The sequence below is a fragment of the Anaerococcoides asporogena genome (assembly GCF_029590275.1).
Classification (GTDB): domain Bacteria; phylum Bacillota; class Clostridia; order Clostridiales; family Clostridiaceae; genus JG1575.
This window is the reverse complement of sequence record NZ_CP120965.1, coordinates 2819765-3281137: the sequence shown is the minus strand read 5'-3', so window position 1 is coordinate 3281137 and position 461373 is coordinate 2819765. Positions and strand designations below refer to the sequence as shown.

The 461373-nt window shown below is 51.9% G+C and carries 392 protein-coding genes, 7 tRNA genes, 3 rRNA genes, 8 pseudogenes, 5 riboswitches and 2 other annotated features (2 of these 417 only partly in view); of the genes and pseudogenes, 276 read left to right on the top strand and 134 right to left on the bottom strand.

Features of this window, described 5'->3' with window-relative positions:
* On the top strand, positions 1-381 hold the 3' portion of the coding sequence (locus P6M73_RS15000) for an Mrp/NBP35 family ATP-binding protein (protein WP_277853826.1). 513 nt of this gene lie to the left of the window's left edge; 381 of the gene's 894 nt are visible here — the last part of the coding sequence; its start codon lies beyond the left edge, outside the window; its stop codon occupies positions 379-381.
* 495 nt (positions 382-876) lie between these two features.
* Positions 877-2481 (top strand): Na/Pi cotransporter family protein, encoded by a 1605-nt coding sequence (locus tag P6M73_RS14995; RefSeq protein WP_277855793.1) that lies wholly within the window; start codon positions 877-879, stop codon positions 2479-2481.
* A 104-nt stretch (positions 2482-2585) separates the two neighbouring features.
* On the opposite strand, the gene P6M73_RS14990 is transcribed toward P6M73_RS14995, so the two are convergent.
* The 7 genes from P6M73_RS14990 to P6M73_RS14960 all read right to left on the bottom strand — a co-directional run bounded on the left by P6M73_RS14990 (position 2586) and on the right by P6M73_RS14960 (position 9495).
* Complete coding sequence (locus tag P6M73_RS14990; RefSeq protein ID WP_277853825.1) at positions 2586-3290, bottom strand: ABC transporter ATP-binding protein; 705 nt, start codon at positions 3288-3290, stop codon at positions 2586-2588.
* Positions 3274-4062: an ABC transporter ATP-binding protein gene (locus tag P6M73_RS14985; RefSeq protein ID WP_277853824.1), complete on the bottom strand. Its 789-nt coding sequence runs from the start codon at positions 4060-4062 to the stop codon at positions 3274-3276. Before P6M73_RS14985 ends, P6M73_RS14990 begins: the two co-directional genes overlap by 17 nt.
* A gap of 4 nt (positions 4063-4066) precedes the next feature.
* Positions 4067-4990 carry a branched-chain amino acid ABC transporter permease gene (locus tag P6M73_RS14980; RefSeq protein ID WP_277853823.1) on the bottom strand — a complete coding sequence of 308 codons (924 nt, stop codon included), beginning with the start codon at positions 4988-4990 and terminating at the stop codon, positions 4067-4069.
* A gap of 8 nt (positions 4991-4998) precedes the next feature.
* The gene (locus tag P6M73_RS14975) at positions 4999-5883 is read right to left on the bottom strand and encodes a branched-chain amino acid ABC transporter permease (RefSeq protein WP_277853822.1); all 885 of its coding nucleotides are present in this window, start codon (positions 5881-5883) and stop codon (positions 4999-5001) included.
* A 91-nt stretch (positions 5884-5974) separates the two neighbouring features.
* Positions 5975-7132 carry an ABC transporter substrate-binding protein gene (locus P6M73_RS14970; RefSeq protein WP_277853821.1) on the bottom strand — a complete coding sequence of 386 codons (1158 nt, stop codon included), beginning with the start codon at positions 7130-7132 and terminating at the stop codon, positions 5975-5977.
* Between the two features lie 1041 nt (positions 7133-8173).
* Positions 8174-8647 carry a PadR family transcriptional regulator gene (locus P6M73_RS14965; RefSeq protein WP_277853820.1) on the bottom strand — a complete coding sequence of 158 codons (474 nt, stop codon included), beginning with the start codon at positions 8645-8647 and terminating at the stop codon, positions 8174-8176.
* On the bottom strand, positions 8647-9495 hold the full coding sequence (locus tag P6M73_RS14960) for a DegV family protein (RefSeq protein WP_277853819.1): 849 nt from the start codon (positions 9493-9495) through the stop codon (positions 8647-8649). The genes P6M73_RS14965 and P6M73_RS14960 overlap by 1 nt, the downstream gene beginning before the upstream one ends.
* A 453-nt stretch (positions 9496-9948) precedes the next feature.
* Between P6M73_RS14960 and P6M73_RS14955 the strand changes: the two genes are divergently transcribed.
* Positions 9949-11403: a leucyl aminopeptidase gene (locus P6M73_RS14955; protein WP_277853818.1), complete on the top strand. Its 1455-nt coding sequence runs from the start codon at positions 9949-9951 to the stop codon at positions 11401-11403.
* Positions 11404-11774: 371 nt separating this feature from the next.
* Here P6M73_RS14955 and P6M73_RS14950 read toward each other — a convergent pair whose 3' ends face one another.
* Entirely contained in the window at positions 11775-12374 is a 600-nt protein-coding gene (locus tag P6M73_RS14950; RefSeq protein WP_277853817.1) for a TetR/AcrR family transcriptional regulator, read from the bottom strand.
* 162 nt (positions 12375-12536) lie between these two features.
* Here P6M73_RS14950 and P6M73_RS14945 point away from each other — a divergent pair, with 162 nt between their 5' ends.
* Positions 12537-13376 carry a DegV family protein gene (locus P6M73_RS14945; RefSeq protein ID WP_277853816.1) on the top strand — a complete coding sequence of 280 codons (840 nt, stop codon included), beginning with the start codon at positions 12537-12539 and terminating at the stop codon, positions 13374-13376.
* 378 nt (positions 13377-13754) lie between these two features.
* On the top strand, positions 13755-15284 hold the full coding sequence (locus tag P6M73_RS14940; protein ID WP_277853815.1) for an IS1182 family transposase: 1530 nt from the start codon (positions 13755-13757) through the stop codon (positions 15282-15284).
* A gap of 186 nt (positions 15285-15470) precedes the next feature.
* Here the strand turns inward: P6M73_RS14940 and asnS are convergent, their stop codons facing one another.
* Positions 15471-16856, bottom strand: a complete 1386-nt coding sequence (gene asnS, locus P6M73_RS14935) for an asparagine--tRNA ligase (protein WP_277853814.1) — start codon at positions 16854-16856, stop codon at positions 15471-15473.
* A gap of 94 nt (positions 16857-16950) precedes the next feature.
* Positions 16951-17165: a binding site (T-box leader), on the bottom strand.
* 265 nt (positions 17166-17430) lie between these two features.
* Positions 17431-17688 (bottom strand): hypothetical protein, encoded by a 258-nt coding sequence (locus P6M73_RS14930; protein ID WP_277853813.1) that lies wholly within the window; start codon positions 17686-17688, stop codon positions 17431-17433.
* A gap of 425 nt (positions 17689-18113) precedes the next feature.
* Here P6M73_RS14930 and P6M73_RS14925 point away from each other — a divergent pair, with 425 nt between their 5' ends.
* On the top strand, positions 18114-18872 hold the full coding sequence (locus P6M73_RS14925; protein WP_277853812.1) for a DUF975 family protein: 759 nt from the start codon (positions 18114-18116) through the stop codon (positions 18870-18872).
* Between the two features lie 229 nt (positions 18873-19101).
* Here the strand turns inward: P6M73_RS14925 and P6M73_RS14920 are convergent, their stop codons facing one another.
* The 3 genes from P6M73_RS14920 to murC all read right to left on the bottom strand — a co-directional run bounded on the left by P6M73_RS14920 (position 19102) and on the right by murC (position 24197).
* Positions 19102-20889, bottom strand: a complete 1788-nt coding sequence (locus P6M73_RS14920; RefSeq protein ID WP_277853811.1) for an ABC transporter ATP-binding protein — start codon at positions 20887-20889, stop codon at positions 19102-19104.
* On the bottom strand, positions 20890-22617 hold the full coding sequence (locus tag P6M73_RS14915) for an ABC transporter ATP-binding protein (protein WP_277853810.1): 1728 nt from the start codon (positions 22615-22617) through the stop codon (positions 20890-20892).
* A gap of 170 nt (positions 22618-22787) precedes the next feature.
* On the bottom strand, positions 22788-24197 hold the full coding sequence (gene murC, locus P6M73_RS14910) for a UDP-N-acetylmuramate--L-alanine ligase (RefSeq protein ID WP_277853809.1): 1410 nt from the start codon (positions 24195-24197) through the stop codon (positions 22788-22790).
* Positions 24198-24366: 169 nt separating this feature from the next.
* On the opposite strand from murC, the gene P6M73_RS14905 reads away from it, so the two are divergent.
* From P6M73_RS14905 to P6M73_RS14850, 12 genes and pseudogenes are all read left to right on the top strand, one after another.
* Entirely contained in the window at positions 24367-25410 is a 1044-nt protein-coding gene (locus P6M73_RS14905; RefSeq protein WP_277853808.1) for a branched-chain amino acid aminotransferase, read from the top strand.
* A gap of 236 nt (positions 25411-25646) precedes the next feature.
* The gene (purR, locus tag P6M73_RS14900) at positions 25647-26459 is read left to right on the top strand and encodes a pur operon repressor (protein WP_277853807.1); all 813 of its coding nucleotides are present in this window, start codon (positions 25647-25649) and stop codon (positions 26457-26459) included.
* Positions 26460-26633: 174 nt separating this feature from the next.
* Positions 26634-26975, top strand: a complete 342-nt coding sequence (spoVG, locus tag P6M73_RS14895) for a septation regulator SpoVG (RefSeq protein WP_277853806.1) — start codon at positions 26634-26636, stop codon at positions 26973-26975.
* Between the two features lie 258 nt (positions 26976-27233).
* Positions 27234-27833, top strand: coding sequence for a histidine phosphatase family protein (locus P6M73_RS14890; RefSeq protein ID WP_277853805.1), 600 nt, complete (start codon positions 27234-27236; stop codon positions 27831-27833).
* A 448-nt stretch (positions 27834-28281) separates the two neighbouring features.
* Positions 28282-28917: pseudogene (locus P6M73_RS14885) on the top strand (DapH/DapD/GlmU-related protein); the annotation flags it as partial.
* A gap of 30 nt (positions 28918-28947) precedes the next feature.
* On the top strand, positions 28948-29910 hold the full coding sequence (locus P6M73_RS14880; RefSeq protein ID WP_277853804.1) for a ribose-phosphate pyrophosphokinase: 963 nt from the start codon (positions 28948-28950) through the stop codon (positions 29908-29910).
* Between the two features lie 150 nt (positions 29911-30060).
* Entirely contained in the window at positions 30061-30747 is a 687-nt protein-coding gene (locus P6M73_RS14875; RefSeq protein ID WP_277853803.1) for a response regulator transcription factor, read from the top strand.
* A 9-nt stretch (positions 30748-30756) separates the two neighbouring features.
* Complete coding sequence (locus tag P6M73_RS14870) at positions 30757-32169, top strand: sensor histidine kinase (RefSeq protein ID WP_277853802.1); 1413 nt, start codon at positions 30757-30759, stop codon at positions 32167-32169.
* Between the two features lie 10 nt (positions 32170-32179).
* Entirely contained in the window at positions 32180-33337 is a 1158-nt protein-coding gene (locus P6M73_RS14865; protein WP_277853801.1) for a S1C family serine protease, read from the top strand.
* 88 nt (positions 33338-33425) lie between these two features.
* Positions 33426-33974 (top strand): annotated as a pseudogene (gene pth / locus P6M73_RS14860) (aminoacyl-tRNA hydrolase); the annotation flags it as partial.
* A gap of 311 nt (positions 33975-34285) precedes the next feature.
* The gene (gene mfd, locus P6M73_RS14855) at positions 34286-37834 is read left to right on the top strand and encodes a transcription-repair coupling factor (protein WP_277853800.1); all 3549 of its coding nucleotides are present in this window, start codon (positions 34286-34288) and stop codon (positions 37832-37834) included.
* A 164-nt stretch (positions 37835-37998) separates the two neighbouring features.
* A complete protein-coding gene (locus tag P6M73_RS14850) occupies positions 37999-39159 on the top strand; it encodes a peptidyl-prolyl cis-trans isomerase (RefSeq protein WP_277853799.1) in 1161 nt (386 codons plus the stop codon).
* Positions 39160-39674: 515 nt separating this feature from the next.
* Here P6M73_RS14850 and P6M73_RS14845 read toward each other — a convergent pair.
* The gene (locus P6M73_RS14845) at positions 39675-40217 is read right to left on the bottom strand and encodes a hypothetical protein (protein ID WP_277853798.1); all 543 of its coding nucleotides are present in this window, start codon (positions 40215-40217) and stop codon (positions 39675-39677) included.
* Between the two features lie 715 nt (positions 40218-40932).
* Here P6M73_RS14845 and P6M73_RS14840 point away from each other — a divergent pair.
* The 11 genes from P6M73_RS14840 to P6M73_RS14790 all read left to right on the top strand — a co-directional run bounded on the left by P6M73_RS14840 (position 40933) and on the right by P6M73_RS14790 (position 48586).
* Positions 40933-41460, top strand: a complete 528-nt coding sequence (locus P6M73_RS14840) for a transposase (RefSeq protein ID WP_277855792.1) — start codon at positions 40933-40935, stop codon at positions 41458-41460.
* Between the two features lie 423 nt (positions 41461-41883).
* Entirely contained in the window at positions 41884-43107 is a 1224-nt protein-coding gene (locus P6M73_RS14835; protein WP_277853797.1) for a peptidylprolyl isomerase, read from the top strand.
* Between the two features lie 169 nt (positions 43108-43276).
* Positions 43277-44614: a MazG family protein gene (locus P6M73_RS14830; RefSeq protein WP_277853796.1), complete on the top strand. Its 1338-nt coding sequence runs from the start codon at positions 43277-43279 to the stop codon at positions 44612-44614.
* 163 nt (positions 44615-44777) lie between these two features.
* Positions 44778-45083, top strand: a complete 306-nt coding sequence (locus P6M73_RS14825; RefSeq protein WP_277853795.1) for an HU family DNA-binding protein — start codon at positions 44778-44780, stop codon at positions 45081-45083.
* Between the two features lie 193 nt (positions 45084-45276).
* The gene (locus P6M73_RS14820) at positions 45277-45534 is read left to right on the top strand and encodes an RNA-binding S4 domain-containing protein (RefSeq protein WP_277853794.1); all 258 of its coding nucleotides are present in this window, start codon (positions 45277-45279) and stop codon (positions 45532-45534) included.
* A 111-nt stretch (positions 45535-45645) separates the two neighbouring features.
* On the top strand, positions 45646-45948 hold the full coding sequence (locus tag P6M73_RS14815) for an FtsB family cell division protein (RefSeq protein ID WP_277853793.1): 303 nt from the start codon (positions 45646-45648) through the stop codon (positions 45946-45948).
* Positions 45949-45983: 35 nt separating this feature from the next.
* A complete protein-coding gene (locus P6M73_RS17070) occupies positions 45984-46511 on the top strand; it encodes a S1 RNA-binding domain-containing protein (protein WP_489666456.1) in 528 nt (175 codons plus the stop codon).
* A gap of 179 nt (positions 46512-46690) precedes the next feature.
* A tRNA-Met gene (locus P6M73_RS14805) sits at positions 46691-46767 on the top strand.
* A gap of 5 nt (positions 46768-46772) precedes the next feature.
* Positions 46773-46861: transfer RNA gene (locus tag P6M73_RS14800), tRNA-Leu, on the top strand.
* Positions 46862-47110: 249 nt separating this feature from the next.
* Positions 47111-48331 carry an MFS transporter gene (locus P6M73_RS14795; protein ID WP_277853792.1) on the top strand — a complete coding sequence of 407 codons (1221 nt, stop codon included), beginning with the start codon at positions 47111-47113 and terminating at the stop codon, positions 48329-48331.
* A gap of 179 nt (positions 48332-48510) precedes the next feature.
* Positions 48511-48586, top strand: a tRNA-Met gene (locus tag P6M73_RS14790).
* Positions 48587-48693: 107 nt separating this feature from the next.
* Here the strand turns inward: P6M73_RS14790 and P6M73_RS14785 are convergent.
* Entirely contained in the window at positions 48694-49662 is a 969-nt protein-coding gene (locus P6M73_RS14785) for a hypothetical protein (protein ID WP_277853791.1), read from the bottom strand.
* A gap of 455 nt (positions 49663-50117) precedes the next feature.
* Here P6M73_RS14785 and P6M73_RS14780 point away from each other — a divergent pair, with 455 nt between their 5' ends.
* Both P6M73_RS14780 and ltrA read left to right on the top strand, forming a co-directional pair.
* Positions 50118-51392: a CapA family protein gene (locus tag P6M73_RS14780; RefSeq protein WP_277853790.1), complete on the top strand. Its 1275-nt coding sequence runs from the start codon at positions 50118-50120 to the stop codon at positions 51390-51392.
* Between the two features lie 507 nt (positions 51393-51899).
* Positions 51900-53285, top strand: a complete 1386-nt coding sequence (ltrA, locus tag P6M73_RS14775) for a group II intron reverse transcriptase/maturase (RefSeq protein ID WP_277853789.1) — start codon at positions 51900-51902, stop codon at positions 53283-53285.
* 461 nt (positions 53286-53746) lie between these two features.
* Here the strand turns inward: ltrA and galE are convergent, their stop codons facing one another.
* Entirely contained in the window at positions 53747-54733 is a 987-nt protein-coding gene (gene galE / locus P6M73_RS14770) for a UDP-glucose 4-epimerase GalE (protein ID WP_277853788.1), read from the bottom strand.
* A 483-nt stretch (positions 54734-55216) separates the two neighbouring features.
* Here galE and P6M73_RS14765 point away from each other — a divergent pair, with 483 nt between their 5' ends.
* The 10 genes from P6M73_RS14765 (at position 55217) to P6M73_RS14720 (ending at position 68859) form a co-directional block, all read left to right on the top strand.
* Positions 55217-56512: a DUF3798 domain-containing protein gene (locus P6M73_RS14765; protein WP_277853787.1), complete on the top strand. Its 1296-nt coding sequence runs from the start codon at positions 55217-55219 to the stop codon at positions 56510-56512.
* Between the two features lie 78 nt (positions 56513-56590).
* Positions 56591-58186 carry a sugar ABC transporter ATP-binding protein gene (locus tag P6M73_RS14760; protein WP_277853786.1) on the top strand — a complete coding sequence of 532 codons (1596 nt, stop codon included), beginning with the start codon at positions 56591-56593 and terminating at the stop codon, positions 58184-58186.
* The gene (locus P6M73_RS14755; protein WP_277853785.1) at positions 58186-59259 is read left to right on the top strand and encodes an ABC transporter permease subunit; all 1074 of its coding nucleotides are present in this window, start codon (positions 58186-58188) and stop codon (positions 59257-59259) included. The genes P6M73_RS14760 and P6M73_RS14755 overlap by 1 nt, the downstream gene beginning before the upstream one ends.
* Entirely contained in the window at positions 59259-60410 is a 1152-nt protein-coding gene (locus P6M73_RS14750) for an ABC transporter permease subunit (protein ID WP_277853784.1), read from the top strand. Before P6M73_RS14755 ends, P6M73_RS14750 begins: the two co-directional genes overlap by 1 nt.
* Positions 60411-60936: 526 nt before the next feature.
* Positions 60937-61371, top strand: coding sequence for a MarR family winged helix-turn-helix transcriptional regulator (locus P6M73_RS14745; RefSeq protein WP_277853783.1), 435 nt, complete (start codon positions 60937-60939; stop codon positions 61369-61371).
* Positions 61372-61375: 4 nt separating this feature from the next.
* The gene (locus P6M73_RS14740; RefSeq protein ID WP_277853782.1) at positions 61376-63100 is read left to right on the top strand and encodes an ABC transporter ATP-binding protein; all 1725 of its coding nucleotides are present in this window, start codon (positions 61376-61378) and stop codon (positions 63098-63100) included.
* Positions 63100-64917 (top strand): ABC transporter ATP-binding protein, encoded by a 1818-nt coding sequence (locus P6M73_RS14735; protein ID WP_277853781.1) that lies wholly within the window; start codon positions 63100-63102, stop codon positions 64915-64917. The genes P6M73_RS14740 and P6M73_RS14735 overlap by 1 nt, the downstream gene beginning before the upstream one ends.
* 311 nt (positions 64918-65228) lie before the next feature.
* Positions 65229-66593 (top strand): threonine synthase, encoded by a 1365-nt coding sequence (gene thrC, locus P6M73_RS14730; protein WP_277853780.1) that lies wholly within the window; start codon positions 65229-65231, stop codon positions 66591-66593.
* Positions 66590-67465 carry a homoserine kinase gene (locus tag P6M73_RS14725; RefSeq protein WP_277853779.1) on the top strand — a complete coding sequence of 292 codons (876 nt, stop codon included), beginning with the start codon at positions 66590-66592 and terminating at the stop codon, positions 67463-67465. The genes thrC and P6M73_RS14725 overlap by 4 nt, the downstream gene beginning before the upstream one ends.
* A gap of 170 nt (positions 67466-67635) precedes the next feature.
* On the top strand, positions 67636-68859 hold the full coding sequence (locus P6M73_RS14720; protein ID WP_277853778.1) for an MFS transporter: 1224 nt from the start codon (positions 67636-67638) through the stop codon (positions 68857-68859).
* A 418-nt stretch (positions 68860-69277) separates the two neighbouring features.
* Here the strand turns inward: P6M73_RS14720 and P6M73_RS14715 are convergent, their stop codons facing one another.
* From P6M73_RS14715 to P6M73_RS14705, 3 genes are read right to left on the bottom strand one after another with little or no spacing between them, the layout of a single operon-like run.
* Positions 69278-69961: a HesA/MoeB/ThiF family protein gene (locus tag P6M73_RS14715; RefSeq protein ID WP_277853777.1), complete on the bottom strand. Its 684-nt coding sequence runs from the start codon at positions 69959-69961 to the stop codon at positions 69278-69280.
* 1 nt (position 69962) lies between these two features.
* The gene (locus P6M73_RS14710) at positions 69963-70214 is read right to left on the bottom strand and encodes a MoaD/ThiS family protein (protein WP_277853776.1); all 252 of its coding nucleotides are present in this window, start codon (positions 70212-70214) and stop codon (positions 69963-69965) included.
* Positions 70215-72005 carry an aldehyde ferredoxin oxidoreductase family protein gene (locus tag P6M73_RS14705; protein WP_277853775.1) on the bottom strand — a complete coding sequence of 597 codons (1791 nt, stop codon included), beginning with the start codon at positions 72003-72005 and terminating at the stop codon, positions 70215-70217.
* A gap of 26 nt (positions 72006-72031) precedes the next feature.
* Positions 72032-72149, bottom strand: a riboswitch (molybdenum cofactor riboswitch).
* A gap of 508 nt (positions 72150-72657) precedes the next feature.
* On the opposite strand from P6M73_RS14705, the gene P6M73_RS14700 reads away from it, so the two are divergent.
* On the top strand, positions 72658-74160 hold the full coding sequence (locus P6M73_RS14700) for a DUF1846 domain-containing protein (protein WP_277853774.1): 1503 nt from the start codon (positions 72658-72660) through the stop codon (positions 74158-74160).
* Between the two features lie 314 nt (positions 74161-74474).
* On the opposite strand, the gene P6M73_RS14695 is transcribed toward P6M73_RS14700, so the two are convergent.
* Positions 74475-74993 (bottom strand): GNAT family N-acetyltransferase, encoded by a 519-nt coding sequence (locus tag P6M73_RS14695; protein ID WP_277853773.1) that lies wholly within the window; start codon positions 74991-74993, stop codon positions 74475-74477.
* A gap of 162 nt (positions 74994-75155) precedes the next feature.
* A complete protein-coding gene (locus tag P6M73_RS14690) occupies positions 75156-75962 on the bottom strand; it encodes a hypothetical protein (protein ID WP_277853772.1) in 807 nt (268 codons plus the stop codon).
* Between the two features lie 229 nt (positions 75963-76191).
* Between P6M73_RS14690 and P6M73_RS14685 the strand changes: the two genes are divergently transcribed.
* Positions 76192-76902, top strand: a complete 711-nt coding sequence (locus P6M73_RS14685; protein ID WP_277853771.1) for a B3/B4 domain-containing protein — start codon at positions 76192-76194, stop codon at positions 76900-76902.
* A 395-nt stretch (positions 76903-77297) separates the two neighbouring features.
* Here the strand turns inward: P6M73_RS14685 and P6M73_RS14680 are convergent, their stop codons facing one another.
* A complete protein-coding gene (locus tag P6M73_RS14680; RefSeq protein ID WP_277853770.1) occupies positions 77298-78482 on the bottom strand; it encodes a M20 family metallopeptidase in 1185 nt (394 codons plus the stop codon).
* Between the two features lie 128 nt (positions 78483-78610).
* Between P6M73_RS14680 and P6M73_RS14675 the strand changes: the two genes are divergently transcribed.
* From P6M73_RS14675 to P6M73_RS14650, 6 genes are all read left to right on the top strand, one after another.
* Positions 78611-79501 carry a DUF6612 family protein gene (locus P6M73_RS14675; RefSeq protein WP_277853769.1) on the top strand — a complete coding sequence of 297 codons (891 nt, stop codon included), beginning with the start codon at positions 78611-78613 and terminating at the stop codon, positions 79499-79501.
* A 191-nt stretch (positions 79502-79692) separates the two neighbouring features.
* Positions 79693-80289 carry a hypothetical protein gene (locus P6M73_RS14670; RefSeq protein WP_277853768.1) on the top strand — a complete coding sequence of 199 codons (597 nt, stop codon included), beginning with the start codon at positions 79693-79695 and terminating at the stop codon, positions 80287-80289.
* A 424-nt stretch (positions 80290-80713) separates the two neighbouring features.
* Positions 80714-81586, top strand: a complete 873-nt coding sequence (locus P6M73_RS14665; protein WP_277853767.1) for an aspartate carbamoyltransferase catalytic subunit — start codon at positions 80714-80716, stop codon at positions 81584-81586.
* The gene (locus P6M73_RS14660) at positions 81583-82863 is read left to right on the top strand and encodes a dihydroorotase (RefSeq protein WP_277853766.1); all 1281 of its coding nucleotides are present in this window, start codon (positions 81583-81585) and stop codon (positions 82861-82863) included. Before P6M73_RS14665 ends, P6M73_RS14660 begins: the two co-directional genes overlap by 4 nt.
* A 28-nt stretch (positions 82864-82891) precedes the next feature.
* Positions 82892-83659, top strand: a complete 768-nt coding sequence (locus P6M73_RS14655; RefSeq protein ID WP_277853765.1) for a dihydroorotate dehydrogenase electron transfer subunit — start codon at positions 82892-82894, stop codon at positions 83657-83659.
* Complete coding sequence (locus P6M73_RS14650; protein WP_277855791.1) at positions 83655-84563, top strand: dihydroorotate dehydrogenase; 909 nt, start codon at positions 83655-83657, stop codon at positions 84561-84563. The genes P6M73_RS14655 and P6M73_RS14650 overlap by 5 nt, the downstream gene beginning before the upstream one ends.
* A gap of 594 nt (positions 84564-85157) precedes the next feature.
* Here P6M73_RS14650 and P6M73_RS14645 read toward each other — a convergent pair.
* Together P6M73_RS14645 and P6M73_RS14640 are read right to left on the bottom strand one after the other, a co-directional pair.
* On the bottom strand, positions 85158-86207 hold the full coding sequence (locus P6M73_RS14645) for a fasciclin domain-containing protein (protein WP_277853764.1): 1050 nt from the start codon (positions 86205-86207) through the stop codon (positions 85158-85160).
* A 96-nt stretch (positions 86208-86303) separates the two neighbouring features.
* Positions 86304-86594, bottom strand: coding sequence for a hypothetical protein (locus tag P6M73_RS14640; protein WP_277853763.1), 291 nt, complete (start codon positions 86592-86594; stop codon positions 86304-86306).
* A 100-nt stretch (positions 86595-86694) separates the two neighbouring features.
* Between P6M73_RS14640 and srtB the strand changes: the two genes are divergently transcribed.
* On the top strand, positions 86695-87498 hold the full coding sequence (gene srtB / locus P6M73_RS14635) for a class B sortase (RefSeq protein WP_277853762.1): 804 nt from the start codon (positions 86695-86697) through the stop codon (positions 87496-87498).
* A gap of 209 nt (positions 87499-87707) precedes the next feature.
* On the opposite strand, the gene msrB is transcribed toward srtB, so the two are convergent.
* The gene (gene msrB / locus P6M73_RS14630; RefSeq protein WP_277853761.1) at positions 87708-88775 is read right to left on the bottom strand and encodes a peptide-methionine (R)-S-oxide reductase MsrB; all 1068 of its coding nucleotides are present in this window, start codon (positions 88773-88775) and stop codon (positions 87708-87710) included.
* A gap of 410 nt (positions 88776-89185) precedes the next feature.
* On the opposite strand from msrB, the gene P6M73_RS14625 reads away from it, so the two are divergent.
* Positions 89186-90922 carry an IS1634 family transposase gene (locus P6M73_RS14625; protein WP_277853760.1) on the top strand — a complete coding sequence of 579 codons (1737 nt, stop codon included), beginning with the start codon at positions 89186-89188 and terminating at the stop codon, positions 90920-90922.
* A 460-nt stretch (positions 90923-91382) separates the two neighbouring features.
* On the opposite strand, the gene P6M73_RS14620 is transcribed toward P6M73_RS14625, so the two are convergent.
* From P6M73_RS14620 to amrA, 4 genes are all read right to left on the bottom strand, one after another.
* The gene (locus tag P6M73_RS14620; RefSeq protein ID WP_277853759.1) at positions 91383-92420 is read right to left on the bottom strand and encodes an exonuclease domain-containing protein; all 1038 of its coding nucleotides are present in this window, start codon (positions 92418-92420) and stop codon (positions 91383-91385) included.
* A gap of 278 nt (positions 92421-92698) precedes the next feature.
* The gene (mutM, locus tag P6M73_RS14615; RefSeq protein ID WP_277853758.1) at positions 92699-93529 is read right to left on the bottom strand and encodes a DNA-formamidopyrimidine glycosylase; all 831 of its coding nucleotides are present in this window, start codon (positions 93527-93529) and stop codon (positions 92699-92701) included.
* 33 nt (positions 93530-93562) lie between these two features.
* Positions 93563-94381, bottom strand: coding sequence for an AmmeMemoRadiSam system radical SAM enzyme (gene amrS / locus P6M73_RS14610; RefSeq protein WP_277853757.1), 819 nt, complete (start codon positions 94379-94381; stop codon positions 93563-93565).
* Positions 94378-95772 carry an AmmeMemoRadiSam system protein A gene (gene amrA, locus P6M73_RS14605; RefSeq protein ID WP_277853756.1) on the bottom strand — a complete coding sequence of 465 codons (1395 nt, stop codon included), beginning with the start codon at positions 95770-95772 and terminating at the stop codon, positions 94378-94380. Before amrA ends, amrS begins: the two co-directional genes overlap by 4 nt.
* A 365-nt stretch (positions 95773-96137) precedes the next feature.
* On the opposite strand from amrA, the gene P6M73_RS14600 reads away from it, so the two are divergent.
* Together P6M73_RS14600 and P6M73_RS14595 are read left to right on the top strand one after the other, a co-directional pair.
* On the top strand, positions 96138-96647 hold the full coding sequence (locus P6M73_RS14600; RefSeq protein WP_277853755.1) for a hypothetical protein: 510 nt from the start codon (positions 96138-96140) through the stop codon (positions 96645-96647).
* Between the two features lie 391 nt (positions 96648-97038).
* A complete protein-coding gene (locus tag P6M73_RS14595; protein WP_277853754.1) occupies positions 97039-97425 on the top strand; it encodes a hypothetical protein in 387 nt (128 codons plus the stop codon).
* Between the two features lie 421 nt (positions 97426-97846).
* Here the strand turns inward: P6M73_RS14595 and P6M73_RS14590 are convergent, their stop codons facing one another.
* Positions 97847-98314, bottom strand: a complete 468-nt coding sequence (locus P6M73_RS14590) for a hypothetical protein (RefSeq protein WP_277853753.1) — start codon at positions 98312-98314, stop codon at positions 97847-97849.
* Positions 98315-99054: 740 nt separating this feature from the next.
* Positions 99055-100371 carry a pyridoxal phosphate-dependent aminotransferase gene (locus P6M73_RS14585; RefSeq protein WP_277853752.1) on the bottom strand — a complete coding sequence of 439 codons (1317 nt, stop codon included), beginning with the start codon at positions 100369-100371 and terminating at the stop codon, positions 99055-99057.
* A gap of 303 nt (positions 100372-100674) precedes the next feature.
* On the opposite strand from P6M73_RS14585, the gene P6M73_RS14580 reads away from it, so the two are divergent.
* The 7 genes from P6M73_RS14580 to P6M73_RS14550 all read left to right on the top strand — a co-directional run bounded on the left by P6M73_RS14580 (position 100675) and on the right by P6M73_RS14550 (position 109951).
* Positions 100675-101265, top strand: coding sequence for a CDP-archaeol synthase (locus P6M73_RS14580; protein ID WP_277853751.1), 591 nt, complete (start codon positions 100675-100677; stop codon positions 101263-101265).
* A 345-nt stretch (positions 101266-101610) separates the two neighbouring features.
* Positions 101611-104139: a PEP/pyruvate-binding domain-containing protein gene (locus tag P6M73_RS14575; protein WP_277853750.1), complete on the top strand. Its 2529-nt coding sequence runs from the start codon at positions 101611-101613 to the stop codon at positions 104137-104139.
* Complete coding sequence (locus tag P6M73_RS14570) at positions 104136-104753, top strand: CDP-alcohol phosphatidyltransferase family protein (protein WP_277853749.1); 618 nt, start codon at positions 104136-104138, stop codon at positions 104751-104753. Before P6M73_RS14575 ends, P6M73_RS14570 begins: the two co-directional genes overlap by 4 nt.
* Positions 104750-105613: a phosphatidylserine decarboxylase gene (locus P6M73_RS14565; RefSeq protein WP_277853748.1), complete on the top strand. Its 864-nt coding sequence runs from the start codon at positions 104750-104752 to the stop codon at positions 105611-105613. Before P6M73_RS14570 ends, P6M73_RS14565 begins: the two co-directional genes overlap by 4 nt.
* Complete coding sequence (locus P6M73_RS14560) at positions 105597-106496, top strand: UbiA prenyltransferase family protein (protein WP_277853747.1); 900 nt, start codon at positions 105597-105599, stop codon at positions 106494-106496. The genes P6M73_RS14565 and P6M73_RS14560 overlap by 17 nt, the downstream gene beginning before the upstream one ends.
* A 40-nt stretch (positions 106497-106536) precedes the next feature.
* Positions 106537-108897, top strand: coding sequence for a PEP/pyruvate-binding domain-containing protein (locus P6M73_RS14555; protein WP_277853746.1), 2361 nt, complete (start codon positions 106537-106539; stop codon positions 108895-108897).
* Positions 108884-109951 carry a hypothetical protein gene (locus P6M73_RS14550; RefSeq protein ID WP_277853745.1) on the top strand — a complete coding sequence of 356 codons (1068 nt, stop codon included), beginning with the start codon at positions 108884-108886 and terminating at the stop codon, positions 109949-109951. Before P6M73_RS14555 ends, P6M73_RS14550 begins: the two co-directional genes overlap by 14 nt.
* 352 nt (positions 109952-110303) lie before the next feature.
* On the opposite strand, the gene P6M73_RS14545 is transcribed toward P6M73_RS14550, so the two are convergent.
* The 6 genes from P6M73_RS14545 to P6M73_RS14520 are packed head-to-tail and all read right to left on the bottom strand — an operon-like array spanning position 110304 to position 113154.
* Positions 110304-110780, bottom strand: a complete 477-nt coding sequence (locus P6M73_RS14545; RefSeq protein ID WP_277853744.1) for an HD domain-containing protein — start codon at positions 110778-110780, stop codon at positions 110304-110306.
* Positions 110780-111253, bottom strand: coding sequence for a 2-amino-4-hydroxy-6-hydroxymethyldihydropteridine diphosphokinase (folK, locus tag P6M73_RS14540; RefSeq protein ID WP_277853743.1), 474 nt, complete (start codon positions 111251-111253; stop codon positions 110780-110782). Before folK ends, P6M73_RS14545 begins: the two co-directional genes overlap by 1 nt.
* Positions 111246-111617 carry a dihydroneopterin aldolase gene (folB, locus tag P6M73_RS14535; protein WP_277853742.1) on the bottom strand — a complete coding sequence of 124 codons (372 nt, stop codon included), beginning with the start codon at positions 111615-111617 and terminating at the stop codon, positions 111246-111248. The genes folK and folB overlap by 8 nt, the downstream gene beginning before the upstream one ends.
* Positions 111610-112458: a dihydropteroate synthase gene (gene folP, locus P6M73_RS14530; protein WP_277853741.1), complete on the bottom strand. Its 849-nt coding sequence runs from the start codon at positions 112456-112458 to the stop codon at positions 111610-111612. The genes folB and folP overlap by 8 nt, the downstream gene beginning before the upstream one ends.
* A 14-nt stretch (positions 112459-112472) precedes the next feature.
* Positions 112473-113033: a GTP cyclohydrolase I FolE gene (folE, locus tag P6M73_RS14525; RefSeq protein ID WP_277853740.1), complete on the bottom strand. Its 561-nt coding sequence runs from the start codon at positions 113031-113033 to the stop codon at positions 112473-112475.
* Positions 113026-113154 (bottom strand): hypothetical protein, encoded by a 129-nt coding sequence (locus P6M73_RS14520; RefSeq protein ID WP_277853739.1) that lies wholly within the window; start codon positions 113152-113154, stop codon positions 113026-113028. Before P6M73_RS14520 ends, folE begins: the two co-directional genes overlap by 8 nt.
* A 262-nt stretch (positions 113155-113416) precedes the next feature.
* Between P6M73_RS14520 and P6M73_RS14515 the strand changes: the two genes are divergently transcribed.
* Positions 113417-113644, top strand: a complete 228-nt coding sequence (locus P6M73_RS14515) for a hypothetical protein (RefSeq protein ID WP_277853738.1) — start codon at positions 113417-113419, stop codon at positions 113642-113644.
* 292 nt (positions 113645-113936) lie between these two features.
* Positions 113937-114128: a GlsB/YeaQ/YmgE family stress response membrane protein gene (locus P6M73_RS14510; RefSeq protein WP_277853737.1), complete on the top strand. Its 192-nt coding sequence runs from the start codon at positions 113937-113939 to the stop codon at positions 114126-114128.
* Positions 114129-114718: 590 nt separating this feature from the next.
* Here P6M73_RS14510 and P6M73_RS14505 read toward each other — a convergent pair.
* The 8 genes and pseudogenes from P6M73_RS14505 to P6M73_RS14470 form a co-directional block, all read right to left on the bottom strand.
* Entirely contained in the window at positions 114719-115174 is a 456-nt protein-coding gene (locus tag P6M73_RS14505; RefSeq protein WP_277853736.1) for a hypothetical protein, read from the bottom strand.
* A 507-nt stretch (positions 115175-115681) separates the two neighbouring features.
* Positions 115682-116656, bottom strand: a complete 975-nt coding sequence (locus P6M73_RS14500; RefSeq protein WP_277853735.1) for a hypothetical protein — start codon at positions 116654-116656, stop codon at positions 115682-115684.
* 318 nt (positions 116657-116974) lie between these two features.
* Positions 116975-117694 carry an IS21-like element helper ATPase IstB gene (istB, locus tag P6M73_RS14495; protein WP_277853734.1) on the bottom strand — a complete coding sequence of 240 codons (720 nt, stop codon included), beginning with the start codon at positions 117692-117694 and terminating at the stop codon, positions 116975-116977.
* On the bottom strand, positions 117682-117975 hold the full coding sequence (locus tag P6M73_RS14490) for a hypothetical protein (protein ID WP_277853733.1): 294 nt from the start codon (positions 117973-117975) through the stop codon (positions 117682-117684). The genes istB (P6M73_RS14495) and P6M73_RS14490 overlap by 13 nt, the downstream gene beginning before the upstream one ends.
* Before the next feature lie 16 nt (positions 117976-117991).
* On the bottom strand, positions 117992-118279 hold the full coding sequence (locus P6M73_RS17065) for a Mu transposase domain-containing protein (protein ID WP_489666508.1): 288 nt from the start codon (positions 118277-118279) through the stop codon (positions 117992-117994).
* Positions 118280-118282: 3 nt separating this feature from the next.
* Positions 118283-118777: pseudogene (locus P6M73_RS17060) on the bottom strand (IS21 family transposase); the annotation flags it as partial.
* A gap of 211 nt (positions 118778-118988) precedes the next feature.
* Positions 118989-120587, bottom strand: coding sequence for an IS1634 family transposase (locus P6M73_RS14480; RefSeq protein WP_277853731.1), 1599 nt, complete (start codon positions 120585-120587; stop codon positions 118989-118991).
* 346 nt (positions 120588-120933) lie between these two features.
* Positions 120934-122543, bottom strand: a pseudogene (locus P6M73_RS14470) (IS1634 family transposase).
* Positions 122544-122978: 435 nt separating this feature from the next.
* Here P6M73_RS14470 and P6M73_RS14465 point away from each other — a divergent pair.
* Positions 122979-123194: a hypothetical protein gene (locus tag P6M73_RS14465; RefSeq protein ID WP_277853728.1), complete on the top strand. Its 216-nt coding sequence runs from the start codon at positions 122979-122981 to the stop codon at positions 123192-123194.
* Positions 123194-123502 (top strand): hypothetical protein, encoded by a 309-nt coding sequence (locus P6M73_RS14460; RefSeq protein ID WP_277853727.1) that lies wholly within the window; start codon positions 123194-123196, stop codon positions 123500-123502. The genes P6M73_RS14465 and P6M73_RS14460 overlap by 1 nt, the downstream gene beginning before the upstream one ends.
* Positions 123503-123658: 156 nt before the next feature.
* Here the strand turns inward: P6M73_RS14460 and P6M73_RS14455 are convergent, their stop codons facing one another.
* Both P6M73_RS14455 and P6M73_RS14450 read right to left on the bottom strand, forming a co-directional pair.
* The gene (locus P6M73_RS14455) at positions 123659-124246 is read right to left on the bottom strand and encodes a Crp/Fnr family transcriptional regulator (RefSeq protein WP_277855790.1); all 588 of its coding nucleotides are present in this window, start codon (positions 124244-124246) and stop codon (positions 123659-123661) included.
* A 177-nt stretch (positions 124247-124423) separates the two neighbouring features.
* Positions 124424-125530 carry an IS30 family transposase gene (locus P6M73_RS14450; RefSeq protein ID WP_277853726.1) on the bottom strand — a complete coding sequence of 369 codons (1107 nt, stop codon included), beginning with the start codon at positions 125528-125530 and terminating at the stop codon, positions 124424-124426.
* 762 nt (positions 125531-126292) lie between these two features.
* Between P6M73_RS14450 and P6M73_RS14445 the strand changes: the two genes are divergently transcribed.
* The 6 genes from P6M73_RS14445 (at position 126293) to P6M73_RS14420 (ending at position 131991) form a co-directional block, all read left to right on the top strand.
* Positions 126293-126910 carry a TVP38/TMEM64 family protein gene (locus P6M73_RS14445; protein WP_277853725.1) on the top strand — a complete coding sequence of 206 codons (618 nt, stop codon included), beginning with the start codon at positions 126293-126295 and terminating at the stop codon, positions 126908-126910.
* A gap of 113 nt (positions 126911-127023) precedes the next feature.
* On the top strand, positions 127024-128283 hold the full coding sequence (locus P6M73_RS14440; RefSeq protein ID WP_277853724.1) for a glycosyltransferase family 4 protein: 1260 nt from the start codon (positions 127024-127026) through the stop codon (positions 128281-128283).
* Between the two features lie 258 nt (positions 128284-128541).
* A riboswitch (TPP riboswitch) is annotated at positions 128542-128647 on the top strand.
* A 102-nt stretch (positions 128648-128749) separates the two neighbouring features.
* Positions 128750-129046 (top strand): thiamine-binding protein, encoded by a 297-nt coding sequence (locus tag P6M73_RS14435; RefSeq protein WP_277855789.1) that lies wholly within the window; start codon positions 128750-128752, stop codon positions 129044-129046.
* Positions 129018-129797 carry an ABC transporter permease gene (locus tag P6M73_RS14430; RefSeq protein WP_489666455.1) on the top strand — a complete coding sequence of 260 codons (780 nt, stop codon included), beginning with the start codon at positions 129018-129020 and terminating at the stop codon, positions 129795-129797. The genes P6M73_RS14435 and P6M73_RS14430 overlap by 29 nt, the downstream gene beginning before the upstream one ends.
* A gap of 381 nt (positions 129798-130178) precedes the next feature.
* A complete protein-coding gene (locus P6M73_RS14425; protein WP_277853722.1) occupies positions 130179-131240 on the top strand; it encodes an ABC transporter substrate-binding protein in 1062 nt (353 codons plus the stop codon).
* Complete coding sequence (locus tag P6M73_RS14420; RefSeq protein ID WP_277853721.1) at positions 131218-131991, top strand: ABC transporter ATP-binding protein; 774 nt, start codon at positions 131218-131220, stop codon at positions 131989-131991. Before P6M73_RS14425 ends, P6M73_RS14420 begins: the two co-directional genes overlap by 23 nt.
* A 242-nt stretch (positions 131992-132233) precedes the next feature.
* Here the strand turns inward: P6M73_RS14420 and P6M73_RS14415 are convergent, their stop codons facing one another.
* The 5 genes from P6M73_RS14415 to P6M73_RS14395 form a co-directional block, all read right to left on the bottom strand.
* Complete coding sequence (locus P6M73_RS14415; protein ID WP_277853720.1) at positions 132234-133469, bottom strand: amidohydrolase; 1236 nt, start codon at positions 133467-133469, stop codon at positions 132234-132236.
* Positions 133470-133736: 267 nt separating this feature from the next.
* Entirely contained in the window at positions 133737-134948 is a 1212-nt protein-coding gene (locus P6M73_RS14410) for a DUF438 domain-containing protein (RefSeq protein ID WP_277853719.1), read from the bottom strand.
* A gap of 549 nt (positions 134949-135497) precedes the next feature.
* A complete protein-coding gene (locus tag P6M73_RS14405; protein ID WP_277853718.1) occupies positions 135498-136664 on the bottom strand; it encodes an ABC transporter permease in 1167 nt (388 codons plus the stop codon).
* Positions 136651-137700, bottom strand: a complete 1050-nt coding sequence (locus P6M73_RS14400) for an ABC transporter permease (protein WP_277853717.1) — start codon at positions 137698-137700, stop codon at positions 136651-136653. Before P6M73_RS14400 ends, P6M73_RS14405 begins: the two co-directional genes overlap by 14 nt.
* On the bottom strand, positions 137700-138632 hold the full coding sequence (locus tag P6M73_RS14395) for an ABC transporter ATP-binding protein (protein ID WP_277853716.1): 933 nt from the start codon (positions 138630-138632) through the stop codon (positions 137700-137702). Before P6M73_RS14395 ends, P6M73_RS14400 begins: the two co-directional genes overlap by 1 nt.
* Positions 138633-138768: 136 nt before the next feature.
* On the opposite strand from P6M73_RS14395, the gene P6M73_RS14390 reads away from it, so the two are divergent.
* The 6 genes from P6M73_RS14390 (at position 138769) to P6M73_RS14365 (ending at position 148369) form a co-directional block, all read left to right on the top strand.
* Positions 138769-139836: a sensor histidine kinase gene (locus P6M73_RS14390; protein ID WP_277853715.1), complete on the top strand. Its 1068-nt coding sequence runs from the start codon at positions 138769-138771 to the stop codon at positions 139834-139836.
* A gap of 129 nt (positions 139837-139965) precedes the next feature.
* Positions 139966-140568, top strand: a complete 603-nt coding sequence (locus tag P6M73_RS14385) for a response regulator (RefSeq protein WP_277853714.1) — start codon at positions 139966-139968, stop codon at positions 140566-140568.
* 96 nt (positions 140569-140664) lie between these two features.
* Positions 140665-140740, top strand: a tRNA-Pro gene (locus P6M73_RS14380).
* A 640-nt stretch (positions 140741-141380) separates the two neighbouring features.
* On the top strand, positions 141381-143966 hold the full coding sequence (locus P6M73_RS14375; RefSeq protein ID WP_277853713.1) for a type I restriction-modification system subunit M: 2586 nt from the start codon (positions 141381-141383) through the stop codon (positions 143964-143966).
* A 1-nt stretch (position 143967) separates the two neighbouring features.
* Positions 143968-145215 carry a restriction endonuclease subunit S gene (locus tag P6M73_RS14370; protein ID WP_277853712.1) on the top strand — a complete coding sequence of 416 codons (1248 nt, stop codon included), beginning with the start codon at positions 143968-143970 and terminating at the stop codon, positions 145213-145215.
* A gap of 16 nt (positions 145216-145231) precedes the next feature.
* Positions 145232-148369, top strand: a complete 3138-nt coding sequence (locus P6M73_RS14365; RefSeq protein ID WP_277853711.1) for a type I restriction endonuclease subunit R, EcoR124 family — start codon at positions 145232-145234, stop codon at positions 148367-148369.
* A 14-nt stretch (positions 148370-148383) separates the two neighbouring features.
* Here the strand turns inward: P6M73_RS14365 and P6M73_RS14360 are convergent, their stop codons facing one another.
* A complete protein-coding gene (locus P6M73_RS14360) occupies positions 148384-149028 on the bottom strand; it encodes a restriction endonuclease subunit S (protein WP_277853710.1) in 645 nt (214 codons plus the stop codon).
* Here P6M73_RS14360 and P6M73_RS14355 point away from each other — a divergent pair.
* Both P6M73_RS14355 and P6M73_RS14350 read left to right on the top strand, forming a co-directional pair.
* Positions 149004-149513, top strand: a pseudogene (locus tag P6M73_RS14355) (restriction endonuclease subunit S); the annotation flags it as partial. The gene P6M73_RS14360 and the pseudogene P6M73_RS14355 overlap by 25 nt on opposite strands.
* Positions 149513-150439 carry a site-specific integrase gene (locus tag P6M73_RS14350; RefSeq protein WP_277853709.1) on the top strand — a complete coding sequence of 309 codons (927 nt, stop codon included), beginning with the start codon at positions 149513-149515 and terminating at the stop codon, positions 150437-150439. The pseudogene P6M73_RS14355 and the gene P6M73_RS14350, both read left to right, overlap by 1 nt.
* A 96-nt stretch (positions 150440-150535) precedes the next feature.
* Here P6M73_RS14350 and P6M73_RS14345 read toward each other — a convergent pair whose 3' ends face one another.
* The 3 genes from P6M73_RS14345 to P6M73_RS14335 all read right to left on the bottom strand — a co-directional run bounded on the left by P6M73_RS14345 (position 150536) and on the right by P6M73_RS14335 (position 151581).
* Positions 150536-150997 (bottom strand): GyrI-like domain-containing protein, encoded by a 462-nt coding sequence (locus P6M73_RS14345; RefSeq protein WP_277853708.1) that lies wholly within the window; start codon positions 150995-150997, stop codon positions 150536-150538.
* Positions 150998-151158: 161 nt separating this feature from the next.
* On the bottom strand, positions 151159-151362 hold the full coding sequence (locus P6M73_RS14340) for a hypothetical protein (RefSeq protein ID WP_277853707.1): 204 nt from the start codon (positions 151360-151362) through the stop codon (positions 151159-151161).
* Positions 151363-151371: 9 nt separating this feature from the next.
* Positions 151372-151581 carry a hypothetical protein gene (locus P6M73_RS14335; protein ID WP_277853706.1) on the bottom strand — a complete coding sequence of 70 codons (210 nt, stop codon included), beginning with the start codon at positions 151579-151581 and terminating at the stop codon, positions 151372-151374.
* 222 nt (positions 151582-151803) lie between these two features.
* Here P6M73_RS14335 and P6M73_RS14330 point away from each other — a divergent pair, with 222 nt between their 5' ends.
* Entirely contained in the window at positions 151804-152679 is an 876-nt protein-coding gene (locus tag P6M73_RS14330) for a YitT family protein (RefSeq protein WP_277853705.1), read from the top strand.
* Between the two features lie 19 nt (positions 152680-152698).
* Here the strand turns inward: P6M73_RS14330 and P6M73_RS14325 are convergent, their stop codons facing one another.
* Positions 152699-153235 (bottom strand): PPC domain-containing DNA-binding protein, encoded by a 537-nt coding sequence (locus tag P6M73_RS14325; protein ID WP_277853704.1) that lies wholly within the window; start codon positions 153233-153235, stop codon positions 152699-152701.
* A gap of 240 nt (positions 153236-153475) precedes the next feature.
* On the opposite strand from P6M73_RS14325, the gene P6M73_RS14320 reads away from it, so the two are divergent.
* The 9 genes from P6M73_RS14320 to P6M73_RS14280 all read left to right on the top strand — a co-directional run bounded on the left by P6M73_RS14320 (position 153476) and on the right by P6M73_RS14280 (position 164976).
* A complete protein-coding gene (locus P6M73_RS14320; RefSeq protein WP_277853703.1) occupies positions 153476-154063 on the top strand; it encodes a xanthine phosphoribosyltransferase in 588 nt (195 codons plus the stop codon).
* A 226-nt stretch (positions 154064-154289) separates the two neighbouring features.
* Positions 154290-155198, top strand: coding sequence for an AEC family transporter (locus tag P6M73_RS14315; protein WP_277855788.1), 909 nt, complete (start codon positions 154290-154292; stop codon positions 155196-155198).
* A 311-nt stretch (positions 155199-155509) separates the two neighbouring features.
* Entirely contained in the window at positions 155510-157309 is a 1800-nt protein-coding gene (gene pepF, locus P6M73_RS14310; protein ID WP_277853702.1) for an oligoendopeptidase F, read from the top strand.
* A gap of 278 nt (positions 157310-157587) precedes the next feature.
* Positions 157588-158298, top strand: coding sequence for a hypothetical protein (locus P6M73_RS14305; RefSeq protein ID WP_277853701.1), 711 nt, complete (start codon positions 157588-157590; stop codon positions 158296-158298).
* A gap of 134 nt (positions 158299-158432) precedes the next feature.
* On the top strand, positions 158433-159407 hold the full coding sequence (locus tag P6M73_RS14300; RefSeq protein WP_277853700.1) for an NAD(P)/FAD-dependent oxidoreductase: 975 nt from the start codon (positions 158433-158435) through the stop codon (positions 159405-159407).
* A gap of 279 nt (positions 159408-159686) precedes the next feature.
* On the top strand, positions 159687-160952 hold the full coding sequence (locus P6M73_RS14295) for an AI-2E family transporter (RefSeq protein WP_277853699.1): 1266 nt from the start codon (positions 159687-159689) through the stop codon (positions 160950-160952).
* Between the two features lie 722 nt (positions 160953-161674).
* Complete coding sequence (locus P6M73_RS14290; RefSeq protein ID WP_277853698.1) at positions 161675-161842, top strand: hypothetical protein; 168 nt, start codon at positions 161675-161677, stop codon at positions 161840-161842.
* Positions 161843-161983: 141 nt separating this feature from the next.
* Positions 161984-163042: a Fic family protein gene (locus P6M73_RS14285; RefSeq protein ID WP_277853697.1), complete on the top strand. Its 1059-nt coding sequence runs from the start codon at positions 161984-161986 to the stop codon at positions 163040-163042.
* A gap of 296 nt (positions 163043-163338) precedes the next feature.
* Positions 163339-164976 (top strand): IS1634 family transposase, encoded by a 1638-nt coding sequence (locus P6M73_RS14280; RefSeq protein WP_277853696.1) that lies wholly within the window; start codon positions 163339-163341, stop codon positions 164974-164976.
* 201 nt (positions 164977-165177) lie between these two features.
* Here the strand turns inward: P6M73_RS14280 and gap are convergent, their stop codons facing one another.
* Both gap and P6M73_RS14270 read right to left on the bottom strand, forming a co-directional pair.
* Positions 165178-166197, bottom strand: coding sequence for a type I glyceraldehyde-3-phosphate dehydrogenase (gene gap / locus P6M73_RS14275; protein ID WP_277853695.1), 1020 nt, complete (start codon positions 166195-166197; stop codon positions 165178-165180).
* A gap of 353 nt (positions 166198-166550) precedes the next feature.
* Entirely contained in the window at positions 166551-167624 is a 1074-nt protein-coding gene (locus P6M73_RS14270; protein WP_277853694.1) for an SH3 domain-containing protein, read from the bottom strand.
* 141 nt (positions 167625-167765) lie between these two features.
* Between P6M73_RS14270 and P6M73_RS14265 the strand changes: the two genes are divergently transcribed.
* Both P6M73_RS14265 and rpiB read left to right on the top strand, forming a co-directional pair.
* On the top strand, positions 167766-169427 hold the full coding sequence (locus P6M73_RS14265) for a transposase (RefSeq protein ID WP_277853693.1): 1662 nt from the start codon (positions 167766-167768) through the stop codon (positions 169425-169427).
* 338 nt (positions 169428-169765) lie between these two features.
* Positions 169766-170242 carry a ribose 5-phosphate isomerase B gene (gene rpiB, locus P6M73_RS14260; RefSeq protein WP_277853692.1) on the top strand — a complete coding sequence of 159 codons (477 nt, stop codon included), beginning with the start codon at positions 169766-169768 and terminating at the stop codon, positions 170240-170242.
* 365 nt (positions 170243-170607) lie between these two features.
* Here rpiB and P6M73_RS14255 read toward each other — a convergent pair whose 3' ends face one another.
* Both P6M73_RS14255 and P6M73_RS14250 read right to left on the bottom strand, forming a co-directional pair.
* Positions 170608-171105: a hemerythrin domain-containing protein gene (locus P6M73_RS14255; RefSeq protein WP_277853691.1), complete on the bottom strand. Its 498-nt coding sequence runs from the start codon at positions 171103-171105 to the stop codon at positions 170608-170610.
* Positions 171106-171313: 208 nt separating this feature from the next.
* Positions 171314-171868 (bottom strand): HDIG domain-containing metalloprotein, encoded by a 555-nt coding sequence (locus tag P6M73_RS14250; RefSeq protein WP_277853690.1) that lies wholly within the window; start codon positions 171866-171868, stop codon positions 171314-171316.
* A gap of 491 nt (positions 171869-172359) precedes the next feature.
* On the opposite strand from P6M73_RS14250, the gene P6M73_RS14245 reads away from it, so the two are divergent.
* From P6M73_RS14245 to P6M73_RS14165, 17 genes are all read left to right on the top strand, one after another.
* On the top strand, positions 172360-173418 hold the full coding sequence (locus P6M73_RS14245; RefSeq protein WP_277853689.1) for a s-methyl-5-thioribose-1-phosphate isomerase: 1059 nt from the start codon (positions 172360-172362) through the stop codon (positions 173416-173418).
* Positions 173419-174261, top strand: coding sequence for a purine-nucleoside phosphorylase (locus P6M73_RS14240; RefSeq protein ID WP_277853688.1), 843 nt, complete (start codon positions 173419-173421; stop codon positions 174259-174261).
* 261 nt (positions 174262-174522) lie between these two features.
* Positions 174523-175830: an amidohydrolase gene (locus P6M73_RS14235; protein WP_277853687.1), complete on the top strand. Its 1308-nt coding sequence runs from the start codon at positions 174523-174525 to the stop codon at positions 175828-175830.
* Positions 175827-176474 (top strand): class II aldolase/adducin family protein, encoded by a 648-nt coding sequence (locus P6M73_RS14230; protein ID WP_277853686.1) that lies wholly within the window; start codon positions 175827-175829, stop codon positions 176472-176474. Before P6M73_RS14235 ends, P6M73_RS14230 begins: the two co-directional genes overlap by 4 nt.
* A gap of 722 nt (positions 176475-177196) precedes the next feature.
* On the top strand, positions 177197-177715 hold the full coding sequence (locus P6M73_RS14225) for a hypothetical protein (RefSeq protein ID WP_277853685.1): 519 nt from the start codon (positions 177197-177199) through the stop codon (positions 177713-177715).
* Between the two features lie 12 nt (positions 177716-177727).
* On the top strand, positions 177728-179146 hold the full coding sequence (locus tag P6M73_RS14220) for an alanine/glycine:cation symporter family protein (protein WP_277853684.1): 1419 nt from the start codon (positions 177728-177730) through the stop codon (positions 179144-179146).
* 285 nt (positions 179147-179431) lie between these two features.
* Positions 179432-180076 carry a SatD family protein gene (locus P6M73_RS14215; protein WP_277853683.1) on the top strand — a complete coding sequence of 215 codons (645 nt, stop codon included), beginning with the start codon at positions 179432-179434 and terminating at the stop codon, positions 180074-180076.
* 268 nt (positions 180077-180344) lie between these two features.
* Entirely contained in the window at positions 180345-180587 is a 243-nt protein-coding gene (locus tag P6M73_RS14210; RefSeq protein ID WP_277853682.1) for a hypothetical protein, read from the top strand.
* An 855-nt stretch (positions 180588-181442) separates the two neighbouring features.
* Positions 181443-183305 (top strand): N-acetylmuramoyl-L-alanine amidase, encoded by a 1863-nt coding sequence (locus P6M73_RS14205; protein WP_277853681.1) that lies wholly within the window; start codon positions 181443-181445, stop codon positions 183303-183305.
* A 357-nt stretch (positions 183306-183662) separates the two neighbouring features.
* Positions 183663-184355: a response regulator transcription factor gene (locus P6M73_RS14200; RefSeq protein WP_277853680.1), complete on the top strand. Its 693-nt coding sequence runs from the start codon at positions 183663-183665 to the stop codon at positions 184353-184355.
* Positions 184348-185877: a sensor histidine kinase gene (locus P6M73_RS14195; protein ID WP_277853679.1), complete on the top strand. Its 1530-nt coding sequence runs from the start codon at positions 184348-184350 to the stop codon at positions 185875-185877. Before P6M73_RS14200 ends, P6M73_RS14195 begins: the two co-directional genes overlap by 8 nt.
* A 147-nt stretch (positions 185878-186024) precedes the next feature.
* On the top strand, positions 186025-187419 hold the full coding sequence (tilS, locus tag P6M73_RS14190; RefSeq protein WP_277853678.1) for a tRNA lysidine(34) synthetase TilS: 1395 nt from the start codon (positions 186025-186027) through the stop codon (positions 187417-187419).
* Positions 187412-187957, top strand: coding sequence for a hypoxanthine phosphoribosyltransferase (gene hpt, locus P6M73_RS14185; RefSeq protein ID WP_277855787.1), 546 nt, complete (start codon positions 187412-187414; stop codon positions 187955-187957). The genes tilS and hpt overlap by 8 nt, the downstream gene beginning before the upstream one ends.
* On the top strand, positions 187957-189897 hold the full coding sequence (gene ftsH, locus P6M73_RS14180; protein ID WP_277853677.1) for an ATP-dependent zinc metalloprotease FtsH: 1941 nt from the start codon (positions 187957-187959) through the stop codon (positions 189895-189897). Before hpt ends, ftsH begins: the two co-directional genes overlap by 1 nt.
* A gap of 104 nt (positions 189898-190001) precedes the next feature.
* Positions 190002-190157 carry a hypothetical protein gene (locus P6M73_RS14175; protein ID WP_277853676.1) on the top strand — a complete coding sequence of 52 codons (156 nt, stop codon included), beginning with the start codon at positions 190002-190004 and terminating at the stop codon, positions 190155-190157.
* A gap of 63 nt (positions 190158-190220) precedes the next feature.
* Positions 190221-190601, top strand: a complete 381-nt coding sequence (locus P6M73_RS14170) for a thioesterase family protein (RefSeq protein ID WP_277853675.1) — start codon at positions 190221-190223, stop codon at positions 190599-190601.
* A 43-nt stretch (positions 190602-190644) separates the two neighbouring features.
* A complete protein-coding gene (locus tag P6M73_RS14165) occupies positions 190645-192315 on the top strand; it encodes a formate--tetrahydrofolate ligase (protein ID WP_277853674.1) in 1671 nt (556 codons plus the stop codon).
* Between the two features lie 468 nt (positions 192316-192783).
* Here the strand turns inward: P6M73_RS14165 and P6M73_RS14160 are convergent, their stop codons facing one another.
* Positions 192784-193203, bottom strand: a complete 420-nt coding sequence (locus tag P6M73_RS14160) for an SHOCT domain-containing protein (RefSeq protein ID WP_277853673.1) — start codon at positions 193201-193203, stop codon at positions 192784-192786.
* Positions 193204-193225: 22 nt separating this feature from the next.
* Positions 193226-194227, bottom strand: coding sequence for an NADPH:quinone reductase (locus P6M73_RS14155; RefSeq protein ID WP_277853672.1), 1002 nt, complete (start codon positions 194225-194227; stop codon positions 193226-193228).
* 249 nt (positions 194228-194476) lie between these two features.
* On the opposite strand from P6M73_RS14155, the gene dusB reads away from it, so the two are divergent.
* From dusB to P6M73_RS14125, 6 genes are all read left to right on the top strand, one after another.
* Positions 194477-195472, top strand: coding sequence for a tRNA dihydrouridine synthase DusB (gene dusB, locus P6M73_RS14150; RefSeq protein ID WP_347276287.1), 996 nt, complete (start codon positions 194477-194479; stop codon positions 195470-195472).
* 239 nt (positions 195473-195711) lie between these two features.
* Positions 195712-196194, top strand: a complete 483-nt coding sequence (greA, locus tag P6M73_RS14145; RefSeq protein WP_277853671.1) for a transcription elongation factor GreA — start codon at positions 195712-195714, stop codon at positions 196192-196194.
* Positions 196195-196280: 86 nt separating this feature from the next.
* The gene (lysS, locus tag P6M73_RS14140; RefSeq protein WP_277853670.1) at positions 196281-197801 is read left to right on the top strand and encodes a lysine--tRNA ligase; all 1521 of its coding nucleotides are present in this window, start codon (positions 196281-196283) and stop codon (positions 197799-197801) included.
* A 294-nt stretch (positions 197802-198095) separates the two neighbouring features.
* Complete coding sequence (locus P6M73_RS14135; RefSeq protein ID WP_277853669.1) at positions 198096-199112, top strand: amidohydrolase family protein; 1017 nt, start codon at positions 198096-198098, stop codon at positions 199110-199112.
* A gap of 71 nt (positions 199113-199183) precedes the next feature.
* Positions 199184-199672: a GNAT family N-acetyltransferase gene (locus P6M73_RS14130; protein WP_277853668.1), complete on the top strand. Its 489-nt coding sequence runs from the start codon at positions 199184-199186 to the stop codon at positions 199670-199672.
* 121 nt (positions 199673-199793) lie between these two features.
* Positions 199794-200624, top strand: a complete 831-nt coding sequence (locus P6M73_RS14125) for a hypothetical protein (protein WP_277853667.1) — start codon at positions 199794-199796, stop codon at positions 200622-200624.
* 93 nt (positions 200625-200717) lie between these two features.
* On the opposite strand, the gene P6M73_RS14120 is transcribed toward P6M73_RS14125, so the two are convergent.
* The 4 genes from P6M73_RS14120 to P6M73_RS14105 all read right to left on the bottom strand — a co-directional run bounded on the left by P6M73_RS14120 (position 200718) and on the right by P6M73_RS14105 (position 206223).
* On the bottom strand, positions 200718-202331 hold the full coding sequence (locus tag P6M73_RS14120) for a hypothetical protein (RefSeq protein WP_277853666.1): 1614 nt from the start codon (positions 202329-202331) through the stop codon (positions 200718-200720).
* A gap of 1 nt (position 202332) precedes the next feature.
* On the bottom strand, positions 202333-203145 hold the full coding sequence (locus tag P6M73_RS14115) for an ABC transporter ATP-binding protein (protein WP_277853665.1): 813 nt from the start codon (positions 203143-203145) through the stop codon (positions 202333-202335).
* A 543-nt stretch (positions 203146-203688) separates the two neighbouring features.
* Entirely contained in the window at positions 203689-205170 is a 1482-nt protein-coding gene (cysS, locus tag P6M73_RS14110) for a cysteine--tRNA ligase (RefSeq protein ID WP_277853664.1), read from the bottom strand.
* 318 nt (positions 205171-205488) lie between these two features.
* The gene (locus tag P6M73_RS14105; RefSeq protein ID WP_277853663.1) at positions 205489-206223 is read right to left on the bottom strand and encodes a helix-turn-helix domain-containing protein; all 735 of its coding nucleotides are present in this window, start codon (positions 206221-206223) and stop codon (positions 205489-205491) included.
* A gap of 176 nt (positions 206224-206399) precedes the next feature.
* Here P6M73_RS14105 and P6M73_RS14100 point away from each other — a divergent pair, with 176 nt between their 5' ends.
* The 6 genes from P6M73_RS14100 to P6M73_RS14075 all read left to right on the top strand — a co-directional run bounded on the left by P6M73_RS14100 (position 206400) and on the right by P6M73_RS14075 (position 212824).
* A complete protein-coding gene (locus tag P6M73_RS14100; RefSeq protein WP_277853662.1) occupies positions 206400-207350 on the top strand; it encodes an ABC transporter permease in 951 nt (316 codons plus the stop codon).
* Complete coding sequence (locus P6M73_RS14095) at positions 207347-208291, top strand: iron chelate uptake ABC transporter family permease subunit (RefSeq protein ID WP_277853661.1); 945 nt, start codon at positions 207347-207349, stop codon at positions 208289-208291. Before P6M73_RS14100 ends, P6M73_RS14095 begins: the two co-directional genes overlap by 4 nt.
* A gap of 1 nt (position 208292) precedes the next feature.
* Positions 208293-209087, top strand: a complete 795-nt coding sequence (locus P6M73_RS14090; protein WP_277853660.1) for an iron ABC transporter ATP-binding protein — start codon at positions 208293-208295, stop codon at positions 209085-209087.
* Between the two features lie 218 nt (positions 209088-209305).
* Positions 209306-210274, top strand: coding sequence for a siderophore ABC transporter substrate-binding protein (locus P6M73_RS14085; RefSeq protein ID WP_277853659.1), 969 nt, complete (start codon positions 209306-209308; stop codon positions 210272-210274).
* Between the two features lie 334 nt (positions 210275-210608).
* Entirely contained in the window at positions 210609-211832 is a 1224-nt protein-coding gene (locus P6M73_RS14080) for a carboxylate--amine ligase (protein ID WP_277853658.1), read from the top strand.
* A 20-nt stretch (positions 211833-211852) separates the two neighbouring features.
* On the top strand, positions 211853-212824 hold the full coding sequence (locus tag P6M73_RS14075) for a carbohydrate kinase family protein (protein WP_277853657.1): 972 nt from the start codon (positions 211853-211855) through the stop codon (positions 212822-212824).
* 292 nt (positions 212825-213116) lie between these two features.
* Here the strand turns inward: P6M73_RS14075 and P6M73_RS14070 are convergent, their stop codons facing one another.
* Positions 213117-213899 (bottom strand): type III pantothenate kinase, encoded by a 783-nt coding sequence (locus P6M73_RS14070; RefSeq protein ID WP_277853656.1) that lies wholly within the window; start codon positions 213897-213899, stop codon positions 213117-213119.
* Positions 213900-214059: 160 nt separating this feature from the next.
* On the opposite strand from P6M73_RS14070, the gene P6M73_RS14065 reads away from it, so the two are divergent.
* The 3 genes from P6M73_RS14065 to murD all read left to right on the top strand — a co-directional run bounded on the left by P6M73_RS14065 (position 214060) and on the right by murD (position 217140).
* A tRNA-Asn gene (locus tag P6M73_RS14065) sits at positions 214060-214134 on the top strand.
* Positions 214135-214370: 236 nt separating this feature from the next.
* Positions 214371-215765, top strand: coding sequence for a glycine--tRNA ligase (locus P6M73_RS14060; protein WP_277853655.1), 1395 nt, complete (start codon positions 214371-214373; stop codon positions 215763-215765).
* 1 nt (position 215766) lies between these two features.
* Positions 215767-217140, top strand: a complete 1374-nt coding sequence (murD, locus tag P6M73_RS14055) for a UDP-N-acetylmuramoyl-L-alanine--D-glutamate ligase (RefSeq protein WP_277853654.1) — start codon at positions 215767-215769, stop codon at positions 217138-217140.
* A 331-nt stretch (positions 217141-217471) separates the two neighbouring features.
* Here the strand turns inward: murD and P6M73_RS14050 are convergent, their stop codons facing one another.
* On the bottom strand, positions 217472-219127 hold the full coding sequence (locus P6M73_RS14050; RefSeq protein WP_277853653.1) for a M20/M25/M40 family metallo-hydrolase: 1656 nt from the start codon (positions 219125-219127) through the stop codon (positions 217472-217474).
* A gap of 504 nt (positions 219128-219631) precedes the next feature.
* Between P6M73_RS14050 and P6M73_RS14045 the strand changes: the two genes are divergently transcribed.
* The 9 genes from P6M73_RS14045 (at position 219632) to ribH (ending at position 229937) form a co-directional block, all read left to right on the top strand.
* A complete protein-coding gene (locus P6M73_RS14045) occupies positions 219632-220783 on the top strand; it encodes a 6-phosphofructokinase (protein WP_277855785.1) in 1152 nt (383 codons plus the stop codon).
* A 1039-nt stretch (positions 220784-221822) separates the two neighbouring features.
* Positions 221823-223613 (top strand): IS1634 family transposase, encoded by a 1791-nt coding sequence (locus P6M73_RS14040; RefSeq protein WP_277853652.1) that lies wholly within the window; start codon positions 221823-221825, stop codon positions 223611-223613.
* Positions 223614-223688: 75 nt separating this feature from the next.
* A complete protein-coding gene (locus P6M73_RS14035) occupies positions 223689-223928 on the top strand; it encodes a hypothetical protein (protein ID WP_277853651.1) in 240 nt (79 codons plus the stop codon).
* A 174-nt stretch (positions 223929-224102) separates the two neighbouring features.
* On the top strand, positions 224103-224525 hold the full coding sequence (locus P6M73_RS14030) for a hypothetical protein (RefSeq protein WP_277853650.1): 423 nt from the start codon (positions 224103-224105) through the stop codon (positions 224523-224525).
* Positions 224526-224786: 261 nt separating this feature from the next.
* Complete coding sequence (locus tag P6M73_RS14025) at positions 224787-225296, top strand: hypothetical protein (RefSeq protein ID WP_277853649.1); 510 nt, start codon at positions 224787-224789, stop codon at positions 225294-225296.
* A gap of 363 nt (positions 225297-225659) precedes the next feature.
* Positions 225660-225773: riboswitch (FMN riboswitch) on the top strand.
* A gap of 161 nt (positions 225774-225934) precedes the next feature.
* Complete coding sequence (ribD, locus tag P6M73_RS14020) at positions 225935-227077, top strand: bifunctional diaminohydroxyphosphoribosylaminopyrimidine deaminase/5-amino-6-(5-phosphoribosylamino)uracil reductase RibD (protein ID WP_277855784.1); 1143 nt, start codon at positions 225935-225937, stop codon at positions 227075-227077.
* Positions 227050-227730 (top strand): riboflavin synthase, encoded by a 681-nt coding sequence (locus tag P6M73_RS14015; RefSeq protein ID WP_277853648.1) that lies wholly within the window; start codon positions 227050-227052, stop codon positions 227728-227730. The genes ribD and P6M73_RS14015 overlap by 28 nt, the downstream gene beginning before the upstream one ends.
* A gap of 350 nt (positions 227731-228080) precedes the next feature.
* Positions 228081-229331, top strand: a complete 1251-nt coding sequence (locus P6M73_RS14010) for a bifunctional 3,4-dihydroxy-2-butanone-4-phosphate synthase/GTP cyclohydrolase II (protein WP_277853647.1) — start codon at positions 228081-228083, stop codon at positions 229329-229331.
* A 135-nt stretch (positions 229332-229466) separates the two neighbouring features.
* On the top strand, positions 229467-229937 hold the full coding sequence (gene ribH, locus P6M73_RS14005; RefSeq protein ID WP_277855783.1) for a 6,7-dimethyl-8-ribityllumazine synthase: 471 nt from the start codon (positions 229467-229469) through the stop codon (positions 229935-229937).
* A 187-nt stretch (positions 229938-230124) separates the two neighbouring features.
* Here the strand turns inward: ribH and P6M73_RS14000 are convergent, their stop codons facing one another.
* Both P6M73_RS14000 and P6M73_RS13995 read right to left on the bottom strand, forming a co-directional pair.
* Positions 230125-230811, bottom strand: a complete 687-nt coding sequence (locus tag P6M73_RS14000) for a HEAT repeat domain-containing protein (protein WP_277853646.1) — start codon at positions 230809-230811, stop codon at positions 230125-230127.
* A gap of 299 nt (positions 230812-231110) precedes the next feature.
* Positions 231111-231446, bottom strand: coding sequence for a hypothetical protein (locus P6M73_RS13995; protein WP_277853645.1), 336 nt, complete (start codon positions 231444-231446; stop codon positions 231111-231113).
* A gap of 562 nt (positions 231447-232008) precedes the next feature.
* On the opposite strand from P6M73_RS13995, the gene P6M73_RS13990 reads away from it, so the two are divergent.
* The 20 genes from P6M73_RS13990 to carB all read left to right on the top strand — a co-directional run bounded on the left by P6M73_RS13990 (position 232009) and on the right by carB (position 258343).
* A complete protein-coding gene (locus P6M73_RS13990; RefSeq protein WP_277853644.1) occupies positions 232009-232701 on the top strand; it encodes an ABC transporter ATP-binding protein in 693 nt (230 codons plus the stop codon).
* Complete coding sequence (locus P6M73_RS13985) at positions 232694-233893, top strand: hypothetical protein (protein WP_277853643.1); 1200 nt, start codon at positions 232694-232696, stop codon at positions 233891-233893. Before P6M73_RS13990 ends, P6M73_RS13985 begins: the two co-directional genes overlap by 8 nt.
* Positions 233890-237057 carry an ABC transporter permease gene (locus P6M73_RS13980; RefSeq protein ID WP_277853642.1) on the top strand — a complete coding sequence of 1056 codons (3168 nt, stop codon included), beginning with the start codon at positions 233890-233892 and terminating at the stop codon, positions 237055-237057. Before P6M73_RS13985 ends, P6M73_RS13980 begins: the two co-directional genes overlap by 4 nt.
* 23 nt (positions 237058-237080) lie before the next feature.
* Positions 237081-237626 (top strand): GNAT family N-acetyltransferase, encoded by a 546-nt coding sequence (locus P6M73_RS13975; RefSeq protein ID WP_277853641.1) that lies wholly within the window; start codon positions 237081-237083, stop codon positions 237624-237626.
* A gap of 473 nt (positions 237627-238099) precedes the next feature.
* Positions 238100-239601, top strand: a 16S ribosomal RNA gene (locus P6M73_RS13970).
* A 340-nt stretch (positions 239602-239941) separates the two neighbouring features.
* A 23S ribosomal RNA gene (locus P6M73_RS13965) occupies positions 239942-242824 on the top strand.
* Positions 242825-242899: 75 nt separating this feature from the next.
* Positions 242900-243017 (top strand): 5S ribosomal RNA (gene rrf, locus P6M73_RS13960).
* The 16S, 23S and 5S rRNA genes sit together here with 1 tRNA gene alongside, the layout of an rRNA operon.
* A 28-nt stretch (positions 243018-243045) precedes the next feature.
* A tRNA-Asn gene (locus tag P6M73_RS13955) sits at positions 243046-243120 on the top strand.
* A 116-nt stretch (positions 243121-243236) separates the two neighbouring features.
* Positions 243237-243404, top strand: coding sequence for a hypothetical protein (locus P6M73_RS13950; protein WP_277853640.1), 168 nt, complete (start codon positions 243237-243239; stop codon positions 243402-243404).
* Positions 243370-243475: riboswitch (TPP riboswitch) on the top strand. It overlaps the preceding gene by 35 nt.
* A 97-nt stretch (positions 243476-243572) precedes the next feature.
* Positions 243573-244370, top strand: coding sequence for a bifunctional hydroxymethylpyrimidine kinase/phosphomethylpyrimidine kinase (gene thiD / locus P6M73_RS13945; protein ID WP_277853639.1), 798 nt, complete (start codon positions 243573-243575; stop codon positions 244368-244370).
* Positions 244371-244396: 26 nt separating this feature from the next.
* Entirely contained in the window at positions 244397-245701 is a 1305-nt protein-coding gene (thiC, locus tag P6M73_RS13940; protein WP_277853638.1) for a phosphomethylpyrimidine synthase ThiC, read from the top strand.
* 225 nt (positions 245702-245926) lie between these two features.
* Positions 245927-247252 carry a D-serine ammonia-lyase gene (dsdA, locus tag P6M73_RS13935; protein WP_277853637.1) on the top strand — a complete coding sequence of 442 codons (1326 nt, stop codon included), beginning with the start codon at positions 245927-245929 and terminating at the stop codon, positions 247250-247252.
* 159 nt (positions 247253-247411) lie between these two features.
* Positions 247412-247810 (top strand): DUF1622 domain-containing protein, encoded by a 399-nt coding sequence (locus P6M73_RS13930; RefSeq protein ID WP_277853636.1) that lies wholly within the window; start codon positions 247412-247414, stop codon positions 247808-247810.
* Between the two features lie 345 nt (positions 247811-248155).
* Positions 248156-248866, top strand: coding sequence for an ABC transporter ATP-binding protein (locus tag P6M73_RS13925; RefSeq protein WP_277853635.1), 711 nt, complete (start codon positions 248156-248158; stop codon positions 248864-248866).
* A 35-nt stretch (positions 248867-248901) separates the two neighbouring features.
* A complete protein-coding gene (locus P6M73_RS13920) occupies positions 248902-250551 on the top strand; it encodes a hypothetical protein (RefSeq protein WP_277853634.1) in 1650 nt (549 codons plus the stop codon).
* Positions 250552-250597: 46 nt separating this feature from the next.
* Positions 250598-251809, top strand: coding sequence for an ABC transporter permease (locus P6M73_RS13915; protein ID WP_277853633.1), 1212 nt, complete (start codon positions 250598-250600; stop codon positions 251807-251809).
* Positions 251806-252963: a hypothetical protein gene (locus P6M73_RS13910; protein ID WP_277853632.1), complete on the top strand. Its 1158-nt coding sequence runs from the start codon at positions 251806-251808 to the stop codon at positions 252961-252963. The genes P6M73_RS13915 and P6M73_RS13910 overlap by 4 nt, the downstream gene beginning before the upstream one ends.
* Before the next feature lie 23 nt (positions 252964-252986).
* The gene (locus tag P6M73_RS13905) at positions 252987-253361 is read left to right on the top strand and encodes an MmcQ/YjbR family DNA-binding protein (RefSeq protein WP_277853631.1); all 375 of its coding nucleotides are present in this window, start codon (positions 252987-252989) and stop codon (positions 253359-253361) included.
* A 727-nt stretch (positions 253362-254088) separates the two neighbouring features.
* Complete coding sequence (gene carA, locus P6M73_RS13900; RefSeq protein WP_277853630.1) at positions 254089-255168, top strand: glutamine-hydrolyzing carbamoyl-phosphate synthase small subunit; 1080 nt, start codon at positions 254089-254091, stop codon at positions 255166-255168.
* On the top strand, positions 255155-258343 hold the full coding sequence (gene carB, locus P6M73_RS13895; protein WP_277853629.1) for a carbamoyl-phosphate synthase large subunit: 3189 nt from the start codon (positions 255155-255157) through the stop codon (positions 258341-258343). The genes carA and carB overlap by 14 nt, the downstream gene beginning before the upstream one ends.
* A gap of 246 nt (positions 258344-258589) precedes the next feature.
* Here the strand turns inward: carB and heR are convergent, their stop codons facing one another.
* The gene (gene heR, locus P6M73_RS13890; RefSeq protein WP_277853628.1) at positions 258590-259381 is read right to left on the bottom strand and encodes a heliorhodopsin HeR; all 792 of its coding nucleotides are present in this window, start codon (positions 259379-259381) and stop codon (positions 258590-258592) included.
* A gap of 437 nt (positions 259382-259818) precedes the next feature.
* On the opposite strand from heR, the gene P6M73_RS13885 reads away from it, so the two are divergent.
* Complete coding sequence (locus P6M73_RS13885; RefSeq protein ID WP_277853627.1) at positions 259819-260418, top strand: sugar O-acetyltransferase; 600 nt, start codon at positions 259819-259821, stop codon at positions 260416-260418.
* Positions 260419-260492: 74 nt separating this feature from the next.
* Here the strand turns inward: P6M73_RS13885 and P6M73_RS13880 are convergent, their stop codons facing one another.
* Both P6M73_RS13880 and map read right to left on the bottom strand, forming a co-directional pair.
* On the bottom strand, positions 260493-261182 hold the full coding sequence (locus P6M73_RS13880) for a GntR family transcriptional regulator (RefSeq protein WP_277853626.1): 690 nt from the start codon (positions 261180-261182) through the stop codon (positions 260493-260495).
* A 127-nt stretch (positions 261183-261309) separates the two neighbouring features.
* On the bottom strand, positions 261310-262068 hold the full coding sequence (gene map, locus P6M73_RS13875; RefSeq protein ID WP_277853625.1) for a type I methionyl aminopeptidase: 759 nt from the start codon (positions 262066-262068) through the stop codon (positions 261310-261312).
* Between the two features lie 230 nt (positions 262069-262298).
* Here map and fusA point away from each other — a divergent pair, with 230 nt between their 5' ends.
* A complete protein-coding gene (fusA, locus tag P6M73_RS13870; RefSeq protein WP_277853624.1) occupies positions 262299-264401 on the top strand; it encodes an elongation factor G in 2103 nt (700 codons plus the stop codon).
* A gap of 189 nt (positions 264402-264590) precedes the next feature.
* Positions 264591-265559, top strand: a complete 969-nt coding sequence (locus P6M73_RS13865; RefSeq protein WP_277853623.1) for an ROK family protein — start codon at positions 264591-264593, stop codon at positions 265557-265559.
* A 216-nt stretch (positions 265560-265775) separates the two neighbouring features.
* Here the strand turns inward: P6M73_RS13865 and P6M73_RS13860 are convergent, their stop codons facing one another.
* A complete protein-coding gene (locus tag P6M73_RS13860) occupies positions 265776-266633 on the bottom strand; it encodes a DMT family transporter (protein WP_277853622.1) in 858 nt (285 codons plus the stop codon).
* A gap of 340 nt (positions 266634-266973) precedes the next feature.
* On the opposite strand from P6M73_RS13860, the gene P6M73_RS13855 reads away from it, so the two are divergent.
* The 4 genes from P6M73_RS13855 (at position 266974) to P6M73_RS13840 (ending at position 271955) form a co-directional block, all read left to right on the top strand.
* A complete protein-coding gene (locus P6M73_RS13855) occupies positions 266974-268182 on the top strand; it encodes a nicotinamide-nucleotide amidohydrolase family protein (RefSeq protein ID WP_277853621.1) in 1209 nt (402 codons plus the stop codon).
* A 294-nt stretch (positions 268183-268476) separates the two neighbouring features.
* Positions 268477-270033: an ABC-F family ATP-binding cassette domain-containing protein gene (locus P6M73_RS13850; RefSeq protein WP_277853620.1), complete on the top strand. Its 1557-nt coding sequence runs from the start codon at positions 268477-268479 to the stop codon at positions 270031-270033.
* Between the two features lie 86 nt (positions 270034-270119).
* Entirely contained in the window at positions 270120-270566 is a 447-nt protein-coding gene (locus P6M73_RS13845; protein ID WP_277853619.1) for a hypothetical protein, read from the top strand.
* A 9-nt stretch (positions 270567-270575) separates the two neighbouring features.
* Positions 270576-271955 carry an MATE family efflux transporter gene (locus P6M73_RS13840; RefSeq protein WP_277853618.1) on the top strand — a complete coding sequence of 460 codons (1380 nt, stop codon included), beginning with the start codon at positions 270576-270578 and terminating at the stop codon, positions 271953-271955.
* Between the two features lie 327 nt (positions 271956-272282).
* Here the strand turns inward: P6M73_RS13840 and P6M73_RS13835 are convergent, their stop codons facing one another.
* Positions 272283-273134 (bottom strand): hypothetical protein, encoded by an 852-nt coding sequence (locus P6M73_RS13835; protein ID WP_277853617.1) that lies wholly within the window; start codon positions 273132-273134, stop codon positions 272283-272285.
* Positions 273135-273386: 252 nt separating this feature from the next.
* Here P6M73_RS13835 and P6M73_RS13830 point away from each other — a divergent pair, with 252 nt between their 5' ends.
* Positions 273387-273551: a hypothetical protein gene (locus tag P6M73_RS13830; protein WP_277853616.1), complete on the top strand. Its 165-nt coding sequence runs from the start codon at positions 273387-273389 to the stop codon at positions 273549-273551.
* 141 nt (positions 273552-273692) lie between these two features.
* Here the strand turns inward: P6M73_RS13830 and P6M73_RS13825 are convergent, their stop codons facing one another.
* Positions 273693-273920, bottom strand: a complete 228-nt coding sequence (locus P6M73_RS13825; RefSeq protein WP_277853615.1) for a hypothetical protein — start codon at positions 273918-273920, stop codon at positions 273693-273695.
* Positions 273921-274198: 278 nt separating this feature from the next.
* Here P6M73_RS13825 and P6M73_RS13820 point away from each other — a divergent pair, with 278 nt between their 5' ends.
* The 3 genes from P6M73_RS13820 (at position 274199) to P6M73_RS13810 (ending at position 276520) form a co-directional block, all read left to right on the top strand.
* On the top strand, positions 274199-275371 hold the full coding sequence (locus tag P6M73_RS13820; protein ID WP_277853614.1) for an NAD(P)-dependent malic enzyme: 1173 nt from the start codon (positions 274199-274201) through the stop codon (positions 275369-275371).
* 219 nt (positions 275372-275590) lie between these two features.
* Positions 275591-275666, top strand: a tRNA-Phe gene (locus P6M73_RS13815).
* Between the two features lie 110 nt (positions 275667-275776).
* The gene (locus P6M73_RS13810) at positions 275777-276520 is read left to right on the top strand and encodes a peptidylprolyl isomerase (RefSeq protein ID WP_277853613.1); all 744 of its coding nucleotides are present in this window, start codon (positions 275777-275779) and stop codon (positions 276518-276520) included.
* Positions 276521-276662: 142 nt separating this feature from the next.
* On the opposite strand, the gene P6M73_RS13805 is transcribed toward P6M73_RS13810, so the two are convergent.
* The 3 genes from P6M73_RS13805 to P6M73_RS13795 form a co-directional block, all read right to left on the bottom strand.
* Positions 276663-277862 (bottom strand): pyridoxal phosphate-dependent aminotransferase, encoded by a 1200-nt coding sequence (locus P6M73_RS13805; protein WP_277853612.1) that lies wholly within the window; start codon positions 277860-277862, stop codon positions 276663-276665.
* Positions 277863-277971: 109 nt separating this feature from the next.
* A complete protein-coding gene (locus tag P6M73_RS13800; RefSeq protein ID WP_277853611.1) occupies positions 277972-278646 on the bottom strand; it encodes an HAD family hydrolase in 675 nt (224 codons plus the stop codon).
* A 16-nt stretch (positions 278647-278662) separates the two neighbouring features.
* Positions 278663-279205 (bottom strand): phosphatase PAP2 family protein, encoded by a 543-nt coding sequence (locus tag P6M73_RS13795; RefSeq protein ID WP_277853610.1) that lies wholly within the window; start codon positions 279203-279205, stop codon positions 278663-278665.
* A gap of 87 nt (positions 279206-279292) precedes the next feature.
* Between P6M73_RS13795 and P6M73_RS13790 the strand changes: the two genes are divergently transcribed.
* The 4 genes from P6M73_RS13790 to P6M73_RS13775 all read left to right on the top strand — a co-directional run bounded on the left by P6M73_RS13790 (position 279293) and on the right by P6M73_RS13775 (position 282042).
* The gene (locus P6M73_RS13790) at positions 279293-280069 is read left to right on the top strand and encodes a tRNA1(Val) (adenine(37)-N6)-methyltransferase (RefSeq protein WP_489666454.1); all 777 of its coding nucleotides are present in this window, start codon (positions 279293-279295) and stop codon (positions 280067-280069) included.
* Positions 280056-280904 carry a 16S rRNA (cytidine(1402)-2'-O)-methyltransferase gene (gene rsmI / locus P6M73_RS13785; RefSeq protein WP_277853608.1) on the top strand — a complete coding sequence of 283 codons (849 nt, stop codon included), beginning with the start codon at positions 280056-280058 and terminating at the stop codon, positions 280902-280904. The genes P6M73_RS13790 and rsmI overlap by 14 nt, the downstream gene beginning before the upstream one ends.
* 64 nt (positions 280905-280968) lie before the next feature.
* Positions 280969-281550 (top strand): DUF1836 domain-containing protein, encoded by a 582-nt coding sequence (locus P6M73_RS13780; RefSeq protein ID WP_277853607.1) that lies wholly within the window; start codon positions 280969-280971, stop codon positions 281548-281550.
* Between the two features lie 345 nt (positions 281551-281895).
* Positions 281896-282042, top strand: coding sequence for a YvrJ family protein (locus tag P6M73_RS13775; protein ID WP_277853606.1), 147 nt, complete (start codon positions 281896-281898; stop codon positions 282040-282042).
* Positions 282043-282283: 241 nt separating this feature from the next.
* Here the strand turns inward: P6M73_RS13775 and P6M73_RS13770 are convergent, their stop codons facing one another.
* Positions 282284-282412, bottom strand: a complete 129-nt coding sequence (locus P6M73_RS13770; protein ID WP_277853605.1) for a hypothetical protein — start codon at positions 282410-282412, stop codon at positions 282284-282286.
* 193 nt (positions 282413-282605) lie between these two features.
* Positions 282606-282764, bottom strand: coding sequence for a hypothetical protein (locus P6M73_RS13765; RefSeq protein ID WP_277853604.1), 159 nt, complete (start codon positions 282762-282764; stop codon positions 282606-282608).
* A gap of 305 nt (positions 282765-283069) precedes the next feature.
* On the opposite strand from P6M73_RS13765, the gene P6M73_RS13760 reads away from it, so the two are divergent.
* The 3 genes from P6M73_RS13760 to P6M73_RS13750 all read left to right on the top strand — a co-directional run bounded on the left by P6M73_RS13760 (position 283070) and on the right by P6M73_RS13750 (position 287672).
* Positions 283070-285448 (top strand): ATP-dependent DNA helicase, encoded by a 2379-nt coding sequence (locus P6M73_RS13760; protein WP_277853603.1) that lies wholly within the window; start codon positions 283070-283072, stop codon positions 285446-285448.
* 490 nt (positions 285449-285938) lie between these two features.
* Complete coding sequence (locus tag P6M73_RS13755) at positions 285939-286892, top strand: YihY/virulence factor BrkB family protein (RefSeq protein WP_277853602.1); 954 nt, start codon at positions 285939-285941, stop codon at positions 286890-286892.
* Between the two features lie 360 nt (positions 286893-287252).
* Positions 287253-287672, top strand: coding sequence for a hypothetical protein (locus tag P6M73_RS13750; RefSeq protein WP_277853601.1), 420 nt, complete (start codon positions 287253-287255; stop codon positions 287670-287672).
* Between the two features lie 77 nt (positions 287673-287749).
* On the opposite strand, the gene P6M73_RS13745 is transcribed toward P6M73_RS13750, so the two are convergent.
* From P6M73_RS13745 to P6M73_RS13735, 3 genes are all read right to left on the bottom strand, one after another.
* Complete coding sequence (locus P6M73_RS13745) at positions 287750-288586, bottom strand: GNAT family N-acetyltransferase (protein WP_277853600.1); 837 nt, start codon at positions 288584-288586, stop codon at positions 287750-287752.
* Between the two features lie 38 nt (positions 288587-288624).
* Positions 288625-289884 (bottom strand): histidine--tRNA ligase, encoded by a 1260-nt coding sequence (gene hisS, locus P6M73_RS13740; RefSeq protein ID WP_277853599.1) that lies wholly within the window; start codon positions 289882-289884, stop codon positions 288625-288627.
* Between the two features lie 162 nt (positions 289885-290046).
* A complete protein-coding gene (locus P6M73_RS13735) occupies positions 290047-291273 on the bottom strand; it encodes an NAD(P)/FAD-dependent oxidoreductase (protein WP_277853598.1) in 1227 nt (408 codons plus the stop codon).
* 342 nt (positions 291274-291615) lie between these two features.
* Between P6M73_RS13735 and acpS the strand changes: the two genes are divergently transcribed.
* From acpS to P6M73_RS13690, 9 genes are all read left to right on the top strand, one after another.
* Complete coding sequence (gene acpS, locus P6M73_RS13730) at positions 291616-291990, top strand: holo-ACP synthase (RefSeq protein WP_277853597.1); 375 nt, start codon at positions 291616-291618, stop codon at positions 291988-291990.
* Between the two features lie 41 nt (positions 291991-292031).
* On the top strand, positions 292032-292424 hold the full coding sequence (locus tag P6M73_RS13725) for a hypothetical protein (protein ID WP_277853596.1): 393 nt from the start codon (positions 292032-292034) through the stop codon (positions 292422-292424).
* A complete protein-coding gene (locus tag P6M73_RS13720) occupies positions 292415-293941 on the top strand; it encodes an NAD(P)H-hydrate dehydratase (protein WP_277853595.1) in 1527 nt (508 codons plus the stop codon). Before P6M73_RS13725 ends, P6M73_RS13720 begins: the two co-directional genes overlap by 10 nt.
* Before the next feature lie 460 nt (positions 293942-294401).
* Positions 294402-295538, top strand: coding sequence for an alanine racemase (alr, locus tag P6M73_RS13715; protein WP_277853594.1), 1137 nt, complete (start codon positions 294402-294404; stop codon positions 295536-295538).
* A 247-nt stretch (positions 295539-295785) separates the two neighbouring features.
* Entirely contained in the window at positions 295786-296643 is an 858-nt protein-coding gene (locus P6M73_RS13710) for a YitT family protein (RefSeq protein WP_277853593.1), read from the top strand.
* A 251-nt stretch (positions 296644-296894) separates the two neighbouring features.
* Positions 296895-297578 (top strand): cell division ATP-binding protein FtsE, encoded by a 684-nt coding sequence (gene ftsE, locus P6M73_RS13705; RefSeq protein WP_277853592.1) that lies wholly within the window; start codon positions 296895-296897, stop codon positions 297576-297578.
* Positions 297571-298458: a permease-like cell division protein FtsX gene (ftsX, locus tag P6M73_RS13700; RefSeq protein ID WP_277853591.1), complete on the top strand. Its 888-nt coding sequence runs from the start codon at positions 297571-297573 to the stop codon at positions 298456-298458. Before ftsE ends, ftsX begins: the two co-directional genes overlap by 8 nt.
* Positions 298459-298481: 23 nt before the next feature.
* Positions 298482-299765, top strand: coding sequence for a S41 family peptidase (locus P6M73_RS13695; RefSeq protein WP_277853590.1), 1284 nt, complete (start codon positions 298482-298484; stop codon positions 299763-299765).
* A gap of 109 nt (positions 299766-299874) precedes the next feature.
* Positions 299875-300168: a DUF1294 domain-containing protein gene (locus P6M73_RS13690; protein WP_277853589.1), complete on the top strand. Its 294-nt coding sequence runs from the start codon at positions 299875-299877 to the stop codon at positions 300166-300168.
* Positions 300169-300414: 246 nt separating this feature from the next.
* Here the strand turns inward: P6M73_RS13690 and P6M73_RS13685 are convergent, their stop codons facing one another.
* The 3 genes from P6M73_RS13685 to P6M73_RS13675 form a co-directional block, all read right to left on the bottom strand.
* A complete protein-coding gene (locus P6M73_RS13685; protein WP_277853588.1) occupies positions 300415-300771 on the bottom strand; it encodes a hypothetical protein in 357 nt (118 codons plus the stop codon).
* Positions 300772-300963: 192 nt separating this feature from the next.
* Positions 300964-301452, bottom strand: a complete 489-nt coding sequence (gene ispF / locus P6M73_RS13680) for a 2-C-methyl-D-erythritol 2,4-cyclodiphosphate synthase (protein WP_277853587.1) — start codon at positions 301450-301452, stop codon at positions 300964-300966.
* A gap of 334 nt (positions 301453-301786) precedes the next feature.
* Complete coding sequence (locus tag P6M73_RS13675; RefSeq protein ID WP_277853586.1) at positions 301787-302530, bottom strand: pseudouridine synthase; 744 nt, start codon at positions 302528-302530, stop codon at positions 301787-301789.
* A 335-nt stretch (positions 302531-302865) separates the two neighbouring features.
* Here P6M73_RS13675 and P6M73_RS13670 point away from each other — a divergent pair.
* Together P6M73_RS13670 and rd are read left to right on the top strand one after the other, a co-directional pair.
* A pseudogene (locus tag P6M73_RS13670) lies at positions 302866-303039 on the top strand (glutaredoxin family protein); the annotation flags it as partial.
* A 207-nt stretch (positions 303040-303246) separates the two neighbouring features.
* Complete coding sequence (gene rd, locus P6M73_RS13665) at positions 303247-303405, top strand: rubredoxin (protein ID WP_277855782.1); 159 nt, start codon at positions 303247-303249, stop codon at positions 303403-303405.
* A gap of 77 nt (positions 303406-303482) precedes the next feature.
* On the opposite strand, the gene P6M73_RS13660 is transcribed toward rd, so the two are convergent.
* On the bottom strand, positions 303483-304478 hold the full coding sequence (locus tag P6M73_RS13660) for a hypothetical protein (protein ID WP_277853585.1): 996 nt from the start codon (positions 304476-304478) through the stop codon (positions 303483-303485).
* 302 nt (positions 304479-304780) lie between these two features.
* Here P6M73_RS13660 and P6M73_RS13655 point away from each other — a divergent pair, with 302 nt between their 5' ends.
* Complete coding sequence (locus P6M73_RS13655) at positions 304781-305512, top strand: alpha/beta hydrolase (protein ID WP_277853584.1); 732 nt, start codon at positions 304781-304783, stop codon at positions 305510-305512.
* Positions 305513-305720: 208 nt separating this feature from the next.
* Here P6M73_RS13655 and P6M73_RS13650 read toward each other — a convergent pair whose 3' ends face one another.
* Positions 305721-307124 (bottom strand): ISL3 family transposase, encoded by a 1404-nt coding sequence (locus P6M73_RS13650; protein WP_277853583.1) that lies wholly within the window; start codon positions 307122-307124, stop codon positions 305721-305723.
* Between the two features lie 231 nt (positions 307125-307355).
* On the opposite strand from P6M73_RS13650, the gene P6M73_RS13645 reads away from it, so the two are divergent.
* The 3 genes from P6M73_RS13645 to gltA all read left to right on the top strand — a co-directional run bounded on the left by P6M73_RS13645 (position 307356) and on the right by gltA (position 310661).
* Positions 307356-308021: a redox-sensing transcriptional repressor Rex gene (locus P6M73_RS13645; RefSeq protein ID WP_277853582.1), complete on the top strand. Its 666-nt coding sequence runs from the start codon at positions 307356-307358 to the stop codon at positions 308019-308021.
* Between the two features lie 352 nt (positions 308022-308373).
* Positions 308374-309264: a sulfide/dihydroorotate dehydrogenase-like FAD/NAD-binding protein gene (locus P6M73_RS13640; protein ID WP_277853581.1), complete on the top strand. Its 891-nt coding sequence runs from the start codon at positions 308374-308376 to the stop codon at positions 309262-309264.
* Positions 309264-310661 carry an NADPH-dependent glutamate synthase gene (gene gltA, locus P6M73_RS13635; protein ID WP_277853580.1) on the top strand — a complete coding sequence of 466 codons (1398 nt, stop codon included), beginning with the start codon at positions 309264-309266 and terminating at the stop codon, positions 310659-310661. Before P6M73_RS13640 ends, gltA begins: the two co-directional genes overlap by 1 nt.
* A 128-nt stretch (positions 310662-310789) precedes the next feature.
* Here gltA and P6M73_RS13630 read toward each other — a convergent pair whose 3' ends face one another.
* From P6M73_RS13630 to P6M73_RS13620, 3 genes are all read right to left on the bottom strand, one after another.
* A complete protein-coding gene (locus P6M73_RS13630; RefSeq protein ID WP_277853579.1) occupies positions 310790-311569 on the bottom strand; it encodes an Ltp family lipoprotein in 780 nt (259 codons plus the stop codon).
* 325 nt (positions 311570-311894) lie between these two features.
* Positions 311895-312473 (bottom strand): LysE family transporter, encoded by a 579-nt coding sequence (locus P6M73_RS13625; RefSeq protein ID WP_277853578.1) that lies wholly within the window; start codon positions 312471-312473, stop codon positions 311895-311897.
* Positions 312470-313108 carry a TIGR01906 family membrane protein gene (locus tag P6M73_RS13620; RefSeq protein WP_277853577.1) on the bottom strand — a complete coding sequence of 213 codons (639 nt, stop codon included), beginning with the start codon at positions 313106-313108 and terminating at the stop codon, positions 312470-312472. The genes P6M73_RS13625 and P6M73_RS13620 overlap by 4 nt, the downstream gene beginning before the upstream one ends.
* A gap of 315 nt (positions 313109-313423) precedes the next feature.
* Here P6M73_RS13620 and P6M73_RS13615 point away from each other — a divergent pair, with 315 nt between their 5' ends.
* The 8 genes from P6M73_RS13615 to guaA all read left to right on the top strand — a co-directional run bounded on the left by P6M73_RS13615 (position 313424) and on the right by guaA (position 321869).
* The gene (locus P6M73_RS13615) at positions 313424-313720 is read left to right on the top strand and encodes a co-chaperone GroES (RefSeq protein WP_277853576.1); all 297 of its coding nucleotides are present in this window, start codon (positions 313424-313426) and stop codon (positions 313718-313720) included.
* A gap of 2 nt (positions 313721-313722) precedes the next feature.
* The gene (gene groL / locus P6M73_RS13610) at positions 313723-315345 is read left to right on the top strand and encodes a chaperonin GroEL (protein WP_277853575.1); all 1623 of its coding nucleotides are present in this window, start codon (positions 313723-313725) and stop codon (positions 315343-315345) included.
* Positions 315346-315608: 263 nt separating this feature from the next.
* Positions 315609-316205 carry a hypothetical protein gene (locus P6M73_RS13605; RefSeq protein ID WP_277853574.1) on the top strand — a complete coding sequence of 199 codons (597 nt, stop codon included), beginning with the start codon at positions 315609-315611 and terminating at the stop codon, positions 316203-316205.
* 140 nt (positions 316206-316345) lie between these two features.
* Positions 316346-316726 (top strand): type II secretion system protein, encoded by a 381-nt coding sequence (locus P6M73_RS13600; protein ID WP_277853573.1) that lies wholly within the window; start codon positions 316346-316348, stop codon positions 316724-316726.
* Entirely contained in the window at positions 316726-317097 is a 372-nt protein-coding gene (locus tag P6M73_RS13595; RefSeq protein ID WP_277853572.1) for a hypothetical protein, read from the top strand. Before P6M73_RS13600 ends, P6M73_RS13595 begins: the two co-directional genes overlap by 1 nt.
* 390 nt (positions 317098-317487) lie before the next feature.
* Positions 317488-318549, top strand: a complete 1062-nt coding sequence (gene mutY / locus P6M73_RS13590; RefSeq protein ID WP_277853571.1) for an A/G-specific adenine glycosylase — start codon at positions 317488-317490, stop codon at positions 318547-318549.
* A 142-nt stretch (positions 318550-318691) separates the two neighbouring features.
* Positions 318692-318788, top strand: a riboswitch (purine riboswitch).
* A gap of 88 nt (positions 318789-318876) precedes the next feature.
* Complete coding sequence (gene guaB / locus P6M73_RS13585) at positions 318877-320334, top strand: IMP dehydrogenase (RefSeq protein WP_277853570.1); 1458 nt, start codon at positions 318877-318879, stop codon at positions 320332-320334.
* The gene (guaA, locus tag P6M73_RS13580) at positions 320334-321869 is read left to right on the top strand and encodes a glutamine-hydrolyzing GMP synthase (RefSeq protein WP_277853569.1); all 1536 of its coding nucleotides are present in this window, start codon (positions 320334-320336) and stop codon (positions 321867-321869) included. Before guaB ends, guaA begins: the two co-directional genes overlap by 1 nt.
* 176 nt (positions 321870-322045) lie before the next feature.
* Here the strand turns inward: guaA and P6M73_RS13575 are convergent, their stop codons facing one another.
* Positions 322046-322366 carry a hypothetical protein gene (locus P6M73_RS13575; RefSeq protein WP_277853568.1) on the bottom strand — a complete coding sequence of 107 codons (321 nt, stop codon included), beginning with the start codon at positions 322364-322366 and terminating at the stop codon, positions 322046-322048.
* A 685-nt stretch (positions 322367-323051) separates the two neighbouring features.
* Between P6M73_RS13575 and P6M73_RS13570 the strand changes: the two genes are divergently transcribed.
* Both P6M73_RS13570 and P6M73_RS13565 read left to right on the top strand, forming a co-directional pair.
* On the top strand, positions 323052-323528 hold the full coding sequence (locus tag P6M73_RS13570) for a PH domain-containing protein (protein WP_277853567.1): 477 nt from the start codon (positions 323052-323054) through the stop codon (positions 323526-323528).
* Positions 323529-323806: 278 nt separating this feature from the next.
* Complete coding sequence (locus tag P6M73_RS13565) at positions 323807-325210, top strand: ISL3 family transposase (RefSeq protein ID WP_277853566.1); 1404 nt, start codon at positions 323807-323809, stop codon at positions 325208-325210.
* Positions 325211-325360: 150 nt separating this feature from the next.
* Here P6M73_RS13565 and P6M73_RS13560 read toward each other — a convergent pair whose 3' ends face one another.
* A complete protein-coding gene (locus P6M73_RS13560) occupies positions 325361-326794 on the bottom strand; it encodes a bifunctional metallophosphatase/5'-nucleotidase (protein WP_277853565.1) in 1434 nt (477 codons plus the stop codon).
* A 398-nt stretch (positions 326795-327192) separates the two neighbouring features.
* On the opposite strand from P6M73_RS13560, the gene P6M73_RS13555 reads away from it, so the two are divergent.
* Positions 327193-328629 (top strand): multicopper oxidase family protein, encoded by a 1437-nt coding sequence (locus P6M73_RS13555; RefSeq protein ID WP_277853564.1) that lies wholly within the window; start codon positions 327193-327195, stop codon positions 328627-328629.
* A gap of 192 nt (positions 328630-328821) precedes the next feature.
* Here P6M73_RS13555 and P6M73_RS13550 read toward each other — a convergent pair whose 3' ends face one another.
* Positions 328822-329373, bottom strand: a complete 552-nt coding sequence (locus P6M73_RS13550; RefSeq protein ID WP_277853563.1) for a hypothetical protein — start codon at positions 329371-329373, stop codon at positions 328822-328824.
* Between the two features lie 558 nt (positions 329374-329931).
* On the opposite strand from P6M73_RS13550, the gene P6M73_RS13545 reads away from it, so the two are divergent.
* The gene (locus tag P6M73_RS13545) at positions 329932-330465 is read left to right on the top strand and encodes a hypothetical protein (protein WP_277853562.1); all 534 of its coding nucleotides are present in this window, start codon (positions 329932-329934) and stop codon (positions 330463-330465) included.
* A 114-nt stretch (positions 330466-330579) separates the two neighbouring features.
* Here the strand turns inward: P6M73_RS13545 and P6M73_RS13540 are convergent, their stop codons facing one another.
* From P6M73_RS13540 to P6M73_RS13525, 4 genes are all read right to left on the bottom strand, one after another.
* Positions 330580-331371, bottom strand: coding sequence for an ABC transporter ATP-binding protein (locus P6M73_RS13540; RefSeq protein WP_489666507.1), 792 nt, complete (start codon positions 331369-331371; stop codon positions 330580-330582).
* Positions 331337-332269, bottom strand: a complete 933-nt coding sequence (locus P6M73_RS13535) for an ABC transporter permease (protein WP_277853560.1) — start codon at positions 332267-332269, stop codon at positions 331337-331339. Before P6M73_RS13535 ends, P6M73_RS13540 begins: the two co-directional genes overlap by 35 nt.
* 359 nt (positions 332270-332628) lie before the next feature.
* On the bottom strand, positions 332629-333606 hold the full coding sequence (locus P6M73_RS13530) for an ABC transporter substrate-binding protein (protein ID WP_277853559.1): 978 nt from the start codon (positions 333604-333606) through the stop codon (positions 332629-332631).
* Positions 333607-333893: 287 nt separating this feature from the next.
* Entirely contained in the window at positions 333894-334313 is a 420-nt protein-coding gene (locus P6M73_RS13525; protein ID WP_277853558.1) for a HutP family protein, read from the bottom strand.
* 364 nt (positions 334314-334677) lie between these two features.
* On the opposite strand from P6M73_RS13525, the gene P6M73_RS13520 reads away from it, so the two are divergent.
* Positions 334678-335262 carry a uracil-DNA glycosylase family protein gene (locus P6M73_RS13520; protein WP_277853557.1) on the top strand — a complete coding sequence of 195 codons (585 nt, stop codon included), beginning with the start codon at positions 334678-334680 and terminating at the stop codon, positions 335260-335262.
* A 240-nt stretch (positions 335263-335502) separates the two neighbouring features.
* On the opposite strand, the gene P6M73_RS13515 is transcribed toward P6M73_RS13520, so the two are convergent.
* Complete coding sequence (locus tag P6M73_RS13515) at positions 335503-336189, bottom strand: Crp/Fnr family transcriptional regulator (RefSeq protein ID WP_277853556.1); 687 nt, start codon at positions 336187-336189, stop codon at positions 335503-335505.
* A gap of 175 nt (positions 336190-336364) precedes the next feature.
* Here P6M73_RS13515 and P6M73_RS13510 point away from each other — a divergent pair, with 175 nt between their 5' ends.
* The 4 genes from P6M73_RS13510 to P6M73_RS13495 are packed head-to-tail and all read left to right on the top strand — an operon-like array spanning position 336365 to position 340747.
* Entirely contained in the window at positions 336365-337594 is a 1230-nt protein-coding gene (locus P6M73_RS13510) for an HlyD family secretion protein (RefSeq protein WP_277853555.1), read from the top strand.
* A complete protein-coding gene (locus tag P6M73_RS13505; protein WP_277853554.1) occupies positions 337587-338591 on the top strand; it encodes an ABC transporter ATP-binding protein in 1005 nt (334 codons plus the stop codon). The genes P6M73_RS13510 and P6M73_RS13505 overlap by 8 nt, the downstream gene beginning before the upstream one ends.
* The gene (locus tag P6M73_RS13500) at positions 338592-339626 is read left to right on the top strand and encodes an ABC transporter ATP-binding protein (RefSeq protein WP_277853553.1); all 1035 of its coding nucleotides are present in this window, start codon (positions 338592-338594) and stop codon (positions 339624-339626) included.
* Positions 339623-340747, top strand: coding sequence for an ABC transporter permease (locus P6M73_RS13495; RefSeq protein WP_277853552.1), 1125 nt, complete (start codon positions 339623-339625; stop codon positions 340745-340747). Before P6M73_RS13500 ends, P6M73_RS13495 begins: the two co-directional genes overlap by 4 nt.
* Before the next feature lie 393 nt (positions 340748-341140).
* Here the strand turns inward: P6M73_RS13495 and P6M73_RS13490 are convergent, their stop codons facing one another.
* Positions 341141-341998, bottom strand: coding sequence for a proline iminopeptidase-family hydrolase (locus P6M73_RS13490; protein WP_277853551.1), 858 nt, complete (start codon positions 341996-341998; stop codon positions 341141-341143).
* Between the two features lie 1062 nt (positions 341999-343060).
* On the opposite strand from P6M73_RS13490, the gene P6M73_RS13485 reads away from it, so the two are divergent.
* Positions 343061-343462, top strand: a complete 402-nt coding sequence (locus tag P6M73_RS13485; protein ID WP_277855781.1) for a molybdopterin-dependent oxidoreductase — start codon at positions 343061-343063, stop codon at positions 343460-343462.
* Positions 343463-343522: 60 nt separating this feature from the next.
* On the top strand, positions 343523-343651 hold the full coding sequence (locus P6M73_RS13480; RefSeq protein ID WP_277853550.1) for a hypothetical protein: 129 nt from the start codon (positions 343523-343525) through the stop codon (positions 343649-343651).
* Between the two features lie 118 nt (positions 343652-343769).
* Here the strand turns inward: P6M73_RS13480 and P6M73_RS13475 are convergent, their stop codons facing one another.
* The gene (locus P6M73_RS13475) at positions 343770-344762 is read right to left on the bottom strand and encodes an IS5 family transposase (protein ID WP_277853549.1); all 993 of its coding nucleotides are present in this window, start codon (positions 344760-344762) and stop codon (positions 343770-343772) included.
* 100 nt (positions 344763-344862) lie between these two features.
* Between P6M73_RS13475 and P6M73_RS13470 the strand changes: the two genes are divergently transcribed.
* Positions 344863-346308, top strand: a complete 1446-nt coding sequence (locus P6M73_RS13470) for a molybdopterin oxidoreductase family protein (RefSeq protein WP_277853548.1) — start codon at positions 344863-344865, stop codon at positions 346306-346308.
* Entirely contained in the window at positions 346308-348242 is a 1935-nt protein-coding gene (locus tag P6M73_RS13465; protein ID WP_277853547.1) for a 4Fe-4S dicluster domain-containing protein, read from the top strand. The genes P6M73_RS13470 and P6M73_RS13465 overlap by 1 nt, the downstream gene beginning before the upstream one ends.
* 305 nt (positions 348243-348547) lie before the next feature.
* Here P6M73_RS13465 and P6M73_RS13460 read toward each other — a convergent pair whose 3' ends face one another.
* Positions 348548-349996 carry a tryptophanase gene (locus P6M73_RS13460; RefSeq protein ID WP_277853546.1) on the bottom strand — a complete coding sequence of 483 codons (1449 nt, stop codon included), beginning with the start codon at positions 349994-349996 and terminating at the stop codon, positions 348548-348550.
* A 163-nt stretch (positions 349997-350159) separates the two neighbouring features.
* Positions 350160-350442 (bottom strand) — a binding site (T-box leader).
* A gap of 952 nt (positions 350443-351394) precedes the next feature.
* Here P6M73_RS13460 and P6M73_RS13455 point away from each other — a divergent pair.
* From P6M73_RS13455 to P6M73_RS13420, 8 genes and pseudogenes are all read left to right on the top strand, one after another.
* The gene (locus P6M73_RS13455) at positions 351395-352549 is read left to right on the top strand and encodes a CHAT domain-containing protein (RefSeq protein WP_277853545.1); all 1155 of its coding nucleotides are present in this window, start codon (positions 351395-351397) and stop codon (positions 352547-352549) included.
* Between the two features lie 14 nt (positions 352550-352563).
* On the top strand, positions 352564-353931 hold the full coding sequence (locus P6M73_RS13450; RefSeq protein WP_277853544.1) for an amidohydrolase family protein: 1368 nt from the start codon (positions 352564-352566) through the stop codon (positions 353929-353931).
* Between the two features lie 357 nt (positions 353932-354288).
* A complete protein-coding gene (locus P6M73_RS13445; protein ID WP_277853543.1) occupies positions 354289-355353 on the top strand; it encodes a leucine-rich repeat protein in 1065 nt (354 codons plus the stop codon).
* Positions 355329-356051, top strand: a complete 723-nt coding sequence (locus P6M73_RS13440) for an Ig-like domain-containing protein (protein WP_277853542.1) — start codon at positions 355329-355331, stop codon at positions 356049-356051. The genes P6M73_RS13445 and P6M73_RS13440 overlap by 25 nt, the downstream gene beginning before the upstream one ends.
* Positions 356032-356886, top strand: coding sequence for a hypothetical protein (locus P6M73_RS13435; protein ID WP_277853541.1), 855 nt, complete (start codon positions 356032-356034; stop codon positions 356884-356886). The genes P6M73_RS13440 and P6M73_RS13435 overlap by 20 nt, the downstream gene beginning before the upstream one ends.
* Before the next feature lie 24 nt (positions 356887-356910).
* Positions 356911-357432: pseudogene (locus P6M73_RS13430) on the top strand (C25 family cysteine peptidase); the annotation flags it as partial.
* Positions 357433-357462: 30 nt separating this feature from the next.
* The gene (locus P6M73_RS13425) at positions 357463-357795 is read left to right on the top strand and encodes a hypothetical protein (RefSeq protein ID WP_277853540.1); all 333 of its coding nucleotides are present in this window, start codon (positions 357463-357465) and stop codon (positions 357793-357795) included.
* A gap of 603 nt (positions 357796-358398) precedes the next feature.
* On the top strand, positions 358399-358947 hold the full coding sequence (locus P6M73_RS13420) for a hypothetical protein (protein WP_277853539.1): 549 nt from the start codon (positions 358399-358401) through the stop codon (positions 358945-358947).
* A 534-nt stretch (positions 358948-359481) separates the two neighbouring features.
* Here P6M73_RS13420 and P6M73_RS13415 read toward each other — a convergent pair.
* Positions 359482-360576 carry an IS1634 family transposase gene (locus P6M73_RS13415; RefSeq protein WP_277853538.1) on the bottom strand — a complete coding sequence of 365 codons (1095 nt, stop codon included), beginning with the start codon at positions 360574-360576 and terminating at the stop codon, positions 359482-359484.
* On the opposite strand from P6M73_RS13415, the gene P6M73_RS13410 reads away from it, so the two are divergent.
* From P6M73_RS13410 to P6M73_RS13400, 3 genes are all read left to right on the top strand, one after another.
* A complete protein-coding gene (locus P6M73_RS13410; protein WP_277853537.1) occupies positions 360569-360871 on the top strand; it encodes a hypothetical protein in 303 nt (100 codons plus the stop codon). The two genes, P6M73_RS13415 and P6M73_RS13410, sit on opposite strands and share 8 nt — an antisense overlap.
* A 257-nt stretch (positions 360872-361128) precedes the next feature.
* Positions 361129-362688, top strand: coding sequence for a ClC family H(+)/Cl(-) exchange transporter (locus P6M73_RS13405; protein WP_277853536.1), 1560 nt, complete (start codon positions 361129-361131; stop codon positions 362686-362688).
* Between the two features lie 888 nt (positions 362689-363576).
* A complete protein-coding gene (locus P6M73_RS13400) occupies positions 363577-364188 on the top strand; it encodes a sensor histidine kinase (protein ID WP_277853535.1) in 612 nt (203 codons plus the stop codon).
* Positions 364189-364383: 195 nt separating this feature from the next.
* Here the strand turns inward: P6M73_RS13400 and P6M73_RS13395 are convergent, their stop codons facing one another.
* The 3 genes from P6M73_RS13395 to P6M73_RS13385 all read right to left on the bottom strand — a co-directional run bounded on the left by P6M73_RS13395 (position 364384) and on the right by P6M73_RS13385 (position 367044).
* Entirely contained in the window at positions 364384-365190 is an 807-nt protein-coding gene (locus P6M73_RS13395) for an ExeA family protein (protein ID WP_277853358.1), read from the bottom strand.
* Positions 365187-366434, bottom strand: coding sequence for a DDE-type integrase/transposase/recombinase (locus P6M73_RS13390; protein WP_277853359.1), 1248 nt, complete (start codon positions 366432-366434; stop codon positions 365187-365189). Before P6M73_RS13390 ends, P6M73_RS13395 begins: the two co-directional genes overlap by 4 nt.
* Before the next feature lie 82 nt (positions 366435-366516).
* Positions 366517-367044 (bottom strand): DUF6431 domain-containing protein, encoded by a 528-nt coding sequence (locus P6M73_RS13385; RefSeq protein ID WP_277853360.1) that lies wholly within the window; start codon positions 367042-367044, stop codon positions 366517-366519.
* Positions 367045-367271: 227 nt separating this feature from the next.
* On the opposite strand from P6M73_RS13385, the gene P6M73_RS13380 reads away from it, so the two are divergent.
* The 9 genes from P6M73_RS13380 to P6M73_RS13340 all read left to right on the top strand — a co-directional run bounded on the left by P6M73_RS13380 (position 367272) and on the right by P6M73_RS13340 (position 376051).
* Positions 367272-368333 (top strand): sensor histidine kinase, encoded by a 1062-nt coding sequence (locus tag P6M73_RS13380; protein WP_277853534.1) that lies wholly within the window; start codon positions 367272-367274, stop codon positions 368331-368333.
* Positions 368330-369025: a response regulator gene (locus tag P6M73_RS13375; RefSeq protein WP_277853533.1), complete on the top strand. Its 696-nt coding sequence runs from the start codon at positions 368330-368332 to the stop codon at positions 369023-369025. The genes P6M73_RS13380 and P6M73_RS13375 overlap by 4 nt, the downstream gene beginning before the upstream one ends.
* A 1245-nt stretch (positions 369026-370270) precedes the next feature.
* On the top strand, positions 370271-370999 hold the full coding sequence (locus tag P6M73_RS13370; protein WP_277853532.1) for a DUF5986 family protein: 729 nt from the start codon (positions 370271-370273) through the stop codon (positions 370997-370999).
* A 22-nt stretch (positions 371000-371021) separates the two neighbouring features.
* Positions 371022-372227, top strand: coding sequence for a helix-turn-helix domain-containing protein (locus P6M73_RS13365; RefSeq protein ID WP_277853531.1), 1206 nt, complete (start codon positions 371022-371024; stop codon positions 372225-372227).
* 12 nt (positions 372228-372239) lie between these two features.
* Positions 372240-374306 carry an RNA-directed DNA polymerase gene (locus tag P6M73_RS13360; protein WP_277853530.1) on the top strand — a complete coding sequence of 689 codons (2067 nt, stop codon included), beginning with the start codon at positions 372240-372242 and terminating at the stop codon, positions 374304-374306.
* Positions 374307-374804: 498 nt separating this feature from the next.
* Positions 374805-375029, top strand: a complete 225-nt coding sequence (locus P6M73_RS13355) for an aconitase family protein (RefSeq protein ID WP_277853529.1) — start codon at positions 374805-374807, stop codon at positions 375027-375029.
* Position 375030: 1 nt separating this feature from the next.
* Positions 375031-375279 (top strand): 3-isopropylmalate dehydratase small subunit, encoded by a 249-nt coding sequence (locus P6M73_RS13350; RefSeq protein ID WP_277853528.1) that lies wholly within the window; start codon positions 375031-375033, stop codon positions 375277-375279.
* Between the two features lie 47 nt (positions 375280-375326).
* The gene (locus P6M73_RS13345; RefSeq protein ID WP_277853527.1) at positions 375327-375830 is read left to right on the top strand and encodes a transposase; all 504 of its coding nucleotides are present in this window, start codon (positions 375327-375329) and stop codon (positions 375828-375830) included.
* Positions 375827-376051 (top strand): helix-turn-helix domain-containing protein, encoded by a 225-nt coding sequence (locus P6M73_RS13340; protein WP_277853526.1) that lies wholly within the window; start codon positions 375827-375829, stop codon positions 376049-376051. The genes P6M73_RS13345 and P6M73_RS13340 overlap by 4 nt, the downstream gene beginning before the upstream one ends.
* Before the next feature lie 69 nt (positions 376052-376120).
* On the opposite strand, the gene P6M73_RS13335 is transcribed toward P6M73_RS13340, so the two are convergent.
* The 4 genes from P6M73_RS13335 to P6M73_RS17050 all read right to left on the bottom strand — a co-directional run bounded on the left by P6M73_RS13335 (position 376121) and on the right by P6M73_RS17050 (position 378842).
* Entirely contained in the window at positions 376121-376921 is an 801-nt protein-coding gene (locus tag P6M73_RS13335) for an ExeA family protein (protein WP_277853525.1), read from the bottom strand.
* A gap of 49 nt (positions 376922-376970) precedes the next feature.
* Positions 376971-377270: a Mu transposase C-terminal domain-containing protein gene (locus tag P6M73_RS13330; protein WP_277853524.1), complete on the bottom strand. Its 300-nt coding sequence runs from the start codon at positions 377268-377270 to the stop codon at positions 376971-376973.
* A gap of 13 nt (positions 377271-377283) precedes the next feature.
* Positions 377284-378270 carry an IS3 family transposase gene (locus P6M73_RS17055; RefSeq protein WP_489666453.1) on the bottom strand — a complete coding sequence of 329 codons (987 nt, stop codon included), beginning with the start codon at positions 378268-378270 and terminating at the stop codon, positions 377284-377286.
* Between the two features lie 71 nt (positions 378271-378341).
* Positions 378342-378842, bottom strand: coding sequence for a transposase (locus P6M73_RS17050; RefSeq protein WP_489666452.1), 501 nt, complete (start codon positions 378840-378842; stop codon positions 378342-378344).
* Positions 378843-379265: 423 nt separating this feature from the next.
* Here P6M73_RS17050 and P6M73_RS13320 point away from each other — a divergent pair, with 423 nt between their 5' ends.
* Together P6M73_RS13320 and P6M73_RS13315 are read left to right on the top strand one after the other, a co-directional pair.
* Positions 379266-380126, top strand: a complete 861-nt coding sequence (locus P6M73_RS13320) for a tyrosine-type recombinase/integrase (protein ID WP_277853523.1) — start codon at positions 379266-379268, stop codon at positions 380124-380126.
* Positions 380126-381274 carry an IS91 family transposase gene (locus P6M73_RS13315; protein ID WP_277853522.1) on the top strand — a complete coding sequence of 383 codons (1149 nt, stop codon included), beginning with the start codon at positions 380126-380128 and terminating at the stop codon, positions 381272-381274. The genes P6M73_RS13320 and P6M73_RS13315 overlap by 1 nt, the downstream gene beginning before the upstream one ends.
* Positions 381275-381761: 487 nt before the next feature.
* Here P6M73_RS13315 and P6M73_RS13310 read toward each other — a convergent pair whose 3' ends face one another.
* Entirely contained in the window at positions 381762-381926 is a 165-nt protein-coding gene (locus P6M73_RS13310) for a hypothetical protein (RefSeq protein ID WP_277853521.1), read from the bottom strand.
* A 702-nt stretch (positions 381927-382628) separates the two neighbouring features.
* Between P6M73_RS13310 and thpR the strand changes: the two genes are divergently transcribed.
* The 4 genes from thpR to P6M73_RS13290 all read left to right on the top strand — a co-directional run bounded on the left by thpR (position 382629) and on the right by P6M73_RS13290 (position 385083).
* Positions 382629-383204 (top strand): RNA 2',3'-cyclic phosphodiesterase, encoded by a 576-nt coding sequence (gene thpR / locus P6M73_RS13305; protein ID WP_277853520.1) that lies wholly within the window; start codon positions 382629-382631, stop codon positions 383202-383204.
* Positions 383205-383234: 30 nt separating this feature from the next.
* The gene (locus P6M73_RS13300) at positions 383235-383531 is read left to right on the top strand and encodes a hypothetical protein (protein WP_277853519.1); all 297 of its coding nucleotides are present in this window, start codon (positions 383235-383237) and stop codon (positions 383529-383531) included.
* 155 nt (positions 383532-383686) lie between these two features.
* Complete coding sequence (locus P6M73_RS13295) at positions 383687-384478, top strand: CBS domain-containing protein (protein ID WP_277853518.1); 792 nt, start codon at positions 383687-383689, stop codon at positions 384476-384478.
* A gap of 146 nt (positions 384479-384624) precedes the next feature.
* A complete protein-coding gene (locus tag P6M73_RS13290; RefSeq protein WP_277853517.1) occupies positions 384625-385083 on the top strand; it encodes a hypothetical protein in 459 nt (152 codons plus the stop codon).
* A 298-nt stretch (positions 385084-385381) separates the two neighbouring features.
* Here the strand turns inward: P6M73_RS13290 and P6M73_RS13285 are convergent, their stop codons facing one another.
* The 4 genes from P6M73_RS13285 to P6M73_RS13270 all read right to left on the bottom strand — a co-directional run bounded on the left by P6M73_RS13285 (position 385382) and on the right by P6M73_RS13270 (position 390149).
* The gene (locus P6M73_RS13285) at positions 385382-386140 is read right to left on the bottom strand and encodes an SDR family NAD(P)-dependent oxidoreductase (protein WP_277853516.1); all 759 of its coding nucleotides are present in this window, start codon (positions 386138-386140) and stop codon (positions 385382-385384) included.
* Positions 386141-386600: 460 nt separating this feature from the next.
* On the bottom strand, positions 386601-388907 hold the full coding sequence (locus P6M73_RS13280; protein ID WP_277853515.1) for a xanthine dehydrogenase family protein molybdopterin-binding subunit: 2307 nt from the start codon (positions 388905-388907) through the stop codon (positions 386601-386603).
* Positions 388891-389367 carry a (2Fe-2S)-binding protein gene (locus P6M73_RS13275; protein ID WP_277853514.1) on the bottom strand — a complete coding sequence of 159 codons (477 nt, stop codon included), beginning with the start codon at positions 389365-389367 and terminating at the stop codon, positions 388891-388893. Before P6M73_RS13275 ends, P6M73_RS13280 begins: the two co-directional genes overlap by 17 nt.
* Complete coding sequence (locus P6M73_RS13270; RefSeq protein WP_277853513.1) at positions 389364-390149, bottom strand: FAD binding domain-containing protein; 786 nt, start codon at positions 390147-390149, stop codon at positions 389364-389366. The genes P6M73_RS13275 and P6M73_RS13270 overlap by 4 nt, the downstream gene beginning before the upstream one ends.
* Positions 390150-391069: 920 nt before the next feature.
* On the opposite strand from P6M73_RS13270, the gene P6M73_RS13265 reads away from it, so the two are divergent.
* From P6M73_RS13265 to P6M73_RS13210, 12 genes are all read left to right on the top strand, one after another.
* The gene (locus P6M73_RS13265; protein ID WP_277853512.1) at positions 391070-391441 is read left to right on the top strand and encodes a TAXI family TRAP transporter solute-binding subunit; all 372 of its coding nucleotides are present in this window, start codon (positions 391070-391072) and stop codon (positions 391439-391441) included.
* A 176-nt stretch (positions 391442-391617) separates the two neighbouring features.
* Positions 391618-393222: an IS1634 family transposase gene (locus tag P6M73_RS13260; protein WP_277853511.1), complete on the top strand. Its 1605-nt coding sequence runs from the start codon at positions 391618-391620 to the stop codon at positions 393220-393222.
* A 20-nt stretch (positions 393223-393242) separates the two neighbouring features.
* A complete protein-coding gene (locus tag P6M73_RS13255; RefSeq protein WP_277853510.1) occupies positions 393243-393866 on the top strand; it encodes a TAXI family TRAP transporter solute-binding subunit in 624 nt (207 codons plus the stop codon).
* Positions 393867-394331 (top strand): DUF1850 domain-containing protein, encoded by a 465-nt coding sequence (locus P6M73_RS13250; protein WP_277853509.1) that lies wholly within the window; start codon positions 393867-393869, stop codon positions 394329-394331.
* A gap of 11 nt (positions 394332-394342) precedes the next feature.
* The gene (locus P6M73_RS13245) at positions 394343-396295 is read left to right on the top strand and encodes a TRAP transporter permease (protein WP_277853508.1); all 1953 of its coding nucleotides are present in this window, start codon (positions 394343-394345) and stop codon (positions 396293-396295) included.
* 499 nt (positions 396296-396794) lie between these two features.
* Positions 396795-397367 carry a GNAT family N-acetyltransferase gene (locus P6M73_RS13240; protein WP_277853507.1) on the top strand — a complete coding sequence of 191 codons (573 nt, stop codon included), beginning with the start codon at positions 396795-396797 and terminating at the stop codon, positions 397365-397367.
* Between the two features lie 117 nt (positions 397368-397484).
* Positions 397485-397991, top strand: a complete 507-nt coding sequence (locus tag P6M73_RS13235) for a VOC family protein (RefSeq protein ID WP_277853506.1) — start codon at positions 397485-397487, stop codon at positions 397989-397991.
* A 173-nt stretch (positions 397992-398164) separates the two neighbouring features.
* Positions 398165-398575 carry a hypothetical protein gene (locus P6M73_RS13230; RefSeq protein ID WP_277853505.1) on the top strand — a complete coding sequence of 137 codons (411 nt, stop codon included), beginning with the start codon at positions 398165-398167 and terminating at the stop codon, positions 398573-398575.
* Between the two features lie 382 nt (positions 398576-398957).
* A complete protein-coding gene (locus tag P6M73_RS13225) occupies positions 398958-401351 on the top strand; it encodes an FAD-dependent oxidoreductase (protein ID WP_277853504.1) in 2394 nt (797 codons plus the stop codon).
* A gap of 313 nt (positions 401352-401664) precedes the next feature.
* Entirely contained in the window at positions 401665-402171 is a 507-nt protein-coding gene (locus tag P6M73_RS13220) for a GNAT family N-acetyltransferase (RefSeq protein ID WP_277853503.1), read from the top strand.
* A gap of 13 nt (positions 402172-402184) precedes the next feature.
* Positions 402185-403843 carry a potassium/proton antiporter gene (locus P6M73_RS13215; RefSeq protein ID WP_277853502.1) on the top strand — a complete coding sequence of 553 codons (1659 nt, stop codon included), beginning with the start codon at positions 402185-402187 and terminating at the stop codon, positions 403841-403843.
* Between the two features lie 102 nt (positions 403844-403945).
* The gene (locus P6M73_RS13210) at positions 403946-404869 is read left to right on the top strand and encodes a radical SAM protein (RefSeq protein ID WP_277853501.1); all 924 of its coding nucleotides are present in this window, start codon (positions 403946-403948) and stop codon (positions 404867-404869) included.
* Between the two features lie 364 nt (positions 404870-405233).
* Here P6M73_RS13210 and P6M73_RS13205 read toward each other — a convergent pair whose 3' ends face one another.
* Both P6M73_RS13205 and P6M73_RS13200 read right to left on the bottom strand, forming a co-directional pair.
* Entirely contained in the window at positions 405234-405977 is a 744-nt protein-coding gene (locus P6M73_RS13205; RefSeq protein WP_277853500.1) for an alpha/beta fold hydrolase, read from the bottom strand.
* A gap of 17 nt (positions 405978-405994) precedes the next feature.
* On the bottom strand, positions 405995-406429 hold the full coding sequence (locus P6M73_RS13200; RefSeq protein WP_277853499.1) for a helix-turn-helix domain-containing protein: 435 nt from the start codon (positions 406427-406429) through the stop codon (positions 405995-405997).
* 357 nt (positions 406430-406786) lie between these two features.
* Here P6M73_RS13200 and P6M73_RS13195 point away from each other — a divergent pair, with 357 nt between their 5' ends.
* From P6M73_RS13195 to P6M73_RS13175, 5 genes are all read left to right on the top strand, one after another.
* Positions 406787-407293: a P-loop nucleotide/nucleoside kinase family protein gene (locus P6M73_RS13195; protein WP_277853498.1), complete on the top strand. Its 507-nt coding sequence runs from the start codon at positions 406787-406789 to the stop codon at positions 407291-407293.
* Between the two features lie 286 nt (positions 407294-407579).
* Positions 407580-408932, top strand: a complete 1353-nt coding sequence (locus P6M73_RS13190; RefSeq protein ID WP_277853497.1) for a sigma-54 interaction domain-containing protein — start codon at positions 407580-407582, stop codon at positions 408930-408932.
* A 210-nt stretch (positions 408933-409142) separates the two neighbouring features.
* The gene (speB, locus tag P6M73_RS13185; protein ID WP_277853496.1) at positions 409143-410108 is read left to right on the top strand and encodes an agmatinase; all 966 of its coding nucleotides are present in this window, start codon (positions 409143-409145) and stop codon (positions 410106-410108) included.
* Between the two features lie 21 nt (positions 410109-410129).
* Positions 410130-411614 (top strand): YjiH family protein, encoded by a 1485-nt coding sequence (locus tag P6M73_RS13180; RefSeq protein ID WP_277855779.1) that lies wholly within the window; start codon positions 410130-410132, stop codon positions 411612-411614.
* 304 nt (positions 411615-411918) lie between these two features.
* Positions 411919-412617, top strand: a complete 699-nt coding sequence (locus tag P6M73_RS13175; RefSeq protein ID WP_277853495.1) for an alpha/beta fold hydrolase — start codon at positions 411919-411921, stop codon at positions 412615-412617.
* Between the two features lie 344 nt (positions 412618-412961).
* On the opposite strand, the gene P6M73_RS13170 is transcribed toward P6M73_RS13175, so the two are convergent.
* From P6M73_RS13170 to P6M73_RS13160, 3 genes are all read right to left on the bottom strand, one after another.
* Positions 412962-413354 carry an HIT family protein gene (locus P6M73_RS13170; protein WP_277853494.1) on the bottom strand — a complete coding sequence of 131 codons (393 nt, stop codon included), beginning with the start codon at positions 413352-413354 and terminating at the stop codon, positions 412962-412964.
* 77 nt (positions 413355-413431) lie between these two features.
* Entirely contained in the window at positions 413432-415936 is a 2505-nt protein-coding gene (locus tag P6M73_RS13165; RefSeq protein WP_277853493.1) for a DEAD/DEAH box helicase family protein, read from the bottom strand.
* A 433-nt stretch (positions 415937-416369) separates the two neighbouring features.
* Positions 416370-417383 (bottom strand): leucine-rich repeat domain-containing protein, encoded by a 1014-nt coding sequence (locus tag P6M73_RS13160; protein WP_277853492.1) that lies wholly within the window; start codon positions 417381-417383, stop codon positions 416370-416372.
* Positions 417384-417624: 241 nt separating this feature from the next.
* On the opposite strand from P6M73_RS13160, the pseudogene P6M73_RS17045 reads away from it, so the two are divergent.
* From P6M73_RS17045 to P6M73_RS13110, 11 genes and pseudogenes are all read left to right on the top strand, one after another.
* Positions 417625-417870 (top strand): annotated as a pseudogene (locus tag P6M73_RS17045) (SWIM zinc finger family protein); the annotation flags it as partial.
* A gap of 423 nt (positions 417871-418293) precedes the next feature.
* Positions 418294-419319: a hypothetical protein gene (locus tag P6M73_RS13155; protein WP_277853491.1), complete on the top strand. Its 1026-nt coding sequence runs from the start codon at positions 418294-418296 to the stop codon at positions 419317-419319.
* Positions 419320-419910: 591 nt separating this feature from the next.
* Positions 419911-420708 carry a tryptophan-rich sensory protein gene (locus P6M73_RS13150; RefSeq protein ID WP_277853490.1) on the top strand — a complete coding sequence of 266 codons (798 nt, stop codon included), beginning with the start codon at positions 419911-419913 and terminating at the stop codon, positions 420706-420708.
* A gap of 324 nt (positions 420709-421032) precedes the next feature.
* On the top strand, positions 421033-421794 hold the full coding sequence (locus tag P6M73_RS13145) for an SDR family NAD(P)-dependent oxidoreductase (protein ID WP_277853489.1): 762 nt from the start codon (positions 421033-421035) through the stop codon (positions 421792-421794).
* 471 nt (positions 421795-422265) lie between these two features.
* Positions 422266-422532 carry a thioredoxin domain-containing protein gene (locus P6M73_RS13140; RefSeq protein WP_277853488.1) on the top strand — a complete coding sequence of 89 codons (267 nt, stop codon included), beginning with the start codon at positions 422266-422268 and terminating at the stop codon, positions 422530-422532.
* 55 nt (positions 422533-422587) lie between these two features.
* Positions 422588-424084, top strand: a complete 1497-nt coding sequence (locus P6M73_RS13135) for a 4Fe-4S dicluster domain-containing protein (RefSeq protein WP_277853487.1) — start codon at positions 422588-422590, stop codon at positions 424082-424084.
* 5 nt (positions 424085-424089) lie between these two features.
* On the top strand, positions 424090-424650 hold the full coding sequence (locus P6M73_RS13130) for an ECF transporter S component (protein WP_277853486.1): 561 nt from the start codon (positions 424090-424092) through the stop codon (positions 424648-424650).
* 517 nt (positions 424651-425167) lie between these two features.
* Positions 425168-426382 (top strand): YgeY family selenium metabolism-linked hydrolase, encoded by a 1215-nt coding sequence (locus P6M73_RS13125; RefSeq protein WP_277853485.1) that lies wholly within the window; start codon positions 425168-425170, stop codon positions 426380-426382.
* Positions 426383-426603: 221 nt separating this feature from the next.
* A complete protein-coding gene (locus P6M73_RS13120) occupies positions 426604-428007 on the top strand; it encodes a YfcC family protein (protein ID WP_277853484.1) in 1404 nt (467 codons plus the stop codon).
* A 284-nt stretch (positions 428008-428291) separates the two neighbouring features.
* Positions 428292-428678: a RidA family protein gene (locus P6M73_RS13115; RefSeq protein WP_277853483.1), complete on the top strand. Its 387-nt coding sequence runs from the start codon at positions 428292-428294 to the stop codon at positions 428676-428678.
* Positions 428679-428681: 3 nt separating this feature from the next.
* Positions 428682-429794 carry an alanine racemase gene (locus P6M73_RS13110; protein WP_277853482.1) on the top strand — a complete coding sequence of 371 codons (1113 nt, stop codon included), beginning with the start codon at positions 428682-428684 and terminating at the stop codon, positions 429792-429794.
* A gap of 344 nt (positions 429795-430138) precedes the next feature.
* Here the strand turns inward: P6M73_RS13110 and P6M73_RS13105 are convergent, their stop codons facing one another.
* On the bottom strand, positions 430139-431320 hold the full coding sequence (locus P6M73_RS13105; protein ID WP_277853481.1) for an iron-containing alcohol dehydrogenase: 1182 nt from the start codon (positions 431318-431320) through the stop codon (positions 430139-430141).
* 788 nt (positions 431321-432108) lie between these two features.
* Between P6M73_RS13105 and P6M73_RS13100 the strand changes: the two genes are divergently transcribed.
* The 4 genes from P6M73_RS13100 to P6M73_RS13085 all read left to right on the top strand — a co-directional run bounded on the left by P6M73_RS13100 (position 432109) and on the right by P6M73_RS13085 (position 435737).
* Positions 432109-432780 (top strand): hypothetical protein, encoded by a 672-nt coding sequence (locus P6M73_RS13100; RefSeq protein WP_277853480.1) that lies wholly within the window; start codon positions 432109-432111, stop codon positions 432778-432780.
* Positions 432687-433640: a Mu transposase domain-containing protein gene (locus tag P6M73_RS13095; RefSeq protein ID WP_277853479.1), complete on the top strand. Its 954-nt coding sequence runs from the start codon at positions 432687-432689 to the stop codon at positions 433638-433640. Before P6M73_RS13100 ends, P6M73_RS13095 begins: the two co-directional genes overlap by 94 nt.
* The gene (gene istB, locus P6M73_RS13090; protein ID WP_277853478.1) at positions 433633-434361 is read left to right on the top strand and encodes an IS21-like element helper ATPase IstB; all 729 of its coding nucleotides are present in this window, start codon (positions 433633-433635) and stop codon (positions 434359-434361) included. The genes P6M73_RS13095 and istB (P6M73_RS13090) overlap by 8 nt, the downstream gene beginning before the upstream one ends.
* Before the next feature lie 137 nt (positions 434362-434498).
* Positions 434499-435737 carry a dicarboxylate/amino acid:cation symporter gene (locus tag P6M73_RS13085; protein ID WP_277853477.1) on the top strand — a complete coding sequence of 413 codons (1239 nt, stop codon included), beginning with the start codon at positions 434499-434501 and terminating at the stop codon, positions 435735-435737.
* A 154-nt stretch (positions 435738-435891) separates the two neighbouring features.
* On the opposite strand, the gene P6M73_RS13080 is transcribed toward P6M73_RS13085, so the two are convergent.
* The 3 genes from P6M73_RS13080 to P6M73_RS13070 form a co-directional block, all read right to left on the bottom strand.
* Complete coding sequence (locus tag P6M73_RS13080; RefSeq protein WP_277853476.1) at positions 435892-437496, bottom strand: IS1634 family transposase; 1605 nt, start codon at positions 437494-437496, stop codon at positions 435892-435894.
* Between the two features lie 268 nt (positions 437497-437764).
* On the bottom strand, positions 437765-438478 hold the full coding sequence (locus P6M73_RS13075; RefSeq protein WP_277853475.1) for a PucR family transcriptional regulator: 714 nt from the start codon (positions 438476-438478) through the stop codon (positions 437765-437767).
* 9 nt (positions 438479-438487) lie between these two features.
* Positions 438488-439597 (bottom strand): ABC transporter ATP-binding protein, encoded by a 1110-nt coding sequence (locus P6M73_RS13070; RefSeq protein ID WP_277853474.1) that lies wholly within the window; start codon positions 439595-439597, stop codon positions 438488-438490.
* 353 nt (positions 439598-439950) lie between these two features.
* Here P6M73_RS13070 and P6M73_RS13065 point away from each other — a divergent pair, with 353 nt between their 5' ends.
* The 9 genes from P6M73_RS13065 to P6M73_RS13025 all read left to right on the top strand — a co-directional run bounded on the left by P6M73_RS13065 (position 439951) and on the right by P6M73_RS13025 (position 450911).
* Positions 439951-440931 carry an SIS domain-containing protein gene (locus P6M73_RS13065; protein WP_277853473.1) on the top strand — a complete coding sequence of 327 codons (981 nt, stop codon included), beginning with the start codon at positions 439951-439953 and terminating at the stop codon, positions 440929-440931.
* A gap of 54 nt (positions 440932-440985) precedes the next feature.
* Positions 440986-442323, top strand: a complete 1338-nt coding sequence (locus tag P6M73_RS13060) for an ABC transporter substrate-binding protein (RefSeq protein WP_277853472.1) — start codon at positions 440986-440988, stop codon at positions 442321-442323.
* Between the two features lie 85 nt (positions 442324-442408).
* Positions 442409-443296 carry a carbohydrate ABC transporter permease gene (locus P6M73_RS13055; protein WP_277853471.1) on the top strand — a complete coding sequence of 296 codons (888 nt, stop codon included), beginning with the start codon at positions 442409-442411 and terminating at the stop codon, positions 443294-443296.
* Between the two features lies 1 nt (position 443297).
* A complete protein-coding gene (locus P6M73_RS13050; RefSeq protein ID WP_277853470.1) occupies positions 443298-444161 on the top strand; it encodes a carbohydrate ABC transporter permease in 864 nt (287 codons plus the stop codon).
* A 4-nt stretch (positions 444162-444165) separates the two neighbouring features.
* Positions 444166-444987, top strand: a complete 822-nt coding sequence (locus tag P6M73_RS13045; protein WP_277853469.1) for a PfkB family carbohydrate kinase — start codon at positions 444166-444168, stop codon at positions 444985-444987.
* Positions 444988-445030: 43 nt separating this feature from the next.
* Complete coding sequence (locus P6M73_RS13040; protein WP_277853468.1) at positions 445031-445774, top strand: GntR family transcriptional regulator; 744 nt, start codon at positions 445031-445033, stop codon at positions 445772-445774.
* A gap of 837 nt (positions 445775-446611) precedes the next feature.
* Positions 446612-448153, top strand: a complete 1542-nt coding sequence (locus tag P6M73_RS13035) for an AbgT family transporter (RefSeq protein ID WP_277853467.1) — start codon at positions 446612-446614, stop codon at positions 448151-448153.
* Positions 448154-448517: 364 nt separating this feature from the next.
* The gene (locus tag P6M73_RS13030) at positions 448518-449627 is read left to right on the top strand and encodes a M20/M25/M40 family metallo-hydrolase (protein ID WP_347276285.1); all 1110 of its coding nucleotides are present in this window, start codon (positions 448518-448520) and stop codon (positions 449625-449627) included.
* A gap of 270 nt (positions 449628-449897) precedes the next feature.
* Positions 449898-450911, top strand: a complete 1014-nt coding sequence (locus P6M73_RS13025) for a 2-thiouracil desulfurase family protein (protein ID WP_277853466.1) — start codon at positions 449898-449900, stop codon at positions 450909-450911.
* Positions 450912-451098: 187 nt separating this feature from the next.
* Here P6M73_RS13025 and P6M73_RS13020 read toward each other — a convergent pair whose 3' ends face one another.
* Positions 451099-451437 carry a hypothetical protein gene (locus tag P6M73_RS13020; RefSeq protein WP_277853465.1) on the bottom strand — a complete coding sequence of 113 codons (339 nt, stop codon included), beginning with the start codon at positions 451435-451437 and terminating at the stop codon, positions 451099-451101.
* Between the two features lie 322 nt (positions 451438-451759).
* Between P6M73_RS13020 and P6M73_RS13015 the strand changes: the two genes are divergently transcribed.
* The 4 genes from P6M73_RS13015 to P6M73_RS13000 all read left to right on the top strand — a co-directional run bounded on the left by P6M73_RS13015 (position 451760) and on the right by P6M73_RS13000 (position 454689).
* On the top strand, positions 451760-452434 hold the full coding sequence (locus P6M73_RS13015) for an HD domain-containing protein (protein ID WP_277853464.1): 675 nt from the start codon (positions 451760-451762) through the stop codon (positions 452432-452434).
* 25 nt (positions 452435-452459) lie between these two features.
* Positions 452460-453089 carry a class I SAM-dependent methyltransferase gene (locus tag P6M73_RS13010; protein WP_277853463.1) on the top strand — a complete coding sequence of 210 codons (630 nt, stop codon included), beginning with the start codon at positions 452460-452462 and terminating at the stop codon, positions 453087-453089.
* 161 nt (positions 453090-453250) lie between these two features.
* Positions 453251-453619, top strand: a complete 369-nt coding sequence (locus tag P6M73_RS13005; RefSeq protein WP_277853462.1) for a YccF domain-containing protein — start codon at positions 453251-453253, stop codon at positions 453617-453619.
* 53 nt (positions 453620-453672) lie between these two features.
* Positions 453673-454689 carry a GIY-YIG nuclease family protein gene (locus P6M73_RS13000; RefSeq protein ID WP_347276284.1) on the top strand — a complete coding sequence of 339 codons (1017 nt, stop codon included), beginning with the start codon at positions 453673-453675 and terminating at the stop codon, positions 454687-454689.
* A gap of 249 nt (positions 454690-454938) precedes the next feature.
* Here the strand turns inward: P6M73_RS13000 and P6M73_RS12995 are convergent, their stop codons facing one another.
* The 7 genes from P6M73_RS12995 to P6M73_RS12965 form a co-directional block, all read right to left on the bottom strand.
* Complete coding sequence (locus P6M73_RS12995) at positions 454939-456459, bottom strand: hypothetical protein (RefSeq protein WP_277853461.1); 1521 nt, start codon at positions 456457-456459, stop codon at positions 454939-454941.
* Positions 456460-457187: 728 nt separating this feature from the next.
* Positions 457188-457427, bottom strand: a complete 240-nt coding sequence (locus tag P6M73_RS12990) for a thioredoxin family protein (RefSeq protein WP_277853460.1) — start codon at positions 457425-457427, stop codon at positions 457188-457190.
* Positions 457428-457436: 9 nt separating this feature from the next.
* Positions 457437-458378, bottom strand: a complete 942-nt coding sequence (locus tag P6M73_RS12985; protein WP_277853459.1) for a CobW family GTP-binding protein — start codon at positions 458376-458378, stop codon at positions 457437-457439.
* A gap of 398 nt (positions 458379-458776) precedes the next feature.
* Positions 458777-459004: a putative Se/S carrier protein gene (locus tag P6M73_RS12980; protein WP_277853458.1), complete on the bottom strand. Its 228-nt coding sequence runs from the start codon at positions 459002-459004 to the stop codon at positions 458777-458779.
* Between the two features lies 1 nt (position 459005).
* Positions 459006-459206, bottom strand: coding sequence for a sulfurtransferase TusA family protein (locus P6M73_RS12975; RefSeq protein ID WP_277853457.1), 201 nt, complete (start codon positions 459204-459206; stop codon positions 459006-459008).
* A 32-nt stretch (positions 459207-459238) separates the two neighbouring features.
* Positions 459239-460333, bottom strand: coding sequence for a YedE family putative selenium transporter (gene yedE / locus P6M73_RS12970; protein WP_277853456.1), 1095 nt, complete (start codon positions 460331-460333; stop codon positions 459239-459241).
* A 14-nt stretch (positions 460334-460347) separates the two neighbouring features.
* Positions 460348-461373, bottom strand: the 3' portion of a protein-coding gene (locus P6M73_RS12965) for an aminotransferase class V-fold PLP-dependent enzyme (protein WP_277853455.1). It continues 141 nt past the right edge of the window; only the last 1026 of its 1167 coding nucleotides appear in the window; its start codon lies off the right edge, out of view — the gene reads right to left on this strand; the stop codon is at positions 460348-460350.

The window sequence follows — 461373 nt, the reverse complement described above, 5'->3', positions numbered from 1 at the left end:
TACTTTGTGGTCGTCTCCACGCCGCAGAACATGGTGACCATGATCGTCAACAAGATTGTCAACATGATCAAAACCCGGGAGATTCCGATCAAGGGAGTCATCCAGAACATGGCTTACTTCAAGTGCGACGAATGCTCAAAGAAGCACTATATCTTCAGTCAGAACCCCTCATCCCAGGTCGCGGAGGATATGGGCCTGGAGCTGCTGTGCGAACTGCCGCTGGATCCCGCCTTCACCAGATACCTGGAGGAGGGTCAGGCCGAGCAGTATGCTCACGGCAATCCGGAATATGATGTGCTGATGGAAGCCTTCCGCTCCGATGAGGAAGAGATCATGGCTCGCAACAAGGCCAATAAGAAGAAATCAATTCCGCTGTTCTAACAGCAGGCGCTCAGCGAAGAAGTGCCAGAGTCTCGGGAATCCGTAGTTCGGCATGACCCTGTGCCGGTACGTCCGGGAGGAGCCGCCGCCTCTGCAAAACCTTCGCTTCATGTTTCATGAAGAGATAGAGAAAGTTCAGACATCCCATGATTCAGGCCCGGAACGGGCGGTCGGCACCAATGAGTCGATGAACCGTTCCGGGCCTGAATGTTATTTAACGAATTTTTCCGTGTAAATATTTACAATGTGGCAATATGGCGGATTTATGCAAAATCAACAGCGAATCCGACTATTTGTGAAAACATATTCAATAATTAGACTGGCTTTTTTTGAATCCGAAGATTTAAATGCAGGTCATTTGCCATTGTGATATGATGAAATCGGGCATTGTTAAATCAAGGTTAAGTTTGGTGAATCAATGTTAACATTCAGTAATTTTTCTGTATGATAGAAAAGGGAAAAATTTCGTGGAGGAATACTACATTGGACATTAATATGATTATCTGGCTGCTCGGTGGTTTGGGGCTGTTCCTGTATGGCATGAAAATGATGGGCGACGGTCTGGAAAGCGCCGCCGGCAATAAATTGAAATTCATCCTGGAGAAAGTTACCAGCAATCCGATCAGCGCGGTCGCCGTCGGTGCTGCTGTTACGGCGATTATACAATCCAGCTCGGCTACTACCGTCATGGTGGTTGGCTTCGTCAACTCCGGCATCCTGAATCTGGTTCAGGCCACCGGCATCATCATGGGCGCGAACATCGGTACGACAGTCACGGCCTTCCTGGTTACCTTTGATGTTGATGCGATGGTACCCATTCTGCTGTTTGTCGGAACGGTCCTGGTGCTGTTCTCCCGGGCCAAGAAACGACGGGACCTGGCCATGATCCTTCTCGGTTTCGGAATCCTGCTGCTGGGCATGGAAACCATGAGCGGAGCCATGGCGCCCCTGAAAGATTCTCAGGCGTTCCGGACTCTCATCGTAGAAATTGGACATCGCTGGTACCTGGGAATTCTGATCGGTCTTGGCATTACGCTGCTGGTTCAGTCCAGCTCAGCCTCCACCGGAATACTGATTGCCCTGACCAAAACCGGGAGCATATCCATTGAGGTCGCATTCCCGATCATTCTGGGCGCGAACATCGGAACCTGCATTACAGCGCTGCTGTCCTCCATCACGGCCAATAAGACGGCCAAGCGGGCCGCTGTCATCCATCTGCTCTTCAACGTGATTGGAACGGTCGTGTTCCTGCCGCTGGGACCGCTTCTGATTCAGGCGGTGAAGATCATCTCGCCGGGCAGTGTGACACTGGAGATCTCCTTCATTCATCTGATTTTCAATACGCTTAATACCCTTCTGCTGCTGCCCTTTGCCAATGTCCTGATCCGTCTGTCCGCCGCCATCGTTGGACCGGAGGAGGAAAAACCGTCCGAGATCCTGGACCGCCGCCTGCTGCAGACGCCAAGTATTGCGGAAGGCCAGGTCATCAAGGAAACGGTGAAAATGGCCGAACTGGCCAAGAAGAACTTCCAGATGGCCATCGATGCCTTTGTCAGCAATGATCTGGCCAAAATGGATGAGATCTATCAGAATGAGCAGCGCATCAATACGCTGACCGAAATCATCACGGAGTTTATGGTCAAGCTCTCGGGCAGCGATCTGGACATCAATGAATTTGCCCGGATCGGCGATACCTATCATGTGATCAATGACATTGAGCGCATTGGCGACCATGCGGAAAATATCATTGAACTGGCCGAAGAGAAGCATCGGAAAAATGTCGCGATCTCCGAAACGGCCAAGGTCGAACTGGCCAATATCTACAACTACACCATCCTGGCGCTTGATACCGCCATTGAAAGCTACCGCACCAATGATCCGAAGAAAGCGCTGTCCATTGTCCAGGTGGAAAAACGCATCGATGATCTCCAGAAAGAATACCGCGACACCCACATCCGCCGGCTCAACGCCGGACAGTGCACTCCGCTGGCCAGTATCCTGTTCCTGGATCTGCTGTCCAACATGGAACGCGTCGGGGATCACTCCAAGAACATTGCCGATACCATTGCTCATATTCAGGATGAGGTGGTTTCAGCCTAAGCGAAGAGATCCATTATAAAAAAACGTAAAACGCGAAAAAGCGATCCGACCAAATGGTCGGATCGCTTTTTCATGTAAGTTGGCTGAGCTTGCCGGATAACCGGCTAGCCCCCCAGATAGGCTTTTTTCACTTCTTCGTTGTGGCGCAGTTCCTGGGACGGACCTTCCAGGTCAATCCGGCCGTTTTTCAGGATGTAGCTGCGATGGGAGAAGCTCAGCGCCAGGCTGGCATTCTGCTCCACCAGGAGGATCGTGGTGCCAGACTGGTTGATGTCGTGGAGGATCTGGAAGATTTCTTCCACAATCAGGGGAGCCAGCCCCATGGAGGGTTCATCCAGCAGCAGCAGCTTGGGCCGGGAGAGCAGGCCGCGGGCAATCGCCAGCATCTGCTGCTCGCCGCCGGACAGGGTGCCTGCCATCTGCTGGCGGCGTTCCCTCAGCCGGGGGAAGAGTTCGAAGCAGTGCTCAAAATCCTGTTCCACCGCGGTTTTGTCCGTGCGGGTGATGGCACCTAGTTCCATGTTCTCAAAGACACTCATGCGGGGGAATACCCGCCGTCCCTCCGGGACATGGGAGATGCCGGCCCGCACGATGTCACTGGCTGCCATCCGGGAGAGATCTTTGTCCAGGAACTCCAGGGTTCCGCCGCTTTTCTTTTCCAGGCCGGAGATGGTCCGCAGCGTGGTGGTCTTGCCGGATCCGTTGGCTCCGATCAGGGAGACGATTTCGCCTTCCCCGACGGTCAGGGTAATGCCCTTGAGGGCCTGGATCGCCCCGTAATGAACGGACAGATCAGTTAGCTTTAGCAATGTAATCACCTCCCAGATAAGCCTGAATGACTTTTTCATCCTGCTGGACCTGCTCCGGCGTGCCCTGCGCAATGAGGTGGCCGTAGTCGAACACGTAGAGGCGGTCGCACAGATTCATGACCAGGGACATGTCGTGCTCAATCAGGATGATGGTCAGCTGGAAGCGGTCCTTGATCCACTGGATCAGCCGGGTCAGCTCATGCGTCTCGCGGGGGTTCATGCCTGCCGCAGGTTCATCCAGGAGCAGAACCTTCGGATTCGAGGCCAGAGCCCGGGCGATTTCAACTTTGCGCTGGTCGCCGTAGGACAGATTGCGGGCTTTTTCATCACGCAGATCATACAGGTTAAAGATGGTCAGGAGTTCAGCCACTTTCTCGCGGGCCTCGTCCTCACCTTGAAAATACGGCGGCAGCCGCAGCAGGGAGGGGATCAGGCCGTAGTGGATGCCGCAGTGGCAGCCGAGCAGCACATTGTCGCTGACGGTCATGTCCTTGAACAGCCGGATGTTCTGGAAGGTCCGGGCCACGCCGTAGGCGGCCATTTTTTGCGGCTTGAGCTGGCGGGAACCGACGGTTTCCGCCAGGTGATAAGTGATTTCGCCGGATGAGGGAGCGTAAATGCCGGTCAGCAGGTTGAAGAAAGTGGTCTTGCCGGCCCCGTTGGGTCCGATGATGCCGGTGATCTGGTGCTGGGCGATGGTCAGGTCGATTCCCTGAACGGCCTTGACGCCGCCGAAAAATTTCGTAAGGTTCTTAACATGCAGTATATCCATGGAATCAGGCCTCCTTCTTAATCAGTGTGCGGAACCGTCCCAGGAGCCGCTGCGGCTTGTACACCATCATGATGAACAGGATGACCGCGTAGAGCACCATGCGCAGTTCGGGGATTCCCTGCAGTGACAGGGAGATCAGGGTGAGGGCTATGGCGCTGACGATGGAGCCGCGGATGCTGCCCAGTCCTCCCATGACCACAAACACCAGGATATCGATGGAACGCATGAAGCCGAAGGAGGAGGGTTTGATGAAATAGAAATAGTTGGCGTACAGCGCGCCGGCGACGCCGGCAAACAGGGCTCCCAGGGAAAAGACCAGAACTTTGTAGAAGCTGGTATTGACCCCCATGGAAGACGAGGCGATCTCATCCTCGCGGATGGAAATGACGGCACGGCCGTGGCGGGAATGAATGAAATTGGAGATGACGACAACCGTCAGCACCGTTAAGGCAAACAGCCAGGTCCAAGTGGTGTAGCGAGGAATGTCGTTGAGCCCCATGGCGCCTCCGGCATATTCCCAGTTCAGGCCGATGATCCGGACGATTTCGCCAAAGCCAAGGGTGGCAATGGCCAGATAATCGCCTTTCAGCCGAAGCGTCGGGGCGCCGATGAGAACACCGGCCAACGCCGCCATGACCGCCGCACCCAGAACTCCGACAATGAACGGAAGATCCAGGCGGGCGGTAAGGATGCCGGAGGTATATGCGCCGATGGCCATGAACGACGCGTGACCCAGGGAGAACTGTCCGGTATAACCCGTAATCAGGTTCAGGCTGACAGCCAGGATGATATTGATCCCGATCGTCACCAGATTCAGGAAAAGATAAGAGTCGATGATTCCGACCTGCATCAGGAGAAACACGGCGAGATAGATCGCCAGCACTCCGCCGGTCCGGATCAGGTTTGTTCGATTGATAAGCTGTTTCATGGAATCACCTATACCTTTTCACTGTGCTGGAAGCCCAGCAGGCCGTTGGGTTTAATGAGCAGCACCAGAATCAGGATCAGGAAGGCGACGGCATCCTTGAACAGGGAGAAGCCGGAAGCGCTGACCGTGGTCTCGACCAGGCCCAGGAAGAATCCGCCGAAGACGGCCCCGGGGATCACGCCGATGCCGCCGATGACGGCGGATACAAAGGCTTTGAGTCCGGGTGTCGCGCCCATGAGCGGATTCAGGGTGCTGTAATAAACGCCGATGAGAACGCCGGCTGCTCCCGCCAGAGCCGAACCGATGAAGAACGTGATGGAGATCGTCTGGCTGACATTGATGCCCATCAGTTCCGCGGCATCCTTGTCCTGAGCCAGAGCCCGCATGGACTTGCCGACCCTGGTCCGGTTCGTGATGTAGGTTAACAGCAGCATGAGCAGCAGCGTGATTCCAATGATATAGAGACTCTTGATGTCGATGACCGCTCCGCTGCCCAGAACATTGAGCTGGGCAGCGGGGAGGACATCCTGGTAGGTCCGGCTTTCGGGACCGACAAAGTACATCATGCCGTACTGCAGGAACAGGGAGACCGCGATGGCGGTGATCAGGGCTGATATCCGGGAGCCGCCGCGCAGCGGCTTATAGGCCACGCGTTCAATCAGAACGCCCAGGGTGCCGCATACGAGCATGGAGATCAAAAGAGCCGGCAGAAAGGGCAGGGAAAAGATTCCGGTCAGGGCAAACCCGATGTAGGCACCCACCATCAGAACTTCCCCGTGAGCGAAGTTGATCAGGTTGATGATCCCATAGACCATGGTGTAGCCCAGCGCGATCAGGGCATAGATGCTGCCCAGGGAAATCCCGTTGACCAGCTGCTGTATCAATTGTTCCATTTTGGTTTACCTCCGTCTTCGTCATGCGGGACTGTGTTTCTGTTATAAGCCGCATCGGTCATGTGTTTATTCTGTCAGGGCTGCGGCCGATTTAAGGCTGCTGTTTCAGGAAATAGGTGGGAACGCCGTTCTCTACTTTCAGGATGGTAACGGCTTTGATCGGGTTGTGGAAAGCATCCATGGTCAGATTGCCGGTGATGCCCTTGAAATCCTTGGTGGCAGCCAGAGCATCCTTAAGCTTGACGGGATCGGCTGCGCCGGCCCGCTTGATGGCGTCTGCGACCATGTAGGCCATGTCATAACCCAGCGCGTTGAAGGCATCGGGGTCCTTGCCGTTCTTTTTGTTGAAGGCTTCCTTGAACTTGACAACTTCCGGGGTGGTATCGCTGGAGGTGTAGTGGTTGGAGTAGTAGACGTTCTCCAGCGCCTGAGCTCCGGCGATTTCGAGCAGTTTGGGGGAATCGAATCCATCCGCGCCCAGGACCGGTACGTTCAGTCCCAGTTCTCTGGCCTGCTTGATGATCAGTCCGACTTCTTCATAGTAGCCCGGTACGAACAGGACTTCCGGATTTGCCGCCTTGATGGAGGTCAAAAGGGTTTTGAAATCGGAATCCTTGGCCTGGTAAGCCTGCTCGCCGACAATGGATCCGCCCAGCTTGGTGAAGGTCTCGGTGAAGCTTTTGGTCAGACCCTTGGAGTAATCCGAGGTATTGTCGCGCAGGATGGCGGCTTTGGTGAATTTCAGTTCATTGAACGCGAAGTTGGCCATGGTGACGCCCTGGAAGGAATCGCTGAAGCAGGTCTTGAAGACATATTCGCGAACCTTGCCGTTGGAATCCAGGGTTACGTCAGCAGCGGTTGCGGAAGCTGAGATCAGAGGAACTTTATTTTCCTGAGCAGCCGGCAGGGCAGCTTTGACGTTGCCGGAAGTGGCAGGGCCCAGGATGGCGACGACTTTGTCGCGGGTGGCAAGGCGGGCTGAGACATTGGCTGCTTCATCGGTCTGGGACTTGTTGTCCGCTTTGACCAGTTCGATTTGCTTGCCCAGCACGCCGCCGGCAGCGTTGATTTCAGCCACGGCCATTTCAATGCCCTGAACCAGGCCGGCGCCATAGGTTGAGACATCACCGGACAGTTCGTAGTTGAGTCCGAGCTTTACCGTGGAGCTTGCGGCGGTTCCGCTTGAGCAGGCGGCCAGGGTCATGGTGGAAAGGACTACGGCAACAAGAGTTTTCAGACTTTTTTTCATTGGTTGTTCCTCCGATTCATTTTTTTGACTTGGGTATAAAAAAACCTCTATCCGGAATTGCCGGCATAGAGGTGCTTTTAACACGGTACCACTCTAAGGCTGCAGCTGCGTCACCGCAACTGCCTTTACGGGTTCAGGCAAACCCAGCCCGGTAACGGGGGCGGACGGTTCGGCTTACTGAAAGGTTCAGCCGAACGGCTCGGAAAGGATCGATCAGCACGAACCACCTCCGGTTTTCAGCTTCTCCGGATCTCTGGGGATGGTTCTGTTGTGCAGTCGTTTTTCGTCAAGGCACTGTATGATATGCATTCACTTGATGTGATGAATGGATATTAACACTGTATTAACTGAACTGTCAATCAGAAATTAGATGTGTATTTCAAAAGAAGTCTTGATATCAAACAAATAATGAACTGCTGAAGTACCGATAATTTTAGCAAGTGACTGATGATACGTTTACAAAAAGAACACATTTATTGAATGATTAAAAAAAGGCGAAGAACCACTCTCGAATCATAAAAATCACTGGATTTAATAAAATATGTTCATTATGAGAGCCGCCAAAGCGAAAAATCGTTATTTCGATGAAAGATTTCCGCTTGCATAAACATACAACTTATTAAGTCATATCGGAATTGTATGATCCGGCTCGCAGGAAAGGACGATATTTGAAGATCCTCTACCTGCGAGCTGAAGTAACCCTGATGAAACGTGCCACGCCCTCGGAGAATCAGGGACCGATACAGCACCCGGTGGGTGCACTTAGACGTTCCGGGCAGAAGAAAGTAGTTGGACGTTCCGGCCAAAAGAAAGAAGTCAGGAGTCCCGGAAAGTGGGATGGGGGTCAGGAGTCCCGGGAAGTGCGATGGGGGTCAGGAGTCGCGATCCGCGCAAGAAAAGAAACTTTGTAATAACAAGCAGACGATCCGGGGGATCGTCTGCTTCATGGTATTTACTTGGATCTTCGGTGAATAACAAGTGGATCTTGTCTAGATCCTGCACGGAGCAATTCAATGAATCAGGACCTGACGGAAACTGGAATTACCGGTTCTCCGGTTCCAGACCCAGGGCATGGGCGTCATCCACGCCATAGATTTCCTTTGCGACGGAGCGGAAGACTTCCAGGGCGTCATGGATTTTATCGAAGAGCAGTTCTTTTTTTCGGTCGTATTCTTCCCAGCCCTGGGGGGTCAGCGTATAGATTTTCTGCAGCCGGCCCTCTTCGGATACGACGCCTTCAACGTAACCCTGCTTTTCCATCTTCTTGAGCAGGGGATAGATGCCTCCCGTGGAGGGAGCCCAGTGGCCCTTGGTATGGGCTGCGATCTGGTTGGCAATATCGTTTCCGTTGGCGGGGCCAAGGGTCAGGATGTAGAACACGTAGATGGGCAGAATGCCCTTGGTAAAGACCTGTCCTACGGCTTCCTTTTCGGCTTTGACTTTTTTCAGGAGATTGAGCTTTCGTTTGTATTCCTCATGGAGTTCCTTCTCCATTTCCTTGATTGACTTGTCCATCAGAGTTCCTCGATGATCAACCCGATGAGTCCTTTTCCGGTATGAACACTGAGGGAAGGGGTGAGCTGATCGGAATAGGATTCTTTGATCCCTGCAAGCTTCCGGACCTGGGCTAAGACTTCTTCGCCCTCTGCCGGGACGCCGCCATGCATGACATAGACATTGGCCCCGTTTTCCTTCAGGTGCTGGCTCTCCAGAATTCCCAGCATCTTCTGAAGTGCCTGCTTCTTGCCGCGGGCCTTATCCACCGTATGGTAGATGCCCTCTTCATTGACATGAATGACCGGCCGGATGTTGAGCAGCTGACCGATGGTTCCGGATACTTTTCCGATCCGGCCGCCCTTGATCAGATACTCCAGGGTATCCAGAACAAAATAGACTTCAATTTTTTCGCGTTTTGCCCGAACCTGCCGCACGATCTCGTCAAAGGAGGCTCCGTCCCGGATCATCTGTTCCGCCATGCGGATCATGATGCCTTCACCCATGGAGAGGGTCTTGGTGTCAATGCTTTCAATCACCAGACGATCCTTGAAATCTTCCTGGAACTGCTGAAAGGCATTGAAGGTTCCGGAGAGTCCGGAGGAGATGAAAATGCCGATGATGTGGGTAAAGCCGTTGTCAATAAAATAGTTCAGAGCGGTATCCATATCGGAGCCTTCGGGAAGGCTGGTTTTTGGAACTTCGGTGTCCATGCGCCGGTAAGTTTCTTCGGCGGAGATGGTGACTCCGTCCTTGTATTCTCCGTCTGAGAAGGCGATCTTCAGAGGAAGGATCCGGACGAGGGCCGGGTCGTACTGATGAGGCCTTAAGTCGCAGGCGCTGTCCGTAATAATACCAATCTTTTCCATAATCATACTCCGTTACGTTTATTTTCTTTTGTCAGCCGTTGGCCGGTTGTTAGCAGTAGTGCGAATAGACACTAGGACCATGTAATTGCTTATAATCCAATATTAGCGAAGGTTCGTGTCATAGTAAAGAAAATTTTACGCAAACAGAGTGTAACCGAGCGTATTCGCGGTTTTTACTCAGTCGGACTCGCCCAAGTGATCTTTCCTCTCTTTCCAAGGTGTGTCAGTCGATCTTCGAATGCTCGAATCGGTTCTGTCACGATTCACCTGCAATCTACAGCATAGTTTCGGTAACTGTATGCTGGCAAATCCAGGCGCCTTTAGTATACTGAGAGAGTAAGTCAAAATATTTGCAGGCTGTTTCGCGGACGGCGGGCCGAACCCCGGTTGAGGGAAGTTCGGAGCATCCTGCCGGGATCAGGCACCAGTCTGCAAAACACAGTGAGGTGTTGTATGAAGTTTTCAATTGGCCGGATCGGAGAAGCCCGGATTCTTCCGGTCCTGAAGGACACCGTGCCCCAGGGCATGGAAGAGCTGTTTGCTTATCTCAAGGAAAGAGAGCTGTTCAGCGGAGCCAAGGGAGAGATTTTCTTCGACCTGGGGCTTCACGGCAGCAACACGCTGCTGGTTGGACTGGGTGAAGCAGACAAGCTGGATGCCCAGGCATACCGTCAGTCCTTCTACAAGGCAGGCACGGAAGCTGCCAAAGCCAGACTGACCCAGGTGACGGTTGATCTGCCGAAATTTCCCCAGATCTGCTATCGCACGGCGGTAAAAGCAGCGGCCGAGGGACTCTATCATTCCGCTTATCGGTTTGACAAGTATCTGAGCCAGGAAAAGAAGAAGCCGGTTCTCGAAGAGGTTGCGTTCCAGATCGTGGCCGGAACCGAAGACAAGGTAACATCCGCCCTGGCGGAGATTTCCAACATTCTGGACGGCATTGATCTGACCCGGAGTCTGGTGAATGAACCGGCGGAAGCGATCTATCCCGAAACTCTGGCCAAGGCGGCTCAGGAAGCTCTGACCCCGCTGGGCGTTGAAGTTGAGGTCAAGGGACTGGAAGAGATCAAAGCACTGGGCATGACTGCATTCCTGGCGGTGGCCAGAGGCTCAGCCCGGGAACCAAAACTTATCATCATGCGCTACCGCGGAGCCTCCGAGGATCAGGAGACCATCGGACTGGTCGGCAAGGGACTGACCTATGATTCCGGCGGATATGCTCTGAAGCCGGCTGCCAGCATGGCCGCCATGCATACCGACATGGGCGGAGCCGGAGCCGTCATCGGCGCCATGAGCGCCATTGCCGCCAGCAAGCTGAACCGGAACGTGACCGCCGTTGTAGCGGCCTGCGAGAATATGATCTCCGGCGAAGCCTACAAGAACGGAGACATTATCCGGTCCATGTCCGGCAAATCCATTGAGATTGGCAACACCGATGCCGAGGGACGGGTAACATTGGCAGACGCCATTTACTACACGGCAACCAAAGAGAATGTATCCAGCATCATCGATGTGGCCACTCTGACCGGCGCCGTGATCGTCGCCCTGGGGTCCCATTACACCGGAGCGGTCACCAACGATCAGGCGATGATGGACGAATTCAAGCTGGCATCTGACCTGGGCGGCGAAAAGGTCTGGCAGCTGCCGGCCGATGACGACTATCGCGACATGGTTAAGGGCAAGCGGGCGGACCTGCTCAACTCCGTCAAGGGCGGAGCCGGTTCCATCACCGCGGGTCTGTTCCTGGAGAACTTCACCGAAGGCAAGAAATGGATCCATCTGGACATCGCCGGAACTTCAGCCTACGACGCGCCCCACGGCTACCGTCCGGCGGGTGCAACCGGCATTCCGGTTCAGTCCCTCTACTATTTCTGCAAGGGCGATAACGATCAGACCAGGTGCTGCTAGCTTCGGTCATTTCCTGAAACCTCTCCCTGAAACCTTTCCCTGCCCACTGCCAAAGGTGACGAAACAGAACAAGGCTTGAGAAAGCAGGGAGCATTCAGTCCTCTAAAAAATGATGCCGTTGAGCAATCACCACAAGACAGAAGACCGGTCAGTGTATTACCGCTGACCGGTCTTCTGCTGCGCCTGGGCAGCGGCAACGATTTGGCTTGATTGGACGGATGCCCTGGTTGTACTGCCCGGGCATATTCCGTGGACACACTGTTCTGATCGATGGTTGCACATTTACCCGGCCCAGCCGTTTCGAAGGACGATGTCGGATGATTTGCCCGGATAAACGGTTCGGATATGAGTTTCAGACGCATCCGTTCGATTTACTGATCGGCACGTCCGGTGCCGGACTGCTGCCGGGCTTTTTCCCTGCGTCGGGCGTGAACCTGGGCACGATAGTGATCAGTGACCACACGGATGGTGTTTGAGAGGGCCCGGAACACTTCGTCCGGATCCTCAAACTCTTCGTAGAGACTGATATCCATGACGCCGCGAAGCATGAAGGTCAGAATGATGTTCATTTCCGGGGTGAACTCCAGATGATTGTTCTCCGCCAGGATTTTTTCGCGCAGGCTGATCACCAGCTTGTTCTGGAACGAGTTGGTCCGGTCATTGTCATAAAGGATCACCATGAGCTTCTGATTGCGAATCAGAGCAACGGTGAACCGTTCGAAAAATTCATCGACCCGGCGGAAGAAGGAATCGGCCTGGCCAATTTCACTGAGAATATCATCAATGACTTCATTCTCCAGCTGGGAGATGAAATCCTCCAGATCCCGGTAATGCAGATAGAAGGTCGCCTTGTTGATCATGGCAGTTTCTGCCAGTTCCTTGATGGTCATCCGTTCGACTTTCTTTTTTTCAGCCAGGCTGATAAATGCTTCCCGGATATTCTTTTGCGTTCGCTTTACTCTCAGATCCATACTGCCTCCCATACACCACTATTTATCAACGAATTTCTATAATCGTCTGTTAAAATACCTTTCGAACAAATTGGTCATAGATAAACCGGTGGACAAATCCTATAATATGTATTATATCGCAAATTCGACATCAGTTGTTTTTAGCAGCAAGAGGAGAAAGGCATGTTTAAGATCATCACGGATTCCGGATCCGATTTCCGAGAGACCAGGGCGAAAGAACTTGGGATTGAGATCGCCCACCTAAAAATCACCTTTGCCGATGAAGTGATCATCCAGCACGAAGAGGAGGATGTCACCCGGTTCTTTGACAAGCTGGCCAAAGCGGAGCAATTGCCGGTGACCAGCCAGCCTTCCCCCCAGGACTTTTTGGATCTCTATCAGAAATACCCGGGGGAGCCGATCCTCGTTCTGGCCCTGTCCGGCGGACTCTCCGGCACCGTCAATTCCGCCGAACTGGCGAAGAAAATGCTGGAAGATCCGGAGCGGGTCACCATCATCGATACCCGTCAGGGAACCCTCAGCCAGAATGTCATCGTGGCGGAAGCCGTACGTCTGCGTGATGCCGGACTGACGCTGGAAGAAGCCGTCCGGGAGATCAATCGGCTACTGGATCGAACAACCATTGTGGGTCTGATTGATACGCTGAAATACCTCAAGAAGGGCGGGCGCATCCCCAAGAGTTTGGCAGCCATTGGCTCGGTGCTCAACATTAAGCCGCTGGTGGAACTCAAGGACGGAGTCCTGGTGACCGCCGGCAAAGCCCGCGGTCATAAGGCAGGGATTAAAATGCTGTTTGAACAGGTGGCAGCCTATGGGATCGATCCCGGTTACAAGGCGTTCCTGGGCTATACCGGAGACCGCAAAGATATTGAGGAAGTCGTCTTGAAATTTAAGCTGACGTATCCCGATGTCCCCTATGAGGTTTCCCGCATCGGCGGAATCATCGGAACCCACATCGGCGCAGGCAGTGTCGGCATCGGTTTTGTCAAGCAGAGACCCTGATGCGGCCGGTGAAAGAGCCTGATAGTTTCATTTCAGCCCATGAATCTTATGGAGTCCGGGGGTTGGATCGGCTCAGGGCCGTTCCGGCTCAGCGGTTCCTGCGAAAGGGGGCTGATCCTCTCAGGGAGCGTTGCTGCCGGGACTACCCCGGCAGAAATCCAAGCAGTCAGCCATCACATTGAAGGTGCTGTTGCAAAATTGCACCCAATAAAAAAGATCTATCGGAGATCCCAAGTGGATTTTCGATAGACCTTTTTCGTTTGTGAAAAAGCTTTGAACTGGCTCGTAGAGCCAGTTCAAGTGAGTTATAATTAAGTTACAATGCAAAATCTAACTCACTTTAATTTTAATCAAAAAGTCCCTGCATTTCAACTGAGAATGAACTTTAACGTGGAGACCTACATTCCTGAAGATAACAAGGTCCGCCTGGTGTGCAATGTTGTTGAAAAGATGAATCTGGAACCCATCTTAAGCACCTGCTCCCGTCGTGGCAGAAAGCCGGTTGTTGACCCTGTGACCATGTTAAAGATCCTGTTGTTTTGCTACAGCGAAGGAATTTTCACCGCCCGCAGCATTGAAGACTTTTGTATTTATGACGTTCGAGCGCATTATCTTCTCGAAGGTCATAAGGCACCGGATCATTCCACTATCAATCGATTCCGCAATTCGTTGGAAGATCACACCACAGAGCTTCTTACCCAGTTCGTTGAGATGCTAATCGAAGAAGGCCACATCGACCTTGAAAGCATCTTTATCGATGGCACAAAAATTGAGTCGATGGCAGGCCGGTACACGTTTGTCTGGCGTAAAAGTATCGAAAAGAATCAACAAAAGCTGGCGGAGCGAATGATCAAGGAACTTAGTTTACCCGAAAAAAGCAATCTCCAAGAGATCATACAGACGGTGCAGAGGGAATTCGACCACATCCGAAACACCTGCAAAAAAGAGCATATTGTCTTTGTTTATGGCATCGGCAAACGAAAAACGCAGCTTCAGCGCGATTACGAACACTACAAAGAAGTATTGGAAAGGTTTCATGCCTATCGTGAGCATCTGCGCATCCTGGGCGTTCGAAACAGCTATTCCAAAACAGATCATGATGCCACCTTCATGCGGATGAAAGAAGACCACATGCTGAACGGCCAACTCAAGCCTGCCTATAACATCCAGTTCGCCTCTAGCGGAGCATTCGTCATCGGCGTGATGGGCAGTCAAAAAAGCAATGACCTCCATACCATGATCCCCTTCTTCAATCAGATGATGCCACGGCTAGGAGCTTATCTGGATAAGGCCGTCCTGGATGCCGGTTATGAGAGTGTCGAAAACTATGCCTACATCGATGAGCATGGATTGAGAGCCTACATCAAGCCAGCAAATTATGAAAAATCAAAAACCAAAAAGGTTCGTGAAGATATCGGTCGCAAAGAAAACATGGAATATCTGGAGGGCGAAGACGCTTATCTGTGCAAAAATGGCAAGAAGTTGATTCGAATGAAAGACTCCGTGCGAAGGTATGATTCCGGTTATGAAGACACCATCCGAAATTACCGTTGTTCTGAATGCAGTGGTTGTCCGTTGAGTAAGCAATGCATCAAGAGCCGAAAAGAGACTGAACCGACCAGTAAATCCATCAAATTCTCCCCAGCCTTTGAGGCGTTCCGACGGCAGTCGCATGAAAATATCACGAGTGAAGATGGCGTCATTCAGAGGATGAACCGATCGATTCAAGCAGAAGGACAGTTCTCTAAGCTAAAAGATGGACTTCGCTATGAACGGTTCCGACACTGTAGCCTGAAAAAAATAGTTTCGGACATCACCCTGATGGCTATGGGGATTAACCTTAACAAGCTCCACAGCAAAATTTTAAAGCAGCAAAAGAGTGTAATCCTTTATAAAAAGACAGCATAAGTCAGGCGAGACCTAATTTTCTCGAAGGCTTGTTAAGTGCGCATAAAAATAGCACACTTAACAAGCTTTCTTAGAATTAAGCAAAAAGTTCATACGATTGTTAGTTCTGAATAACGAAAAAGGAGTTGTTGCTCATCTAGTTACCTAGTTTTGCAACAGCTCCATTGCCGGTTTGGATCCGATTGATTAGAATTCGCAGTTTCCGACGGTGCGGGGGAAGGGAATGACATCCCGGATGTTGGACATGCCGGTGACATACATGATGAGGCGCTCAAAGCCCAGGCCGTAGCCGGCGTGCTTGGCGCAGCCGTATTTGCGCAGGTCCATGTACCACCAGTAATCCTCCGGATTCAGACCCAGTTCCTTGATCCGGTCCATCAGGACATCGTAACGCTCTTCGCGCTGGGATCCGCCGATAATCTCACCGACACCGGGCACCAGGCAGTCCATGGCGGCCACGGTTTTGCCGTCTTCGTTCTGACGCATGTAGAAGGCTTTGATCTGTTTCGGGTAATTGGTGACAAAGATCGGACCCTTGAAGATCTCTTCCGTCAGATAGCGTTCATGCTCCGTCTGCAGATCCATGCCCCATTCCACCGGGAACTCGAATTCCTTGCCGCTCTTGAGCAGCAGTTCCACGGCTTCGGTATAGGTAACTTCCCGGAATGTGGAGTTAACCAGCGCAGTCAGCCGTTCCAGGAGCCCCTGATCGACGAACTGGTTGAAGAAGGCCATTTCTTCGGGGGCGTGCTCCAGCAGGTAGCTGATGATGTACTTGAGCATGTCTTCCGCCAGCTGCATGTTGTCTTTCAGGTCGGCGAAGGCAATCTCCGGCTCGATCATCCAGAATTCAGCCGCATGCCGGCTGGTGTTGGAGTTTTCCGCCCGGAAGGTGGGACCGAAGGTATAGATGTTGCGGAAGGCCAGGGCATAAGCTTCGCCCTGGAGCTGACCGGATACGGTCAGATTGGTTTCCTTGCCGAAAAAGTCCTGGGCGGCATCCAGGGAACCGTCTTCCCGTTGCGGCAGGTTGGCCAGGTCCAGCGTGGTGACCCGGAACATTTCTCCGGCACCTTCGGCATCGGATCCCGAGATGATCGGGGTGTGGACATAGACAAAGCCCCGCTCGTTGAAGAACTGGTGAATGGCAAAAGCAGCCAGGGAACGAACCCGGAACAGGGCGCTGAAGGTATTGCCGCGGGGCCGCAGGTGCGCGATGGAGCGCAGATACTCAAAGCTGTGGCGTTTCTTCTGCAGAGGGTAATCGGAGTTGGACGGACCTTCGAGGGTAATGCTTTCGGCTTTCAGCTCGAAGGGCTGCTTGGAATCCGGCGTCAGCACCAGCTGTCCCCGAACCGAAATGGCGGTGGCAATGGGGAAGCGGGATACTTCCTCGAAGTTATTCAGTCCTTCCTCGAATACAATCTGAAGATTCTTGAAAAACGTGCCGTCGTTGAGTTCGATGAACCCGAAATTCTTGGATACGCGCATGGTCCGGATCCAGCCGGACACTTCGATGACCTGGCCGCCAAATTCTTGCGGGCCGCGATACAGTTCTTTGACACTGATCATTAGTTTTACCTCCTGTTTGGGATTCTTCCCGAAATATCTGATTAAAATCATTAGCAGATGGACGGTCGGGACCAAATAAAAAAGCCCCGTCCGCTAAAGGGACGAAGCATTTGATCGTGGTACCACCCAATTGAAATGACAAAAAAGTCATTCCTCTCTGACTCGTAACGTGATGAACGTCCAGACCTACTGTTGGTTCGGAATGGCTGCTCCCGGTCGTTCTTTCGGTGATCCTTGCTGCCGGCATTCCACCATCGCCGGCTCTCTGGAGGCAGGACTTCACGTACTCGTTCCGTTCTTCGCATTTGCTATCTGGTTTCCTACCTATGATACACGAGGGAAAAGGTGAAATCAAGATGTCGGAGAACGATCCTGCCGCCTCAGGGAAATTTCTTTGTAAATAGAAAATGGATGGAAATTAATTGTAAAGACAGCCTGGAATTCTGTGCTGGAATTTCTGAGGTGTTGGGATCCACCGGTAAACCCGCCGGAATCGAAGGCGAGCCTTCCGTTCCGGCGGGTGTCAGGGTGAGTTCCGGAACGACCGGATTGATCTTGGTTAATACTTATAATGCTACAGGACTAACAGCACGGCCAGCACCAGAAAAACCACCAGATGAACGAGGGCCGAGAGGGAGAAGCCTTCCGTTCGAATTCTTTGATGGGTGGTCAAAGCCGCCATGCCGCCCAGAGACAGCACAATCAGAACCCGCTTCACCAGAAGGTCCAGCAGGCCCAATCGGGATCCGGCCACTGCTGCCAGAGTTATGGTGATCAGCATGATTTTCAGAAGATTTTCTTTTGTTGAATTGGTTTTTCTCACATCATCCATCTTCAATGCCCCCTTGTATTGCCGCCCGGGTCGCTATCATAGGATTTGGTCAGGCTCAACTTCGTACAGATCATGCCAGGGATCCATCAGCATCCGGCAAGCAGGCGTTTTTTTTTACCATACCACAGATCCAGAGGATTTTCATGAAAAAATGAAAAAAATCAGTTTATTCTCAGAATGATCATAGCGCAGATCGTTCTGGCCCTGTTTCACTCAGAGGCGCAACCAACGGTTTTTCAGACAGCCAGGGCAGACCAATGACAGGAAGGGGGATTTCCTGACGAATCGACGGCCTGGCAACGGGTGGATTCATGTGGAAATAATCTGCAGTTCATGTATTTTTAATTGATGATAGCTATAATTACTTTTGAACAGCAATCATCGCTGCTTAGATATAAAGTATCGATAATAAGGGGTGGAATAAAGTGATTGATCGGATCTTCTATAAGACCAGAGCCAAGATTAATTTAAAGGGGAAATGGCTCATCTCTGCCCTGGTGGCCGTCGTTCTCATGATCAGCACGGGCCAGGATGTCATTAATTTTCGGACAAACAACCGCAACTTTCAGGCTGATCCGGATATAGGCGACCGGATGATGAACCAGGCCGGGCAAATCATTCCCTATGGCGGAGCGGCTAACTTCCTGAGAGAAAACATTCTCCCGGCGGTCGGTATCATTCTCCCCCTATTCCTCATCGTGATGGCCCTTGGACTGGCATTCAACGCCTTTGTGCTGGCTCCGCTGTCCCTGGGTGCGATTCAGTATTTCAGAGCCAATGACCTGGGCCAGGAACCAGGTGACATCAAGGAACTGCTGTGGGCATTCCGCTCACCCCATTACCTGAACATCGTAAAAACCATGTTTACCATGACGCTGCGCATAATCCTGTGGTCGCTTCTCCTGATCATTCCGGGCATCATCAAGACCTACGAATACAGCATGATCCCGTACCTGCTTTGCCGCAATCCCGAGATTCCCACGGAAGAGGCCTTTGCCCAGAGCCGGCTCCTCACCAGCGGTAAGAAAGCCAGTCTGTTTGTTCTGGGGCTGTCCTTCATCGGCTGGTACATCCTGGGCTCGATCCCCTTCGGACTGGGCACGCCCTTCGTCAAGGCCTACGAATCCCAGACCACTGCCGGCATCTTCAATGACTGGATCAGGGATACCACACCGCAGTATTAGGAACCTCGAACCAATCGGTCACAACCCAGATTCAACGGAAGCAGGCATCTGGTGAATCAAGGGAACGAACCAATGATTCAGCCACCAGTGCAATAAAAAGGCAAGGTCCCGGAAACCAGGTTTCCGGGACCTTGCCTTTTAAATATGTCCTGATCAGGTTAAATATGCCCTGATCAGGTTGCCTGCTGCCCCAGGCTCAGTCTTTTCTCAGGGATGCCTGTCGAATGCATCAGGCACCTTCGTTGAGGAAACGGTATTGGGCGAGGTAGAGCTTGTAGTAGTAGCCTTTGGCCTGAAGCAGTTCTTCATGGCTGCCCTGTTCCACAATGGCTCCGTCGTGGATGACCAGGATGCGGTCACAGTCGCGGATGGTGGAGAGGCGATGGGCTATGACGAAGGAGGTGCGGCCCTTGAGCAGGAGCTGAATGCCCTGCTGGACCAGCCGCTCGGTCTGGGTATCGATGTTGCTGGTGGCTTCGTCCAGAATCAGGATTCTGGGATTGGCCAAAAGGGCCCGGGCGAAGGAGATGAGCTGACGCTGGCCAACGGACAGGCGGGAGCCGCGTTCGCGGATTTCAGTGTCGTAACCCTGTTCCAGCTTCATGATGAAATCATGGGCATTGACGGCTTTGGCGGCGCGCTCGATTTCCTCATTGGTGGCGTCCAGCCGGCCATAGCGGATATTTTCCCGGATGGTGGCGGAGAAGAGGAAGGTATCCTGCATCATAATGCCCATCTGGCTGCGCAGGGTTTCGATGCGGACCTGGGAGATGTCCTGACCGTCAATGAGGATCCGGCCGCCGGACAGGTCATAGAAGCGGGCCAGGAGATTGATGATGGTAGTCTTGCCGGCGCCGGTCTCGCCGACCAGGGCGATGCTCTCCCCGGGACGGACCGTGAACGATACGTCGTGCAGCACCGGCACCTGGGGATCGTATTCAAAGCTGACGTGGTCAAAGGTGACTTCGCCCTGGATCTGCGGCATCTCAGCGGCGCCTTCGCGGTCCGTGATGTCGGGCTTGGTGTCGAGGATTTCAAAGATCCGCTCCGCGGAGGCCAGGGAGGTGATGAGGGTGTTGTAGAAGTTGGAGATGAACATGACCGGGCGCCAGAACAGCCCGATGAACATGGTGAAGGCGAAGATATCGCCCAGGCTGACCAGATTTCTCCAGTAGAGGATCGCTCCGGTCAGGTAGACTACGATGGAGCCGACGCCCCATGAGATTTCCACCATGGGCCAGAACAGGTCATTGAGCTTGACGGCCCCCATGAATTTTTCGTTCATCTCGGTGACCATGTCCAGGTGTCGGGTGCTGGTGGCCGCTTCCTGACGGAAGCCCTGCACCACCCGGATTCCGGAAAAGTTCTCATGGGTAAAGGCATTGAGGTTGCTGCGCTTGCCGCGCCACTCACCCCAGCGGACTCTGGCCTTGATCTCAATGAAGAAGATCGCCGAGACCAGAAGGGGCATGACCACCATGGTGGCAAGGCCCAGCCAGACATTGGTAAAAAGCATCATGACGGCGACCAGCACCAGCTGGAGCACCTGAGGGATCAGCGAGGTCACCGAGTTGGTGAACAGCTGCTGCAGGGAGTTGATGTCGCCCACGACCCGCGCCAGGATTTTACCCACCGGTCGGGAGTCGAAAAAGGCGAAGGACAGCTGCTGGATGTGCCGATAGAGAGCTTCCCGCATGTCCAGAACAATCTTGTTCGAAACCCGGCCCATGGACAGGAGGCGCTGACGGCTGGCCAGGGCGGCCAGCAGATTAAGCACGGCCATGGCCAGAGCCAGCCGGATCAGGGTCTGGGTGTCGCCCTGGGCAATGGCCTGATCCACCGTGAATTTGACAAAGACCGGATTGATCAGGCCAACCAGCATGGTGAACACCATGAGCGCCATGATCACCAGAACGGCCTTCCAGTAAGGCCGGATGTAGGTATAGAGACGGCGGATGATATAGCTTTTTTCCGTCAGATTGATTTTTTCATCCTGGGATACGATGTTTTTCGCCATTTAGACCACCTCCCTGAGGCTGGCAAAATCCTGGAACTGTTCGCTGTACACTTCGTAGTAGCGTCCGCCCAGGGCCACCAGTTCATCGTGGGTTCCGGCTTCAACGACCCGGCCGTTCTCCATGTAGAGGATCTGGTCGGCGTTCTTAACGGCGGAGATCCGGTGGGCAATGATGAAGATCGTCCGGTTTTGACCCACTTCCTTGAGATTCTTCAGGAGCTGGTATTCTGTTTCCATGTCCAAGGCAGAGGTGGCATCATCCAGCACCAGCAGGGGAGCCTGCTTCAGTATCGCCCGGGCGATGGCCAGGCGCTGCTTCTGCCCGCCGGAGAGTCCGACGCCGCGTTCGCCGATGACTGTGTCCAGCCCGTCTTCGAGCTCAAACACAAACTCGGCGCAGGCGATGCGCAGGGCTTCCCGGACCGCTTCCGGCGTCGCGTCCTGATTGGCGAATTTCAGATTGTTCTCAATGGATTCCGAAAACAGGAAGGTATCCTGAGGTACGATGCTCATGGCTCCGCGCAGGTCATCCAGGCGGAGCCGGCGGCTGTCGATGCCGTCGATCAGGACGGAACCGGACTGATGGTTGTAGTAGCGTCCGATCAGCGCGGTCAGGGAGCTTTTGCCCGATCCGGTGGTTCCCATGATGGCGACGGTGTCGCCCGGCCGGGCCTGGAAGGACACATCGCGCAGAACCGGTTCCTCCTGATAGGAGAAGCTGACATGGTCAAAAGCCACCGCGCCGGTTACGGTATGGGGCGCCAGCCCGGGTTCATCCGTCACCTCGGACGGTGTGTCGAGAATGGCCAGAATTTTCTTAGCGGAGGCGTTGAACTGAGCCGCCATGTTCATCAGCCAGCCCAGCTCGCGCAGGGGCCAGATCAGATTCCAGATGAAGCCGGAAAAGACCGCCAGGGAACCCAGGGACATCTCGCCCCGGGTCACAAAGATGGCGCCGATGGCGATCATGGCAATGACTGCCAGATTGGTGAGCAGTTCGATCACCGGAAAGTTATCGGCGATAATTTTGGCCTGTTCATTGTTCAGGTCATAGTTCTGCTTGTTTTTCCCGAGGAATTTCTGGATTTCGTGGCGTTCGCGGGCAAAGGCCTTGACCAGGCGGACCCCTGCGATGTTTTCCTGAGCGGTGGTATTCAAGATGGCGGTCTGATCAGAAATCGCCTCGAAGTTCCGGTCGATCTTCTTTTCAAAGCTCATGGCCAAAAAGCCGATGGGTGCCATGATCAGAAGGATAATCAGGGTCAGCTTCCAGTTGATGCTGGCCAGAATGACAAAACCGATCAGGAAGTAGAGCACCTGTTCCACCAGCAGGCGGAAGCCAAAGGCCAGGCTGCGCCAGATGTTCTCCAGGTCTTCGCCCAGACGCGACATCAGTTCGCCAGTGTTGATCCGGTCAAAGTATTGGAAGTGGAGCTGCTGAATGTGGTCGAACAGGACCTTTTTCAAGTCCCGATACACCAGGATGCCCACCCGGTCGTAGATGTACTCCTTGAAGAAGCCAAGCACAGCCCGTCCGGCGGTAACGGCCAGAAGTCCGGCCAGGATCCAGAGCAGCAGGTTCAGATCACGCTGGGGCAGTGCCCGGTCAATGATCATCCGGTTTAAAAACGGGTTGGCGGAATCCAGGGCGATCGTAGCCAACAGGGCAGCGGTGGGGAAGATGAGCTGTTTCCAGTATTTAAACAGCATGTCAAAAATTCGCTTCAATCGTTTCCCTCCTTTTGGGTCTGATTGAGACACCACTATCATCTTATAGGCGCCGGAAAATCGTTGCAACAAAAAGCACCAGTACAGGATTACACAAAATCCTCTGTACTGGTGTTCTCGCCAGACGAACGGACAGGCGCACCCCTGCTGGGCAGGGAGCAGCAGACCGGTTAGCGCCGCGGACCTGCTTTTTTGAGCTCTTCGTTGATGGCCAGCAGGTCATAAACCTTGTAGCCCTCGCCGCCGCCGATGGACAGCACGATGTCGCCGGGGTTGGCGCGCTGCAGGATCAGGTTGGCGGCATCCTGATAATCCAGGGCATTGATGCACTCCACAGTGTGGCGGGCCCGAACGGCATCGCCCAGGACATTGCTCGAGGTCAGTCCGGTGTCGACTTCCCGCGAGGTATAGACCGGCAGCAGGATTAACAGGTCGGCCTTGTCATACAGGGGGACAAAATCAGCCATGAAGTGGTGCAGCCGGGAATAGGTCAGGGGCTGCATCAGTACGATGAGTCGCTCATAATCGTAGTGCAGGACGGTTTCGATGGTGACCCGGACTTCCGTCGGATGGTGGCCGTAGTCGTCGATGAAGCGGACGCCGTTGACGGTGCCCAGTTCCTGCAGCCGGCGGTCGACTCCCTGATAACTCAAAAGGCCACGGCGAATGTCCTCCGGTTCGATGCCCAGGGCCAGGGCGGCGCAGGTGGCGGCCAGGGTATTGTAGATATTGAAGGAGCCGGGAATGGGAAGGTGCAGGTTGAACAGCACCTCTTCGCCCCGGACCACATCAAAGGTTCCGCAGCCCTTGTTGTCCATGGTGATGCCGACGGCCCGGACATCCCCCTGTTCCAGACCGAAGGTCAACAGCGGGGCCTGGATGCCTTCAGCCGCTGCCATGCAGTTGGGGTCGTCCGCGTTGGCAATGACCAGCCCGTCGGCCGGAACCCTGGAGGCGTAGGTATGGAAGGCCTCCCTGATGGCGTCCAGATCCTTATAGGTATCCACATGATCTTCCTCAATGTTGAGCAGCACCGCGATGTGAGGCGGGAAGTCCAGGAAGGATCGCTGATATTCACAGGATTCCACGACCATGACTTCGGATTTTCCCACCCGGTAATTGGACTTCAGAAGCGGCACCGGCGCGCCGATGAGCACGGTGGGATCCTCGCCCGCTCCCATGGTGATGGAGGTCAGCAGGGCGGTGGTGGAGGTTTTGCCGTGGGTGCCGGCAATGCCGACGGAGTACCGGAAGTTCTTCATCAGATAGCCCAGAAACTGGGAGCGGGTCATAGTGGGGATGTTCAGTTCATGGGCCCGGATCAGTTCCGGATGGTCGGGCTTGACCGCGGCGGAATACACGACCAGATCCTGATCATAGACGTAATCGCGGTGATGGCCGGCTTTGACGGACGCGCCTTTTTTGCGGACCCAGTCCAGGGTTTTGGAATCCTCCTGGTCGGTTCCGGAAACCGAAACCCCGTTGTCCAGCAGAATTCCCGCGATTCCGCTCATCATGGAACCGCCGATTCCGACGATGTGCACTTTCTTACCTTTATATTCTTTCAAATCAAATGACAAAAAAATCATCTCCTTCGATATCAATATTTTAATGCAGAGCGAAAGCCATAGCAAGAAAGGTGACGCTGACATTCATTCCTTTCGGTTTTCTGATTTTTTGGCTTTGAACTGTAATCTGACAACGTTTTAAGTTAACATATATATAATACACCTGTTTAGGAGGGAAATCATGAAACATAAAATTGCGGACCTTGACTGGGCCAATCTCGGCTTTGGGTATATCAAGACACCCTGGCGCTTCATCGCGCACTGGAAGGACGGTGCCTGGAACGAGGGTGAGTTGACGGGGGACAACCGGGTTCACATTTCAGAAGCATCTACAGCGCTCCACTACGGGCAGCAGTGCTTCGAAGGCATGAAGGCCTATCGCACCAAGTCCGGAGAGATTCAGCTGTTCCGGCCGGACATGAATGCCAAGCGCATGATGGCCAGCTGCGACCGGCTGTTGATGCCGCATTTTCCGGAAGAACAGTTCATTGAAGCTTGCAAGAAGGTTGTAGCCGCCAATGCGGAATTTGTTCCGCCCTATGGCACCGGTGCCTCCCTGTATTTAAGACCGCTCATGTTCGGAGTCGGTGACCAGATCGGGGTGAAATCCGCTCCCGAATTTATCTTCACAGTATTCTGCACGCCGGTAGGAGCCTACTTCAAGGGCGGCATGAGTCCCGTAAACTTCATGGTCTCCGAAGACTATGACCGGGCTGCTCCGTTTGGAACCGGCGCAGCCAAAGTCGGCGGAAACTACGCAGCTTCCCTGCTGCCCCACGAACTGGCCAAGGACAAGGGCTATGCCGACTGCATCTACCTGGATCCGGCAACCCATACCAAGATCGAGGAAGTCGGTGCAGCCAACTTCTTTGCCATCACGAAGAACAATGAATTTGTAACACCGTATTCCCCGTCCATCCTGCCATCCATCACCAAGTATTCCCTGCTTCACCTGGCCAAGGAATACCTCGGGATGGACGCCATCGAACGGGACTGCCCCATCAACGGACTTGATGAGTTTGCCGAGGCCGGAGCCTGCGGTACCGCAGCTGTCATCACCCCCATCGGAGCCATCGACTACAAGGGAGAGCGCCATGTCTTCCATTCTGAGACAGAAGTTGGCCCTGTTACCAAAAAGCTCTATGATACGATGGTCGGCATTCAGTACGGCGACATCGAAGGACCGGCAGGCTGGGTCGTAAAAGTTCCGCTGGACGAAGAATAAAAAGGGCCGGATCAAAGGCTGTTTGGAAAGACTGACTTTGTATGTGAAAATTACGGATTTCCCTTCTGGCTCATCAGGGCCGATCCATCGCCCCTGGGATGTTCTGACTAAAAACAGGGAGTCTTATTGAAGTCCCGTTATAATGCACTCGAAAGGGTAACGAACATTCGTTATCCTTTCATTGCGTATCGTACGAATTTTAAGTACAATGGGGACAAAAGAGGAGGCGTTCCATCATGGATAAACATACCCGAACCGCCCGCGTGGCGATCATTACTAAAACGCTGGTTGAAAATCCGAACCGGATCTACAGCCTGAACTATTTCGCGGACCTGTTTCATGCGGCCAAATCGACGATCTCCGAAGATCTGCTGATTGTACGGGAAACCCTGGAGAAATTTGGCGAAGGCCGGGTGGAAACCCTGGTAGGCGCCAGCGGCGGAGTGAAATATCAGGTGACCGTTTCCGAGAAGGAACGTCAGAAATTCCGGACAGAGTTTCTGGAATACCTGAAAGATCCCAGCCGGATCGTGCCGGGTAATTTCCTCTATGTAACCGATCTGATGCAGAATCCCCGCATCGTGAGGATGGCCGGAGCCATTCTGGCTCAGCACTTCCTGGAGATCCGACCCGACTACATCATCACGGTGGAAACCAAGGGCATACCCCTGGCCTATGAGGTGGCGCGCTATCTTGGCATCCATCTGATCGTGGTGCGCCGCAACACGAAAATCACCGAAGGAACGGCGGTTTCCATCAACTATCTGACGGGTAATCAAGGTCTGCTCTCGGTGATGAGCCTGTCCAAGCGCAGCATCCGGGCCGGCTCCCGGTTGGTATTCATTGACGATTTTCTGAGAGGCGGCGGCACGGTTCGCGGCATCATTGACCTGCTCCATGAGTTTGAGTCCAGCCTGGTCGGCGTGGGCGTCATGGTGGATTCCAAGGACATGGAAAAGACCATCGGAGTCCCCTTCGTGAATTTCTGTGATTATTATGGTATCGATTCGAATGGTGAAATTAATATTAAAGATTCAAATTCATTATAGATTATGAACAAAATAAGCGTATATTGTTAATATTGTAAAAATGTGCCAACAGTCTTATATTTAATCGTTTACCATGCTATTCTTTAAATAAGAATCATTCCATCCGGAGCGAGGGATCCCCCCGGTGGAAGAATCGGGACATGACTTTTTATACCACAGCGAGGAGGAAACTCAATGAAGATCACCGACGTTCGGATACGGAAGATTGCCTCGGAGGGGAAAATGAAGGCAATCGTTTCAGTGACATTCGAGAATGAATTTGTGGTGCATGACATTAAGGTTATCGAGGGCCAGAACGGCCTTTTTATTGCCATGCCGTCGAGAAAGACACCGGATGGAGAGTTTAAAGATATAGCCCATCCGATCAATACCGAAACCAGGGAAAAATTACAGCACGCTATTCTGGATGAGTATGAAAAGATCATGAGTGAACCGTCAGACGACGAACCGGGATTCGACCGCCTGAACCTTCCCGAAGCGGAAGTCAGTGTCGGCGCCCCCAATCCATACCAGTAACCCGGAACGGGATCCACTGAGGCAATGTCATCGCGGCATTGCCTCAGCTTTCATTTGCAGTGGGAAAATAGCGGAAACCTCTATGAAAATAATTATTAAGCGTATAATATTATTATTTCATCGCCAGAACGATGCGAATCGATCCAGAAAATAAGCCTAAAGTTGGAATGGGATTTGGATGTACCGAAGAATGTTTGCAGCAGGCTCCGGATCCCAAAGACCTGGCGCAATGTATTCATCGAAAGGAAGTGAGTCTCTATGAAACTGATTGTCATACGCCATGGTGAATCGGAGGCGGATATCCGGCGGGTCTGTGAAGGCCGGGCGGATTTTCCGCTCACTGCCAAAGGACTGGGTCAGGCCAGACTGGCTGCCGCCTGGATCGCGCGGACCTATCCGGTGGATGCGGTGTACTCCTCGCCGCTGCTGCGAGCCCGCCAGACGGCCGAGGCCATTTCGGAAGCTGCGGGTCGATCGGTGACGGAGCTGGATGACCTGATGGAGTTCAACAACGGACAGCTGGCAGGTGTGCCGATTACTGAGGTGGGTCATCGCTATCCCGTGGTGCCCAATGTACCGGCCCATGATTCGGTGTACGGACAGGAAACTCGTCTGGAATTCCGCTTCCGGGCGGAGCGGGTGATCTCCCGAATCCTGTATGAGCATCCGACGGGCCATGTTGTGCTGGTGACCCACGGCGGGATGATCAATCAGCTCTTCCGGGCTTTTCTGAGGCTGCCGGCGGATTACAATGTCTGGGTGACTACCGGGGATACCGGCATCCATGAATGGGTGGCACTGGAAGAAGGCCGCGGCATCACCTGCCTGAACTCGCTGGCTCACCTGTCAGGGAAATAAGATTGAGCTGACTGGTTTTATGGGCCTGATCTCCGGCAGGACAGCACCACTCCCGACAAGTTTACACAACCGCCGCTTCCGTCTAAAATAGAAAGAGGAGGGGCGGCGGCTCTGTCTGATTCAGTTCAGATAACCATGTTCCCCTTGCTCAGAGAAGAAATCTTCGATCAGGAAAGGATCGGCAGTGAAGCAGAGTACCGGCATGGGAACAGAGTACCAGTATGGGAACAGAGTCCCAGCATGGGAACAGAGTCCCAGCATGGGAACAGAGTACCAGCATGGGAACAGAGTACCAGCATGGGAATAGAGAATCAGCATTGGAACAGAATGACATAAAATCTATCAGGAAACACAGGAGTATCATATGGCACAAGGATCAGAAAAGGCATTGGAAAAAATCCGCGAGCTGAAGACAGCTCTGGACGGGGCGAGAGCCCGGGTGGAGAAACATCAGAACAACGGGGTCTTTTTTGTGGATCCCGAGAACATCATATTGTCAAAGGAATCAGTCATCGGAGCGAACAGCGTCATCTATCCCGGGGTGATCCTCGAGGGCGCCTGTGTGATCGGCGAAGGGGTGATTCTGTATCCGGGCACCCGGATCCGCAATTCCAGAATCGGCAATTACTGCGAAATTCAGGAATCCGTGATTCTGGATTCCTCCATCGGTGAGGAGACCACAGTGGGGCCGTTTGCGTATATCCGGCCGGACTCTGTGATCGGCTCCCATGTGAAAATCGGTGATTTTGTGGAAATCAAGAAGACCTCCATCGGGGACGGCACCAAGGTATCCCATCTGACCTATCTGGGGGATGCGGAGATCGGTTCCCATGTCAATTTCGGCTGCGGTACGGTCATTGTCAACTATGACGGCAGAGTGAAAAGCAAGACCGTAGTGGAGGACAACGCCTTCATCGGCTGCAACACCAATCTGGTGGCACCGGTGCGGGTCGGCCGCAACGCCTATACGGCGGCGGGCTCTACCATCACCGAGGACGTTCCGGCAGACGCCCTGGCCATCGGCCGGGCTCGCCAGGAGATCAAGGAGCACTGGGTCGAGAAGAAGGGCCTGAAAAAGGACTGATGCCTGAATAAAGCAGGGGAGGCGGATCGTATGGTTCAGTCATGGACGTGTGAGAGTATGAAGATCTTTTCGGGGAATTCTCAGCCGGAGATGGCGCTGGGAATCGCTCGGAAGCTCGGGGTGCCTCTGGGGGTTGCCCAGGTGGAACGATTCAGTGACGGAGAAATCTCGGTGAGCATCGGTGAAACCGTTCGGGGCTGTGATGTCTTTGTGATCCAGTCCACCCGAACTCCGGTAAATGATCACCTGATGGAGCTGCTGATCATGATCGATGCCTTCCGCCGGGCTTCGGCCGGACGGATCAATGCGGTCATACCGTATTACGGCTATGCCCGGCAGGACCGCAAGGTCAAAGCCAGGGATCCCATTACCGCCAAGCTGGTGGCCAATCTCCTGACCCAGGCCGGAGCAGACCGGGTCATTACAATGGATGTTCATTCCGAACAGATTCAGGGCTATTTTGACATCCCCATGGACAATCTGATCGGCGGGCCGATCCTGTCCCGCTATTTTACCGACAAAGGCTTTTACCGCGCCGATGATGTGGTGCTGGTGGCACCGGACATTGGCTCGGTGACCCGGACCCGCAAATTTGCGGAACGGCTGGGCGCTCCGATTGCCATCATTGATAAACGGCGGCCCCGTCCCAATGTTTCGGAAATCATGAACATCATCGGCGATGTCAGCGGCAAGCGCTGCGTCATGGTGGATGACATGATCGACACGGGCGGCACGATTGCCAATGCAGCCTGCGCCCTCATGGCGCATGGCGCCCGTGAAGTCTATGCCGCGGCATCCCATGCAGTACTGTCCGGGAACGCCCCGGACCGCCTGCAGGACTCGCCTCTGACGGAGGTGGTGCTGCTGGATACCATCCGGATGGAGCCGGAAAAGATGCGGGACAAATTCCGGATTCTGTCCTGCGTAGATCTGTTCAGCGAAGCGATCCACCGGGTGCATGAGAATGAACCGGTGTCGACAATTTTCAGCTGATCCAAAGCTCTGTTTGACCGAAGCGAGGGCACCGCTGGTGAATGAACTGTAAATTTTGCGGAAAACATTCTGTTTTTTTGCATCGTTCATATAAGATATACTTAACTGGTTTCAACCATTATCCCCATTGTGGGACACAGGAGGATTTGAATGGAAGGGAAAATTGGAAAGATTCTGATCGTAGATGACGATGAAAATATCAGCGAAGTACTGAAAATGTATCTTCAGAACTCCGGTTACGATACGAAGGTCTGCGGGGACGGAAAATCTGCGCAGGAAGTGTTCGTGGACTACAAGCCGGACCTGGTTCTGCTGGACATCATGCTGCCCTTTGTGGACGGGATCGATGTCCTGAAATGGATCCGCCGGGACTACGAAACACCCGTCATCATGCTCACGGCCAAAGGCGAGACCTTTGACAAGGTGCTTGGACTGGAACTGGGTGCCGACGACTACATGGTCAAGCCCTTCGAACCGAAGGAAGTGGTGGCCAGAGTCAAGGCCGTCATGCGCCGCTTCAATGTCGAGGGCGGCGGCAAGGAAGTCCTCAATTTCCCGGAACTGACCGTGGACGTCAACTCCTACAGCGTGACCTATCGCGGCAACGACGTCAAAATGCCGCCCAAGGAATTTGAACTGCTCTATCACCTGGCTTCCAACAAGAACCGGGTCTTCACCCGGGAACAGCTGCTCTGCGAAGTCTGGGGATATGACTATCCCGGTGATTCCCGCACGGTGGATGTCCACATCAAGCGCCTGCGCGAAAAGCTGCACGGCGGCCCGAACTGGCAGCTGGAAACAGTCTGGGGAGTCGGTTACAAGTTCGAAGTCAAGTAAACCAAACCGATGAAAAGTAAAAGTATCGTATTCAAGCTGGTGGCCACGTTCTTTGTGATCCTGGCCATCAGCTACATGATTATCGCAACGATCCTTTCCGTCTGGGTGCAGCAGGGCTACATCTCGGAAAGACGAACCCGTCTGGAAGAATCCGCGGAGCTTATTAAGTACAATGTAGAGCGGTTCAAGGCGAGTGAAATCAAAAAGCCCATTCTGACCACCACGTTGCAGTATTTGGGCCGGGGCCTCAATGATTCAGAGGTACTGGTTCTGGATGAGCGCAATATGGTGTTTTTGGTGTCTAGGGAAGAGTTGTCTGACTGGATTTTCAAGGTGTTCCCCCAGGAGAACCTGGAGCGCCTGGCCAGCGGCGGCGCTCAGGAAATCTCCCGCCTGGCCGGCCCGGATGGCACGAAAGAGTATTTTGTCTATGTGTCGCCCATCCTGAAGGATGGCATCTACCATGGCGCCGCCGTCATCATGACGCCGGAGGAAGTCCTGCGCAAGCAGATTTCAGGGGTCTTCTTCATCATCTGGATCAGTTCCTTCCTGGCGCTGATTGCCTCGATCTTCATGATCTACTACTTTGCGCAGCAGATCCTGATTCGTCCCCTGTATGAACTGAACAGCGTGGCCGACAAGATGAGCAAGGGCGACTTCACCCAGCGGGCCCTGGTATCCTCCGAGGATGAAATCGGCAATCTGGCCAACTCCTTCAACCTTATGGCGGAATCCATTGAGAACACGGACCAGAACCGGCGGGATTTCATCAGCAACATTTCCCATGAACTGCGTTCGCCCATCACCTCGATCCGGGGCTTCGTCGCCGGAATCCTGGACGGCATCATTCCCAAGGACAAGGAGGATTACTATCTCAATGTCGTATATGAGGAAATCAACCGTCTGACCCGGCTCATCAATGATCTGTTGGATTTGTCCGCCATGGAGTCCGGCCGGTTCTCGATGAATGTGACGGAAGTGGACCTCAACGAGGTCATTCGGGCCTCCATCGTCAAGTTTGAAACCAAAATCAATGATAAGAAACTTCGGGTGGACATTTCGCTGGATTCCGAGCATCAGTACGTCGCGGCCGACCGCGACCGCCTGATTCAGGTCGTCACCAACCTCCTGGACAATGCCGTCAAGCACTCTCCGGCCGAGGGGCATGTTGAAGTGTCCACTAAAGTGAAGGGCAAGAAAGTGACGGTGGCCATCTACAACGACGGCATGCCGATTTCCGATGCTGATCTGAAGAACATCTGGTCCCGGTTCTATAAGGCGGACCGGTCGCGGACGCAGAAGGAATCCACGGGACTGGGACTTCCCATTGTGCGCAATATCCTGAGCCAGCTCGGGGAGAACGTCTGGGTGGAAAACCGGGAGACCGGTGTTGTCTTCCAGTTTACCCTGAGCAAAACATAAGAGGTGACCCTTGAAAAACAATCGGAATGCACCGGAAGTCCAGGAAGGGCATATCCGGATCTCCAACCGGGAGAAGCTGAGGTATCAGACCCACCGGAAAGGAATCCTGACGCTCCTGGCGGCAGGCTCAGTCCTGCTGTTTGCCATCGTCATCCTGCTGATGACCAAAAATTATACGGATCGCAAAATCGCGGAAACCAACAATTATCTGGAAAAAGAATCCAATCAGTACAATGAACTGGAAAAGCGCTTCTACGAGCGGGAGAACTTCCGGGCAGCGTATGATAAGTTCGCCAGCAATCTGGTCGGGGTTACGACCTCCCGGGCGGCCCTGCATGCCAATGAACCGGATAAGCTGTCCAGCGGCCTGATCTATGGAGTCCGGGGCTATATCCTGGTTCCTGCCGCCAGCGTCCGGGGACAGACGCAGGTTTATGTCCAGATTCAGGAAGCCGACCGGCTGAAGGTCCATAACGGGATTGTCATGGGTGTGGACGAAGCCACCGGACTGGGTCTGATCGATGTTCCGACGCTAAACCGGGAACAGCCGCTGGATCTGACTCCGGTCAAGCCGGCGCTGGCTCAGACCATTCTCCTGATCGCCCTGCCCCAGGGAGATCCGGACAGCGGAAATCTTACCATGGGCGAGATCCATTCCAGGGAAGCGCTCTACACCGTCCGTTCGGGCGGAGAGGATACCAAGGTGCCGATCTTTCTGACCTCCGCCCCGGTCTACCGGGGCAATGACGGCGGAGCGGCCGTCACCATGGAGGGACGGCTGGCGGGCATGGCATCCAGTGAGCTGACCCAGCGTCTGGGCGTGTCGCCCTACACCGCTGTGATTCCGGGCAGTGAGCTGCCCAGGGTGGTGGAGCGGATCCTGTCGCGGGATGAGGCCTCTGCCGTTAAATTGGGAGTCCAGGGGGATCTGGTGGAAGTACCGTCCCTGAAGCAGCCCGGCTTTTATGTCCTGGAAGTGGAAGAAGGCTCCACCGCCCAGCGCGGGGGAATTCAGCCCACGGATATCCTCCTGACCATCGACGGACAGCCCGTCACCAGGGAGCGGGCCATCGACAGCTATCTCAAGGGCAAGAAGGCAGGGGATTCCCTGCAGGTGACACTCTCGCGTCTGAATGAAATTCTTTCCCTTACCATGAAAATCTATTAGAATAAGACGGGCACCCAAACGGTGACCCGAACCGCGGAATACCCAAGGAATGATTTCCTTGGTTTTTCCCATGTCAGGAGGAATCAGCTTGTTTATCATTTTCGGCCTGGGCAATCCGGGGCCCCAATATGCCCGGACCCGGCACAATGCCGGGTTTGACCTGGTGGACCTCATTGCCGATGAGGCAAATATCGACATCAATAAGAGCAAATTCAAGAGCATGGTGGGGGAGGGATTCCTTGGCGGCCAAAAGGTCGTCCTCATCAAGCCCATGACCTATATGAACCTGTCGGGGGAAGCCGTGGTGGCCGCCCTGAACTTCTACAAGCCCCGTCCGGACGAGTGGATGGTAGTCTATGACGACATGGCGCTGAAACCCGGAGCCGTCCGGATCCGGGTCAAGGGATCCGCCGGCGGCCACAACGGCATGAAGAGCATCATCGGACTCACCGGATCCGATGACTTTACCCGATTGCGCATCGGTGTCGGCGGCCCCCGCGGCAATGTCATCTCCCATGTTCTGGGCAAGTTCTCGCCCACGGAGGAACCTCTGTATATCGAGGGCCTGCAGCTGGCCCGGGACGCGGTGAAAGTCATCGTCACCGGTGCCGTGGAAGATGCCATGAACCGCTATAATTCCTCCGGCAAACCGCCCAAGGCACCGAAGCTGCCCAGGGAGTCCGGGGAACCCGGCGCTGCGGGTGGCACATCTGCGGACAGAAAATCTGCGGAGAGTGCGGCTTCGGGCAGCACATCTGCGGACAGTGCGTCGCTGAACAGCGCATCGTTGAACAGCGCATCCGGAGAGGATATTCCGCCCCGAAAACCGCTGGCAGATTGTAACCCGGAAGAATTGCTGCATCAAAAACCGCTGCCGAAGAATCCATCCTCAGTCGATCCTGTGACCGAGAATCCGTCCGAACCGGATTCGGACTCCGAGGTGAGATCATGAGGCTGGATGCCATCAAAGCTCTGATTCAGACGAGTCAGGGCTTTGAGCAGGTTCGTGCGGGAATCCGGGAGAAGCGGTATCCGATCGGGGTGTACGGAATTTCCGATTCCGCCCGGGCCGCCTTTTTGTCTGCGCTCTACCAGTCGACCGAGAAGTCGCTGTTTATTTTTTCATGGTCGGAGCTGGAAGCCCGCGCCATCTATGATGACCTGCTGCTCTGGGAGCTGGAGGTCTATTTCCTGCCGGCCCGGGAGCTGGTGTTCTATGATGCCGACGCCGTGTCCGGCGATCTGCGCTGGGAACGGCTGAAGGTTCTGCGGGAGATTGCCTCAGGTCAGAAGAAGATCATCGTGGCCTCCGTGGAAGCGCTGCTTTCGGCCTGGATGCCGCTGGACTACTTCCAGCGCTATACCTTTCACCTTAAAACCGGAGACGTGCTGGACCTGGACCATCTGGCGAAGCGCCTGATCGAAGCCGGCTACGAGCGGGCGGAAGTGACGGAAGGGCGCGGTCAGTTCTCCCAGCGCGGTGGCATCATGGATATTTTTTCACCGGTGGCTCCGTTCCCGGTGCGGATTGAGCTGTTCGGCGACGAGATCGACACCATCCGGACCTTCAATCCGGAGACCCAGCGCTCCATCGAGCCGGTCACCGAAACCGAGATCTTTCCCAGCAAGGAAATCATCATCGACAAGCCGTCGCTGCTGCGCGGGCGCGATCAGATCCGGAAAGAAATGGAGGAACTGACCCAGAATAAAGCGGCGCGCAAAGCCCTGGGTCCGGAAGCCTTCGAGAAGCTGAAAGCCATCGTGCAGAAGAATCTGGAAGCCCTGGAGGAAACGTGGAGCTTTGAAACCATCGATTCCTGCCTGCCGTACTTTTTTGAGCAGCCGGCCAGCCTGTTGGACTATATCGGCGAGCACTTTGTCGTGCTGGATGATTCCATCCGCACCATGGGCAAACTGGGGTCGGCCGCGCTGGAATTCCGGGAACAGTACGAAACCTTTCTGAGCCGGGGAGAGATTCTGGCGGGGCAGTCCCGCATCATGCTGGATCCGGAGGTGATCCAGACCCAGCTGCTGAGCCGGCCGGTGCTGTCGCTCCATGACCTGATGAAGACGGATCGGGCGCTGCCACCCCGGCATCTGGCTCAGTTTGAAAGCAATACGGTCTATCACTTTCACGGTCAGCTGGATCTGCTGGTGGATGACATCGCCCACCGCAAAGCGGGCGGGTGGCGCACCGTGGTTCTGTCCGGCACCCGCCCCCGGGGCGAGCGGCTGGAAGAAACGCTGCGCGGCCGCGAAATCGAAGCGATCTACCGCGATGACGTCGGCGCCGTCGGCCCGGGCGGAGTCGTCATCACCTTCGGCAATCAGAAAAAAGGCTATGAATTCCGCGACATCCGCCTGGCGGTGATCTCCGATGCCGAGGTGTTCGGCGAATCTTCTCAGAAAAAGAAGCGCCGGGCCGTCAAGGGTAAAGGAATTGAAAAGATCCACTCCTACGATGACCTGAAGAAGGGCGACTATGTGGTTCATGTCAACCACGGCATCGGCGTCTATCAGGGCATGAAGCAGATCGAAACCCAGGGGGTTGTCAAGGATTACCTGGAGATCAGCTACGAGCGCAATGACCGGCTGTTCATTCCGGTCGACCAGCTGGATCTGATCCAGAAGTACATCGGAAATGAAGCGGCTGCCCCGAAGGTTTCCCGGCTGGGCGGCCAGGAGTGGGCCAAGGCGAAGGCCAAGGTCCGGGCCAATGTGGATCAGGTGGCGCAGGAGATTGTGGAGCTGTACGCTCAGCGCAGTCAGGTCCGGGGCTACGAGTTCAGCAAGGACACGCCCTGGCAGAGGGAGTTTGAGGATGAATTCCAGTATGATGAAACACCGGATCAGCTGACCAGTATCGAGGAGATCAAGAAGGACATGGAGTCTCCCCGGGTGATGGATCGCCTGCTGTGCGGCGACGTCGGCTACGGCAAAACGGAAGTGGCCATGCGCGCTGCCTTCAAGGCGGTCATGGACGGCAAGCAGGTGGCGGTGCTTGTACCCACCACGATTCTGGCCGAGCAGCATTACAATAATTTCCGGCGGCGCTTTGAAGGCTTCGCCATGAACATCGATATGGTGTCGCGCTTCCGCACGGCGGCTCAGGTTCGGGATTCTCTCATCCGGCTCAAGGAGGGCAATGTGGATATTCTCATTGGGACCCACAAGCTCCTGGGCAAGGCCGTCCAGTTCAAAGATCTTGGCCTGCTCATCATTGACGAGGAGCAGCGCTTTGGCGTGAAGCACAAGGAAAAGCTCAAGGAACTGAAAAAGGCGGTGGATGTGCTGACCCTGTCGGCCACACCGATCCCCCGAACCCTGAACATGAGCATGACCGGGATTCGGGACATCTCACTCATTGAAACGCCGCCGGATGACCGCTACCCGATTCAGACCTATGTGGTGGAATACAACGAGCAGCTGATCCGGGACGCCATCCTGCGCGAGAAGAGCCGCAACGGTCAGGTCTATTTCGTCTATAACCGCGTCCAGGACATCGAGCGCATGGCCAACTACCTCAAGCAGCTGGTTCCTGAAGTGGAATTCGGCATTGGCCACGGTCAGCTGTCGGAGCGGGAGCTGGAAGATGTCATGGTGGATTTCATGGAAGGGCGCTTCGACGTGCTGGTCAGTTCCACCATCATCGAAACGGGCCTGGATATTCCCAATGTCAATACCATCATCATTTATGACTCAGACAAGCTGGGTCTGTCCCAGCTGTATCAGCTGCGCGGCCGGGTGGGCCGGACCAACCGCATCGCCTATGCCTATCTGACCTACCGCCGGGACAAAGTGCTGACGGTGGTGGCGGAAAAGCGGCTGAAGGCGCTGAAGGACTTTACCGAGCTGGGTTCCGGCTTCCGCATCGCCATGCGCGATCTGGAGATCCGCGGAGCCGGCAATATGATGGGCAAGGCTCAGTCCGGACACATGGCAGCCGTTGGTTATGACCTGTACATCCGGATGCTGGATGAGGCGGTGAAGAAACTGACCGGCCAGAGCCGGGGCGACGCGCCGGACACGGTGGTGGACATCCGCCTGGATGCCTACATTCCGCGGGAATATATCGCCGATGAGATCCTCAAGATCCAGATGTACAAAAAGATCGCCGCCATTGAGACCAAGGAGGATTATTTCCAGGTCAAGGCTGAGCTGGAGGACCGGTTCTCGGATATACCCGATGCCACCTATAATCTCATGGATGTCGCGCTGCTGCGGTCCAAGGCAAAAGCCCTTGCCATCAGCGAGATTCGCGACCGCGGCAGCTATGTCACGATGACCTTCCAGAATGTCGATGCCTTCCGTTCGCCCTATGTCGGAGTCCTGGCTAACCCGCCCTACAGTGACCGCAGCACCATTATCGCCGGCGAAAAGCCCGTCATCGAGTTCCGATACCGGACCACCCGGGATGTGCTGCTCCGGGATTTGTCACGGCTGTTTGACGCACTGGGAGAAGAGCAGAAGAAGGAGCTGGAGCGGCGCAAAGCCTAGTCAGACAGCCCCTGCCGGGGTTGTCCGGCGAAACGGTCCAAAGTTGCCTCCTGTCAAAAAAACGATTATAATGAACCTTGAGTTAAAAAAATGTCCATCTGCCGGAGTGCCGGCGGAATGAAAATCAGCCTCGGTCAAGAGGCATGCTAGGAGTGTAAAGAATAGTGATCGGATTAAAGAAAATTGCGGCGGTCCTCGCCGTTGGCATGAGCCTGTCGGTATTTGCCGGCTGCGGCCTGGTCGTGAAGACCGAAGAAGCGATCGCCCGGGAAGAGGCGGAAAAGCGCGGGGTTGTTCTGGCGGAAGGGGACGGCATTAAAGTCACCCTGGGAGAAGTGCTGGATGATTATGAGAAGCTGATGGTGTCCTGGACGGCTCAGTACAGTGAAGAGACAATGAAGTCTCTGGCTGCTCAGTTTGAGCAGCAGAAGATTCAGATCATGGATACCAAGCTGCGCAATCAGCTGATGGTAAAGAAGGCGGATGAGCTCAAGATCCCGACGGACTCTCCCGAAATGATTCAGGAATACGAGAAAATCGTCAAGGATGCCGTTGCCGAACTGGGCAGCCAGGCAGAATATGACAAGACGCTGTCCAACGCCGGCTACACCGCGGATTCCTACAAGCAGGAAGTTCTAAAGGGCCTGCGCCTGGAAAAGCTCCTCGAAGAAGTCACCAAGGACATTACGGTGTCTGAGGCGGAAATCAACGAATACTACGAAAAGAACAAAGCAACGACCTATACCAAGCAGCCCGGTGCGACCATGTACCATATCTTCTTCGGCAAGCCCGATGACGCCGGCGCGGAAGCCAAGGCCAAGGAAGCCAAGGCCAAGCTGGACGGCGGAGCCAAGTTCGAGGATATTGCCAAAGAGTACGGCCAGGATGACTCCGCCAAGGAAGGCGGCCTTCTGGGAACCTTCCCCTGGGACACCCAGGAACTGGGTGCCGATTTTGTGGCGGAAGCCAAGAAGCTGACCGAAGGCCAGATTTCCGGTCCGGTTAAAACCTCTTTCGGCTGGCATCTGATCAAGGTAACCAATGTGCTCAGCGCAGCCAAGGTGCTGGTTCTGACGGATAAGGTAACCGGCGATGACGGCGTGGAGCGGACGGTAAAGGAAGAAATCGAAACGACGCTCAAGAGCAGCAAAAAGAACGAAAAAGTCGCGGCTCTGCTGGATGAATGGGAAGCTCAGTACAACGTCAAGCGTTATCCGGAGCGGATCCCCATGGAATACCAGACGGAACCAGAAACCACTCAGCCCGGAACAACGACGCCGGCTCCCACCAGCCAGGGTGTCACCACTCCCACGGAAACGAAGTAATTAAAACAGCAGGCCGATCCTGGCCTGCCAGACAGATAATCACAAAGGCGGCAGCTGCGAAGAGAATTCGCAGCTGCCGCCTTTGTTGACCTCAGAAGGCTCTCCAACCAGGGGGTCCATCAAAGGAAGTTAATGAAAGGAAGTTAATGAAAGGAAGTTAATGAAAGGTTAAGTCGTATCAAAACCATGAAAAGACCGGTCGGATCAGGATCCTCCGGTCCGTTCAAAGCAAAGGTTCCCCCAGGGATGAGTCATCGTTACTTCATCCCGGGGGGAACCGTCGCGTCAAATTTATAGCCAAAAATCAGCAGCGGCCAAAACAAGCAGTAACAAGCCGATTATCTGAACATGCAGTTCCTTTTTTGAATAACCCGTATAGATCGCGTACAAAGCGATGACGGTGTATGAGATCAGATGAAAGATGCTGCTGGTAAAGGCGTCAGGGTTCACAAACAATTTCATGAACAGGTACGTTCCTACGATTACCCACATGAGTGCATGAAAAATTTTTTTTATCATTTTATTTCTTCCGTCCGATTTGAATTAGCATAAAAATGCCAAACTATTTTTGTGCTTGGTCTGCTTCCTGTTAGAGTATCATCGTAGTAAGAAATTTTGGTGTAGTAGATATTATCTAACCCCCGAGCGATAACAACTCCTGCAATCGTAACAGCTGATGCCCATGAAACAGGACCTCCGGCCATTGCAATTATAGCACCAGCGATAACAGAGGCATCTCTGATATTAACCCCAAGTATGCCTTCGTATCGCTGATATTCTACCCATGAACACACGGCTGGCAAGGTTTGTTCGGTATTGACCTTTTCTCCGTTAATAGTTAGGTCACCGGTGGTAGTATCATAGATAATAATATAGTCTTGCCCGTTCGCTGAAGTGGTAACCATATTCTGTTTACTAGAGTTACTTAAATAGAAAGTAACGGGTTCATTATTTATATCAAGTGTAACAATTTGCTTGTTGTAGGCCGCGTAAACTGGTAAGGGGAAACTACACAAGAGGACCAATATAATTATAATTGATACCATTTTCTTATACATTATTTTATACCGCCTTTCATTTTAATCACAAACAGTGTAACCCTCTTTTACCTCTTCATTAGACTCACACCTTTCATTTGAGGAGCCATTAATGGCTGTGTTCCTCCCCTTTTTTATGTTGGATAAGAACTGTATTAACTGTAAAAGATATATTGGTAATATGAGTAATGTGCTATAAATTTAACGTATCACATGAAGTGATCAATTGCAATGGCTGATTTCAGAATAAATTCAAATAAAAAATAAAATTTTAGCGTTCAAAATTATATATGATATAAAAATATAAAAAATCGTACTAAGAAAACTCTGGTTAGTTCTGTTTTCTGTAACTCTAAGGCGAACTGTCACGATTTAACATTACGTTACCAGCGAGGACTTTCAGTGATTTTGAATACGCACATCGCCGCAAGACGACAAAGTGAGAAGAATTTCTTGATTCTATGGAAACTATCATTCCCTGAAAAGATTGGGTCGAGATGATTCGTCCCTACGATCCTCAGGGGAAAAGCGGCAGAAAGCTCATCGAAATTGAAGTGAAGCTTCGGATGTACCTGATGCAAAATTGAGTTGACCTCTCCGATGCTGCAGTGGAAGACGCCAACTATGACAGTTATGCCATGCGCAAATTCATGCGCCTGGTTACATATCGCAGCAAGTGCCTGAGGCAACCACGCTTCTTCACTTTCGCCATTTAATGGAAAGCCATCTCTTGAGAGTGAAGATCATTCATGATGTCACTAAGCGCCTGGAATCTGCCGGACTAATGATGCATGGCGGCACCATCGTGGATGCTACCATTATTGCAGCCCCTCGTTCTACCAAGAACCAGAAGGGAGAACGAGCCCCTGAGATGCATCAGACAAAGAAAGGCAATCAGTGGTACTTTGGGATGAAGGTTCATACCGGAGTTTGCGCCGGCAGTGGGTATGTCCCTACAGTCACAGGGACTGCGGTCGATGTCCATGACATCAATGAGACACACAAACTGATTCGTCCCGATGATGAAGCAGCGGATATTCCGGCTGCAATGGAGTCGAGTCAAGAAAAGAATTCACCGAGGATCCGCACTTATCTACGATTGAGTTTCGCGGCAATGTTCGCCCTTCCAAGATCAAGACCAATAAGAACTATCCCGGGAGCCAGTGGGATCGGGCAATTGAACAGCGCAAATCATCCGTTCGAAGCAAAGTGGCGCACCTATTTTGATCGTCAAACGGTTCTTTGGTTATGCCGAAGTATTTAAAATGCATGAGAGTAATCATTTGTAAGTCAGTCTTCGCGATCTTTGCTTTGCAGCATGCGCACCCTTTAGGGTGCCTACACAAACAGACAGGCCGATGTAATCACCGGTTTGGAAGAAGATGCGAGTTAAGATATCGATCGGCAGCACCTGTGGGAAAGATATTGTCATCCCGGAGGCTGAAAAACTGCCAATCTGAAACCGCCTGGTCAGTGGGATAGAATCCGGTCGGCTGTTTTTTCCTGAAATACATTCTGTTTTGTAACCCCTTGACCCCCTTCCTGGGGTATAATCATATTGTTTTGTAACTGATATGACGCAAGCTTTCGATTGACGTCCCCTTAAGACAGGGAGGTATCGGTTCAGCATTTACCAGGAAAAACCACGATAAGAAACTACGATAAGAAACCACGACAGGAGATTACAATGAAACGTATTAAACAATTGGTCAGCATGGCGCTTATTCTGGGTGCTCTCGCAGGCTGTGCCCCGTCACCGGCATCCCCGTCCAACACATCGGTCCCGGGCAGCAACGCCGGCCAAACGACCGCGGCTCAGAGTCAGGCGGCTTCCACCACAACCACCATGCCCGCCGTCATTACCAAGGCGATTGATCCTTCCATCATTCTGGCAGAAGGCGAGGGCATCAGCATCACCTCCGGTCAGGTTGAGGAGGAGTTCAACAAAATGCTGGATTCCCTGCGTGCCCAGTATACCAGCGAAATGGTGGACGGTGCTCTGGCAACGCTGCAGCAGCAGAAGCCATCCATTCTCGATCAGCTGGTGCGCAATGCTCTGCTGCTGAAAAAGGCGGATGAAATGAAGATCGCCTCCGACAGCGCGGAAGCCCTGGCCAAGTACGAGCAGATCATGAAGGACAACCTGGCCAGCTATGGCGGACAGGAACAGTTTGATCAGATCCTGAAAAATGCCGGGTTCACGGCGGAATCCTACAAGGCGGAAGTACTCAAGTCGCTGCGCTTTGAGAAAGTGGCGGAGGAACTGACCAAGGACATTCAGGTCACCGACGCCGAAATCAATGAAACCTACGAAGAGGAAAAGGCAACGAATTATACCCAGAGCGCCGGAGCGACGATCTACCACATCTTCTTTGGCGAGCCGGACTCAGCGGATGCAGAAGCCAAGGCCAAGGAAGCTAAGGCCAAGCTGGACAAGGGGGCAAAATTCGAGGATCTGGCTAAGGAATATGGCAAGGATGGAACAGCGACCCAGGGCGGCCTGCTGGGCAACTATCCCTATGAAAACCAGGAGCTCTCGCCGGATTTCATGGCTGAAGCCAAAAAATTAAAGGAAGGCGAAATCTCGGCACCGGTGAAAACCAGCTTCGGCTGGCACCTGATCAAAGTCACGAATGTTGTGGCTGAGCCCAAGGTGTTGGCTCTGACGGATATGCTCCCCCTGGAAAACGGCAAGGAAATCACCGTCAAGGAAAATGTGCGCATGAACATTCTCAATGAGAAGAAGCAAGCCCGGCTGGAAGAGCTTCTGAAGGAATGGGAAACTGCTTACGGCGTGAAGAAATATCCGGAGAAAATCCCGATGAATGTGGATGTACCGGCTGAACCGGATGCGGGCTCCACCACACCGGATGCCACGGGTTCCACGACACCGGCAGCGACAACCAAATAATGAATCGATGGCAGGGATCTCCGGGAAAAAGCGGAGGTCCTTCCCTGCTTTTTTGCCGCCGGCTCTGATATACTGAAACTGATCAAAATGGATGAAACGCTTGATAATGACCCTTCAGGGGATGCGGTTCATCGCAAGACTGAACGATGCATTGCACAGGAGATGACTTATGATACACATTGCGGGCCTGGGCCCGGGGGATCCCGGTTCCCTTACGATGGAAACTTTTGAATTGCTGAAACGGACCAGGGTTCTGCTACGAACCCGCATCCATCCCACGGTGGCGGCTCTGGACAGCTGGGGCATCCGCTATGCCAGCCTGGATCACCTCTACGAAAAGAACGCCAGCTTCCAGGAAGTCTACCGCTCCCTGGCGGAGGAGGTCATAGCCGCCTGGAGGCGGGAAGGAACGGAGCTTACTTACTGCGTCCCGGGAAATCCCATGATTGCCGAACAGTCGGTGGTCGAGCTGATCAGCCGGCTGGAACAGGAGGGCATTCCCTATGTCGTTCATCCGGCAGTCAGCTTTATTGACACCATCCTGGATGTGCTGCGGCGGGATCCGATTCGGGGACTGCTGATTCTGGATGCCACCGAGCTCAGGGACAAGGGACTGTCGGGAGACACGGACACCGTGGTGACCCAGGTCTATAATCGGCGGATTGCCTCCGAGGTCAAGCTGGCGCTGTCTGACTATCTGGATGATGAAGCGGAGATTATTTATGTTCGCAACGCGGGCATCAAGGGCGAGGAGACGGTGCGGCGCATCCCGCTGTGGGCGCTGGACCGGCAGGAGGATGTGGATCATCTGACGACGGTCTTTATCGAGCGCGAATCGGTCAAGCCGGGCTTCCAGGATTTCCGCCGCACCATCAACGCGCTGCGCGAGCCGGGAGGGTGCCCCTGGGACCGGGAGCAGACCCATGAATCGCTGCGGCGTTACCTCATTGAGGAAGCCTATGAAGCGGCGGATGCCATTACCCAGGGCAACCTGGAAGATATGAAGGAGGAGCTGGGGGATGTCCTGCTGCAGGTTGTGCTCCATGGGCGCATTGCCGAGGAACAAGGGGATTTTACCATCCTGGATATCATCCGCAGCGTGAACGACAAGATGATTTCGCGCCATCCCCATGTCTTTGGCACGCTGGATCTGAAAAACTCCCAGGAAGTGCTCAGCAACTGGGAAAAGATCAAGAAAACGGAAAAGGGAGAAGTCAGTCTGGATGACAAGCTGAAATCCCTGCCGAAATCCATCCCGGCCACCATGCGGGCGGCTGAGGTGGCCAAAAAGGCGGAAGCCTACGGTCGCCCCCGGCGGTCGCGCGACGAACTGCTGGCACAGATCCGGCGGATTCTGAACGAGAATCTGGAGGAGGAGCAGGACCTGGCGGAATTGCTTTATTACACGGTGCTGCTCCTCGATGGAGCCGGCTTCCAGCCCGAGGCGCTGCTCACCCATCGGGTGGAGCAGGAGATCAAACACCTGACGAAAAGCGACGAAATCTAGAAAATGTCGCAAAAAGGGGCTGAAATCGGCATGGTTGTGGGATTCATTTGTTAAATATCTGTGAAAAGTGAAGCGAATCATGGATTTTACGCCCTTTTTGATAGAGAATATGTATAGATAGCGGAGAATCTGCTATTTCCAATACTCAGAGGAGGGTTAATCAATGAACAAAGCGGAATTAATCACCAAAATCGCAGAATCCGGCAAGATGACCAAGAAAGAAGCTGAAGTTGCATTAAACGCTTTCAAGGAAGCCGTTATGGGTGCGCTTGAAGCTGGTGACAAAGTTCAACTCGTTGGCTTTGGAACTTTCGAAGTCAGAGAAAGAGCTGCCAGAGAAGGAAGAAACCCCAGAACCAAGGAAACCATTCAGATTCCGGCATCGAAAGTTCCCGTGTTCAAACCGGGCAAAGACTTCAAGGGCTTAGTCAACAAACCGGTCCCGAAGAAGAAATCCAAAAAGAAATAGACATCAGATAACGAGGCTCCCTGGTTGGAGCCTTATCTTTTTTTCAGCCGGCAATAATGATATAATCCGACTATACTGCCGGCCACAGCAGTCGAAGCCTGGGAAACCCGCCAGGTACAGGTATCCGGAATGCCTGCAGCCCTGGGAGGCCCGGCAGATTCCGTGCTGCGCACGCTAAGAAGAGAGGTTGCTCATGAGACTAGACAAATATTTGAAAGTATCCCGCCTGATCAAGCGGCGCCCGGTCGCCAAGGAAGCCTGCGATACCGGTCGGGTCAAGATCAATGGCAAAGTGTCCAAAGCCGGGGCGGAAGTCAAAGCCGATGACATCATCGAAATTGAATACGCCTCCAAGAAGGTGCGCGCCCGTATTCTGGACATCCGGGAAACCGTCCGGAAAGAGGAAGCGACGGCCCTGTACGAAATCCTGGAAGGTGCGGAGATCGACTAAACCAGGGTCGACCGTTGCAGCAGAAAAGATGGATTCTTCCTGTATAGATATATTTCTTCTTGAAATACCAGGGGTTTATATTAAAATGGAATAGAATGGAAGGGAGGAGCGATGAAAAAACTGCAATTAAAACATATTGCCCTGGTTCTGCTTGCTTTCCTTGCTCTGTTCCAATTTGCCAATCAACGGGTGACAATGGACCGGATCAACCGCACGCAGGAAGAGCAGCTGAATCTGCTCAAGGAGGTCCAGGGTGAAAACAAGCGGCTGCTCGAGCAGGTCGATCAGCTGAATTCAACAGAATATATCGAAAAGCAGGCCAGGGAACGGCTGCAGATGATCAAGCCGGATGAGATCCCGGTGATCAATATGCCGTCAACGACCACCCCGGCTGCCACAGACACCGCCCCCTAGCAAACGACAGGTTCAAGGAGGAATCTTTAAAAAACATGGCAATCGAAGCAGGAGCCATTCTGGAAGGTACGATTATCAACATTACCACCTTTGGAGCATTTGTGGACATCGAGGGCAAAACCGGCCTCGTGCACATATCCGAAGTGGCAGACAGCTATGTCAAGGATATCAAGGATTTTCTGAAGGAAGGGGAAAAGATGAAAGTCAAGGTTCTGAAGATCGAACCCAATGGCAAAATCAGCCTTTCCATCAAGCAGGCCAATCCCGATCTGAAGCCTAAGGAAGGAACGCCTTCCTCCGAAGCGGCCGCTCAGAGACCGTCTTTTGGTGCTGCCTCGGGCCGGCCCAGAACCTTTGATTCCCGGCCGCCTGCGGAGAAGAAGCCTTACAACCGGTCCGGTGATGACGACTGGGCTCGGGACCGTCGTCCAAGAGCCTTGGAAAAAGGACCCCAGTCCTTTGAGGATATGATGTCGCGCTTCCAGAAAGACTCTGAGGAGAAGCTTTCGGAATTCAAGCGCCGTCAGGAACCGGGCGGAAATGTCAAACGCAAGAAGAGCTGATGACCAGCAAGCGGATGAAGGAGTTCGTCCGCTTCGTTTCTGGATCCCCATCAAGGGTCAGCATCCGGATCCCCCAAAAACTTTATCGGATTTGGATGATTTTCCAATGAAATCTTGTTGACAAGGGGAAAGGGCTGCCTTATAATAAATCTTGTCGCTATCAAAGGCAGATCGAATATGGCGGAATAGCTCAGCTGGCTAGAGCATTCGGTTCATACCCGAAGGGTCGTAGGTTCAAGTCCTATTTCCGCTACCATAATTGCTGGAGTGGCGAAACTGGCAGACGCACAGGACTTAAAATCCTGCGGTGCTAACACACCGTACCGGTTCGATTCCGGTCTTCAGCACCATTCCATTTGATAAAAAAGAGATACCATTTTTGGTATCTCTTTTTTATTGCAGCATCGATTATCAGGTCTGACCGGTACCTGCTGAGGTGGTTTCGATGAATCAGGAGATCTTTGGGTCAGATACCCACAGAACAAGCTGCAGCTACCGGCTATCTGGATTTATTCGCTGGTATGAATCCAGATTCGTCAAATGGCGCAAAGTCGGTTAAACTAAAGATAGAACCAATCAAACGGCAAAGGATATCTTGTATGTTTAATAATTGGAAAAAGCAATTTGCGATCATTTACAGCGGGCAGGCGTTTTCCATATTGGGGTCGGCGGCTGTCCAGTTTGCTATCATCTGGTGGCTCACGATTCAGACTCAGTCCGCCCTGACGCTGTCCATCGCGGCGGTGGTCTCCATGCTGCCGTTCCTCATGTTCGGAGCATTTGCCGGAGTCTGGATCGACCGCTTCAACCGCCGTACCGTCATGATGCTGGCGGACGGGATGGTCGCGCTCTCCAGCGTGATTCTGGGCATTGCCTTTTGGTACTGGCCAATTCCGCCTGTCTGGTTCATGTACCTGATCCTGTTTCTGCGGGGCACCGGCAATACATTCCATGCTCCGGCCATGCAGGCGGCAATCCCGACGCTGGTGCCTGCTGATATGTTAACGAAAGCGGGCGGGTGGGCGAATCTGATCAATTCTCTGTCGAACATGCTGGGGCCTGTACTTGGAGCCGCGCTGATGGCGGTCCTGCCCATCTGGGCCATTATGCTGGTTGATATCGCGGGTGCCCTGTTCGCTGTGGGCTGTCTGATGTTCGTTCGAATTCCGGATGTACAGCGGACCCGGCCAGACATGGACATGCTCGCCGATGTGAAATCCGGGTTTGCGGCAGTCCGGGAAAACAAAGCGCTGATGGCGGTATTTCTGCCGATGCTTCTGCTGAACATTCTCTATATGCCGCTGGGATCCCTGTTCCCGCTGCTGGTTCGGACACATTTCCAGGGGAATGCCTGGCACAACAGCCTGGTTGAATTCTTTTTTGCCGGTGGTCTGCTGGTATCCTCACTCCTTCTCGGTGTGTGGGGCGGACTGAAAAAACGCTTCCTCATGGTATCGATGGCCATCACCGTAATGGGCCTGGGTGCCTGGACCAGCGGGGCGGTGAATCCTGATAAATTCTGGCTCTTTGTCGTGTGCTGCCTGGTCATGGGCTTCTCCGGTTCCTTCATCAACGTTCCCCTGATGGCCTATATTCAGGAAACCATCGCTCCGGATATGATGGGGAAAGTATTTTCCCTGATTATGATGCTGATGACCCTTTCCATGCCGGTAGGGCTGCTGATTGCCGGTCCGGTCAGCGAGGTGATCGGAATCGACCGCTGGTTCCTGCTGTCCGGGGTCGCTATGGTTGCCAACGGGATCTTGTTCTACGTGCGCACCCGCACCTTTGATGAAGTCCGGGAGCTGGAAGGGTCATAATTCCCAGTCATCGGATCTTCGCTGAACCCATCAAGCGGATCATTTGACGGGTCCTGTGTCCTTGCGGATGCAGGAGCTTCTGAGCTTTTCTGCGGTTTTTTTAGATTTCCTGAAATTAGTGGTTGACAACTTCTCATTCCTGACTTATTATATATAAGTAGACTGATTCAAGGCAATATCGCGGAGTGGAGCAGTTGGTAGCTCGTCGGGCTCATAACCCGAAGGTCGTAGGTTCAAGTCCTACCTCCGCAACCATAAAAGTGGCTGAAATCAAGAAATTTGATTTCAGCCACTTGTTTTTTTTATCGTTTCGTCAGATCAATATAAGCGTCAGTTTGCGATTCTCTATTCCGGCCGTCCGGTTAATCAAAGCTCAGTTCAAACTTCTTGGTGTCGGCAATGGTATCCCATTTTTCCATGTCAAAAATATGGAAAGCCAGCTCAACATCAGTGATCTTCTCGATGTCATTCTTTTCCAGGTCATCCTGGAAGAAGGTGAGGGCGGTGAGGGCCTTCTTCTTGGGGGAAACGTCCGTGGACATGGTATGGTTGATCATGAAGCCGTTAACCGAAACGTCTCTGGCCTGGACTGTGAAGCCTTTCTTCCCATTATTCTCGATGAAGAGGATCAGCCCGGGGCCAAAAATAGAGTCATCATTGGAAATGCCTTTGGCGATAATCCGAATGTTGTTCTTATCATATAATACTTTGCCTGTATCATCGAATTTGTACTCATAGGTGTCGGCGATGGAGGTTTTCAGCTGAATCGGCTTGCTGTCGAAGTATTCATCCCAGCCCTCGGACTTGAAGACGTGGAAGGTAATTTCCATATCGGCAATGTCACTGATGCCGGCGGCTTCCAGATCGGAGTTCATGAAGGTCACTTCGTCATTAGCCTTCTTGCCGGCGCTGACATCCGCCGACATCAGACTGTTGATCATGTAGCCGTTGATGGAGACGTTGCGTGTTTGAATCGTCAAATCAGTATCGGAATTATTCTCGATCAGGACTTTGAGGGTTGCTCCAAACAAACCGTCACGCTCCAGGCCGGTGGCAGTGATTTTGACGTCTTTCTGTTCCAGCAGAACCTGCTTTTCGATGGACACTTCTCCCGTTGTCGGCTGAGTTTCCGTCGGCTTGGTGTCAGCGGGTTTGGTTTCGGCAGAGGTGACTGTCGGTTTCGTTGTTCCGGCAGACGCGGTGGTCGTGGACTTACCTTTTTCTGCGGCGCTGCTGACAGGCTGGTCAATGGTGGACTTGCCTGAACTGCTGCAGGCTGTGGTGCCAAGAATCAGGACGATGGAAAGAATGGCTGCGATTTGTTTCTTCATAAATCTCCCTCTCATCTTATATTTTCCGAGACCCCAGGGATCACGGTATGGCAGGCTTTACTTCGTAGAATGAAGTAAACGTTAACACCATATCCTAATTATAGAGTATTATCCGGACATTTTTTAGTATTGACAAGAGAAAAAACGAAGGAATAACTAATTAAAGGATTAATTTTTCAGTTAATTTCTATAGGTTCCGGTATGGAAAAAAATATGGGGACGGCATCGTGTTCATGACATCCTGTGCATGGCATAAAGGCGAAGGCCCGGTTGACTTAATATAAAAAACTTCCGTGAGGCGGAGAGTCGATTGCATCAGGTGTGGAGCTCGCATTGTGATGTTTCATGTCGTACGTCACAATTGGTTCAAGGATTTTTTACCGGCAGGCGGTGGAAATGTTCACAGGTCTTCCCTATAATATGTTAATAAGCAAAATATATGACGGGAGAATCCTATGTTAAAAAAAATAGTTGCCATACTTCTGCCTGCCATCCTTCTGCTGAGTGGCTGTGAACTGAGTGCAGGTGCTGCCGCGGGCAGTACGTCCGCCGCAGAATCGGTCTCCGTCACAACGACGGCAAAGACAGCAGCGAGCAAGCCGGGAACGGATGCCGCCGGATCCCCCTTAACCGCTCCGGTGACCGGTGAAGCGGCTGAGACGGTTCCGAATCCTCCGCTTCCGGACACGGAGTTTACCATTGTCGCCTCGGGCGATGTGCTTAGTCATATCACCAATACCCGGGCTGCCCGTCAGAAGGACGGCAGTTACGATTTTTTGCCTCAGTTTGCTCCCATCGGAGACTTGCTGGCTGATGCCGACTATACGCTGGTTAATCTGGAATCAGCCACAGCCGGTGAAGACTTTGGCTATCGGGGATTTCCCCGATTCAACGCCCCGGTCAATCTCTCCCAGACACTGAAGAAACTTGGGGTTGATCTGGCGATTACTGCGAATAACCATGCCATGGACAATGGCATGGATGGGCTGAGAGCTACGCTGGACAACCTGGATCTGATTGGTCTGGACCATACAGGCACCTTCCGGACGAAAGCAGAAGCCGCCACGGCGCTGGTTCGTGACATTAACGGCATCAAAGTGGGGTTTGTCGCCTCAACCTTCGGGACGAACTATATTCCGGTGCCGGTCAGTTACGCGGTGAATTTCAATACTGCCAAGAAGATCCGTTCCGAAATAGCCGAAGCCCGCGCCCAGGGAGCAGAGCTGATTGTCTATCACATTCATTGGGGCAGGGAATATACCGGTTACCCCTCCCAGAAACAGATGGATACCTACCGGATCCTCACAGAGGAAGGGGTGGACGTCATCATCGGCAGTCACCCGCACCGGCTCCAGCCCATGGAATTGCGCGAAATCACCTACCAGGGAAAAACGAAGACTCAGGCCGTCATCTGGTCCACCGGCAATCTGTGGCAGGGACAGGTGAAAAACATGGATTACATTAACCTGGGAGCGATCTTCAAGATTTCGGTTGAACGCAGGAATGGCGAAATTCGAGTGAGTCGCCTGAATTCCACGCTGGTGTATAATCTGCGCTGGAAAGTCAATGGGAAAGAACAGTACAAAGTGATCCCTGAAGGGGATATCACGCAGTACGAAAAAGATTTTCCGACTCAGACAGCACGCATGAAGCGGGAACTGGAATGGGGTCGGAAAAACCTGAAGAAAAAAGTCAAAGTCGTCTACTCCGACGGCACGAAAGCAGAATAAGCTGCAAAGGACCCAAAGAGGCTTCTCTTTGGGTCCTTTGCCGTTCTTGTGCGCCCGGCATGGGCGATAACTTGGTGGTGAAAGTCCACTACGCGCTCGGTAGCAGGAAGCGTTAGCCGAAGGCAAGGGTGTCCATCGCGAGGTGGAATCTGAAGGCAGCCGGATGTCAGGGCGAGGAGTTCTGGCGGGCAAAGTTCTGGGCCGACGAACAGAAATCTCATATAAGGCCACAACCGGAGGACGACTCTGCAAGACAAGAAGAAGTCCAATGCTACCCGGATCCGGACATTATGTTTAAATTGTGGTAAATGGGACGGCTACATGGAATGAAGGTTATCGTTCTTACCCGGGGAGGTCTCACAGACATCCATCAGGAAATCCGAAGGATGGAGTAAAGCTTGCTGTGAGAAGTCAGCCGAGGCCATAGTACCAGGATTTTTTTTTTTTTTTCTGGGAAGGGCTGAACAATCGTAAGTCTTAAGTAACGACTCAGAAGGAGGTCGACGTGTGAAAGCAGAATACCGAAAGGGCTGCCCTCAAAGGGATAGTGCGGAACACAAAGAGTATGCAGGAGCGCAGAGCGTCGAGGCTCGGAAAAGGAGCGAACAAGGCGGTGCTAAGGACCTGTTGGAGGAAATTCTGGATAAGAGAAATCTGTTCGAAGCCTACAAAAGGGTCAAGGACAACCGCGGAGCACCTGGCATCGATGGAATGACCGTCGAGGCGGTACTGCCATGGTTGCAGGAGAATGTGGAAGAGCTCAGGCAGAAGATCCGGGAAGGGAAGTATAAACCCGACCCGGTTCGACGCGCAGTGATTCCCAAACCAGATGGAAGCGGCGAACGCATGCTGGGGATTCCCACGGTCATTGACCGAATACTCCAGCAAGCCATTGCCCTCAAACTGACCCCGATCTTCGAGCCGGTGTTCGCGGATGAAAGTTATGGTTACCGACCGGACCGGAATTGTCAGAAGGCCATGGCGAGAGTCAAGGAGTATGCAGACGAAGGCTACATCCATGTTGCAGAAGTAGACTTGTCCAAATACTTCGATACACTCAACCACGAACTGCTGATGAATCTTGTTCGTCAGCATATCCAGGACAAACGAGTGACACAGCTCATAAAGAGTTATTTGAAAAGCGGAGTCATGGAAAAAGGGGTGGTCACCGAAACGGAGGAAGGTTCACCGCAAGGCGGGCCGCTCTCCCCCCTGCTGGCTAATATCTACCTGAATCAATATGACTGGGAGATGAAGCGCAGAGGGGTGGCCATTGTTCGGTATGCCGATGACATCGTGGTACTGGCAAGGAGCCAGCGAGCCGCCGAGCGTCTGTTGGAATCCAGCAGAAAGTACCTGGAAGAGAAGCTGAAGCTAAAACTGAATCAGGAAAAGAGCCGGGCCATCAGTATCTATTCGAGGAAGTTCAAGTTTCTGGGCTACGCCATGGGCAAGAATAAGAATGGAAACTACATACGAGCCCATAAAAGCTCCCTGAAGAAAGCCAAGCAGAAGTTGAAGGAGAAAACCAGGCGCAACCGGGGAAAGAACGTACGAGAAGTCATGAAAGAGGTCAAAGCCTATATCACAGGCTGGCTGAACCACTACTACATCGCTTCAATCAAGAACACGCTGATTGAGTGGGATAAATGGCTTCGAAGACGACTGAGAATGTACATCTGGAAGCAGTGGAAGAAACCCAGAACAAGGGTGGATAACTTGCGGAAACTGGGAATCCCGGCATGGCAAGCCTACCAATGGGGAAATTCCAGGCTGGGATATTGGCGTATTGCCGGAAGTCCGGTCTTGTCACGCTCCATAACAAACGAAAAGCTCGTACAGGCAGGATACTTTGAAATCCTTAATCAGTACGAGCGAATGCGTAAGCACTAAAGCGATTGAACCGCCGTATACCGAACGGTACGTACGGTGGTGTGAGAGGTCGGTAGCTGAATTAATCAGCTACCTCCTACTCGATTGCTGTTCTTTGCTGTTCTTTGCTGTTCTTTGCTGTGTCATGCAATGTCCGACTGGACTGGATCCACCCGAAGCCTGGATCCAACTAAAGCCCGGATCCTGGATCCAACTAAAACCCGGATCCAACTAAAGCTCGGTTCCAACTGAAGCCTGGATCCATCCGAAGAAGGGATGGGATCCACTTTCATGCCAGGCAGTATTCCGTCAAAAACGAAACCCTCATTCGAAGGGACTGCCGGGTGACTGTGGATTGAAGCGCGTAGACGATCTGGATGGCCTGAGGCGGAATTACTGATGATTCTGAATTTTTATACGATTCCTGATTGAGCTCTATGCTTTATTGAAAGGGGAGCGGTATGAGTCGGAGCTCATTCCGGTCAGTCCCGGTATCCCTGGGGATGCTGCCGGTGCCATTGCACGGCGGTGCGAATGAGAGCGCCGATGTCATCGTAAGCTGGTTTCCAGCCCAGTTCCCGCCGGATCCGATCAGACACAGCTACCAGGCGGGCGGGATCGCCGGCTCGGCGGGGTCCGGACTGAACGGGAAATTCCCGGCCGGTCACCGCCTGGATTGCCCGGATGATCTCTCCATTGGAGAAACCGCTGCCTGAGCCAAGGTTGAAGACATCTGAAGGGTGACCGGCACGCAGCGCATTGAGAGCAAGAAGGTGGGCATCGGCCAGATCCTCAACGTGTATATAGTCCCGGATGCAGGTTCCGTCGGGGGTGGGGTAGTCCTGGCCGAACAGCGTGAAGGGCCGGTTCTCCAGGGCTGCTTTGACAGCCAGGGGAATGATGTGGGTTTCCGGCCGGTGATCCTCTCCGATGGTTCCTTCCATCGAGGCTCCGGCAACATTGAAGTAACGCATGGACAGATAACGCAGGCTGCCGGCCTGTGCCGTCCAGTGGATCATTCGTTCCATGGCCAGCTTGGATTCACCGTATGGATTGACCGGTCGGGTCGCAGTCTGTTCCGTGATGGGATCCGTGCCGGGATCGCCGTACACCGCAGCGCTGGAAGAAAATACCAGGAACCTGGTGGAGAATTCGTCCATGACTTCCAGCAGGCGCTGCGTATTGCAGACATTGTTGCGGTAATAAGCCAGGGGGTTCTTCATGGACTCTCCCACTTGGGAACTGGCAGCGAAATGAATGACAGCCTCAATGGGATAACGCCGAAAAATATCCCGTAAAAGGGCCTGATCGCCGATATCACCGACAATCATCCGGGCATGAGGATCCACGGCCTGGGCATGGCCAGTGGACAGGTCATCAAGCACCAGAACATCCTCGCCTTCCCGGACCAGCCGTCGGACAAAGTGAGAACCGATGTAGCCGGCTCCGCCGCAAACTAAAACAGACATAACTGAACCTCCTTCTCCCTGACTGCCGCCCCAAAGGGGCAGTCTATCCCCCTCATTCTATCAGGTTTCTTTGAATCGGATCGATCGGTCGGGTTATTTCGTCCCAGAGTTTCTCCCGAAGTTTGTGCCCTGGTGGTACAGGGGTCTGTGCTGCGGCACTGTTTATTCCGGGGTGATGGGGCGTGGTCAATGGGATGGTTTAGTTATGTATAAATATTCATTTTACAGTTTTTTCCTGATTCATTCGATGGATGTGAAACGAAGATGATGTCTTATGGTTATTATTGTTGAATTGTTAATTTACAAACGTATCTGTTTAATAAAAATACTTGTGATCTTTGCTACGCCTCTATTTTTTTATCAAGGTGTCAATAAATATAAACGTTTCTTGAATAATGTTACTTAAAGGTTTACAATTTAGCTATCACTGAGGCGGCTGTATCAATGGATTTCAGCGCTCAGACTAATTTAGGGGGGAATAACATGTTAAAACGTCTGTTATCATCCGCACTGGCACTGTCCATGGTCATCGGATTATCCGCTTGCACCAAGCCGGCAGAAAACGCCACCGCCGGAGGCACCAGCACAGGAACCAGCGCAGGAACCCAGCCGACCGCGTCAGGAACCGGCTATGAGTTCGCCAAGCTCGAGCCCGGCAGCTTCCACATCGGAATCGTCACCGGAACCGTATCCCAGGCGGAAGATGAGCAAAGAGGAGCGGAAGCTCTCATTGCCAAGTACAAGAAGGTAGAGGACGGCGGAATCATCAAGCACGTCAACTATCCGGACAACTTCGACCAGGAACAGGAAGCCGTGATCCAGTCCATCACTTCGCTGGCCAATGATCCCAAGATGAAGGCCATCATCGTCAACCAGGCAATCCCCGGAACCGTTGCGGCTTTCAAGAAAATCCGCGAAACCAGAAAGGATATCCTGCTTCTGGCCAACTCCTCACAGGAAGATCCCAAGATGATCGAATCAGCAGCTGACATCGTGGTTGACCCGGACAACGTTAACCGCGGCTACCTCATGATCTGGGTTGCCAAACAGCTGGGCGCCAAGAAATTTGTCCACATCTCCTTCCCGCGCCATATGTCCATTGAACTGCTCTCTCTGAGACGCAAGATCATGGAAGAAGCCTGCAAGGATCTCGGACTTGAATTCATCAGCGAAACCGCACCGGATCCGCTGTCCGACGTTAAGGTCGCCGGAGCCAAGAAGTACATCCAGGATCAGATGCCCGCATGGGTTGAAAAGTACGGCAAGGACACCGCGTTCTTCTGCACCAACGATGCTCAGACCGAGCCGCTGCTCAACCGGGTTGCTTCCCTGGGAGCAATCTTCGTAGAACCGGATCTCCCATCTCCGATCATGGGTTACCCCGCTGCTCTTAACATCGACCTGACCGCGGAAGCTGGCAACTGGCCGGCCATCCTGGCCAAAGTTGAAGCCGCTGTTGCCAAGACCGCCGGAAACGGCCGGATGGGCACCTGGGCTTACTCCTACGGATTCACCGGATCCGAAGGTATGGGCGAATTCGCCAAGGGCGTTCTCGAAGGCACCTACAAGTATGATTCCAAGGAAGACCTTCTGAAAGCCTTCGCTTCCGTTACTCCGGGAGCTGAATGGAACGGATCCAACTACATCGACCAGCAGACTGGCGAAACCAAGACCAACCACGTCATGGTTTACCAGGACACCTACGTCTTCGGAAAAGGCTACATGGGAGCTACCAAGCAGACCGTTCCGGAAAAATACCTCAAGATCAAGAACAACTAATCAATCCTGGTCTCAATTCAATGCATGGACGGCTCGGATGAGCCGTTCATGCAGTATTTATGTAAGAGAGGTGGAAGCATGTCCTCACAGAAAGAACTTCTTCGTCTGGAGGGAGTCGGCAAGGAATTTGACGGTAATCGAGTCCTGAGAGACGTCAATTTTACTCTCCATGAAGGGGAAATCCTTGGGCTGGTCGGTGAAAACGGAGCCGGCAAGTCCACCCTGATGAAGATCCTGTTCGGGATGAATGTCATCCATGAAACCGGAGGCTTCGAGGGGAAAGTATTTATCGAGGGAAACCAGGTGAAATTTAAAAGCCCCGACCAGGCACTGGCCGCCGGCATTGGAATGGTCCACCAGGAATTCTCCCTGATTCCGGGCTTTACGGCGACGGAAAACATTCAGCTGAACATGGAAAAGACCAAAAAGAACGTGGTCTCGTCGGTTGCCGGCAAAAAATTTGAAACCCTGGACCGCAAACGAATGGAAAATGAGTCCCAGTCTGCCATAGACAAACTGGGTGTCGATATCAGCGCAAAAACCTATATCGCGGAGATGCCCGTCGGACATAAGCAGTTCATTGAGATCGCCCGGGAAATCAACCGGGAAAACGTCAAGCTGCTCGTTCTGGATGAGCCCACCGCCGTCCTGACTGAATCAGAGGCCGTCTATCTGCAGGAAGCCATGCGCAAACTGGCGGATATGGGCATCGGCATTATCTTTATTTCTCACCGTCTCCACGAGATCATCACCAGCTGCGACAAGATTGTCGTGCTGCGGGACGGCATCGTGGTGAAGGAAACCCCGGTGGAAGGCGTCAGCGTCCGCGACATCGCCGAGTGGATGGTTGGACGCGGAGTGGACGAGTCAGCCCGTCACGTGGCTCGCCGGGAAACGGATGAGGATATCATCATGGAAATTAAGAATCTTTGGGTCGACATGCCCGGAGAAACGGTGAAAAACGTCAATCTGAACATTCGGCGGGGCGAAATCCTGGGCATCGGCGGTCTGGCCGGCCAGGGCAAGATTGGTCTGCCCAACGGCATCATGGGCCTGTATCCGGCCGGTGGCGACGTTCTGTTCAAAGGCAAGAAGCTAGACTTCACCGACCCCAAGGTTCCCCTGCTGGAAGGCATCGCCTTCGTCTCGGAGGACCGGCGCGGTGTCGGTCTGCTGCTGGATGAAGCGATTGACTGGAACATCGGATTCAATGCCATGCAGGTCCAGGACAAGTTCATCCGCCGACTGGGACCCATCCGGCTGCGGGATGACAAGGCACTGAAAGAAACGGCCCAGAAGTATATCGAACAGCTTGAGATCAAATGCACCGGACCTTCCCAGCACGCGCGCAGCCTGTCTGGCGGCAATCAGCAGAAAGTCTGCCTGGCCAAGGCCTTTGCCACCGATCCGGAGCTCCTGTTCGTATCTGAACCCACCCGAGGCATCGATGTCGGCGCCAAGCGCCTGGTGCTGGAATCCCTGGAACGCTATAACGCCGAAAACGGCACCACCATCGTTGTGGTTTCCTCGGAGCTGGAAGAACTGCGCTCCGTCGCCGACCGCATTGCCATCATCACAGAGGGCAAGGTCTTCGGCATTGTCCCGGCTGATACCCCGGCAGCCGATTTCGGACTCCTGATGTCGGGTCTTGAAGTGACAGGAGGAGAATCATAATGGAAAAACTGAATAAACTGAAGGAAAGCTTCGGCCTTCCCAACCTCATCATTTCCGGATTCCTCATCGTGCTGTTCCTTCTGACCGGACCGGCCGGAATCCGTATCGACAAATCCATCACGGACATCCTCTTCCGGTTCGGCATCAACTCGATTATGGTGCTGTCCATGGTTCCGATGATCCAGTCGGGCTGCGGACTTAACTTCGGCATCCCGGTGGGCTTCATCAGCGGACTGCTCGGCTCGGTCCTGTCGCTGGAACTTGGCATTGGGGGAATTGCCGGACTGTTTGTCGCCATGATCATCGGCGCGCTGTTCGGACTTCTGTTCGGCTTCTTCTACGGCGAACTGCTCAACCGCGTCAAGGGCGAAGAAATGGTCATCGCAACCTATGTCGGTTACGTCATCATCTTCTTCTTCAACATTCTCTGGGTTATCCTGCCCTTCAAGAATCCCCGGTCCATCCAAAGCTATGGAGGAAGCGGACTGCGCCAGACCATTTCCCTGGAAGGGGTCTGGAAGGCACTGTCGGATCCCGTTACGGTTGATCCGCTGTCTGCCCGGCCCGACGCCCTCCCGGTCATCCGGATCAACAATTATCTGCAGATCCCCATCGGCATGCTGCTGGTCTTCATTATCATGGCGGCGCTGGTCTGGTTCTTCTTCAAAACGAAAATGGGCACGGCCATGACGGCAGTGGGATCCAACCCGGACTATGCCCGGGCAGCTGGAATCAGCATCAATAAAATGCGTACAACCTCCGTCATGTTTTCCACAGCGATTGCCGCCGTCGGCCTCATCACGTATCAGCAGAGCTTCGGCTTCATTGAAATGTATGGCGCGCCCCTGGGCTTTGTATTCCCGACCGTCGCTGCCGTCCTGATGGGCGGAGCTTCCGTCAACAAGGCCACCATCACCAACGTGGTGGTGGGAACGCTCCTGTTCCAGGCACTGGTCACCATGACGCCGTCGGTCATCAACTCACTGATCAAGATCGACCTGTCTGAGATCATCCGTGTGGTCGTAACCAACGGACTGATTGTCTATGCGCTGACCAGAAGGAGGAAGAAATAATGAAATCAAACCGCTTTCAAAAAGGTCTGATGTCTGTGGCCGTTCCGGCCCTGTTCCTGATCATCAGCGCCCTGGCGATCAAGCCCTCCGGACTGCCGGTTGAGTACATCGCTGAGCAGGTCATGATCCGCATGGTGCGTAACTCCTTCCTGGTTCTGGCGCTGCTGCTTCCCATCATGGCCGGCATGGGCATCAACTTTGCCCTGTCACTGGGGGCCATGGCCGGACAGATCGGACTCATCACCGTGCAGGGCCTGGGCATGAAAGGCCCTGAGGCGCTCTTTGCCGCAATCCTGATCTCCGTTCCGGTAGCCCTGCTGCTCGGCATCTTTGCCGGCCAGGTTCTCAACCGGGCCAAAGGCCGGGAAATGATCACCTCCATGATGCTGGCCTTCCTGATCAACGGAGTCTACCAGTTTGTCATCCTCTACATTTTCGGATCCTCGATCCTGCCCTTCAACGCCAACCGCAGCATCATCCTGTCCAAGGGCGTCGGCGTGCGCAATACCCTGGAGCTCACCAGCTCCCAGGCGTTTGACAAGCTGGGTGACAGTTTCCTGACCAACCTGCTCGGTTCGCCGCTGTATATCGGGAACTTCAAGATCCCGTTCTTTACCATTCTCCTGATCGTCCTGCTCTGCCTGTTCACCCTCTGGATTACCCGGACCAAGCTCGGACAGGACATGCGGGCGGTCGGACAGGACATGGAAGTAGCCGCCAACTCCGGCATCAACGTGGACCGGACCCGGCTCTGGGCGATCTCCATCTCCACCATTTTGGCCGGAATCGGTCAGATCATCTACCTGCAGAACCTGGGTACCATGAACACCTATACGGGTCATGAGTCCAGCGCCCTGTACTCCGCAGCCTCCCTGCTCATCGGCGGTGCCTCCGTCGCCTCGGCCGGCATTCTCAATGCCATCCTCGGTACCGGACTGTTCCACACGCTGTTCGTCCTGATGCCGCCGGCTGCCACGACCCTGACCGGAAATTCCATGATCGGGGAATACTCCCGCATGGTCATTTCCTACGGCATTGTAGCCCTGGCCCTCGTTATGCATGCCCGACGCAAAATCCGGGAAAAGGAACTCGACCGTCAGGCCTTCCGCGGCCAGGGAACCCCTGTCGCTCCCAAGAAAGCCGAAGGGTAATTCCAAAGCCAACCGAAGGTTCCTGCCTTCTCCAAAGACCCATCCGCTCCGCTGCCTGCAGCGGAGCTTTTTCGTTCTTCGACGCAGCATCATGCTTTGAAGCGGCAATATGCTTTGAAGCGGCAATATGCTTTGAAGTAGCAACATACTCTGAAACAGCAACGTAGTCCGAACGGCAACCTACTCCGAAAACACTACTCTTCTTGGATTATTTTTCTGTATTCTGTTCGTCAGCATCTGTTCCCGTTTGCGCTGAAAAGGCATCACAGAGGGAAGTGCTCCGGAAGGTAGATCATTGACAACTCAAGGAAATATTGTCATAATCATTAAGTTGAGTTGTCAATGATTCGGCATTCATTCTATGAATAATCCTTGGTGCCGGTTTATAAATCGAGAGGACAAGGATATCCGGAGAACTGACAGCCGGTGAAGGAGCAAGGGGCGATGGATCGATAGCTGCGTTGGCAGCCTGGAATGATTCATTGACGAATGCTGCTGAACGAACAAGACAGGAGGGGACAGTCAATTGGTTAAGACAGAACTGTGCGGGCTGGTGTCTGTGATCCATCGCAAGACCCAGATCTATTTAAACAGTGAACTGAAAAAATACGGTTTGAACTCAGCGGAGTTCGTGTATCTGATCCATATCAGGGAACACGAACCGACGGAGCTGAAATCGCTGGGGGCTCATCTTCGGATGGACGACGCCCAGACGACCCGGGTGATTAAGAGTCTCGAGGAAAAGGGTCTGGTGCGCAAACTGCGCAGCCGGACGGACCGCCGCGCCTTTGATGTCGAGTTCACACAGGCGGGACGCGACGTCAAGCCGCTGATTCTGGAGGATCTGGATCGATGGGTCAGCGGGATCACCGAGGGTCTGCTGGAAGAAGAAGTGGAAGAAATGATCCGTCTGCTCCGGCAGACGGCGCAGCGGGCGGTCAGCCTGACGGAAGGGAAGTGACAGGATGCTAAAAAAATTATTGCCATTTATGAAGAAATACCGCAAATACGCCATTCTCAGTCCAATCATGATGATATTGGAAGTGGCCTCGGATATTCTGGTTCCGCTGCTCATGTCGCGCATTGTTGACGTGGGCATCAAAAACCAGGACATGGCCTATGTGATTCGGATGGGCCTGCTGATGATTCTCCTGGCTCTGTTTGGGCTGTTCATGGGCGTGGTCAGCTCCTTCTTTGGCGCCAGGGCCGGATTTGGCTTTGCCGCCGAACTTCGCAAGGAGGCCTTTGCCCGGATTCAGAACTACTCCTTTGCCAATCTGGATGTGTTGAATCCACCGACGCTGATTACCCGGCTGACCGCCGATGCCGACATGCTCGCCCAGGTGGCCATGATGAGCCTGCGCATGGCGATCCGGGCTCCCTTCATGATGATTCTGGCCCTGATCATGGCCATCTCCTTTAATCCCGGACTGTCCCTGGTATTTGCCGTGGCCATTCCGCTGGTTATCGTGATCCTGCTGGTTGTTCTCAAATACGCCAACCCCATGTTCCGGGCGATTCAGGAACGGGTGGACCATCTCAACGCGATTGTGCAGGAAAACCTGATCGGAATCCGCGTCGTCAAGTCCTTCAACCGCCAGAGCCATGAGGAGGAGCGTTTTGCCCAGCGCAATGACGGTTTGCGTGATATGGTCCTGAAAGCAGTCAATCTCATCATGGTGCTCATGCCCGTGCTGAATCTGGTGATCTATGCCTGCATCGGCGCGGTCCTGTGGTTCGGCGGTCAGCAGATCATGGCCGGCACCATGCTGCCCGGCGAACTCATCGCCTTTGTGACGTACATCACGCAGATCATGATGGCGCTGATGATGCTGTCCATGTATTTCATGATGCTGACCCGGGGCACCGCCTCCGCCGGCCGACTCATCGAAGTGCTGGAAACCGAGTCGGAAATCCGCTCCGCCGAGTCGCCTGTAGGCGAAGTCGCGGATGGTCAGATTGAATTCAAAGACGTGTCCTTCCGCTATCCCGGAAATTCCAACGATGTCCTCAAGCACATCGATCTGTCCATTGCCAGCGGCCAGCTCATCGGCATCATCGGCAGTACCGGCTCGGCCAAAACCAGCCTGGTCCAGCTCATTCCGCGGCTGTACGACGCCAGTGCCGGTCAGGTGCTGGTTGGAGGTCAGGATGTCCGGGACTATGACCTGGAGACACTGCGCCACAGCATCGGCATGGTGCTTCAGAAGAATACCCTGGTTACGGGTACCATTCGCAGCAATATGCAGTGGGGCGATGAAACCGCCGCCGATGAGGAGATCATCGAAGCACTGCGCCGGGCTCAGGCCTGGGAATTTGTCTCCCAGTACAGCGACGGGCTGGACCATCCGGTGGAGCAGGGCGGCTCCAACTTCTCCGGTGGTCAGAAACAGCGCCTTACCATTGCCCGGGCCCTGGTTAAGCAGCCCCGGATTCTGATTCTGGATGACTCCACCAGCGCGGTGGATATGACCACCGATGCCAAGCTGCGCCGCAGCTTCCGGGAGAATCTGGCGGATGTCACCACCATCATCATCGCCCAGCGCATTTCTTCCATCGAGGATGCCGACCGCATCATTGTCATGGAAAAGGGTGAAATCGAAAGCCAGGGAACTCATCAGGAGCTCCTGGAGACGTCTCCGATTTACCGCGAAATCAACGAGTCACAGGAAAGGGGGCTGGCCGTATAATGAAACAGAAAATGATGCCCGCCAACCCGCGGAAAACCATTCGCCGCCTGTTATCCTACTATGGCGACCATAAACTGCTCTTCGCCGCCGGCATTATCCTGGTCATCCTGGGCACAGTGTTCCAGGTGGCAGCCAACGGCATACTCAGCCCCATCATCGATGCCGTAACCATTGACCGCAGCCTGCCCCTTTTGACCTGGTATCTTCTGATCATGGTGGCCCTGGTGCTGGGCATCGCTGTGAGCCAGTATCTGGGAAGTCTGTTCATGGCCCGGCTGTCCCAGAAAATCATCCATACCATCCGCCGCCAGCTGTTCGCCAAGATCCAGCGGATGCCGGTCGCCTACCATGACTCCCAGGGCCATGGCCGCATCATGTCTTCCTTTACCAATGATGTGGACCTGCTGAGCCAGGCGCTGGAACAGAGTCTGGTACAGGTCATTACCTCCCTGATTACTGTGGTGGGTACATTTCTGATGATGGTGTTCCTCTCGCCGATGCTGACGCTGGTCATGGTGATCATGATGGCGCTCTCCCTATACCTCATCAAGATCGTGGCCGGCCGGTCGTCCCGCTATTTCCGGGACCGTCAGAGCGTGATGGCGGACATGAACAGCTATGTGGAGGAAATGGTTTCCGCTCAGAAAGTGGTCAAGGTGTTCGGCTATGAAGGCCGGGCCATGACCCAGTACAACGACATCAACGACCATCTGCGCGAATCCGCTTCCCGGGCGGCGGCCTACGGCGTCATGCTGATGCCGCTGATGGGAAACATCTCATTCATTCAGTATGCGGTGATTGCCATTCTGGGCGCCGGCCGGGTCATGGCCGGAACCATGACACTGGGCAATATCTCCGCGTTCCTGCAGTACACCCGCACCGTATCCCGGCCCATCACCATGGTATCCAATCAGATGAACTCCATACTCGCGGCCATCGCCGGAGCCGAACGAATCTTTGAAATGCTCGATGGCAGGGAAGAGGACGTGGCCGGCGAAGTCCGCCTGCAGAACGACTGCGGCGGCGGCCGGGGACTGTGCTGGACTGTTCCGGGCACCGACGGCAGCCTGGAGTATGTCCCCGTGGAAGGCCATCTGCGCCTGAACAACGTCGACTTCCAGTATGTCGAAGACAAACCGATTCTGAAGGATGTATCTCTTTACGCCAAGCCGGGACAGAAGATCGCTCTGGTGGGATCCACCGGCGCCGGCAAGACCACCATTACCAATCTGATCAACCGGTTCTATGAGATTCAGGACGGCGTCATTACCTTTGACGGCATCGACATCCGGCGAATCAACAAAATCGACCTGCGCAGCGTCATGAGCATGGTGCTCCAGGATGTCCATCTGTTCGAGGGTACGATCAAGGAAAATATCCGCTTCGGGCGGCTGGACGCCACGGATGAGGATGTCATCCAGGCAGCCCGGCTGGCCAATGCCGACGGCTTTATCCGCCAGCTTAAGAACGGCTATGATACGGTGATCGGCAATGACGGCACCAGCCTGTCCCAGGGCGAGCGTCAGCTCCTGTCCATTGCGCGGGCGGCCATTGCCGATCCGGTGGTTCTGATTCTGGACGAAGCCACATCCTCCGTCGATACCAGAACCGAGCAGCTCATTGAGCGCGGCATGGATCAGCTGATGAAGGGCCGGACCACCTTTGTCATCGCCCACCGGCTGTCCACCGTCCGGCACGCCAATGCCATCATCGTCCTGGAAAACGGCGAAATCGTCGAACGGGGCGATCATGACGAACTGATGCGCCAGAAGGGCCGCTACTACCGGCTGAACCAGGGAACGGAAGAACTCGGATAGACCGGGAGCAAGTTCCAGGTCGACCGGCCTTCACAATGTCAGAACAAAGCCACCCGGAATGCGGAGCGTTCCGGGTGGCTTTTCGAATCGCGGCGAAAGCTGCAGAATATGGCAAAGATCTTAGGAAAGCTGTTTCAGGTCAGATACACTTGTCCGCTGAGCGTGGGATTGAGGTATAATTCAATTCAAGGACAACATTCCGCCGATCCGGTCGAGGGAGTCATCAGATGACTGCCGGACTGAGACGGTCGGCGGAACGGATGAACCAAAAACCATGATTTGAACTGGAATTGATGACCGGGAGGGATTTTATGAAATTTATTTCAACCAGAGGATCAGGCCGGCCCGTTGACTTTGCCCAGGCGATGAAGCGAGCCATGGCGAGTGACGGGGGGCTGTTTGTGCCGGAAAAACTGCCGGTCCTGGATCCGAAGCCTGCGGCGGACAGTTACTGGGAGACAGCGCTGGGCGTACTCCGGGCTTTTGTGCCGGAGCTGGAGGAGGCCGGACTGGCCGGGGCGCTTCAGGAGAATTACCGGGCGTTCCCCATTCCGGTGGTCCAAACGGATGCCGGGACATTTCTGGAGCTGTTTCACGGACCGACCGGGGCCTTCAAGGATGTGGCCCTGACCATGCTGCCCCATCTGGAGGCACTGACCGGCGGCGGGGAAACAGTCTATGTTACCGCAACCTCCGGGGACACCGGAAAAGCCGCCCTGGAAGCCTTCCGGAATCAGCCGGGCACCAGAATCATGGTCTTTTACCCGGAGGAAGGCGTATCCCATCTGCAGAAACTGCAGATGCAGACGCAGCAGGGCGACAACGTCAGCGTGGTGGCCATCCGCGGCAATTTTGACGATGCCCAGCGGGGCGTCAAGGCGATTCTGCAGGAATTTTCCGGCCAGGGCGTCTCTTCCTGCAATTCCATCAACATCGCCCGGCTCCTGACCCAGATTCCGTATTATTTTGAAGCGTCCCGCCAGCTGGGTCAGCGCGAGCTGTCCTTCCTGGTTCCCACCGGAAACTTCGGCGACATTCTGGCCGGATGGTACGCCAAGGCCATGGGTCTGCCGGTGAAACGGCTGATTGCCGTCACCAATGACAACCGGGTACTGGAGGAATTCCTCCGGACCGGGCGGTATGACCGCCGGCGTCCCCTGGTGAAAACCTCATCTCCCTCCATGGACATACTGGTTTCCTCCAATGTGGAGCGCCTGCTGTTCCACTGCTTTGGCCCGCAGGAAACCCGCCGGTTCATGGACGAGCTGCGGGATCAGGGATTCTATCAGGCGGATCCTGCATCTTTTCGTGATTTCGACGCGCAGTCTGCCTCCGAAGAGGAGGTGCAGCGAGCGATCCGCACAGTGTATGAGGAAGCCGGTTACCTCATGGATCCCCATACGGCCTGCGCCTGGGCAGCCTGGGACCAACTGGGCCGACCGGCGGATCATGTCATTCTGGCGACAGCCAGTCCCTTCAAGTTCCCGGCGGTGATTCAGGAAGCTCTGACCGGTCAGCGGCAGGAGGAGCGGGAAGCCCTGGCGTATCTGTCGAGCCTTGCGCCGGTTCACCCGGCTCTGGCTGGAATCCTGGAGCGGCCCGTGCGGTTTGACCGGACGATTGATCCGCAAGAGATGCGGGAAGAGTTTCTCCGTTTTATGGGAGGTGTCAGATGAAGCTTCGAATTCCGGCCACATCGGCCAACCTGGGCTGCGGGTATGACACCCTGGGCCTGGCGCTGGACCTGTACAACGAATATGTCATCGAACCAGGTGCGCAGGATGCGCTGATCGGAGAAGACCGGGAACTGGCCACGCATATGGTGTTTGGCGCCAGAAATCTGGCCTGCGAAATCCTGGGGCTGGAGAAAGTGCCGTTCCGGCTGCAGGTTGCGGCCGCCATACCCGAATCCCGGGGACTCGGATCCTCCGCTGCCTGCATCCTGGCCGGAGTCTGCGCGGCTCTGGCCCTTAACGGCAGGCCCCTGGAGGACGCGGTGGTGCTGGAGACGGCATCCCGAATCGAGGGTCATCCTGACAACATCGTGCCGGCCTGGACCGGCGCTCTGACCGCTTCCCTGGATACCGGCACCCGGATTCTCCATCACCGGATCGAGCCGCATCCGGACCTGGTGTATCTGACGATCATACCGCCGTTTGAGTTTTCCACCGCCGGTGCCCGATCGGCCATCCCGGTCATGATCCGGCATCGGGATGCCGTGTCCAACCTGTCCCGGGTCATTCTGCTGACTGAGGCTCTGAGGCTTGGTCAAACCGATCAGCTGCCGGAACTCCTCCATGATGAACTCCATCAGAAATACCGGCTGCCGCTGATCCGGCAGCTGGATGAAGCCTACGGCAGGCTGTGGGATCACTGCCTGCAGCAGGGCGATCCGATCTTCCTGAGCGGAGCCGGCCCCACCTGCATCATCCCCGTCATGTCGGAACAGGCTCCGGCCCTTGCGGCCGAGCTGAACGGGCGGATCCCCAGCTGCCGGATTCTGACCCTGAGGGCGGCGTCTCAGGGGACAGAAGTCCTGGCGGAATAGAATATCGAGCGCAGCCAAGGAAAGGGCCAGAGCGGGACAGTCGTTCCGCCCTGGCCCTTTCCAGACATTCCGCGGAGGGAATGATATCAGATTCGGCGGCTGTACTGTCAGGGGAAGAGCAGGGATCGTGCTATACTGGATTTCGAGACTGGAATACAGGTGGTATTAGTATGAATTGGAAATTTTCACGCAGAATCTGGCTGTTTCTGACCGCATCCTTCAGCTTTGGGATGGGGCAGGCCTTCACGATGCTTTTCTTAAATTTTTATTTGCGGGCTCTGGGGCTCGACGGCGGCATGCAGGGACTGATCAATGCGCTCCCGGCCTTTGTGTCGGCGGTCATCGCCATTCCGGCGGTGCTGGTTGCCCGGCGGCTGCGCGAGGTGCTGACCCTCAAGCTGGGATCCCTCCTTGCCGTGGCGGGCATGCTGGTGCTGGCTCTGTCCAATGGCGCAGCCATGGCCCTGGCCGGTTCCTTCATCCAGGGGGTGGGCAGTGCACTGGTCATGGTGTCCAGTTCCCCCTTCATGGCGGCGGAAACGACGGAAGAAAACCGGGTTCCCTTATTCTCCCTGCAGATGGCGCTGATGACCGGCGCGGGCTTTCTGGGCAACCTGCTGGGCGGGCAGATCCCGACGCTCTATGCCCGCTACGCCGGCGTGCCGGCTGATTCGCTGGCGGCGGTCCGGGCGGCTATCCTGGTTGCGGTCGTGTTCCAGCTGGTGGGCACCCTGCCGATTTTCCTGATTCAGAACCAGCCCAACCAGCCGGCGGCCTCGCTGAACCGGCTTGACGCGTTCAAGGTGGAAGACAAGGTCCTCATGGCCAAGCTCATAATCCCCAACGTTCTGGTCGGACTGGGGGCGGGGGCCACGATTCCCTACCTGAATCTCTTCATCGAAGCCAAGTTCCGGATTGACTACGGCCAGCTGGGCAGCCTGTTTGGCTGGACCTCCCTGGCCACGGCAGCCACCGTCCTGATTCAGCCCTGGATCGTGCGCAAGCTGGGTCAGATCAAAGCGGTCGTAGCGGTGCAGTCCGCCAGCCTGCCATTCCTGGTCATGCTGGGATACTCCCCGGCATTCTTCCTGGTGGTGTTGTCCCTGTTCACCCGCGGTGCCCTGATGAATGCGGCCGGACCAGTGTTCAGCGCCTTCGCCATGAGCAAGCTCCCTCAGGGTGACCGCCCCATGTTCTCGGCACTCAATGCCATGAGCTGGAACATCGGCTGGGCTCTGGCTGCAACCTTCTCCGGTGTGTTCCGCAGCTTTTTCGGACCCGCCGGTCTGCTGACTGCCTTTGGCTGGCTCTTCGCCTGGACGATCCTTATGTACGCCATGTCCATGGTTCTGACCTATGTCTGGCTGGTTCCGAAGAAGCCCCGCAGGGCCTGAAGAATGTCCAATTGCATCACCGGATGGAGCAGAAAGCAGCTCGATCAGAGGTTCTTAGAGAAATAATCCAAGAAGCGATCCAGGAAGTAACCTAAGTTGGTCTTATGAAAACCGATGCCGCAGTCACATGATGTTCCCATGAATCAAGGGAGCTGAAGATATTCAACAGAACTGCAAAAAACAGAGACAGGCAAACCCATTGGGCTTGCCTGTCTCTGTTTTTTTGTCTTGGCCGGAGGACCGGCCTGTTTGGTAAGAGGACCGGACAGAGGAACGATCGGATCGATCGGATCACCTGAAAGCTCATTCGGCTGAAAGTTCCTGGCGGCTGATAGTTTCTGGCGGCTGAAAGCTTTGGCATCGGTCGGAGCTTTCTCCATGGGAGAGAAGGACCTCGCTGGTGCAGCCGCGCAGTGATTCATTCCGCCGCAGGAAGATCCAGAATGATGAATTCGGGGAGGGAGAAGTCCGCCACCAGGAGTTTGCGGTGCAGGGTATCATCGCGGTCAAGGAGGACTTTCACTGCTTCGCTGACCTGAATGGAGGCGATGGCGGACGCGGTGAATACCGGGTTGCCCCAGTAATCGGAAACCTTTGTCTGATTGCGGTACAAGTGGTGCAGGGTTTGATCGCCGGGCAGAATCACGCTGACTTGCCCGGTCCACCCGCCGATGGCCCCGTGAATCAGGGGGAGGTTCAGTGCTTCGGCCGCATCCTCCAGGATCAGCCGGGCTTGGATGCTGTCAAGGCAATCCATGATCAGGTCATGACCTGTCAGCAGGTCGGCGGCATTGGCCGCCGTCAGTTCGGTCTGATGCGCGATGACTTCGATGCCGGGGTTGACGCGGTTGATTCGTTCCCTGGCCGCTTCCGCCTTACTCTCACCCAGACGGTCGGGATAGGAATTGAGCTGCCGGTTCAGGTTGGTGGGGACAAAGACATCATGATCGATGAGTGTCAGGCGCCGGACGCCGAGTCTTGAAAAAAACTCCGCTGCGTAGCCGCCCAGTCCGCCCAGACCGACGATGACAACGGCTTTCTGGCGAAGAGCCCGGTTTTCAGCCGGGCTCAGTGCCTGTTCATTCTTTTGATAGCGTTCCATTCTATCCTCCTCCTACCGGGGGAAACAGGGAGATGTAGTCATCGGGCTGGAGGATCCGGTCAAATCCGGCGTCCCGGCCGTTCACGAGCAGAATGGCCACTTCTTCATGGGGGATAGCCAGCGCGTCGATGATCTCGCCTGCAGTCAGGCCGGGATGATAGGGGAATTGAAGGGTCTTCTGCCGGCCTTCCCGCAGGGTCGCGAACAGCTTGACCAGCAGGAAGGTCTGGTTGGCGGAGGATTCGGTGACCATTTATTCCAGTCCCAGCTCTCGGAGCTTTTCGGAGGTAGGCACGCCCTTGTCCCAGCCGCGCAGTTCATAGTATTCGGGCAGCATGACGTCAAGATGGGTGACTTCGCCCTTGGAGGGGCCTTCCGGAATGGGTTCTTCCAGAAGCCGTGGCGGAAGGGTATCCATTTCCGGGGTGATGCCGGCTTTCAGATTGAATACTTTTTCCAGATTCCAGATCCGCTCGCCTTTCTTCAGGAGTTCTTCGGCACTGGTTTCTACGCCGGTTGCAGCGGAGAACATCTGGGCATAATCCGGTGCGCCCAGCGGGAAGGATGTGAACAGACAAACTCCGAGGGAGTCGATGCAGGCGGTCAGGTCCTGGAAGACTTTCGTCATGGCCGCTTTGTCGGCGGTGGCAAACCGATCCATCTTAACCGGCATGGACAGGATTTCGGGTGAAATAAGGTAGCCGCGGACATGGCAGCCGCCGCGGTTGCTGGTGGCATAGGACAGGCCCTGGCCCTGGACGCCTCTCGGGTCGTAGGCGGGGAGTTCCTGTTTCTTGACGGTCATGGACAGCTCGGGCACACCGTAGGCTTCGCACAGGCGGTAGGAACCGTCTGCCATCCGGGCACCCAGCCCCTGACGCTCGCCCATCCGTTTGGTCCATTCCACGATGGCGTCGCCATCGCCGAAAGCCAGACCGACGCCGTCCAGTTCTTCGTCTTTAATGTAGCCTTTCTGGTACAGTTCCATGGCTGCTGCTACGGTGGCGCCGGCAGAGATGGTATCCAGGCCATACTCGTTGCACCACTTGTTGGCCAGGATGATTTTTTCAAAGTCCTTGACGCCGCAGTCGGAGCCATAGCACCAGACTGTTTCATATTCCGGTCCCCCGCCTTCCCAGCCGTCAAGTCGGACATACCGGCCGCAGCCGATGGGGCAGTGATGGCAGGGATCCCGCCGGACCAGATACTTCTCGGCCATCAGTTCGCCGGAAATCTGTTCGGCATCGTCAAAATGGGATTCCTGGAAGTTATTGGTCGGAAGAATTCCGTTCTCATTGATGATATTGACCAGAACAGCAGAGCCATAGGTGGGCAGGCCGGTGCTGGTAACGCCGTTGGCACGGATTTTCTCGAGAGCGGAGCGGTTGGCTTCCTTCAGTTTCGCGTCATCGGCAATGGGGGCTTTGTTTGTGCCCCGCACGGTGATGGCCTTCAGGTTCTTGGAACCCATGACGGCACCCACCCCGGAGCGACCCGCGGCGCGGTAGACATCATTGATGATGGCGGCCAGAAGGGACTGTTTCTCTCCCGCCGGGCCAATGCACAGGACTCTCGTACGGGGAGATGTTTCCTGGGCCATCAGATCCGTGGCTTCGGAAACGACTTTCCCCCAGAGGTGACTGGCGTCGCGAATTTCGACCTTATCATCCTCAATGGCCAGGTAGACCGGATGGGCCGATTTACCCTCCACCACCAGTCCGTCGTATCCGGCGTACTTGAGCTCAGCACCCCAGTGGCCGCCGGAGTTGGAGGATCCGATGGTGCCGGTGAGGGGAGCCTTGGTGATGACCATGTAGCGTCCGCCGGTAGGAACTGCCGCTCCGGTCAGAGGACCGGTCATGAAGAATAGCTTGTTTTCCTCGCTCAGCGGTTCCACCAGGGGACCCACCTCTTCATAAAACAGCTTTGTACCCAGTCCGCGTCCGCCGATGTAGTCCATGCAGGTGTTGGGATCCAGCGGATCCACCCTGACTTCACCCGTTGTGAGATTGACTCGCAAGAGTTTTCCAAAGTAACCGTTCATTTTTCCACACTCCTTCATCTGGTAAATTGCTTTACTCCAGATCCTTTCCAAACGCGGGAGGCACAAGGGTTTCCCCCGGTACCCTGACGGTCTGAGCGCATGGAAACAACTCGTTAGCGCGTCAGACTCGGAAGTGGAAATATTCATGGTGAATACATTACTATTTTAGCATGTATCAAGTGAAATGGTTATCTTGAAACCAATTTAGCTGAAAAAACTTCCTTTCACCTAACAGAAAGTCAATCATTGACTCCCGGTTGGAACGACAGTATCCCTCAGGCAAAGGAAAGTCCGCGGCCGAGGGACTGGCTTCAGTCGGGGGACTGTCCTCAGTCAAGGGAGTGCCCACAGCCGGGTGTCTGGTATTGGTCAAGGCAATGTCCACAGCTGCCGGAATTCCCTTCGCCGCGGGAATCTTCTCATTGGTAATGAGAAGATGATATTGTACAGATCTGCAGGGATGCTCCGGATTGAAAAACCACTGGAATCAGTGCGGAAAAAACACAAGCGAAAGACCTTAAAAAGACAGTGAGATTTTTTCATCTTGTCATTGAAAGGGAGCATGGATGGGGTTATCATATAGAATGAGTTTGTATTTTTAAAATTGCTGTCAGGTTTCACAACGACGAAGAAAAACAGGGGTAACAAAACGATGAAAGTAGGGTTTGATTCAAAGAAGTATCTGGAGGAACAGTCTAAATTCATTCTGGAACGGGTACACAATTACGACAAGCTGTACCTGGAGTTCGGCGGAAAGCTTTTCAACGACATGCACGCCAAGCGGGTGCTGCCGGGATTCGATGCTAATGCCAAGGTGGAGCTGCTCAGGCGGCTCAAGGACCAGATCGAGGTCATCATCTGCATGTACGCAGGCGATATTGAGCGGAACAAAATCAACGAAAATCTGGGCATCACCTATGACATGGAAGTCATGAAGCTCATTGACGATCTGAAGAGCCATGGCATTCCGGTGAACAGCGTTGTTCTCACCAGGTATGCTGACCAGCCGGCAGCCAAGATTTTTGTCAACAAGCTGGATCGGCGCGGCATCAAGGTGTTTATTCACCGGGCAATTGCCGGATATCCCTCGGACATTGATACCGTCGTTTCGGAAGCCGGATATGGGATCAATCCGTACATCGAAACAGAAAAGCCCATTGTCGTGGTCACGGCCCCGGGGCCCGGCAACGGAAAACTGGCGACCTGCCTGTCGCAGCTTTATCATGAGGCCCAGCGCGGGCTCATTGCGGGATACTCCAAGTTCGAAACCTTCCCGGTGTGGGACCTGCCCCTGAAGCACCCGGTCAATGTGGCCTATGAATCAGCCACCGTGGACCTGAAAGATCTGAACATGATCGATTTTTATCATATGGAAACCTACGGCAAGATGGCGGTGAACTACAACCGGGATATTGAAACATTCCCGATCCTCAAGCGGATCCTGGAAAAGATAACCGGCCGGGAAAGCGATTTCCAGTCCCCCACCGACATGGGCGTCAATTGCATCAGTACTGGAATCTTTGACGATGAAGCAGTCTCCTGGGCGGCGAATCAGGAAATCATCCGACGCTACTTCAAAGCGCTGGTTGACTACAAGAAAGGCCGGGTCGATCTGGAATCCTTCGAACGCAGCCGCATGCTGATGGAAAAAATGGGCCTGGCGGAAGCTGACCGGCTGGTTGTGCCGGCTGCCCGCAGCCTGGCCGCTACCATGACAGGCAGCGACGTGGAAAATGTTTCAGTCGTCGCCCTGGAGCTGGCGGACGGAACCATCATTACCGGAAAGCGCAAATCCATGATGCAGGCCACCGCTGCCTGCGTCCTGAATGCCCTGAAATACCTGGCTGGCATCACTGACAACATTTATCTGCTCTCGCCGGTCGTCTTAAAACCCATTGGCGAGCTCAAGCGCAAGACCTCCCACCTGCAGGAGCAGCTGCTGGACCTCAATGAAATCCTCATTGCGCTGTCGATGTCCGCCGCGACCAATCCTTCGGCTCAGGCGGCATTTGCCTGTATCGACCAGCTGGACGGAACCAACCTCCATTCCACGACCATTCTCAATACCAATGATGAGAAAACGCTGCGGGCCCTGGGCATCGACTATACTTCAGACGATGACTATGCCACCGATAAACTGTTCTACGGCAACTAAGCACAGCCGTTAACAGACCGAAGCGAACAACGGGAGCTGACCCCACACCGGATGACCGGAGGGCGTCAGCTCCCTTTTTTTGTGTATGTCTCGAATCGGTTGAATCAGTGGGTTCGTTTGATTCTCCTGATTCTCCTGATTCTCCTGATTCTCCTGATTCACTTGATTCTGAAAGGCTGCTCTGCTTTGAATCTGCCCGGGGAACTACGTATTGTCTTGAGAAAGCCCCGGAACCGGCTCAGGAAAGTCTAAGAACAGCCCAAGAACGGTCTTTAATAGTCTTAGAATAGTCTTGCCAAAGTCTGAGAGAAGCCTTAGGAAAGGCTCAGCTCATAGAGGTATTCCGGGAGCAGGCGGCCGGTGCCGTATTTTTTGCAGGAAGTTTCTCCGATGACGGTGAAGCCAAGCTTTTTCATCACGGCATTGGATGCGATATTCTCCTGGTGGACCGGCGCGGTGATTTTTTCGGCTCCGTTGGCTTGGGCATGATCGATCATCGCCTGAGCCATTTCGGTGGCATACCCTTGGTTCCAGTGATCGCTGTGAACGCTGTAGCCCAGATCATAGATCCGGCCGTCGGGGCTGGGCAGGAAGCTGCAGGCGCCGATCCGCTCACCGGTGTCGGAGCGTTCAGCGATCAGATAACGGCACTCCTCATCGTCCTGAAGTTCATTCAGGGCTTTGCGGTAGGACTCGTCGATATCGTCATAAGCTGGATCTGGCATATACTTGCCCATCTCGGGATCGTTCCACATACTCATGACAAAGTCTAAATCGGCGCTGGCGTAATTTCTCAGCCTCAGGCGGCTCGTGATCAGTTCAATCGGTTCCATTTCAATCTCCTTGACAGTGGGGCGGTTTGTTTTTGCATCGGTTTGCGTCCGAAAGACGCATCGAACGGACACCGCAAATCTGTCGAAGATTCTGCGATGTCCGTTCGGCTGCTGTCCGGCGACAGCTCTATGCTTACCTTCTTCTATCTGTATGAGTGTACCCTAGTTTTCGGTTGGCTTGGGAGCGGGTTGTTCGGAGTAGTAGCAGGAGCTGACGAATGCAGCCATGCGGGCAGCCTCTTCCTTGGTCGTATCGGCCGGGAAGGAGAAGCGAACCCATACACTTTCCGTGTCGTCATCTCCGGGACGGAGCAGGTAATTCTGGCTGACCAGACGGACGTTCTCGTTAAAGATCGCGTCAGCGGGATTAAACTGGGCAGCTGGCGGATTCTTCGCCTTTTCGGCCTCAAGCAGCGCTTTGCGGGCTTCGCTTTCTGCCTTGGTGGGGCGGCCGCGCTTCTTTTTCGGTTTCTGCGCTGTCAGGGTCGCAGTGTCAAAATCCGGTGATACCATCAATTCGAGCGTGCTCTCAACGTTCTTCATCTGATAGGTCGCTTTCTGACCGCGCAATGCCTGACGCAATTCATCCGGGATGTCGTTGCGGTCAATGTTCTTCAGAATCCACTGGACCTTGCGCTGATGGCCATAATCTTCTTTGGCGGCATCCTCATCAAAGTAGTACTCTGATTTGACTTCGCCCACGCTGATGTTGGGGCCATCGGCTGTCACCACCAGGTCTCCGGTCTGGATCCGGTCGCGCAGCGTCATCAGTGAAGTCAGATTGCCGGAAAGAGCCATCCCGGTATAATTGTATTCTGCTTCCATTTTATCGCGGACTTCGTCTTTGCTCATTTCCGCGATGTCACCTGTCTTGCTCCAGCCAAGAGCTATTTTATTATCTCTCAGGCATTCTTCGGTTCGATCGATTCCGCCGGGCTTCAATCGGACTAAAAAGTAGTTTCGGCTCATGTTTTGCACCTCCCATTTATATATCTATTCTATATAAGATAATTATTATACTTTTCATTAGACTATGCAATATAAAAACGTTAAAAAATGAATTATTTAATAAAAAAGATATTTCACCATCAATTTCGTTTCGAAAATTGGCGGTCTAATGCTTATGAGAGTGAATAATATACATTCTATCTGCATGGTGATACAATATGTTCATATTATTAATATCGGAGGATACCACATGAAGTATATCGTTGATCCAGCAATTTTTGACCTTGCACCCAACTTGGAATTCGGCATTATTCTGGCCACCGATCTGAAAGTCACCCCCTCCAATGAGGCGGATCAGGCCCGGTTCATAGAGGCCCAGGAGGCGTTGGAGACCCGGTGCAAAGCGGAGGAGATCCGCAGCCTGCCCACGGTTGCAGCCTATCGGGAAGTATTACAGAAGGCGGGCATTAATCCCAATAAATTCACGCCCTCGGTGGAAGCGATGCTCAAGCGCGTAGCCAAAGGCAATCGATTGCCCTTCATCAATGCTCTGGTGGATCTGGCCAATGCGGTCTCCATTGAACAGACTCTGTCTCTGGGCGGACACGACCTGAACGACATCAAGGAGAACCTGGAAGTGCGCTTCAGCCGCCCGGGAGATATGTTCCTGCCCTTTGGCGAGACGCAGTGGGAGGCTGTGGAAGCCGGTGAAATGGTGTTTGCATCAGGGCATGAGGTACAGACCCGCAAATGGGTCTGGCGTCAGTCAGAGCTGGGAAAAGTAACGACAGCCACCACCAGGGTCTTTTTCCAGCTGGCCGGCTTTGCCGGGGACCCTGCTCTGGATCGGGCCATGGCTGCCATTGAGCAGCTGGTGGTGGATCGGCTGGGCGGCAAAGTTCAGGTGTTCCGGGTCAACCGGCAGCAGCCGGAGATTGAGTTTATTCGGCCGGAGGCATAAAATTTCATTTCTCGGATCATTTCAATTGAGCGGTTTTCAATTGGGAAATATAAGAAATATTGCAATCAATTAAAGCGCATACAATCAAAATAGAAGATGGGTATGTCAAAAACAAGTTCACCCTGAAATTCTTCAGCTGAATTCCATATGAATCAGAATATCAGCAGAAAATCTCCCTGAAGTGCGCTTTTTCATGCATAATCTTTCAAAAAATCAACAACAGCCGCTGAGGAGTCCCTCAGGGGCGGACAATGGGATTTGACTGTATAACAGAGAGAGGCCCACTGAACAATAACCCGACCTGCATCGACCGGATGTTTGATTGGTTCCGGACGGATGGTTTCATCGATAAATAGCCGTGAGATACAAAGAAATAGAAATAATAGAAGGGGAACCTATCGGTTCCCCATAAAGTGCTCCATGAAATGCTGATACAGCAGAACGGCCTGTTCCACCTCCGCCAGGGCGACGGATTCATTTTCACGATGAGCCAAAGCCAGTTCACCGGGACCGACGATTAAACAGGGACAGCCGGACCGGCGGAGTTTTGTGCCATCGGTGGTCCCGGGAAAGGTCCGATGTTCAACGGGAAGTCCCAGTTCCCGGCAGGAATGCTCGAACTGAACCAGGAAGGGATCGGTTGGACTGGTGGTCCAGGGTTCCCGTTCATCCTCACGGATGATCTCACAGATCATGGCGGGATATCTGGATTTCAGCCGTTCCACAATCCGGTCTGCTTCCTCCCAGATCCCGGTGGGAGAGTATCCCAGGGCCAGTCGGGCATCAATCCCGAGCCGGCATTGATCGGGCACGACACTGGGTTCGACCCCGGCCTGAATGGACAGAGCCTGCCAGAAGGTGCGGTCGGATCCGTCGCCGGGTTCCTGGGGGAACCGGACTTCTTTCATTTCCCGGATGAACTCATAGGCCAGGTCAATGGCATTGAGACTGCTCCCCGGATCCGAGCCATGACCGGTCTGACCCTGAAACTGCAGGGTGCCGAAGGTTCGGCCCCGGCTGGAGGAGCAGATGGCCAGCCCGGTCGGTTCACAGACAATCACTCCGGCCGGGGTGCCGATCAGTCCGGCCTGAACCATAGCGGCGGAGCCCCGCATCCGGTCTTCCTCATCGATGGTGGCGCCCAGGAGAATATCGTGGGGCGGCCGGATGCCGGATGCCTTCAGAGCGGACAGGGCAGCCAGGGCTGCCGCCAGACCGGCTTTCATGTCGGTCGCGCCCCGCCCGTAGAGCCGGCCGTTTCGGATCATGGCCTGGTAGGGATCACTGTGCCAGCGGTGTCGTTCTGCCGGGCTGACCGGGACAACGTCCATGTGGCCGGTGAAAATCAGGGGGTGGGGATCATCGCCCTCCAGGCGGGCAACGAGATTGCATCGTCCGGGGAGCACTTCCTGGCGGATGAATGGAATGTCGCGGTCGGTCAGATACTGCTCCATCCAGTCACTGACTGCCGCTTCTTCACCCGGTGGGTTTTCGCTCCTTCGCTCGACCAGATCCTTCAGCATCCCTGAAACCTGACTCATGATTATTTCCTTTCGGTCCATGACCTTTTTATTGCTCATTCATAGATTCTTAATCATTATACAGGATAATAATATCATAAGCCGAGCACGAGAAATCATGACCTGTGACCAAGTTTCATGAATTCGCCGCGAACCCCGGCCATCGCATCCCCAGAGGAGGAATCAGTATGAAGAAAACGATTCGAATTCTGATCGCAACGGCGCTGACAGCGCTGACCTTCACGGCCTGTTCCGGAGGCACGACGGGCACCGCCGCAGCATCCGGCACCACAACACCATCGACCCTTCTGCCAGCCACATCCGCGCCTGCCACCATGCCCCCCGTCACCACGGCCATAGTCACCACCCCTGCGACTCAGCCGGCTACCGTTCCTTCCACCACCTCTGCCTCCGGTACAGGCAGCGGACCGGTTTCCACCGCCTTCCTGAAATCGGCAGCCTGGATGTCGTCCCTTGACAGTTACCGTATGACCACCACGTCCACCACCCAGGTCATGGGACAGACCACCAAATCGACATCCGTCATGGATTTCTTCCCGAAAGAGAGCAAATACAAGATGGTTTCCGAGGCCGCCGGTGTGAAGGTGGAATCGTACATGGTGGATCAGAAAGTCTATTCTAAGATGCCAGATGGTTCCTGGTCGTACATCAAGATTGACACCGAAGAGATTCCACCGGAAGAATCCCTTAAGCAGATCAGTGAAATTGAATTCCAGGATATGTTTGTCTTTGAATCCACGGCGGATGGCTACCGCCTCAAGACCCGGCGGCCGCTGACGATGGATGAACTGACCAAGCTGGGAACGCCCGGATCGGACAGTTCCGTGCCTGAGGGAATGGAAGACCTGGAGGATCTGGAGATCAGCTACGAGATGGAAATGCTTCTGGATCAGGAATACCGCAACACGGAAACCTACATGACAATGAAAATGAAGATGGCTGAAATGAGCATCGATGCCGACATCAAGATGGTTTATTCAGACTTTAACCAGGTACCGGATTTCGAACTGCCCAGCGCAGCAAAAGATGCCAAGGAAATGACGATCCCGGCACCTTAGCATCGAGGGCTCTTTGCCGGATGCAGAGAGCCTCTTTTGAACTGATTTCCCCCAAGAGGGAAGTCTGCCCAGCCGGATGCAGGGAGCAGGAATGAAAAAAGCCAAGGAAAGAAGGAAAGAAAAAGGTCGGAAAAGAAGCCAGGAAAGAAACTGAGAAAAAGACCGGAAAAAAACCCGGGAGCAGTCAGCCGTTGACATTCTACCGGACCTTTGATGATGAAATAGTCCGGCTGGATCCCGAACGGTCAGGACAGGAGCCGCCCACTTCCGGCGTCCGGCTGTCCTATGACCCGATCCCCGTGATTCCCGGGTTTTATACTCTGATCGATGCTTTTGAAAAAGCCCGGACCAGGCAGTCCCGGGCGACGACAGACCAGGACAGGATACAGTCCCGGTTGGGTTCACCCAAAGAACCGGCGGTGAAAGAGGCCGGAACCGATGAAGCACCGGGCGGAACACCCGGAGCAGGGGAACCCAAAGTGAAACGGAAGGCTCGTACATTGTCTGTCCGACCAAAGCCGGCCGAATCAAATCGGGACATTCTGACGATGGATCATCTGATGGAAGAAGTCGCTTCAACGGAGTCCAGTCTCCCGGTAAGCACCGCTCAGATGGAGGAGGAAAGGCTGCAGACCCTGGACCTGCTGGACCAGACGCTGGACTTTGTTCTCCCGGAATCCCCGGATCGAAAAAAGCCGAAGTCGAAGGATCGCAGGAAACCAAAGTCAAAGGATTCGATGAGGTCCAATTCAAAGGATCCGATGAAACCCCATTCAAAGGATCAGTAGAAACGAACGAAGTAACGTTTGCCTGATCCAATCCCGAATGGGCCGAAGCGATTTTCTTTGAGAGACCTCTGATCTGAGAAGATTTTTCTTCGGAACAAAGACGTGGCTGATCAAGGAATGCGCAGCCGATGTGAAAAAAGTTTCGGTTGAAATTTTCTGGCAATGAGCCGGGGTGGGCTGGTGTCACAGTTTCAGAGGAATCTCAGACTGTTTTCCGGAGATATTGGGAGTCCGGTCGCTATTGACACGGGTTCTTCCAGCGATTAAAATGACAGGGAAAGCTTTAAATCAGTCCCGTGAGGCTGAAAAGAGAACCCATTCGAATACCATTGGTGTGTCGTTATGACCTCTTTTTACCCGCGGGTAAAAAGAGGTCTTTTTGATTGCAAATCATGAATTTAAATTTCACAGGGAGGAAATAATCATGAAACACTTAACCACCTTAAAGGAACTGGAAATCTCGGAAATCATGCATCTTCTGGATCGCGCGGAGGATTTCAAAAAGGGGGAGACAAAGACCTATGCCAACATGGTGTTTGCCAACCTGTTCTTCGAACCGTCCACCAGAACCCAGAACTCATTCATTATGGCCGAAAAGAAGATGGGCATCCAGGATATCAATCTGAATCCGGAAGCCTCCTCGATCAAGAAAGGTGAAACCCTGTATGATACGGTGAAGACCTTTGAAGCCATCGGCGTCAATGGAGTCGTCATCCGCGCCACGGAAGAGAAATACTACGAACAGCTGGTCGGCAAGATCAATATCCCCATCATGAACGGGGGCGACGGTGCCGGTGACCATCCGACCCAGTCCCTGCTTGATCTGCTCACCATCCGCCAGGAATTCGGCAAGCTGGAAGGCTTGAAAGTTCTGATTCTCGGCGACATCCGCTTCTCGCGGGTTGCGAAAACCAATATTGAAATCATGCGCCGCCTCGGCATGGACGTGTTCATCTGTGCTCCGGAACCGCTGAAGGATCCGGCGTACGACTACATCGACTGTGATGACGCCTTCGGCAAGGTGGATGTGGTGATGCTGCTGCGGGTTCAGCATGAGCGCCATGAGCACCGCATGAATATGACTCAGGAAGAATATCTGGCAAACTATGGTCTGAGCAAGGCCCGCTACGCGGAAATGAAAGACCATGCCATCATCATGCATCCGGCTCCGTTCAACCGCGGCTGGGAAATCGATACGGATCTGGTGGAAAGCCCGAAATCCCGGATCTTCAAGCAAATGGATAATGGAGTTTACGCCCGGATGGCAGTCATCGAACGGGCGCTGGACCGGGCATGATTCTACTCACGAACGCAAAAATGATCCGCCGCGATAATGAACTTATTTCGGCGGACCTTTTCCTGCAGTCAGGGAAAATCAGCCGGATTGCCTCCCAGATCGGGCCGGAGGCAGGCTGGAAGGTGATTGACTGCAACGGCATGCTGGTCACCCCGGGCTTCATTGACCCTCACGTCCATCTGAGGGAGCCCGGTTTTCCCGATAAGGAAACGATCCGGACGGGCAGCCGGGCCGCTGTTAAGGGCGGGTATACCACCGTGTTTGCCATGCCTAATGTCTCGCCCTGTCCGGACACGCCCCAGCGCATGGCGGACATGGTGCTTCGGGCCCAGGATGCTCCGCTGGATGTCCGGTTCTACGCCCCCCTGTCGGCCGGCGAGAAGGGGGAGGAACTGACCGATTTTCAGGCATTGAAGGAAGCGGGCGCGGTGGCTCTGTCTGATGACGGCAAAGGGTTGCAGCATAACGGCCTGATGCGTCAGGCGATGCAGCTGGCCAGGGCACAGGATCTGGTGATCGCTGCCCACTGCGAGGATGAAAGTCTGCTCAATGGCGGATACATTCATGACGGCCTCTATGCCCGTCAGCACAAGCACCGCGGAATCAGCCGCTCCGTCGAAGACGTCCAGGCTGCGCGGGATCTGCTCCTGGCCCATGAAACCGGAGCGCGCTACCACATCTGCCATATGTCCACCCATCGCGTGGTGGATTTGCTGGAGCTGGCCCAGAGCTGGGGCGCCCGCGTTTCCGGGGAGGTCAGTCCGCATCATCTGCTGCTGACCGATTCGGACCTGCGCGAAGATGGTCGGTACAAAATGAACCCGCCCCTGCGGGAAGAGATCGACCGGCTGCGACTGATCGAAGGGTTGAACACCGGCGTGATTCAGGTCATCGCCACCGATCACGCACCCCATACCAGCGAAGAAAAGAGCCGCGGCCTGGCCGGATCGCCCTTTGGCATCACGGGTCTGGAGACCGCCTTCCCCCTGCTTTATACCTACCTGGTCAAGCCGGGGTACATCACGCTGCAAACCCTGGTTGATGCCATGACCAAAGGCCCCAGACAGGTCTTTGGCCTGGAGGCCGGGGAACTGGCTGAAGGAGCTCCGGCGGACCTGACGCTGACCGATCTGCGGGACGAGTACGTCATTCACGCCGCGGACCATGAAAGCAAGGGCCGCAATACACCCTTTGACGGCTGGCGGGTAAAAAGCCGCGTTGACACCGTCATCAAATCCGGACGGATTATTCTTCAGGGCGGAACGATCCTGGATTAGCATATCGAATACGAAAGGAAACCACTGCATGAAACAAATCCAATGGGATCTTGCGATCCTTTCCCACGAGGGCATTGCCCGGGATACCTTCCGGCTGAAGCTGGCCGCTCCGATGCTGGAGGAAATGCCGAAGCCCGGCACTTTTTTCAATCTGACAGTCCCCGATCAGCGCTTCCTGCTCAAACGGCCCATTTCGGTGTTTGCCGTCGACCATGCCCGTAAAGAGATCTCCTTTATCTACAAGATTATGGGAGAAGGCACCAAAGCCCTGTCCGACCTCCGCGCCGGAGATACCATCCGGGTCATCGGACCTCTGGGCAACGGGTTTCCGATTCAGGATGACGCGCACAAAGTCCTCCTGATTGGCGGCGGGGTTGGCGTTCCACCCCTGTATGAACTGGGCTGCCGGCTGAAGGAAGCGGGCAAGGAAGTCATCACCGTCCTGGGCTTCCGGGATCAGAGTTCTGTATTCTGCGAAGCGGAATTCAGGAGTCTGGGACAGACCGTGATCTGCACCGATGACGGGTCCTACGGCTTTCACGGACTGGTTACCCAGGCCATCGAGGAACACGGCATTGAGTTTGACGTGTTATATGCCTGCGGCCCCCGGCTCATGCTGAAAGCCGTGGATCTGAAATACCGGGACCATAAAACCGGGTATCTTTCCTTTGAGGAACGCATGGCCTGCGGGATTGGCGCCTGCTACGGCTGCATGACCGAGACCAGGGAGGGACTCAAACGGGTCTGCAAGGACGGGCCGGTTTTCCGGCTGGGGGAGGCAGTGTATCATGATTGATCTGAGTGTCAGTTTACCGGGACTCTCGCTGAAGAATCCCGTGATGCCCGCTTCCGGCTGCTTCGGCTTTGGCCGGGAATTCGCCGAACTGTATGACCTGAGCCTGCTGGGCTCCATCATGATCAAGGCAGTCACAAGGGAACCACGCCGGGGTAATGCCATGCCCCGGATCGCGGAGACGCCCCAGGGCATGCTCAATGCCATCGGTCTGATGAATCCGGGCATCGATCATGTCGAAGAAGAACTCGCCTGGCTGGCGCAGTATGATCTGCCGATCATCAGCAACGTCGCCGGCAATACCGAAGAGGATTATCTGTATGTGGCAGATCGCATCTCGAAGGCTCCCAACGTGGGGGCATTGGAGATCAATATTTCCTGCCCCAATGTCAAACACGGCGGCATAGCCTTCGGTCAGGATCCCGAAGTCGCCGCCCGGCTGACCCGGAGAATCAAGTCCGTCTCGGACAAGCCGATCTATATGAAATTATCACCCAATGTGGCGGATATCAAAGTCATGGCCAAAGCGGTGGAGGAGGGCGGTGCCGACGGCATCACCATGATCAACACCATCACCGGCATGCGCCTTGATCTGAAAACCGGCCGGCCGGTCCTGGCCAATGCCACCGGCGGATTATCCGGTCCCGCCATCCGACCCGTTGCCATCCGCATGATCCACGAAGTGTACCGCACCGTGAAAATTCCCATCATCGGCATGGGCGGCATTACCTGTGCCGAAGACGTCCTGGAATTCCTTTATGCGGGAGCCAGTGCCGTGGCCATCGGAACCCAGAACTTCATCGATCCCTATGTCTGTCCCAACATCATCAATGCTCTGGGGGCGACCCTGGAGCAGTATGGCTTCCGCTCCGTCCGCGAAGCAGTCGGCTACAGCCACCGCATTTAGGCAGGGAGAGCTATACCACCCTCAGAACTTGATTATCCAACACCCAAATCTTGGGGAATTTACCATACAGAGATCTGCAAAAGATCCAGACAGCCACAGAAACGAAGGGAAACCGGCCAAGCAAATGGCCGGTGGGAACACCTGGGCCTTTCACTCTTTCCGGAGTGAGAAGCCCAGGTGTTTTTCAGCTGAACCATCAGAACCGAAAGGATCGCCGGAATTACCACAAACCTCAGTACCGGCAGTGCCGGTAGAACCGCCACTATCATCAGAACCGACAAAACAGTCAGAAACGACTGAAACAAACAGAACCTTAAAACCATCAGAACTGACTGAAACAAACCAACCACCAGAACTGACTGAAACAAACCAACCGCCTCAACCGGCACATTCAGGCCATCACAAAGTCAATGATGATGTGTTATGGAGGAGGATGGAAGCAGCTGGTAGAAGTCAGTTTTCTCAGCGTAAAAAGTCTCCGGCCGAAAGCCGGAGACCTTTTAGGTCAGGCAGGAGTCGCAATGCTGTGTCCTTGCCCTTGTTGTTGTTGCAATGCAGATTCAGTGGTTCGGTATTTACTCTGGAGAGACTCGGTTAGGAAAATCTCTTTTTCAGGACTCCGGCTCCGATCAGGGAGACCAATCCGGCGATGGCCAGAGGAGCAAATCCAATGTCGCCCGTCTTCGGGATTTCGCCGTTGTCATCCACTTCCTGAAGCTTGAAGTTGGAGGGGACCAGAACCTTGTCGATGACATGGACTACGCCATTACCGGCCTTGAGGTCAGGAGTGGTTACCTTACTGTCATTGACCATGACGCCATCGGTCAGATCGATCTTGATCTTTTCGCCGTTGATGGTGGCAGCTTCCATTCCATTGGTCAGATCGGTGCTCAGTACCTGTCCGGACACTACGTGGTAGAGGAGAACTTTGGCCAGATCAGGCTGGGCCAGCAGGTCGGAACTTGAAATGTTCAGTGCTGCAAGCAGGTCTTCGAAGGCTTTGTTGGTGGGCGCGAAGACCGTGAAGGGTCCGTCGCCTTTGAGGGTATCGACCAGTTCGGCTTTCTGAAGAGCAGCCACCAGGATGCTGAAGTTTTCATTGGACAGCGCGATGTCTACCACAGTTTCCGGAGTCTGGGGTTCCTGCTCCAGCTTGAAGCTTTCGGGGACTAGAACCGTATCAATTACGTGGATTACGCCGTTGGATGCTTCCAGATCAGGGGTTGCGACTGTGGATTCATTAATCTTGACTCCATCCGAGAGATCGACGGAGATTTCTTCGCCCTGGAGAGTTGCCGCTTTCATTCCATTGGAGAGGTCGGTGCTCATGACCTTGCCGGATACTACATGGTAGAGCAGGACCTCTTTAAGCTGCGGATGGCCCAGGAGATCCTCAGCCGATATTTTCAGTTCGCCCAGCAGTTTCTCAAAGGCTGCGTCGGTCGGGGCAAACACCGTGAAAGGTCCATCGCCCTGCAGGTCATCCACCAGTTCGGCTTTCTGAAGTGCAGCCACCAGGGTTTTAAAACTGTCATTGCCGCTGGCAATTTCAACGATGTTCTGATCGGCCGCGTAGACCGGAATTCCTACAAACAGCGAGAGGCTGACTGCCACATTAAGGATTCTTTTCAATATGTTCTTCATGATTGTTCCTCCATTTTTTACTTTTGATTTTTACTTTTGATTTTTCTTTGTTATCAGGATTTGGTTCTTGATGTCTGGGTTCATTCCATTTTGTTTTCATTCTCTCAGTTTGGTTTTGATTCGGCTGGTTTGGTTAATGATTTCTTTCGGGTTCATCGGGCACCTGAGATCCAGCAGTTGAAAACCATCCGGTTTTCTCTTGGGGTTGCTTTCTTGTTGAGAATTACTTTCAACTAGAATATAATCCGAATCCATCAAGGGTGCAGTATTTCTTTTTGAAATATTACAAAACGTGATAAATTGTTTTTTGCGGGTTTTTATTTCATTTAGTGATAAAATGAAAGCAAGGAAGAACCAGGTTCGATCCCGTGTGATCATCCGTTCCATATGGTTTCTATATTCACTGCACCCAAGACTGAACGATCGGTTCTGGGCTCCTGGTTGTTCCGGTGAATGAAAAATCAAGCATCACCAAGGGGTGAATCAAATGAACAGAACAAATATCCGGCGACTGCTCAACGCGGTCATGGCAGTCGGCCTGGTACTGCTGGCCACGGCCGGACTGGGCGTCTGGAACAACAATCTGACGCAGGCAGCTTACGATGAACTGGCTGACCGGCGAAAATTTGAATCAGATCAGAAAATTCCTCAAACCGAAGAAGTACTTTTAACTCCACCGGTACGAAATGATCCGCTCATGGAGGAGTCCGAGGGCATCCCTGAGCTTCCCCTGATTCCCAATCCCAACGATAAGTGGCTGGAGATCAATCCCGATTATGCCGGCTGGCTGACCGTCCCCGGCACAGCCATTGACTACCCTTATGTACGAAGCCGCGACAATGCAGACTATCTGATCATGGACTTTTACAGAAAGCCTGCGAAAGCTGGAACGGTGTTCATGGATTACCGAAATCTGGGAAATTTCAAGGATCGGCATCTGGTACTGTATGGTCACAATATGAAGAACGGAACCATGTTCCATGATCTGGTGCGATACCATGACCGGAAGTTCTTCGAATCCCATCGTGAGATTAGTGTTTCAGGACTTTACGAGACCAGACGATTCCGAATTTTTTCAGTCTATGAAATCACCGCCACCGATACCGTGATCCCGCTTCATTTTGAATCGGACCGCTCTCTTGAAGAGGAAGTGAAGCTCTGGCAGAAGCAGTCCATGCATCCTGAGGAGCAACCGGTAGAAGGCGGTTCCATCCTTTCTCTGGTCACCTGCAGCTACGGCATCGACAACGGACGAACCATCGTCCATGCCGTGGAAATCACTCAACCATAAAATGCCAGGTAACCCATAAGGTTATGCGAATACCTCGCCAACATGAGATAAATCGACGCTGACCAGGTTCCTCCGGCGCTTGGCCAAGGATGCGCTTCAAATGAACACTAGAAAATGCCCCCTTCGTGCTCATCAGTGACTTTCTTTGTCACTGATGAGCACGAAGGGGGCGTGTTTGTTATTGGGAATGGCAGTTATTCTCTTTTGAATTACCGCTTCTGAACGAAGATTAGATATTCGCCGTAGCCGGCTGCTTCCATCTCCGCCAGCGGGATAAACCGAAGGGCGGCGCCGTTGATGCAGTAGCGCAGTCCGCCGGAACTTATCGGACCATCTTCAAAGACGTGGCCCAGGTGGGAATCGCCGGCCTCGGACCGGACTTCCACCCGGTTCATGCCGTAGCTGTTGTCTTCCTCTTCCTTGACGGTGTCAGCGGTGATCGGCTTGGTGAAGGAAGGCCAGCCGCAGCCGGCATCGTATTTGTCATCGGAGGAGAACAGCGGCTGACCGGTGACGATGTCCACATAGATCCCCGGGGAAAATTCCTTGTCCAGTTCACTGGTGAAAGGCCGCTCGGTCGCTGCGTTCTGAGTCACATCAAAGGCCAGCTGGGACAGCTGCTGCTTCAGGGTGGACTGATCGGGCTTAGTGTAGCGAGAGACATCTGTCAGGGGCTCATCCGCCAGGCTCAGATCGATGTGGCAGTAACCCAGGGGATTGTTGCGCAGGTAATCCTGGTGATAGGCTTCTGCTGGATAGAAGCCGCTCAGAGGTTTGAGTTCCACCGCCAGAGGCTTGTCATATTTTTTGGCTTCTTCCGCCAGGAACTGCCGGGCAATGGCTTCCACATCCGCTGTTTCATAGTAGATGCCGGTACGGTACTGGGTGCCGACGTCGTTGCCCTGCTTGTTTACGCTGACCGGGTCAATGATCCGGAAGTAATAGGCGAGAAGCTCACCGACGCTGACCTGAGCGGGATCAAACGTAATCTGCACCGTTTCCGCATGCCCGGTCTGACTGATTTTTTCGTAGACCGGCTGATCTGTGGTCCCGTTGGCATAGCCGGAAATGACATCCCGAACGCCGTTGATTCGCTGGAAGTATTCCTCCACGCCCCAGAAACAGCCTCCGGCCAGATAGAGCGTCCGGTCAGTCGCTTTCTTCTCCACGGTGGTGGAGGCAGTGGAGGTTGTGGAAGGACCTGAAGTGGAACATCCGCCCACCAGGGCACAGAGGAGAACAGATACAATTTGCTTTATTTTCTTGACAGGTTTCATGGGTCTCACCTTTCTGCACAGACAGAGAAATAGAGTTGGTCGAAGAACCCGCAGGTTCAATGCATGCTTGCGTTCCGAAATCGAATAAAGGTTCCAGTTTGTTTTTTCTTGTACTGTAGATTACAGCAAATCGGCGATGTTGTCCATGGTTTTGCTGCCTTATCACAGGGTGTCATACTCCACGGTCTGCGCTGCAGGAAGGGCAGAATCTGTCAGGGGATGGGACTGTCGGAGATAGCCTGCCAACTACCCCATCTCTGATTGCACACGGGAGTTTGACACTTGCTCCAACTGAATGAACTTCGAAATGCCCTGATATCAAGGGTTTTTTTATTTTTTTGAGTCAAATTCGACCGTCTTTTTATTGCGTAATGTTTCGTAATGCGTTATGATATAAGGGGTGAGAAATTATGAGATTAAGCATTTCCAAATCCAAGAATGCCCAGTCCCTCTATGTCATCGATGATGTCACTGTGGGCAATAAAAGAACCTCCGTCGTTGTCGAATCCTTAGGTACCATTTCAGAACTCCAGGAAAAATTACAGGGTCAGGATCCCATTGTATGGGCAAAGGAGTACGTTCAGTCTCTGCGGGAAGCCAAGAAACTGGGTGAAGAAACGATAATCCAGAAATTCTCCAGTGCTAGGCAAATTCCCAAAAATGAGGTCAACAGCTTCCAGGGGGGATACCTTTTTCTCGAACAGATCTACCATCTGCTCGGACTGCATAAGATCGCTCAGTCCATTGCTCTGGAACATAAAATCGAATATAATCTCGACGCGATTCTTTCTCGATTGCTCTATACCCGAATTCTTAACCCTTCCTCAAAGCACTCATCCTATGAGTGCTCGAAACAATACCTGGAAGGGCCGGATTTTGAACTCCACCAAGTGTATCGTGCCCTGAGTCTTCTAGCTGCTCACAGCAGCGACATCGAAACTCAGGTCTATCGAAACAGCCTCAAGGCGGTGGATCGCAATACCAAGGTTCTCTACTATGACTGCACGAACTATTTCTTTGAAATCGAGCAGGAGGATGATCTGAGAAAGTATGGCCAATCAAAACAACATCAGCCCTCGCCCCTTGTCCAGATGGGACTTTTTATGGACGGCAGTGGCCTGCCGCTGGCTTTCTCCATCAACCCGGGGAATCAGAACGAGCAACCTACGCTCAAACCCTTAGAAAAGCGAATCATCAAAGACTTTGAGCTCTCGAAATTTATTGTATGCACGGATGCCGGCTTGGGTAGTATCAGCAATCGTAAATTTAATGCCATTCAGGACAGAGCCTATGTGGTAACCCAGTCCATCAAGCAGCTTAGGGACCATCTGAAAAGCTGGGCGCTGGATCCGAGCGGCTGGAGCCTCTCGGGCATAGATGCCAAGATCGATATCCGAAAGATCCATGACAGCCCCAGAAACAACCGGATCTACTTCAAGGAGCGCTGGATCAAGGAAAATGGATTGGAACAGCATCTGGTCGTGACCTATTCCCCCAAATACAAGCACTACCAAAAGAACATTCGGGACCAGCAGGTCTTGCGGGCTGAGAAGCTGGCCACTTCTCCTTCTAAGATGAATCGCAAACGGTCGAATGATCCTAAACGCTTCATTGAATCGACCCACTGCACATCGGAAGGAGAAGTGGCTGAAAAAGAACTCCTCCAAATCAATGCAGATAAGATTGCCGAAGAAGCCCGGTACGATGGTTTCTATGCGGTCTGCACGAATGTGGATGGTGAGGTTGAACAAATTCTGGCCATCAACAAACAGCGCTGGAGGATTGAGGCATGCTTCCGGACTCTGAAAAGCGAGTTCAAAGCGCGACCGGTCTACTTGCGGAATAAGGATCGGATTCATGCGCATTTCCTAACCTGTTTCCTGTCACTGCTGATCTTTCGGATCCTGGAGCTAAACTTGGGTGAAGAATACACGGAAAGTGAGATCATAAGCACATTGAGAGGAATGAGCTTTCGAAAATTGGGAAACAAGGGATATATTCCGGCTTACACCAGAACGGATCTGACAGACCAACTCCATGAAGTCGCTGGTATTCACACAGATCGGGAAATCATCAGCTCGAAAATGATGAGAAATATTTTTAAGCAAGTCAAAGAAGGCAAGAAATTACGCAAAAAAGACAAATAGAAAAACTCTGTAGAATGGCTTCTAAAGCCACTCTACAGAGTTTTTTGCTCAATTAAGTGTCAAAGACGAGATTACAGCAAATCGGCGATGTTGTCCATGGTTTTGCTGCCTTATCACAGGGTGTCATACTCCACGGTCTGCGCTGCAGGAAGGGCAGAATCTGTCAGGGGATGGGACTGTCGGAGATAGCCTGCCAACTACCCCATCTCTGATTGCACACTTGATAGGGCCGTTGATTAGGCCGTTGATAGGGCCGTTGATTGAGGTGTGACTATGACTTTACCTGTGACGATAACATGTCCATGATTGGGTGGAAGCGCAGTCATGGATTAGCGAATGGTTCGGTCGTTGATTCTCCTGTCAAATTCCCTTCAGACGGGGTGGATTCGACTCTGAAAGAAAAGGACAGGGGAATGCTCCAGAGGGAGCATGTTCCTGTCTTCACTGAAGGGGGCAGAACTTACTTCCCGATTTGATCCAGGCAGGCGTCCTTTTCCGAGAGAATCTCGATGGGTTGTCCTTTTTCCTTCAGTTCCAGTGCTTTTTTCACCTTGGTGCCGTAATTGCCGAAGCTCCACCGCTCATCGCCCAACGCGCCGACCAGCAGGACGTCGGTTTTTCGGGTGACGCCCTTGGAGATCGAAGCGCCCAGGTGCAGCAGCAGCTGTTCAATCTCGGTCCGGCTGCCCCGGCTGAATTCTCCGGTCAGGCAGACGGAACGCCCGTTCAAATCATTGGCCTGATCCAGGCAGGGCTGTGAGCCGGCGAGGGGATTCAGGAAGGAATCGATCAATTCCAGCAGAATGGCCTCTTCCTCAGGGTCCATTCGTCCATCCTGCAGGATGGAATCAACGGTCAGATGCAGAGCATCGAAGGGATAGCTGCCGCTTAAGTCTTCATTGGTCTGAATCCATCGGTTCAGATGGGACAGCTCCCTGGCTGTGATCACCCGGTCTGATCCGATGTCTGCCACGAGCTGCTTCATTTCCAGAATTTTTCGGGTCATTTGGGACAGGCGGGCAGCCGGCCATTTTCCGGTGGCCGGGTTGCGGCACATTCCGCGGTCATACCCGATCATCTGATCCCCGGGTTCATAGCGGTGAATAAAGCGATTCAGGCCGGACAGATCCTGGGTGAGGATCCGGAACAGCTCCAAGGTGGCGCGGGTATCACTCAGGGCATCGTGGTGCTGTTCCAGGTTGATGCTGAAGTAGCGGCAGCACTCCTTTAAGCCCTGACGGCATTCCGGCACCAGATTTCGGAGAAGCTCCACGGTATCGATAAAATAAAATGAGGGCGGTGTGAGGTGGTAATGGTAGAGGTTTTTCGTCAGAACCGACAGATCAAACCGGACGTTATGCCCGACAATGATCTGCTCCTGGAACAAGGGATGGATCTGATCCCAGACTTCCGGAAATTTGGGCTTGCCCGCAACCTGGGCAGGTCGGATTCCGTGAATCGAAATATTGCGGGGGTGAAAGGTATCCTCCGGATCCACCAGGAAATCCAGTTCGGTCCATCCGTCGGGGGGGATTGATGAGATTCATGGACTGCGGATGGCTTTCGCTGCGGATCTCCCGGTGATGTCAACCATTCCGGAAACGAGCTGCGGGTGACTCTCCCGGAAGAAATCGGCGGGGCATGAATGACGGCAATCTGACAAATCGAATCGTGGTAGAGACTGGGCGTCTCCACATCAAAAAAGCTGTAGCTGTTCAACACATCATCTCCTGACAGTTAGGGGGAAGGAAAGCGAAACGGACGGAGCCCGGTCCATCAGCTCTGGCAGTGTGGGCAAAAGTGAGTGCCTCGCCCGGCCACTCGGTTTTTTCGGATGGGGGTTCCACAGGTCCGGCAGGGCTCGCCGTCACGGCCGTAGACAAAGGCCTGATCCAGATAGTGGCCCCGGACTCCTTCGGCGCTGAGGTAGTTGCGCCGGGTGGAGCCGCCCAGCTCAATGGAGATCCGCAGGACTTTGCGCAGGGAGCGGTGGAGGCGGCGGATCTCCTGGTCACTCAGAGATTTCACCTTGCGGTCGGGCAGGATGCCGGCCAGGAACAGGGCTTCGTCACAGTAGATGTTGCCGATGCCGGCCAGCACCGTCTGGTTGAGCAGTGCAGCCTTGACGGTGGTCTCCCGGTGGCGGAGCAGCCGCTCCCTGAAATGGTCACCGGTGAAGCGCCGGCTCAGGGGTTCGGGTCCCAGACTGGCCAGAAACGGCTGAGCGGCCAGTTCCTCCTTCGTCAGGATCTTCACCCAGCCGAACTTGCGCTGATCGTTGAAGTACAGGGTGGTGCCGTCGGTGAAACGGATGACGACCCGCGTACTGCGGTCGGGAAAGGGGCTCTCTTCATCCGGCGGCTGCACCACCAGCTGGCCCGTCATCTTCAGGTGGACCAGCAGGGTCCGGCCATTGTCCAGATCCAGCAGGACAGCCTTACCCCGGCGGCGGACTCCGGTGACCGACCGGTTCAGGGCGGAATGGACGGCTGCTTCTGAATTGAAGAAGGACTTAGCCCAGTTCCAGTCGAAGGATTGGATGGTTTTATGCAGGATGAGCCGGTTGAGTCCGGTGACAATCGTTTGAATTTCGGGTAGTTCAGGCATGGTTCACCTCGTGCGGAAAGGGGAGTGACTGGGTCAGACGTTGCCCAGATGGACATGGGTCAGATACTTGCAGGCGATGGCTTCCAGGGTTTTCAGGGTTGCGATCGGGGTGGGCGGCTTATCCATCATTAAGTAAGCCGGGAAAAAGCGGGACAGATGCAGTGGGATCTCCTTGGAAAGCGAGGCCAGCCACTGGCATTCCTCTTTCATTTTCTCGGGTGAGTCATTTTCACCGGGAATCACCAGCGTGGTGACCTCCACATGGGAACGCTTGAAGGCTGCCGCAATGGATTGCTTCACGGGCTCCAGGCCTCCGCCCATCCGGTGGTAGAAGTCCTCCCGGAAGGCTTTCAGGTCAATGTTGAAGGCATCTACTACTTCCAGCAGCGCTTCCATGGTTTCAGGGGAGGTAAAGCCGTTGGTGACGACAACGTTGAGCAGACCGGCTTCATGGACCAGCCGGCCCGTGTCAATGATGAACTCGGGACAGATGGTTGGTTCGTTGTAAGTAAAGGCGACCCCCAGATTGCCCGAAGGGATCAGGCGGATGGCCTCATCAGCCAGTTCGCGCGGTGTGATCGGCGTTCCCTCCGGCTGGCGCAGGGTAGAGATGGTATAGTTCTGGCAGAAGGTACACCGCATATTGCAGCCATAGCTGCCATAGGAAAGAATGGTTTTTCCCGGGTGGAAATGGAGCAGCGGTTTTTTTTCGATGGGATCCAGGTGCAGGGCCGTAGCCAGGCCGTAGTTCAGAGGGAAGGAGCGGCCTTCCCGTTCCGTGCGGGCACCGCAGCGCCCGAAGCTGGTTTCGGTCAGCTTGCATTGATGCGGACAGACCGGACAGGTAATCATTGATACCTCACCACCTTAAATCGTTCCAGAGTAAAGGGCTCGTCCTCGCCGATGCCGGCTTTGGCTTTGGCGATGCGAACTTGTTCATCGGCCGTATCAATCCCGGCCAGATTCGGCAGCAGCAGTCCGCGGCGCCGTCCGCTGGTTGCAATGACGCCGTACGTCAGGGGATCGAGCTCGGCGAGGCCGGAGATTGGCTCCGCCGGTTCCAGCACATCGACGCTGCAGACGAGATCCGGCAGTTCATCCGCCTCAAGCGGGGAAAAGCGGGGATCAAAAAACGCAGCTTCCACAGCATTGCGCTTCACTTCCTCGATGATGGATTCCGTGGTGGGAGCAATGGTGCCGATGCAGCCGCGGAGCCTGCCATGCTTTTTCAAGGAAACGAACACCCCGGCCCGCTCCTTGGCAAACGCCTCAGGCAGGGACCGATCTGCCGGCGGATTCCTGTGCGCGCGGTGTCCCTCCAGCCGATCGCGGATCACCGACAAAGCCAGCTGCACCAGCGGGTGCGCATTTGTCCGCGCTTTTTGCACCTCCTGCTGTGACTGCTGCCGGTAGATTTCCAGGAATGCCCTGGATTCGTCCGGCCCCTGGGGGTGGAATGATACGACGCCATAGCCTACTCCGAAAGGTCCTTCATAGCTTAGTTTCCTGGCTTCCACTCTGGTTCGGTCCAGCGCTCCGGCCATAATGGCAAAGGAGCGGTGGCCGCATTCCCCGGCTTCTTCGCACAGATCCGGATCCATTCCCAGGATTCCGCCGAAATCTGCCCTGGCCAGCAGCGACATGATCTGCTCATCGTAGCGCGGCCCGCTGGGATGGAATCCGTAGGGGCCATCCGGCATCAGGCGGTGCGACAGATCGCCCGAGGCGACAAAGACGCAGCGTCGGTTCAGCGTGTCAGCCACCGCTTTCAGGTGTTGTCCCAGTTCATAGTGACGGGTCAGATCCAGTCCGGAGAGACCGATTCGGACGAGCCGAAAATCCTGATAAAGCTCCAGAATGAAGGAGAGGGGGACAAAGCTGGCGTGATCCAGCTCCGGATCTCGTTCCCCTTCCGTACCGCCGGGAAAACTCACTTTGGCCAGTGCCAGCGACAGTTCCCGGACAAATGTCGTGTCATAGGGCACCTCCAGCTGAACTCCGGGTGCGCCGAACCGGGACATGTCGCCCTTGGCCGCTTTTCCCGGCGCAATGTGGAAGTAATCCTGGTACATGGGCAGATGGGGACTGGTCAGAAGAATGGTATCCGGTGCCAGCTGAGCGATTTCTTTCGCTACGGTCCGGTACGCTTCAATGGTGGCAGCGATCCTCTTTTCTTCACCGCGTCCAACCTGCGGCAAAATCAGGGGCGGATGGGGAACGCAATAAGCAGCAAGTATCGACATGGTTCAACCCTCCTTGGGGATCCGGAGCAGTTGCAGCAAAACCGCAGGCGCAAGGACAGTCATGAAATGTTGAATGCCTGGCTGGTTGATTCTACGGCGCTGCTTCCTGCACGGTCCCATCTGATACCCCTAGTATAAGAAACTTTTGTGAACAGATCGTGACACAAAGACGGATCGATTTCCGGTGGAAGTTCCTCGCAGCAGCGTCTGCATCCCCTGCTGTTCCTGCAGACAGTAAGCCTGTGAAAAGCGCTCCCTATGATTCCATCCTCGGAGTCAGTGTCGTTCAAACAAAATTCAGACACCGGACCGGGAAAATTTCCTATACTATCCCTATAACCATGCAGCAAAAGGAGGGGTAATCCTTGAACGATCATCGGAAGCTCAATCAGAACCTGAATGCAAATTCAGAAGAGGCACACAGCATCAGTCAGAACCGGGAAAATACTCAGGTACCGGTTCCCGACCGCGAAACCGACCAGGAAGCACTCCATCTGGATATTATCCCGGGAGAGGGCGAACTGAACGAACAGCTTAAAGACAAACAGATTTTCGGTGTCTACCGCGATGAAGAAGGCACTGACCGGGCGATCCGACAGTTGAACAAGCTGGGCTATCGGGGAGCCGATATCTATGTCTACACTCAGAATGAAGAGTTGTCCCGACGTATTACGGAGGACTCCCAGAAAGATGTCAACATTCTGTCCTGCAGTGACGGATCCGACTTCGCCGGCGAAAGTTACCAGAAAGGGGATGTGGTTCTGTGCGTGCGCAAGGACGCCGAACGATTCGGTTCAACCGGTTCTGATCGAGAGGAAGCCGATACCACGGTGGAGGTTGCGCAAAAAGTAGCGCAGGATAAGCAGCGCGGTTAACGCAGGAATTTTGAACCGGAATCTCCGTCAGGAATCTCAGAGGAAATCTCGGGTTGGAATCTCCGGTGGGAATCTCCGGCAGAAATGAAACAGTCAGACAGGGTCAGGTTGAGACTTCACGCAGCCTGGCCCTCTGTCAGTTCGACATTATCAGATATTTCCATGTGCCGTACCCCCTTTAGGCCAGAGCAGACCGGACCTCATGGGGGTTCGTTGCACTCATCCGTACCATAAGGGCAGGATGCTTTTGATGAACAAATCGCAAACATTGATAAAAAACAATCCAGGCAGGTTTCATTTGTTAAAAAAAACTGTTAGTATTTCCGTAACAAGCATTCGGGGAAGCTGCCTGGATCGAACGGGCTGCGGATCCTGGTTAATCGGAGGATTGATGATGCATAACAGGAATTTTTTTAGAACGGGGATCGTTGTGGTCGGACTGGTCATTCTCTTTGCCCCGGTTTTGTTCTATGTAAGCAATCGCCGGGAGAATGACGCAGTCAGCCGGATTCAGGTGGAACAGGTTTTGAAAAACACCTGGAGTCAGTTGGAGCCTGCGGAGCAAATCGAAGCAATTGCCGGTTGGAGCGACGGTACTGTTGAGCTGATCCAAGCGAATGGCATAACCTCTGACCGTTATTACGTACCGGAGGAGTACCAGGGGCAGCAGGTTTATCTGGTGACTTTTCGGTCGGAGAATTACCAAATCACCGGCAACGTGGAAAAATTAGTTGATGCAGTTACCGGACAAATTGTCGGGTACAACCTTCGGGATTAGGCCTTGACGATATTTTTTAGGAGGCAGTTACGGACTGGTTTGATTCATCCCCATCCGGATCCAGGGATGACGGCAGCAGGACAGCCGACAACAGGCCATGCTGTCGCTAAGCGGCAGCTGTTTGGGAACCCGCGTACAGGAAACCAATCGAGAATGGCAGGTTGAAGGATTCTTCAACCTGCCATTTAATCTTGATGAATTTTCATGAGATTCAAGAGGAATACTCGCTTCCACTAATATTCGGACTGTCTGATTGGGACTGTCTGATTTGGACTTCAGCCGGGAATTGATCCACAGCCGTCGCTTCCCAGTATGTATGTTGGCGGATCAAGATCAACTGGGGAAAACCTTAAGAAATAGCACGACTTTTTGTCAGGGCCCGTTCGGAGGATTTGGAACCCATTCGAGGAAGGGACAGAACCTAAGGATTTTTCATAATTACTTGGAGACTCTCCACCAAGGCGGCATAGTCAATTGGATGATCGGATGCAAGTTTGTACATCCCGCTTTTTATATCCGCATCATTGCCGAAGGTGTTCAGTTCCACATGGCCATCCTCATAGAATCGGGCATTGCGTTTCATCAGATTTCCGTTCTTGTCTTTGCCGGTTACTGATAAAACAATGCTGGTTTGAGTTTCTGGTTTGCTCAGGTAAGTTCTTCGGAATCTATTTGCCAGAAACGAAGACAGGAAGGAACCGCGTTGGATTTCCGGGTGGGCATCCAAATCGATGGGTGATTCTTTCCCCTGGGCATCGATCAGCGTAACGGCATCAAATCGGCTGCCCCAGATAGTGGCAGAGAAATAGGCGGGCCGATAGAACAGAATGTAGATGGCACTGATCAATAGAACGCATCCAATAATAATTTTCAGTTTTGGTTTTTTCATGCTAAGCTGTCTCCTTATTTACCTTCTATGCGGAAATCGGCAGGATTGGAAAGTGACCGGATAATTCCACTTGGACATTGTCATGCCTGTTTATAAATAATAGTAGCATTATTTTATTAGGAAAGTAAAATTTAATTTTATAAAATTAAATAATAAATAATTGGCTATTATGAACTGATATTTAAATTATATACCTGAAATATAAGGATAATACCGGAATGAGTAGTTCGGAATAATTCATAAAAAAAACAGATGTATTTTGATGAATCGATTGATAAATGGGTGAAAGGGCATCTTCCAGAGAATTGATGGCAGAATAATCCTTCCCATTCATACGAAATCATTTATTATGATATTTCGAGGTTTCAAGCATGGATCAGTATTCTGCCAAACGGCAATCAGCGAATGATCCGGATCCTGAGAGCTTTGGCTGCCACTCTGCCCAGGGAGCATAGGGCCACCCCTGGCAAGCTTGGACTTGGAGGGCTCATGTCTGCCGGCTGAGCAGCACCCACCCTCCGAGGACGGAGGGGGTGCTTCCTGCGAATGGACGAAGAGATCCGGTGGGGCATTCATTCCGGAACACGAATCCCAGCGCTGAGCAGGTTTCGTTTCTGTCTCATCATGGCAAGACCCGATGATGGGAAGACAAAGAAAAGGCGAAGGGACATCCGGGTGGGATGTTCCTTCGCCTCTTTGGCTGGATCGATTGCCCTTCAGGGGAATCCTGAGGGAGTGGATTAACGGTTGGCTTCGTACTGGCGGAGCAGTTCGACAAACAGCTCCGGAACCTTCATCATGCCTTCGGGAGATTCCACGTAGGAGATGCGGAACTGAGTGGATCCAGGATTGGCTTCGCCGGCGGGAATGTCGTAGAAGCCCTTCATGGGTGCGCAAAGGAGGGTCGTGCTGACCCCATCCATATCCACTACACCTTCTCCGGCACAGAACAGGGTGAAGTCGATGGAATCAAATCCTGGCTTGACCACGTCCCGGACATCGATGACGCTGTAGATCGACGCGTCGGGGCTGGAGATAATCAGGCGGGGTTCGAGTTCCTTAAACCGGGCGGATACTCTCTTGATGGTATCGCCGTAGTAGTTGCGCAGGTCTCTGCACCAGTTGTTCAGCTCTTCCTTGCTCTGGTGAGCCAGGGCACCGAAAATATACTGTCCGATGGCGTTGGCACAAAGGTTGGCGGTATATTCAGCCTGGCAGCGGTTGGCGAATTCCGGGGAGTCGGTTACAATCGCGCCAATGCGCAGACCGCAGGCGTTCCAAACCTTGGAAGCCGTTTCGATTCCGATGCGGCGGCCTTCAATGCCCGGAACTTCCTTATCGGTGATTCCCCAGATGGAGACCAGTTCCGGATTGTCGACATAGAACAGTTCACGGTATGCTTCATCGCTGACCATCCACAGGTTGTACTTGACGCACAGTTCAGCCAGCGCCTTCATGGTTGTCATGTCATAGAGCTGACCGGTGGGATTGTCGTAAGGAATGACGAGAAGAGCGGCGGGCTTGCTTTCTTTGATCACCGCTTCTATTGTGGAAAGTTCCGGCAGGTCGAATTTCCCATCTACACTCATTTTCCGCTTGACGGTGACCGTCTTGCGGCCCAGGCGTTCAGCAAAGGAGATGTAGTTGGTATAAGCCGGGTCAATCATCATGAGGGGCTTTTCGCTGGATCCGGCCGGTCCGCAGACTCCGACAATCAGCAGTTCCATGGCGGTTGATCCGCCATCGGTCACCAGAACCTGAAGCTTGGAGGTATCAAACCCCTGGGATTTCAGGATGTTGATGAAAGCATCTTTGGTCTCGTCGAATCCGCCGGTGGCGGTGTAGCGGACGACTCCCTTGTTGAAGGGGCTGCCCGGGGCATCCAGATGGAACATCCGGTCCATCATGGCCGGATTGGTGGGCAGGGATACATTTCCGATGCCGACATTAATGACGGCTTCCGGCTTGACTTTTCGCTCGGCGTATTTCATTTGGGCCAGGCGAACATCGGATGGGGTTCTGGATTCAAAATGGGCAGACAATACTGGTTTACTCAATTTCAAGACCTCCCGGAAAAATTAATAAAAAGATAATTTGTTTCGTCGCTTCCATTATAGCGCATTTTTAACCCTTTACTCCTTTCTGAAGCGTATAATTTCGGCTTTTTCTTACCGATTTCATAAGTTTTGCCGAACTGAAAACGACCTGTTTTGAAAAAACGGCAACGGAGAAGTCGTGCGGCGAAAAATCCATGCAGTCGTCCAATCATGACGTTTTGGTGAATTGTCACTGGAATGTCACGGCGATTGGCTTGCGGTGGGTTAAAATATAGAGGAATAGCAAGGGAAGGAGCGGACAACGTGCTGAATCGACTGGGCGAAATATATGTGACACTGGCACCGGCGATCCTGGCCGGGGTTCTGAATATGATCTGGGTCCGGCTGCCCTGGGCCCTGTCCCTGGCCATCCCCATGGATCGGGGGATCATCCGGTCAGATGGATATCGTCTGCTGGGTGACCACAAAACCTGGAAGGGTTTTCTCGGCATGATCGGCCTGGGAGCCCTGAGCGCGCTGTTTTGGGGCGGACTGCTGCCATCCCTCGGTCTGGAGCAGTCAAACCTGCTCTATCGGATCCGATCCAATACTCCGGAGTGGAACCTGATCACTGGCGCACTGCTGGGACTGGGGTACGCTTTGGCCGAACTGCCCAACTCCTGGTTGAAGCGTCGGCTTGGCATCACCCCGGGAAAAGCTCCGGCCGGATCCTGGAAATGGTTCTTCGTTTTCTGGGACCAGGCTGACTCCGTTCTGGGAATCCTGATTGTACTCCGGTTCTTTTGGCCCATCGCGGGCGGGATATTTGTCCTGGCCCTCCTGGCCGGAAGCCTGACCCACCTCCTGCTGAATATGCTGCTGTATCTGTTGAAACTTCGTAAAAATATGTTCTGAGGAATGATTCGATCAGTTTGCAGTACAGGGAGAGTGGTAGAGACAGTTGACAGAGTCGGAGCCTGCAGAGACAGTCAAAAGAGACAGCAGCTGCAGAGACAGTCGGCCGAAACAGAGATCACAGAGATGGCGGCCGAGACAGAGACGACAGCGAGGGGGCAGCCGTGAGAGAACCGCCAGCCGGGAGAACCGACAGCGAACGATCAGAGAAGAAAGTCCGATTTGAAGCAATAGCCGGCAAAGAGACCGTGATGAAATGATTCCTGGATTGACAGGGATCGGGTTCTTTCCCTGAATGAATTCATGAGATACAACAAATCACCCGCTATGGATGGGGAGACAGATATGGAACTGAAACTGATTGAACTGAAAAACGCCGTGGATCCGAAGAGCTGCGGCAATAAAGCGGCCGGCCTGGCTGCGCTGACGCGCGCCGGCTTCCGGGTGCCCCCGGGGTGGGTCATCCCCCGGGAGGCGGTGGAAGCGCTGCTTGACCAGCAGGGATTGCTGGAACCGATCCGGAACGCCCTGTCCGGGCTGACTCCGGATACGGTGGATGATGTGGCGAATCGCCTCGAGCAGCTGTCACGGAACCTGATGCTCAGTGAGCCGGAGCGCCAGAGCATCCGGGATGCCCTGGGCGGTGAAGGCAGCTGGGCCGTCCGATCTTCCGGCACGCTGGAAGATCTGGCCGAGGCGTCCTTTGCCGGACAATATCAGACCTGGCTGAACGTGTCGGTCTCAGCGGTTTCGGACCGCGTCCTGGACTGCATCCGCTCGCTGTGGCGGCGTCCGGTCCTGACTTACCTGCTCCACCAGGGACTGGATCCGGCCAAGGCGTCACTGGCCGTTCTGATTCAGGAGATGGTCCCGGCCGACCTGGCCGGTGTCATGTTCACGGTCAATCCCAATACCGGAGCAGATACGGAAGTGGTAATCGAAGCGGTCCGGGGACTGGGCGACGCCCTGGTATCGGGACAGGCTACCCCCCAGACCTTCACCTGCGACTGGTACCGGGACAAGATCAGTCTGCCGGCAGCGGAGTCGCTCCTGAGCCGCGGACAGGTCCGCGTTCTGGCCCGGGCAGCTCTGAAAATCCAGAGGCTCTTCGGACATCCGGTCGATGTCGAATTTGCCGTGGTCGGCGGGCGCAACTACGCTCTGCAGACCAGACCCGTCACGAAAATCAGCTATGCCGGACTGTCCGATCAGTGGACGACGGCGGACCTCAAGGACGGAGGCGTTTCGGCCACCGTCAGCAAGCCCCTGATGCTGAGCCTGTACCAGTATGTCTGGGACACCCAGCTGAAAGACTTCCTTCTGGAATCGCGCATTCTCCGTCCGAAGGAACTGCGTGGCCTGTCGCTGGTCCGGTTCGGCCGCATGTACTGGAATCTGTCCGTGGTCAAGGCCGCCATGGCCAAAGTCCCCGGCTACCGGGAACGGGCCTTTGACGAGGAACTGGGTATTGAACCAACCTATGCGGGGGAGGGTGCGGTGACGGACTGGAGTCCGGGCCGCGCGGCCAATCTTCTGTCCATGGCGCTGGCTCAGAAGCAGATTCTGAAGAAACGCCTGAGTCAGAACGAAACGCTGAAGCAGGAACTCCTGACCGGCTACGACAGCTTCCGCCGGGAACTGGCAGACTTGTCGGGCAATGACCTGAAGGCCGCCTGGATCCGTCTGGTGCGGGATCTGTATCTGAAAAGTGAAGGTATTTACTTTCGCCAGATTTTCATCAATACGATTCAGATCAGTCTTCAGCGGGATGCCATCTTAAAGCACACCGACCAGGCGGGCTACTATGACCTCATCGGCGGTCTGACCAACGTTTCCCATCTGCGGCCGTTCTATGACCTGTGGGATGTTTCACGGCAGATTCTGGGCAGCGAATCCGCGGTGCGGTACTGGCAGGACCACTCACCGGAGGAGCTGTCCGCTGCCCTGCGCAGCGGCGCTTCGGAAAACGGTCTGGATCAGCTGCGGACGGTCTGGGAGCGTTACGGCTACCACTCCGACCGGGAACTGGATATTTCCTGGCCGGATTTCGCGGAGGATCCCGCCTCGCTCATCGCATCGCTGCGGGATGCCCTGGCGCTCCCCGATGAATCGGGGCCGGAGGCAGCCAAACGCCGGGTGCATTTGCAGTATCTCGATGCGCTGGATGGCGTCGGCCGGACCAAAGGTTCCACCGTCCGGCAAAAGGTCAGTCAGAAGGTGGAGCGAATCCGGCAGCTGCTGTGGTGGCGCGAGGAGTTCCGGGACATTTCCACACGCTATTATCACCTGATCCGGCAAACCAGTCGGAAGCTGGCCGATCTCCTGGTTCAGGACGGAATCCTGGAGCAGGCGTCGGACCTGTGGTTCCTGACCATGACGCAGATCCTGGCCCTGCTGGAGGAGAAGCTTTCCCCCGAGCAGGTTCGTGACGCCGTTCGCCGGGGGCGCGACTATACGGAAAGCTTCCGCAGCTATGCTAGCGACAATGAAATCGGAGAGGGGGCTTCGGTCAGTCATCCGCTGCCCACCGGTGCCGGCTGGAACGAGGCCGTTCTGACCGGACTTCCCGCTTCCGGCGGACGGATCCGGGGCCGGGCCCGGGTCATCGCCGGTCTGGAGGACATCGACCGGATTGCCCCTGGCGATCTGCTGGTTACCCGCTTTACCGACACCGGCTGGACGAGCAAGTTCGCCCTGCTGAGCGGCGTCATTACCGAATACGGCGGAGCTCTCTGCCATGCCGCCATTGTCTCCCGCGAATACGGCATCCCCTGCATTGTAGGCGTCCGGGGAGCCATGGAGGCGATCCGGGACGGCGACTGGATCAGCATGGACGGAGCGACGGGAACGATTTACCGGGAGGAGAGTCTATGATCATAGGAAAATACAATGGGTCCGTTCTGCTGACCTACCTGGGTGTAATCCTGGCTGTCATCGGGCTGGGCTTTGCTCTGAACGGGCAGTACGCCCAGGCGATGATCTGCCTGATTCTGGCCGGCCTGTGCGATCTGTTCGACGGTACCGTGGCCGAGCGCTTTCAACGGGACGACGAGGAGAAAGCCTTTGGCCGGGAGATCGATTCCCTGGCCGACATGGTGTCCTTTGCTGCCCTGCCGGCGGTGCTGACCCTGAGACTTTGCGGAACCGGGCCTCTGGTACTGGGCTGCGCGGCCCTCTATGTCCTGGCGGCCATCATCCGCCTGGCCTATTTCAACCTCAAGGGCACGGAGTCGACCCGGGACGGCCGGTTTTATCACGGCCTGCCGGTAACCTATGCGGCGCTGATCTTTCCCCTGCTGTACCTGCCCCTGGCTTTCCTGCCGCCGGTGGTCACCGGGGTGGTCTGGCCGCTGGCCTTGGTGGCCGTTGCGGCCGCCTTTGTCATTGATCTGAAGGTCAGAAAGCCGGATCGGGCCATGAGCCTGCGGCTTCTCGGACTGGCGGTCCTGATGGTGCTGCTGTACGCGGCGGAGGTGATCCTGCGATGATTTATGACCGGAAAACCAATTCCTATGGGGAGGACCGGCCCTTTGGCGGCCCGCTGCTGCGTCTGCTTTATCAAAACTGGGCCCGACCGATTCGATCGATCTTTCTGGGCACCAATTTTTCCGACCAGGGGGCCTGGGTGCTGGAGAAGCTGTACCGGCGCAGGCGGATCGATGCTCTGATGGCAGCCCATGGAATTGATCCGGAGCTGTTCGAGGGCTATCCCTATGATCATTTCCGTGACTTTTTCCTGCGCGCCTACAAAAAGGATGCGCTGCCCGCCGCGGAGCCCGATGAGATCATCAGTCCCAGCGACGGCAAAGTCATGGTTCACCGCATCGGAGAAGACCTCAAAGTCCGGGTCAAGGGCCGGTTGTATACCCTGCGCGAACTGATGGGGGGCCATGAGGCCGCCGAGCTGTTTCGCGGCGGGCACCTGTTTCTGATCCGGCTGTCGCTGGATGACTGCCACCGCTTTCTCTATACGGAGAACGGCGCCTTCAGCGGACGCCCCATCCGCAAGATCCCTGGGCGGCTCCACACGGTGTCTGCTTTGTCCGACGGCGAACCGGTGCTGAAAGAAAATGAGCGACGCTACAGTATCCTGGAAACCCGACGCGGTCTGGTGGGGGTCATGGAAGTCGGAGCGCTCCTGGTGGGCCGGATCCGCTACCATGCGGCCCAGCGGCCGGTGAAGTACCAGGAACGGGGCTGGTTTGAGCCCGGCGGATCCACCATTATTCTGTTGTATCAGAAAGGCATGGTGCAGCCCGATCTGGATCTGATCCGCGAAACGGCGGCAGGTCATGAGGTCCGGGTGCGCCAGGGCGAAAGGATCGGAACGTATGTGGGGGCGACTTAGGATCTACCTGAAGGAGATGTATCCGGTTCTGCCCCGGCTGTTCGTCGCCGGCCTGGTTTTCTTCGAAATCTATTTTGTCCTGCTGCTGAACCAGAAGGTCACCCGGTTTGACCTGAATCATCAGGAACTCATCGGCGTCTTTACCGTTTTTGCCTTTCTTCTGTTTCTGCGCATTGCCGATGATTTCAAAGATTATGAGACCGACCGGCTGATGTTCCCGCAGCGTCCGCTGCCCTCCGGGCGGGTCCGGAAAAGCGACCTGAGGGGGCTGCTGGTTCTGGTCCTGGCACCGGCGCTGGTGCTCAACTTCCTCTGGATGAACAATCTGGTCTGGTTTTTGCTGCTGTTTGGCTACGGCCTGGCCATGTCGGTCTGGTTCTTTGCCCGGGAGCGGATCCGAAACAGTCTGCTGCTGGCGGTGGTGACCCACAATCCGGTGCTGATGATCCTGAATCTCTACATCATTTCCTTTACCGTCATCAAGTACGGTCTGCCGGCGGTCACGCTGCCGGCCGTGCTTCTGGCCTTTTCCCTGTACTTTCCGGGACTGATCTGGGAGGTGGCCCGCAAGATCCGCGCTCCCCGGGAGGAAACGGAGTATGTCACCTATTCAAGTCTGTGGGGGGTTCGCCGGGCCACCCGGTTTGTCCAGGTGCTGACGCTGGTGGATATTTTGACCAATCTGATTCTGATCTGGTCCATCAACCGGCCGCTGGCAGCGGCACTGGCCGCCAACGTGGCCGTCATGACCCGCGATTTTTCCCGGTTCATTGCGGATCCGGACCGATTCCGGCTGATTGACAAGGTGGAGCGCTACACCATCCTCACAGAATCCATCATGGTGGCGGCAGTAGCCATCCATCTGCTGCTGGGACCGGCCTGAGACATGTATGAACAAGCAACTGCCAGGAGGACTGAATGCCATGCATAACATCACTTCCCCCCGATCCATCGGATCCAAGGCCGAGTCGCTGAATCTGCTTCGCAAGGCCGGCTTTCGCGTGCCCGAATTTCTGCTGGTTCAACCGATGGTTCAGGGAGGCAATGCGGCGTCATTGAGCCAGGCCTCTTTGGATCCCGCGCCCTGGTCACTGGCGGAGTCCGATCAAAGAGCGCTGGAAGGCTTTCTGAAAGAGGGCAGGTACTACGCCGTGCGTTCCTCCTCCGAGCTGGAGGACCAGGCCGAGTCAGCCATGGCCGGTCTGTTTGAAACATTTTTGCGGGTGCCCGCCGGGGAAGTGACTGAGCGCATCGGCGACTGCCTGGCCTCCGCGAGAGCCGAGCGGGTCAGGGCCTTTGCCGCGGCCCGGGGGCTGCCGCTGGCCGGGGCAATGACGGTCATTGTGCAGGAGATGGTCGAGCCCGAGCTCTCCGGAGTTCTGTTCACGGTCAATCCTCAGGGACTGCTCAATGAACTGACGGTGGTGACAGGCTATGGCGTGGGCAGCGGCATTGTGACGGATCAGGTTCCGGTGACGACTCTGATTTACCATCGACAGGACAAGACGGAACTGATAATGCGCCAGCCCGCCTCGCCGGAGCTGTCTGCCCCGCAGCGCCGCACGCTGATCGAGGTCGGTCTGGCGCTGAGTCAGGCTTTTCCCTGGCCGGTGGATGCGGAATTCGCCCTGGCGCAGGGACAGCTCTGGCTGCTGCAGGCTCGTCCCATTACCGCGCTGTCAGAAGAGGTCACCGTTCTGGACAACAGCAACCTGTCCGAGAGCTATCCCGGGCTGACCCTGCCGCTGTCCATTGACTTTGCCCGGACCGCCTATGCCGGCATTTTCCGGGGACTGATGTCCCGGATGTTCGGACAAAGTCTGCCCCCGGCGCTGGAAACCCTGGCGGGGGAGATGGTCACGGCCTCCTCGGGCCGGATGTATTACCAGATCAACCACTGGTATCAGCTGATGAAGCTGCTGCCGCTGTCCTCCTGGTATATTCCGCTGTGGCAGGACATGATGGGGGTGAATCAGCGAGGGATTCCAAAGGCCGAGATCGCTCTGAGTCCGCTGCAGCGGGCCTGCGGTCTGATTCGGCTGGCTCGGGCACTGGCCTCAGTACCCCGGGAGATGGACCGGCTGGATCGGGATTTTCAGGCGTTTCGCCGGGAGCTGGAGCAGTCTCCGGTAACCGAGCTCTCCCGGGAAGAACTCAGGCAGCGGTACGATCGGATGAAGGCGGAGCTGCTGAGCCGCTGGGATGTTACCCTGCTCAATGACCTTCATGCCTTTGTGCTGACCGGTCTGCTCCGACGATTCAGGGGGCGGGACGCCTCTGCCTTTGCCGGGGAAATCACCCGGCTGGGGGAAGTGGCCAGTCTCAGGCCGGTACAGCTCCTGGGGCATATGGCGCGAATCGCCCCGACCCAGCTGCTGGAACTGACGGATGCGACTCAAATTCAGCAGAATCTGGCGAAGTCGGGACCCTTTCCGGATCTGCTGCGGGACTATCTGGCGGAATACGGGGATCGCTATCTGGAGGAACTGAAGCTGGAGTCCAGAACCTTCCGGACAAATCCGGTACTTTTGGCTGAGACCCTGCGGGCCTTGAAGACCCAGGGGAATCTGACCGATGACCGGGACGACCAACCGCCGGTCATGCCTCGCGGTCTGGGCGGATGGCTTTACCGCCGCGCCGCCCGGGCCATTCGCAACCGGGAAGTTTCCCGGCTGAACCGGACAAGGATTTTCGGCATGGCCCGGGGAATATTCCTGCGACTGGGCGAGCTCCTTGTTCAGGCCGGGGAACTGGACGATGCCAGGGATGTCTTCTGGCTGACTCAACAGGAAGCAATGACCGGAGGAAGTGATTTGAAACAGGCGGTGAGAGAACGGCGGCAGCGGTATGACCAGTTCGGACGGCTGCCGATGCTCTCGCGGCTGGAATTCGCCGGTCCGGCCTTTGACCGGATCCTGCCGGATGCCGTTCAGGCACCGGATTCTCAGTCGGGACCGATTATGGGCGTGGGGGTCTCCGCAGGCATGGCGCGGGGCCGAATCCGACGGGTTGAGGATTCATCCAGGGTGATGCCGGAGCCGGATGAGATCCTGGTGACGCGCCAGACCGATCCCGGCTGGGTGTTTCTGCTCACCCGCTCGGCGGGGATCATTTCGGAAAAGGGTTCCCTGCTGTCCCACACGGCCATCATTGCCCGGGAGCTGAGCAAGCCGATGGTGGTGGGAATTCCGGGGGCACTCCGGCGCTTCCGGGACGGGGAGCGGGTACAGATCAATGGTCAGACCGGGGAAATCAGGAGGCTGGAAGAACATGAACGTAATTGAAGTCCAAACCGAACAGGACAGGATCGACTTTCTAAACCTGCCGCGGGCGCTCTACGGCCGGCGACACCATCAGAATACGGCTGTGGTGCGGCAGTTTCTGGAGGGCAGCCATCCGCTGTCGGATACGGCCGAAATCCGTCATTTTCTGCTGCGCCGGGAGAACCAGGTGGTGGGACGGATGACCCTGACGGCCAGTCCGGGCCTGGATACGCTGTTTCTGGGGTATTTTGAGTGCATCGATGCCCCCGCCTGTGCCAATGCCCTGTTTCAGAGAGCCCGGGAAGAAGCGCTCCGCCTGGGCCGAACTTCGGTCACCGGCCCGGTGGATGTCAGCTTCTGGGTGGGTTACCGCCTGAAGCAGGATCAGCCGGACCGGGTGTTCATGGGTGAGCCGCAGAACCTGCCGTACTATCCCAGTCTGTTTGAGCAGGGCGGGTTCCGCCTGATCAGTCAGTATTCCTCCCATTACTACCGGGCGATTCCGCCGGATCATGCGCTGACCCGGTTTGAACAGCGCCGGCGTCTGATGCAGAGCCGCGGAATCCGGCTGATCCATCCGGATTTTCGCGAGTTTGACCGGTACCTGGAAGATATTCATGGCCTGCTGATGGAACTCTACCGGGATTTTCCGGCGTTTGTTCCCATATCGTCGAAAAATTTCATTGCCATGTTCCGGGACCTGAAATCCATCAGCGATCCCCGGCTGATTGTTCTGGCCTATGATGGGGAGCTTCCCGTCGGGTTCTTCATCTCCTTCCCGGACTATCAGAACGACCTGGTTCAAGGCAGCACCGTCGTCCGACTGATCCATCTGATCCGGACCCGGCTCTGGCCCCGGCACATCGTCCTGTCTTATTCCGGTGTCAGGCATGGCTATGAAGGGCTGAGCGGAGCCCTCTACTGCGAAACGCTGGAATTTCTCAAAGCCAAAGGCCTGCCCGCGGTATCCACCCTGATGCAGAAGGGCAAGGTCACCTCCGGGTTTGAAAAAGAGCTGATCGAAGCCACGACCCATTACGGGCTCTACCGTCTGGATCTGGACACCTCCCGGTGAGTTCAATCGAATGAAACACAGCGCCCCACCCTGAGATTCCGCCGGGTGGGGCGCTGTGTTTGAGCAAGGGTGATAAATAAGTAAGCAAGCAAGCAAGTAAGCAAGTAAGCAAGGGAACAAATAAGCAAGGGAGCAAATAAGCAAGGGAGCAAATAAGCAAGGGAGCAAATAGGCAAATAAGCAAATAAGCAAAATGTACGGCTTAAGGGTTACCCTAAGTTAGGCAGTTGGATCGGTTAACCAATTGATTCGTTGGTTCTCTGCTTATTTGGTTCATTGATTATTTGGTTCAGGATACCGTTTGCTGATCAGACGATGGGCTGCCGGCCTAAAATGCCGCTCAGGATCCGGATCAGTATTTCATGCGGAAGATTTCGCCATGGAGGAAATGCTTGCATTGGCTCCGGGCGGGGCAGGTGTGGCACATGCGGGAGGCTTTGTCGGCTTCGTACAATATTTTGCTGAGGGCTGTGGCATGGTCCCGGCTGCGGTGAGCCTGGATCGCCCCCAGAATCTGATCGGTCTGGTCTTCTGGGAAACCGCAGCGCCTAAGGATCGCTTCCGCCAGCTGGGCGCTGGCCAGGGCGTGATCCGTGCCGTTCTCGTATTCCATCCAGCGGCCGATGTCATGGAGCAGACCGGCTGCGTAAATGATTTCCTTTTCCAGGTTCAGTCCCCGCTCCAGATTAAGGATCATGGCGATGCGGCAGACGTCCAGAAAATGGGGAAGATCATGGTGGCAGAAGATTCGGGTCTGTTCCGCGGCCTCGTTCTTTTTCAGGTATTCCAGAAAAACCGGATCCTGCAGGATGCAGTCGACGCGTTCCATCAGTCGGTCACTTTCCGGATGGCTTCACCCTGGAGCTGTTGCAGAATGTCCCGGAGGGGTGTGCCGTAAATCACGAGATCCGGCTCAATTTCAGACAACGGAACCATAACGAAGGCTCGCTGCCGCATGCGGGGATGAGGGATTTCCAGGGTGTCTGTCTTAACCCGAATCTCATCGTAGATCAGGATGTCCACGTCGATGTTGCGCGGACCGTTCCGGATGGTTTTCACCCGTTTCATGCCCTGTTCGATGCTTTGGGTGAAGCGCAGGAGCTCAGCCGGTTCCAGATCGGTTTCGCCTTCGACGACGATATTGTAGAACCAGGGCTGGTCATCATAGCCAACGGGTTCCGTCTCATAGAAGGAGGAGCGTTTCGTCAAGCGCACCTGCTCGCTGAGCCGCTCCAGGGCACGTTCGATGTTTTCCCGGCGCTCGCCCAGATTGCTGCCCAGACCCAGGTATATCCTAGTCATAATCCGCTCGCCTCCGCACTACGGTGACGGCAAAGTAGTCATAGTGGCCGTTTACGGGGGCGCCCGGCTTTTTCACTGTTAAATGGACTTCTTCCACTTTGTCGAAGGCCGCCAGGATCTGACCGCAGATCCGGTGGGCCAGGGCTTCGAGCAGATCGAAGCGTTCTCCCGTGACAATGGCGTCAATTAGCCGATAGACCTGTGCGTAGCTGACCGTATCATTCACGTCATCGGTCCGTCCGGCCTGTCTCAGATCCAGCAGCAGCTGGGCGTCGACGAAGAATTTCTGTCCCAATACTTTCTCTTCGGCCAGCACACCGTGATAGCCATAAAAATGCATATTTTCCAATAAGATCTTATCCATGCCAGTTCCCTCGGATGATTGCATCCGTTACTTTCGCAGCTCGCAAATTTTCCTTTACATCGTGCACTCGAACCATATCTGCACCCTGGGCGATTCCAAGGACTGTCGTTGCCAGGGTGCCTTCCATCCGTTCCTTGGGCGGAAGATCCAGAATTTTTCCCAGGGTGCTTTTCCGGGAGGTTGCCAGAAGCACGGGGTAGCCCAGCTCGATGATCGGCTCGAGGTGCCCCATGACGTATACGTTCTGTTCCGGTGTTTTTCCAAAGCCAATGCCAGGATCCAGGATAATTTGGTCATCGGGGATTCCGGCCTGATGAGCGATGGCCAGTGATTTTTTGAAGAACCGGACCATGTCGGCCATGAGATCGTCATAATCGGTTCCATCCTGATTGTGCATAATGACGACCGGGGCCTGGTAGCGGGCGCATACCTGTGCCATGGCGGGATCCCCCTGGAGTCCCCAGATGTCATTGATCATGTGGATGCCATGCTGCAGGGCCTGTTCGGCTACCTCGGAGCGGATGGTGTCCAAAGACAGGATCGTGCCGGTTTCCGCCGTCAGGCGGTCGATGACCGGAAGAATCCGTCCCAGTTCTTCTTCGGCGGTGATCTGAACATGCCCCGGTCGGGAAGATTCTCCGCCCAGGTCGATGACATCCGCTCCTTCCTCGATCATGGCCAGGGCATGAGCCACGGCCCGGTCGACGTCGGTGAAGTCTCCGCCGTCCGAGAACGAGTCCGGGGTCACATTGAGAATGCCCATGATCAGTGTCTTCTCACCAAAGGCCAGCTGCCGGTTGCGGCAGTTCATGGTAATTACGGGCCGTTTGACTTGATTCATGACGTGCCTCCCTGCTACTTAATGATCATGGACAGAACTTCTGATCTGGATTTGGGATCAGAGGCCAGCGTGCCGCGGACACAGGAGGTAATGGTTTTGGATCCCGGCTTTTTGATGCCGCGCATGGTCATGCACATGTGTTCTGCTTCAATGACCACCATGACCCCATAGGGTTCCAGCTTCTCCATGATCAGATCGGCAATGGTTGAGGTCAGCCGTTCCTGCAGCTGCGGGCGCTTGGCGACGGTATCCACGACCCGGGCCAGTTTGCTCAGTCCTGTGAGTCGGCCGCCTTTTGGCAGATACCCAACGTGGGCTTTTCCGAAAAATGGAACCAGGTGATGCTCGCACACGGAGTAGAAGGGGATGTCCTTGATCAGAACAAGCTCTTCATATTTTTCTTCCTGGAAGTAGACGGCCAGATGATCACTGGGATCCTCGCTTAATCCTGAAAAAATCTCTTCATACATTTTCGCCATTCTCTTTGGCGTATCCACCAGACCTTCGCGATCGGGATCTTCGCCGATGGCGGAGAGGATCTCGCGGACGGCATTTTCAATTCGTTGTTTATCCATAATGGGTCTCCTTCTGATGCTTATTGGTTTTGTCCTGAAACAGCGAGCCGGAATACGAGCAGCGCACCGCTCCCACTGGGAGCCGCTGCCATCGGACGTAAGCGTTTCTGATTACTTCCATTTTACCACCAAACCATGGCGGATATAGCAATATTGGTGGAGTTCAGATGAATCACCAGGCTTATGCTTTTCATTCTGTTCAAAATTGCGGATAATATATGGTCGAATAGGCTATGAAATGAACGGATTATGACGAAATACAAACGTTCGATACAATATTTACGTATTAATAACTTCAATCAATTTTTGTTTTTATTTATATCCTAAATAATGGATTATAATAAAAACATCAAGAACAAACAATTTCTCCAGGAGGCCGCATCATGAATGAGAAGAAAAAAGATCTCAGAGAAACGTATGACTTTAACAAGGATGTTAAGCCGCAGAAAGATCATCTGACGAAGAATGACGTGATCGACCGCCCGGTCAATCAGGCCAGACGCTATGAAATAAAATCGACCGGCGTTCCCACGATCCCAGGTCAGACACCGGAGAACCAGACGGAAGAACTGACGATGGATCAATCGGAGACCGCACCGCCCGAAGAGTAAAATAAGGCATCCATCGGATAGAGCCGTTCCTTCAAATACCAAACCGGTGAAGAGAGCCGATCATCAGCTCGGGTGAACCGGATCGACACAAGGATGTGTTTCCTGCGGTCAAAATTAAGTGAACCATCCGATCATTAAAAATTTTCAGGAATGAAAAAATCGAACGCCTTTTGAAACGACCAATCGTCCGTACGGACTTTGGATAAATATTAAAACATTTTGGAGGTATATTATGGGTATTATATTATGGTTAGTCTTTGGTGCAATCGTAGGTTGGATCGCAGGGATTATCATGAATGATCAAAAATCCCTTGTTATGAACATCATTGTCGGTATCGTCGGTTCCTTCCTCGGTTCCTGGCTGGCCTCAACTTTCTTTAAAACGAGCTTTAACGACTTCAGCATGGAAGGTCTTCTGTTCTCGGTGATCGGAGCCGCGATTCTGATTTTCCTGAAGCGACTCGTTACCGGCAGAGGATTCTAGACTTAACGATAAAACACTTATCCTGCTACTCTGGGATGATTCGTACATCAGACTCACAGAACTTCGTCTGGATCCATAGTCAGCCGAACCATCCGGTCGACTCATGATCAAAAAATGGAAGGTGCTGCTGCAAGCCTCTCGAGGCTGCAGCAGCACCTTTTCACGTTCAGATACTCCATGCGTTATCATTGCAAAAAACTTTCTGGTCACTTATATAATGGAAAATATGATCGCAGCAACCAGAAAGCCCAGCTCAAACCCATTTGCAAATACTGGCACCCAAGGAGGGTACTTGGCTTTTAGTTTTCTCCCGAACAAGAGGTATAGAATAAAGCCGATTCCATAGATTGCAATTAATATGATGAAATTGTCAGTCATAGCCGCCACCCCTTAAAATGAGTATAATTTGTAGATCGCTACCCACGAAACATCCAGTGCCAGCCGGTTGTGATAATCCGCGTTTTTTCGTACATCTTCAGCCAGCGTTATCCTGTAAGCACTCCACAGGATTCCAGTTCCAGTAATGAGTGGTTCTCCAGGGCCGAACAAAGCGCTTTTTATGGCGGTCGCAGTCGCGCCGATCAGAGCTTTTAACTTACATTGTCTGCATACGCCCGAGCTTGATCGCTTGAATAAAAACGATAACCGTAGCCCCACCAATATTTAGTAGAATCGGGGAAATAGCTTAAAGAAAAGCTTATCGTGGAGTTAGTTTCAACAGGTTCTTCATTAAATTTTAGTATTTGGTTTGAAATGTCCTGATAGATTTCTTCCTTACTCATGGGTGAAAAGTATTCGATTGTCTGCAGCTGTTCGTATTTACTGTCGATAATATCGAGCAGTTGATCACTGTTTACTAATAAAGTACCATTGTTGCTCTTAACTAGAATCTGATCTACCGATTCAATCAGTTCATTCATCACAAGGTTGTTTGACATACGAGGTGATTCCTTAATCTCTGCACTGGCAACGGATTGTCCTGAGAAAGAAATGACCAGGATGCATGTCATTAACAACGGGATTTTCTTCCAGTTTTTTAGTAACATAACAGACTCCTTTGTTGGGTATATTTTATCAGGAGTCTATCATTAAATTATCATATAATAAACATATTAAAAATATAACTTGACTGTTACTGCTATTGTTCCTTGTCCAGAAGGGTAGCCAGCCTTGTCTATCCGTAAATAGACGGATATAGTGTCCCTAATAATATTGTGGTGGGCAAAAAGAGACCCTCCCTGACTCTATGGTTCGCGCCGAGTCGTCAGGGAGGATCCTTACTAAGTTATTAGCATGATCAGTATATCAAAATACATTTTAGAATGGAATCCCGATCAGCGTGTTTTTTGTTCGGAGTATGGAGAAAAGCATATGTCCCATCTGTCATCAGTCGCTTAAGGTCATCTAATGCTTTATCCTGATAGATCGAATACTCAGAAGTACAAAAATATAAAATATGACATCTGATAAACCTACTGGAGTTACTCCATTGGTAATACGAAACTCAATGAAGTAAGCAAAAACAACAAGAACAATACCTATAAATTCCATAGTTAATATGCCGAGGGTTGGTATACTCTAACAGCACCAACCTTTTCCACTCTATAATCGAAGTTAATGGAAATACCAGCACCTGCTGGATAGCCAATTGAAAAGCCAGGGACTATGCCGACTGCACCCGCGCCGTAACTAGCATATGCAATAGTATCTGTAATTCTCTTGTTTTTTGTTAACATCGTGACTATAGTTCCTGAATCAATGTCACACATGATCCCGTTTCTGGAAGACGCTGTCCAAAATGTAATGTAATTTGAGTTAGTAGACTCTGGTAATACTTTTTCACTAACAGTCATATTGGGGGCTCCAGTACGGAAACAATAAGTAATAACACTCCATGTATTTGAATCAATGGGGACCATATCATTGTTCCATGCGACTGCAAATATATCTTTGACACTAAGAAGTGCACCTCTTTTTCCTTCAGTCCAATCGAAACATACAATTAGGCGAACTTTTGTTGATGTAGAGGTTAATGTTTCATTGTCAAAATCACCATAGACAATTAGATTAGGTGATAGAGCTGTAGTTGAAATGTCAGAACGATCGTACGTTCTAAGGATTTCAATTTGCTCATCAGAATATCCGATATTTCGAAGTTCTTGTACAGGTTTATTTTTATCTTCTTCTATGCTATCTTTATATTTTTCAACTTCCTTATGAATTTGATCTAGTTGACTTAGAGCCATTGGATTATTGATGTTTTCAAAGATAAGTTCCTTTTGAGATTTTTGAAGAGACTTGAAATAATTCGTTTCCGATTTAAAGATATTATCTCCTCTTTTTTCTTTTATCTCAAAAGCTTTGATATGATCTCTAGGTTGTTTAGACTTGAACAGGTATTGTATTTCCTCTTCCTGCCTATCAACATTTTTCCCGAATGCTATTGAGGTCTGTGACAAATACAGAGAAAGTACCATAGATAAGCAGAGAATCACCTTTAGAAGTTTTTGACCAGAATCCCTTTTCAATATGCACCACACCCCCTAATTTGATATGTCTATCATATCATCCTGATTTGTGATTAAGTGACATTTTTATGACAATGTTGATGAATATCGCCGAAGGCATCATAGACGGGGAGCTCGTCCTGGGTGGCAGTAACATCGCTACCGGGTATTTTTGTAGGTCCCCTGAGTAATAGAATACCGCTCGCAAGTGTTCGTGTTTCCATTGAAACACTTGCGAGCGGTACTTTTCTGTCGTTCCATGGACTTTGTCGTGTGTTTGGCAAGACGTTTTTTTACCAGTGTGGAAGTTAAGAAATTTACCACCCCCAATGAGGTTGGTTAGTTCATCTCTGAATGCCGTACGCGGTAACTAGGTCCATCATGCATCAGGAGTAGTCCATGATGCACCAGCCGGTCCAGGATCGCCGTTGTCAGCCGTTGGTCGTAAAATATCGTGTTCCATTCGTCAAAGGGCAGATTGGTCGTTATGATCACACTCCGTTTCTCGTAGCACTCAGAGATCGCTTCAAACAGCAGCTGAGTGCCGGTTCTCTCGAAGGGGATGTAGCCCCATTCATCCAGGATCAAGACATCGGTCTGGCGCAGTTTTTTCCAGAATTTAACCTCTGTTTCATTTTTACGGGCGTTGCTCAGCAGATTGACCAAGCGGCTAGTTTTGAAATAAAGTACCTTGTAACCGGCCCTGCAGGCCTCCACGCCTAAGGCGGTGGCCAAATGCGTCTTGCCACTCCCCGGCTTGCCATAGTGGATCAGGTTTTGCTTGTTCTCAACAAATTTACAAGCCTTCAGAGACTGCGGTGACACCCCTCCTGGCAGTGTCATCTCCGAGAAATCAAAAGATTCAATTGACTTGATTAGATCAAACCCGGCTTGTTGAATATTCCGGTTCTTTCGTTCCACCTCGCGGGTGGCGACCGCCTCGGTAAGAACCTTTAACAGGAACTCCTCTTGTGAGGCTGCCTGGATCTGGCTGTAGCTCTCTGCAATGTGTGAGCCGATCCGAAGCTGCCTGCACAGGCTGCGAATCATCTCTTGCATTGCCCATCTCCCATCAGCTTGCCGTAAGCCTTGAAGTTCAGTTCATACTCGGTCAGAGACGGTAGATCTGCCGGCACGATGTTCTTGGGAACCTGGTGAGGCCCCTGCAAGGCAAACCCATATGCTGATACAAAGCTGTCGGCATCCTTGGGCGAGAATGAGAGGGCGTCTGAGAGCGCGCAGACGGATCTGTCGATGCCCTCAGCCTGAGCTGCCCTTGAAACGGCGCCTAAAATTTGCTTCTTGCCTGGCAGGTCGCATTCGGACAGGAAGTTCTTCACCTCGCCGGGGAGCCCCTCATAGAATCCACTGTACTTGAGTGCAGTGGGTCTGAGTGCCAGGACATCCAGGTAGGGCCCCCCAATACATCGATTCCTTATGTTTTCCATACAGACGAGGGTGGGTGACTACCTCGCCCTGCGCCGGATCCAATACCGTCACGGTATGAGCGCCGACTTTGAGTGTCACGTCGCGTCTGGCCAAATGTCCACCCGTCGAGTAGCTGTTGGTCGCGAATTTGGCCATTCCGTAGGCGTTGGTACGGCACAGGACATGCTTGCTGACTTCAAAGGGGTATTGTGGCAGCGGCTTTAGTTTGATCTTGTCCTCCTCAAAAAGATCTGAGACCAGTCGCTCGAGTTTGTAGTGCTCTCTCTTCAGGTCTTTATCACACTTTGGCAGTAGTTCCCGGTTAAACATAACCAGATCGGTCATCTCGGGCACCGGCACAAAGTAGTTGCGACGGCTGTAGCCGACGTAGTTTTCCACCGACCCCTTCTCATTCCCGGAGTTCGGGTTGCAGAAGTTGCTCTCAAATCCGAAATGGCACTGCAATCGCCGAAAATTATCAGTTACCTCTCGCTCGCCATAGGCCTTAATGGCCTTGACCGCCGTCGACATATTGTCAAATCGTATGACTCGCGGGACGCCGCCGATGTGATGGAAAATATCGATCAGTCCCTGAGCCAGGCACTCAAAGGTTTGCCCCTTAAAGAGTTGCACATACTTGGCATCGGAATGGGGTAATGTCAGTGCCAGATGGAACCCCTCGTGATAGGTGCCCCGCTCGTAGAAGGCAGTTTCACCAAAATCAACCTAGGCTTCGCCAGCGGGGTGCAGAAGCGGCAGTGAGGCGATGGTAGTCTGGCCTAATTCCGCCTTGAGCTCGATCACCAGATTGCGGATTGAACGCTCTGAGACGGTAATCTCGCGTCCCTGGCACTCTTCGATTTGCCTGAGGCGATGGAAGACCCTGCGGGCGGTATGGCGCTGTTTACCCTAAATTCCCGAAAAATTATAACGTGGATGGCGGGTCTACTCCCAAGTTCGTATACAAGCCTTCCTGCTTCTTGGTCACTTCGCCTACTTGGAGAGCCTTCCCTGGATTTTCAAATGCTTCTATGACATCAAGTTCGTCTAGTAGCTCCTGCATGGTGTAGTTTTGGAATAGACCCTTATCGGCCATCGTCTTTTTCAAATGGGACATAAAAATCAGGGCAATGAATTGGACAAACAGCTTTCCGTCCAGCGAGCTTTCAGATGAGACTGCAGTTCGCCTCAGATTGAGCCTTTCTTTAAGATTCCCAAACGCCTTCTCGACCAGATCTTTGTTACGGTAAATATCCAAGGCTATGATGGGATCCTTGATGTCGTTACTTAACAGCGCGAAAAAGCCATAGTCCTTTTCAGCTCGAGTGATGGCATCCTGTTTGGGAATGATCTTGATTCCACGTACCGGGGTATCTGACAGTTCAAAGTATTTGGCGTACTGCTTCTCGTTCTCTGGTTTTCGATTTCCGCTCGTAAGCTCAGCCTCCAACTGATCCAGCATCAGATTGAAGCGGCTCTCACGTTCCAACGCCTTCTCGCTACTGTAATAGATGTGCAGATACATGCGGCGAGTATCCTTGATGACATCGCCTTTGCGGGGTCTTGTTTGAGAGTAGTTCCATTCAATGGCGGTGGAATGGCTGTATAACTGATAGATTGAGTTGTAGTTGGTCCTTGTTTTTATGCTGTCTCTGACTTTGTCTAATTCTTTTCGCACAAACTTCAGGGATACTTTGGTGGCAATCAGGAATTTCAGGTTGTTCTGATAAAGGGCATTGATGTTGGCTTCACTGTAAAAGCCACGATCCATGACCAGTTTAACTTTGCCAAAATCAAGTTGCTTTAAGTCGGCCAGCAATTTCTTCAGGGTCGAGATATCGCTGATGTTGCCGGCCAGCTTTCTGTAGTAGAACGGCAAGCCTGAGTCTTCTCCAAAGAGCAGCGCCAGGTTAATCTGGGGAAGCGGATCATGATCCTTGTTCATCCCATATTTGACTTGTTTGAGAGACTCTGAATAGGACGAAATGCTGGTGGTATCATAGGCCCAATATTCATTTTCCATCCGGCGCTTGCCCTGCAAGCGAAAGAAACGTTCTTTTGCTTCTTCCGTAATCATCGAGAACAGATCACTGCTTAGTTGGGAAGAGATGCAGGCCCCATGTGGATGAAAATGGGTCCTATCCCATTTCGGGAAACGAAGAAGGGAGTTGCGGTCCTCCAAAATCAAATAGTAGGCCACGGAGAGGATCTTCTTATAAATCTGCGGAAAGCATGCCTTCAAGTCTTGTGTGATGCCCAGCTGCTCCCCGATCGCATCAAACAGATACGTAGCGCCAAAATAACCATGCCGAGTGGAAGTAGATGGAGTCGGCCCTGGTTTAATCACAGTGGAGACCGGAGGTTGAGTGAGTCGTTTGGAAGGGATCAGATTGCCCTGTTCATCACGTTTGCCAATACAAACACGCTTACTTCGAGACTGTTTCTTCTCTTTGTCCCAGTAGTCGATGGATTCGTAGACGTAGATAACTCCGTTTTTCTTGTTTTTGACATCGATGATATTCATGCGCCACCTCACGTTATAATTATAACGTGTTTATGAGGCAAAATCAAGAGAAATTATGCTGCTAATCCAGTGATATCAACGATTTCCAGCATTCCCCGTTATAATTCGCCGGGAATCCAGGGTTTACGGGGTGCGGTTTGGTCGGCGATGAGCCAGCGACGAACCCGATCTCGATAAGGGTCTGTTTTGCTACAGCGTGGTCGCTTAATGGGGTCTGGTTTGCTGAAGTTCTCCTGTTCTACGATCTTTTTGACGGTCTGCCGGGCGTGACCGGTTTCCCTTGCGATCTGTCGAATGCTTTTTCCTTTTTCATTGAACTGGTATCCTGGATTCCCGGAACACATAACTATGAAGGGGTCTCAACACCCATGAATTCATAGATCAACTTCTGTTTGTTGAGAATCTCACCAACCCTCAAGTCATGGCCTGGGTTTTCAAAGCACTCTATGACGTCCAGCTTGTCCAGCAGAGACTGCATTGTGTAATCTTTGAACATTCCTTTATCCTGCATCTGCTTTTTGAGGTAGGACAAATAGATGAGCGCGACGAAGGCCACAAAGAGTTTTCCATCCAGGCTTTTTTCTGAGGAAACCAAGAGTCGCCTCAGATTGAGCCGTTCCTTGATATTGCCGAAGGCCTTTTCCACCAGATCTTTATTCCGATACAGCGTCAAAGCCGTGATGGCATCCATCTTTTCATTGGTCATCAGCGCAAAGAATCCAAAATAGCGCTTCGTCTGTTTGACCACATCTTCTTTCACGGTAACTTTAATGCCCCTTACCGGGGTATCTGTCACTTCAAAGTATTTCTTGTAGAACGTCTCATGATCGGGATTACGTTTTCCGCTTAGGATTTCCCCTTCATCGACAGCAGTCGTCGATCAAAATGAGCTTCTTCATCCGCGTATTTTTCAATGTTGAAGTAAGCGTGCAGGTAGACCCGGCGTTTTTCTCGGATGACATCTTTCTTGTTGGGGCGTTCTTTTTGAAACTCCCAGTCAGTCAGAATGGTTGAGGAGTATAAGCCATATTGCTCATCCAGGTTTTCAAAGGATCGGATGCTGTCATAGATCCCGTCGATATGTCTTCGGATATAGGCCAGATGCGTGCCAGCGGCAATGATGAACTTCAGTCGCTCCCCAAGAAGCGCATTGATATTGGCTTCACTGTAAAATCCCCGGTCCATGACCAACTTGACTTTATCGAAGCCCAGCACTTTGAAATCAGCCAGCAAATTTTTGATCGTGCTGACATCTGGAATGTTGCCAGAGAGCTTTCTGTAATAAAACGGCAACCCTGAGTCTTGTCCAAAGACCAAGGCCAGGTTCAGCTGCGCCAGGGGGTCACTTTCTTTGTTTTTACCGTACTGGACCTGACGAAGGGTTTGGGAATAACTCGACACCGAGGTGGTGTCATAGGCCCAATACTCATCGGGCTGATGGCGCTTGGCAAGACAGCTGAAAAAACGTTGTTTGGACTCTTCCGAGATGCCCGCAAACAGCTCGCTGCTGCGCTGAGATGGGATATTGGCTCCATAGGGATGCCGGTGGAGCGTACTCCATTTTTCAAATCGAAACAAGGGGGAATCGCTCTCCAGGATCAGATAATAGGCGATGGATTGAATCTGCTTGTAGAGAGAGGGAAAGCAAGCCTTGAGGTCCTCTGTAAGCCCGAGAGAGTCTCCGATTTGATCCAACAGATACGTGGCACCGTAGAACTTACGATCAGCTACGGTAAAGGGCACAGGGCCAGGCTTGACTTCAGTTGTACCCGCCTCTGGGTTCCGACGTTTTTTACCCCGTCCATCCGTTGGGATGATTTCGCCGGTGACCGGATCTCGTTTGCCGATGAGCGACCGTTTGGACCGAGGCTGTTGTTTTTCCTTATCCCAATGGGAAACTGATTCATAAACATAGGTAATTCCGCTGCGCTTATCGAACTGATTAACAATGGCCATAATACGCCCTCCTAGTTATGTATAGTGTAACACATAACTAGGATATTCGCAAGGTTTAATAGATAGAAAGTAAGTGATATCAATAGTTTTAGAGGAATTAGAAAGGATTCCTCGTTAGGTAAACCGGGAATCCAGGTGGTATCTGATATGATAAACGTGCTCCATTGTTAACATCTCCTGTACCATCCTTAAAGTTATTGCCAACTAAAAGGATACATTATTCGGGGGTTAGCAGTGGAGTATTTGATTTCCACCTGGTAAGATTTTTAGCTTCCACAGTGGCTAGTTTCTATTTTGCCATACACAATTGGTAAAGGAAAAAGTGTCGGCTTAATCGATAGTCGCATTAATAGCATCAATCAGTCATTTGCATTCATACATCAGGCCACAATGCTTCGAGCTGGAATCTATTGCAATGAGGGTGAATTGGCGGCTATGTCAACTGTCCTCAACGAATATTCATATTTCATTGAAGGTACCGTAGCGAAGAACGCAGGCTTACTTGCACAATGCGATAAAACAGATACCGGAACTGAAAAGGGTGTATGGAAATCAAGGGCTAAATTGAAGCTCGATGTATCAGAGTTTAACAAGCGATTAAATGCACCTGATAAGACGATCTATCTTGGCGTTTCAAAGGAGAACGAGTGATGGGAAAAATAAAAGGTTGTGGCAATGAGTCGTGTGAGACTCATAAGAAGAAAATTACTTGCAAAGAATCAGAGGCATTCTGCTCAAAATGTGGAAGTCTGTTAGTTTATGTGTGCAAAGATTGTTATACACAGCTGTCTGATGATACTGAGAAATATTGTGTAAGATGCCTTGCAAAGCACGAAGATAGAAAAGATAAGGCTAAAAAAGTCGCTGCTGGAGCTGGTGGAGGGGCATTGGCAGTTGGTGGCATTATTCTTACCTACGGGAAAAAAGCACTTGATGTGGCGAAAAAAATCAAAGGTTGATAAATTTTCACGAACCTCAAAAAAGCTAAAATCCTGTTGATCTGTTTCCACATACGTTTAGGATTTAGTGCAAATTAGGCCACATAAGGTGAATTGTTTTGATGTCGGTGGGTGGTCAGATTGGAGATTTGTTACTGTAAAGCAATAAGGCATTTATTACTTCAAAAGAGTAATTGAATCTGTATCAAATAGAATCAACCCGTCTTCTCTCATTTTTGCTAACTCTCGAGATAAAGATGTACGCTGAACCCCGATTTTTTCTGCAAGAGCTTTTTTGGTCGTATTTAGTTTGATGTGGTTAGAATTTTGAATTTTGCTTTCATAATTGAGATAGTTCATAATGCTTTCGCGTATTGTTTTATTGATATAATGCTTTATCTTATTTCCGAGAATGAATGCACGGTCGGAAGTAAGTTCCAAGTATGTTCGTAAAAAGACAGGATTATTACAGAACAATTCAAACAACGCTTCTCTATCAATTTCCAATATATCCGTGGGCAATTTTGTTAATACAGTCATGGGATAATAAGGATTTTTTGAAAATAAGAGGTTTCCGCCTAAAATATCATTTTTGTAAAACTCTGAGATTGTAAGCAGATTTCCAGACTCGTCAATGCGATCTACTGCAACCCTGCCAGATAAGATTATCTCTAATTTACTACATGTTTCTCCATCAAAATGAACAACGCTACTTTTCTTATAAGACGTGACTTTAAACTTTCCACTTTTAAGGTTAGCAAGTATATCCTCACCTTATAAAGATTTTTCCGAATTGCAACTTAAAGTGAAAGACTTTTTTAGCTAAGCAAACATAAATGTAGTTTCATTCTGGATGGTGTCCTTCCCCTCGACGGGGCCCTTCGGTCAGGGTTGTTAACCCGATTGGGCCTGACCTTGACCGGTGGGCTCCGTCGAGGGATGCTACATCCTGCCAGAATGATACAGGGCCTTTGCCTCGTATGCTGTCAATCCGCCCAATACCCGTCTTGGGTAATTATTCAGCCACTCCTGAAGTTCCTGAATCTGAGCATGGCTATAATCTTTAATGGCAGCCCCCTTTGGGATGTGGTACCTGATCAATCCATTGTTCTGCTCATTGGTTCCTCTCTCCCAAGAACTGTACGGATGACAAAAGTAAACTCTTGTCCGAGGCTTCTTACTGCCTGTCACCGATCGGATCAGTGCCTTCCAGTCGAGAAACTCAGAGCCGTTATCCACGGTGATCGATTTAAACATCTCACTGAATTTGACTCGCCCCATCCTACGCTCCAGCCGGTTAAGTACCTTCAAAACTTCGTCCTGGGTTTGCCGTGCAATCTTAAAGACCAGGCTCTCCCTTGTCATCCGATCATTCAGCGTCAGAAGGGCTGCGAGCCCTTTGCCTTTGCCTGATACGATGCAATCCATCTCCCAATGCCCGGGTTCACTTCGTTCAGTGCTTTCCACTGGGCGCTCTGTGATGCCAGGGGCATCCAACACCTTATTGGCACGTTTAACCCGACGATACGTACGCCTGGTCTGGTTCCCTTCCCGGGGCAGATTTTGATTGGAAACATCCGTGATATACCCCTTGCTGATGTAGTTATACAGAGTACGGGTTGAAACAAGGGTCTTGGATGGCATGATTTCCTTTTTCTTCAAGTCCATGATAATAGCATCCGGAGACCAGCGCTCTTCAAGGATCTTATGAGCTACATAAGCAACAAACTCATGGTCATCGCCAATTTTGAGGGCAGGTCCCTTGTTGGTGGCGGCATAATCATATGCCTCCTGCGCGATATCCGCGGAGTAGGACACATAGAGGGTCAAATCGGAGTTCATGAGTTCAACTCGCCCTTTTTTCAACTCCCGGCTTACAGTAGCCTCACTGCATTGTAAGACCGTCGCCATGTGTTTTTGGGTCATTTGTTTATGCTTCGCAAGAAGATGGTTTGATCGAACCATCCCCTCGAGTTGTTGACGATCCTTGTAGGATAAATGAGAGTATTTCTTTCTGGAGACCGAGGTGTTAGAATAGAGGTGGCTCATAGCTTTGCTCCTTAATGTTTGTTTAGTCACCTACATTATACCGCATAGCTATGGGCCACTTTATTTCACTTTATTCTACAACTCGCCATAAATCGATTTGAATTGCGTTATTTATTAAAATAATCTGCAATTTTTGAATATAATACCAGAGCTTGTATCAAGGGGTACAAGTTATTAACGGATTATGAAAGAAAGATTTAAAGATACTTCCATTATGATATTTAAGTTCATTTCGGAAATGAGAGATTGGATAAAAATCCACATTCCACTGCGGATTATCTGTCGAGGTAAAATTATAATATAAAGACAGAAAAGTTGTTGAGAACCGGTACGATTTTCATTCTTTTCTCTTCTCTATACCGAAAGGTCTAGGGGTACCCAATGACATTCATTATTATGGCTTTACCTCCCATAGTAAAGAACAAACCTTCTGACGTCATATGAAGTGTGTGAGAGCTTCATATGACTCTTTTTTATGACCTTGAGGCCCGGTCTGGAAACGCTAAAGAAAAGAGTCTCATTGCGAGACTCTTAATTTTTCTGTTTTCGTCAGAAATTCGTCAGAAATTATAGATAGACATAGGTATATGCTGGTAAGCTGTTTTGCCATACACAGTTTTTATCGAGAACCGTTCAAAATAGCCATTTTCATAGCTTGAGGTTACTGCTGGTAGGTCCAATTCTTTAATTTCAGTTTAATTTTTATCTACCACAATGAAAGTAGATTTTGTAATTGATAAGAAAGGTGAGGGGATGGCTAGCATGGAAATTGAGATGACCCAGGTACAACGCAAAAAACGAATAATCCATGCCACTTCATTCCTGGCTTTCATCTTGGCAGGAGCTTTCTTTGTGTATGGAATCCGAACCGGAATTTTTAAATCACAGACAGCTATGGCAGCCTTCCTGGAACCATTTGGCCTGATGGCTCCGCTGGTGTTTATTGCCTTCACGGCGATTCAGTCCGTCTTCATGATTGTGCCGGGAGCTCTGGGAAACCTGGTCGGTGTCCTGCTCTTTGGACCTGTCTGGGGGATATTGTGCAATTATCTGGGAACTGTTATTGGTTCTTCCATAAATTTCTATCTTGCCCGGTTCTACGGACCGGATATCATCCGGATTTTCAGTTCGGAAAAAGGCTTGAATAAATATCAGAAATGGCTGGAAGGGGATGAGCGCAAATTCCACAAATGGTTTGCAATCGCAATCTTTCTTCCCCTGGCTCCCGATGATTTGCTGTGCTACATGGCCGGGCTGACCAATATGACCTTTAAAAAATTCATTATCATCATCCTTTTGGGCAAACCGTTGGCTGTTACGGCCTATTCGCTGCTCTTGAGCTGCAGCTTTACCAACCTGCTCAATGCCCTGGGCTGGTAGTCCGGAGCGACGGTCCTTAGCCGAAGGAACGACATTCCTGCTTCGGCTGATCAAACGCCTGCATATCCTCATGAAATGATTCATGAGAGGTTTTCGTTAAGTAGGAGAAGCTTATGAAAGTACTGATTGCCAGTGACTTCTTTGCTCCGACCATAAACGGAGTAGTCACATCGATCATAAATTTGCAAAATGAATTGGAAAAGCATGGACACGAAGTCAAGATCCTGACGCTGCGGCAGAAGGAATCCTTTGGCTATGAAGAATGTGTCTATGTCATTCCGTCTTTTTCTGCCGGGAAGTTCTATCCGGGAGCCCGGATCATGCGGACTCTGGCCACCGATGAACTCAATGAGATCAAGGACTGGGGACCGGATATCATTCATACCAACAATGAATTTTCCACCTTTCTGCTGGCCCAGATGATGGCCACCAAGCTGGACATACCCATCGTTCATACCTATCATACGGTCTATGAGGACTATATTCACTACTTCTCGCCCAATGAAACCATTGGACGCAGTCTGGTCCGGCGTCTGTCAAAGACGCTGCTGGAACGAACCGATGCAGTCATCGTTCCCACCGAGAAAGTTCGGGGGATCCTGAACCGCTACGATGTCAAGACTGCGATTTATACGGTGCCCTCCGGCATCGATCTGACCCGCTTCCAGCGAGTCGATCACACTCAGGTGCGTCAGGAACTGCGGTCGCGGTACGGAATCGGGGAAGAGGAATTTGTCCTGCTGTCCCTGGGCCGGCTGGCCAAGGAAAAGAACATCGAAGAAATTGTCAGATTCCTGCAGAACTTGGATCCCGCCATTCGGCTGATGATTGTCGGCGGGGGACCCTATCAGGAAATTCTGGAAACCTATGTGGAAGACCTTGGGCTCAAGGACCGGGTGATTTTCAGCGGCATGGTAACTCCGGAGCGGGTTCCTGACTATTACCATATGGCGGATGCCTTTGTTTCCGGTTCCACCTCTGAGACGCAGGGACTGACCTATGGGGAAGCCCTGGCCTGCGGTCTGCCGGCAGTCTGCCGGCGCGACGGCGCCATCGAGGACGTCATCATCAATGGAGTGAACGGCTGGCAGTATGAGACCGGTGAAGAGTTCTGCGACGCGGTCAAGGCGCTGGCTTCAGATCCCCAGCTGAGAAAGTCAATGGGACAGGCCGCCCTGGAATCCTCCCGGCAGTTCTCCACGGAAGTTTTTTATGAGCGGGTCATGAAGGTTTATGAAGCAACCCTGAAAGGGCCGCGCAATCACCGGGCGTCACTGCCGGTCAAGCTGCGGCGCAAGCTCTATCAGTCCGTTGATGAAAATCTGGACCTGAACATGGATGACTGGAATCATCTGGGCACGTCCCGCTTCTAGCTGGGCCGCTGCGCAGCTGTTGGCAATTAATGCAATGATCATCAAATAATCAAGCTGACTGACCTTGAAGGCCGTCCGAATGTCGGGCGGCCTTGGCTGCGCGTTCAGAAGGAATCAGGGCAGGGCAGCTCAATGCCGAGTGCCAAGGCCGACGCTGAAGGCATTTCGGCAGGAACAGTCGGAGGGAATCCGGTTAATGAATTGCATGCAATTGAATTACTGCGTTGACAGTGCCGGCGGCATTTGTTAGGATGAATGAGAAAGAACCGGGGGTGCTTAATTTTTAAGCTGAGACAGGAGAAATCCTGAACCCGTATCACCTGATCTGGGTTATGCCAGCGTAGGGAAGGTCGGCAAATGCAAAAAAATTTACCGTTCCCTCGGGGGACGGTTTTTTTGTTAAAGTAAACAAGGTCAGCCCATCGGGAATCAACATTCCCCTGGGCGTAACAACGAGGAGGATATGATGAATTCAAGCATTGCGATTCAGATTTTACCAGGCGTGTCAGAGACCAGCGAAGTAGTTCGCATCGTGGATGAGGTGATTGACTACATTCGCAGGACTGGTCTGACTTATTATGTGGGTCCCTTTGAAACGACGGTGGAAGGTGACTTTGAGGAACTGATGGAAATTGCGAAACAGGCCCAGCTGATTGCAATCCAGGCCGGAGCGCCCTCCGTGTCGATGTACCTGAAATCCGTCTATCGGCCTTCGGGCGATCTTCTGACCATTGATGAAAAAGTTACAAAGCATCACCGATAAACTTTACAGCATCACGGCGATCGGACTGCTGGTGATTTTGTGGCAGGCTGTCTCCCTGGCGCAACTGGTGCCCAGCTTCATGCTGCCTTCCCCGGTGGAGGTGGTGCGGGCCTTTCTCCGGGATCTGCCACTGCTGATGATGCATGCGCGGGTTACCCTGTTCGAGGCGTTCCTCGGATTGATGCTGGGCATTGTCCTGGGTTTTGTCATTGCCCTGCTGATGGACCTGCTCAGAGGTCTGCGCAAAGCGCTGTACCCCCTGCTGGTTGTAACCCAGACGGTTCCGACGGTGGCGATCGCGCCGCTCCTGGTGCTGTGGTTTGGCTACGGCATCTTCCCTAAGGTGGTGCTCATTGTGCTCACGACCTTCTTCCCGATTGCGATCGGTCTGTTTGACGGCTTCCAGTCGGTGGATCCGGATGCCGTCAACCTGATGCGCTCCATGGGAGCCAGCCGGATGCAGATCTTCCGTCACATCAAGCTCCCCGGAGCCACCAACTCCTTTTTTGCCGCTCTGAAAATTTCAGCATCCTATTCCATTGTCGGCGCAGTAATTTCTGAGTGGTTGGGCGGATTCACCGGGTTGGGTGTCTACATGACGCGAGTGATCAAATCCTATTCCTACGATAAAATGTTTGCCGTCATTTTCCTGATCTCCGGCATCAGCCTCGTGCTGATGGCGCTGGTGAAATTTCTGCACCGCCGCATGACTCCGTGGGATCAGCCGGAAGCAGACAGTAACGAAAGCTGAGGCTGGATCTATAAGCAGAGGCTGATCCGAAAGCAGAGGTTCGAAACAAGAGCATAGGTAGGATTATAAGGAAAGAAGAATTTAATGTGGCCGGATCTTTCGGGCGAAGCTTCCGGAGGCGGCAGCTCGACAGGCATAGAGCTTGGAATTCGTGAAGAGTGACCGGGGCGGTTTCACAAGGGACAGCTTTTCAAGGGCGGACTTCTCAGAGGAAGGAGCACTTGGGTCAGGCTTGGGGGCAGCAACTGGTTCATTTTGATCAGGAGTGGGAGCAGAAGCCGGAACTTGCAATCAAGATTGAACAGAACATATTGAAACACTGAAATTCAGATGGACGAAGAAATAGAAGCATTTTTTTCAAGAGTAAGGAGAAGAAACCAAATGAAACGAAAACTAATCTCAGGATTCCTGCTGAGCACTCTGCTGGTGAGCTGCGCGCCTCAGGCGCCGGCCGTGACATCGGCCCCCGGCGCGGGCACCGGCCAGACACCGGCTTCGACCAGTGCGCCAGCCAGCCCGTCCACAGCAGGGGATCTGAAGAAAGTGACGGTCCTGCTGGATTGGACACCGAATACGAATCATACCGGGCTGTTTGTCGCCAAGGAAAAAGGCTACTTTGCCGAAGCAGGCCTGGATGTGGATATTCAGACTCCGCCGCAGGGTGGCTCGCCGCAGCTGGTGGCTGCCGGCAAAGCCGACTTCGGCATCGATTTCCAGGATACTCTGGCACCGGCTCTGGCCGCGGATTCACCGCTGCCTGTAACCGCAGTGGCTGCCATTTTGCAGCACAACACCTCGGGGATCATCTCCCGCAAGGGCGAGGGACTGGGCCGGCCCAAAGGCATGGAAGGAAAGAAATACGCCACCTGGGATAACCCGGTGGAGCAGGCCATCATCCGGAATGTGGTGGAAAAAGATGGCGGCGATTACAGCAAGGTTCAGCTGATTCCCAACAACATTACCGACGAGGTCGCGGCCTTGAAGACCCGGCAGGTGGATTCGGTCTGGATCTTCTATGGCTGGTCCGGCATCAATGCTCAGGTTTCCGGCTTCGATTTTGACTACTTTGCTTTTAAGGACCTCAATCCGGTGTTTGACTATTATACGCCGGTGCTGATTGCATCCGACCGCATGATTGCTCAGGACCCGGAAACCGTACGGAAATTTGTCGGCGCCGCGTCCAAGGGCTATACCTTCAGCGCTCAGAATCCGCAGGCGGCGGCAGAGATCCTGCTCAAGCACGCACCGGAGCTGGAACCGACCCTGACGCAGGAAAGCCAGAAGTGGATGGCCAACCAGATCCTGGATCCGGGCAAGCCCTGGGGGCAGATGGACGCGCAGCGCTGGGATGGCTTTTATCGCTGGCTGTGGGAAAATCAGCTGATTCAGAAGGAAATTCCAGCCGGCCAGGGTTTTACCAATGATTTCATCCCCGGACAGTAAGCGGGAACAGCCCGTCCTTGAAACCCGGGGCATCCGCAAGGACTACGGCGGCCAGGTGCTGCTTGATGACATCAATATTACGGTTTACCCCGGAGAGCTGGTGAGCATTCTCGGTATGTCCGGTTCCGGAAAAACCACCCTGTTCAATATCATTTCAGGCTTGATCCAGCCGGAGGAAGGCCAGGTTCTCCTGCATGGCCGGGAAGTCACCGGAGAAACCGGGCACATTGCCTACATGCTGCAAAAAGACCTGCTCCTGCCCTATAAGACCATCCTGGATAATGTCGCCCTGCCCCTGGAAATTCGCGGAGTCAGTCGGGACGAAGCCAGGGCAAAAGCCGGCGAGGACTTTGACTTCTTCGGGCTGGCCGGAACAGAACACAAGTATCCGAGACAGCTATCAGGGGGCATGCGCCAGCGGGCCGCGCTGCTTCGAACCTATCTGTTTTCGAAGGATCTGGCACTGCTGGATGAGCCGTTCTCGGCCCTTGATACCATCACCCGGTCTTCCCTCCATCAGTGGTACCTTGAGGTCATGGACCGCATTCACCTGACCACGCTGTTCATTACCCATGACATTGATGAAGCCATTCTCCTGTCCGACCGGATTTGTCTTCTGACCGGCTCGCCCAGTCAGATCAGCCGGGAGATTCGGATTGAGGAACCCAGACCCCGCTCGCCGGAATTCCGGGTCAGCGAAGAATTCCTCCGGTACAAGCGGATGATTCTCAACGAACTGAAGAATCAGTGAGCCGAGTCATCCAGCCTCACTCTCAAGTGAGTTTCCCAAATGAACCATGCAAAAGGCAGCAGGATCGTCCCTCCCGGAAGGGACGATCCTGCTGCCTTGTATATTTGGCTTATGTAATTGCCTTGCCTATTCGCCTTGCGGGATGGCCGGGCAATGGGTCTTCGCGGGATGGGTCGAATGACCGGTCCTGCAATGGCAGTCGGGTAAAAGTCAGACGGACGGCCAGGATTCCCGAGAGGGGATCACCGACGGGGAGCTGACAGCAGCTCCCGTGTCAGGGCGGTATAGAAGCTGACCATCTTTTCCAGAATGGCTTCGTTAAAGTCAAACATCGGGTTATGATGAGGCGCCCGGATGGCGGTGCCAAAGATAAAATAGGCTCCCTGACCGCCTTCGCGGTGGACCCGGTCGATAAAGTAGAACGCATCCTCCGATCCCATCATAGGGTAGGGTTTCGGCTCCGATCGGAGTCCGGCAGCTTCGGCCTGTCCGGCGGCCAGCGCGCACAATTCGGGATGGGGCGGGGAATAAATGGCTTCTCCAGCCAGGGTCTGACTGATGCGCACACCATGGCGGCGCTCCATCTCCCGGCAGGTCTCCCCGAACGCCTGGTTCAGCCTGTCGTGGCTTTCCCGGCTGGATCCCCTGGTTTCTGCCCGAAGCTTTGCCTCGCCGGCCACGACATTGCGACCGGTTCCGGCAGTCAGGGTGCCGACGTTCAGCTGGGTCTGGTCATTGTCCGGCAGCCGGTACAGCTCTACCACCAGATCGGCGGCAGCCAGCAGGGCGTTGATTCCTTGTTCGGGATAGAGCGCGGCATGGACGGATTCCCCTTTGACGGTGAGATCCCATTTGGAGGTGTTCATGCTGTGGGATACGGTGGAATAGAGGGTATCTTCGGCATCGTTGGTGATTCCCAGATGACCGGACAGAAAGTAATCGGTGCCCTGAAGCAGGCTGGACTGAGAAAAAATCGATCCGCCGCGCACGCCTTCCTCCGCCGGCTGAAACACCAGGTTGACGCGGCCGGTCCAGGGAAGTTCACTCAGCCGGCGGGCGAGTTCAATGCCGACGGCGGTGTGCCCGTCATGACCGCAGGCATGCATCAGTCCGGGCGTCAGGGATTTCCAGGGAACATCCAGATCTTCCTGAACTTCGACGCAGTCCAGGTCAAAGCGAAGGGTCACGGTGGGGCCAGTCTCGCGCTGCATGGTCGCGATCAGGCCGGTGTAGCCACCTGCCATCCGCTCCAGGTGGACGGGATCCGCTCCAGCGGCCCGGGCTCGTTCCAGAGCGGCTTCCAGGACCGGCTGCTCCGGGACGCCCAGACGGGCTGTCTCATATAGCTCCTGTCCCAGGTGCAGGGTCCAGCCCTGCCTGGATAATTCCGTGGCCGCCAGGCTCGTACTGAAAAATTCGGTAAATCCGGCTTCGGGGTGACGGTGCAGCGCCCGGCGCAGATCAATGCAATGGCTCATCACAGGTTCTCCTTGATTTTGATTACAGACGTCCCCTGATCGACAGGCTGGACCCCTCCAGTCCATTATACCCCCTGAGGGCTGACCGCTTCAGGAACAGGCAGGAGAATTTGCGCAAACCGAAAAAACGGCAGAAAAAAAGCGCCTGAGACGGGGGGCGTCTCAGGCGGAAACTGTTCAGGGGGTTGGAATGAAAGGGGAGGGAGTTCAGAGGGGGATTTGAAGTAAGCGGGTAAGGGAAATGGGTAAGGATGAAAGGGATGCCGGCTATTCGCTCAGCAGCGTCTTGGATCCTTCCAGGGAACGCAGACCGGAGATTTCTTCGGTGACTTCGACGACGCCCAGGTAGGTGCCTTCTTTGTCGCGGACGGCGTAGTAACGGATCAGGATGAACATGCCGCCCTTCTGGATCCAAAAGCTCTCTTCTTCCTTTTTGCCTGATTTAAAATCTTCGATGAGCTTTTCCACTACATGGAGGCTCTTGGGCGGATGGCAGTTCTCCACATCCCGGCCGATGATGGAACGAGTGCGGGGGAACACCCGGGTCTTGCCTTCGGAGAAGTAATGGACTTTGCCGTCTGCCCCGACGAAGGTTACATCACTGGGCAGGGTATTGAGAACGGCTTCCAGTTCCCGGGTGCTGAAGAACCCGGAGGGGAGCTTGATCTCGCCGTCAGTGGCCACGTTCACGTTGGAGTCGTCTCCGGTCTGGGCCTGGTACCAGGTCACGGCGTCGGAGGGCGCAGCGCCTTCGGCATCGCCGGTGAACACATAGCCAATTTCGGAGGAATCCCGGCCAATCAGCTGCCAGTCCTCATTCGTAAATTTATCAAGCATCATTGGCATGAGAATGTTGTTCTCCTTGCTGATCATGCTGCGGACATCGGTTACTGCCTGGTTGGCCAGGGCGATGATGTCCTCGCGGCCGCCGTCTTCGACCATTCCATTCAGGTTCCGGATGGTGTCGCGGATTTCATCATCCACCCCCCACATGACTTTCGGGGGAGCGGTAACACCTTCGCGTTCCAGGAAGGGGAAGAAGAGGTTTTCCTTGCGCTTGTAGTGCTGGGAGATCTTGGCCAGACGCTGACCGGCATCGGTCAGAGCGGCGCGGTCTCCTGATTCAGCGAACTGATTCAGAGCCGGCAGGAACGTTTCAGCCAGGAATCGCTCAATGCCGTCATTTTCCTTGCGGAAGACAAAGGCCGGATGACCCGGGGTCTGATCCAGCGGCAGGGATCCCTTCTCGGGCTTTTTCAGAAACGTGATGCTGTCCTCAAAGACGGAGGCATGGACATCGCACAGACGCTGGATTTCCGTAATCGGCATGCCTTCCGCGACCAGCTGCTTTTCTGCCTGAGACAGATCATCGCCGCTGATCTGGCCGAATTCGCGCTTGAAAATGGCCCGGGCTTCGTTCTGCCCCATTCCGTCATGGAGACTCTGGATCAATTGCTTCAGTTTATCTTTCTTTTCCATGGTATCCTCCGTTTAATGAATCCTGTAGATTCAATGATTGCTTTGGTGAACCGGTGAGGGATGGTTTCGTCATCACCGATGGTCGATGGTTTAATGATAAGTGAAATGCTCTGATTTAAACGTAACATATGTTACAGAGGAAAGAAAGATCCGAAAATGTTTCCGCATCATCCGCCGGAATCCGCAGAGGAAGAATGCCTGTCCTTACATGAGGTACAGTCTGGCACACAAGACCCGGATGGGGTTCCTCCGATTCGAACTGGTTCTGGTTTACTGGCGGAATGAAATGACAGTTTTGTCACTGGGGCACGGAGCGGGCAGAGAACGGTACAGAGGATAATTTGAATTAAAAAAGCAAACACAAAGGACCGCCGTGGCAGAAAGGAACCAAAGAAGGCAAGGAAAGAAGAAAAAGAGGACGAATAGTAATTAAACAGGCAAGGGACAGGCGATGACTGGATTTGAAAAGGACAGGAACAGAAGCGGCGAAGGAATCGGATGGGCCGATGTCCTTCGCCGGAGTGAGTCTGGGACTCAGGCAGATTTTTGTTAAGAAGCGGTCGGTCGGAGCGGAGTCTGATTTTTTTTGAACAGGAGATCTTCGCCCTGACGGATGCGGATGGCGGTAAGGCCGAGAACCAGGAAGAAGAGGGCGAACAGGAGCTGAATGCCGATCTGAGGGAGGTAGGAGGCGTTCTGCAGGATCTGATCAGTGGCCCGGACATAGTAGTAGCTGGGGAAGAACTTGGACAGTGTGACCACTGAGGAGGAAAGGAACTCCTGAGGCACCATGACGCCGGAGATGAAGGACAGGGCCAGAGAGAGAACGGTGGCCAGTGCCGACTGGATGAAGCGGTTGCGGGTCAGGGCGTTGACCAGGAAGGCCATTGCCAGTGCCGCCAGTGTGAAGGCGGAGGCGTTGGCGATGTGACCGGGCCAGTTCAGGGATCCGGCTTCCTGCGGGCGGATGACGGCACCGATGATGAGGAACAGGGCTGTGATGCCAAAGGCAATGAGGAGCTGTCCCAGCACCATCGCACCCTGAAAGCGGGTGGAGCTGAACGGGACGATGGCATTGCGCCGCTTCAGGTTGTCTTCGTTGAATTCATTCATGATGTTGGAAAAGACCATGATGAAGATGGCGACGAGGATGTAGGTCATGAAATTGAAGTAGTAGCGGAACCAGCTGTCTCCATTGCCGGCTGTTTCCGGATGATCCAGAACCACATTGGCCCGCACGGCCAGGGCAGCTTCGACCCGCGCGGGGTCGGCTGTTCCGTGGAAGGTTTGATCGGCCTTGAGGAACATCAGATACTGCTGGATCTTCTGCCGCAGGAGTACGGCGCTCATCTGGGTATCGTCGGTATAGACCGTCAGGCTGGTTGTTCCCACGAGAAAATTCTTGGTAAAAGTTTCCGGGATAATGACGACGCTGGTAGCGGCTCCCTTGAAAATAGCCTCTTCGGCCTGATCTTCCGTTATGTGGCTGACATCCTCCCGTCCCTGGGTCTTCAGGTATTGCGCCAGGCGTTCTGCCAGCGGACCGGAATCCTTCTGAATAACCTTGATCGAGGGCCTGCTTTCGGAGAAAGCGCCGCTCTGGGGTCGGCAGGCTCCGGAGTTCAGGAGCGAGATCACTACGAACAGAAGCAGATAGAGCAGGATGACGTATTTCTGGCGCCAGGCCAGTTTCAGGAAATATTTAAAGAGTGTCATAGGTTTTCCTCCGGAGCAGGGCGATGGAACCAAGTGCCAGCGCCAGGGCCATGGCGGCCAGGATCGCAAGAGCGGCCGGCAGCGTATCAACGGCATCCAGGTAATTGATGCGGTAGAGCTGGGTGGTCACGATGGAAACGGGGTTCAGCGCGTTGAGCAGGGGCATCCGGTCCTCAATGAGGATCTTGATGTCCGGCGACATCATGCCGGCTGCAAAGGACATCAGCAGGGTCAGGCCGATGACCAGACCATTTTTAGCCCCGTAGCTGATCCGGGAAAAGCCGCCGATGAACAGTCCCAGCACGGTGCCCAGAATGTTGGCAAACAGAAGGACTGCCAGGGTCTTCAGGGGATCCCGGATCAGATCCAGCTGCAGCAGGTATTTCATGAACAGAAGCAGCAGAATGTTGCTGACCAGATTGATGATGAGAGCGATGAACCAGGTGCCTAAAAGGAAATCCTTCTTGCGCAGGGGCACCACGTTCAGGCGCAGCGCTTCCATGCTCTGGTCTGCCTGCAGGATGCGGGAGAGTTCCAGTCCCATGTAGACGCTGTAGAGCGACACCATGCCGATGAGGCTGTAAAAGGGGATGAGAAACGGATTGTATCGGGCCGGGGCGGCCTGGATGTAGCTGGCGGAGAAGTCGTAGCTGGAGTAGGGGACTTTCAGTGCTTCCATCTGCACCATCTGGCTCACGATGCTGGCCAGCACGGTTTCCTTGATGCCGGATTCCCGAACCCTGACCGTCAGGTCAGCGGCCACAAATCCGGTCACTTTCTGTTCGGAGAGCAGGCGCAGTCCTTCAACGGCATCGGTTTCCACCGGCTTCAGGATCTCGATCCCGCGGAATACCTGGGCAGCAGGGCTGCCCATTTCCACGGCCACCGGAATTTCCATCGGCTCCGGTTTGATCAGACCCTGGAAGGCGGTATAGAACATCAGAGCCATCAGCAGGGGATAGAAGATGGTCCAGAACATGAAGGAGGGTTCCCTCAGGTTGTTGATCAGCTGATATTTGGTGTGATTCAGGTTCATCAGTCACGCAGCTCCTTTCCGGTCAGTGCCAGGAAGACTTCGTTGAGGCTGGGCTTGCGGGAGTACAGATCCTGGTATTCCAGGCCGTTGTCATCCAGCCAGCGCACGAGGTTGGACAGATTGTTGGCGCCCCGTTCAAAGGATAGCTCCAGGGCTTCTCCGACGGTGCGGATCTCGGCCAGATGGGGCAAAGATTCCATGTCGGCCCGGGCGGCTTCGGAGAGGTTGGCGATCTCAATCCGGATAATCTCCCGGGTATCGATCATGTTCTTGAGGTCTTCATTGGTGCCCTGGGCAATGTTGCGCCCGCGATCCATAATGACAATGCGGGTGCAGAGATTCTCAGCCTCCTCCAGATAGTGTGTGGTATAGAGAATGGTTGCGCCTTCCCGGTTGAGCCGCCGGATGCCTTCCAGGATAAAGTTGCGGGACTGGGCATCCACGGCAACAGTGGGCTCATCCAGAAAGATCAGCTTGGGGCGGTGCGCGATGCCGCAGGCGATGTTCAGGCGACGCTTCAGACCGCCGGAGAGCTTCTTGGGGAAAAATTTGGTATATTCCTCCAGTCCGACAAAGGCGATGGCCTCTTCAACCAGTTCCCGCCGGCGGGTTTTGTCTTCCACATACATGGAGCAGAAGTAGTCGATGTTCTCTCTTACCGTCAGGTGTTCAAACACGGCCACTTCCTGCGGCACCAGTCCGATTTCCTGCTTCAATTCGTAGGCCGTTGGGCTCATGGGCTCACCGAACAGCCGGATTTCACCTTTGTCATACTTTAAAACACTCAAAATAGAGTGGATGGCCGTGGTTTTGCCGCAGCCGTTGGGGCCGAGCAGGCCCAGAATTTCACCTTGTGCCACTTCCAGATTAAAATGATCCAGTGCCAGAACTTCCTTGTAGCGCTTGACCAGATTCCTGACTTCTATTACCATGAGAAACCTCCTGTAGGCGTTAATCGCTTCCTATGCTTTCATGATAGGATGCTTTGGAGGCGGGCGGTAGTGAACCGGGTCATGACGTGAGGTGACAAATGTCATATAATGAGGGTGTAAAAAAGGAGGTGCGAGCTTGCGGCGATTCATTGAAACCATTCTGATCCTTGGGTTATGCCTGATCCCTTTGGGGTCGGCTCCGGCGGTGGCGGCGGCGCTGCCCCTGATCATGGCAGCGATCATCCTGACCAATCTGATTCTGTTCAGTCCGATCCCTTATCTGGACCTGGGGCTGGCCATCCTGTATGTCGTCCTCTGGCGATTGTGGCCCCCGCTGGCGCTCTTTTCGCCCATGCTGGCCTATGCCCTGCTCCAGCGCAGCCGAATTCTCAGTCTGGTGCCGCTGCTTGCCGCACTTATGCCGGTGCAGCTGATCCCGCTGCTCCTGGTTCTGCTCGCTCTGTGGATGTCCTGGCAGGAACAGGCTGCCCGAGAACGGGAGAAGGCCTATTACCTGATGCGGGATGACTTTGTCCAGAATGAGATCCTGCAGCATCGCATTCAGAAGGAGGAGGAGCTCAACCACGAGAAAAACCTGGAAATCGCAGTGCTTCAGGAACGAAACCGGATTTCCCGTGAGATCCATGATTCGGTGGGCCATACCATCTCTGCGGCTCTGCTGCAGATCGAGGCGATGAAGCTCTCCTGCGAGGAACCCGTTCGCAGCCGGCTGGACACCCTGTCCCAGGCCCTGGCTAAGGGCATGGAGGAGGTGCGCCGGAGTCTGCACAACCTCCATAATGAGTCCATATCCCTGCGCTCGGAACTGGACCGGCTCATCGAACCGATGCGCGCCAAGTACCAGATTCAGCAGTCGGTTCAGCTGGATGACACAGCACCGCTGCCGGTAAAGCGGGCCATCCTGACGCTGCTGCGGGAAGCACTTACCAACATTCGGCGCCACTCCGACGCCACCGCCATCCGGATTACCCTGCGGGAGCTCCCCCGCCACTACAGCATCACGGTCAAGGACAACGGCTCCAAGCAGCCGGTTAAGCTTGGCATCGGCCTGGTCAGCCTGGAAGAACTCAGCCGCAGCATGGACGGCGTTTTCAGCCACGGCTGGTCTGACGGCTTCTATGTTCATCTGGTGCTGCCCAAATCCGGCACGCCTCTCAGGGATGCTGCCGGACAAAATCACTGAAGCAGCATCCTGTTCCGCTCCGTCTTATGTCATCCATTCAAACCATCACGGGGTTAAAAATTCAAACTTATAATCATTCAATCATTCAATCATATAAATATTCATACATTCAGCGACCAGGAGGTAATCATGAAAGTCATTATTATCGACGACGATTTTTTAGTCGTGGATGCCCTGAAAACCATTGTGGAAGCCAGCGGCATCCAGGTGGCAGCCACCGGTCAGGACGGTCAGGATGCCATTCGTTTGGCCCGTGAGTTCCGACCCGATGTGATTCTGATGGATATCAGGATGCAGTCCATGAACGGGCTGGAAGCTACCCGGTCGATCCTGAGTGAGGATCCCGCCGCCCGCATCCTGCTGATCACGACCTTCCAGGATGAGGAATACATCGCCGGGGCACTGTCCCTGGGATGCAAGGGCTATATCCTGAAGTCCAATATCGCCGGCATTCTGCCGGCCATCCAGGCCGTCCACTCCGGACAGATGGTGTTTGATTCGAAAGTCGTGCAGTCCCTTCAGCACCCCGCCAGACATCATCAGTTCCCGCAGCTCTCCGAACGCGAAGAAGACATTCTGCGCCTGGTTGCCGAAGGTCTAAACAACCGCGAAATTGCCGACCGCCTGTTCCTCAGTGAAGGCACGGTGCGAAATTATATTTCAACTCTCCTGGACAAGCTGGAGCTTCGCGACCGCACGCAGCTGGCCATCTTCTTCTACCGAAAAAGCTGACAACGTTCCATGGAATCGCCTCAAAAAGATCTTATAAAGAAAGTGTAGAAATCCATTGAAAAACGACATTGGATGTACTATAATAAAACATGCTGTCGGGGTGTAGCGCAGGTGGTAGCGCGTTAGACTGGGGGTCTAAAGGTCGCAAGTTCAAGTCTTGTCACTCCGACCATAAGAAAAGGTTTCTGAGTTTCTCAGAAACCTTTTGTCATTTATTTCATAGTCTGCACCAGCCTGGAGAGTTGTTGTGGTTGTTCAGCAATACATAGCTAACATCGACGGTCGTCATTTCATGAGATGGCCTGCAATTTTTAAGCCCGGTCATTCCAATTCAGTCGAGAATTGATGATAAGTAGTTTTTTCCTTGACCCGATTCTTATGGGATGAGGTTTGTAGAAAACCAATGAACTAGGAGAGCTGTCATACCCAGCATGATTGCTGGCATATAAGAATGCACTTAATTACCCGCACAGATATAGTGAATGCAGGTAATTAAGTGCATTCCTATTTAGCGATGATCACCTGAGGATCACTATTAACGACAGTCAAAGTTCCATGCAAATTTTAAGGCAGCATCAATCGTTCATAATGTAAAAGTAAATCTGATGGATTTTTTTGGAAGACGTTTCTATGGAAAGAAAAATAATAATCAGCCAACTGGTCCTGGGAGATGGTGTACAATAATTATGATAAAATTGAAAACAATAGTCGAACTCGACCAGAAGTAATTAATGAAACGAAATAACTATATTATCTGTAAATAACATAAAACGGATTTTAAAAATAAATGTTCAGCAAAGTGAGGTTCAACAGTGAATAAGCAGCAACTGGCAAACAAAATATGGGAATCAGCTAATAAAATGCGCTCAAAAATAGAAGCAAATGAATATAAAGATTATATACTTGGCTTTATTTTCTATAAGTTTCTTTCTGATAAAGAAATACGTTTCATGTTGTCCAAAGGAGCTACATTTGAGGAAATCAAACAGCTAACTGAGGAGGACTCTGAAACTGTCAGATATATTCAGGGTAACATTGGTTATTTCATTGCTTATAAAGATTTATTCTCTTCCTGGCTCTCGATGGGACGGGATTTCGATGTATCGAATGTTAGAGATGCACTATCCGCGTTCAATCGACTTATTGACAGTAACTATAAAAAAGTGTTTGATGGGATCTTCGAAACACTTCAAACCGGTTTGTCTAAATTGGGGGATAGCTCAGGCGCTCAGACAAAAGCCATCAGTGACTTGATTCAACTTATTAAAGACATACCGATGGATGGGAAACAGGATTATGACGTTCTTGGGTTTATATATGAATACCTGATCTCCAATTTTGCGGCAAATGCTGGAAAAAAAGCTGGAGAGTTTTACACGCCACATGAAGTATCGCTATTGATGAGTGAGATTGTGGCAGAACACCTGAAAGATCGTAAAGAAATCCAAATTTATGATCCAACCAGTGGTTCGGGCAGCCTGCTCATTAACATTGGCCGCAGTCTTTCCAAGCATATGGATGACGAAGACAATATCAAATACTATGCGCAGGAACTGAAACAAAATACTTATAACCTGACCCGCATGAATCTTGTCATGAGGGGAATTTTACCATCCAATATTATGACTCGAAATGGAGATACATTAGAGGATGACTGGCCATATTTTGATGAGAATGATAAGGTAGGTACCTATAATCCGCTATATGCTGATGCGGTGGTGTCAAATCCACCCTACTCTCAACATTGGGATCCTGAGGGCAAAGAGAGTGATCCACGATATGCTCGTTTTGGGTTAGCACCAAAAGGAAAAGCTGACTATGCTTTCTTATTGCATGATCTTTTTCATGTAAAACCGGATGGTATAATGACCATCGTTCTTCCCCATGGCGTTTTATTCCGAGGTGGGGAGGAGGGCTCTATTCGTAAAAACCTGATTGAAAATAACCATATTGATGCGGTCATCGGATTGCCGGCCAATATTTTCTTTGGCACAGGGATCCCAACCATTATCATGGTTCTTAAGCAAAAACGAGAAATTACGGATGTGCTAATAGTTGATGCATCCAAAGGATTTCTTAAAGTTGGGAAAAATAACGTACTGCATGCCTCGGATATAAAAAGAATAGTCGATACCGTTTCAAAACGGACAGATAAACCGAAATTTGCCCGTGTAGTAAGCCGTGATGAGATCCGATCAAACGAATACAATCTTAATATACCGCGCTATGTTGATTCGTCAGAAGCTCCCGAAACTTGGGATATATACGCATCAATGTTTGGGGGGATCCCGCGAAAGGAAATTGAAGATCTTGATGAATACTGGAAAGCTCTCCCCGACTTGAAGGAAGCATTATTTCCCAATGGGACAGGTGATCATTTCAATATTGTTGAGGGGGATATTAAGGCGGTAATTGAAAACCATCCATCTGTCCAGCAATTTCACATAGCTTATCAAAATGTCTTTGCAGAATTTGATGAGGAATTATACCAGCATCTCATCGGCAATATGGAGACAATGAATATTTCAAAAGAAGAAAACATTCTTAGTGAGGAAATATTCAAACGGTTAGAGGGTATTCCACTGATCGATGAATATAATGCCTACCAGATCTTGAACAATCAATGGAATAAAATTACTTCTGATCTGGAGATGATCCAATCAGAAGGCTTTGAAGCAATCAAAAAAGTGGATCCTAATTTGATTATCAAAAAGAAGTCCGGTAAAGATGTTGAAGTTCAGGAGGGTTGGATTGGTCGAATCATTCCGTTTGAATTGATTCAGGAAACTCTACTCCAGGACGAATCAACAGAGTTAAAGGAGAACGAGGACCGCCTAGTCTATATTGCATCTCAGCAACAGGAAATTCTCGAATCTCTGACAGAAGAAGATAGGGATGATTTGGCAGAAGTACTAAACGAGGATAACACAGCATTTATTCCAGGTGCATTAACTAAACTAAGCAAAGAACTGCTTAGAGACAATGATGCTAAAGAGTACATGCAAGATAGCGTGGAGTGGAAGGCTCTTACAGTAACCCGATTGATTGATGAGGAAAAAGAACTAAAAAGAACCATCAAAGAAAGTTCTGTAAAATTACATTCAGCTACAAAAGAAGCAATTGAAAAATTAAGTGATGATCAAGTTTTCTCCTTGCTGAATCAAAAATGGATTATACCATTACTTAGAGAATTGAACCAGCTTCCGATTTCTATTCTTAATGATCTCAGTATGAAAGTACAAGCATTAGCAGATAAGTATTCTACAACATTCTCCGATGTAGAAAAAGAAATAGCTGAAACAGAACAAATTCTTACAGAAATGCTTGATCAACTTACTGGAAATGAAGCGGATATGAAAGGCTTGAACGAACTAAAGTCTCTGCTCGGTGGTGTTTAGTATGACGGATAAAGCAATCAAACCGACGATACGATTCAAGGGTTTCAATGAAGCTTGGGAACAGCGTAAGTTAGGAAACATAGTAGAGCGCATCGTAAGGAAGAATACAAACAACGAATCTACGTTACCTTTAACTATATCCGCACAATACGGTTTGGTGGATCAAATTACCTACTTCAATAACCGAGTCGCAAGTCGAGATGTGAGCAATTACTATTTGGTTTTGAATGGTGAATTTGCTTACAATAAAAGCACTTCTGATGGTTTCCCATTTGGTGCTGTAAAACGACTTGACCTAAACGAAAATGGCGTATTGTCAACGCTTTATATTGTTTTCAGCATTAGGGATTGTGAACGAACTAATTCCGACTTTTTGGCTGTTTTCTTTGATACAGATAGATGGCATAAGGGAGTTTCCGAGCGTGCTGCCGAGGGAGCAAGAAATCATGGATTGCTAAATATATCAGCTGATGATTTCTTGGATATTGGATTGTTAATTCCTAGAGAAACCGCTGAACAAAGGCAGATAGGCACTTATTTCAAGAATCTCGATAACCTTATCACCCTTCATCAGCGTAAGTTTTTGAAACTTCAAAACATTAAAAAAGCCATGCTCGAAAAAATGTTTCCGAAGAATGGAAGTAATGTTCCTGAATTAAGATTCGCCGGATTTACTGACGCTTGGGAACAGCGTAAGTTAAAAGAACTTGTCCAGTTTTCAAAGGGCTCGGGGTACTCAAAAACAGATCTAAAAGAGACTGGGACGCCAATCATATTGTACGGAAGACTTTATACGAAGTACGAGACAGTAATTTCAAATGTGGATACCTTCGCTAAACCCAAGCCTGGATCAGTATTAAGCTGTGGAGGAGAGGTCATTGTACCAGCTTCTGGAGAGACAGCAGAAGATATTTCAGTTGCCTCAGTTGTTGAGAAATCAGGCATTATACTTGGTGGAGACCTTAATGTAATCTCACCAAATAAGAATATTGATTCAGCATTTTTGGCTCTATGTATATCAACAGGTGAACCGCATAGAGAGATGGCAAAAATGGCTCAAGGGAAATCCATTGTACATCTTCATAACTCTGATCTCGAGAAGATAGACTTGCAGTACCCAAAGTTTGATGAGCAGAAAGAAATTAGTCGCTACTTTACAAATCTTGACAACCTTATCACCCTTCATCAGCGTAAGCTAGAAAAGCTAAATAACATTAAGAAAGCCTGTTTGGAGAAGATGTTCGTTTAAGAAAGGGAGTGATTTTTTGATATTCAAAACCGAAAGCGAATTTGAGTCAGCAATGATAACTGCTTTGCAAAATAAGGGTTGGGAAACTAAAGTTCTGAAAAATCCTACTGAAGAAACCTTATTAAAGAACTGGGCAGATATTTTATTCGAAAACAATCGCGGGATAGATCGACTAAATGATGCTCCTTTAACTGACACAGAAATGCAGCAGATACTTGAACAAGTTATTGAGTTACGCACTCCTTTAAAGTTAAACGGTTTTATTAATGGAAAAACAGTAGCGATTATTCGAGACAATCCCAATGATCCTTTACACTTAGGTAAGGAGGTCAGCTTAAAGATATATGACCGCCGGGAAATTGCGGCAGGACAAAGCAGATATCAGATCGCACAACAACCAAGATATAAGTCTAAGTCAAAGATTCTCAATGACCGTCGTGGCGACCTTATGTTGCTTATTAACGGTATGCCTGTAATTCATATAGAATTGAAAAAAAGTGGAATCCCCGTGAGCCAAGCCTACCACCAGATTGAAAAGTATTCAGTCGAAGGCATTTTTACCGGTTTATTTTCGTTAATTCAGATTTTCGTTGCTATGCAACCAGAGGAGACTGTTTACTTTGCTAATCCAGGTCCGGATGGTAATTTCAATCCAGACTTCTATTTTCATTGGGCAGATTTTAATAACGAACCCATAAATAATTGGAAGGACATAGCTACCTATCTTTTGTCAATCCCGATGGCTCATCAAATGATTGGCTTTTATACTGTTGCCGATGATTCCGATGGAGTACTAAAGGTGATGAGAAGTTACCAGTATTATGCAGCAAATGCTATTGCAGACCGAGTGTCGAAATTGGATTGGAGTAATAAACATCTGCTCGGAGGCTATATCTGGCATACTACAGGCTCTGGTAAAACGATGACTAGTTTTAAATCAGCTCAACTCATCGCAAACTCGAAAGATGCTGATAAGGTTATATTTTTGATGGATCGAATCGAACTTGGTACACAGTCACTTCGTGAGTATCGAGCATTTGCCGAGGATAACGAAGAGATACAGGCAACAGAGGACACATATGCACTCATTGCAAAGCTAAAGAGTAAGAAGCCAACGGATACACTAATTGTCACCTCCATTCAAAAACTGAGCAATATTAAGGATGAAGAGGGGGGGCTATATGCTTCCGACATCCAGCTGATGAATTCAAAACGAATCGTCTTTATTGTAGATGAAGCCCACAGATCAACATTTGGAGACATGTTAATTACAGTTAAACAAACTTTTCCGGATGCAGTATTCTTTGGATTTACAGGAACACCGATTCAAAAAGAAAATCAGAAAAAAATGAATACCACATCAACTGTGTTTGGGGATGAGTTGCATCGGTATAGTATTGCGGATGGAATTCGAGATAAAAATGTTCTTGGATTTGATCCCTATAAGGTATTAACCTATAGAGATATTGATTTGAGAAAATCAGTTGCTTTGATGATGACGAATGCACCCTCAGAGCATGAGGCAATACAAGATCCTCAGAAGGCGCAAAGATACTATTACTATATGGATTCAGCTAAGATTAAAATGGCTGGCTTTCATGATAAGGGCGGACAATATATCAAAGGAATTGAGGATTATTTGCCGAGAGAACAGTACGAAAGAATAGAGCATCAAACTATGGTTGTCCGAGACATCGTTGATAATTGGGAACGGTTAAGCCATACTTCGAAGTTTCACGCTATTTTTGCTACAAGCAGTATTCCTGAAGCCATTGATTACTACCGACTTTTTAAAAGTAAAAAGCCGGGATTGAAGGTTACCGCCCTATTCGATCCCAATATAGATAATAAAGGCGGAGTTAGGTATAAGGAAGAGGGCCTTGTTGAGATTATGGAAGACTACAATTCCAGGTACGGGCAGGAGTTCTCATTAGCGACCTATGGGAAATTCAAGAAAGATATCGCAGCTCGCTTAGCTCATAAAAAGCCTTACGAGAGAATCGAAGCGACACCAGATAAACAAATCGAATTATTGATTGTTGTTGATCAAATGCTAACGGGATTTGATTCCAAATGGGTAAACACTCTCTATTTAGACAAAGTACTCAGGTACGAGAATATTATTCAAGCTTTTTCCCGAACGAATCGTTTGTTTGGTCCTGATAAGCCTTTTGGGACAATTCGCTATTATCGCTTTCCAAACACCATGGAAAGAAATATCAATAACGCAGTCGCGCTATATTCAGGCAATCGCCCCCTTGGGTTATTTGTAGAACATTTAGACTATAACTTGGAAAAAATGAATCAAATTTTCAAGGATATTAGCTACCTATTTAAATTGGCTGATGTCGAAGATTTTTCAAAACTTCCTGTAAATGCAGATGAAAAAGGTAAGTTCGCCAAACTTTTTAGCAGTCTAAATGGACACCTTGAAGCGGCAAAAATACAAGGTTTTACTTGGGATCAATCGCTTTATGCGTTTAAAAATCCTGCGAAGGTTGTAGAGGTATGTTTCAATGAAAATGACTATCTTATATTAGTGTTACGATATAAGGAATTGTTCATAGAAAATGGAAGCGAAACCGAAGATGGCATCCCTTTTGATATTGAAGGTCACTTGGTAGCCATTGACACTGGCAGGATTGATACAGATTATATGAACTCTCGTTTTGAAAAGTATCTTAAAGTATTACATCAAGAAAATGTGGACCCACAACAGCTTCAAGGAACTTTGGATGAACTTCATAAATCATTTGCGACCCTAACTCAAGATGAACAGAAATATGCAAATATTTTTATTCATGATGTTCAAAGTGGAAATGCCGAGATTGAAAACGGTAAAACCTTCCGAGAGTATATAACTGATTATCAATTCCGTGCTAAAAGTGAGCAGGTCCGAAAATTATCTGACGCACTAGGATTAGACATTCCGAAGTTAGAGAATCTAATTAATGCAGGAATTACTGAGGCAACTATTAACGAATATGGCAGATTTGACGATTTAAAGAAAACCGTGGTCAGAGAGAGAGCGGAAAAGTATTTCGTATCCAATGAAGGTGAAAGAATTCCTGCTTTTAGGTTGAGTATTAAAATTGATAATCTGCTTAAAGAGTTTATATTAAGTGGTGGGTTCGATATTCAAGAGGATAAATAACCCAATAGACTGAGTTAATGACAGAGCCATGACAACGTGGCTCTTCTTGTGTTCGACTTACGCTGATGAAGGGTAATGAGGTTGTCGAGATTATCAAGAATGGCACCAATTTTCCGCTGTTCTTTCACGGATGGAGCTGGAATCTCTATTTTGATGAAGTCGGATTCGTGAATTCTCCATTGTCCATATATGACACCTTGACGCCATTTAACCATTGCGTTAATAAAGTCTTTACGCACCAGACGACGACCTAAGAAATCAGAGTCAGCAATTCCGGTTGGCTGAAAAACACTGTAAACAGGAGAAATCGAGGCCTTTCCATACTTATTTAAACCGATAGACCCTGTTTCCAGATTATTTGAACTGTAAATAAAGTCCCCGGATTCGGTTCGTTTATATAGTTTGGTTTCTGTATCAGAAACCAATGAACTTCGATCATATCGTTCTCCCTTTGGTGCAACACCTTCGTTTGCTATGAAAGCCATAAGGGGATATTCATCACTCATAGGTGCTTGTTCATTGCGTTCTATGAGCAACTCTCCAACCTTACGCTGTTCCCAATCGTAATAACAAACGATGGTAATAGTACAATCATGGAATGCATTAGTTAGATGCACATGCTTGGGAACAGCGTAAGCTCGGCGATGTGACAAGATCATATTCGGGAGGAACACCGTCTGTTGGGAAAAAGGAATACTACAATGGTCTGATTCCTTTCATTCGGTCCGCTGAAATTAATAGTAATACAACAGAATTGTTTTTATCTGAAAGTGGACTAACGAACTCATCCGCAAAGATGGTGTGCACAGGAGACATTCTTTATGCACTGTACGGAGCAACGAGCGGAGAGGTTGGAATAGCCCAAATACAAGGCGCAATCAATCAGGCAATCCTCGCAATCAAACCTGATGAAGGTTATGATTCTCAATTTCTTATGCAATGGCTCCGTGGCCAAAAGCAGAAGATTATAGATAAATATCTTCAAGGCGGACAGGGAAATCTCTCAGGTGCACTAGTAAAGGACTTGGTGATAGAGTTTCCTAATCATGAGGAGCAGCAGCAAATTGGCGCGTTCTTCCGAAACCTCGACAACATCATCACCCTTCATCAACGTAAGCCATGTTGCAAAGAAAGGAGCTTTTAATGTTGGAAAAAGGAAACAATACAGAGTTATTCTGTGATTATTATGCAATGTGGATCGAGATATACAAGAATCGTGCAGTCAGGAAAGTTACCATGGATAAATATCTGATGACCTACAAGTGGCTTGTCAGACTTGTTCCGGATTTAAAGACGGGCGATCTGAATAGGAATATGTATCAGTTACTGCTCAATCAATATGCTGAATTTCATGAGCGCCAAACGGTCATGGACTTTCATCATCAACTGAAAGGTGCAATTCTTGATGCGGTTGATGAAGGATTAATTGATCGAGATCCCACAAGAAAGGCTATTATAAAGGGCAAAACACCGAGGGCAAAGAAAATTAAATATCTAAATCAGTTTCAACTTCAGACTCTAATTGCTTCCCTTGAACTGAAAGAAAAAGTGAATTGGGATTATTTTATTTTGCTGTCAGCTAAGACAGGTATGCGGTTTTCTGAAACGCTTGCCTTAACACCAGAAGATTTCGATTTTAAGGGCCAAGCGGTTTCGATTTCTAAAACATGGGATTACAAAGGGAACGGAGGTTTTCTTCCTACTAAGAATCGATCATCAATTCGAAAAATCCAGATTGACTGGCAGACTGTAATTCAGTTCTCGGAGCTTGTTAAAGGCTTACCACCTAATCAGCCGATTTTTGTTTTTGGTAAAGTTTATAATTCAACCGTTAATGATAAACTTCGGCGGATCTGTGAAAGGTGTAAAATTCCTGTCGTGTCAATTCACGGGCTTAGACATACACACGCATCTCTTTTATTATTTACAGGTGTTTCTACTGCCAGTGTTGCATTGAGATTAGGTCACTCAAGTATAAACACAACGCAGAAGACATATTTGCATATCATTCAGGAGCTTGAAAATAAAGATGTGGATTTGGTTATGCGATTACTAGCCGGACTATCCTAAGTAAGATTTGAGGGAATGGTTTGCGTTGAGTTAAAAAAAGACTATCAGGGAGCAGGATTCAAAAAGCTTACCTGGTAGTCTGACTTAGGAATTTATTTACATAAGCTGGAACACAATCTTAGTCAGCAGTTCTTCCGGAGGAACGGTGGGACCGTTCAGATAGCATTCATATACTATGCCGGTAGGGCGCATCTGATGAGTATCGATCCAGTCATTGATTTCCTGATAGACAGGCGGCATGTCCTGATAGGGCCCGCGGTAAATGCAGAAGACATATTTCCCGGCTGGAATCATCACGCTGATCATGTCCTCGCGGTCCGGCAGGGATTTTGCGACGGGGAAGCCGATTTCCAGGTTCAGGTGTTCCATGTCCATGTTGCGGTAGCAGACGTAGGGAATATCGCTGGGGGAGGTGTCAAGTTCTCCCAGGTAGGCAGCCAGCTTGCCATAGGCTGATCCGATCAGCTGCGGCAGTTGGGTCATGGAAGACTGGGTTCGAATGCATAGAACCGGCTGGTCAGCAGTTTCAATCAGGGCAATATCTGTGACTCGTGGCATAATGAAGCTCCCTTCATAACAGATTAGGATGCGGAATCATTTTTCGATGTCATTATAAAGCAACTACATAAAGAAAAACGCTCCCTTTGATGAATCAATCATGAAGGAAGCGTAAATTTTATTTCAGGGATTGTCGGTGGCAGCCAGCCTGCCGGGGAGAGTTATTTGAGACGCTCCTCAATAAACTGAATGCTTTTTTCCTTAAGAGTGACGTCAACGGTGGAGGTCTCCGCATTATATTTGACCGACCCCTTATCCAGGTAACCGGCCATCGCGGCCATCATCAGAGCGCCCTGGACCTTCAGGCTGTTCAGGTTGATCTGAACCGGGCGGTCACTCGTAATTTCCAAACGTACTTTATTCATGGCATCCTCCTACTTCAAATACTTTTCGACATACTGCAGCAATGATTCGGTGGCTTTTAGCCGAACGACTCCGGTGGCGGCATCGATCTGGACACTGCCGGGAGTGACCAGGCCGTTGGCCTCCAGATATTGAATGAAGCCGGTGAGCTTGTCATTGTCGGTCAGATCAGCAGTCAGGGGACGCTCGAAGCTGACATTGACGTTCATTTTGTATTCCATGAAAATCCTCCTTGGGGTTGTTGCTGGATCAAAAGACAGCCTGTCTCTGGTCCGGGTGCATGAAGTGAATGAATTTTTGAGCATTCATGTCTTCAAAAGCCTTGGCAGTGAGTAAGGATCGGTTATGACGGCTCCGTTTACAGGGAAATCGTAGCTGCCCTATTCCTTTCCGGGCAATGGCAGTGTTAAGATAGTAATGGATTTATTTCTTGGGGGATTAATATGAAATTTACAGAAAAACAATGGTCCATGGTCAAGAGTTTTGCGTTGGCCTTCTTCGGGATGTTTCTTTTCGCCGCGGGCTTGAACCTGTTCATTCAGCCCTTGCACTTCTTCTCGGGCGGAATCGTCGGAGTTGCCCAGATTCTGCGTTCCCTGCTGGTGGCCTTGAACGTACCGCTGCCGGCCTTTGACCTGTCCGGTCTGCTGTACTATCTGATTAACATTCCGCTGCTGATCCTGGCTTACCGGAGCTTGGGACGGTTCTTCTTCATTCGCACCATCATCATGACCTCAGTTCTGACCCTGCTCATGACGCTGATTCCGATTCCGAAAGAACCCCTGATTCACGACTATCTGACCAGCGCCCTGGTGGGCGGCGTTCTGAATGGCGTCGGAACAGGTCTTACCCTGTTTGCGGGGTATTCTGCCGGTGGCATGGATATTATCGGACTGTACTTTACCAAAACCTATCCCGCGTTCAGTGTTGGCAAGATTACCATTATGGTGAATGTTCTGGTGTTCTCCGTCCTTGCGCTGACTCAGAACTTTGAGGTCATTGTGTATTCTTTCCTGTTCAACGCCGTCGCATCCGTTGCCGTGGACCGGGTACATGCCCAGAACATCAATGTCTGGGTGATGATATTCACCAAAAAAGATGGCGTCGACAAGGCGATCATGAAGGAACTGGGCCGGGGCGTTACCAATTGGGAAGGGGCCGGGGCGTATACCGCGGAGCATACTCATGTGCATACGACGATGATTAATAAAATGGAACGGCCGATGCTGCGGCGGGTCGTTATCCGGATTGATCCCAATGCCTTCATCATTTCTACCGAAGGCAGTCAAGTTTTTGGCAACTTCCAGAAACGGCTGTAAGATCCAAAGGAATTGAATACTACACTTCAGCGGATTGGTCATGCAACTGCAGCAGGCTCAGTCCGCTTGCTTCATCCCGAACGCGAATAACGGTCGCATCAAAGACGTGCAGAATAATCTCGCAGGTCGGCATGATCACGGCGCGATTCAGATGACCGCCGTACATCCGGAATGCTTCATCGCCGATGCCCAGGTGAACGTGCAGGTGGACGCTGTCATCCTTCAGCGTAATATTGCCGTGGAGGGATAGAATTTCCAGGGAACCTTGAAAGGTTTGAGTATCATATCTGCCTTCATCATGAAGAAAGACGCCCAGTTCGGCTTCCCGGACTGCCCCCAGACCTGTGAAGTATCCCAGTCGAATGTTCTGCCGGACGCAGAATGCACGCATTTCATGCATCAGCTCCTCGCCTTGGGCCAGGCGGATCATATAAGTTGATTCTCCGATTTTCGCTGCAAACAAGCGCTTCACCTCTTTCTGTGATTTCAAGTCCAGTCCGGTACTAAAAAAGTTCTGCTTTACCGCCCGGTTCAGAATTCCTTTTTTAAATGGCATATCCTGAACCGCCGCAATCTCCTGTCTGGCCGGTCTGTTTCTCTCAATGCGGGATGGTTCCCGTTGGTTTCTATTATACGGAAGGCTGCCCTCTATAGAGCGGGAGGCAACAGATTATTCACGCTGTGTTCACTGCATCGAAGAAATATGAACGGGATTGGTCATTGGAAAAACCAATGAATAAAAATGCATAGACCAGATGAATTTGCTATAATGGGAAAAGAACATGGGGGGATCAGCATGAAATTACTGGAAGAAAAGATTTTAAAAGAAGGGCGAATTTTGCCCGGTGAAATATTAAAAGTCGATCAGTTCATCAACCATATGATCGATACCGATCTGTTCATGGAAATGGGCCGAGAGTTTTATGAAGTGTTCAAGGATCAGGGAGTTACCAAGATTCTGACCCTGGAAGTATCCGGGATCGCCATGGCTTATGCCGCTGCCTGGCATTTCCATGTACCGGTGCTCTTTGCCAAGAAAATCCAGTCACTGACGCTTGGGCATGATGTATATACAAGTCAGGTGTACTCCTATACCAAACAGAAAAAGAATGACATCGTCGTCGACCGCAAATATCTGCTGCCGGAAGACCGGGTGCTGATCATCGATGATTTCCTGGCAAACGGGGAAGCTTTGAAAGGTCTGATTGACCTGGCGGATCAGGCGGGAAGCACGGTGGTGGGCATCGGCATCGGCATCGAAAAGGCATTTCAGCCGGGCGGCCGGACGTTCCGTGACAAGGGCTACCATATCCATTCGCTCGCTCGCATTGAACGGTTTGACGGGGACACCGTCACGTTCTGTGAGAACGACCCGCAGAAGTAATCAACGGACAGGCGAAATGCCTGTCCTTCCTTATGAATGAGACAACGGCGCGGCTTTTACTGCGCGGCTTTTTTCAGCAAGGCTTCGGGGCGTGCTGGCAACCAGCCGCTGTGACCGAAGCCGGATGTCTGCAAAATCACGACTTATTTAGGCGCGACTTATTTATGCACGATGTATTTAAGAATGAAAAAGGCCCTGGGGCCGCAAGGAGGACTCTTTGGATATTATGGTTGTCATCAATCAGATGATGATGCTGTTCATCATCATGATGATCGGCTATGCGGCCGTCAAGCTGCATCTGGTTGATATGGATTTTCAGAAAAAACTTTCCGGATTTATTCTTCAGGTTACCATGCCTTTTCTGATGATTTCATCGGTTTCGGGAACGGATCGTTCCGGAGCGGGAGAAACAGTACTGGTTACCTTCGTCGTGGCCGGCCTGAGCTATCTGATCACGCCTTTGCTGGGCTATCTGACCGCTCGGCTCCTGAGAGTCCCCAGGGATCAGGTTCGGATCTATATCTTCCTGACCATGTTTTCTAACATTGCGTTTATGGGCTTTCCCGTCATTCATGCGATTTTCGGCAAACAGGCGATGGTGATCGCAATCATATTCAACCTGTTTTTCAACGTACTTCAGTTCACCATCGGTACCAGTCTGTTCAGCGGCGAGAAGATGAAGCTGGATCTCAATACGTTCCGCTCGCCTGCGGTCATCGCCTCCATCCTGGCGATTATCATGTTCGTGTTCGGCATCGAACTGCCCCCCGCACTGCAAAGTGCGTTCCAGTCACTGGGCGGAACTACCACACCGCTGGCCATGCTGGTCATCGGCATCAGTCTGGCCGGCATTCCGCTTCGCGAGATCTTCACCGAGCTGCGACTCTATCCTTTCACGCTCATCAAGCAGATTATTATTCCGGCACTGACCTTCGTCCTCCTGAAGCCGTTTATCCAGGATCCTCTGATCCTTGGGGTGAGCGTGATCATTCTGGCCATGCCCTGTCCGACGATGGCCGTCATCATCGCCAACCGGTACAACCGGGAGGTGGGCCTGGCGACCCGGGCCGTGTTCCTGACGACCCTGGCCTCGGTGGCCACGATCCCGTTGATTGCCTCCCTGCTGGCTCGCTGATTCCCTGGCGATTGACTCACGGATCCCCTGACGGTTGGCTCACAGAACCGATTCACGGATGTAGGGAATGAGACCTGATCTCGGTGGATCAGGTGAGCGGTCCGCATTGAATCCTTGTTTCTTAGCGTTTTATGGCACCGGTCGGGACATGAATGAAAATACTGTATATTCAATTGAAGTTCTGTATACAAGGATCCACCCGCGGGTGGATCCTTTTTGCTAAGATGGTCATATGGAAATCAGCGGGCTGTACCTCCTGGCTTTGAAGGTCGGAAGCAGCGGCAGCCGGCGATACTGCATGGAGGATAATAATGAAGGAATTACAGAAAAGAAGCGATGTCAGAGCGCAGGATCAGTGGGACCTGACCCCGGTCTATGCCGATCTGGCAGCCTATGAGACGGATTTTGCCCGGGCCAAGAAACTGATTGGTGAGTTTGGCTCACTGAAGGGGACCATCCGGGACGCGGCAAGCTATCTGCGCTTCGCCCAAATTGAGGAAGAGACGGAACGCCTGATCAGCAAGCTGTTTGTGTACGGCAATCTGAAATATAACGAAGATATGACGAACCAGGCGATGCAGACCCTGAACCAGAAGGGCCGGGCGCTGTTTACTGAGTACGGTACGGTATCCGCTTTCGCGGAGCCGGAAATCCTGGCGCTGCCGGATGAGGTGTTTGAGGAGATCCTGGCCGCTCCGGAAGTGGAAGCCTATCGCTTTCACCTGGAGCGCAAGCGCAACCTGAAGAAGCACATCCTGTCCAATGAACAGGAAGAAGTCATGGCAGCCTTCGGGGACGTGCGCAGCGCATCGCAGAGTGCCGTGGGTATTTTCAGCAATGCCGAACTGTCCTTCCCGGACGTAGAGGATGAAACCGGCAAAAAACATCTGCTGACCAACGGATCCTACGGACAGCTGATCAAGTCCAAGGATCGCACCCTGCGCCGGAATGCCTTTGAAACCCTGCACCGCACCTACGGGGCCACGGAGAACACGCTGGCATTCCTTCTGACCACAAACATGAAGGACTGGATCATTGAAGCCAGGCTGCGCCATTATGAAAACAGCGTAGAAAAGGCCCTCAAGCCCAATAACATCCCGGTGGCAGTATTCTATCAGTCGATTGAAACCATCAATGATCATCTGGATCTGCTGCATCGCTACGTCGGCTTGAAAAAGCGGATTCTGGGATTGGACGAAATGCATCTGTACGACCTCTATGTGCCGCTGGCTGAAGCAGGTCAGGACCGTTATACCTTTGAGCAGGGGGTTGAAATGGCCATGCAGGGTCTGAAGCCCATGGGCGAGGAATACATGGCAGCCTTCCACGCCGGCGTAGAGAATGGCTGGATCGACAAGTATGAGAATGTGGGCAAGCGCTCCGGGGCGTATTCTTCCGGCGTATATGACACCATGCCCTATATTTCTCTGAATTTCGACGGAACCATGTCCGATGTCTCCACCTTCGTCCATGAGATGGGGCATTCCATGCACTCCTTCTACTCCAGAGGCAACCAGCCCTATATCTACGGCAACTACTCCATCTTCCTGGCGGAGGTCGCTTCCACCTGCAATGAAAAGCTGCTGATCCACCACCTGATTGGCAAGGAAACGGATCGTGACAAGCGGATCGCGCTCATTAACCAGGAACTGGAGCAGGTACGGACTACTGTGTACCGGCAGCTGATGTTCGCTGAATTTGAAAAAGTCACGCACGAACGGCTGGAAGCCGGCGAACAGCTCAATGCCGGCGATCTGGACCAGATCTGGCTGGATCTGAACCGCAAGTTCTTCGGCGAGGACATGGTCATCGATGAAGCCATCAAGTACGAATGGGCCCGCATTCCCCATTTCTACAATGATTTCTATGTCTATCAGTATGCCACCGGCTATGCCATGGCATCCTCCTTTGCCCGGACGATCCTCCACGAAGGAACCCAGGCGGCACAGCGCTATATCGACAAGTTCCTCAAAGCCGGTTCTTCCAAGTACCCGGTGGACGTCATGAAGGACGCCGGTGTCGACATTACAACGCCCCAACCCCTGCAAGACACTCTGAAAGACTTCTCAGAGCTGATGGATCAGCTGGAGCGCGAATACGGTTTGGCGTAATCCCTGACATCTGTCCGGCCGATTTGAGGACCGAACGGGCACTGTCGGCCGATTCGATGATCGATTGGGCTCTGCCCGGCCGGAACATTGAAACGCTCTGGTCCAAAGCAAATCGTCCAAAATCTTTGATAGGATGAAGCGATCCAGTGAAAGTCAGTGCCGGATCCCCATAAAAAATACCGTCCCTACGGACTCCGGTCCGAACGGGCGGTATTTTTTATGGGGACGGTACTTGAATTATTGGGATATTCTGATATCATTATGGTTGAGGTGAGACCATGGCAAGAAAATCCAGAATCAAAGATAACTATGGCACCTACCATATCCGGCAGCGGGGAAGCGGTCAGGTTCCACTATTCGTCCAGGAGGCGGATCGTCAGGAATTTCTCCGAATTGTTCAGCTGGCCGCCCGAAAGAATAATTTTCAGGTAAAAGCATTCTGCCTGGCAGATCCGGACCGGTATGATCTGATCCTGGATGCCAACGGGTGCGATGTCTCCAAAGTGATGAAGGAAATCAACATTCGGTATTCCCTCTATAAGAACTGTGACGGCTGCCTGTTTCGTGACCGGTTTCGAAGTGAACTGCTCTCAACGGCTGTCGACCCGACTCGAGGAAGCGTTGAGCCGGATGCGTCGTTGGAAACAGTCGGCTCAGTCCAATCCTGCCAGGACCTGGTTCAGCAGCTGAGTCAGATGACAGTTCTGGACACGACCAGTTTCGAGAGCCTGCCCGGAGACCTGGAGAGAACCTACCAGAGGGGCTGCCAGGAGCGCATCGAGACGGTGGCGGAAGCCCGGGCAAGACTGGACCGTCAGCTGACAGAGCTGGAGCTGACCCTGCCGCTCTTGAAGAAGGACAAAGCCCGGCGCAATGAGATGATTCGAAGCATGAAAGCCTGCTCGACCCTGTCGCTGCGGCAAATCGGCGAGGTGTTCGGCGGATTGTCGGAGTCCTCGGTGTCAAAGATCGTCAATGAGGAGTCCTGACGGGGTTTGGTCGCTCTTGGAGAGATCGGCTGGCGGCCGGCAATAACTGGTCAACGGAGCATCAAACTGCTCGCGCAGTCGAATGAACCGACGCAACAAGAAAACATATGCATTATCAGGAGAAGAGGTTAAACATGGAATTTAATTTAAGCAAGGCACCAATGACGAAAGAAGTGGAAATGGATCCGACGAAAACCTATGATACGCTGATTATCGGAACAGGACCGGCTGGATTGAACGCTGCGCTGTACCTGCGCCGCAAAGGACTGGAAGTCGGCATGATCGGCCGTCAGGCGGGAGGTCAGGTGGCGGACACCTCCTCGGTAGAGAACTACCTGGGGTTCACCGGGATCAGCGGATTGAGTCTGGTGGAAGAGTTTGAGCGTCATGTGGCGGAGCTGGAAGTTCCGATTCTGAAGTATTACGGTGTTACAGAGGTCAAAAAGACAGCGGAGGGTCAGTTTGAGGTCCTGGCTGAGGATGAGCAGACCTATCGGGCCAACTCCCTGATTCTGGCAACCGGCGCTTCCAAGCGCAAACTGGGAGTCCCCGGTGAGAAGGAACTGTATGGACGAGGCGTCACCTACTGCGCCATCTGCGACGGTCCTCTGTATCGCGGGAAAAAAGTCATGGTGGCCGGCGGCGGCAATTCGGCCGTAGAAGCAGCCATTGATTTGTCCAAAATCTGTTCGGAAGTGACCCTGGTTCATCGGAGCAGATTCCGGGCGGATCAGATTCTGCTGGATCAGATGGTGCGAATCCCTAATATCAAGGCTCACCTGGAAACTCAGATTCAATCCATCAATGGCGATATGGGCGTGGAATCGGTGACGGTCACGGATAAAGCCACCGGTGCAGTCAGCGAAATTCCAGTCGAGGGGATTTTTGTGGAAATCGGCAACATACCAAACACCGACCTGTTCCGCGGACTGGTGGAGCTGACCCCGGGCGGTGAGATCATCGTGGATGCCAATGGCGCCACCAGCCTGGCGGGTGTATACGCCGCCGGAGATGTCACCACGGTGAAGTACAAGCAGATCATCATAGCGGCGGCCCAGGGGGCCAGTGCTGCCCTGGCTCTCAATGACTGGTACATGACCCGTTCCTGATCGGGTCTGCCCCGGCCTGAGTCTAACGACAGGTGCCGCCAGACCAGGTGAAATATTCTTATGAGCAGGCATCCCGCGGGATGCCTGCTTTCATTGAGCTTAGTCTCTCACTAGCCAACCGGATGGAGGAACCTAGCCAACCGGATGGATGAACCTAGCCAGCCGGGTAGCGGAGCCTTGTCCGGCCGGCACTCGGTTACAGGCAATTTTAATCTCGCGTTCATGGGCAATTCGGAAAATTTTGGTACAATGGAACCTAAGAGATGAGAGGTGCATGCGATGGATCAATTCAAATCAACACATGAACAGAATGCGCCGGCGCGCGCGTTTGACTACCGCCAGGCTGCCCGCCTGATCATACTGGCCGGCGGAGTGTACTTTGTAGTCACTAACCTGTCTGGATTCCTGGTATTTTTACGGTACTTGTTTGGCATAATGGCACCGGTTCTGATTGGGTTATTTCTGGCTTTCACGCTGAATCTGCCCCTGACCTGGCTGGAAAAGCACGTGTTTGTGGGGGAGTCGCGCCTGATCCGAACTATCCGGCGTCCGGTCTCGATGCTGCTGTCGGTGCTGCTCCTGGTCGGAATTCTGGCATTGGTGGTGGTTCTGGTCATTCCCCAGTCGATCCAGGCGATTCAGGTTATTTCCAAACAGGCTCCACAGTACTATCAGTCTGCCGTTGACTGGATTAAGAGCCGGGATATCTCCTGGCTCACCGAATATATTGAACGGTTCAACCAGAATAACAGCAACTGGAGCGAGGGGCTTTTGTCCAATATGGGCAACCTGGCGGGCGGATTGTTTCGCAGCGTGACGGATGTCCTGGGCGGCGTCCTGACAGCCATTCTGGGATTATCCTTCGCCATCTTCATGCTGATTTCCAAGGAAACCCTGCTGGGTCAGATGGATCGGATTATGGAAGCTTATATGACACCGCAGCGCCGCACCAAAGTGAAGTATCTCATCGGCGTGGTCGGCTCGACCTTCCGAAGCTATATCGTGGGCCAGGTTACGGAAGCCATCGTCATCGGTATCCTGACCACCGTGCTCATGCTTCTCCTGGGCTTCCCCTATGCTACGGTGATCGGACCCCTGACGGGTCTTAGCAGCCTGATCCCCATGATCGGCGCCGTTGTGGGCGGAGTCGTGGGCTTCCTGCTGATTCTCACCGTAAACCCGGTTCAGGCGCTGTTCTACATCGTCTTTATCGTGGTCATGCAGCAGATTGACGGGATGTTCATCTATCCCCGCATCGTCGGTGCATCGGTGGAACTTCCGCCGCTGTGGGTCTTCTTCGCTGTCACCGTCGGCGGAGCGCTGTTCGGCTTTGTCGGAACCTTCCTGGGTGTTCCCACCCTGGCAGCGATCTACAAGCTGGTCCGCGAGCATGTCAACAAGCGCATCGAGCTCCAGAATCAGGGAGCCATTGCCAAATATCAGATTCTGAAGATCCCCAAGGGCAAGGATCCTGTTACGCTCAATGAACCGGAGCTCAAGGATCTGGCCGATCCTGAGGTCGATACCAGCGATTTCCTTGAATAGCTTACAGTCTTATCGCTGTTCAGACCAGCTTTGGTCAGACGATACCACCTCCGGTCAGACGAAATGAGCTTTGATCAGACGATAGCTTTATAGAAAATGGAACGAAAGTGTTTGAAGGATTAACAGACGATAATAGATTATTGACATTTGAAAAATTGCCTGATGGAAAATACTATTTTGAATCCCAAGCACCAAGAAAATGGTGAGATCGTGAAAGCGGACCTTCCAATCGAAGCGATTCCAGGAGATTTGCCCCCAATGGTGAACAAGGATCCAGTATCCCCTTAGCTGAAATGGGATTACTCGGTTTCATCTTAATGATCGGAATGGTCTTAAGAATGAGGATGTTTAAAATAGAGTAAATCAATGAAAGAGGAAGGCTATTTCAATCTTCCTCCTTTATGCTTGCCATTATTTTTTATGCAAACATCTATTTCACATGCTATGATAATTCTATAAAATCAGAATTTTCAATAAAGTACCGCACTCAATTGCAGGTGCTTTTTTTGTTGTCAAAAAAGCGCCGCAGCGAAAGGAGGAGTATCAATGGCGTTTGCTATCCATAAAATGAAAAAAGAAAGAAAAGAAGAAAAAGGAAAATAGGTGAACGGGATTTATTTTATATCAACGAATTGGGAGACAATCAGCCGAGTACTTGAGAAAACAGTGTTGATCCTGAATGCCTGGATGTGGAACAGGACTTCTCATTTTGTGAGGAGGACATGTTCCAGGCAATCTCCCAGGCATGTTATTCCGGACCTGTCCTCAAGTGCATTGAAACCGAAAGTGTGACCTTGAGTATGACCAGTAGTATTTCTCCCGGTGTGTTCCGTCTGGAGGACATGGATGAAGAAATATATCTCGTACTCCCGGTCCGGATTGCCTCGTAACAATATAGTATCGCAGTGATTTTTCCTGAGGCTCCTCTCTATTTGGGAGACGCCTTTCTGCACAATTATCTTGTAAACTGCATAATAATATTATAAAATAATGCAGAAAGAAAAATATTTGTGCAGAAAGAAGGTGTTATCATGCACACGTTTGTATACAATAAGCTACCTCAAGAACTACTTTGCAGTCAAATCATTAATCTAGTTTCAGCCATTCGCGAAAATAAGGGGAAACAAAAACTCTTTATCGAGGCGAAACCAGATATTTTAAATGCAATGCTCGAAATAGCAAAGGTTCAAAGTACCGGAGCATCAAACCGAATCGAAGGCATTTACACTTCAGATAACAGACTTAATGCCATTGTAAAAGAAAAAGCGGAACCTAAGAATCGTTCCGAATCTGAAATTGCGGGGTATCGTGAGGTTCTTCAGCTTATTCATGAAAATTACGATTACATAAGTCCAACAGTTAACGTCATTCTGCAATTACATCGAGATCTTTATCAATTCAGTCCAGCATCAATAGGTGGAAAGTTCAAAAATTCAGACAACGTCATAGTTGAAATAGAAGCCGGACAAGAGCGGATTAAGTTTCAGCCACCAACTGCTTTTGAAACGTATGATGCCATGGAAAGACTTTCAAGCGCATTTATTGAAGCGATCCAAAAAGAAGAACATGAGCCTCTGTTGTTAATTGCAATGTTTATTTTCGACTTTCTTTGCATTCACCCTTTTAACGATGGAAATGGCAGGATGAGTAGGCTTTTGACGCTTTTATTACTTTATCGCGCAGATTATACTGTTGGGAAATACATTAGCTTGGAAATGATCATTGAGAAAACTAAAGAAACCTATTATGAAAAACTTGAAGAAAGTTCACATGGGTGGCTTGAAAATAAACACAGCTATTTGCCCTTTGTAAAATATTACCTGGAAGTTATTCTGAATGCCTATAATGATTTTTCCTCCAGAGTAGGGCATTTGCAAAATAACACCATTTCGAAGCCGGAGCGGATAAAGCAATTGTTCGATAGCACACTACATAAGCTATCCAAAAAAGATATATTGAATAGATGTCCGGATATTAGTATGTCTACCGTCGAACTTTCCCTTTCTGACTTATTGAAGAGTGGATACATCATTAAAGTAGGTGCTGGCAGGAGTACTGCTTATATAAAAAATACAGATTATCAAAACTAACCTCTGAACCTTACCGAAACAGGTTTAAATAATGCGGGAGATTCTAGAACACCAAAGAAAAGGTGTTGGAAAGAAGTCCTCAAATTGGAAAAATAATTACGTTGCTAAGAGCTTTGATCAGACGATATCAGCTTACAACGTATCTTCCAGAGGGGAAATGGCTGTAATCATTGTGTGCCAATGATTACAGCCATATTGATTGTGAAAATGTAGCCATACATTTTAATCGAAATCCATTGATATGTAATCGATATAAGTGTATAATAATACTATACAGTTCAATGGTGAGGTGTCTTATGAAATCGTCGAGTGATAAAAAGTCTTCACGACTGCATTTAGAGATCCAAACCCATCGTTCAAATCCGTATGGTCTCATCCGCTCTTCCTACAGGGAGAACGGTGTCATTAAGCACGAAACGCTATCCCGGATCACTGGCGTTCCCTTGGCCACGTTGAAACTCATCCAGGCTGCTTTTCAAGGCAATGTCGTCTTGAAATCAGACTTTAAAATCCTCAACTCCAAGGAGTATGGGGCTTCGTTTGCATTGCGCCAGATCGCCAGATCCACCGGACTCGACAAGATCATCTACTCCCGCCCGGCTGAGCCGTGGGTGCAGGATGTTATGGCTATGATAGTCGGCCGCGTCATCTATGCGGGCAGCAAGCTGTCCCTTACCCGAGTGGGCTCTTTCAGCTCGCTGTGGGAACTGTGCGGTGTGACTGACACGAATATCGATGTCAACCATCACTGCTACAGCCCCATGGATCGTCTCATGGAGCGCAAGGACATCATCCAGAAGAAACTGGCACAAAAGCATCTGACCCAGCGCAGTGTAATCCTCTATGACATCACCAGTACCTATTTTGAAGGAAAATATTCAAACAGCAAAATGATCACCTACGGCTACAACCGTGATAAAAAAAGAGGCCATGAACAAATCGTCATCGGCCTTATTTGCAGTCAGGATGGGTGCCCCATAGCTGTCGAGGTCTTCCGGGGAAACACCAAGGATGAGACGACCGTATCGGCGAAGATCCTCGAGATCAAAGAAAAGTATGGAGTTGAGAATGCCATCTTCGTGGGTGACCGTGGGATGATCACAAAGGCGCAGTTTGAGAAAATCCAAACCCAGGAAGCCTTCCAAATCCATACGATTTCAGCCCTGACCCATTCCCAGATCGAGAAGCTCTGCGAACGGGAAGATGTGCAGCTGTCGATGTTCGATGAGAAGAATATCGTCGAAGTGGTGGACCCTGAAAAGGGAATCCGGTATGGCTTGTGCAAGAACAACGCCCGCGCGGCCGATGAGGGGCAGACTCGCCGTGCATTACTGGAAAAGACCCGTATTGAGCTGGATAAGATCGCCAGAGGCAAGCGCAAAGTTGATGATGGCGACTTGGGGATCCGGGTAGGCAAGGTTATCAATAAGTTCAAAGTCGGTAAATTCGTGCAGTCTACCATCATCGACGGAACCTTCTCCTGGTCCTTCGACGAAGCCAAAATCCGGGAAGAAGAGCAGTTTGACGGCTGTTATGTCATTTTCACAAGTGTGCCGAAAGAAGATATGGAGATCGAGGAAGTAGTCAGGAGCTATCGGAAACTGATCAATGTTGAACAGGCCTTCCGCAACCTGAAGACAGTGCAACTCGACATCAGACCGGTATTCCACAAAACTGATAACCGAGTGGATTGCCATGTCTTTGTGTGTATGCTTGCCTACTACCTGATGTGGAACATGAAGCAGCGCATCAAACCGCTGATGGAAAGCGATGTTGAGGGAAAAAACAAAGAATATACCTTTGACTATGTCATCGAAGTTCTCAAATCGATCCGCAAAGAAATCGTCGAATTCAGCGGCGTGGAGAGCGAAGTCATCTCCGAACTCAGCGAAGAGCAGAGAAAGATTGCGGAACTGCTGGAAATCAAGTTTTGACCATACATTGGAAATTGAAAAAGTGCCTCAAAGCAAGAGGCACCAATCAATTTTGAGGTTTTTTTTCTGGAAGATACGTTACAACAGCAGAGATGAAAAGAAAGCAGAAAAACCGCAGGCACTCCGGATCCGGAGTGTCTGCGGCTTTTCTGGCAAATTAACATTGTCCTAGATATACGTTGCTCTTAATTAATCGAAGGATCAGGCCTGGTGCGGCAGACGCTTGCCGACGTATTCGACCAGGTCCACAACGCGGCAGGAGTAGCCGTACTCGTTGTCATACCAGGCAAAGACCTTGAGCATGTGGTCTTCCAGAGCCAGCGTGCTCAGTCCGTCAATGATGCTGGAGTGAGGATCGGCTACATAGTCACTGGATACCAGCGGCAGTTCGTTGTAATCCATGATGCCCTTGAGCTCGGTCTCGGCCGCCTCGCGGAGCACGCGATTCACTTCTTCCGCCGTAACCGGTTCGCGGGTGGTGACCACCAGGTCTACCAGGGAGACCGTCGGGATCGGCACCCGGATTCCAACACCGCGGAATTTACCGCGCAGCTGGGGCAGAACCTTAGCAACTGCCTGGGCAGCACCGGTGGTGGTGGGGATCATATTGAGACCGGCGGCGCGGGCTCTTCTGGGATCTTTGGCCTTGTGGTCGGTCAGGCTCTGGCCGTTGGTGTAGGCGTGAACCGTGCTCATCATGCCGTGCTCGATGCCAAAATGCCGGTCCAGGATCTTGGCAAAAGGAGCCAGGCAGTTGGTTGTGCAGGATGCGTTGGAAATGATGTGATGGAGGGAGTCATCATAATTTTCTTCATTGACGCCCATGACAATTGTGATGTCCTCATCCTTGGCGGGAGCGGTAATGATCACCTTTTTCGCGCCGGCATCCAGGTGAGCCTGAGCCAGTTCCCGGGTCCGGTACTTGCCGGTGCTCTCAATCACAATGTCGATGTTCTGTTCTTTCCAGGGTAATTCATTTGCTTCCCGGTAATTTGTGATCAGCACTTTTTGGCCGTTGATGACCAGATATTCTCCGTCTACAGAAGCTTCTCCCTGAAATCTTCCATAAATGGAGTCAAACCGCAGCTTGGCCAATGCCAGTTCTGCACTGGGCATCCCATTGATGCTGACCAGTTCCACATTGTTGTTCGGACGGTCCGCCAGGATCCTCACGACATTCTGACCGATTCGTCCGTACCCATTTACTGCAACTCGAATCATTTCTTCCTCCAAATTTCAAACTTGATATGAGATACTCTCTACGACCATCTTTTCATATTTACTGTATTATTTCAACATTAAATCTGTTTTATTCGTAGTTTTTTTCTCTCGGACAGAATCCCGCAAATGGCCGTAGATTGCCATTATTTTGACAAGCTGAAGGAGTTGTCACTTGTACTATCTATACTATTTTTTTCGGTTAACAGTGTGGTACATTTTGCAACAGAGGACTGAACAAAAACAGATCTTAACCGGTTTTGTATACCTTTTCATCATCCGACGTGACGGAAACTTTACCGGAAGTGTCAAAAAATAACAAATCGCACGGTGTAAGCCTTGCGATTTGTTATTTTTTATTTGTAGGGTTTGATGTAACCTGTGATGGACTTGATGCCCATATTGTTCACTCTCGTTTTATACTGGTAGTCGGATTCGCCGGAGTTTCGGGGGATCAGCATATCCATGCGGTACTTCGAATCGAAGGATGAGCCGCCGCGATCCTCAATCGTGAAATCACCCCAGCCTGGCAGGCTGACTTTTGAGCGAAGGGGCCAGTAATTGGAAGCAAGTACGCCGTAGCGCAGGCGGGTTCCCAGTGCGGTGGTGGTCCAGCCGCCATTTTCGGAAGCGAGGTTGGTGTAGAAGGTGAAGGACCAGGTCATCTTGGTGTACCCGGCATAGGGATCGGTGGGGGCAGCGGGGGCTGAAACAGCCGGAGGAGCCGTGGGGTTGATCCAGGCGCCGGCCTGTCCTTCTGTTTTGGATACATTCATCATACCATTGGAAGTTTTGTAGATATAGTAGCTGCCGGCGGCATAGGTTCCGACGGAGTTTGTACGAGCTGCCGCATCCGTGGCATTCATGTATTTGGGAGTATCGGCTGTCAGAGTATAGCTTTTCTGAGTTTCCCCTACAATCTGATTGGCAGTGGGGGTTTCCAGAACAGCGCTGTTCTCCGTAACCTGGAGGTAGCTTTTGTACACATAACCGGTCAGGTTGTTGAAGACCACCTTGTACCAGCTGTTGGATGGTCCGGCCAGAACCTGAACGGTCTGTCCGGCGGGGATCTTCAGCAGGCTGGAGTAGCCGGTGCCGGCACCTTTGCGCAGATTGACGGTTCCGGTGGTGAGACCGGTGGAGGTAAAGGTGATGTAGGAGGATGAAATATAGCCGATGGTCGAGCCTTCCTTGATCCTGGACCAGGATGAGTTATGGCTGATGACATCGATGGGCGTTCCGGCGGTCAGTTTCCGGATGATGGAATAGTTTGTGGAAGGTCCGACCCGGAAGTTGACTGAAGTTCTCGTTTCGGCCATGGCCGCTTCGGCCACCTGTGGATTGATATTTGATAATGCGAACGTCCCAGTTAAGATTGAGACGATAGCCAGTCCCTTGGCAATGGTCTTTATGACATGCTGACTGATCATAGCTACCTCCATCCTGGATTATTTTTATAAGTTGGTTAGGGTGTCAAAACATGTAAGTGGCAATTTAACCCACTTAAAGTCTGACTGAATGCGTTATGGTAAAATATAATAGAAATTTTTTAGTAACAGGTGGGTTTATAAATGGGTTTTTCAGCAAACAAACATCAGCAATTGAGTTTGGACGACAATTTCAATCAGTTGACCGACAGAACCAAGAAGTTCATTTTAAATTCCTGGGCTGGTGCTTTTGCCAAGACCATTTTTCCTCTCATCAATGAGGAACGATTTGCTGTTCTTTACAGCAGCAATGCTTTTTCCAGACCGAATACTCCGGTGAATATTGTGGTCGCTGCCCTCCTCTTGAAGGAGATGTGCCGGCTCACGGATGATGAGCTGCTTTTAAATATCCTTACGGATGTTAAGTACCAGTATGCCCTCAATACCACCAGCTACCTGGAACAGCCCATCAGCGACCGGACACTGAGCCGATTCAGAAAACGGCTCTATTACTATGAAATGGAGACGGGTGTGGATCTGCTCAAAGAAGAGATGCTGGCCATGGCTGAAAAAATGGTGGATTTCATGGACATCAATCCTTCGCTGAAACGAATGGATAGTGTCATGATCGCTTCCAGCTGCAAAAAGATGTCTCGACTTGAAATCGTCTATACCAGTATCAGTAATCTGACACGGCTGATCCAGGCCGATGGCAGAGAAAAGGTACTGACACCAAGACTTTCCCTGTATCTTCAGGACGGACACAAGAATAACACCCTATACCGGAGCAAAACCGAAGATCTGGAACTGAACCTTGAGAAGGCCCTGGCCGATGCGGAATCCCTTGCCAGATCAAGTGCCGGGTCCTACAAAGAAACCCCGGAATATCAGACATTAACACGAGTCTTGAAAGAACAAGCCCAATATGGTGAGGATGGTTCCATTAAGCCCAAGAACAAGAAGGAGATCCGGACGGACAGTCTTCAAAACCCATCCGATCCCGACGCTACTTTCCGCCGAAAAGCAGGAGAATGCCATAAGGGTTATGTCGGCAACATCGTGGAAACAATCGACGAAAACGGAGCCATCATCACTCAGTTTGGCTATGAGCAAAATATCCACAGCGATTCAGCCTTCTGCCGGGAAGTGGTGAATGAACTTGGCGTGCAGGAAGAACCAGTGACGCTGATAACTGATGGGGCCTATGGGGGAGAAGACAACATCCAGAACGCCAGGGAGAACAATATCCGGCTGGTCACCACAACGCTGCTCGGGAAAGATCCGGATGTCATCCTGGGTGACTTTCTGATTGACGAAGAGGACCATCAGGTCCGCTACTGCCCACAGTGGCGCGTTCCCGTTGAAACCACCTACAACGCCAACCAGGACAGCTATCGCATGTTCTTTTTAAAAGAGCATTGCAATAGCTGCAAAAACCGCAAAGCCTGTCGGGTAAAAAACCAGAAAAAGCATGCCGTCGTCACGATAAGTGCCAAAACCGTAGCCAGAGCTCAGTATTTGAGGAAGTTATCCACAGAGGAATATAAAAAACTCACAAGGATGAGAAATGCAGTGGAAGGGATTCCATCGGTCCTGCGAAGAAGATACCACGTAGACCAGATACCCGTCCGGGGATTCGTGCGCTCAAAAACATGGTTCACCCTGAAAATCGGGGCGATCAATGTTAAGAGAGTCCTGGTAAAGGCACTCTCTGTCTTGTTTTCTCGACATCACAAACAAGCTTTCAGCTTAATCATCATCAAAAATCCAATCATAGAAATTAAATTGAGAACTCAGATCGCTTAAACCTCACTTTCGACACCCAAACCATAAGTTGTTACTCTGAAATAAGTTTTACCAGTCTTTCCAATTAATGTCAAATTGGTTACAAAACCAGTTTTTCCGTTCCACCTCTCATCTTCACAACTCAACCAGAGCAGGAATGGCTGTAAAGTTACTGATACGAATGGTTTTGGAGCTTTTCTGTGGAAAATGTGATTCTCAGGCGTATTCATTTCTTTACAGGTGTTAATTTTTCAAAGGGCATTGATTTGCCTCGAAATACACAACTTTTTTACTGAAAAAACCATGGTTCGATCATGCTATAATGGGAGGGTAAATGAAACAAGCAGAGGTGACAAAACATGAAAATAGCAATCGGTAATGATCATGCAGCCTACGACTTTAAGCTCGAGATCCTGAAATACCTGGATGAGCTTGGCGTAGAATATGTGGATTTTGGAACTCATTCAAGGGATCGGGCAGATTATCCGGTATATGGCGAGATCGTGGCCAAGAAAGTGGCTTCGGGCGAATTTGAAAAAGGCATGCTGTTCTGCGGAAGCGGAATAGGCATTTCCATTTCCGCCAACAAAGTCCGGGGCATCCGTGCGGTGGTTTGTTCTGAACCCTATTCCGCCAAACTGTCCCGCATGCACAATGATACCAACATCCTGTGCATGGGAGCCCGCGTTGTCGGACCGGACCTGGCAAAAATGATCGTCGACGAGTGGCTCAAGGCTGAGTTTGAAGGCGGTCGCCATGCCGGTCGGGTTGAACTGATCCGCCAGATTGAAGCGTCCCAGGAAGCAGAGCAATACGTCTGCGGATCCTCCAACTAGGAGCGGCAAGGATAAGCAGAGAATGAGGGGAGACCAGGGCGCTCAGCCGGTCCCTTTTCTCCGAATCACCAGCAAAGGCAGGCGGGCGATCCCCAAAGGGGTCACCTGCCTGCCTTGTTCTTTCGATTCTTTGCCTGCCGACCCGAATCAGCCGCATCAATCCATGAGATCTTATGAGGATGATCCGGGATGTTGGCGATGATTCAGCCGTGGCGGAATCCTGGGCCAGCGCAGCTGGGCGAAAGTCCTTCACATAACGGAATAACAGCACCGGCGCAGCTTGTGAACTGCGCCGGTGCTGCTTATGGATCAACCCAAGATCCAGGCGATTTGCCGGGGAGGGCTGTATCCTTCAAAGGGTGCTCTTAGGGTTCTGATTTGGGGAGAACATCTTCTTCTTCAATGATGTATTTGGACTCAACTTTGGCTTTGGCGTCCGGTTTGATCTGCTTGAAATATTTTTCGAATTCCTTGTAGACCTCTTCCTGCTTTGCCTCATCCAGTTCTTTGCGGACAATTTCAAAGAGTTCTTCTTCTTCCTCCTGAACGTGATGATACAACAGGTCTTTCAAAAGATGGACGTGAGCCTTCCACATGTCGTCATCTTCCGGCGTGTCCAGAATAATCTGCATGGTACGGCGAATTCCGGCATGTTCTGCCTTCAGGTTGTTCTTGACTTCCTTGACGTCCTTCTTATTGGACAGGGCATCAAACACCACCTGTTCTTCGGATTCGTGGTGAGACAGGACAAAAGTTACCAGATCCTGAAAGATTTCCGGCGCTTTTTCTTCCTCATTGTCCATCTGCAGCATGTAATTTCGGATCTCATCATGTTCCTTCTTAATTTCATCTTGAATTTTCAATGCGTTCCACCTCACTCAATTGATTGCTTATGAATCAATTATAGAGAAGAATGCCGTTAGAGAATTAAAATAGATAATAGTTAACGAACCTTCTGTAATTTGTATAAGATTTTCAAAGTTCATTCACAGGGGTCCGTTTCCATGCGGTTCGGTTCGGCCGCTGATTAAAGGTTTGTTCGGTCAGGAAAGCTGATTCGGGGCGCGGTCATCACATGCCAATGGCAGGCGCAATGGCGCGCATGCCTTCAATGCATTCGCCGATGACATCGTTCAGTTCCATGCCGAGGCGTTCACACCCGTTGAGAATGATGCTGCGATCAACGCCGGCTGCAAAGGAAGGGGTTTTGAATTTTTTTGCGACGGATTTGACTTCCATATCCATCACGCTCCGGCTGGGGCGCATGTAGGCAGCTGCCGTGATCAGACCGGTGAGTTCATCAATGGTGTAAAGGACTTTTTCGACGGCTTCCACGGGCTCGACATCCGTGACCAGGCCATAGCCATGGCTCATGACCGCCCGAATGTAGTCTTGCGGCCAGTGATGTTCTTCCAGGATTTCTTTGGTTTTCGCGCAGTGCTGTTCCGGATATTTTTCATAATCCAGATCGTGGATCAGGCCGATGATGCCCCATTTGTCTTCGTCTTCGCCATATTTGCGGGCAAAGTGACGCATCACGCCCTCGACGGACAGGGCGTGCTTGATCAGGCTGTCGGTTTGATTGTACTTATTGAGCAGTGCCCAGGCTTCTTCTCTGGTTGGCATAGGATTTCCTCCGTATTATATGTGATGGGACTGTGATTTGATATGGTGTTCCGTTCATACAGGTGTTTCGGTGATACGGGTGTTTTGGTGATACAGGGCTTTCGTTTATAGGATTGTGCTTATTCAATCGTTGAGGCGGTGTGGTATCAAATCAGGCAGCATATGGAGCTATTTGAATATTAATGGCAATTATACATCGACTGATCGAACGGTTCAACTAAAAGTCATTGCTCAGGGCAAGGTGGCTGATCCGGGTTTTCGAATCCAGATCCCATCGCCCTGAGGAGGCAGCCGTTTTGATCGGATAAGCCATCTCCCGCGGAGCCAGTGAAAGCTGACTGTCCGGGTGCGGCAATGTCCCGGGGAGAGATTGCAACAGACAAAGGTGGGGCAGGTTTGGTATATTAAAGGAGAAGAGGTTGTTGAACAAGACCTCGGATGTCGAGCAGCAACTATTTAGAAAAGAAAAAACAGTGAAACGGAGGCTGAACATGCATCGAGAAGATCACGGTCTGGCAGAATTGCTGAAATATGAGAACATTGCGTGGTATGAGGATGGGGTGGTCCGGATTCTGGATCGCCGCGTTTACCCTTATGAAAAAAAGACGGTGGAGTGCCGCAGTCATCAGGAAGTAGCTCAGGCTATCACTGATATGGTGACTCAGAGCGGCGGACCATTTCTGGCGGTCCAGATGGGCATGGCTCTGGCCAGTCATGAAGCGAAAGACCGTCCGGTAGAGGAACGCATGGCTTATTTGGCTGAGGCGGCCCGGACGCTGTCTCAGGCTCGCCCCACCACGGCCGAAAAACTCCGCCTGATGACGGATCGCTCCCTGGCGGCTGCCCATATCGCCATGGAAAACGGCCGTGACCTGACTTCGGCCATCGTGGCGGATGCCATTGAGACCATCAACCGCCGCTACCATGAAGTTCGCCTGTTGGCGAATCATCTGGCTGCTCAGTTCCCGGATCAGGGGGTAGTCATGACCCAGTGCTTCGGGGAAACCATCGTCGGCATGATGCTTCTGGCCTGCCGTGAGCAGGGGAAGACCGTCCGCTTCATCTGTCCTGAAACCCGGCCTTTTCTCCAGGGCGCCCGCCTGACGGCTTCCGTCATCGCGGATATGGGATTTGAAGTTCATGTCATCACGGACAACATGCCCGCCTGGATCATGGCCCGCGAACAGGTGGATGTGTTGACCAGTGCGGCGGACATCATTACGATGGACGGTCATGTCGTCAATAAGGTAGGAACGTTCCAGCTCGCTCTGGCGGCGGCATATCACAACATCCCCTACTTTGTCACCGGCACGCCAAACTTTGAGCATGAGTCCGTTGAATCCATCGTGATTGAGGAACGGGATGTGGAACAGGTCAAAACTCACCTGGGCCGCAGCGTGGTCCGCGAAGGCGTCAACGCCTATTATCCAGCCTTTGACATTACCCCGCCCAAGCTGGTGAACGGTGTGGTCACCCCCAAGGGCATTTTCTCGCCCTATGACCTGAAAACCTACTATGGGGAAGGCGATGTCAGCACGGTGGTCGTCTAGATGAAAAACCGACCGATTGATAATTATTCTGTCGAAATGTATCAGGCTGCGGCCGACTATATTCTGGAGCGGGCCGGAACCAGACCGGACATCGGACTGGTTCTGGGCTCCGCCCTGGGGAACCTGGCCCAGCTGATTGAGAATCCCGTGATCATCCCTTATGCCGAGATTCCGAATTTCCTGACTTCCACGGTGGCTTCTCATGCCGGCCAGTTGATCCTGGGCACCCTGGAAGGCAAACGGGTCATGTGCATGTCCGGCCGGTTCCATTATTATGAAGGCTACGACTTTGAGGATCTGGTGATTCCGATGCGGGTGATGCAGTGCTGCGGCGTGCAAACCGTGATTCTGACCAATGCCGCCGGAGCAATTAATGAGTCTTACCGGCCGGGGGACATCATGATCATCAGCGATCATCTCAAACTGACGGGAGCCAGCCCCCTGCGCGGCCCCAACCGGGAGGAGTTCGGACCCCGGTTCTTTGATGTGTCCGATCTCTATACCAAACGGCTGCGTGGCCTGGTTCGAACCTGCGGCGAGAACCTGGGGCTGTCCCTGCGGGAAGGGGTTTACTACTTCGCCGTAGGCCCGCAGTTTGAAACGCCGGCTGAGATCCGGGCCATGCGCATCCTGGGGGCGGATGCCGTGGGAATGTCTACCGTGACGGAGGCGCTGACCTGCGGACACATGGGAATGGATCTGATTGCTCTCTCCCTGATTACAAACATGGCTGCCGGAGTGCTGGATCAGCCGGTGACTGGTGAAGAAGTCGACGAAACCGGCAGGCGTTCGGCCGCGGACTTTTCCGCACTGATTCGGGAGATCGTCAGCCGTCTGGAATAAGATTCTGGTCCAGGGGACATTTTCTGAACCCATCGTCGGAGCCTCCGGCAAGCCGAATCAATGAATCGGCTCATGAATCGGCTCATGAATCGGATCCATGGGCAGGTTGAATCCGGAGGACGGATCGAATAGCCGGATCAGACAGCCGGATCAGACATCTGGATCAATCAGCACAAATCGATTGCCGAAGTACTTGAACTGAAGTGCAGAACCAATCCCCGGTCGGGTTCTCGGCCGGGAACCATGAATGCGAGGAATAACATGCTGTTTCAAAATGTGACATTATATGACGGAACCGAGATCCGGACGGGTCAGGCGGTTCGAATCGAGGGCGGGATCATCACCTGGATGGGGGCGCAGCCCGCACCTGCCATAGCCGGTGAAGAAGTTAAGGACGCAAGCGGCACGGTGATGCTGCCAGGCTTTGTCAACACGCACAGTCATATCCCCATGACCCTGATGCGGGGCTACGGCGAGGGCCTGCCCCTGCAACGATGGCTGTTCGAGAAAATGTTTCCCTTTGAGGATCAGCTGACGGCTGAGGATATTACCTGGGGAACCCGCCTGGGACTGCTGGAGATGATTGCCTCGGGAACGGTCAGTTACTCGGATATGTATTACTTCATCGATGAAATTGCCCAGGCTACGGTGGAAGCCGGAATGAAGGCCAACATCGGCCGCGGCATTACTTCCCGGCCGGATGCCAAAAGTTTTTCCCAACACATCGGCCGGATTGAGACGGAAGCACTGGATGCCCGGGTCCGGGCCATGGGATGGGATTCTCTCATCCGGGTGGATCATACGATTCACGCCGAATACACCACGGATGAAGCCTTGGTCCGGGAGGTGGCGGATTATACCAGAAGCACGGGTCGGATCATTCAGGTTCACGTGTCGGAGACGCTGTCAGAGCATCAGGCCTGCGTGGATCAGCACGGCATGACGCCGACCGAGTATTTCAGCCGCTGCGGTCTCTTTGACGGGCCGGCGGTCGCCGCTCACTGCGTCCATGTCACAGATTCGGATATTCTTCTGCTCCGGCAGCATGATGTCACAGTAGCGCACTGTATTTCCAGCAATCTGAAGCTGGGGTCAGGTCTGATGCCGCTGCGCCGGATGCTGGATCAGGGGGTGCGGGTGACGCTGGGGACGGACGGAGCTGCTTCCAATAATAATTTGAATTTTATGGAAGAAATCCATCTGGCAGCCATGGTTCACAAAGGGGTGGAACGGGATTCCCTGTTCCTGAGCCCGGCACAGATTCTGGCCATGGCAACGCGCAACGGCGCGCTGGCGCAGGGACGCACGGAAACGGGCGAACTGCGGGTCGGCGCGGCGGCTGATCTGATCCTGATTTCCACCTGCTCTCCCCAGATGACTCCCTGCTATGATCCGCTGGCCAACGTGGTTTACTCTGCCGGTCAGGGCGATGTGGCTCTGACCATGGTCAACGGTCGGATCCTGTATGAGAAGGGAGAGTTCAAGACCTTGGACGAAGAGAAGATCCGCTATATGGCCAACCGTTCCCAGCAGCGGATTGTCGGCATCCTGGAAGGCGACCTCTCATGAGGCTGCAGTCGGTCCGCGAGGAGCTGGTCCATTATGGCAGACAGCTTCTGGAATGTCGTCTGACCACCGGCACCGGGGGTAATCTGAGCATTTTTGACCGGACCTCGGGGCTCATTGCCATGACGCCTTCCGGTCTACCCTACCCGGAAACCCGGCCGGAGGATATCCTGCTGCTGGATCCGGACGGAAGGGTCATTGAGTGTGCACCGGGGCGGCAGCCAACCAGCGAGTGGGAGCTTCATCTGGCCATTTATCGGGCCCGGCCCGATGTCTGCGCCGTGGTCCATACTCATTCCGTCCATGCGACGGCCCTTGCCTGTGCCGGGCAGGAAATCCGCAATGTCCACTATCTGGCGGCCGTGGGCGGCAGCCGCATCCGCTGTGCGCCTTATGCCACCTACGGCACACCGGAACTTGCCGGGCTGTGCCTGGAGTATCTGGGCAGGAATCATGCGGTACTCCTGGGCAATCACGGACTCGTCACCGTGGCCGGAGATCTTCCGGCGGCCTTCGGCCGGGCAGAGCATCTGGAATATGTCGCTCAGCTGCAGATTCTGACGGAAGCCCTGGGCGGAGCCCGCTTGCTGAGCCAGGACCAGATGCAGGAAGTCCGGGATCGATTCCGGTCCAATCCCTATCGCTAATCGATTCAGGGATGGCAGTACAGGGAGGGCGAATAGCGAACCCGCAACCCGGACCGACCGGATGGGAAGGACAGATGACTGCCGGCGTCGAGGAAAGATGTCTGATCAGAAAGTAAAATTAGCGAACCCAACGTTCGGGCTGACAGCCTGCTCGCCGGGTTCGTTTTTTCTTCCCGGGGCTGTGAGAAGGTGCGGCGCACGCTCTCGACACGTACGGCCGGTTGAAACCGGCAGACGGTCATCATTCCTCGATCCCATTAAACATCCATGTTTTTCATCATCCTCCCCAGGCTGCGTACTCTATCCCGCTGTGACAGGACGGATCCAAACAGCGTTGCCGTTTGTCATTCAGTAACTGTACTAATAGAAGAGGATGGAAACTGTTGCAATAGGACTGTTTGATTTTGGTTATAATGGTTTTTTTTCGATACAATGAGTCATGCAGCGATGAACTCACTGTTTGATCAAGGGTCATCCAAATAAGAAGAATTGTTTGGCAGGGCTGATTTGCCGGTTTTCTAAAAATAATGATATTTTTCACGTATAATTTAATTTTTGAACTTTTTTAGTGATTTTTATATAAGCATTCCTGAATTATGGTACACTATTTCAGGTAACTGTGTTAAATATGTCTCGAGCTTCCGGGTGAGATGATTGCCTGATCCAGCGAGGGACTGACACATTCGCTCACTGTTCTTTTTACCAATTAAGGGGGATTTTTCATGCAAACTGCTCTGATCATTATCCTGTCGGCCCTGGCTTCTCTGGTGTCCATCCCGGTGGGTAACGGAGGATTTCGGATTACCTTCGGAATTGTTGTCCTGATTTCCGCGCTTCACCTGTTCAAGCCCAGGCACCCGCTGGCACTGGCCCTGGCGACCGGACTGGCGGTAACCCTGGCGAGAATCTTCATGGATTCCATGTCCATGGAAATGACGGCGGCACTGGCTTCCAGTTATTTGCTGGAGATTGCCTTCTACGTGGCGTATGCCTGGATCTACCGCTGGGCGGTCACCACCAATACCTCGCCTTATCCGCTGCCTTTGGCCGTGGCCCTGGTTCTGTGCGATACCGGCGCCAACACCATTGAATTTTCTCTGAGGCATCTGGCCTCGGACACGATCTGGGATACCACCTCCTTCTCCGCGATTCTCCTGGCAGCTTTTGTCCGCTCGGTGGTCATTGTGTTTGTGATTTGGCTCAGCAATTACTTTTCGATGCGAAAATCCAGTGCCAGATAGGAGGGCGATCAAATGGAATTTTTAAACTCAATCAGCGCTTTCCTGTGGAACTACATCCTGCTGTTTGCTCTGCTGGGGGTCGGTCTGTACATGACCGTCCTTCTGAAGTTTCCTCAGTTTACCCGAGTTCTGCCGGCCATCACCAAACTGATTGGTGACATCAAATCCGGCAAGAAGGTCGAAGACGGACGGATGACGCCGTTCCAGTCCCTGGCCACTGCCGTAGCGGCTCAGGTTGGTACGGGAAACATCGTCGGAGTTGCCACCGCTATTGCGGCGGGCGGACCGGGGGCGGCCTTCTGGATGATTCTCTCTGCCTTTTTCGGCATGGCAACCATCTTTGCGGAGGCGGTCCTGGCTCAGATTTACCGCCATCAGTCCGATACCGGTGAACTGAGCGGCGGTCCGGCCTACTATATCCGGGATGGTTTAAAGAGCAAGGTTCTGGCCAGAATTTTTGCGGTGTTTGCCATCCTGTCCCTGGGGATTGTCGGCATCATGGTTCAGTCCAATGCCGTCGTGGTGTCGCTCAATGAATCCTTCGGAATTCCCATGCCCTGGGCTACTGCGGGCCTCCTCGCCCTTGTCGGCGTCATTCTCACCGGCGGCATGGAACGCATTGCCGGATTCTCGGAAAAAGTAGTTCCGCTGATGGCCGGCGCCTATGTCCTTGGCAGTCTGCTCATCGTGGTGATCAACATCACGCAACTGATCCCGGCGCTTCAGCTTATTCTGGTTTCAGCTTTTTCGCCTCAGGCCATCGGCGGCGGAGTCCTGGGAATCACCGTGCAGGAAACCGTTCGATTCGGGATTGCCCGCGGCCTGTTCTCCAATGAAGCCGGAATGGGATCAACCCCTCATTCTCATGCAGTCGCCCAGACGGATCATCCGGCGGAGCAGGGATTCATTGCGATGATCGGTGTCTTTATCTCGACGTTCATGATCTGCACCTCAACGGTCATGGTCAATGTCCTCTCAGGCAGCTATGACGCCACGATTTCCGCGGCGGAGATGTCAAAGACGGCTACGATCATGACGCAGAATGCGTTTACCAACGGCTTTGGAAATTTCGGCGGGGCTTTTTTATCGGTTTCCTTGTCCAGCTTTGCCCTGACCACCATCGTGGGCTGGTACTTTTTCGCGGAGTCCAATGTCCGGCTGATCTTTCAAGACAAGAAAATCTTCATCATTGGATTTAAGATCATCGCCCTGTCGTTCCTGGTGGTGGGGCCATTCATTGACCCGGACAACCTTTGGAAGCTCTCCGACTTATTTACGGGGTTGATGGCGCTGCCCAATATCGTCGCCCTGATCTTCCTGTCCCGACAGGTGGACTGGATCCTGAAGGATTATGATCAAAAAAACAAGCTGGGCGAACTGAAATGGCCCGATCTGAATGAGCTGCCCGGACGCCGGCCCAAGAAAAGCTAATCTTGGCTGTCAGCTGTCGCCGAAATAATAAAACCGGCGGGATCTCTGGTCCCAGCTCATCCATGACAGCTTGAAACGGCTTTGGCACATTCCTGATTTGAATTGAATCACCCGAGAACCTGAGAATCTTCCCGAACGGAGGAACCTCAGGTTCTCTGCTGTTGGGAGATCAAACGGCAGAACCGGCCGCAACTGCAAGACAAGCCTGATCCTGATGTCCCGGAAAACGCATAATGGGCTGTCCACTGGTTTTGCTATACTGAAGCTGAAGAGGGAGTGAGTATCATGTACGTTGCAATCATTGGAAACCTGGTTGGATCACGGCAGAAAAATGACTGTCGGGAAATTGATCCTCAGCTGAACACTATTCTGGACCAGATCAACGGAATATATCATGATCAGCTGGCCAGCCGATTTTGCCAGACCCGTGCCGATTCGTTTCAGGGGTTGCTGGAATCACCGGAAGAGGTGATGAATATCCTGTTTCAGTTGAAGTTTCAGCTTCATCCGGCCAAGATCCGGTTCGGAATTGGCCTGGGAGACGTCTCAACCCAGAATGATTCCGGTCAGTCCGATGCCGTTGCACCGGTCTGGCAGGCGGCCCGGCGGATGCTCGATGAAGTGAAGCGGAAGGAAGCCGGGAAAAAAGCTCTTCATCTCGATATGCTGTTCGGCCACCTGAAAGATAAGCAAAGTCTGGATTCGCTCAATGCCGGATTGTGTCTGATGCATTTCATGGAGACCGGCTGGACGGACAAACAGTGGGTCAACATTTATGACAGCCTGATCCTTGGGCTGAATCAGTCAGAGATCGCACAGCAGCGCGGCGTGAATCAGAGCACGATTCACCGGAGCCTGAACTCCGCCGGCTACTATGAATATGAGCAGGCGTTTCATACCTTTCAGAATCTGCTCGATCGAATGACATGAGGTCAGGCATCAAGTCCATGATCAGCCAATTCATAACAGGACAAAAGAACCATTGATAAGCCACGAATGCGTATGGTCTCAATGGTTTTACTGTTTTCTGCGCCAAGAAAGCTTTTTATATTTTGTTGCTCCATATCGGGTGATAAAAATGAATTTGAAGATAGATAAATTTTGAAAATTATAAGAAATTATTTCGGGTAGAATCTTTATCTGCTAAGTTTTAATTAGCTTGATACACATCAGCAGACGAATCGTTAAGGGGTGTGATTTGATCAACGTTCAGTATTTGGATTCAGGGACAGCATCTAAGTTTGATGCAGGCGTAGATTTCACGGCAGGTGTTTCATTTATTGCTGGGGATGAAGCCGGAGGAGCCGGATCAGTTCCGGATGGTTTGGCAGTGTATGGGGAGCAACTTTCTGATGACGGAGGATATGAAGATTTGCTAAATTACGGAGCCCGTTTTGCGGATGGTTCTTATGCACCATTCTGCCCGAATTATGGTATTTGATCATGGCACAGAAATCTATATTAATGATTTTAGTTTTAGTCGGGATTATCATTGGCGAGTATTTCGGAAAGCAATATTTTAAAGATCACAGGATCATGAGAAACTTAATTCTTTCCGTTGGCTTGGTATCAATGTTGTTAGCCTTTTATGTAATATTCAAATAAATAGAAGAAGCTTTGTCCGATATCAAGCCATTAAATAGAAACTGGGTTCCTGGAGGGGAGGTCAGTCCGCAGACATAAACCCTGGAATGGTTGGACCCGAGACGGCATGCTTCCTGCTGATAGCAGCTAAGGGAGGTACCTTTGATTCCCTTCAGATGAGATGAACTTATCCAGGAGTTGTTATGAGCCATCCTGTGTCAAATATTTCATCCGGATCGATGGATGAGCCTGAGAGATGGCAGAATACGGTTCTTTGAGTTGCTTTACAGCTCATTCCCAAAGCATGGGTCATTACACAAGTTTTCGAACGGTATCTATCATAGTTATAAAAAAGTCCGCTCCGGCCCGTTTTTTCATAATTTAGTGAAAAGAAAGGCCTGAGGGGGCTTCTTTTATAGACATCACGTTGTGAAAGTCTTGATAAATCATCAGTTTGGCAAGGTTTTCGTCTAATTATTGTTATTTGTGAAGCATAATAATAAGAAAATAGGTGTCATTGTTTTGTAACTTTTGCTATAATGAATTTGTATTTTACATAAAGTTCATTTTATGCAATTTTTTTTGCGGTTTTCATGGACTGAGATCGTGCGGAACGTCCCGTACGAAGACTTTAAAGTTGGCATTACTCCTCTGCAATCGTTCATAGCTTTTTAACTCACTGACATCCCAGGAATATGAAAGGTGGTTGGGTATGAAAAACCTCAGGAAGATCCTCTCAAGCTTGTTGCTGCTCTTATTCTTTTTCAATTTTTTCCCGCAGTTGGCTTATGCTGACAGTCAGGAGGCGGTCACAACCGTTGCCTTGAACTTCCGGGATCAGGGAACGGTTTACAGTAATGTATTGTCCGCCATTCCGGCCGGTGAATCGCTCACCGTTCTGAAAACCGAAGGAAACTGGGCTCAGGTTCAGTATGAAGACCAGACCGGATGGGTAGCCGCCCGTTATCTGGCACCCACCGAAGAAGTTGCCAAAACGGTGACTCTGACGAATCTCAAAGCTGACACACTGCGCAAGGAAGCCAGCAGCAAAGCGGCTGCTCTTGCGAAATTGCCGAAGGGAACGAAAGTTAATCTCGTTTCCGTTGAAAAAGAATGGTACAAAGTAGAGTTTAAGGGCAAGACCGGCTATGTCTTCGCTGCCGGCTGGATCGATGCTCCCTCTGCTGCCAGACCAGTCGCCAAGGCTGCTCCGATTCCGCTTGAAGGAACCATTGAAGTTTATAACACGACCAATGTCTATATGAATGCCTACGATGCCATGGCAAAAAAAGGCTCCGTCGGAACCTATCCAGCCGGTGAATACCACATTTACCGCAATTTTTCCGGCATGCTGAACGTAACCCGCCATCCTGACGTACCAGGCGCCTGGATCAATCCCGAAGAAATCCGGGATGACGCACCATCTCTGGTCAAGCCGGGAACAACCACAGCGACCGTAACCAAACCATCTGTGACGACTTCGGAAGTGACAAGCGGTGAATACCAGCTGCTCACCTACGTCAACACCTATGTTTCCGCCTACGATGCCCAGAATGATCTGAACCGTGTCGGCAAATACGCCCCCGGAAAGTACTATGTGTACAAGAATTACGGCGGCATGCTCAACATTTCCAAGACAGCCGGTGAAATAGGTGCCTGGATCAATCCGGCCCAGAACGTCGCCCCGGTCGAACCGGTGACTCCGCCGGCCTCGGAAGCGGATCAGATCGTGGCCAACGCAACAGTCAATGTCCGCAAAGGCCCTTCTGCTTCCTTCAAGGTTCTGAGAACTCTTCCCACCGGATCCAGCGCGGTCATGGTTGGACGTGAGAGTAACTGGATCAAGATTGAATACAAGGACCAGATCGGCTACTCCTATATCAACTACTGGAACATACCCAAGGCGACCCTTGCCAAATATCCGGTGAAAACCACGACTCCGGGCACCTCGCCTGACGGTTCGGGCACCGATAGTCCGACAACTACCAAGAAGCTCAAGGTATTCCTGGATCCGGGTCACAACGGAGTTGCTCAGGGGGCCGTCTCAACGGTGACCGGGGAACTGGTCGATGAGACCACCATCAACTACCGGGTTGCCATCCTGGCGAAAGAGATTCTGGAAGACCGCGGCTATATGGTCTACATGTCCAAGTCCAGTCTGAACCAGACAGTCAGCCTGACGGAGCGGACAAACCGGGCCAACGAGCTGGGTGTTGACATTTATGTTTCCATCCACTGCAACGCCTACACCGATCCTGCTTCCCGCGGTACCATCGGGTTTTATGCCGGGGAAAAACTCAATCCCGCCACCAGCGACTGGCAGGCCAAATCCGCGCTCCTCTCCCAGAAACTGGCAGACAGCGTAGGCAATGTCATCGGCCGCAGCAAAATCGTCAAGGATACCAGCTATGGCAAATCCTTCGCGGTCAACCGCCTGACCACCATGCCTTCGACCCTTCTGGAGCTTGGCTTCATCACCAACTACCAGGACGCCATGATCCTGAATTCCTCTGCCAATCAGAAGGATCTGGCCCGGGAAGTGGCCAACGGCATTGACAATTATTTCGGAAGATAACAGAACTTATCCCCACCATAAAATGTATAAATAGAACGGAGCCTCCGGTTGTGCCAGAGGCTCCGTTCTATTTATGTGCCGGCTTTTGCCATAGAATTGCCACGGCTGAGAAGGGTTCTATCTGATTTTTTTAATGAAAAAAAGGTATGATAGGAATGACAAGATCCACGTTGAAGAGATCTAGTCTGACAAGATCTACTTTGACTGGTCCAGATTGACTGGTCCACTTTGACTGGTCCACTTTGACTGGTCTACATTGACCGATCCACTGTGACCGGTTCGTATCGTCGGACTGTGCTATCTGGAGGAACAGAATCAAAACAAATGGCGTTGCCCACCGACAGAAAGGAGAAACTCATGGGAAAGACCATATATATTGCGGATGATGACCATAACATCCGAAAGCTCATCGAAGGCTTTCTGACGCGGGAAGGCTACGAGGTGGAGGCGTTCGCGGATGGGGAGCAGCTGATGGAACGATTCGGCATCAGGGAGCCGGATCTGGTGATTCTGGATGTCATGATGCCGGGCCGGGACGGCTTTTTGATCTGCGATGACATTCGCCGGCAGAGCTCCGTGCCCATCATCATGGTGACGGCCCGGGATACGGATACCGATTTTGTGCTGGGGATTCAGCTCGGGTCGGATGATTACATCACCAAACCCTTTTCCCCGATGACCCTTACCATGAAGGTGCGGGCGATCTTCCGGCGCATCGAGCTGGATAAAGGGGAGCAGCCTCAAAAAGAACTGGCCTACGAAGACATCGTAATTCACCCAGAGCAGAAGCTGGTCACCATTGCCGGAGCCAATGTGGATCTGGCACCCAATGAGTATGCTCTGCTGAAGTATCTGGTGGAAAATCAGGATCGGGCGGTCTCACGGGAGGAGCTGCTGGACAAGGTGTGGGGTTACAGTACAGTGGTGGAAACCCGCGTCACGGATGATACCCTGAAGCGGCTGCGCAAGAAAATGGGCGATTCTCAGGCGGTCATCGAGACGGTCTGGGGTTTTGGCTTTCGCCTGAATCAGAGGAAGAGCAATGAGTAAGCGGCCAAAAATCGGAAATACCATGCTGCTGTATTTTTTCACTACGATCCTGGCGGTGTTCATCCTGGTTGCCCTGGGGTTCAATGTGGCGGTTCGCGGTCATGTGGTGGCGCTCCTGAATCAGCAGCTGGAGGAAGCCAAGGCGCTGGTGTTGGAGTTTGCCCAGCAGTCGCAGATTCCCCGGGGCCCCAACCGGAGCTCCATGTTTCATCGGATGATGATCCAGAACAGCGCCGATTCCAGTGTCAATATTCTGTTCCTGAATGAAGCGGGCGAGCTGACTTTGCCGCTGGTCAACAGCGCGGAGGAGACAGCGGCCGAAATTCAGGGAATGGGAATGGGAATGGGCTGGCAGGGGGGACGAACCAATCCTTCGACCAAACCGGCAACGAACCCGGGAACCACCCAGGGTCCGATGCTGCGGCTGGATGCTGCGTCTTACCGGGAAAGCCTGGCCGTTCATGAATATGTCCAGGAAACATCCTATCAGCTGGCGGATGATTCCGTCCGGACCGCCAGCATTGACGGCGAAAACTATTACCTGCAGAGCATCCCTTTTTCCGAAGGAGAGGATCCGGAGTACGTGCTGGCTTTTATCGACGGTGAAGTCTACGACCGGTTCATCGGGAATGCCCTGTGGATTCTGACCTTTATCATGGGACCGGTACTGGTGGTGACCTTCTTCGTCGTGCGTTACCTGGCTCAGCGTCTGGCCAATCCCATTGCCCGGCTCCAGGGTCTGTCCAAGCAGCTGGGACGGGGTGTGTTTGAGGGCGAGGACTTTCATCTGCGCGAACAGGAACTGGTGGATCTGAATGAATCGCTCAATGAGGCGGCTCATCAGCTGAAGGACTACCATGCCAATCAGAAAACTTTCTTCCAGAATGTGTCCCATGAGCTGCGCACCCCCCTGACCGGAATCCGGGGCTATGCCGAGGGCATCAAGTACGGGGTGTTTACAGCTGACGAGGCGGCGGATGTCATATTGGAAGAATCGGGCAAGCTCGAGAAACTGGTGGAAGATATCCTGTATCTGTCCCGGATTGAGTCCAATGAGAGCCTTCTGGGCGAACGGACGCCCCTCCGACTGTCCGAACTGCTGCTGGAAGCCCGGGAGGATTCAGCGCATGATGCCCGCCTGAGCCAGAAGACGATTGAGGTCGTGGTTCACCAGGATCCGAGAATTTGCGTCTATTACGAGGAACTGCACCGGGCCTTGCAGAATTTGGTTTCCAACGCCGTGCGCTACGCCGATTCCCTCATTCAGCTGGAAGGCACAGTGCGGGACGATCAGGTGGTAATCACCGTCTCAGATGACGGCCACGGCATTGTGCCGGGCAGCGAGGAGAAGATCTTCCAGCGTTTTACCAAAGGTCCCGGGGGACGGCACGGCATTGGTCTGTCCATTGCCGAGGCAGCCGTGGAACGCCACGGCGGAACCATTGCCGCGAAAAACCGGACGGACGGACCGGGGGCGGTGTTTAGCATTACCCTTCCGCTGCAGAAGCTGCAGCATCTGTAATCAGCAGGCAGGACAGGTCAAAGGCAAAAGCCCGGGCCTGTCCTGCCTATTTGTCCTGGGGGCAGGGGACGGGTATAATGAATCTATCACCACGGTCAGAAGGCCTGACTGGTCTATGAAACAATCGAAAGCAGAAGGGGGAGGGCGATGGAACAACAGATTATGGAGCTGATCCGGAAGGAACGGCTGATCCTGCCGGGACAGCGGATTCTGGTGGCGCTGTCCGGCGGCCCGGACTCCGTCTGCCTGTTCCACCTCCTGGCAGAGTGGCAGGAGGCTCTGGGCATTTCTCTGGGGGCAGTCCACGTCAACCATGGGCTGCGCGGTATGGAATCCGACGGCGAGGAAGCCTTTGTTCGAAATTTGGCCAAAGCAAGGCGCATTCCCTGCTTTATTCATACAGAAGATGTTCCGGCCCGGGCGCGCCGTCTCGGTCAGAGCTTCGAACTGGCCGCACGGGAAGTGCGCTACGAGTTCTTTGAAGAAATCATGCGCCTGGAGAGCTATGATAAAACGGCGCTGGCGCATCACCGCAACGATCAGGCGGAGACCATCCTGCACCGGCTGATTCGGGGATCGGGCCTCAATGGTCTGGCCGGCATGCGCCTGGAGCGGGACGGGAAATACATCCGGCCGCTGCTGATGACATCCCGGGCGGATCTCGAAGCCTGGCTGAAAGGTCGGGGACTAGAGTACCGGCTGGATTCGAGCAATGACAACCGGGAATACACCCGGAATCGAATTCGCCTGGAGCTAATCCCTCAGCTGGAGTCTTATAATCCCGATATCGTCAGCACCCTGGGTCAGATGAGCCGTTCCCTGGACTGGGACCGGGACTATCTGGAACAGGCGGCCGCAACGCTCGCCAGGACGCAGATCCGACAGGAAGGCGACAAGGTGATTCTGGCCGGCGAAGCCTTCGGTGAGCACCGGGCCATGACTTCGCGCCTGGTGTTTGCGGCCCTGGCTCAGCTCAAGGGCAGCCGGCTGGATCTCTCAGCCAGTCAGGTGGAGGATATCCTGGCTCTGGCTGCCGGACAGACCGGACGCCGGCTGGATCTGCCGGGAGGCGTCACCGTCTACAATCATTACGGCCAGCTGGAATGGTCCCTGAAACGCGATGCAGCCGGGATCGAGCCGACGGATGAGGTTCGGGTGGATCTGAGCTTTCTTCCGGAAACGGTGGAATTCCCGCCGTACCGGATTCGGCTTGATTTTGAGCCGCCGCAGGGTACGGCAACCCGCCTGGATGTCACGGGTCTGCAGGAACTGATCATCCGCCGGCGCCGGGAAGGCGACCGGATCCTGCTTCCGGGGATGTCGGAGCCGAAAAAGGTCCGCCGCATCTTTATCGACCGCAAGGTGCACCGCGAAGACCGTGACCGGGTTCCCGTATTCACCGATGAAGCGGGCCGGATCCTGTATATTCATCCGGGAATTTGCGGGGAAGCATTTAGAATTACCCAAAATACTGATAAAATACTATATATTACAGTGATGGAGAATACGAATCATGATGAAAACGGATCACAACATGTATGATGACATTCAGGAAATCCTGTTTGATCAGGAGCAGCTGGCGCAAAAGTGCCAGGAACTGGCCAATCAGGTCAACGAAGACTACAAAAATAAGGAGCTGGTGCTGGTCGGCATTCTGAAGGGCTCCTTTATGTTTATGTCCGATCTGGTCAAGCGGACCACCATCCCGCTGGAAATTGAGTTCATGGCGGTATCAAGTTACGGGTCCTCGACCGAAAGCTCCGGCGTTGTCCGGATTTTGAAGGATCTGGATACCGATATCAAGGGCAAGCACGTGCTCCTGGTGGAAGACATCATTGACTCGGGCACGACGCTGACCTATCTGATGGATTATCTCAAAGGCAGAGGAGCGGCCTCCGTGGAAATCATGTGTCTGCTGGACAAGCCCGCCCGGCGTACCCAGGTGCTGCCGGTGCGGTATGTGGGCTATGTCATTCCCGATGCCTTCATCATCGGCTATGGCATCGACTATGCCGAGCGCTACCGGAACCTGCCCTTCGTGGCAACATTAAAGGAAGAAGTTTACAGGAGTAAGGATTAATGGAACAAAAACCACAGCTGCCACTGTCCCGACTTGCCATCATGAGCCTGATACTGCTCGTTCTGATCGGCGTTGCCCAGCTTCTGCCCGGAGCGGTTGCCTCGGTGGACTACAATCAGTTCATCTCCCAGGTGAATGAAGGCAAACTGAGCAGCGTGCGGGCGTTTCCCAATGGGTCCTACATGACCCTGACGGGCCTGTCGGCTCAGGATAATAAAGAAACCAAGACGGTGATGCTCACCGAGACCTATCGTACCCTGGTAGAATCCAACAAGGAACTGGCTGCCAAAGTCACACTGAGCGAACCGGCCGGATCCCAGAGCATCGTTTCGCAGCTGGCTCCGTTTCTGTCGATGCTACTGACGCTGGGACTGCTGGTGTTCTTTGTCGGTTTTCTGATGCGGAACAACAACCAGGGACCCAAGTCGGCGGCCAATTTTGGCAAAAGCAAAGCCCGGCTGGTTAACCCGGAGCAGAACGATGTTACGTTTGCTCAGGTGGCCGGAGCCGAAGAGGAAAAATTTGAGCTGATGGAAGTGGTCGACTTCCTCAAGAATCCCGCCAAGTACCAGAAGCTGGGAGCCAAGATTCCCAAGGGACTGCTGATGGTGGGATATCCTGGTACCGGTAAGACGCTGCTGGCCCGGGCTGTGGCCGGCGAAGCCGGGGTGCCGTTCTACATCATCTCCGGTTCGGATTTCGTCGAAATGTTTGTCGGTGTCGGCGCCTCCCGCGTCCGCGACCTGTTTGATCAGGCCAAGCGCAACGCGCCCTGCATCGTTTTTCTGGATGAAATTGACGCCGTCGGCCGCCAGCGCGGCACCGGCTTTGGCGGAGGCCACGATGAACGGGAGCAGACGTTGAATCAGCTTCTGGTGGAAATGGACGGATTTGAGGAAAATCAGGGCATCGTCGTCATGGCCGCCACTAACCGGGCAGATGTGCTGGACCCGGCGCTGCTTCGTCCCGGCCGGTTTGACCGGCAGATCCACATTGATCTGCCGGATTCCAAGGGGCGGGAAGAGATCCTGAAGATCCATACCCGCAACAAACCCCTGGGGGATGACGTCAACCTGAAGATCATCGCGAAAACTACCACCGGATTTTCCGGAGCGGAGCTGCAGAATCTGGCCAATGAGGCGGCCCTCTTGGCTGCCCGGGAAGCCAAGCCCTATATCTCCATGGCGCACTTTGAAGAAGCCCGGACCAAAGTCCAGCTGGGACCCGAGAAAAAATCCCGGGTGCAGACCGACGAGAGCAAGCATCTCACGGCCTACCATGAGGCCGGGCACGCCATTGTGGCGCGCAGCCTGCCTACCATTGATCCGGTCACGGAGATTTCCATCATTCCGCGGGGCCGGGCCGGAGGCTATACCATGCACATCCCCCTGGAGGATACGAGCTATACTTCCCGGACCTCCCTGCTGGATGATCTGGCGACTCTGTTTGGCGGACGCTGCGCCGAGAAGCTGATCCTCAATGACATTTCCACCGGTGCCAAGAGTGACATCGACCGGGCTTCCAAGATTGCCCGGGCCATGGTCAAGGAATACGGCATGAGTGATGTCATCGGCAACCTGTCCTTCGGCGATGCCGAAGAAGTCTTCCTGGGCCGGGACATGGGACGTCAGCAGCCTTATTCCGAAGCCATGGGCGACCTCATTGATCAGGAAGTCAAAAAGCTGGTGGATTCAGCCTATCACAAGGCCGAGGAAATTCTGAAGCGCGAGGGGGAAAAGCTCCATCTCGTCGCGCAGAGTCTCCTGGCGAAGGAAACGCTCCAGGCTTACGAGTTTGAAGCACTCTTTACCACCGGCAAGCTGCCAGAGCCTCTCACCGAGGTCGAAGCCCGCAAGGCCAATGAAAAGGTGCTGGAAGACTATTCCCGGCGCAAGCGACAGGCCCTGGGCAATCTCCGCCAGGCGGCAGGGACGGCTTAAAGCGCCGGACCGATGCGCAGGCGATGGATGCTCCTGTATCTCTGAGCAGTCTGAGACAGACCGGACCAGGAAATTCATCGCAATGGCCTGAACCGGAGAATAAAATGAATAAATATGTCATGAGCAGCATCCGTTTTCCGGAGCTGCTCATTTTTACCATGTTCTTAAAAATGACAGGGGAGTTGCGTCAGCGGACCGTCATATTGAGAAGAGTTGTTAACAGAGATTTAAAATTGAATCAATATGCCATTTCGGCTTGAGTCTATGCCGTTTTCTGTTTAAACTTAATGTAGCATAATATTTTAATCCGTCAGGAGGAGCTTATGGGACTGGAAGCCGGAATGAAACATACAACCCAAATCACCGCAGCACCGCAGCATTCTGCGGCAGCACTGGGATCAGGGGATCTTGAAGTACTGGGAACACCGGCTCTGATCGCATTCTTAGAATCAAACTGCAAGGACTCGGTCCGGTCGTTTCTGCCGGAGGGTTCAACCACCGTCGGAATTCACCTGAACTTCGACCACCTCAAGGCTTCGCCCATCGGACCGCAGATTACCTGCACCTCCGAGGTGACTGAAGTCAAAGGACGCCTGATTCATTTCAGGATTCAGGCCGAATCAGGAGAACACATCATCGGGGAAGGGACCCATATCCGCGCAGTCGTTGACCGTGAACGCTTTTTGGCAGGATTGAACCATTAGGCAACGAAAGAAAAGATAAGGTATCCTAAGGAGGAACAAATTCATGTTAACAGACATCCAGATTGCTCAGCAAACAAAGATGGACCCGATTGTAGACGTGGCCGCCAAGATCGGACTTGGACCGGACGATCTCGATATGTATGGCAAGTACAAAGCCAAGATTACCATCGAAGCTCTTAAGAAGCTTCAGGACAAGCCGGACGGAAAACTGATCCTGGTTACGGCGATCAACCCGACCCCGGCCGGTGAAGGCAAGTCCACCACCACAGTTGGTCTGGGCCAGGCACTCAACCGCCTTGGCAAGAAAACGGTTATCGCACTGAGAGAGCCCTCCCTGGGACCGGTCTTTGGCGTTAAGGGCGGAGCAGCTGGCGGCGGATATTCTCAGGTCGTTCCGATGGAAGACATCAACCTGCACTTCACCGGAGACTTCCATGCCATTACTTCAGCCAACAACCTGATCTGCGCCCTCATTGACAACCACATTCACCAGGGCAACGCGCTGCGCATTGACCAGAAGAAGATCACCTTCAAGCGCGTTATGGATATGAATGACCGCAACCTGCGCGAGGTAGTCGTTGGACTGGGAAGCAAAGGCAACGGTTTTGTCCGTCAGGACGGCTTCATGATCACGGTTGCTTCCGAAATCATGGCGATCCTGTGCCTGTCTGAGGACCTGGAAGACCTCAAGCACCGCGTCGGCGAAATCGTTATTGGCTACAACCTGGACGGAAAGCCGGTTTATGCCAAGGAACTCAAATGTGAAGGCGCTGTGGCTCTTCTGATGAAGGACGCCATTGCTCCGAACCTGGTTCAGACCCTGGAAAATACCCCGGCTCTGATTCACGGCGGCCCCTTCGCCAACATCGCTCACGGCTGCAACTCCATCATTGCAACCAAGGCAGCTCTGAAGCTGGGTGAGTATGCGGTAACCGAAGCTGGTTTCGGCGCTGACCTGGGAGCTGAAAAATTCCTCGACATCAAGTGCCGTTTCGGCGGACTCAAGCCATCCGCAGTCGTTGTCGTGGCAACGGTTCGCGCCCTGAAGCATCACGGCGGCGCCAAGAAGGATGAATACGGCGTAGAAAATGTCGAACTTCTCAAGAAGGGTATTGTCAACCTCGAAAAGCAGGTTGAGAACGTCCGCAAGTTTGGCCTGGAGCCGATCATTGCCATCAACCGGTTCGCTTCTGACACCGATGCCGAACTCAAATACATCGAAGACTTCTGCAACGCCAACAATGTCCGCGTAGCTCTGACCGAAGTATTCGCCAAGGGCGGAGAAGGCGGCGAAGAACTGGGCAAGAAGGTCATTGAGCTGGTCGAAAGCGTGGAAGCCGGATACACTCCCATTTATGATGTGGAAGAATCCATCGAAGCCAAGATCAACAAGATCGTCACCGAAATCTATGGCGCCAACAAGGCAGTGTTCACCTCCGCCGCTCTGAAGCAGGTCCGTGAACTGGAAGCCAACGGCATGGACAAGAAGCCGATCTGTATGGCCAAGACCCAGTACTCCCTGTCCGATGACCCGGCACTGCTGGGACGTCCGCAGAACTTCGACGTGACAATCCGTGAAGTCCGTGTATCCAACGGAGCCGGATTCATCGTTGTCCTCACCGGAGACGTCATGATCATGCCCGGACTGCCCAAAGTTCCGGCCGCTGAACGCATGGATATCACACCGGACGGAGAAATCACCGGTCTGTTCTAAAAACCAACAAAGAGCTTCTGCCCCAAAGGCGGAAGCTCTTTTGCATCCCCGAAGGATACAGTGGACTTAGAGGACTCACAGGACTCAGGTGACTAAGAGGACTCAGGTGACTCAGAGGACTCAGGTGACTCAGAGGACTCACGTGGCTCAGAGGAACCAACGAACCGACAGACTGATGAGTCGAAGAACTAATGAACCGGTAAATCAGAAATTGCTTCCATGCAGGTGCATCATTACCAGGAACGGCAGTGAGCGAACACCAGCAATTGATAGCCAGCGATTGGAAACCGGCATTTGGGTAATCATCCTTTGAGTAATCTCTTTGGGGAAGTCCGGCAGAGCAGAAACAGCACCCCGGATCAGGCGACAGTGCCTGATCCGGGGTGCTGCTTTGAGCCAGTTGTTCGAGCAGTTCGTGGTTCAATCTCATGTGTCTTAAAGAAAGTCCTTGCGGGGGAGAGACGGAGGCTACAGCTCCCGGAGGATTTCGGCTTTCTTCTGATTGTATTCCTCCAGGGTGATCAGGCTGTTGCGGCGCATTTCATCCAGTTCCAGGAGTCGGGCGGCAGGGGAGGGAGGAGAATCCTGAGCGGGGGGGAGGTCGTCCTTGATATAGCCCTGGTTGGGCCAGGCAGGATCCTGTCCCATGGGATACTGAGATGGGGGATTCAGCCCATAGCGGCTGCGGGGACCGCGCAAAAAGATCAGGACATTCTGAATGGTGATCAGAAGCGCGATTCCGATCCACAGAATTGGGAACAGCTGGAACAGGAGGGGTGCTCCTGAAGGGATGGAGAGCATGGGGATCAGCTGAGTTGCGCCGATGCCCACAAAGACGAGGCCCACCAGAATACCGGGGAGGGCGGGCCAGTAGGGCCGTCGATCCATGATTGATCCTTCCTTTCGTGATTTATTTAGGTTGGGGATCCGACTGATTCAGATCGAAAACCAGCTTGCCCAGGGTTTTCTGATTCAGGATCACTTGGTGGGCTTCATTGGCTTCTTCCAATGTGAAATGACGGCCAATCACCGGGCGGAGCCGGCCTTCGGTCAGGAGACGGCTGATGGCGGCCAGGGCTTCCTGCCGCTGCAGCGCGGTGTAATTGGGAATGCCCAGGCCCCGGATGTCGGAGTCCTTGCCCATCAGGAGGCGGGGGTTGATTTCAATGGGACCGCGGCTGCCGACCACGACAATTTTTCCATATGGATCGATGATTTCCATGTCCAGGGCCAGATTGCGGTTTGCCAGGAACTCGATGATGACATCGGGACCGCGCTGTCCCGTCCATTCGGCCAGTTCAGGCAGATTTTCCCGGGTCAGATGGTCCATGGCATAATCCGCTCCCTGGGTCCGGATGAGCTCCCTGCCTTCCTCGGAGGAGGCCGTTCCGATTACTTTTGCCCCCAGAGCCTTGGCCATCTGGATCGCCAGGAGTCCGACTCCGCCGCTGGCTCCGTGAATCAGGACGGTCTGTCCCGGGCGAACTTCGCCCCGCAGATAAATGGCGCGGTAGGCGGCCAAGGCCGGAATGCCCAGGGCAGCGCCCTGCGCAAAGCTGACTGAATCAGGCAGGGGATGGACATACTCCTGGCTGGCGACTGCCTGTTCGGCATAAGTCCCGGTGTTGGCCGGATCCAGGAATCCAGCCAGCCAGACCCGGTCTCCGGGCGAAAAGGCGGTGACGCCGGGACCTACCGCGTCAATCGTACCGGCTCCGTCAAAACCCGGGGTAAAGGGCAGCGGCGGCGTGAAAAAAGCATAGGTGCCGGTCATGACGTAGGTTTCATTGGGATTGATGCCGGCATGTTCCAGCCGGATTCGGACCTGGCCGGTCTGGGGGACCGGTTCTGGAAGGTTCTCCAGGATCATGGGATTCTCAATGGCATACTGGTGGACGCGGATTGCTTTCACGGGTTCAGCCTCCTTTGTAATTTCTCTATCTTCAGTATACAATGACGGAATCGTTGTTCAGAGGGTTTGCATCCGCTCAAGCCTTTAAGGTTTTGTTAATTTCGTCGTTCCGGACCGATCCGAAGCTTTTATTGGCTTGACAAATTCAAGGGACTTGTTAGAATAGGATTTGTTATTGAAACCAGTGTTTTTTTGAGCAGCTCAGCCGGCTGCTCTTTGATTATAAAAGCCCTAAAAGGAGGAAATCCATTGATCCAACTGAATGAATCGGTCCAGATCGGACCCGTGCTGATGGCTCCTCTGGCCGGGGTAACGGACCGGACGTTTCGGGGCATCCTGACAGAACAGGGCGCGGATCTGACCTTTACCGAGATGGTCAGTGCCAAGGCACTGCACTATCAGAATGAGAACACCCGGCAGCTGCTGCGGCTGGCCCCCAATCAGTCGACCATTGCGGTCCAGCTGTTCGGCAGCGATCCGGACATCCTGGCTGAAATCGCCGCATCGTTTGAAGATCGGCCGGAGATTCTGCTGATTGACATCAATATGGGCTGCCCGGCCCCGAAGATCGTCAAAAACGGAGAAGGCTCGGCACTGATGCTGGATCCGGAGCGGGCTCAGGCGATCCTGCGGGCGGTAACGGAGCGCACCACAAAGCCGGTCACCTGCAAATTCCGCCGCGGTTACAGCATGGGTCAGGAAACAGCCCTGGATTTCGCGCTGCGCATGGAAGACGCGGGAGCCGCTATGATCACCATTCACGGCCGCTTCCGGGACCAGTTTTACTCGGGAACCAGCGACCGGGACATCATCCGGCGGGTGAAACAGGCTGTCCGGATTCCGGTCATCGGCAACGGGGATATCTTCACCGGCCGGGATGCCCGCGAGATGCTGGAGACGACCGGCTGCGACGGCATCATGGTCGCCCGGGGAGCTCTGGGCAATCCGTTTATCTTCCAGGAGATCAAGGCCGCGCTGGATGGCCGCCCCTATGAACGCCCATCCGCCCGGGAGATCCTGGCCATGGCCGCCCGACATCTGACGGGCGCCATTGAGGATATGGGCGAATTCATCGGCGTCCGGGAAATGCGCAAGCATCTGGGATGGTATCTCAAGGGCATGCGCGGGGCCTCACACTTCCGTGACCGGATGAACCGGGCGGAGACCGGAGAAGAAGTCATTGCCCTTTTAACAGAGCTGGAAGCCCTCCAGAGCGTGCCGGGATCCGGTCCGGAAGCCATGTAAAATGAATCAATTTTAGGCGGATAAAATCATAAAATAGAAAATTTGTCGAATGTCTGATTAAATGAAAACGAATGAATTGACTATATCGCTCGATTTTCATATAATGATTCAAACATCCTGATGAAGCGGTCGCTTTGTCAGGATATCATTCATAAAAGACCGAGGCACCCGGTCTCCCGGCAGGCGGAAGTCCTACCGGTGAGGCGGAGCCGAAAATACACGAAGATAGAGGGATCGATATGAGCGAACTGAAAAAACACTTCATGACCTACCAAGGCGTCAAAAAGCTGGAGGAGGAACTGGAATTTCTCAAAACCGTCAAGCGCAAGGAAATCACGGAGAAGATCAAAGTGGCCCTGGGCTTTGGCGATTTGTCGGAAAATGCGGAATATACCGAAGCCAAGAACGAGCAGGCTTTCGTGGAAGGCCGGATTGTTCAGCTGGAAAATCTGCTGAAGAACACCGATGTGGTGGATGAATCCGAACTGCCCAAGGGAATTGTCAACATTGGCTGCAAAGTCAAGGTAAAAGACTTTGACCTCGACGAAACCATCGAGTATTATATAGTAGGCTCCGCTGAAGCGGACCCGATCAATGACAAGATTTCCAATGAAAGCCCGGTCGGAAAAGCTCTGATGGGCAAGAAGAAGAATGATACGGTAGAGGCCCAGACGCCCAATGGCGTCATTAAGATGAAGATCATGGCCATCTCCCGCGCATAACAGAACTGACCCGATGACAACCAGCTTGGAAAGCGGGAGAAACAACCGCAAACCAGGAAAACCATAGAAAGATTGAGGTGTGACCAGTGTCGAATGAGGAAATGAAGGATTTAGAACTTCACGAAATTGAAGCAAAGCTCTCCGAGCAGGAAGGCCTGAGACGGGAAAAGCTGTTTGAGCTTCAACAGGAAGGAAAGGATCCCTTCCAGGTTTATCGAGTAGAAAGAACGCATACAACCCAGCAGATCCGGGACGAATACGAGCAGGTGGAGGGAAAGGAAGTGTCCATTGCCGGACGCCTTTTATCCAAACGCGGACAGGGCAAGGTGATCTTTGCGGATGTCTATGACCGGGAAGGGAAAATGCAGCTTTTTGTCAAACTGGATAACGTGGGAGAAGATCAGCTCAAATTCTTCAAGACACTGGATCTGGGCGACTGGCTTTTTGTCAAGGGAGCGCCCTTTACCACCAAAACCGGAGAAATCTCCGTCCTGGTGGAGAAGTTCCAGCTCATTGCCAAGTCCGTCAAACCCCTGCCGGACAAATGGCACGGCCTGAAGGATCCGGATTTAAGATACCGCCGCCGGGAAGTCGACATCATTTCCAATCCGGAAGTGAAAGAAACCTTCCTCAAGCGCAGCCGGATCATATCCGAAATCCGCCGCTTCCTGGATGACCGGGGCTATCTGGAAGTAGAAACGCCGATCCTGTCCTCCATCGCCGGCGGCGCGGCAGCCCGTCCCTTTACGACCCATCATAACTCCCTGGATATTGATATGTACCTGCGGATCGCAACGGAGCTCTATCTGAAGCGACTGATTGTCGCCGGCTTCGAGAAAGTCTATGATATGGGCAAGAACTTCCGCAACGAAGGCATTGACTACAAGCACAATCCGGAATTTACCATGATCGAGCTGTATGAGGCTTTCGCTGACTACACCGACATGATGGACCTGGTGGAAGAGCTCGTATCCTCCGTGGCTCTGAAGGTTACCGGTTCCATGGTAATCAATTATCAGGGCAAGGAAATCGATCTGACTCCGCCCTGGCGCCGAGTCTCCATGGCTGATCTGGTCAGGGAGCATGTAGGCATCGATTTTGATCAGATTCAGTCCGATGAGGAAGCTCAGGCCATTGCCAAGTCGCATCATCTGGAAGACGAAATGAAGAAGGATCTGAAAGCCTACACCAAGGGCGAGATCCTCAACCTCCTGTTTGAAAAATACGCGGAGAAGAGCCTGATTCAGCCAACTCTGGTAACGGATTATCCAGTGGAGATTTCTCCGCTTACCAAGGGCAAGCGGGGTAACCCGGCTCTAACCGAGCGCTTCGAAGGCTTTATCAACGCCAGCGAAATCTGCAACGCTTACTCCGAACTCAACGATCCCATCATCCAGCGCCAGCGCTTTGAGCAGCAGGCCCGGGAGCGTGATCTGGGAGATGACGAAGCATATGTCATTGACGAGGAATTCATGTCAGCCCTGGAAACAGGCATGCCCCCCACCGGCGGCATGGGCATCGGCATCGACCGGATTATCATGTTCCTGACGGACTCCGCATCCATCCGTGATGTCATCCTGTTCCCCACGATGAAGCCCTTGGCATAGCTGAATAATAAAATACTGCCAAAAAGCGCCCGCCGGGCGTTTTTTGGCATTCCTGGAAATTTTTCCAGTTCCGGGCGAGGCCGTGATATCCTATCAGCGGACGGCCGAGCAGCGACTGGCTGCTGGGAAGTGTTGGAGAAATCGGTGAATCCGGATTCGAATCGGAGAAACTTCGGATCACCCCCTTGCCGGGCTCAGCTGAAGTTTCACCGGCAAAGTTGTAGAATGGACATGACGCTGCTTACGGGCCAATTGAGCACAGCGAAAACGTAACGAACCGGGAGGGAGCATGCGGTGGATTTTATCGAAGCACTGGAAGCAAATAACCAGCCCAGACTGCTGGAAATTCCAAAGAGTGACCTGCACAGCCATGCCGGGCGGGGCGGCAACAAGGCGTTCCTCGCTGAGCGCACCGGAGGGTCGCTGCCGGATCCGCCCCGGAAATTTGCTTCTCTGACACAGGCTCAGGAGTGGTTCGACGCCAACATCAAGCCGGCCTGCAAAGGGACGGCTGGTCAGTTGCTGCGCTGGGAGGCCTGTTTTGCAGAGGCGGGACGAAACCGGATCCTGCGCCTGGCCCTGAGTTTTACCAGGTTGGATGTCCTTTTGGCAGGCGGCATGGATTCGTTCCGGAAAAACCTGGAGGGCTATCATCAACGGTACTGTCCTCAGACCTTGTTTGAGCCGGAGCTGACATATGGCCGAGGCTGCCGGATCGACGAGGAACTGGAGTTCGTCGATGAGCTGCTTACCCCGGGATTCTTTCATTCAATGGACTTGTGCGACGGCGAATTCCAGCAGCCCATAGAACGGTTTCTCCCTCTGTACCGGAAGGCGGAGACCTACGGACTGATCAAACGAGCTCACGTGGGAGAGTTTGGACCGGCTGAAGAGGTAGTCAGAGCTGTCGAAATCCTGGAGCTTCAGGAAATCCAGCACGGCATCTCAGCAGCGGCATCTCAGGAGGTCATGCGCTTTCTGACGCGTCATGGCATTCAGCTCAATGTCTGTCCTACCAGCAACGTTATGCTGAATGTTGCATCAGACTACGCCGCTCACCCGATTCAGACGCTGGTTCGAAACGGCGTACGCGTCACCATAAATACCGATGATCTGCTGCTGTTCAATCAGCCCATCGATCAGGAATATCTGAATCTGTATCGTGCCGGTACCTTAACGGCCCGGGAACTCGATGACATTCGTCGCCGGGGTCTGCAGGGCTGTGCCGACTTCAAGGCAGAACCTTCCGGAGAGCCGGAGACGGGTCACGCCGGCACGATAGTTGAACAGAGAATTGAAATAGTAAAATGAGTGGAGGAAAATGACGGCGGGAAATCTAGTTCAGTCCAGTGGAACACCGGACATGACAGAGGAGGTCAGCAATGGCGGATAAGGTGAGACAGGGAAGGCCGGAGGACCTGGAATCGTGGATGGACCTGGTTCAGGCAGTCCGTGAGGAGTTTCCCGGGCTGGAATCCCCGGAGGCGATCCGGGAGCACCGCGAGACGGTCCGGAAGTTTATGGGTCGCGGGGAGGCGCTGTGTCTATCCGAGCAAGGCGTTGTGGTGGGCGTGCTGCTCTATTCCTCGAAGCGCTGCATGATTTGTTGTCTGGCTGTTCATCCGGAGTGCCGCGGACGGGGAATCGGGATCAAGCTCCTGAGCGCAGTCCTTGGCCAGTTGGACAGAACAAAGGACATTACCGTGTCGACCTTTCGGGCGGAGGATACCAAAGGCGTGGCTGCGCGAAGGCTTTATGCTCGATTCGGGTTTCAGCCGGGGGAGCTGACAACGGAGTTTGATTATCCCAATCAGGTATTCCGGCTGGAAGCGGAACAGCGTCCGAACGAATCGCTGGCTGGTCCGGCTTGAGGCGGCAAGCCATGATGCAGCTGGTGTTAACAAATTGTTTTTAAAGAAGCGGGATTACCGGCTTTTCAAGTGAGAGAAAAATGCATATAGTTATATTGTATATGCATAGGAGGTATTCATTTTGACAGAATTTAAACCAACTCCGAGAAAGAAAAGAAAACGGGAAGAGCTGTCGCTGAAGCAGAAAACGTATATTGGCATTGGAATCTTCATCCTTCTCACAATCCTCACCTTTCAGGTACTGATTCCTCAGTTTTCCATGATGCAGGGACGCAAGATCGCCGACCGGATCAATGAAGTGATCAAGGATGATCATTTTGAGCTGGTATCGGCCGAGCGGAACGGAATCCAGTTTTTCTCCCATTATCAGTCAACCAGATACAAGGATCTTTATATCTCTACCGATATGGCTCCGGATGACTTCACACCCAACCGGATCAATTACCTGTATGACAAGGCCATTGCGGAAAAGCCGGGAACCATGCAGCGGTTTGCCCTGGCAACCGACGACAGCCTGTACGATCAGCTGACACCAGTCCTCGGGGAGAAGCTCCTTCGGGTCATCGGCACCTTTGCTCCTGGCAGTGCCGAGCTGGTAGAGCTGGATGAAGCCTTCCAGCTGGGCAAGCTGCCAGGCTATACGCCAACGGTTGACATCATCGATGCTGCCACGGATGAGAACTACCTGAAATACTTCGGCCTCATCGAGCAGGAACTGAACAAGAAGAACTACAATGTGGGCAGCATCAACATTCAGTTCACCACCGACCGGAAAAACGCGGTCACCTATCGCTGGGTACCCATGACCGAGGGCGACAGCCTCCTCGGCTTAGTTACCCAGGACCTGGCCACCCTGCGCCAGGGGGGACGGGTAGACCATCTCACGGTGACTGAAGAGGTCTATTTCGATTATCCTTATAATCATAACTTTACCCTTCCAGCCAAACAGTAACAATCCAACGGTTCATACATGACAACAGCCCTCCTCCTGCCGGAACCAGTCGGCAGGAGGAGGGCTGTTTTTCGCTCCGGGAATGTATTGGGATTACTTCAGATGGAAGGTTCGGGGGGCCAGGCGGGGAATCAGGATTCGGGCCGCGATCCCGTACAGGACGGTCAGACCAATCATGGTCAGTGCCAGAACGGACAGGTCCGGTTGGAGGAAGATGGGCAGGTAGCAGAACAGATACACTGCGAAGTTCAGAACGGAATAGAGCGGGCTTTTGACCTGGACATCTGAGGTATAGGGCTGGAGCAGATAGTAGGTGGTCAGAAGGTGAATGGAGAAGAAGAGGAAATAGGCAATGATCATGATGAACAGCAGCAGTCTTGCCGGTGTGACTTTCATGTCAGTCATGAACAGCCAGATTCCGTGGGTGATCAGGAGAGCCACGGGCAGGGGCAGGTTCAGGCGAAGCACGTGCTTCAGACGGATGTTAAAGCTCTTCAGGATATCGTCACTTCGCCGGTAAAAGCCATAGGACAGCAGGCTGGAGTCGCAGTTGACGAACAGGGATTTGGTCAGCCGGCTGCTTCCGATGCTTCCGTACAGAAAGTAGGGCAGCAGGGAGGAGACAGTGGAATCATAGACCCAGCCGAACTCGGGGAATTGGAGGAAATGAAAGCGCCGGTCCAGGAGAGAGGTGACCAGGCCGGCTAGTCCGATCAGCAGGGCAATCCCTGTGGCAATGCGAACGGGCTTTGCCAGAATTCGGCGATGGCGCTGGAAGAATAGCGCATTTAGCTTGTCATAGCCGTTCAGTCGGGCCAATGATTTGGCCCCGACGGAATCATCGTCTGCCGTCAGATCCGTTTCCCGAAGCTTGACGTCCTGTGTCCGAAGGTTGATGCCGGCGGCCACTTCCAGCTGCTTCTCGTATTTATCCAGGGCGAAGCGGGCGACCCGCTGATAGCCGTCGTAGTGCCAGCAGCCCCGCAGGGCCAGTAGAGCCGCGGCGGCGGCAGGAAGGATCAGCCAGTGATTGTTGAACAGAGCTGGGAGTGTGAATTCAAAATATACTGTAAAAATGAGCAGCACTAGAGTGACGAACAGCAGCCCAAGGGTCGCAATGACATTTCCGGCCAGGGGAATGCCTCGGTCAAACAGCCGCAGATGGATGTATTCCATGACCAGCGTGACGCAGGTGACCAGAAGGGCGAGAAAAAGGGTATTGACCCAGGGTACGCCGCCCAGGAGGGTTAACACCAGGCTCAGGCCAAACAGGCGGCCCAGACCGTCCATCAGACTGCCAAGGATCAGTTCAACCCGGCCGACCTCCCGGGCGGGCTGGCGGAAGACCTCATGGAAAAAGTGCATTTTCTGGCCGGCTTCCAGCACGGCGGAACTGACCAGATTTGACAGCAGGTAGAGAATGAAGAAAAAGGACTGAAGATGGTCCGGAGTGGATGTCTTATCCATGAATCCGATCAGGGCCAGGTACATGAAAAAAGCCAGGTAGGCCAGGAAGCTGCCTTTCACGAAGGTCTTGAGGATCTTATAGATCAGCGAAAAGCCATACACAAACTGCTTGATGCCGGTGTAATGAAAATCATCCGGCAGACGACTGCTCAGGAACTTGCGTTTTTTCAGGAAGTTGAAAAAATAGTTCAGGTTGGAGCAGACCTCATATTTCAGCTCCATGCGATACAGTTCCCACATATCAGACCTCAGTGGGCTGTCCGGCCAGATCGGTCAGGGAATGTTCTCCGGACTTTGGCAGGATCGGGTTTGCTGGAGCGCCATGTATCCCCCGGAGAGATTCCACCGGAAGAGGGGCTTCTTCGGACAGGATCCGGATAATCCGCTCTTCAAACGCAGCATCATTCAGCAGTCCTTCTTCCACCTGGGTCAGCCGGCCCTGATTGAGAATGACAATTTCATCGCACAGATCCGTGGCCAGCTGCAGGATGTGGGTGGAAAACAGAATGATGTGGTTCTGATGGATGGACCGGATCAGGTTCTTGATCCGCAGCTGCATGACAACATCCAGGCTGGTCAAAGGTTCATCCATGAGAATGATGGACGGCTGCAGGATCATGAACATCAGCATTTGGAGCTTGTTCTTCATGCCCAGGGAATAGCCCTGGATCAGGCGATGCTTTTCGGATTCCTCAAAGCCGATCCAGTCCATATACTCATCGGTGGATTTCAGGGTCTGACCTTCCCGGCGATTGACATCCTTGAAGAAATCGATGAATTCGCAGCCGGTCAGAAAATTAGGCAGGGTGGGATTGGCCACCATGAAAAACAGATCGTCGGGCTGCAGCGGACGTCGAATGCCGTCCTGCTCGATCAGCACCTTGCCGTCATTCTTCCCCAGTTCTCCTGCGATCAGATTGAACAGCGTGGTTTTTCCAGAGCCATTGCGGCCCAGTAGTGCATAAATCTGGCCTTTCTCAAAGGAAAAATCGATGGATTGGAGTACATGGTTTTCGCCAAATGACTTCGAGAGATGTTCAAGAATGAGTTTCATCGGAATTGCCTTTCCCGGGACAACCCGGAAGTTCGATCCGAGCAGAAGCGCGGATGCGGTAAGGTGGTTGTCAGACCGATGGAATGGATCTGTTCGAGCTTTCGTCTAACGGATCTGACTTGATTCAATTGAGGGCATTACGTTCAGTATGATAAAGCAAGATTAAGATAATTTAAAACAATCTTCTGAAAAGCACTTCATGTGGCTTCCGCTGGCAGATCCAACCGGAAAATCAATTGAAGCCAGCGGGAAAGCAGGCTTGGCAAGGCTTGCGTAATTTTTTTGTTTGTGGGGGGCTCCGGTAAATTAACTTGGCTAAGGTTCGGAAGCAGTTCGGCCGGGCTGTACCTTGCTCCCGGGAATGGCACAAAGGGATGGGGGATTTTCTATCCGTCATGATCGGCCGGGGTCAATCCGGTCTGAATCAGAAACGCCCCTGTTCCGGCGGACAGGGTGAGCCTGTCTCGGAACCGAGGCGTCAGGTTGCTGGAACAGGTGGTTCAACGGGGCCGGAGGTCAGACTGGCCGGGATTGCTGCCTCGGTTACTCGACCAGGGTGCCTTCCTTGGAGTCTTTGACCACGAAGCCCAGAGCGGTAATTTCGTCCCGCAGCCGGTCAGACTGGGCGTAATCCTTATTGCGGCGAGCTTCATCACGCTGCCGGATAAGTTCCCGGACCTGCTCGGGGAGTTCTTTCTTTTCTTCCTTGACTTCGTTCAGATTCAGCGTCAGGAGCTCGTCGAACAGCAGGGCGGTAGCCAGCTTGTCCTCATCGGCGACGGATTCGTCCTTCAGCAGATTCCAGAGGACCCCCAGCGCTTTGGAGACGTTCAGGTCGGTGAAAATGTCCGTGAAGAACTTCAGGACATAAGCTTCATCCGGCCGGCCGGTTTTTCCCTGAGAGGTTTTCTTGATCTCCAGGATCCGCTTGCGCAGTCTGGCATAGGCCGTGCGGGCGGCATCCATGGATTCCCAGGAGAAGGTCAGCTGTTTGGAATAGTTGGCATTCAGGCAGAAGTAGCGATAATCCAGCGGATCGTAGCCTTCTTCGCGGAGGGTGGTTACCGTGAGGAAATTGCCGGATGACTTGCTCATTTTGACATTTCCGGGCAGAACCAGGAATTCAGCGTGGAACCAGTAGTTGCACCAGGAGTGTCCCAGGTAGCTTTCGGACTGGGCAATCTCATTGGTATGGTGCACTTTGATATGGTCTGTGCCGCCGGCATGGAAGTCCAGATGGTCTCCCAGATACTTCAGGGAGAGGGCGGAGCATTCCAGGTGCCAGCCCGGGAAGCCGACGCCCCAGGGGGAATCCCATTCCATCTGGCGCTTTTCGCCGGTTTTGGAGAACTTCCACAGCGCAAAGTCGGTGACGCTGCGCTTTTCATCGCTCAGGTCAACCCGGGCTCCGCCCTGAAGGTTATCCACGTCCAGCTGGCCGAAGTCGGCATACTGAGGGAATTTGGAGGTATCAAAGTAGATCCCGTCCGAGGTTTTGTAGGTATAGCCCTTGTCTTCGAGAACCTGGATGATGTCCAGCTGATCCTGGATGTGACCGGCCGCTGAAGCCCACAGGGTCGGGTCCATGCAGTTCAGAGACTCGAAGTCTGCCCGGAATTTCTCGAAATAATGCTTGGCCAGAAGCCAGGCATCCAGGCCCATTTCCCGGGCGGATTTTTCCATTTTATCATCGCCGGTATCAGCGTCATCGGTCAGGTGGCCGACATCCGTGATGTTCATGACGTGCTTGACCTGATAGCCGTAAAGCAGAAGCGCTTTCTTCAGAATGTCTTCGGAAATATAAGTGCGCAGGTTTCCGATATGGGCATCCTTGTAAACCGTGGGGCCACAGGTGTAGAGTCCGGCCTGACCCGGCTTCACCGGAACAAATTCTTCGGTCCGGCGGGTCCGGGTGTTGTGGATGGTGAATTTCAGATCCTGCTTCTGGATCAGATCCTTGAGATCTGAAAAGGTATAGTCTTTCTTTCCGGGGATGATTTTTGCCAGTATATCTTGTTGTGCCATAGGAAAACCTCCGTCTATCGATGATGGGGACTGTCAGTGTCAGGAGCGCTGTCCCGGCTGTCAGCGCGGGAAGGCTGCGCAGAGGGGACAGGGGAAAGGCGATCAGGCACCGGCTGCGCGGCCAGGATCCCTCAGGATCTGTCAGCGGGCATATGGTCTGGAACTGCTTTCTTACCGCCTAAATTATAACATATCCGCCCTGGGATTTGGCAAAACAGAAGGAGGCGAAAGGCTTTGGAACAGCATGACCGAGGTCGTCTCCGCCAGGGGTTCTCCGCAGGGGTTCTTCGCACGAGGCCGAACGGCTGCGGGCGGGACTCAGACCCGGCCCGACAGCCCCTGACGGCGGAACTGAGCCGGGGTCAGGCCGGTGACGCGCCGGAAGATGATCGTGAAATAGTTCTGGCTCGAAAAGCCAACGGACAGAGCGATCTCGAGAATCGACCGGTCTTCCCGGATCAGGCAGCGCTTACTTTTCTCCACCCGGACCTGATTGAGGTAGGCGGTGAAGGTTTGGCCGGTCTCCTTTTTGAACAGGGTGCAGAAATAGCTTTTGTTCAGCTTCAGATGCTCGACCAGCCGGTCCAGGGGAAGTTCCTCCCGGTACCGGGCATGGATCAGGTCGATGGCCTTGCGGACCGGGAGGCTGTAACAGGCTTGACCTGATCGATCGCTGCATTTCAGCAGGCGGGGGCCGACCGGATCCGGCGTCTGATTATTGTAGAAGCAAATCTCAAACCGGCTGATCCGTTCCAGATCGGCGGGGGTATAAGGTCCCAGCAGAACAAAACCATCCGCCGGCCGGTGTTTGTTGATGTAGTAAGCTGTGTAATGGTCGCCAAAGGCGCTGGTCAGGGTCCGGTACTGCGATATCGGCGGGGCGGGGTGAACCATTTCCTCAACCAGCCGGTTGTAGAGGTCGTAATCATCGTGGCAGAAATGGCTGCCGCCGCTGTAGAGCAGGCGGCCGTCGCCGGTGAAGGCACTGCAGGGGATCAGGGTGGCGCTGTGCAGATCCTCAGCAACCCGGCGGGGATTGCGTTCGATGAACATCAGGCGATCGCTCCTTTCAATTGACCTGAATATGGTGATAAAAAAACAAACAGACAAAAAGATTTTGGCCGATGCATTCTGTATGATAAATGAGAATTGTTATCAATTCGTCCTGATGATTATACCAACGTGGAAGGCGAGGTGTCAACGAGCGGGGGTGTCCCCTGCGATTGCTTATGAAAAACCATCATCTGATCCTCCTGCTGTTGCCGCTGGCCCTGCTGTCCCTGTTCATCGGCGCTCGTCCGGTTCGACCGGCCCAGCTGCTGCAGGGCGGGGAAACGGAGCTGTTTGTCTTTGCTCTGAGCCGTGTACCCCGGCTGGCGAGCATTCTCCTGACCGGCAGTGCTCTGAGTATATCCGGCCTGATTCTGCAGCAGATTACCCGCAACAAGTTTGTTTCTCCCTCCACGGCCGCCACCATGGACTCAGCCCGCATGGGGATCCTGTTTGCCATGATTGTCCTGCCCGGAGCTTCCACCATGACCAAAATGGGGATTGCCTTTGCCTTTGCCCTGGCCGGAACGTTTCTGTTTCTTGTGATCCTGGGCCGCATCAAGGCAAAAAGTGTCATTGTCATTCCCCTGGTGGGCATCATGCTGGGCAATCTGATCGATTCGGTGACCACGTTCTTTGCTTACCGGCAGGAAGTGGTGCAGAACATGAACTCCTGGCTGCAGGGTTCCTTTGCCATGGTAACCAGGGGGCGGTATGAGATTATTTTTCTCGTGCTGCCGCTGTTTGGGCTGGCGTTATTTTATGCCAACCAGTTCACCATCGCCGGTCTGGGCGAGGACATGGCCCGGAATCTGGGTCTGCGCTACCGCCTGGTGGTTAACGTCGGTCTGGCCATCGTGGCCATGATATCCAGCGCCGTCCTGGTGACGGTGGGGAATATCCCGTTCATCGGCCTGATCATCCCCAATCTGGTGTCCCTGGTCAGGGGCGACCATGTCAAGAACAATCTGTGGACTACCGCGCTGCTGGGAGCTCTGTTTGTGCTGGCCTGCGATGTCGTGGGCCGGGTTCTCATCTTCCCCTATGAGATCTCGATTTCGCTGACCGCCGGGGTGGCCGGCAGCATGATTTTTCTGCTGATTCTGGCCAGGGGAGGAAAACGGATATGAACCGGAAACTGATGGGACTCAGCCTTTGCCTTGCGGCCGGCGTCGTCCTGTTCCTGGCCTGGGATCTGGAACGAGCCACCGCCGCCTATGCCTTGTCCCGGCGGCTGCCCAAAGTGGCCGCTCTGCTTTTGACGGGCAGTGCCAGCGCCTTTTCTTCCCTGCTGTTTCAGACGGTGACGGACAATCGGATCCTTACCCCCAGCGTGCTGGGACTGGAGTCCCTCTACCAGTTCCTCCAGACGGCGCTGATGTTTGTCTTCGGATCCCGTTCTCTGGGAGCCCTCGACCAGCGCCTGAGCTTTCTGCTGGCGGTGGGGCTGATGATCCTGTTCAGCACAGGCATTCTGGGGACTCTTCTGAAACGCCTCAACGGCAACATTTATCTGCTGCTCCTGGTGGGCATTGTGACCGGAACCCTGTTCCGCAGCGGCGCCTCTTTTCTCCAGGTGATTCTGGATCCCAATGAGTTTCTGATCCTCCAGGGCAATCTGTTTGCCAGTTTCAACAACATCAATCGCCAGATTCTCTGGCCGGCCGGCCTGATGATGGCTGCCGTCATGCTGATCATGGTCCGGCGTCACCGGGAACTCAATGTTCTGGCCCTGGGACGGGATCAGGCCATCAGCCTGGGGGTCGGAGCTGCTGCTCTGACACGGCTCAGCCTGTTCTGTGTCGCGGTCCTGGTATCAGTGGCCACGGCGCTGGTTGGACCCATCACCTTTCTGGGGGTGCTGGTGACAAATCTGGCCCGGGAGTTCCTGGGCGCTCACCGCCACCTCCCCTTGTTTCTGGGATCCATGCTGTTCGCTTCCCTGGCTCTGGTCTACGGCCAGTTCCTGGTGGAACAGGTATTTTCATTCAACACCCCCATCAGCGTCCTCATCAATTTTGTCGGAGGGCTGTACTTCATCCTTCTGCTGTTAAAGGAGCGTCCGATTTAGCATGATTCAAGTTAAGAACCTGACCAAACGCTACGATGCCGCGGAAGTGGTATCTCATGTCAGTCTGGCCATTGAACCCGGAAAAATCACTTCATTCATCGGTCCCAACGGGGCCGGCAAGAGCACTCTGCTCTCCATGATCGCCCGACTGACCCAGACCAGCGGCGGGGAAGTCCTCATCGAGGGGCGACCCCTGAACCAATGGAACAACCGGGAACTGGCCCGGAAAATCGCCATCCTGAAACAGACCAATCACCTCAATGTTCGCCTCAGTGTCCGGGAGCTCATTGCCTTTGGCCGGTTTCCGCACAATCAGGGCAGAAGCACGCCAGACGATGAGCGGATGATTGATCAGGCCATCGCCTACTTAAAGCTGGAAGACATGCAGCACCGGCTGATCCACGAACTCTCCGGGGGACAGAAGCAGCGGGCCTACATTGCCATGGTCCTGGCTCAGGATACGGAATACATCCTGCTGGATGAACCTCTCAACAATCTGGATATGAAGAACGCCGTGGAGATCATGAAGATTCTGCGCCGCATCGTTGACGAGCTGGGCAAAACTGTGGTTCTGGTAATCCATGACATCAATTTTGCGGCCTGCTACTCCGACCGGATTGTCGCACTGGCCGACGGCAAAGTCCTCTATGACGACGAGACCGATGCCATTATCAACGAATCGATTCTGACCGAACTTTTTGATATGCCCTTCGAAGTGCATGCCATTGCCGGACAGAAAATCTGCACCTATTACAGCGAAAACGGCAACATCTGCCCGATTCCGACTGCTGTCTGAGTTAATGACCAGATCAGCAGGATCCGACAATATGACTGGATCAACCCAATATGTCGGATCAACCCAATATGTCGGATCGACCCAATATGCCGGATCGATCAGATAAACTGGATCGACTGGAGGGACTGGATCGACTGGAGGCAAAGAATCAACAGGATTGACCAGTTCAACAACAGCCAGGATATCCATGAAATGAAAAAAAAGGAAGGTTGAAATATATGTCTATGCGCAATAAGAAAAGATCAGCTGCATGGTGGCTGACAGGAGTTCTGCTGCTGGCCGGCTGCGCCGCCCCGGCGGCTTCGGAAGGAACCCAGGGGCAGTTGAGCGAGGCATCTTCCGCCGCTCAGGAGATTATTACCGTGACTCATGAGCTGGGTACCGTTCAGGTCACAAGCAAGCCCCAGCGGGTCGTCGTATTTGACTACGGCCTGGTGGATCTCCTGCAGAACCTGGAGGTTGAGATCATTGGTCTGCCCAAGGCTTCTCTGCCAGAATTTTTGAAGCAGTACCGGGATGAGCGCTACACGGATGTCGGAACGCTCAAGGAGCCGGATTTCGAGAAGGTCTTTGGCCTCAAGCCGGATCTGATCCTGATCTCCACCCGGACCCAGGCCGCCTATGAAGAACTGTCGAAGATTGCTCCGACGCTGTATCTGACCGTTGATGGCGGGAATTACCTGAAGTCCGTGGAGGACAATGCCGCGCTCCTGGGGAAAATCTTCGGGCAATCGGAGGTCGTAAGCCAAAAGGTGGCAGACCTGAAGGAACGGGTTGCGGGCATCCAGGGCAAAGTCCGGGCCAAAGGGGAGAATGCTCTGATTATCCTGGCTAATGACGGCAGCCTGTCTGCCTATGGCAAGGTCTCCCGCTTTGGCATCATTCATCATGCTCTGGGCTTTGATGAGGCGGATTCGGGTATTGAGGACTCCACCCATGGCCAGAATGTAACCTACGAATACATTCTGGAGCAGGACCCGGACCACCTGTTTGTGATTGACCGTGCAGGGGTGGTGGGCGGCGACACGGATGCCGGCTCCACCATGGACAATGAACTGATCCGCCGGACGAAAGCCCACAAGAGTGGAACGATCCACTACCTGGATCCGTCGGTCTGGTACATTACCTCCGGCGGCTTCACCGGTACCTCAATCATGCTGGATGAGATGGAAGCCGTTCTGAAGTAGATCTGAAGTAGATCTGAAGTATTTCTGAAGTGGTTCAGAAGTTGATCCCAGAGCTGGAAGTGCTGAATCGCGGTCTGAAGTCTGGTCGGACAGCGGATGATGGGGATCACTTTCTCGAAGGAAGACATGACTAAGCCAGCCGCTCTCCGGCAGTACTCGGAGAACGGCTGGCTTTCTGTGCCTGACTGGCATGGTGTTGAATCATTCTGCCGGAGCCGGATTTTTCCCACAGGACAAGGCTCCGAGGCGATTTGCCGTTGGTCTGAGGTTCTATAATTGCCAGAAGGTTAGTGGTATAATAGGTAAGAAGTTTTTGCGCTAGGAGATATGAATCGTGGCTTATCAAAACAAGGCAATGGTACTGGGTACCAATTATTATATCGGACTGTCCCTGGTCCGCGGACTGGGGAAAATGGGCGTGCCGGTGGTGGCAGTAAATTACAGCAGGGACAATCAGTACGGGCGCTCCAAGTATGTGACGGAAGAACTGCTGGTTCCCCATTATAAGACGCATCCCAGGGAACTGTGCGACGCGCTGATTGAGTATGCCAAAAAACAGCCGGTCAAGCCGGTGCTATTTCAGACCGCGGATGCCTATGCCCAGTTTGTGGATGATTTCCATGATGAGCTGAAGCCCTGGTTCTTATTCCCGAACCAGAAGAAGGGTCTGATTTCTGATCTGGTGGACAAATACAAGATGGTGGAATATACGGATCGCTTCGGTGTCAAGACACCGGAGATCATCGCGGCTGATGATGCGGATCTGGCCGGCCGGGTGGACCGGGAGATCAAGTATCCCTGCATCATCAAACCCAAGGATTCGGCGACCTTTATCCGGCTTTACCGCAACAAGGTGTTCTTCATTGAAAATGAGGCGCAGCTGCTGGAAAAGACGGACCGCTGCCGTCAGGATGGAGTGGAGGTCTTTGTCCAGCGCATTATTCCGGGACCGGAAACCAACTGCTACTGCTGGGAAGGCTACATGAACCAGGATTCTGTCTGCACCCACTACACCACGGTTCAGAAAATCCGGCAGTGGCCCAACAATTTCGGAGCAGCGACTTATGCCAAGCAGAAATGGATTCCTGAATGCCATGAGATCTGCGGACCGTTCTTTGAAAAAGTCGGCTACAAGGGCTTTGCTGAAGTGGATCTGAAGCGGGATGAAACCACTGGGGACATCTACCTGATCGAGATCAACTGCCGCTACATCGGCTTTACGGAGCTGCTTATTGCCCTGGGTTTCAATACGCCGTTTATTACCTATCGGGAAATGATCGGGGATCCGCTGCCGCCGCAGGCCTGGAACTATGATACGGGGTACAGCTGGATCCATGCGCTGGAAGATAAGTTTGCCCGGGACAAATACAAGGAAACCGGACAGATCTCGCCGGAACAGATGGATGAGGACACCCGTTCCGCCGGTATTCGCGTTTCGCCCATCTGGTCCAAAGAGGATCCCATGCCGGGCATTACCTATACCCTGTATTCCGCTAAAAAAGGCTGGCGCCGGGTCCGCAATATTCTCACCGGCAAACGCCGGTCTGCCCACGACTAGCCAGTAAAGGGAGGATCGCCATGGCCGGACAAGTATACTGCATCGGAGAGCTGCTTATTGATTTCATCTGCACCGACGGGACCGGGGATCTGAGCCGGGGTGAGCATTTCCTGAAGAAGGCCGGCGGTGCGCCCGCCAATGTGGCGGCTACCCTGAGCCGGCTGGGCACGCCTGCCTGGTTTGCCGGAAAGGTCGGTGCGGATCCCTTCGGTGATTTTCTGGAGCGGACTTTAAAGGACTATGGCGTCGAAACCAGCCAGTTGATCCGTGATCCTCATCACGGCACCACCCTGGCATTTGTTTCGCTGACCCCGGACGGAGAACGGGATTTTCTGTTCCAGCGCGGTGCCGATGCCTGGCTGACAGAGGCGGAACTGGATGAAGCCGTCCCGGCAGCGTGCGATTTGGTCCACTTTGGTTCAGCAACGGCTCTTCTGGGGGGGGCGACCCGGACCACCTACCTGAATCTTTTAAAGCGGTGCAAGGGAACCCGGTTTGTCTCCTTCGACCCGAACTGGCGCTCCGACCTGTGGCGGGGAAGGGAAGCAGACTTCATCCGGGAGATGCTGGACCTTTTGCCAGAGGTAGATCTGCTGAAGGTCAGTGATTCCGAACTGGAACTGCTGTGCGGACCGATGAACCGGGAAGAAGCTGTCCGGTCGCTTCATGAGCGCGGAGTGGGCATCATCGCCGTCACACTGGGCAGTGCGGGAACCTATTTGTCCAATGGGCAGCAGTCCGCGACGGTCAGCAGCATTCCCGTCCAGACGGTGGATTCCACCGGTGCGGGCGATGCCTTCGTCGGAGCTTTCTTAAGCAAGGTGGCGGCTCTGGAGGATCGGACCAACCTGCGGTCGGATTTCGACAAGCTGGTTGAAATCACCAAGTTTGCCAATCGGATCGGAGCCCTCGTCTGCACGCGCATGGGCGCCATGGAGGCCATACCCGCAAAGGCAGAGGCCGAGTCAGTCGACGTGACTTCATTTTCCTGATCTGGTTGAACAGGCTGTTCAGGGCAGATCAGAACCTAACGGCCCGCCCGTGCTGACATCAGGTCAGGCACGGGCGGGCCGCTGCAACTCCTATTCTGAGTGCTGTTTAGGGAGAGAGTGGAGTCGTCCTGGGGCTTAAGGTATATGTCTGATCGGGCAGAGGCTAACCTGTACATTTGACGTTTTCCTGAAATCAGATCCAGGGGATGCAGGCTTTTGGGGTGGGAGTGATGACGAGGAGCTTGATCCCAGGGAGCTTGATCCCCCAGAGTCCTTGTTGGTACAGAGTGGATCAAAAACTGGTATCCAGCTGGCACAGTGCAATCTGAAAGAGCCCTTCCGAGAGCAGGAACTCGTCGTACTGGAAGTCTTCCAGATCCGCCGGATCAAAGAGCTTGGCCAGGCCGCCGGTGATGACCTTGCGGCAGGGGTGGCCCATTTCGGTTTCGATGCGGCGGGCCAGCTCCAGAACGGCAGCAAGGGTGCCGTTGATGATGCCCGACTGGATGGAACCGATGGTGTCACTGCCGATGATGCGTTCCGGCTTTTTCAGCTCAATGTCGGGCAGGTGGGGAATCATCTGGTGCAGGCTGCGGGCCTGAAAGGCGATGCCGGGGATGATTACGCCGCCATAGAAGTTGAAGTCGCCGTCGATGACTCCGAGTTTGGTGGCCGAACCCAGATCCGCGATGATGGTCCAGTCCCTGTACTTATGGTAGGCGCCGGCATTGGTGGCGATCAGGTCGGCGCCCAGTTCCCGGGGTTCTTCCAGCAGGACGTTCATTTCGGGCACGATGCCCGGCGCCACATTGATGATCCGGGATTCCGGATACATCTCTTCCATGACTCGCAGCACCGTATCCCGGAGGAAGGGGACGACGCAGGAGAGAATCACCGCTTCCGGCTGGGACTCATTGAACTCGTCATTGAGATCCCGGAAATACAACCGGTATTTTTTAAAATTGTCTTCCTTGATGGATGGACGGCGCAAATCCGCCCGGCGCTTGCCGTCACGGCCATACAGGACGGCCACCGTATCGCTGTTTCCAATGTCAAGGGTCAAGATTCCGCTCATGGCATGTTCCTTTCATGGTGCTCTGATTTTCCTCGGGGCGTTCCGGTTTGAGGAGAGCTGTACTTGTTCCAGGTGAATTTCCCTGAAGTTCTGCCTTTATTATAACCTGTAGTGATTGATTTTCAGAAAAGTCTTGGTATAATTGTTAGTGAAACAATATTCCGCGATAGCTCAATGGTGGAGCACTCGGCTGTTAACCGATAGGTTGGAGGTTCGAGCCCTCTTCGCGGAGCCATAAGAAAAACAGGCGTTGAAGAAGAAAAGTACTTCGGCGGGATCATTCAAGAGAGGCAGGGGCGCTGAGACCTGTCATGATCTGCCAGAGGAAGGGAGCTTCGGAGCCTGAACCTGAGAGATGGGCAATTGCCAAGAAGGGTGGAACCGCGTGATTCACGTCCCTTCATGTGGAATTGCCCTTTTTTTATATCAAAAAAAGACCGCCGGATCCACCGGCGCCAAGGAGGAATCATCATGGCAGATAATCAAGTAACAATGGATAAGATCCTGGCCCTGTCCAAGGGCAGAGGCTTCGTGTTTCCGGGTTCGGAAATCTATGGCGGGCTCGCCAATTCCTGGGACTACGGCCCGCTGGGCGTGGAACTGAAGGAGAACATCAAGAAAGTCTGGTGGAAGCGCTTTGTTCAGGAAAGCCCCTATAACCTGGGACTGGATTCGGGCATTCTGCTCAATCCGGAAGTATGGGTGGCCTCGGGTCATGTCGGCGGATTCTCGGATCCACTGATGGACTGCAAGCAGTGCAAATCCAGATATCGGGCCGACAAGCTCATTGAAGAGGACATGACCCAGAAAGGCGTGGAGTACGCCTCCGCCGACGGCATGCCGGAAGCAGCCATGAAGGATTACATTGTGGAAAACCACATTGCCTGCCCCAAGTGCGGCTCCCATGACTTCACCGATATCCGCAAGTTCAACCTGATGTTCAAGACCTTTATCGGAGTGACCGACGAGTCCTCCGAGCCGGTGTACCTCAGACCCGAAACGGCTCAGGGCATCTTCATCAACTTCAAGAACATTGCCCGGACCAGCCGCAAGAAGGTGCCCTTTGGCATCTGCCAGATCGGAAAGTCCTTCCGCAATGAGATCACGCCCGGAAACTTCATTTTCCGGACTCGTGAATTTGAGCAGATGGAGCTGGAATTCTTCTGCAAGCCCGGCACTGACATGGAGTGGTTTGACTACTGGCGCAGCTTCGTGCACCGGTTCCTCCTGGATATTGGCCTGCGCGATGAGAACCTGAGAGCCCGCGATCACGCGGCCGAGGAACTCTCGTTCTATTCCAAGGCAACCACGGATTTTGAGTACCGCTATCCCTTTGGCTGGGGTGAACTCTGGGGTGTGGCTCACCGCACCGACTATGACCTGACCCAGCATATGCAGCACTCCCGTGAGGATCTGAATTATCAGGATCCCGTGACCAACGAGAAATATCTGCCTTATGTCATTGAACCCTCCGTTTCCCCCAACCGCATCTTCCTGTCGATTCTGCTCGACGCCTATGAAGAGCAGGAACTGGAGGGCGGCGACATCCGCAATGTACTGCACCTGCATCCGGCGCTGGCGCCCTTCAAGGCAGCGGTTCTGCCCCTGTCCAAGAAGCTGAACGAAAAGGCGGAAGAAGTCTACGCGCAGCTGTCCAAGGACTTCATGACCGACTTTGACGATGCCGGATCCATCGGCAAGCGGTACCGCCGGGAAGATGAAATCGGAACCCCGTTCTGCGTCACGGTGGATTTTGACACCCTGGAAGATCAGTCCGTCACCATCCGGGACCGCGACACCATGGAGCAGGTCCGGGTAAAAATCAGTGAGCTCAACCAGTGGATCGCCCAGCGGGTGGCATTCTAGCATGGCCAGATCGTTTGACCTGTTTCGGCAGGAAATCCGGGACAAGAAGGTAGCCGTTGTCGGCCTGGGGGTGTCCAACATCCCCCTGGTCCGCTTCCTGCTCCGACTGGGTGCCCGGATCACGGCCTTTGATAAACGGGAGTTCATTGAGCTGGACGCTCAGGTTCAGGAGTTTGAAGGAAAGGTCGATTTCGTCCTGGGCCGCCATTATCTGGAAAACCTGAAGGGTTTTGATGTCGTCTTCCGGACGCCCGGGATGCGCCCGGATGTGGAAGCCCTGCTGGAGGCGAAAGCCGAGGGGGCTGTTATCACATCGGAAATGAAGGAATTCATGCGTCACTGCCCGGCCCGGATCATCGGCGTTACCGGCTCAGACGGCAAGTCCACCACCACCACCATGATCTATGAGCTGCTCCGGGCCCAGGGTCGCAAGGCCCGCATCGGGGGCAACATCGGATTTCCTCTGTTTGACGAAATAGAAACCATTGAGCCGGATGAAATCATCGTCCTGGAGCTGTCCAATTTTCAGCTGATGGACATGGATCTGTCTCCTCAGATCGCTGTGGTGACGAATCTGTCGCCCAATCATCTGGACATTCATAAGGACATGGCAGAATACCGGGAATCCAAAATCAACATCTTCCGCTATCAGGATTCCACCGGAACATTGATTGTCAATGAAGACAATCAATATACCCGGGAATTCAAGTCCATGGCACACGGAGCCGTCAAGTCCTTCTCCTCCCGCGAGCTGGCAGATGCCCACTATCAGGATGGGGTCATTTTCCTGCGCGGCACCCCGGTGGTGCGGCTCTCCGAGATGAAGCTCAAGGGCATTCATAATGCGGAGAATCTCTGCGCCGCCCTCCTGGCTACCGAAGGCCTGGTGGAGATCGAAACCGCCCGGCAGTTTGCCATGACGTTTACCGGAGTCAAGCACCGGGCCCAGTTCGTGGCCAAGAAGCGGGAAGTCCGCTACTACAATGATTCCATCGCCTCATCTCCTACCCGTACCCTGGCAACGATCCGGTCCTTCCAGGAAGATAAGGGCCGCATCAATATCCTGCTGGGGGGCGTGGACAAGAATCTGGATTATTCGGAACTGGCCCGGGAAGGGGCCCCTTATTTCCGGAATGTCATCCTGCTGGGAGCCGCCAAGGAGAAAATCCGCCAGGCCTTCATCCAGAGCGGCGAACCCATCGCGGAACGCCTGCTGGATGCCGAAACCTTCGAGGAAGCTCTGGAACTGGCCTCCAAGGTTGCGCTGCCCGGTGATGTGGTGATCCTCTCCCCCGCCTGTGCCTCCTTTGATATGTTCCGCAATTTCGAAAAACGAGGAGAACGTTTCGAGGAACTCGTCCAGGCCATGGAGTAGTGGAAGCCCAGGCTATGGAGTAGAAGAAGCCCAGGCACTGCTGATCGTTGCCTGGAATCTGATTTAGCACAGGATGATTCCGAAAAGGCCCGTCTGCAGGCGCGATCCGCCCCAGGCGGGGACTGCCCGGCAGTAGCTGAAGCGTGATTCATTCCACTCTGCTCCGGATCAGTCGCAGGGTGAATCGAATCCAAAACAAAGAACGCGTGGAATCACGCGTTCTTTGTTTTGGCACTGTTCCGACCGACGGTCAGCAGATGGCAGGAATTGGCGCAATCCGCCGATCCGGGCGAAGCCTTCGCCGGGAAGGCCTTGCGCCCTTGTCGCCGGATTAGTTGGAGTCCGGGCTCAGGAGCTGGCGGATGGTTTCATAGGTCAGGGCCGGGGCTGTTTCGAAGGAATAGCCGGTTTCGATGCGTTCGGTGAATTTATGGGCATCCTTACCGAAGGGACCGATATCCAGGACCGGGAGGTCGAGTTCCTGCATGGCAGCCAGCGGCAGGTCATAGGTGGTGCCGAAGCCGGGCATATTGCCCTTGAGATCGTCGATTACCTTGGGATCCTTCGGGGCTCCGCCGTAGGAGAGATCCGAGATGTAGGGGAAGAACTTCTTGAACACCAGCTGGTCTCTGGCCGGGGAGGCGTCGACCACTTGAGCGACGGTATTCAGAAGGCGGCGGCCTTTTTCGTCCGCTTCGCTGACATAGATGTGCGGATAGTAGGGGGGAGTCAGATAGACAATGATGACCGGATCGCGGTCAGACCACTGATCATGGACATATTCGACGATCTTTAAGGATTTCTCCCGGTCATCCAGATTTTTTGACCGGGCAATTTCCGCAATGCGGGCTTCCAGCGCCTGAGTGAAGGGGTCGCCCAGCTCGCGGGTCACCTGGTCCAGCAGCTGTGCATAGGTCAGGGTGCGGGCCTGGAAGGGGAGTTCGGCAAAGGGGCGCTGAGCCATTTCGCAGTAGGTCCGGTAATGGCCGGTAAGGGTTTCCAGAACCTCTTCGAAAGCAGTCTGAGCCGCCTGCTTCATTTTCTCCAGAACCTGGCTGGGGGTGGAGGAATGGGTGGCCACATTGAAGTAGACGTTGGCGGTCCGGCTGGTCTGGACGGAGTATTCGGTTTTTAAGTCCCGCAGCTTCAGGGTAACGGGCGGCTGGGTAACTTCGCCTTCCACCACATCGCAGTAGGCGGGATTCAGGTCCACCGCATCCACCAGGCGGGCTGCCAGATGATTGGCATCCAGTCCCTTGAAGGCTTCCCCGACATGGGTTTCCTTGCCGACAATGTAGAAGCTGGGCATGATTTTGCCGACGGTTCCGATGTAGACGTACTTCTTCTCATCTCCCGGATATTCGGAAGTCATGTAGTCCGTATCGAGGAGTGTCAGATAATTCAGGCCGTATTCGCGCTTTAAGCGGATCAGCTCCGGCAGCACCGCCAGCATTCCCTTGGAGTTGGCTTCCTCGTCGCAGACCCCGATGTAGATGAGGTTGCCCGGGAAGGAGGCGGGCTCGGCGGACACCTGCTCCAGAATGGCTAAAAGGATGGCATCGCCGGTTTTCATGTCAAACAGTCCCCGGCCAAACAGATAGTTTCCGGACTCCAGGTCCTGCCGAGCTTCCGGGCTGAGGCTGACCCCATGGAGGCGTCGGGTCAGTTCCACCGGGTCGCAGGCAAACTCTTCGAGGTTGCCGTAATCGGACGTGCCGACGGTGTCGTAGTGGCCCAGGGTGATGACCGTATCCTCGGACGTGCCGGCTTCCCCCCGGAACAGGGCCAGGACAGAATACCGGCCCAGTTCGTCGTCTTTTACCGGGACTTTGATCAGATGTTCGGGATGTTCCCGGAAGTAGGGGAATTGACTCAGGATCTCATGGATCCGGTCGGCTGCCGCTACTTCGCCGGGAGTTTCCACGACGCTTTTGACCCGGGTCAGATCCAGGGCCAGTTCTTTGATTCGTTCATTCAATCGCTCCATTGCTTCTCCTTTGATCGTTCCGTTTCGGATGCAGGCCGGACAGCGCCTCGTTTTTATCAGGGTCCTCAATGCGTCCGTCCGCAGTTGTTATGGGGAAATATATCTTTTCTCTTCATGGGGTTGGTTTCATGTTTGGATCTGCCGCTTGATAAGTCGGCTGTTCCGGTCGTACTACTTTCCATTGTAACCAATTTTATCGCGTGATACGATGTCCGCTGGAAAAATTCCCGCATTGCTGACTTGTACCTTTTCTCGGGCTGCCGAAGCTGTCAGGAAATCGTTCGAAAAAAGCAGATCCGATCCCGAGGAGCGGGATCGACTGAACCAAGCTCCGATACGAGAAGCGCAGTCGATCTCGAGGTTCCGTGCGGCGTGTCATCGTTAACATTTTTATGAAAACATTTACTGGATTTTGATAAACTGGTCAATGTGATATAATTTACATGATAAATCAGAAATCAACATGGAAACATCCGACTATTAAAACCACAGGGGGTTACTCTTATTATGGATGAAATTAAACGAATCGCCATCATGACCGGCGGTGGAGACTGTCCCGGACTCAATGCCGTTATCCGGGCCGTCACCCGCAAGGCCATCATTGAGAATCACTGGGAAGTGGTGGGCATTCGCAACGGATACAACGGTCTGTATTACGGCAATTTCGTTGATCTGGACCTGTTCAATACCTCCGGTATTCTTCAGGAAGGCGGTACCATCCTGTTCTCCTCGAACAAGGACAACCTGTTCAAGTATCAGGTCGAAGAGAATGGCAAGACGGTGATCAAGGATGTCTCGGATGTAGGCGTGGAAAACCTGAAAAATGCCGGGATTGATGTGCTGTTTGTGGTGGGCGGTGACGGAACGTTGACTTCTGCCCGGGATTTTGCCCGTAAAGGAGTAAAGGTCATCGCGATTCCGAAAACCATTGACAATGACCTGGCGTCGACGGACACTACGTTCGGATTTTCTACCGCTGTTGACGTCGCGACGGAAGCCCTGGACCGGCTCCATACCACGGCGGCATCGCATCATCGCATCATGGTATTGGAGGTCATGGGCCGCTATGCCGGCTGGATCGCCCTGCATGCCGGAATCGCCGGCGGAGCGGATGCGATTCTGATTCCTGAGATTCCCTACAACATCAACTATGTGGCAGCCAAAATCATGCGGCGCAAGGAAATCGGCAAGAACTTCTCGGTCATCGTGGTAGCTGAGGGTGCCAAGCCCCTTGATGGGGAAATGGTGGTTCAGTCCGTTGTGGCGGATTCTCCGGATCCCATCCGACTGGGTGGAATCGGAAACAAGGTTGCCCTCGATCTGCATGAGCTGTGCGGCAATGAATCCAGGGCCACCATTCTCGGGCATCTGCAGCGGGGCGGCAGCCCCTCCTCGGCTGACCGCATCCTGTCTTCCCGCTATGGCATTGCGGCCGTGGAACTGGCGGAAAAAGGCCTCTTCGGGAATATGGTTACCTTAAAAGGTACGGAGATGAGCTATGATTCGCTGGAGCATGTCATTGGCCAGGTGACCAAAAACGTGGATCCGAACTGTGAAATGGTACGGGCAGCCAAATCCCTGGGGATTGTTTTTGGCGACGAAGAAGTCGATGTTTACCGTGTGCTGGGAGATCAGAAAGTCAGTGACCGCTTCTAGCGACTGGATTTCCTAAAAGGTCGAAGAGCCAAAGTTCAGATCGATCAGCTCAAAAAAGCTTTGCTCCGGCAAGGTGATGAATACTGAATGAATCTGGCTGCAACAGCATAGACAGGAAACTCCGGCGGGTATCGCACCGTCGGAGTTTCCTGTCTATGCTGTTTCCATGCCAAGGCTTATATTGCCCAGATGTTATGCAATCACGGAGCCCTAACCTTAGGAAAAGGTTCGGCCCCGAATGACCCGCCTCGTCACCGTTGACGAATGAAAGCGCCTCGGACTAACGAGGTCGCCGCTGTATAACTGCGACGGGGCATTGATACCCATTGAGCAAAAAATTAATTCCTTTACGATGAATCCTCCCAGTCGTTTGCTGACCCTGAGTTTTTCTCAGGGTCTTTTTGAGCGGAAGCAGAAAGAAAATGGATGAGATATCAAGCTGGAATGGATTCAGCTGACTGATCAGATCCTCGAAACGGTTCAGAACGGGGATTCGCAGAGCATATGGCGCTGCATTCACTCTGCTGCCGGCACCGCTGCTCTCCATGAAAATGCATCAGCTGATTCAAGAAAGGGATCGATGACTTAATGAAATGATGTGAGCCTTTCCCCAAGTGAGATCGTCATTCTCATTCACATTCTACGAAGCGCGATCGATCCTGATCATGGAAACAGCTCTATTTCTAAATTGGTTTTCTATTTAAAAAGAGGTATTTTTTGTTGAAACGATGAAATAGACCTTGATATTTGATGTGATCATCAGAAATGAGAAAGACTTATATGACTGACTTTTTAAAATTAAATTGATAATACATAATAATTTCGAATTAAATTGTATAAAATATTACAAAATAATGAAAATTGACTTTATTTATATGAGATTGTACTATCATATTAATCTAAGTTTTGCAAACAATTATACTAGTAACGATCTGCAAACTCCTGAAACCATTCTAATGTCTGAGAAAATCAGTCCTTTCCATCTTGTTATCCCCTCCTATTTTTAGTATAATTATACTAAAAATAGGAGGGGATAACAATGGCTCGTCCCACGGATTCTAACAGCCCTTACCGGGTATCGATTCATCACAATAATGGATACCACTATGCCAGTACACAGCCGGCCAGAGTGAACCCAAAGACCGGAAAACGGGAATACCGTCACGTTTATTGGGGGACGGTAACAGATGATCTTAAGTTTATTCCGGGAAAGAATTATCTTCTGGAGTCTATTGAGGAACGAGATAAACTCATCTTCCCGGAAGGCTGGGATCTAAGTGAAATTGACAAACTGTCAGGACGACGGAAGGCGGGAAGGCCGGTTATTGAAAGTCAGGATGAGAACCGGCTCTATGGCGACATATGGCTGTTGGAGAAGATTGCGGAACAGACCGGCCTGAGATTCGACCTCATGAGCACATTTGACGGAGATAAGGAAAAAGTAGATACCCTCATGACACTGGCCCTCTATCTACTTTGTGGACGAGAGACCTATAACCAACTGGCTTCCTGGCAGCGCATAGCAAAAACACCACGGGCAAAGCCACTCTCTTCTCCGTATATTACAAGGTTTACCCAGTCCATTACAGAGCAGGATCGCATGGCGTTCTTGCGTCTGCGGGCACGCCGACTCCACGACAATGAGGTTTGTGCTGTCGATTCCACAAGCTGTTCCAGCTACGGACACTCGCTGGCAGATATCCATTACGGGCGGAACAAAGAACATCTGCCCCTTCCACAAACCCTGGAAGTAGTAGTCTACACCTTGGATGGCCACATGCCAGTCTATTATCGCAGCTTTGCCGGAAACACCCCTGACTCCCGAAGCCTGGCCGTGATCCTGAAGGATTTGAAACAGGCCGGCATGAAACGAATCATCCTGATCACTGACCGGGGGTATGAATCGATCCGCAATCTGGAACTATACATCGACCAGCAGCAACGCATGATCATGGGAACCAAAACCGGCCAGAAACATGTTCGTCAGTTGATCGATGAATTCGGAAACTTCGGCCACCACCCGGATGGTATGCAAGTGGATCCGGAGGAACGGATCTACTATCTGCAGAAAGATATGGATTACCAGATCGAAGGGCAGCGTGACAACGTCAAGAAAGCAGAAAATCTGAAACTGAACCTGTACTTTGATCCCATCCGCCGAGGCAATGAACTAACGGATCTGGACATTGCTCTGGCAGCTCAGAGAGAAGCCTTGGAAGCGTCCCTTGTTAACCAAATCCCCTTGGATGATGATGAAACGCTCAAACAGGTCTACCGGTTTTATCGGTTGAAGTATAATGCGAAAACTCGAATCCTGGAGGACTTCAGCCTGGATGAGACCAAGGTCATCCGGTGTCGGCGAGAAGCAGGTTTCTTTGCCAACACGACCCATGGTTTGGACATGGATGCGTTGAGTGCTAACCGGCATTACAGGCTGCGGGATGAACAGGAGAAGTATTTTGCCCTGATGAAAGGGGTCCTGGGAGCCGACCGCCAGCGTACATCAACGGAAACTGGAAAAATTGGTCGTTCCTTTATTCTCTTTGTTGCCCAGATCATGGGCTGTTACCTAAGCCATGTCCGCAAAACAAAGCTGGGCGAACAGTTTCATTCGGTAGCGGATGTGTTAAACGAGATGAGGCCGATTCGCTATATCGAGCACCCCAACACGAAGGCGTACATTACCCCATTTGTGGGGAAACAGGTGGACATATGCGAGGCTCTTGGCTTTGAGATCCCTGAGGGATGCGCCCCGGACTACGTGGTGAAAAAGACGAACAAGGGTAAGCGCGGACGTCCACGTAAAAATCAATTGGTCGTTAAGGAATAGTTTCTAGTATAAAACTCTGTAAAACTCAGAATATTAATAATCAGCTGATTTACTTTTGTTAGGAGTGATGAATGTATGAAAATTAAAATATTAGCTGTTGGAGTTGTTTTGATCACGGTATCATTGTTCGGACGGAATGCACAGGCGGCTGTTCAGGATCATCTTTCGTCATCGGAAATTTCCTATTCGATTGCTGCAATGGAGGGCCGACAAATAGGCAGTGACAAGCCGCTAATTGAATTGATGTATGATGGAGATGATCAACCATCATATATCCTTGCCAGCGGCGAAAAAGGTTTTTTAATAATCAACTGAAATACCCTTGAGGTTATGGAGTGCACTGAAGAGATTAGCAGTCCGTATTCGGACGATACTCAGACAAAAAAGTATTATGGGGGAATATTTCAATATTACGTGAAAGACAATGGCATATTTAATAATATAGCGAATGATCAAACCAGCAAGACATTGCCCGGATGCGAGATTCTTATGAATCAGATCACGAGCAGTAATCAGACCGATTCCTTGGGGCAGACGAAGGATAAGGCAATTAATACTCAACCGACAGCATCTGTCTCTAGTGTTGTAACAACCAAAATGCTTTACAACAATCGTGGTGCCATAAGAATTAAAGCATTTGGCAATAATCAAGTAGGATCTCCATCTGAAGGTACTTGCTCTGCGGTGGCAACCTGCCTGGGGCTCACCTATCTTGATTCACTAAATTCAAATGTACTTCTAAGTGGATACACTCCGGAAAAGCTAGTCAGTGCCGATTTTAAAGCAGGGCTTTATCCTCAAGCTATCAAGCTTCATAATTTAATGTCACAAACTTATGGGATGGGTCCTCTAAGTTGGGCTGATGGAATTGTTGATCCTCTGAACAAGTGCTTATGTAAGGGAACAAATTGATAAGGGATATCCTGCCATGATGACCACATTTTTGGCTGATGGCTATAATTTTCATACCATGCTCATCTATGGCTATCGAAAACTGTCGGATGGAGACTATGAGTATTGTGTCCATCCCGGGTGGTATGGAGCTCCTTATATATTAAGTTCGTCCACTACTGAGCCGGTTGTGGCTTTAAAATGGGTTCCGGCCAGTTTTGCTAAGTATTCGTATAAATTAAGTATCAATAACTAATGCGAAGACCACTTTGGAGGAAAAATATGGTTCACAGGATTACCATTGGAAAGGTACTCAAGTACCTGATAATTACAGTCTCTCTGGCTATTTTAGCGTACACTCTCTACGTTGCAGCCGGTTTTATCTATGCCAGAATTTATTATGCCCCTTCGCCAGTATCTGAAGTTTCTTCTCTTGAGGAAATGAAACAATTAGTGGAACCCCATGGTTTCGTTCTGCCCGAGAATTACCTGAAGGCTCAGAACTGCACATTTACAGTCTATCGTGAAACACAGGACCGAAGATCGAAGGTAATCGGATACGCGATCCATGCAAATCTGGGAACCTCAGAAGAAATTACACTTTCTGCATCTCATGAAAAGAGTGAGGGCGTACGTTTCAAAGAGATCCTCATCGATGGACAGATTGTTTATCAGTGGGATGATGCAAGTGTCGTTGAACTTAACTCGAAATTTTATACACTGAGCTATTATCGTTCACTGGGCGGTGAAGCAGAGAAGATTCTGAAAGAATTGATTTCTCGCTCAAAATAACCTTTTTGTTGTCGAAAGGATGAATGTGACAGGAAGGCCAGTGGGTCCAGCAGGGAATTGCACCTTCATAACGACTCTCTGGAGGGTTCATTGATTTCGAAAGCAACATCGACGGAACGATCCGACGGCACTTGATCCGTCGGATTAGTCCTTTCCGGTATTTTTCGCGAAAATGGCGCATTCTGCCGGAGGTGCTGAATTGAAATAATCGGAGCAGGCAGGGGCTACCACCATGGTCTTTTGCTGAATGCAACGGTAAATTTTTATCAATCGAAAAATTAACCCCCGTGTGGATTGATCGGTTTATCATCCGGATGATATTGACAGCGTGCGCTGCTGACGGTATTGTAGGAACAGAATTAAATGAGTCTTCAGGGCAGGGTGCAATTCCCTACCGGCGGTACAGCCCGCGAACCGTAAGGTTGATTCGGTGTAACTCCGAAGCCGACAGTAAAGTCTGGATGGAAGAAGATGATTGAATGATGTTCCGATTTTTTGGTCGGAGGTCTCCTCATATTCGTTTTTATGGCCCTGAGCTTATCTCAGGGTCTTTTTGATATGGTCCGACACTGAGAGAAAGGAGAATCAGAGTGGATATTCAGCGGGAACAAGGAATCCAGTCCGGTGAAGACCGGTTCATGCGGCGCGCTTTGGAGCTGGCCCGTCAGGGAATCGGCTATACCAGTCCCAATCCTCTGGTGGGGGCCGTCCTGGTACGGAACGGCCGAATCATCGGTGAGGGGGCGCATCAGCAGTATGGCGGACCCCATGCGGAAGTGAATGCCATCAACTCTGCCACAGAGTCGGTGGCGGGAGCAGAGCTTTATGTCACATTGGAGCCATGCAATCATCAAGGCAAGACACCACCCTGTACCGAATTGGTGATCCGAAGCGGGATCCGTCGAGTGGTGATCGCCATGGAGGATCCCAATCCCAAGGTATCCGGCCGGGGCATCAAGTGTCTTGAAAAAGCCGGTATTGATGTCTGCTGCGGGGTTCTGGAGAATGAAGCCAGGGCATTGAACCGTCCGTTCATCAAGCATATTGCCCAGGGTGTTCCTTATGTTCTCCTGAAGACGGCCATGACACTGGATGGCAAGATCGCGACAGTGACGGGGGAATCCCGCTGGATTTCAGGAGCGTCAGCCAGAGCTTATGTCCACGAGCTGAGGCATCAGTATACCGCCATTATGGTTGGAATCGGGACGGTTCTGGCCGATGATCCGTCACTGACAACGCGGCGGGAAGGACGGGAAGGTGTACATCCCATACCGATCATTGTCGATTCGACGGCTCGGATTCCGCTTCAGGCAAAGGTTCTGCACGGTCCAACCGGCGTATCGCCGATTCTGGCGACGACGGCGGCAGCCCCGCCGGAAAAGCTGCGCCAGCTCCAAGCGCTGGGCTGTCAGGTGACAGTCCTGCCGGATGCGGAGAATGGGGTGGATCTGCAGGAACTGATGCGTGTGCTGGGCAGCCGGGGCATCGACAGCATCCTGCTGGAGGGGGGCGGTGAACTTGCGGCATCGGCTTTGCAATCAGGCATCGTTGATGAGGTTCAAACCATCATTGCGCCAAAAATCCTGGGGGGGCGGACGGCTCGCACCCCGGTGGGCGGAATCGGAATTGCCCGGCTTGATCAGGCAGTTGCGCTGTCCTACCAGGAAGTGCGTCAACTGGGAGAAGATCTTCTGATCAAAGCCCAGGTCAATCAGCCGGAGAAAAGAACCCATGCAAAGGGAGGTGCAGCCAGTTGTTTACAGGAATCATCGAGGAAGTAGGCGCTTTGCGCACGATTACCAGGACCGCCCGGTCGATCCAGGTAACGATTGCTGCTGCCCGTGTTCTGGAAGGCCTGCAGCCTGGGGACAGCATTGCCACGAACGGAGTGTGCCTGACTGTGACCCGGTTTGACGCCCGTGGCTTTACCTGTGATGTCATGCCCCAGACCATGACCGCGACGACCCTGGGGGATCTGACGCCGGGCGATCCGGTTAATCTGGAACGTGCTCTGACGCTGAGTCAGCGGCTGGGCGGACATCTCGTTTCGGGACACATTGACGGAACAGGCCGCATTACAAAGCTGGAACGCGATGACATTGCAGTCCGGATCACGGTCAGTGCACCGCTTCATTTGATGCGGTATTTCACCCCGAAGGGCTCCGTGGCACTGGATGGGATCAGTCTGACCTTATCGGCCGCGAACCAGGATTCCATTGAGGTCTCGGTTATTCCGCACACCTGGCAGCATACAGCCCTGGCTAACAAGCAGGTCGGGTCAGCCGTCAACCTGGAATGCGACCTGATCGCCAAATACGTGGAACGGTTGCTGTCGGGGCCTGGATCCACGGCAGCCGGATCGGGACCAGAACCAGAACCTGTACAATCCGGAGAGCTGAACACCGGATTTCTGGCGGCTCACGGATTCCTGTAACTGCCGGCCACCAGAATAACTGATGATTTCACTCACAGATTGAATCCAAAAGATAGTTGTTACCGATCGGACCGTAACACGTGATCTCTTTGCAGAAAGAATCGAAAAGAGAAATAAAAGAGATAGAGAAGAGATTCGAGAAGAGATTCGAAAAGAGATTCTAATCGAATGCAGAAGCGGTCGAGCAGTTGATAGAGACTTAATAGGATCCCAAACGGTGATCCTGAAATGCCTTAACCCAAACAGACAGATATGGATGATTCAACGAAAGATGAATGGATCGGCAGAACCTGAAAGCAATTTTATGATAGAGCAGGCTGACAGCCTGAAACAAACGAGGGGGAGAAAATATGAAGCGATTCAACACGATTGAAGAAGCATTGGAAGAACTCAGAAACGGACGGATTATCGTTGTGGTGGATGACGAGGATCGGGAGAATGAGGGCGATTTATTAATGGCTGCGGAGAAAGTGACGCCACAGGCGATCAATTTCATGGCGCAGCATGGCCGAGGACTAATCTGCATGCCCATGACGGGGGAGCGACTGCTGGAGCTGGGAATTCCAACCATGGTCAATGTGAATACAGACTCTCATCAGACTGCTTTTACGGTCTCGGTGGATGCCATGGAAACAACAACGGGGATTTCGGCCGGGGAGCGGGCGTTGACGGTGGCGCGGCTGCTGGATTCGAATGCGAAACCGGAGGACTTCAAACAGCCGGGTCACATGTTTCCCCTGCGGGCGAAAGCAGGCGGGGTGCTGACCCGTGCCGGACATACCGAAGCCGCCGTAGACCTGGCCAGGATGGCCGGCTTGAGCTCAGCCGGTGTGATCTGTGAGATCATGAATGAGGACGGAACCATGGCGCGGGTGCCCCAGCTGATGGAGTTCGTGGAGAAGCATGGGCTGATGATCATTACCATTGCGGATCTGATTGCCTACCGCCGGGACCATGAAGTGATGGTTGAAAAGGTCAGTGAGGCGAATCTTCCGACAAAACACGGGGAATTCAGAATGGCAGGCTTTTTGGACCGGACAAGCGGAGAGCATCATGTAGCCCTGATTAAGGGCGATGTCGCCGGAGAGGAACCTGTTCTGGTTCGAGTGCACTCGGAATGTCTGACCGGTGATGCGTTTGGCTCGCTGCGCTGCGATTGCGGCGATCAGCTGGCCAATGCAATGAAGCGCATCGAGCAGGAGGGACGAGGTGTCCTGCTCTATATGCGCCAGGAAGGGCGGGGCATTGGCCTGCTCAACAAGATCCGGGCTTATGAGCTGCAGGATTGGGGCATGGATACGGTGGAAGCCAACCTGGCATTGGGCTTTCCGGAAGATTTGCGCGACTATGGGATCGGGGCTCAGATTCTGCGGGAGCTCGGCGTGCGCCGCATCCGCCTGCTTACCAACAACCCGAAGAAAATTGCCGGCCTGTCCGGGTTTGGTCTGACCATCGACAGCCGTGAACCCATCGAAATGAATCACAATGAGCGCAATCTCAATTACCTGCTGACCAAGCAGCAGAAGATGGGACATTTGCTCCACCTGGAAGAAGGCGTAAATCCGGCTGAAGGCCAGACTCAGCCACAGAACGCGGTGTAGCTGATCAGCCCGCAGGTTCAGAACCAGGAAGAACTGAGGTGACTTGAACCCAGCATTTGGGCAGCAAGCCCAATCGAGTCAGATCGATCATTGGAATAGAAAAAATTAGCCGGATTAAGGCAACGGAGGATTATGATGAAAGTATTTGAAGGAAAACTGACGGCACAGGGTTTTACATTTGGCATCGTGACAGCCCGGTTTAATGAGTTTATCGGCGGGAAGCTGCTTGAGGGAGCGCTGGATGCACTGCGCCGGCACGGGGCGGCAGAGGATGATATCGAGATGCTCTGGGTTCCGGGAGCCTATGAGATCCCGTTAATGGCAAAACATATGGCGGAATCCGGCCGGTACGATGCGGTCATCTGCCTGGGAGCCGTGATTCGGGGCGCTACTCCGCACTTTGACCATGTATCTGCTGAAGTAGCCAAGGGCATCGCTGCTGTTTCTTTGGAAAGCCAGATCCCGGTTATGTTTGGGGTTCTGACTACGGACAATTTGGAACAGGCGATTGAGCGCGCCGGAACCAAGGCAGGCAACAAAGGCTTTGATGCTGCCGTTTCTGCCATCGAGATGGTCAATCTCATTCAGTCGTTTCAGACAAACTAAGGCATAAACAGGTAAATAGTGGTACAAACCGGATCAGCATTGCCCTCATCGGACGGTACCTCATTGTTTAACAGAAATGCTCCCGGAGAGACCGTGCTGTGCAAAGCGCGCTTTCTCCGGGAGCATTCGGTTTTTTCTTTTTTTTTTGAGTCTGGGATTCATGGTATCTGCCATCGCAAGCCCCGGTTTATCGGAGCTGCTGTATGGATTGAAGTAATTTTTCACCTTGGGTACGAACGGGAAGGACTGTTTCTTCTTCCAGGAGAGCCCTGACACCTTGTCCTATTTCTTCACAGTTACTTTCATCGAGCAGATCGCTTAGATAAGACAGAGCTGTCCTTCTCAGGTGATCCTCCTTGTCTTTCAGGAACGTCAACAGTTCTGTAATGCCGTGACTTTTAAAGAGTGAAAGGGCGTAGATCCAGCTTAGAAGGCAGCGTTTGCTTTTTTCACAGTTTTTTTGGTTGTCAGCATATTCAATTATGTCGGCTGTTAGCTGATTCAGCCACCGGGTCAATTCAGCCCAGGAGATAATGGCATAGGATCTGGCCAGACTGTCCGGGTCCTTTGTTGCGGCTTCATACAGGAGATCAACCGCCTGCTGAAAGGGGAACTCGGACATCGAGTCATAGGCTTCCGTACGAACCAGAGGATCCGGATCGGCAGCCAGAGTCATCAACAGGGACAATGATTCTTCAGTGACTGCATTCATCAAAACGAAAGGAAGTCTGCCCCGGATGTACGAATCGGAGTCTTTGGCCAAAATACGGAGCCGTGCAAAATCGTTCGCTCCAAGTGCTGGCTGCTGTTCCAGATGATCTAAGAAATCATTTTTCTCGTTTGAAGTCATTTCATTTTTCTGATTTGAAATCATTTCATTTTACCTCCGTGATCAGTCGGCTGGTGACCGCGCCACTTTATAGTTGAATCACTCCAATCGTCGATGTTGCCATTTTTAACTGTTGGAACAGCAAAGAGGATGTTGAAGCATTGAATGAATCGAACGGACTCAATGCCATCCGTGATTTGCTTTCACAGGGATCAGGCATGCAGATCAGAATAAATCACCAGGACAATCTAAGATGGTTGGTTTTTGGCAGAAAACAAATCATTTATTAGTAAGTACCGTGGCGGAGGGCCATAGCATTGTTCCCCTTCATAATAAGCCAGCTTTCAATTGCAGATGACCAAGGAAGGCATTCCAGCATAAAACACGGAATGGATTCCTTCCTCCAGCGGCATATATTTTCCATCTGCATCCTGATGGAAGGAAATCACATAGCAAAGTTCGTCGACGCCTGCTTTCCTTAACAGATCCAGTATTTCTTCGGGGCTTGTTTTTTTAACCTCACGCATGAACCGTTTGTCTAAGAGCGTTTCGAACTGATGCGACAGTCTGCCAATTCCGTGTTTTCGCTTTTTCCTGCTGGCCAGTTCATAGATGATTCTGTCGTGATATTTTTTCTCGAAAAATGATTTGATGATCTCAACTTTATAGGCTTTATCCATAATGATTTTCCTCTTTTCCTGAACTGGCTGCACACGGCATAATTTCTTTCCTTCCGGTGACTTTGAATGATTTCCGGGTACGCGATTTGTCGTAGAGTTGGCGGTCATAAGGATCAGAAGCTGCGGAAGAGATGAGACAGAATAAAACCGGTCAGCAGACCCAAAAAGAAGAGAAGCTTCTTATTGTTCATCGTGGCACCTCCTTCAGTCGTTTGAGTCTATCATACCGTATTGTTCCGGGGGACTGGGTGCGAATGATTATTTTGTCATCATGAACCGATTATCAGAAGATCATTAAACATTTTTGTGATTGAAAATTTCAATTCTGATTGGGCCAGCCTCTGTTTTCATCTTCCCGGATATGCGTTCTTGTTTGAACGCCTGGTCAGGCAGTGGCGTGTTCACGGCTTTTTAATATCGTTTTCAGATTCATTTCGTATAGATAGTTATAATGTTACAATATTTGCCTGCGGTCGAATGACCGGATCTGCGGGCGGAAAATCCGGTCTGACTTATGGTTTGTGCCTGAGCGGTCAGACCTGAGACAAGGGGGAAGAGGAAGATGGCAATCGTAAAAACAGAAGGTCTGAAAAAAACATACGGCAAAGGCGATTTGGCGGTGGAGGCTCTGAAGGGAGTGGATCTGGCCATTGAGGAAGGGGAGATGGTCTCGATCATCGGCAAATCCGGTTCAGGGAAATCAACCCTGCTCCATCTGCTGGGAGCGCTGGACCGGCCCAGTGAGGGAACCGTGTTTATTGCGGGAGAGTCGATCGACGACAAATCGGATGAGGAGCTGTCTCACCTGCGCCGGCGGCAGGTTGGCTTTGTGTTTCAGTCGTTTAATCTGCTGCCGGAGTATACGGTCAGTGACAATATTCTGATGCCGTTGATTCTGGATGGCCAGACTGCCGATCCCGATCATTTTTCACGCATTGTGGATTTGCTGGATATCCGCGGGAAATTGAAGTATTACCCGGATGAGCTCTCCGGCGGACAGGTTCAGCGGGTAGCCATTGCCCGGGCTTTGATTACCAAACCAGCCATTATTCTGGCCGATGAACCCACCGGTAACCTGGATGAAAAAACAGGCAATGATGTTATGGAGCTTCTGGGGCGACTCAACCGGGAACTGAATCAGACCACCATCATCGTCACTCATGATTTGTCCATTGCCCGCAGGGCGGATCGCATCATCCGGATCCGTGACGGCCGCGTCGACCCGTCGCCTCTGCCGGAGGCCGGCAATGAATAGAACACTTCGGCTGACAGGTATTTTGCTGTGCGGGGTGCTCTTCACCGGCTGCACTTACATCCAGACTCTGGATCCCAATGACGGACGGCGGCTGGAACAACTGAAGCTGGCGCGGCTGGAACGGTCGGAGCAGTCAAGCGAAACGCTGGCGCCCGATCAGGTCATGCGGAGGATTGAAGGACTGCGTTCCTCCCGTCAGGTTTTCCGAACCCGGCTGGACGGAGAAACCGTCATCGTCGAATCATTCAGCGACCTGGGGCAGCTTCAGTCCACCATTGAAAATTCGCTCAAGGGGTTTGCCGGTGCCGTCAACGCGGTTCAGGTGGTTCACGGAACTCGCACCGGGGAAGATCAGCTTCCCGCGGAGCTGTTTCCCCAGGACGCGGAGGGGTGCTCGATTCAGGTGAGCGGGCTGTTCGGAGACCGGCCCGGCATGTCCTTTACCCATGTTGTCCGCCAGGAGCGCAAAGGCCCCCCGGAACGGCTGTTTCAGGATCTGCGGATGCTGACCCTGCTGCGCGAACCCAAAGATACCAAGGTTCGTCAGGCGTTGTTTGAGGTGAATCTGACCAGCGCGGAGGGAGTGCCTCTGGGCAGCCTGATCCTGGATGAAGACAATTTGATCCATTATGAAAATCCGCGGCAGGAACGATTCAGCTATGCGCTGCTTAATGACTCTCAGGCAACTCAGTTAAAAGGTCTGATGCAGGTGCTGCTGTATGAGTTCCGACCGGAACAGGAAATTCCGGATCCGGTGGAACAGCCGCAGGCTCCTCGCCTGGAGCTGCCCTATGACGAGCCGGGAATGATCATTGGCCATTCCACCAGATGGCTGGAATATCAGGAGGGCGATCTGTCCCATCAGCTGGTGTTCGAGCAGGCCCTGACTGCCCCGACGGAGGATCAGGGTGAGGTTCGAATGACGGGCAAGCCGGAATGGCAGTCTGTGATCACCCACTTTGTACTGACAAAGAAGTCATCGGATCCGGATTGGTCAAAGCCGATCAAGAACACCTGGGAACGGATTGACCAGGCCGGGGCGGAGCAGCTGGCACAGACCTGGGGCTATGCCCAGGCGGAGGTTGACCAGACCCGGGCCATGGTGCGGGCGGAAGCGGCCCACAGTTTTATGAGTTCGGCTCTTTCAATGGATATTCAGCTGAAGCCGGATTTTGATTGGAGGAAACCATGATTCAGATTGCCTGGAAAGGCCTGCTTGGCCGTAAAAAAGATTCATTCATGCTCCTGTCCGTCCTGTTTCTGTCCTTTGTCTTTTCCATCCTGACCTCCACGTTTTACACCAACAGCGAGACGGCTAAGGCAATTCAGCGCCAGCGGCTGTACGGAACCTGGGAGTATGCTGCCTATGGTGTCGCGCAAGCGGAGGACCCATTATCTGAAATTCCGGCCGCAGTGCGGGGCACCAACCGGATCATCGGACACTCCCCGAATTTCGGGACGCTGGCATCTTTTGACGAAGGATTTCGTCAGTTGGCGGGGCTATCCCTTATTGAGGGCAGACTGCCCTCGGAAGCCGATGAAGTCGCCCTGGAAAACAATCAGCTGAGTTACTTTGAGCAAATACCCAAGATCGGGGATGAGCTGATCGCGGATACCGAGGTGTTCCTGTATGATCTGGAAGCGGATCGAACGCCGGAGCAGACGCGGGAACTGATGCAGGAGAAGGCGATGGAGCATTTCCTCGCCGGGACGGATCCGGCATTCCGGCAGCTGATGGCTGACATGTATGGCAAGACATGGGGCAGTGAGGAAATGACAGAGCTGATGAAGCGGGATCTTCCCAAGTTGATGAACATACAGCCGGGCAACCGGGAACGCCGCCGGGGATTGGATCACTTCGAGGATACGCTGTTGATTCCCAATGAGGAGCTGTTGAATTTTGACTATTGGGTCGACCTCTCTTTGCTGGCGAACCAGGAAGATCTCAGTCCGACTCAAAAGCTGGAGCGGCTCAGCCTCTACAATGACTACCTGCTGGCACAGCTTACCCGGCCCGACGCCGCAAAACCGGAATTTTCGGGAAGTCTGTCATTATCCTATAAGAAATCCTATATTATTCGGCGTACCCTGAAACTTACCGGGGTCTATGCCACGATCAGCACGGCCTGGCAGGGGCCGTCGACTCAGCTGCCGACCGCACTGGTGACCCAGGCGGCTTCGGAGAAATTCATTGAGCGGGGGCTGCTTCAGACGGAGGTGGCAAAGGATCCGAACTACGCGGTACCGGTGAACCACTACGTACGGCTGGCCGAGGGAGCGAAGCTCCCGGCAGGAAGCGACGGTAAGGTGGTCGCCAATACCCTGGCGTATCCGCCGGGAGACTCCACCGATGGAATTCTGGCGTTATCCATTCTGGTATTCATCTTTTTCATTACGCTTTTCGGGGTTTTCCAGCTTTACCTGAGTCAGCTGGGCAAGCGCCTGCGCAAGCTGGGGCTGCTTCGCTCGGTGGGTGCCACCATTGGCCAGATCCGGCAGCTGCTGATCTGGGAACTGCTTCTTCTGACGGGGCTGACGCTGCCCCTGGCGCTGGGCCTGGGAATCGGTCTGGCGAACCTGGCCTCCCGCGGTATTCTTGATCGAACGCCGGGCTACCAGTTCACCATTCAGCCGGGAATCCTGGCTCTCAGTATCCTGAGCGGCCTGGTGGCCGTGATGCTGGGTGTTCTCGGGCCGCTGCGCAAAGTCCGGTCCATCCCCCTGACGGGAAAAACCGAGGCGGGCCGCGCCCGACGCGGAGCATCCGTCCGCCGGATTCTGGGAGCACGGGTACGTCCCCTGCGCAACCTGAACCAGGTTCTGGCCCATCATCGCCGGTTTACCCGGCGCCAGTCCGCCATGACCCAGATCATCTATACCGTGATCTTTACGCTGACAATCCTGAGCCTGCTCCTGTCTTTTCTGGCGTTCGCCAAATACCGTGATCAAGTCGTCGCGGTGAGCATGCCGGATTATGATCTGACCTTCCCCTATGCTCTCAGTTCCCGTGACCTGACACAGTTTGATCGGGACCTGAAGGCGACGGGAGCGGTGACAGAACTGCAACATCTGATCGGCCGCAGCAGCGGACAGCTGTCGGTTCAGGGAGACGGGAAGGATCCCCTCTATGGCCTGACGGCCAGTCTGACTCCGCTCAGCCGCAAGGGGGAGCTGTTTGTAACTTTGGCCGATACGGAGCAGTACCCCACCTTCTTTACCGAGGGCCAGCGCAAGGTCAATGTCTACGGAATTCAGCCGGGAACGGCACTGTATGAGACCCTCAACGAGAGAACCGGAAACCGGCTGGAGGCCGATGATTTTCAAAGCGGCCGGTCGGTGGTGATTCTGTATCCATCCTACTTTATGGAGCGGGGGAAAGCCGCTGCAGCAAAGGTCGACGAACTGAACGGTGTCCGGCCGGAAGCTCTGGCGGGAGCTGTTTTGGAGAAGACCTGCGGGGCTCGCCTGTCCTTTGATTTCAGGGATTCTCCGGTGATGGAGCAGTGGCAGGGAAGTGTCCCTGCCAGAGTCCGATTGACTTTTCAGTCGGAAGAAAACACGGAAACAATGCGAAATGTTCTGCCGCCCTCGCAGTTTGATCTGCAGGTAGCGGAACTGCTGACCAGTTTCCCGGAGTTTGGCATCTGGCCCTTCAGCCAGGATCGCGAGCATCCGGTGGTTCTGGGCAGCCAGTCGCTGATCCGCCAGATGACGCAGAGCAATCGCAACATTGAACTGCTGGCGGCCACGCCGCCCAATCAGACCCTGGTGCCCACTCTGTATGGAACCCAGCGGACTTCAATCTGGACCGGTCAGAATCACAGCGATGAGTCCTATCTCAAGATCCAGCAGGTGGCTCATCGATACGGCGGCCGCGTTCAGAATCTTTATGCCGACAAAATCAGCCGATTCAACGCTGCCCTTCGGATCAGCGTGATGGTGTTGATCGTAGCGTTTATCATCGGACTGGTGGCTCTGCAGATTCAGCTCAACATCAGCAAGGCCCGGATTGAAGCGGAACGGCTGACCATCGGTACCCTGCAGTCTCTGGGGGTCAATTCCAGGAAACTGAAACGGGCTTACCTGCGAACCGGGCTGACCTACAGTCTGAAAGCCGTGGCATTGTCCCACGCCATTTTCCTCCTGGTACTGGTTGTCCGACTGGTGCAAAGCAATCCCTGGGAGCTGGTCAGGTCCCACTTTGTCGGGCTGCTGCGGGGAGAGCTGTGGCTCTATCCCTGGCTGGATCACCTGCTGGTAACCGCCGGATTCCTGGTAATCGGAACGCTCATTTACTACCTGCCGCTGCGGCGGGTTCTGCGCAATCACCCCATCCACAACATTCGCCAGCTTTAATCTGGCACAGGGAGGGACCATTGATGAATGATCTGATCCGCCAGGGCGGACTTCGGGATCTGGAAGGGATTCTGTCCCTGGAGAAAGCCTGTTTTCCAGGGGAGGCCTGGCCCAGAAACGTCTTTCTGGAGGATCTGGCCCGGCCCACCAGTTTTTACCTGGTGGCCGAAATTGAGCCTCGAGACTTCCAGGAGCCGACTGGTGAGCACATCAAGCAGCTGATTGGCTATATCGCCTGCGCTACAGATCCGGTTCACCGCTATGGGCATATCTCCAGCCTGGCAGTGGATCCGGACCATCGTTCCCAGGGAATCGGCGGCCGGCTGCTGGATGACATGCTGGCGCTTCTCGAAGCGCAGGGAATTGATTGTTTAAGGGCTGAAACCAGATTGTCGAATCGGCATGTTCAGGAGATGTTTCGGATCCGGGGTTTTCTGGAAACCGAGCAGATTCCCCGCTATTATCAGAATCCGACGGAGGCAGCGGTGGTCATGATTCGATGGCCCAGGGAAAGCGGATTCTCCCAGGGGCAGAGGATACCGCCTGGCCGGCATGAGGGTGGGGGGTGAAATCGTTGAAGTCAGCGAAGTCAGCGAAGCCAGCGAATCCAGCGGAGTCAGCGAAGTTACTGGGGTCCTTGAAGCCAGTGAAGACAATGAAGACAATGAGCCTGACCCTCAGGAGATTTCAGGTATAAGATGAAGCGTTGCAGGGGAGAGCCGGCTGGGTTCAAAAAGAATGGAAAAAAGGCAAAAAAACATTTGATTTTCAGGGCCGGAGCTGTTATATTTAGCTTCGGCCCTTTTTTATGGATAGAAACGGGGAGTGGCAAGGCAGGGAAGCGATGAAGGCCCTGAAAAAAACTTTGAAAAAGGTGTTGACACTCAACGGTGGGCTTGGTAAGATATAGAAGTCGCCTAAAGCGGCAGCGAAACAAACTGTTCTTTGAAAATTAAACAGAATACAAGGTAAAACAAACCAGCAATTCATTTTGAGTAGTCAGACAAGACTAAAAAATCGACTAAAAGCTAGTTCAAACTTTTAACATGAGAGTTTGATCCTGGCTCAGGACGAACGCTGGCGGCGTGCCTAACACATGCAAGTCGAGCGAGGTGTATACACCTAGCGGCGGACGGGTGAGTAACACGTGGGTAACCTGCCTCAGAGAGGGGAATAGCCTTCCGAAAGGAAGATTAATACCGCATAATATACGCATTTAGCATTATGAGCGTATCAAAGGAGAAATCCGCTTTGAGATGGGCCCGCGGCGCATTAGCTAGTTGGAGAGGTAACGGCTCACCAAGGCGACGATGCGTAGCCGACCTGAGAGGGTGATCGGCCACATTGGAACTGAGACACGGTCCAGACTCCTACGGGAGGCAGCAGTGGGGAATATTGCACAATGGGGGAAACCCTGATGCAGCAACGCCGCGTGAATGATGAAGGCCTTCGGGTCGTAAAGTTCTTTGATTGGGGACGATAATGACGGTACCCAAAACAAGCCACGGCTAACTACGTGCCAGCAGCCGCGGTAATACGTAGGTGGCGAGCGTTGTCCGGATTTACTGGGCGTAAAGGATGCGTAGGTGGAAACTTAAGTGGGATGTGAAATCCCCGGGCTCAACCCGGGAACTGCATTCCAAACTGGGTTACTTGAGTGCAGGAGAGGAAAGCGGAATTCCTAGTGTAGCGGTGAAATGCGTAGATATTAGGAAGAACACCAGTGGCGAAGGCGGCTTTCTGGACTGTAACTGACACTGAGGCATGAAAGCGTGGGGAGCAAACAGGATTAGATACCCTGGTAGTCCACGCCGTAAACGATGGGTACTAGGTGTAGGGGGTATCAACTCCCCCTGTGCCGTCGTAAACACAGTAAGTACCCCGCCTGGGGAGTACGGTCGCAAGATTAAAACTCAAAGGAATTGACGGGGGCCCGCACAAGCAGCGGAGCATGTGGTTTAATTCGAGGCAACGCGAAGAACCTTACCTAGACTTGACATCTCCTGAATTACCCTTAATCGGGGAAGCCCTTCGGGGCAGGAAGACAGGTGGTGCATGGTTGTCGTCAGCTCGTGTCGTGAGATGTTGGGTTAAGTCCCGCAACGAGCGCAACCCCTATTGTCAGTTGCTACCATTCAGTTGAGCACTCTGGCAAGACTGCCCGGGTTAACCGGGAGGAAGGTGGGGATGATGTCAAATCATCATGCCCCTTACGTCTAGGGCTACACACGTGCTACAATGGCAGGTACAAAGAGACGCGATCCCGCGAGGAGGAGCAAATCTCATAAAACCTGCCCCAGTTCAGATTGCAGGCTGCAACTCGCCTGCATGAAGTCGGAGTTGCTAGTAATCGCGAATCAGCATGTCGCGGTGAATACGTTCCCGGGCCTTGTACACACCGCCCGTCACACCATGAGAGTTGGCAATACCCGAAGTCCGTGAGGTAACTATTTATAGAGCCAGCGGCCGAAGGTAGGGTCAGCGATTGGGGTGAAGTCGTAACAAGGTAGCCGTAGGAGAACCTGCGGCTGGATCACCTCCTTTCTAGGGAGTCACAGCCATGGCAACATGGATGAGATAAAGGATATCCATTCACGGATATCTCCCATAAAAGGATTACTGATTTGTACATCCAAGTATTCTGTTTAATCTTGAGAGAACAGCTGCAACACCAGCTAATGAGAATGACTTCTTGAAGGTGGGGCGTTTTTTTCTTCTCAATTGTTCTTTGAAAACTGCATATATTCTTAAAACGTAAAGCAAAATTGTAGAAAAACAATTTCGTTGAGAAGTTAGTCATTAACTGAAAAGTTATTGACAACAATTCAAAAACGTCAAGGGGAGCGAAAGCTCCAACCTTGAGCCAAAAATTAACTTGAAAAAAGATCAAGCTATAAAGGGCGCATGGTGAATGCCTTGGCATCAGGAGTCGAAGAAGGTCGCGATAAGCTGCGATAAGCTCAGGGTAGGCGCACATAGCCAGTGATCCTGAGATCACCGAATGGGGCAACCCGCCGAAAGGCATCCATAGAGGAATCCATACTCTATAGGAAGACACACCCGGAGAACTGAAACATCTAAGTACCCGGAGGAAGAGAAAGAAACATCGATTTTCTTAGTAGCGGCGAGCGAAAAGGAAAGAGCCCAAACCAGGGAGCTTGCTCTCTGGGGTTGCGGACACTCAAGAAAGGGAAGAGGCCCCTTAGCCGAAGCTGTTGGGAAACAGCGCCATAGAAGGTGACAGACCTGTAGGCGAAAAGGGAAGACGGACCGAGAGTGATCCAGAGTACCACCGGACACGTGAAACCCGGTGGGAAGCAGGGAGGACCACCTCCCAAGGCTAAATACTACCTGATGACCGATAGTGAAGCAGTACCGTGAGGGAAAGGTGAAAAGAACCCCGGAAGGGGAGTGAAATAGAATCTGAAACCGTGTGCCTACAACCGGTCAGAGCACCATAAGCGTGTGATGACGTGCTTTTTGTAGAACGAGCCAACGAGTTGTGATATGCAGCAAGGTTAAGCACTTCAGGTGCGCAGCCGAAGGGAAACCGAGTCTTAACAGGGCGTCTAGTTGCATGTTGCAGACCCGAAACCGGGTGACCTATCCATGGACAGGTTGAAGCGAGAGTAAAATCTCGTGGAGGACCGAACCACATTGGTGTTGAAAAACCATGGGATGAGCTGTGGATAGCGGAGAAATTCCAATCGAACTCGGAGATAGCTGGTTCTCCTCGAAATAGCTTTAGGGCTAGCGTTGGATGATGAGTCATGGAGGTAGAGCACTGAATGGGCTAGGGGGCATATCGCTTACCGAACCTTATCAAACTCCGAATGCCAAAGACTTTAATCCGGCAGTCAGACAGTGACAGATAAGTGCCATTGTCAAAAGGGAAAAAGCCCAGATCGTCAGCTAAGGTCCCCAAGTATAGGTTAAGTGGAAAAGGATGTGGGATTTCTAAGACAACTAGGATGTTGGCTTAGAAGCAGCCACTCATTAAAAGAGTGCGTAATAGCTCACTAGTCGAGAGATCCTGCGCCGAAGATGTCCGGGGCTAAAACCTATCACCGAAGCTACGGGTGTATATTTTAATATACGCGGTAGAGGAGCGTTCTTAACGGGGCGAAGCAGTACCGAAAGGAGCTGTGGACTGTTAAGAAGTGAGAATGTTGGCATAAGTAGCGAGATGCGGGTGAGAATCCCGCAGGTCGAAAATCTAAGGTTTCCTGAGGAAGGTTCGTCCGCTCAGGGTTAGTCGGGGCCTAAGCCGAGGCTGAGAAGCGTAGGTGATGGACAATCTGTTGATATTCAGATACCGGCATGAAGCGTTAACACGATGGGGTGACGCAGGAGGATAGGGTAACAGGCGGTTGGAAGAGCCTGTCGAAGTATTCGAGGGAGTCAGAGGAGGCAAATCCCTTCTGGCATATTCTGAGATACGAAAATACCCGAGTTCACGCTGCCAAGAAAAGCCTCTAAGGAGCGACATGCTGCCCGTACCGCAAACCGACACAGGTAGATGAGGAGAGAATCCTAAGACCATCGGAAGAATTGTTGTTAAGGAACTCGGCAAATTAACCCCGTAAGTTCGCGAGAAGGGGTGCCATGGCGACATGGCCGCAGTGAAATGGCCCAAGCAACTGTTTAACAAAAACACAGGTCTCTGCAAAAGCGCAAGCTGAAGTATAGGGGCTGACGCCTGCCCGGTGCTGGAAGGTTAAGGGGAATGCTTAGCGCAAGCGAAGGTATGAACTTAAGCCCCAGTAAACGGCGGCCGTAACTATAACGGTCCTAAGGTAGCGAAATTCCTTGTCAGGTAAGTTCTGACCCGCACGAATGGCGTAATGACTTGGGCACTGTCTCAACAACAAATCCGGCGAAATTGTAGTGCCAGTGAAGATGCTGGCTACCCGCGATTGGACGGAAAGACCCCGTAGAGCTTTACTGTAGCTTAGCATTGAGTTTCGATATTTACTGTACAGGATAGGTGGGAGACGAAGAACCATGATCGTCAGGTCATGGGGAGTCACCGTTGGGATACCACCCTGTAGATATTGGGATTCTAACCGGAGACCAGGAAACGGGTCACGGGACATTGCTAGGTGGGCAGTTTGACTGGGGCGGTCGCCTCCTAAAAAGTAACGGAGGCGCCCAAAGGTTCCCTCAGGACGGTCGGAAATCGTCCATAGAGTGTAAAGGCAGAAGGGAGCCTGACTGCGACACCTACAAGTGGAGCAGGGACGAAAGTCGGGCTTAGTGATCCGGTGGTACCTCGTGGGAGGGCCATCGCTCAACGGATAAAAGCTACCTCGGGGATAACAGGCTGATCTCCCCCAAGAGTTCACATCGACGGGGAGGTTTGGCACCTCGATGTCGGCTCGTCACATCCTGGGGCTGAAGTAGGTCCCAAGGGTTGGGCTGTTCGCCCATTAAAGTGGCACGCGAGCTGGGTTCAGAACGTCGTGAGACAGTTCGGTCCCTATCCGTCGCGGGCGTAGGAAATTTGAAGGGAGCTGACCTTAGTACGAGAGGACCGGGTTGGACCAATCACTGGTGTACCAGTTGTCGCGCCAGCGGCATGGCTGGGTAGCTATATTGGGACGGGATAAACGCTGAAAGCATCTAAGCGTGAAGCCCACCCTGAGACAAGATTTCCCATGGAGTAATCCAGTAAGATCCCTTGAAGAACACAAGGTAGATAGGTGAGGGGTGTAAGTGCAGCAATGCATGCAGCTGACTCATACTAATCGATCGAGGGCTTGATCTTAAAAGAGTTAAAAATGATGAATTACGTTTGAAGAACTATATGCAGTCTTGAGGGAACAATAAAACCTCAAACCAATCCGGTGTTTATGACTGTAAGGGCTACACCCGTTCCCATCCCGAACACGATGGTTAAGCCTTATGGTGCTGATGATACTGCACGGGAAGCTGTGTGGAAAAGTAGGTTGACGCCGGTTTCGCATTTCCAATTTGGAAATGCAATATTCCGCGATAGCTCAATGGTGGAGCACTCGGCTGTTAACCGATAGGTTGGAGGTTCGAGCCCTCTTCGCGGAGCCAATGAGAGTCTGCACGATGTGCGGGCTCTTTATTTTTTTTTTTTTTTTTTGAATTGTCAATTCGTTGCAAGCACTGGAGCCAAAGTGATTATTTCATAACAGGCATGAGGTATTTAAATGGATGAATCGTTGGATTCCTGGATTTATTGTGAAGAAATTTCTCAGCAGACAGGTGATCGGGTTGACGCTGAGGGTGAACCGGTTGCAATTGAAAGATTGATCCCGTATAGTAGGAAGAGTAGAACAGAAGTGAATAGTGCCGGGGAGCTTGTTGGATCAGGCTGAGAGTAAGCGTAGGCTTAGACCCGTAACCTGATTTGGATAATGCCAACGGAGGGAGACTTGAATACAGTCATGGACTGTCGATGGACCAGCTTTGGGTTATCGGCGGTTTTTTTGCGTTTATTGCGGAATCAGGCCCGGCAGTTCACACTGAATTCGAGGAGGTGTCCAATGAGACGGGCGTTGACGATCGCAGGCAGTGATCCCAGTGGTGGTGCGGGGATCCAGGCGGATCTGAAGACTATGACGGCACTGGGCGTGTATGGCATGAGCGCGATCACAGCCCTGACCGCACAGAATACCATGGGCGTGACCGGGATTCATGAGGTTCCGGGGAAGTTCCTGAAGCTGCAGCTGGAAGCGGTGTTTACTGATATTGTGCCCCATGCGGTCAAAATCGGCATGGTGTCTTCCCGGGAGCTGATCCTGGAAATTGGCGAAGTCTTAAAGCAGTTCCAGGCACAGAATATTGTGCTGGATCCGGTGATGGTTTCCACCAGCGGGTCGCGTTTGCTGGAGGCCAGTGCTCAGGCAGCGCTGACGCAGGAACTGTTTCCGCTGGCCTGCCTGGTGACGCCCAACCGCTGGGAAGCTTCGCTGCTGGCGGAGCAGGCCATCGGCTCGGAAGGCGATATGGCGGAAGCGGCAAAACGGATCTATGAATGCTTTGGCACACCGGTTCTGGTCAAGGGCGGGCACAGCGTCAGCACAGCCAATGACGTACTGTACGACGGGCATCGCCTGACCTGGTTCCACGGGGATCAGATCAGCAATCCGAATACCCACGGCACGGGTTGCACGCTGTCCAGCGCCATCGCGTCCGGACTGGCCCTGGGCTGTGACCTGCCGGGAGCGATCGCTCTGGGCAAGCATTTTATCATCGGTGCCCTGGAAGCGGGGCTCGATCTGGGACATGGTTCGGGTCCGCTGCATCACGGCTGGAATCTGGAACAACGAATGATACTGTAAGAAATTGATTAAGGGGGAGATTATACATGAGAGAATATTCAACACAGATGGAAGCGGCACGCAAGGGGATTGTCACTCCGCAGCTACGCAAGGTGGCCGAGAAGGAACGCATGAGCGTGGAAGAACTGCTGCCGCTGGCAGCCAGCGGCAAAGTGGTTATCTGTGCCAACCACCGGCATGAGTGTCTGGATCCCAATGGAATCGGATCTATGCTGACCACCAAGGTGAATGTCAATCTGGGGGTGTCCAAAGATGTGCACAGTCTGGATGAGGAGCTGCAGAAAGTCATGGAGGCCGTGCGACTGGGCGGCCATGCCATTATGGATCTGTCCACCCATGGCGATACGCAGCCGTTCCGGCGCAAGCTGGTGGACGAGTGCCCGGCCATGATCGGAACCGTACCGGTGTATGATGCCGTCATTCATCACAAGCGCGACCTGAAGCACCTGACGGCCAGGGATTTTATTGACGTCATCCGCCTTCATGCCGAGGACGGCGTGGATTTTGTCACGCTGCACTGCGGACTGAACCGCAAAACCCTCGAACAGGTTAAGCAGCAGCGGCGGAAAATGAACCTGGTTTCCCGCGGCGGATCGCTGATCTTTGCCTGGATGTCCATGACCGGACAGGAGAATCCATTCTACGAATACTATGATGAGATCCTGGAAATCTGTCGGGAACACGACGTCACGATTTCTCTGGGCGATGCCTGCCGTCCGGGCTGTCTGGCTGACGCCAGCGATATCAGCCAGATTGATGAGCTGGTGCGCCTGGCAGAATTGACCCAGCGGGCCTGGGATCGCGATGTTCAGGTCATCGTGGAAGGACCCGGCCATATGCCGATGGATCAGATCGAAGCGAACATGAAGATTCAGTCCACGCTGTGCAAAGGGGCGCCGTTCTATGTCCTGGGGCCTCTGGTCACGGATATCGCTCCCGGCTATGACCACATCACCGGCGCCATCGGCGGTGCCATCGCTGCCGCCAGCGGCGCGGCGTTCCTGTGTTATGTCACCCCGGCGGAACACCTGGCCCTGCCAAACCTGGAAGACGTCAAACAGGGCATCATAGCCTCCCGCATCGCGGCTCACGCTGCGGATATCGCCAAAGGCGTGCGCGGTGCCAGACTTTTGGATGACCGCATGGCGGATGCCCGGGTTAAATTCGACTGGGATGAGCAGTGGGAACTGGCCATGGATCCCGATACGGCGCGCCGGATTCGGGAAGAGCGCAAGCCGGAACATGAGGATACCTGCACCATGTGCGGCAAGTTCTGCGCCGTGCGCAGCATGAACAAAGCCCTGAACGGCGAGGAGATCGATATCCTGTAAGCCGGGAAACGGATTCCCTGATCCGCCAAAGGCAGCAGACACTGTAAGCGCAGCAGACACCGTAAATGCAGCAAAGACAACCGGACCGACGGCAACCAGGCCGCTCGGTCCGGTTGTCTTTTATACAGAGAAGTACACCGGACGGATCCTACTGAAACAGTGGCATCCAGCGCGTGAAAGCATTAGAATGAAAGGGAATAAACAAGCAGGAAAGGAAGCGATGAGATGACGGAGTGGAAGGAATCGATTCAGGATCCGGTTCTGGATCGGATGAAAAACCGGGAGGAGGTTCTCTGGATCAATCCGGGGTACCGCAAAGAGCCGGACTTTGGCGTTGCCGGACTGTCGGTGGCTGACATTGACGATGCTCAGGCCAGGCTGGAGCGATTTGCCCCCTATATCCGCAGAGTTTTTCCGGAAACGAATGCCACCGGCGGACTCATCGAATCCCCGCTGGTTGAGATCCCGGACATGCAGCAAGCCCTGCGGAATGATTTTGGACTGGAAGTGCCCGGCCGGCTCTGGCTCAAAGAGGACAGCCATCTGGCCATTGCCGGCTCCATCAAGGCAAGGGGCGGAATCTATGAAATCCTGAAGCATTCAGAGGACCTTGCCCTGGAGCATGGTCTGCTGTCTCCCGGAGATTCCTATGAGGTACTGGCCAATGACACCGCCAGGGAGTTCTTTTCGCGGTATGCCGTTCATGTCGGATCCACGGGAAATCTGGGACTGAGCATCGGCATCATCAGTGCCCGCCTGGGATACCGCGTGACGGTCCATATGTCGGCCGATGCCCGCCAGTGGAAGAAGGACCTTTTGCGCCAGCACGGCGCTACGGTGAAAGAATATGCTGGGGACTATGAGAAAGCCGTGGCCCAGGGGCGCAAGCTGTCAGAACAGGATCCCATGAGCTACTTTGTCGATGATGAAAATTCCCGGACGCTCTTTTACGGCTATGCCGTGGCAGCCCGACGCATTGCCCGCCAGCTGGAAGAGCGGCAGGTGGTGGTGGATGACTCCCATCCCTTGTTTGTCTACCTGCCCTGCGGGGTCGGCGGAGCGCCCGGCGGAATTGCCTATGGCCTGCGGACGGTCTATGGTTCGGCGGTCCACTGCTTCTTCGTGGAACCGGTGGAATCCCCTTGTATGCTGGTCGGCATGGCAACCGGCCTGAATCAGAAGATTTCGGTTCAGGACATCGGTCTGACGGGACGCACTGAAGCCGATGGCCTGGCGGTCGGCCGTCCTTCCGGCTTTGTCGGCGAGGTCATGAAGGAATGCCTCAGCGGCATCTTTACCCTGACAGACGAGAAACTCTACCGCTATATTCAGGCGCTGTGGCGCAGTGAAGCGATCTTCATCGAACCAAGTGCCGGTGCTGCCTTTGAAGGACCGGCGCGTCTGCTCGATTATGAGGCCGGCCGCCGGTATCTGGCGGATCAGGGGCTGACTCCCTTCCTGGAGCAGAGCACCCATGTGGCCTGGGCCACCGGAGGAAACCTGGTGCCCGAGGAAGTTCGGGCCTCCTACCTGGCTCGACCGCTGGATTAGAGAGTGCAAACGACCAAGCCGGAGCGGATCGAATCGGACCGGATCGGACCGAGGTTCGATCCCTTTGGAAGCACCCCACACGGCGGGTGATTGTCTATCACTCCCGGCCGGAATATGATAGAATAAATATTGCATGCAATTAATTAGGAGGAAATGTTATTGGATTTTCATCATTTTCTTAGTGAGATCATCACCGTTCTGATCTTCCTTCTGGAATTTACCGGCGTTATGCTGATTGCCTTCGGAAGCATCAAGGCGATCTGGGATCTGATCCGTTCCAGATTTAACTTCGGCAACGAAGATACCAAGCTGACCCTTGCTCAGTCCCTGGCTCTGGCTCTGGAGTTCAAGATGGGCGCGGAGATCCTCAAGACAATTACCGTGCGAACCCTGGATGAACTCATGATTCTGGGTGCCATCGTACTGATCCGAGTTATTCTGACCTTTGTCATTCACTGGGAAATTAAATCAACCCATGAAGACAAAAAGAAGCAGATCCATCAAATCCGCATCCAGCAGGAACGGGAAAAGCTGGAGCACCTGCGCGAACACAACTAACCGACCAAACAAATATAAACGGAGCAGATACAGAGAATATCACCTCCCGGAGGATCATGCCGCCGCCCGGCGCAGTCTATCCTTAGTCTCTACTCAGTCCAACCCCAGGCAGTTCCTTCGGAGCTGCCTGTCTTTTATTCGTGACTATGCCGGAGGAGTCTGGATCAGCCTGGATCAGACAGGATTACCATGAATCAGCATTGATAAGTCTTGAACAGCATTGATAAGTCTTGAACAGCATTGATAAGCCTTGGTCAGTCTGAATCATATCCGACAGCTTCCGGTTTAATCGCTTTTTAAGGGTTTTTTGTTATAATTTTCATAATGCGAGAAGGAGGGGAGGCCATGATCGAACTCAAAGGAATCCGGAAAGGATTTGGCAAGAAGCTGGTGCTGGATCAGCTGGATCTGTCGGTGGCGCGCGGTCAGTGCATCGGTCTGGTGGGAACCAATGGCAGCGGGAAATCAACGTTGCTGTCGATTCTTTCCGGAGCGCTGGCTCCGGATGCCGGAGAGATCCGTTACAACCGGCAGCTGATGAAGAGCCGGGCGGATTTGGCCCGATATGCTGCCTTTGTACCACAGGACAATCCGCTGATTGAGGAACTGTCGGTACGGGATAACCTGAAGCTGTGGTATGCCGATTCACTCAACAGCCTGGAAGACGCGCTGAAAACCGGTTTTGTGCACGAACTGGGACTGGAGGCTGTGCTTCGGGAAAAGGTTCGGAATCTTTCCGGCGGCATGAAAAAACGTCTGTCCATTGCCTGTGCCCTGGCGCACGACGCACCGATTTTGCTGATGGATGAACCGGCTGCTTCCCTGGATCTGGTGACCAAACAGGAGATCCGGGATTACCTCAGGCGCTACCTGGATAAGGGCGGCACGGTGGTAATCTCATCCCATGAGATGGATGAACTGAAGATGTGCGATGCACTGTATCATCTGACAAACTGCCGTCTGGAACGGATTCCCTCCGGAATGGACGGCCAGGAACTGATGGGGCTGCTGAATCAGGCTCAAGTGAAAAACTCCGCTAAGAATGAAATACCTTAACGACACTTAATTTTTACGGTAAAAGGAGAAACAAGATGACAGAAAACACGACAAACCTGCACCCGGAGTGGGAAGATCCCACCCCCAAGCAAAAAGCGAAGAGCAAGGGGCCGATGATCGGACTCATTTCGGTTGCCCTGATTGCAGTTCTGGGGATCGGGCTTTATGCTTCCGGACTCTTCGGCAAGCTCTTTGTCAATAAAGAGGACCGGGTCACCCAGGCGCTGTATTCCCTGATGAAAGGGGAGGAAAATCCCTTTGTTCAGGACTGGATGGGCACCAAGGAACTGAATGCCGCCATGGCCAAAGCTTACCGCTCTTCCGGCACCCTCGAACTGGTGGAAGCGCCGATCGTGCAGGAAATGATCGGTTTCCCGGTTCCCGGGGGCATCACGCTGAGCTTTGAAGCCCAGCAGGACACCGCTCTGAAAACCATGTCCGCCAAACTTGGCCTGGGCATGATGGGGACAGATCTGGTCAACGGCCAGCTTTATGTCGATGAGAACAAAATGCAGGTGGCGGCGCCGTCTTTGTTCAAGGAAGTCATTTCAGCCGACTTTAGCGGTGATCTGGACAGCAAGCTGGATAATGCTCCGTTGTTCAAGGATCAGCCCGAAGCGGAAGAATTCAAGGAATCGATCCGCCAGTTTGCACAGACCCTCAAGGACAGCCAGGGCCAGACGACACAGCTGGTGAAGCTGATGACCGGCGAAGCCTCCCTGTATGATTATCAGGGGCTGAAGGATGCGACGGAAAAATTCAAGGGCCAGTGGGTCATCGAGGACGCTCCGGCAAAAACCGCGTCTTACAATGGCAAGCAGGCTGCCTTTGACGGCTTCAAAGTCACCATGCCCAAGGCTGCCTATGTTGCGTTCCTGAAGGAAATGAAGACCTTCATGCTGAGCGATGCCAAGTTTAAGACCGACATTATGGATCTGGTGGCAGATCAGGTGGCGGCCGGAGAACTGATAACAAAGGAAGAAGCCTACACCAAAATGGGAACGGAAATGGATCAGTGGATTCAGTCCGTGGAACAGAATGCTGAATTAAAAGACATTCCGTTTACGATCCACATGACTGATGACAATGAGCTGGTGAGCCTCGTCAGCGAAGTCAAATCCGCTGCCGATGGCTTCAACCTGAATCTGGAGCGTTCCGGCGGTGCCTACGGCAACGAAAACATGAAACTTACTTTGGTGGCAACGGGAACCAATGCCGGTCAGATGGAACTGGTAAGCATCGGCAAGACCGAGGGCGCAGCCCAGAGCCGGGAACTCCACATCAGCGCTGCTTCCGCCGATGCCAAGGCGGCTGACAATGTCATCAAGTGGAATATCAATAAAGAATCCGGAGCCCTGTCGGGTGAGGCGAAAACCTCCGTTGTGGAAGCCGATCAGGTGGTTCCCATCGAGATGACGTTCAAGGGCAAAGTCCAGGATATCGTCAAGGGCAAGAGCGGTACCGCCGTGCTGGACGAAATCAAGATCAATGCCAACGGTCAGGCTGTCGCTACCCTCAAAGGCGACATGAAATACTCGGTGGAAGGCGTGAAAGCGGTCATGCCGGAAGGCACAACCATGGACCTCTTTACCGCGACCCAGGCGGACATGGACAAGATCATGGAACAGATCCAGGAAAAACTGGGTGGCTTCCTGAATTTGATGGACACCCCGCTGGGCTTTTAGACCGAACCGACAACTAAATCAGATATAAGACACGGGAGGGTTGGATATGTTTTTCGTTTTTCTCAGACTGCAATTGAAAAGAACATTCCGGCACCTCCCGCTGTTATTGACCGGGGCGATGCTGCTGCTCCTTCTGACCGGCAGCATTGCTTTTTTGTCGTCTCAGAAACTATACGGGGATGCCATCATCGGCCGGATGGAGTTCGGAGTGGTCTACCCGGAGTCCCATGATGCCGAGGAAGTTTTCATTGAAGCCCTGGCTCAGCAGGAAACGCTCAAGGACATGACCAGATTCCGGACCATGACGGAAGCGGACGGGCGCAGGGATCTGGCGGAAGGGAAGATTCAGGGGCTGCTGATCCTGCCCGATGGCTTTGTCAGCGGCGTCTTGAGCGGGGTCAACACGCCGGCCCGGCTGGTTCTCAATCAGAATCAGGCGCTGCAGGCGCGGCTGCTGGTGACTCTGACCGAAGCGGGTGCCAGGACGCTGTCCGTTTCACAGGGTGCGCTGTATGCCGCCTGGGATGAGTATATCAGCCGGGGGATTGCCGAAGCGGACCGCCAGACGATGAATCAGGCGGTCAACGAACGCTACCTGAGTCTGGCGTTGGGGCGTGACCGGATGTTTCGCATGGAGGTTCTGCAGGCAACGGGTGAGCTGGATCCCCTGTCCTATTTTCTGGCTTCCTGGATGGTGCTGTTTCTCCTGCTGATGGGCATGCTGGAGGCCTTTGTCATGCGTCCGCTGTCCGAAGGGCTTAAAACCCGCCTGACCATTGAGGGGATTGGCAGCGCGCAGCGGATTTTCACCGACTGGTTCCGGCTCTTTCTGCTGCAGCTGATGCTCCTCGGCGTCATGGCCGGCCTTTGGCAGACAGCAGCCCAGGTTCTGGATCTGAGCTGGACATTCCGGGCAGAGGCTCTGTCCGGCCTCCTGCTGCTGGCAGCCGGCGTCGCGGCACTGATTCTGCTGATCTATACTCTGACGGAGGATCTGCTGTCGGGCATGCTGCTGCTGTTTGCACTGTCCTTTGTTATGGTCTTTCTGTCCGGAGGATTCCTGCCATCCTCGTTCCTGCCGGGGATCCTGCGCCAGATTCAGCCCTGGGTGCCATCAACCGCCTGGATCCGGGTTATGGGTAGTTTCCTGACTTCAGGAACTCAGCCATTGCTGACTTCCGGCCTGTTCGCGGCTGGATTCTACAGCCTGGCGCTGCTGGCTGACCGAAGCCGATCGGGGAGGAGGTACCGCACATGAAGAAACTGATAGTCTGGGCGGAGATGACCTTAAAACGGCTGACCCGGCGCAAAGGCTTCCTGCTCCTGCTGGCAGCCCTGCCTCTGATCGGTCTGTTTACGGCCTACTGGGAACAGCATCATACCCAGGGGGTGGAGATCGGCCTGCTGCAAAACCAGGATCCGGTGGCCCGGGCAGCGATTGACCGGCTTCTGGCATCCGATGGTTTGTTTGAGTTCCGCCTCTATGAAGATGAGGCCACTTTGCGCAGCGCGGTGGAAACCCGGATCCTGGAAGCGGGCTTTGTGTTTTCGCCGGATCTGAGCGGTCAGCTGCAGGCCCGGCAGGTCCGGGACCTGGTCCGCCTGCTGCGCTCGCCTTCCACCGTCACCGACGGCATGGCGGCAGAAGTAGTGTTTTCCCAGCTGATTCATGCGGCTTCGCCCGACATCCTGCGGGATATCGTGGTCGAATCCGGCCTGTTTCCGGGAACGGAAGGGGAGGTGTATGCCAGGATCTGGGCTCGCTATCAGGATTACGACCGTTCCGGCGGAACCTACCGGTTTGATTATGAATATCTTGACGGGTCGGCTCCGGCAGCCTCCGGCATCCCGCTGTTCCCCACCAAGGGCCTGATCAGTGTGTTTGTGATGCTCACCGCCTGGATCAGCGTCCTGTCCTGGTATCGGGATGAGGAGGACGGCATCTACGGGGCCTTCGCCGTTGCCGGCTCCCGGGCGGCGGGATTCCTGTCAGTCTTTCTGCCGGTTGTGGTGATGACGCTGGCCGGCTTCCTGCTCTGCCTGACCCGGTATCCGGCCAGCGAAGCCTTCCGGGAACTGGCATACCTTCTGTTTTACGGAACCGCCGCTGCACTGTTCCTATTTGGGGCGAAGCGCCTGTTTCCCAATCCAGTGGCCTTCGGCGCTCTGATGCCGGTGGCCCTGCTCGGTTCCCTGGTAGCCAGCCCCGTCATCCTGGATATGACCCGGCTGGTCCCGGGACTGGAGATCCTGGAGAAACTGTTCCTGCCCAGCTATTATCTGGCATTATCCTCCGGGAAAAGCTGGGGTGGATTCGGCCTGATCCTCATTGCCCTGACAGGAGGAATCCTGCTGGCATTGCCGCCGGCAGCCCGGCGAAACGGTTCGGCCGGTCGGACATCATCCCTGTAAACAGCAGGAGGAGGAGTTGATCCATGGCAATACACAAATCTGATCAGTTCAGCCAAAGAATTCGAGACGTGATCGAAGCGGACTGGAGCGTCCGGCCGGATCGCCCCTGGCCGGATCAGCCCCGGTACGAGGTGTTCCGCCACCAGCTTTCGGGCAAGTGGTTCGGGGTGATGATGGTAATCGCCGGGGATAAAATCGGCCTGGACGGGCCGGATCCCGCAGCGATCCTGAACCTGAAAGGGGATCCCCTCCAGATTCGCTTCCTGTTGAGCCAGCCCGGGTTTCGTCCGGCCTGGCACATGAACAAAAAACACTGGTTCACGGTACTTCTGGACGGCACCGTCGGGATCGAGCCGATCCGGGAACTGATCCGGATCAGTCACGGGCTCACGGAATAGCCATGCGGCCATCAGCCGGAGCCGGTCGAAGACTTTTTTGAAAATCATCCATTCATTCAGCTGCCCGGCAGCTTCCAGGTTCTTCCCGGAGGCTGCCGGGTTGACCATTTAGCGGTAGAATCCTATGACGGTTCCAATTAATAGCCGGCTTTTCCACTTAGGTGTCGATCATTCGACCGAGACTCGGACGCTTGATTGGGGATCCAGTTGAATGGATTTTCGGATGATTGGGTATCCGGTTGATTGGATTTCCTGTTGATTGACTTCGAATGATTGCCAGTCTGTGAATGGTTGGACCATTGGCTGCGCTTTGAAAAATTCTGCGAGGAAACCACGAACATAATCCGACCTCACAAAAAGCGGGACGTTCAGCCTGACTCAGGGGGGGTAGCCTGAACCGGAATTAACTTTGAGAGGACTGCAATGGCGGAGAAATCTGACAGGGAACGGCTGAAGCGGCCGCTCTGTCTGCCTCCGAACGGTGAACGGCGGATTGGCTCAATCGTTCGGAAAGTGACCGGGGCGGATTGACAGAGTCCGAGGCTTAGGGTAACATTTCTTTGGTGCTTTAATTCAGTCCCGTGAGGCTGAGAAGAGATTTGCAAGGCTTTTCGAGTTTGGAAAACCTCTTTTCGTCATGGAAAAGAGGTTTTTTTTGCGCGAAAAAAATCTTCTGGGCTTCCCGCGGGGATTGGGAACGAAATTTTACAATCCGGAGGGAAGAAGTTTGAAACGTAAATTAGTGCTGGAAAACGGAATGGTTTTTGAAGGCCATGGCTTTGGCGCTGTCCGGTCCGTAAGCGGCGAAGTGGTGTTTACCACGGCCATGACGGGCTATCAGGAACTGCTGACGGACCCGTCATTCTTGGGTCAGATCGTGGTGATGACCTTTCCCATGATCGGAAACTATGGCGTGAACCGGGATGACTATGAGTCCATCGTTCCTCATGTATCGGCTTTTGTGGTAGGCGAAGCCTGCGAACAACCCAGCAATTTCCGCAGTGAAATGACGCTGGATGCTTATTTGAAGAAACACGATATCCCGGGTCTGTACGGGATCGATACCCGGGCGCTGACCCGGGCGATCCGGGAAAAGGGAGCAGTCCGCGGCATTCTGGCCGATGAGGCGGTGACGCCGGAGGAAGCGCTGGCTCTGCTGCAGCAGCAGCCGCAGTCCGTGGATCATATTGCCCGGGTATCCACCCGGGATGTCTATGAAGTGCCGGGCAAGGGCAAACGGGTTGTTCTGTATGACTACGGCATGAAGGGATCTATTCTGAAGAACCTGGCGGAACTGGGCTTTCAGATTACCGTCGTGCCCTTTGACTATCCGGCCAGAGCGGCACTGGATCTGAATCCCCACGGCATCTTCCTGTCCAACGGCCCCGGGGACCCCCAGAGCGTGCCCCAGTCCGTGGCAATCATCCGGGAACTCCTGGGACAGGTTCCGATGTTCGGAATCTGCATGGGGCATCAGCTGCTGGCCCTGGCCTGCGGCGCGAAGACCCGCAAAATGGGCTTCGGTCATCGCGGCGGCAATCATCCGGTGCGGGATTTGAGATCGGGCCGGATTCTCATTACAAGTCAGAATCATGGCTACGTGGTGGATGACCATGGTCTGGACCAGACGATGCTGGTGGTCACACACCGGTCGGTGAATGACAATACCGTGGAAGGAATCGCTCACCGGGACCTGTCGGCCCGCTCGGTTCAGTTCCATCCGGAAGCAGCCCCCGGGCCGCAGGACGCCAGTGTGATATTCAAGGAATTTGCTGCCATGATGGAGGGGTCATATGTCAATCGATAAAACAATCAAGAAAGTGCTGGTCATCGGTTCGGGACCAATCGTCATCGGCCAGGCGGCGGAGTTTGACTACGCCGGAACCCAGGCCTGCGAATCGCTGCGCGAAGAGGGCGTCTATGTCATCCTGGTCAATTCCAATCCCGCCACCATCATGACGGACCGGGAAACCGCCGATCGCGTCTATATGGAGCCGTTGACCCTGGATTTTCTGAAACGAATCCTGATCCGGGAGCGGCCCTGTGCCATACTGCCGTCCCTGGGCGGACAGACGGGCTTGAACCTGGCCATGGAGCTGGCCCGGGACGGAATCCTGGAAGAACTCAACATCCGGATTCTGGGAACGGATCTCCAGGCGATCCATCAGGCGGAAGACCGGGAAGCCTTCCGCAGCCTGATGCGGTCCATTCATGAGCCGGTGCCGCCGTCAGGCATCACTCATTCCGTTGAGGAAGCCCTGGATTTTGCCCGGTCCATCGGCTATCCGGTCATTGTCCGGCCGGCCTTTACCCTGGGCGGGACCGGAGGCGGCATCTGCCAGACGGAGGACGAACTGATCCGGGTCGTGGAGAACGGCCTGAGTCTGTCACCGGTCAATCAGTGCCTCATTGAAATGTCCATCGCCGGCTGGAAGGAAATTGAGTTTGAGGTAATGCGCGATGCCAACGACACCGCCATCGCCGTCTGCTCCATGGAGAACATGGATCCTGTCGGCATCCATACCGGGGATTCCATCGTCGTGGCTCCGGCTCTGACGCTGGCGGACCGGGAGTATCAGATGCTGCGCAACAGCGCGCTCAAGATCATCCGGGCCCTGAAGATTGAGGGCGGCTGCAATGTCCAGCTGGCGCTGCATCCCGACTCCTTTGACTACTACATCATTGAAGTCAATCCACGGGTTTCCCGCTCGTCCGCCCTGGCCAGCAAGGCCACGGGCTACCCCATCGCCAAGATTGCCGCCAAGATCGCCCTGGGGCTCCATCTGGATGAAATCATCAATCCCGTGACCGGGGTCACCTATGCCGCCTTCGAGCCGGCGCTGGATTATCTGGCGGTCAAGCTGCCCCGATTCGCCTTTGACAAGTTCCGTTCGGCAAACCGCCGGCTGGGTACTCAGATGAAGGCTACCGGCGAAGTTATGGCCCTGGGCCGCAGCTTCGAGGAGGGTCTGCTCAAGGCGGCCCGTTCCCTGGAGATCAAGGCCTGCCATATTGAGCTGCCGGAGGTCAATCAGATGAGCGACGAGGAACTGGACCGGATCATAACGCTGGGTGAGGATCGCCGGCTGTTCGCCATTTATGAGAAAATGCGGCGGGGCGGATCGACCGAAGTCATCCAGGAGATGACCGGAATGGATCCCTTCTACCTGAACAAGATCCGCAACATCCTGAAGATGGAGGAAGCGATTCGCCGGAGCGGACTGGAAAACAGCCTGCGCCCGGCCAAGGTCATGGGCTTCTCCGACGCCTACCTGGCTCAGCTGTGCGGCCGGACGGAGCGGGAAGTGGAAGAACTGCGGCTGCAGGCAGGGATCACGCCGGTCTTTAAGATGGTCGATACCTGCGCCGGCGAGTTTGCCTCGGCGACCCCGTACTTTTACTCCACCCATGGCCAGGAGAATGAATCCCTGTCCAGCGACCGGCGCAAGGTCATCGTCCTGGGTTCCGGGCCCATTCGGATCGGTCAGGGCGTCGAGTTTGACTATGCCACGGTACACTGCGTCAAGTCCCTGAAGCAGCAGGGGCTGGAGGCTATCATCATCAACAACAACCCCGAGACGGTATCAACGGATTTCTCGATCTCGGACAAGCTCTACTTTGAGCCCCTGACCACGGAAGATGTCATGAACATCGTCCGACTGGAACAGCCGGAAGGGATCATCGTTCAGTTTGGCGGCCAGACCGCCATCAACCTGACCCGGAGTCTGGTGGAACACGGAGTCCGGATTATGGGGACGTCGCCGGATTCCATCGATCTGGCGGAGGACCGGGATCTCTTCGAGCAGAAGCTGAAGGAACTGGATATCCCCATGCCGCGGGGCGAAATGGCCTCCTCGGCCGAGGGTGCCATTGCCGCTGCCCGGACCATTGGCTATCCGGTGCTGGTACGCCCCTCCTATGTCCTGGGCGGAGCCAACATGGAGATCATCTATCAGGATGAGGAAATGGCGGACTACATGGCCCGCAATCACCAGCACAGCGGACATGCACCGGTGCTGATTGATCAGTACGTAGTCGGCATGGAGGCTGAAGTGGACGGGATCTGTGACGGACAGGATGTCCTGATTCCGGGAATTTTGCAGCACATTGAGCGGGCCGGCGTCCATTCCGGGGATTCCATGGCGGTCTACCCGCCGTTCTCCCTCACGGAAGAAGTCAAATCCACCATCGCCGATTACACCGAACGGATCGGGCGGGGGCTGGGCATTGTGGGACTGTACAACATTCAGTTCGTCATTGACAAGTCCAACCGGGTCTTTGTTCTGGAAGTCAACCCGCGCTCCTCGCGTACCGTTCCGTTCCTGAGCAAGGTGACGGCCATTCCGATGGCAGATCTGGCCACCCGGGCTATTCTGGGACAGAAGCTGGCGGATTCCGGCCACCCGCTGGGCCTCCTGCCCGAGGGCAAGGGCTATGCGGTGAAAATGCCGGTATTCAGCTTCAGCAAGCTGCGCAAGGTCGACATCGCCCTGGGACCTGAAATGAAGTCCACCGGGGAAGCCATCGGCTGGGACATGGACCTGGACAAGGCACTCTACAAGGCCCTGTATGCCGCCAATTTCACCCTGCCGAGCTTTGGCAAGGTTCTCTTCACCATCGCCAACAAAGAGAAGGCGGAAGCCCTGGAGCTGGCCCGGCGCTTCTCCGCCATCGGGTACGGCATCGTCGCCACCGACGGCACGCAGGCTTACCTGACTGAGCACGGCATTCCCTGTGAGCTGGTGCACAAGATCGGACGGGCGGAACACAGCGAACGGACCGTACTGGACCTGATCCGCAAGCGGCAGGTACAGTTCGTCATCAACACCTTCACCGAATCCAGCAAGCACCACATCTCCGATGGCTTCCTCATCCGCCGTGAGGCCGTTGAGAACAATATTGCCTGCCTGACTTCCCTGGATACAGCCAACGCGCTGCTCCGGGTCCTCGAATCCATGAGCTTCGAGATCCACACCTTCTAGTTCAGGCATTCCAGCCCTCACAAGGGCAAGGCTCCGGAACCATTCCGCATGGTTCCGGAGCCTTGAATTTTTTGTGGTGTTTGGCATGTCTGTATGTTTTCAATTCTGCAATTCTGCAATTCTGCAATTCTGTATTAGCCGTAATCCTGATTTCTACATTATGACACGTTGGCATAGACAGGAGTCCAGTCATCATTTAAATGAAACAGGCGGTCAGGCACGAACGGATCTTGGTTTGGGTGGGAACTACGGCTGCATGGCTCCGAACAAAACCAGCCAGGCCAGGATCGATTTGGCAGACAGGCTGAGAATGATGTAGACTCTCTCGCCAAAGAGGTAATTGCGCCATTTGCCGATCTTTTGATACTGCAGTACCATATTCACCGGGAAGGTGTTGAAGGCCACGAAGTATGTTCCGACGATGGCCCAGACAAACCAGGGCACGCGATCAAAGTTTCCGTTGCCGAACATATAGAGCAGGATGGCAGCCCAGGGAGCAATTCCGGCCAGGGAACCCCACAGGAACGGGCCCCAGTCGAGGTCTTCCTTGCGGCGCTGGGAGTTGAGCTGCTCCATGACCAGGCCGAACAGATTCATCGACGCGTTGACCACGAAAATCAGAAGCAGAGAAGCGATATCGTATATGCCGAAAAGGGTTGAGATCAGCACAATCATGATGGAGGAGCTCAGGGCATATTCAAACCAGCGGAATTTGTTGATGCCAAGTTCCAGATCTTTGTTGTAAATCTGATTCATGCGATTCGGGACAGACACCAGGGCGTGGGCCGCGGCGGAGATGAACAGAAAGAGCGCGACCAGAATTCCAAAGGGGAGGTTGAACAGATCCTTCGACTGCAATTCCAGGGAGCGGGTCTGCGGGTTGAATGCCAGAAAGTTCTGAGTGATGGTCGGCTGAAATTCACCGATTTTCTGGATGACTGAGGTGGCGAGGAAGAGCATGGCCAAACCCTGAATCAGGTGAAGCCCGCCCATGATCTTATTGAAATTTCTGAGTTTTTTAAGTGCATCGGTTTGCATATGCCTGGACTCCTTTCACAGGTCGAGTTTTCTTTTCATTTCTTTTTCCGCTGATTCTTGATACCAGCTGGCTTTGAAAGGTTGAACTTTCTTAGGGTCTGATTGTTTCATCAGGGAATGGAAGCTGTCAGTTTTCAAGAGATTCTATCTTTGATTTCATCTTACGCCGAAACTTCACGTTATGCATTAGAATCGATGGAAAATTTCTAGATAGCACGTTATGTGATATATAGATGCCTGTTTGTAAGTCTGCGATCTTTCCACTGCGTGGATCAAGGGCTGCTTTCTTCCGGTTCGGAATGGTTTGGGGAAAGGGGAATCAGGTATAATAAGCTCAACACGTCATGAAATACCTGGCGTCGGATATCAGCTCAGATCGGGTCAAGGGATCAAGGGAATTTGTGGATTAGCGAATGGAAGAGTGGAAGGGGATCAGGATGACTGAAAAAGAAAAGTGCAGCCGCGGCCTGCTGTACAATCTGATGGATGATCAGGAGATGATGGCCGAACTGACCAGGTGCAAGGACCTGTGTCACCGGTTGAATCAGGTGCTGCCGTCGCGCACGGATGAAAGGGAGCAGATCCTTCGGGAGATCATCGGCAGGATCGGCGGATCCTTTGTAATTACGACCCCTTTTTACTGTGACTATGGCTATAACATTGAAATTGGGGAGCATTTTTATGCCAATCACCATCTGGTCATTCTGGACTGCGCCAAGGTCCGGATCGGAGATCATGTGTTCATTGCGCCAAACTGCTGCATCACTGCCGCCAGCCACCCCATCGATGCCCGTCAGCGCAGCGCGGGGTTTGAGTATGCCCTTCCGGTCACCATCGGGAACCATGTCTGGATTGGTGCCAATACAGTCATTCTGCCGGGAGTTACCATTGGTGACCATGCGGTCATCGGGGCAGGCAGTGTCGTGACTAAGGACATTCCGGCCCATGTCGTTGCTGTGGGCAATCCCTGCCGGGTGCTGCGGGAAATTGACGAACGAGACAGGGCTTGCCAGCCGGACCAGGTACGCCTGGATTAATTAAGAGAATTTTAAAAAACAGCAGGGCGATGGGGGTGAATCCCATGCCCTGCTGCTTTTTGTATGGTATGTTCTTATTTTTTCTTCTTGTCCGGGTCCTCGGCCGCTTTGGCCTTGTGCCGTTCCGGGTCCACAAAGTCATAAATGTAGTGGCGTACCCGGTCATAGGCATCCTCATCTCCGACCATGACAAAGGCGTCCTTGTCCTGGAAGGTCATGTAGGGGCCTGGGGAGAGAATCAGTTCATCCTCGCGCTTAATGGCGATGATGGTGGCTCCGGTATTCTGCCAGAAGTTGACTTCTCCGATGGCTTTGCCGATGAGGTGGGATTTCTCCGGAATTTCCACTTCCAGCGGTGCGAAGGGATTGGAGGTCTTGAACCGGACGGTGTAATCCAGGACGCGGTCCAGGGATTCCCGCAGTTTCTGATCCAGTTCTTCGCGCTGCTTCAAGATCTCGTTGATGGAGTTCTTAATGCCGGAGATGGAGTCGACTTCCTTGAACTGGTTGATGAATGCCATGGAGTTTTCCATGGATTCGACCAGGATGCCGGATCCGTGGGTGACCGATACGATTTTCATATCCTCCAGGAGTGAAACGGAGCGCCGGATGGTCTCAGGCGATACATTGTACTGACCGGCCAGGGTGGAGCGGCCCGAAATCTTTTTGCCCTCGGGGAATTCCCCGTTGGCGATTCGGGAGGCAATGTCGATGGCGATCTGCTGATATACAGGCTTCGTGATTTTTTCTGGCTTATTCATCATACCCTCATTTGCATTCATTTTTCTCAACGAAATGAATTTTTTATCTGATTCAATAGTAAGACAATCTGTACTGATTTGCCATAGGGCTGTACGGTTTTTTGAAAAGAAATTCTGCCGGGCAGTTCGGCTAGAAACTTCCGCTATCGGTCAGGATCAGGTTGCCCGCTTTGGAGAGGAGTACGGTGTGCTCGAACTGGACAATCTGGCTGTGGTTTTCCGTCACCATGGGCCAGACCCCTTCGGGATTCTCCTCCACCCATTCGTCGCCGTCGGAAATAAAGGTCTCCAGGGCAACCACCTGGCCTTCCTTGAAGATCGAGGCATCCCGCCGTTCGTTATAGTTAAAGATGAAGTGAGGTTCTTCGTGCAGGCTTCTGCCGACGCCATGGCCGGTGAGGTTGCGCAGCACGGTGTAGCTGTTCTTAATCGCGGTTTTGTAGATGGCTTTGCCGACGTTGGCTGTGGATTTGCCGGGGGCTGCTGCCTGAATGGCTGCGGCCAGGGCTTCGCGGGAGACGCGCAGCATGTCCTCCTGCTTCAGGTTGGGTGAGCCGGCGATGACCGTCATGCCGGTGTCGGCAAAGTATCCGTTCTTGCTGGCGGAAACGTCAATGTTGACCCAGTCACCTTCTTCCAGGAGCTGCCTGGACGGAACGCCGTGGCAGGCGACTTCGTTGACGGAAATGCAGGTCCAGCCGGGAAAGCCGTAACTGGACTTGGGAGCCGAAACGGCACGTTCTTCTTCCAACAGATCCCGGGCCATCAGATCCAGTTCCAGGGTGCTGATCCCGGGACGGACGGCCTGGGCCAGTTCATCGCGGACGCGGGCGACAATGCGTCCGATTTCCTTCATTCCGTTCAGGTCCGTCTGGTTTGTTACTATCATGTGTAATCCCTTCTTTCTCCTTTCATCTTAACACAGCAAAGACGGCCGCTTCAAAGAAAACCTGGGTTGAAACGGCCTGTTCACGCGTCGCGCACTGATGTCTGCTTGAAAATCGTTTACAATCTTGGGTCGCTGGATTATAATTCATATTAATCGAGTGTCACTTTGGTCCCCGGGCCGGAGTGTTTGATGACAACCATCCCAAAAAGACCGACAGGAGGAAGACGGTTATGAATGAAATGGACTACACCACTCAAAAACTTCGAAACGTGGGCTTAATTGGCCACAGCGGGTCCGGAAAGACGACCCTGATGGAAGCGTTGCTCAATTTTTCCGGAGCGACCGACCGCATGGGTAGAATTGAGGATGGAAATACGGTTTCTGACTTTGATCCGGAAGAAAAGAAACGTCAGATTTCCTTGCAGGCCTCTGTGGCGCCAGTTTATTACAATGGTTATAAGATCAACCTCGTAGATTTACCCGGATATTTTGATTTTGTAGGAGAGACCATTCAGGGAATGAGAGCGGTGGACATTGCCATGATCGTTCTGTCCGCCACCTCCGGCATCGAAGTTGGAACTGAAAAGGCCTGGAAGTACACGGAAAAAATCAAGCTTCCCAGAGCATTCTACATTAACAAGATGGACCGCGAAAACGCGGACTTTGATAAAGTATTTGATCAGTTGAGAGATAAATTTGGCATGCCGGTGGTGGCAGTGCAATACCCGATGGGCAAGGAATCCAACTTGCAGGGTGTAATCAACGTCGTTTCCCACCGGGCCAGATTCCATGATAAAAAGACGGGCGTGATGACCGAAGGCGACATTCCGGAAGAGTACAGGGACCGGATCGATGAGCTCCACGAGATGCTGATGGAGTCCGTTGCCCAGACCGATGAGAACCTTCTGGACAAGTATGTCGGGGGTGAGAAGCTCACCACGGACGAAGTCTACAACGCGCTGATTCAGGGCTGCGTCAGCGGCGACATTGCCCCGGTCATGTGCGGATCCGCTTCCGAGCGCATAGGCATGACCACCCTGCTGGAAGACATTATTGAAGCCTTCCCCTCGCCGGAATACGCGATTCCGCAGAAAGCGGTGGAGCTTACCAGCCAGCAGGAAATCTTCGTCAAGCTGACTGCGGACAAACCATTCTCAGCCATAGTCTTCAAGACCATCGCTGACCCCTTCGTCGGCAAGATTTCTCTGTTCCGCACCATTACCGGCGTGGCTCAGGGTGAAATGACGGTATACAATCCCAACCGGGAAAAGAATGAAAAACTCGCCAACTTCTTCTATCTGAAAGGCAAGAACCAAGCGCCGGCTGAAAAAGTCATCGCCGGTGACATCGGCGCGGTGGCTAAGCTGGCAGTGACCAAGACTGGAGACACCCTGTGCGATCCCTCCTTCAAGGTTCGCTATGACGCAATCAACTTCCCGGATCCGGTCATGAGCCTGACGGTTCTGCCCAAGTCCAAGGGAGATGAAGACAAGATTTCTTCCGGCCTGACCCGACTGATGGAAGAAGACCCGACGTTCGTGGTGGCCAGAAGCCCGGAAACGGCTGAAGTCATTATGTCCGGACAGGGCGAAACCCATCTGGAAGTCCTCGCCTCCAAGCTGAAAGCCAAATTCGGCGCGGATGTGGATCTGGCCGAACCCGTTCTGCCCTACCGTGAAACCATCAAAGGTAAGTCAGACGTTCAGGGCAAGCATAAAAAGCAGTCCGGCGGGCATGGCCAGTATGGGGATGTCAAGATCCGGTTTGAGCAGAGAAAAGACGGCAAGGATGAACTGGAATTTGTCGATGAAGTAGTCGGCGGCTCTGTGCCCAGAAACTTCATTCCGGCCGTGGAAAAGGGACTGCGGGAAGCCATCACGGAAGGTGTTCTGGCCGGCTACCCGGTGATCAAGCTCCGAGCGACCCTGTACGATGGTTCCTACCATGCGGTGGATTCTTCGGAAATGGCGTTCAAGATCGCGGCGTCCATGGCCTTCAAAAAAGGAATGGAAGATGCCCAGCCGATTCTGCTGGAACCCATCATGAAGCTGGAAGTCAAGGTTCCGGATGATTACATGGGCGACATCATTGGCGACATCAACAAGAAACGAGGCCGCGTCCTGGGCATGGAGCCGGAAGATGACATGCAGAAGGTCATCGCCGAAATTCCGATGTCCGAAATCCAGCGCTATTCCTCCGACCTGAAGTCCATGACTCAGGCCCGCGGAGAATTCCGGATGGAATTCATCCGTTACGAGGAAGTTCCGGCGACGGAAGTTCCCAAGATCGTGGAACGGGCTAAAAAGATGAAGGAAGCCAAGGAAAGCAAATAAGCGAGGATCGGCAATTCACCCATTGTCAGATCATCACATAACCATTGCGTGGCAGGAACCTGTGACACCACAGATTCCTGCTGCGTTTGTCTTGCGGCCAGCAGGCACTGCGGTCCCCCAACGGCGGAATGCGCCACGGGTGGAGCCCCTGTGCTATAATTGGGGCATCAGGATCGAGGAGAGATTGCGATGGAACCAGAAGAAAAGAAATATGTCATAGGCATCGACCTGGGCGGAACGAAGATCACCACCGCCATTGCCGATCTGGCAGGCGAACTTATTGAAAAAACCACCCTGGCCACCGGCGCCAAAGAAGGCGAGGAAGTGGTTATGGAGCGCATCATTCAGTCGGTGGAAATGGTACTTGAGGCTTCCGGCCTGATGCTGGAGGAAGTACGGGCCATCGGCATCGGCGCGCCCGGACCGCTGGATCCGGAAACGGGCTCCATCATTACCACGCCCAACCTGCCGTTCCGAAATTTTTCTCTGACCCAGCCGCTGACCCGGCACTTCGGCGTCCCGGCATTTCTGGACAATGACGGCAATGTGGCGGCCATCGGCGAGTGGCTGTTTGGAGCGGGCAAGGGGTACCGGAACGTTCTCTACATGACCGTATCCACAGGCGTGGGCGGCGGCGCCGTCCTGAACGGCCGATCCTATCATGGGTCCCGGTCCAATGCCCTGGAGATCGGCCATATGACCATCGAACCCTCGTCACCTCACCAGTGCAACTGCGGAAACCATGGCGATGTGGAAGCGCTCTGTTCGGGCACCGCCATTTCCAAACGAGCCATGGAGGCGATCCGTGCCGGACGCTCCACCAGTCTGACCAGACATGAGGTGGTGACCAGCTATGAGGTCTACCAGGGCTACAAAGAAGGGGATGAACTGAGCATCGAGATCCTCACCCAGGCCTGGAAGTATCTTGGAATCGCCGTAGCCAACCTCATTCTGGTCTTTGACCCGGATGTTATTGCCATCGGCGGCGGCGTATCAAAGATCGGATCGGACATGTTTGACGCGGTGAAGGCGTCAGCCCAGGACCACTGTTTTGACTTCATGTTCGATTCCGTTCAGATCGTACCCACTGCTCTGGCACAGGATACCGGCGTCATCGGCGCGGTGGCGCTGGCCATCGTCAGCAGTCAGCCTGAATAAATCAAACCAGGAACCGCCAGATCCAGGACCTGAGGCAGCAGCATGGTATTTCACTTACCAGGCGGGCATTTATTTACCAGGTCGTCAGGAGCATACAAAGAAAGGAAGTCCTTCGCAGGACTTCCTTTTTGGTGGTGTGATGCCAGAATATAATTTTCAATGATTTGCGGCTTCCACAATAAAATATATGGCAAGTTCAAAGAACAGATCATCCGGCTACAACTTACGGTTATCCTTCAGCAAGGAGGCAGCAATACCACTGCCAATGATCAGGATTGTACCAAGGATGGTACGGCTGGCAAGCTGTTCCTGAAACACTAAATAGCCCAGGATAGGGGACAAAATGACACCGGTATAGTCAAATAGGGTAACCCGGGTAGCCTGCGCTGTCAAATAGGATCGGGTAATGAAGTACTGGCCCAAAGCAGCAAACACCCCAATCAGCAGGAGATACAACAGTTCAGCGGCAGTCGGCCAGACAAATTGAGCTGCCATGAAGGGGACGGATGCCAGACTGGACAGTAAGCTGAACCAGAAGATGATCACAATGCCATGAACCCGACCGGCCAGGCGGCGGATCAGAACATAAGCCAAGCCGCCAAACAGCGCCGAGGCTACCCCAATCAGAGACGGGGTCAGGTTGAAATTCCCCGTAGGGTTGATAATGATCACAGCTCCGGCGAACCCGGTTAATATGGTGAGAAGCCGGGGCAAACTCATTCGTTCACCCAGAAAAAGAACCGCTGCCAAAATCACGAAGAATGGATTCAATTTCTGCAGAACTTGAGCATCCGCCAGGGGCAGATGATTGTTTGCATAAAAGACGCTCACTACTCCAAGAAAACCCAACAGGCATCGAAAAAACAATGGAATTCGGTTGGGTCTGTCCACCGCCGCGGAAAGCCCTTCCTGCTTCATGGTCCAAAGCGAGAAGGCGAGCATAACCAGGTTGCGAAAGAAAACCTGTTCGAATAGTGGAATGGTTCCCCCGGATAGCTTTACCATCAGAGACATGAAGGCAAAGGATGCGGAGGCGATGATCATATATAGAATTCCATTTCGTTCGTTTGTCATTGAACACCTCATTTTATTGGCATAAGAGCTCGTCAGGATTGATTGAGTAACGGATATCATTATAGCAAAAAGAAACAAGAATTGATTCCTGTCCTACCCGGCAGCGGAGGATGGTGTTGATCGGTTTCCTTGAAAAAGGGAAGGACTCTTCCTCGGTCTTCAGAATCTTCCTTTTAGTTCAGGTGAAAAATACTGGATTTCAGGTAAAATGGTAAGTAGGGAAGTCGGGAGTGGTCCTGCCACATCGAATGGACTCAGTCAGACTCACACAGAGGAAGCGAAAAAGAACAATTACGGAACCGGTGCGGGAATTTCTGACATCGGTGGGACGGAGAGGTTAATGACGTATTTATATATCACCCGGCATGGGGAAACACAATGGAATCTGGAAGGGCGGTTTCAGGGACGGGGCAATTCGGAACTGACCGAGCGGGGCCGGCGCCAGGCACAGGGTCTGGGGCGGGTGCTGGATGAGGAGGCCATTGAGCTGATCATTACCAGTCCCCTGAAACGGGCCAGGCAGACCGCTGAATTTGCCAGGGGGAACCGAAACATTCCCCTGCAGGAGCTGGAGGATCTGGCGGAGCTGGACCTGGGAGCCTGGGAGGGTCAGCTGCTGAAGGATCTGAAGGAGCGGGAACCACAGCAGTATCATTATTACTGGAATGATCCGTTCCGGTATGAACCCAGCCAGGGTGAATCCTACGCACAGATGCTGGAACGACTAAGCCGGGCACTGGTTCAGATCGAAGCCATCGCCCAGGGGCGAAGAACTCTGGTGGTGACCCACGGCATGACGCTGATGGGGCTGCTTCATCTGTTGACCGGAGCTCCCCTGGAGCGGATTCTGAAAAAACCGGTACTGCGTCAGACCAGCATTACCAAGGTCCGGATCCTGTCGCAGGATCCCATGAACTTTGAGGTGGAAACGGTCGGCGATACCTCGCATTTCATCTCTGAGGATCTGCATTCTCCCCGGGTGAATGTCTGGGATCATGGGAACGCTGCCGGTCAGAACCAGCCAGCCGTTGAACCATCTGTTACAGCCGCTGAACCAACTGGTGCAGCAGCGGTGGAAACCCTGGGTCAGCAGGCGGCTCGCCGGCTGCTGGAAAAGAATCTGACGATCTCCATCGCGGAAAGTCTCACCGGCGGTCTTCTGGCTGGTGCCCTCATCGACTCGGAACTGGGGATCTCCCGGTCTTTCCTGGAGGGCTATATTACGTACTCCAATGAGGCAAAGATCCGGGATCTGGGGGTTCTGCCGGAAACCCTGGCGCAGTTTGGCGCGGTCTCCGAAGAGACGGCCCGGGAGATGGTGCTTGGCTGTCAGGCGAAATCCGATACAGATCTTGCTGTTTCCACCACAGGAATTGCCGGACCGGGCGGCGAGACCCCGGAGAAGCCGGTGGGGCTGACCTTTATCGCGCTGTATGATCGGGGCAGGGTCCAGGTGTTCCGGGAAATCTTTCCCGGAACCCGCAACGAGGTGCGGGCTGCCGTGGTTCGCTATGCCCTGGAACGACTCATCGAAGCGCTGAAGGACTGATTGCGGCCGGGTTTGGCTCGGTCCAGGGGTCGCGCGGGCTGGACCGGACCTGAGGGACTGACTTGTTGCCAGATGCGAAACGTCAGGCGATGCCAGTGCAGGAAACAGTCCGGGGAATCCTTGCCGGAGCGAACGATGACCCATCGTTTGGGGCCGGAACATGGATCAGTCCCGACGCTGCCGGTCTCTTTTCGGACTGGGTTTTAGCTGATATAATAAGATTGCTTTTATTCAAGGGACACCCATTTTGGATGTCCCTTCAACATGTTGAAACGTAAGAAATGGAGTCGAATTATGAGTGTACTAACTGTGAAAAACCTGAGCCATGGCTTTGGTGACCGGGCGATCTTTGAAGATGTCTCATTCCGTCTGCTAAAGGGGGAGCACATCGGGCTGATCGGGGCCAACGGCGAGGGAAAATCCACCTTTATGAATATTATTACCGGCAAGTTGATGCCGGATGAGGGAACTGTGGAATGGAATTCCCGGGTTCGCGTCGGATATCTGGATCAGCAGTCGGAACTGAAGAAAGGCAGTACAATCCGTGAAGTGCTGCGTACGGCCTTCAACTATCTCTATGAGATGGAGCAGGAAATTTTGAGCATCGGCGAAGCCATGGCCACAGCGGATGAAACGGAAATGGACCGGCTGATGGAGGATATGGGGACGCTGCAGGATCTGTTGGATCACAATGATTTCTATATCATTGAGGCCAAGGTCGAGGAAGTTGCCGGCGGTCTGGGACTGAAGGATCTGGGCCTGGATGTGCCGGTGGATGAACTGTCCGGCGGACAGCGCACCAAAGTCCTTCTGGCCAAGCTGCTTCTGGAAAAGCCGGACATTCTGCTGCTGGATGAACCGACCAACTATCTGGATGAGGAGCATATCACCTGGCTGACCATGTACCTGCAAAACTATGAAAATGCATTTATCCTGATTTCTCATGACATCCCGTTCCTGGATCAGGTCATCAACATCATCTACCATGTGGATCAGCTGCGGCTGACCCGGTATGTCGGTGATTACCACAGTTTCCGGGATACCCATGAAGCCAAGCAGAAGCAGGTGGAAGCGGCCTACATCCGCCAGCAGCAGGAAATCTCCAAGCTGGAGGATTTTGTAGCCCGGAACAAGGCGCGGGCAGCCACTGCCAATCTGGCCAAGTCCCGTCAGAAAAAGCTGGACAAGATGGACCGCATCGAGCTGACCAAGGAAAAACCAAAGCCGGTATTCGGCTTCAAGATGGGCAAAACCACCGGCAAGCTGGTGTTCGAGACGAAGGGACTGGTAATCGGTTATGACAAGCCTCTGACCCGGCCGCTGGATCTCTACATGGAGCGGGGACAGAAAATCGCCCTGGTGGGTGCCAATGGCCTTGGAAAAACCACACTGCTCAAGAGCCTCCTGGGCATCATCCCGCCGCTGGCAGGGGAAATCGAGCTGGGGGAAAACCAGCAGATCGGCTACTTCGAGCAGGAAATGTCCGGAACCGGCGACCAGACCTGCATAGAGGATTTCTGGAATGAGTTCCCAGGTCTGGTCCAGTATGAGGTTCGGGCCGCTCTGGCGAAATGCGGACTGACGACCAAGCAGATCGAAAGCCAGGTCCGGGTTCTCTCCGGCGGAGAGAAGGCCAAGCTGCGGCTGGCCAAGCTGATGAACCGGGAAACCAATATCCTGGTACTCGATGAACCGACCAACCATCTGGATGTCGATGCCAAGGACGAACTGATCCGCGCCCTGAAGGAATACCGCGGAACGGTTCTGCTGGTCAGCCATGAACCGGAGTTCTACAGCCAGATTGCCACAACGGTCTGGAACTGCGAGGACTGGTCTCTCAAAGTATTTTAAGATCGTGCTGGTGAAAGGCTGCTCAGGGAGAAGGCTTTCACCAGATTCACCAATCCATTGCTTTTTAAGAAAGGGGTGCGAATACCATGGAACAAGCATTGAAAAAGTTAGGCTATCAAGCTCAACCGGAGGTTCTGGTGCTGAATGCCCCGAAGGGGATTCAGGAAGCGCTGCTGCCTTTGCTGGCAGAACCGGCGGATGGATCCATCCAGGGCTCCTATGACTTTCTCCTGGCCTTTGTCACGACGCTGGACGAGATCCGGGCGATCAAGGCCGATCTGGCGGCCGCGCTCCGGCCGCAGGGACGGCTGTGGATCTGCTATCCAAAGAAAACCAGCAAGAATTATACGTCAGATCTGTCCCGGGACATCCTGTGGCCGGAATTCGGAGAATTCAACTTTGAACCGGTATCCCAGTTTGCCATCGACCCGGACTGGTCAGCCATGCGTTTTCGCCCGGTTGACGAAATCAAGTCGCTGAAGCGGAAATCCGCGTCCTCGGAAAAGGGCAGTCAGCGGATTCATCAGGAGTAGAGGAATTATATGCAAAAAAAGATTGATCTGACTGAGGGCAATATCCTCAGCACACTGACCCGCCTGGCGCTGCCCATTATGGGGTCCTCATTCATCCAGATGGCCTACAACCTGTTTGATATGAAGTTTGTGGGCAGCATCAGCTATAAAGCGGTTACCGCCGTCGGCACGGCCACCTTCTTTCTGATGCTCAGCCAGGGACTGATTATGCTGTGCCGGGTCGGAGCCGAGGTTCATGTGGCCCAGAGCCTGGGCAAAGGGGATGAAAAGGGGGCGGCCATCTATGCCGATACGGCGATGAAGCTGGCCTTGATTCTGGGAATCAGCTACTCCCTGCTGGGCTATGTGTTCCGCGCCGAATTCATTGATTTTTTCCAGATCGCCGACCAGGAAGTTGTCCGGATGGCGGTAGAATACATGAGCATCATGGTCATGTCACTGCCCATCCTCTTCGTGAACTTTCTTCTGATCGGGATCTTCAATGCCGGGGGTTACTCCGATGTGCCCTTTCTGGCCAACGCCGCCGGCGTAATCGTCAAGATCTCCATGAGCTGGTCTCTGATCAACGGCGCCTTTGGCCTGCCGGCACTGGGTGTCCGGGGGTCGGCTCTGGCGACAATCCTGGCTCAGACCACGACATTCATTATTCTGTTCTTCTTCCTGAAGAACCGGAAAGACGAGTATCTCCAGTTCCGGCTGTTCTCGCCATTCCGGCGGGAATATGCCGCCCGCATCATTCAGGTAGGGGGTCCGGCTGCGCTGCAGAGCTTTGTCTTCTCGCTGATCTCTACCTACATTGGCCGTATCGTATCCAATGCCAGCGTCATGGCGGCCTCCGTGCAGCGCATCGGCGCTCAGATTGAGTCTGTTTCGTGGATGACCTCCTCCGGCTTTGCCACCGCCCTGTCAGCCTTCACCGGCCAGAATTACGGCGCCGGCCGATATGACCGGGTTGTTTCCGGGTTCACCAAGGGCACCATCATTGTCGGCGGCATCGGCGTATTCTCCACCCTGCTCCTGATGCTCCTGCCCCGTCAGCTCTTCACCATCTTCATCCGGGAACCGGAAGAAGTCGTCCAGATGGGCATCGCCTACCTGGTCATCCTGGGGATTTCGCAGCTGTTTCAGTCCCTGGAAATCTCCACCGGCGGAGCCTTCAACGGTCTGGGCCTGACCCTCATTCCATCCCTCATCAATATCTTCTTCCAGGCTCTGCGCATTCCCGCCGCGTACTATCTGATGAATACCTCTCTGGGGATTAACGGCATCTGGTGGGCGATCACCCTGAGCACTGTCCTCAAGGGCATCGTCGGCGTCCTGATCTTCTACATCCTGGTCATCCGGAAACTGAAGGCTGGCATCCCACTGCGCAAGGAACGAACAGTCTGATCAGCAGTAGAAATAAATTTAAATAAAGCTAAGAAAATGATTACACCCCCTGGTCATAAGTTCAACGATTTGGTGTGCATTCCGTCATTAGGACAAAAAAATAATTATAATTTCACAGATTTATTCGTTACTTTCAACCGCAGGTCATTCCTGATCTGCGGTTGTTTGCTCTGCATCAGAAATAAGCATTTATTTGACGATGTTTCCTCCCCCCATAAGTGCCGAATGCTCTTATTCCCACCCAAGCCTTCGCCTTTAAGCGTTCTTAAGCTGTCAAAGCATATTGGGCCTGTGTATGATATTAATGTGTGAGAGTTGATTGAACCCTCAATCATTAAAACCCTGCCATTGCAAATAAAAATCACTGAGCCAATCATCCATCTCGTCTTTTGACCAAGTCAAATCTGTATATTGCGTGCGGTGATATCTGATATTCGGGACAGGACTATTACCAATAAATGTAAGATGTTTTGATGGGTAATGCGTTTTTTTATAATAGTCCATAACCGCTCTTAAATATGAGTCGAAGGAAGGAACATAGTCATCCATACTTTTTGGCATCCATTTATAACCCGGAGGATAAGCTAGTGGCAAAATGGGAAGTCCATCAATATCCCTTAAAGTTGGCACCTCATCAAAAACCTTATTAACAACTTGTATAATTGATTGTAGCCATCCAAACCAATCAGAAACGCCAACTTTTTGAATAAGAATATATTTCTCGAAAAGTCCTCTTTCTTTTGCAATATCCGTATGAAATTGGTATGCATACACATCCCCGATATTCCAGGGAGCACGGTCGAACTCAACCGGTTTTTTAATAAGCTTTTTTTTCGGCTCTGAGGATTCAAGATTATTCTTTAGCTTTTCAAATGTCTTTTTCCAACCGGCACCACCACTCTTGCTTTCCTCCCACAGAGATAACCCACCACTATTAGCTAACCATTTTAATGCCTCCTCTTTTACTTCTGGCATCAGACGACCGACTTTCCACTGAGTATCTGCAAGCGCATACCAGAAAAGCGGTTCGTCTTCTTCACCAATGTATTCCTGAAATTTTTCAAACGTTTTTTTATAAACATTTTCATCGCTTAATTGTTCCTGAAGAAAATTCATATATGTATCCCGCACATCGCAGGTTGTGTCATTAGCATATAGGCTTGATCCCCATGCACCCATTGCACTTTCTCCTCTCAATTATTATTCTGGATCAACCCAGCTCTGAATGAGCGTTTCCATTTGATTGAACTCAGTTTTGAAGTTGCCATTGGCATCATAATTATAGCTCGTGGTTTTGTCCGGATCTGTGACCGACTCCACCAGGTTACTGGTGCTGCCATCGACGCCCGCCTGATGGGTTTAGGTCGTGTCTTTTAAGATCGCGCCGCTTTTGCGAGTGGTTTTGACCAGGCGGCCTAGGCTGTCATAGGTATGGGTCAGCGATACACCGGCGCTGGTCAGCGTTTCCAGTTTTCCATCCTTGTCATAGACAAAGCCGGTGGAATAACTCTGGGTACCAAGGCTCTCCTGGATCTGAGTTGTCTGACCATTTGGATCAAAGCCCAGGGTGAGGCTGCTGCCGTCACTTCCGGTTAGCTTTACCAGGCGGTTCGCAGAATTATAGAAGTAGCGATGAGACAGATTGGCTGCCGCATCGACTCACTTCCAACATTGCCTAAGACATCATACTCATAGCGGAACTTGGTCTCATAGCTTCCCGTAGCACTATTATATACCTTATAGACTTTCACCTGATCCAGGGGATTCCAACATCGTCTTGTGGTCGTTGCCAAACTCCGTGGTGGTCAGATTCCAACGTGAGTCGTACTTGTAGCTGACTAAGCTCTGGGTTCCGACTTTCACGCCGGTGGCCCGCCCGAAAACATCTTTCGTGAAGGAGTAAGAGAAGCCATTGTGGCTGCTACCTGACAGGTCATCTCCATCATAGGTGTAACCTACTGCCAACGTTTGACCGTCCGCTTATTTGGTCACACCTTTGAGCTGATCGGTCACTACATCATAGGTATAGGATGTGGTTTTTCCAGCTGCGTCGGTGAGGCTTTGCAACAAGCCATTGACGGTATTGTAATCATAGATGAGGACCTTTCCTAAAGGATCGGTTTCATAGTTTGGGTTAACTGCTGGTAATTATGTATAGATAATGGAATGTAAATTATGTTAAGATAATATCAATTGAGTCTTGGCTGTTAGTGTTGTCAGGATTTTACTTTGGGGAGGACTATATGGATTATTTTAGCGAGAGTTTAGTGCTGCATGAGAAATACCGGGGGAAGATCGAGGTGACCTCCAAGTTGAAGCTGGAGAATCGGGATGATCTGTCACTGGCTTATACACCGGGGGTGGCTGAGCCCTGCCGGAGGATTCACGAACAGGAAGAGGAGGTTTATAAGTATACGTCCAAGGGGAATCTGGTGGCTGTAGTTACGGATGGAACCGCAGTGCTGGGCTTGGGGGATATTGGCCCGAAAGCGGCCATGCCGGTTATGGAAGGCAAGGCGATCCTGTTCAAAGAGTTTGGCAAAGTAGATGCCTTTCCGATTTGTCTGGACACCACCGATGTGGATGAAATCGTTCGGACAGTCCGTCTGATTGCGCCGGGCTTCGGCGGCATCAACCTGGAGGATATCGCGGCTCCACGCTGTTTTGAAATTGAGGAGCGGCTGAAGGCGGAGCTGGATATTCCGGTATTCCATGATGACCAGCACGGGACAGCGATTGTCGTACTGGCGGGTATGCTCAATGCCCTGAAGCTGACCGGCAAGAATCTGGGGGATCTGAAAATCATCATAAACGGAGCCGGGGCGGCAGGTACCGCCATTGCCCACCTGCTGACCGCAGCCGGTGCCCGCAACATCATCGTCTGCGACCGCAGCGGGGCATTGGCTCTGGGGCGGGACAAAATGAACGATGCCAAGGACGCGCTGGCCAGGGTCACCAATCCCAACAGTGAAACGGGATGTCTGGCCGATGTCATGAAAAACGCCGATGTCTTCATCGGGGTTTCCTCGGCCGGGGCTGTAACTCAGGATATGGTCCGTTCCATGGCCAAGGACCCGATCATTCTCGCCATGGCGAACCCCACGCCGGAAATCATGCCGGATCTGGCCAGAGAAGCCGGAGCCCGCATTGTCGGTACCGGTCGATCGGACTTCCCAAATCAGATCAACAATGTACTGGTCTTCCCGGGCGTGTTCCGGGGCGCACTGGACGCGCGGGCCAGCGAAATCAACATGGAGATGAAGCTGGCGGCGGCACACGCCATCGCCGAATACATTAAACCGGAGGAGCTGTCTGAGAACTTGATTATCCCCAGTGCTCTGGATAAGAACGTGGCTCAGGCAGTAGCCAGAGCCATCGGTGAGGCAGCCCGCCGCACCGGCGTCGCCAGAATTTAATCGAAAGCGCAGAGCATCTGTCAGCCTTTCCCCATGGGGAAGGGCTGACATTTTTGTGGTGGTTTTTAAGCAGTGGTCGTTTTCTGAAACCCGGACTTACAGGCTTGTGAACGATGGATCAGCAGCACGCATCCTCAACTATTTTTTTGTCTTAAGAAAGAAAAAATGATTGAAAAATAGCCTGGTGTCCTGTAAAATGAATCATGTTACATCGTTTATGGCTTCATAGCTCAGTTGGTAGAGCAGAGGATTGAAAATCCTCGTGTCCTTGGTTCGATTCCGAGTGAAGCCACCAAAAAGACCAGTCGCAGGACTGGTCCTTTTTTGGCTTTGGTTGATTGGTTCGAGCGATGGTTTTATGTTAAGATGGGTAAGGAATTGCATATTCAAAAAGGAGATTTTTAAATGGAAAACAATAAAGTACTGGCTAAAATCAACGGCGTAGAGATTACTGAAGACGTGCTCAACCGCACGATTGAGAAGTTCGCGGCCGATAAGCGGGCTTATTTTGAATCAGAGTTCGGCCGCAAGCAGCTGCTGGATCAGATCATCAATGTCGAGCTGATCAACGCTCATGGAACCGAGACCGGAATTGATCAGGATGACTTCTATCGCACACAGATGGAACAGGCTGAGAAGGATATCCGCTTCAATGCCACAATGAACCGCCTGATGGCTGATGTGATGGTATCTGATGAGGAAATCCAGGCTAAGTACAATGAAAATCCGGCTGCCTTCTCAGGCCCTGAGACCATCGGTGCCCGCCACATTCTCGTGGATTCCCTGGAACAGGCCGATCAGATCAAGGCAAAAATTGACAGCAATGAACTGAGCTTTGAAGAGGCTGCCAAAGAATTCTCCTCCTGCCCGTCCAAGGAAGCCGGCGGAGACCTGGGAAGCTTCGGCAAAGGCATGATGGTGCCGGAATTCGAAGAAGCTGCGTTTGCCAGCGAAATCAATGAAGTCACCGCACCGGTCAAGACTCAGTTTGGCTACCACCTGATCCAGGTATACGAAAAGAACTCCGCCGACCTGCAGAGCTATGACGATGTCAAGGACAGCATCCGGACCAACCTGCTCCAGGAAAAGCAGATGAACAAATACACAGCCCTGATCGCGGATCTGAGAGACAAGTACTTCGACAAGTAATCCCGGAACCTTCCGGACGAACGAACAGCGATCCATTCGCAGGATCAAAAGACAACGGTCTGCCCGCTCTTTGGAGCGGTCAGACCGTTGTCTTTTCGGGTTGATAGGATCAGGTCAGGCTGGATCACCCTGGATCCGGCGGCTAAGCCTGTTCGTTTTTATATTCATCGATCAGCTTCTTGAAGAAGGGCAGGCTTTTCTGAATGGTCTCGGTGGAGACACAGTAGGAGAGGCGCATATGCGTCGGTATGCCAAAGCCCGTGCCGGGAACCAGGAGCACATCGTATTTTTTGGCTCTCTGGCAGAACTCTTCCGAGTTGCCGTTGGGTGCTTCAATAAAGGCATAGAAGGCTCCGTCGGGTTTGGCCATCTTGTAGCCGTACTCGGTGAGGCTGTTGTAGATCAGGTTGCGGTTGTTGATGTAGGTGGACAGATCAGCTTCTACATCGACACAGCGCTCAATGACGGTCTGGAACAGGGAGTGGGCACAGACGAAGCCGAGAATCCGGGCAGCCCCGAACACAGCGGACATGAGCTCTTTCGCCCCTTCGACCTGTTTGGGGATCAGGATGTAACCAATCCGCTCGCCGGGCAGGGACAGTGATTTGGCCCAGGAATAGTTGATGATCGTATTTTCATAATAGGTTGAAGTAATGCGCTGCTTGGTATCTCCGTAGACCAGCTCGCGATAGGGCTCATCCGACAGAATGTAGATCGGGTGGCCATATTCCCTGGATTTGCGGCGCAGGAGCTCAGCCAGTCTGGTCAGCGTTTCGTCCGAGTAGACCACGCCGGAAGGATTGTTCGGCGAGTTGACGATCATGACCTTGGTGTTGGGCGTGATCTTGGCTTCGAGTTTGTCGAAGTCAATCTGGAAGTTTTCGAGGTTTGGCTCCACCGGAACGAATTTTCCCCCCTGGGCTTCCACATAGTAGCGATATTCCGGAAAGAACGGCGCCACCACCACAACTTCTTCCTCCGGGCTGGCCAGGATGGCTTTCAGGGTGATGGTAAGCGATGCCGAAGCACCGGAGGTCATATAGACGTCATTGGCGTCGTAGCTGGTGCCGAACCGGCGGTTAAGGTTTTTCGCGATGGCGTCCCGGGTTGAATGGCGTCCCGGTGAGGCGGTGTAGCTGTGATACTCTACGGGTGACATGGTTTGAACGATGTCGACAATGGCTTCCTGAATGGCCGCCGGTGCCGGAACATTGGGATTCCCAATGGAAAAATCGTAGACATTCTCCCGTCCGACTTCCTGAGCCCGGCGATTCCCGTAGTCGAAAATCTCCCGGATGACGGAGCGCTGCGTTCCCAGCTGCACCATTTTTTGATTGAACATGTTTTTCTTCCCCCTTGATTAACATATAAAGTATTTTAACATAAATCCCCTTGGATTGTGGAAACCTTTTCTTTATCTGGCGGACTGCCCCCCCGGGCAGTGTGCTGGTTTACTGAATCGGGTGGAGCGGCTCCTTCAGGAGCGATGTGAAGTCCTTAATAAACAGGTCTGCCAGCTGACTGGCTTCCTCTGTGGTCAGATTGGTATGAATATCATCCACCGCCACAACTCTCATTCCGGCGAGACGGGCCCCCTTCATGGCATGGGGCACATCTTCGAACACCACGATGTCCGACGGCGAAATGCCGATGGACTCGGCGGCCAGCAGATAGACATCGGGCTGCGACTTGGATTTGGCAGCTGTATCATCCGTGGTGACGAGGGCGTCGAAAAAGTGGTGGATGTCGTTCGCCTGAAGGCAGACAGACAGCAGGTGACGGGTGTTGGAGGTGGCAATGGCCAGCTTGACGCCCTGATCCTTGAGCTGCTGCAGGAATTCACGGGCGCCGGCCTTGAGGGGCACGTTGCGGGCATACTGGTTTTCTGCGGCCCGGATCCAGATGTCCTGAATCTCCTCCACGGATTCGCGCAGTCCGTAAGTATCCTTGAAGTAGCGGGCAGTTTCGTTGAAGGAATAGTGCGCGACGTCTTTCATGAGTTCCTGGGGCGTAATTCCCAAGTTTAACGTCTGAATGAGTTCTGTGTCAATTTTGGACCAGACCCACATCGAATCGACGAGGGTGCCGTCCAGGTCAAAAATGACCCCTTTTATGGTTTCAAACATGAATGCCTCCTGGTTGTTAAACAAGCTGTGACAGTGCCGGCATGAACAGGTGCACGACATAGGCGAAGGAACTGCCGATGAAGGCGCCGGCCAGGACATCGGAAGGGTAATGCACCGCCAGATAGACCCGGGAAAATCCGACGCCGAACGCCAGCAGGAGAAATACCAGGCGGATGGAAGGGCTCACCACCAGCAGACTGATGGAGGTGGCCAGCGCAAAGGCTGCTGTCGTATGGCCGGAAGGAAAGGAATAAGGATCCACCCCGATTCGGATGGAACGCAGGTTCTTTGACAGGACAAACGGACGCTTGCGCCGGATCAGCCGCTTCAAAATCTGAACAAAAATGGTGGAGGTGGTCAGGGTGACGGCTCCGTGGATCGCAAAGGGACGAAATGTGTCCTTTGGCAAAAACACCATGGCCAGTATGACCCCAAGAGCAAATACGTCTGATCCCAGATAAGTCATGGCAATGTTCAGATAGTCAAAAAAGGGATTGCGCAGTTTGGCATTGATGTAATGCACTACGCGGTAATCCAATTTAAAGATCAGATCAAGCATAATGTAATCTCCGTTGAAATTGGGATTATACTTCCGTGCTAAAATAGAAATACAAATCTATTATACCCTATGATAAATTAAGAACACATGAAGAGGACATTATTTCGTATGGAAATTGACACGTTTCAGATCAATGACGATGAAACCCTGGAGGATCTGGGGCTGGATGGATTGAAACTCCTGCAGAAGGCCAGTGGGTTCCGCTTCGGTACCGACGCGGTCCTGCTGGCTCATTTTTGCGCGCCTCGGGACCGGGAGCGGATCATGGATCTATGCACCGGTTCCGGTATTATTCCGGTGCTCATTGCAGGGAAAACCTCAGTCGGGGAAATCGTCGGGATCGAGCTGCAGGAAAAGTACGCGGCCATGGCCCAGCGCAGCATCACCGGGAATCTCCTGGAAGATCGCATCACCATCCGGCAGGGGGATGTGACAGACCGGGAGTTTCTGGCCGATTTCGGAAAGTTTGACTTAGTCACCTGCAACCCGCCCTACAAGGAATGGGGGCGGGGCATTCCCAATCCGGGCGATGAACTGATGATCGCCCGCCATGAAGTTACGCTGAAGCTGGAGGATGTGATCCGGGCCGCCGACCTGCTGCTGAAGGATAACGGACGGCTCTGCCTGGTGCATCGACCGGAGCGACTGTTTGACATCTACCGCTGCATGCAGGAACACCATATGGAGCTCAAACGGATCCGGATGGTTTGCCCCAGCCACGGCAAAGCGCCCAACCTGATGCTGGTGGAAGGCAAGAAAGGGCAGAAGCCCTATCTCAAATGGGAGCCGGAGCTGGCGATCTATGAAGCCGACGGAACGTATACGAATGAAGTGAAGGAGATCTATCAGGATGGCAGACACTAAATTAATTGTTGTACCAACGCCCATCGGCAACCTGTCCGATATCACCGACCGGGTGCGGGAGGCTCTGCTCAGCGCCGACCTCATCGCCTGTGAGGACACCAGAACCACCGGGCGTCTCTTAAAACATCTGGGCGCGAAAGCTCCAACCATCAGCTACCACATGCACAATGAAAAAGCCAGATGTGCCGATATTCTGGAAGCGCTGGACCAGGGACGAACCGTAGCCCTGGTATCCGATGCCGGAATGCCCGGGGTGTCCGATCCCGGTCAGGTGGTCATCGAAGCGGCCATCGGCCATGGGGTAGAAGTCGTCGTTCTGCCCGGACCCTCAGCGTTTGTGACAGCCCTGGTGGGATCCGGTCTCCCCACGGACCGCTTTACCTTCGTCGGATTTCTGGAGAAAAATCGCACCCGGCGCAAAAAACAGCTCGAAGAAGTGAAAGACCGCCCGGATACCCTCATTTTCTACGAGGCACCTCATCGGCTGCGGGAATTCCTGGAAACCCTGCGCGAAGTGCTGGGCGACCGGCGGGTCAGCCTGGCCCGCGAACTGACCAAACTCCATGAAGAGTACGAGCGGGGAACTCTGTCGGAGCTGATCGAGCGATATGAAACCAAGGAGCCCCGGGGAGAATATGTCATCATTGCGGAAGGCAGAACTCCGGAAGAAGCCCGGGCAGAAGCGGAAGCCAGTTTGGAAGGCCTCAGCATTGAAGATCATGTCCGACAGCTGATGGAGGAAGGCCTGTCCAAAATGGACGCGGTCAAACGGGTTGCCAAAGAGCGGGGCCTGAAAAAGAATGAAGTGTATATGAAGGTGACAGAGATCGACTAAAGGGATTTAAATTAACTTGAAAAGTAGTAAGGATTACCATATAATAACATCGAGGTGGTCCACTATGACAAGTCAAATTCGCACCCATGATCCAGTCACCCTGGAAGAAATGCCAAAATACGATCTGTTTTTATCGCAGGTCATCGATTTTCTGAATGAATACTTTCCGGAGGAACATTTCACCGGAAATATGATTCAAAATTATATTAAAAGTGAAGTCATCACAAAGCCGATCGATCGCAAAAAGCGGGGCTATACCCGCATGCATCTGATCCAGCTGGTGTTTCTTTGCTATATGCGCCCAATCCTGACAACGGATGAAATCAAAAAAGTATTTGCCCTGGCCTTCAATGAAATCAACCAGCCGGAAGACGACATCATCACTTGGGAAGAAGCTTACCGGGTGTTCCTGCTCATCTATCGGTCAGCCAGCGAAGCGTCAGATATACCACTGGAAGGCGGGGATCAGCAGATCGAACGCTACCTGGACGAACTGGAAATTAAAGACAGCTTCGACCAGATCCGGATGTTCATCCAGGTCCTGATCCTGGTTACCCGCGCCACGGAACTCAAACGTCGGGTCCAGCTGGTCATATCCTCGGATCACCAATCGGCAGGCAGCTCTGTGCAGCAGCCGGCCAGGTAGTCCCTTGCTGCCAGATTTCTGACAGTAGAGCCTCTGAAGGTTCCGGAGAATACAGTTTCAAAAACAGATGTTCAAAATCAGTTTTTTAAAAGAAGCAGTTCATAAACAGATGTTCAGGAGATCAGTTCAAAAGAAGCAGTAAAAAACCCGAGTTCATAAGAAACAGTTCAAAAACCGGAGTGCAAAAAAGTAGTTCAAAAACCGCAGTATGATGAAACATTGGGTTGAAGATACGATTCAGTGGGCCATGACCACTGGGCATATTCCTCCAATCGAGCAACTGAAGAAGGAAACGGCGTCGCTGTTTCCTTCTTTTGCGCCTATTAACAGGTAGGAGGTGATCGCATGGAAGAACTGTTCAACCTGGTGGGCAATCTGGGCTTTCCCATTGCCGTGACGCTGTATCTGCTGATCCGGATTGAGGGCAAGCTGGAACTGCTGACCCAGAGCATCAATCAGCTGTCCAGGACTTTGATCAAAGATCAGGTCTGATCCTCAAGTCATCCGGAGCGGCCTGCCGTTCCGGATGTGCTCTGTGAGGGAGATACCGGACCGCTTTCAGAGGATGGAATGAAACAGGGAAATGCGAGGTAGTTGAAACAGTAAAGTGGAATAGATGAAACAGGAAAAAGTGAAAGAGATGAAATGAAAAAAGGGATCCGCAGGGATCCCTTTCGTGTTAGCAGGTTCGATGGTCCGCTCTGGTCACGGGGTGGAGAGAGCGGGTGGTCATTTAGATGAAGTTCTCTTCAACCAGAAGCATTTCCTGACCATAGGCCTCAAACAGGCCGATATCCAGGATCTCAATGTAGGGCAGAATGCTCTTATCCATGTAGACGGTGATATCGCCGTCCTGGAACATCTGATCTTCTTCGGTGGTGCTGTCCGTCTGAACCAGACGGAATTCAGGGCCGCTTCAGCAGTTGTTGACCATCATGATGCGGTAGTTGAGTCCTTCTTCCGCAATCTCTTTCATCTTGGCCTGAGCGGCCTCGGTGATTCGAATTCGTTTTTCTTCCATTTGTTCACCTCATGTGCAGGTTTTTCTTTTGTATCTAGTCTGGGAAGCTCCCTGAAGCCGGCAGACCTTCCTTTACCACCAGGTTTTCATCGCCGAACAGACTTGCCAGGATGATGTCCAGGGTTTCAAAATATTCGGCGGCCCGGCCATCCACCGTTACGGACAGGGCGGATGCCTCATCCCGGATCTCCAAATCGCCATCGCGGGCTTCCTTCGTCTGAACCAGACGATAGGCCGGACCGCATCAGGTGAAGGCGGAGAGCTCAATTCGGTAGAAGTGGCCGGCTTTCAGTTCCCGGGCCATTTTTTCGGCGGCCGGCAGACTGATCCGGATTGTTTTTGGGGGCGCTTGATTCATGGATTTTCCCTCGCTTTTGATTCCTATCATACCACAATAAAGCATAGCATTTTGATCGGGAATAGATTTTAAAAAATAATTCACAGATAGGGTATAATGTTAGTCGAACCCTAAGATTTAGTGACGGAAAAGAGGCACCCATGTACCAGGTAAAAATATCGGTACGCAACCTGGTGGAATCCATTCTGATGACCGGAGACATCGGCTCTGAGATGAAGATACTGACCCCTGAACGAGCCGAGGAAGGCTCCCGGGTGCATCGTCTGCATCAGGAACGCAGGCTTCAGGAAAATAAGGATTACCGCCGGGAAGTGTACTTGAAACAGGAATTTAACTACGGTGACATCCTGGTCACCGTGGATGGCCGGGCTGATGGGCTTGTGCCGGATGATTACATCGAAGAAATCAAGAGCACCTATCTGAATCCGGAGGCGCTGGCGGATTACCAGAATCCCCTGCACTGGGCTCAGCTGAAGTTTTACGCTTATATGTATCTGGTTGCTGAGGACAAGGCTCGGATGAATCTGAAGCTGACCTATTTCAACATTGATACGGAAGAGGTTTTTTCCCGGGACGAGACGTGGACGCTGGCAGATCTGACCGGATTCGTGTCAGGGGTTCTGGAGACTTTCGTGGAGCTTCGCCGGCTCTATTTCCGCTGGCGGGAGAAACGGGACAAGAGCATCCGCCTGGCGGATTTTCCGTTCGCGCAGTATCGCCCCGGTCAGCGGGAGATGGCAGTCAATGTCTATGGAACGATCCGTGACCGGCGGCAGATCTTTGTCCAGGCTCCGACGGGGATCGGAAAAACCATTTCCTCCCTGTTTCCGGCGGTGAAGGCGCTGCGGGAAGGGAAGACGGACCGGATCTTTTATCTCACCCCCAAAAGCACCGGGAAACAGATCGGAGAGGAATCCATCCGGCTGCTGCGGGAAGGCGGAACGGCTCTGCGCAGCGTCACACTGACTTCCAAGGAAAAAATCTGCTTCATGGAGGAGGTGCGCTGTGAAGCGGAGTACTGTCCCTATGCCAGGGGCTATTATGACAAGGTAACGCCGGCAGTGATTGATCTGCTCAACCATGAGGATTCCATGTCCCGGGAAGTAATGGAAGCCTATGCGAAAAAGCACGAGATCTGCCCCTTTGAGTTTTCCCTGGACCTGTCGCTGTATGCCGACATCATCATCGGGGACTACAACTATGCCTTTGACCCGAGAGTCTATCTCAAACGGTTCTTCGAGGAGAAAACCGAACAATATACGTTTCTGGTGGATGAAGCGCATAACCTGCTGGATCGGGCCCGATCCATGTTCTCGGCAGAGGTTTCAACCCAGCCCTATGAAACCCTGGCCAGTGACTTTGGCCGGATCAGCAGCGATATCGCCAAAAAAGCCGGAAAAGCCGGAGATTCGCTCCGTCAGATCCAGGCCGGTCTCCCGCAGGAGGAACGGATGGTCTGGTCCACTTATCATCCGGAACTGGTCAATGTCCTGGAAAGCTTTCGCGGAGCCTGCGAAAAATTCCTGCAGGATGAAGAGGAAATTCGTCGGAAAGAACAGAACCGGGAGCGCGACCGCGAGATCCAGGATCTCTGCCTGGATACTTATTTTGCCACCCGCACGTTCCTGAAGATTGCCGAGCTCTACGGCACCGGCTATCTCACCTATGCCGTCCTCAAGGGCCAGGAGCTGACCTACAAGCTCTTCTGCATTCATCCCGGCGAGAACCTCAGGGAGGCATCCAAGCGGGCTGACAGCATTGTCTACTTTTCAGCCACCCTGACGCCGATGGATTATTATATGGATCTGTACGGGGCCGAGGAGTCGGCCTACCGGATGGGGCTGCCTTCGCCATTTCCGGCGGAGCACCTGAAAGTGTTCAGCGACACGAAAATTGATACCAGATACAAGGTTCGCTCGCGCAGCTATGACTCCATCGCCGCTGATCTGGACCGGATGCTGAAGTACAAGATGGGAAACTACGTCGCCTTCTTTCCGTCCTATGTCTATATGCGCAATGTCTACGACGCGTTCCTGACCCAGTACGGTTCTTACTATGAAGTGCGGCTGCAGGAACCGGGTCTGTCTGAGCTGGATCGTACCGCCGTGCTGGCCGAGTTTGAGCAGCCGCGGGACCGCAGTTTTCTGTACTTCATGGTTCTGGGCGGCGTCTTTGCCGAAGGCATTGACCTGAAAGGGGATCGGCTGATCGGATCGGCCATCATCGGCCTGGGCTATCCCCAGCTGGACTATGAACGGGAATTGATCATGGATTATTTTAATCAGGCTAATAATGAAGGCTTCCAGTACGCCTATACCTATCCGGGACTGAATAAAGTGACCCAGGCCGGCGGCCGGGTGATCCGTAGCGGTACCGACCGGGGCATCATTCTGCTGATGGATACCCGCTACCGGCGCCGCGACATTCAGAGACTGCTTCCCCCGGGATGGTTCCCGGTTCAGGATATCAAAGACCTGGAAGCGCCCGAGGACGAGGAGTCCGATGTCAGTGCCGAATAAGACAGCCACCATTCGACACTGAAATGATGGAGATCACCGGCAATTGGAACACCCACTGAACGGGTCAGTCCTGATCGAATCCTTCGATCAATCCGAACGGCTCGGCCGGGCAGGCTAAAATAAATAGCGAAAACAGGGAGTCCGGAAGTTTCCGGGCTCCCTGTTTTCGGGAATGGCTAAAAAATCTTCATACAATAGGGCCGGTTTCATTAAAATTTCCCTGCTATGATGAGGGCAATAACGAGAGACCAGATCCAGCGACTTTTTGTCGCCGGGTTCCAACACCAGATTCGGGTTCATCGTCGGGTTCATGTCGGGTTCATGTCGGGTTCATGTCGGATTCCCGGAATTCATCATTCCTGACCTGGGAATACTGCATCCTGACAAGGGGATTACTTCATCCCGACTTTGAAATCAATCGTCCCAATTGCGGGATCACTGTATCCTGCCTGGTGGGGACTCAGATTACCAAGCGCAAGGAGAGATTGATATGAAAGCTTTCAAAGGAATTATGAATAACCGGGTGGTCCGGTTTATCAAGGCGCTGTTGCAGAAGCTGAATAAGGATGACGCGATTCCCTATGCCTACCAGCTGTCCTACAGCCTGATGCTGGCGATTTTCCCATTCCTGATCTTCCTGCTCACTCTGGTCGGTTTCATGAATCTGGACGCCGAGCGAATCATCGACCAGATTCAGCGGGTCATGCCCGGGGAAGCCTTCAAGCTGTTTGAGGGAATCATTCATGATGTGACGAAGAATCAGAACGGGACCTTGCTGTCCATCTCCATTGTGACTGCGATCTGGTCGGCAGCAGGCGGATTCAAAGCCTTTATGAAGGCGATGAACAAAGTTCACGGACTCAAGGAAGACCGCTCCTTCCTTGTCGTGAACCTGGATGCCATCGTACTGGTCGTTCTTCTGGCCGTGGGCATTGCCGGTTCCCTGCTTCTCCTGGTCTTCTTCCAGCCCATCATTGATACGGTGAAGAGCTACTTCCCGCTGCTGGAAGTCGGACCCAGTCAGAAGCTTCTCAGCTTCGTCGTTCCGCTGGTATTCATCTTCCTGCTGTTCCTTGCCTTCTATATGTTTGTCCCGGCCCGGAACGTCAAGCTGAAGCATGCCCTGCCCGGCGCCATTTTTGCCGCCGTTGCCTTCATGGCAGTGTCTCTGGGCTTCCAGTACTACGTAGCAACCTTCGCCAACTACAACCGGTTCTATGGCGCCATGGGTGCGGTGGTCATTCTGATCTTCTGGATTCTCCTGATCTCCATCATCATGGTGATGGGGGGAGCGCTCAATTCACTGATTATCCAGACCAGAGGGGTTCGGTACCCCTTCTGGAAGACAAAGAAGGATACCATCAATGAAGTGCGGGATGAGGCTGTAACGAAGGTGGAAGAAAAATACCGCTACGCCGAAGGGATCCGCGAAGTTCGGTTCTAATCTCCCGCATCATCGGGCAGTCTGCCAGAGCTGGATCAGGTCTTCGGCCGTCATGGCAAAGCCTGGTTTCCAACTTTCGCAGGACTGCCAGTCTCAGTGAATAAGCAGTGTGAGCGCCGATCACTCGGCGTTCATTTTTGGTTGGCATTGATTTATGGAAGCACGAAAGGGCAGAAGCCGGTTTGGTCATCGAAGGGAAAGAACTGAAACCAAGTTATGATAAAGTGTCAGTGGGAAGTTGTCTGTTGGGTGGAAAACGGAGGAAGTTAGAAATTAACCCGGAGTCTTTTGCCTGATTGGCAATTTAATGCCGAAAATAGCCGTTCTGACTGAAATTAGCGTAAAATAGGGGTAAGAAAAATGAGCCGAACGGCAGCCCGAACTGCCGGAATTGAGGTCACCATGAACCAGAAACACCTGAAAATGTTTTTTGAACACTACGGAATCGCATTTTGGATCCTGTATCTGCTATTCCCGTTTTTCCTGAACAAAGCATTGCCGGATCCGGCGTACAGTCTGATCCTGATGCTGCTTCTGGGAGGATACCTGACGGTGATGTACTATGCCTATGCGACGTTTGCGACGAATCGGCAGTTTGTAATCGACGCCGCCAGTCTGGTGATTGGCGTTTCTGTGCTGAGCGCGTTCTCGATGTTTCGGTCTTCCGCCTCCACCGCACTGGACCTGACGATGTACCTGGTTCTGTCCATGACCTTTGCTCCGACCGCACTGCGCCTGGAGACGCATAAAACCAGGAGCAAAGCCAAAGGAAAAGCTTAATTCGCCCAATACAGAGACCGGTTCCCTGAATCATCGGGGAACCGGTCTCTGTTTGCGTGGCGGTCGTTTTGGGGCGGTCAGCGCCTGTCCGGTGATTCCGCCGGACGTTTGAAATAGAACCGGAAGATCGCGCCCACACAGGTCATGCCGGCGGACTCGAGGGTCCGGCGGGAGAGATGGTTCTGGTAATAGCAGCCAGCCACCGGGATCCGACCCGACTGGAGCACCAGCTGAATCAGCTGAAGCAGGATGGTGCGGCCGATTCCCTGGCGGCGAACCGAAGGGCAGGTGAACATGCCGATGTCCATGTAGCGGTCAAAGCTCTGATGGGGCTGGATAATGCCTATGCCGACGCTCTGGCCGGAGTCATCCCGGGCGATCCAGGCTTCCTGGCGGCGGACGTACCCGGCACTGTTCGGGAGGAAACTCATCTGTTCCAGGAAGGGAAGGTCGCTCCGATCCGCCAGCTTCAGACGGATATCCGGTCGGGGAAGCGGCCGGACAGTGGCCGGATCCAGCTGGAACTGATAGGCCTGCGGTTCGCATTTTCGCTGGTATTCCAGGAAAAGCGGCAGGCTGTGATGATCGAAGGTTCGGATGAAGCCGCGCTGAATGGAAAACCGGGTCAGAATCTCTTCGAACATCTCGCGTTCGAGATGGCGGAAAGCTCCGCGAAGATACAGGGCGGTCAGGGAATTCCGATCCTGGATGGCGAAAAAGCCAGCGGGCAGCAAGTCCGGGCTTTGAATCCGGAAGAGGTCGGAGCCGCTCAGGAGGTCGGGAATAAAATTATCTCCGGGGAATGGCAAGGAACCCTGGTACTCCGTTACCAGGGTTTGGATTGCCGGTCTTTCGACTTTTTCAATGGTCAGATTGGTTTCATGGCGCACAAAGGGAGAGGATGAAAGCTTCATAGGCAGACTCCTTATGTCAGCTCACCATGGGAGGAACATCAGTCGAGGAAATTGACCTCATCGGATCCGCCGAAATTGATGAATCCGGTCACGCCTTTTTCTTTCAGCCGGTCCAGGTATGGCCCAATCTTTTTCGGGCGTTCCAGCAGGCTGATGGTATAACTGTCACGCAGGCTTTCCGCTTTGCGGAAGGCTTCGCCAAACTCTGACGGTTCATAGAACAGCGCGATTTTCTGCTTCTGGTCGGGAATCTGGAAATTCTGGGATATCAGGATCGAGAAAATCCGCTCAAAGCCAATGGAGATGCCAACAGCCGGTACGTCCTGGCGGATAAATTTGCCGATGAGATTGTCATAGCGGCCGCCACCGGCGATGGCTCCTCTGAATTCATCGGATTCGATCTCAAACACCGTGCCGGTATAGTAACCCTGCCCACGAACCAGGGAGGGATCAAAGATCACCTTGTACTCCACATCAGGATAGCGGGCAGCATTTTCTGTGGCGATTTGCGAGGCTTGTTCGACAATCGTTTGGAGATTGGCAGCAGCTTCTTTTTCGGCAATCTGCTCCGCCATGGATTCCAGGGTAAAGTTGCCCTGTTCCAGCTGCCGGTGCAGGCTTTCGATGGCTTCGCCGGGGAAGGCTTTTTCCGTCAGTTCCGCACAGACGCCGTCGACTCCGATTTTGTCCAGCTTGTCGAAGGAAATGCAGACGGAATCCAGATCCGGGGTGGCAAAGCCCATGCCTTCCAGCATGGATTTCAGAACCCGGCGGTCATTGACCTTGATGGTAAAGCGCTTAATGCCGATGGCGATGAGCGCTTCGGAAGCGACATGGAGCAGCTCGATCTCGATGTTGGGAGAGGAGGAGCCGATGACGTCAATGTCGCACTGGGTAAATTCACGCAGGCGGCCCTTCTGTGGCCGCTCGGCCCGATAAACGGTGCCCATCTGGATCACCTTGAATGGATACACCAGCTTGCCCTGATTGTTGGCAACATAACGGCACAGCGGCAGCGTCAGGTCATAGCGCAGACCCATATCGGTCAGATCGTTCATGGAACCCGACTGCATGGCTTTGTCCAGCTTTTCGCCGCGCTTCAGAATCTTGAAGACCAGGTTCAGGTTATCGCCGCCTTCACTCTTGTCCAGATTTTCGGAATCTTCCAGGATGGGGGTAACGATCCGCTCATAACCATACTTGCGGTAAACGCCCAGAATCCGGTCCTGCAGATAATCGCGGATTTCCGCTTCGTTGGCATTATAATCGTTGGTACCTTTTACAGGAGTTGTTTTCATTTGTGTCACCAGCCTTTATTCTATTTTGTCAAATGGTGCTTTTCTTTACTCTCTATCTTACTACAGGAAGCGAGCCAGGTAAAAGGAGTAGAAGCGGATTTAAATAAAACGGGCCGCTCGGACAGAGCGACCCGGATGATCATGTGACGTTTGGAATCCTGATCAGGAGGCTTTGGGGCGGAACGCTTCAATGGCTTCTGCCCGGTTCATGCGCCCTTCGATGGCCTTGGACAGCTTCGGACCCTGGCTGGTGTCACCCATGAGAACGCCGGCCACCAGGATGCCGTCCTGGAACAGAAGTTTGGCATAGCCGGTTTTGGGATTGCCGCTGACGTGGGTTTCCAGCAGGGGATCATCGAAATTGACCGCACCGGTGGAGAAGATTTTGGTGCCCAGGGAGTTGAACATGGTGTTCAGCACGTAGGGCTTCATCTCGGTCCGGGTTCCGGATGCGTTCTGTCCGGCTGCCTTGCCGCTGGACATTGCAAAGCCCCAGGTTCCGTAGACCATGCCGTTGTATTCAGCCGCATCACCGCAGGCATAGATGCCAGGCTCAGAGGTTTCCGTATATTTGTTGATCAGGATGCCGCGGTTGATATCCACCGTTTTTCCGAAGGATTCCAGATTGGACCGGATTCCGATGGAGAACAGCACCAGATCGCAGGGTACCAAGCGTCCGGAGTTTAGCAGAACTTCTTTCAGCTGATTCTCATCATATCGGATTTCCTTCACGGAATCGCCCAGGAGGAACGTGATGCCAAACTGCTCGGCCTGAGCCTTGAACAGTTCGGAAGAGGCAGTATCCAGCTGCCGCGGCAGAAGCCGGGGGGCAAACTCCACGACGGTCACATCCAGGCCTTTCTGAGCCAGAATATCAGCGGCTTCCAGGCCCAGCAGGCCTCCGCCCACCACAACCGCCTTGCGGGCTGTCCGGATCTTGTCTCCGAAATTCCTGGCGTCCTCCAGGTTGCGCATGGTATAGACGCCTTCGTGGCAGCCTACGGATCCTGAATCGATAACCTGACATTCGGAATGACCTTCCACCTGAACGGGCGGGACAAAATTATAGGCACCCGTAGCCAGGATCAGACGGTCCCAGGTGATTTCTTCACCGCAGGCCAGAGTGACGGTACGGTTCTTTTCATCGATGGCTGTCACCTTGCCCTGAACGGAACGCACACCCTTGTCGGCGTAAAAGTCACCCTTCGTCATGAAAAACTTGTCTGCCGCCAGTTCACCGACGGCGTAATGTATGATTTGGGTCCGCATGTATGTATTGGGATGCTCTTCCCAGACAACCGTAATGTCAAATTCTTTGCCGCTTTTCAGGACTTCCTGCAGGGCGCTGTGGCCGGCAATGCCGTTTCCGGCGATAACGAGCTTTTCCATGTATTACATTCCTCCGATGGCTCTGATGGGGTGGAACGGGCTAAGCCAATAATTTATGCAAATTTTACAACTTTAGAACCAGTCCATTGATTATTATATATCAACCAGAAAAAAAGGGGCAGTCTAAAGTCTAAACAATATATGAACTTGACGGAAGGAACCGGAAACCTGGGCTCTGTGGACAGTTGTCAGGGGAGCTGTCTGTCCATGGGTCCGAAGCGCCCTGCGGACACTGCGGGTTCAGGATTCGGCGGCTTACGGCCTGGTTGAAACACTTGTTTTATTGTAATTGGAATCGGGTAGAGATTATAATGAATGAATAAGGAATACAGGTGATATGCCATGATTTATGGAATGGGCTGCGATCTGGCGAAGATCGACCGCGTGAATAAAGTATTTGATGACCGGAGGAAACTGGAACGCTGTTTTACTGAGAAGGAAATCAGCCTGTTTTCAGGGCGTCCGGAGCGTGTCGCGGGAAATTTCGCCGCGAAGGAAGCACTGGCCAAGGCCATGGGAACGGGCTTCCGGGGATTTAGTCTGAAAGACGTAGAAATCCTGCGGGATGAACTGGGCCGGCCGTATCTGACCGGGGATTCGCTGAGAACGATTCTGGCTCAGCTGGCGGTAAATGAGCACTTAAGGGTGCATCTTTCGATTTCTCATGAGCGGGAATACGCCATGGCAACCTGCATCCTGGAACGGGTGAAGATTTGAGACGGGATGCCGACGGGCCGGCCCGCTCCGGGGGAGGACCCATGTTATCAAGAAAAAATGTAATCACGATCATTGTTCTGGCCAGTTTGATTGCCGGGGTGATCTTATTCTATGAATACGGATGGCAGCACACCGGATTTAAAATGGTGACCCATCCCAATCTCCTGCTGATTGACCGGGTGGAGGAAACGGATGGCCGGATTGTGATCCAGGGCAAGACCGCCCTGAATATCGGAACCTATGCCGGCAGCGTCCTGGATTTTCAGGAAGGCGTCCTCTATGTAGGCGTCCGCTACTCGCTCTTTGGAAATGATTTAGACTTTCTTATCGATTATCCTCAGGCAGAAGGGACAGTTCACCGGGTGGTTCTCAAAAAAAATGAAATTGAGAAGACCATTTGGATTCGGCCCTGGAAGGAACAGGCATGGCAATGAAAATAGCAACAAGTCAAATGATGAGGGAACTGGATCAGTTCGCCATCGAGCAATTGAAAATTCCATCCATGATCCTGATGGAGAACGCAGCCTTAAGGGTACTGAGCCATCTGGACCTTTCTCACACCTATTTCGTGGTGATCTGCGGTCGGGGCAATAACGGGGGCGATGGACTGGCCATCGCGCGTCATCTGAAAAACCGGGGCAAGGACGTGGATGTATACTATGTCTCGGATGATGATTCGGGTACGCCGGATACGATGCTGAATCTGACCATCTGCCGGAATATGGGTCTCCATGTCAGCACGGTCCATGAAGAAGCCGACCTGTGGGACCTGAGGGAAGCGGTGAATGACGCCGATACGGTGGTTGATGCGCTGTTTGGCATCGGCCTGTCCCGACCAATCACGGGAATCCATGCCGAAATTATTGAGACCATCAATGAAATGAGCCGTTATACCGTGGCAGTCGATATTCCTTCCGGTCTCGACTCAGATACCGGAGAAATCCTGGGCTGTGCCGTCAGGGCCGATAAAACAGTGACTTTTTCCTGCTACAAGAAGGGATTCCTGAACTATGCGACCATCGAATCCTGCGGTGACATCACGGTGGAAAACATCGGGATTCCTGCCCAGTACTGCGACAGCATGGGCAGCCATGAATACCTGGTGGATGAGACCTCGGTACGTGGGCTGATTCCGCGCCGTTCCCGCACCGGTTATAAGGGCGATTACGGCAAAATTCTGGTGGTGGCTGGGTCTCCCGGTTATACCGGAGCCAACAAGATCGCTTCGGAAGCCTGTCTGGCATCCGGTGCCGGTCTGGTGACCGTATCCTCCGATGTCCGGGTCATCGATCTGATCGCCGAGCATGTCCGGGAAGCAATGACCATCCATCCGGATCAGATTGAAAAAGCGGTGTCCGAGTGTAATGTCATAGCCTTCGGGCCGGGTATGGGCAACACCGATGCCACCCGACAGCTCCTGATGCGCATCATCAAAAAGCTGCGGGAGGAAGGCAAGTCCGACACTGTGCTGGTATTGGATGCGGATGGACTCAATGTGCTGGAACACCGGACCGAGCTGCTGGAGAATATCGGCGTGCGGGTCATACTGACGCCTCATTTCGGCGAAATGGCGCGACTCACCGGTCAAAGCGTTGACTATATCAAGAAAAATCGTCTGGACGTGGCCATGAAATTTGCCCGCACCCATAAAGTGACCCTGGTGCTGAAGGGCCACAATACCATCATTTCTGACGGCGTCAGCCTGTTTGTTAATCCCACCGGTTCTTCGGCCATTGCCACCGGAGGCATGGGCGACTGCCTCACAGGCATGATCGCCGGCCTGGCGGGACAGGGGCTGGGTCCCATGGAAGCAGCGATTGCAGCGACCTTCCTCCATGGTTCCATTGGGGATGAACTGGCCAAATCGCGCTACTCCATCATGGCTTCCGAAATCATTACCAGGATTCCCTTTGAGCTTAAGAAAATGGTCGAAGACCAAAAACGGTCATAATAACACAGACAGGGCAATCTCCGGATCGTCCGGCGGCGAGAGCCAACGAGACTACGGAAAAATCCCCGGAAGAGGACAAAGCGAGCACAAAGAGAGCACGAAGAGATTCGCTGATGCCGGGTAATATCAACAACGGGAAAAATGACGCCCTCCTGAGAACAACATCTGAGAGAGGAATCGACATCAGGTACAGCCTCTAATCAGGTGCAGCCTCTAATCAGGTACACCCCCATACTCTGGTACACCCTCACAATCAGGTTATGGTCAGGATCACCCGCAATAAATAGAATAATTTCGAATCGAACCCCCACATAACCATTCGAACTGAATCAGCAATATTCTTCGAATGGAATGATCAACAGTCCTAATATATGCTTCTAAGATCAGGCCCGTATTAATTGAATTAAATCATCAATCATTCATTACTCTGACAAATCTTTTCGAGAAGGAGAAGGGAAAAATGACGATGTGTTATAGTGGCCGCCCAGCCTGGGCGGAGGTTGATCTGGGCATCCTGAAGGAGAACATTCGGGCAATCCAGGCGGCAGCTCAAGGGAAGCGCGTAATCAGTGTTGTTAAGGCGGATGCTTACGGTCATGGCATGATTCCGGTGGCTGCTGCGATTCGCTCCTGCGGAGTCAAAGATTTTGCCGTCGCCATTCTCAACGAGGCACTGGAGCTGCGTCAGCATGATCCGGATTCTTCCATTCTGGTACTGGGCTATACACCCGGTGAACTGGCCCGGGAAGCTGTTGCTCATGATATAACCATTACAGTCTATTCACTGGCTCAAGCCCGTCCGTTTTCTGAGGAGGCAGTTCGTCAGAATTGTCCGGTACGCCTGTCTGTTGCGCTGGATACCGGAATGTCACGGATTGGTTTTTCCATCACGGAGGAGTCGGGCCGCGAGATCGGGGAAATCACCCGTTTGCCGATGGTCATTGCGGAGGAGCTGTTTACCCACTTTTCAACGGCTGATGATGCCGACAAGACCTTCTCGGAGCTTCAGCTGGAGCGCTATCTGAGAATGAAGGGCTGGCTGGATCAGGCCGGCGTGAAGTTCAACCACTATCATATGGCGAATTCAGCGGCGATCATTGATCTGCCGCAGGCTCATTTTGACTCGGTACGTCCCGGGATTATCCAGTACGGCTATTATCCGTCGGATGAAGTGCAAAAGGAGCGGCTGCCGATACGGCCTGTCCTTTCCTTCTATGCCGCCCTGGCCATGGTCAAGCCGCTTCAGGCAGGAACCACCGTGGGCTACGGCAATACCTGGCAGGCCAAGCGTGATTCAGTCATCGGCACGATTCCGGTCGGCTATGCCGACGGCTACAACCGCCTGCTGTCCAATAAAGGCAAAGTTCTCTACCGGGGTCTGGAACTGCCCATTGTCGGCCGGGTCTGCATGGATCAGTTCATGGTGGATCTGACAGATGCGCCGGAGGCAAAAGAAGGGGACATGGTGACGCTGATCGGTCAGGACGGGGCTGTTTCCTTCTGGGCTGACGAAATGGGCCGGGATCTGGGAACCATTTCCTATGAGATTACCTGCAACATTGGCAAACGGGTGCCCAGGCACTACATCAACGAGTAAACCGGGAATCCGAACCGACTCACTCTGTTTGACCCCGGGAATTGAGCACTGACGAATCCTGCTCATTGAAATGGCCGGAAAAGATTGGTATAATACCGAAGGAAACAAAAGCGGCAAATAATCCTTTGCTAATCATACGGTGATTTCGCCTGTCGCTTATAGAAAATAAAAAAAGATCGCAGGCCTCCTTGACGGGAGGCTTTTTCAGCGATAATTTTGGGGAATTAATATTTACAGGAGGATTACCATGTTTACCAAGAACAATCTGCGCGACTACCTGATGATCTCTCTGGGGGTCATTCTGGTGGCAGTTTCACTGCATTTCTTCTACTTTCCATCCAACCTGGCAGCCGGCGGCATTTCGGGAATCGCTATTATCATGGGCAAGCTCTATCCGGTGATCAGCAAAGCCATCTATATTCTGGTTCTGAACGTTGTTTTCTTTGGCATCGGCTTTCTGTTTCTGGGTAAAGTCTTTGGAGCTAAAACCATTTATGCCTCCTTCTTCATGAACATCGTCCTGGCTGTGCTGCAAAGCTTAGTGGGATCGATCCACCTGACCAACGATATGTTCCTGAACACATTCTACGGCACGGCCTTAAGTTCCGTGGGAATGGCGATCGTCTTCAATTTCGGCGGATCCACCGGGGGAACTGACATTGTTGCCAAGATCATTTCCAAGTTTTTCCACTTTGATCTGGGCAAATCCCTCCTGATGGTGGATTTCATCATCACGGCGGGAGGCCTGCTCGTATTCGGCTGGGAAGTCGGACTCTTCTCCCTGCTCAGCGTCCTGATCAACGGGAATCTGATTGACCGGTTCATCGAGGGTACCCGGACTGCCAAGGAGATTATGATTATCAGCCAGAAGAGTGAAGCGATCCGGCAGTTCATTATCGAGAAACTGGACCGGAGCTGCACCATGCTGAAAGGCTACGGCGGATTCACCCGGGAAGACACGGAGGTCATCTATGTTGTCATGAACCGCCGCAACTACATCGATCTGAAAAACTTCATCAAAGAGGTGGATCCCAAAGCATTCCTGTCGGTCAACGAAGTCAGGGAAGTCCTGGGAGAAGGCTATCAGGATATTTCCATCCTGTAAGAATATCGGAGCAAAGGCTGACAAAACTGTCGGTCTTTTTTCTTTATGGGATCTTTATACTACTGTGTGAGAATTAAAACCTGTACAAAGACAGAGCCGTTCCAGCCTCCGGTGAGGCAGAACGAGACGCGTGGGACAAGGATGTTTGTCCCTTTCGGCAGGGCAACAGCCGGACGCCGAGGATCGGAGCCATTGGAATTTCCCGTGGTTTGATCCCTCTGGTACAATCCCTGCAAAGAAGGAGAAAAGGAATGATCGAATTCGTAAAAGTGACAAAGGATTACAAAAACGTCACTGCCCTGAATAACTTTTCGGTGAAAATCCATGACGGAGAGTTTGTTTTCCTGATCGGAGCCTCCGGCGCCGGCAAGTCAACCTTTATTCGGCTGCTGCTGCGGGAACTGACGGCGACCAGCGGGAAGGTTCTGGTGGACGGAGCGGATATAGCGGCATTAAAGGATGCCCAGATCCCGTATTACCGGCGCCGGATCGGCATGGTGTTTCAGGATTTTAAGTTGATTCCCACGATGAACGTATATGAAAATGTGGCATTTGCCATGCGCGTCACCAGCGCCAAAGCCTCTTTGATTAAATCGCGCGTTCCTGAGGTCCTGGCCATGGTCGGACTGACCGGGCGGGAAAAAGCATTTCCCAATGAACTCTCCGGCGGCGAACAGCAGCGTGTGTCCATTGCCCGGGCTCTGGTCAACCGGCCGGTCATGCTGATTGCGGATGAACCCACCGGGAATCTGGATCCGGATACCAGCTGGGACATCATGAAACTGCTGGTGCAGATCAATGAACAGGGCACCACAGTCATTATGGCTACCCACGGCAAGGAACTCGTGGATACGATGGAGAAGCGCGTCCTGGCGTTTGATCATGGCAGCCTGGTCCGGGACGAGTTGAGAGGAAGGTACTCAGTCGATGAATAATTTTTTTGGTTCTTTTGGCAAAGCATTTCACTCCCTGCGGCGAAACCTGTCCGTTACCCTGGCATCCATCGCTACGGTGGCAGCGACTATTTTGATTTTTGGGGTATTTCTGATGGTGGCCCTGTCGATCAATCACCTGGTGCGCAATGTGGAACAGCAGACCGTCGTGCGGGTATTTCTTCAGGACGCGGTGACTGCGGAACAGAAAACAGCTCTGGAGGGAATTTTGAACTCACAGACCGGCGTCGAAGAGGTAACCTATGAAGACAAGGTGACTGCCTTCAATAATGCCAAGGCTTCTCTCGATGCGGATTCGACACTGCTGGACGGATTTTCGGCAGATGCCAACAATCCCTATCCCAGTTCCTACATAGTTCGATTGGAAAAGCCGGAGCTGGCCGAGGGTCTGGTCAGCGCAGCCGCCGGACAGCCGGGGGTTGAGTCCGTCGCCAACGATTCCGATACGATCAATACTTTAATCGATTGGGCAAAGACAATTCGTCTGGTCGGGGTTATAATATTTGGTATACTCATTCTGATTTCTCTGTTCCTCATTGGCAACTCGATCAAGCTGGCTGTTTTTGGCCGCCGGCGGGAAATTGAGATCATGAAGTTTGTCGGAGCGACCAACTGGTTCATCCGCTGGCCTTTCATCATCGAGGGAATCCTGATCGGAATTCTGGGAGCCGCCATTGCCGTGGGACTCCTGTTCCTTGGCTACCGCTATGCCTTCACGCAGGCACAGCTCAGCCTGCCGTTTGTTACCCTGCCGGATCCGCAAGTGATTCTGCAGTGGCTCAGCTGGCAGTTTGCGCTGGCCGGTATGGTCATCGGAGCCCTGGGGTCCTTCCTGTCGATACGGAAACATCTGAATGTGTAATACGAACAAAGAAGGTGTTACCATTGGATCAAACTCCAAACCAGAATAACTTCGGGGATCGGCAGCAAAGCAATACATTGCTGCTCCTGCTCATCGGTCTGGTGGTTCTGAGCTTAGGCTTCGCCGCCGGCTGGCTGTTCGGCGGCTCCGAAAAGAACGGAACTTCGCCAACCATTACACTGCCGGTCACCGCACCATCCGCCGGTTCTTCCACTGCACCGTCTGATACCAGCGCGGCGATACCCGCTGACTGGCGCAAGCTGGACATGATCAGGGACCAGATCTACCAGATCTATGACGGCCCCATCGATGAAGCAAAAATGGTGGAAGGCGCCATCAAGGGCATGGTCAACTCCCTGGGCGATCCCTACAGTCAGTTCTACAACGCGGAAGAATACAGCCGGCTCAACTCGGACAGCACCGGAAAGTTTGTCGGAGTAGGGATTCAGATCAACGTGCAGAACGATGAAATTGTCGTCGTTGCGCCCATTGACGGCAGTCCGGCCAAAGAGGCCGGCATTCAGTCCGGCGATGTCATCATCCGGATTGATGGCAAGGTATATACGGGGAAAGACCTCGACGCGGCCGTAAACTACATGAGAGGGGAAGCCGGACAGCCTGTCACGCTGACCGTTCGCCGGGGTGAGGAAGAACTGGACTTTCCCATCGTCCGACGGGAGATCACCACCAAAAGCGTCCGCTATGAGATGCTGGCCTCTGACATGGGCTTCATCACCGTTTCTCAGTTTACTAAGGATGTGGACAAGGATTTCGCAGAGGCGCTGAGTGAGCTGAAGAAGCAGGGAGCCAAGGGCTACATCCTCGACCTGCGCGGAAATCCCGGCGGTTATCTGAATGAATCGATTCTTATGGCTTCGAATTTCATTGAAAAGGGCAAAGTCGTAGTCTCAACCATCGACAAGCACAAAAACCGTCAGGAAGACAAGTCGGTGGGCGGAAAATACATCGGCACGCCGTTGGTCGTTCTGATCGACATGGGCTCCGCCTCGGCTTCGGAAGTCGTGTCCGGGGCACTGAAAGATTATGAGGCAGCCACACTGGTCGGTGAAAAATCCTATGGCAAAGGCATTGTCCAGACCATTATGGATCTGCCCAATGGGGAAGGTCTCAAGCTGACGGTGGCGGCGTACTACTCTCCGAAAGGAACCAATATACATCAGATTGGCATCAAGCCCGACATAACGGTTGCCATGCCAGAGGATCTGACCGCACAGAACTATACCAAGGAAAAGGATACCCAGCTCCAGAAGGCGATTGAAGTCCTCCGGGAGAAGCTGGATAAATAACAACCCGACAGAACGAGCCCTCATCACCTGATGAGGGCTCGGCTCTCGCCATCCCGCGACATGACCGGATCATGACCGGATCATGAAATGAATCCAGGAAGGAGTTACCATGCTAGAAATCCTCACACAACATCGCCAGCTGATCCTGGGGGCCCTGACGGTCTCTAATCTTCTGAGCTTCGGACTGTTTGTCTCGGACAAGCGCCGGGCTGTTAATCGACGACGTCGCATCCCGGAGAACACATTGCTCCTGACCGGAGCGGTCGGAGGCCTGGGCGCCTGTCTGGCGATGAATCTCTTCCGGCACAAAACCAGACATCCCCGATTTCAGATCCTGATGGGGTTGGCCGGTGCAGCCAGCCTGGGGCTGATCATCCTTCTGACGGTGCAGTATCTGCAGTAAGTCAGGCCGATTCAACCGGTGCCCCTGAGGGTTCCTGGGGGATCGTCGTTTCTTCCGTTCTTTTGCGTCATCCAGTTTGTCCCATTATCGTATCTGACGAATTTTTCGCATCGATGCAAATTCTGGTGCCTTCCGCGAAGCGAAAGTAAAAAAAGGATTCAGACTCTGTTGTTTTTCAGAGGCTGAATCCTTTTTCATGGTTCTGAATATCAATCAATCCTTGCGGATTCTGATGATCAGATCGGGTTAGGGGAATTTGACATCGCTGAGGGCATCCTTAGCTTCTTCCTTGATGTCTTCCGCCTTATCTTTTACTTCTTCGACCACATCGGAGGCGGCATCCTTGACTTCATCCTTCAGATCCTCGGCAGCTTCAAAGGCTTCTCCGGTATAGTCACCGGTATTCTTCTCAAATTCATTAAGAACCTGATTTGCCTGATCCTTGGTGTCCTGGACAACCTTGCCCACTTCGCTCTTGACGTTTTCCCACTGGTTTTTCATGTCGGTGACCAGTTCGGGATTCTTCTGTACTTCCTTGTTGATCAGATAGGCTGCTCCACCCAATGCGGCCAGGACAAGCAGTCGGCCTTTTCTAAGTTTCATCTGTATCCTCCTTGAAAATTAATGGCAGTTCAATGCTACTGACTTTATTTTATGTCATGCCCTTGTACGGCATGTGAATATTTTATTGCGGATTTATGATTTTATCCGGTGTTCCGGGAGCTTCTGACGGCGGACTTCTCCTAGGCACTGGGTGTGGTCATTCAGCTTCAACGGGGATGTCCCGGCATCGAATCAGTCGGACCAGTTGCGGACGGGCTCAATCAGACAGACGGCCTCTGCGCTGATGCCTTTCATCTCACCGGTGAAGCCAAGACCTTCTTCCGTTGTAGCTTTCACGCTGACACAGTTCAGCGGAAGCGCCAGTGCCTGCGCGATCTTTTCGCGCATGGCGTCAATGTGCGGGCGGAGTTTCGGACGCTGCGCCCGGACGGTGGAGTCCAGGTTAGCTACCTGATAGCCGGATTCCTTCAACAGCAATCCGACACGGCGGAGCAGCTCCAGAGAATCTGCTCCGGCATAGGCGGGGTCGGTATCTGGGAAATGGCTGCCGATATCCCCCAGGGCAGCGGCGCCCAGCAGGGCATCTGCGATGGCGTGCAGAAGCACATCGGCATCGGAGTGGCCGGCCAGACCCAGTTCAAAGGGGATGTTGACTCCGCCGATGATCAGGGGGCGATCCGACACTAAGCGATGTACGTCATAACCTGTTCCGATTCTCATGGTATTCGATCTCTCCTTTTGGCTTTTCGGTCCAAGGCATCAATCCTGTGTTCTATAACTCAGAGACGGGTACCGGACATTTATACTACAGAATATGCATAGATATGCATTTAGAGTTTTTCTTGTTTGTTTTAGTTCTAAATAAAACGTCTTTTTACTACAGATTACCATTAAAATCAAGGCGGAAATCTATGAAATATCTGCTAATAAATTTACGGGAATTTTACTTCTGCACAAAATAACAGGGACTTATCCACAGAGATCTGTGCAAAATGTGCATAACTGAACAGTTGTTTTCATTTTTAGTTATTTCACAAGTTGCAACATGATTCGTTTATTCCATAGTATCTTCCGCCGTGAAATGCTTGATGGAATTTTGCAGCAGGTTATCCAATTCCTTCATTTCCAGTGGTGACAGATGGCGAATGGCTCCCTCCCGCAAATCGCCCAGTTTGATGTTCATGATCCGGATGCGCCGCAGGCTGACGACCTTGTAACCGAAATACTCGCACATGCGCCGGATCTGGCGGTTGAGGCCCTGGGTCAGAATGATGCGAAACTGGCGGGTAGACAGCTGTTCGACGGTGCAGGGCTTGGTTACGGTATCCAGAATTGGCACTCCGCCGGCCATGCCATTGAGGAAATCCGTTGTAATGAGCTGATTGACGGTGACGATGTATTCTTTTTCGTGGTTGTTGACGCTGCGTAGAATCCGGTTGACAATGTCCCCGTCATCGGTAAACAGCAGAAGCCCCTGGGAATCTTTGTCCAGCCGGCCGATGGGGAAGATTCGTTCCGGGTAGCTGATGTAGGAAATGACATTGTCCTTGACGGACTCGTCGGTCGTCGTCTCCAGGCCGCGGGGTTTGTTGAACGCCAGATAGACGTGTTTCTCCTTCTTTTTCAAAGGCTGTCCGTCCACTGTTACCAGATCCCCCTCACGGACTTTCGATCCTTTCTCCGCCGCGACGCCGTTGATGGCCACGCGGCCGGCTTCAATCAGGCGATCGGCTTCGCGCCGGGAGGTGAAACCGGATTCTGAGATGAATTTATTGATTCGGGTTGTTTTTTCTTCCATGGGTACCTCGATTGTGGTTCATTGATAACAACATTATACATGATAGTATCCTTTGACAGGAAAAAGAAACAGGAAACAGGAATTGAACGCCGCCGGTGGATGGAGAGGAAATCGTTGCGCCTGTTATGAATAAGATTTAAACGTTATGTAAAGGTGCGTCTCTTTCTTTTACAAAGGGCCCTGGGACAGAGTAAAATGGAGATAGGGTACAGCGGCTTTCACGGGAGCCCCGCAGGGGAGGTCTTTCAACGATCCGTCCTCCTGCAGACCGGACCTGAAGCAGAATATAAATTAGAATTTCAATGAAATGAGTATAGAAACTTTGGAGGAACAATATGGAAGATAAGAAAATTGTGATTTACACGTCAACAACCTGTCCCTACTGCGATATGGCAAAGGATTATTTCAAGACGAAGGGAATTCCCTACGAAGAGAAAAGCACAGCAGAACCGGAGAATCGGAAAAAGCTGGTTTCCATGGGAATTCGTGGTGTTCCGGCCATCTTTGTCGGAGAGAATTATTTTGTAGGATTTGATCCGGTGGAAATCGAAAAAATGATGGCACAGCCTGGAGAAACGGTGGAAACCATTGTCGAGCAGGAAATTGTGCCGGAAGAAGTTGCCCCGGTGGCAGCTGTGGAAGAGGAAATTCAGATCCCTGCAGAGGATCACTCGGTAGAAAATGTACAGCCGGAAGGCATCAAGGGGGAAATTAATATGACGAAGTATATCTGTCAGGTGTGCGGGTATGTTTATGACCCGGCGGTCGGGGATGAGGACAACGGCATTGCGCCGGGAACATCCTTTGAGGATCTTCCGGAAGATTGGGTCTGCCCGCTGTGCGGCGTTGGCAAGGATCAATTCGAAGCGGAATAGCAGCCGGGCCGCAGCAGCCGAGCTCATTAACGGAATAGAAAACGGAAGGCAGTGGACGTTTGGTTCACTGCCTTCCGTTATGGGTCAGGAGTAAGGATGAATCCGTTTCCGTTTCCCTGGTTTACTTTTAAGCGGAGCTGATGTTCTTTCAGTTCAAGTTCCAGATCGTCGCCCTTGAAGTCATTTTCGTTGAAGGTCCCCTCCACGACGATGAGGGTGAGATCACTGTTTTTTTCAATGACTTCCTTGGCAATTGAGGCATCCAGAAAGCGGGCTAACGAGGAATTCACCTTGCGGTCGGAGTGGATCAGATCAGAAACGACACTGCGGCCGTTGGGATTGAGTCCCTGGATGTCCACGAGCCGACCGAACCGGTTAAAGGAAAAGCTGGCCTCTACCCCTCCCATGAGAGTGAAACTGCGAACTGGCTGATAAAAAGTGTAGGCAAAGCCCAGAAAGATCAGCAGCAGGCCAAGTGCCGCGGAAGCGATCAGCAGGGCGCGGCGGGGTTTGAGAATGGGTTGGGAGCCAGTTACAAAATCCCCCTGGACGGTTCCCTTGCGGGAAGGTTCGAGATAACGGAATTCGCCATAGGGGGTAAGGACCACAGAGGTAATGCCGTAGTCTTTCAGCTTGATGCCAAGATTATTGGCCAGGGGCGCGCCGGTACCATCCAGTTTCGTGCCGATGGAGAGCTGGCGGGAAAGGAAAGAGTGCTGTTCGGTTCCGAACAGGAGCATATATGCCACGATATAGTCATGGTGCTGTCGGATAAAGTCGGCCGGATAGCCGGTCAGTTCAGCGGTTTCAGCAACGGGAAGGTGTCTGGCACTGACAAGGGCTCTCGCGGTAGGAGCATGATTGATCAGCTCCAGTGCGATATTCAATAATTTGTTGCGATCGGAAAACGCCGTCTCCTGATCGCAAAGTGTTCGCAGCGAAATCCTGAATTCTGACAGCTCAGACAGGAAGCTCCGGATATCCTTACGCAGACGGCCGCGGTCTCCCTCGGTCTGTTCAGCCGCTTTGATCCTCTCGGTGAAGACGTAGCGGATGTTCTGCTGTTTATTCATTTTTAATCACCATAATCATTATACGGGGAATCCCTGGCAAATACACCACAAATTCGAAGAAAGCGTTCATAGGAACGGATCTTGCGATGAAATCCTCAATCAGACTGACGAGGAATGGCAGCCGGCGGAGAGGGGCGCGTCTTCGGCTGTTCTCGTGTTGAGGCGGGAGCGGAGGCCGGATTCGGGCGTAGTATGTGAGCCGTCGTTGGGGAAGTGACAACCTCAGGGAATAAAATAAGTTTACAGCAATGGTGATGTGTATTATAATCTCCCTGAGTAGTTATTACAGAAAGGTTACAGCCATGAAAAACCGGAATGCGCTTTATCGAATGTCAGCTCTGGCGTTGGCTCTGATTCTATTTATGATCGGGGTCTTTTTGTGGTTTCATTTTAGAACTCCGGCTTCTTCATCGGCTCGTATGGTTGATCAGAAGTTGGCAGGTCAGGTAGAACAAAAGTGGGAATTTTATACCGTTGCTTCTGCCGCCGAGCTGAAAGGTGGCGTGATGATTTACCCGGATGATCACGAGGATCCGCTGGAGTACGAGTCACTGGCTCAAACTCTGGCCCGGCATGGATTCGAGGTTCGCGTAGCCAAGTATCCCATGGGACTGGCCAGGCTGTCCCGGTCGGACCGAAAAGATTTCTTTGACAGTTCCAGCCAGACAGGCTGGGTAGCGATCGGACTGGGCAGCGGAGCGGAAAAAGCCTGCATCGCAGCGGATCGTTCGGAACGGGTGGCGGGACTGATCCTCATCGGCGGCTGCTCCAGTCAGGCAAATCTCAATGACAATGATGTCAAGATCGTTTTATATCAGCTGGCTGATAGACAGTCCAGCGAAAATACCATAGAGGAAATCAAAGGGAAACTCCCAACCGATACTGTCTATCTGACTGCCCCGAACCGGGAGAGCGTCCTTGCCGAGCTGACCACCGGAGAAGACTCCCTTCTGGCTGACTCAGACTTTGATCTTGCCGAACAGATCCGCCATATGCTGGTTTCAAAAATAACCAGCTCGAAGAATCGGGATTAGGAATAAAGGATTCATTATCAGATATCATTCTTTCGGCGTACTGCCGTTTGTGTTTCCCTTCATTTTCTTCAGTTAAAGAATAGTCCTGAACGGGCAAACGGGGAGGCATCAATCATCAAAACAGGCAGGAAAGCCTGTTTTTTGTTGGCTTATCATAAAGAAAATGTAAAAAGTTAGGTTTTTTAGCAAAGTTTTCGAAAAAAACGGCTCAATCATAAATTCTGTGGGATGGTGGATTCCTTACGTACGTTTTACGACTCATATCGAATAACTTGAGGAAGAAGTATTCATCATCTGGATAGCCATACCCTTGTCGACGTAATGTCTTAATCTTGTTGTTGATCCCCTCGATTTGACCATTCGAAATACGGTAGGTCGCATAAGCTATAATCCCTTCAAAATGTCTGTCCATCAGGCGCCCAAACCACTGCAGGTGCTTATTCTCCGAGGCATAGCATACTTCCATGACCTCCGTGATCAGACTAGCCATTTCCGGCTCACTGGCGGCCTTGTACGCCTCCGAGAGCATCTCTTTGACGAGGTCAACTGTGAACAGAAGCTGGTTCTCCTGGATGAGCTGGTCGTACTTCTCCTCACTGCCAGGACGACGCGTGATCTCTGCCCTTTGGAAGAGCGTACCGCCCTTGGACAAGGGTTTGCCCTCCGCGGCCTCCCGGTCTTTGCGCTGCAGCGTCTTCCGAGAAGACATCAGGATATAGCGGGTCCTCTTGAGGGACTCAGCAGCTTTGTACTCACCCACCGCCTGAAGACGCCTCTGTTCGTCTTTGCGCACTTCAGCGACCACTTTGTCATTGAAATTCTTGATGATGTGGAAATGGTCGAAGACCGGCTGGATGTGGGGGCACTTTTCCTCAAAGGCTTCTTGGAAGTCTGAGTTCATGTCCGAGGCGACTGCTTCAACACCGTCCATCCACTCGAGACCGACGTGCTCAATGAAGTCATAGACGACCTGCTTGCGCTTGCCATGGGCGATCCAGAGGATATGGCCAGTCTCTATGTCGATGATGTGGGTGGCGTACTGGTGGCCTCGGTGAAGCTTGAATTCGTCGATACTGAGGTACTTTGCCTGCCTCTGGGGCTTGGTGAGCTTGCCGTCCAGGGTGTACATTTCCTCCAGGCGTTTCAAGTCGATCGCTTTGACTGTGTTCTTGCCAAGACCAGTAATCTCAGCGACTTGCTTGAGGTTGTAGGTTCCGATGGCGAGAAGGTCCCTGGTGTATTGCAAAAGTGGTTGCGAGATCCGATGACCTTGTGCCTGAAAGGGCACCTGTTGGACCTTGGTGATCCCGCAGGTTGGGCACAGTAACTGATTCTTGCCGAACTCCAGGGACGTATAAGTGTGCCCGAAGTTCAGGTGCCAGAGACTGCATGAGGACGTATTGTTAATGTGCATGAAGCCCCCGCAGTTGGGGCAGGCGCGATCGGTGTCATCTAGCTTGAGGACTCCATGAAACTGAATCACACTTTTACCGGAAACGGCAGTATGCTGTGAACTATGCGTATTAGTAAACCCAATAAGAGACGAAGGGATGTGCAGATAATTTTGGGAATCAGTGATTGTATTAGCTTGTTCATCCTGTGTATAATTCATTCAGAGCCTCCGCTGTGTTTGGATTTGTACATCCGTCCAGATGCATTTCCATCATAGCGCGGGGCTCGTTCTATTATCAAATGTTATGCCGGTTTGGGGAATGGATCTAGTCGGTCAATCCCACAGAATTTGTGATTGACCCAAAAAAACTATTAATCATTTACGCCAGCTATGTTAATATATTTACAAGAATGTTAAAAACATAAATAAGAAAGAGTATGAGGATAAAATATGGACAAGAAAAAAAGAATCTCAATGGCCGTTATCAAACGCATGCCAAGATATTACCGCCATCTCGCTGAACTGCTCCGTAATGACGTAGATCGCATTTCTTCCAAGGAACTCAGCGAGAAAATAGGCTTCACCGCATCTCAGATCCGCCAGGACTTCAACAACTTCGGCGGATTTGGCCAGCAGGGTTATGGTTATAATGTCCGGGAGCTCTTCACCGAAACAGGCAAGATCCTGGGACTGGACAAAAGCTACAAAACCGTCATCGTCGGCGCCGGCAATATTGGACAGGCCATCGCCAACTATACCCGATTCGATAAGTTCGGATTTGATTTAAAAGCCATTTTCGATGCCAATCCCAAACTGATCGGTTTACAGATCAGGGATGTGGAGATTCTCGACATCGACCTCATGGACGAATTCCTGACCAAAAACCAGATTGATATTGGGATCATCTGTGTTCCCACTTCTGTCGCGCAAAAAGCGGTAGATACACTGGTCAGGGGCGGAGTCAAAGGGGTCTGGAATTTCGCGCCGATTGACATTCAGGTTCCCAAAGAAATCGCATTGGAGTCAGTCCATCTGTCGGACTCCTTGCTGACCCTGGTATATCTGATGAATGACAAGGTCAAGGAACGGGAAAAGAAGGAAAAGAAATCAAAATAAACTGCCGACTCCCGGATTTCGGTGATTGTCTGGTGGGATGATTTAAACGGCCGGTTCCCTGCGGATGGAACCCGGCCGTTTTTTGGACTGCAGCAGAATTTCGGTTGAGATTCCTCAAAAGTCGGTTATTTATAAAAAAGCCAGATTTGCATTATGGGAAAGTTTAGTACCTGAATTTTTAAAAAAGAGAAAAAATGGGAACTAAATCTCATTTTTTCTACTAATCTATAAAATAACAATGAAAACTTTTAAAAAGGGACTATGATAAATCTTGTCAATCGGTATAATTAAGAATAGTGAATTAAAAAACTTCGAATAATTTGTTAAAATATTATACAGAGGTGATTAAGGGATGTACAAAATATTAAGTAAAAAAGTCCTGGCCGATGGTATCTATTGGATGGATATCGAAGCCAAGCGTGCAGCGAAGGCTGCCAAGCCCGGCCAGTTTCTGATTGTCAGACTCGATGAAAAAGGGGAAAGAATCCCACTGACCGTCTGCGACATTGACAAGGAAAGGGGATCCATTGCCATTGTTTACCAGGTACTGGGTGACTCCACCAAGCGCATGGCCGCCATGGAAGAAGGGGATTATTTCCACGACGTAGTCTGCCCGCTGGGAAGACCCTCAGAATTAGTAGATATGAGCGATGAAGAGCTGTCCAAGCTCAATATCCTCTTTATTGCCGGCGGTGTTGGCACCGCTCCGGTTTATCCTCAGGTTAAGTACCTGAAGGACCGCGGATTCCCTGCTGATGTTATCATCGGTACCAAAACCCACAACACACTGATTATGGAAGAAGAAATGAAAGCCGTTGCCAAGGAATTGTTTGTCTGCACAGATGATGGTTCCTATGGATTCAATGGTATGGTTACTGCCATGTTCAATGAGCTCGTGGACAACCGCGGCAAGAAATATGACATGGTCATTGCCATTGGGCCGATGATCATGATGAAGTTCGCTGCCAGAGAAACCCTCAAGCGCGGAATTCATACCATTGTTTCCCTCAACCCCATCATGGTCGATGGAACGGGCATGTGCGGCGCCTGCCGTGTCACTGTTGGCGATAAAGTAAAATTCGCCTGCGTGGATGGTCCTGAATTCGACGCCGCTCTGATCAACTTTGATGAAGCGATGAGACGGCAGAGCATGTACAAGACCCAGGAAGGTCAGAAGACGCTCAGACATGAGGAAGGAGCCAGCCACAAGAGCAGCGGCTGCGCGGAAGGAGAGACAAAGTAATGCTGAAAAAAGAAAGAGTACCCGTAAGAGAACAGGCTCCGGAGATTCGTGCGACGAATTTTGAAGAAGTTTGCTATGGCTACAACATGGAAGAAGCCATGTCCGAAGCAGAACGCTGCCTGAACTGCAAGGTTCCGCGCTGCGTGGGCGCCTGCCCGGTTGCCATCAATATCCCTGCCTTCATTCAGGAAGTCAAGAAGGGCAACATTGAAGAAGCCGGACGGATTATCTCCCAGGATTCCGCTCTGCCCGCAGTGTGCGGACGCGTCTGTCCCCAGGAAACCCAGTGTGAGGGTTCCTGTATTGTCGGTATTCGCAGCATCCCGGTCGCGATCGGAAAGCTCGAGCGGTTTGTGGCTGACACCAACCGGAAAAACGGCGTAACCTTTGATGAAAAGGAACCAAGCAACGGAATCAAGGTCGGAGTCATCGGATCAGGCCCTGCCGGTCTGACCGCTGCCGGAGACCTGGCCAAAAAAGGCTATGATGTTACCATTTTCGAAGCCCTGCATGAACCGGGCGGAGTCTTGGTATACGGTATCCCTGAATTCAGACTGCCCAAGGAAGAAGTTGTCGCATCCGAAGTGGAAGGCGTCAGACGTCTTGGCGTGAAGATCGAAACCAACGTAATCATCGGCCGGACTGTTTCCATCGACGAACTGATGGAAGAAGAAGGCTTCAAGGCATTCTTCATCGGTTCAGGCGCCGGTCTCCCCAAATTCATGGGCATCCCCGGTGAAAACGCCAATGGCGTGGCATCCGCCAATGAATTCCTGACCCGGAGCAACCTGATGCGTGCCTACGATAAGGATTCTGATACTCCAATCATGATCGGCAAGCGCTGTGTCACTGTTGGTGGCGGAAACGTCGCCATGGACTCTGCCAGAACCGCTCTTCGCCTTGGCTCAGAGTCTGTTATAGTCTACCGCCGGTCCAAGGAAGAACTCCCTGCCCGTGCGGAAGAAGTCCATCACGCCATCGAGGAAGGCGTTCAGTTTGAACTCCTGACCAATCCGGTGGAAATCCTCGTCGACGAGAAGGGCTGGGTCAAGGGCCTGCGCTGCGTTCGGATGGAACTGGGCGAACCGGATGCTTCCGGCAGAAGACGTCCCGTAGAAGTTCCCAACAGTGAGTTTGACATCGAGTGTGATACGGTCATTATGGCCTTGGGTACTTCACCCAATCCGCTGATTTCAACCACCACAAAGGGACTGGAAATCAACAAGCATCAGTGCCTCATCACCAATGAAGAGACCGGAGAAACCACCAGACCCGGAATCTTTGCCGGCGGCGATGCCGTTACCGGTGCAGCTACCGTTATTCTGGCCATGGGTGCAGGTAAGAATGCTGCCGCCGGAATGGACAAGTACCTGAAGGAAACCTATCTCAACAAATAAATCAGAAGGGTCAGACCTTCCTCTAAATTCTTTCTCCGGATTGAGTCTGATCCATGAAAAAGGCTGTACCAGCATTGCTGGTACAGCCTTAATTTCATGGATTTATTCTGCCTGTCTGGGTAATAGGCTTAATAACCGTTCTCTTTTGCTCCGTGAACTGCCTGATCATGAGTAAAGCCCTCAAATTCGAGCTGTTTAATCAGCCCGCTGCGGGAGAATGACATCAAATCCAAATAATTAGCTGCCTTGAGCACAGCCTGCTCATACCAATCTGCTCCGCAATTGTCTACGCCGTATTTAGCCTGAGTGTCGGTAAAGCCTTCAAACTTCAACTGTTTTTTTAATCCGCTTTTCGAAAAGGCTGAGAACTCCAGATAGTCCAGAGCTTTTTGTTTTGCCTGTGCGGACCAGTCAGCTCCGCAGTTTTTTGCGCCGTAAACTGCTTCATCATTTGAGTAACCCTCAAACTCGAGCTGCTTTATGAGTCCTTTATAAGAAAAAGCCATGAAATCAAGGTAATCAATCGCTTTTTCCAGCGCATTTATTTCTCCGGTGGTGACGGATGGTTCTGGTTTGGTGGCAGGTTTTGTGGTGGGCTGAGTGACTGGTTTTGTGGCGGGCTGAGTGGCTGGTTTCGTGGCAGGTTGTGTTGCGGGTTGCGTCCCGGCTTTCGTGGCTGGTTTGGTTTCAGGGATGGTCACAGGCATAGTGACCGGTTGAGTAGAAGCAGAGGTCATAGTTGGCGCCGTCTCCGCCGGTAGTGGCTGGGACGTCTGGACCGGTTCGGTCGTAGCTGAAGTAAGCCTGATCATGCCAGTGGACGGGGATGTGACAGCAGGAGCTTTGCTGCATCCGGAGGAAAAAATCATGAGGGTCACCAATAAACTGAATCTGATTTTTTTATTCATATACTCCCCCTATGGTTATCTTATTAATTAACATGTTACATTGTATAAAAAATAATACAATGTTATTTTGTGCTAAATCAGAAAAAGATCAAAAGAAATATGAGTGACCATGATTCTCAATATAGAGGAGAATGATATTATAGGAGTCAGGAGTGCTTAATGGAGGACTTCAAAAACCAAATATGTTTCATTTCAATGGCATCAGCATTTCCTCCTAGCTGAATTCGGATCAAAAGATATCCTCCTGAAATAGATTTGGCGACTGCACATCTCTACTTCAGGAGGATTATTCAAACGGTTATGTCATTGATCCAGTGGGTCTTGTTTAATGATATAAAGTCCAGGCACAATATACGAGGAGCAATGCCAGGATGGTATTGACCAGGCGGTAGTGGTCCTGGAAGAGTTTTCGAAACAGACTGCCAAAACCAGACCAGACCATGGAGGAGAGCAGGGCAATCGTAGCCAGAAGGAGTGCATTGAAGGCTATGAACAAAGGATTTTCCACATGGGGCAGCACGAAGGTGGTCATCGAGGTAATGCAGTAGAGGATGGCCTTCACGTTGATGAACTGCTGCAGATAAGCCCGGGAGAAGCTGGCTTTGGCCTGCGTTCCGTTTTCTGACAGCGGACCGGCTTTGTAGATATGCCAGGCGAGCCAGAGCAGGTAGGCGATTCCGAACCATTTCAGGGTATCTTTCAGATTGGGGAGGTAAGTCATGAGGGCATTGCCCAAAAAGGCTGCCAGAAGCGCCAGTGTCAGCATGCCGCTGAATATGCCGAAGTTAAAGGGCAGGGTGCGTTGGAAGCCGTAACGGTTGCCAAAGGTCATGGAGGTAATGGTATTGGGGCCGGGAGTAATCGCTGTGACCCAAAGATATATCAGGAAATTCAGGATATTCATGCGGATCGCCTCATCTTTCGTTTCAACAATTTGCGCAGGATCTGGATCAGGAGAATCCACAGCAGAATGAATGCCAGGATCACAAGTGTGTTTTTCAGGAACAGGCTTTCGGGAAGATATCGGATAATCGGATCCAGGCGGGGATCGAAGATCCAGTAATCATTCGAAAAGGCCAGTTCATGGAATTTGATGAAGGTGGCATTGAAGTCGATCAGTACTGGTACGGCGAGGAGGGCTGGAACCAGGAACACGAGCAGTGTTCCCAGGGTCAGGAATTCCGGATGCTGCTGCCTGATCAGGTATGCGCCCAGGATCAGGGACAGGATGCCGGAGACAATCATGCCCTTGAAGAAGAACTGGAAGATGTCCTTGACCTCCATGAAGTGAATCTCACCCTGGGGGCTCATCGGCAGTCCGCTGAAGCTGAGTCTGGCTTCCTTGCCCTGGAACATGTAATCAATGAGATGATCATAGTTCCGGCGAATGGTGGCATCATCCAGCTGATATTCTACCTGCCGGATCTCCGGTTGGGACCAGGTGTAAGTGGCTTTGAGGGATAAAGTCAGCATGACGGAGGATGTCAGAATAAAAAACGCCAGGGCCAGGCCGGCGACGAGTGTCAGTGGTTTTTTCATCAGTTGCTCCTTGTGCCGGATCGGCAATTCATTGAATCCATTGTACCGTCTGAATGCGGCATTGTTCAAGCAGATCAAGGGTTTCGGACACAACATTCCGCAGAGGATGGGCGAGAGTGCTGAAGAATGGTGAAAAGAGGAGAAAAAACGAGCTTTTAAAAGATAATTTCATAATATCTGCTATAATTAGGGATAGTTGAAAAAACTGAAAGCCTCTTCCCTATTGCATGAAAGCGGAAAAGTTTTTACAATATGAAATAGATGTTAGCACTCTTTCTCAATGAGTGCTAAAAATTTGAAATGGAGGATCTATGCATGATTAAGCCGTTAGGTGACAGAGTTCTATTGAAAAAATTAGAAGCAGAAGAAAGAACCAAGGGTGGAATCATCCTGACCGGTTCCGCCAAGGAAGCTCCGCAGGAAGCGGAAGTCATAGCCGTTGGCCCCGGAGAGATGAAGGATGGAGCGTTGGTGCCCATGGAGGTCAGGGTAGGCGATAAGGTCATTTACAGCAAGTATTCAGGCACGGATGTGAAACACAGACAGGAAGAATACATCCTGGTCAGTCAGAAAGATATATTGGCAGTCGTAACCGACGAGGAGGCTAAGTAAGCATGGCAAAAAAGATAATTTTTGGGGAAGAAGCCCGGCGGGCGCTGCAGAGCGGCGTGGACCAGCTGGCAAATACCGTTAAGGTTACCTTAGGACCCAAGGGCAGAAATGTCGTATTGGATAAGAAATTCGGATCACCTCTCATCACCAATGACGGTGTGACCATCGCCCGGGAGATCGAACTGGAAGATCCTTTTGAAAACATGGGCGCGCAGCTGGTTAAAGAAGTTGCGACCAAAACCAACGATGTTGCCGGAGACGGTACCACCACAGCGACTGTGCTGGCTCAGGCCATCATTCGCGAAGGACTCAAGAACGTTACTGCCGGAGCCAATCCTATGATGATCCGGAGTGGAATTCGCCAGGCGGTTGATGCTGCTGTGGGCGAAATCAAAAAGCATTCCATTGCCATTCGCGGCAAGGAAGATATCAGCCGGGTTGCGGCAATCTCCGCTTCCGATGAGGAAATCGGATCCATGATTGCCGACGCCATGGAGCGGGTCGGACACGAGGGTGTCATCACTGTGGAAGAGTCCAAATCCATGATCACCGAACTGGAAGTTGTGGAAGGCATGCAGTTTGACCGGGGATATGTTTCCTCCTACATGGCAACTAATCCGGAAACGATGGAAACCTACCTGGACAATCCCTATATTCTGATCACGGACAAGAAGCTCACCAACATTCAGGATATCCTGCCTGTTCTGGAGCAGATCGTTCAGCAGGGCAGAAAGCTTCTCATCATCGCTGATGATGTGGAAGGTGAAGCCGTCACCAATTTGGTGCTGAACAAGCTCAGAGGCACCTTTATCAGTGCTGCTGTCAAGGCACCGGGCTTTGGAGATCGCAGAAAGGAAATGCTTCAGGATATCGCCATTCTGACCGGCGGACAGGTCATTACCGAAGAACTCGGCAGAAGCCTGAGCGAAGCAACTCTTGATATGCTGGGATCCGCTGAATCCGTCCGGATCAACAAGGAATCCACCACCATTGTCAATGGCCGCGGAGACCATGAAGAGATTAAGGCCCGCGTAGCTCAAATCAAGGCTCAGCATGATGAATCCACTTCTGACTTTGATCGGGAAAAGTTCCAGGAACGTCTGGCGAAACTGGCCGGCGGAGTTGCCGTCATCAAGGTGGGCGCCCCGACTGAGACTGAACTGAAAGAAAAGAAACTTAGACTGGAAGATGCCCTGGCTGCCACAAAGGCTGCCGTGGAAGAAGGCATTGTTGCCGGAGGCGGTACCGCCTATGTCAACACAATCCCTGTGATCGGAGAGCTTAAAGCCGATGACGCGGATGTCCAGATCGGTATCAACATTATTAAGAAAGCACTGGAGGAACCACTCCGCCAGATCGCAGCCAACTCCGGACTGGAAGCTTCCGTGGTTCTGGATAAAGTGATGCATTCCGAGCCTGGCTTCGGCTTCAATGTCTCAACGGAAGAATACTGTGACATGATTGCGACAGGGATCGTGGACCCGACCAAGGTGACCCGCTCCGCGCTTCAGAACGCAGCCTCCGTGGCCGCGACCTTCCTGACAACGGAAAGTGCCGTTGCGGACATCAAGGAACCGACTCCGGCTATGCCTCCCATGCCCGGTGGAATGGAAGGCATGTACTAAACGATAATCAGCAGAAAAACCTCCCCCTGCCGGGGAGGTTTTTTGCAACCCCTGGGGGACACGAACGGAAAAATCACTGTTGCGGAACAATTCGGACAGGTTTGGAATGTCAGGACAGCTTTCCAGCCGAATTGTTTATTCAAGGAATGTTTTAAGAATGTTCTCCAAACATTGCAATGATTTCTACAAGTTGTTCACTCAATGACGGTAGTATGAAAGTAGACGGATGAAACGGGAACTTATATGCAAAGGAGCGATTTGATATGTCTAAAAACAAATATAAGAATAATGACTTGCTGAATAAGAAAATCAAGAAGCCGTTGGGGGAAGAACTCGAGGATCTCGCCGATGTGCCGCCGACCCTTGAATCGCCCATTGATGAGGAACCGGTAACGGATGAGGTGGTCCCGCCGCTGCTGGAACAGTCTCATGACGCGGAAGTTTATGCCCGGCCGGATCTGTGGGATAATGCCCAGGCTAAGCTTCGCCCGACGGCGGAACTGCTGGATGAAAGCTACGATGACGAAGGGGGAATCGGAGAATTCAGGGAACAGCTGACGACAGAAGGAATCAGCGATGAGCAGATGGAGGAGGCGACGGAACCGCCACTGGATTCCAACTATGTCGGAGCTCCCCCGTCCCGGACCGGATTCCCCTGGTGGTGGATTCTGCTGCCGCTGCTGATCATCGGCTTGCTGTACGGACTGACCCGAAAGCCTACCGAATCCCAGACACCGCCGACTTCGACCACGTCCCAGGGACCGGTAATGATCTTGAAAGATCGCCAGGCCCGGCTCAATCTGGAGAACTTCCGGATGACAGAAATCCGGCCGGACTCACAGCGAGTGCCCCTTGCCTGAGGAGCTGCTCTGATCTTTTCGAGTCAGGGTGCATTGTAGGGAAGGATCAGTCAGAGAACCAAGTTTGATTCTTTTGCTTAAAAAACCACTCCTTGCTCATAATACCCTTGACCCGGGTACATTGAACAAGGAGTATTTTCATGATCAAACGAACATTGAAACGAAAACGCAAAGGCTTCTCACTGGTGGAACTGGTGGTAGTCATGGCCATTATTGGAATTCTTCTGCTGGTTATGGCGCCCAGCTACAAGGGCTTCATTGACCAGGCCAAAACAATTGCCGTGAAGACGGATGCCAAGACCCTGCAGAGCATGATCAGCCTGGTAGAAGTGGGAACGAAGATTGACTCGAGCCAGAAAGTCAGTGCCCTGTCGGCGCTGGTGGGGGAAGGAGCGGAGTTGAAGGAGCTGAAAGCATTCATCGATGGATTGCAGGATACGTCCATCAAGCTGAAGGAGATTAAAATCTCTGAAATTCCACAGGTAGTCAGCACGGGTGTTATCCCGGCAGCTTCTCCCTGATGTTTTATCTGCTGCTTGGTATTTCTGCCTGGACTGACCTGAAACAAGGGGTTGTATACGACTGGTGCAGTTTGCTGCTGTTTGGCTGGACCCTGATCACGGGAATCAGCCATCTGCTTTCCCCCTGGTTTTGGGGAACGGCAGTCTGCCTCCTGCTCCTGATCTGGCAGGATCAGGCGGAGCGCTGCATGGGACGGGGTGATTATCTGATTCTGCTGTCGGTCAGCCTGCACTGCCGGGAGGCATTACCCCTCGTTTTGCTTTCCGGATCATTGCTGGCATTGCTGGCAGCCCTGCAGTTTAAAGTGCGGGAAGTGCCTTTTGTACCATTTCTTTTTCTAGGCAGTCTCGTACCTCTGATTGGAAGTTAATCACAAACCATTGAGCCGAAGAGTGATCTGATCACTCCTCGGCTCTTATATCGTTTCGATTCCAGTGTTCGCTCGGCAAGCTCTGAAGCTGTTCCGGGGCGTCATCTGAACTTTGATCGGCAGGGTGATCAATCATTGCTGATTGTTTGCTCAAATTCAAGGTTTAGCCGTAAGAGCGCGGCGTTCCTGTGGATTACACCTGAGTCGCACTCACTTTGAATCGATCCATTTTCAAGCTCATCGATTTCGGGTAAGATGAGAGGGACGCTGATCAGCCTGTTTCTGCTCCAGTTGAACATGAGTCTGTCGCTCTCGGGAGGGATTGAGTCGGACTGGCCGCCGCTGGGTCAGCAAGTCTGGCATACCTTGTATTATGAATGGAGTGAACCTATGATAGAACCTGCTTCTTTTTCAGATCAATTGCTGGCATTTTATGATGAGCACGCCCGCGCGCTGCCGTTTCGAATCCGACCGCATCCATATTACACCTGGATTTCGGAAATCATGCTGCAGCAAACCCGGATGGAAACGGTGCTGCCCTATTTCGAGCGTTTTATTCAGGCGATTCCAGATGTTCCGGCTCTGGCAAGCGTGTCGGAAGAGCAGCTGCTGAAGCTGTGGGAGGGACTGGGATACTATTCGCGGGCCAGAAACCTGCAGCAGGCTGCCCGTAGGATGATGTCAGATCATGGCGGGGAACTGCCGGATACCGTGGAGGAACTGCTGAAATTGCCTGGGATTGGCCCCTATACAGCCGGCGCCATCGCGAGCATTGCATTTCATCGGGTGGTTCCGGCCGTGGATGGGAACGTCATCCGGGTCTTCAGCCGTCTCATGGCTTACGGCGGTCCGGTGATGTCGGCTCCGGGGAAACGCTATATCACTGAGGCGGTTCAGTCCGTCATGTCGAAGGAGCGGCCCGGGGATTTCAATCAGGCCGTCATGGAGCTGGGGGCAACGATATGCCTGCCCAACGGCGCGCCGCTGTGTCAGGCATGTCCGGTAAGGGAGCACTGCCTGGCCTTTAGTGAGGGGAATCCTCTGGCCTATCCGGTTCTTCCGGCAAAAAAAGAACGCCGGATCGAACAGCACACAGTATTTTTGATCCTTCAGGGAAATCGATTTGCCATTGAGCGGCGGCCTCGCCGCGGCCTGCTGGCCGGCCTGCATCAGTTTCCAATGCGCCCCGGCGACTTGACGAGAGCAGAGGTGAGTGATCTGCTGGCGGATCTCGGTTTTACGGAGGCACGCATTGAAGACGGACCCGGCGCCCGTCACATCTTCAGTCATGTGGAATGGCAGATGTCTTCCTATATTATCCGGGTGAGTACGGACCGAATCGCTGAATCCGGCTTTGAATGGGAGGATCAAACCGCCTTGTCTGACCTGACCCTCCCCACAGCTTTTGCCGTCTTTCGCCGGGAGATGGAAAAACTCATGGGAGAGGCCTGATCTTGCCCTTGAGGATTAGACAACATGTAAACAAATACATCAGATTTTTTGAAGGATATCATGCTTTGAGTGATCAGAATTGAAATTTTAATTTCAAGAAAGCCTTTTTCATTGACACTGCAAACTCATAAAAATATAATGGTAGCAATATCTTGATAAGTCTCATATATGCTCTGAATCTGGCAGGGCGTTTCTACCTAAAACCGTAATTTTAGTCTATGAGGCTGGTGTATTCATCATGCTTCATGGCGGATTCCCGGCTTCGTTGGACAACCCATCGCGCCGGGATTCTTTTAAATTTATCTGTATTCATGAGGAGGATTGAACGTGGGAAAAATCATCAAAAAAGGCTACACATTCGACGATGTACTGCTGGTTCCTAACAAATCTGAGGTGTTGCCCAAGGAAGTTGATCTGTCGACTTACCTCACAAAGAAAATCAGGCTGAATATCCCTCTGGTGTCCGCCAGCATGGATACAGTCACCGAGTCCAGCATGGCCATTGCCATGGCCAGGGAAGGCGGCATTGGAATGATTCACAAGAACATGTCCATCGAACGTCAGGCGGAAGAAGTGGATAAGGTCAAGCGGCAGGAAAATGGAGTGATCACCAATCCGTTCTCCCTTTCTCCCGATAATACCCTGCAGGAAGCCAATCAGCTCATGGCAAAATATCGCATCTCCGGCGTTCCGGTTACGGTGGACGGCAAGCTGGTGGGAATCATTACCAACCGGGATCTCGTGTTTGAGACCGATTTTGAACAGCCGATCAGAAATCTGATGACATCCGAAAAACTCATCACCGGCAAGGTTGGTACCACGCTGGAGGAAGCCAAGCAGATTCTCAAGAAGAACAAGATCGAAAAACTTCCGCTGGTGGATGATGAGAACAACCTGATGGGACTCATCACCATCAAGGACATCGAGAAAATCCGTCTGTTCCCCAATGCGGCCAAGGACGCGGCAGGAAGGCTCCTGTGCGGCGCAGCCGTAGGCATTACCACCGACATGATGGAACGGGTGGACGCTCTCGTTAAATCCCACGTAGATGTTATCACCGTCGATACCGCTCACGGACATTCCCGCGGCGTCATGGACGCGGTCCGCCGCATTAAGACGGAGTATCCCGAACTCCAGGTCATCGCCGGCAATATCGCGACGGCCGAGGCCGCCAAAGACCTGATTGAAGCAGGGGTTGACGCAGTCAAGGTCGGAATCGGCCCGGGCGCGATCTGCACGACGCGAGTCGTCGCCGGTGTCGGGGTCCCGCAGCTGACGGCTGTGATGGACTGCTCGGAGGTCGCCCGTGAGTACGGCGTTCCGGTCATTGCCGATGGCGGCATTAAATTTTCCGGAGATATCGTCAAAGCACTGGCAGCCGGCGCTTCCAGCGTAATGATGGGGTCCATGCTGGCAGGCTGTGAAGAGGCTCCGGGGGAATCCATCATCTTCCAGGGACGCAACTTCAAGGTCTATCGGGGCATGGGATCACTGGGCGCCATGAATGCCGGATCCTCTGACCGCTACTTCCAGAAGGATGCCAAAAAATTCGTGCCGGAGGGTGTTGAAGGCCGCGTGGCCTATAAGGGTTACCTGGCAGACAGCGTATTCCAGATGACCGGCGGAATTCGTTCCGGCATGGGCTATCTGGGAGCTCCTACCATCGAACAGCTCTACCAGACCGCAACTTTTGTCATTCAGACCTCAGCGGGCTTGAAAGAAAGTCATCCGCATGATATCAATATAACGAATGAAGCACCGAACTATTCCCAGGGAGGCATGTAATGGAAAACAACCAGATGGTCCTCATCATTGACTTTGGAGGACAGTATAATCAGCTCATCGCCCGTCGGGTCCGGGAAGCCGGGATCTATTGCGAGATCCTGCCGTATACCGTTACCCTTGAAGACATTAAAGCAAAGAATCCATCCGCCATCATTTTTACGGGCGGTCCGAACTCTGTCACCGATCCCGGTGCACCAACCGTGGAAGACGGCATTTTTGAACTGGGGTTTCCAATCCTGGGCATATGCTACGGCATGCAGCTCATGGCGGTCAAGCTGGGCGGATCCGTCAGAGCAGGGGAAAAGCGTGAGTACGGCAAAACCATGGTCACACTGAACCCCCAGGCACAATTGACCCGCGAGCTGCCTGAGGACTCCCAGTGCTGGATGAGCCACACCTATTATGTTGACCGGATGCCGGAAGGCTTCCAGGTTACGGCCAAGTCTGAGGACTGTCCTCATGCTGCCATGGAAGATCCCGCAAGAAAACTCTATGCTACTCAGTTCCACCCGGAAGTGAATCATACGCTGTTTGGCCGGGAACTGCTGGACAATTTCCTGTTTGACATTGCCGGTCTGGAAAAAACCTGGACCATGGCATCCTTTGCCGAGGACAAGATCAAAGAGATTAAAGAACTGGTCGGAGATCGCAAGGTGCTGTGCGCCCTGTCCGGCGGAGTCGATTCCTCCGTTGCCGCTGTCATGGTGCACAAAGCCATCGGCAAGCAGCTGACCTGTATTTTTGTCGATCACGGCCTGCTCCGCAAGGATGAAGGCGATCAGGTTGAGACCATTTTCGGAAAAACCTTCGACATGAACCTGATCCGGGTCAATGCCCAAGATCGCTTCCTGAATAAGCTCGCGGGTGTAGGCGATCCTGAGAAAAAACGCAAGATCATCGGCGAGGAGTTTATCCGCGTATTTGAAGAAGAGTCCAACAAAATCGGAGAAGTTGATTTCCTGGTTCAGGGTACGATCTATCCGGATGTTGTGGAGTCGGGAACCGCTACCTCCGCCACCATCAAGAGCCATCACAATGTTGGCGGACTTCCGGAAGACATGAAGCTGGAACTGATTGAGCCCCTGCGCGAACTCTTTAAGGATGAAGTGCGCAGAGTCGGCGAAGAGCTTGGCATTCCCAAAGCACTGGTACGCCGTCAGCCATTCCCCGGACCGGGTCTTGCCATCCGGGTGCTGGGTGAGGTCACCAGAGAGAAGCTGGAACTGGTCAGAGAAGCTGACTTCATCTTCCGGGATGAAATCTCCAAAGCCAACCTCGAGTCGGAAATCTGGCAGTACTTTGCCTGCCTGCCCAATATTCAGTCCGTCGGCGTTATGGGTGATGAGCGAACCTATTCGCACACCGTTGCTCTTCGCGCCGTAACCTCCATTGACGGCATGACCGCAGACTGGGCCAGAATTCCGTATGATGTCTTGGATAAAGTGTCACGCCGCATCGTCAACGAAGTGTCCAACGTCAACCGGATTGTCTATGACATCACCTCAAAGCCACCCTCGACCATCGAGTGGGAGTAAAAAATAGAAACGCAGTAAAACCGCATGGTTACTTGGTTTTTAGCATATCAAAACGGCGAATGATACCACTTTGATCCTATCGTTATTACTCCAACAAAAATAATTGAACAGAGGAATCCCCTCTCATTTGAACGCTAAAGTTCATTCGAGAGGGGATTTTTGTTCTGACTAGATAATTATTTTTCTTGATATTGCATGGCAAGTTTGAGTAAATGCCCTGTTTTCCTGGTTTTAAAGTAATTAATGATTGCAAAACCAGTTCCCTTGTCGATAAAAATAAGTGGAACCGCAAGAAAGATTGTATCAGAATAGTTTTTAATCTGCACCATAGTACCTAAACCATTAATCTTAATAAATTCAACCGAATTTATGTTATCTAAAGCAATCTTTATGTTATTTGATTCTATGTACATGCATTGGGTATCTTCAGTTAAAAGGCCCTTTACAACAATTGTTTCTACTCCGATTTTTTCACCAATATGATAAATGATTTGCATTACTTCACCCCTATATTGATTAATCCATTACTTAGAAATATATTGGAATATGATTGTGCTTCACTTTCTCCACGGTTTTCTTGGAACGGCATAACCACAGATATCAGCTGTTCATCCAGAATTCGATTATCTGGCGATAAAAGATTCGCTGCGGAAAAAAACCTTGAAGCCTTCGAAAATCAGTCATTCACGGCTCAGCTCTATACAAATCACTTTACATGATGGCAACTCAGAAGACCATCCTTATAAAATAATCAAGCCGTTCATTAACCGATTATCGGTCAGGTAACGGGGAGTGAGTGTTGGATTCTTAAATGGTTATCGGTATGTATCTCGGTTGTCGCGAAAAAGCAGCATAAGAGCATCGGAACTGTTTAAGAATCCTGTAATCACCAATCGTATGATTACAGGATTTCTTGTGCTCTCATCAAAAAGCTGGACAGTCTGTTCGTGCCTGGGGTTAGGTGGACAACCATGCTGTGGTTTTTTGAATTTCGCTCGCTTAGCATAAAGCGATTCCTGAAATCTCAGAGGAAACGGCAAGCCTGAATCACTGATTTGGGAGTGACCGGTCAATCTGATAAGATCAGGGTGTATGGGGTGGCCGGCTCTTGGCGGAGCGCGAGCAGCTCTACATATTCAAACAGGTTTCAGTGGATTATTCTTTATATTTTTGGAGGTTGAGATGGGAATATTAGATAAGCTTAATAACACGGTTACTCAGGGAGTGGGCGGAGCTTTTGGACAGGGACTTCTGGGTAACTTGAGTGAACAGACGCCGGAGACTTTGACCAAGGAGTTTGGCATGTACCTGATGGAAGGTGAGTCGATCCACATGGGGTTCAAGCTGATTCGTGATGTGGTGATATTCACGGACCGTCGAATCATTGATATTGATAAGCAGGGAGCTACCGGAAAAAAGACCCGAATCGACACCATCTATCTGTCTTCGATCATTAACGTATCCTGTGAGACTGCAGGATTCGGATTGGATGATTCAGAAATCAACGTTCATTACATCACTTCACCTTACTTCAAGGCAACAGTCGGCGTATCCATTTCGGAGCGGACATTCGAATTTCCCAAGAAATACAACATGCAGCCTTTGTACACTTATCTGGCAGGAATTGCCTACAGCAATTTCCAAACCATTAATAAGTAAGAAGCAAGCGGTAAGCATTAAGCATTTAGCATTAAGCATTAAGCAGTGAACGGTGAACATTGAACATTGGGTCTTAGGTCCTGGCAATGGAATACGGATCAACGAAAGCCCCTGATAACTCAGGGGCTTTAAAAATGGGTCAATCACAAATTCTGTGGGATTGACCGACTAGATCCATTCCCCAAACCGGCATAACATTTGATAATAGAACGAGCCCCGCGCTATGATGGAAATGCATCTGGACGGATGTACAAATCCAAACACAGCGGAGGCTCTGAATGAATTATACACAGGATGAACAAGCTAATACAATCACTGATTCCCAAAATTATCTGCACATCCCTTCGTCTCTTATTGGGTTTACTAATACGCATAGTTCACAGCATACTGCCGTTTCCGGTAAAAGTGTGATTCAGTTTCATGGAGTCCTCAAGCTAGATGACACCGATCGCGCCTGCCCCAACTGCGGGGGCTTCATGCACATTAACAATACGTCCTCATGTAGTCTTTGGCACCTGAACTTCGGGCACACTTATACTTCCCTGGAATTCGACAAGAATCAATTACTGTGCCCAACCTGCGGGATCACCAGAGTCCAGCAGGTGCCCTTTCAGGCACAAGGTCATCGGATCTCGCAACCACTTTTGCAATACACTAGGGATCTTCTCGCCATCGGAACCTACAATCTCAAACAGGTCGCTGAGATTACTGGTCTAGGCAAGAACACGGTCAAAGCGATCGACTTGAAACGCCTGGAGGAAATGTACACCCTGGACGGCAAGCTCACCAAGCCCCAGAGGCAGGCAAAGTACCTCAGTATCGACGAATTCAAGCTTCACCGAGGCCACCAGTACGCCACCCACATCATCGACATAGAGACTGGCCATATCCTCTGGATCGCCCATGGCAAGCGCAAGCAGGTCGTCTATGACTTCATTGAGCACGTCGGTCTCGAGTGGATGGACGGTGTTGAAGCAGTCGCTTCGGACATGAACTCAGACTTCCAAGAAGCCTTTGAGGAAAAGTGCCCCCACATCCAGCCGGTCTTCGACCATTTCCACATCATCAAGAATTTCAATGACAAAGTGGTCGCTGAAGTGCGCAAAGACGAACAGAGGCGTCTTCAGGCGGTGGGTGAGTACAAAGCTGCTGAGTCCCTCAAGAGGACCCGCTATATCCTGATGTCTTCTCGGGAGACGCTGCAGCGCAAAGACCGGGAGGCCGCGGAGGGCAAACCCTTGTCCAAGGGCGGTACGCTCTTCCAAAGGGCAGAGATCACGCGTCGTCCTGGCAGTGAGGAGAAGTACGACCAGCTCATCCAGGAGAACCAGCTTCTGTTCACAGTTGACCTCGTCAAAGAGATGCTCTCGGAGGCGTACAAGGCCGCCAGTGAGCCGGAAATGGCTAGTCTGATCACGGAGGTCATGGAAGTATGCTATGCCTCGGAGAATGAGCACCTGCAGTGGTTTGGGCGCCTGATGGACAGACATTTTGAAGGGATTATAGCTTATGCGACCTACCGTATTTCGAATGGTCAAATCGAGGGGATCAACAACAAGATTAAGACATTACGTCGACAAGGGTATGGCTATCCAGATGATGAATACTTCTTCCTCAAGTTATTCGATATGAGTCGTAAAACGTACGTAAGGAATCCACCATCCCACAGAATTTATGATTGAGCCTTAAAAATAGAAAAATGGAACACTTTGTTATTTCATAACATTGATTCAGGCTTTCATGTTGCTGGTGATGTTTGATGAGGTGATTGAAGTTTAATCAGCCTCTGCGGCATCGAAGCTTCAAAAAGGATTCCGGCTATCGGGAAGGATTTAGATGACCACAAACGCTTCTTTCTGGCCATCGTTGAAAGGAGCTTTGGCCAGCAGATCTCGGATCGCCTGTATGGCTGAGATTTCAAGGTTATGTCGGTCAGTTCCGTATTTTTTTGGCACGCCCTGCTGCGTGACGAAGGCTGCCTGATAGATTCTGTCCGGGTCAAAGGGCTCGCCTTCAAGAAACAGTTCCTGGATCCGCTGACCTTTTGGATTCTCCAGTTTGATGTAGGCTTTGAGTCCAAGGGCGCGCTTGAGATAACCGCCCATTTGATCAAAGGAATTTCTGGCATAGGTATGCTCCAGGTTTTCCTCCAGCATATCCCGGATCTCCAGTCCGGTCATTGATACGGCAGACACCGGCGGATCGACCGGAATGATGCGGTACAGATCCTCCATGGTGACGGGTCCCGGCGGAACCGGGACGCCATAGCGCCAACCGTTGGAAAAAGCCAGTCGGGTTCCGGCAGCCTGTGCGATGGCCATGAGGAGGAGATTGTCCATGGGGCTTTCCAGACCAGTGTTGCGATGCAGCATTACCCGGGTTTCTCCGACGACCTCCTGGGCCAGGTGCCGATAAGGCTTGCGCTGATCGGCAATGAGATCTTTGATCAACGGGTCTTCAGGGACAGATTCATTCAGTGAAATCAGCTCGTGGTCCAGGCCGACAATGGCTTTTTCTTCAATGGTCAGTTCCAGCCTGCCCACGAAAGAACCATGGGAGCCCGACTGAATGATCCAGGCGTCATTGACCTTTACCGGGTCCTGGATGCGGTTGTGGGTGTGACCGGAGAGGCACAGATCGATTCCCGGAACCTGGCGCAGCACCTCAAGATCCTGAGGATAGCCCAGATGAGACAGGAGCAGGATCAGATCCGCTCCCTGACTTTTGAGCGCCTTGATATAACCGGGCAGCTCATCGATCCCCGTTGTGGTGTAGAGACCTTCGCTGAATTTGGGAGGCATGGTTTTATCGATGATATTTGAGGCCAGTCCAATGATGCCAACCTTCAGGGTTCCTGTCTGACGGATGATCCAGGGTTTCGCAAAGAGCTCATCGGACGCTTTGTAGAAGACATTGCCAGCCAGAATGGGATAGGGTAGGTGTCTTCCGATCTCCAGGAGCCGGTCGGGCCCATAGGCGATGTCCCAGTGGAACGTCATGGCATCAAGGCCGAGCCGTCGAAGGATCGGTATCATGACTTCACCTTCCGTCGTCACTGCTTCATATGTCCCGTGGAAGGTGTCACCGTTGTCAAAAAACAGCGTTTCGTGGCCGACTTCTTCCCGAATGCGACGAACCAGACCGCTGATGCGGGCAAAGCCGCCTGCTTTTCTCAGAGAAAGTCCGTCGGAACCATAGAACACTTCCTGATGGGGTTCCACATAACTGTGGGTATCATTGATTTGAAGTATAGTCAGTTGAGCCATTGCTTGATCACTCCTTGTCTTTTAAGGCCGCTGGTCGATCCGGCAGGCGTTTTCTTCATGATAATCGGTTTTTATTCTCCGGTGTTACGCATCGGATTATGTTAAGAAAAACCTTGAAAATTAGTCATAATTCAACCCAGTCTGTTCAAAAAGCAATGCTGGTCGAATTCCGGGTGATCAGAAGGAGTCCGATCCTCATAACGAAAGTATGAATTCAAGATAAAATATTGGTGTCCAAAGAGATATGTTTCTCCCTCTCTGCTAGTATGAAGGTGATTCATTCAACTTGCGATCAGGGACCTGGATCCATCATCGCAGTCAGCAACATCTGCTTTTATGACTCCGGTTACCCTGAGCCAGCAGAGGGCAGATCCGATCAGGCGCGGAGGTGACCTGTCATGAAACAAAAAACGATCATCGGGGTGGTGGTACTTGCCGCCATTGTGATTTTGGCACTACTCTGGAATACGCTGAGACCATTCGGCCCGGTGTCTCCGGATACTACTCCCTCAGGGACCCAGCCAACGACAGCTGCCGGCAGCCTGCCGATCCCGACAGTCCTGGAGGATCTGGATTCTTCTTCAGAAACGGCCAGATACTCTTTAACGGCACAGCCCGGCAGGATGGTGTTTCTTGCCGGAAAAACCACACCGACCATGGGCTATAACGGATCCTATCTGGGACCGGTTCTGAAAGTGCGGCGCGGAGAAACAATTCGCATCGGTTTTCGCAATGAACTTGCGGAAGCTACTTCGGTCCACTGGCATGGCCTGGAGATCCCAGGGACAGTGGACGGAGGACCGCATCAACCCATCGCTGCCGGCGGCACCTGGGAGCCAGTCTTTACCATCGATCAACCCGCGTCCACCTTGTGGTTTCACCCCCATGTCATGGGTACCACCGCGACACAGGTCTACGCTGGTCTGACCGGATTGATTCTGGTGGAGGATGACAACTCCCGGAGTTTGGGTCTGCCGGATGACTACGGGGTTAATGACATCCCGCTCATCGTTCAGGATCGCAGCTTCAACACAAACGGTACATTCCGCTATGAAGATAATATGATGGATGGCGCTATCGGAGATTATCTGATGGTCAACGGTGCCTTAAATCCGTATCTGGAGGTCCAGCCAATTCGGATGCGGCTGCGTCTGGTGAATGGCGCCAATGCCAGCAACTATCGGTTCAATCTGGCAGATGGCAGGTCCTTTGTCCAAATCGCCTCGGATGGAGGACTTCTGGAGGCACCTGTAGAAATGAAAGAGCTCTTCCTTTCACCTGGTGAACGGGCTGAGATCATCATCGATTTTTCCGGGTATCAGAGTGGCCAGTCTGTGGATTTCAGGACCGGACAGGATGGGTTCATGACTTTCCGCATCAAGGGCGAGGCAACAGATTCCACTCGGATTCCCGAAATCTTGTCTTCCATCGAACCTCTGAATGAAGCTGATGTTACAGCCACCAAGACCATTCGTCTGGATGGGATGGGGCATATGGTCAGTCTCAATGGCCGTCAGTTCGATATGGACCGGATTGACGACGATGTCAAGCTTGGTGACACGGAGATCTGGGAGATCACCGCCAGCCGGCAGATGATGATGGGTTCCTCCGGACATCCGTTTCATATCCATGGCACCCAGTTCCAGATTCTGTCCAGAAACGGACGGACACCGCCTGCCAATGAGCGTGGCTGGAAAGATACGGTATTTGTGGGGACCGGAGAGACCGTCCGACTCATTGTCCGTTTCCGCTTTGCCGGGCTCTACATGTACCATTGTCACATCCTGGAGCACGAGGAGGCGGGGATGATGGGGCAGCTGGAAGTTCATCCGTAAACCCGTCAGATGGGACAGCAGAGCATCCGTGCTGCAGAAAAATTCAGCCAGCAAAAAATGAGCTGTCCAAGATCGATTCGGATCTTTGGCAGCTCATTTATTTGTGGCAGCTCATTAAATATTTGTCAGCTTATTTAATCTTGGGAAGTACATTTGGATAGCGTACAAGGTTCAAGAAGGCGGCGGAGCCACCTATATCGGCAAGGGAGGCAGGTATTTTGAAAAGATCTCGACATATCGGGACCCAAAGGTGATGGATGTGATGCGGGAAAAGGGGATCATTGTCAATTCGCGGTACCAGTTTCCGTCGGCGTCAAATTCTCGGAACAGCACCGACTTTTTATGGACTTCATGGATTCGTCCGATGTGAAATTCAAAGTCTGATTCATTCTTCGAATCATGAGTAATGATGATGTTCTTTCCTTGTTTAGCAAGAGAAGTTAGTGCGGACTGCCAATCGGTGATGGCGACTCTGGGAGGCTGCAGGCAGTCAAGAAGTCCTTCGTTCCGGGCGATCGTCAGACATAGGTCATCTTTGATCTCAACCCGGCGGACATCCTTAAAACGGCGGATACTCCAGCCATCCAGAAGGAAATCGTCTTCCTCGGCACTGAGGAACAGCCGCTTGCTCAGCAGTAGTGGAAAAAAATATCGGTAGTAATCTTCATAGAGCATAAATACACGACAGATCCTCGGCGGATCGACTGACTTTCGTATCCGATTCTTGATTTTTCTTTTTTTCATGGGGATCCTTCCTTGTCAATGAAGACTGGCATCAGGTGTTTTTCATTGTCTTTGGATCAATTATAATACATATAATCAATCGGAGCCCAGAAAATATATGATTACAGGATTACTAAATCCCTCCAGAAAGGGTATCATGAAGCAATAAGCTGATTAAGGGCAAGCCCCGTGGCGATAGCTGCAGAGCATCGATCAGTCTTTCTGAGTCGGCCGGCAAAGGACGGTCAGCATGAGTCAAGCGTCTGCTTGATTACATTGCAAGGAAGATGCCATTTCGAGCAGTCCCATTCAATAAGTATGGCAATGCATGTCAGAGTCCACCGGGAAAACGGAGCTGGGAACGAAAAAGATATGGATACGAGGGGGATTTTGATGTTGAAAGATCCAATCAACAGGGAATATTTTTACAGCTGCTATAAGATTCAAAAATTTCGACTGCTCTTTGGGTTGTTGTGTTTCTTATTAATGGCTGGTTTTTTTATTTTTCACTCGGAACGATGGATGGTTATAATCGTCTTGGGCCTGGAGGTAACTGGACTTGTTGTACTGATGCAGGGAATGAATTATTACCGGGAGTTTTTTAAATCATATCGCATCTTGAAGAATCATTTTCCGCCGGGTTTTGATGTGTATGATTTAAAGAAGAATGCTGATTTACGACTGCCTGGAATTGAATCCTATGTATACGCTGATCATCTGTTCATGCTCAATAAAAACTGGTTTTATGTCGTCGATCTCAGAGAAACTGCCTGGTTGTTTGTAGATGAAATGTGGTCTCGTTCGTCAGCATTCAACTGTCTCTTCGTAAATACGGTGGACAGGAACAGGGCGCTTTGGATTATCCCGCACCTGTCCAACAAGGAAACCAGGGATGTGGAGAAACTCAAGCCGAATGTCATTTATCTGTTCGCGTATCTGACGGTCCGTTACCCTCACATTGATTTTGGGTACTCGTGGGAGAAAGATCAGGAGTTCCTCAAGGACCACAAAATTAGGCGGATGTTTGAGCGATGGGAGAAGCATGACCAATCCATTCTCTGGTCGGATTTGAGCCGGGAGGTCCAGGATTTCAGATCCATTCTTCTGGAATGATCTTTGCGGGCTTAGCCTACAGGAAGTAAATAGGATGAAACCCTGATCGTCGTTCGAAAGAACGATAATCAGGGTTTCATCCTGCCTGGTTATTTCAGGTGCTTCCTCGAAGGATCACATCCCCAGCACCAGGCGGTCATCCAGGGCATCGCCCTTGGTTTTGAACATGCGGATGACATCTTCGGCGGTCAGTGAGGCTTTTTCCTGACCCCGGATGTCTTCGACTATGGTACCTTCATGCATCATGATGAGACGGTTGCCATATTTCAGGGCGTGCTGCATATTGTGCGTTACCATGAGGCTGGTGAGCTTTTCTTCCCGAATAAGATCATCCGTGACTTTCATGATGAGCTCTGACGTTTTGGGATCCAACGCCGCAGTGTGCTCATCCAGGAGCAGCAGTTTCGGGCGCTTCATGATCGCCATGTACAGCGCTACAGCCTGGCGCTGGCCGCCTGAGAGCAAGCCGATCCGTGTATTCAGCTTGTCCTCCAGTCCCAGTCCAAGGCTCTTCAGATGGTCCCGGTAATCCTGGACGCGTTTCAGATCGATGGCCCGCTTCAGGCTGAAGCTGGATCCTTTGGCGTCGGCCAGGGAAAGGTTCTCCAGCAATGTCATATTTGGTGAGACGGACAGCCGGGGATCCTGATGGACTCGACCGATGAAAGGGGCTCGCTGATGCGCCTTAAGTCCGGTGATGTCCCGGCCCTCGAGGAGAATCTCGCCCTCATCGGGCAGGTATGCTCCGGAGATTAAGTTGAGCAGGGTTGATTTGCCGGCGCCGTTGGAGCCCAGCAGAGTGATGAAATCCCCCTGTCGGACGGTCAGGTTCAGGCTTCGGATGACTTTATTCTCCAGGGGTGTCTGGGGATTAAACGTGAGTGACAGCTCTCTGAGGTTGAGCACTCTCATCAACTCCTTTCACCCGTGAGGCTTTTTTTGCGCGATGCCGGAACTGGAAGGACCCATAGGAGGATCCCATGGCGATGATGACTGCTACGGCTGTAGCCAGCTTAAAGTCGTTGGGATCAAGGCCGAAACGAAGTACGACAACCAGGATGGCTTTATACAGGATAGCTCCGATAATGGCAATGGTGCTCATGGCCAGATCCAGGCGCTTTAGCAGCGCGGTGCCGATGATGACTGCGGCCAGGGCAGTGACAGCACTTCCGGTTCCCATGCCGACATCGGCGAAGCCCTGGTACTGGGCTGTCAGGGCACCGGACAGGCCAACCAGAAAGTTAGCCAGGGCCAGTCCCAGAATTTTGATGGCATGGCTATCAGCGGCCAGGGATGTCAGGATCTCTTCATTGTCACCTACGGCTCGCAGGAAAAAACCGGTGCGTGTCTTGAAAAATACTTCAAAGCCCAGCCGGATCACGAGGACCACGCTGCATAGGAGCAGCAGCGGAGCCAGATTTGTACCAGCCACTTTCAGTTCGGGCAGATCAAAAACGCTGGCCGAATTGAAGAGCGGAATATTGGATTTTCCCATAATGCGAAGATTCACCGAGTAGAGGCCGAACATCACGAGGATTCCCGCCATCAGACCGTTGATTTTCAGTTTGGTATGGATCAGACCGGTGATGGAGCCGCCCAGGGCTCCGGCCGCCGCCGCGGTCAAAGTGGCAATCCACGGATTTACGCCGTTCATCAGTAGCAGTCCGGCCACGGCTCCACCCAGAGGATACGTTCCATCCATGGACAGATCCGCGAAGTTCATGATCTTATAGGTAATGTAGATGCCCATGACCGAGATGGCGAAGAGCAGTCCCTGTTCCAGGATACTGATGAGGATGTTCATGATTGGGCACCCTCCCTTGCCGGGGCATAAGCCGGCAACACCAGTCCCGGTGACGTGGCTGTACTCTTAGTGATGAGCCGCTGGAGTTCGCTATTGTTGCTGCAGGTGCCCGCGAAGTACTCTCCGGTGAGGTGCTGCAGGATTATGTTCCTTATTTTTACCATACTACCGTCCTCCTGTTCTTCCTGTCCATCATGTTCCGGATATGGACACCGGTTTTCTTGAGACCGGGACAGTCGACTCGACGGTTGCCCCGGCTTCTTCAGAAGGCAGGAATCCAGCCGGATTCCTGCCAAAGTTTCTTTGATGGATATTAGGGTTAGTCTGCCTCCAGGTGCTGAGCTGGATGACCGAGCGACCTATTTTAAATCTGTCACTTTCTTTGCGTTCTCCAGGATCTCCTGGGGGAAGGTGACGCCAAGGGTCGAAGCCGCTTCCTCGTTGATGACAATGAGCGGGTTCTTCATCGTAGAAATGGGCAGTTCCTGGGGTTTCTTGCCCTGAATGAGCTGGACTGCCATCGATCCGGTTTCCTTGCCCAGCTGGTAGTAATCCAGACCGGCGGAGATCAGCCCTCCGGCTTTGACACCGGCATCTTCTGCGCAGAAGACGGGCACTTTCTGATCATTGGCCATTTTTACAATGAGAGAATAGGCGGATGCCACCGTGTTGTCCGTGGGCGTGTAGAGCACATCGATTTCTTCCAGGGCGGTGGGCAGAACACTGCTCACGTCATTCAGGCTGGTGACGCCGACTTCCCGGATTGTCAGGCCCTTGCCGGCAGCGGCTTCCTTGAGCAGCTTGACCTGAAGGATGGAGTTGGCCTCTGACGTGTTGTAAATAACGCCAATCGTCTTGGCCTGCGGGAGTACTTTGGCCAGAATGTCCAGCTGCGGACCGATGGGCACCCCATCGGAAGTCCCGGTGACATTTGTTTCAGATTTTTCAAAGGATTTGGCGATTCCGGCATCTACCGGATCGGTCACGGCTGTGATAATGACGGGGATTTCTTTTGTTGCATTGTAGGATGCCTGCGCACTGGGCGTGGCGATCGCGAAGATCAGATCTTTCTTCGAATTGACAAAATCCTGGGAGATTGCCAGCGCCGTGGGCTGCTCGCCCTGAGCGTTCTTGTACTCTACTTTAATATTTTTTCCATCCTCATAACCGGCTTCCTTCAGCGCATCCAGAAATCCCTGTCTTGATGCGTCCAGAGCTGCATGGACCATAAACTGATTGATGCCGATACTGGTCACCTCTGATGTGCTCTTCTGGCACCCGACCATGCCTACCGTTGCAGCCACCAGGCCTGCTGCGAGGATCTTTTTTGCTACCATACTACCGTCCTCCTGAACTTTCGTTCGTTATTAAATTTTGATAATGACATGATTATACCTATCAAATTATTGGATTGCAAATTATGGTTGAGGAAGCATGACAGATTATTATATTACTCTGGTATTTACTGATGAGTATTTTTAAATAGATAATGAAGGAACTGGCACCCGATTTAATGAATCGTCATTTATGTCGAGAATGTAAACAACTACAAGTTCATTCTCTTAAATTGCATAAAAATGCAGGAGCCCATGGGCTCCTGCAAGGATTGATGATTCAGAAAGGGTTAATGGTTCAGACTGGCAAAGGTGCGATGACCGATGCCGATGGCAAACTCATTGAGATGTAGCAGTCCGATGCTGACGTAGATACAGACCGCGATATCGTTGCCGAGTCGGATCAGTCCGATTTTGCCGCCGACATTCAGATTGTTCGAGCGCTCGAGGATTTGGAACAGCGCGTCCCGGGTAGCTCCCATGACTGCCCCTTCCGAAGCGTAGTCCTGCTCAATCAGGCCGGCGCGACGGGATGCAACCAACGCACTTTCCATGATCTTGGGCAGACTGTTGGCGATATTCCCGCCGATGTTCACCGCGGCTGCCCGGCCGCCCATCTCTTCAATTCTGCGGATCATATCCTTTTCTTCTTCACGGGTCGTTAAAGAGAGCCGTACGGCCTCGCGGGGGATTTCCAGACTTGAAATCATGTTTCCACCTCGTTGTTGTTGATATAATTCCATATTACCATACCGGCAAGCACATCATACTTAAAAACGCTCTATGGCGGCCAAATCATCAGTCGCTGGAAACAACAAAAACAAAGGACGGAAAACCAGTGTCTAAATTCAAAGGGCCGGGAACCAGTTTTGGACTTCAGAAGATGGGAAATCAGCGAGCAGATCAGCTTGAACTCCAAGAAATGAAGATCCTTTGAATAATATTGAAATGGCATAATGGCCACTTCAAAACAATGGTACCATTGGATTAGAGTTACTTCAGACAATCAGATTACCGGGAACGGAGGGAATCGATCGCTTTGATTCCGTTTATGATGAAACAAAGGAGTGCACTATGTCAAAATTTGATGCCATCAGACAAGAAATTATAGCTCATGAGGACAATCAAACTTTTACCGGCAGAGGGATTGAGCCGCTGTTTCAGGCCTCGGAGAATGCCCGCATTGCCATCGTAGGCCAGGCTCCCGGACGAAAGGCGGAAGAATCCGGCATGGTCTGGAATGATTTAAGCGGAGATCGTCTGCGGGAGTGGATGGGGCTGTCTCGGGAAGTCTTCTATGAGTCAGACCGAATTGCTCATATTCCCATGGATTTCTATTATCCGGGAAAGGGGAAATCAGGCGATCTGCCGCCGCGCAAAGGATTTGCCGAAGCATGGCACCCGCAGCTGTTGGAGGCTATGCCCGAGCTTGAAACCTTGATCCTCATCGGTAACTATGCGCAAAGATACTATCTGGGAGGGCGAAGGGAGAAAAACCTGACCGATACGGTCAGGAACTTTCAGCATTATTTGCCGGATTATTTTCCGCTCGTTCATCCCTCTCCCTTAAATGTCGGATGGTTTCAACGGAATCCCTGGTTCAACCGTGATGTAATCCCGGTATTGAGGGATATGGTTCAAAAATCACTCAACCGTTAATTTGACATAATTTTAAGTCCACATACTGATTGGCAGACATCAATCGGAGGGTATGACCAATATACCAATAATCCCATCCGATGGATCGAATGGAGCGGTTGGATCGGATGGATCGAATATTAAGTCAGCATTGCGCGATGGATAAGGTGCCTTTATTCAACTTCTCCGGAATCGAAAAAGACAAACCAGACTGATCAGCTTTCAGTCTGGTTTTGCCATTTGACTCGCGATGCAGGGGTACTAGAGCAAGTCTTTCAGGGAATCAATCTGATGAATGGTAATGGTTCTGGCATCAAACTCAATTAGTCCATCCTGGCGCATTTTGTTTAACTCACGGGAAAGGGAGGAACGCTGGATTCCCATTTTTTCGGCTAATTCTTTCTTGCTCGATGGCAGGTGGATGGTCAGGGTGTCCTGATGATAGGATTCATAAATAAGAAATTCAGACAGGATTTGCCGAATGGATTTCACGGAAGACTTAAGCCGGTCAGACAGAATAAGGGTTTTGCCTGACAGAGATTCCAGCAGGTTCTGGAGAAATATCCGGCTGCGTTGGCAACAATCCAGGATTGCTCCGGCTTTGATCTGTACAAGCTCCGTATTGCTGGTGGCAAACACCGTCATGGGATAGTGATTCTTCGTGGAAAAAAGCAGGTTTTCACCCAGAATCTCTCCGGTGCAGAATTGATTGATGGTCAGTATTTTCCCGTCATAATCGATCTTTTGGATTGTCACGGTTCCCTTCAGGATGATATCCAATGTCTCGCACAGTTCATTCTGAAGGTAAATGACGGAACCTTTCTGGTACTTCCGGATCACGGGATGATCCTTAAAAAAATCAATGATGTCTTCTTCCGGGATATTTTGAAACAGATCCGTGCTTTTTAGCAGCTGAATGGTTTTTGAGTTCATGTATTTTGTATTCATGATGTTCCTTTCCGTTTAATGTGAGACTTGTCTGCTGGGCCTGCGGTGCTTTCTTGAGCTTATTCTCTCAGTATAATCCATTTTCTCTTCGGAAAAGTTACCAAGGTAACTGAAGGAGACCCTTCAACGATTATATATTGAAGAGGTAGTTCGCTTGAACTGGTAGGAGGAAATCATGACTGACATTATAAAAAAATTTAAGAACAAAGGGAAACTGGTCCTGGCCCCTCTTCTGATTTTGGGAGTATTGACGGCAGTTGCTGTGTTTAACCGAACCCAGAATCAGGGGACGGCGCTGGTTTACGCAGAAGATGGACTGTTTCTGGAAGCTTCCGGTACGGTTGAAAGCAATGCGATAGAGATCTCCAGTGAAGTTGCCGGGACATTGGCGGAAAGCTTCGTTCAAGAGGGAAGTCGCATCAAAGAGGGAGAGCCTGTTGCCAGAATCAGCAACACCACGATTACCAATCAGTACAACCAGGCGATTTTGAATGCCAAGCTGGCTAAAACCAGCCTGGAAGGGTTGAAAGTCAATCTGGCCAACATCGAAATCCAGCAGCAAGCCGCAGTCGAACAGGCTGAAAATTCCTATCTGGCAGGAAAAGCCGAATATGAGAAGATCAAGGACGGAATCAGTCCGGAGGAAATCACTCAGGCTCAGGAAACGCTGAATCAGGCGAAACTCAACCGAGACTACCTGAAACAGGCCCTGGATGACGCCAAAGACCAACTGGATGACCATAGAATCGATCAAAGTAAATATGATGAGATTGAAAAGAATTACAATATGGCAAAAGCTCAGTACAGCGCCGTCTCAGCTCAGCTGAAATTGCTTAAATCCCAGCCGTCGGATTTGAATCTGGAGGTTGCGCGGTATCGGATGCTTCAGGCGAAGTCAGGCTGGGATCTGGCCGTCTCCAATGCCAGGACCCAGACCAGTCAGGTCAGCGGTGAGATAGAAATCGCCAGGATCCGTCTGGAACAGTATGAAAGTGCGGTCCGCCTGACGGAAGCGGAGCGGTCCAAACTGACCATTTATTCTCCGCTGAGCGGAACGGTCAACGATGTTGCGGTCAAGGCTGGTGAATTTGTTCCGCTGGGCAAGCCGCTGGTTCGAATCAGTGATCCGGCGAATTTATCAATCAAAGCGTATGTCTCCGAGGCGAATATTTCCAAAGTAATGGTCGGTCAGACGGTTGAGATCCATACGGATTCTGATGACACAAAGAGCTATGCGGGAATCGTGTCCGTGATCAGTGACCAGGCGGAATTTACTCCGAAGAATATCCAGACGAAAGAAGAGCGAATGAACACGGTGTTTGCAGTCAAGGTCCGAGCGCTGGAGGGCCCGGGAATTATCAAGCCGGGCATGCCGGTCGATCTGCGGTTCAAACTGAATGAATAGTCAAAGGATCAAGTCCGGTGAAACAACAGAAAGGATCCCGCCGTCGATCCCTGTCACGGGATCGACAGACCAGTCGGGGATCATCGTCAGGGGACTCACCCGGTTCTTTGGCGGCGTAAGGGCTGTTGACGATTTGAGTTTTTCAGTTCGGGCCCACACGATTTTTGGTCTGGTAGGACCCGATGGTGCGGGGAAGACAACCACCATGCGGATGCTGTGTTCACTCATCGACCCGACCGGAGGGAGTGCATTGATTCACGGTCTGGATATCAGGTCAGATCGTCGAAGGATCCGTCAGCTGATGGGTTACATGCCTCAGCGGTTCAGCCTGTACGGGGATCTGACCGTGTTGGAGAATCTGGAGTTTTATTCGGATATATATCAGATTCCACCGGATATTCGAAAAAAACGGATCGGCGAATTGCTGGAATTCAGCAATCTGAGCGATCATGTCGGCAAACTGGCGGATCAGCTGTCAGGGGGCATGAAACAGAAGCTCGCGCTGTCCTGCAATCTGATTCACGCTCCCCGGTATTTATTTCTGGATGAGCCCACCATCGGGGTGGATCCGGTAGCCCGGAGAGAACTGTGGAAAATCCTCTTTGATCTGCGGGATCAGGGGACAACAATCTTTGTCAGCACGCCTTATATGGACGAAGCAGAACGCTGTGATGAAATCGGTCTGATGGATCAGGGCCGCATCATCCTCCAGGGACCGCCTCGGCAGATCATCCGTCATTTCTCCAAGCAGATTATGGGGGTTTATTCCAAAGACAATCATCTGGTTCGGGAGGCGATGACCCATTCGGATTATGCCGAGGACGCTTACATGCTGGGAGACGCGCTCCACATTGTCACCACTCAGCCGTCTGCCCTGTCGAAGGACCTGGACGAGCTTTCCTTCATGTATTCCCTGGAACTGACGAAGCAGCTGACCCAGCCATCCCTCGAGGATGTGTTTGTCCATCTGGTCAAAACCAATCGGGAGGTGATGTAAATGGAACAAGTTCTTGCTCAGGCACCCACCCGGGTCAAGTTAGAGCCGACGGATGCCTCCGCCATTGAAGTCATGAATTTAAAGAAAGCGTTTGGTTCTTTCGTGGCAGTGAACGGGATCAGCTTCAAGGTGAGAAAAGGCGAGGTATTCGGATTTCTGGGTCCCAACGGATCCGGCAAAACCACGGTGATTCGCATGATACTCGGATTGCTTACTCCCACTTCGGGTCAAGGCAGGGTTCTGGGTCTGGATGTGGGAACCGACAGCCGCAGGCTTCGGGACAAAGTCGGCTATATGTCCCAGAAGTTCAGTTTGTACGAAGAGCTGACAGTGACCGAGAATCTGGACTTTTATGCCGGAATATACGATCTTTCCAAGGAAAGGCGGGATCAGAAAAAACGAGAGATTTTGAACCTGGCCGGAATGACCGGCAAGGAAAACACCATTGTTTCCAATCTTTCGGGAGGCTGGAAGCAACGCCTTGCGCTGGGCTGTTCGATTATCCATGATCCCCAGATCCTGCTGCTGGATGAACCTACTGGCGGAGTGGATCCCATTGCCAGACGACAGTTTTGGGATATCATCTATGAGCTGTCAAAGGCCGGAGTTACAATACTGGTGACCACTCACTACATGGATGAAGCCGAGCATTGCAATACCATCGGTTTTCTGTATTATGGCAATATTCTGGCCATGGATGCTCCCAAACAGCTGAAGGAAACCGCCATCGACGGAACGATCCTGGAAATCCGCGCGGATCAGACCCTCAAAGCAATCGAGTGCCTCAATCAGCACCCCCTGGTGAAGAACGCTTCAGTTTATGGGTCCGGCATTCATGTCTTGGTTGATCCGGAAACTGATCCCGACGAGGTGATGAAGTTTCTGGCGGATCAGCGGATCCGTGTGGAACGTCTCCGGGTTGCCGCTCCGTCACTGGAAGATGTCTTTGTTTATTTAGTGGAGCGCGAACGCGGCAAGACAAAACAGCTCAACCGGCTGAAACCAGCAATCAAAGCAACAGGAGCAGAGCAATGACTTTTAATTTCAAACGAATCCTGGCCATTATCCGGAAAGAATTTGCCCAGATCAAACGGGATAAACGAACCATAGCCATCATCATCATGATGCCTGTCATGGAACTGCTCTTGTTTGGTTATGCGGCATCCACCAGTGTTGATCACATTCCGGCTGTAATTCTGAACTACGACATCGGAGCGGAGAGCACCCAGCTGCTGGATGATTTGACGAATTCGCAGTATTTCGATTTTACGTATGCCGCCCGGAATATGGAAGAACTCCGTCAGGAAATCGATGACGGCAATGCCAAAGCGGGCTTTGTCATCCCGGCTGATTTCTCCCGGGAGATCAAAGGCGGAGGAACTGCCCAGGTACAGCTCATCGTTGATGGGACGGACCCGACCACTGCCCAAACGATATTATCCAGTGCCGCAGGGGTGTTCCAGGCTCATTCCGCGAACATTATGCAGGAGGTTCTGAACGCGCCCATACCACAGCCGCTGGACCTGAGAAGCCGCGTCTGGTATAACCCTCAGATGAGCAGCATCCGGTTCAACATTCCGGGCCTCATTGGGGTGATCCTCCAGACGGTCACATTGATGCTGACATCATTTTCCATTGTCAGGGAACGAGAGCGGGGTACCATGGAACAGCTTATTGTCACGCCTATTACCAATATGGAGCTGATGATCGGAAAAATCGTGCCGTATGTGGTGATTGGATTTGTCGACATCGTTCTGGCTCTGGCGTTGTCTGTTTTCTGGTTCCGGGTGCCCATAGCCGGAAGTATTCCGCTCCTGCTGTTTTTTTCAATCATCTTTCTGTTTGGAGCCCTGGGCATGGGTCTGCTTATTTCCATCGTGTCCAAAAGTCAGCTTCAGGCCATGCAGCTGTCCATGTTCATGATCATGCCCAATCTGCTCCTGTCAGGGTATATGTTCCCGAGAGAAGCAATGCCTGATCTGATTTACCGGATCAGCACCGTCCTGCCGCTGACCTACTTCATCAATGTCCTGCGGGGTATTATTTTAAAAGGGAATGGACTGATGGAATTGTCCGCTGAGTTAATGATCCTGACTGCCTTTGGCATTGGATTTCTGCTTCTGGCCACCCTGAAATTTAAAAAGACCATCGAATAAACAGCGGGATGCAAGGAGGAACTTCTCTTAGATTCAAGATCTGACTGATTTTGGGATGGATCGGATCGATCAGCCGGAATCAGATGAATGAAAACTGCAAGCTGAGAAAATCCCATCTTTCCCTGGACACGCCAGGGAGATGGGATTTTTGCAAGGCGGTTATTCTTGCATTACGGCACTTCGTACCGCTGCCTCACAATCCAATGAATTCGTTGGATTGGTCATTCGAACCCTGAGACCATCTTCAAAGAGTGGTTTCAGGGTTCTTCATCCTCTCGGATTTACAGATCGGTCATTCTCCGGTGCAATGAAAAAACCTCATATCACCAAGTTTGGTGATATGAGGTATCGGTTATGCTTCTTATTTATTAGGCTTAATTTATCTGACAGGATTTAGAATTTACCGGTGAAGCGATTGATGAGGATATTGAATAGATCTGGCTGGTCGATGAAGTTGAGGTGGCCTGCGTCAGGAATGATCGCCAGGCGGGCATCCGGGATCGCCAGTTGATAAGCTCTCATTGTTTCAACGGTAATTTCATCGTTATCGCCAGAAATCAGCAGGACTGGAATGTTAAGGCTGCCTAGCTGGGGGGTAAGATCAAAATCTCGCAGATCTCCGGTCAATTTAATCTCACTCGGCCCCTGTAATTTTCCGTATACCTCATAATTTGCAGTTGCCATCATTTCTCCGACAATTCGAGGCAGAGGTCTGGCCCGACAGCCAAAGACCTTGTAATACTCGAGAATTGCTCCCTCATACTCTTCGCCAAAATTGTTCTCCTGTTCAAGTCGGTCAATGGTATGCCGGACAGTTTCAGGGAGTCGAGACATATTTTTGCGGACATCCTCTGTAAAAGCCTGAGCGCTTAAGAAAGGGGAATTGAGGATCAGGGCAGTGACTTCAGCTGGTTTCTTATCCAGCACATACTTTGTGGTCAACCCACCACCCCAAGAAAATCCCATGAGTATTACCTTCTCCAGATCAAGTGATTTGATGACTTGCATCAGTTCCTCAACGAAATAATCCACAGTATAATCTTCTAAACTGTTCGCTTTTTCGGATCTCAAACTGCCAAGCTGGTCGTAAAGATACACTGGACGATTCTCTGACAAGCCTTCACCGGGCTCCAGGATTGAGCAGAAACCAGGTCCTCCGTGAACCACCAGGAGCGGTGTCCCAGGTTTTTCTTTGCCGAACACACCATACCAGATATTCTTGCCTTGGACATTGATCAAGCCTTCTTCCAAAATACTTCCCTCCTTCAGGACATTACTTTGAATCATGCTGTATACAATTAGTCAGATATACGGTGAAAAAAATATTGAAACGGCTTTCTGAATGAATTGTCAGCCTTCACCTTCTTTCAATCACCTGTCTGACTCGAACGTCACAGGGCATCAGGTTACGGGAAGATCCTCCGATTCAGTGCGGTTATCAATTGGCTTCAAAAATCATTTCCTGGTCGTCAAAGTTCCATAAATTAAGACAGATGCGAATTGAAGGGTCCGAATTTCAGCTTCATTATAACACAATGGATGAGTGGCAAGCGCCTTTAAGAGGGGTTCAAACTGGAATCATACTTCAGTATAAATTTATTGATTTGCTCTCGCCCTCCTGTATATCGAACCGCACTCATGGCTGATTCAAAGCCCAGTCAGGATGAACCGGTATAATCCGGTAAACTGGGAGTGTTTGGATAGTTAAGGAATTAATCTATCGGTAATCATCGAACATCAGGAAATTGGCGTTTGAAGGAATTTTTGCCTCTGCGATACAGGTCGGGACATGGACTACTCTTGAACATTGAGAGATTTTGTCAGCGGGCTTCCCAATGATCCAGCACCTTTGCTAGTCATGCTATTGATGTTAAATCCAATCTGGCAATTTCCATAGTGCATGCGGCTCATTTTAAGGCTTTTGGTAACAGGCCAAATTATCGGGCTGATTCCCCGTTCAGAACGAGAGGCTGGGGAAAACGGTCATAATAAATCGCATTCAATTGATTCTGATAAAATCCTTCTATTATTCAAGAATTCAGGATAAAATGGAATCAAACTTTATGAATCCGTTTACAGGCGTATTTTCGACTTGCCGGGATTCTCCTAATAAACGTGAATGACATTGCAGAATCAAAGAATGGTGAAGGAATAAAGCCAGCGAAGAATTGGCAGTGAGCAGAGGGAGCTCATAGAAAGGCAACTGGTCATGACCAGCTGAAGCTGATGTCAATTAGTGGCAACTGAGGTCAATCCGGTGAAGCGGCTGAGAAAATCTTATATAGGTTAAGGGAGGGATTTTTATTGAAACGGGTGGAAACTATTTGTGGCTACTGTGGCTGCGGCTGCGGGATTTATGTCAATGTCGCGGACGATGATACCGTGCTGGGCATTACGCCGAGCTATAATCATGTGGTCAGCCAGGGCAGGCTTTGCTCCAAGGGGTGGCATGGCTACGCGTTTGTCCGGGATTCCCGCCGCCTGGCGTCTCCTTTAATCCGTCAGGCGGACGGATCATTCCGGGAAGCCAGCTGGGAGGAAGCGCTGGATAAAGTGGCGACAGGCCTGAAATCTGCCATGGGGCACGGAGATAACACGGACCGTATCGGCCTGATTTCTTCCGCTCGCTGCACCAATGAAGAAAATTTCCTGATGGCCAAACTGGCCCGGGCCGGGTTAAAGACGAGCAGCATCGACCATTGTGCCCGTCTCTGACACAGCCCCACAGTAGAAGGTCTTTCTACATCTTTTGGCACCGGTGGTGCCACCAATCCAATGGATGACATTTCGGATGCCGATCTGATCCTGGTGATTGGCTCCAACACCACGGAACAGCATCCTCTGGTCAGTACTCGAATCTTTGAAGCGTTGGACCGTGGAGCTAAGGAAACACTGATTATTTGAGGTTAACGTTTCCCAGTTCGGTCATTATGTTGTTTTTTTGCTCATGGGTGCACAAAAATGCTGGATTTTAGTGCGATTTCAGCCCGTTTTGTGGGCTAACCCCCAATTTTGGGCGCACTTATCCCATGCAGAATTCTTTCGTTCGTTTTGCACGAATACAATTCAACAAATTGGCGCTGGCAAACAAGATGTTGAATCTATTCAAATTTTTGCTGATCCCCCGATAAACTACTTTGGCATAACCAAAGAACCGTTTGACGATCAAAAATGGGTGCTCCACTTTGCTTCGAATGGATGATTTGCGTTGTTCAATTGCCCGGTCCCACTGGATCCCGGGATAGTTCTTATTGGTCTTGATCTTGGAAGGGCGAACATTGCTGCGAAATTCAATAGTAGATAAGTGCGGATCCTCGGTGAATTCTTTTCTTGACTCGACTCCATTATAGCCGGAATCTCCGTAAGCTACTTCATCATCGGGACGAATCAGTTTGTGTGTCTCGTTTATGTCATGGACATTGGCCGCAGTCCCTGTGACTGTATGGACATACCCACTGCCGGCGCAAACTCCGGTATGAACCTTCATCCCAAAGTACCACTGATTGCCTTTCTTTGTCTGGTGCATCTCAGGGTCTCGTTCTCCCGTCTGGTTCTTGGTAGAACTGGGGGCTGCAATAATGGTGGCATCCACGATGGTGCCGCCATGCATCATTAGTCCGGCAGATTCCAAGCGTCTGGTGACATCATGAAAGATCTTCTCCCCCAAGAGATGGCTTTCCATTAAATGGCGAAAGTGAAGAAGCGTGGTTGCGTCAGGCACTTGCTGCGAGATGAAGTCCAGCCGCATGAATTTGCGCATGGCATAACTGTCATAGATGGCGTCTTCCATTGCAACATCGGAGAGGTTAAACCAATTTTGCATCAGGTACATCCGAAGCATTGTTTCAATTTCGATGGGCTTTCTGCCGCGTTTTCCCTGAGGATAGTAGGGGCGAATCATCTCGACCCAATCTTTCCAGGGAATGATAGTTTCCATAGAATCAAGAAACTCTTCTCTCTTTGTAGTCTTGCGGCGATGTGCGTATTCAAAATCACTGAAAGTCTGCTGCTTCATAAGAAAAACCTCGCTGGTAACGTAATACTTAAATTATATCGTGAGAGCGTTCCTCAGAGTTACAGACAACAGAATTAATCAGCGTTTCCCTAAGCTGTATGTGGTCGATCCCCGCAAAATCCGGCTGACAGATTTTGCCCATGGGTACGCGCCCATTGAGCCGGGAACGAACCTGCCCATGATCAATGCCATGATTCATACCATCCTCAGGGAACAGCTCACCGATGAAGAATTTATCAGAACCCGGACAGAAAACTATGAAGAAATGAAGGAGTCGGTGGCGGAGTGTACGCCGGAATGGGCGGAATCCATTTCCCGGGTGCCGGCTGATACGATCCGCGAGTTTGCCCGGAAATATGCAGCGGCGGATAAGGCGATGATTCTCTTCACCATGGGGGTAACTCAGCAGACGACGGCCGTCAAAAGCATCCGTGCCCTGGCGAATCTCGCCATGATCACCGGGCATGTCGGGCGACCATCAACGGGAATTAATCCTTTGCGCGGCCAGAATAATGTTCAGGGAGCGGGGGATATGGGCGCTCTGCCGGATTTCCTGCCGGGTTACCAGCGTCCGGAGTGGCCGGCAACGAAAGAGCGCTTTTCCAGAATCTGGGGAGACTTTTCCTGCCTGAGAGGCAATAACATCATTCAAATGTTCAACCTCATCGATGAAGGCATAATGAACGCCGTCTACGTCGTTGGGGAAAACCCTGTGCTTTCCGACCCCGACCAGACCCATACCATCCATTGTCTGGAAAAGGTGCCATTCCTGGTGGTACAGGATATCTTTCTGACGGAAACCGCTCAGTTTGCCGATGTGGTTCTGCCCGCCGCCAGTTTTCTGGAGCGGGAAGGAACCTATACCAATACCGACCGCAGGGTGCAGATGATTCATGAAGTAATACATCCCATCGGCAATTCCAGGCCGGACTGGCAGATCATGATTGAAATTATGAAGCGGATCGGAATGGAGGTGGATTACCAGAATCCATCCGATATCATGGATGAAATTAACATCGCGACGGATATCTACGGCGGAATTACCCACGATCGAATCCGAGAAGTCGGCATTCAGTGGCCCTGTCCGGACCCGACCCATCCCGGAACTCCGATTCTGCATGTCGGAGAGTTCAAGCGGGGCAAAGGGCTGTTTACCGTCAATGATTTTGAATTCCTGGGCGATCAGCGCAGCGAGGAATATCCGTTCCTGCTGACCACGGGAAGAGTCACCCATCAATATCATACCGGCACCATGACCCGGAAAGTCTGGACGCTGGCACTGGAATATCCCGAAGGCTTTGTGGAAATCAATACCAAGGATGCTAAAGATCTTGGCATCAGGGACCACCAGCGGGTTCGAATTACATCAGCCCGCGGCAGCATTGTCGCACCAGCGATGGTAACGGACCGCATCAATGAGAAGACCCTGTTTGTCCCGTTCCATTTTGCTGAATCCCCAGCCAATCGGCTGACGGGTCAGAATCTTGACCCGATTATCAATATTCCGGCCCTGAAAGTTTCAGCCGTACGAATTGAGGTGGAATAATGGAAAAAACGAAATTGTACACTTTGGACTCCGCCCGCCTGGATGAGGTGCTGAATCGATGGAATCAGTCCAGTACCGTGTATGTTCCGACGGGCAAAGGCAGGGACATTCAACTGAAGCCCCTGGGGCAGGGAGAACGGACGGAAGACTATATCAATCTGACGCTTCCGGTGAAGGAAATGGTGTTTCAGCAGAAGGAAGGATTATTCCAGTGGCAGCGCAAGGAAGGCACCATCCAGGTGGAGGGACTGGCCCACCAGCATTCGAAAAACCGAATTCTTTACGGGGTCAGGGCCTGTGATACGTATGGCATTGCATACACCGACCGTTTTTTCCTGCGGGAATTTCCGGACCCGAACTATGGATCCCGGCGGGCCGACACAGCGATCGTTGCCGTGAACTGTCTTCGGGCTGGAAAACACTGCTTCTGCACGTCTGTCGGCACCGGTGTCTTTTCCACCCTAGGGCATGATCTGGCCTTCACGCCGATGGAGTCCTTCTATCTGGTTGAAGTGAGAACGCCGAAGGGGGAGGAGCTCATTGAGGCTGCGGCAGCGTGCTTCCAGGAAGTCGATGAAAAGATCCTGGAAGCGAAAGACGCCCTGCAAAAAACAGTCGAGGACCGTTTCCCGCTGAAGATGGATCTGACCAATCTGTGGGAGGACATGGCCAGGACCTTTGATGCCGATTTCTGGCTTGACGAAGCCAACGCCTGCATCGGCTGCACGGGTTGTACCAATGTATGCCCCACCTGTACCTGCTTTAACGTTGTGGAAGAAAAGATTGATGAAGAGCAGGGACGGCGGGTCCGGTACTGGGATTCCTGCCAGAGCGCTCATTTCACGCGGAACGCGGAGTATCATAATCCCCGGGATGCAGTATCCCGGGTCCGCTACCGGATATATGACAAGCTGAAGTACATTGAGGAACGGTTTGGCTTTAAAGGCTGTTCGGGCTGCGGCCGCTGTACGGATGTCTGTCCGACTTATATCAGCATTATTGATATCATCGGATCGATCCAGAAAACAGCCCGGGAAAATCCTCAGGCCCCGGCTGTTCACCAGACAACCAAGCTGCGCCATGAGATCATGGATCGCGAAATCAAATCCCAAAACGGTCTGTTTACCCCGGATGTGGCGACCATTACCCGGGTCAGGCAGGAGACACCGGACATTAAGCGTCTGTTCATGAAGTATGAGGATCCGGAGATGCATCGGCATTACGAGCACAAAGGGCAGTTCTTCCAGGTCACCGTATTCGGCGAAGGAGAGGTTCCGCTGTCCATTCCTTTTGGACCGGATCAGACCGATGAACTGGTCTTTGACTTCAAGAATGTCGGTTCCGTGACGGATACTCTCTTTAAAATGAAGGAAGGCGATATTGTCGGCCTGCGCGGACCCTACGGCAGGGCGTTCCCCTATGAGTCCCTGAAAGGGCGGAATCTGATTTTCATCGGGTCCGGCGTAGCCATGGCACCCCTTCGGACGGTCATCGAACCGGTCATGAAGCACGCAGAGGAATTCCGACAGATCTATGTGATGGCCAGTGCCCTTCAGTATGAAAAGCTGCTGTACAAGGATGAAATGAAGGAGTGGGCCAAAGTCCCGAACCTGACCGTCCTGTATGCCATCAAGGAACCAACGGATCAGGTCGCAGCCTACAAGGGTTACGTCAATGACCTGCTGCCTGGTCTGGATCTGGACTGGGCCAGTACCACGGCCCTGGTCTGTGCCTCGCCGGAACGGATTAAAAAAGTTGCCCGGGACCTGATGGATCTGGGGATGAAGCCGGATGAAATCCTGGTAACTCTGGAAACCCATATGCGGTGCGGTGCCGGAAAATGCGGCCATTGCAAAGTGGACTCCCATTACATGTGCGTGGATGGCCCGGTGTTCACCTACCAGGAAATGATGGCACTGCCGCCAGAATATTGATTCTGTTCGAACTGAAGACACGGCTGGTTCTCCAGGGAACCAGCCGTGTCTTCAGTTGCAAGGTTGTGTCTGAGTCAACCTCTGACTCAGACGAGAGGCCTGCATCATACAGAACAGTCGAAATTTTCTGACTCTGTTCGGGACAGGATGCAGGGGCTGACCATGCCAGTCACCCAGCCTGACTGCAGAGCCCGTTTGACTGACATTGCAGGATTCCCAATAGATACTGTCCGTCATGATGAATGAAACATTACAATGACCTGAAAGAACTCAAAGCAACCCCTCTCAGCCAGCAGGAAGTTCATCTAAAGACTGTCGCCGAAATCCTCCTTGAACTTGGCCACCAGGCGCTGCTGCCAGTCAGACACAGGCTTCAGCTTGCCGAAGAAGAAGCGCAAAACCTTGGGTTCCTCGTAGAAGGATAAACCGCCGATCAGGCTTCGATTCTCATAGAGCCAGTGGATTCGGTCGATGGCATACTTGAGTTGAGACAGAGTGTAGACTCGCCGGGGGATTGCCAGACGAAGCAGTTCCATGGAAGAGAGTGTTTCGGTGCCGTCCTCGCCTCGTTGTTCGGATAGGGTACCGCGCTCCATTCCACGGATGCCGCTCACCAGATAGAGGGCAGAGGCCAATGCGCCGGCCGGGTACTGCTGCTGCGGAATATGCGATACGAAACGCATGGCATCCAGGTGACAGCCGAGGCCGCCGGCCGGCGTGACGACGGGAATTCCGCGCCGGGCGAGTTCATCTGCCATGTAAGCAATGAACTGCGGTCCCTGATTGATCATATCCAGATCCATGGTCTCATCCAGACCAACGGTCATGGCTTCCATTTCCCGAACAGACATGCCGCCATAGGTCAGGAATCCTTCATACAGCGGAATCAGTTCCTGAAATTTTCGGTAAGTTTGCTCATCCCGGATCACAATGCCGCCGCCGCGGGCAAAACTGAGCTTTCTGGCTGAGAAGTAGATGATGTCACAAAGATCGGAAATTCGGCGGGTGATCTCCGCGATGCTCAGATTCTGGCACTGCTCCTCCCTGATTTTCATGAAATAGAGGTTGTCGGACAGCAGGCTGGCATCCAGAACCAGCGGGATACTTTGACTCCGACAAATATCACGAACCTGAGCAAGGTTCTCCAGAGAGAAGGGCTGTCCCCCAATCAGGTTGGTCCCCGCTTCCATTCGGACAAAAGCGATTTTTTCCGGCCCGTTGTGTTCGATCAGGCGGTTGAGTTTCGAAAGATCCAGATTGCCTTTAAAGGGGTGGCTGCTTTCCACTTTTATTCCCTCATCGGTAAAGATCTCCTCGACAACTCCGCCGTTGAGCAGAATGTGCGCCTTAGTGGTAGTGAAGTGATAGTTCATGGGAACGATGCTGCCTGGAGTCACCATGACTTTGGAAATGATGTTTTCACAGGCCCGACCCTGATGAGCCGGCAGGAAGTAGTCCATGCCGAAGATCTCTTTGATTTTTTGCTCCAGCTTGAAGTAGGTTTCGCTGCCGGCATAGCTGTCGTCTGCCATCAGCATCGCAGCCTGCTGGCGATCGCTCATGGCGTTGACCCCGCTGTCGGTCAGCATATCCAGGAAGACATCCCGGTTTCTGAGCAGGAAGGTATTGTTGCCGGCTTCGGTCATGGCAAGGAATCGCTGATCCACATCCGGCAGATAGAGTTTCTGGATAATCCGGACCTTGTGCATCTCCAATGGAATTTGTTCACCGCTGAAAAATCTGACTTCTGACATGTACTGTTCACTCCTCATCTGTTCGTATGATTATTGTTTCGCATGATTGTCTGTGCGCACGATTGTCTGATTGAATCGTTCATTGTTCGCATAAATATTTAGTTAATATTATTTGATGGTAGTACTCGAAATCAAAAGAGCCGTCCTTTGAAACAGTTAAGTTTCAAAGGACGGCTCTTATAATCCGTGGTACCACCTTTCTTCATCCGGATCCGGCGGATCCAAACCTCAGCCGGAATACTCAGGTCACACAGACCAAAGATACCCGACAAGCCCTGTAACGGTGGCTGTTCCGAATCTGCCTACTGCAAGAGGGGATAAGAATCCCGCCTTATTTTGGAGAATCGCTCCCGAGTGTATTCAAATCGACGGTCCTGCACCTTTCACCATCCGGTTGCTCTCTGTTAGGCTGGGTCGATTTTACTGGTCTCGTTCATAGCGCTGCATAATTTACATAATCATACAAACAAGAGTGATGAAAGTCAACGGTTTTTTTCAGGAAATTTCCGGATGATTGATCGCAAACGTTGACCAGACAGACAAGGCGCGTATCGATGCATTGGCAAGGCGGTTCAGGCTAAGCTGTTCAGGTAGTAAAGACAATGGGCTGGATGTATGATGAAGGTGTAATCACCAAGAAGGAAATCGATGCGGGATATTTGTGCAAAGTAGAGCATACGGATGATACTGATCAAACTGGTGAGTACTCCGCTATATAAAGAGATCACGGTGAGAAACCTCAACACAGTTCGAAAGATCGGGCAGCTGATGAAGGAAAGGCAGCGGTTCACTAAGGCATCGTGTGAAATTTCAGAGGGGAGCCATTACTAAGCCCGCAGAGAATACTAGGTAAAACCGGTGTGTTTCCGCTCTGATTCTGAGTTTGTGTGACCTGAGTTATTTTGAACAGGGTATTTTTATCAAATATAAGAAAAAGAACCGAAATATAAAAATACTAATAATACTGGGAAAGGTATGATAATAAATTCATCATATTTGACTCCATCTTATCGAAGATCTAATATTAAATATCAAAACAATAATGTGATTCAATTATTTGAGATGAGCCTATCATTCAGAGAAATAATGGATGGAAAAAGTAAACAGCCATGGATGTCATGTCAGCCGATTTGGAGTCGACTGAATACGGCCGGCTGACCCGGACGTAGTGCCGGTTTTTTCGTTTTTCCGGAAAATTTGGAAACGTCACACGAGTGATGGAGAAAAACAGCCGAGGCGATAAAACCAGCTTTTATCACCAACTGAACTGTGCAGGTTCAGAAGCAGAGTCGGGGCAATATTTCCATTTTCATTTCGTTCGCTGTATTTTTGCGCAGTTGCTGGAACAAAACATGACCATTGTGGCCGGCTGGTACATAGTGAACTGGAGGTGTCCATATGATTGGAGGATTTTTCCGCAAAAACGGTAAGTCATTGCCAAGTGTCGTTCACATCACCATCGCCCGCTATTCCCCGGCATTGCCGAAACCGGGGGAGACCCTGAAATTTCTGATTTCCATCCATGTGGAAGGCTCGGGCGTTACCTGGCAGCGGAATGTCACGGTGGATCGGGAAACGGAGAACAGGCTGCTCGATCTGACGGAGGCGTTGTACCAATGGAGCCTGAACGCGCAGCTGACGAGGGAGACAGCCCGGGCTTGTGCCAGAGAATTGGGCGGACTGCTGTATCAGCAATTTATCGGGGAGCGGGGGCGAACGATCCTGGAAGGGCTTCATCCTACGGCGATTTTGCTGGATGTGGATGAAACCATTCAAAACCTGCCCTGGGAACTGATCGGACCCGGCGGAAACCCGCTGAGCCTGGAAATTCCCTTTGGCCGACTGGTATCGACCCGGGAAATCCTGCGGCCCAATCGAGATCCTTTGTCGGAGGATTCCTGCCTGCGCATTCTGGCAGTGGCTGATACCAGCGGGGATCTGGCATCCGGGCAGAGAGAGCTCGACGTCCTGAAGAACCTGGAGGGAGAACGCCTGGGCTTTCGGATCAAGGTGGATGTCCTGGCGGCCGAATCGGCCACCCTGGCTGAGTTCAGGCGCCGGATCGCGCCGGGGACCTACGATATCCTGCATTTTTCGGGTCATGGCAGTTTTGACCGGCAGGCACCGCAGCGCAGCGGATTGAAATTTTATGACGGCCTGTTAACTGCCGATGAGATCCTGAAGCTGGAATGGACCGCTCCGCCTTACTTTGTTTTCACCAGCGCCTGTGAGTCTGGCCGGACTTCCGGCGGGCGGCGGCTGGTCAGCCGGAAAAAACACTCCAGCGGCCTGGCTGCGGCCTTCATCGCAGCCGGGGCGTCGGCCTGTGCGGGCTACTATTGGCCGGTATCGGATACCGGCGCGGGAATCTTCTGCGAAATGTTCTACAATAATCTGTTTGAGCGGGAAAACGTTGGCCTGGCATTCCAGGAGGCACGACGCCGGACCCTCTGGGAACTTGAGGAAACAGGCGATCTGACAGGCAACAGCGCCATTCTGTTTGGCGATGCCGCCTCCAGTGACCGGCGCGACCTCTACACCATGTCCAAGTAAGGAGGCGAGGTCCCATGTCACACCATCAGATCCTTGATGTCCATTGCCATCTGTTCAATGGCGTCTATGCGTTGACTGAGCTGACTGCGGCCAGCTGGAACATCCTGAAGGGAACCTACCCGCAGGCTCCTCCGCAAGCCAGGGGAGCGCCGCGTTCTTTCCTGAGTCTGGAGGGGATCGGTGAATTTGCTGCCTATGCCGCCAGATTGCTGGAGGCAGCGCTGTCTGACTGTGAGGGCAATTACACAACTCAGCTGGACAGTCTGGCCGGATCTGCCCTGGCGGGCAGGGAACTGCTCTGCGCTCCCCTGATGATGGATATCTATTACGCGCTGGACAACAACGGCCGGGGAATGGACAGTCCCGAGGAAGCCCGTCTGCTCCCGGTAACCGGACAGCTCTTCACCGTTCAGGAGAAGGAACGGGCAGACTTTGCTCAGCATCTGGACCAGGTGCGGGATCTTGTCGCCAGGGAGCTGATCCGGATGAATCAGGGTGAGAAATTTCCGCAGGAGACTCGTGCAGACCCAATCGATCAGCTGGATCGGGAAATTGAAGCACTTCGCGAGCGCTGGCTCGGAATCCGGGAGGCTGTGCCCAAGGACAACGCTGACGGAATGGGGCTCTCCCCGGGCTATCAGGACCATATGGAAGCACTGGAACAGCTGGCCCGGTCCAGACCGGGATCCGTCTTCCCCTTTCTGGCCATAGATCCCAGACGACCGGGAATACAGCACCTGCTGGAACTCAAGCTCGCCGAGGGGCGAGGGATTTTTCGGGGAGTCAAGCTCTATCCGCCGCTGGGCTATCTGCCGACCCATCCGGCCCTGGAACCGGTCTATACCTATTGCCAGCGGTATGATATTCCCATCACCGTGCATTGCTCCCTGGGCGGCTTTGAGAATTTGCGGCGACAGAATCTGGTGGAGAGCTGGACCGCTCAGCCCCACTGGGAAAGCTTCACGAAAGTCCGCAAGACAAAGAGCCGGTATTATGCAAATCCACAGAACTGGCGGCCGGTACTGGAACGCTTTCCCGGACTGAGGCTTAATTTTGCGCATCTGGGCGGTTCCCGGGCCAATTCAGCCGGCGCGATCAATGAGACCTGGTTTGACACCATTTTGAGTATGATGAGTGAATATCCCAATATCTATGCCGACCTGGCCTATGTCGCCAGTCCAAAGCGCCAGGCTCAGACCCTGGCCCGGATTAAGGAAAACGATCTTCTGATGCAGCGGGTCATGTTCGGCACGGACTTCATCATGCTGGCCATGGATCGCGAGCTGGGCGGCCTGGTCCGATATTTTACGAACTATGCTGGTATTGAGGAAGATCTCCTGTTCAATAATGCCCGTCGGTTTTTAAAGCTGGAAGATTCCTGATCTGGATCTTGCCTTCTGTGACTCCTGGTGGTGTGGTTCCTGACCTGCAGAGCATCTCAAATATTGCCGGAATAACAATGTACCTGATCCTGATCCGAATAGAGTAATGCGGGCGCTTCCCGGGGCAATGTCAGAAAAATCAGGGCCAGCTGCCTTTTACTTCACCGCACTGCTTCAACGAGCCTCATCCCGACGAAGGAGGGGAGGAACAGGAAGGGATCTGACAGGATCACGTTCATCAGAAGGGCTTTCTGCCTGGCAGTGGTGAGTCTGTGGCTTGGACTGCTGACTTCGCCGCTCTGTCTGGCAGAAGTCCGTTCAGTCAACCCATCGGGATCGAACTTCGGGAAAATTCAGGTGAAGATTCAGCGTCCCGATTTACATATCCGGAATAATTTCCAATGGGAAATTACAGGCAAGGAAGCGGTCATTACCGGCTATACCGGGGAGTCGACGGAACTCGATATTCCGGCCAGTGTAACCGAGGGATCCATTGCCTATCCGGTCACCGCCATCGGCAGCAAAGCCTTCGCGGACCGGACCGATCTGACGAGAGTCGGGATCCCGGATGATATCCGCGTCATTGGGTCTTATGCCTTTGCCGGCTGCTCCGGTCTTTTGGAAGTGGCTCTTCCCAGGCGGCTGGAGCAGATCGGATCCTATGCTTTTGCTGACTGCCAACAGCTTGAGACAGTGGATATTCCGGCCGGGGTCAGAACCATAGGGATTGACGCCTTTGCCTACTGCGAAAGGCTGCGGGAGGCCTGGTTTCTGGGGGCTATGCCAGAGATCACCAGAGAGCGGGTGAACTGGAACCCGGTACTCCACGCAATGACTCCGGCTTCCTTGATCATTGACCGCCTGGGCGATCCGGTGGACTGGGCAGCCGTGTTCAAGAATAAATTGACAGAGAGCGACTTGTTTCGCATCTATTTCGCCGCGGGTTCCACCGGCTGGATTCCATCGAAAAACATCCGGCCGTTTTATCGGGTGACTTATGATCTCAATGGAGGAACCGGCATCCTGCCCGAGGACGCCGGACGTTATCAGGAGGGCAGTCAGGTCCAGGTTCTGGAGCCGGCCGGACTTTTGGAGAAACCGGAGCAGCAGTTTTCCGGTTGGAATACTCGGCCTGACGGCAGCGGCACAGACTATCCCCCAGGCAGTTCCTTACCTGTGGCTCAGGAATCGGCCGTACTGTACGCCCGATGGATTCCGGCGGTTCTTGCCGCGGTTATCCGCCTGATCTTTGACCCGAATGGCGGAACCGGATCCATCCATTCTTCCATCGATGCCAGGGCCGGCCAGATTATTCTGCTCCCAGCGCAGGGAGAGCTGACGAGGCCAGGTTACCGTTTGAAGGATGGAACAGTTCACCCGATGGCACAGGGCTCACCTTGCCGGATGACCCCTTCGAACTGACCGAATCGTTCTCGGAGCTGGCAGCGAACGGAGCACTCCGGCTTTATGCCGGCTGGGTGCCCCTGGAATACAGCATCATCACCTTGCCGGATTCCGTCAAGGCTGATGAGCCCTTCAGTCTGAGGGCAGTCCTGAAGTCCGGGGATCAACCGGTCCCAGGCAGAGAACTTCTGTTCAAGGTCGGCGGAAATCTTGCCGGCAAGGCGGAAACGGACAGTTCCGGCCAGGCTGCGGTCAGCGGCCTTCGGGTTTCCGGCGCCGGAACCTATCCGGTGGAAGTTTTTTATCTGGCTGATGGACAGGAGCGAGGCAAAGGCCGGGCGGAACTGGTCATCCAGGCTGCGGCGGCTTTCCCGCTGGGACTGGTGGCAGCAGTTATCGCGCTGGCGATGGGCGGGGTGGTGCTGATGGCAGTGAAACGATCTCCTCGTCCCCCCGAACCTGATCATAAGAAGCCTGCCAGTGATCAGCCGGATAAAGCCGAGTCGGACAAAGCCAAGCCGGACCAGGTAGAATCGGATCAACATCTCCCGATTTCAGGACTTCCGGGCCGGTTTCTGCAGGTTGATATTCCGGCCGATGGCCTTCGCAACACCCCAAACCCTCTGACTTTGGGTCTGGCGAAGGAAACTACTGAATTCAGAGAATCCCTGAGCATTCTGAAACAGCTCGCCCCAAGTGGGGCAGAGTCGGTTTGAGCTGAACTTCAAGGTGACTGCGCCGGGTTATGAACAGATGTATGGCCACGCCGCTTATGAATCCGGCAATTACCCGATGACACTGCACCTGACCGGAGAGTTTGAACCAATTCGCTTCGATCTGGTCCCCCAGCTACTGGGAGAACAGGCCATCGAGGTGGAAGTTTATTATCAAGGCAGTCGGGTGGATTACAGCATTTCCTCACCGAACGTGGTGACGCCTGAACAGCTGGCAGCCGCTTCTCCGGGAAAAGCTGCCCAAATCAGGCTGGAGTCTGCTCCGGATCATTTGAAGGATCTGCTTGCGGTTGCCAAAGAACAGCCGAAAGCACTGGTGATTCGAACGATTCAGGTGGATTATCAAAGCCAGGCCAATCAAATCATCTATCAAATATACTCCGGAGAAACGGCCGACCCCCTGGTCTTTCCGATCCGGCTGCCCAACGATCCGGAAGAAATGTATGCCAGAATCCGAGTCTTTACCGAATATCTCGACGAGATCGTACCAGTGGAGGAAGCGCCTGCGGTAGACTGGGAGAATATTTACCTGAACCTGGTGTTTCGGGCTCAGAATCTTTACAGACTGCTTGTTCCCGAGGATATGGCCAGGGTCATTGAAACCTGGGCGGAAGGATCGGTTCTTGTCATCTCAAGCAACGAACAGTGGATCCCCTGGGAGGTATTTCATGACGGGTCGGATTACTGGGGCCGTAAGTTCATTCTGGGTCGCTATCCCCGGAAGGCCGATCATGGTCAGGTCCCGCGACGGGACAGGCCGCAGGGTGGTCAGGAGTTCATCAGTCGGATCACCAACGTCATCGGCGGCCATTTCTGAGACGACACCACCGCACAAAAAGCCCGGGAACTGTTCAGGGCTCTGCCAGGTGTAGTCGTCACCCGGCTGATCGAAGAGACTCTGGCGGACCTGGTCAAAGTTCTGCCGGAAACGGATCTGCTGCATCTTACCTGTCATGGCAGCGTAACTCATCCCATGCTGGAAATCTCCGGGCAAAGCACAGACTACATGAACCTGAATCTAGACGTCGTTCAGAACCTGCCGGTCAAAGCTGGCTGCTTCATCTTTGCCAATGCCTGCTACTCCAATTCTGCGGTCAGTGTGTTCAAGATTCTGACCAGCTTTGGCTGGGAATTCTACAAGGATGGGGCCGGAATCTACATCGGTACCCTGGCCAAGATACCGGAGTTCTACGCCGGTGAGTTTGCGCACCAGTTCTATCAGGCGATGTTCGCCGGAAATGGCTCCACGGTGGGCCAGGTTCTGCGGGAGGTCAAACTCCGGATGTCGTCAGAGCAGAACATCCACTGGCTGATGTACTCCATGTACGGCGATCCGATCAGGAGCTTCCGATTGAAACCCTGATCCGGATTCAACTCGCAAGGAGGGATTACAATGAGTTTTGATGTGTATTTTGTTACGGCGGATTTGAAAAAAGCCAGGTCCACCCTGATCGACGAACGGCGGATCCTGGAGACCCTGGGTCCCAGTGATGAAGCGGTAGCGATTCATCTCAAGGAACTGTTTCAGGCCATCACCGAGGCTGTCAGACCAACGCTGCAGACTCCCGGTGAACTCATGATCGAACTGAGCGGATCCATCGATGTCAAAGTAGATGGCAGCGTCAAGTTCCTGGTGTTCAACGCCAGCGCGGAAGGCTCGGCTTCGGGAACCATGAAGGTTACGCTGCAGACCAAAATCGAACCACAGAAAAACAGTTCTTTGTAGAACTGCTGCCACTGGCTCTTCGTCTTGACGAGTTCCTGATTTTGACAATGGAAGTGCTCTTCGACAAAGAAAATGCCCGGTTCCTCACCTTCAGAGGAACCGGGATGTTTTTTCAGCAGGCAGATGTTTATAGAGAAGGTGCAGTCGTCCTGAATCATTCTTCGATTGAGCCAAGTCACCAGGGGTTAACAGCGGAATTTAAAATACGACTCATGGTATGTTTTTGTTTCTCGAATCATATCTCGAATCATATCTCGAATCTCTTGATTAAAAAATCGAATTAATTAATAAATAGGGACATCTCGAGTTACGTATGGGAACATTTGGTTAAGGTATGTCGATGAAGATTGAAATAATTTCATTTATGTCAACTAATAAATGAGAGATAAAAATGACAATGAACTTACAAATAGAATTTATAGATTAATTTTATTTGTTTTTGTCCTGACTAAGTAGTATGTTGGTGGAAGATACTCAGAAGCAGGCAATGCTCCCAGATTGAAGAAAGAGCACTGAATGAAAAAAACGGTAGATGAAGCCTTTCTGTGGCTCGAATGTTTATCTTTTTGATCTGGTATCAATCATTCATTTAGAGGTGGAACTATGAAAAAAACACTGTCAATTCTAGCCATGGCTATATTGGTTGGGTGTTCCAACGGAACATCGGGATCAGTACCGGCTGCGAGCGGCAATACAGCGGCTGTCGGAACTTCAATTAGTCAAAGCTCACTGACTCAGATGACCATTGCACAGACTGCAGCGCTGCCATCTGCCATAATTCTGAATGCGGAAGAGTTCGTGGAGAAGCTAAAGGCTGAAGGGATTGAGATTGTACGGACCGTATCCTATACAGAGGAAACGGACGCCAACAATCTGCTGGGAAGGCCGAATCAGTATACGTCCAAAGTAAATTTCGCCTTGAAAAAAGACGAAGTATTTGAGGGAGAAGATCCGGAAAATACCATCGAAGTCTTTGAGAAGGAAGCGGATGCCCTGGCCAGAAAAAAATATGTTGAAGGAGTATCCAAAAATCTGTCTTTTGCAACGCAATATATTTATCATAACGGGGTATATGTGCTGAGAATCGATAACCAGACGACACCCAAGGAAGCCAGGCGAATTGAAGAAGTTTTCTTAAGAATCACCAGGTAGATCTTGAAACCAAAGAATGAGGCGGATTGGGCATAGTGAATCCAATCAGGAAGTCTCGGACGAACATTTTAAAAGAAGAACCGTTCAATTGACCTGATTCACCTTCTGTCATGGGAACTGCGGTCAGGACTGGTGGCTGTCTCTTTTTTTGTATTTCCCCCTGATTTCAGCCAGAATACGCTCCAGCAGAGTTCGTATGGTACCGTGAGGAATTGCATTCCTCTTTCTGACGGATCGGACCGCATCATATTTTCCTGATTTTTTTTCTGAAACCTTCAGACCTCTGATTTACCGGATCAGTGGTCTGAAGGTTTTCCAGATGGTTGCGATTCAGTTTGCAGCGGACCAGTTTTTCAGCGAACCAATCGGCAGAAATCCAACTGCCCATTTCAAATCAGAAGGTGCTTTTGTTTTGGGGAGATTAAAAACCAAATTTGTTTTTTCTGGCCGGGACATTGTACAATCTCGTCTTTGACACTTAATTGAGCAAAAAACTCTGTAGAGTGGCTTTAGAAGCCATTCTACAGAGTTTTTCTATTTGTCTTTTTTGCGTAATTTCTTGCCTTCCTTGACTTGCCTAAAAATATTTTTCATCATTTTCGAGCTGATGATTTCCCGATCTGTGTGAATACCAGCGACTTCATGGAGTTGGTCTGTCAGATCCGTTCTGGTGTAAGCCGGAATATATCCCTTGTTTCCCAATTTTCGAAAGCTCATTCCTCTCAATGTGCTTATGATCTCACTTTCCGTGTATTCTTCACCCAAGTTTAGCTCCAGGATCCGAAAGATCAGCAGTGACAGGAAACAGGTTAGGAAATGCGCATGAATCCGATCCTCATTCCGCAAGTAGAACGGTCGCGCTTTGAACTCGCTTTTCAGAGTCCGGAAGCATGCCTCAATCCTCCAGCGCTGTTTGTTGATGGCCAGAATTTGTTCAACCTCACCATCCACATTCGTGCAGACCGCATAGAAACCATCGTACCGGGCTTCTTCGGCAATCTTATCTGCATTGATTTGGAGGAGTTCTTTTTCAGCCACTTCTCCTTCCGATGTGCAGTGGGTCGATTCAATGAAGCGTTTAGGATCATTCGACCGTTTGCGATTCACCGTAGAAGGAGAAGTGGCGAGCTTCTCAGCCCGCAAGACCTGCTGGTCCCGAATGTTCTTTTGGTAGTGCTTGTATTTGGGGGAATAGGTCACGACCAGATGCTGTTCCAATCCATTTTCCTTGATCCAGCGCTCCTTGAAGTAGATCCGGTTGTTTCTGGGGCTGTCATGGATCTTTCGGATATCGATCTTGGCATCTATGCTCGAGAGGCTCCAGCCGCTCGGATCCAGCGCCCAGCTTTTCAGATGGTTCACAAGCTGCTTGATGGACTGGGTTACCACATAGGCTCTGTCCTGAATGGCATTAAATTTACGATTGCTGATACTACCCAAGCCGGCATCGGTGCATACAATAAATTTCGAGAGCTCAAAGTCTTTGATGATTCGCTTTTCTAAGGGTTTGAGCGTAGGCTGCTCGTTCTGATTCCCCGGGTTGATGGAGAAAGCCAGCGGCAGGCCACTGCCGTCCATAAAAAGTCCCATCTGGACAAGGGGCGAGGGCTGATGCTTTTGATTGGCCATACTTTCTCAGATCATCCTCCTGCTCGATTTCAAAGAAATAGTTCGTGCAGTCATAGTAGAGAACCTTGGTATTGCGATCCACCGCCTTAAGGCTGTTTCGATAGACCTGAGTTTCAATGTCGCTGCTGTGAGCAGCCAGAAGACTCAGGGCACGATACACTTGGTGGAGTTCAAAATCCGGCCCTTCAGGGTCAAGTTCCTGGTGTTCAACGCCAGCGCGGAAGGCTCGGCTTCGGGAACCATGAAGGTCACGCTTCAGACTAAAATCGAGCCTCAAAATCATAGCACCTCATAAATTAATAATGCTCTACGGCAACTGATCAGACCGGTCGATGTTCCTGCGGAGGAGATCCCTCCCGGATCACCGGCCGGTTCCATTTCCCATGAGATCCGCAGGTAGAATCCTCCGAATCCTGATCAGGTGAACAAGAACAGGGACAAGGAGGGTATTACACCATCCGTACATAAAGTGTGATGATTGTTTGCAAACATTGGAAGGAGAACAAGAGTATAATTTAAAAGGGAATTTCTAATTGTGTAAGTGAGGTAAGCATGACAAATATTAATAATTATCAGAAAGCCATCCAGCTGCATTCCCGAAAACTTCCGCTGGTTTTGAAGAGTATAGTGGTGGGTTTCAGTGTAAGCATGGTAGTAATCCTGTACCGGCTGGTGCTGTCCCAAGCAGAAGAATGGAGTCTTCTGATCTATGGTTATTTTCGAGACAGAACAGCTCAGATCCCCATATTGTTTCTGATTCTGGGGTTGACCGGTTGGGGGATTGGAAAACTGGTCCGTCAATATCCTATGATCAGTGGTAGTGGAATACCTCAGGTTCGCGGGCAGTTGATGGGGTATTTTGAAAATCAGTGGTTGTCCACTTTGCTCGCCAAATTCTTCGGGGGTGCCGTCTCTATTCTGGCCGGACTGTCCGTTGGCCGGGAGGGTCCATCCATTCAGTTGGGGTCCAGTGTTGCTCAGGGATTGGGCAGCCGTCTGTCGGCAACCCGGACAGAACAGAAAATCCTGATCGCCAGCGGAGCCGGTGCAGGACTGGCAACAGCCTTCAATGCGCCATTGGCTGGAGTAATGTTTGCTCTGGAGGAGATTTTCAGATACTTTTCCCCGGTGATTCTTTTAGCTACCATCCTTTCTGCAATAGCAGGAGATTATTTGTCCAAGGTCATCTTTGGTTTGGATCCGGTGTTTCACTTTTCCATCTCTGGGTCAATGCCGCTGAATCTTTATGGCATTCTCCTGATCCTTGGTGTGGTCGTTGGATTGGCCGGCGCATTGTACAACTTCGTTCTGATCCATACCATTGGGCTGTACCAAAAAGTTGCCAGATTCAATGTTCATCTGAAGACGATTATTCCATTTCTTGTTGCCGGAGTGGTGGGATTGTCGTTCCCAATGGTATTGGGTGGTGGAGAACATATCATAAAGGAACTCAATGCCAGCCGAAGCCTGCAGTGGCTTATCCTGATTCTTCTGCTCAAATTTCTGTTTTCCATGATCAGTTTCGGGTCAGGCATCCCCGGCGGAATCTTTTTCCCGCTGCTTGTGATCGGATCCCTGATCGGGGCAGTCTTTGGCCATGTAGCAATCTCAGCAATCGGAATCGATTCCGAATTGTTTTACCATTTCGTGGTTCTGGCCATGGCTGGTTTTTTCACTGCCATTGTTCGGGCTCCCATCACCGGGATTATCCTGTTGACAGAAATGACCGGATCTTTTCAACACCTTCTTCCCCTGGCAGTGGTGTCAATCATTGCCTATTTGACAGCAGATCTGGTAAAAAGCACCCCGATCTATGAATCTTTGCTGGAGCTGCAGCTGCGAAACCGAGAAGAAAACAGCTGCGATGAACCAGAATGCCGTAAAATCATTGTGGAAACAATGGTTCATCACGGATCCTGGCTGGAGGATAAAAAGATCAAGGACATCGGACTTTCAACGGGTAACCTCGTGATTGCAATTCGGCGCGAAGGTATGGATTTGACGCCAGGGGGAATGACGACCATTCAGGCAGAGGACATGCTGATTGTGCTGACAGACATTCGGCAAGAAAAGGATGTTCGGGAGATGCTGAGGAAATGGGCAGAAAACTGATATACAGATAAAACAGAGGCCGTCGGATCATGCTCCGGCGCTTGTCTTTCAGATCATGCAAGGATCCAACACGAAGTCACGAAACTGCCCATCTTTATGCGGCAGTTTTTTTGACTTCAATTTTTATTGACCTCCTGACAGGCAGCGACGATTTTCTTTTAGTCCCTGCCCGGGCAATACTGCTTCTGATCCCACCGGATGAGTTCTTCATTTTTGGTGAAAATTGCCATGATTCATGCAGCCAAGGGGGGGAGTCATTTTCACTGAACTGGCATCAGCCAGTTGCATAGGTGGGTCGGCTTTGTGCAATACGATCGTTTCATGCAAAAGTCAGATGATCGGATTCCGCATTGAAATCCGGTGGTTCAAGCTCTTAACAGGAATGATCAGCTCCATCCTCAGGCGTTATCGGTGGAGGTCCCGGGGCCCGCAGAACAGTCGGGGCGTGCTTCCTGTTCCCAAATATCGGTCTTGGGAAGTTGTTGGCAGTCCGGTCTGCAGCGATCCCCTCTCAAACAGCCGATCCCGGGATATCTGAGCATACCTGGGTGATCAGATCACACTCCTTGTCACGGCTGATTCGCTTGAAGCAATATTTGCCCGGGAGTCCTGATGGTTGCGGACCTGCTTGTCATTCTGGGGTCGTTGTGCAGCAAAATGCTCTTCAGGCAGACAGCCTGGGAGAAAAAGTCACTCTGAGGTTCGATCAGGGACTGAGTTGTGTGAGACATGCCCCGGACTTTTTCTCCTGCCGGGTTCAATGACCCGAATTCAATCAAAGACACTGGGTGAAATGAGAAGAGAAAGACAGGGATGCGATAAAAAACGGAAATTGTATTTTCTGACCGGAACATTGTACAATGGGTAAGACTGAAAGGGGAGATTTCTGTGAAACTCGCAACAAAAACCACACTCCTGGTTACACTGATCCTGGTGGTTACACTGAGCAGTCTGGCCGGGTTGTCTTATTACCAGATGAGGCGGATGCTGCTGGAGCAGCTGGAAGACCGCCTGCTGGACACCGCATACTATGCAGCTCAGGACAAGGATGTAAAGGAAGCGCTGCTGTCAGGGGATCCGATCCAACGACAGAAGATCGGCGGGATGGCAGAGGACTGGCGCCGCCGGGTCGGGTTTGACTTCATCGTCGTCATCAATCAGAAAAGTATCCGGCTCACTCACCCCGTGGCGGAAAACGTGGGACGTCCCTTTGAGGGGGGCGACGAAGCCAGAGTTCTGCAAAAGGGGGAAAGCTACATCTCAGAGGCCACCGGCACCTTGGGGGAATCCAAGCGGGCTTTTGTTCCGGTCCTGGCCGGAGGCGTGCAGATCGGTGCGGTCAGTGTGGGAACGACACTGGTGGAGATCAATCATCAGCTGACTGCCAAGCTGAATCAGTTTGCTCCCTTTATGTTGTTCGCCAAATTATTTGATGGTTCATTCTTCAATTTAATTGATGCTGAATATCTTATCCTTCAGGGTAGTCGTCAAATTAGTTGATGCCGAATCGTCCAGATATTTGATGGACTTTTTTTATTGGCTGATTCCATCAGGGCGCATTCAGGGCCATGGACAATACACCGGCCCTGTCGGGAGTCCTCAAGGCACCGCTATGCGTTGCAGCCTTGACGGCTCCCGGGGCCGGTGTACGATGTCATTAGCCCGAATGCGCCCAGGCTTTGTATTCTGATCTGTTTATCCCAGTTCGGTTTCACTGATCGCCAGCATGACGATGTCGCTGTTGATCTCGTCAACACCCTGGCTATCACCGATGATCAGACAGGCATCACACAGCTTGTTGATGAGCCGGGGCACCCCACCTGCGGTGTTCACGATGGCCTCCAGAGCGGTGTCGGCAAAGATTCCCAGATTGGCTTTGCATTTGCTGAGCTTCTCCTTGATATAGATATTGGATTCTTCTTTGCTCATCCCTTCCATGTGGTAGTTCATGGTGATCCGCTGGCGAAGCGGCTCGTGGGCGACCAGTCGCAGGGTGTTATTCAGGGCGGGCAGTCCGCAAAGGAGGACAACGGCCCGATCTTTTGAGTCCATTTCAAAGTTGAAGATCATCTTCAGATCGTTCAAGATTTCTGTTTTGATGTAGTTGGCCTCATCCAGGACAATGACCGGAACGATGCGTTTTTCCACAGCATATCGGGTGATCTCCTCCTGGATGATCCGGAAATTATCAGCCTTGCGATATCGCGGCGTTAAGCCTAACTGCTCGGCAAGATGTCGGTAGAAGTCGTTGGTCGTGACGGTGGATAAGGTGATGTAGACTACCTTATACAGGGATGGGTTTAATGCGTTAGCCCAACTTCTGACGATCGTTGTCTTGCCCTTGCCGGCGGTTCCCGTGATCAGGCCAAACCCTCGCGTCGTGAGCAGCAGATCAAGGCGGTAGTTGACTTCCTTGTATTCGTTTGTCTCGATCACCGTCTCATGCCGGGCATTCTTGAGAAACGGATTGAATTCAAGTCCAAAGCGGCCAATATAATTCATGCGTGGGTACCTCCGGTCAGACTGACCTTGTGCCGTTTAATATGAGCGTTATCCTGTTTATTCAAGAGCCGGATCGGTTCGAGTTCGCCGGTGTGCCGGTTGACCAGAAAAACCTCTCTCATGTCCGGAGAATAACGCAGCACGATCCGCTGTTTGGAATAACGGTAGTCCACCTCGTACTCTTTATTGTCAATGGTGATCACATTGTCCGCCGATACGCGGCGCTCGATCTGGAGCAGGAAGCTCTGTTCCAACTGCTCTTCGGACAGGCGCTTGATGAGTGGACCATCCTCAAAGAAGCGATCCATGGGGCAGCGATTGTCCAGGGACGAGTGCAAAGACTGATTGTAGCGTTTGACATACTCCAGCAGGGACTGGCGCAGCTCGTCCAAAGAGGCGTAGTCGCTCATGTTCAGCCCTGACATCCATTGCTGTTTCATGGTCTTGAACCAGCGTTCTACTTTGGCCTTGCCTACGGGCGTGTAGGGAGGGTTATAGTTGAGTACAAAGCCGACCCGGCCTGCCAAAAGGTTCATCTGATGATTTCGGTAGGGGCTGCCATTATCCAGCGTCAGGATCTTTGGTTTGCCGTATCGGCTGATGGCTGACTTGAGAACCGACATGACGTTAATGTAGTTATCGTTGAAGAAGACATCGATGCCGGTGATCATCCTGGATGCATCATCGATCAGGGCGATGATCCAGACCCTGTGCTTCTTGCCATCCACATTCAGATGCACTCCGGTGCTGCTGTCGCCATACCACACTTCATTGGCGTGGGATCGTTCATAGCGTCTCATTTCAGAATGCGCTATGCGATCTGTCTCGAGCTTAAGTTGATTGATGTACCTTGTAACAGTGGAGAGGGATACCTCACCCCGTTTGGCGGTCCCATTCTCCAGCAGCTTCTGGTGGATGATGGTCGCCGGCAGTCGGGGATACTCCCCTTTGAGATACTTGATCTGCTCGGCCATGTCGGCATCAAGCTTTCTGGAGGTGCCGTTATCGTTGCGCTTTTTGGGCATCAGACCGTCAAAGCCATGTTTGCGATAACTGTAGTACCATCTCTCAAGCGTGACGGCAGAGATGGTGGTGTCGGCCCCTCTGGGGGTAGTGTAGATCTTATTTGCGGCGTCTCGAAAAAACGCCTGATTGCTGAGGGCATCCTCGGTGACCCCACTTAGGAGCGGAGCCAGGATCCCGTAGCGGAACAGGGCGGTTTTCTGTCGTTTGTCATCGTTCATTATGGTATCTCCCTATGATAATTTGTTGATCATAGCAAGTGTAATGGCGATGAGAGGACTCGTAAAAGCAAGTTGTGTGGGTTTAAGAAAACAGCAGATTGGGCGTGCATTTAATCTGCATAAGCTGTCGGCCGAAGGCGCGAAAGCAGGCTGGGACGATATTTTTATCCAGGGGAATCTTAAAAGCAGTCAATCGGGGCAGCCAATGCCGCTTAAACTGGCGGATGATGTGGCCAATGGCTGATTCGTCAATGGCGGGCTGCTCCGCCATGATGGGCTCCATGCTCTCGCCTGCCAGATGGGATAGAAGGATCTGGATCTGGTCTTTGAGCAGGATCGAGGAATAGGGAACCAGCCAATCAGGAGTCAGAGCGTGGGTCCTGCCACAGGATTTACAGATGACCCGGTTGATTCTCAGGCGCTCAGAGGCAAACTGAACCTTTATTTTCCGAGTGTAATAGCCGTGGCGGATCAGATCTCCGCATCGACCGCAGGTGCAGCGAAGCTGGTGGAAAGGAATCTGGTCGATGAGCTCGTCGTAAGCTGATTGGTAGTCTTCTTGTGGTTCTTGTTGAAACTGGTTGCTTTTTGGAAGGTAAATAGTTATCATGATATCGCACCCCGAATTGGTGTACTCTGAGAAGTTAATTCTTTTCAGGGGGTAAAAGGCAGATGCGAGCTTTCCAAGGATCGTCTGCCTTTTCGTTTACAGTAAAATACTATATTACCATTAATATAAAACAAGCATCAAACTATTTGACTGGATTTCAGTCAAGCGGTGTGATGCTTGTTCTTTAATTAATCCGACTATAATCACTGATTTCAACATCAGATTTCTTGCGGTTCTATACCTTTATTGTTCTCAGTCTGGTGATTGGGGTGGGCGGAGCCTTTGCGCTGACGGCCAATATCAAGGAATCCATTTTTGGCCTGGAGCCCGAGGAGATCGCGCTGCTTCTGAAGGAAAAGGAAGCCATTCTCGATCATGTCAAAGAGGGGATCATCACACTGGATGAGCATGGTCACCTGATCCAGCACAATCAGGAGGCTGCCCGGATTCTGAGGCTGGCGGACCAGAGCGCGGAGGGGATTATCCAGTCCCTGCGCCAGGATGTCCGAACCGAATCAGTCCATCCCGGGATTGATCAGGAGCTGACGCTGGGGGATGTGTCGATCCTTTACAAATACTCCGTCCTGAAAAATGCCAGGGGTAAGGTTCTCGGACAGGTCATCAATTTCCGGGATACCACCGAAGTTCGGGAAATGGCGGAGGAGCTGACCGGCGTGAAGCGAATGGCCTGGTCGCTGCGGGCTCAGAATCATGAATTCCTCAATAAGCTTCATACCATCGCCGGGCTGATTCAGCTGAATGAACCGGAAGAGGCTCTGTCCTACATTACCGCCACCGCCCATGGCAACGCCAGCTTCAGCAGTCTGATCACCGAAAAAATCAAGAACGTCAACATAGCCGCCCTGATCCTGGCCAAATACTACAAAGCGGAGGAAAGCCGGGTGAGTCTGGCCCTGGATCCGTCTTCCTGCCTGGAGGAGCAGCCCAGGGGGCTGCGGACCGATGAGATGGAGACTGTGATTGGCAATCTGCTGGAGAATTCACTGGATGCGGTGGCCACGGATGGATCCGGTTCAATATCGCTGCTGATCCGACAGGAGCCGGATCAGCTCATCATTCGGGTGAAAAACAACGGACCGGCGATTCCGGAAGCCATCCGCGAGAAAATCTTTGAGGCGAATTTCAGCACCAAAGCCGGACAGCGTGGATACGGTCTTCACTTCATCCGGCGGATTATCGACAGAAATCAGGGGAAGATCCGCCTGGTTCAGACGGAGGATGTAACCTGGGATATCAAGATTCCGATCAAAGGAGATGTAGTTTCATGATCAAAGTACTGATCGTTGAGGATGACCCGATGGTGGCATCCATTAATGCCCGATTCCTGAAACAGATAGAGGGCATGGTCCTGACCGCAGCCGTGCCGGGGCTGGAGGAGGCAAAGCGCGTGCTGACGCAAGAGCAGCCCGATCTGGTGCTGCTGGATCTGTTTCTCCCTCGCGAAAGCGGGATGGATCTGCTCAAGTGGATCCGGGCGCAGGATCTGTCCGCTGATGTCATCCTCATTACGGCGGACAAAACCAGCACCATCGTCCAGGAAGCCTTTCGCTACGGCGCGGTGGACTACCTGATCAAGCCGTTTACTTTTGACCGGTTCCGGGAGGCTCTGGGGCGCTATCTTCAGCGCAAGGGGGAACTGGAACAGAAAAGCGCTCTGACCCAGGCTGAGCTGGATGAGCTCATCCAGGGAGGGGGTACGTCGGCAGACGACCATGAACTGGAAAAGGGCATCAACAAGTATACCCTGCAGCTGATCCTGAAAGCGCTGATTCTCCATCAGGAGGAGCCGCTGTCCGCCGAAGCCATTGCTGAATCCAGCGGGGTAGCCACGGTGACGGTGCGGCGGTATCTCAACTACATGGAGCGCAGCGGCCAGATCGAGCGGCTCGTGGAATACGGCAAAGTCGGCCGGCCGCAGCACCGCTATCAGCTGCTGCCGCACATGCGTTCTGAAAGATAACGGACCAGCTCATCGGGGATGGGCATAAATTACAACACTGCGAGCAGAAGAACAGTATTTCCAGTATCCATGGGCTGGAATGCCACTCCGCCAAGGAGGGAGTCTTGGGCGGTCTGTTTGAAGTCTTGCTAGAAAAGTACACAAACGAGAAGAAATCCTGCAAGGGGGTGTGTTTCTCCCTCGAGTTCTCATTGACATTATGACGAGTCTGACCCTGCCGCTGCTGGTAGAAAGATGCAATGATCCCGTTGCGGTATGATTGGGGTAATGATCGGCGCCGAACACTTTGTAAAACAGACTGACGATTATTTCGACCTGCCCGTCGACCAGAACAACTCCAACGAAGAGAATCGTTTGCTGGCTGCGAGCTTGTGCATGACACGCACCGACTCGCACTGATGAACGTAATGTTACACGATATTTGGAGCAGATACTGCTTACCAACACGCTTTCCAATCAAGGTAAGCAGTTTCCAAGATACGATTTGGGTTCTTACCAATTAGTCGTTCGGGATATGGATATGTGGCGAACACGCTATCCCCGCTGACCTGAAATACTAGACCAGCAACACACACAAATTACTTCCTTCAGCGTATATCGCAGTCTGAAAGCGGTCGGCATAGCTCGCACCGCTCTGGAGTTATCTGATAATGTGCTGATTGCTGACGGCGACTGGTTGACAGTACGCTCCATACCTCATGGACAAATGCACCTTGCATCCTGTTTGTGTATGCCAACAGGGATTTTCTAAGCTTATAGTGTAAGACGAATGTGCTTTTCTTCATACAGAGATAAAGCAACCGAGGCATTTATAGTGAAGTCTGGTTCTGTGATCCGGGAATTAATATGCCTTTATATGGAAAGATAACGCCGCTGACTCACGCGCACTTTGATAGGTTTGAGGCTGCTTATTCCACCGCCGACCGCGAAACTGTGTCGGAGAACATGTCTGCTGATTTTCCCGTGAGCAGATCGCCATCAAGGAAATCCTCCGCATCCTCGACTACCTGTTTGAGATGGAACAGAAGGCACTGGAGCTTGCTGACGGGGTAAAGTGGGTGGGTATGTTAAAGTAGGCTACTTTTGACGCAGGAGTTTCGGGAGATCTAGTTTAGATTCAAGATGGAATAAATATTATACGGAATTTTATTGGACATATATGAGGAATCTTGTAAAAATTATAGATGAAAATATATTTATATGTTAAACTATTGGAAGAGTCGATGATGAATGAGGAGAGATTTAATGATCATTAATAGTAAGAATAATCCTATCATCCCCAAAATCGTTCGCAGCATCGTGAAGGCGGTAACCGAGGACGTGCCTGAGTACTGTCGGGAACAGGGCAGGGAAACCAATAACGCAATTACCCAAATGCGCGGCGACTGCATTAACGACAACCTAAGATCTATGGTTATTGATCCTGGCGTTGTCGATTTTGTTTCGTTCAGGCGATATATATGGGAGGGGCGGCTCATTGTAGATAGGGCGAATAAGACCTCTTATTCGATAACTACGAAAGCGACGCTTAGAGGTATCCCGAAAAAGCAACGCACCTCACCCCATTTCCTGCAGTCCATTCTGTATGCTGAAAACGGAGGCATTCAAGCTCCGGTCAAGCAGACTACTTTGTTTAAAATGTCAGCTTTTGATGATGAGAGCCTCGCTGCCGATTTTAACTCGATTGTGGGCGACTTGATAAACCCGGTTGAAGGTTATCATCATTTTGTAGTGGCTTATGAAGCCAACAAGGTTGACGTTACGAGTATAAGCTTGGAATACCTAGATAAGGACTTTAATGTTGTAGAAAGCACCTCTCTTAATGAATATATTGCGCCTAACTTCGCCTCTCTTACGGAAGATACTGATAACCGTGAAACGTCAGTTCAGGCCCCGGAGACCGCAAAGAGTTTCCTGATTATTAAGGAAAAATCCATACGTCCGAAACTGCGAGACATTCCCGAAGAAGCATAATCCTTCAGAATGGAGAACTATTATGAAAACCGCTGCCTTTAATGGTGATAGATTGAAACATGCTCGCCTGTTTAGAGCGTTAACATTGACAGAACTTGCTGGAAAAACAGGAATCAGCAAACAGTCGCTTTCGTTGTATGAGAACATGAAGGAAGGCAAAGTAGACTTCGAAAAAGCACAGACCATTGCTTCTGCGCTGAGTTTTCCTGTACATTATTTTTTCCATAATGATAATCTCAAGATTGCGACGGAAGTAACATACTTTCGTTCGCTTGTTAGCGCGACGAAAATGGATCGTATATCACAAATCATAAAGCTTGAAGACGTAACAAGAATGTATGAGGCGCTACTTGGTTATATAGATTTTCCTATGGTTAACCTGCCTGACGTTGATTTTACCGGAACTGACGATGAGTTTGACGATACTGCAAACATTGAAATGCAGCGGCAAATCGAACGGATCGCCCAAAATCTTCGTGAGTTTTGGAGTGTTGGCAATACGCCAATAACTAATCTGCAGCTGCTTCTTGAAAAAAACGGCATAATTGTTACTGGTTTTGACACATTCGAGAAAAAAATCGACGCCTTTAGTCAAAGGACTACTGTGTCTGATAAAGAAAACTTTATCATTGCGCTTTCACTAGGCCATTGTCCTGAGGGCAGGATACTGTTTGACATGGCACACGAGCTGGGGCATATCCTACTCCATCCTTGGAGTGAAAGCCCGGAGCTTATTACCAAAGAAGAGTTTAAATCCCGCGAAAAGCAAGCAAATATGTTCGCCAGCGCATTCTTATTGCCCGACAATGGTTTTGGCAATGAACTGCGTGAGTATTCGGCGTATGTTACTGATCTGAGCTTCTATAAAACCTTAAAGAAAAAATGGAGAACATCAATTCAGGCGATGCTGTATAGAGCTAACCAACTCGAAATTATCTCCTCTAATCAGTTCCAGTATTTGATGCGGCAAATTTCAAAGAACGGTTGGCGCACCAAGGAACACGGCGATGAACCTTACTTTTTGAATGAGAACATATTTCAAGGGGCAATCGATCTTCTGCTTGAGGAGCGGATTCTTACCGTCAATAGTTTGCTCCGTGTTTTCGAGTCATATGGGGTTAATCTGTTTAAGTCTGATATAGAGATTCTACTGAACCTACGAGAAGGTACTCTCGCAACGCCCGAAAAAGCTGAAAACATCATTCAGCTTAAGCGTGTGAACGAGTGATAGGAGATTGTTATGGGCGAGCAGTACGATGCATTTCTGACAACCGAAAACTTTACCCTTGCTTATATACGTATTAAGACTGCGTCGAAAAGTGTGTATAAGGATTTTTTCTATGATGATTTTCGAGCATTCGAAGCATTTTTTGATATCAATATCGGTGAGCTTCTCCACCAAGTGAAAGAAGACATTTATATCCCTTCTAAGTGTGAGCGTTATTATGCCCCAAAGAAGAAAAATCTTGCTCGTCCTATGACTATGTTAAATTTACTCGACCAGATTGTATATCAAGCAATCGCCAACATCGTAGCTGACAAAGTTACCCCATGTATGAAACGATATTTCAATATTAATATTTTCGGAAATTTATTTACGACTTCAGATGCAGAAAATAGTATTTTCTTTTATGAAAAATGGAAAAACCAATGGAAGAAATTTAATGAGAATAAGCGCAAGGCTTTTGAAGCTGGATACGAATACAGTGCTGAATTCGATATAGCCTCCTTTTACGATACCATTGATCACAGCATTCTCGTGGAAGTTTTAAAGCATCACGAAATTGATGAGAAGCTTATCGATCTGCTTCAGTGTTGCCTTAATAGTTGGACTGTATCCTCGACATCGAACTGGGGTTTTAGTAAAACAAGTGGAATACCTCAAGGAACAGTAAGCTCTGCGTTTTTTGCAGAATTGTTTCTTTTTCAACTTGATGAAAAAATGCGTTTGCGTCATGAAATCCGCTATTTCCGTTATGCCGACGATATCAGCATTATGGCAAAAAGCGAACAAGAATGCAGGAAAATGATTGTTTTCCTTGATTTGCTTGCCCGAGATTTATCTCTTGTTCCTCAGACCGAAAAAATCGAAGTTGCAAGAATTCTTGATATTAACGAACACATAAGGGCAAGTAAAATTCAGTTCTCCAGCATCGCACGGGAGTTCAAGAAAAGCGATGGAAAACTGAAAAGCAAAACTCACCGAAACCTTAAAGCAAAATTTATTGAGTGCATAGTGGACGATACAAAATTCGATAAAAGCATTGTAAGATTTGCCCTATATAAACTCAACGAAGACGTGGAAGTAAAAAAGGTGATCATCGATAACATAAGAAAGCTGGAGCTCTATTATGATGGTGTAATATTTTATTTTGATAAGTTTTATTCCGAAAACGATTCTTTCGGACAATACATACTTAACTATCTTCTTGGAGACACTGTTCTTTTTCAATATAATAAGGCGTTGTTATTCCGAAACTATAATCACCTTGCATTTGATGAGATAATATTTCGATCAAACTTTCAAGAGAACAAGCCGTTTTGGATTGTCCAATATTATTTGATAACTTGGCTAATCCGTTGCAGTCAAGAAGCATTAGCAGAACAGGTGTACTCTGGAGATAACTATTATATTAAACGTCGCATAAATGAAATAAAATACAACAGATTAAACGGTGTAGCCAAAGAGATCTTTGTTGAGGAGCTACTATCTAGCTCAGATCCGATGATAGCAATTCAAGGTTTATACTTAATGAGTAATTTGTTTTTTTTCAAGCCTAAAGGCGCTATGCCCCAGACTGGATTTGCCGCCCGTGTACTACAAGGCGGGGGTGAAGACTATATTCACCACGTGTTAAAAACAGTCTTTGGGGTAGAAATACCAGAGTCATTTATAAATCGACTGAAACAGGACGAGAGTATATATCTCGAAGCAAAAGCAAGCCTTCGGGATTTCATGAACGGCTTAACAATTGATCCAAGCAAGTCGTTAATGAGCCTGAATCTGTTTCATAATATTGTATTTGATTTATTATCACACGAGAAAGGCTATACTGGCGAGTTTGGGAAAAACATAAATCAAATTGCAGCAGATTTCCCATTAGCTGAAATCGCATTTTCATCAATAAACCAAGCACGAAACCAAAAAACCATATCCCATTACAAAGATAAAAATGGAAAGCCGCGAGCAAGAATATCAAAGAGTGAGTATAACAAGCTTTTAACTGATGCAAGACTCAATGAGGCATACAATGAGATTTTCGCTTTTTTTGATCAGTTACATAACACACACACATTAACCAGGTAAAAAACTATCTATTTTGATCATAATATAATAATCCGCCAGTGCCACCCTGGCGATTCTAACATCTCTCCAAGCCGCTCCCTCAAGGGCTTCGTGTTCTTTTTCTCGATTCTTTCCACAAACTGTTTGAGAAAGTAGCGGCGTTCGAGGCTTGAGAGAGAGTTCAAGTTCTGATGGAGTTCGGCATGATGTAGAGAATGACGTTCGCCTCGTCCTTGTGGATGGTCTGTTTATTCTCGCCTTTGGAGCTGACGCCGCCTCCATAAAGAAGTGGAGAACCTAAGCCTACAGCGCTTCAGCGCCTCTTTTTTGTTCTGCTCCGCTTCCATACAGCTCTTACCTCATGAACCGGATATACGAAGAACATTCAGAAAAATGTTGTCAGTCTATATGACAGTATCTTCCTTAATCCATCGGAAACAGTGGTTTCCAAATGGTTCATTTAATCCAGAATGACCTATTTTTTGGTGGTTAGTAGGTTCATTGCTTCGTATGAGGCGGGTGCTACAATCACAACACCCGGCTGCGCCGCCTGTCTGGGTACTCATGAGGGGGATTCTGGGGCCGGGAGAAGTCTGCATCACAAGTACCAACCGGAATTTCAAGGGACGCATGGGGTCGAACGAGGCCAGCCTCTACCTGGGCAGTCCAGCGGCGGTGGCAGCCAGCCTGCTGGAAGGCCGCATTGCCGATCCCAGACCTTATCTGGGCCTGGAGGTGAAGTAGCATGGAACGAATCATCAAAGGTCCTGTCCTGGTTTTAGGGGACAATATCGATACGGATGTCATTCTGCCCGGACGGTTTCTGGAATTGACGGATCCTGCGGCCATTGGCAGTCATTGCCTGGCCGGCCTCAGCGAGACCATCGCGCCGCAGTTTCCCAAAGGAGGTCTGGTGGCAGCCGGGAAGAACTTCGGCTGCGGCTCCAGCCGGGAGCATGCCCCCATCCCTATGTGTCAGACTAGTTGTCAGTAGGAATTCAACATAGTATAGTAAGCATACCTACTGAGAGGATAATGATAATGGTTTATAGCAAAGAGTTAAAAGATGCAATGGTTGCGAAAATGCTGCCTCCGAATAATCAATCAATCTCCAGGATTTCCAAACAAGAAGGGATCCCGCAAGCGACACTTCGAAAATGGAGAGATGGCGCCCGTGCAAACGGGCAGGCTGCCCCTGCTACTGATGCGCCTTCGGATGATTGGACCACAGAGGACAAGTTTCTGATCGTAGTTGAGACAGCAGGGATGACTGAAACTGATCTGGCGGAGTATTGCCGCAAGAAAGGCATTTACGCTGAGCAGATCGAATGGTGGAAAAACGCCTGCATGCAGGCCAATGGCGAGGTGGCGGAAGAAGCCAACCGTCTGAATAAAGCTTTGAGACAAAGGGACAAAGAGTTAAAACTCATGGAGAAAGAGCTTCTGCGCAAGGAAAAAGCCCTGGCAGAAACGGCGGCTCTGCTGATACTGCGAAAAAAAGCGAATGCGATTTGGGGAAACTTGACGGAAAACGAGGACGAATGATTAACGCCTCAGATCGCAGCAAAGCCATCCTGTTAATCGATGAAGCTGTAACGAATGGAGCCAGAAAGCCAGTTGCCTGTAAGGAGATTGGTCTTACTGAACGCACCTATTATCGCTGGGTCGGCCTCTCCAAGACTACCGGTGACTATATTGACCGAAGACAAACGGCGAAGCGCTCTGAGCCGAGCTGTTACTGCTATTGTTCCTTGTCCAGAAGTTGATGGTATTTCTTGTCCGGGAATTGCTGGAAAGAATGGCAAGTTGAGAGAAATTTCAACTTGCCATTTTGTTTAGCTCAGTTCACCATTGATGACCAGTTTGACCATGTGGTCGTCAATGATTCGCTTTCCACTTTGGTAACCAAAGATCAGAGTGCTGGTACACACTTGGTTGACTAGCCTGGCGGATCCACCGGAATATCGATAGATTGCCTCAGTAGCCTCATCTGAGAAGAGCTCATGGTCGATCCCGGCATATTCCAGGTGGCGTTTCATGTATCCCTTCACCTGTGAGTGGTCCATCAATTGTATTTTGCACTGGATGTCGATCCGTTGCCGGATCGCCGTATAGGACTGCATCTGGAGTTTCTCCCATAGCTCGACCTGGCCCACCAGAACCAGTGCCATGGGACTGACGGCATCCATCCGGAAGTTGAGGAGAAAACGTACCTCTTCAAGCATTTCTCGATCCAGCAGATGCGCCTCATCGACAACGACCACCGGACGCTTATTGTGGAGTCCTTTCATCAACTCGATCTCTTTATGCAGCTGGCGTTTGGCATCCCCTCGATAGAATCTTGATTCGGCCCCTAACTGATCCAGCATCCCTTTGTAGAAATTTCTCGGCGTCATTTTCGAGTCTGCCAGATAGATCAGGGTGTATCTGGTGTCATCCAGTTGATCGCGGAATCGGCGAATGGTGGTCGTCTTACCAGTGCCGCACTCTCCGGTGAGTACACAGAAGAGTTGCCGTTCGGCGACATAGGATAATCTGCTTAGGGACTCCTCCAGCGTATTGGAAGGGAATAGTTCCGTAGTCGGCAGATCCCGACAGAATGGAGTTTTCTTGAAGCCATAAAACGCTTCAAACATCACTGCCACCCCCTTTTCTTATGTCTTTGAAAGAGATGGCCGTAGACTGCTATTTGTCTTTTCGCTTCTGATTCTGCTTTTGGGCACCATCGAGTAACCGGGAAGAGGTTGGCTTGACTGGAGTCAGGAACTCCGGCAGCTGAGGCTTGGGCGCCACACGCTCCCCAATGACCAGCTTTCTCACCACAAAGGGTTTGTCATCCTGATACTCAATGCTCAGTTCCTCGGTGTTACTGGGGTCATAGACCACTTCCACGCTGCGAGCCACATAGGGTAGCCCAACTTCATACTTCGCGCCGCCAAAGTTGATGCAGCCACTCTTGTCGACTTTTCTGGTCTCGGCGTGCAAAAAGCGGTAATTGTCAAGATAGTTGTCGCAAATCTTGGTCAGAATTCTTCTCCGGATTGAGCCATACTTCTTTGGGCATAGACCAGTCGCGGATACTCTTGGACCACCGCAGAGGGTTCTTCTTTCGTGCCAGCTCATATACCTGCCGGCGTTGTTCAAGGATCTTATCCGCGACGCCTGAATGGACCTGGTTTGGCGTGACAAATCCGATCCCGCTGTGATGATGTTCGAACCGGTACCACCGCACGAAAGTAAGGCACCAGTTCCTGGATTCCTCCAGGGAAACGAAGCCTTTGAGTGGATAGTCGGGACGGTATTTGCAGGTCCTGAACATGGACTCGGAGTAGGGATTGTCGTTACTCACTCTTGGCCTGCTGCGTGATGGCGTGATTCCGAGCTCATAGAGCGTGTGCAGCATGGTTGCCCCCTTCATCGGGCTTCCATTGTCGGAGTGCAGGATGAGCGGCTGCTGATTAAGGAGCAGGCCTTGGGACGGGACGGCTTTTCGGATGAGATGGCTGGCATGTTCGGCGGATTCTTCCTCCCACACTTCCCAGCCCATGATATCGCGGCTGAAGATGTCGAGGATGAGGTAGAGGTAGTAGTAGAGCCCCTTGATGGGGCCGGGAAGGTAAGTGATGTCCCAGGACCAGACCTGGTTGGGCGCAGTGGCGACAAGGCGGACTACAGCCCTCCTGCAGGGCTGCTCGCTTCTGCCGCGGTGACTGATCTGGGCTGCTTCATGCATGACTCGGTAGAAACTCGATTCCGACGCAATATAGGTCCCTTCATCGGCCAGCGCGGGTACGATCTGGCTGGGTGGTTTGTCCGCATACTCCGGCCTGTTCACGGTCTTTAGGATAGTCTGCTTTTCTTGAGACGTCAGCTTGTTCTTCGGCTCTGGCCTTGCGGCCAGGGGTCTTTGATCCTCATGGGGCTCCTTCGGATTCACCCATCTCTGATATGTCCTTGGGGAAAGGCCCAGTTCTTGACAGGCCACGGCCTGCCTGGCACCGGAGGCGACCGCTTCCTCTACCAGCTGGATAAGGAATGCGCGATCGGGGGCGCTGGTCAGTCTTCCTCGTCCTCCGAAGATCCCCAGATCGCTTCCGCTTTTTTTCGAAGCACCAGCAGTGCGGCGGTCTCAGCCAGTGCGGATTCCTTGCGCTGAAGCTCTTTTTTCAGCCGTTTGAGCTCGCGCTGGGCTGCTTTGTCCTGCTGCATGAGTTCGGCGATCTGCCCGGGGATGTTGCCGTTGGCGTTCATGCAGTTTTCCTGCCAGTTCCTGATCTGCTCCGCGTAGAGCCCGTTTTTCCTGCAGTACTCCGAGAGCTCGGCCTCATTCATCTTCATGGTTTCCGTGACGATGAGGAACTTGTCCTGGCTGCTCCACTTATCTGACGGAGGATCCGCCTCAGGCAGTGGATGGCCGTTCTCCCGAAGTTCTTGACGCCATTTCTTCAGGGTGCCCTCCGGGATTCCAAGTGTCTCTGTGATCTTCTTCAATGGGATGTTCTCCGGGGGAAGCATCATCCGGATTGCAGTTTCTTTGATCCTTCTGGTATAAGCCATATTGTCGTCCTCCTCTTATCCTTAATAGGATACTTTTTTCTTTCAGGTACGACAACTTTTCTGACACATAGGGAAAGGCGTTGGCGACCTTCTCCGCTGGCAGATATTTCAAGGGCCTGGGATCCAGATTGAACAAAATCGCTACGCGATAGTTCTTTGTTACAATTTTATACTTATGCCTCTTGGTTTGACAGAGGCTTGTTCGTGCAAAAAAAACAAATAGTAGCTACACCTCCATTTATGGTTTATTGTGGATTCACTACAAACAACAAATAACCAAAGGAGAGCAACTACTATTTGCACGCCTATGTTACCATATTTTAGCCACCACAACAACACAACTTTTTTAATCTGCCCATCCAGGTCTCCACCCAAGGCGCTGATGCCCAATGCATTACTGCGCTTTTTGAAAGGAGTACCTCGATGGATCAATTTATTTTAGAATCTTATTTCTCTCAAATGGAACATTATCTCGAACTCAGAGATCTCTCATCAAATACCAAAAAAAGTTATCAATCCTTCCTGAAATCCTATCTCGAGTGGCTTGACTCCATGGGCATCCAGCCCAAGGACGCATCCTACGAAAATATCAGGACCTACATCCTCTACTTGAAGAAGACAAAGAAGCTTTCCAACCACAGCATCAATGCCCATACCTCTCAAATACGATTTTTCAGGCTCTATCTCCTGAAGCAACCGTGGGACCGGTACGAAGTTCCCGCCATGACGATCAAGTCTTACCTTCCAGAGGTTCTTTCGGTGGATGAGACCATGGCGTTTATCAACTCCATAAACGATTTGCGACTGAAAGCCTGCGTTGCATTACTGTATTCCTCTGGACTCCGGTTGTCTGAGCTTTGTCATTTGCGCTTTGAAGATATCCATTACCAGGATGGCCGAATCTTTATACGGGCTTCGAAAAACCGGTCCGAGCGGTATGCCACGCTCTCTAAAAAAGCGGTACTCATCCTAACAAAATATTATTATCAATATGGGCGACCCAGGGGATGGCTTTTCCCCAACAAAAAAGGGGATGGACCAGTGAAGAGCGCTTTTTTCGGACGTCTCATTTCTCTCCATCTGAAAAGCCTTAACTGGAGCAAGCATGTGACCGCTCACTCATTTCGCCACGCATTTGCCACTCATCTCTATGAGAGTGGGACAGATCTTCTTACCATCCAGAAACTGCTGGGACACAAATCCATAAACAGCACCACCATATACATCCATCTGGCAAGAACCGGGCCTGTCAACTTCACAAATCCCTTTGATGGTGGTTTGTAATGCACAAAATCCAGCAGGTCTTTGATCAGGGTTACCTTGGTTATCTGGAACAATACGGAATGAACTATGAGTCGAACAAAGTGGCAGAGGCGATCATGAGCTGCAAGACACCGGCTATGGGCGGTAACCAGACCATTTGCCAGGACTGCGGAAAAACCCATTTCCACTACAATTCCTGCAGAAATCGCCATTGCCCCTGCTGCCAATCCCTGAAAAAGGAAAAATGGATCGATGCCCAAAAGGCAGATGTCATTGATGCTCCTTATTTCCACGCGGTCTTCACCGTGCCCGAAGAGTTGAACCCACTGATCTATGCCAACAAACGGGCACTCTACAACCTCCTGTACAGCGCCAGCTCGGAAACTCTGATGGATCTGGCCCGCGACAAAAAGTTTTTAGGTGCGGACATCGGCTTCATCAGTGTCCTTCATACCTGGGGCAGCAACCTGTCGTTTCATCCACATATTCACGCGATCGTTCTGGGTGGTGGTCTCACCGATGCCGGTCGATTCGTGACTTCAGGCAAGAAATTTCTCTTTCCCATTAAGGTTGTTTCAAAGCTCTTTCGAGGCAAATTCCTGGACGGTCTTAAAAAACTCTCACTCAAAAAGACTCTGGCTTTCCCTGGTGAACTGAGCCTGCTCCAATTTCCTCGCGAATTCAACCAATTCCTGACGAAGCTTTATGCCAAAGAATGGATTCCCTACCTCAAAGAACCGTTCAAATCCGCGGACCAGGTGATTGAGTATTTGGGCCGATATACGCATCGTATCGCCATCAGCAACTCCAGGATCCTTGAGGTCGGCGACAAATCGGTTACTTTTCGGGTGAAGGACTACAAAACCGGTACGAAAAAAACGCTCACTCTTGGGCATGAGGAATTTATCCGAAGATTTCTCATGCATGTTCTTCCAAAGGGATTCGTCAAAATCCGGCATTACGGATTGCTCAGCAACCGAACGAAAGGCAAAAAACTTAAGCTGATCCGGATCCTGATCAAAGGGAAAATCGTCAAACCGGTCTTAAAGGATCTGACGGGAGTTGAAATTCTCAACCGCATATACGGGATCGACGTCAATTGTTGCAGACATTGTGGAAGTTCAAACATCCGGCGACAAAGTCTCGCCAGTGTCAAAAAGATCGAATGACCATGGGCCCCGATACAAAAAAAGCTCCACCCAGGTGGGGCTGCGAAGCATCCCCTTTTTTTCCAACGATGTTCCAATTCCAAAGTTTTAGAGAGTGGAGACAGCTCTTTTGCCTGATCCATGAGGCGGTGGGTTTGATTGAATCCCCATAGCCAGATCCAGTTCACGCGATTGTGTCCAATAGGAAAAATTGCTTCGGGTCATCAATGCTTTACTGCATATGATGGCTTTTTATTTTCCCCGAATCAATTCTTTCCTAACTAATTATACCGAAAGTAAGTGGGTATCGGACAGATATTTACCGGATCAGAAGGATTGCAACCTAAAATTTAGAAGGATCGCAGCCTGAAATTAGAAACGGAAAGATAGAAGCAATGACAGGAACCAACCTGTTCCCAAAAAGGAACAGGGGATCCGGAGCGTCTGACTGACAGGCGGCTCAGGATCCCGATGCTGCATTCATTTCTTTTGGTGCGGTCACTTTGACCTAATTCTCAGTGCTGTAATTAAATTCCAGCAGACCTGCGGACGCCTGGCTGAAAATGTCCCAGCCGGTGGCGGATGATTCCAGGTTCTCCTGTACGATCTCATGCCGGAAGCTGTTGGAAAAGTCGAAATCCTTGTTCAAATTGTTGTTGGTCGTGTTGTTCATGATAAATCCTCCTCGTTTCAAATAAGTGGTTTCCTGCAGTGACAGGTGCCATCCGGTGGAACCTGCCTGGTCTTGCCTGATCTTCTGAATAAGGAAATAAAAAAGCCTCGTCTCAGAAGATATCCTTCTTTTGAGACGAAACTGCTGATCAGCTCCGCGGTACCACTCAAATTGCATGGCTGTTTACCATGCCGCTCGTTGGGCCTTTATCGGTCCCGGACGTTAACGCCGTCCAGCGTGCGGGTCTACTGCCGTTGGGATATTCAGCCCTTTGGTTTCTTCCGCCGCTCGGAAGAGAGATCCCTGAAGGTTTCCGGTATCCGCTCACAGCCAGTACGGACTCTCTGCAACCATTGTTCCTTCAGCGTTTCTTCGTCATCGCTTTCCAAGAATTTATCATGGGTGATTAATGAAGTCAATAGCGTTTTCTAATTATTGCGAGTAGTTCAATAATGAATGCATGTAAAGCTTACCAGAATATCAACATCATAAGAATATTATTGTGAATCATTATTTTGATGGAACTTAAGCCTCCGGTCAAAAACGGCCATTTTTTGACCGGAGCATCATCAGTCGCAGTCCAGCGGTCATGAAAAACACTTCCTTTTCTTTCCTTCGTCCCCTAGAATGAACTTAAACAGATGCCGGGAACGGTCATCGAAGTTTGAATCGAACCGGATCTCAGGCTCGGGAGGAAGATTGATGCGATTATTCATAGCAATCAGGTTTTCTCAGGAAACCGGCTCCAAACTCACTGGGCTGCGCGATGAAGTCCGGCTTCATTCACAGCGCGGCAGATTCACCACTGCGGAAAATTTGCACCTGACCCTGGTATTTCTGGGCGAGTGCGATGAAAGACAGACCGCTGCCGTCCGGTCAGTCCTGGATGAGGTGCGGTTCGATCCGTTCCCCATCATCATAGATCGGGTGGGCAGATTCCAGCGCAATCGCCGAGACATCTGGTGGGCCGGCGTGGGTGAGAATGAGGCGCTGCAGGCTTTGCAGCTGGATCTGACGGAGCGGCTCTTACGGGCGGGGTTTTCATTGGAACAGCGCACGTACAGGCCCCATATCACACTCGGCCGGGACATCCTCACGAACTTTCCGCCCTGGACTATTCAACCATTAGTGGACAGAGTTCATACTGTTGAACTGATGAAATCAGAACAGATGGAAGGGACACTGACCTATACACCAATTTACTCAAAACCAGGCAATGCCGGGCAGCGGGGGACGAAACTGCAGAACAATGATTCAAAGGATCCGAGTGATTCTTAACGAAACGAACCTTCAGGGAGGAATTTTATTGTGAAACGATCCAGAAAAGAACTGACTGGGATGATTATGATCGCGATTGCATTAATCATCGCCGGGGTGAGCTACTTGATGCTGCCGGATGTAATGATTGTTCAAATTGGACTGGATGGGAAGGGCAGCAACACGCTGCCGAAGCTTCCCGGCCTGCTGATCCCACTGGCCATCAGTACGGTTTCTTCGATTCAGTATATGAAGAGCAAGACATCCGAAGGGGTCAAGAATCTGATGTTTGCTGTCCTTGGTCTTGGCATTGGCGTGTTCGCGTTTGTGATCAACTTCGGCAGATAGATAATTAAAATCACGGCCGCTCAAGATTTGGGCGGACAGCTCATAGTGAGGCTCAGTCCCATCAGTTGAAACCGAAGATTCTGTCTGGAACCACAGGCTTAAACAGAAGGCTACTGACATGTCCTTAAAGTCATGGAACACTGCAGGAGGAACGCATGGATTTCAATACGACGACAGACCAGTACGGAGACACCAGCCGGTTTATCTCACTGTTCAACGAGCTGGATGACTATATGGGAACCCGACTCTGTCAGGAGCAGGGGTCATGGAGCGATATGAATCATATCCCGTTCATGGATAAACTAAGGGAACTGACCGGATATCAGGTCATTCGGGCGGAACATCTTCATGAACTGAGGGAAATGGCTCAGCTGCGCAACGCGATCCTCCACGGCTATGGCAAAGCACCGGGTGTGAACCCGAAGGTGATCGCCATTCCGCTGAAAACCACGGTGGATCGCTTTGAAGAAATTTGCCGGGTGATCATGAATCCGCCAAAAGTATATCCTGCCATTTCAGTCCCTTTGCACGCAATGGCTGCAACCACCCTGGATCAGAGTTTGCAGTCCGTCGTAAACCGGATGATCGCAGGAAATTTCAGTTACATTCCGGTGCTGGAGAATGGGCGTCTGATTGGCGTCTTCAGCCAGGAAACATTGTTTAACATGCTGGCCGATCAAGATGAATACATTCTGGAGAAAGAACTGCCGCTGCGTGATTTTGAAACCTACATCAAATCGGAAAAACATGTGAATGAAAGCTTTGGATTTATTCCCAAATCCCTGTCGATTTCAGAAGCAGAGGCCGAATTTGCCGCCGGACGCCCTAATCAGCGACTGGAAGTGCTGTTCATTACAGAAAACGGAAATTCCGCCGAGAAGCTCCTGGGCATGACCACATTATGGGATTTGATGAATTACCGGGCAGAGAAGAAAGGCTTGTTTTAGAAGCCTGGAAGAAACATGTCCTGGAGCAGGCAGAGTGAATGAACAATTGAATGGCAGAATGATAAATAGAATATTTCAATGATAAAATGATGGTAGAATGAATGAATGATTAAACACAAAAGATTACTTAGAAACGAGGAGAAAGAATGAAGGCGAAAAAACTGACGAACCGGCCCGCGGCAAATCTTGCAGGACAAACGACAGCCAGAAAAATCGTGAAGGACACTCCCCCGGTGATCTACGAGGAAAGAGAGTATTATCCGGTCATGGTTGAACTGGCATATCTGCTGGAAAAAACCCATGCAATATATCACGAGGATGAGATTATCCAGCGAATCCGGCTTCTGGAAGAGGAGCAGCCGGAAGGAAAAGGATCAAACGGTCTTCTTTGGCAATCGATTGGAGATGAGGTAAATCTTCTTCTCGACGAACGGGCTTTTTCAACGTTCGAGGAGATCCTGAAGGACTATCTCGATCCGGCATTGCTCCAAAACCTGAGTAAGTTCCTGGAGCAAACCAATGAGAAAAGACGTTCAGCCTTTGAATCTGCCAGTGAAGAAGAGAAACAGCAATATAAGAAGATCCATGTGGTTTCTTTGAATTAGCGAGGCTGATTTGACCGTGCAGACTCCGGATCTGATCATCAGTGAATGCCAGGATAATAAGTCCCGAAAATATCTCCGGGTTAAGCCATGGGCCGAGCTCCTGGTATATTGATGGGTATAACCGGAGAGGTGCTTTGTTATTGAGCCATTGAATGAATCATTGGATGAACGACAGAGTAAACCGTTGAATGTCGCAGAATGGCGTCGAATGGCGTCGAATGAATTAAATCAATGCAAAACAAAAGCCGGATGCGAATCCGGCTTTCGCTGTTGCATGATGGTATCTTCTTTTGGTAGCCTAGACTGCGGTGTATCCGCCGTCAATCGGCAGGATCACGCCGGTGACATAGGAAGCTTCGTCACTGGCCAGGAAGATGGCTCCGGCATTGAGTTCGCCTTCTTTGCCGTAGCGTCCCATGGGGACTGTGCCTTTCATATAGGCCTGGAATGACTCCGTATTGAGCGTGTCCACCGTGAGTTCGGTTGCGAAATAGCCGGGACAGATCGCATTGCAGGTGATGCTGTATTTGGCCAGTTCAGCGGCAACGGCCCGGGTGAAGTTCACGACTCCGCCCTTGGAGGCATGATAGGCGACGGTATCGATGGCGGTATTGCCTACCAGGCCATACATGGAGGCGATGTTGATGATTCGGCCGTAGTTGTTCTTCTTCATGATGTTTGCGAATGCGCGAGTTACCAGGAATACGCTCTTCAGATCGGCGTCCATGGTGAAATCCCATTCTTCATCGGTCATGTTGAGAACGCCGGCATTTTTGGCGGAACCGGCATTGTTGACCAGGACATCGACTCTGCCAAAGGCAGCTTCTACTTCCTGAGCGGCCTGATTCACAGCCTTTGGATCGGTCACATCGCACTGGACGGTGACGCAGCGAACCCCGAGTTCTTCAAGTTCCTTCGCCAGCGTGTCCAGCTTTTCCTTGCGTCTGGCCAGAAGTGCCAGGTCAGCGCCCTGGGCGGCGAAACCTCTGGCCATCTGTGCTCCCAGTCCGGATGAGGCGCCGGTGATGACAACAACTCTGTTTTTCAGATTAAACATGTCCAATTCCTCCTGAAGGATAAAATTCATTGTTTGATAGTATGATATCAAATTATTGATAAAAAGATCGCACTCGGTGAAAAAATAGTTATGAATTTATCATTTCGATAATTAAAAATCATTCGCTGATTATTTTAGAGTGATTCCATCAAGATTGAAATGGCAAACCCTGTTGAAGGGCAGTTTCAGTGCTCATTGACAGTGGGACTTGATATATCACTGGGACGACTCCCGAATCCGGATTCCAACCGGATTCCCCGAGGTACGACCGGAATGCGTAACATATCAGCCAGAACTATTGAAAAACAGGGGGTCGGAGAGGGGGATTACGTCAGAACTTTCACCATATCAAGGGGGCTGATGATAATTATGAAACATAATGACGGGATAAAAATCCGGAAAGCCAAAGGTGATATGGGTTTCCGGATTCTTGGTTGATGACTGATATGGGACTGGGCGGTCAGCGAACGGAGGGGTCCTCTGTCTGGCTGGACAAGGCGGTCATGGCGCTGAAGATCTTCTCCGGGGTCATCGGCAAATCCCGGATGGAGGCGCCGGTGGCGTTCAGGATCGCGCCGGCAATGGCCGGAGGCGGAGTGTTGATGACCACTTCACCGATGGATTTGACACCGAAGGGACCGGAGGGTTCGTAGCTTGATTCGAAGGCCACCCGGATGGTTCCGACATCGAGGCGGGTGGGGATTTTGTATTGCATCAGGGAGTTGTTGTAGAGCTGGCCTTTGTCGCTGTACTGGATATCTTCATACAGCGCCATGCCAATGCCCTGGGCAATTCCCCCTTCGGCCTGAATCCGGGCGATGTTCGAATTGATGACGGTGCCGCAGTCCACAACGCCGACGTAATCGATGAGGTCGATGGTTCCGGTTTCCTGATCGATTTCCACTTCAGCCATGCCGACCATGAAGGGGGGCGGGGAGAAGGCGGAGCAATGGGACTCTGTGGCATAGAGAGTATTCTGGTGACCGGCCATATTCCGATTGGCCAGATCCTTCAGCGAAATCGAGGCATTGGTTTGTGCGTGGTAGACGCGAATTCCGTCAAAGTCCACTTCATCCAGCCCGCATTTCAACGCTTTGGCACCGGCCTCCCGGATCTTTAAAACCAGCGCTTCACACGTCTTGACGGTGGCCATGCCGGTGATGTAGGCGGTGCTGGAAGCGTAGGAGCCTTTGTCATAGGGCGAAGTGTCCGTATCGACCCCATGTACGACAATATCATCCACGGAACAGTTGAGGCATTCAGCGGCTACCTGGGCCAGGCTGGTGTCGCATCCGGTGCCCATATCGGCTGCGCCGATGCTGAGCGAGTAGAAGCCATCGTCATTCACTTTCAACGAGACAGCAGCGGTATCCAGGTGCGTGATGCCGGAGCCCTGCATGGCCATGGCTACCCCAACGCTGCGGATCTTGCCGTTGCCAAGATCACGGGCTGGATATTTCTCGTCCCATTTCATCATTTCCTTAGCTCGGGCCATGCAGCGATCCAAGGCGCAGCTGTTGAGCTGCTCGCCGTAATAGGCCGGCATGATCTGCCCTTCGCGGACCATATTCAGCTCCCGCAGCTTGACCGGATCCCAGTCCATTTTCCGGGCCAGTTCGTTCACCGCGGACTCCACGGCGAATAGTCCCTGGGGCGCGCCGTAACCGCGGTAGGCACCGGCAGACATCACATTGGTATACACAACGTCAAAACGGAATCGGAACGCATCCGCTTTGCCATAAAGCGGAATCGACTTATAGGCAGAAAGTTCCACCGTGGTGGGACCGTGTTCTCCATAAGCGCCCGTATTGGACAGGGTATACAGGTCGATGGCTCGGATGATGCCGTCCTTGGTGGCGCCAACCCGGACCTTCAGGATATTTTCATGCCGCGGTGATCCGGCGATGTGTGATTCCTGGCGGCTGTAAACCAGCAGAGCCCCTTTTCCGGTCTTCATGGTAACCAGAGCCGGGTACATCTCCATGACAGCGCTTTGCTTGGCACCGAACCCTCCGCCGACTCGGGGTTTTATGACGCGGATCTGACCCTTGGGGATTCCCAGGGCATGGGAAAGAATGCGACGGACATGAAAGGGGACCTGGGTGGACGAGAGGCAGGTCAGCCGGCCATAGACATCCTGATAGGTGTAGGTCCGGAAGGTCTCCATCATCGCCTGGTTATTCGCCTTGGTATGATAGGTTTCCTCCACCACATAATCACAGCCGGCCAGCACGGCTTCCACATCGCCGTGTTCCTTCTGACCGCTGGCTGCCAGATTGCGCCGGTTGTCGGCTCCCACCGGAACCAGGCTCTTCCAGTTGTCCTCGGGATGGATCAGAATGGGATGGTCCTTGGCGATCATCGGATCCAGCAGGGGTTCCAGCACCTCATAGCTGACCCGGATCAGACTCATGGCCTTATCTACGAGTTTCGCGTCGGTTCCGGCAACGATGGCTACGGGATCGCCTACAAAGCGCAGGTGCCGATCCAGGATCAGCCGGTCATAGGGGCTTGGTTCCGGATAGGTCTGACCGGCCAGTGTGAATCGCTCATTCGGAACATCCTGCCAGGTCAGAACGCATTCGATGCCGGGCAGGGCCAGTGCCTGGGATGCGTCGATTTCTGTGATGAGGGCGTGAGCATGGGGACTCCTCAGAAGTTTTACCACCAGGGCATCCTTCGGCGTGAGGTCCGCCGTATAGACCGGCTTGCCCGTGACCAGCGCCATGGCATCTTTTTTCCGGATGGGCTTATTCAGCTGCTTCATGTTTATTTGCCCTCCTTGCGTTGAGATAGTTGCGGATGGCCCGCTTTTGTCCCATATAGCCGGTACAGCGGCACAGGTTGCCGGACAGGTAATGAGCGATGGCCTCATCATCGGGCTGATCCAGTTCCCGGGTCATGGCCAGAACACTCATGACGATGCCGGGACTGCAGAAACCGCACTGTTCTGCGCCTTCGTCTGCCAGGAATACACCAAATTCAGCGGCTTCTTTCTGAAGTCCCTCCAAGGTCAGGACCTGCTTTCCGTCGACTCGGGCAGCCAGAGTCGAACAGGACAGAATCGGCCGGTTGTCCAGCATGACGGTACACAGACCGCAGCTGGAGGTCTCGCAGCCTCGTTTGACGCTGAGACAGCCATTGTCTCGGAGAAAGTCGATCAGGAGCGTGTCATCGGCGATTTCCCGCTCGATGTCCTTCCCGTTTAATTTCAGATGGATGATCATGCCTTTGTACCTCCCAGAATTTGCTCAAGACCTCTCCGGATATAGACCTGAGCCAGATGCCGGCGATATTCCGCGCTGCCCCTCATGTCCTTACCGAAGGATAATTGTGAGACCGCCTGCTGTGCCAGTGAATCCGGATCAGCCGCAGCGTCATCCGACAGGGCGAGCTCTACCAGGGCGGCCTTCATGGGACGCGCGCCGACAGAAATATAAACCGTTTGATTCCTGCATGCTGCTGCTACGGCAATGACTGGAAAATCTGTCCGGGTATTTCTTTGGGACAGATAGGCAGCGGTTCGGTTGTCGCGCCGGATAATAATCCGGACCAGTATGTCATTGTCAAGTTTCTGATTGACAAAGTCTGCTAGTGGGACCAGCCCGCCCTGATACAGTTCAACCCGGGTGTCCAGTGCCAGCAGGCTGGTCAGGACGTCTGAAAAGCCATAACGGCCAAAGACGCTGCCGCCTATCGTTGCCCCATTTCTAAACTGGACTCCAACCAGAGAGCCCAGGGCGTTGGCGAAATATCCAGGGAACTGGCGATTGATTTCAGGGTGCAGTTCCAGCGTTCTGAGGGTGCACATGCAGCCGATCCGGAATTCTTCCGGAGTGACTTCGATCTGATCCAGTCCCAGCAGGGACAGATCAATCCCGGTAGCAACGGATCGATTGGCCATTTTCATCCACATGAATCCACCCAGAATCACATTGGATCTCTCCTGATTCAAGGTCCAGGCTTCGTTCAGGCTGCTGACCCGGATGATCCTCTCCATATTCATCATTTTGATTCCCCCTATGCATAGTTCATAGCTCAAAGTACAAGCTTATCGTTCCAAGTTCAATTTTATTGATCGTGGTCGGTAATTAGTGATTAGTAATTAGCAGCTGGCCGTTCGTAGTTAGCAGTTAGCAACTGGCAGTTAGCAGCTGGCAGTTAGCTGAGGGTAGTTCATTGTTATGAGTTCATGATTCTTTGTCATTGAACATGTTTGGCTGGCCGGTCTCTTGTCAGAAATTGACGATGCGATTGATCGCGAACTGTTCAGACTGGTCATTTACGAAGGTTTTTTTATGGGAATGACATTTTGTTCGTTTTGAATATTATACGTTATTAATGCATTTTTCTCTACTCAGGAAGTACGAGGATCATCGACGGATCTTCCTGAGTCAGTCCAGAAAGCATCGGATTTTTGCGCAGGCAGGGAAAGACTGTCTTGGAAAAAACAGGTTCAAGAGGAAAGGTAGTGTTTTTGAGATAGTTGATTCCTGATTCCTGATTCCTGATTCCTGATTTCAAAAATTGGGTTTTCTTCGGGTGGATCGCCAGATGGGATGGTGAAGGGCAGGAAGATACATGGATAAATATTCTCGTTATGTGAATATTTATCCAATGGACTGAGCGGCTCATGTCGGGGTGATATACCTATTTATTCGATAGATGCAAGTTTATCGATGAAAGGAATCATTATTGCCTTGGGCTTATGGCGCATCTTCTTAGAATATCAGGGTGTATTCTATGCTGATTTTTTCGAAATACCATGAAAAAGCATCTTTTATCCAGGTTTTTCCAAGGAAAAGACAATGGTAAAAATGCAGGAATTAAAAACTAAAATTGCATTTTTATCTCTTTTCCCCTTGACATGATTGATTGCAACAATATACAATTTGACCAAGAAATCAAGAGAATTCAGGAGGATCAAACATGAACAAGAAATGGATCACTTCCATCGGGGCTGTGCTGTTGTCAGCCGCACTGCTGGCATCCTGTTCGGCCAGCGGAGCTGCCAAGCAGACCGTGAAACTGGCAACCGGAGGCAACACGGGAACCTATTATGCCTTTGGGACGGCGGTTGGTCAGATTCTGGGAGAAAAATCCGGAGTCAGCTTCAATATTCAGTCCACCGGAGCTTCCAAGGCGAATATCCAGCTAATCTCCGCGAAGGAAGTCAACATGGCCATCGTTCAGAATGACGTCATGGACTATGCCTTTAATGGCACGGATCTGTTCGCCACCGACGGTGCGGTAAAAGGTTTTTCAGCCATGGCCGGACTTTACCCCAATTCCCGGAAATAGTATAGTCTACACCTTCGGTTTGATCCCCCAATTGGGTGACATAGATGTTGGATTTTCCTCGAATTAAGTCACAGAGCCGATTTCATATGAGATGGCTCTGTGACTTAATTTATTTTTATCTTGCTTATTACCCCTCTGTAGACTACAATATAAGTAGTCTACAGAGGAGGGATATTATGGCAATGCTCAATATTTCAATCCCAATTCCCACCGAGCGCATCACCTACAAAAAAGATGGCCCGGATAAGCCCAGACGCGTCTATCATGTCGAAAAACGCTACAGAAACGCATTGGGTACCCCTACAGCCAAGGAAGTTGCCATTGGCAAAGAGGATCCTACTCGTCCCGGTTGGATGATCCCCAATGAACGATTCACTGAGTTCTATCCGCTGCCAGTCGATGCCATTTCCCTGACCCCGCCTCAAGAGGTTCTGGCGGCTGGTCATATCGCTCTGTTGTGGCAGCGAGCTGAGGCTATTGGATTGACCAAGGCTTTACAACAGGTATTTCCCTTGCAGGCACAAGAGCTTTTGGCGATGGCCATCTATATGGTCTGCGAAGGCAATGTCATGATGAATCTGGATCTGTTCATCCGGGAGAGCCTACTTTCTACAAGGCTCAGTCTGAATTCCCAGCGCAGCAGCGAACTGTTTGCACAGATCAGCGAAGAGCAGCGCTTTCGGTTTTTTAAGCTCTGGAGTGCTCTCCACAAAGACGAGGAACAGACCCTGGCTTATGATGTGACGAGCATATCGACCTATGCGGAGATCCAAATGGCAGAGTACGGCTATAATCGGGATCAGGAAACCCTACCGCAACTCAACATCGGCATGCTCTATGGCACCAAGACAGCCCTCCCGCTTTGCTATGAGATCTACAGCGGAAGTATCGTGGACAAGGCCTTTTTCCCCTATATGATGGAATTGGGCGAATTGGTCGGTCTCAATGATTTGTTCTACATCATGGATCGAGGCTTTCTCACCCTAGACAATCTGAGCTTCATGGCCCAGAACCAACTCAATTTCCTGATGGCTGCTCCCAAATCCCAGAAAATCTATCGTCAGGCATTAATCGAGGCAACCGCGGTGATCCGTCACTCTCGTTATCACATCCCCCAGACCAGCTGCTATGGACTGTCCAAAGTGATCCAGATCAATGAGTTGCCCTATACCCTCCACATCTACCTGAACACATCCAGTGCGGCGGATGAAGAAGCCCGGATCTACCAGCATGTTGATCGTCTCGAGGAAGAGCTGCAAAATCAGATGAAGCCCATCAGTATTACTCGGTATAACAAGTATTATGATGTGACACGCAATGCATCACCGATTGAGGAGTACGAACGCAATCACGAGAAGATCACCGAGATGATTGAGCTGGCCGGCATGTTCTGCCTGCTGAGCAATACCCAGGATAAGAGCGCAGAGGAGGCACTACGACTTTATGGGCGACGGGACACGGTGGAGAAGGCCTTCCAGAATTTAAAAAACAGCATCGACTATGACCGCTTTCTGACGCACACAGAAAAGACGACAGAAGGGAAAGCCTTTGTCGCCTTTTTGAGTCTTATTCTGTGGTCGGATTTGACCAATCATGGGAAAAACAGCGGGGAGAAATCCATCAACCGGTTGGTCAAACAGATGGGAACGATCAAGCGGACCGATTATGGATCAGGCTGCAGTTTGCTCCAGCCACTGACCAGGAAACAAAAGGACATTCTTAGCGCGTTCGCCATCGAACCGGAGGAATTTCTTCAAACCATTCTCCACTTTGAAGTGTAGACTATAGAATTCCCGGGAATTTGGGACTTTACGCGGAAGTGGTTCAGATTGTAGTGGATCCTGAGGCGGGAATAAAAACCATTGCCGACCTGAAAGGCAAGAGCGTCTCCGTCGGAGATGCGGGCAGCGGTGTGGAATTCAATGCCAAGCAGATTCTTGAAGCATACGGAGTGACTTTTGAAGACATCAAGAAGCAGAACCTGAGTTTCGCCGCTTCGGCTGACGCCTTCAAGGATGATAAAATCGACGCGTTCTTCTGTACGGCCGGAGCGCCCACCACAGCTATCATGGATCTGGTCACCACCAAGCCGATCCAGATCCTGGGCGTGGAAGCTGACAAGGCCGCCGCGTTGAAGGCGGCGCATCCGTTCTATACCACTTATGAAATACCGGCTGGTACTTACAGCGGAGTCGATGCCGCGGTTACGACCCTGGCTGTGAAAGCTACCTTCATTGTGTCGGATGAGCTGGATCAGGATACGGTCTACAAACTGACAAAGGCACTGTTTGACAATCAGGACGCCATTGCCAAAGCTCATGCCAAGGGCAAGGAGCTCAGCACCGCCTACGCGGTGGAGGGCATCTCCATCAAGTTCCACCCCGGCGCCGAGAAATACTACAAGGAAGTAGGAGCCCTTAAATAAATGAGGCGGTTTCGTCTGTTTCTGAGTCTGGCTGTGCTTGCGATCCTGCTTCTTACCGGATGTACTCAGGAAACAATGCTGGTACTGCGGGAACAGGCTTCCGGCTGGATGATTGCTCAATGGCCATTTTCTGAGGGAGAGATTTTCTCACTGGAATTTGTTCATTCGGTCAATCAGAGCCCGGTCATCGACGAACTCACCCGATCCGGCGATCGGCTGCTTCCGGTCCGGACAATCTACAGCGGCCTGGGGGCTGGAGTTCAAACCGAATTGGGACCGAGCGAAACGCTGACCTACGACAGGGATGGACGAATGGTGATTTCAGGCTTTCAAACCAAGATTGAAAGCCTGAATCTCATTGTAGGAACTGTTTCAGATCACACGCTGACATTGAAAGGCAGGACGCTGAGCCTGCGGGAACTCTGCGGCAGGAACGCTGCCGTTTCATTCACCATCGAGCCATAAGGGGAAGTAACATGAGTCAATTAAACCACAAACAACCTGAACCAGACACGACTGCTTCATCAGCGGAACAGCCGAAAGCAATTGAAGAACTGATGGCAGAATTCGACAAGGAGTCTGCAACGCGCCATTTTCGTGGTCGACCCAAAAAGATCATCCAGGCCTTATTCATCGGCTTTGCCCTGTACGTCTTTTGGATGACGCTGATTGCGACTCCGCCGGAACAGGTCCGACGGGCATCATTTATCGGCCTGCTGATTTTCCTGGGATTTCTGGTTTATCCCGTGAAGAAAGCCCACATTGAAAGGGTAAACTACATTCCCTGGTATGACTATGGGTTTGCACTTCTGGGATCCGGGGCCTTTTTCTATTATGTCATCAACTTTCAGACCATCGTGGCCAAGGCCATCAACATCGGGCCCGTGGAGATCGCTGTTGGAGTCATCGGCACACTGATGCTGATTGAACTTTGCCGTAGAGTGGTGGGTATCCCCATTCTGGTGGTCGCCTTATCCTTTGTGGTCTATGCCTTCTATAAGGGGCACTCTCTGAAACGGGTGATTCACCAGTTGTTCTATACGACAGATGGCATCATCGGCACCCCATTGGGCGTTGCCGCCACGTTTATCGTCCTGTTTATCATTCTGGGATCGTTCCTGGAGAAAACGGGAATTGGAAACTTCTTCATTGATCTGGCCAATTCCATCGCAGGCTATGCCTCCGGGGGTCCGGCCAAAGTAGCAGTCATTTCCAGTGCTTTGGAAGGAATGTATTCCGGAAGTTCCGTTGCAAATACGGTCGGCAGCGGCAGTGTCACCATCCCAATCATGAAAAAAACCGGCTACAAGCCCGAATTTGCCGCCGCGGTGGAAGCAGCCGCCTCCACCGGTGGTCAGATCATGCCTCCGATCATGGGTGCGGCGGCCTTCCTGATGGCTGAACTCACGGATACGCCGTATTCGGTCATTGCGGTGACAGCCATTCTGCCGGCCCTGCTCTATTTCACCGGAATTTTCATGATGATTCACTTTGAAGCCAAAAAGCTTGGTTTGAAAGGTCTTCCCAAAGAAACACTGCCCAATTTCTGGAAACTTCTGCTGAAGAAGGGATACCTGTTCCTGCCCATTCTCACACTGATCGCATTGATGAGTCTTGGCCGGACTCCGGCCAATTCAGCCGTTTACGCCATCCTGGCCGCAGTGATTGTCAGCATGTTTTCCAAGGAAACCAGAATGAGTCCGGCAACTTTTGCCGAAGCTCTGGCCGGGGGATCCCGCAATACCATGGGCGTTGCGGTAGCCTGCGCCATCGCCGGCATTATCGTGGGCATTGTTACGCTGACCGGACTGGGCCAGGACCTGCTCAATGTCCTGATGTCAGTGGCCGGAACCAGTAAATTCCTGGCCCTGTTCCTCACCATGGTCAGCTGCATCATCCTGGGAATGGGAGTTCCGACCACCGCCAACTACGTCATCATGGCAACCATCACCGCGCCCATCGTCATGAGCATGGGCGTCCCCATGCTGGCTGCCCACATGTTCGTGTTCTACTTCGGCATCGTGGCTGACATTACCCCGCCGGTAGCCCTGGCGGCCTATGCCGGATCCGCTATTGCCAAGTCGGATCCCTTCAAGACCGGAGTGACAGCAACCCGTCTTGCCATCACAGCCTTTATTGTGCCGTACATCTTTGCCTACAGTCCGGCCATGCTGCTCATTGATACGACGCCACTGGCGGTGGTCCGGATCGTAATCACTTCCTTAGTAGGGATCTTTGGGATCGCTGCCGGAATGGAGGGTTGGATGTTCACCCGGATGGCCTGGTGGGAACGGATCCTGATTATCGGAGCCGGTCTATTATCCATCGATCCCAGTCCCATAACGGATATTTTGGGAGTCGGACTGATGGCAGCCATCATTTTCTATCAGTTCAGCAAAAGCAAGCGCACCGTAGAAGCAGCTGCCTGAATGAACTCCATCAAATACCAATCAGATCAATCCGTCCCGAAGACTTCCGCTACGGCAGGTTTCGGGACGGATCTGTTGTTGTGATCATCGGATCGAACGAGACCTGGAAGCCGGAGTCATCGGGTTCCGCTTGGCAAGGCCTGCCATGATCCTGTACTGCTGGTTAAGCTGAGGCAGATCCTTGAGGTCAGAATAATGGGAATGACGTAACTCCGATGACGTAACTCCGATGACTTATCTCCCATGACCTAATGATAGTGCTCCCTGTTATGGGAGCCGACATCTCTGCAATGGTGTGCTGTGACGTTGTCTCATGTCTTTTTTAGGAAACATGGTCTGATTGGCTGGGCAGTGTTGCACTGGGGATCAGAACGAGTGGGTCTGTCGAGATTGATCTTGCAGCGGGATTCATTTTCTTGGCTGGATCAAGGCATGGATGAGTTATAATACTTGGAAGAGAACCTGGAAGATACCAGCAGGTTTCGAAAAAGGAGACACGATGGACAGCAGAAGTCAGCAATGGGAAATTCGCCGGGTACAGGTGGAGGATGCGCAAGCGATGTTGGATTATCTTGAGGTGGTTTCCGCTGAAAGTGATAACTTGACGTTTGGGCCAGGGGAATTTGGAATGAGCCTGGAACAGGAAGTTCTTTTTCTGGAAGCCGCCGTAAAGCAGGAGCGCACCCTTTTTTTGATAGCGATCGCAGAGGGAGAGATCGTGGGCAACCTGACCTTTCATTCAGGCAAGCGTCCGCGGATTGCCCATCTGGGGGAGTTGGGGATCACGGTTCGTCAGAAGTGGTGGGGGCAGGGCATCGCCCGGCAGCTGATTCAAGAGCTGATCCAATGGAGCGGACAAAACGGCATCCGGAAAATTAATCTGCGGGTGCGAAGCGATAATGAGCGAGCAATCCGGCTGTATCTTAGATTGGGATTTCAGGTGGAGGGAAAGCTGACCCGGGACTTACGAATCGATGGCTGCTTCTATGACGCACTGGCCATGGGCTTACAGGTCGATCCCGAATCTGAGCAGGAGCCAGCTTCATGGGGAACGCCGATCGATAGGGAATGATTCACAGATTGTTGACGGAATCGTCGCCTGGTGGAGAAATCTGAAGGGAATTCAGGTGGTATAATCGGGGCATAAAACATTCAATAGCTCAAGTTAACTCTTGGAAAGGAGCAACTGATGAAATCCATCATTCCATCCCTTTGCTTTCCGGACAATAACGGCGAGGAAGCGATTCATTACTATATCAGCGTTTTTCCTGACTCTGAGCTGGTGGAGCTGGTCAGGTATCCCCGAGAGGAACTGGATATCCATTTTCAGGGGATGACTGATAAAGTTCTCTCAGCACGGTTCAATCTGAATCATCAGCCGTTCCTTGGAACGGACGGAGGACCCTATTTTCAGTTTAGTGAAGCGATTTCCTTCACGATTGAGTGCAGGGATCAGGCGGAAATCGACTATTACTGGAGCAAATTATCTCATGTGCCCGAAGCGGAACAATGCGGCTGGTGCAAAGACCGGTTTGGCGTCTCCTGGCAGATTGTGCCTGACAACATGGCAAAACTCCTGGTTACAGACGAACAGATCCACGCCATGATGGCCATGAAAAAGATCCTGGTCGATGAACTGAGGGCTGCCGGAGCTGGCAATCAGGATGAACCGGGAACAGTCGGAACGGGCAAGTAGTTTCGTTTGGAACACAGGTTCCGCTTCTGCCATAATAAACGGCCCATTGCCTGAAACAGGCAGTGGGCCGTTCGGTTCGATCGGGCAAAGGGCTTAGGCGGGAGAGGCAGCTACCTGAAAAAAGGAATATAATGGAGGAAACAGAAGAAATAAAAACCGGGGGAGATGATTCCATGAAAAACCACATGAGAGGAACGCTTGGATTCTTCCTGACCATTTGTCTGCTGGTACTGGCAACCGCCTGTTCCGGGGGATCCAGCTACAGTGTGATGAATCCCCGAACCTTTCCGCTGATGGATGGAATGGCCATGCGCTATTCCAAAATGAATGGGAAAAAAGCCGAAACCATTTTCGCGGTTCGGGGGACCCGGCCGGTCCTGGATGTCGAAGTGGAGACAGTGAGCGGTTCCATCGCCATCGTAGTGGCGAAGAATAATGCCAGGGATGTGGTGATTGACCGGTATGACAATATTCAGACCTCGCAGTTTGCAATCACGCTGCCGGAACCCGGTGAATATTACGTCTGGGTGGAAGCCAAGGATCATCAGGGCTCATTCTGGATTGAACTTCGACCGTCTCAATAAATATCGGAGCCGACGGGTAGAGCGGATGAACTGGATGTCTTGTGATTTTCTTTCACTCCGGATTCGTTCCGGAGCAGTCTGTGCCGGGATGAGTTCCATGATTGGATTGATCAGGTGATTGAGTACTGCGAAAATTATTGCGAAGAGGGAGTGATTCCGGAAATCTGGAATCATTCTTTTTTTCCCCTTTTATTGTAATATTTTAAGGTAACGGATAAAGATAAAATCGAGGATGGTCCAAACGTTCTGATTCATGTCGGAGAAGAAGGAACATCTAAGAAAAGTTGTTGAGATAACTAACTTTTCCTTCATTGCATTCTTTTATTAAAATATTAACCGTTATATCATTAAGTTGACAAAAACTTAATGAAAGAGAGGCGACATGATGAAACGAAAATTAATCGCGCTATTTCTTTCGACATTGATGATTCTCTTGGGATGCGACACCGGCGGAGGCACGAATACAACAACAGCACTGACTACGGCTCCTTCAAGCACGACAGCAATCACTACTTCAGGACAAACTCAGCCTGCCACCACCACTGGCCAGGTACAGCAATATAAAGACGGAATGTATACCGCCGAGGCTTCGGGCTATGGCGGGCCGGTCAGCGTTTCCATCACCTTAGCAGGGGATGAGGCAACCAAGGTTGAAGCAGTGGGAGCTACTGAAACGGCTGAAATTGGCGGCAAGGCACTTCCGGTACTGGCTGAACGGATCCAAGCCGCTAACAACAGCAAGATCGACATTGTTTCAGGTGCTACGATGACTTCTCAGGCGGTGATTCAAGCTGCCGCGGATTGTTTCCGACAGGCGGAAGCAACGAAAACCGAAGTATCGGTCAAGATGAAGCCGGGAACCTACACGGCCAAGGCGGTCGGTTTCAGTCTGGCTTATCCGACAGTTGTGGAAGTGGATGTGACCGAGGACAAGATCACTGCCGTTCGGCTGACGGATCAATCCGGCGATACAACCACCATGATCGATACCGTAGAGAAGGCACTGCTTCCGCGAATTGTGGAGGCTCAAAGCGTGGGAATCGATGGTGTTACTGGCGCTACATCAACCAGCAATGCTGCCAAGCTGGCGGTTGAAGACTGCCTGAAACAGGCGCTGAAGGCGGGCGGATCTTCCGAGGATGCGCTGCTGCAGTTTATCAAGGTCGTAAAACAAGAGCTCACTCAGAAAGACCTGACGACGGATGTTCTGGTGGTAGGCATGGGCGGTGCGGGAACCTACACGGCTCTGCGGGCAGCAGAGGAGGGTGCCAAGGTTCTGGCCATTGAAAAACAGGCCCGGTACGGCGGAACAACGGCACTGACTTCCGAAATCATGTCAATCAATCCGCCCAAAGTAAAAAAACAATATAACGGCGGCAAAGATTACACCGACGCCGATGCGTTATACAAAGCCTGGTGGGAGTATACGGAAGGCGACGCGAAAAAGGAAATGCTGGATCTTTTCTTTGCCAAGTCCGGAGAAGCTTTTGACTGGCTGGCTTTGGAACAAGGCATTGTCTTTGATTTTGATGCCAAACCTGGATTTACGCCACAGGACTGGTACGAAGTGAAATTCCAGTGGTACTTTAAAACGGACAAACGGGGCGAAGTCGCAGCTAACTTTGATCGCCTAGTCGAAAAGTTCAAGAGCCTGGGCGGTGACTATATGCTGGAGACGGAAGCCACCGAGCTGATCACGGATGATCAGGGCGCAGTCGTTGGAGTAAAAGCCCATAACAAAGTCACGAATACAGACTACACCATCAAAGCCAAAGCGGTGGTAATGGCCACGGGCGGATTCCTTGGCAACGGGGACATGCTGAAGAAGTATCTGTCTGATCAGTACTATCCGCTGAAGGGTGAATGGAAGGTATATGGCAGTGCCCGGAATGACGGAAAAATGATTCAGGCTGCCATTGACAACGGAGCGGCTACCTATAATATCGGCATGCCTCCGGAAGTCCATATGTCCGGTTCGGCTGCTTTCCTGCAGCCAGGTCTGGGATTTAAGGTGAACTACCTGGAAGGCACCTACAGTGCTATCACAGGGAAGCCGGAAGCCTGGTCGGTGGCCGATCTCCCGATGTTTATGGGAATTTCTTCCGACAGTCTGGCAGTCGGACTGGATGGCAAGCGGTTTGCCTCGGAAACCGGAATTTCCATGCTGGATCCATGGCGGGCCGGCCCCAATTACTACAGTATCTGGAGCACCGAGCAGATCAATAAGATTCGGGACAACGGATTCAAGAACCAGCCGGGAGGACCCGCTTCGCGGTATCTCGGATACAATGGTCCCATTCCGAAAAATACACCGCTTCCTGAAGCGTTCGATGTTCTGGAGGCAGCGGTGAAGGAAGGTTTTGTCTTCAAAGCGGAAACCATTGAAGAGCTGGCAGGTCTGATCGGCATTCAGCCGGACATTCTGGCAAGTACGGTTGCTGATTACAACGGCTACGTCGGAAGCGGTACGGATACGGAGTTTAAAAAACCCGCAGAATTCCTCGTCAAAATAGGCGAAGGACCTTATTATGCGGTGAAAATGGCCAGTTATTCCTACAATACTTGTGCCGGACTCGATGTCAATTCGGATCTGCAGGTGTTGAAAACTTCTGGCGATCCCATTCCCGGGCTGTATGCCGTAGGCAGTGACAGTGCCGGTGTGCTCTTCAGCGAGAAAAAACCCTATGTGACTTTTGGCGGAGCCAATAACGGCTGGGTGCTGACCTCAGGGTACATCTGCGGAGAAAGCGCTGCAAAATATGTAAAGAGCAAATAGAGCTCTGGACGAAAGTCCGGACAAAGCATATCAAGAATCCTCAGGGGCTGATTCAATGTTCGGTCCCTGATTTTTTCGGAGTTTTTCAGAGTTTTTCAGAGTTTTTCCGGAGTTCTATCAGGGTTCTATCGTGGTTCTATTGTGCGTATTCGCGGTTCATTGGAGCTTCATTCGAGTTTCTTTCCTCGCTTGTCCACGGTTCTGGGTATAATGCCGGTTAAAGGATGAACTGATGCGAAATCATCGAATAATTTCTTGATTCCAGTGATAAAATGTAAGCAGGACATCAATTAATACAAAGGAATGACAGGATATGAACAATAAATCTTATTTCAGGTACGCCACTGAATCGGACGTGCCGTTAATTTTGGACTTTATTAAGAAACTGGCTGACTATGAAAGAATGGCAGATGAGGTCATCGCGACGGAAGACTTGCTGAACGAATGGCTGTTTGAGCGGAACAAGGCCGAAGTCCTGTTCCTCGTTGTCGAGGAGAAAGAAGTAGGCTTTGCGCTGTTCTTTCATAATTTTTCCACATTTTTGGGTAGGGCCGGCATCTATCTGGAAGACTTATTTGTTCTGGAGGAACACCGCAAGAAGGGCTATGGCAGGGCAATTCTGCGAAAACTTGCCCAAATCGCACGGGAAAGAGGGTGCGGACGGCTGGAATGGTGGTGTCTGGACTGGAATAAGCCCAGCATCGATTTTTATCGCTCCCTGGGGGCACAGCCCATGGAGGACTGGACGGTATTTCGACTCTCAGGCAGTACGCTGCTTCAGGTGGCTGAGCAGGAAGATGAGTCGCTGGAATTGACGTAAGAAGGAGTGACATATGCAATATTTAGTAACCGGTATTATTTTGATTTTAGCATTAATTGCGATCCGGGTTTCCAACAAGCACGGAATACCGGCGCTGCTGCTGTTCATCGTCCTGGGAATGGGCTTTGGCGCGTTGGGCATACAGTTCAACGACTATGAATTCTCGGATGGATTCGCGACCGTCGCGCTGATGGTAATCATGTTCTACGGTGGATTTGGCACCCGATGGAAGATGGCGCGGCCGGTTGCCAAAGAGGCCATCGTCCTGAGTTCGCTCGGTGTACTGGCCACCGCCGTCATCACAGGCTTATTCTGCCATTTTGTTCTGGGGTTAAGTCTGCTGGAGGGCCTGCTCATCGGATCCATCGTAGGTTCCACTGACTTTGCCAGTGTCTCCAACATCCTGCGTTCCAAGAACCTGAATTTAAAGTACAGTACAGCCCCGATGCTGGAGCTGGAAAGCGGATCCAATGACCCGACGGCCTATACCATGACCATGGTGTTCCTGTCGCTTATTATCGGATCCGATGTATCCATTCCGCTCCTGATTATTTCACAGATCGCCATTGGCCTGGGCCTGGGCGCCGTATTCGCTCTCAGCATGGGCTATCTGTTCCGCAGCATGAGAATCCGGGCGGATGGTCTGTACGCGGTATTTATGGCAGCGGCAATTCTTGTCACCTTTGCGACAACCGGACTGCTGGGCGGAAATGGATTCCTGGCACTGTATATTCTCGGCATCTATCTGGGCAATATGGAATTCCACGGCAAACGGGAAATAGTCTTCTTCTTTGATGGATTTACGGAGATCATGCAGATCGGACTTTTCTTTATATTAGGTCTGCTGTCTGATTTCAGCAGTTTCCTGGCAGCCTTTCCCATGGCCCTGGGCATTATGCTGTTTATGACGCTTATTGCCAGACCCCTGACGGTCTACGGCCTGATGCTGCCCTTCGGCCTGAAGAAAAATCAGCTGAATATTCTGTCCCTGGCGGGAATCCGGGGTGCGGCGGCGATTGCTTTTGCGATCATGGCGGTTAACAGCGGTGCCTCGGTATCGGTGGACATTTACCACATCGTGTTCGGAGTGTGTCTGTTGTCTTCCCTCATTCAGGGTTCGCTGATGCCGGTGGCGGCAAAGCGCTGGGCAATGCTTGATCCCAATGATACGGTGCTCCAGACCTTTAATTACTACCAGGACAAGGCACAAATCGGCTTTCTGGAAACCAGGATTGAACCGGGCAGCAGCCTGATTGGAACCAGAGTGCGGGACCTGAATCTGACGTTTGACTTTATTGTCGCCAAGATTGACCGGGGCGGCCAGACAATCATTCCCAGAGGGGATACCATCATTCGCGAGGGCGATTTGATCATTCTGGGAGGGGAAACACATTTTGATGAAAGCGGCCAGGAACTGATTGAATTTTCAATTCCCCACGGACATCAGTGGCAGAACCGGAGGATCCAGGACCTGAACGATCTGGAACATCGTCTGATTATCATGGTACAGCGACAGGGTGCCCATATTATTGTGCCGGATGGGGAAACCGTTCTGCAGGAGGATGACAAAGTACTGATGATCGAGGTGAATCACAAAAACCATTCACAGAAGAAGGAAGGACGCACGAGCGGACTAAGCCGTCTCCGGAACAATCTCATGAACAGAAAATAAAGCGATTGAAGTGTATGTCCGTTGGTCTGCAAGACCAAGACACGATGGATACAGTTAAACAGATCGGTGTTGCAGCTGCTTCATCGAGAGGAGGAGGGGGAGATGCTTCATGATGTATATCAGGATTATGGCCAGTACTTCTATGTGCCAATGACTCAGGCCTGCAGTCTGGCAGTGCCTGTTACTCTGGGCTGCAGCTGGAACCGGTGCCTCTATTGTGATCTGAATCATAACCAGACTTTTCGATTTTTGGGATTCACAGACATTGAGAAAAAACTGGAAGCACTAAAAGCACATTACAGCCAGTCCAGACGCCCCGTGGAGCGAATTGTTCTGGCGGGCGGCAATCCCTTTTGTCTTGACGCAAAGACGCTGATTCGGATTGCTCAGCTGGTGAAAGCAAGCTTCCCGCAGGTAAAGACGATCAGCAGCTTTGCCCGGGTTGACGATGTCCTCAGAAAAAGTCCGGAGGAGCTGCTGGAACTCAAAAATCATGGGTATGGAAACCTCTCCCTCGGAGTCGAATCGGGGAATGATGAAATTCTGGCTTTTCACAAGAAGGGCGTCACCAGGCAGGAAACCCAGGCGGCTCTGCTGGCTCTGGAAGAGGCCGGTATAAGCTACTCAACCTACATCATGCTTGGGCTTGGGGGAAAGCGGTTGAGCCGGGAGAATGCATTGGATACCGCCAGTCTTTTGTCCCAGGTGAACCCTGCAGTGATCTGTGTCGTCACCTTGGTCCTGTTCAAGGACGCCAAGCTGATCGAAAAAGTCAGAACCAGAGAGTTTGCCCGGCTGAATGTCCTCGATTCAATCCGGGAGGAGCAGCTGCTGCTGGAGCATCTGAATATGCGAAACACCATATTCAACGGGACGCATAAAACGAATGCCCTGATTCTGAAAGGAAAGCTTCCGGAGCAGAAAAGCCGATTGCTGGATCGAATTTCTCAAGTTATTTTTAACTGGTCGGATCGTGATATGAGATCAAAAGATATGGCCAAGTGGACCCGGTGGTCTCTGGAATAACAAACAAAGCGGAATTACGTCAAGTATTAATTAGAAAACAGGAAAAAGACGGATTCGTGGTCCAAAATCTGCATCCCGATCAAAATCAGAAGAGAATGGTATGGCATTTCAAATGATAGGTAGTTTCGATAGGAATACACCCTGCAATCAGAAAACCAGTGAGCTGGTTGCGGGTGTTTTTGTGTTTTTCAGTGCTGCTGAATTCTCCCATTTCCGATCGGGTGTTTCAAACGACAATAGTATCAATTGGCTATGTGCCGGTTGATCGACATGAAGATGCCATGATCGGGTCCATGACGATTTCTGAAAATATGATGCTGCGATCCAGTATGCAGGTTCGCAAATGATGCGATCCTGCTTTTTCCTAAAAATACTTCTCATTTTTTCCTGCTGCCGCGTCCATTGTCGCATCGTCTGTCCCTGAAAGGTACAGCACAGGCATGGATAGAACAGAAAGCTCCTGATCGCTCAGCAGGGGCAAAGGTCCTGTGTAGGGAATGAAGTGAGTCATAATCAGATTCATGAAGTCGAGAACTTCCTGCGGCAGATGGGCGTCTCCGAGGATGGATCGGATCAGCGGGTCATGGTCGGGCGCACCTTGTGCAAGGCGGAGGCTGTCCTTCAGGAACGATTCTTTTGGCTGCACCAATCCGGAAGGCGCCAGGAGGGCAAGGGCTGCCACCCGTTCCGGAAAGGCTGAGGCAAATCGCAGTGCCATCCACCCTCCCAGGGAATTTCCGACCAGGATCGCCTGGTCAATGGTCAGAGTGTCCAATAGTTCCCTGAGCCATAGAGTTGTTTCACTCCCTGCCAGATCCATACGGCGAGAATCGCTGTTCCCCGGCTCACCGGGAGTGTCTGCTGCCAGTACATGATAATAGGGTGCCAGGACAGGGAAGTCTCCCGGCCAGGAAGCACTGTTGCTGGCGGAACCGTGCAGAAGGATGAGGGGTGCATGAGAAGGGGCGCCGGCTTCCAGGATAAAGGTGTTGCCGTAGGGCGTTGGGATCAGTCTCTGGGGGCAGGGCACCTGCCCGAGGATCTTTTGGTAGCTGGACCGGATTCGATCCAGACCTTCCTGCGATCGAAAGGGGAAAAAAGTGTCCATAAGAACTCCTTTATTGCCTAATCGGCATAGATCTCCAGGGCTCCGAGGATGACAGACAGAAATCCAATGGATCCCCAAAGATTTATGCGAAGCGTATGCTCGGGTTCAATATATTGAGTGGTCATTGAGGATTGTCCGTATTCCCGAGGTTTTGAGTTCATGGCAGTGTTCATGGCATTGATGATCCGAACCGCCTCATCCATTCCTGAGACCGAAATGTCGATCACCGAAGACGCTTTGGCCGGTTTCTTTTCATGGATTCCAGCGGGAACAGAGGCAGGGATTGCCGGAGTCCCTTCTGTGAACCGACTGAGATCATGTCCTGAGATGCGCCAGCTTTTCCCGATTTTCGCTGCTGCGAGTTTTCCTTCGCGAATGTAGCGCTGGATCGTTTTCGGGTGGATGCTCAGCAGTTTCGCTACTTCGTCCACAGTAAAGTAGGCATGTTCCATTACTTATCACTCCTTAATGTTCCTTATATGGTAATAATAGGAAATTATAGGAAACTTGTCAAGCAGAACAAATCGGATTTATTTTAGAATAGTGAAATAATGGATTGTGCCTCTGCTGCTGAAACTATTTTCGTCTTGAACCCAGCTCCCTTCAGCGAGCCGGGGTAAGCTTGCAATGTTTTTTAAAAATCTCTGTCCTTATCGGATCCCTTCGAAGTATTCCATTCACGACTTCATCTGCTGTATCATGAGTACATATGAACTCAGAAAGCTGATTGCGCGATGGGCGTATGTTCACAGTGACGGATGAAGGAACAGAGGTATTTTCTTACCTCAGCAACAAAAAAAGGAGCAAACATGATTCTGCTTATTAGCGGTGCATCTCATACCGGAAAGACCTGCCTCGCCCAGCGCCTGCTGGAGAAACTGCAATGGCCCTATTATTCCATTGACCATTTGAAGATGGGGTTAATCCGCAGCGGACAAACCAGCCTGACTCCTTCGGATGATCGGGAGCTGACGGAGTATTTATGGCCGATTCTTCGGGAACTGATAAAGACAGCCATTGAAAACAGCCAGAATTTGATCTTGGAGGGTTGCTATATTCCATTTTCCTGGAAAAATGACTTTACCGATCAATATCTGGAACACATTCGTTTCCACTGTCTCATCATGAGTCCTCACTATATTGAACGCCATTTTGACCGCATTACTGAGTATGCCGCTGTCATTGAGGCAAGAATTGATGATGCCTGGGTGAACAAGGATCAGCTGATCCGTGACAATCAATATTATCTGGAACATTGCCTGCGTCATAACCTGGCATACACTCTCATCGATGAAGTATATCCAGAGACAGGATAAATGGTTGATCAAATCATTCCGCTGCTTGGACAACCAGATAGTTAATTTGGAGATCTGTCGGGACTCGAACGGGGATCTTCGGGGAATGCGGCAGGGCAAGCTTAGGAGCGGGCTCTTTTCTGATTCACCCGGGAAGCATGGTATGATAGAACAGATACTGGCTCTGCATTGGATTATGCTTGGCCTTCAACACAATAATCAACACATGGCTTGTTGGCGGTATGCGATCCGCCGCAGGGGTTATTTTTTTTGAGGCAATATTGCCCATGCCATCAGGGGGGATACGATGGAAATTGCAGACATATTAGAGGGGATTCCATTGGGAGTTCATATCATCGATAAGAACGGGATCACGGTGTTCTACAACAGCGCCTGCCGAAAAATCGACAATATTCGCCCTAGCGTGGAAGTTTTGGGGCGTCCGGTTACAAAACTGGTCGAAGACGGGGTCTTGTCAAAATCGATTGGACTGGATGTTTTGGAAAGCAACTTATTCAAGGATGAAATCCAGGTAGTCAATGGAAAACAGGTATACAGTCAGGGCACACCGCTGTTTGACCGAAACCATCAGCTGCGGATGGTGGTTGTGACCTGCATGGATATTCCATATTTAAAGAAAATGGAAACAAAGCTGAACGAACTGCAGGCATTCAGTGCAAAGCTTATGGAACAGCTTTCTCTAATCGGAACAGAGGATCTGCTCATATCCTCCAGCCCGTGCATGGAAAAAGTAAAAAAACTCGCGGACAAGGCTGCCCGGTTTGATTCCAATGTACTGATTACCGGTGAATCCGGGGTAGGGAAAGGGGTTGTCTTTACCTACATTCACAACAGATCCAGCCGATACAACCAACCGAAAATCAGTCTGAACTGTGCCGCGATTCCGGAGGCACTGTTTGAGTCTGAATTGTTCGGGTATGAAGCAGGTTCCTTTACGGGGGCTCAGAAGAACGGGAAATTAGGACTGCTTGATCTGGCCAGTGAAGGGACCCTGTTCCTGGATGAAATCGGCGATCTGTCGTTGGCGAACCAGGCGAAACTGCTCAAAGTCATGCAGGAAAAAAAGTACATGGCAGTGGGTGGACTGAAAGAGAAGACATCCAATGTACGAATTATTGCTGCGACGAACCGGGATTTGAAAGAGATGGTGAGGCAGGAAAAATTCAGAGAGGACCTGTTTTACCGGATCAATGTGTTTCCTATCCACATTCCTCCCCTGCGGGAACGCAGGGAAGATATCGTGTCGCTCACAAGATTCCTGCTGCGGCGGAAAAATGAGGAATACGGAATGAACAAGTCCTTGGCCGGGGAAGTCTACCGGGCGTTCTATTCCATGCCATGGCCAGGGAACGTGAGAGAACTGGAAAATTTTATCGAATGCCTGATTCTGACCACAGACGAGGATGAAATTCACCTTAATGATGTCAAACTGCTGCGCAGCGACCGGGACATTCCATCGGTCAGCATCCGTGATTTATCTTATGATGAAATGATGGAAGAATTTGAGATCAATCTGATTAAGAATCTATTTGAAAAGCATGAAACAGTTAAAGAAATCTCTCAGAATTATCATATCAATGAAAGTACTCTGCGGAAGAAATTGAAAAAATACGGTCTCACTCTCCCGGAATTAAAATAAATCGGAAAATATTCCGCTGGAACGGAAATTTTTCCGATGTATGGAATCGTGATCTGGCAACGTTTTCGGAGACATATGGACATTTTCATTAAATCGTTTTCCGGAAAGTCCGAAGAAAAGGCCTGATTATGCTTCAAATAGTGCATTTTCCTCTTGGCACGGATTTTGCTTATTAAATAAGTGAAATAATTTAACTTCCTGGAGGGAACTATGGAACAAAAAGATTTAAGCAAGAAACCAGCTACTGCCTTTGCGTCACCGAGATTCTGTAATGTCGGAAATTTCATGAGAATGCAGCGGTTTGACAGCGCGGAGGGACTCGACTTTGCGATTTACGGCATTCCGTTTGATACAGCATCCTCCTATCGCTCCGGTGCCAGATTCGGCCCTCAGGGGATTCGAAACATCTCCGTCATGATGAAGACAAACAATCCGGTTCATGAAGTGAACATCCTGGATTACCTCAAGGGCGCTGACCTGGGGGATGTCAATGTGGTACCCGGCTATATCCACCCGACCTATGAGCGGATTGAGGAATTTACTTCCAGCATTATTCAGCACGATTGCCTGCCGATTGCCTTGGGGGGTGACCACTCCGTTACTCTCGGAGAACTTCGCGCCATCGCGAAGAAGCATGGACCGGTCAGTCTGGTTCACTTTGATTCCCACGCGGATATTAATGATGAAGTGTTCGGCGAAAAGTACAACCACGGTACCCCGTTCCGCCGGGCGATTGAAGAAGGCCTGATTGATCCGCATAAATCCATTCAGATTGGCATGAGAGGATCCCTCTACGACGCTGGGGAATTCAAGCTGGCTGCCAGCCTTGGCCTGACATTGATTCCCACTCACCAGGTCAGAGAAATGGGTCTTCCCGCAGTAATTGAACTCATTAAGAAGACTGTTGGAGATAACAAAGCGTTCCTCACGTTTGACATTGATTTTGTTGACCCGGCCTATGCTCCGGCTACCGGAACCCCGGAAGTGGGCGGCTATACCAGTTACGAGGCCATCAGCCTGATTCGCGGAATATCCGATCTGAATTATGTGGGCTTTGACATTGTCGAAGTCGCACCGATTTATGATCATGCGGAAGTCACTTCGCTTTTGGCGGCGAACCTCGTGTTTGAGTTCATTTCCGGACTGGCTCTTCAAAGAAAAAATAAAAGTGAGTAATGGTGGTATAAATTGGATAAAGTGCTAGAGAAAGAAACGGTGTTCGCTTCTAAAAGACGAACCCTGTCGATGAAAGAAATTAAAGAACAGAACTTGGATCTGAATGACCTGGCTGTGATCGATTCCTTCGACCTTTCCAAAAAAGACTTTTCTGCAGGCATTTTAAAAGGGATCCTGTTTACGGCCATTGCCATCCTGATCTTCTTCGTTCCTGTCACATTTAATGGCAAGACGGATATGGTGTTCGGCATCATGTACAACTTCTTCGTCACATCCCTGGGAGATGTCGGACTGTGGCTGGTCACACTACTTGTATGCGCAACGGGAGTCCTCAGTGTGTATGGGAAATATATTGCCAAAGACGGGTTCCTGAGAAATTACTTTAAAGAAGATTCCGCAGTTCATCCACTGCTCTATCTCTTAGGCGGGTTCTTCACCCTGGCGTTTACCTTGAATAAAACCACGCCTGTCAAGTTTCCCGAAGTAATTGTAGGCCCCGCAACCGGAGGAACGATCATTCCTGCGATCGTGGTCGCGGTGTTCTGGATCATTGTCGTAAGCGGTGTGTGCATGCCGTTTCTGCTGAACTACGGTTTTATTGATTTGATCGGATCCTTAATGGAACCTTTGATGAGACCGGTCTGGAAAGTGCCGGGCAGAGCTGCCGTAAACGCCATTGCCTCTTTTGTCAGTTCCTCCTCGGTGGGCGTTCTGATCACCAGCAAGCTGTATCGTCAGGGCGTGTATACCATCAAAGAAGCGGTTCTGGTTGTGACCGGTTTCAGTGCCGTCAGCGTCGGATTTGCCTATATGGTCATTCAGACCGCCGGACTGGAAGATCGCTTTTTAGCAGTCTACTTCTCATCGCTCTTCCTGACCATGGTCATCAGTGCTTTGATAGCCCGGATGCCCCCGTTCAATAAAAAAGAAGATGTTTATCTGGACGGGAAAGTCCAGACCGAAGAAGATCGGAGAACCACATCTGTCAGCGGAGAGAATATTTTTGTTACCGGTGTCCACCGGATGGCGAAAAAAGCCTACACAGCAAACCCGCTGCCCTCAGAAATTGTCTCGAGTCTGAAGGACGGAATGGAAGTCATTCCCAAGGTGCTGAGCCTGCTTGCAGCCGTTGGTACATCCTCACTGATTATTGCGGAAAAGACGCCGTTCTTTACATACCTGGGGAAAGTATTTGAACCATTGCTGCACCTGCTGCGCATCCCGAATGTTCAGGAAATCGCTCCTTCCTTCCCGGTTGGAATCGCGGAGATGTTCCTGCCCGTTCTTCTGATCAAGAACAACGTCGATCTGATCCATCCCGGAGCCAGATATGTCGTAGTTGCGGTATCCATCGTGCAGATTATCTTCTTCTCAGAAACCATCGTTGTGATGATGGCCACCAAACTTCCTCTGAAGTTATGGGAACTGGTGGTTGTATTCTTTGAGAGAACCGTCCTTGGCATTATTTTCGCGGCTCTCTTCGCGAGACTGCTGGGATTCATGTAAGCACAAGTATTCTTATTTATCTCGGAGCAGGATCAAATGATCCTGCTCCGAGTGTTTTTACTATTTTCCGTCATCCGATGACTTCCTGTCGGGGTGTTCCAACAAGCGAAAATTATAAGTATCGTTCCAGGACATGAACAGCGGACGCAATGAATAGGTCCGGAGCGCAATAAAGTTATTTTTTATCGGATGGAGTGGGATCAGAGCGCAGGCTGTGTATAGTTAAAGTATGGTTTAAACTGGAGTCCCTGAAAAACGATCTGCTTCTAATGAACCAGTAAGATGTGACGGTGAGGTGATTAACATGAAACAAATCTGGAAAAAGATCCTGCTGGGCTTGCTGATCCTGATCCTGGCATTAACCGGCGCTTTCTTCGTATATGTGTCTGACTACTATCGGGCGGATGCTTCAGCCAAAGCGCTTCTGGAGACGGCAGACATTACGGAAAAGGACCGGTATCTGATTGTCGAATCGGATGTAGCCAGTGACACGGCCCTGATTTTCTACCCCGGTGGAAAAGTCGAATACCTGGCGTATTTGCCGCTGCTTGATCAGATCACAGAGCGAACCGGCATCACCTGTTTCCTGGTGGAAATGCCCTTCAACCTGGCCGTGTTTGATTCAAATGCAGCAGATCGGATCATGGCTCAACATCCCATGATTCAGAACTGGTATGTCGGCGGATATTCTTTGGGCGGAGCGATGGCCAGCCAGTACGCTTCGAGCAATCCTCAAAAGATCAAAGGCCTGATCCTGATGGGTGCTTACCTCTATGGCAATTATCCAGCCTCGAAAACATTGACAGTATATGGAACCCTGAATACGGAAGTGGCAGACAAGATCAACTATACGGAACATGTGATTGCCATAGAAGGCGGCAACCATGCCCAGTTCGGCAACTATGGCAAGCAGAAAGGGGACCTCGATGCCGCAATTTCGGCCGAATCCCAGCAGAACCAAACCGTTGAGGCGATCCGCCTGTTTCTGTCCAGTCAACAGTAGGGATGGGAATTATCTGCTGTAACAGGGATAATTTTATTCGAAGTTGTGCTGTAAGGGATTATGAAGCCTGCTGGTGGGAAAGTCGAATGGTTATCGGGCTTTACGAATTGTCCAGACAAAGTGGTATGATCGACCCAATAAATAAATGGGCTGGGTGATGAAAAATGCGTGTACTGGGCAAACTGATCCTGATGCTGCTGTTGATTCCGTTTTTCTTCCTGTTATTGATTTATTTCACTCTCCGTAGGCTAATCCAGCTGGCCGGATAGCGAAAAAGAAGCAACGAGCCGGATCCTCTCATGGGAGGATCCGGCTCGTCGCTTCTTGATGGGGGAGTTATTCTGTTATTCTGGTGAGCTCCGATACTTTCTCTTTCCGGGGATCACTCCCCGGACTCCGCCTTCCGGATCCGGCAGATCTCCCGGATATCTGGGAATCAGATGAATATGGAGATGGGGGATGGTCTGTCCGGCAGCCTGGCCCTGATTCACTCCGAAGTTGAAACCGGTGGGAGAAAATTGTTCTTCCAGGAGATTCTTGCATTCCTCGATGAATGGAAATAGAGTGCTTCGTTCCACTTCACTGAGTTCGAACAGGGTCTCGACATGGCGTTTGGGTATAACCAGGAGATGTCCCGGAGTAACCGGGTACTTGTCAAAGCGGGCATAGAAGTACTCATTCTCCTGGACGGGATGATCCTGGACCAGTTGACAAAAGAGGCAGCTTGTTTCTTTCATGGCATGAGCTCCTTGAATGATTGAATTGATTCTGGTGACATGAGTGGATTACCTGAAGGATGTTCAGGTAGGTTTCTTTAGTAACCTCCGAGCGGGGCATAATAATGGATGAGATCTTCCTGCATCTGGCGGTGAAGCTTCTCCAGACCGCCGCGGTGAGTCAGATCTTCCCACAATCGATGGTGAATCGAGATCTTTTTGAGATCTTTCGCATAGTAGAAGAAACGCTTGCGTTCGAATTTCTCAAAGGGGTTTGAAAGAAGACTGTTGGTCAGTGCTTTGTCATCCATCAGAAACTCCGGGTCATGGTAGGGGGAGCCGGAGCGGTCTACGGTTTTATTCTCTCTGATCCGATTGAGATAGAACTCGCGATAGGCGCTCAGTACACCGGTAATTTCGGCATCCCCGGTACTGTCTGCCTGTTTCAGCAGAGCCAGCAGAAAGGCCATCTTGTAGCTGTAACTGTAGCTTCGCTCGGCCAGGAACTCCCAGAAGTCTTCCACGATGGTGGCTTCCGTGTGTTCCTTCAAACCTTTCGCCAGCCGGATTATAGCGATCTGATCCGGATGGAACAGATCGACCGCGCTTCGGCCCATCGGGAGATGGACATCTGGGGTCAGTTCTCCGGTGTTGATCCAGCTTCGCACGGTTCCGGTGGATACAAACAGTTCCCGGGCCAGGGATTCCACCGACAGATACGATTCATAGAGCCGCTGCATGGTGAACAGCTCGTAGGGCTGCAGCTTCACCGGCTGTTCATGGGTGGTCCCAAGGATGACCAGCTCCTGACCAGCAACATCGGATCTGGGCACCAGATCCCCAAATGGCACGTACCAGGGCTGATTCAGCAGGGAATTCACTGACCAGGGACGGTTGCTGAGCTGGCCAAAGCTTCCGTAGCGGTCCACCACATCGATGACATACAATGCTTCCTTGCCCTCTGCCTTGCGGGTGCCCCGTCCCAGCTGCTGGGCATAGAGTACTCGGGACAGGGTTGGACGAGCCATGACGATGACCGAGGTGTGCGGTGCGTCCCAGCCTTCGGTCAGGAGGCTGCAGGTGCACAGGAACTGGAGCTGGCGTTCCATATATCGCCGAATCTTTTCGTATCGCCGGGGATCGGAACCATCCACGGACTCGGCGGTAAATCCGCGCAGCCGAAGAATTTTCGCCATTTCTTTCGCGTGAGCCACATTGACGCAGTACACCAGACCCGATTTCCCAGGAAGTCTGGAATAAAAATAAGTATGCAGGACATCGGCAATGAGCTCATTTCGGGAGTTGACCCGGATTCTTTTTTCCAGATCCGAGGAAACATAATCCCTGCCATTGAACCTTACTTCAGACAGGTCCAGCGTGCTCTCCAGGCGGAAGGCCCGGATCTGGCAGAGCAGGCCTTTTTGAATGGCCTCCTTCAGATCCAGTTTCTCCTCATAGCTCCCAAAAACTGATTCCAGCCGCCGTTCATCCAGGCGTTTGTCCGTTGCGGTCAGCCCCAGCAGGAACAGCGGCTGATAATGCTGGATGACTTTTTTCAGGATCGGAGCTGGTCCGTGATGAGCTTCATCCACCACGATATAGTGATATTGATTCACCGGTTCCCGGTGATATTGCCTTGCTATGGCAGCGTACGTCTGCACCTGAATGCGGCCGATCAATGTTTCAAAGGCGGCAGCGGCTTTCTGCCACTGGAGCACCAGATCGAGGGATGGCACCAGGATCAGCACGTCGAGCGAGCCATGAGCTGCGGCCACTCGAACCATGTCTTCCAGGGCGATGACGGTTTTTCCGGTGCCCGTCGGCAGGACAACCAGAGCAGACCGTTTTCCGGCGTCCCGGTCGGCCTGGAGCTGAGAAAGCTGATCTGCCTGATGCTCGTGCAGGGAAAAACCGCGAGAAGCTGACAGTGAGTACTGAATCAGGTAATCATCGAGATCACCCAAAAACTCCCGGAGCTCATCGGCGATTTTCTCCCGATGGAACAGGCTTTCTGTGTCCCATCGAAAGACAATCCCATAGGCAGCAACAATGGCATTCTGTTTTTTCAGAATGTGCTGATACCGTTCCTTGCCGATGATTTGCGGGTGATGGTAGCGGATGCCGTTTTCTTCGATGGCAATCCAGGTTCCATCCTTGCGAAACAGCGCGTAATCGACATATACGGTATTTCCCTGATCCGTCAGAAAAGCATATTCGCGTTTCAGATATTTTAAGGCTTCCTCTCCGAAGGCATCGATAAAGCACTCCTCGAATCGATATTCCAACGGGGTAGGCTCGGCCAGGGTGCTTTCCCGATCCATGGTCCGGGAGAGACCGTAGAGGTCCGAATCCGGAAGGCAGCCGGCCGATCGAAAGTCAGCCAGATTCTGATCCGACTCAAGAAAGCGATAGACTCTGCCATACAGGCGCATCCATTCATTCTGCTTCTGACAGTATCTTTTGTAGGTAAACGGCTCCCGCAGGATCGCGTCCCGGTCAATGACCACGACCCCGTCCGAGCCGTATGGCTGGACATAGGAGAGGGTCTCTCCATTATGTGTCAGGACATCCAAATGATCCGATGGCAGGTGAAACTGATCCATGAAGTTCTCCTCTTGGTTTCCACAACCTGGCAGATCATCTGACAGCCACTGCGCGCAGAGATTGCGCCAAGCAGATTTGCCAGGCTGCCTGTAACAATAGTTCTTCTTTCATTATAGCCGATTGTCTGGCGATGCTCTCACTGTAGATGCTACGTAACCCCCAGGAAAAGGAAAAGGAAAAGGAAAAGGAAAAGGGAAAGGGAAAGGGATTATAAAAGGGAAAGGGATTGGGATAAGATCAGGAACAGGAACAGAAACAGTAACAGAAAACGGAACGGAAACAGAAACTGAAACAAAAACAGAAAGGGAATGGAAATGGCAAGGCAGTCTGAATCGGTGATATTCAGGCTGCCCTGTGACGATGCTGGGAGCTGCGTATAGGAGCTAAAGCTGCTTGAAAGAAATTTGGATTAATGGAACGATCGTGAAGGGCTTAGGGCTCGAACACCAGGTTCTTAATGTGATCAAGTTCTTCGATGTTCTTGATCGGATTCTTGCTCAGACGAAGTGAATCAAAGGAGGAAAAGCCTTTCAGGGGGCTGACGTCCTCGATTTTGTTGGCAATCAGTTCCAGCTCTTTGAGGGTTTTTATGCCGGACAGGGGCGTGAGGTCTTCCACGTAGTTCGAGTAGAGCTCCAGGGTCTCCAGATTTGGAAGGCCGGACAGGGGAGAAAGGTCTTTAATCCGGTTTTCGTAGAATGTCAGGCTTTTCAGCTTGAGCAGTTCCGAAAGGGGAGACAAGTCTGACACCTGATTGCTGTTGGCTGAGAGATAGAGCAATTCTTTGGAGTCCTTCAGCGGTGACAGGTCTGTGATTTCATTAAAGCTCAAGCTCAGGTTGAACAGGGACTTGGCACCTTGAAGAAATTGGATGTCCTTCAGTTTGCTTTGGGTGAAGAACCCACTGCGCAGCGTTTCCTTGACCTGGGCCGGAATGGTTGAATAATCGATATCTGGCTGCAGGGTAACATGGAGGGATGTGAGATTGGGGAAAAGACTCAGGTCGGCCAGCGACTTCATGGTGCCAAATCCGGTAAAGCGCTTGCCGTCCAGTTCCACGTCGGTACCAAACAGCAATACAATCGATCGATCGGGAACTCCTTTGCCGGAGAGCAGCAGGAAATGGTCTCCGCCGATCTTCAGGTTCGTGAAGTCTTCCAGATCCGCCGGATAAATGGTGTCTTTCTTCAGTTCAGCTTTCACCAGTTTTTCAAAGACCGGGTCGGAAAAAACCACTGGGGTCGGTTGGGTCGAAGCTGCTGTCAAAGGAGAAGTTCCCGCATTGCCCGCAGTTGTGGCAGCGGGTGCGGTAGTGACTGGTGCGGCAGCAGTTGTTCCCGCCGCAGTTCCCGTGCCGGTCGGTTTTGCCTCACCAGCGCATCCTGCCAGGACCAGAGTCAGCAGGATACCAGGGATGAGAGCCCTAGTCCTTGGGAATCGTATCATACAATTGCCCTCCCTAAATGAATAGTTGCTATTTCCATTGTAATGGGGCAATGCCAGGCGTTCAATGAGCTGTTCCTTCTTTTCGGATAATATTGTTGAATCATAATAGGTCCACCGAAATTCTCATTCCTCACTCCCCAAAAGGCACATCTTCTTGGAAAATAAACTGACTTTCTTTGACCGGAAATGATTTTGGTGGTCTTGCCGCGATGGTAAACTGGAGTTAGGAAAGAGAGGTTGTATGACACACGTAAATTCAGATTATCGACAATATTTTCAGGATCATATTTTTGAGCGAGGGATCGATTATTACCTGAATCAGACTGTCATTGATATGTCGTTTGACGGGGAAATACTGGATGGCCTGGTTGAGGGAGAGCAGCTATACCACGTTCAAATAAAGATAGTAAAAAATGAACCTGTTGCTTGCTATTGCAGTTGTCCCTATGCTGCTTCCGGCGAAAACTGCAAGCATATGGCGGCATTGCTGCTTGCCTGGGAAGCCAATCTGAACCGGAGTGCGGGTGAACGAAAAATCCCTGGGGAATCAGATGAAGAAGATCATCCCTTGCAGACACGGAGTCTGGCAGAACTGGTTCAAAATTCGGATGAGAAGCTGGTACGTAAATATCTTTTTGAAATTCTGGAAGAGGATGAGGGACTGGAACAGAGATTCCGCAGAATCCTGATCCAACAGGAGATCGGAGTCACACAGGAACAAATTCGGCTGAAGTTACAGCAGCTGATCAACTCATATACAGAAGAGGATGGTTATGTCGCGGAAGAAGACCTGGATGACTTGTTTTCCGAGCTCTTCAGTTACCTCCACCATGAGATTCAGGGGCTTCTGGATGATCAGAAGCCAATAGACGCCTTTGAGTGTGTCGTTCATCTCATGGAGATGGTCTCAGTGATGGATGCAGAATGGTATGTCTACAATTATTGGAATTTTGATCAGGAATGTTATAACATGCTTGAAACAATCATTCAGGAGGCCGATTCAGGCAGCAAAGAGCGGCTCTTCCAATGGTTATCGGATCGTTTAGACCATTCCAATCAGGAGTTATCCCAGGCGATCAGCAATTTGTGGAATGGGTCGTTTGATGAACCACACTATTGGGAGAGAAAGCTCGTTATCAGTGAACGCCTGGCAGAAGATAGCCGGATGAATGGCCGGTCAATTATTGACGGAGAAAATGAATGGGCCATCTTGCATCTGCAACTTTTAAAGCAGATGGGAGCCTCAACCGCTGACCTGCTGTCCTATGCCAGGCGATTCTGGGACGAGCCGAAAATTCGCTCATTCATGGCTGTGGTCGAGTCAGAGAATCAGGAGTTTGACAAAGCGGAAGCGATTCTAAGGGAAAGCCTTGTTCTGGATTTGGCTTCCAAAGTCTGGCTGACCCGACATCACCTAATGTTAAAGAAAATCTTTCACCAATCATCCCAGTTGGATTCCTACCGCGAAGAGCTCCTGATCTTGTTGAAAGACTTTCTGCCAGGGGACAATACTTTGATTCAAGAGCTGAAAACAGAGGTTTCTGAAGCCGAGTGGCGGTCACTACGCAGGGATATGATTGAGAGGGTACCAGATTATGGGCTGCAGGCAAGTCTGTACTGTGAGGAAGAGATGTGGGAAGAGCTAAGCAATGTGGTCTTTCGCACCAATGATATTCATTTGCTCCGCAAATATGACTTGATTTTGATTGACCGATATCAGGAGCAGGTACTGGAGAAATACAGCGAATTACTGCGTGAAATGGCTCGAACAACGAGCAACCGGGGATATTATCGGGAGATTGCTGAATTTATCAGTTATGTGAGTCGATTGCCAGGAGGATGGCCGATTGCAGGAGAACTGCTGGAATTGTTTCAGAGGACTTACCGCAATCGCAGGGCTATGATGGATGAATTACGCCGAGTAATACAGGATTAATTCCGGAGAAAGATGAGGATCCTCCGGTCCTATAACAGAAGTCCATGATTGGGTTTCTACCATGGGTTATTCATGGATGGTTGTTTTTGCCAGGTCCGTATTAATGAAAGCAATGCCTATTTGCCCTGTGTGCCACCCCGATCACCATTGAACGGGAGGCCGGAAACTCAGACGGCGACATAACTGGATGGGCTTTTTCCAATCCGCGGATTCCGGCGCAGACCAGACTGCAGAGAATTCAGCAGTCCATTGAAACCCCGATCCCCCGGATTGTTTAATGCGGTCAGTGGACATTCAGTCCTTCGGGTCTGCCGGTTTCTGTCCTGACAGGCAAACTGGCCGCCGACCGGGTGAGTGAGCTGCTCAAATCGGTTGAATCCGGATCTGCCAAGCCATACCAATAAAGTTCAGAATGATTTAGAATGAAGGTGAGCCTGAGTGAAGGGCAGGCGGATCGAAAGTGAGCTTTGAGTAGGCGGAAAGCTGAATCTTAGGATCCGAATCCCTTTCGACTGCCAGTTCTTCAGAAGTAAGCATCCATACCATGATTTTAAAGGTTGAGTAGAATTTTTACCCGGAAAGGAGTCAACGATGGAACGATCAAAAAAAGCCTGGATCAATGCCCTTTTTTTTGCAGTAACTCTGGTATTTAACGGACTGGGTGCTGCCGGTCTGATTAATGGACTGTCACAAAAGGAAATCTCGGACAAATACATTACGCTGATCACGCCCAGTCCATCGACTTTCAGCATCTGGAGCCTGATCTACACACTGCTGCTTTTTTCCATCATCTTTATGATCCTGAAGAAAAATGATCGGTACTACCAGGAGGCAGTGGACCGGATCAGTCTGCTGTTTCGAATTTCGTGCCTGTTCAATATCCTGTGGATCGTCACCTTCTCGTTTCTCTTCATTGAACTTTCAAGTCTCTTCATCATTGGTTTCCTGGTCATCCTGAGTCTGATCTGCCGCGAACTGCTCAAGATCCAGGAAGGCCGCCGCTGGCTGCTTCCCCTGACTTTTTCGCTCTATACCGGCTGGCTCATGATTGCCACAGTGGTAAATATCGCTGCCAGCCTGGTGAAGATGAACTGGGACGGGTTTGGATTATCACTGGAGTTATGGGCCATCCTGATCCTCTCCGTGGCAGTCCTCCTCACTGGAGGGGTGGCCTATCGGCTGAGCAACGCAGCGATTCCGCTGCCGGTTGCTTGGGCATATTTCGGGATTTACCGTTTTCTCATGGCTCCTGAGGGCTTTCAGGGGAAATATCCTATGGCTCAGACTGCGGCAATTACCGGAGCGGCTCTGCTGATCGCTCTGGCAGCCATCCAGTTCTATCGCAACCGGTTCAATATACTGCCCAATGTTGAAAAAAATTTAGAATAAAGCCATCTCAGTATCGCTTGATTGCGAAGTTCCAAGGAATCCGGTAATCCTTGATTACCGGATTGCAGAATTTAAAACAGTTCAATGCAGCGTCGCATAAGGGTGAACCTCATCCGAGGTAATTTCCTTTGTATTTACTGGATCGCCTCCACGGATGTGGGGGCTTTTTGGTCTGCTTGATTGGCATTCGGGTAAGATTTCTCGTTTGCGCTCAAAGGAAAATCGCTTTTCGCCACGAATGGGATAACGTTTACAGGATAAGACGATTGGACTATAATTTAGGAGAAGAGATTGTGAAAATAAACTCATTAGGAGGTCTGAAACATGAAGCTTCAAGGTAAAGTAGCCATTGTTACCGGAGCCAGCTCCGGAATGGGACACGAAATCGCAGCGCTGTTTGCTCAGGAAGGGGCTATTGTATATGCTGTGGCCAGAAGGGCGGAGCGGTTGCAGGAACTGGCGGAAAGTATTCAGGGGCCTGGCCGGATCATTCCGCATGTCGCGGATCTGATGGAGAAAGAAGACGCTCAGTCGTTGATTGAGGCAGTCGTGAAGGATGCAGGCAAACTGGATATTCTGGTGAATAATGCCGGAATCATGGATGATTTCAGCGCGGTGGGAGATGTTGCTGATGACATGCTGGAAAAAGTGTTTGCCCTCAATACGTTTGCTCCATTTTATACCAGCCGCGGCGCGGTGAAGCAGTTCCTGGTACAGGGCGGCGGCAACATCATAAATATTGCTTCCGTCGGAGGATTGTACGGCGCCAGAGCGGGTGCGGTCTACACTGCAGCCAAGCACGCGGTCGTGGGCCTGACCAAGAATACGGGATATATGTACGCCAAAAAGAACATCCGCTGCAATGCTATCTGCCCCGGAGGCGTTGAAACGGAGATCGGCAGCGGTGACTTCATGAAAAAGGTCAACCAGGAAGGGCTGAATATCGTCATGTCCAATATCGGCGGCAATCCAAGAAACGGCAAGCCGATTGAAATTGCCCGTGTGGCACTGTTTCTGGCTTCCGACGATTCCGGCTTCATAAATGGTCAGTGCATTACGGCGGACAGCGGCTGGACTGCTTATTAGCCAGCCTCTTGTTCGAAGTTGAATTCAAGAGTTATTCGAATAATCCGGCCCGAAGGAATCGAAAATCAGGAGCGCAATCCCCCGTGAAAACAGGGGTTGCGCTCCCTTCATGAGGTTTCGTCATGTTCTTTGATCTGATCAGGCAGGAAAACAGTTCATCGCGTCAATGGTCGGTTCGTCTAAGTCCTTGGCTTAACAACATCCGCTCACAGGGATCATCTCAAAGTGATCTTGTAATGCCACCGTGCAAAATCCACGGTGAAATGCCCATCGTGCAAAACCCATCGTGCATAGCCCATAAAAGAACCATTGGGTCAAGGTCGGCTGTTTTATCTGGGGTCAGGCAGGATCGAGAGGGCGAGTCGAAGGACGGCTCATAGAACTCCGGGAAGCTGATACTCCCGACTGGGGAGAACCGGGGTATGATATAATATTGACGAAAGTTTATTTGTCTTGTGAAAGGGGAAAGAAATGAAAGTAACACTCTGTATGGGGTCGAACTGTGTAGCGATGGGGAATATGTCGATCCAGACGCAGTTGGAGGATTTAAAGGAATTCCTGTCGTGGGATTCACTGGAAATCGCATTTGAGCAATGCCTGGGTCAGTGTAAGGTCAATGAGTCGGCCAGTCCGGTTGTCATGATTGATGGTGAAGTGATTCTGTCAGCGACTTCAGAAGTTGTCATGGAAAAGGTGATGGAAGGGTATCGGCGGGAAATGCCGGAGTCTGACATCTAACCCTGACCGCAGCCAATGATAACCTTGCTCGAATAATTACCCAAGGAGTAATCAAATGTACGAAGTATATAATGACATCATTCACATCAGACGAAGAATCTTCACGGAGATCGCGCGAATTGCTTATGAAGATAAAAATCCGGGGGAGGCAATTGGGAAAGCCATCTCAGACATCATTCCGGGAGAGGTTGCCAACTATCGGGATTCGGTTTTCAAGGAGCGTGCCATCGTCGGTGAACGCCTCCGTCTGACGCTGGGACTGCCGGTAAGAAGTGCCGGTGAGCTGGGCGTACTGGCAGAAGGCATTGATGAGGCCGATGTGGCGAAGCGTTTTTACGAAGCCCCACTGGTCAATGTCATCACCTTTGCCTGCGAAGCCTGTCCGACGAAACGGCTGGAAGTCACTTCCAACTGCCGCAAGTGCATTGCGCACCCCTGCATCAATGTCTGTCCGGTAAACGCCATTACCATGGGTAAGCATCAGACCCACATTGATCAGGAGAAATGCATTAAGTGCGGCCGCTGCCGGGACGCCTGCCCCTATAACGCCATCATTCAGTATGATCGGCCCTGTGCTCAGGCCTGTGGGGTCAACGCCATCGATTCGGACCACCTGGGGCGGGCAAAGATCAATCAGGACAAATGTGTTTCCTGCGGCCAGTGCATTCAGAAGTGTCCTTTTGGCGCCATTGCAGATAAATCCGAGATTTATCAGCTGATCAAGTCCATGAAAGCCGGCGGGCGCCATCTGGCCATCGTAGCGCCGTCCTTCATTTCACAGTTTGGGCCGGTGGTCACTCCCGAGCAAATTTTCGAGGGAATCCGTCTGCTGGGCTTTGATGAAGTGATGGAAGTGGGACTGGGAGCTGATATCGAAACGATCAAGGAGGCCCGGGAATACCTGCATGAAGTTCCGGCATCCAAGCCCTACATGGGAACCTCCTGCTGTCCGTCCTGGGCAATGATGGTCAAGAAGATGTTCCCCGAGGAGGATAAGAACATATCGAGTTCGGCGACTCCGATGATTGCTACCGCTCAGCACATTAAACGGGAAGATTTCAACGCCAAAGTTACGTTTATCGGTCCCTGCATTTCCAAGAAACTGGAAGCGCTGCAGGACAATGTCAAGGACTATGTTGACTTCGTCCTCACCTATGAAGAACTCATGGGCATGTTCATTGCTAAAAGCATTGAGCTGACGGGTCTGGAAGTGAGTGCTGCCATTGATGATTCATCCAGTCTGGGACGTGGTTTTGCGGAATCGGGCGGCGTAGCCGGGGCGGTTGCGGCCGTTGTGGCTCAGCTGGAGCCTGACCGGACGGTCCTCACGGAAAAAGCCAATGGCCTCCATGAATGCGTCAAGCTGATGAAGCTCGCGAAAGCCGGCAAAAAGAATGGCTATTTACTGGAGGGAATGGCTTGTCCGGGCGGTTGCCTGGGTGGACCCGGAACACTGGCTCCGATTCTCAAAGCCCAGCGGGCACTGGCTGCCTTCAAGGAAAAAGCCGCTGCGAAATCACCATTGGATAACCCGAAAATTCAGGGGGAGTAAATCGAATGAAAACAGGAAATACCACCGGCCGCGAAACCAGATCCATGATTCTGGCGGCCTTGTTCTTAGGGATGGCCATTGTCATCCAGCTGCTTGGAAGATTCAATCCGGACTTTTCACGAGTATTCGTCGGACCGCTCATCAACGCGCTGCTACTGCTGACGGTCATTTTCTGCGGCCGCCGTTATGGCATGCTGCTGGCAGTGCTCAGTCCCATCATGGCTTTTGCCACCGGTCAGCTCAATCCGGCACTTGCTCCGTTCATTCCCTTCATCATGCTGGGCAACCTGGCGCTGGTCATCCCGTTCAGCTTCCTGCTCAGAAATCTGACAACGCAGGTCATTGGCATTGTGATTGGGTCGGGACTGAAGTTTTTCGTCATGATGATGGCTGCTCAGTATGCTGTTCCCGTCTTCGGACTCCCCATCCCGCCGGCATTGCAGCAGAGACTTCCGGTAGCCTTCGGACTTGTTCAGCTCTACGCTGCTCTGATTGGAGGAGCCATAGCTCTGGTACTTGGCAGCCTTTTGAAGAAACGGGAAAACTTTAAAAGACCCATAGAATAACAGAATAAACAGTATTTCGGCCTGAAGTACGATGCTGTCCGCTCAACGGTTGAGCGGACAGCATCGTACTTTTTTCTCGTGAATATCCTGTATAAATTTCTTTTGCTCCACAGCTCCCGAGCTCCACAGCTCAACGGCTTCAAAACTCCACAGCTCAATCAAAGGGTGATGCCATTTCAGAGCGTCGACTCGAAAGGGAAACATTGGAAGCAGATCATCTTTCGGAGAAGGAATGAAATGTTTAAGTTATTCGAACATTTTCATAGCTTAAGATGTAAATGTACGGATGACAATTATCGAGAAAAGTACTCAAACCACTAAGAAAAATGGTGTTGTATGACAAATTTTGATAGAACTATTACATAAATGTTAGTTCGGGTCGGTAAATGTCCGGTATTATTGATGAAAATGAATTTAAGTATTGGAAATACTCATTTTTTTCATATTTACGTACTTAACGGGAAAAGGGTTCAGTTGATGTATTTGCTGCAGATGCGAATCAGGAAGAGGTGAAAAGGTGGAGATCAGTTCGAAGATCTTAGGGGCTGTTGAGGAGATACGGCAGCCGATGATGTCCTTTCTGCGTGAGATCATAGCGATTCAAAGCTATGACGGCGACGAGGGAAAGGCAATGGCCCGAATCAGGGAAGAAATGGAACGGATTGGATTCGAACGGATATGGGTGGATCCCATGGGGAACCTGATGGGTTATCTGGGGCATGGTGATCATCTCATTGCGTTTGACGGTCATGTCGATACGGTATCTTGCGGCGACCTGGGAAACTGGACCTTTGATCCCTTTTCAGGATATGAGAATGCAGAGGAAATCGGTGGCCTGGGCACAACAGATCAGAAAGGCGGCGTTGCCTCCATGTTGTATGCCGGAAAAATCATGAAGGATCTGGATCTGCTGGGGAACTGCACGGTCTTGTTTGTCTGCAGCGTACAGGAAGAGGACTGTGATGGCCGTTGTTGGCAATATATCATCGAAGAGGACTGGATTCGGCCTGAGTTTGTGGTTCTGACAGAACCAAGTGACGATATGATCAGTCTCGGTCAGAGAGGGCGGGCTGAAATCCGGCTTACGACCTCAGGCGTATCTGCCCATGGTTCCCGGCCGGAGCTGGGGGTTCATGCTGTCTATAAGATGGGACCAGTGATTGGAGCAATCCAGAGGCTGAACGAAGAGCTGCCCAGTGACGGAAAGCTGGGGAAGGGCAGTGTGGCCATTTCGGAAATAGCATCCACCGCGCCTTCACGCTGCGCTGTTGCTGATTCCTGTACCGTGATCCTGGATCGCCGATTGAATTCCAGAGAAACACCGGAATTTGCACTCAAGCAGCTCAGGCAGCTGCCGGAGGTACAGGCCGCCCAGGTGGTCGTAGACATCGAACTGTATGAAGAACCCTCCTATACTGGGCTGGTTTATCCGACGGAAAAATTTTATCCGGCCTGGCTGATTCAGGAGGAAAGCCCGGTCTGTGAAAGTCTGAAGACTGCTTATGCCAGTCTGTATCGGACCCCTCCCCGGATTACGGTCTGGCCATTTTCCACTAATGGTGTTTCCATTATGGGGCGACACCAGATCCCATGCATCGGCTACGGCCCGGGATCGATTGAATTCGCTCATTCACCCGACGAAAAAGTATTCAAGAGCAGCCTGATGAAGAGTTGCGCCCTGTATGCGTCCCTGCCGGTAACATATTCGGAAATAATGAGAAAAAGAAAATAAGAAAGTATGTAATTTAAACAATGCGTGGATAAACACATAAGTAATCATTTGGATATACATATAAGTAATCACGTAGATATCCAACGAAGCATATGAGTTGATCGGGGACAATTGATTTTAAAGAACACCGGATGAAATATATTTAAGGAGGTTTGAAGAACAGTGTTGTTTCCAAGTGTTTTTTTAGATAGTACTAATCAAAAATAAGGGAGAAAAATAACATGGAAAAACTGCGCAAACTGAAAGTTCCTCACACCTTTATTATTCTCTTAGGCCTTATCATGATCGTCTCAGCACTGACTTATCTGATTCCTGCGGGAAAATACGAAAGAAATTTTGATGAAACGACCGGCCGTCAGCTGGTAGATCCTGATTCATACCATACCGTAGAAAAAAATCCCACCACCCTGGTGCAGTTCTTTGCATCTCCGGTTGATGGTATGGTAGAAGCTGGCTATGTCGTTGTTTTGACCTTCGCGGTCGGCAGTGGAGTGTTTGTTTTGGAAAAAGCCGGCGTTATTACCGGAGCGATTCAAGGCCTGACCAGAAAACTGAAAGGCAAAGGCATTTTAGTCATTCCTATTTTGATGATTATCTTTGCACTGATCGATAACTTTATCGGCATGTGTGAACTGACCATGGTTTATGTACCGATCATCCTGCCGCTGATGCTGAGTATGGGATTTGACTCCATCACGGCCGCTGCCACAGCACTGATTGGTTCCCAGATTGGTTTCTCACTGGGTGTAGCCAATCCCTTTACCACCATTATCGGTCAGAAAATTTCCGGACTGCCTCTGATGTCTGGCTGGCAATTGCGGCTGGCTGCGCAAGTTGCGTTTATGACCGTGGCTGTGATCTACGTGATCCGGTATGCCAGAAAAGTTCAGAAAGATGCCAAAAACAGCCTGATGTATGATATCGACCTGAATACCAAGCTGGAACTGGGTACTGACTCCCCCATTGAGAAGAAACTGTCCTCCCGGCAGCAGCTGGCAGGCTTGTCATCCATTGCCATCTTCGGTTTGATGGTATTTGGCGTTATTCAGTGGGGCTGGAACATGCCTCAGATCGGTGCGGCTTTCGTAGCCATCGGCATCATCGGCGGACTCATTGCCGGAATGAAAGGCGATGAAATCAGCCAGGCCTTCGTGGAAGGATCCACCAGAGTTTTGGAAGGCGCTTTGATCATCGGTGTCTCCCGCGGTATCGCAGTTGTCATGAATAATGCCCAGATTACCGATACAATCGTCCATTTCTTCGCCGGTGCGCTCCAGGGAATCCCTGCTACCTTCGCCGCTGTGGGAATGATGGTATCACAGACAATCATTGAGTTTTTCATCTCCTCCGGAAGCGGCCAGGCCGTTGCCACCATGCCGATTATGGCACCATTGGCAGATGTCATCGGCGTCACCAGACAGTCTGCCGTCCTGGCGCTGCAGTTTGGTGATGGTCTGACCAACATTCTGTACCCGGTTTCCGGATACTTTATGGCAACCATTGCTCTGGCCCGCGTGCCTTACCGGAAGTGGCTCAAATTCTTCGTTCCGCTTCTGTTAATGGAATGGGTCATGGCGATTATCGTCATGATCGTTGCCCAGCTGACTCAGTTCGGACCATTCTAAAAAGTATACTTAATATTTCCCCAGCCTCCTTCAGAGACTGTCGGATCAAAGAAATTCAGAGGAAACGGCAAAGCTGTTTCCTCTGAATTTCTTAATCTCACAATCTCTTTTTTTGCATCCGATTCCACATGCAAGGGAGAGGAGTGGAACTTAAAATGATCTTCTGATGGCCGTTAGACTGAGGAAATTCATTGAGACGGTCCGATCAGATTGACCCTCCCAGGAGATGGTGCTATGATGCGCATAAAATACTTTGGTAATCTGAAATTGTAAGGAGTGTCATCATGAATATTAAGTTCATCCAAACGGAATACTCTGTTCGGGATGGGGGGCACTACACCCCTGGTGTCGTCCATAACGGTACGCTCTACGTGTCAGGTCAGTTGTCCATAAATCCCGTTACCGGTCTGCGTCCTGAGGGCGGAATCAAGGCAGAAGCTTTGCAGGCATTGAAAAACCTTGATCTGGTCCTGGGTTCCGCCGGAGTCAGCCGGGAGCAGGTTTTAAGTTGCCGCATCTACATCACTGATGTTGCATACTGGGGGGAAGTCAACGAAGTTTACTCCAAGTTCTTTGACGGACACAAACCGGCTCGGATCGTCATCCCAACTGGACCGCTCTATGCTGGCTGTCTGGTTGAGATTGAGGCGATCGCGGCCATCGGAGGATAAGTCATGCGATACATGCAGTTGGATACCCCCTCGGTCATTATTGACCGAGAGATAATGATGAGCAATCTGGATCGGATGCAGTCTTATGCGGACAGCCGGCAGGTAGCGCTCCGGCCGCACACCAAGACCCACAAAATCCCGCAGATCGCCCGCATGCAGGAACTGCGGGGAGCCAGGGGCATCACCGTGGCAAAAGTGGGGGAGGCTGAGGTGATGGCAGAGCATGGGCTTCGAGATATTTTTATCGCCAATGAAATTGTGGGGGAAGCCAAATTCAGACGCATTATCAAACTGATGGAGTCGGGCGTGCATCTGACTTTCGGGCTGGACTCTGTCGAACAGGCAGCCCTCATTCAAAATGCGTTCCGGGACAGCGGTCACAAAGCCCAAACGATTGTTGAAATCGAAGTAGGCGAGAACCGTTCCGGCATGATCGAGGAAACAGAGTTCCGTGATCTGCTGAACTATGTCCGGACCCAGGCTCCGGACATAGCGATCACGGGGGTATTCTCCCATGATGGCAGTTCCTACAATGCGAAGGATCTGGCCGAATGCAGGCAGATCCACCTGGATGCCCAAGTTCGTACGCTGCGTTTTGCACAGATCGCCCGCACCATGGGTTTTGAAATGGAGACGGTGAGTATCGGCTCCACGCCATCGCTGCTGCAGGATTTCCCCATCCTGGAAGGCGTCACCGAAATTCGCCCCGGAACCTACGCTCTGATGGATGCCTCCATGGCAAGTGTCCATGGCAGCCTGGACATGTGCGCGGCAACAGTGCTGGCTACGGTGATCAGCCGCCCTACATCCGAACGGGTCATCCTGGATGTCGGCGCCAAAGGCATTACGATGCAAACCCGCCGCGTTGGAATTACTGCCGTTGAGGGCATGGGCATCATCAAACAGTTCCCGGATGTACACATTTTTGATGTCTTTGATGAGCACGCCATTATCTACAGCAAGAAGTTTCGCGACGCGGTCAGGGTGGGGGACAAGGTGGAGATCATTCCGGTCCATGTCTGTCCTATGATGAACCTGCACGAGGAAGTCTATATGGTATCCAACGGAGAAGTCGTGGAGGTCTGTCCCATCGCCGGACGCGGCAGGCTCCGATAGCGATGATGTCTGAAGTTATTTGAATCTCCTGTGCTGCGGCAAGAAGAACCGTCACCCATTCCTTGGTTGAGGGTTTTCCTTGCTGCAGCAAAGTTTTTTTGATTACACGGTCGGGGGCGTTCCCGCGAGCGAATACTAGTGGATCTTGAGTTGGATGGGCATGGTTTATGACATCTGGTTCCTTCTGTCATCCAGCTGCAGCCTCCTGGGTTGGAAGTAGGAATCAAAAAATACCGCCATCCGGGAGGATTGGCGGTATAAAGCAAGTGGTGGGACGGGAGGACGAGTCCCGTCCGGTTAACCTGGGAGGTATGCGGTCGGACCGCGAGGGATTTCGGAGCCGGTTAGAAGTTGACTTCTGTGCCGTAATAAGTACAGGTCAGAAGTTGTTCCATGGCAATGGGATCAATCGGTCTGGGATTAGAGCCGGTGCAGGCGTCACCCACGGCGAGTTCTGCAATGCGGGAGAGTTTTTCTTTAAACTCCGATTCCTGAATGCCGAATTCCTGCAGGGTGTGGGGGATATTCAGCAGCGTGTTGAACTCATGGATTTTATTGCAAAGGCTGTTGATCAGGGCTTCGTTGGACACTCCAGCCAGTCCCATGCGGCGGGCAATTGCGGCATAACGGCCTGCAGCCACCGGATTTTTGGCATTATAGCGGATGACAAAGGGGAGATAGATGGCATTGGCACAGCCGTGAGGAATATGTCCGGTCGAGAAGGCCGCACCGGTTTTATGTGCCATGGAGTGAACAATTCCAAGCAGGGCATTGGAGAAGGACATACCTGCCAGGCATTGCGCGTAGTGCATCTGTTCCCGGGCACCCTGATTGTTCTGATAGGAGGCCGGCAGGTAATCCAGAACCATCTCAATGGCCTGGAGAGCCAGCGGATCCGTAAAGGGATTGTTCAGGGTGGAAACATAGGCCTCGATGGCGTGAGTCAGGGCATCCATTCCGGTATAAGCCACCTGGGTCAGGGGCAGATGTTCAACCAGTTCCGGATCCAAAATCGCAACATCAGGCGTTATATTGAAATCAGCCAGCGGGTATTTTACGCCGGTCGCATAGTTTGTGATGACTGAGAAGGCAGTAACTTCAGTGGCGGTTCCCGAAGTGGTTGGGATAGCGGCAAATCTGGCCTTTTGTCTGAGTTGCGGGAAGTTGAAGGGGATAATCAGATCCTCAAAGGTAGTCTCAGGGTATTCATAGAATGCCCACATCGCCTTGGCGGCATCAATCGGTGAGCCCCCGCCCATGGATACGATCCAGTCCGGCTGGAATTCCCGCATTGCCTCAGCACCGCGCATAACGGTTTCCACCGATGGATCCGGCTCTACTCCTTCAAACAGCCGAACTTCCATTCCGGCTTCTTCCAGGTAACCCACGGCCCGATCAAGAAATCCCTGCTTTTTCATCGAGCTTCCCCCGACTACCAGTATGGCTCTTGTGCCTTTCAAGTTCTTCAGTTCTGACAATGTTCCTTTTCCGTGATAGAGGTCTCTGGGCAAAGTAAATCGACTCATTGTAGTTACTCCTTTGTTAAGATAAATATTTAACAATAGAATACCACTGCGTTCAGAATATAACAATTGTGCACAATTTAACATCTGATTGTTATGAACCGCGTTTTTTCCTTTAATTTCGAATTGATTAGCTGAAAGTGATATAAAGTGTATAAATCACTGGCTTTCATCTCATTTCTTTAAAAAAATCATATTTGCTGGAGATAAATATTTCTCTGTGAGCTCAGGTAAAATCAAGTGCGAAAAAAATAACAGCTGGAATCATTGGTGCGTTAGCGAAAAACTGGTTGGATGTATAATAAAACAGTGAAGTATAAAATTGATACAGGTTTTATAGTATATTTGCAGCGAATGGGGAAGGCGAATATTTCATCAGATTGCTGGCTTCCATTCAATTGGTAATGTGTCGGTTGCGTTCAGGGTGGTTTGTTCGAACGGCTGAAGATGCCTTCGAAAGAAGTGGGTTGCAAAAACTTTTTCTAAGTGATAATTATTATCAATGGAGATTATGAGGTTTTTGGCATACGCAGGTTATTTGTGCAAACAAGATGTTGAAAAGGCGGATATATTATCGGATTATCAATGGAAATTCCGATTTATAACTGTTATTATCTGACTGGTGTAACTAGTAAAATAAAGTATACCAATTTCGGCCATCAGAAAGGGACCAGTTTTCGCCAGAAAGTATACCACTTTGTGCCACTAAGGAGCCCACTTTCATCTGTTGTATGGTAACCTCTAGGGTATCAATGACCATGGAGGATTTTCAATAAATGAAGGAGTTTTCAATGTACAGTAAGATTAAAAACCTGGAGCGTATTGGGTTCACTCAACGGCAGATTGCCAGAGTCCTCAATATTAACCGTAAGACCGTCGCTAAATACCGAGCAATGCCCTTGGACGAGTTTATGGACTATCTTTCTGCCAACCGCAAGCTTAGCTCACTGGACGAGCTCAAACCAGTCATTCTTGATTGGCTTTACGCTTTTCCCAGCATGACAGCTGCTCAGGTCCATGACTGGATTTTGGAACACTACCCGGAAAGAGAGACGTCCGAACGAACGGTCAGCCGCTATGTTAAAAACCTCAGGCTTGATTTCGGAATCCCTAAATCAGCGCCAGGCAGGTGCTACGAGGCTGTGGACGAACTGCCAATGGGCCATCAGATGCAGCTGGACTTCGGCGTCAGGAACATGCCCTTGCCGGATCGGCAAGGTTCCCGCAAGGTATACTTTGTGGGGATGGTTCTGGCTCACTCCCGATACAAATGGGGCTATTTCCAGACTCGACCGTTTACCTCCATCGATTTAGTCCGAGCCATGACTCGCGGATTCCAATTCTTTCGGGGATCCCTAAGGAGATCGCTGTGGATCAGGACAGCATCATTGTCGTCAGTGAGAACAAAGGCGACATCATCTTCACTCATGAGTTTGAGCAGTTTAAAAACCAGATGGGCCTGAATATCTGGGTCTGTCATAAAGCCGATCCAGAGTCCAAGGGGATGGTGGAGAGCACCGTTAAGTTCGTGAAGCGCAACTTCCTGCCCCATCGTTTCTTCATGGAGGAAGAGGATCTCAACGAATCATTTCTGGCCTGGCTGGCGCGGACTGGGAACGCCAAAGTCCATGGAACGACAAAAAAAGTACCGGCTCAAGTGTTTGAATTGGAACGCGAACACTTGCGAGCGGTACAGTCTAAAATAAATAACCTTAGCCCAAGTATAATGCGAACGGTCCGGAAAGACAACACCATTCTCTACAACAGCAATCGGTATTCTCTCCCTCAGGGAACATACACAAAACACCCGGAAGTGACTGTTACCGCCACCCAGGACGAGCTGGCCATCTATGATGCCTTCGGCAATGATCTTCTGGCTAGGCACTCCATCAGCCCTTTGCGCGGCACTCTGATCAAACTGACCGAGCACCGCAGAGACAAGTCGGCTTCTTTGGATAAGCTGGAAGGCCAGATTCTCGAAGGGTTGGACAGCTTAGTCACTGACCAGTGGAAGGCATACCTGCGAAAAATTCGCGAGCACAAGCCTCGATACTATCGAGATCACCTGACGATGCTCAGACAACTGACCTTGGAACTGCCATTTCCGACACTGGAAGAAGCGATGCACTACTGCGCTGATCGTGAGCTGTACAGCATCAATGACCTGAAAAGCGCTGCCGAATATATTGGCCAGCAAGCCACAGTGGTTCAGCCTCCACTACTGGAGATCCAGCCCATCAGCAATCCCACCATCGTAAATCTGAACACCCAAAAGCGAAAACTCTCGGACTATCAGTATCTGGGAGGTGACACCCATGAATAAGACCCAGCAATCCGTTGTGCGGCTTGCCACCGCTATGCGGCTCAAGCCGCTAAATTTCCACGACTTGTTCCGGGATGGGCTGACGCCCCTGGAGAGCGTCGAGGTCTACCTCCAAGCCCAGTTACACCTCAAGGAGGAGCGCACCACTCAACTTCGGCTCAAGCGCTCGAATCTTCCCGTTAAGAAAACCCTCAAAGAGTTTGACTTTGGCTTCCAGCGCAGCGTCACCCGAGAGCAGATGCTCCGGTTGACTGACTGCTCCTGGATCGACGAGGCCTATAACATCATGTTTCTGGGGCCGCCCAGCGTGGGCAAGACTCATCTTGCGACCGCATTGGCCTATGAGGCCCTGGAACGGGGCTACAGTGTGTCATTTGTCAGCCTGGATGATTTAATCCGGCAACTTAAGACAGCAGACATCGCACCCTCCTCCAAACGGAGAGTGAACTACTACAGCAAATGCGACCTGGTGGTGATTGATGAGGTGGGCTTCCTTCCCGTTAACAATGCGGAGGCAAACCTGTTTTTTCGGTTTGTCAGCTCAATGCACGAGAAGACCTCCCTGGTAATCACCTCGAACAAGGGATTCAATGAATGGGCTGGCTTTCTGGGTGACGAGGTGATCACCACCGCCATTCTGGATCGACTGGTCTTCAAGTGTGAGATCTTCAACATGAGTGGAGATGGCTACCGGCTGAAGCACCGCAAATCAATTTTATAGTCTAAACCTAACATCAACAGAAAGTGGGTGGAAAACTGGTATACTTTCTGGCGAAAATTGGCTTATTTTACTTGACTGCTTACAACTGGACTGTTAAGATAAACCAGAACAAAAAAACTAAAGAAAAAGGACTGTGTATGGAAAAGAAAAAAATAGGTCTGGTACCAAAACTAGTCATCGCGATCATTTTAGGTGTTATTGTCGGTCAGCTGAACTTCATTCCTGAGTTTCTGCTTCGGATTCCGATCACTTATTCCAAAATTTTCAGCAGCATTCTCTCCTTTGTCATTCCCCTGATGATCCTTGGTTTCGTCATTGTAGGCATAGCGGATCTGACCGAGGGAGCCGGGAAGCTGCTCGGCGTCACGACAATTCTGGCCTATGGGTCAACCCTTCTGGCCGGTACGGTTGCCTACCTGGTGGCTACCAGTGTATTCCCCTCGTTCATCAGCCAGGACCTGGTGGAAAAGCTGACGGAAACAGGCGCTGAACTGACACCGCTGTTCTCCATCCCGCTGGCCCCGCTGCTCGATGTCACAGGCGCTATCGTGTTTGCGTTTATGTTCGGAATCGGTATTTCATGGCTCAGAAGCCAGGGACGCGGGGAAACCATTTACCATATCTTCTCTGATTTCGGCGCGATTATCACGAAGATCCTGAATACGCTGATCATTCCGGGCCTGCCGCTGTATATCTTCGGAAACTTCCTGAACCTGAGCTACTCCGGATCGGTCTTTACGGTGTTGTCCATCTTCTGGAAAGTTTTCGTCATCATCATCATCCTGCATATTCTCTACATCATCGCTCAGTTCTTCATTGCCGGAGCGATCGGACGCAAGAACCCGGTTCGAATGATTAAAAACCAGATTCCCGGCTACATCACTGCCATCGGAACCCAGTCCTCCGCGGCAACGATTCCGGTCAACGTGGAATGCGCCAAGAAGAACGGTGTTTCCAAGCAGATTCGTGACTTTGTGGTTCCGCTGTGCGCCACAATCCATCTGTCAGGCAGCATCATCACCATTACCAGCATTGTTACTGCGGTATTGCTGATGTATGGACTGCCTCACGGCTTCGGACTCATGATGGGCTTCATCGCGATGCTCGGCATCGCTATGGTCGCGGCACCGGGAGCTCCGGGTGGAGCCATTATGAGCGCGCTGCCCTTTGTTTCCCTGGTCGGCATTGATCCGACCGGGACTCTGGGACAGCTTCTGATCACCCTGTATCTGACCCAGGACAGCTTCGGTACGGCCTGCAACGTTTCCGGCGATAATGCCATTGCGGTGGTTGTTGACGAATACTATCACCGATTCATCGCTAAAGGAAAACCGGAACTTGAAGTCGAGGATGATGAAATGACGGTCGAGATCTAAGGTCTTACCGACTACTACGCATGTAATAGCAAAAGCAGAAAGACAGAGAGTATCCACGCTCTCTGTCTTTTGTCATCGATGACATGAAATCCCGGATCTCATTCCCCAGGGGAGAGATCCGGGATTTCTTGCTTTGAACCTACGTTCCCGGAATCTATAACGATGGTGGAGTTATTCCCAACGACAGGAATAGCTCCTTCTGTTTTTTTGTCACTTCACCAATGACTTTTCCGACCTCAGGTGCCTGAAACACTTCAATGAGGTCCACTTCATCCAGTACTCCCTGGAGCGTCCATCGATCGAATAGCTTCGCTTCCTGCATCTTCTTTTTCAAGTAGGACAAGTAGATTAATGCGATAAACCCTACAAATAGCTTGCCATCAAGGGCAAGTTCGGAAGAAACCTGCATTCGTCTGAAGTTTAGACGATCTTTCAAATTGCCGAATCCTTTCTCCACAATGTCTTTGCTGCGGTACAGACAGAGCGCTTCGAAGGGATCGCGAACATCGTTGGACAGCATCGCAAAATAGCCATAGTTGCGGATTTCAGCCTTCATGACGTCTTCCTTTGCCGTTACCTTGACTCCACGCTTTGGTGTTTCGACGACATCAAAGTATTTGGCATAATCTTTGGCGTGATAGTCTTTGCGTTCGTTATGGGTCAGTTCATAGTAGAGCTGCGTGTATAGTTCATTCTGGTCCACTCGGTCCTTTGCGGCTTTCTCATCGTTATAGAACAGGTGCAGGTATGCCCGGCGTTTTTCGGTCAATACGTCGCCCTTACGGGGACGATCCTGCGTATACTCCCATTCGATGGAACGGCAGATCCCATACGTGCCAAATTGAGGATCCAGGTTGCTCCAAAGCTGCAGATTGTCCCGTTCTTGTTCCAGGACCTCTTTCACGTAGTTCAGATTCAAGCGCAGGCCGATCAGAAACTTCTGATGGCTCTGATAGACCCAGTTGATGTTCTCTTTGCTGTAGAACCCCCGATCCAGGACCATGTTGACTTTCTGATACCCCATCACATCAAACTCCTGCATCAGTCGCTTGATGGTTTTCACATCCGTGATGTTACCGGGGAGTTTGCGGTAATAGAATGGTAATCCGGATTCCTCGCCAAACAGCAGAGCCAGGTTGAACTGAGGCAGTCGGTCGCCTTCCTTGTTCTTGCCCATCTTAACCTGCGCCAGGGTGTCTGAGTAACTGGAGATGGAGGTTGTATCAAATGCCCAATATTCCTTCTCGATTCGACGCTTGCCTTGTTTCTTGAAGAAGTTCATCCGCTGATCTTCTGTGATGCTCTGAAACAGCTCACTGGAGCGCTGTGAGGCAATATCTTTACCGAAGGGATGGCGATGCAGTCTGTGCCAATGACTGAACCGGGACAGGGAATTATTCTCCTCCATGATCAGATAGTAGGCCAAAGAGAGGATCTGTTTGTATTCGTTGGGAAAGCAAAGCTTCAAGTCTTGTTCCACACCAGTCTCCTTGCCAATTTGATCCATCAAGTAGGAAGCCCCCATGAACTTTCGTTCGGTGTTCAAAACAGGAATAGGGCCCTGCTTGGGTTTTTCAGAAGGCTCAGCTGCCCGCTTGCGATAAGGGCGAGTCTCCACGATCTCACCGGTCACGGGGTCTACTTTACCAATCAATTTGCGGGTAGCTCGGGACTGTTTTTTCTCTGGATCCCAATATGGCTTGTTATCATACGCGTAGGTGATTCCAGTCTTCTGATTTTTGCTATAAATGATGCCCATAAGTTTCACCGCCTCGTTCTAATTATAATATGTAACGATGTTGAAGTCAAGAAAAAAGTACCAAAAACCATTGATTTTCAACACTTCCAGGATTTTTCATCGTTACATAGTTCGGGAACGTAGGTTTGAACGATTGCTGCTTTGCTTTTTTTCGATAACCCCGGACTTTGTCTGGAGCTGAGACAGAAATTCGTTCGGAGGGTTGGCTCGAAAGATAGTTATGAGCAATGGGTTTCGAGAATAAGTTTTGCGGAATGGATCAGTGGAATCATTCCCCAGGAACTGTCCGGCACTCGGCTGCCAGCAGCAGGTTCAGGAGCGCGGCTCCGTGGTGGCTTCTGGGATCGATGCCGGTCTGCTGGTGCAGGCGGTCCAGGCGGTATTTCAGGGTATTGCGGTGAATGAACAGTGCGGCGGCGGTATCGCCGGGGCTGAGGTTATGCCGGGAAAAACTGGCAAAAGTTTCGCGAAGCTCCGGTGACAGCGGACGAAGTCGCTGCAGATTTTGTCGAAGCCAGGCTTGATGCACATCACCGGGATCGGCCAGGTGGTCAAATAGCAGTTCAAAGTCAGCGCAACCCAAGCCGTCTTTGCGGCGGCGAAGCTTAAGGTCCAGCAAGTGGTTCAGAACCGAAATGCCAGGATCTGCCGGTACAGCGTCACCATACTGGTACACGGCATCCGGGGACAGATAGAGGTTTTCGGTCAGAGCCCAGATCAGGCCTTCGGCCAGTTCCTTCGGTTCGTCGGTCTGAGACAGGACAAGGATCCGGTCCGATCCGGCAGGGGAGAGATTCAGGCCCTCGGAAAAGTTCTGGATCAGGGCAGCCACTTCCGGCTGGTAAGAGACAGCGGCCAGCATGGCAAAATTGGGGGAAGCCGAAGATCTGCCTGCCTTTGAAACAGGGGAAACCGGGGGCGGCATATTGCCTCCCCCGGACGGTGCGGTCACGGATTGGAACGATCCCCTGGCTTTCTTCATGACTGGCTCCTAAAAGTAGGTTTCTTCGGTATCCGGGTCAAACACATGGACTTTGCTTTCATTCAGGGCGATTTGGACGGTTTCCCCGGGGCGGATTCTGGTATTGCCGTTGACCCGGGCGGTGATGGCATTCTCGCCGTGCTTGAAGTAGAGGTAGGATTCGGCTCCCATGATTTCGGTTACTTCCGCCATCACCGGGAAAACGGTGGAGGCATGCTGCTCCAGAAATTCCGGTTCATAGCCGATGGCCTCCGGTCTTACTCCAATTATAACCTCTTTTCCGCTCAAATCATGGTTTTTCAGAAGGTCGGATTTTTCCCGGGTGAGCGGAATCAGGACTTCGCCATATTGCAGAGCAAGCTGATCCCCCTGGGGAACCACCCGGCCTTTGAGGAAGTTGATCTGTGGTGAGCCGATGAAGCCGGCAACAAACATGTTGGCCGGGTGCTCATAGATCTCCTGAGGGGCATTTACCTGCTGGATCAGTCCGTCCTTCATGACGACGATCCGGTCACCCATGGTCATGGCTTCGGTCTGGTCATGGGTGACATAGATAAAGGTGGTCTGCAGTCGCTGATGGAGTTTGGAGATTTCTGTCCGCATCTGAACCCGAAGCTTGGCATCGAGGTTGGACAGTGGTTCATCCATCAGGAATACGTTCGGGTCCCGGACAATGGCCCGGCCCAGGGCAACGCGCTGGCGCTGGCCGCCGGAGAGGGCTTTCGGCTTGCGCTTGAGCAGGTGTTCGATGTCAAGGATTTTCGCGGCTTCGGCCACCTTCTGTTCAATGACCTCTTTCGAAATCTTGCGCAGCTTGAGTCCGAACGCCATATTTTCAAATACAGTCATGTGCGGGTACAGGGCGTAGTTCTGAAACACCATCGCGATGTCCCGATCTTTGGGATCTACGTCATTGATGATCCGATCCCCGATTTTGATGGTGCCTTCGGAGATGTCTTCCAGACCGGCAATCATCCGGAGGGTCGTGGATTTGCCGCAGCCGGAAGGCCCGACCAGGATGATGAATTCCTTGTCGGCGATGGTGAGATTGAAGTCCTTGACGGCGTATACGTTCCCTTTATATACCTTATTGATGTGAGACAGTTCTACACTGGCCATTTTTTCACACTTCCTTTGCTTGATTGTCCCCATCATACGCCAGGCCAGAAGGACTTGCCTATTGGTCATATGCACAAAAAGCGTCGGGCCGATGATGCGGCTGAATCCAGAAAGAGTTTGGGATCAAGGTAAATTTCGACTTGATTCGTAAATGAACAAAAAAACCGCGGAATAATATGCGTTTAAAATCAATATTGCGGGATTTCGACCTGATTTTGATGTATATTAATAAACAGGCAACGAAAATCGATTTCGTCATTGACTTTGGAAATTGACAATGTTACCATTCACATAACGTCATAATACGACTTGATTCGAGCTATGATGAATATTGTAATTTGGGGTGACAAATTATGCATGAAACCTTTGTTCAGCAGATCAACGAAGTGCTGGAAGCCGTGAAGAGCCGGAAGATTGATAATATCTATCTGGTAGCCTGCGGCGGATCCATGGCTTCACTGATGCCGGGCGAGTATTACCTGGATCTGGAAACGGATGTTCCCGTCAAGGTCTATACTTCCAATGAGTTTGTCCATCGGACGCCGAAACAGCTGGGGGAAAACTCTCTGGTGATCACCAGATCCCATTCCGGTGAAACCCCGGAATCGGTGGAGGCTACGAAACTGGCTCGTTCCAAGGGAGCGCTGACTCTGGCCATTTCAATGGTTGCTGACTCTCCGTTATCGCAGGCCGGCGAGTACAAGCTGGGCTACCTTTATTCCAAGACGGAACCGGTGGACGCGATCGATGGAGACACCGCCACCTATTTCCGCTTCCTGTTCAGCTTAATCAACGTGCTCAATCCCAATGGAAAATGGGATCGGCTGCTGGAACAGATGAATGGTCTGCAGGGACTGGTCGATGCCAATGTCGCCAAATATGCGGAAAGCGCGGAAGAGTTTGGCAAGGAACAGAAACGGGCCCCTCTGGTTTACACCATGGCCAGCGGACAGTACTTCTCGCATGCCTACTCCTTTACCAGCTGCCTCTTGATGGAAATGCTCTGGGTTCACTCCAATGCCATTCATGCCGGTGAATTCTTCCACGGACCCTTTGAAATCACGGACTATGATGTGCCGTTCCTCGTTATCCGGGGCAATGGCGCGACGCTTCCGCTGGATGACCGGGCCATTGCCTTCGCCGAGAAGTTCAGCGATGAGGTCTATGTCATTGACACCAATGAATTCGACTATACCGGCGTAGATGAAGACCTGCGGGAGTACTTCGGTTCTCTCCTGATCGGAAAAGTCATGAGAGGCTATGCCGACGCCCTGGCTGATCACAAGGGACATCCCCTGAGTGTCAGACGCTACATGTGGAGAATGGAATATTAATCAATTTCGATCCAGTGATCATTGATTCAAACCAAGATATGAGGAGCAAATAACATGAAAAAAAGATTATTCAATCTGACTTCAGCCATCCTGGCATCTTCTGTGATTCTGGCCGCCTGCAGCCCGGCGGCGCCAGCCACCACCGCCGGTGGTTCCACCGGAACTTCAGCCGGAACCGCAGCCTCCACTTCAGCCGCGACTCAGCCTGCGAAAAAGGTCGTCATCAACTTCTTCCACCGCTGGCCGAACGAGCCCAAGAAAAGCTTCTATGACCGCAAGGTGCAGGAATACATCGCGACCCATCCCAATGTCGACATTAAAGTTGAAAGCGTCATTAACGATGCATATAAGGAAAAGATCAGGGTTCAGGTTGCCAGCACCCAGATGCCGGACGTATTCTTCTCCTGGTCGGACTCCTTTGCCCAGAATCTGGTCTCCTCCGGAAAAGTCCGGGCCCTGGATGATCTCTATGAGCAGGATAAAGCCTGGTCCGGCAATCTGATCGAATCCCAGATCAAGGGCTTTACCTTTGACGGCAAGAAATACGCAGCGCCATTCACCATGGACGGCAAAGCCTTCTTCTATAACACCGAAGTTTTTGGTAAGCTGAATCTGAAGGCTCCGACCACCTGGAAGGGCTTGCTGGAAGTCCTGGATACGCTGAAAGCCAATGGCTATGACACCCCCATCGCGGCGGGCCTGTCCGAACCCTGGGTCGTATCGCACTTCATGGGTCCGATTTTTGACCGGGTCGTCAAAGCTGATGTCCTGGCAAAAGATTACATCCAGAAAACTGGTGAATTCACAGATCCTGGTTACGTCGAAGGTCTGAAAATGTTTGAAACGCTGGCAGGCTACATGGGAGACATCTCCACGGCCATCGATCATGAAACATCAAGAAATATGTTCGCCAACGGCGAGATCCCGATGGTTTACCTCCAGATTGCGGAAATCAAGCGGATTAAGGAAATCGACAAGGTCGAATTCGGCTACTTCAACTTCCCGGAAGTGGAAGGGGCAGTCGGGGTTCAGAGTTCTCTGGAAGGTGCTCCGGAAGGAGTCATGCTCTCCAAGGAAGCATCTCCCGAAGCCATTGAATTCTTCAAGTATCTGACCTCTGCCGAAACTGCTGCGGACTTTACCAAGACAACCGGCGAGATCACGGCCATCAAGGGCGGAGTTACTTCAGAGACTGCCTCACCGGAAGTCGTAGAGGCATTTAACCTCATCAACGATGCGGAGTCCATGACGCCCTGGTTTGACAACGCCGTTAACATCAACATCGGCGATATCTTCATGAAGGGTGGCCAGGAACTGGCAACCAAACAGACTACGGCGGAACAGATCATGGAAGCCGTCAAGGTCAAAGCAACGGAACTCAGAGGCAACTAAGCCTGAATTTTAAGGGAAGACAGGGATAAGACCGCATCGGAGGATGATGTCTTATCCCTATCAATAAAAGGGGGAGAAATACCCAATGAATAAGTGGAACCGAAAATTGAAACCCTTGTGGTTTTTAACACCGGCCCTGGTGTTTCTGATTTTCTTTGTATTTGGACCCCTGGTCCAGAACCTGATCAATAGCTTCTATAAGTTTTCGGCTTTTTCACCAACGCAGCAATTCGTCGGCCTGGCCAATTACGAGAAGCTGATGCAGGACCGCACTCTGCCGGTGGCTTTAACGAATAATTTCCGCTATGCTGTCATCTCCGTTCTGGTCCAGGTCGGCTTTGGATTAGTACTGGCTGCCATTTTGGAACATAAGATCTTCCGCAAGGTGGCGCCGTTTTTCCGGGTCGTTTATTTTATGCCTGTTATGATATCGATATCAGTCATTGCCATGCTGTTCAGCTTTATCTACAATCCGCAGATGGGCATACTCAACAATTTCCTGGAATTAATCGGACTGGAGTCCTTAAAGCGAGTCTGGCTGGGAAATCCCAAGACAGCCATCTATTCGGTTATTACGATGAGTCAGTGGCAAAGTACCGGCTACATCATGATGCTCTTCATTGTAGCCATTCAGAAGATTCCAAAGGACCTGTATGAAGCCAGTGTCATCGACGGAGCGGGTTCCATCGGCCAGTTCTTCCATGTCACGGTCCCTCAGGTAAAAGAAACGATCTTCGTCAATACCCTGATCACGATCACCGGCTCCATGCTGGTATTCAATGAACCATACATTCTGGCCAAAGGCGGGGGCCCTGGCATCAGTTCAACCACCATCGCCCTTCATATGTACCTGGAAGGGTTCATGCGCGACAACATGGGCTACGCTTCCGCTCTGGCTGTGCTCATCTTTGTCATTACCGCCATTGTTTCCCTGGTGCAGGTTGCCATCTCCAGAACCGGAAAGGAGGACTAACATGGAAGGAACACTCAAACAATCCAAACCGAACAGACGCCGGATCAGACTGACTCCGGGGCGTCTTCTGACGGCAGCCCTTCTGGTCATTCTGGCTGTTGTGATCCTCTATCCACTATTCTGGATGATCGTATCTTCCATGAAATCCTACGCCGAAATCTATGGAAATGTCTGGGGATTTCCCGAAACCTGGCTGGTCGACAATTACCGCAAAGCCTGGGAAGGGGGCATCGCCGATTACTTCCTGAACAGTCTCCAGATTACCGGAGCTGTCATCGTCAGTGTGATTTTCATCGCGACATTGGCGGCCTACGGCCTGTCCCGCTTTAAATCGCGCCTGGTGGACCTGCTGCTCATTGCCATCATGGCCGGACTGATGGTCAATCCACAAGTCTGTCTGATCCCGCTCTATAAATTTCTGGACGCGGTCGGTCTGCTGGATACCAAACTGGCTCTGATCCTGCCCTACATCGCTTTTCGGCTGCCTTTGTCAATTCTTCTGGTCCGGTCGCATTTTCTGACCATCCCCAAGGAGATTGTGGAGTCCGCCATCGTGGATGGATGCAGCGAGCTGGAGATTTACTCCAAGATTTATCTGCCCATGTCACGGCCGATTATCTCAACCATTGCCCTTTTGACTGCCTTCTATGCCTGGAATGAATTCCTGTTTGGCATTATCTTCATCAGCTCGGAAGCGAATAAAACCATCCCGGCTGGTCTGATGAATTTCCGCGATGCCCTCCGAACCGACTGGGGTGTACTCCTGGCAGGCATGGTCATTGCTTCCCTGCCGATGATTGTGCTGTTGATCTTTACTCAAAAACAACTGATTCGTGGCCTGTCCGAGGGCTCCGTGAAAGGATAACGACATGAAGCTGATTTGCATCGGTGACAACGTCTGCGATTGTTACCACTACAAGAATACCTATTACCCGGGAGGCAACTGCGTGAACGTTGCTGTCAACGCCAAGCGCAGCGGAGCGGAAAAATGCTCCTACATCGGGATTCTGGGAACAGACGACAAGGCGCAGCACGTCAAGTTTGCCATGGACCAGGAGGGGATCGAGTGGAGCCGTTCCCGAACCATGGAAGGTCTGACCGGTCAGCCCGGCGTCTACCTGGATGAATCCGGTGACCGCATTTTTCGGCGATTTGAGGGAGATACGGTTCAAACGCTGGCCAAGCTCCATATGACCCGGCATGACCTGGCTTACGTGAAAGACTATGATCTTTGCCATACCAGCTGTTATTCCTGGATGGAGGAGGAGCTGCCGGTTCTGTGCCAGGTCATTGAAGTATCCTATGACTTTTCCGACCATTACACCCTGGAGCAGATCGATCGGGTGGCGCCGTATATTTGCTATGCCTTCCTGTCCGCTTCCGATCGTACTCAAGAGGAAATTGCCGCTCTGATCAAAGCCTTTGGAAAGTATCCGAATGTGAAGGTTCTGGGCATGACTCGCGGCAAAGAGGGAGCTCTGTTTGTTTCGGGAGGGAAGGAATATCGCCAGGCGCCGGCACCGGCCCAGGTTGTGGATACCATGGGTGCCGGAGACAGTTTCATTGCCGCATTCCTGGTGAGTCATAAAAATGGGCTGTCGATGGAAGAGAGTCTGAGCAGAGGGACCCTCAGCGCGGCCAAAACCTGCGAGCTCGAGGGCGGTTTCGGATATCCGCATGATATAATATAATGTAATACAGAATATTATATTGGATTCATTCCTGGGAGAAGCTATGAAAAAAGTAAATCTGGACAGCAACATCTCTTCCTACCTCTACGAGCAGGTATCAAACTATATAGAGATCATGATCGAAAAAGGCACGTTGACTCCTGGCAGCAAAATTCCTTCAGAGCAGGAACTGTGTGAACTGTTCAACACCAGCCGGATCACGGTTCGCCGGGCCATCAAGGAACTGTCCGACAAGGGGGTGCTGGAAGCGGTTCACGGCAAAGGCACCTTTGTCTCTTCCAAAATCAAAAAAAGCGTCCATATCCTGGAATTTGGCGGATTCGCCGATGGCCTGGGGGGGGCCGGGGTCACTTTTACCAAGAAGATTTTGTCCAAAGGTCTGCACATGGCCGACGAAGCCGAAAAAATCATCTTCCAGCGGACCGAGCCCTTCGAGCTGTTTACGCTGGTTCGACTGGTTTTTGATGCGGAAGGTCCTTTCAGCCTTGATTTTGCTTTTTTTCCGGCGGATCGCTATCCGGGAATCATGGATCGGGTAGACTCCGATACATCGACCTTCGAACTGGCCAGAAAGACTTACGGCATTCATTTCAAACGAGTGACCAAAACCATTGAATTTCTCACGGGTGATGAGGAAGCTGCAAAAATTCTGGGTGTCCCCCTCACGACACCGCTGGTTCTCGTGAAGAAAACCATTTTTGATGAGCAGGACCGGCCGGTCCATTTCTCCCGGTATTATCTGCTCCCGCAAAAGGCTGAACTCTCATTCGAAGTTCGCCTGGACTGATCCCCTTACTGCTTCCGAGAGGACAATGGGTGGATTCAGTCTGGCAATTCCGGGATCTGACCTTTTTGACACCGGCGCTGCCGGACGGCCTCAGCAATAATAAGAACAATAAAATTCGTAAGGGGATCCTTATGAATTTTTCTTTTTTGCATGCTTTGGAACAAGTGACGAACTGACCGGCGAAGGGAATCGTCAGTTGATAGACTGTCCGGCGAGAGAACTGTCATGCGAGGTGGGGATCTTCGGTGAAGGGAACTGCCAGGGAAAGCGGCCGGTCCGATGGAGGGGATTGTCAGAGGCAAACCGCGGAGGGCATCTGCTCAATCGGTCAGACTGCTTCTTTAGTCAGTCAAATAAGATGAGTACAACGTTTCTTTTACAGTTCCGGGATTAAACAAGAAATATACCTCTGTGAATATACATTATATACAGGTATATATTAAATTGTTAAATATTTGATTTTCTGTATTTTCAAGTCTGCCTTTAGAAAGTTCTCTGCCTGCAATAACTGGTTGAACTTTCAAAACGTCAAATCAATATTCATTTATAACCATTCGATTAACATCGAATAATAGTTAAAGAGGTATAAAATAACCGGCTTTTACCTCATATTTCATAAAAAATCAAGGTGTTAACGATTCTCGATTATCAATTTGGCACCTTTAAGTGACTTTAGCGAATAGCATAAAAATTCTTCAAAAAAAATTTTATGCAATCAAAAACAGATTTGCAGAAATAATGTTATATTCATCTAAAAATGCTATAAATATTGATTAAAGGTTTACATGTGGTATACTTCAAAAGGTCAAAATATATATATTCCTTAGGAGGGAAAACATGGCAAAACCAACCCATGACAACACTGCCAAACGCGGTGGTGTACTCAAATCCATTGAGGCCATCGGTAACGCTCTGCCTCATCCAGCTATTATTTTCGTCATTCTCACCGCGCTCGTCGTCGTCATTTCCTACTTTGTCGCCAAGTCCGGACTTCAGGTAACTTACTATGATGCCAGACAGGCCAAGGAAGTAACGATCGGAGCAACCAACATGCTGTCCGTGGAAGGACTGCGGTTCTTCTTCAACTCAGCCACCGGAAACTTTACCGGCTTCGCGCCACTGGGTACCGTTCTGGTTGCCATGCTGGGTGTCGGTGTTGCTGAATACTCCGGACTGATCAATGCGTCCCTGAAGAAGCTGTTGAGCAATGTTCCCGCCAGCCTTCTGACTGCGGTGGTTGTATTCGCCGGGGTTATGTCCAATGTGGCCTCTGATGCCGGATACGTTGTGGTTATTCCTTTGGGAGCCATCGTTTTCGCCGGAGCCGGCCGTCATCCCATCGCGGGTCTGGCAGCAGCCTTTGCCGGAGTTTCTGCCGGATTCTCCGCCAACCTGCTGGTCGGAACTCTGGATCCGCTGCTGGCCGGTATCACCAATGAAGCCCTGAAGGCTTCCGGTAGTGATTACACCATGCTTGCCACCGGCAACTTCTACTTCATGTTTGTCTCCACCTTCCTTCTGACGATTCTTGGAACCATCGTTACCGAACGAATTGTCGAACCGAACCTGGGACCCTACACCGGTGAGTTCAAGCCGGATGCAGAGAAACTGACCGCTGTGGAAAACAAGGGTCTGAGAAATGCCGGAGTCGCTCTTGTGCTTTTTGCTTTACTCATGGCCTTCCTGACGGTACCGCAGAATGCAGTGCTCAAGGAAGTGGATGCTGCCGGAAAACTGAACCTGAACAACTTCATGCACAGCGGTCTGATCTTCATGATCCTCCTGCTGTTCCTGATTCCTGGATATGTTTACGGAAAAGCTACCGGCAAGATCAAGAACACCAATGATCTGGTTGAAGCCATGACCAGCGCCATGAAGAGCATGGGCGGGTACCTTGTACTGGCTTTCTTTGCGGCTCAGTTTGTGGCATTCTTCGGAAAATCCAATTTGGGAACCATTCTCTCCGTCGAAGGCGCCGGTTTCCTGGAGCGCATCGGCTTTAAGGGAATTCCGCTGGTGCTCGGATTCATTTTGATTTCAGCCTTCATCAACCTGTTCATGGGATCCGCTTCCGCCAAGTGGGCGATTATGGCACCGATCTTCGTGCCGATGATGATGCGTCTGGGACTGACTCCGGAACTCACTCAGGTTGCCTTCCGGATTGGAGATTCATCCACCAATATCATCACGCCGCTGATGAGCTACTTTGCGATGATTGTCGTCTTTGCCAAGAAATACGAGAAAGACAGCGGCCTGGGAACACTGATTTCCACCATGCTGCCCTATTCCGTCGTATTCCTGATCGGCTGGGCCATTATGCTCATTATCTGGATGCTGGTGGGACTCCCGCTGGGACCCGGAGCTGCCCTGTACATGTAATTGAAACCAAAATAAGGCCCTCGCGGCCTTATTTTTTCTGATTCGTTTTCTATGATGGATCAGAATATGATGGTTCAGATTCATTGATGGTTCAACTTCATTGATGGGATTGAACAGGAAAACTAATGAATTGATTGGCTGAATGCAGCCTACAGGCAAGGGCAGCCGGAAGCTGTCTGAATTTTTCAGATGACGGAATTTTACAAATGATTTTCTTTTCAGATGATTGAATTCTTAAGATGAATATATTCTTCAAATGATTTTCTTTTCAGATGGGTGAGTGGTTTAGATCCTGAAATTTTTCAGGGATCTGACCTGAACGAACTGATTCGGCAGATGAAAAATCCGAATGAACATGGAGGTTATGATGATTAACGAACAAAGGTTATTGGAGCGGTTTCTGCGCTATGTGCAGATTGACAGCCCCACCAGGGAAGAGGGAGACTTCGCCCGGATTCTGATGGCTGAAATGCAGGAACTGGGCCTGGAAGTGGAAATGGATGGCGCCGGTGAGGTGGTCGGAAGCAATTCAGGCAACTTGATCGGACGTCTGAACGGACAGCTGGACCGGGATCCGATCCTGTTCAGTTCCCATATGGATACAGTCAGCCCGGGACGCGGTATTAAGCCTGTCATCAAGGATGGCACGATTTACAGCGACGGCACCACGATTCTGGGTGCAGACAACAAGGCCGGCATTGCGGCGCTCATGGAGGCGTTTGCCGTGTTGAAAGAGACTTCCGCTCCCCACGGCGACGTGGAGGTGGCATTCACCATTTTTGAGGAAGGCGGACTGTTTGGATCCAAAAATTTGGACTACACCAGACTGAAGGCGAAAAAGGGCTTTGTTCTGGACAGTGGCGGTGATCCGGGCGACATTATTATTGCCGGTCCGGCCCAGGCCAAGATTGACGTTACGTTTACCGGCCTTGAAGCTCATGCCGGGGTAGCACCGGAAACCGGAATTTCAGCCATTATGATTGCCGCGGACGCCATTTCCCGGATGAAGCTGCTCCGCATTGATGAGGAAACAACCGCCAATATTGGATCCATCGAAGGCAAGGGACCCACCAACATTGTGACGAAGGAAGTCCGGATTCAGGCGGAAGCCCGCAGCCTGTCCGATGAAAAACTGAAGGCTCAGACAGACCATATGGCAGAATGCTGCTATGAAGCGGCCAGAAAGTTCAACGGCAAGGCTGATGTGGTCATTGCTCCGGCCTACGGCGCATTCAGCATTCCGGAGGATCACGCCCTGGTATCCGAACTGAAGGCAGTGTTCGCGCAGATGGGCATCCAGGCGAAAACCGCCCGATCCGGCGGAGGATCGGACACCAATGTCTTCAATGCCAACGGAATCCCCTCCGTGAACCTGGCCATCGGCGAACGGAAACCGCATACTCTGGAGGAACATCTTCACATACGTGACCTGAATACCACAGCGGAGCTGGTGCTCCGACTGATGCAGGGCTAATCATTTCATGTCAGCACACCGGAAACGTCCTTGTCAAGGCGGGGCCGGTGTGTTTTCATTCGATCACTGCAATTCTCGAATTCTCACGCCATCAGGGAGTTGGCCTGCTCCGTGGCTGGATTGCCGGACTTCGTCAGAAAAGCGGAGCGAGGGATCCTTCCTTATAACGGCTCCCTCAGCAGATGGATCGTTCACGTCATTCTGAAATTTATCATGACAGAACGGAAGGAAGGCCCTATACTCAAAGAAAAGAGCAGAGGGGATTTAACGATGGACAAAACGAATGTCATTCTGCATGAGCGCATTACCATTGGAATCAGTGCCTGTACGATGGGGAGCCCGGTGCGTTACAACGCCAAGGGCTGGGATCTGACTGCGGGGCTGGGCCGTGAAAAGAGCGACTTTAAATGGGTGCCGGTCTGCCCGGAAACCATGTCCGGCCTGGGAGTGCCCAGAGATCCGATTCATCTGTCAGGCGGCACCGGGAAAGAGGTCTGGTCGGGTCTGGCAATCATTAAGAACCGCGGGGGTCAGGATGTGACGGAGGATGTTAAGTTTGGCACGTTGTCCTGCCTGGAAACGCTGGAGCGGGCGAAAGCCACCGCATTCATCTACATGGACGGCAGTCCGACCTGCGGCGTCTACCGTACGTCCCTGAAAAAACAGAAGCGGGGCAATCCGCCCGGGATCTTCGGAACCTTGCTCTTGGACCGGGAGTATTTCCTGATTCCGGCCAGCGATCTTCAAAGTCCTATCCGCTGGTGGGATTGGCGGCGCCGGCTGCTGGCGTTCCATTGGTTTCGCTCCTTGCCACTTGAAAGCAAGAATTCACTTTACGAAGCCTGGTATAAGCTGAAGTTCCTTTGCCAGGAGCTGGATGAGCCCTGGGCCAGGGAAATGGGCCGACGGCTGGCAGACCTGGGCAAACAAGTTACCGCGGAGGATATTGCCGCGATTCGCGGTGAAATTCTGGAAGTTTTACGCCGCCCCTCCACCACGGCAAAGATTACGCAGATGCTATGGAAAAACTATTCGTTTTATCGCAAAGCGAAAGGCAAGACTGTAGATGGAATCAATTCACCGGATTTTCGACGCAATGTCACAACCATTGCCAAAGAGCTGACGCTGATGGAGCGAACTGCCTTTGAAGAAGGAGTCTTCTTCGCGTCTTCTCCGGTTCTGTACCGTGAGAAGCGGCGTATGCCAAAACCGGTGCTGCCGACAACAGAGTCGCCGGCAGAGGAAGGGGCAGAAGAAGATCAATCCCCTGAGGAACAGGCGTAACAGGCACGATCGGATCCGAAATCATCTTTATTGGATCGGAAAGCACCTTGATCCGATCAGGCAGCATCTCAACCGGATCAATCTCTGGAAGATTTTCCGGTGAATGGAAAAGAGCCAAGACCCCAAACCAGTTCAGGTGCGGGGTCTTGGCTGATTAATCCTTGAAATGATATCACACCCAGCGATCCTACTCCTCGCTTTCGGCAATGGTGATGGTGAGGTGATAGAGATCCGGATCATATTCCGTGGTCAGCAGCTCCATGTCCTGAACGGGGAACCGCTTCGTATCGATGGAGACACCCTGACCATTGAGATAGTCGACAATTTCTTCCGTGGAACTATTCTCCAGACCGGTTTTCAGAAAACGGTAGGTCAGGAAAGTATAGCCGAATTCACTCCAAAGCTCTGACTGAATCCGACGGCCATCTGGCAGCGTAAAGTCGGACTTGTCCAAAAAAATTGAATCGTCAAATGCTTTGTCCCAGTCAATGGAAGCCAGCCTGCTGCGAAGATCGTTCTGTTCCATTCATGTGCTCCTTTCGGTTCGCGCCCTTGCGAAGGTGTCGTTGAAGTTCTCGAGTGAATTCCCGGACAGGGGGTCGTAGATTTCCTGAAATGGCAGGGATTCAGCAGACATAAAAGGTTCTGTTCGATGGTTGAAGCGGGGCTTCAAATGCTTTCATCCTGACTGCTATGACCGGTATATCAATCGGTTATAATTTGAGTATACCCTATCTTTTCTTTTGGGGGTTTATCCGTTCAGAAAATTGATTCATAATCTTCGGAATGGAAGAATCCGTCAGAACGGATTGACCTGTTCTCATTACAGTTCAGAGAAGGAGATTGTCATGATCGAAAAAGCAATGATGTTTGCGACCCTGGCTCATACTGGGCAAACCAGAAAGGGATCAGACCTCCCCTATATCATTCATCCGATGGAAGTGGCTGTGATCGCAGCCTCCATCCTGGGAGAACAGGGCCGTCATGACGAGGATATTGTCTGTGCCGCCATCCTGCATGATACCTGTGAGGATGCCAAGGTCAGGCGGGAAACCTTGCAGGCTTTGTTCAACCCTCGAGTCGCTGACCTGGTGGCGGCTCAAAGCGAAGATAAAACGGTCAAGGATTGGAAAACCCGGAAACAGCACACGATTGACTTACTCAGGGAAGAAAAAGACCTTGATGTTAAAATTATTGCTCTGGCTGACAAGCTGGCAAATATCCGGGCGATCCGGCGGGATCAGTCAATTCTCGGGGACCGGTTATGGGAAAGCTTTCACGAAAAACGCAAGAGCGAACATCACTGGTATTATGCTTCACTGGCTGATTGCCTGAAAGAACTCAGCGGTCTGGAGGCATATGCGGAATACTGCCGTCTGGTGAAGGAGGTTTTCGGGAAGGTTTCTGAGGCGACTTCTGAGCCGACTTCTGAGGCGACTTCTGGGGCGACTTTTGAGGCAACTTCTGAGGCGACTTCTGAGGTGACTTCTGAATCGCCTTCTGTGCGGGGGAGTTGCTCATGAAAAAAAAGATTTTGGAGGGGACACAATGAGCGATAAGAACAGCAGAGTTCTGTTCAATTCGATTGCCCCGGTTTACAGCCGTTTTTTTACGATCCAGAGGAAATGGTTTCGCCAGGCAATGGAAAAACAGGAAGACCACCTCGACTTTTCTTCACTTACTTCGGTACTCGATGTGGGGTGCGGAACTGGTGCCCTCTGTTCGGTTCTGGCAGAACGAGGCCTGAGCGTTACCGGGCTGGATCCGGCGGAGAAAATGCTCAAATATGCCAGCTCACGACCGGAAAACCGGAATGTGCATTTCATCCGGGGGGATGTTCAGAACGGACTGCCGTTCCCGGACCGATCCTTCGATGCAGCGGTTGCCTCTTATGTAGCCCATGGCATGGAAGCAGAGCAGCGCTTGCAGCTCTACCGGGAGATGAGTCGGGTGGCTCGGCGGGTTGTGGTCATTATGGACTATAACCAGGAGCGGTCTCTATTAACTTCATTCGTGGAATGGCTGGAGGGCGGCGACTATTTTGGCTTCATCCGGCAGGTTCCGCAAGAGATGGAGGTATGCACCCATCAGGGCAAACGGTGCTTTAGCAAAGTCGACGTGGTTCAAATCGGAGGTCGCGCTGCCTGGTATGTATGCATTCCGCCTGACCGAAGCTGAGACAAGAAATGTCTGTCAGGATCAATCAAAACCGGAGGAGGTTTCCGGAGCTGTTTTTAATAATTTTAGTTTGTTTTAATTTTTCTCTTCCATAATGAAGCCAGCTCCTATGTGGCATCCATTTTGCCTCAGGGAAAAAATAATTCATGGGGGAGACTACAATGAAACTGCTCGGCAATATCATATGGTTCCTGTTGGGCGGCTTCTGGGGCGGCCTTGGTTGGATCGGAGCTGGAATCCTTTGGTGCATCACCATTATTGGCATCCCGATTGGTGTCCAGTGCTTTAAGTTCGCTCGATTAAGCTTCTGGCCCTTTGGCTATGAACTGGAATACACCGGCGGAACCGGATCACTGGTTGTCAATCTGATCTGGCTCGTTTTCAGCGGACTTCCGCTGGCTTTGGGCCACTTCTTCAATGGCGTGCTGCTCCTTTTGACGATTATCGGCATACCGTTCGCGGCTCAGTCGTTCAAGCTGGCTCGCCTGGCACTGGCACCCTTTGGTGCCAGAATCGTTCGGGAAGGATAGACAAAAAACTGCTTCGGTGGATCTTCGTATGATCCCATCCGGAGCAGTTTTTCATGTTGCTCAATTTTGGAGGTATAACAAGGTATAATGGAGTCATGGACATTCAGCAAAAACTAAAGAATCTTCCGGAACTCCCGGGAGTCTACCGTTTTCTCAGCAGTGACGGCAGAATTATATATGTAGGCAAGAGCAAATGTTTGCGGCAAAGAGTTCGATCGTACTTTACCGGAACGAAGGAGGGAAAGGTCGCCCGACTGGTACGTCAGATATCCGATCTGGAATATGAAGTCTGCGACACCCATCTGGAAGCCCGTCTTCTGGAATGTCAGCGGATCAAGGAGCTTCGGCCGCTTTACAATTCGCAGTTCAAGCGCGAGCGGGGATTTGTTTATTTAAAAATCGGCGAAACAGTAAAAGAAGCCCCTCTTTCCGTGGTCCATCGCCCGGATCAGGGAGTCGGTCCCTTCCGCAATCGCCGGCTGCTCGAAAGCGTGATTGAAAGCTTTGAGAAGCTCTATCCCATGCGATTTCGGGAGACTCCAGCCGCCCGCCCATCAGATGCGAACCGAAGCGGCATTGATTTCACCTATTTTATCCTGCCACAGCGCATTGCCACGGAAACCTATCTGCAGCATCGGGCGGTGATCGGCCGGCTGTTTCAGGAGGAGTCTTTATGGCGGGACTTTTTGCAGGATCTCGAGCAGACCATGCTCGAGGAAGCGGACCGGGAAAAGTTTCAGGCCGCAATTTTCTTTCGGGATTTCAAGGAGTCTCTCAGCCTGCTCCGCCGGATGTGGTTTGAAGATCACAAGCTGTTTGAAGAACTTCTGTTCCTGCGAATCCCCATACCCCAGGGCTATAAGTATTTCAGGATTCAGAATGGACTGATCGAAGCCTTTGGCCAGGGCGAAACCAGCGACGGATCGGACTTCCAAAGGTTCCTCGCTTCCCCCCCAACTGAAGAAGAACCGCCCTGGGCCATGTTCTCCAGATTTGAGCAATATGATTTTCGGGATATTCTCTACTCGGAAATTCGGTCTCTTCCGGAAGAACAGGTCGTTCGGCTATAAGCTTTTGCATTCACAAATCGTCAGGTATTCTTCAGGAGTTATTGGCAGTCATCCTGTCTTGGATCACATTCACCAGACAACATTCACCATTGATGGCGCAAAGCGTCTCACCCATAACTGATTGGGGTGAGACGCTTTGTTGTCGTATGTTCAGTAAGCCCGATCAGAGGAGTGTGGGTGATACTGGCAGCCAGGCTGAGGTTGAGACTCAGCTTAAGGGGCAAGCAATGACTGGATGGAGCGGAATATCTATGGAACATTACCAAAATGACGCAGGACTCCGGCGGAAATTCGGGCAGAGCCGGTGCCGGCAATGGGAGCATTTCCGTTGATCCTCAGGACGGCATCGCCCTGAAGGATCTGCGCAGTTTCCTTGGCCATCATGGCGTAGGTTTTGCTTGCTACTTTGCTGATCGTCTGCGAGGTTCCTGTTTCAGAGAGGTTACAGTCAATCTGGTAATGCCTGGTGGTTTCGCTGACTTCCACGATTTCCTCCCCGGTTTTTCCATCGAAGGACCATTTCTCCATCAGGCCGCTCACTGTCACATCAATCGTGAAAGCGCCATCGGAGAATTCGTCCGGAGTCCACTGGCAGTCACTGATGAAACCATGGAACATTTCCGCAACGTCCCAGCCAGTCACGGGGTCGGTGCCTTTCACATCCGACTGAACTTCCAATAGTTGATTTTCAAGCGTGAAGGACACGGAGGTCCAGCGATTGACATCATAACCGTCTCCCTGAAGCTGCTCCTCACCGCTGACATTGAGTTGGATGATCGTCATTGGGAGGGTCTCCGGCTTGCCTTTCCTGGTTTCGCCGGAGTCGATGCCCGACTGGTCGGGAGTGGCGTTGCCCGTGCTGCTGTCAGTCGAAGGGGACTTCTGGCCGGACACTCCCGCAAGTTCTTTGGATGATGCTGAATCCGCGGCCGAAGACGCTGGATGGCTGCTGCTGATCGGAACTTGCTTTGAAGATGGGAGGGCTTGTTCCTCGGATTGTGACTTCATCCCGGATTTGAACGGATCGCTCGGATCGGGTATGTCTTTGATATTGCCGTCTTCCGGCAGAATTTCCGCCGATCCAATCGTTTTGGTCCGCCAAAGCAGCAGGGACAGGGGCCCCTCGGCCTCGAACGGATCTCCGTCAATCGCTCCCTGGATCTGGAGACTGTTGATTTTTCCTCTGATTTTATCTCTGGACTTGAGTTCGCCGGAGCTGGCTTTCATGGAGATCATTGCCCGAATGGCATCAAAGGGTTCAGCATGGATCCGAAACCGGTGACTGGTCGGGAAAGGCTCGGGTTCGAAAGGCTCTTGCGGCGGTTTTTCATCCGACTCCGTCATATCACTGAGCTTCTTTGATCCGGACTCCTCTTCTTTCGGATCATCCGGCCACGGCTCTTCATTGGGGTAGAAAATAGCATAACCGGTCAGGTTGATGTTCAACTCCAGGGTCTTCCCGTAATCTTTTCGCAAATTCAGGGTGTTTTTGGGCAGAGTCGCCATGAACTGATACTGCCCCGGCTGAGGATCATCCGAACCGTACTCCCGGTTCAGAATCAGCTGCCAGGTTCCGCTTGCAGCTTTTCGGACATACAGTGAACTGGCCTCTGGAGTGCCATAGGCATCGTTCTCTCCGCCCATCCAGCACATATCCAAGCCGCTCATGTCCATCTCAACTTTTTGAACCTGATTGCCGGCAGCCAGAACCGGCACGCTGTGCAAGCTGAGTTCAAGCAGAATCATTCCGGCAATCCATCGTTTCTTCATAATGACACCTCATTCCTCAAGGACAGACAGGTGAACTGAAAGACATAGGCAAAGAAGTTTATTATTCTTTCCGTGCAGGGTTGCCAGATGACGCAGGGGATGGTGCTACTTGTCTCGTGGGGGAGTGGCGGCGGCACGATATGGAATCGGCGGGGGTAAATTGCCCTCTACAGTCAATTATCGTGGAATGCAGTTTTTTACTTGAAATATGAATGACTGAGAATCAACCGAGTCCGCTTCAAATACTTTGCAGGTTTTCAATTCGGATCATCTGAGTAGTTCTTAATTTGATTATACGCCGGACAAAAGTGCTTCCCAGCTTATATTGCATACAATCAAAACGGAGAGAACACCAGATTTTGGCAGGAAACGAGAATCCTTTTCAATCGGCCCGCAACGAACCAAAGCGGCCGATGGCCGCTTTGGTTGCATATTACAGGATAAAAATCTGTCTGAAATCGAAGCAGATAACTCAACCTCAACCTCAACCTCAACCTCAACCTCAACCTCAACCTGAGCCTGAGCCTGATCCTGAGCCTTAATTCTGAAGCTGATCCTGTACTTGATCCAGTTTCCGGTTATTTAATGCTTGTCCGAGAACAGCTGGCTGGAAGTGACAGACTAGCTTTGGGATCATTCGTCGAACAGTTCCAGATGCTTCCCAGGGATGCAAAAAGCTCGTTCGGAGGCATTTCAAAGTGAATGATCGTCTTGATCGGGGATGGGAATTACGCGTGTTTTTTCAGAAGTTCCTCCAGCTGTTCGACCGTGTAGACTTTCCCTTGGCTGATCAGCTTCCCGTCAATCACCAACCCGGGGGTTGTCATGACGCCGAATTTCATGATGTCGATGAGGCTTTCCACTTTCTCCAGTTCAAAGTCACAGGTTCCGCTTTTCTTCAGCTGGGTCAGGCGATCCATCATTTTATCGCACTTGTCGCAGCCGGTGCCTAATATCTGTATTTTCATCGTTTTCTCCTAATTTTGCAGTTTCATGGATTTTCCGACAAGTTCCTGCCAGGCATCATTGACTGTCCGAATGATGGCCGGACCGACTTTCGAAATAAAGACGAGACGATTTTCTTCGTGGGTGGCTGTCGGTTCTCTCAGATCGATGCGATCGTTGACCACATCCACTTCGACCAGACCGTCCTCCAGAGTGACGGGGCCTTTGATCCGGTAACAGTTGTAACTGACCCGGCGCAGGAAGCTCATCAGCTCTTCCCGAGTCACGGGTTCGTTGATGATCATGGAAATGGTTTTGGGTTTGTTTTCCTTGGTATTGGTCGTGTCTTCTACCAGGAGGTCCCGCCCCTTGCGCAGATCCTGTTCGAACAGGTCGATGTCGAGCTCGCCGTGTTTCACCAGGGTGATTTCCGTGTGGGGATTGATTTCACGGACCTTGTCCTTGATCTGGTCAATGACGGAGCCTTCGACCAGGTCTTTCTTGCTGATTGCTGCCAGCTGGGCGTGTTTCGTCTGACGATAGACGGTGTCAATCTCATCGACCTGATTGAGGAAGTCCACGGCATCGATGACGCAGATCGAGCCCTGATAGTCATAGCTGCGACCTTTCAGCTGTTCCACGGTGTCCAGTATTTCGCCGATGTTGGAAGGGTCAGCCAGTCCGGAACTTTCGACAATGACAATATCCAGATCTTCATCCAGCATTTCGGCCATAGTCTTGGCAAAATTGATCTTCAGGCAGGAGCAGAAGATGGATCCGCGGTTGATCTCCTGGAGCATGATTCCGTTCTTGTTGACCAGATTGCCGTCAATGCCGACTTTACCGAATTCATTCATAATGACGCCGATTTTTTTGCCCTGGTCATTCATCAGCAGGTTCCGCAGCAGCGTCGTTTTGCCGGCACCTAAAAAGCCGGTCAGGATATATAGTTTGGTTTGTTTTAGTTCTTCCATTTTCTTTTCCTCTATTTCTGTTTGTTTTATTTTGGTATCTTATATAATTATACCAGTTTTATCATCGTGATTCAGAGATTCAATGAACTTGGATTCAAAGCAGGATTGAATCCAGGGTTCAGTACAGGATTCAGTACAGGATTCAGTGCAGGATTCAAATTGGGAATGTAAAGCATCATATCAGGGAGTTCAGCCTGATATGACAGCCTGAAAGAGAAGCTGAATTCAGCGCCGATTTAACCGGAGTGAAAGATTGATTGGGTTCCTTGATGAAGATAGAAGTTAACGCGGGCTGTTCTGAAATGGCAGAGACCGGAGTGTGGCTATTGAGGTGAATGATTATGCTGTATAGAATGAGGAAAGCGCTGCGTCATCCCAAAAGGGTGGCGCAGCGCTTGTTAAAAGTCGATCACAGCAATCTGATCCCATTCAATTTGGCGGCGTTCCAAGAGCTGTTCCATACGGGACTGCTCTTGAGGTTCGCTCATCCAGGCAATGCCGCAGCCGGCTGAAAGGGTTCTGGGAACCGGAATCAGCTTGCCGGGAATCTGCTCCCGCTTGCAGGCGAACTCGGCAGCCATCGCCTCGCTGGTTGTATGGAATGTGACGATGAGTCGCTGAGCCATCTTACTTGATCATGAGCTCAAACTCAGCGCCTGCTTCTTTCACGCTGACCGTCTTTCCCTGGCTCTGAGCAAAACGAGTGATATTTGTTACGGTGTGGGCTTCATTGGCCAAAACGGTGAGCTCTGAGTTGCTAATCAGGGCCTGCTTCACCTGAAGCACAGGTTCCGGGCAGGAGAGTCCTCTGACATCGATGGTTTTCATGGTTTTATCCTCCTTCAGGATGCGATTGCTTGTTAAGCGGTTTCTTTTTTACGCAGACCAATGAGCGAAATAACGAACAAAGCGGCAATGCAGATCAGGATGGCGGCCTGGCCATTGGGGCCGGGGCCTCCGACGGAGGCAGCCTTTTCTGCAGTTGCGGCGGCGGCAGCGCTGGCAGCCAGACCGAAGTTGTGGACCATAGCCGCTCCAAGGAACATGCCAAGAACCGTCACGGCAGAATCCGATGATCCGGATCCGGCCAGAATCAGCTGACGCAGGGGGCATCCGCCCAACAGTACTGCGGCAAAGCCGACAACGTACATGCCCAGAATATTCCAAAGGGTCTGAGCATGAGCGATTGGTCCGTAAGCCACGAACTTGAACTGGCTGGTTGCGATGTTGTAGATCAGCATGGTAAGGAATACTCCGCCGACAACCGAGAACAGTCCGAAGTCACGAAGCAGAATGATGTCGCGGATGCTTCCGGCAAAGCACATCCGGGTTCGATGAGCGATGACGCCAAAGGCGAGGCCAACGGCTAAAGCGAGCAGAGCCGGGGCATGCATGCTGCCAGGACCAGTCTGGCTGGTAACAAACAGCGTGGTGGTCAGGCTGAGTATGAACAGGAAAACCAGAAGAGCCGGCAGCATGTAGCCGTTCTCCTTTTTCACGGTGTAGGAACGACCCAGGCTGAACCCTTTCTTCAGCATCAGGGATCCGGTGCCGACACCCAGCACAAAGCCGATCAGACCAATGTAGGAACTGATGTCACCGGCTGCCATGCGCAAAATCATGCGAAGCGGGCAACCCAGAAAGACCAGGGCACCGGTCATCATAATGCCGCCCAGCAGGAATCGGATCATCGGTGAGGATCCGCCGGTAGAACGGTATTCCTTTGTCAGCAGAGATACCAGGAACGCTCCGAGTACCAGACCGACGATTTCGGGACGGAAGTACTGAACGATGGCAGCGTTGTGAAATTTCATCGCTCCCGCGGAGTCACGGATGAAGCAGGCAATACAGAAGGCCATGTTCTTCGGGTTGCCATAAATGGCCAGAAGCACTGCTCCAAGCCCTGCCAGCACCCCCAGTGCCAGCAGCCCCTTCTTTGATTTGAAAAAGTCCATAAAAATTCCCCCTCTTACAATTTATCCTTAACGCATCCGGCAGAATCGCGGGCGATCTGCCGAACGGCGTCAATGGCTGTTTGGACTTCCGCTTCGGTATTGAAGCTGGAAAAACTGAACCGAACCATCCCCTGATCCTCGGTTCCGAAATGAGCATGGACCAATGGCGCGCAATGCGCTCCAGGCCGGGTGGCGATGCCATAGTCTTCCTGCAGTTGGAAGCTGACCAGAGCGGCGTCCAGATCTCTGACATTCAGTGAGACGATGGGGCAGCGTTCTGTCGTTGAAAAATCTCCATAAGTCTGAATTCCTTCGATGGCTCGGATGCCCTCGTAGAATTTTCGGGCCAGGGATTGCTCCTCGGCACGCAGGTGTTCCATGCCGTGTTGTTTAATATATCGCAGAGCCGCCAAAAGGCCACTCAGGCCATGTCCGTTCAGTGTACCGGCCTCCAGACGGGTCGGCATTTCCGGCGGGTGATGCCGGTCAAAGCTTCGGATTCCACTGCCTCCGGTCAGCAAGGGGCGGATCATCGTATCCGCAGATGCGCACAGCCCGCCGGTCCCCTGCGGACCCAGCAATGACTTGTGCCCGGTAAAACAGAGTACGCTGATGCCCAGTGCGCCCATGTCAATGGGAAATACTCCGGCGGTCTGAGAAGCGTCAACAACCAGCTTTAAGCTGTGTTCTTTGCACAGCTTTCCGATGGCAGCAAGATCCGCCAGGTTGCCGGTAACATTTGATCCGTGATTTACCACCACGAAAGCGGTATTATCCTGAATCAGGGATTCAAACTGTTCCATCTTCAGCTGACCGTGCTCGTCGAGCCCAACGAAGTCGAGGGTGATGAGGCCTTCATCTTCCAGAGCATAGAGAGGTCGAAGCACGGAATTGTGTTCCTGGCAGGTGGTGATTATGTGATCCCCCGGATTAAACAGGCCTCGAATCGCGATGTTCAAAGCTTCGGTGGAGTTCTTCGTAAAAACCACCTGGCGGGGACTGGCTGCTCCAAATAAATCGGCGATTTCACAGCGTGCTTC

What these genes read in the sequence shown, in the direction of transcription:
- P6M73_RS13115 (WP_277853483.1), top strand. Translation starts at nt 428,292, where the DNA reads ATGAATATTAAGTTCATCCAAACGGAATACTCTGTTCGGGATGGGGGG.
- P6M73_RS13650 (WP_277853583.1), bottom strand. Translation starts at nt 307,124, where the DNA reads ATGAATTATACACAGGATGAACAAGCTAATACAATCACTGATTCCCAA.
- P6M73_RS13625 (WP_277853578.1), bottom strand. Translation starts at nt 312,473, where the DNA reads ATGAATATCCTGAATTTCCTGATATATCTTTGGGTCACAGCGATTACT.
- P6M73_RS14170 (WP_277853675.1), top strand. Translation starts at nt 190,221, where the DNA reads ATGGGACTGGAAGCCGGAATGAAACATACAACCCAAATCACCGCAGCA.
- P6M73_RS13530 (WP_277853559.1), bottom strand. Translation starts at nt 333,606, where the DNA reads ATGGTAGCAAAAAAGATCCTCGCAGCAGGCCTGGTGGCTGCAACGGTA.
- P6M73_RS17070 (WP_489666456.1), top strand. Translation starts at nt 45,984, where the DNA reads ATGGCAATCGAAGCAGGAGCCATTCTGGAAGGTACGATTATCAACATT.
- P6M73_RS14890 (WP_277853805.1), top strand. Translation starts at nt 27,234, where the DNA reads ATGAAACTGATTGTCATACGCCATGGTGAATCGGAGGCGGATATCCGG.
- P6M73_RS14290 (WP_277853698.1), top strand. Translation starts at nt 161,675, where the DNA reads ATGTTCCAGGCAATCTCCCAGGCATGTTATTCCGGACCTGTCCTCAAG.
- P6M73_RS14905 (WP_277853808.1), top strand. Translation starts at nt 24,367, where the DNA reads ATGAAACATAAAATTGCGGACCTTGACTGGGCCAATCTCGGCTTTGGG.
- P6M73_RS14560 (WP_277853747.1), top strand. Translation starts at nt 105,597, where the DNA reads ATGTGGGGGCGACTTAGGATCTACCTGAAGGAGATGTATCCGGTTCTG.
- P6M73_RS13520 (WP_277853557.1), top strand. Translation starts at nt 334,678, where the DNA reads ATGTCAAAATTTGATGCCATCAGACAAGAAATTATAGCTCATGAGGAC.
- P6M73_RS14920 (WP_277853811.1), bottom strand. Translation starts at nt 20,889, where the DNA reads ATGGCGAAAAACATCGTATCCCAGGATGAAAAAATCAATCTGACGGAA.
- P6M73_RS13770 (WP_277853605.1), bottom strand. Translation starts at nt 282,412, where the DNA reads ATGTTCCAGGACGGCGATATCACCGTCTACATGGATAAGAGCATTCTG.
- P6M73_RS14075 (WP_277853657.1), top strand. Translation starts at nt 211,853, where the DNA reads ATGGCCGGACAAGTATACTGCATCGGAGAGCTGCTTATTGATTTCATC.
- P6M73_RS14395 (WP_277853716.1), bottom strand. Translation starts at nt 138,632, where the DNA reads ATGGTAATAGAAGTCAGGAATCTGGTCAAGCGCTACAAGGAAGTTCTG.
- P6M73_RS14160 (WP_277853673.1), bottom strand. Translation starts at nt 193,203, where the DNA reads ATGGATCGACGGCCCTACTGGCCCGCCCTCCCCGGTATTCTGGTGGGC.
- P6M73_RS14295 (WP_277853699.1), top strand. Translation starts at nt 159,687, where the DNA reads ATGGATCAATTCAAATCAACACATGAACAGAATGCGCCGGCGCGCGCG.
- P6M73_RS14245 (WP_277853689.1), top strand. Translation starts at nt 172,360, where the DNA reads ATGCATCGAGAAGATCACGGTCTGGCAGAATTGCTGAAATATGAGAAC.
- P6M73_RS14660 (WP_277853766.1), top strand. Translation starts at nt 81,583, where the DNA reads ATGATTCTACTCACGAACGCAAAAATGATCCGCCGCGATAATGAACTT.
- P6M73_RS14785 (WP_277853791.1), bottom strand. Translation starts at nt 49,662, where the DNA reads ATGAAGAAACAAATCGCAGCCATTCTTTCCATCGTCCTGATTCTTGGC.
- P6M73_RS13310 (WP_277853521.1), bottom strand. Translation starts at nt 381,926, where the DNA reads ATGAACAACACGACCAACAACAATTTGAACAAGGATTTCGACTTTTCC.
- P6M73_RS14835 (WP_277853797.1), top strand. Translation starts at nt 41,884, where the DNA reads ATGAAACGTATTAAACAATTGGTCAGCATGGCGCTTATTCTGGGTGCT.
- P6M73_RS13260 (WP_277853511.1), top strand. Translation starts at nt 391,618, where the DNA reads ATGGCAATGCTCAATATTTCAATCCCAATTCCCACCGAGCGCATCACC.
- ftsX (WP_277853591.1), top strand. Translation starts at nt 297,571, where the DNA reads ATGAATAATTTTTTTGGTTCTTTTGGCAAAGCATTTCACTCCCTGCGG.
- P6M73_RS14505 (WP_277853736.1), bottom strand. Translation starts at nt 115,174, where the DNA reads ATGTTACTAAAAAACTGGAAGAAAATCCCGTTGTTAATGACATGCATC.
- P6M73_RS14280 (WP_277853696.1), top strand. Translation starts at nt 163,339, where the DNA reads ATGAAATCGTCGAGTGATAAAAAGTCTTCACGACTGCATTTAGAGATC.
- P6M73_RS14555 (WP_277853746.1), top strand. Translation starts at nt 106,537, where the DNA reads ATGCATAACATCACTTCCCCCCGATCCATCGGATCCAAGGCCGAGTCG.
- P6M73_RS14350 (WP_277853709.1), top strand. Translation starts at nt 149,513, where the DNA reads ATGTTGGAAAAAGGAAACAATACAGAGTTATTCTGTGATTATTATGCA.
- P6M73_RS13845 (WP_277853619.1), top strand. Translation starts at nt 270,120, where the DNA reads ATGGAACAAGCATTGAAAAAGTTAGGCTATCAAGCTCAACCGGAGGTT.
- P6M73_RS13015 (WP_277853464.1), top strand. Translation starts at nt 451,760, where the DNA reads ATGATCGAAAAAGCAATGATGTTTGCGACCCTGGCTCATACTGGGCAA.
- P6M73_RS13060 (WP_277853472.1), top strand. Translation starts at nt 440,986, where the DNA reads ATGAAAAAAAGATTATTCAATCTGACTTCAGCCATCCTGGCATCTTCT.
- P6M73_RS13360 (WP_277853530.1), top strand. Translation starts at nt 372,240, where the DNA reads ATGGGCGAGCAGTACGATGCATTTCTGACAACCGAAAACTTTACCCTT.
- P6M73_RS13525 (WP_277853558.1), bottom strand. Translation starts at nt 334,313, where the DNA reads ATGATTTCAAGTCTGGAAATCCCCCGCGAGGCCGTACGGCTCTCTTTA.
- P6M73_RS13735 (WP_277853598.1), bottom strand. Translation starts at nt 291,273, where the DNA reads ATGGAAAAGCTCGTTATCGCCGGAAACGGCATTGCCGGCCACAGCGCC.
- P6M73_RS13675 (WP_277853586.1), bottom strand. Translation starts at nt 302,530, where the DNA reads ATGGAAGAAAAAACAACCCGAATCAATAAATTCATCTCAGAATCCGGT.
- P6M73_RS13780 (WP_277853607.1), top strand. Translation starts at nt 280,969, where the DNA reads ATGACAAGTCAAATTCGCACCCATGATCCAGTCACCCTGGAAGAAATG.
- P6M73_RS13390 (WP_277853359.1), bottom strand. Translation starts at nt 366,434, where the DNA reads ATGAACGATGACAAACGACAGAAAACCGCCCTGTTCCGCTACGGGATC.
- P6M73_RS14220 (WP_277853684.1), top strand. Translation starts at nt 177,728, where the DNA reads ATGGAATTTTTAAACTCAATCAGCGCTTTCCTGTGGAACTACATCCTG.
- gap (WP_277853695.1), bottom strand. Translation starts at nt 166,197, where the DNA reads ATGATTCGAGTTGCAGTAAATGGGTACGGACGAATCGGTCAGAATGTC.
- P6M73_RS13455 (WP_277853545.1), top strand. Translation starts at nt 351,395, where the DNA reads ATGATTGGAGGATTTTTCCGCAAAAACGGTAAGTCATTGCCAAGTGTC.
- P6M73_RS14430 (WP_489666455.1), top strand. Translation starts at nt 129,018, where the DNA reads ATGAAAAAGTTACAAAGCATCACCGATAAACTTTACAGCATCACGGCG.
- P6M73_RS14405 (WP_277853718.1), bottom strand. Translation starts at nt 136,664, where the DNA reads ATGACACTCTTTAAATATTTCCTGAAACTGGCCTGGCGCCAGAAATAC.
- P6M73_RS14685 (WP_277853771.1), top strand. Translation starts at nt 76,192, where the DNA reads ATGAAGTATATCGTTGATCCAGCAATTTTTGACCTTGCACCCAACTTG.
- P6M73_RS13775 (WP_277853606.1), top strand. Translation starts at nt 281,896, where the DNA reads ATGGAAGAACTGTTCAACCTGGTGGGCAATCTGGGCTTTCCCATTGCC.
- P6M73_RS13925 (WP_277853635.1), top strand. Translation starts at nt 248,156, where the DNA reads ATGATCGAACTCAAAGGAATCCGGAAAGGATTTGGCAAGAAGCTGGTG.
- groL (WP_277853575.1), top strand. Translation starts at nt 313,723, where the DNA reads ATGGCAAAAAAGATAATTTTTGGGGAAGAAGCCCGGCGGGCGCTGCAG.
- P6M73_RS14940 (WP_277853815.1), top strand. Translation starts at nt 13,755, where the DNA reads ATGAACTTTAACGTGGAGACCTACATTCCTGAAGATAACAAGGTCCGC.
- P6M73_RS13640 (WP_277853581.1), top strand. Translation starts at nt 308,374, where the DNA reads ATGTACAAAATATTAAGTAAAAAAGTCCTGGCCGATGGTATCTATTGG.
- P6M73_RS12980 (WP_277853458.1), bottom strand. Translation starts at nt 459,004, where the DNA reads ATGGCTCAGCGACTCATCGTCACATTCCATACAACCAGCGAGGCGATG.
- mutY (WP_277853571.1), top strand. Translation starts at nt 317,488, where the DNA reads ATGATAGAACCTGCTTCTTTTTCAGATCAATTGCTGGCATTTTATGAT.
- tilS (WP_277853678.1), top strand. Translation starts at nt 186,025, where the DNA reads ATGGAACAACAGATTATGGAGCTGATCCGGAAGGAACGGCTGATCCTG.
- P6M73_RS13005 (WP_277853462.1), top strand. Translation starts at nt 453,251, where the DNA reads ATGAAACTGCTCGGCAATATCATATGGTTCCTGTTGGGCGGCTTCTGG.
- P6M73_RS13475 (WP_277853549.1), bottom strand. Translation starts at nt 344,762, where the DNA reads ATGAAGCAGCAGACTTTCAGTGATTTTGAATACGCACATCGCCGCAAG.
- map (WP_277853625.1), bottom strand. Translation starts at nt 262,068, where the DNA reads ATGATAGTAACAAACCAGACGGACCTGAACGGAATGAAGGAAATCGGA.
- P6M73_RS14465 (WP_277853728.1), top strand. Translation starts at nt 122,979, where the DNA reads ATGTCAACTGTCCTCAACGAATATTCATATTTCATTGAAGGTACCGTA.
- P6M73_RS13405 (WP_277853536.1), top strand. Translation starts at nt 361,129, where the DNA reads ATGACAAATATTAATAATTATCAGAAAGCCATCCAGCTGCATTCCCGA.
- P6M73_RS14445 (WP_277853725.1), top strand. Translation starts at nt 126,293, where the DNA reads ATGGAAATTGAGATGACCCAGGTACAACGCAAAAAACGAATAATCCAT.
- P6M73_RS13515 (WP_277853556.1), bottom strand. Translation starts at nt 336,189, where the DNA reads ATGAATACAAAATACATGAACTCAAAAACCATTCAGCTGCTAAAAAGC.
- P6M73_RS13605 (WP_277853574.1), top strand. Translation starts at nt 315,609, where the DNA reads ATGTCTAAAAACAAATATAAGAATAATGACTTGCTGAATAAGAAAATC.
- P6M73_RS13795 (WP_277853610.1), bottom strand. Translation starts at nt 279,205, where the DNA reads ATGCTTGATCTGATCTTTAAATTGGATTACCGCGTAGTGCATTACATC.
- greA (WP_277853671.1), top strand. Translation starts at nt 195,712, where the DNA reads ATGAGCGAACTGAAAAAACACTTCATGACCTACCAAGGCGTCAAAAAG.
- P6M73_RS17050 (WP_489666452.1), bottom strand. Translation starts at nt 378,842, where the DNA reads ATGGCTTATACCAGAAGGATCAAAGAAACTGCAATCCGGATGATGCTT.
- P6M73_RS13420 (WP_277853539.1), top strand. Translation starts at nt 358,399, where the DNA reads ATGAAAAAAACACTGTCAATTCTAGCCATGGCTATATTGGTTGGGTGT.
- P6M73_RS14625 (WP_277853760.1), top strand. Translation starts at nt 89,186, where the DNA reads ATGAGATTAAGCATTTCCAAATCCAAGAATGCCCAGTCCCTCTATGTC.
- P6M73_RS14595 (WP_277853754.1), top strand. Translation starts at nt 97,039, where the DNA reads ATGATGCATAACAGGAATTTTTTTAGAACGGGGATCGTTGTGGTCGGA.
- P6M73_RS14845 (WP_277853798.1), bottom strand. Translation starts at nt 40,217, where the DNA reads ATGTATAAGAAAATGGTATCAATTATAATTATATTGGTCCTCTTGTGT.
- P6M73_RS13130 (WP_277853486.1), top strand. Translation starts at nt 424,090, where the DNA reads ATGAAAACAGGAAATACCACCGGCCGCGAAACCAGATCCATGATTCTG.
- folB (WP_277853742.1), bottom strand. Translation starts at nt 111,617, where the DNA reads ATGGATAAGATCTTATTGGAAAATATGCATTTTTATGGCTATCACGGT.
- mutM (WP_277853758.1), bottom strand. Translation starts at nt 93,529, where the DNA reads ATGCCTGAACTACCCGAAATTCAAACGATTGTCACCGGACTCAACCGG.
- P6M73_RS14100 (WP_277853662.1), top strand. Translation starts at nt 206,400, where the DNA reads ATGAAAAACCATCATCTGATCCTCCTGCTGTTGCCGCTGGCCCTGCTG.
- P6M73_RS13170 (WP_277853494.1), bottom strand. Translation starts at nt 413,354, where the DNA reads ATGAAAGAAACAAGCTGCCTCTTTTGTCAACTGGTCCAGGATCATCCC.
- P6M73_RS14085 (WP_277853659.1), top strand. Translation starts at nt 209,306, where the DNA reads ATGTCTATGCGCAATAAGAAAAGATCAGCTGCATGGTGGCTGACAGGA.
- P6M73_RS13045 (WP_277853469.1), top strand. Translation starts at nt 444,166, where the DNA reads ATGAAGCTGATTTGCATCGGTGACAACGTCTGCGATTGTTACCACTAC.
- P6M73_RS14715 (WP_277853777.1), bottom strand. Translation starts at nt 69,961, where the DNA reads ATGGAACGCTATCAAAAGAATGAACAGGCACTGAGCCCGGCTGAAAAC.
- P6M73_RS14955 (WP_277853818.1), top strand. Translation starts at nt 9,949, where the DNA reads ATGAAGTTTTCAATTGGCCGGATCGGAGAAGCCCGGATTCTTCCGGTC.
- pepF (WP_277853702.1), top strand. Translation starts at nt 155,510, where the DNA reads ATGAAGGAATTACAGAAAAGAAGCGATGTCAGAGCGCAGGATCAGTGG.
- folK (WP_277853743.1), bottom strand. Translation starts at nt 111,253, where the DNA reads ATGACTAGGATATACCTGGGTCTGGGCAGCAATCTGGGCGAGCGCCGG.
- P6M73_RS13110 (WP_277853482.1), top strand. Translation starts at nt 428,682, where the DNA reads ATGCGATACATGCAGTTGGATACCCCCTCGGTCATTATTGACCGAGAG.
- P6M73_RS13085 (WP_277853477.1), top strand. Translation starts at nt 434,499, where the DNA reads ATGGAAAAGAAAAAAATAGGTCTGGTACCAAAACTAGTCATCGCGATC.
- P6M73_RS13800 (WP_277853611.1), bottom strand. Translation starts at nt 278,646, where the DNA reads ATGTTTGAAACCATAAAAGGGGTCATTTTTGACCTGGACGGCACCCTC.
- P6M73_RS14680 (WP_277853770.1), bottom strand. Translation starts at nt 78,482, where the DNA reads ATGAGCAATAAAAAGGTCATGGACCGAAAGGAAATAATCATGAGTCAG.
- amrS (WP_277853757.1), bottom strand. Translation starts at nt 94,381, where the DNA reads ATGATTACCTGTCCGGTCTGTCCGCATCAATGCAAGCTGACCGAAACC.
- istB (WP_277853734.1), bottom strand. Translation starts at nt 117,694, where the DNA reads ATGCAAGAGATGATTCGCAGCCTGTGCAGGCAGCTTCGGATCGGCTCA.
- P6M73_RS14675 (WP_277853769.1), top strand. Translation starts at nt 78,611, where the DNA reads ATGAAGAAAACGATTCGAATTCTGATCGCAACGGCGCTGACAGCGCTG.
- P6M73_RS13760 (WP_277853603.1), top strand. Translation starts at nt 283,070, where the DNA reads ATGTACCAGGTAAAAATATCGGTACGCAACCTGGTGGAATCCATTCTG.
- P6M73_RS14305 (WP_277853701.1), top strand. Translation starts at nt 157,588, where the DNA reads ATGGCAAGAAAATCCAGAATCAAAGATAACTATGGCACCTACCATATC.
- P6M73_RS12975 (WP_277853457.1), bottom strand. Translation starts at nt 459,206, where the DNA reads ATGAAAACCATCGATGTCAGAGGACTCTCCTGCCCGGAACCTGTGCTT.
- P6M73_RS12985 (WP_277853459.1), bottom strand. Translation starts at nt 458,378, where the DNA reads ATGGAAGAACTAAAACAAACCAAACTATATATCCTGACCGGCTTTTTA.
- P6M73_RS14285 (WP_277853697.1), top strand. Translation starts at nt 161,984, where the DNA reads ATGCACACGTTTGTATACAATAAGCTACCTCAAGAACTACTTTGCAGT.
- P6M73_RS13480 (WP_277853550.1), top strand. Translation starts at nt 343,523, where the DNA reads ATGGATGACATTTCGGATGCCGATCTGATCCTGGTGATTGGCTCCAAC.
- acpS (WP_277853597.1), top strand. Translation starts at nt 291,616, where the DNA reads ATGATTTATGGAATGGGCTGCGATCTGGCGAAGATCGACCGCGTGAAT.
- P6M73_RS13810 (WP_277853613.1), top strand. Translation starts at nt 275,777, where the DNA reads ATGGAAAACAATAAAGTACTGGCTAAAATCAACGGCGTAGAGATTACT.
- P6M73_RS14760 (WP_277853786.1), top strand. Translation starts at nt 56,591, where the DNA reads ATGTCCTCACAGAAAGAACTTCTTCGTCTGGAGGGAGTCGGCAAGGAA.
- P6M73_RS13570 (WP_277853567.1), top strand. Translation starts at nt 323,052, where the DNA reads ATGGGAATATTAGATAAGCTTAATAACACGGTTACTCAGGGAGTGGGC.
- fusA (WP_277853624.1), top strand. Translation starts at nt 262,299, where the DNA reads ATGAATGAAATGGACTACACCACTCAAAAACTTCGAAACGTGGGCTTA.
- folE (WP_277853740.1), bottom strand. Translation starts at nt 113,033, where the DNA reads ATGGATAAACAACGAATTGAAAATGCCGTCCGCGAGATCCTCTCCGCC.
- P6M73_RS13000 (WP_347276284.1), top strand. Translation starts at nt 453,673, where the DNA reads ATGTTGCTCAATTTTGGAGGTATAACAAGGTATAATGGAGTCATGGAC.
- P6M73_RS13270 (WP_277853513.1), bottom strand. Translation starts at nt 390,149, where the DNA reads ATGATGAATATGGAGAGGATCATCCGGGTCAGCAGCCTGAACGAAGCC.
- alr (WP_277853594.1), top strand. Translation starts at nt 294,402, where the DNA reads ATGACGATGTGTTATAGTGGCCGCCCAGCCTGGGCGGAGGTTGATCTG.
- P6M73_RS13365 (WP_277853531.1), top strand. Translation starts at nt 371,022, where the DNA reads ATGAAAACCGCTGCCTTTAATGGTGATAGATTGAAACATGCTCGCCTG.
- asnS (WP_277853814.1), bottom strand. Translation starts at nt 16,856, where the DNA reads ATGATCAGTGTCAAAGAACTGTATCGCGGCCCGCAAGAATTTGGCGGC.
- yedE (WP_277853456.1), bottom strand. Translation starts at nt 460,333, where the DNA reads ATGGACTTTTTCAAATCAAAGAAGGGGCTGCTGGCACTGGGGGTGCTG.
- P6M73_RS14710 (WP_277853776.1), bottom strand. Translation starts at nt 70,214, where the DNA reads ATGGTCACCGAATCCTCCGCCAACCAGACCTTCCTGCTGGTCAAGCTG.
- P6M73_RS14640 (WP_277853763.1), bottom strand. Translation starts at nt 86,594, where the DNA reads ATGGAACGGATGATCACACGGGATCGAACCTGGTTCTTCCTTGCTTTC.
- P6M73_RS14340 (WP_277853707.1), bottom strand. Translation starts at nt 151,362, where the DNA reads ATGAATAAAGTACGTTTGGAAATTACGAGTGACCGCCCGGTTCAGATC.
- P6M73_RS14175 (WP_277853676.1), top strand. Translation starts at nt 190,002, where the DNA reads ATGAATAAATATGTCATGAGCAGCATCCGTTTTCCGGAGCTGCTCATT.
- P6M73_RS14330 (WP_277853705.1), top strand. Translation starts at nt 151,804, where the DNA reads ATGAAATTTACAGAAAAACAATGGTCCATGGTCAAGAGTTTTGCGTTG.
- P6M73_RS14120 (WP_277853666.1), bottom strand. Translation starts at nt 202,331, where the DNA reads ATGTGGGAACTGTATCGCATGGAGCTGAAATATGAGGTCTGCTCCAAC.
- P6M73_RS14830 (WP_277853796.1), top strand. Translation starts at nt 43,277, where the DNA reads ATGATACACATTGCGGGCCTGGGCCCGGGGGATCCCGGTTCCCTTACG.
- thiD (WP_277853639.1), top strand. Translation starts at nt 243,573, where the DNA reads ATGAGACGGGCGTTGACGATCGCAGGCAGTGATCCCAGTGGTGGTGCG.
- P6M73_RS14825 (WP_277853795.1), top strand. Translation starts at nt 44,778, where the DNA reads ATGAACAAAGCGGAATTAATCACCAAAATCGCAGAATCCGGCAAGATG.
- P6M73_RS13830 (WP_277853616.1), top strand. Translation starts at nt 273,387, where the DNA reads ATGGGTCAGCGATACACCGGCGCTGGTCAGCGTTTCCAGTTTTCCATC.
- P6M73_RS14235 (WP_277853687.1), top strand. Translation starts at nt 174,523, where the DNA reads ATGCTGTTTCAAAATGTGACATTATATGACGGAACCGAGATCCGGACG.
- dsdA (WP_277853637.1), top strand. Translation starts at nt 245,927, where the DNA reads ATGACGGAGTGGAAGGAATCGATTCAGGATCCGGTTCTGGATCGGATG.
- P6M73_RS13560 (WP_277853565.1), bottom strand. Translation starts at nt 326,794, where the DNA reads ATGGCTCAACTGACTATACTTCAAATCAATGATACCCACAGTTATGTG.
- P6M73_RS13210 (WP_277853501.1), top strand. Translation starts at nt 403,946, where the DNA reads ATGCTTCATGATGTATATCAGGATTATGGCCAGTACTTCTATGTGCCA.
- P6M73_RS13275 (WP_277853514.1), bottom strand. Translation starts at nt 389,367, where the DNA reads ATGATCATCCATCTGAAATTAAACGGGAAGGACATCGAGCGGGAAATC.
- P6M73_RS13375 (WP_277853533.1), top strand. Translation starts at nt 368,330, where the DNA reads ATGATCAAAGTACTGATCGTTGAGGATGACCCGATGGTGGCATCCATT.
- P6M73_RS13840 (WP_277853618.1), top strand. Translation starts at nt 270,576, where the DNA reads ATGCAAAAAAAGATTGATCTGACTGAGGGCAATATCCTCAGCACACTG.
- P6M73_RS13710 (WP_277853593.1), top strand. Translation starts at nt 295,786, where the DNA reads ATGTTTACCAAGAACAATCTGCGCGACTACCTGATGATCTCTCTGGGG.
- P6M73_RS13320 (WP_277853523.1), top strand. Translation starts at nt 379,266, where the DNA reads ATGGATCAATTTATTTTAGAATCTTATTTCTCTCAAATGGAACATTAT.
- P6M73_RS14400 (WP_277853717.1), bottom strand. Translation starts at nt 137,700, where the DNA reads ATGAACCTGAATCACACCAAATATCAGCTGATCAACAACCTGAGGGAA.
- P6M73_RS14250 (WP_277853690.1), bottom strand. Translation starts at nt 171,868, where the DNA reads ATGCCAACCAGAGAAGAAGCCTGGGCACTGCTCAATAAGTACAATCAA.
- P6M73_RS14735 (WP_277853781.1), top strand. Translation starts at nt 63,100, where the DNA reads ATGAAACAGAAAATGATGCCCGCCAACCCGCGGAAAACCATTCGCCGC.
- P6M73_RS14270 (WP_277853694.1), bottom strand. Translation starts at nt 167,624, where the DNA reads ATGATCAGTCAGCATGTCATAAAGACCATTGCCAAGGGACTGGCTATC.
- P6M73_RS13075 (WP_277853475.1), bottom strand. Translation starts at nt 438,478, where the DNA reads ATGAAGAAAGCCAGGGGATCGTTCCAATCCGTGACCGCACCGTCCGGG.
- P6M73_RS13265 (WP_277853512.1), top strand. Translation starts at nt 391,070, where the DNA reads ATGAACAAGAAATGGATCACTTCCATCGGGGCTGTGCTGTTGTCAGCC.
- P6M73_RS13340 (WP_277853526.1), top strand. Translation starts at nt 375,827, where the DNA reads ATGATTAACGCCTCAGATCGCAGCAAAGCCATCCTGTTAATCGATGAA.
- ribD (WP_277855784.1), top strand. Translation starts at nt 225,935, where the DNA reads ATGCGGCGCGCTTTGGAGCTGGCCCGTCAGGGAATCGGCTATACCAGT.
- srtB (WP_277853762.1), top strand. Translation starts at nt 86,695, where the DNA reads ATGAACAGAACAAATATCCGGCGACTGCTCAACGCGGTCATGGCAGTC.
- P6M73_RS14750 (WP_277853784.1), top strand. Translation starts at nt 59,259, where the DNA reads ATGAAATCAAACCGCTTTCAAAAAGGTCTGATGTCTGTGGCCGTTCCG.
- P6M73_RS13020 (WP_277853465.1), bottom strand. Translation starts at nt 451,437, where the DNA reads ATGGAACAGAACGATCTTCGCAGCAGGCTGGCTTCCATTGACTGGGAC.
- P6M73_RS14985 (WP_277853824.1), bottom strand. Translation starts at nt 4,062, where the DNA reads ATGGATATACTGCATGTTAAGAACCTTACGAAATTTTTCGGCGGCGTC.
- P6M73_RS14410 (WP_277853719.1), bottom strand. Translation starts at nt 134,948, where the DNA reads ATGGAAAAGAAAGATAAACTGAAGCAATTGATCCAGAGTCTCCATGAC.
- P6M73_RS13500 (WP_277853553.1), top strand. Translation starts at nt 338,592, where the DNA reads ATGGAACAAGTTCTTGCTCAGGCACCCACCCGGGTCAAGTTAGAGCCG.
- P6M73_RS13995 (WP_277853645.1), bottom strand. Translation starts at nt 231,446, where the DNA reads ATGGATAAAGCCTATAAAGTTGAGATCATCAAATCATTTTTCGAGAAA.
- P6M73_RS14265 (WP_277853693.1), top strand. Translation starts at nt 167,766, where the DNA reads ATGGGTTTTTCAGCAAACAAACATCAGCAATTGAGTTTGGACGACAAT.
- P6M73_RS14705 (WP_277853775.1), bottom strand. Translation starts at nt 72,005, where the DNA reads ATGAACGGTTACTTTGGAAAACTCTTGCGAGTCAATCTCACAACGGGT.
- P6M73_RS13510 (WP_277853555.1), top strand. Translation starts at nt 336,365, where the DNA reads ATGACTGACATTATAAAAAAATTTAAGAACAAAGGGAAACTGGTCCTG.
- P6M73_RS14740 (WP_277853782.1), top strand. Translation starts at nt 61,376, where the DNA reads ATGCTAAAAAAATTATTGCCATTTATGAAGAAATACCGCAAATACGCC.
- P6M73_RS13690 (WP_277853589.1), top strand. Translation starts at nt 299,875, where the DNA reads ATGCTAGAAATCCTCACACAACATCGCCAGCTGATCCTGGGGGCCCTG.
- P6M73_RS14345 (WP_277853708.1), bottom strand. Translation starts at nt 150,997, where the DNA reads ATGCCACGAGTCACAGATATTGCCCTGATTGAAACTGCTGACCAGCCG.
- rsmI (WP_277853608.1), top strand. Translation starts at nt 280,056, where the DNA reads ATGGCAGACACTAAATTAATTGTTGTACCAACGCCCATCGGCAACCTG.
- P6M73_RS13290 (WP_277853517.1), top strand. Translation starts at nt 384,625, where the DNA reads ATGAAGGCGAAAAAACTGACGAACCGGCCCGCGGCAAATCTTGCAGGA.
- P6M73_RS14875 (WP_277853803.1), top strand. Translation starts at nt 30,061, where the DNA reads ATGGAAGGGAAAATTGGAAAGATTCTGATCGTAGATGACGATGAAAAT.
- P6M73_RS13295 (WP_277853518.1), top strand. Translation starts at nt 383,687, where the DNA reads ATGGATTTCAATACGACGACAGACCAGTACGGAGACACCAGCCGGTTT.
- P6M73_RS14765 (WP_277853787.1), top strand. Translation starts at nt 55,217, where the DNA reads ATGTTAAAACGTCTGTTATCATCCGCACTGGCACTGTCCATGGTCATC.
- P6M73_RS13790 (WP_489666454.1), top strand. Translation starts at nt 279,293, where the DNA reads ATGAAGAGGACATTATTTCGTATGGAAATTGACACGTTTCAGATCAAT.
- P6M73_RS13725 (WP_277853596.1), top strand. Translation starts at nt 292,032, where the DNA reads ATGTTATCAAGAAAAAATGTAATCACGATCATTGTTCTGGCCAGTTTG.
- thrC (WP_277853780.1), top strand. Translation starts at nt 65,229, where the DNA reads ATGAAATTTATTTCAACCAGAGGATCAGGCCGGCCCGTTGACTTTGCC.
- P6M73_RS14995 (WP_277855793.1), top strand. Translation starts at nt 877, where the DNA reads ATGATTATCTGGCTGCTCGGTGGTTTGGGGCTGTTCCTGTATGGCATG.
- P6M73_RS13120 (WP_277853484.1), top strand. Translation starts at nt 426,604, where the DNA reads ATGGAAAAACTGCGCAAACTGAAAGTTCCTCACACCTTTATTATTCTC.
- mfd (WP_277853800.1), top strand. Translation starts at nt 34,286, where the DNA reads ATGAGGCTGGATGCCATCAAAGCTCTGATTCAGACGAGTCAGGGCTTT.
- P6M73_RS14415 (WP_277853720.1), bottom strand. Translation starts at nt 133,469, where the DNA reads ATGAGCCATTGCATTGATCTGCGCCGGGCGCTGCACCGTCACCCCGAA.
- P6M73_RS13855 (WP_277853621.1), top strand. Translation starts at nt 266,974, where the DNA reads ATGACGTATTTATATATCACCCGGCATGGGGAAACACAATGGAATCTG.
- P6M73_RS14300 (WP_277853700.1), top strand. Translation starts at nt 158,433, where the DNA reads ATGGAATTTAATTTAAGCAAGGCACCAATGACGAAAGAAGTGGAAATG.
- P6M73_RS13285 (WP_277853516.1), bottom strand. Translation starts at nt 386,140, where the DNA reads ATGTTTAATCTGAAAAACAGAGTTGTTGTCATCACCGGCGCCTCATCC.
- hisS (WP_277853599.1), bottom strand. Translation starts at nt 289,884, where the DNA reads ATGAAAACAACTCCTGTAAAAGGTACCAACGATTATAATGCCAACGAA.
- P6M73_RS14755 (WP_277853785.1), top strand. Translation starts at nt 58,186, where the DNA reads ATGGAAAAACTGAATAAACTGAAGGAAAGCTTCGGCCTTCCCAACCTC.
- P6M73_RS13225 (WP_277853504.1), top strand. Translation starts at nt 398,958, where the DNA reads ATGATGAAACGAAAATTAATCGCGCTATTTCTTTCGACATTGATGATT.
- purR (WP_277853807.1), top strand. Translation starts at nt 25,647, where the DNA reads ATGGATAAACATACCCGAACCGCCCGCGTGGCGATCATTACTAAAACG.
- P6M73_RS14550 (WP_277853745.1), top strand. Translation starts at nt 108,884, where the DNA reads ATGAACGTAATTGAAGTCCAAACCGAACAGGACAGGATCGACTTTCTA.
- P6M73_RS14930 (WP_277853813.1), bottom strand. Translation starts at nt 17,688, where the DNA reads ATGGATGATGTGAGAAAAACCAATTCAACAAAAGAAAATCTTCTGAAA.
- P6M73_RS13240 (WP_277853507.1), top strand. Translation starts at nt 396,795, where the DNA reads ATGGACAGCAGAAGTCAGCAATGGGAAATTCGCCGGGTACAGGTGGAG.
- ftsE (WP_277853592.1), top strand. Translation starts at nt 296,895, where the DNA reads ATGATCGAATTCGTAAAAGTGACAAAGGATTACAAAAACGTCACTGCC.
- P6M73_RS14520 (WP_277853739.1), bottom strand. Translation starts at nt 113,154, where the DNA reads ATGGAAGTAATCAGAAACGCTTACGTCCGATGGCAGCGGCTCCCAGTG.
- P6M73_RS13345 (WP_277853527.1), top strand. Translation starts at nt 375,327, where the DNA reads ATGGTTTATAGCAAAGAGTTAAAAGATGCAATGGTTGCGAAAATGCTG.
- P6M73_RS13465 (WP_277853547.1), top strand. Translation starts at nt 346,308, where the DNA reads ATGGAAAAAACGAAATTGTACACTTTGGACTCCGCCCGCCTGGATGAG.
- P6M73_RS13720 (WP_277853595.1), top strand. Translation starts at nt 292,415, where the DNA reads ATGGCAATGAAAATAGCAACAAGTCAAATGATGAGGGAACTGGATCAG.
- guaA (WP_277853569.1), top strand. Translation starts at nt 320,334, where the DNA reads ATGGAAAACAACCAGATGGTCCTCATCATTGACTTTGGAGGACAGTAT.
- rd (WP_277855782.1), top strand. Translation starts at nt 303,247, where the DNA reads ATGACGAAGTATATCTGTCAGGTGTGCGGGTATGTTTATGACCCGGCG.
- P6M73_RS13140 (WP_277853488.1), top strand. Translation starts at nt 422,266, where the DNA reads ATGAAAGTAACACTCTGTATGGGGTCGAACTGTGTAGCGATGGGGAAT.
- P6M73_RS14000 (WP_277853646.1), bottom strand. Translation starts at nt 230,811, where the DNA reads ATGATTTCAAATCAGAAAAATGAAATGACTTCAAACGAGAAAAATGAT.
- P6M73_RS13370 (WP_277853532.1), top strand. Translation starts at nt 370,271, where the DNA reads ATGATCATTAATAGTAAGAATAATCCTATCATCCCCAAAATCGTTCGC.
- P6M73_RS13145 (WP_277853489.1), top strand. Translation starts at nt 421,033, where the DNA reads ATGAAGCTTCAAGGTAAAGTAGCCATTGTTACCGGAGCCAGCTCCGGA.
- P6M73_RS12995 (WP_277853461.1), bottom strand. Translation starts at nt 456,459, where the DNA reads ATGAAGAAACGATGGATTGCCGGAATGATTCTGCTTGAACTCAGCTTG.
- P6M73_RS13055 (WP_277853471.1), top strand. Translation starts at nt 442,409, where the DNA reads ATGAATAAGTGGAACCGAAAATTGAAACCCTTGTGGTTTTTAACACCG.
- P6M73_RS13035 (WP_277853467.1), top strand. Translation starts at nt 446,612, where the DNA reads ATGGCAAAACCAACCCATGACAACACTGCCAAACGCGGTGGTGTACTC.
- P6M73_RS14315 (WP_277855788.1), top strand. Translation starts at nt 154,290, where the DNA reads ATGGTTGTCATCAATCAGATGATGATGCTGTTCATCATCATGATGATC.
- P6M73_RS13860 (WP_277853622.1), bottom strand. Translation starts at nt 266,633, where the DNA reads ATGACAAACGAACGAAATGGAATTCTATATATGATCATCGCCTCCGCA.
- P6M73_RS14655 (WP_277853765.1), top strand. Translation starts at nt 82,892, where the DNA reads ATGAAACAAATCCAATGGGATCTTGCGATCCTTTCCCACGAGGGCATT.
- P6M73_RS13080 (WP_277853476.1), bottom strand. Translation starts at nt 437,496, where the DNA reads ATGGGCATCATTTATAGCAAAAATCAGAAGACTGGAATCACCTACGCG.
- P6M73_RS14425 (WP_277853722.1), top strand. Translation starts at nt 130,179, where the DNA reads ATGAAACGAAAACTAATCTCAGGATTCCTGCTGAGCACTCTGCTGGTG.
- P6M73_RS14980 (WP_277853823.1), bottom strand. Translation starts at nt 4,990, where the DNA reads ATGAAACAGCTTATCAATCGAACAAACCTGATCCGGACCGGCGGAGTG.
- P6M73_RS13040 (WP_277853468.1), top strand. Translation starts at nt 445,031, where the DNA reads ATGAAAAAAGTAAATCTGGACAGCAACATCTCTTCCTACCTCTACGAG.
- P6M73_RS14480 (WP_277853731.1), bottom strand. Translation starts at nt 120,587, where the DNA reads ATGAATATCATCGATGTCAAAAACAAGAAAAACGGAGTTATCTACGTC.
- P6M73_RS13915 (WP_277853633.1), top strand. Translation starts at nt 250,598, where the DNA reads ATGTTTTTCGTTTTTCTCAGACTGCAATTGAAAAGAACATTCCGGCAC.
- P6M73_RS14700 (WP_277853774.1), top strand. Translation starts at nt 72,658, where the DNA reads ATGAAAGTAGGGTTTGATTCAAAGAAGTATCTGGAGGAACAGTCTAAA.
- P6M73_RS13555 (WP_277853564.1), top strand. Translation starts at nt 327,193, where the DNA reads ATGAAACAAAAAACGATCATCGGGGTGGTGGTACTTGCCGCCATTGTG.
- P6M73_RS13030 (WP_347276285.1), top strand. Translation starts at nt 448,518, where the DNA reads ATGATGATTAACGAACAAAGGTTATTGGAGCGGTTTCTGCGCTATGTG.
- P6M73_RS13135 (WP_277853487.1), top strand. Translation starts at nt 422,588, where the DNA reads ATGTACGAAGTATATAATGACATCATTCACATCAGACGAAGAATCTTC.
- P6M73_RS14105 (WP_277853663.1), bottom strand. Translation starts at nt 206,223, where the DNA reads ATGTTCATCGAACGCAATCCCCGCCGGGTTGCTGAGGATCTGCACAGC.
- P6M73_RS14035 (WP_277853651.1), top strand. Translation starts at nt 223,689, where the DNA reads ATGAAAATTAAAATATTAGCTGTTGGAGTTGTTTTGATCACGGTATCA.
- P6M73_RS14565 (WP_277853748.1), top strand. Translation starts at nt 104,750, where the DNA reads ATGATTTATGACCGGAAAACCAATTCCTATGGGGAGGACCGGCCCTTT.
- P6M73_RS13070 (WP_277853474.1), bottom strand. Translation starts at nt 439,597, where the DNA reads ATGGCCAGTGTAGAACTGTCTCACATCAATAAGGTATATAAAGGGAAC.
- hpt (WP_277855787.1), top strand. Translation starts at nt 187,412, where the DNA reads ATGTATGATGACATTCAGGAAATCCTGTTTGATCAGGAGCAGCTGGCG.
- P6M73_RS14040 (WP_277853652.1), top strand. Translation starts at nt 221,823, where the DNA reads ATGGCTCGTCCCACGGATTCTAACAGCCCTTACCGGGTATCGATTCAT.
- P6M73_RS12990 (WP_277853460.1), bottom strand. Translation starts at nt 457,427, where the DNA reads ATGAAAATACAGATATTAGGCACCGGCTGCGACAAGTGCGATAAAATG.
- P6M73_RS13395 (WP_277853358.1), bottom strand. Translation starts at nt 365,190, where the DNA reads ATGAATTATATTGGCCGCTTTGGACTTGAATTCAATCCGTTTCTCAAG.
- P6M73_RS14820 (WP_277853794.1), top strand. Translation starts at nt 45,277, where the DNA reads ATGAGACTAGACAAATATTTGAAAGTATCCCGCCTGATCAAGCGGCGC.
- P6M73_RS14460 (WP_277853727.1), top strand. Translation starts at nt 123,194, where the DNA reads ATGGGAAAAATAAAAGGTTGTGGCAATGAGTCGTGTGAGACTCATAAG.
- P6M73_RS14010 (WP_277853647.1), top strand. Translation starts at nt 228,081, where the DNA reads ATGAAGCGATTCAACACGATTGAAGAAGCATTGGAAGAACTCAGAAAC.
- P6M73_RS13200 (WP_277853499.1), bottom strand. Translation starts at nt 406,429, where the DNA reads ATGGAACATGCCTACTTTACTGTGGACGAAGTAGCGAAACTGCTGAGC.
- P6M73_RS13245 (WP_277853508.1), top strand. Translation starts at nt 394,343, where the DNA reads ATGAGTCAATTAAACCACAAACAACCTGAACCAGACACGACTGCTTCA.
- P6M73_RS14225 (WP_277853685.1), top strand. Translation starts at nt 177,197, where the DNA reads ATGCAAACTGCTCTGATCATTATCCTGTCGGCCCTGGCTTCTCTGGTG.
- P6M73_RS13655 (WP_277853584.1), top strand. Translation starts at nt 304,781, where the DNA reads ATGAAAAACCGGAATGCGCTTTATCGAATGTCAGCTCTGGCGTTGGCT.
- P6M73_RS14325 (WP_277853704.1), bottom strand. Translation starts at nt 153,235, where the DNA reads ATGCCATTTAAAAAAGGAATTCTGAACCGGGCGGTAAAGCAGAACTTT.
- P6M73_RS14950 (WP_277853817.1), bottom strand. Translation starts at nt 12,374, where the DNA reads ATGGATCTGAGAGTAAAGCGAACGCAAAAGAATATCCGGGAAGCATTT.
- P6M73_RS13685 (WP_277853588.1), bottom strand. Translation starts at nt 300,771, where the DNA reads ATGAAACTTAGAAAAGGCCGACTGCTTGTCCTGGCCGCATTGGGTGGA.
- P6M73_RS14965 (WP_277853820.1), bottom strand. Translation starts at nt 8,647, where the DNA reads ATGGACAAGTCAATCAAGGAAATGGAGAAGGAACTCCATGAGGAATAC.
- P6M73_RS14435 (WP_277855789.1), top strand. Translation starts at nt 128,750, where the DNA reads ATGAATTCAAGCATTGCGATTCAGATTTTACCAGGCGTGTCAGAGACC.
- P6M73_RS13425 (WP_277853540.1), top strand. Translation starts at nt 357,463, where the DNA reads ATGAGTTTTGATGTGTATTTTGTTACGGCGGATTTGAAAAAAGCCAGG.
- P6M73_RS14420 (WP_277853721.1), top strand. Translation starts at nt 131,218, where the DNA reads ATGATTTCATCCCCGGACAGTAAGCGGGAACAGCCCGTCCTTGAAACC.
- P6M73_RS13230 (WP_277853505.1), top strand. Translation starts at nt 398,165, where the DNA reads ATGAAAAACCACATGAGAGGAACGCTTGGATTCTTCCTGACCATTTGT.
- P6M73_RS14645 (WP_277853764.1), bottom strand. Translation starts at nt 86,207, where the DNA reads ATGAAGAACATATTGAAAAGAATCCTTAATGTGGCAGTCAGCCTCTCG.
- P6M73_RS14665 (WP_277853767.1), top strand. Translation starts at nt 80,714, where the DNA reads ATGAAACACTTAACCACCTTAAAGGAACTGGAAATCTCGGAAATCATG.
- P6M73_RS13215 (WP_277853502.1), top strand. Translation starts at nt 402,185, where the DNA reads ATGCAATATTTAGTAACCGGTATTATTTTGATTTTAGCATTAATTGCG.
- P6M73_RS14945 (WP_277853816.1), top strand. Translation starts at nt 12,537, where the DNA reads ATGTTTAAGATCATCACGGATTCCGGATCCGATTTCCGAGAGACCAGG.
- P6M73_RS13190 (WP_277853497.1), top strand. Translation starts at nt 407,580, where the DNA reads ATGGAAATTGCAGACATATTAGAGGGGATTCCATTGGGAGTTCATATC.
- carB (WP_277853629.1), top strand. Translation starts at nt 255,155, where the DNA reads ATGTCAATCGATAAAACAATCAAGAAAGTGCTGGTCATCGGTTCGGGA.
- P6M73_RS13505 (WP_277853554.1), top strand. Translation starts at nt 337,587, where the DNA reads ATGAATAGTCAAAGGATCAAGTCCGGTGAAACAACAGAAAGGATCCCG.
- P6M73_RS14795 (WP_277853792.1), top strand. Translation starts at nt 47,111, where the DNA reads ATGTTTAATAATTGGAAAAAGCAATTTGCGATCATTTACAGCGGGCAG.
- P6M73_RS13050 (WP_277853470.1), top strand. Translation starts at nt 443,298, where the DNA reads ATGGAAGGAACACTCAAACAATCCAAACCGAACAGACGCCGGATCAGA.
- P6M73_RS13575 (WP_277853568.1), bottom strand. Translation starts at nt 322,366, where the DNA reads ATGCAAATCATTTATCATATTGGTGAAAAAATCGGAGTAGAAACAATT.
- P6M73_RS14720 (WP_277853778.1), top strand. Translation starts at nt 67,636, where the DNA reads ATGAATTGGAAATTTTCACGCAGAATCTGGCTGTTTCTGACCGCATCC.
- P6M73_RS13025 (WP_277853466.1), top strand. Translation starts at nt 449,898, where the DNA reads ATGGACAAAACGAATGTCATTCTGCATGAGCGCATTACCATTGGAATC.
- P6M73_RS13535 (WP_277853560.1), bottom strand. Translation starts at nt 332,269, where the DNA reads ATGAACATCCTCATCAGTATCCTGGAACAGGGACTGCTCTTCGCCATC.
- P6M73_RS14515 (WP_277853738.1), top strand. Translation starts at nt 113,417, where the DNA reads ATGAATGAGAAGAAAAAAGATCTCAGAGAAACGTATGACTTTAACAAG.
- P6M73_RS14230 (WP_277853686.1), top strand. Translation starts at nt 175,827, where the DNA reads ATGAGGCTGCAGTCGGTCCGCGAGGAGCTGGTCCATTATGGCAGACAG.
- thiC (WP_277853638.1), top strand. Translation starts at nt 244,397, where the DNA reads ATGAGAGAATATTCAACACAGATGGAAGCGGCACGCAAGGGGATTGTC.
- rpiB (WP_277853692.1), top strand. Translation starts at nt 169,766, where the DNA reads ATGAAAATAGCAATCGGTAATGATCATGCAGCCTACGACTTTAAGCTC.
- P6M73_RS14025 (WP_277853649.1), top strand. Translation starts at nt 224,787, where the DNA reads ATGGTTCACAGGATTACCATTGGAAAGGTACTCAAGTACCTGATAATT.
- P6M73_RS14095 (WP_277853661.1), top strand. Translation starts at nt 207,347, where the DNA reads ATGAACCGGAAACTGATGGGACTCAGCCTTTGCCTTGCGGCCGGCGTC.
- P6M73_RS14510 (WP_277853737.1), top strand. Translation starts at nt 113,937, where the DNA reads ATGAATGATCAAAAATCCCTTGTTATGAACATCATTGTCGGTATCGTC.
- P6M73_RS13415 (WP_277853538.1), bottom strand. Translation starts at nt 360,576, where the DNA reads ATGGCCAATCAAAAGCATCAGCCCTCGCCCCTTGTCCAGATGGGACTT.
- P6M73_RS14070 (WP_277853656.1), bottom strand. Translation starts at nt 213,899, where the DNA reads ATGAGCGGAATCTTGACCCTTGACATTGGAAACAGCGATACGGTGGCC.
- P6M73_RS13905 (WP_277853631.1), top strand. Translation starts at nt 252,987, where the DNA reads ATGGCAATACACAAATCTGATCAGTTCAGCCAAAGAATTCGAGACGTG.
- P6M73_RS13460 (WP_277853546.1), bottom strand. Translation starts at nt 349,996, where the DNA reads ATGTCAGAAGTCAGATTTTTCAGCGGTGAACAAATTCCATTGGAGATG.
- P6M73_RS13755 (WP_277853602.1), top strand. Translation starts at nt 285,939, where the DNA reads ATGAAAGCTTTCAAAGGAATTATGAATAACCGGGTGGTCCGGTTTATC.
- P6M73_RS14725 (WP_277853779.1), top strand. Translation starts at nt 66,590, where the DNA reads ATGAAGCTTCGAATTCCGGCCACATCGGCCAACCTGGGCTGCGGGTAT.
- P6M73_RS13010 (WP_277853463.1), top strand. Translation starts at nt 452,460, where the DNA reads ATGAGCGATAAGAACAGCAGAGTTCTGTTCAATTCGATTGCCCCGGTT.
- P6M73_RS13450 (WP_277853544.1), top strand. Translation starts at nt 352,564, where the DNA reads ATGTCACACCATCAGATCCTTGATGTCCATTGCCATCTGTTCAATGGC.
- ispF (WP_277853587.1), bottom strand. Translation starts at nt 301,452, where the DNA reads ATGAGAATCGGAACAGGTTATGACGTACATCGCTTAGTGTCGGATCGC.
- P6M73_RS13545 (WP_277853562.1), top strand. Translation starts at nt 329,932, where the DNA reads ATGAATTATTACCGGGAGTTTTTTAAATCATATCGCATCTTGAAGAAT.
- P6M73_RS13750 (WP_277853601.1), top strand. Translation starts at nt 287,253, where the DNA reads ATGAGCCGAACGGCAGCCCGAACTGCCGGAATTGAGGTCACCATGAAC.
- P6M73_RS14195 (WP_277853679.1), top strand. Translation starts at nt 184,348, where the DNA reads ATGAGTAAGCGGCCAAAAATCGGAAATACCATGCTGCTGTATTTTTTC.
- P6M73_RS14385 (WP_277853714.1), top strand. Translation starts at nt 139,966, where the DNA reads ATGAAAGTCATTATTATCGACGACGATTTTTTAGTCGTGGATGCCCTG.
- P6M73_RS13205 (WP_277853500.1), bottom strand. Translation starts at nt 405,977, where the DNA reads ATGGACACTTTTTTCCCCTTTCGATCGCAGGAAGGTCTGGATCGAATC.
- P6M73_RS13660 (WP_277853585.1), bottom strand. Translation starts at nt 304,478, where the DNA reads ATGAATAAACAGCAGAACATCCGCTACGTCTTCACCGAGAGGATCAAA.
- P6M73_RS13150 (WP_277853490.1), top strand. Translation starts at nt 419,911, where the DNA reads ATGGAACGATCAAAAAAAGCCTGGATCAATGCCCTTTTTTTTGCAGTA.
- P6M73_RS14360 (WP_277853710.1), bottom strand. Translation starts at nt 149,028, where the DNA reads ATGATCTTGTCACATCGCCGAGCTTACGCTGTTCCCAAGCATGTGCAT.
- P6M73_RS13220 (WP_277853503.1), top strand. Translation starts at nt 401,665, where the DNA reads ATGAACAATAAATCTTATTTCAGGTACGCCACTGAATCGGACGTGCCG.
- thpR (WP_277853520.1), top strand. Translation starts at nt 382,629, where the DNA reads ATGCGATTATTCATAGCAATCAGGTTTTCTCAGGAAACCGGCTCCAAA.
- P6M73_RS14370 (WP_277853712.1), top strand. Translation starts at nt 143,968, where the DNA reads ATGACGGATAAAGCAATCAAACCGACGATACGATTCAAGGGTTTCAAT.
- P6M73_RS14090 (WP_277853660.1), top strand. Translation starts at nt 208,293, where the DNA reads ATGATTCAAGTTAAGAACCTGACCAAACGCTACGATGCCGCGGAAGTG.
- P6M73_RS13835 (WP_277853617.1), bottom strand. Translation starts at nt 273,134, where the DNA reads ATGGGTGCATGGGGATCAAGCCTATATGCTAATGACACAACCTGCGAT.
- ribH (WP_277855783.1), top strand. Translation starts at nt 229,467, where the DNA reads ATGAAAGTATTTGAAGGAAAACTGACGGCACAGGGTTTTACATTTGGC.
- P6M73_RS13235 (WP_277853506.1), top strand. Translation starts at nt 397,485, where the DNA reads ATGAAATCCATCATTCCATCCCTTTGCTTTCCGGACAATAACGGCGAG.
- P6M73_RS13165 (WP_277853493.1), bottom strand. Translation starts at nt 415,936, where the DNA reads ATGGATCAGTTTCACCTGCCATCGGATCATTTGGATGTCCTGACACAT.
- P6M73_RS14975 (WP_277853822.1), bottom strand. Translation starts at nt 5,883, where the DNA reads ATGGAACAATTGATACAGCAGCTGGTCAACGGGATTTCCCTGGGCAGC.
- P6M73_RS14115 (WP_277853665.1), bottom strand. Translation starts at nt 203,145, where the DNA reads ATGAAACTCATTCTTGAACATCTCTCGAAGTCATTTGGCGAAAACCAT.
- P6M73_RS13385 (WP_277853360.1), bottom strand. Translation starts at nt 367,044, where the DNA reads ATGATAACTATTTACCTTCCAAAAAGCAACCAGTTTCAACAAGAACCA.
- P6M73_RS13315 (WP_277853522.1), top strand. Translation starts at nt 380,126, where the DNA reads ATGCACAAAATCCAGCAGGTCTTTGATCAGGGTTACCTTGGTTATCTG.
- folP (WP_277853741.1), bottom strand. Translation starts at nt 112,458, where the DNA reads ATGAATCAAGTCAAACGGCCCGTAATTACCATGAACTGCCGCAACCGG.
- P6M73_RS13865 (WP_277853623.1), top strand. Translation starts at nt 264,591, where the DNA reads ATGGAACCAGAAGAAAAGAAATATGTCATAGGCATCGACCTGGGCGGA.
- P6M73_RS13990 (WP_277853644.1), top strand. Translation starts at nt 232,009, where the DNA reads ATGGCAATCGTAAAAACAGAAGGTCTGAAAAAAACATACGGCAAAGGC.
- gltA (WP_277853580.1), top strand. Translation starts at nt 309,264, where the DNA reads ATGCTGAAAAAAGAAAGAGTACCCGTAAGAGAACAGGCTCCGGAGATT.
- P6M73_RS13065 (WP_277853473.1), top strand. Translation starts at nt 439,951, where the DNA reads ATGCATGAAACCTTTGTTCAGCAGATCAACGAAGTGCTGGAAGCCGTG.
- galE (WP_277853788.1), bottom strand. Translation starts at nt 54,733, where the DNA reads ATGTCTGTTTTAGTTTGCGGCGGAGCCGGCTACATCGGTTCTCACTTT.
- cysS (WP_277853664.1), bottom strand. Translation starts at nt 205,170, where the DNA reads ATGGCACAACAAGATATACTGGCAAAAATCATCCCCGGAAAGAAAGAC.
- P6M73_RS14205 (WP_277853681.1), top strand. Translation starts at nt 181,443, where the DNA reads ATGAAAAACCTCAGGAAGATCCTCTCAAGCTTGTTGCTGCTCTTATTC.
- P6M73_RS13980 (WP_277853642.1), top strand. Translation starts at nt 233,890, where the DNA reads ATGATTCAGATTGCCTGGAAAGGCCTGCTTGGCCGTAAAAAAGATTCA.
- P6M73_RS14815 (WP_277853793.1), top strand. Translation starts at nt 45,646, where the DNA reads ATGAAAAAACTGCAATTAAAACATATTGCCCTGGTTCTGCTTGCTTTC.
- P6M73_RS13160 (WP_277853492.1), bottom strand. Translation starts at nt 417,383, where the DNA reads ATGATACGATTCCCAAGGACTAGGGCTCTCATCCCTGGTATCCTGCTG.
- P6M73_RS14050 (WP_277853653.1), bottom strand. Translation starts at nt 219,127, where the DNA reads ATGGAGCGATTGAATGAACGAATCAAAGAACTGGCCCTGGATCTGACC.
- P6M73_RS13105 (WP_277853481.1), bottom strand. Translation starts at nt 431,320, where the DNA reads ATGAGTCGATTTACTTTGCCCAGAGACCTCTATCACGGAAAAGGAACA.
- speB (WP_277853496.1), top strand. Translation starts at nt 409,143, where the DNA reads ATGGAACAAAAAGATTTAAGCAAGAAACCAGCTACTGCCTTTGCGTCA.
- P6M73_RS14060 (WP_277853655.1), top strand. Translation starts at nt 214,371, where the DNA reads ATGGCAGATAATCAAGTAACAATGGATAAGATCCTGGCCCTGTCCAAG.
- P6M73_RS13250 (WP_277853509.1), top strand. Translation starts at nt 393,867, where the DNA reads ATGAGGCGGTTTCGTCTGTTTCTGAGTCTGGCTGTGCTTGCGATCCTG.
- P6M73_RS13950 (WP_277853640.1), top strand. Translation starts at nt 243,237, where the DNA reads ATGGATGAATCGTTGGATTCCTGGATTTATTGTGAAGAAATTTCTCAG.
- P6M73_RS13985 (WP_277853643.1), top strand. Translation starts at nt 232,694, where the DNA reads ATGAATAGAACACTTCGGCTGACAGGTATTTTGCTGTGCGGGGTGCTC.
- P6M73_RS14780 (WP_277853790.1), top strand. Translation starts at nt 50,118, where the DNA reads ATGTTAAAAAAAATAGTTGCCATACTTCTGCCTGCCATCCTTCTGCTG.
- P6M73_RS13820 (WP_277853614.1), top strand. Translation starts at nt 274,199, where the DNA reads ATGGATTATTTTAGCGAGAGTTTAGTGCTGCATGAGAAATACCGGGGG.
- P6M73_RS14880 (WP_277853804.1), top strand. Translation starts at nt 28,948, where the DNA reads ATGGTTCAGTCATGGACGTGTGAGAGTATGAAGATCTTTTCGGGGAAT.
- P6M73_RS13975 (WP_277853641.1), top strand. Translation starts at nt 237,081, where the DNA reads ATGAATGATCTGATCCGCCAGGGCGGACTTCGGGATCTGGAAGGGATT.
- P6M73_RS14870 (WP_277853802.1), top strand. Translation starts at nt 30,757, where the DNA reads ATGAAAAGTAAAAGTATCGTATTCAAGCTGGTGGCCACGTTCTTTGTG.
- P6M73_RS14165 (WP_277853674.1), top strand. Translation starts at nt 190,645, where the DNA reads ATGTTAACAGACATCCAGATTGCTCAGCAAACAAAGATGGACCCGATT.
- P6M73_RS14450 (WP_277853726.1), bottom strand. Translation starts at nt 125,530, where the DNA reads ATGAGCCACCTCTATTCTAACACCTCGGTCTCCAGAAAGAAATACTCT.
- P6M73_RS13850 (WP_277853620.1), top strand. Translation starts at nt 268,477, where the DNA reads ATGAGTGTACTAACTGTGAAAAACCTGAGCCATGGCTTTGGTGACCGG.
- amrA (WP_277853756.1), bottom strand. Translation starts at nt 95,772, where the DNA reads ATGTCGATACTTGCTGCTTATTGCGTTCCCCATCCGCCCCTGATTTTG.
- P6M73_RS14440 (WP_277853724.1), top strand. Translation starts at nt 127,024, where the DNA reads ATGAAAGTACTGATTGCCAGTGACTTCTTTGCTCCGACCATAAACGGA.
- P6M73_RS13645 (WP_277853582.1), top strand. Translation starts at nt 307,356, where the DNA reads ATGGACAAGAAAAAAAGAATCTCAATGGCCGTTATCAAACGCATGCCA.
- P6M73_RS13615 (WP_277853576.1), top strand. Translation starts at nt 313,424, where the DNA reads ATGATTAAGCCGTTAGGTGACAGAGTTCTATTGAAAAAATTAGAAGCA.
- P6M73_RS13495 (WP_277853552.1), top strand. Translation starts at nt 339,623, where the DNA reads ATGACTTTTAATTTCAAACGAATCCTGGCCATTATCCGGAAAGAATTT.
- ftsH (WP_277853677.1), top strand. Translation starts at nt 187,957, where the DNA reads ATGGAACAAAAACCACAGCTGCCACTGTCCCGACTTGCCATCATGAGC.
- P6M73_RS14690 (WP_277853772.1), bottom strand. Translation starts at nt 75,962, where the DNA reads ATGAGCCGAAACTACTTTTTAGTCCGATTGAAGCCCGGCGGAATCGAT.
- P6M73_RS14960 (WP_277853819.1), bottom strand. Translation starts at nt 9,495, where the DNA reads ATGGAAAAGATTGGTATTATTACGGACAGCGCCTGCGACTTAAGGCCT.
- P6M73_RS13565 (WP_277853566.1), top strand. Translation starts at nt 323,807, where the DNA reads ATGAATTATACACAGGATGAACAAGCTAATACAATCACTGATTCCCAA.
- spoVG (WP_277853806.1), top strand. Translation starts at nt 26,634, where the DNA reads ATGAAGATCACCGACGTTCGGATACGGAAGATTGCCTCGGAGGGGAAA.
- P6M73_RS13745 (WP_277853600.1), bottom strand. Translation starts at nt 288,586, where the DNA reads ATGAAGCTTTCATCCTCTCCCTTTGTGCGCCATGAAACCAATCTGACC.
- P6M73_RS14335 (WP_277853706.1), bottom strand. Translation starts at nt 151,581, where the DNA reads ATGGAATACAAAATGAACGTCAATGTCAGCTTCGAGCGTCCCCTGACT.
- P6M73_RS14240 (WP_277853688.1), top strand. Translation starts at nt 173,419, where the DNA reads ATGAAAAACCGACCGATTGATAATTATTCTGTCGAAATGTATCAGGCT.
- msrB (WP_277853761.1), bottom strand. Translation starts at nt 88,775, where the DNA reads ATGAAACCTGTCAAGAAAATAAAGCAAATTGTATCTGTTCTCCTCTGT.
- P6M73_RS13195 (WP_277853498.1), top strand. Translation starts at nt 406,787, where the DNA reads ATGATTCTGCTTATTAGCGGTGCATCTCATACCGGAAAGACCTGCCTC.
- P6M73_RS13880 (WP_277853626.1), bottom strand. Translation starts at nt 261,182, where the DNA reads ATGATGAATAAGCCAGAAAAAATCACGAAGCCTGTATATCAGCAGATC.
- P6M73_RS14545 (WP_277853744.1), bottom strand. Translation starts at nt 110,780, where the DNA reads ATGGAACGCGTCGACTGCATCCTGCAGGATCCGGTTTTTCTGGAATAC.
- P6M73_RS13630 (WP_277853579.1), bottom strand. Translation starts at nt 311,569, where the DNA reads ATGAATAAAAAAATCAGATTCAGTTTATTGGTGACCCTCATGATTTTT.
- P6M73_RS14570 (WP_277853749.1), top strand. Translation starts at nt 104,136, where the DNA reads ATGATCATAGGAAAATACAATGGGTCCGTTCTGCTGACCTACCTGGGT.
- P6M73_RS14130 (WP_277853668.1), top strand. Translation starts at nt 199,184, where the DNA reads ATGGCGGATAAGGTGAGACAGGGAAGGCCGGAGGACCTGGAATCGTGG.
- P6M73_RS14970 (WP_277853821.1), bottom strand. Translation starts at nt 7,132, where the DNA reads ATGAAAAAAAGTCTGAAAACTCTTGTTGCCGTAGTCCTTTCCACCATG.
- P6M73_RS14215 (WP_277853683.1), top strand. Translation starts at nt 179,432, where the DNA reads ATGTACGTTGCAATCATTGGAAACCTGGTTGGATCACGGCAGAAAAAT.
- P6M73_RS13910 (WP_277853632.1), top strand. Translation starts at nt 251,806, where the DNA reads ATGAAGAAACTGATAGTCTGGGCGGAGATGACCTTAAAACGGCTGACC.
- P6M73_RS13550 (WP_277853563.1), bottom strand. Translation starts at nt 329,373, where the DNA reads ATGAAAAAAAGAAAAATCAAGAATCGGATACGAAAGTCAGTCGATCCG.
- P6M73_RS13335 (WP_277853525.1), bottom strand. Translation starts at nt 376,921, where the DNA reads ATGTTTGAAGCGTTTTATGGCTTCAAGAAAACTCCATTCTGTCGGGAT.
- P6M73_RS13620 (WP_277853577.1), bottom strand. Translation starts at nt 313,108, where the DNA reads ATGAAAAAACCACTGACACTCGTCGCCGGCCTGGCCCTGGCGTTTTTT.
- P6M73_RS14695 (WP_277853773.1), bottom strand. Translation starts at nt 74,993, where the DNA reads ATGGAACCGATTGAACTGATCACGAGCCGCCTGAGGCTGAGAAATTAC.
- P6M73_RS13920 (WP_277853634.1), top strand. Translation starts at nt 248,902, where the DNA reads ATGACAGAAAACACGACAAACCTGCACCCGGAGTGGGAAGATCCCACC.
- P6M73_RS14030 (WP_277853650.1), top strand. Translation starts at nt 224,103, where the DNA reads ATGAATCAGATCACGAGCAGTAATCAGACCGATTCCTTGGGGCAGACG.
- P6M73_RS14320 (WP_277853703.1), top strand. Translation starts at nt 153,476, where the DNA reads ATGAAATTACTGGAAGAAAAGATTTTAAAAGAAGGGCGAATTTTGCCC.
- P6M73_RS13280 (WP_277853515.1), bottom strand. Translation starts at nt 388,907, where the DNA reads ATGAAGCAGCTGAATAAGCCCATCCGGAAAAAAGATGCCATGGCGCTG.
- P6M73_RS14590 (WP_277853753.1), bottom strand. Translation starts at nt 98,314, where the DNA reads ATGAAAAAACCAAAACTGAAAATTATTATTGGATGCGTTCTATTGATC.
- heR (WP_277853628.1), bottom strand. Translation starts at nt 259,381, where the DNA reads ATGCAAACCGATGCACTTAAAAAACTCAGAAATTTCAATAAGATCATG.
- P6M73_RS14575 (WP_277853750.1), top strand. Translation starts at nt 101,611, where the DNA reads ATGGAACTGAAACTGATTGAACTGAAAAACGCCGTGGATCCGAAGAGC.
- P6M73_RS13595 (WP_277853572.1), top strand. Translation starts at nt 316,726, where the DNA reads ATGTTTTATCTGCTGCTTGGTATTTCTGCCTGGACTGACCTGAAACAA.
- murD (WP_277853654.1), top strand. Translation starts at nt 215,767, where the DNA reads ATGGCCAGATCGTTTGACCTGTTTCGGCAGGAAATCCGGGACAAGAAG.
- P6M73_RS13885 (WP_277853627.1), top strand. Translation starts at nt 259,819, where the DNA reads ATGACTGAAAAAGAAAAGTGCAGCCGCGGCCTGCTGTACAATCTGATG.
- istB (WP_277853478.1), top strand. Translation starts at nt 433,633, where the DNA reads ATGAATAAGACCCAGCAATCCGTTGTGCGGCTTGCCACCGCTATGCGG.
- P6M73_RS13100 (WP_277853480.1), top strand. Translation starts at nt 432,109, where the DNA reads ATGTACAGTAAGATTAAAAACCTGGAGCGTATTGGGTTCACTCAACGG.
- P6M73_RS13805 (WP_277853612.1), bottom strand. Translation starts at nt 277,862, where the DNA reads ATGTTCAATCAAAAAATGGTGCAGCTGGGAACGCAGCGCTCCGTCATC.
- P6M73_RS13175 (WP_277853495.1), top strand. Translation starts at nt 411,919, where the DNA reads ATGAAACAAATCTGGAAAAAGATCCTGCTGGGCTTGCTGATCCTGATC.
- P6M73_RS13350 (WP_277853528.1), top strand. Translation starts at nt 375,031, where the DNA reads ATGGAACGAATCATCAAAGGTCCTGTCCTGGTTTTAGGGGACAATATC.
- P6M73_RS13600 (WP_277853573.1), top strand. Translation starts at nt 316,346, where the DNA reads ATGATCAAACGAACATTGAAACGAAAACGCAAAGGCTTCTCACTGGTG.
- P6M73_RS14200 (WP_277853680.1), top strand. Translation starts at nt 183,663, where the DNA reads ATGGGAAAGACCATATATATTGCGGATGATGACCATAACATCCGAAAG.